Annotated in this window: 428 protein-coding genes, 5 pseudogenes, 1 CRISPR repeat array, 1 riboswitch and 2 other annotated features (2 of these 437 cut by a window edge); of the genes and pseudogenes, 233 read left to right on the plus strand and 200 right to left on the minus strand. The window is 72.7% G+C overall.

Translation table 11 applies throughout. From position 1 onward, the window contains the following. The 8 genes from ACQEVB_RS23585 to ACQEVB_RS23620 form a co-directional block, all read left to right on the plus strand. On the plus strand, positions 1–866 hold the 3' portion of the coding sequence (locus ACQEVB_RS23585; protein WP_432974919.1) for a maleylacetate reductase. Its footprint begins 250 nt before the window's first position; only the last 866 of its 1,116 coding nucleotides appear in the window; the start codon falls outside the window, past its left edge; the stop codon is at positions 864–866. Further along, positions 863–1,858 (plus strand): NAD(P)-dependent oxidoreductase, encoded by a 996-nt coding sequence (locus ACQEVB_RS23590; protein WP_432974921.1) that lies wholly within the window; start codon positions 863–865, stop codon positions 1,856–1,858. Before ACQEVB_RS23585 ends, ACQEVB_RS23590 begins: the two co-directional genes overlap by 4 nt. A gap of 26 nt (positions 1,859–1,884) precedes the next feature. Continuing rightward, complete coding sequence (locus ACQEVB_RS23595) at positions 1,885–3,252, plus strand: MFS transporter (protein ID WP_432974923.1); 1,368 nt, start codon at positions 1,885–1,887, stop codon at positions 3,250–3,252. 269 nt (positions 3,253–3,521) lie between these two features. Further along, the gene (locus ACQEVB_RS23600; RefSeq protein ID WP_432974925.1) at positions 3,522–4,031 is read left to right on the plus strand and encodes a flavin reductase family protein; all 510 of its coding nucleotides are present in this window, start codon (positions 3,522–3,524) and stop codon (positions 4,029–4,031) included. Between the two features lie 51 nt (positions 4,032–4,082). Next, positions 4,083–4,370, plus strand: coding sequence for a hypothetical protein (locus ACQEVB_RS23605; RefSeq protein ID WP_432974927.1), 288 nt, complete (start codon positions 4,083–4,085; stop codon positions 4,368–4,370). Between the two features lie 61 nt (positions 4,371–4,431). Beyond that, entirely contained in the window at positions 4,432–6,207 is a 1,776-nt protein-coding gene (locus ACQEVB_RS23610) for an ABC transporter substrate-binding protein (protein ID WP_432974929.1), read from the plus strand. A 3-nt stretch (positions 6,208–6,210) separates the two neighbouring features. After that, complete coding sequence (locus tag ACQEVB_RS23615; protein WP_432974931.1) at positions 6,211–7,044, plus strand: mycofactocin-coupled SDR family oxidoreductase; 834 nt, start codon at positions 6,211–6,213, stop codon at positions 7,042–7,044. Between the two features lie 8 nt (positions 7,045–7,052). Then, positions 7,053–8,522 (plus strand): aldehyde dehydrogenase family protein, encoded by a 1,470-nt coding sequence (locus tag ACQEVB_RS23620; protein ID WP_432974933.1) that lies wholly within the window; start codon positions 7,053–7,055, stop codon positions 8,520–8,522. 173 nt (positions 8,523–8,695) lie between these two features. On the opposite strand, the gene ACQEVB_RS23625 is transcribed toward ACQEVB_RS23620, so the two are convergent. The 10 genes from ACQEVB_RS23625 to ACQEVB_RS23670 form a co-directional block, all read right to left on the minus strand. Beyond that, positions 8,696–9,142: a nuclear transport factor 2 family protein gene (locus ACQEVB_RS23625; protein WP_432974935.1), complete on the minus strand. Its 447-nt coding sequence runs from the start codon at positions 9,140–9,142 to the stop codon at positions 8,696–8,698. A gap of 23 nt (positions 9,143–9,165) precedes the next feature. Further along, entirely contained in the window at positions 9,166–10,599 is a 1,434-nt protein-coding gene (locus tag ACQEVB_RS23630; RefSeq protein ID WP_432974937.1) for an FAD-dependent oxidoreductase, read from the minus strand. A gap of 26 nt (positions 10,600–10,625) precedes the next feature. Continuing rightward, positions 10,626–11,597, minus strand: coding sequence for a phytanoyl-CoA dioxygenase family protein (locus tag ACQEVB_RS23635; protein ID WP_432974939.1), 972 nt, complete (start codon positions 11,595–11,597; stop codon positions 10,626–10,628). 170 nt (positions 11,598–11,767) lie between these two features. Next, the gene (locus tag ACQEVB_RS23640) at positions 11,768–12,256 is read right to left on the minus strand and encodes an SRPBCC family protein (RefSeq protein WP_432974941.1); all 489 of its coding nucleotides are present in this window, start codon (positions 12,254–12,256) and stop codon (positions 11,768–11,770) included. A gap of 79 nt (positions 12,257–12,335) precedes the next feature. After that, on the minus strand, positions 12,336–13,790 hold the full coding sequence (locus ACQEVB_RS23645; protein ID WP_432974943.1) for an MFS transporter: 1,455 nt from the start codon (positions 13,788–13,790) through the stop codon (positions 12,336–12,338). After that, entirely contained in the window at positions 13,745–14,650 is a 906-nt protein-coding gene (locus ACQEVB_RS23650) for a PDR/VanB family oxidoreductase (protein WP_432980523.1), read from the minus strand. Before ACQEVB_RS23650 ends, ACQEVB_RS23645 begins: the two co-directional genes overlap by 46 nt. A gap of 317 nt (positions 14,651–14,967) precedes the next feature. Continuing rightward, entirely contained in the window at positions 14,968–15,417 is a 450-nt protein-coding gene (locus ACQEVB_RS23655) for a nuclear transport factor 2 family protein (RefSeq protein ID WP_432974945.1), read from the minus strand. Beyond that, complete coding sequence (locus ACQEVB_RS23660) at positions 15,414–16,376, minus strand: SDR family NAD(P)-dependent oxidoreductase (protein ID WP_432974947.1); 963 nt, start codon at positions 16,374–16,376, stop codon at positions 15,414–15,416. Before ACQEVB_RS23660 ends, ACQEVB_RS23655 begins: the two co-directional genes overlap by 4 nt. A gap of 35 nt (positions 16,377–16,411) precedes the next feature. Beyond that, a complete protein-coding gene (locus ACQEVB_RS23665; protein WP_432974949.1) occupies positions 16,412–17,212 on the minus strand; it encodes an SDR family NAD(P)-dependent oxidoreductase in 801 nt (266 codons plus the stop codon). Positions 17,213–17,226: 14 nt separating this feature from the next. Then, positions 17,227–18,483: a cytochrome P450 gene (locus ACQEVB_RS23670; protein WP_432974951.1), complete on the minus strand. Its 1,257-nt coding sequence runs from the start codon at positions 18,481–18,483 to the stop codon at positions 17,227–17,229. Positions 18,484–18,654: 171 nt separating this feature from the next. On the opposite strand from ACQEVB_RS23670, the gene ACQEVB_RS23675 reads away from it, so the two are divergent. Both ACQEVB_RS23675 and ACQEVB_RS23680 read left to right on the plus strand, forming a co-directional pair. Further along, positions 18,655–19,473, plus strand: a complete 819-nt coding sequence (locus tag ACQEVB_RS23675; protein ID WP_432974953.1) for an NAD(P)-dependent oxidoreductase — start codon at positions 18,655–18,657, stop codon at positions 19,471–19,473. A 116-nt stretch (positions 19,474–19,589) separates the two neighbouring features. After that, positions 19,590–20,141: a TetR/AcrR family transcriptional regulator gene (locus tag ACQEVB_RS23680; RefSeq protein ID WP_432974955.1), complete on the plus strand. Its 552-nt coding sequence runs from the start codon at positions 19,590–19,592 to the stop codon at positions 20,139–20,141. 36 nt (positions 20,142–20,177) lie between these two features. On the opposite strand, the gene ACQEVB_RS23685 is transcribed toward ACQEVB_RS23680, so the two are convergent. Continuing rightward, positions 20,178–21,194 (minus strand): hypothetical protein, encoded by a 1,017-nt coding sequence (locus ACQEVB_RS23685; protein ID WP_432974957.1) that lies wholly within the window; start codon positions 21,192–21,194, stop codon positions 20,178–20,180. Positions 21,195–21,327: 133 nt separating this feature from the next. On the opposite strand from ACQEVB_RS23685, the gene ACQEVB_RS23690 reads away from it, so the two are divergent. Further along, positions 21,328–22,314: a phytanoyl-CoA dioxygenase family protein gene (locus tag ACQEVB_RS23690; protein WP_432974959.1), complete on the plus strand. Its 987-nt coding sequence runs from the start codon at positions 21,328–21,330 to the stop codon at positions 22,312–22,314. On the opposite strand, the gene ACQEVB_RS23695 is transcribed toward ACQEVB_RS23690, so the two are convergent. Next, positions 22,311–23,267, minus strand: a complete 957-nt coding sequence (locus ACQEVB_RS23695; RefSeq protein ID WP_432974961.1) for a cyclase family protein — start codon at positions 23,265–23,267, stop codon at positions 22,311–22,313. The genes ACQEVB_RS23690 and ACQEVB_RS23695 overlap by 4 nt on opposite strands. Next, the gene (locus ACQEVB_RS23700; RefSeq protein ID WP_432974963.1) at positions 23,264–24,505 is read right to left on the minus strand and encodes a cytochrome P450; all 1,242 of its coding nucleotides are present in this window, start codon (positions 24,503–24,505) and stop codon (positions 23,264–23,266) included. Before ACQEVB_RS23700 ends, ACQEVB_RS23695 begins: the two co-directional genes overlap by 4 nt. A 333-nt stretch (positions 24,506–24,838) precedes the next feature. Here ACQEVB_RS23700 and ACQEVB_RS23705 point away from each other — a divergent pair, with 333 nt between their 5' ends. Next, positions 24,839–26,467 carry an ABC transporter substrate-binding protein gene (locus ACQEVB_RS23705; RefSeq protein WP_432974965.1) on the plus strand — a complete coding sequence of 543 codons (1,629 nt, stop codon included), beginning with the start codon at positions 24,839–24,841 and terminating at the stop codon, positions 26,465–26,467. A 27-nt stretch (positions 26,468–26,494) separates the two neighbouring features. On the opposite strand, the gene ACQEVB_RS23710 is transcribed toward ACQEVB_RS23705, so the two are convergent. Then, positions 26,495–27,406 carry a LysR family transcriptional regulator gene (locus ACQEVB_RS23710; RefSeq protein WP_432974967.1) on the minus strand — a complete coding sequence of 304 codons (912 nt, stop codon included), beginning with the start codon at positions 27,404–27,406 and terminating at the stop codon, positions 26,495–26,497. Positions 27,407–27,501: 95 nt separating this feature from the next. On the opposite strand from ACQEVB_RS23710, the gene ACQEVB_RS23715 reads away from it, so the two are divergent. After that, positions 27,502–28,431: an SDR family NAD(P)-dependent oxidoreductase gene (locus ACQEVB_RS23715; RefSeq protein ID WP_432980526.1), complete on the plus strand. Its 930-nt coding sequence runs from the start codon at positions 27,502–27,504 to the stop codon at positions 28,429–28,431. After that, complete coding sequence (locus ACQEVB_RS23720) at positions 28,428–29,489, plus strand: alcohol dehydrogenase catalytic domain-containing protein (RefSeq protein ID WP_432974969.1); 1,062 nt, start codon at positions 28,428–28,430, stop codon at positions 29,487–29,489. The genes ACQEVB_RS23715 and ACQEVB_RS23720 overlap by 4 nt, the downstream gene beginning before the upstream one ends. 32 nt (positions 29,490–29,521) lie before the next feature. Here ACQEVB_RS23720 and ACQEVB_RS23725 read toward each other — a convergent pair whose 3' ends face one another. Genes ACQEVB_RS23725 through ACQEVB_RS23745 form a run of 5 tightly spaced genes read right to left on the minus strand, consistent with a single transcriptional unit; the run spans position 29,522 to position 33,900 of the window. After that, positions 29,522–29,893 (minus strand): VOC family protein, encoded by a 372-nt coding sequence (locus ACQEVB_RS23725; protein WP_432974971.1) that lies wholly within the window; start codon positions 29,891–29,893, stop codon positions 29,522–29,524. 48 nt (positions 29,894–29,941) lie between these two features. Next, entirely contained in the window at positions 29,942–30,961 is a 1,020-nt protein-coding gene (locus ACQEVB_RS23730) for an NAD-dependent epimerase/dehydratase family protein (RefSeq protein ID WP_432974973.1), read from the minus strand. Positions 30,962–31,009: 48 nt separating this feature from the next. Beyond that, positions 31,010–32,077 carry an aldo/keto reductase gene (locus ACQEVB_RS23735; RefSeq protein WP_432974975.1) on the minus strand — a complete coding sequence of 356 codons (1,068 nt, stop codon included), beginning with the start codon at positions 32,075–32,077 and terminating at the stop codon, positions 31,010–31,012. 28 nt (positions 32,078–32,105) lie between these two features. Further along, entirely contained in the window at positions 32,106–33,125 is a 1,020-nt protein-coding gene (locus ACQEVB_RS23740; protein ID WP_432974977.1) for an SDR family oxidoreductase, read from the minus strand. A gap of 52 nt (positions 33,126–33,177) precedes the next feature. Beyond that, complete coding sequence (locus ACQEVB_RS23745; RefSeq protein WP_432974979.1) at positions 33,178–33,900, minus strand: DUF998 domain-containing protein; 723 nt, start codon at positions 33,898–33,900, stop codon at positions 33,178–33,180. A gap of 654 nt (positions 33,901–34,554) precedes the next feature. Here ACQEVB_RS23745 and ACQEVB_RS23750 point away from each other — a divergent pair. From ACQEVB_RS23750 to ACQEVB_RS23765, 4 genes are read left to right on the plus strand one after another with little or no spacing between them, the layout of a single operon-like run. Beyond that, on the plus strand, positions 34,555–35,499 hold the full coding sequence (locus tag ACQEVB_RS23750) for an ABC transporter permease (protein WP_432974981.1): 945 nt from the start codon (positions 34,555–34,557) through the stop codon (positions 35,497–35,499). Further along, positions 35,496–36,413, plus strand: coding sequence for an ABC transporter permease (locus ACQEVB_RS23755; RefSeq protein ID WP_432974983.1), 918 nt, complete (start codon positions 35,496–35,498; stop codon positions 36,411–36,413). Before ACQEVB_RS23750 ends, ACQEVB_RS23755 begins: the two co-directional genes overlap by 4 nt. Further along, positions 36,410–37,471 (plus strand): ABC transporter ATP-binding protein, encoded by a 1,062-nt coding sequence (locus ACQEVB_RS23760; RefSeq protein WP_432974985.1) that lies wholly within the window; start codon positions 36,410–36,412, stop codon positions 37,469–37,471. The genes ACQEVB_RS23755 and ACQEVB_RS23760 overlap by 4 nt, the downstream gene beginning before the upstream one ends. Continuing rightward, entirely contained in the window at positions 37,468–38,280 is an 813-nt protein-coding gene (locus tag ACQEVB_RS23765; protein ID WP_432974987.1) for an ATP-binding cassette domain-containing protein, read from the plus strand. The genes ACQEVB_RS23760 and ACQEVB_RS23765 overlap by 4 nt, the downstream gene beginning before the upstream one ends. Before the next feature lie 75 nt (positions 38,281–38,355). Here ACQEVB_RS23765 and ACQEVB_RS23770 read toward each other — a convergent pair whose 3' ends face one another. From ACQEVB_RS23770 to ACQEVB_RS23785, 4 genes are read right to left on the minus strand one after another with little or no spacing between them, the layout of a single operon-like run. Further along, positions 38,356–39,795, minus strand: a complete 1,440-nt coding sequence (locus ACQEVB_RS23770) for an aldehyde dehydrogenase family protein (RefSeq protein WP_432974989.1) — start codon at positions 39,793–39,795, stop codon at positions 38,356–38,358. 20 nt (positions 39,796–39,815) lie between these two features. Then, positions 39,816–40,598 carry an SDR family NAD(P)-dependent oxidoreductase gene (locus ACQEVB_RS23775; RefSeq protein WP_432974991.1) on the minus strand — a complete coding sequence of 261 codons (783 nt, stop codon included), beginning with the start codon at positions 40,596–40,598 and terminating at the stop codon, positions 39,816–39,818. A 21-nt stretch (positions 40,599–40,619) separates the two neighbouring features. Beyond that, on the minus strand, positions 40,620–41,615 hold the full coding sequence (locus ACQEVB_RS23780) for an NAD(P)-dependent oxidoreductase (protein WP_432974992.1): 996 nt from the start codon (positions 41,613–41,615) through the stop codon (positions 40,620–40,622). Then, positions 41,612–42,274 (minus strand): mycothiol-dependent nitroreductase Rv2466c family protein, encoded by a 663-nt coding sequence (locus ACQEVB_RS23785; protein WP_432974994.1) that lies wholly within the window; start codon positions 42,272–42,274, stop codon positions 41,612–41,614. Before ACQEVB_RS23785 ends, ACQEVB_RS23780 begins: the two co-directional genes overlap by 4 nt. Positions 42,275–42,434: 160 nt before the next feature. Between ACQEVB_RS23785 and ACQEVB_RS23790 the strand changes: the two genes are divergently transcribed. The 16 genes from ACQEVB_RS23790 (at position 42,435) to ACQEVB_RS23865 (ending at position 58,254) form a co-directional block, all read left to right on the plus strand. Beyond that, on the plus strand, positions 42,435–43,436 hold the full coding sequence (locus ACQEVB_RS23790; protein ID WP_432974996.1) for an NAD(P)-dependent oxidoreductase: 1,002 nt from the start codon (positions 42,435–42,437) through the stop codon (positions 43,434–43,436). A 67-nt stretch (positions 43,437–43,503) separates the two neighbouring features. After that, positions 43,504–44,385, plus strand: a complete 882-nt coding sequence (locus ACQEVB_RS23795; RefSeq protein WP_432974998.1) for an SDR family NAD(P)-dependent oxidoreductase — start codon at positions 43,504–43,506, stop codon at positions 44,383–44,385. A gap of 93 nt (positions 44,386–44,478) precedes the next feature. Beyond that, complete coding sequence (locus ACQEVB_RS23800; RefSeq protein WP_432975000.1) at positions 44,479–45,933, plus strand: MFS transporter; 1,455 nt, start codon at positions 44,479–44,481, stop codon at positions 45,931–45,933. A 51-nt stretch (positions 45,934–45,984) separates the two neighbouring features. Beyond that, a complete protein-coding gene (locus tag ACQEVB_RS23805; RefSeq protein WP_432975002.1) occupies positions 45,985–47,517 on the plus strand; it encodes a GMC family oxidoreductase in 1,533 nt (510 codons plus the stop codon). A 168-nt stretch (positions 47,518–47,685) separates the two neighbouring features. After that, positions 47,686–48,474, plus strand: coding sequence for a glucose 1-dehydrogenase (locus tag ACQEVB_RS23810; protein ID WP_432975004.1), 789 nt, complete (start codon positions 47,686–47,688; stop codon positions 48,472–48,474). Further along, positions 48,471–49,226, plus strand: coding sequence for an SDR family NAD(P)-dependent oxidoreductase (locus ACQEVB_RS23815; protein WP_432975006.1), 756 nt, complete (start codon positions 48,471–48,473; stop codon positions 49,224–49,226). The genes ACQEVB_RS23810 and ACQEVB_RS23815 overlap by 4 nt, the downstream gene beginning before the upstream one ends. Continuing rightward, the gene (locus ACQEVB_RS23820; RefSeq protein WP_432975008.1) at positions 49,223–50,530 is read left to right on the plus strand and encodes an MFS transporter; all 1,308 of its coding nucleotides are present in this window, start codon (positions 49,223–49,225) and stop codon (positions 50,528–50,530) included. The genes ACQEVB_RS23815 and ACQEVB_RS23820 overlap by 4 nt, the downstream gene beginning before the upstream one ends. 10 nt (positions 50,531–50,540) lie before the next feature. Further along, positions 50,541–51,392, plus strand: coding sequence for a hypothetical protein (locus ACQEVB_RS23825; protein ID WP_432975010.1), 852 nt, complete (start codon positions 50,541–50,543; stop codon positions 51,390–51,392). Positions 51,393–51,537: 145 nt separating this feature from the next. After that, positions 51,538–51,942 carry a carboxymuconolactone decarboxylase family protein gene (locus tag ACQEVB_RS23830; RefSeq protein WP_432975012.1) on the plus strand — a complete coding sequence of 135 codons (405 nt, stop codon included), beginning with the start codon at positions 51,538–51,540 and terminating at the stop codon, positions 51,940–51,942. A gap of 1 nt (position 51,943) precedes the next feature. Then, positions 51,944–52,459 carry a carboxymuconolactone decarboxylase family protein gene (locus ACQEVB_RS23835; protein ID WP_432975014.1) on the plus strand — a complete coding sequence of 172 codons (516 nt, stop codon included), beginning with the start codon at positions 51,944–51,946 and terminating at the stop codon, positions 52,457–52,459. A gap of 32 nt (positions 52,460–52,491) precedes the next feature. Next, positions 52,492–53,127 carry a nitroreductase family protein gene (locus ACQEVB_RS23840; RefSeq protein WP_432975016.1) on the plus strand — a complete coding sequence of 212 codons (636 nt, stop codon included), beginning with the start codon at positions 52,492–52,494 and terminating at the stop codon, positions 53,125–53,127. After that, positions 53,120–54,352 carry a CaiB/BaiF CoA transferase family protein gene (locus ACQEVB_RS23845; RefSeq protein WP_432975018.1) on the plus strand — a complete coding sequence of 411 codons (1,233 nt, stop codon included), beginning with the start codon at positions 53,120–53,122 and terminating at the stop codon, positions 54,350–54,352. The genes ACQEVB_RS23840 and ACQEVB_RS23845 overlap by 8 nt, the downstream gene beginning before the upstream one ends. 6 nt (positions 54,353–54,358) lie before the next feature. After that, positions 54,359–55,216 (plus strand): enoyl-CoA hydratase/isomerase family protein, encoded by an 858-nt coding sequence (locus ACQEVB_RS23850; protein WP_432975020.1) that lies wholly within the window; start codon positions 54,359–54,361, stop codon positions 55,214–55,216. Then, positions 55,213–56,415, plus strand: coding sequence for an acyl-CoA dehydrogenase family protein (locus tag ACQEVB_RS23855; protein WP_432975022.1), 1,203 nt, complete (start codon positions 55,213–55,215; stop codon positions 56,413–56,415). The genes ACQEVB_RS23850 and ACQEVB_RS23855 overlap by 4 nt, the downstream gene beginning before the upstream one ends. Continuing rightward, positions 56,412–57,482 (plus strand): acyl-CoA dehydrogenase family protein, encoded by a 1,071-nt coding sequence (locus ACQEVB_RS23860; protein ID WP_432975024.1) that lies wholly within the window; start codon positions 56,412–56,414, stop codon positions 57,480–57,482. The genes ACQEVB_RS23855 and ACQEVB_RS23860 overlap by 4 nt, the downstream gene beginning before the upstream one ends. A gap of 10 nt (positions 57,483–57,492) precedes the next feature. After that, entirely contained in the window at positions 57,493–58,254 is a 762-nt protein-coding gene (locus ACQEVB_RS23865; RefSeq protein ID WP_432975027.1) for an enoyl-CoA hydratase/isomerase family protein, read from the plus strand. A 21-nt stretch (positions 58,255–58,275) separates the two neighbouring features. Here ACQEVB_RS23865 and ACQEVB_RS23870 read toward each other — a convergent pair whose 3' ends face one another. After that, positions 58,276–59,127 carry an alpha/beta fold hydrolase gene (locus ACQEVB_RS23870; protein ID WP_432980528.1) on the minus strand — a complete coding sequence of 284 codons (852 nt, stop codon included), beginning with the start codon at positions 59,125–59,127 and terminating at the stop codon, positions 58,276–58,278. 289 nt (positions 59,128–59,416) lie between these two features. On the opposite strand from ACQEVB_RS23870, the gene ACQEVB_RS23875 reads away from it, so the two are divergent. The 5 genes from ACQEVB_RS23875 (at position 59,417) to ACQEVB_RS23895 (ending at position 64,759) form a co-directional block, all read left to right on the plus strand. Beyond that, positions 59,417–60,247, plus strand: coding sequence for an alpha/beta fold hydrolase (locus ACQEVB_RS23875; RefSeq protein WP_432975030.1), 831 nt, complete (start codon positions 59,417–59,419; stop codon positions 60,245–60,247). Continuing rightward, positions 60,247–61,392, plus strand: coding sequence for an LLM class flavin-dependent oxidoreductase (locus tag ACQEVB_RS23880; protein ID WP_432975033.1), 1,146 nt, complete (start codon positions 60,247–60,249; stop codon positions 61,390–61,392). Before ACQEVB_RS23875 ends, ACQEVB_RS23880 begins: the two co-directional genes overlap by 1 nt. Positions 61,393–61,563: 171 nt before the next feature. Beyond that, positions 61,564–62,289, plus strand: coding sequence for a Crp/Fnr family transcriptional regulator (locus tag ACQEVB_RS23885; RefSeq protein ID WP_432975036.1), 726 nt, complete (start codon positions 61,564–61,566; stop codon positions 62,287–62,289). A gap of 38 nt (positions 62,290–62,327) precedes the next feature. After that, on the plus strand, positions 62,328–63,320 hold the full coding sequence (locus ACQEVB_RS23890; RefSeq protein WP_432975039.1) for an amidohydrolase family protein: 993 nt from the start codon (positions 62,328–62,330) through the stop codon (positions 63,318–63,320). A gap of 185 nt (positions 63,321–63,505) precedes the next feature. After that, on the plus strand, positions 63,506–64,759 hold the full coding sequence (locus ACQEVB_RS23895; protein WP_432975042.1) for a bifunctional 3,4-dihydroxy-2-butanone-4-phosphate synthase/GTP cyclohydrolase II: 1,254 nt from the start codon (positions 63,506–63,508) through the stop codon (positions 64,757–64,759). Between the two features lie 20 nt (positions 64,760–64,779). Here the strand turns inward: ACQEVB_RS23895 and ACQEVB_RS23900 are convergent, their stop codons facing one another. Next, the gene (locus ACQEVB_RS23900; RefSeq protein WP_432975045.1) at positions 64,780–65,622 is read right to left on the minus strand and encodes a mycofactocin-coupled SDR family oxidoreductase; all 843 of its coding nucleotides are present in this window, start codon (positions 65,620–65,622) and stop codon (positions 64,780–64,782) included. A gap of 36 nt (positions 65,623–65,658) precedes the next feature. After that, positions 65,659–66,903, minus strand: a complete 1,245-nt coding sequence (locus ACQEVB_RS23905) for a cytochrome P450 (RefSeq protein ID WP_432975048.1) — start codon at positions 66,901–66,903, stop codon at positions 65,659–65,661. 205 nt (positions 66,904–67,108) lie between these two features. On the opposite strand from ACQEVB_RS23905, the gene ACQEVB_RS23910 reads away from it, so the two are divergent. The 4 genes and pseudogenes from ACQEVB_RS23910 to ACQEVB_RS23925 all read left to right on the plus strand — a co-directional run bounded on the left by ACQEVB_RS23910 (position 67,109) and on the right by ACQEVB_RS23925 (position 71,213). Beyond that, positions 67,109–68,521 carry an FAD-dependent oxidoreductase gene (locus tag ACQEVB_RS23910; protein WP_432975051.1) on the plus strand — a complete coding sequence of 471 codons (1,413 nt, stop codon included), beginning with the start codon at positions 67,109–67,111 and terminating at the stop codon, positions 68,519–68,521. Between the two features lie 5 nt (positions 68,522–68,526). Continuing rightward, positions 68,527–69,453 (plus strand): polysaccharide deacetylase family protein, encoded by a 927-nt coding sequence (locus tag ACQEVB_RS23915; protein ID WP_432975054.1) that lies wholly within the window; start codon positions 68,527–68,529, stop codon positions 69,451–69,453. Between the two features lie 363 nt (positions 69,454–69,816). Next, positions 69,817–70,862: pseudogene (locus ACQEVB_RS23920) on the plus strand (ABC transporter substrate-binding protein); the annotation flags it as partial. A gap of 78 nt (positions 70,863–70,940) precedes the next feature. Continuing rightward, on the plus strand, positions 70,941–71,213 hold the full coding sequence (locus ACQEVB_RS23925; RefSeq protein WP_432980734.1) for a hypothetical protein: 273 nt from the start codon (positions 70,941–70,943) through the stop codon (positions 71,211–71,213). Here ACQEVB_RS23925 and ACQEVB_RS23930 read toward each other — a convergent pair. Then, positions 71,203–72,162, minus strand: a complete 960-nt coding sequence (locus ACQEVB_RS23930; RefSeq protein ID WP_432975057.1) for an amidohydrolase family protein — start codon at positions 72,160–72,162, stop codon at positions 71,203–71,205. The two genes, ACQEVB_RS23925 and ACQEVB_RS23930, sit on opposite strands and share 11 nt — an antisense overlap. Positions 72,163–72,171: 9 nt before the next feature. After that, the gene (locus ACQEVB_RS23935; protein ID WP_432975060.1) at positions 72,172–73,509 is read right to left on the minus strand and encodes an amidohydrolase family protein; all 1,338 of its coding nucleotides are present in this window, start codon (positions 73,507–73,509) and stop codon (positions 72,172–72,174) included. 202 nt (positions 73,510–73,711) lie between these two features. Between ACQEVB_RS23935 and ACQEVB_RS23940 the strand changes: the two genes are divergently transcribed. Genes ACQEVB_RS23940 through ACQEVB_RS23950 form a run of 3 tightly spaced genes read left to right on the plus strand, consistent with a single transcriptional unit; the run spans position 73,712 to position 76,070 of the window. After that, positions 73,712–73,909 carry a ferredoxin gene (locus ACQEVB_RS23940; protein WP_432975063.1) on the plus strand — a complete coding sequence of 66 codons (198 nt, stop codon included), beginning with the start codon at positions 73,712–73,714 and terminating at the stop codon, positions 73,907–73,909. Beyond that, on the plus strand, positions 73,906–74,919 hold the full coding sequence (locus ACQEVB_RS23945; protein ID WP_432975066.1) for an SDR family NAD(P)-dependent oxidoreductase: 1,014 nt from the start codon (positions 73,906–73,908) through the stop codon (positions 74,917–74,919). Before ACQEVB_RS23940 ends, ACQEVB_RS23945 begins: the two co-directional genes overlap by 4 nt. After that, complete coding sequence (locus tag ACQEVB_RS23950) at positions 74,916–76,070, plus strand: Gfo/Idh/MocA family protein (protein ID WP_432975069.1); 1,155 nt, start codon at positions 74,916–74,918, stop codon at positions 76,068–76,070. The genes ACQEVB_RS23945 and ACQEVB_RS23950 overlap by 4 nt, the downstream gene beginning before the upstream one ends. Before the next feature lie 15 nt (positions 76,071–76,085). Here ACQEVB_RS23950 and ACQEVB_RS23955 read toward each other — a convergent pair whose 3' ends face one another. Genes ACQEVB_RS23955 through ACQEVB_RS23965 form a run of 3 tightly spaced genes read right to left on the minus strand, consistent with a single transcriptional unit; the run spans position 76,086 to position 78,429 of the window. Further along, positions 76,086–76,856: an SDR family NAD(P)-dependent oxidoreductase gene (locus ACQEVB_RS23955; protein ID WP_432975072.1), complete on the minus strand. Its 771-nt coding sequence runs from the start codon at positions 76,854–76,856 to the stop codon at positions 76,086–76,088. Between the two features lie 30 nt (positions 76,857–76,886). Next, positions 76,887–77,660, minus strand: coding sequence for an SDR family NAD(P)-dependent oxidoreductase (locus ACQEVB_RS23960; RefSeq protein WP_432975075.1), 774 nt, complete (start codon positions 77,658–77,660; stop codon positions 76,887–76,889). Positions 77,661–77,670: 10 nt separating this feature from the next. After that, positions 77,671–78,429, minus strand: coding sequence for an SDR family NAD(P)-dependent oxidoreductase (locus ACQEVB_RS23965; RefSeq protein ID WP_432975078.1), 759 nt, complete (start codon positions 78,427–78,429; stop codon positions 77,671–77,673). A 279-nt stretch (positions 78,430–78,708) separates the two neighbouring features. On the opposite strand from ACQEVB_RS23965, the gene ACQEVB_RS23970 reads away from it, so the two are divergent. The 5 genes from ACQEVB_RS23970 (at position 78,709) to ACQEVB_RS23990 (ending at position 84,137) form a co-directional block, all read left to right on the plus strand. Then, positions 78,709–80,499 carry a flavin-containing monooxygenase gene (locus ACQEVB_RS23970; protein ID WP_432975081.1) on the plus strand — a complete coding sequence of 597 codons (1,791 nt, stop codon included), beginning with the start codon at positions 78,709–78,711 and terminating at the stop codon, positions 80,497–80,499. 72 nt (positions 80,500–80,571) lie between these two features. Beyond that, complete coding sequence (locus tag ACQEVB_RS23975; RefSeq protein WP_432975084.1) at positions 80,572–81,636, plus strand: aldo/keto reductase; 1,065 nt, start codon at positions 80,572–80,574, stop codon at positions 81,634–81,636. 6 nt (positions 81,637–81,642) lie between these two features. Then, a complete protein-coding gene (locus ACQEVB_RS23980; protein WP_432975087.1) occupies positions 81,643–82,059 on the plus strand; it encodes a nuclear transport factor 2 family protein in 417 nt (138 codons plus the stop codon). Then, complete coding sequence (locus ACQEVB_RS23985) at positions 82,052–82,465, plus strand: nuclear transport factor 2 family protein (protein WP_432975090.1); 414 nt, start codon at positions 82,052–82,054, stop codon at positions 82,463–82,465. Before ACQEVB_RS23980 ends, ACQEVB_RS23985 begins: the two co-directional genes overlap by 8 nt. 70 nt (positions 82,466–82,535) lie before the next feature. Then, on the plus strand, positions 82,536–84,137 hold the full coding sequence (locus tag ACQEVB_RS23990; RefSeq protein WP_432975093.1) for an ABC transporter substrate-binding protein: 1,602 nt from the start codon (positions 82,536–82,538) through the stop codon (positions 84,135–84,137). Between the two features lie 86 nt (positions 84,138–84,223). Here ACQEVB_RS23990 and ACQEVB_RS23995 read toward each other — a convergent pair whose 3' ends face one another. Both ACQEVB_RS23995 and ACQEVB_RS24000 read right to left on the minus strand, forming a co-directional pair. Next, complete coding sequence (locus ACQEVB_RS23995) at positions 84,224–84,679, minus strand: carboxymuconolactone decarboxylase family protein (RefSeq protein WP_432975096.1); 456 nt, start codon at positions 84,677–84,679, stop codon at positions 84,224–84,226. Positions 84,680–84,681: 2 nt separating this feature from the next. After that, positions 84,682–86,058 (minus strand): cytochrome P450, encoded by a 1,377-nt coding sequence (locus ACQEVB_RS24000; RefSeq protein ID WP_432975099.1) that lies wholly within the window; start codon positions 86,056–86,058, stop codon positions 84,682–84,684. 102 nt (positions 86,059–86,160) lie between these two features. Between ACQEVB_RS24000 and ACQEVB_RS24005 the strand changes: the two genes are divergently transcribed. From ACQEVB_RS24005 to ACQEVB_RS24035, 7 genes and pseudogenes are all read left to right on the plus strand, one after another. Continuing rightward, a complete protein-coding gene (locus tag ACQEVB_RS24005) occupies positions 86,161–86,922 on the plus strand; it encodes an enoyl-CoA hydratase-related protein (protein ID WP_432975102.1) in 762 nt (253 codons plus the stop codon). 181 nt (positions 86,923–87,103) lie between these two features. Beyond that, positions 87,104–87,235, plus strand: a pseudogene (locus tag ACQEVB_RS24010) (ATP-binding protein); the annotation flags it as partial. Positions 87,236–88,145: 910 nt separating this feature from the next. Next, positions 88,146–88,786: a CRISPR direct-repeat array (repeat unit 29 nt; unit sequence GGGACCACCCCCGCGTCCGCGGGGCGCAC). Positions 88,787–88,875: 89 nt separating this feature from the next. Continuing rightward, complete coding sequence (locus tag ACQEVB_RS24015) at positions 88,876–90,048, plus strand: IS30 family transposase (protein WP_432980531.1); 1,173 nt, start codon at positions 88,876–88,878, stop codon at positions 90,046–90,048. A 17-nt stretch (positions 90,049–90,065) separates the two neighbouring features. Continuing rightward, positions 90,066–91,337: an IS21 family transposase gene (gene istA, locus ACQEVB_RS24020; protein ID WP_432975105.1), complete on the plus strand. Its 1,272-nt coding sequence runs from the start codon at positions 90,066–90,068 to the stop codon at positions 91,335–91,337. Further along, a complete protein-coding gene (gene istB, locus ACQEVB_RS24025) occupies positions 91,334–92,077 on the plus strand; it encodes an IS21-like element helper ATPase IstB (RefSeq protein ID WP_432975108.1) in 744 nt (247 codons plus the stop codon). Before istA ends, istB begins: the two co-directional genes overlap by 4 nt. After that, complete coding sequence (locus ACQEVB_RS24030; protein ID WP_432980534.1) at positions 92,020–92,187, plus strand: ATP-binding protein; 168 nt, start codon at positions 92,020–92,022, stop codon at positions 92,185–92,187. The genes istB and ACQEVB_RS24030 overlap by 58 nt, the downstream gene beginning before the upstream one ends. 850 nt (positions 92,188–93,037) lie before the next feature. After that, complete coding sequence (locus ACQEVB_RS24035) at positions 93,038–93,400, plus strand: hypothetical protein (RefSeq protein ID WP_432975111.1); 363 nt, start codon at positions 93,038–93,040, stop codon at positions 93,398–93,400. A 101-nt stretch (positions 93,401–93,501) separates the two neighbouring features. On the opposite strand, the gene ACQEVB_RS24040 is transcribed toward ACQEVB_RS24035, so the two are convergent. Further along, on the minus strand, positions 93,502–94,119 hold the full coding sequence (locus tag ACQEVB_RS24040) for a TetR/AcrR family transcriptional regulator (protein ID WP_432975114.1): 618 nt from the start codon (positions 94,117–94,119) through the stop codon (positions 93,502–93,504). Between the two features lie 129 nt (positions 94,120–94,248). Between ACQEVB_RS24040 and ACQEVB_RS24045 the strand changes: the two genes are divergently transcribed. From ACQEVB_RS24045 to ACQEVB_RS24055, 3 genes are read left to right on the plus strand one after another with little or no spacing between them, the layout of a single operon-like run. Then, positions 94,249–95,505, plus strand: coding sequence for an MFS transporter (locus ACQEVB_RS24045; RefSeq protein ID WP_432975117.1), 1,257 nt, complete (start codon positions 94,249–94,251; stop codon positions 95,503–95,505). Further along, the gene (locus ACQEVB_RS24050; RefSeq protein WP_432975120.1) at positions 95,502–98,606 is read left to right on the plus strand and encodes a DHA2 family efflux MFS transporter permease subunit; all 3,105 of its coding nucleotides are present in this window, start codon (positions 95,502–95,504) and stop codon (positions 98,604–98,606) included. The genes ACQEVB_RS24045 and ACQEVB_RS24050 overlap by 4 nt, the downstream gene beginning before the upstream one ends. Next, on the plus strand, positions 98,603–100,372 hold the full coding sequence (locus ACQEVB_RS24055) for an ABC transporter ATP-binding protein (RefSeq protein ID WP_432975123.1): 1,770 nt from the start codon (positions 98,603–98,605) through the stop codon (positions 100,370–100,372). Before ACQEVB_RS24050 ends, ACQEVB_RS24055 begins: the two co-directional genes overlap by 4 nt. On the opposite strand, the gene ACQEVB_RS24060 is transcribed toward ACQEVB_RS24055, so the two are convergent. Next, on the minus strand, positions 100,327–100,692 hold the full coding sequence (locus ACQEVB_RS24060; RefSeq protein WP_432975126.1) for a hypothetical protein: 366 nt from the start codon (positions 100,690–100,692) through the stop codon (positions 100,327–100,329). The two genes, ACQEVB_RS24055 and ACQEVB_RS24060, sit on opposite strands and share 46 nt — an antisense overlap. Before the next feature lie 56 nt (positions 100,693–100,748). Here ACQEVB_RS24060 and ACQEVB_RS24065 point away from each other — a divergent pair, with 56 nt between their 5' ends. Continuing rightward, a complete protein-coding gene (locus ACQEVB_RS24065; RefSeq protein ID WP_432975129.1) occupies positions 100,749–101,312 on the plus strand; it encodes a helix-turn-helix domain-containing protein in 564 nt (187 codons plus the stop codon). On the opposite strand, the gene ACQEVB_RS24070 is transcribed toward ACQEVB_RS24065, so the two are convergent. Next, positions 101,223–102,499, minus strand: a protein-coding gene (locus ACQEVB_RS24070) for an IS3 family transposase (RefSeq protein ID WP_432972188.1) whose coding sequence is annotated in 2 segments (ribosomal slippage) — positions 101,223–102,199 and positions 102,199–102,499 — 1,278 coding nt in all. Because the reading frame shifts where the segments join, the coding sequence is not laid out codon by codon here. The two genes, ACQEVB_RS24065 and ACQEVB_RS24070, sit on opposite strands and share 90 nt — an antisense overlap. Beyond that, positions 102,078–102,209, minus strand: a sequence feature (AL1L pseudoknot). (Overlaps the previous gene by 132 nt.) A gap of 278 nt (positions 102,500–102,777) precedes the next feature. Continuing rightward, positions 102,778–103,170 (minus strand): permease, encoded by a 393-nt coding sequence (locus tag ACQEVB_RS24075; RefSeq protein WP_432975132.1) that lies wholly within the window; start codon positions 103,168–103,170, stop codon positions 102,778–102,780. 879 nt (positions 103,171–104,049) lie between these two features. Between ACQEVB_RS24075 and ACQEVB_RS24080 the strand changes: the two genes are divergently transcribed. After that, positions 104,050–104,418, plus strand: coding sequence for an ArsR/SmtB family transcription factor (locus ACQEVB_RS24080; RefSeq protein WP_432975135.1), 369 nt, complete (start codon positions 104,050–104,052; stop codon positions 104,416–104,418). A 4-nt stretch (positions 104,419–104,422) separates the two neighbouring features. Here ACQEVB_RS24080 and ACQEVB_RS24085 read toward each other — a convergent pair whose 3' ends face one another. After that, positions 104,423–105,403: an alpha/beta hydrolase gene (locus ACQEVB_RS24085; protein ID WP_432975138.1), complete on the minus strand. Its 981-nt coding sequence runs from the start codon at positions 105,401–105,403 to the stop codon at positions 104,423–104,425. 195 nt (positions 105,404–105,598) lie between these two features. On the opposite strand from ACQEVB_RS24085, the gene ACQEVB_RS24090 reads away from it, so the two are divergent. The 15 genes from ACQEVB_RS24090 to ACQEVB_RS24160 all read left to right on the plus strand — a co-directional run bounded on the left by ACQEVB_RS24090 (position 105,599) and on the right by ACQEVB_RS24160 (position 120,305). Further along, positions 105,599–106,690, plus strand: coding sequence for a helix-turn-helix domain-containing protein (locus tag ACQEVB_RS24090; RefSeq protein ID WP_432975141.1), 1,092 nt, complete (start codon positions 105,599–105,601; stop codon positions 106,688–106,690). A 181-nt stretch (positions 106,691–106,871) separates the two neighbouring features. Beyond that, positions 106,872–108,497, plus strand: coding sequence for a flavin-containing monooxygenase (locus tag ACQEVB_RS24095; protein ID WP_432975144.1), 1,626 nt, complete (start codon positions 106,872–106,874; stop codon positions 108,495–108,497). Positions 108,498–108,529: 32 nt separating this feature from the next. Beyond that, the gene (locus ACQEVB_RS24100) at positions 108,530–108,970 is read left to right on the plus strand and encodes a nuclear transport factor 2 family protein (RefSeq protein WP_432975147.1); all 441 of its coding nucleotides are present in this window, start codon (positions 108,530–108,532) and stop codon (positions 108,968–108,970) included. 9 nt (positions 108,971–108,979) lie between these two features. Further along, complete coding sequence (locus ACQEVB_RS24105) at positions 108,980–109,813, plus strand: mycofactocin-coupled SDR family oxidoreductase (RefSeq protein WP_432975150.1); 834 nt, start codon at positions 108,980–108,982, stop codon at positions 109,811–109,813. Positions 109,814–109,824: 11 nt separating this feature from the next. Then, on the plus strand, positions 109,825–110,658 hold the full coding sequence (locus ACQEVB_RS24110) for an LLM class F420-dependent oxidoreductase (RefSeq protein ID WP_432975153.1): 834 nt from the start codon (positions 109,825–109,827) through the stop codon (positions 110,656–110,658). After that, positions 110,655–111,410, plus strand: a complete 756-nt coding sequence (locus ACQEVB_RS24115; RefSeq protein WP_432975156.1) for an SDR family oxidoreductase — start codon at positions 110,655–110,657, stop codon at positions 111,408–111,410. Before ACQEVB_RS24110 ends, ACQEVB_RS24115 begins: the two co-directional genes overlap by 4 nt. Positions 111,411–111,452: 42 nt before the next feature. After that, entirely contained in the window at positions 111,453–112,955 is a 1,503-nt protein-coding gene (locus ACQEVB_RS24120) for a sugar ABC transporter ATP-binding protein (protein WP_432975159.1), read from the plus strand. Continuing rightward, positions 112,952–113,968 carry an ABC transporter permease gene (locus ACQEVB_RS24125; RefSeq protein WP_432975162.1) on the plus strand — a complete coding sequence of 339 codons (1,017 nt, stop codon included), beginning with the start codon at positions 112,952–112,954 and terminating at the stop codon, positions 113,966–113,968. Before ACQEVB_RS24120 ends, ACQEVB_RS24125 begins: the two co-directional genes overlap by 4 nt. Positions 113,969–113,995: 27 nt before the next feature. Continuing rightward, a complete protein-coding gene (locus ACQEVB_RS24130) occupies positions 113,996–115,129 on the plus strand; it encodes a substrate-binding domain-containing protein (RefSeq protein WP_432975165.1) in 1,134 nt (377 codons plus the stop codon). A 100-nt stretch (positions 115,130–115,229) separates the two neighbouring features. Then, positions 115,230–115,673: a nuclear transport factor 2 family protein gene (locus ACQEVB_RS24135; protein WP_432975168.1), complete on the plus strand. Its 444-nt coding sequence runs from the start codon at positions 115,230–115,232 to the stop codon at positions 115,671–115,673. A 4-nt stretch (positions 115,674–115,677) separates the two neighbouring features. Next, positions 115,678–117,255, plus strand: a complete 1,578-nt coding sequence (locus ACQEVB_RS24140) for a class I adenylate-forming enzyme family protein (RefSeq protein WP_432975171.1) — start codon at positions 115,678–115,680, stop codon at positions 117,253–117,255. Then, positions 117,252–118,394: a thiolase C-terminal domain-containing protein gene (locus ACQEVB_RS24145; protein ID WP_432975174.1), complete on the plus strand. Its 1,143-nt coding sequence runs from the start codon at positions 117,252–117,254 to the stop codon at positions 118,392–118,394. The genes ACQEVB_RS24140 and ACQEVB_RS24145 overlap by 4 nt, the downstream gene beginning before the upstream one ends. Before the next feature lie 8 nt (positions 118,395–118,402). Beyond that, positions 118,403–118,813, plus strand: a complete 411-nt coding sequence (locus tag ACQEVB_RS24150; protein ID WP_432975177.1) for a Zn-ribbon domain-containing OB-fold protein — start codon at positions 118,403–118,405, stop codon at positions 118,811–118,813. Then, complete coding sequence (locus tag ACQEVB_RS24155; RefSeq protein WP_432975180.1) at positions 118,810–119,289, plus strand: hypothetical protein; 480 nt, start codon at positions 118,810–118,812, stop codon at positions 119,287–119,289. The genes ACQEVB_RS24150 and ACQEVB_RS24155 overlap by 4 nt, the downstream gene beginning before the upstream one ends. Continuing rightward, positions 119,286–120,305 (plus strand): zinc-dependent alcohol dehydrogenase family protein, encoded by a 1,020-nt coding sequence (locus ACQEVB_RS24160; protein ID WP_432975183.1) that lies wholly within the window; start codon positions 119,286–119,288, stop codon positions 120,303–120,305. The genes ACQEVB_RS24155 and ACQEVB_RS24160 overlap by 4 nt, the downstream gene beginning before the upstream one ends. Positions 120,306–120,393: 88 nt before the next feature. On the opposite strand, the gene ACQEVB_RS24165 is transcribed toward ACQEVB_RS24160, so the two are convergent. The 11 genes from ACQEVB_RS24165 to ACQEVB_RS24215 form a co-directional block, all read right to left on the minus strand. After that, on the minus strand, positions 120,394–120,651 hold the full coding sequence (locus ACQEVB_RS24165) for a hypothetical protein (RefSeq protein WP_432975186.1): 258 nt from the start codon (positions 120,649–120,651) through the stop codon (positions 120,394–120,396). Positions 120,652–120,779: 128 nt separating this feature from the next. Further along, positions 120,780–121,829, minus strand: coding sequence for a 3,4-dihydroxy-2-butanone-4-phosphate synthase (locus ACQEVB_RS24170; protein WP_432975189.1), 1,050 nt, complete (start codon positions 121,827–121,829; stop codon positions 120,780–120,782). 2 nt (positions 121,830–121,831) lie between these two features. After that, complete coding sequence (locus tag ACQEVB_RS24175; RefSeq protein WP_432975192.1) at positions 121,832–122,323, minus strand: flavin reductase family protein; 492 nt, start codon at positions 122,321–122,323, stop codon at positions 121,832–121,834. Between the two features lie 5 nt (positions 122,324–122,328). Further along, positions 122,329–123,372, minus strand: coding sequence for an alcohol dehydrogenase catalytic domain-containing protein (locus tag ACQEVB_RS24180; RefSeq protein ID WP_432975195.1), 1,044 nt, complete (start codon positions 123,370–123,372; stop codon positions 122,329–122,331). After that, a complete protein-coding gene (locus tag ACQEVB_RS24185) occupies positions 123,369–124,436 on the minus strand; it encodes an LLM class flavin-dependent oxidoreductase (protein WP_432975198.1) in 1,068 nt (355 codons plus the stop codon). Before ACQEVB_RS24185 ends, ACQEVB_RS24180 begins: the two co-directional genes overlap by 4 nt. 18 nt (positions 124,437–124,454) lie before the next feature. Further along, complete coding sequence (locus tag ACQEVB_RS24190) at positions 124,455–126,266, minus strand: ABC transporter ATP-binding protein (RefSeq protein ID WP_432975201.1); 1,812 nt, start codon at positions 126,264–126,266, stop codon at positions 124,455–124,457. After that, entirely contained in the window at positions 126,263–127,120 is an 858-nt protein-coding gene (locus ACQEVB_RS24195) for an ABC transporter permease (RefSeq protein WP_432975204.1), read from the minus strand. Before ACQEVB_RS24195 ends, ACQEVB_RS24190 begins: the two co-directional genes overlap by 4 nt. Beyond that, on the minus strand, positions 127,117–128,169 hold the full coding sequence (locus ACQEVB_RS24200; RefSeq protein ID WP_432975207.1) for an ABC transporter permease: 1,053 nt from the start codon (positions 128,167–128,169) through the stop codon (positions 127,117–127,119). Before ACQEVB_RS24200 ends, ACQEVB_RS24195 begins: the two co-directional genes overlap by 4 nt. After that, positions 128,166–128,771 (minus strand): class II aldolase/adducin family protein, encoded by a 606-nt coding sequence (locus ACQEVB_RS24205; protein WP_432975210.1) that lies wholly within the window; start codon positions 128,769–128,771, stop codon positions 128,166–128,168. Before ACQEVB_RS24205 ends, ACQEVB_RS24200 begins: the two co-directional genes overlap by 4 nt. Then, positions 128,764–130,017, minus strand: a complete 1,254-nt coding sequence (gene otnK / locus ACQEVB_RS24210) for a 3-oxo-tetronate kinase (protein ID WP_432975213.1) — start codon at positions 130,015–130,017, stop codon at positions 128,764–128,766. Before otnK ends, ACQEVB_RS24205 begins: the two co-directional genes overlap by 8 nt. Then, a complete protein-coding gene (locus tag ACQEVB_RS24215) occupies positions 130,005–131,663 on the minus strand; it encodes an ABC transporter substrate-binding protein (RefSeq protein WP_432975216.1) in 1,659 nt (552 codons plus the stop codon). The genes otnK and ACQEVB_RS24215 overlap by 13 nt, the downstream gene beginning before the upstream one ends. 200 nt (positions 131,664–131,863) lie before the next feature. Here ACQEVB_RS24215 and ACQEVB_RS24220 point away from each other — a divergent pair, with 200 nt between their 5' ends. From ACQEVB_RS24220 to ribB, 7 genes are all read left to right on the plus strand, one after another. Then, positions 131,864–132,565: a GntR family transcriptional regulator gene (locus ACQEVB_RS24220; protein ID WP_432975219.1), complete on the plus strand. Its 702-nt coding sequence runs from the start codon at positions 131,864–131,866 to the stop codon at positions 132,563–132,565. A 364-nt stretch (positions 132,566–132,929) separates the two neighbouring features. Beyond that, a complete protein-coding gene (locus ACQEVB_RS24225; protein WP_432975222.1) occupies positions 132,930–134,288 on the plus strand; it encodes an aspartate aminotransferase family protein in 1,359 nt (452 codons plus the stop codon). Then, positions 134,285–134,644, plus strand: a complete 360-nt coding sequence (locus ACQEVB_RS24230; protein ID WP_432975225.1) for a nuclear transport factor 2 family protein — start codon at positions 134,285–134,287, stop codon at positions 134,642–134,644. Before ACQEVB_RS24225 ends, ACQEVB_RS24230 begins: the two co-directional genes overlap by 4 nt. A gap of 295 nt (positions 134,645–134,939) precedes the next feature. Next, positions 134,940–135,890: an LLM class F420-dependent oxidoreductase gene (locus ACQEVB_RS24235; RefSeq protein ID WP_432975228.1), complete on the plus strand. Its 951-nt coding sequence runs from the start codon at positions 134,940–134,942 to the stop codon at positions 135,888–135,890. A gap of 457 nt (positions 135,891–136,347) precedes the next feature. Beyond that, positions 136,348–137,145 carry a DUF899 family protein gene (locus ACQEVB_RS24240; protein WP_432975231.1) on the plus strand — a complete coding sequence of 266 codons (798 nt, stop codon included), beginning with the start codon at positions 136,348–136,350 and terminating at the stop codon, positions 137,143–137,145. A 375-nt stretch (positions 137,146–137,520) separates the two neighbouring features. Further along, entirely contained in the window at positions 137,521–138,018 is a 498-nt protein-coding gene (locus ACQEVB_RS24245) for a flavin reductase family protein (RefSeq protein ID WP_432975234.1), read from the plus strand. Beyond that, entirely contained in the window at positions 138,015–139,052 is a 1,038-nt protein-coding gene (gene ribB / locus ACQEVB_RS24250) for a 3,4-dihydroxy-2-butanone-4-phosphate synthase (protein WP_432975237.1), read from the plus strand. Before ACQEVB_RS24245 ends, ribB begins: the two co-directional genes overlap by 4 nt. A gap of 20 nt (positions 139,053–139,072) precedes the next feature. Here the strand turns inward: ribB and ACQEVB_RS24255 are convergent, their stop codons facing one another. From ACQEVB_RS24255 to ACQEVB_RS24265, 3 genes are all read right to left on the minus strand, one after another. Then, positions 139,073–139,396: a hypothetical protein gene (locus ACQEVB_RS24255; RefSeq protein WP_432975240.1), complete on the minus strand. Its 324-nt coding sequence runs from the start codon at positions 139,394–139,396 to the stop codon at positions 139,073–139,075. A 10-nt stretch (positions 139,397–139,406) separates the two neighbouring features. Next, positions 139,407–141,104, minus strand: coding sequence for a sigma-54-dependent Fis family transcriptional regulator (locus ACQEVB_RS24260; protein WP_432975243.1), 1,698 nt, complete (start codon positions 141,102–141,104; stop codon positions 139,407–139,409). Positions 141,105–141,181: 77 nt separating this feature from the next. After that, positions 141,182–142,354, minus strand: coding sequence for an LLM class flavin-dependent oxidoreductase (locus ACQEVB_RS24265; RefSeq protein ID WP_432975246.1), 1,173 nt, complete (start codon positions 142,352–142,354; stop codon positions 141,182–141,184). Between the two features lie 282 nt (positions 142,355–142,636). On the opposite strand from ACQEVB_RS24265, the gene ACQEVB_RS24270 reads away from it, so the two are divergent. The 9 genes from ACQEVB_RS24270 (at position 142,637) to ACQEVB_RS24310 (ending at position 151,449) form a co-directional block, all read left to right on the plus strand. Beyond that, the gene (locus ACQEVB_RS24270) at positions 142,637–143,539 is read left to right on the plus strand and encodes a universal stress protein (RefSeq protein WP_432975249.1); all 903 of its coding nucleotides are present in this window, start codon (positions 142,637–142,639) and stop codon (positions 143,537–143,539) included. Next, positions 143,536–143,742 (plus strand): hypothetical protein, encoded by a 207-nt coding sequence (locus tag ACQEVB_RS24275; RefSeq protein ID WP_432975252.1) that lies wholly within the window; start codon positions 143,536–143,538, stop codon positions 143,740–143,742. The genes ACQEVB_RS24270 and ACQEVB_RS24275 overlap by 4 nt, the downstream gene beginning before the upstream one ends. 9 nt (positions 143,743–143,751) lie before the next feature. Next, a complete protein-coding gene (locus tag ACQEVB_RS24280) occupies positions 143,752–144,651 on the plus strand; it encodes a universal stress protein (protein WP_432975255.1) in 900 nt (299 codons plus the stop codon). 272 nt (positions 144,652–144,923) lie between these two features. Next, the gene (locus tag ACQEVB_RS24285; protein ID WP_432975258.1) at positions 144,924–146,141 is read left to right on the plus strand and encodes a GAF domain-containing protein; all 1,218 of its coding nucleotides are present in this window, start codon (positions 144,924–144,926) and stop codon (positions 146,139–146,141) included. A 128-nt stretch (positions 146,142–146,269) separates the two neighbouring features. Next, positions 146,270–147,793 carry an acetaldehyde dehydrogenase ExaC gene (gene exaC, locus ACQEVB_RS24290; RefSeq protein ID WP_432975261.1) on the plus strand — a complete coding sequence of 508 codons (1,524 nt, stop codon included), beginning with the start codon at positions 146,270–146,272 and terminating at the stop codon, positions 147,791–147,793. Further along, positions 147,793–148,161, plus strand: coding sequence for a DUF779 domain-containing protein (locus tag ACQEVB_RS24295; protein WP_432975264.1), 369 nt, complete (start codon positions 147,793–147,795; stop codon positions 148,159–148,161). Before exaC ends, ACQEVB_RS24295 begins: the two co-directional genes overlap by 1 nt. 86 nt (positions 148,162–148,247) lie before the next feature. Further along, a complete protein-coding gene (locus ACQEVB_RS24300; protein WP_432975267.1) occupies positions 148,248–149,429 on the plus strand; it encodes an iron-containing alcohol dehydrogenase in 1,182 nt (393 codons plus the stop codon). Then, the gene (locus tag ACQEVB_RS24305) at positions 149,426–150,796 is read left to right on the plus strand and encodes a histidine kinase (RefSeq protein WP_432975270.1); all 1,371 of its coding nucleotides are present in this window, start codon (positions 149,426–149,428) and stop codon (positions 150,794–150,796) included. Before ACQEVB_RS24300 ends, ACQEVB_RS24305 begins: the two co-directional genes overlap by 4 nt. Further along, positions 150,793–151,449 carry a MadR family response regulator transcription factor gene (locus ACQEVB_RS24310; protein ID WP_432975273.1) on the plus strand — a complete coding sequence of 219 codons (657 nt, stop codon included), beginning with the start codon at positions 150,793–150,795 and terminating at the stop codon, positions 151,447–151,449. Before ACQEVB_RS24305 ends, ACQEVB_RS24310 begins: the two co-directional genes overlap by 4 nt. A 2-nt stretch (positions 151,450–151,451) precedes the next feature. On the opposite strand, the gene mftM is transcribed toward ACQEVB_RS24310, so the two are convergent. The 4 genes from mftM to mdo all read right to left on the minus strand — a co-directional run bounded on the left by mftM (position 151,452) and on the right by mdo (position 156,491). Beyond that, positions 151,452–152,357: a mycofactocin oligosaccharide methyltransferase MftM gene (gene mftM / locus ACQEVB_RS24315; RefSeq protein ID WP_432975276.1), complete on the minus strand. Its 906-nt coding sequence runs from the start codon at positions 152,355–152,357 to the stop codon at positions 151,452–151,454. After that, positions 152,354–153,883, minus strand: a complete 1,530-nt coding sequence (locus ACQEVB_RS24320) for a VWA domain-containing protein (RefSeq protein ID WP_432975279.1) — start codon at positions 153,881–153,883, stop codon at positions 152,354–152,356. The genes mftM and ACQEVB_RS24320 overlap by 4 nt, the downstream gene beginning before the upstream one ends. A 12-nt stretch (positions 153,884–153,895) precedes the next feature. Then, a complete protein-coding gene (locus tag ACQEVB_RS24325; protein ID WP_432975281.1) occupies positions 153,896–155,113 on the minus strand; it encodes an AAA family ATPase in 1,218 nt (405 codons plus the stop codon). Positions 155,114–155,198: 85 nt separating this feature from the next. Beyond that, positions 155,199–156,491: an NDMA-dependent methanol dehydrogenase gene (gene mdo, locus ACQEVB_RS24330; protein WP_432975284.1), complete on the minus strand. Its 1,293-nt coding sequence runs from the start codon at positions 156,489–156,491 to the stop codon at positions 155,199–155,201. A 303-nt stretch (positions 156,492–156,794) separates the two neighbouring features. Between mdo and mftD the strand changes: the two genes are divergently transcribed. Further along, a complete protein-coding gene (mftD, locus tag ACQEVB_RS24335) occupies positions 156,795–157,967 on the plus strand; it encodes a pre-mycofactocin synthase MftD (protein ID WP_432975287.1) in 1,173 nt (390 codons plus the stop codon). Between the two features lie 74 nt (positions 157,968–158,041). Here the strand turns inward: mftD and ACQEVB_RS24340 are convergent, their stop codons facing one another. Next, positions 158,042–158,680: a GPR1/FUN34/YaaH family transporter gene (locus ACQEVB_RS24340; protein WP_432975290.1), complete on the minus strand. Its 639-nt coding sequence runs from the start codon at positions 158,678–158,680 to the stop codon at positions 158,042–158,044. Between the two features lie 264 nt (positions 158,681–158,944). Here ACQEVB_RS24340 and ACQEVB_RS24345 point away from each other — a divergent pair, with 264 nt between their 5' ends. Then, positions 158,945–159,508, plus strand: a complete 564-nt coding sequence (locus ACQEVB_RS24345) for a hypothetical protein (RefSeq protein WP_432975293.1) — start codon at positions 158,945–158,947, stop codon at positions 159,506–159,508. Between the two features lie 75 nt (positions 159,509–159,583). Here the strand turns inward: ACQEVB_RS24345 and ACQEVB_RS24350 are convergent, their stop codons facing one another. The 4 genes from ACQEVB_RS24350 to acs form a co-directional block, all read right to left on the minus strand. Then, a complete protein-coding gene (locus ACQEVB_RS24350) occupies positions 159,584–159,871 on the minus strand; it encodes a hypothetical protein (RefSeq protein ID WP_432975296.1) in 288 nt (95 codons plus the stop codon). Positions 159,872–159,954: 83 nt separating this feature from the next. After that, positions 159,955–161,700: a PHA/PHB synthase family protein gene (locus ACQEVB_RS24355; RefSeq protein ID WP_432975299.1), complete on the minus strand. Its 1,746-nt coding sequence runs from the start codon at positions 161,698–161,700 to the stop codon at positions 159,955–159,957. Beyond that, positions 161,697–162,365 (minus strand): adenylate kinase, encoded by a 669-nt coding sequence (locus ACQEVB_RS24360; protein WP_432975302.1) that lies wholly within the window; start codon positions 162,363–162,365, stop codon positions 161,697–161,699. The genes ACQEVB_RS24355 and ACQEVB_RS24360 overlap by 4 nt, the downstream gene beginning before the upstream one ends. Continuing rightward, entirely contained in the window at positions 162,362–164,323 is a 1,962-nt protein-coding gene (gene acs, locus ACQEVB_RS24365; protein WP_432975305.1) for an acetate--CoA ligase, read from the minus strand. The genes ACQEVB_RS24360 and acs overlap by 4 nt, the downstream gene beginning before the upstream one ends. Before the next feature lie 281 nt (positions 164,324–164,604). Between acs and ACQEVB_RS24370 the strand changes: the two genes are divergently transcribed. The 4 genes from ACQEVB_RS24370 to ACQEVB_RS24385 all read left to right on the plus strand — a co-directional run bounded on the left by ACQEVB_RS24370 (position 164,605) and on the right by ACQEVB_RS24385 (position 169,327). Then, entirely contained in the window at positions 164,605–165,789 is a 1,185-nt protein-coding gene (locus ACQEVB_RS24370; protein WP_432975308.1) for an acetyl-CoA C-acetyltransferase, read from the plus strand. A 13-nt stretch (positions 165,790–165,802) separates the two neighbouring features. Next, positions 165,803–166,537: a 3-oxoacyl-ACP reductase FabG gene (gene fabG, locus ACQEVB_RS24375; protein ID WP_432975311.1), complete on the plus strand. Its 735-nt coding sequence runs from the start codon at positions 165,803–165,805 to the stop codon at positions 166,535–166,537. Between the two features lie 98 nt (positions 166,538–166,635). Next, the gene (locus ACQEVB_RS24380; RefSeq protein ID WP_432975314.1) at positions 166,636–167,550 is read left to right on the plus strand and encodes a universal stress protein; all 915 of its coding nucleotides are present in this window, start codon (positions 166,636–166,638) and stop codon (positions 167,548–167,550) included. Between the two features lie 67 nt (positions 167,551–167,617). Further along, positions 167,618–169,327 (plus strand): GAF domain-containing sensor histidine kinase, encoded by a 1,710-nt coding sequence (locus tag ACQEVB_RS24385; RefSeq protein ID WP_432975317.1) that lies wholly within the window; start codon positions 167,618–167,620, stop codon positions 169,325–169,327. A gap of 141 nt (positions 169,328–169,468) precedes the next feature. On the opposite strand, the gene ACQEVB_RS24390 is transcribed toward ACQEVB_RS24385, so the two are convergent. From ACQEVB_RS24390 to ACQEVB_RS24430, 9 genes are all read right to left on the minus strand, one after another. Continuing rightward, positions 169,469–170,119 carry a response regulator gene (locus ACQEVB_RS24390; protein ID WP_432975320.1) on the minus strand — a complete coding sequence of 217 codons (651 nt, stop codon included), beginning with the start codon at positions 170,117–170,119 and terminating at the stop codon, positions 169,469–169,471. 120 nt (positions 170,120–170,239) lie between these two features. Beyond that, a complete protein-coding gene (locus tag ACQEVB_RS24395) occupies positions 170,240–170,569 on the minus strand; it encodes a hypothetical protein (RefSeq protein ID WP_432975323.1) in 330 nt (109 codons plus the stop codon). Positions 170,570–170,607: 38 nt separating this feature from the next. Then, positions 170,608–171,345 carry an STAS/SEC14 domain-containing protein gene (locus tag ACQEVB_RS24400; RefSeq protein ID WP_432975326.1) on the minus strand — a complete coding sequence of 246 codons (738 nt, stop codon included), beginning with the start codon at positions 171,343–171,345 and terminating at the stop codon, positions 170,608–170,610. A 166-nt stretch (positions 171,346–171,511) separates the two neighbouring features. Beyond that, complete coding sequence (gene cydD, locus ACQEVB_RS24405; RefSeq protein WP_432975329.1) at positions 171,512–174,925, minus strand: thiol reductant ABC exporter subunit CydD; 3,414 nt, start codon at positions 174,923–174,925, stop codon at positions 171,512–171,514. Then, entirely contained in the window at positions 174,922–175,968 is a 1,047-nt protein-coding gene (gene cydB, locus ACQEVB_RS24410; RefSeq protein ID WP_432975332.1) for a cytochrome d ubiquinol oxidase subunit II, read from the minus strand. The genes cydD (ACQEVB_RS24405) and cydB (ACQEVB_RS24410) overlap by 4 nt, the downstream gene beginning before the upstream one ends. Before the next feature lie 10 nt (positions 175,969–175,978). Next, a complete protein-coding gene (locus ACQEVB_RS24415) occupies positions 175,979–177,388 on the minus strand; it encodes a cytochrome ubiquinol oxidase subunit I (protein ID WP_432975335.1) in 1,410 nt (469 codons plus the stop codon). A 188-nt stretch (positions 177,389–177,576) separates the two neighbouring features. Then, positions 177,577–177,960, minus strand: a complete 384-nt coding sequence (locus ACQEVB_RS24420; protein ID WP_432975338.1) for a DUF190 domain-containing protein — start codon at positions 177,958–177,960, stop codon at positions 177,577–177,579. A gap of 3 nt (positions 177,961–177,963) precedes the next feature. Continuing rightward, a complete protein-coding gene (locus ACQEVB_RS24425) occupies positions 177,964–178,383 on the minus strand; it encodes a CBS domain-containing protein (RefSeq protein WP_432975341.1) in 420 nt (139 codons plus the stop codon). A gap of 210 nt (positions 178,384–178,593) precedes the next feature. After that, complete coding sequence (locus ACQEVB_RS24430; protein WP_432975344.1) at positions 178,594–179,670, minus strand: Acg family FMN-binding oxidoreductase; 1,077 nt, start codon at positions 179,668–179,670, stop codon at positions 178,594–178,596. 268 nt (positions 179,671–179,938) lie between these two features. On the opposite strand from ACQEVB_RS24430, the gene ACQEVB_RS24435 reads away from it, so the two are divergent. The 4 genes from ACQEVB_RS24435 (at position 179,939) to ACQEVB_RS24450 (ending at position 182,235) form a co-directional block, all read left to right on the plus strand. After that, complete coding sequence (locus tag ACQEVB_RS24435) at positions 179,939–180,448, plus strand: universal stress protein (RefSeq protein ID WP_432975347.1); 510 nt, start codon at positions 179,939–179,941, stop codon at positions 180,446–180,448. A gap of 33 nt (positions 180,449–180,481) precedes the next feature. Next, a complete protein-coding gene (locus ACQEVB_RS24440) occupies positions 180,482–181,351 on the plus strand; it encodes a universal stress protein (protein ID WP_432975350.1) in 870 nt (289 codons plus the stop codon). A 186-nt stretch (positions 181,352–181,537) separates the two neighbouring features. Next, complete coding sequence (locus tag ACQEVB_RS24445) at positions 181,538–181,765, plus strand: hypothetical protein (RefSeq protein WP_432975353.1); 228 nt, start codon at positions 181,538–181,540, stop codon at positions 181,763–181,765. Further along, positions 181,762–182,235 (plus strand): CBS domain-containing protein, encoded by a 474-nt coding sequence (locus ACQEVB_RS24450; protein WP_432975356.1) that lies wholly within the window; start codon positions 181,762–181,764, stop codon positions 182,233–182,235. Before ACQEVB_RS24445 ends, ACQEVB_RS24450 begins: the two co-directional genes overlap by 4 nt. A gap of 226 nt (positions 182,236–182,461) precedes the next feature. Here the strand turns inward: ACQEVB_RS24450 and ACQEVB_RS24455 are convergent, their stop codons facing one another. The 4 genes from ACQEVB_RS24455 to ACQEVB_RS24470 all read right to left on the minus strand — a co-directional run bounded on the left by ACQEVB_RS24455 (position 182,462) and on the right by ACQEVB_RS24470 (position 185,451). After that, entirely contained in the window at positions 182,462–183,451 is a 990-nt protein-coding gene (locus ACQEVB_RS24455) for an Acg family FMN-binding oxidoreductase (RefSeq protein ID WP_432975359.1), read from the minus strand. Between the two features lie 64 nt (positions 183,452–183,515). Further along, a complete protein-coding gene (locus ACQEVB_RS24460; RefSeq protein WP_432975362.1) occupies positions 183,516–183,794 on the minus strand; it encodes a hypothetical protein in 279 nt (92 codons plus the stop codon). After that, positions 183,791–184,480, minus strand: a complete 690-nt coding sequence (locus ACQEVB_RS24465; RefSeq protein ID WP_432975365.1) for a universal stress protein — start codon at positions 184,478–184,480, stop codon at positions 183,791–183,793. The genes ACQEVB_RS24460 and ACQEVB_RS24465 overlap by 4 nt, the downstream gene beginning before the upstream one ends. Further along, positions 184,477–185,451: an Acg family FMN-binding oxidoreductase gene (locus ACQEVB_RS24470; protein ID WP_432975368.1), complete on the minus strand. Its 975-nt coding sequence runs from the start codon at positions 185,449–185,451 to the stop codon at positions 184,477–184,479. Before ACQEVB_RS24470 ends, ACQEVB_RS24465 begins: the two co-directional genes overlap by 4 nt. 178 nt (positions 185,452–185,629) lie before the next feature. On the opposite strand from ACQEVB_RS24470, the gene ACQEVB_RS24475 reads away from it, so the two are divergent. Next, positions 185,630–185,908: a DUF1918 domain-containing protein gene (locus ACQEVB_RS24475; RefSeq protein WP_432975371.1), complete on the plus strand. Its 279-nt coding sequence runs from the start codon at positions 185,630–185,632 to the stop codon at positions 185,906–185,908. A gap of 315 nt (positions 185,909–186,223) precedes the next feature. Here ACQEVB_RS24475 and ACQEVB_RS24480 read toward each other — a convergent pair whose 3' ends face one another. Both ACQEVB_RS24480 and ACQEVB_RS24485 read right to left on the minus strand, forming a co-directional pair. Further along, positions 186,224–186,586 carry a proteasome activator gene (locus ACQEVB_RS24480; RefSeq protein WP_432980537.1) on the minus strand — a complete coding sequence of 121 codons (363 nt, stop codon included), beginning with the start codon at positions 186,584–186,586 and terminating at the stop codon, positions 186,224–186,226. Positions 186,587–186,944: 358 nt separating this feature from the next. Further along, complete coding sequence (locus tag ACQEVB_RS24485) at positions 186,945–187,346, minus strand: hypothetical protein (protein ID WP_432975374.1); 402 nt, start codon at positions 187,344–187,346, stop codon at positions 186,945–186,947. A gap of 319 nt (positions 187,347–187,665) precedes the next feature. Here ACQEVB_RS24485 and ACQEVB_RS24490 point away from each other — a divergent pair, with 319 nt between their 5' ends. The 3 genes from ACQEVB_RS24490 (at position 187,666) to ACQEVB_RS24500 (ending at position 190,116) form a co-directional block, all read left to right on the plus strand. After that, a complete protein-coding gene (locus tag ACQEVB_RS24490; RefSeq protein WP_432975377.1) occupies positions 187,666–188,250 on the plus strand; it encodes a hypothetical protein in 585 nt (194 codons plus the stop codon). 245 nt (positions 188,251–188,495) lie between these two features. Next, positions 188,496–189,260, plus strand: a complete 765-nt coding sequence (locus ACQEVB_RS24495; protein ID WP_432975380.1) for a hypothetical protein — start codon at positions 188,496–188,498, stop codon at positions 189,258–189,260. 241 nt (positions 189,261–189,501) lie between these two features. Further along, complete coding sequence (locus ACQEVB_RS24500; RefSeq protein ID WP_432975383.1) at positions 189,502–190,116, plus strand: hypothetical protein; 615 nt, start codon at positions 189,502–189,504, stop codon at positions 190,114–190,116. Positions 190,117–190,185: 69 nt separating this feature from the next. On the opposite strand, the gene ACQEVB_RS24505 is transcribed toward ACQEVB_RS24500, so the two are convergent. The 4 genes from ACQEVB_RS24505 to ACQEVB_RS24520 form a co-directional block, all read right to left on the minus strand. After that, the gene (locus tag ACQEVB_RS24505) at positions 190,186–191,199 is read right to left on the minus strand and encodes an NAD(P)-dependent alcohol dehydrogenase (RefSeq protein WP_432975386.1); all 1,014 of its coding nucleotides are present in this window, start codon (positions 191,197–191,199) and stop codon (positions 190,186–190,188) included. Positions 191,200–191,235: 36 nt separating this feature from the next. Next, a complete protein-coding gene (locus tag ACQEVB_RS24510; protein ID WP_432975389.1) occupies positions 191,236–192,078 on the minus strand; it encodes a carbohydrate ABC transporter permease in 843 nt (280 codons plus the stop codon). Then, complete coding sequence (locus tag ACQEVB_RS24515; RefSeq protein ID WP_432975392.1) at positions 192,075–192,929, minus strand: carbohydrate ABC transporter permease; 855 nt, start codon at positions 192,927–192,929, stop codon at positions 192,075–192,077. The genes ACQEVB_RS24510 and ACQEVB_RS24515 overlap by 4 nt, the downstream gene beginning before the upstream one ends. Before the next feature lie 128 nt (positions 192,930–193,057). Beyond that, on the minus strand, positions 193,058–194,497 hold the full coding sequence (locus tag ACQEVB_RS24520; protein WP_432975395.1) for an ABC transporter substrate-binding protein: 1,440 nt from the start codon (positions 194,495–194,497) through the stop codon (positions 193,058–193,060). Between the two features lie 140 nt (positions 194,498–194,637). Between ACQEVB_RS24520 and ACQEVB_RS24525 the strand changes: the two genes are divergently transcribed. Beyond that, positions 194,638–195,540 carry an AraC family transcriptional regulator gene (locus ACQEVB_RS24525; protein ID WP_432975398.1) on the plus strand — a complete coding sequence of 301 codons (903 nt, stop codon included), beginning with the start codon at positions 194,638–194,640 and terminating at the stop codon, positions 195,538–195,540. A 449-nt stretch (positions 195,541–195,989) separates the two neighbouring features. Here the strand turns inward: ACQEVB_RS24525 and ACQEVB_RS24530 are convergent, their stop codons facing one another. Continuing rightward, positions 195,990–196,520, minus strand: a complete 531-nt coding sequence (locus ACQEVB_RS24530; RefSeq protein ID WP_432975401.1) for an arsinothricin resistance N-acetyltransferase ArsN1 family B — start codon at positions 196,518–196,520, stop codon at positions 195,990–195,992. Positions 196,521–196,559: 39 nt separating this feature from the next. Here ACQEVB_RS24530 and ACQEVB_RS24535 point away from each other — a divergent pair, with 39 nt between their 5' ends. The 9 genes from ACQEVB_RS24535 (at position 196,560) to ACQEVB_RS24575 (ending at position 207,987) form a co-directional block, all read left to right on the plus strand. Continuing rightward, positions 196,560–197,126 carry a helix-turn-helix domain-containing protein gene (locus ACQEVB_RS24535; RefSeq protein WP_432975404.1) on the plus strand — a complete coding sequence of 189 codons (567 nt, stop codon included), beginning with the start codon at positions 196,560–196,562 and terminating at the stop codon, positions 197,124–197,126. A gap of 115 nt (positions 197,127–197,241) precedes the next feature. Then, positions 197,242–197,748, plus strand: a complete 507-nt coding sequence (locus tag ACQEVB_RS24540) for an SRPBCC family protein (RefSeq protein WP_432975407.1) — start codon at positions 197,242–197,244, stop codon at positions 197,746–197,748. Further along, on the plus strand, positions 197,748–198,806 hold the full coding sequence (locus ACQEVB_RS24545) for an LLM class flavin-dependent oxidoreductase (protein WP_432975410.1): 1,059 nt from the start codon (positions 197,748–197,750) through the stop codon (positions 198,804–198,806). Before ACQEVB_RS24540 ends, ACQEVB_RS24545 begins: the two co-directional genes overlap by 1 nt. After that, complete coding sequence (locus ACQEVB_RS24550; protein ID WP_432975413.1) at positions 198,803–201,124, plus strand: molybdopterin-dependent oxidoreductase; 2,322 nt, start codon at positions 198,803–198,805, stop codon at positions 201,122–201,124. The genes ACQEVB_RS24545 and ACQEVB_RS24550 overlap by 4 nt, the downstream gene beginning before the upstream one ends. Next, positions 201,121–202,311 carry a thiolase family protein gene (locus ACQEVB_RS24555; RefSeq protein WP_432975416.1) on the plus strand — a complete coding sequence of 397 codons (1,191 nt, stop codon included), beginning with the start codon at positions 201,121–201,123 and terminating at the stop codon, positions 202,309–202,311. Before ACQEVB_RS24550 ends, ACQEVB_RS24555 begins: the two co-directional genes overlap by 4 nt. Beyond that, positions 202,311–203,507 (plus strand): acyl-CoA dehydrogenase family protein, encoded by a 1,197-nt coding sequence (locus ACQEVB_RS24560; RefSeq protein ID WP_432975418.1) that lies wholly within the window; start codon positions 202,311–202,313, stop codon positions 203,505–203,507. The genes ACQEVB_RS24555 and ACQEVB_RS24560 overlap by 1 nt, the downstream gene beginning before the upstream one ends. A 28-nt stretch (positions 203,508–203,535) precedes the next feature. Beyond that, complete coding sequence (locus ACQEVB_RS24565) at positions 203,536–205,140, plus strand: AMP-binding protein (RefSeq protein WP_432975421.1); 1,605 nt, start codon at positions 203,536–203,538, stop codon at positions 205,138–205,140. Continuing rightward, positions 205,137–207,176, plus strand: coding sequence for an FAD-dependent oxidoreductase (locus ACQEVB_RS24570; RefSeq protein ID WP_432975424.1), 2,040 nt, complete (start codon positions 205,137–205,139; stop codon positions 207,174–207,176). Before ACQEVB_RS24565 ends, ACQEVB_RS24570 begins: the two co-directional genes overlap by 4 nt. A 25-nt stretch (positions 207,177–207,201) precedes the next feature. Beyond that, on the plus strand, positions 207,202–207,987 hold the full coding sequence (locus tag ACQEVB_RS24575) for an enoyl-CoA hydratase/isomerase family protein (RefSeq protein ID WP_432975427.1): 786 nt from the start codon (positions 207,202–207,204) through the stop codon (positions 207,985–207,987). Here the strand turns inward: ACQEVB_RS24575 and ACQEVB_RS24580 are convergent. Further along, a complete protein-coding gene (locus ACQEVB_RS24580) occupies positions 207,935–208,282 on the minus strand; it encodes a winged helix-turn-helix transcriptional regulator (RefSeq protein ID WP_432980540.1) in 348 nt (115 codons plus the stop codon). The genes ACQEVB_RS24575 and ACQEVB_RS24580 overlap by 53 nt on opposite strands. A gap of 77 nt (positions 208,283–208,359) precedes the next feature. Between ACQEVB_RS24580 and ACQEVB_RS24585 the strand changes: the two genes are divergently transcribed. Together ACQEVB_RS24585 and ACQEVB_RS24590 are read left to right on the plus strand one after the other, a co-directional pair. Continuing rightward, complete coding sequence (locus ACQEVB_RS24585; RefSeq protein ID WP_432975430.1) at positions 208,360–209,439, plus strand: acyl-CoA dehydrogenase family protein; 1,080 nt, start codon at positions 208,360–208,362, stop codon at positions 209,437–209,439. 38 nt (positions 209,440–209,477) lie between these two features. Next, a complete protein-coding gene (locus ACQEVB_RS24590) occupies positions 209,478–210,011 on the plus strand; it encodes a winged helix-turn-helix transcriptional regulator (protein WP_432975433.1) in 534 nt (177 codons plus the stop codon). A 42-nt stretch (positions 210,012–210,053) separates the two neighbouring features. On the opposite strand, the gene ACQEVB_RS24595 is transcribed toward ACQEVB_RS24590, so the two are convergent. Further along, positions 210,054–210,695, minus strand: a complete 642-nt coding sequence (locus ACQEVB_RS24595; RefSeq protein WP_432975436.1) for a response regulator transcription factor — start codon at positions 210,693–210,695, stop codon at positions 210,054–210,056. Next, positions 210,689–211,792 (minus strand): GAF domain-containing sensor histidine kinase, encoded by a 1,104-nt coding sequence (locus tag ACQEVB_RS24600; protein ID WP_432975439.1) that lies wholly within the window; start codon positions 211,790–211,792, stop codon positions 210,689–210,691. The genes ACQEVB_RS24595 and ACQEVB_RS24600 overlap by 7 nt, the downstream gene beginning before the upstream one ends. A 115-nt stretch (positions 211,793–211,907) precedes the next feature. Between ACQEVB_RS24600 and ACQEVB_RS24605 the strand changes: the two genes are divergently transcribed. Continuing rightward, complete coding sequence (locus ACQEVB_RS24605; RefSeq protein WP_432975442.1) at positions 211,908–213,608, plus strand: CocE/NonD family hydrolase; 1,701 nt, start codon at positions 211,908–211,910, stop codon at positions 213,606–213,608. A gap of 175 nt (positions 213,609–213,783) precedes the next feature. Here the strand turns inward: ACQEVB_RS24605 and ACQEVB_RS24610 are convergent, their stop codons facing one another. Further along, the gene (locus ACQEVB_RS24610) at positions 213,784–214,731 is read right to left on the minus strand and encodes an RICIN domain-containing protein (protein WP_432975445.1); all 948 of its coding nucleotides are present in this window, start codon (positions 214,729–214,731) and stop codon (positions 213,784–213,786) included. Between the two features lie 95 nt (positions 214,732–214,826). Further along, positions 214,827–216,065 (minus strand): MFS transporter, encoded by a 1,239-nt coding sequence (locus tag ACQEVB_RS24615; protein WP_432975448.1) that lies wholly within the window; start codon positions 216,063–216,065, stop codon positions 214,827–214,829. 253 nt (positions 216,066–216,318) lie between these two features. Here ACQEVB_RS24615 and ACQEVB_RS24620 point away from each other — a divergent pair, with 253 nt between their 5' ends. Genes ACQEVB_RS24620 through ACQEVB_RS24635 form a run of 4 tightly spaced genes read left to right on the plus strand, consistent with a single transcriptional unit; the run spans position 216,319 to position 222,209 of the window. Further along, on the plus strand, positions 216,319–217,644 hold the full coding sequence (locus ACQEVB_RS24620; RefSeq protein WP_432975451.1) for an ABC transporter substrate-binding protein: 1,326 nt from the start codon (positions 216,319–216,321) through the stop codon (positions 217,642–217,644). 7 nt (positions 217,645–217,651) lie between these two features. Further along, positions 217,652–218,581, plus strand: a complete 930-nt coding sequence (locus ACQEVB_RS24625) for a carbohydrate ABC transporter permease (RefSeq protein WP_432975454.1) — start codon at positions 217,652–217,654, stop codon at positions 218,579–218,581. Further along, positions 218,578–219,405, plus strand: a complete 828-nt coding sequence (locus tag ACQEVB_RS24630) for a carbohydrate ABC transporter permease (RefSeq protein WP_432975457.1) — start codon at positions 218,578–218,580, stop codon at positions 219,403–219,405. Before ACQEVB_RS24625 ends, ACQEVB_RS24630 begins: the two co-directional genes overlap by 4 nt. Before the next feature lie 8 nt (positions 219,406–219,413). Beyond that, positions 219,414–222,209, plus strand: coding sequence for a glycoside hydrolase family 78 protein (locus tag ACQEVB_RS24635; protein WP_432975460.1), 2,796 nt, complete (start codon positions 219,414–219,416; stop codon positions 222,207–222,209). Between the two features lie 146 nt (positions 222,210–222,355). Here ACQEVB_RS24635 and ACQEVB_RS24640 read toward each other — a convergent pair whose 3' ends face one another. From ACQEVB_RS24640 to ACQEVB_RS24655, 4 genes are read right to left on the minus strand one after another with little or no spacing between them, the layout of a single operon-like run. Continuing rightward, positions 222,356–223,774 carry a four-carbon acid sugar kinase family protein gene (locus ACQEVB_RS24640; RefSeq protein ID WP_432975463.1) on the minus strand — a complete coding sequence of 473 codons (1,419 nt, stop codon included), beginning with the start codon at positions 223,772–223,774 and terminating at the stop codon, positions 222,356–222,358. Further along, on the minus strand, positions 223,771–224,532 hold the full coding sequence (locus ACQEVB_RS24645) for an SDR family NAD(P)-dependent oxidoreductase (RefSeq protein WP_432975466.1): 762 nt from the start codon (positions 224,530–224,532) through the stop codon (positions 223,771–223,773). The genes ACQEVB_RS24640 and ACQEVB_RS24645 overlap by 4 nt, the downstream gene beginning before the upstream one ends. Continuing rightward, positions 224,529–225,392: an NAD(P)-dependent oxidoreductase gene (locus ACQEVB_RS24650; protein ID WP_432975469.1), complete on the minus strand. Its 864-nt coding sequence runs from the start codon at positions 225,390–225,392 to the stop codon at positions 224,529–224,531. Before ACQEVB_RS24650 ends, ACQEVB_RS24645 begins: the two co-directional genes overlap by 4 nt. Positions 225,393–225,401: 9 nt before the next feature. After that, positions 225,402–226,091, minus strand: coding sequence for a FadR/GntR family transcriptional regulator (locus ACQEVB_RS24655; RefSeq protein ID WP_432975472.1), 690 nt, complete (start codon positions 226,089–226,091; stop codon positions 225,402–225,404). Between the two features lie 216 nt (positions 226,092–226,307). On the opposite strand from ACQEVB_RS24655, the gene ACQEVB_RS24660 reads away from it, so the two are divergent. Next, positions 226,308–229,073, plus strand: a complete 2,766-nt coding sequence (locus tag ACQEVB_RS24660) for a M16 family metallopeptidase (protein WP_432975475.1) — start codon at positions 226,308–226,310, stop codon at positions 229,071–229,073. Positions 229,074–229,229: 156 nt separating this feature from the next. Here ACQEVB_RS24660 and ACQEVB_RS24665 read toward each other — a convergent pair whose 3' ends face one another. Beyond that, complete coding sequence (locus ACQEVB_RS24665) at positions 229,230–229,823, minus strand: TetR/AcrR family transcriptional regulator C-terminal ligand-binding domain-containing protein (RefSeq protein ID WP_432975478.1); 594 nt, start codon at positions 229,821–229,823, stop codon at positions 229,230–229,232. Between the two features lie 110 nt (positions 229,824–229,933). On the opposite strand from ACQEVB_RS24665, the gene ACQEVB_RS24670 reads away from it, so the two are divergent. Both ACQEVB_RS24670 and ACQEVB_RS24675 read left to right on the plus strand, forming a co-directional pair. Then, positions 229,934–230,332 carry a nitroreductase/quinone reductase family protein gene (locus ACQEVB_RS24670; protein ID WP_432975481.1) on the plus strand — a complete coding sequence of 133 codons (399 nt, stop codon included), beginning with the start codon at positions 229,934–229,936 and terminating at the stop codon, positions 230,330–230,332. Continuing rightward, on the plus strand, positions 230,329–230,754 hold the full coding sequence (locus tag ACQEVB_RS24675; protein WP_432975484.1) for a hypothetical protein: 426 nt from the start codon (positions 230,329–230,331) through the stop codon (positions 230,752–230,754). The genes ACQEVB_RS24670 and ACQEVB_RS24675 overlap by 4 nt, the downstream gene beginning before the upstream one ends. Positions 230,755–230,766: 12 nt before the next feature. On the opposite strand, the gene ACQEVB_RS24680 is transcribed toward ACQEVB_RS24675, so the two are convergent. Then, a complete protein-coding gene (locus ACQEVB_RS24680; protein WP_432975487.1) occupies positions 230,767–231,498 on the minus strand; it encodes a metallophosphoesterase family protein in 732 nt (243 codons plus the stop codon). Positions 231,499–231,535: 37 nt separating this feature from the next. After that, the gene (locus ACQEVB_RS24685; RefSeq protein WP_432975490.1) at positions 231,536–231,877 is read right to left on the minus strand and encodes an SDR family oxidoreductase; all 342 of its coding nucleotides are present in this window, start codon (positions 231,875–231,877) and stop codon (positions 231,536–231,538) included. Between the two features lie 216 nt (positions 231,878–232,093). Between ACQEVB_RS24685 and ACQEVB_RS24690 the strand changes: the two genes are divergently transcribed. Further along, on the plus strand, positions 232,094–232,963 hold the full coding sequence (locus ACQEVB_RS24690; protein WP_432975493.1) for an alpha/beta fold hydrolase: 870 nt from the start codon (positions 232,094–232,096) through the stop codon (positions 232,961–232,963). Further along, positions 232,960–233,613 (plus strand): nitroreductase family protein, encoded by a 654-nt coding sequence (locus ACQEVB_RS24695; RefSeq protein WP_432975496.1) that lies wholly within the window; start codon positions 232,960–232,962, stop codon positions 233,611–233,613. Before ACQEVB_RS24690 ends, ACQEVB_RS24695 begins: the two co-directional genes overlap by 4 nt. 1 nt (position 233,614) lies before the next feature. On the opposite strand, the gene ACQEVB_RS24700 is transcribed toward ACQEVB_RS24695, so the two are convergent. Further along, positions 233,615–234,364 (minus strand): IclR family transcriptional regulator, encoded by a 750-nt coding sequence (locus ACQEVB_RS24700; RefSeq protein ID WP_432975499.1) that lies wholly within the window; start codon positions 234,362–234,364, stop codon positions 233,615–233,617. Positions 234,365–234,525: 161 nt separating this feature from the next. Between ACQEVB_RS24700 and ACQEVB_RS24705 the strand changes: the two genes are divergently transcribed. The 9 genes from ACQEVB_RS24705 to ACQEVB_RS24745 are packed head-to-tail and all read left to right on the plus strand — an operon-like array spanning position 234,526 to position 242,804. Then, the gene (locus ACQEVB_RS24705; protein WP_432975502.1) at positions 234,526–235,791 is read left to right on the plus strand and encodes an MFS transporter; all 1,266 of its coding nucleotides are present in this window, start codon (positions 234,526–234,528) and stop codon (positions 235,789–235,791) included. Next, complete coding sequence (locus ACQEVB_RS24710) at positions 235,788–236,507, plus strand: alpha/beta fold hydrolase (protein ID WP_432975505.1); 720 nt, start codon at positions 235,788–235,790, stop codon at positions 236,505–236,507. Before ACQEVB_RS24705 ends, ACQEVB_RS24710 begins: the two co-directional genes overlap by 4 nt. Continuing rightward, positions 236,504–237,244: an SDR family NAD(P)-dependent oxidoreductase gene (locus tag ACQEVB_RS24715; RefSeq protein ID WP_432975508.1), complete on the plus strand. Its 741-nt coding sequence runs from the start codon at positions 236,504–236,506 to the stop codon at positions 237,242–237,244. Before ACQEVB_RS24710 ends, ACQEVB_RS24715 begins: the two co-directional genes overlap by 4 nt. 17 nt (positions 237,245–237,261) lie before the next feature. Next, positions 237,262–237,879 (plus strand): nuclear transport factor 2 family protein, encoded by a 618-nt coding sequence (locus ACQEVB_RS24720; RefSeq protein ID WP_432975511.1) that lies wholly within the window; start codon positions 237,262–237,264, stop codon positions 237,877–237,879. 14 nt (positions 237,880–237,893) lie between these two features. After that, positions 237,894–238,712: a sugar phosphate isomerase/epimerase family protein gene (locus ACQEVB_RS24725; RefSeq protein ID WP_432975514.1), complete on the plus strand. Its 819-nt coding sequence runs from the start codon at positions 237,894–237,896 to the stop codon at positions 238,710–238,712. After that, positions 238,709–239,584 (plus strand): intradiol ring-cleavage dioxygenase, encoded by an 876-nt coding sequence (locus tag ACQEVB_RS24730; RefSeq protein WP_432975517.1) that lies wholly within the window; start codon positions 238,709–238,711, stop codon positions 239,582–239,584. Before ACQEVB_RS24725 ends, ACQEVB_RS24730 begins: the two co-directional genes overlap by 4 nt. After that, positions 239,581–240,642, plus strand: a complete 1,062-nt coding sequence (locus tag ACQEVB_RS24735; RefSeq protein WP_432975520.1) for a maleylacetate reductase — start codon at positions 239,581–239,583, stop codon at positions 240,640–240,642. The genes ACQEVB_RS24730 and ACQEVB_RS24735 overlap by 4 nt, the downstream gene beginning before the upstream one ends. Before the next feature lie 24 nt (positions 240,643–240,666). Further along, entirely contained in the window at positions 240,667–242,025 is a 1,359-nt protein-coding gene (locus ACQEVB_RS24740) for an MFS transporter (protein ID WP_432975523.1), read from the plus strand. A 26-nt stretch (positions 242,026–242,051) separates the two neighbouring features. After that, positions 242,052–242,804 carry an SDR family NAD(P)-dependent oxidoreductase gene (locus ACQEVB_RS24745; RefSeq protein WP_432975526.1) on the plus strand — a complete coding sequence of 251 codons (753 nt, stop codon included), beginning with the start codon at positions 242,052–242,054 and terminating at the stop codon, positions 242,802–242,804. Positions 242,805–242,828: 24 nt separating this feature from the next. Here the strand turns inward: ACQEVB_RS24745 and ACQEVB_RS24750 are convergent, their stop codons facing one another. Further along, positions 242,829–244,103, minus strand: coding sequence for an FAD-dependent oxidoreductase (locus tag ACQEVB_RS24750; protein WP_432975529.1), 1,275 nt, complete (start codon positions 244,101–244,103; stop codon positions 242,829–242,831). 208 nt (positions 244,104–244,311) lie between these two features. On the opposite strand from ACQEVB_RS24750, the gene ACQEVB_RS24755 reads away from it, so the two are divergent. Genes ACQEVB_RS24755 through ACQEVB_RS24765 form a run of 3 tightly spaced genes read left to right on the plus strand, consistent with a single transcriptional unit; the run spans position 244,312 to position 246,114 of the window. Continuing rightward, the gene (locus ACQEVB_RS24755; protein ID WP_432975532.1) at positions 244,312–245,532 is read left to right on the plus strand and encodes an LLM class flavin-dependent oxidoreductase; all 1,221 of its coding nucleotides are present in this window, start codon (positions 244,312–244,314) and stop codon (positions 245,530–245,532) included. 19 nt (positions 245,533–245,551) lie between these two features. Next, complete coding sequence (locus ACQEVB_RS24760; protein WP_432975534.1) at positions 245,552–245,926, plus strand: LLM class flavin-dependent oxidoreductase; 375 nt, start codon at positions 245,552–245,554, stop codon at positions 245,924–245,926. Further along, a complete protein-coding gene (locus ACQEVB_RS24765; protein WP_432980543.1) occupies positions 245,836–246,114 on the plus strand; it encodes an LLM class flavin-dependent oxidoreductase in 279 nt (92 codons plus the stop codon). The genes ACQEVB_RS24760 and ACQEVB_RS24765 overlap by 91 nt, the downstream gene beginning before the upstream one ends. On the opposite strand, the gene ACQEVB_RS24770 is transcribed toward ACQEVB_RS24765, so the two are convergent. Then, positions 246,017–246,277 carry a DUF805 domain-containing protein gene (locus ACQEVB_RS24770; RefSeq protein WP_432980546.1) on the minus strand — a complete coding sequence of 87 codons (261 nt, stop codon included), beginning with the start codon at positions 246,275–246,277 and terminating at the stop codon, positions 246,017–246,019. The genes ACQEVB_RS24765 and ACQEVB_RS24770 overlap by 98 nt on opposite strands. Beyond that, positions 246,274–247,680 (minus strand): hypothetical protein, encoded by a 1,407-nt coding sequence (locus ACQEVB_RS24775; RefSeq protein ID WP_432975537.1) that lies wholly within the window; start codon positions 247,678–247,680, stop codon positions 246,274–246,276. Before ACQEVB_RS24775 ends, ACQEVB_RS24770 begins: the two co-directional genes overlap by 4 nt. A gap of 243 nt (positions 247,681–247,923) precedes the next feature. On the opposite strand from ACQEVB_RS24775, the gene ACQEVB_RS24780 reads away from it, so the two are divergent. Continuing rightward, positions 247,924–248,352 carry a DUF6153 family protein gene (locus tag ACQEVB_RS24780; RefSeq protein WP_432975540.1) on the plus strand — a complete coding sequence of 143 codons (429 nt, stop codon included), beginning with the start codon at positions 247,924–247,926 and terminating at the stop codon, positions 248,350–248,352. 63 nt (positions 248,353–248,415) lie between these two features. Next, positions 248,416–249,045, plus strand: a complete 630-nt coding sequence (locus ACQEVB_RS24785; protein WP_432975543.1) for a DUF305 domain-containing protein — start codon at positions 248,416–248,418, stop codon at positions 249,043–249,045. 57 nt (positions 249,046–249,102) lie between these two features. Here the strand turns inward: ACQEVB_RS24785 and ACQEVB_RS24790 are convergent, their stop codons facing one another. The 11 genes from ACQEVB_RS24790 to ACQEVB_RS24840 form a co-directional block, all read right to left on the minus strand. Continuing rightward, complete coding sequence (locus tag ACQEVB_RS24790; protein WP_432975546.1) at positions 249,103–249,567, minus strand: DUF2231 domain-containing protein; 465 nt, start codon at positions 249,565–249,567, stop codon at positions 249,103–249,105. Positions 249,568–249,681: 114 nt separating this feature from the next. Beyond that, entirely contained in the window at positions 249,682–249,915 is a 234-nt protein-coding gene (locus ACQEVB_RS24795; protein ID WP_432975549.1) for a helix-turn-helix domain-containing protein, read from the minus strand. Next, positions 249,915–250,400 carry a DUF2975 domain-containing protein gene (locus tag ACQEVB_RS24800; RefSeq protein WP_432975552.1) on the minus strand — a complete coding sequence of 162 codons (486 nt, stop codon included), beginning with the start codon at positions 250,398–250,400 and terminating at the stop codon, positions 249,915–249,917. The genes ACQEVB_RS24795 and ACQEVB_RS24800 overlap by 1 nt, the downstream gene beginning before the upstream one ends. Positions 250,401–250,461: 61 nt before the next feature. Further along, entirely contained in the window at positions 250,462–250,962 is a 501-nt protein-coding gene (locus ACQEVB_RS24805) for a flavin reductase family protein (RefSeq protein WP_432975554.1), read from the minus strand. 26 nt (positions 250,963–250,988) lie between these two features. Beyond that, on the minus strand, positions 250,989–252,050 hold the full coding sequence (locus tag ACQEVB_RS24810; protein WP_432975557.1) for an LLM class flavin-dependent oxidoreductase: 1,062 nt from the start codon (positions 252,048–252,050) through the stop codon (positions 250,989–250,991). Continuing rightward, positions 252,047–253,681, minus strand: coding sequence for a dipeptide ABC transporter ATP-binding protein (locus ACQEVB_RS24815; RefSeq protein ID WP_432975560.1), 1,635 nt, complete (start codon positions 253,679–253,681; stop codon positions 252,047–252,049). Before ACQEVB_RS24815 ends, ACQEVB_RS24810 begins: the two co-directional genes overlap by 4 nt. Next, complete coding sequence (locus ACQEVB_RS24820; RefSeq protein ID WP_432975563.1) at positions 253,660–254,496, minus strand: ABC transporter permease; 837 nt, start codon at positions 254,494–254,496, stop codon at positions 253,660–253,662. The genes ACQEVB_RS24815 and ACQEVB_RS24820 overlap by 22 nt, the downstream gene beginning before the upstream one ends. Further along, complete coding sequence (locus ACQEVB_RS24825; RefSeq protein ID WP_432975566.1) at positions 254,493–255,473, minus strand: ABC transporter permease; 981 nt, start codon at positions 255,471–255,473, stop codon at positions 254,493–254,495. Before ACQEVB_RS24825 ends, ACQEVB_RS24820 begins: the two co-directional genes overlap by 4 nt. A 5-nt stretch (positions 255,474–255,478) precedes the next feature. Continuing rightward, positions 255,479–257,119: an ABC transporter substrate-binding protein gene (locus ACQEVB_RS24830; protein WP_432975569.1), complete on the minus strand. Its 1,641-nt coding sequence runs from the start codon at positions 257,117–257,119 to the stop codon at positions 255,479–255,481. Between the two features lie 28 nt (positions 257,120–257,147). Then, positions 257,148–258,314 (minus strand): acyl-CoA dehydrogenase family protein, encoded by a 1,167-nt coding sequence (locus ACQEVB_RS24835; protein ID WP_432975572.1) that lies wholly within the window; start codon positions 258,312–258,314, stop codon positions 257,148–257,150. After that, on the minus strand, positions 258,311–259,534 hold the full coding sequence (locus tag ACQEVB_RS24840) for an LLM class flavin-dependent oxidoreductase (protein WP_432975575.1): 1,224 nt from the start codon (positions 259,532–259,534) through the stop codon (positions 258,311–258,313). The genes ACQEVB_RS24835 and ACQEVB_RS24840 overlap by 4 nt, the downstream gene beginning before the upstream one ends. Positions 259,535–259,946: 412 nt before the next feature. Here ACQEVB_RS24840 and ACQEVB_RS24845 point away from each other — a divergent pair, with 412 nt between their 5' ends. After that, a complete protein-coding gene (locus ACQEVB_RS24845; protein WP_432975578.1) occupies positions 259,947–262,262 on the plus strand; it encodes a molybdopterin-dependent oxidoreductase in 2,316 nt (771 codons plus the stop codon). Positions 262,263–262,386: 124 nt separating this feature from the next. On the opposite strand, the gene ACQEVB_RS24850 is transcribed toward ACQEVB_RS24845, so the two are convergent. Beyond that, positions 262,387–263,238: a LysR substrate-binding domain-containing protein gene (locus ACQEVB_RS24850; RefSeq protein ID WP_432975581.1), complete on the minus strand. Its 852-nt coding sequence runs from the start codon at positions 263,236–263,238 to the stop codon at positions 262,387–262,389. Between the two features lie 282 nt (positions 263,239–263,520). On the opposite strand from ACQEVB_RS24850, the gene ACQEVB_RS24855 reads away from it, so the two are divergent. Both ACQEVB_RS24855 and ACQEVB_RS24860 read left to right on the plus strand, forming a co-directional pair. Then, the gene (locus tag ACQEVB_RS24855) at positions 263,521–264,255 is read left to right on the plus strand and encodes an alpha/beta hydrolase (protein WP_432975584.1); all 735 of its coding nucleotides are present in this window, start codon (positions 263,521–263,523) and stop codon (positions 264,253–264,255) included. Next, positions 264,252–266,078 carry a rhodanese-like domain-containing protein gene (locus ACQEVB_RS24860; RefSeq protein WP_432975587.1) on the plus strand — a complete coding sequence of 609 codons (1,827 nt, stop codon included), beginning with the start codon at positions 264,252–264,254 and terminating at the stop codon, positions 266,076–266,078. The genes ACQEVB_RS24855 and ACQEVB_RS24860 overlap by 4 nt, the downstream gene beginning before the upstream one ends. 34 nt (positions 266,079–266,112) lie before the next feature. Here the strand turns inward: ACQEVB_RS24860 and ACQEVB_RS24865 are convergent, their stop codons facing one another. The 4 genes from ACQEVB_RS24865 to ACQEVB_RS24880 all read right to left on the minus strand — a co-directional run bounded on the left by ACQEVB_RS24865 (position 266,113) and on the right by ACQEVB_RS24880 (position 269,877). After that, positions 266,113–266,694, minus strand: a complete 582-nt coding sequence (locus ACQEVB_RS24865) for a dihydrofolate reductase family protein (RefSeq protein ID WP_432975590.1) — start codon at positions 266,692–266,694, stop codon at positions 266,113–266,115. Between the two features lie 26 nt (positions 266,695–266,720). After that, entirely contained in the window at positions 266,721–267,710 is a 990-nt protein-coding gene (locus ACQEVB_RS24870) for an NADPH:quinone reductase (protein WP_432975593.1), read from the minus strand. Next, positions 267,707–268,879: an alpha/beta fold hydrolase gene (locus ACQEVB_RS24875; RefSeq protein WP_432975596.1), complete on the minus strand. Its 1,173-nt coding sequence runs from the start codon at positions 268,877–268,879 to the stop codon at positions 267,707–267,709. The genes ACQEVB_RS24870 and ACQEVB_RS24875 overlap by 4 nt, the downstream gene beginning before the upstream one ends. A 77-nt stretch (positions 268,880–268,956) precedes the next feature. Next, positions 268,957–269,877, minus strand: a complete 921-nt coding sequence (locus tag ACQEVB_RS24880; protein WP_432975599.1) for a LysR family transcriptional regulator — start codon at positions 269,875–269,877, stop codon at positions 268,957–268,959. A 181-nt stretch (positions 269,878–270,058) separates the two neighbouring features. Between ACQEVB_RS24880 and ACQEVB_RS24885 the strand changes: the two genes are divergently transcribed. The 7 genes from ACQEVB_RS24885 to ACQEVB_RS24915 all read left to right on the plus strand — a co-directional run bounded on the left by ACQEVB_RS24885 (position 270,059) and on the right by ACQEVB_RS24915 (position 278,588). Further along, positions 270,059–271,309 (plus strand): ABC transporter substrate-binding protein, encoded by a 1,251-nt coding sequence (locus ACQEVB_RS24885; protein WP_432975602.1) that lies wholly within the window; start codon positions 270,059–270,061, stop codon positions 271,307–271,309. 74 nt (positions 271,310–271,383) lie between these two features. After that, the gene (locus ACQEVB_RS24890; protein ID WP_432975605.1) at positions 271,384–272,271 is read left to right on the plus strand and encodes a carbohydrate ABC transporter permease; all 888 of its coding nucleotides are present in this window, start codon (positions 271,384–271,386) and stop codon (positions 272,269–272,271) included. Then, positions 272,268–273,107, plus strand: a complete 840-nt coding sequence (locus ACQEVB_RS24895) for a carbohydrate ABC transporter permease (RefSeq protein ID WP_432975608.1) — start codon at positions 272,268–272,270, stop codon at positions 273,105–273,107. Before ACQEVB_RS24890 ends, ACQEVB_RS24895 begins: the two co-directional genes overlap by 4 nt. Before the next feature lie 9 nt (positions 273,108–273,116). After that, positions 273,117–274,154 carry a LacI family DNA-binding transcriptional regulator gene (locus ACQEVB_RS24900; protein WP_432975611.1) on the plus strand — a complete coding sequence of 346 codons (1,038 nt, stop codon included), beginning with the start codon at positions 273,117–273,119 and terminating at the stop codon, positions 274,152–274,154. Between the two features lie 38 nt (positions 274,155–274,192). Next, positions 274,193–275,443, plus strand: a complete 1,251-nt coding sequence (locus ACQEVB_RS24905; protein ID WP_432975614.1) for a glycoside hydrolase family 32 protein — start codon at positions 274,193–274,195, stop codon at positions 275,441–275,443. A gap of 23 nt (positions 275,444–275,466) precedes the next feature. After that, positions 275,467–276,774, plus strand: coding sequence for a NosD domain-containing protein (locus ACQEVB_RS24910; RefSeq protein WP_432975617.1), 1,308 nt, complete (start codon positions 275,467–275,469; stop codon positions 276,772–276,774). A gap of 95 nt (positions 276,775–276,869) precedes the next feature. Beyond that, positions 276,870–278,588, plus strand: a complete 1,719-nt coding sequence (locus tag ACQEVB_RS24915) for a nitric oxide synthase oxygenase (protein WP_432975620.1) — start codon at positions 276,870–276,872, stop codon at positions 278,586–278,588. A gap of 75 nt (positions 278,589–278,663) precedes the next feature. Here ACQEVB_RS24915 and ACQEVB_RS24920 read toward each other — a convergent pair whose 3' ends face one another. After that, on the minus strand, positions 278,664–279,089 hold the full coding sequence (locus tag ACQEVB_RS24920; RefSeq protein ID WP_432975623.1) for a nuclear transport factor 2 family protein: 426 nt from the start codon (positions 279,087–279,089) through the stop codon (positions 278,664–278,666). Between the two features lie 85 nt (positions 279,090–279,174). Here ACQEVB_RS24920 and ACQEVB_RS24925 point away from each other — a divergent pair, with 85 nt between their 5' ends. The 4 genes from ACQEVB_RS24925 to ACQEVB_RS24940 all read left to right on the plus strand — a co-directional run bounded on the left by ACQEVB_RS24925 (position 279,175) and on the right by ACQEVB_RS24940 (position 281,355). Beyond that, on the plus strand, positions 279,175–279,741 hold the full coding sequence (locus ACQEVB_RS24925; RefSeq protein WP_432975626.1) for a TetR/AcrR family transcriptional regulator: 567 nt from the start codon (positions 279,175–279,177) through the stop codon (positions 279,739–279,741). A gap of 199 nt (positions 279,742–279,940) precedes the next feature. Further along, positions 279,941–280,672, plus strand: coding sequence for a GNAT family N-acetyltransferase (locus tag ACQEVB_RS24930; RefSeq protein ID WP_432975629.1), 732 nt, complete (start codon positions 279,941–279,943; stop codon positions 280,670–280,672). Then, entirely contained in the window at positions 280,669–280,893 is a 225-nt protein-coding gene (infA, locus tag ACQEVB_RS24935; protein WP_432975632.1) for a translation initiation factor IF-1, read from the plus strand. The genes ACQEVB_RS24930 and infA overlap by 4 nt, the downstream gene beginning before the upstream one ends. 63 nt (positions 280,894–280,956) lie before the next feature. After that, the gene (locus ACQEVB_RS24940; RefSeq protein ID WP_432975635.1) at positions 280,957–281,355 is read left to right on the plus strand and encodes a PPOX class F420-dependent oxidoreductase; all 399 of its coding nucleotides are present in this window, start codon (positions 280,957–280,959) and stop codon (positions 281,353–281,355) included. Between the two features lie 5 nt (positions 281,356–281,360). Here the strand turns inward: ACQEVB_RS24940 and ACQEVB_RS24945 are convergent, their stop codons facing one another. The 13 genes from ACQEVB_RS24945 to ACQEVB_RS25005 form a co-directional block, all read right to left on the minus strand. Beyond that, on the minus strand, positions 281,361–283,391 hold the full coding sequence (locus ACQEVB_RS24945) for a DEAD/DEAH box helicase (RefSeq protein WP_432975638.1): 2,031 nt from the start codon (positions 283,389–283,391) through the stop codon (positions 281,361–281,363). A gap of 396 nt (positions 283,392–283,787) precedes the next feature. After that, entirely contained in the window at positions 283,788–284,090 is a 303-nt protein-coding gene (gene uraH / locus ACQEVB_RS24950; RefSeq protein ID WP_432975641.1) for a hydroxyisourate hydrolase, read from the minus strand. Further along, positions 284,087–284,548 (minus strand): 2-oxo-4-hydroxy-4-carboxy-5-ureidoimidazoline decarboxylase, encoded by a 462-nt coding sequence (gene uraD, locus ACQEVB_RS24955; protein ID WP_432975644.1) that lies wholly within the window; start codon positions 284,546–284,548, stop codon positions 284,087–284,089. Before uraD (ACQEVB_RS24955) ends, uraH begins: the two co-directional genes overlap by 4 nt. Continuing rightward, positions 284,545–285,618 carry a glycerate kinase gene (locus ACQEVB_RS24960; protein WP_432975647.1) on the minus strand — a complete coding sequence of 358 codons (1,074 nt, stop codon included), beginning with the start codon at positions 285,616–285,618 and terminating at the stop codon, positions 284,545–284,547. The genes uraD (ACQEVB_RS24955) and ACQEVB_RS24960 overlap by 4 nt, the downstream gene beginning before the upstream one ends. Continuing rightward, positions 285,618–287,381 carry a glyoxylate carboligase gene (gcl, locus tag ACQEVB_RS24965; RefSeq protein WP_432975650.1) on the minus strand — a complete coding sequence of 588 codons (1,764 nt, stop codon included), beginning with the start codon at positions 287,379–287,381 and terminating at the stop codon, positions 285,618–285,620. Before gcl ends, ACQEVB_RS24960 begins: the two co-directional genes overlap by 1 nt. Further along, positions 287,378–288,262 (minus strand): 2-hydroxy-3-oxopropionate reductase, encoded by an 885-nt coding sequence (locus ACQEVB_RS24970; RefSeq protein ID WP_432975653.1) that lies wholly within the window; start codon positions 288,260–288,262, stop codon positions 287,378–287,380. Before ACQEVB_RS24970 ends, gcl begins: the two co-directional genes overlap by 4 nt. After that, entirely contained in the window at positions 288,259–289,029 is a 771-nt protein-coding gene (locus ACQEVB_RS24975) for a hydroxypyruvate isomerase family protein (RefSeq protein WP_432975655.1), read from the minus strand. The genes ACQEVB_RS24970 and ACQEVB_RS24975 overlap by 4 nt, the downstream gene beginning before the upstream one ends. Further along, positions 289,026–289,976 carry an allantoicase gene (gene alc / locus ACQEVB_RS24980; protein ID WP_432975658.1) on the minus strand — a complete coding sequence of 317 codons (951 nt, stop codon included), beginning with the start codon at positions 289,974–289,976 and terminating at the stop codon, positions 289,026–289,028. The genes ACQEVB_RS24975 and alc overlap by 4 nt, the downstream gene beginning before the upstream one ends. Further along, the gene (allB, locus tag ACQEVB_RS24985; RefSeq protein WP_432975661.1) at positions 289,976–291,265 is read right to left on the minus strand and encodes an allantoinase AllB; all 1,290 of its coding nucleotides are present in this window, start codon (positions 291,263–291,265) and stop codon (positions 289,976–289,978) included. Before allB ends, alc begins: the two co-directional genes overlap by 1 nt. A gap of 139 nt (positions 291,266–291,404) precedes the next feature. Beyond that, the gene (pucD, locus tag ACQEVB_RS24990) at positions 291,405–293,675 is read right to left on the minus strand and encodes a xanthine dehydrogenase subunit D (protein ID WP_432975664.1); all 2,271 of its coding nucleotides are present in this window, start codon (positions 293,673–293,675) and stop codon (positions 291,405–291,407) included. Beyond that, a complete protein-coding gene (locus tag ACQEVB_RS24995; RefSeq protein WP_432975667.1) occupies positions 293,672–295,009 on the minus strand; it encodes an 8-oxoguanine deaminase in 1,338 nt (445 codons plus the stop codon). Before ACQEVB_RS24995 ends, pucD begins: the two co-directional genes overlap by 4 nt. After that, a complete protein-coding gene (locus ACQEVB_RS25000; RefSeq protein ID WP_432975670.1) occupies positions 295,006–295,464 on the minus strand; it encodes a (2Fe-2S)-binding protein in 459 nt (152 codons plus the stop codon). The genes ACQEVB_RS24995 and ACQEVB_RS25000 overlap by 4 nt, the downstream gene beginning before the upstream one ends. After that, positions 295,464–296,345, minus strand: coding sequence for an FAD binding domain-containing protein (locus ACQEVB_RS25005; RefSeq protein ID WP_432975673.1), 882 nt, complete (start codon positions 296,343–296,345; stop codon positions 295,464–295,466). The genes ACQEVB_RS25000 and ACQEVB_RS25005 overlap by 1 nt, the downstream gene beginning before the upstream one ends. A 94-nt stretch (positions 296,346–296,439) precedes the next feature. Between ACQEVB_RS25005 and ACQEVB_RS25010 the strand changes: the two genes are divergently transcribed. Both ACQEVB_RS25010 and ACQEVB_RS25015 read left to right on the plus strand, forming a co-directional pair. After that, positions 296,440–297,975, plus strand: a complete 1,536-nt coding sequence (locus ACQEVB_RS25010) for a PucR family transcriptional regulator (protein ID WP_432975676.1) — start codon at positions 296,440–296,442, stop codon at positions 297,973–297,975. A gap of 60 nt (positions 297,976–298,035) precedes the next feature. Continuing rightward, positions 298,036–298,140: pseudogene (locus tag ACQEVB_RS25015) on the plus strand (hypothetical protein); the annotation flags it as partial. A 56-nt stretch (positions 298,141–298,196) separates the two neighbouring features. Here ACQEVB_RS25015 and ACQEVB_RS25020 read toward each other — a convergent pair. The 5 genes from ACQEVB_RS25020 to ACQEVB_RS25040 form a co-directional block, all read right to left on the minus strand. Next, positions 298,197–299,477 carry a DUF222 domain-containing protein gene (locus tag ACQEVB_RS25020; protein WP_432975679.1) on the minus strand — a complete coding sequence of 427 codons (1,281 nt, stop codon included), beginning with the start codon at positions 299,475–299,477 and terminating at the stop codon, positions 298,197–298,199. A gap of 283 nt (positions 299,478–299,760) precedes the next feature. Then, positions 299,761–300,606, minus strand: a complete 846-nt coding sequence (pucL, locus tag ACQEVB_RS25025; protein WP_432975682.1) for a factor-independent urate hydroxylase — start codon at positions 300,604–300,606, stop codon at positions 299,761–299,763. An 11-nt stretch (positions 300,607–300,617) separates the two neighbouring features. Next, the gene (uraD, locus tag ACQEVB_RS25030) at positions 300,618–302,525 is read right to left on the minus strand and encodes a 2-oxo-4-hydroxy-4-carboxy-5-ureidoimidazoline decarboxylase (RefSeq protein ID WP_432975685.1); all 1,908 of its coding nucleotides are present in this window, start codon (positions 302,523–302,525) and stop codon (positions 300,618–300,620) included. Between the two features lie 209 nt (positions 302,526–302,734). Further along, positions 302,735–304,486, minus strand: a complete 1,752-nt coding sequence (locus ACQEVB_RS25035; protein WP_432975688.1) for an AMP-dependent synthetase/ligase — start codon at positions 304,484–304,486, stop codon at positions 302,735–302,737. After that, a complete protein-coding gene (locus ACQEVB_RS25040; RefSeq protein WP_432975691.1) occupies positions 304,483–305,889 on the minus strand; it encodes a WS/DGAT/MGAT family O-acyltransferase in 1,407 nt (468 codons plus the stop codon). The genes ACQEVB_RS25035 and ACQEVB_RS25040 overlap by 4 nt, the downstream gene beginning before the upstream one ends. Positions 305,890–306,026: 137 nt before the next feature. Between ACQEVB_RS25040 and ACQEVB_RS25045 the strand changes: the two genes are divergently transcribed. Together ACQEVB_RS25045 and ACQEVB_RS25050 are read left to right on the plus strand one after the other, a co-directional pair. Further along, entirely contained in the window at positions 306,027–306,785 is a 759-nt protein-coding gene (locus ACQEVB_RS25045) for an esterase/lipase family protein (RefSeq protein WP_432975694.1), read from the plus strand. Continuing rightward, positions 306,782–307,411, plus strand: coding sequence for a QsdR family transcriptional regulator (locus ACQEVB_RS25050; protein ID WP_432975697.1), 630 nt, complete (start codon positions 306,782–306,784; stop codon positions 307,409–307,411). Before ACQEVB_RS25045 ends, ACQEVB_RS25050 begins: the two co-directional genes overlap by 4 nt. A 13-nt stretch (positions 307,412–307,424) precedes the next feature. Here ACQEVB_RS25050 and ACQEVB_RS25055 read toward each other — a convergent pair whose 3' ends face one another. The 6 genes from ACQEVB_RS25055 to ACQEVB_RS25080 all read right to left on the minus strand — a co-directional run bounded on the left by ACQEVB_RS25055 (position 307,425) and on the right by ACQEVB_RS25080 (position 311,799). Next, positions 307,425–307,742 (minus strand): nucleotide pyrophosphohydrolase, encoded by a 318-nt coding sequence (locus ACQEVB_RS25055; protein ID WP_432975700.1) that lies wholly within the window; start codon positions 307,740–307,742, stop codon positions 307,425–307,427. A 5-nt stretch (positions 307,743–307,747) separates the two neighbouring features. Beyond that, positions 307,748–308,185, minus strand: a complete 438-nt coding sequence (locus ACQEVB_RS25060) for a GlcG/HbpS family heme-binding protein (protein WP_432975703.1) — start codon at positions 308,183–308,185, stop codon at positions 307,748–307,750. Positions 308,186–308,193: 8 nt separating this feature from the next. Beyond that, positions 308,194–308,634 carry a response regulator gene (locus ACQEVB_RS25065; RefSeq protein ID WP_432975706.1) on the minus strand — a complete coding sequence of 147 codons (441 nt, stop codon included), beginning with the start codon at positions 308,632–308,634 and terminating at the stop codon, positions 308,194–308,196. After that, entirely contained in the window at positions 308,631–310,193 is a 1,563-nt protein-coding gene (locus ACQEVB_RS25070; protein WP_432975709.1) for a sensor histidine kinase, read from the minus strand. The genes ACQEVB_RS25065 and ACQEVB_RS25070 overlap by 4 nt, the downstream gene beginning before the upstream one ends. Next, positions 310,190–311,392: a PP2C family protein-serine/threonine phosphatase gene (locus tag ACQEVB_RS25075; protein ID WP_432975711.1), complete on the minus strand. Its 1,203-nt coding sequence runs from the start codon at positions 311,390–311,392 to the stop codon at positions 310,190–310,192. The genes ACQEVB_RS25070 and ACQEVB_RS25075 overlap by 4 nt, the downstream gene beginning before the upstream one ends. 119 nt (positions 311,393–311,511) lie before the next feature. Further along, the gene (locus ACQEVB_RS25080; protein WP_432975714.1) at positions 311,512–311,799 is read right to left on the minus strand and encodes a PASTA domain-containing protein; all 288 of its coding nucleotides are present in this window, start codon (positions 311,797–311,799) and stop codon (positions 311,512–311,514) included. Between the two features lie 117 nt (positions 311,800–311,916). Here ACQEVB_RS25080 and ACQEVB_RS25085 point away from each other — a divergent pair, with 117 nt between their 5' ends. From ACQEVB_RS25085 to ACQEVB_RS25120, 8 genes are all read left to right on the plus strand, one after another. After that, entirely contained in the window at positions 311,917–312,606 is a 690-nt protein-coding gene (locus ACQEVB_RS25085; RefSeq protein ID WP_432975717.1) for a thiamine pyrophosphate-dependent enzyme, read from the plus strand. Beyond that, on the plus strand, positions 312,606–313,523 hold the full coding sequence (locus ACQEVB_RS25090; RefSeq protein WP_432975720.1) for a transketolase family protein: 918 nt from the start codon (positions 312,606–312,608) through the stop codon (positions 313,521–313,523). Before ACQEVB_RS25085 ends, ACQEVB_RS25090 begins: the two co-directional genes overlap by 1 nt. Positions 313,524–313,627: 104 nt before the next feature. Continuing rightward, entirely contained in the window at positions 313,628–314,290 is a 663-nt protein-coding gene (locus ACQEVB_RS25095; protein WP_432975723.1) for a TetR/AcrR family transcriptional regulator, read from the plus strand. Positions 314,291–314,363: 73 nt separating this feature from the next. Next, positions 314,364–315,293, plus strand: coding sequence for a cation diffusion facilitator family transporter (locus tag ACQEVB_RS25100; RefSeq protein ID WP_432975726.1), 930 nt, complete (start codon positions 314,364–314,366; stop codon positions 315,291–315,293). 118 nt (positions 315,294–315,411) lie between these two features. Then, on the plus strand, positions 315,412–316,395 hold the full coding sequence (locus ACQEVB_RS25105) for a permease (RefSeq protein ID WP_432975729.1): 984 nt from the start codon (positions 315,412–315,414) through the stop codon (positions 316,393–316,395). Between the two features lie 7 nt (positions 316,396–316,402). Further along, on the plus strand, positions 316,403–317,068 hold the full coding sequence (locus ACQEVB_RS25110) for a TIGR03943 family putative permease subunit (RefSeq protein WP_432975732.1): 666 nt from the start codon (positions 316,403–316,405) through the stop codon (positions 317,066–317,068). Positions 317,069–317,144: 76 nt separating this feature from the next. Continuing rightward, positions 317,145–317,420, plus strand: coding sequence for a DUF1490 family protein (locus ACQEVB_RS25115; RefSeq protein ID WP_432975735.1), 276 nt, complete (start codon positions 317,145–317,147; stop codon positions 317,418–317,420). Continuing rightward, on the plus strand, positions 317,420–319,609 hold the full coding sequence (locus tag ACQEVB_RS25120; RefSeq protein WP_432975738.1) for a heavy metal translocating P-type ATPase: 2,190 nt from the start codon (positions 317,420–317,422) through the stop codon (positions 319,607–319,609). Before ACQEVB_RS25115 ends, ACQEVB_RS25120 begins: the two co-directional genes overlap by 1 nt. Before the next feature lie 183 nt (positions 319,610–319,792). On the opposite strand, the gene mrf is transcribed toward ACQEVB_RS25120, so the two are convergent. Continuing rightward, on the minus strand, positions 319,793–320,920 hold the full coding sequence (mrf, locus tag ACQEVB_RS25125) for a ribosome hibernation factor-recruiting GTPase MRF (RefSeq protein ID WP_432975741.1): 1,128 nt from the start codon (positions 320,918–320,920) through the stop codon (positions 319,793–319,795). A 49-nt stretch (positions 320,921–320,969) separates the two neighbouring features. Here mrf and rpmG point away from each other — a divergent pair, with 49 nt between their 5' ends. Both rpmG and rpsN read left to right on the plus strand, forming a co-directional pair. Further along, positions 320,970–321,137 carry a 50S ribosomal protein L33 gene (gene rpmG / locus ACQEVB_RS25130; RefSeq protein WP_432975744.1) on the plus strand — a complete coding sequence of 56 codons (168 nt, stop codon included), beginning with the start codon at positions 320,970–320,972 and terminating at the stop codon, positions 321,135–321,137. Beyond that, the gene (gene rpsN, locus ACQEVB_RS25135; protein ID WP_432975747.1) at positions 321,137–321,442 is read left to right on the plus strand and encodes a 30S ribosomal protein S14; all 306 of its coding nucleotides are present in this window, start codon (positions 321,137–321,139) and stop codon (positions 321,440–321,442) included. Before rpmG ends, rpsN begins: the two co-directional genes overlap by 1 nt. A 45-nt stretch (positions 321,443–321,487) precedes the next feature. Here the strand turns inward: rpsN and ACQEVB_RS25140 are convergent, their stop codons facing one another. The 3 genes from ACQEVB_RS25140 to ACQEVB_RS25150 form a co-directional block, all read right to left on the minus strand. Further along, a complete protein-coding gene (locus tag ACQEVB_RS25140; RefSeq protein ID WP_432975750.1) occupies positions 321,488–322,027 on the minus strand; it encodes an NAD(P)H-dependent oxidoreductase in 540 nt (179 codons plus the stop codon). Next, positions 322,024–322,536, minus strand: coding sequence for a flavin reductase family protein (locus ACQEVB_RS25145; RefSeq protein WP_432975753.1), 513 nt, complete (start codon positions 322,534–322,536; stop codon positions 322,024–322,026). The genes ACQEVB_RS25140 and ACQEVB_RS25145 overlap by 4 nt, the downstream gene beginning before the upstream one ends. 250 nt (positions 322,537–322,786) lie before the next feature. After that, entirely contained in the window at positions 322,787–323,851 is a 1,065-nt protein-coding gene (locus tag ACQEVB_RS25150; protein ID WP_432975756.1) for a sigma-70 family RNA polymerase sigma factor, read from the minus strand. A 185-nt stretch (positions 323,852–324,036) separates the two neighbouring features. On the opposite strand from ACQEVB_RS25150, the gene ACQEVB_RS25155 reads away from it, so the two are divergent. Beyond that, positions 324,037–325,737, plus strand: coding sequence for a PHA/PHB synthase family protein (locus tag ACQEVB_RS25155; protein ID WP_432975759.1), 1,701 nt, complete (start codon positions 324,037–324,039; stop codon positions 325,735–325,737). 32 nt (positions 325,738–325,769) lie between these two features. Next, entirely contained in the window at positions 325,770–326,189 is a 420-nt protein-coding gene (locus ACQEVB_RS25160; RefSeq protein WP_432975762.1) for a helix-turn-helix domain-containing protein, read from the plus strand. A 4-nt stretch (positions 326,190–326,193) separates the two neighbouring features. Here ACQEVB_RS25160 and dtd read toward each other — a convergent pair whose 3' ends face one another. Continuing rightward, positions 326,194–326,619, minus strand: coding sequence for a D-aminoacyl-tRNA deacylase (gene dtd / locus ACQEVB_RS25165; protein ID WP_432975765.1), 426 nt, complete (start codon positions 326,617–326,619; stop codon positions 326,194–326,196). A gap of 10 nt (positions 326,620–326,629) precedes the next feature. Next, a complete protein-coding gene (locus tag ACQEVB_RS25170) occupies positions 326,630–328,126 on the minus strand; it encodes a DUF7059 domain-containing protein (RefSeq protein ID WP_432975768.1) in 1,497 nt (498 codons plus the stop codon). Between the two features lie 13 nt (positions 328,127–328,139). Between ACQEVB_RS25170 and ACQEVB_RS25175 the strand changes: the two genes are divergently transcribed. The 3 genes from ACQEVB_RS25175 to ACQEVB_RS25185 are packed head-to-tail and all read left to right on the plus strand — an operon-like array spanning position 328,140 to position 329,492. Further along, complete coding sequence (locus ACQEVB_RS25175; RefSeq protein ID WP_432975771.1) at positions 328,140–328,730, plus strand: HhH-GPD-type base excision DNA repair protein; 591 nt, start codon at positions 328,140–328,142, stop codon at positions 328,728–328,730. A gap of 2 nt (positions 328,731–328,732) precedes the next feature. Further along, complete coding sequence (locus ACQEVB_RS25180) at positions 328,733–329,173, plus strand: ArsR/SmtB family transcription factor (protein ID WP_432975774.1); 441 nt, start codon at positions 328,733–328,735, stop codon at positions 329,171–329,173. A 4-nt stretch (positions 329,174–329,177) separates the two neighbouring features. Continuing rightward, positions 329,178–329,492, plus strand: coding sequence for a DUF3099 domain-containing protein (locus ACQEVB_RS25185; RefSeq protein WP_432975777.1), 315 nt, complete (start codon positions 329,178–329,180; stop codon positions 329,490–329,492). Between the two features lie 99 nt (positions 329,493–329,591). Here the strand turns inward: ACQEVB_RS25185 and ACQEVB_RS25190 are convergent, their stop codons facing one another. Further along, positions 329,592–330,428, minus strand: coding sequence for a carbohydrate kinase family protein (locus ACQEVB_RS25190; protein ID WP_432975780.1), 837 nt, complete (start codon positions 330,426–330,428; stop codon positions 329,592–329,594). Then, on the minus strand, positions 330,425–331,324 hold the full coding sequence (locus ACQEVB_RS25195; RefSeq protein WP_432975783.1) for a pseudouridine-5'-phosphate glycosidase: 900 nt from the start codon (positions 331,322–331,324) through the stop codon (positions 330,425–330,427). Before ACQEVB_RS25195 ends, ACQEVB_RS25190 begins: the two co-directional genes overlap by 4 nt. A gap of 82 nt (positions 331,325–331,406) precedes the next feature. Here ACQEVB_RS25195 and ACQEVB_RS25200 point away from each other — a divergent pair, with 82 nt between their 5' ends. The 4 genes from ACQEVB_RS25200 (at position 331,407) to ACQEVB_RS25215 (ending at position 334,911) form a co-directional block, all read left to right on the plus strand. After that, a complete protein-coding gene (locus ACQEVB_RS25200) occupies positions 331,407–331,655 on the plus strand; it encodes a DUF3039 domain-containing protein (RefSeq protein WP_432975785.1) in 249 nt (82 codons plus the stop codon). A 92-nt stretch (positions 331,656–331,747) separates the two neighbouring features. Beyond that, positions 331,748–332,332 carry a class I SAM-dependent methyltransferase gene (locus tag ACQEVB_RS25205; RefSeq protein WP_432975788.1) on the plus strand — a complete coding sequence of 195 codons (585 nt, stop codon included), beginning with the start codon at positions 331,748–331,750 and terminating at the stop codon, positions 332,330–332,332. A 141-nt stretch (positions 332,333–332,473) separates the two neighbouring features. Further along, complete coding sequence (locus ACQEVB_RS25210; protein ID WP_432975791.1) at positions 332,474–334,198, plus strand: DEAD/DEAH box helicase; 1,725 nt, start codon at positions 332,474–332,476, stop codon at positions 334,196–334,198. A gap of 272 nt (positions 334,199–334,470) precedes the next feature. Continuing rightward, positions 334,471–334,911 carry a hypothetical protein gene (locus tag ACQEVB_RS25215; protein WP_432975794.1) on the plus strand — a complete coding sequence of 147 codons (441 nt, stop codon included), beginning with the start codon at positions 334,471–334,473 and terminating at the stop codon, positions 334,909–334,911. Positions 334,912–334,965: 54 nt separating this feature from the next. Here ACQEVB_RS25215 and ACQEVB_RS25220 read toward each other — a convergent pair whose 3' ends face one another. Beyond that, positions 334,966–335,424, minus strand: coding sequence for an Lrp/AsnC family transcriptional regulator (locus ACQEVB_RS25220; RefSeq protein ID WP_432975797.1), 459 nt, complete (start codon positions 335,422–335,424; stop codon positions 334,966–334,968). 79 nt (positions 335,425–335,503) lie between these two features. On the opposite strand from ACQEVB_RS25220, the gene ACQEVB_RS25225 reads away from it, so the two are divergent. Next, the gene (locus ACQEVB_RS25225) at positions 335,504–336,550 is read left to right on the plus strand and encodes a Glu/Leu/Phe/Val dehydrogenase dimerization domain-containing protein (protein WP_432975800.1); all 1,047 of its coding nucleotides are present in this window, start codon (positions 335,504–335,506) and stop codon (positions 336,548–336,550) included. A 125-nt stretch (positions 336,551–336,675) separates the two neighbouring features. On the opposite strand, the gene ACQEVB_RS25230 is transcribed toward ACQEVB_RS25225, so the two are convergent. After that, positions 336,676–336,858, minus strand: a complete 183-nt coding sequence (locus ACQEVB_RS25230) for a DUF7455 domain-containing protein (RefSeq protein WP_432975802.1) — start codon at positions 336,856–336,858, stop codon at positions 336,676–336,678. A gap of 453 nt (positions 336,859–337,311) precedes the next feature. On the opposite strand from ACQEVB_RS25230, the gene ACQEVB_RS25235 reads away from it, so the two are divergent. Next, positions 337,312–338,160 carry an EamA family transporter gene (locus ACQEVB_RS25235; RefSeq protein WP_432980549.1) on the plus strand — a complete coding sequence of 283 codons (849 nt, stop codon included), beginning with the start codon at positions 337,312–337,314 and terminating at the stop codon, positions 338,158–338,160. Positions 338,161–338,261: 101 nt separating this feature from the next. On the opposite strand, the gene ppk2 is transcribed toward ACQEVB_RS25235, so the two are convergent. Further along, positions 338,262–339,185, minus strand: coding sequence for a polyphosphate kinase 2 (gene ppk2 / locus ACQEVB_RS25240; protein WP_432980552.1), 924 nt, complete (start codon positions 339,183–339,185; stop codon positions 338,262–338,264). A gap of 313 nt (positions 339,186–339,498) precedes the next feature. On the opposite strand from ppk2, the gene ACQEVB_RS25245 reads away from it, so the two are divergent. The 4 genes from ACQEVB_RS25245 to ACQEVB_RS25260 all read left to right on the plus strand — a co-directional run bounded on the left by ACQEVB_RS25245 (position 339,499) and on the right by ACQEVB_RS25260 (position 344,226). Further along, positions 339,499–340,620 carry a sugar ABC transporter substrate-binding protein gene (locus tag ACQEVB_RS25245; RefSeq protein WP_432975805.1) on the plus strand — a complete coding sequence of 374 codons (1,122 nt, stop codon included), beginning with the start codon at positions 339,499–339,501 and terminating at the stop codon, positions 340,618–340,620. A 105-nt stretch (positions 340,621–340,725) separates the two neighbouring features. Continuing rightward, a complete protein-coding gene (locus ACQEVB_RS25250) occupies positions 340,726–341,499 on the plus strand; it encodes an ATP-binding cassette domain-containing protein (protein ID WP_432975808.1) in 774 nt (257 codons plus the stop codon). Beyond that, the gene (locus ACQEVB_RS25255; RefSeq protein WP_432975811.1) at positions 341,499–343,001 is read left to right on the plus strand and encodes a sugar ABC transporter permease; all 1,503 of its coding nucleotides are present in this window, start codon (positions 341,499–341,501) and stop codon (positions 342,999–343,001) included. Before ACQEVB_RS25250 ends, ACQEVB_RS25255 begins: the two co-directional genes overlap by 1 nt. 31 nt (positions 343,002–343,032) lie before the next feature. Then, the gene (locus ACQEVB_RS25260; protein WP_432975814.1) at positions 343,033–344,226 is read left to right on the plus strand and encodes an ROK family protein; all 1,194 of its coding nucleotides are present in this window, start codon (positions 343,033–343,035) and stop codon (positions 344,224–344,226) included. Between the two features lie 96 nt (positions 344,227–344,322). Here the strand turns inward: ACQEVB_RS25260 and ACQEVB_RS25265 are convergent. After that, positions 344,323–344,793, minus strand: a pseudogene (locus ACQEVB_RS25265) (transposase); the annotation flags it as partial. 2 nt (positions 344,794–344,795) lie between these two features. Here ACQEVB_RS25265 and ACQEVB_RS25270 point away from each other — a divergent pair. Next, positions 344,796–346,072, plus strand: a protein-coding gene (locus ACQEVB_RS25270; protein WP_432972188.1) for an IS3 family transposase whose coding sequence is annotated in 2 segments (ribosomal slippage) — positions 344,796–345,096 and positions 345,096–346,072 — 1,278 coding nt in all. Because the reading frame shifts where the segments join, the coding sequence is not laid out codon by codon here. Beyond that, positions 345,086–345,217: a sequence feature (AL1L pseudoknot), on the plus strand. Its footprint overlaps the gene before it by 132 nt. Positions 346,073–346,102: 30 nt before the next feature. Here the strand turns inward: ACQEVB_RS25270 and ACQEVB_RS25275 are convergent. Continuing rightward, positions 346,103–346,936 (minus strand): annotated as a pseudogene (locus tag ACQEVB_RS25275) (IS256 family transposase); the annotation flags it as partial. 467 nt (positions 346,937–347,403) lie between these two features. Next, a riboswitch (TPP riboswitch) is annotated at positions 347,404–347,517 on the plus strand. On the opposite strand from ACQEVB_RS25275, the gene ACQEVB_RS25280 reads away from it, so the two are divergent. The 3 genes from ACQEVB_RS25280 to ACQEVB_RS25290 all read left to right on the plus strand — a co-directional run bounded on the left by ACQEVB_RS25280 (position 347,511) and on the right by ACQEVB_RS25290 (position 350,105). Further along, a complete protein-coding gene (locus tag ACQEVB_RS25280) occupies positions 347,511–348,530 on the plus strand; it encodes an ABC transporter substrate-binding protein (protein ID WP_432975816.1) in 1,020 nt (339 codons plus the stop codon). It overlaps the preceding riboswitch by 7 nt. After that, entirely contained in the window at positions 348,527–349,345 is an 819-nt protein-coding gene (locus tag ACQEVB_RS25285) for an ABC transporter permease (protein ID WP_432975819.1), read from the plus strand. The genes ACQEVB_RS25280 and ACQEVB_RS25285 overlap by 4 nt, the downstream gene beginning before the upstream one ends. After that, a complete protein-coding gene (locus ACQEVB_RS25290; RefSeq protein ID WP_432975822.1) occupies positions 349,338–350,105 on the plus strand; it encodes an ABC transporter ATP-binding protein in 768 nt (255 codons plus the stop codon). The genes ACQEVB_RS25285 and ACQEVB_RS25290 overlap by 8 nt, the downstream gene beginning before the upstream one ends. A gap of 214 nt (positions 350,106–350,319) precedes the next feature. Here ACQEVB_RS25290 and ACQEVB_RS25295 read toward each other — a convergent pair whose 3' ends face one another. Continuing rightward, positions 350,320–351,090 (minus strand): tetratricopeptide repeat protein, encoded by a 771-nt coding sequence (locus tag ACQEVB_RS25295; protein WP_432975825.1) that lies wholly within the window; start codon positions 351,088–351,090, stop codon positions 350,320–350,322. Positions 351,091–351,293: 203 nt separating this feature from the next. Between ACQEVB_RS25295 and ACQEVB_RS25300 the strand changes: the two genes are divergently transcribed. Then, the gene (locus tag ACQEVB_RS25300; protein ID WP_432975828.1) at positions 351,294–351,533 is read left to right on the plus strand and encodes a hypothetical protein; all 240 of its coding nucleotides are present in this window, start codon (positions 351,294–351,296) and stop codon (positions 351,531–351,533) included. Here ACQEVB_RS25300 and ACQEVB_RS25305 read toward each other — a convergent pair whose 3' ends face one another. Beyond that, complete coding sequence (locus tag ACQEVB_RS25305) at positions 351,534–353,129, minus strand: beta-N-acetylhexosaminidase (RefSeq protein ID WP_432975831.1); 1,596 nt, start codon at positions 353,127–353,129, stop codon at positions 351,534–351,536. 144 nt (positions 353,130–353,273) lie between these two features. Here ACQEVB_RS25305 and ACQEVB_RS25310 point away from each other — a divergent pair, with 144 nt between their 5' ends. After that, entirely contained in the window at positions 353,274–355,076 is a 1,803-nt protein-coding gene (locus ACQEVB_RS25310; protein ID WP_432975834.1) for an AMP-dependent synthetase/ligase, read from the plus strand. Positions 355,077–355,079: 3 nt separating this feature from the next. Here the strand turns inward: ACQEVB_RS25310 and ACQEVB_RS25315 are convergent, their stop codons facing one another. Further along, positions 355,080–356,618 carry an acyl-CoA synthetase gene (locus ACQEVB_RS25315; RefSeq protein ID WP_432975837.1) on the minus strand — a complete coding sequence of 513 codons (1,539 nt, stop codon included), beginning with the start codon at positions 356,616–356,618 and terminating at the stop codon, positions 355,080–355,082. Between the two features lie 258 nt (positions 356,619–356,876). Here ACQEVB_RS25315 and ACQEVB_RS25320 point away from each other — a divergent pair, with 258 nt between their 5' ends. Next, positions 356,877–358,853, plus strand: a complete 1,977-nt coding sequence (locus ACQEVB_RS25320) for an ATP-dependent Clp protease ATP-binding subunit (protein ID WP_432980555.1) — start codon at positions 356,877–356,879, stop codon at positions 358,851–358,853. On the opposite strand, the gene ACQEVB_RS25325 is transcribed toward ACQEVB_RS25320, so the two are convergent. Together ACQEVB_RS25325 and ACQEVB_RS25330 are read right to left on the minus strand one after the other, a co-directional pair. Beyond that, complete coding sequence (locus ACQEVB_RS25325; RefSeq protein ID WP_432975840.1) at positions 358,854–359,594, minus strand: CbtA family protein; 741 nt, start codon at positions 359,592–359,594, stop codon at positions 358,854–358,856. Between the two features lie 3 nt (positions 359,595–359,597). Further along, positions 359,598–359,810 carry a CbtB domain-containing protein gene (locus tag ACQEVB_RS25330; protein ID WP_432975843.1) on the minus strand — a complete coding sequence of 71 codons (213 nt, stop codon included), beginning with the start codon at positions 359,808–359,810 and terminating at the stop codon, positions 359,598–359,600. Positions 359,811–359,958: 148 nt separating this feature from the next. Between ACQEVB_RS25330 and ACQEVB_RS25335 the strand changes: the two genes are divergently transcribed. Beyond that, entirely contained in the window at positions 359,959–361,005 is a 1,047-nt protein-coding gene (locus ACQEVB_RS25335; RefSeq protein WP_432975846.1) for a TRM11 family SAM-dependent methyltransferase, read from the plus strand. On the opposite strand, the gene ACQEVB_RS25340 is transcribed toward ACQEVB_RS25335, so the two are convergent. Further along, complete coding sequence (locus ACQEVB_RS25340) at positions 361,006–361,728, minus strand: SIMPL domain-containing protein (protein WP_432975849.1); 723 nt, start codon at positions 361,726–361,728, stop codon at positions 361,006–361,008. It abuts the gene before it with no gap. Positions 361,729–361,835: 107 nt separating this feature from the next. On the opposite strand from ACQEVB_RS25340, the gene ACQEVB_RS25345 reads away from it, so the two are divergent. The 3 genes from ACQEVB_RS25345 (at position 361,836) to ACQEVB_RS25355 (ending at position 365,778) form a co-directional block, all read left to right on the plus strand. Continuing rightward, the gene (locus tag ACQEVB_RS25345; RefSeq protein WP_432975852.1) at positions 361,836–364,691 is read left to right on the plus strand and encodes an ATP-binding protein; all 2,856 of its coding nucleotides are present in this window, start codon (positions 361,836–361,838) and stop codon (positions 364,689–364,691) included. 83 nt (positions 364,692–364,774) lie between these two features. Continuing rightward, entirely contained in the window at positions 364,775–364,948 is a 174-nt protein-coding gene (locus ACQEVB_RS25350) for a hypothetical protein (RefSeq protein ID WP_432975855.1), read from the plus strand. A 29-nt stretch (positions 364,949–364,977) separates the two neighbouring features. Continuing rightward, positions 364,978–365,778 (plus strand): oxygenase MpaB family protein, encoded by an 801-nt coding sequence (locus tag ACQEVB_RS25355; protein WP_432975858.1) that lies wholly within the window; start codon positions 364,978–364,980, stop codon positions 365,776–365,778. Here ACQEVB_RS25355 and ACQEVB_RS25360 read toward each other — a convergent pair. Together ACQEVB_RS25360 and ACQEVB_RS25365 are read right to left on the minus strand one after the other, a co-directional pair. After that, positions 365,753–366,361, minus strand: a complete 609-nt coding sequence (locus tag ACQEVB_RS25360) for a hypothetical protein (RefSeq protein ID WP_432975861.1) — start codon at positions 366,359–366,361, stop codon at positions 365,753–365,755. The two genes, ACQEVB_RS25355 and ACQEVB_RS25360, sit on opposite strands and share 26 nt — an antisense overlap. After that, the gene (locus ACQEVB_RS25365; RefSeq protein ID WP_432975864.1) at positions 366,358–366,666 is read right to left on the minus strand and encodes a hypothetical protein; all 309 of its coding nucleotides are present in this window, start codon (positions 366,664–366,666) and stop codon (positions 366,358–366,360) included. The genes ACQEVB_RS25360 and ACQEVB_RS25365 overlap by 4 nt, the downstream gene beginning before the upstream one ends. 757 nt (positions 366,667–367,423) lie before the next feature. Here ACQEVB_RS25365 and ACQEVB_RS25370 point away from each other — a divergent pair. Genes ACQEVB_RS25370 through ACQEVB_RS25380 form a run of 3 tightly spaced genes read left to right on the plus strand, consistent with a single transcriptional unit; the run spans position 367,424 to position 371,942 of the window. After that, entirely contained in the window at positions 367,424–368,182 is a 759-nt protein-coding gene (locus ACQEVB_RS25370; protein WP_432975867.1) for a TetR/AcrR family transcriptional regulator, read from the plus strand. A gap of 5 nt (positions 368,183–368,187) precedes the next feature. Further along, a complete protein-coding gene (locus ACQEVB_RS25375) occupies positions 368,188–369,921 on the plus strand; it encodes an ABC transporter ATP-binding protein (protein WP_432975870.1) in 1,734 nt (577 codons plus the stop codon). Continuing rightward, on the plus strand, positions 369,918–371,942 hold the full coding sequence (locus ACQEVB_RS25380; protein ID WP_432975873.1) for an ABC transporter ATP-binding protein: 2,025 nt from the start codon (positions 369,918–369,920) through the stop codon (positions 371,940–371,942). The genes ACQEVB_RS25375 and ACQEVB_RS25380 overlap by 4 nt, the downstream gene beginning before the upstream one ends. A gap of 95 nt (positions 371,943–372,037) precedes the next feature. On the opposite strand, the gene ACQEVB_RS25385 is transcribed toward ACQEVB_RS25380, so the two are convergent. Then, the gene (locus ACQEVB_RS25385; RefSeq protein WP_432975876.1) at positions 372,038–372,757 is read right to left on the minus strand and encodes an SDR family oxidoreductase; all 720 of its coding nucleotides are present in this window, start codon (positions 372,755–372,757) and stop codon (positions 372,038–372,040) included. 97 nt (positions 372,758–372,854) lie between these two features. Here ACQEVB_RS25385 and ACQEVB_RS25390 point away from each other — a divergent pair, with 97 nt between their 5' ends. Beyond that, the gene (locus ACQEVB_RS25390) at positions 372,855–373,724 is read left to right on the plus strand and encodes a LysR family transcriptional regulator (RefSeq protein ID WP_432975879.1); all 870 of its coding nucleotides are present in this window, start codon (positions 372,855–372,857) and stop codon (positions 373,722–373,724) included. Between the two features lie 743 nt (positions 373,725–374,467). Here the strand turns inward: ACQEVB_RS25390 and amaB are convergent. After that, positions 374,468–375,991 (minus strand): L-piperidine-6-carboxylate dehydrogenase, encoded by a 1,524-nt coding sequence (gene amaB, locus ACQEVB_RS25395; RefSeq protein WP_432975882.1) that lies wholly within the window; start codon positions 375,989–375,991, stop codon positions 374,468–374,470. Between the two features lie 160 nt (positions 375,992–376,151). Here amaB and ACQEVB_RS25400 point away from each other — a divergent pair, with 160 nt between their 5' ends. The 5 genes from ACQEVB_RS25400 (at position 376,152) to ACQEVB_RS25420 (ending at position 383,207) form a co-directional block, all read left to right on the plus strand. Then, positions 376,152–378,305 (plus strand): thiamine pyrophosphate-dependent enzyme, encoded by a 2,154-nt coding sequence (locus ACQEVB_RS25400; protein WP_432975885.1) that lies wholly within the window; start codon positions 376,152–376,154, stop codon positions 378,303–378,305. 272 nt (positions 378,306–378,577) lie between these two features. Further along, the gene (locus tag ACQEVB_RS25405; protein ID WP_432980558.1) at positions 378,578–379,765 is read left to right on the plus strand and encodes a cytochrome P450; all 1,188 of its coding nucleotides are present in this window, start codon (positions 378,578–378,580) and stop codon (positions 379,763–379,765) included. A 47-nt stretch (positions 379,766–379,812) separates the two neighbouring features. Continuing rightward, positions 379,813–380,280 (plus strand): MarR family winged helix-turn-helix transcriptional regulator, encoded by a 468-nt coding sequence (locus tag ACQEVB_RS25410; protein WP_432975888.1) that lies wholly within the window; start codon positions 379,813–379,815, stop codon positions 380,278–380,280. 250 nt (positions 380,281–380,530) lie between these two features. After that, positions 380,531–381,958: a hypothetical protein gene (locus tag ACQEVB_RS25415; protein ID WP_432975891.1), complete on the plus strand. Its 1,428-nt coding sequence runs from the start codon at positions 380,531–380,533 to the stop codon at positions 381,956–381,958. 40 nt (positions 381,959–381,998) lie between these two features. Next, positions 381,999–383,207: a cysteine desulfurase-like protein gene (locus ACQEVB_RS25420; RefSeq protein WP_432980561.1), complete on the plus strand. Its 1,209-nt coding sequence runs from the start codon at positions 381,999–382,001 to the stop codon at positions 383,205–383,207. A gap of 82 nt (positions 383,208–383,289) precedes the next feature. On the opposite strand, the gene ACQEVB_RS25425 is transcribed toward ACQEVB_RS25420, so the two are convergent. Further along, complete coding sequence (locus tag ACQEVB_RS25425; RefSeq protein WP_432975894.1) at positions 383,290–383,769, minus strand: Lrp/AsnC family transcriptional regulator; 480 nt, start codon at positions 383,767–383,769, stop codon at positions 383,290–383,292. Positions 383,770–383,874: 105 nt separating this feature from the next. Between ACQEVB_RS25425 and ald the strand changes: the two genes are divergently transcribed. The 3 genes from ald to cobF all read left to right on the plus strand — a co-directional run bounded on the left by ald (position 383,875) and on the right by cobF (position 387,011). Further along, complete coding sequence (ald, locus tag ACQEVB_RS25430) at positions 383,875–384,999, plus strand: alanine dehydrogenase (RefSeq protein ID WP_432975897.1); 1,125 nt, start codon at positions 383,875–383,877, stop codon at positions 384,997–384,999. A gap of 192 nt (positions 385,000–385,191) precedes the next feature. Beyond that, the gene (locus ACQEVB_RS25435) at positions 385,192–386,253 is read left to right on the plus strand and encodes a diacylglycerol/lipid kinase family protein (protein ID WP_432980564.1); all 1,062 of its coding nucleotides are present in this window, start codon (positions 385,192–385,194) and stop codon (positions 386,251–386,253) included. Further along, the gene (cobF, locus tag ACQEVB_RS25440; RefSeq protein ID WP_432975900.1) at positions 386,250–387,011 is read left to right on the plus strand and encodes a precorrin-6A synthase (deacetylating); all 762 of its coding nucleotides are present in this window, start codon (positions 386,250–386,252) and stop codon (positions 387,009–387,011) included. The genes ACQEVB_RS25435 and cobF overlap by 4 nt, the downstream gene beginning before the upstream one ends. Positions 387,012–387,023: 12 nt before the next feature. On the opposite strand, the gene ACQEVB_RS25445 is transcribed toward cobF, so the two are convergent. From ACQEVB_RS25445 to ACQEVB_RS25460, 4 genes are all read right to left on the minus strand, one after another. Further along, positions 387,024–387,833, minus strand: coding sequence for an NAD-dependent epimerase/dehydratase family protein (locus ACQEVB_RS25445; RefSeq protein ID WP_432975903.1), 810 nt, complete (start codon positions 387,831–387,833; stop codon positions 387,024–387,026). Positions 387,834–387,843: 10 nt separating this feature from the next. After that, positions 387,844–388,869 (minus strand): DNA polymerase IV, encoded by a 1,026-nt coding sequence (locus ACQEVB_RS25450; protein ID WP_432975906.1) that lies wholly within the window; start codon positions 388,867–388,869, stop codon positions 387,844–387,846. Positions 388,870–388,873: 4 nt separating this feature from the next. Next, the gene (locus ACQEVB_RS25455) at positions 388,874–390,250 is read right to left on the minus strand and encodes a GDSL-type esterase/lipase family protein (protein ID WP_432975909.1); all 1,377 of its coding nucleotides are present in this window, start codon (positions 390,248–390,250) and stop codon (positions 388,874–388,876) included. A 223-nt stretch (positions 390,251–390,473) separates the two neighbouring features. Beyond that, positions 390,474–392,579 carry a SpoIIE family protein phosphatase gene (locus tag ACQEVB_RS25460; protein ID WP_432975912.1) on the minus strand — a complete coding sequence of 702 codons (2,106 nt, stop codon included), beginning with the start codon at positions 392,577–392,579 and terminating at the stop codon, positions 390,474–390,476. A gap of 327 nt (positions 392,580–392,906) precedes the next feature. Here ACQEVB_RS25460 and ACQEVB_RS25465 point away from each other — a divergent pair, with 327 nt between their 5' ends. Together ACQEVB_RS25465 and ACQEVB_RS25470 are read left to right on the plus strand one after the other, a co-directional pair. Continuing rightward, positions 392,907–397,313: a HAMP domain-containing protein gene (locus tag ACQEVB_RS25465; RefSeq protein WP_432975915.1), complete on the plus strand. Its 4,407-nt coding sequence runs from the start codon at positions 392,907–392,909 to the stop codon at positions 397,311–397,313. Between the two features lie 70 nt (positions 397,314–397,383). Then, a complete protein-coding gene (locus ACQEVB_RS25470) occupies positions 397,384–397,911 on the plus strand; it encodes a response regulator (RefSeq protein ID WP_432975918.1) in 528 nt (175 codons plus the stop codon). Positions 397,912–397,914: 3 nt separating this feature from the next. On the opposite strand, the gene ACQEVB_RS25475 is transcribed toward ACQEVB_RS25470, so the two are convergent. Together ACQEVB_RS25475 and ACQEVB_RS25480 are read right to left on the minus strand one after the other, a co-directional pair. Beyond that, on the minus strand, positions 397,915–398,790 hold the full coding sequence (locus ACQEVB_RS25475) for a hypothetical protein (RefSeq protein ID WP_432975921.1): 876 nt from the start codon (positions 398,788–398,790) through the stop codon (positions 397,915–397,917). Positions 398,791–398,810: 20 nt separating this feature from the next. Next, positions 398,811–399,866 carry an AbrB family transcriptional regulator gene (locus ACQEVB_RS25480; protein ID WP_432975924.1) on the minus strand — a complete coding sequence of 352 codons (1,056 nt, stop codon included), beginning with the start codon at positions 399,864–399,866 and terminating at the stop codon, positions 398,811–398,813. Positions 399,867–399,965: 99 nt separating this feature from the next. On the opposite strand from ACQEVB_RS25480, the gene ACQEVB_RS25485 reads away from it, so the two are divergent. Next, complete coding sequence (locus tag ACQEVB_RS25485) at positions 399,966–400,322, plus strand: VOC family protein (protein ID WP_432975927.1); 357 nt, start codon at positions 399,966–399,968, stop codon at positions 400,320–400,322. Here ACQEVB_RS25485 and ACQEVB_RS25490 read toward each other — a convergent pair. The 10 genes from ACQEVB_RS25490 to ACQEVB_RS25535 form a co-directional block, all read right to left on the minus strand. Continuing rightward, positions 400,303–400,953, minus strand: a complete 651-nt coding sequence (locus tag ACQEVB_RS25490; protein ID WP_432975930.1) for a LysE family translocator — start codon at positions 400,951–400,953, stop codon at positions 400,303–400,305. The two genes, ACQEVB_RS25485 and ACQEVB_RS25490, sit on opposite strands and share 20 nt — an antisense overlap. A gap of 63 nt (positions 400,954–401,016) precedes the next feature. Then, on the minus strand, positions 401,017–402,240 hold the full coding sequence (metK, locus tag ACQEVB_RS25495; RefSeq protein ID WP_432975933.1) for a methionine adenosyltransferase: 1,224 nt from the start codon (positions 402,238–402,240) through the stop codon (positions 401,017–401,019). Positions 402,241–402,287: 47 nt separating this feature from the next. Then, complete coding sequence (locus ACQEVB_RS25500) at positions 402,288–403,322, minus strand: ABC transporter ATP-binding protein (protein ID WP_432975936.1); 1,035 nt, start codon at positions 403,320–403,322, stop codon at positions 402,288–402,290. An 11-nt stretch (positions 403,323–403,333) separates the two neighbouring features. Then, on the minus strand, positions 403,334–404,434 hold the full coding sequence (locus ACQEVB_RS25505) for an ABC transporter ATP-binding protein (protein WP_432975939.1): 1,101 nt from the start codon (positions 404,432–404,434) through the stop codon (positions 403,334–403,336). Further along, positions 404,431–405,444: an ABC transporter permease gene (locus ACQEVB_RS25510; protein WP_432975942.1), complete on the minus strand. Its 1,014-nt coding sequence runs from the start codon at positions 405,442–405,444 to the stop codon at positions 404,431–404,433. The genes ACQEVB_RS25505 and ACQEVB_RS25510 overlap by 4 nt, the downstream gene beginning before the upstream one ends. Before the next feature lie 73 nt (positions 405,445–405,517). Then, positions 405,518–407,281, minus strand: coding sequence for an ABC transporter substrate-binding protein (locus ACQEVB_RS25515; protein WP_432975945.1), 1,764 nt, complete (start codon positions 407,279–407,281; stop codon positions 405,518–405,520). 62 nt (positions 407,282–407,343) lie between these two features. Next, positions 407,344–408,342, minus strand: a complete 999-nt coding sequence (locus ACQEVB_RS25520; protein ID WP_432975948.1) for an ABC transporter permease — start codon at positions 408,340–408,342, stop codon at positions 407,344–407,346. A gap of 338 nt (positions 408,343–408,680) precedes the next feature. Then, on the minus strand, positions 408,681–410,231 hold the full coding sequence (locus ACQEVB_RS25525) for a LapA family protein (RefSeq protein ID WP_432975951.1): 1,551 nt from the start codon (positions 410,229–410,231) through the stop codon (positions 408,681–408,683). A gap of 39 nt (positions 410,232–410,270) precedes the next feature. Next, positions 410,271–410,396 (minus strand): hypothetical protein, encoded by a 126-nt coding sequence (locus ACQEVB_RS25530; RefSeq protein WP_432975954.1) that lies wholly within the window; start codon positions 410,394–410,396, stop codon positions 410,271–410,273. 11 nt (positions 410,397–410,407) lie between these two features. Continuing rightward, the gene (locus ACQEVB_RS25535) at positions 410,408–411,514 is read right to left on the minus strand and encodes an OmpA family protein (RefSeq protein WP_432975957.1); all 1,107 of its coding nucleotides are present in this window, start codon (positions 411,512–411,514) and stop codon (positions 410,408–410,410) included. 289 nt (positions 411,515–411,803) lie between these two features. Here ACQEVB_RS25535 and ACQEVB_RS25540 point away from each other — a divergent pair, with 289 nt between their 5' ends. Together ACQEVB_RS25540 and ACQEVB_RS25545 are read left to right on the plus strand one after the other, a co-directional pair. Continuing rightward, a complete protein-coding gene (locus ACQEVB_RS25540; protein WP_432975960.1) occupies positions 411,804–412,565 on the plus strand; it encodes an SDR family oxidoreductase in 762 nt (253 codons plus the stop codon). A gap of 24 nt (positions 412,566–412,589) precedes the next feature. Then, a complete protein-coding gene (locus ACQEVB_RS25545; RefSeq protein ID WP_432975963.1) occupies positions 412,590–413,864 on the plus strand; it encodes a DUF4032 domain-containing protein in 1,275 nt (424 codons plus the stop codon). Here the strand turns inward: ACQEVB_RS25545 and cydD (ACQEVB_RS25550) are convergent. The 5 genes from cydD (ACQEVB_RS25550) to ACQEVB_RS25570 all read right to left on the minus strand — a co-directional run bounded on the left by cydD (ACQEVB_RS25550) (position 413,759) and on the right by ACQEVB_RS25570 (position 420,849). After that, positions 413,759–417,220: a thiol reductant ABC exporter subunit CydD gene (gene cydD / locus ACQEVB_RS25550; protein WP_432975966.1), complete on the minus strand. Its 3,462-nt coding sequence runs from the start codon at positions 417,218–417,220 to the stop codon at positions 413,759–413,761. The two genes, ACQEVB_RS25545 and cydD (ACQEVB_RS25550), sit on opposite strands and share 106 nt — an antisense overlap. After that, the gene (cydB, locus tag ACQEVB_RS25555) at positions 417,220–418,182 is read right to left on the minus strand and encodes a cytochrome d ubiquinol oxidase subunit II (RefSeq protein ID WP_432975969.1); all 963 of its coding nucleotides are present in this window, start codon (positions 418,180–418,182) and stop codon (positions 417,220–417,222) included. The genes cydD (ACQEVB_RS25550) and cydB (ACQEVB_RS25555) overlap by 1 nt, the downstream gene beginning before the upstream one ends. Before the next feature lie 9 nt (positions 418,183–418,191). Continuing rightward, positions 418,192–419,583: a cytochrome ubiquinol oxidase subunit I gene (locus ACQEVB_RS25560; protein WP_432975972.1), complete on the minus strand. Its 1,392-nt coding sequence runs from the start codon at positions 419,581–419,583 to the stop codon at positions 418,192–418,194. Positions 419,584–419,647: 64 nt separating this feature from the next. After that, entirely contained in the window at positions 419,648–420,325 is a 678-nt protein-coding gene (locus tag ACQEVB_RS25565) for an anti-sigma factor family protein (RefSeq protein WP_432975975.1), read from the minus strand. Continuing rightward, positions 420,322–420,849, minus strand: a complete 528-nt coding sequence (locus ACQEVB_RS25570) for a sigma-70 family RNA polymerase sigma factor (RefSeq protein WP_432975978.1) — start codon at positions 420,847–420,849, stop codon at positions 420,322–420,324. The genes ACQEVB_RS25565 and ACQEVB_RS25570 overlap by 4 nt, the downstream gene beginning before the upstream one ends. A 168-nt stretch (positions 420,850–421,017) precedes the next feature. Between ACQEVB_RS25570 and ACQEVB_RS25575 the strand changes: the two genes are divergently transcribed. Then, complete coding sequence (locus tag ACQEVB_RS25575; RefSeq protein WP_432975981.1) at positions 421,018–421,431, plus strand: Rieske (2Fe-2S) protein; 414 nt, start codon at positions 421,018–421,020, stop codon at positions 421,429–421,431. Here ACQEVB_RS25575 and ACQEVB_RS25580 read toward each other — a convergent pair. Genes ACQEVB_RS25580 through ACQEVB_RS25590 form a run of 3 tightly spaced genes read right to left on the minus strand, consistent with a single transcriptional unit; the run spans position 421,418 to position 423,736 of the window. Further along, complete coding sequence (locus tag ACQEVB_RS25580) at positions 421,418–422,113, minus strand: class I SAM-dependent methyltransferase (RefSeq protein WP_432975984.1); 696 nt, start codon at positions 422,111–422,113, stop codon at positions 421,418–421,420. The genes ACQEVB_RS25575 and ACQEVB_RS25580 overlap by 14 nt on opposite strands. Further along, positions 422,094–423,332, minus strand: coding sequence for an MFS transporter (locus ACQEVB_RS25585; protein WP_432975987.1), 1,239 nt, complete (start codon positions 423,330–423,332; stop codon positions 422,094–422,096). Before ACQEVB_RS25585 ends, ACQEVB_RS25580 begins: the two co-directional genes overlap by 20 nt. Beyond that, positions 423,329–423,736: a cupin domain-containing protein gene (locus ACQEVB_RS25590; RefSeq protein WP_432975990.1), complete on the minus strand. Its 408-nt coding sequence runs from the start codon at positions 423,734–423,736 to the stop codon at positions 423,329–423,331. The genes ACQEVB_RS25585 and ACQEVB_RS25590 overlap by 4 nt, the downstream gene beginning before the upstream one ends. Before the next feature lie 62 nt (positions 423,737–423,798). Between ACQEVB_RS25590 and ACQEVB_RS25595 the strand changes: the two genes are divergently transcribed. The 10 genes from ACQEVB_RS25595 (at position 423,799) to ACQEVB_RS25640 (ending at position 436,041) form a co-directional block, all read left to right on the plus strand. Further along, positions 423,799–424,461: a TetR/AcrR family transcriptional regulator gene (locus tag ACQEVB_RS25595; protein ID WP_432975993.1), complete on the plus strand. Its 663-nt coding sequence runs from the start codon at positions 423,799–423,801 to the stop codon at positions 424,459–424,461. Positions 424,462–424,563: 102 nt separating this feature from the next. Further along, positions 424,564–426,471, plus strand: a complete 1,908-nt coding sequence (locus ACQEVB_RS25600; RefSeq protein WP_432975996.1) for a methylmalonyl-CoA mutase family protein — start codon at positions 424,564–424,566, stop codon at positions 426,469–426,471. Further along, positions 426,468–428,678, plus strand: a complete 2,211-nt coding sequence (gene scpA / locus ACQEVB_RS25605) for a methylmalonyl-CoA mutase (RefSeq protein WP_432975999.1) — start codon at positions 426,468–426,470, stop codon at positions 428,676–428,678. The genes ACQEVB_RS25600 and scpA overlap by 4 nt, the downstream gene beginning before the upstream one ends. Continuing rightward, complete coding sequence (gene meaB / locus ACQEVB_RS25610; RefSeq protein WP_432976002.1) at positions 428,662–429,645, plus strand: methylmalonyl Co-A mutase-associated GTPase MeaB; 984 nt, start codon at positions 428,662–428,664, stop codon at positions 429,643–429,645. Before scpA ends, meaB begins: the two co-directional genes overlap by 17 nt. Before the next feature lie 102 nt (positions 429,646–429,747). Further along, positions 429,748–431,088 (plus strand): MFS transporter, encoded by a 1,341-nt coding sequence (locus tag ACQEVB_RS25615; protein WP_432976005.1) that lies wholly within the window; start codon positions 429,748–429,750, stop codon positions 431,086–431,088. A 59-nt stretch (positions 431,089–431,147) separates the two neighbouring features. Further along, positions 431,148–431,807 carry a response regulator transcription factor gene (locus ACQEVB_RS25620; protein WP_432980567.1) on the plus strand — a complete coding sequence of 220 codons (660 nt, stop codon included), beginning with the start codon at positions 431,148–431,150 and terminating at the stop codon, positions 431,805–431,807. Between the two features lies 1 nt (position 431,808). Next, positions 431,809–433,194 carry a sensor histidine kinase gene (locus ACQEVB_RS25625; RefSeq protein WP_432976008.1) on the plus strand — a complete coding sequence of 462 codons (1,386 nt, stop codon included), beginning with the start codon at positions 431,809–431,811 and terminating at the stop codon, positions 433,192–433,194. Further along, on the plus strand, positions 433,191–434,120 hold the full coding sequence (locus tag ACQEVB_RS25630; protein WP_432976011.1) for a TAXI family TRAP transporter solute-binding subunit: 930 nt from the start codon (positions 433,191–433,193) through the stop codon (positions 434,118–434,120). Before ACQEVB_RS25625 ends, ACQEVB_RS25630 begins: the two co-directional genes overlap by 4 nt. Positions 434,121–434,179: 59 nt before the next feature. Further along, on the plus strand, positions 434,180–434,983 hold the full coding sequence (locus ACQEVB_RS25635) for a metal-dependent hydrolase (protein WP_432976014.1): 804 nt from the start codon (positions 434,180–434,182) through the stop codon (positions 434,981–434,983). Positions 434,984–435,195: 212 nt separating this feature from the next. Beyond that, positions 435,196–436,041 carry a DUF1932 domain-containing protein gene (locus ACQEVB_RS25640; protein WP_432976017.1) on the plus strand — a complete coding sequence of 282 codons (846 nt, stop codon included), beginning with the start codon at positions 435,196–435,198 and terminating at the stop codon, positions 436,039–436,041. A 69-nt stretch (positions 436,042–436,110) separates the two neighbouring features. Here the strand turns inward: ACQEVB_RS25640 and ACQEVB_RS25645 are convergent, their stop codons facing one another. From ACQEVB_RS25645 to ACQEVB_RS25660, 4 genes are all read right to left on the minus strand, one after another. After that, a complete protein-coding gene (locus ACQEVB_RS25645) occupies positions 436,111–436,290 on the minus strand; it encodes a hypothetical protein (RefSeq protein ID WP_432976020.1) in 180 nt (59 codons plus the stop codon). A 142-nt stretch (positions 436,291–436,432) separates the two neighbouring features. Continuing rightward, a complete protein-coding gene (locus ACQEVB_RS25650) occupies positions 436,433–437,158 on the minus strand; it encodes an FAD-binding oxidoreductase (protein WP_432976023.1) in 726 nt (241 codons plus the stop codon). After that, positions 437,158–437,766, minus strand: a complete 609-nt coding sequence (locus ACQEVB_RS25655) for a sulfite oxidase-like oxidoreductase (RefSeq protein WP_432976026.1) — start codon at positions 437,764–437,766, stop codon at positions 437,158–437,160. The genes ACQEVB_RS25650 and ACQEVB_RS25655 overlap by 1 nt, the downstream gene beginning before the upstream one ends. 7 nt (positions 437,767–437,773) lie before the next feature. Further along, positions 437,774–438,247, minus strand: coding sequence for an NUDIX domain-containing protein (locus ACQEVB_RS25660; RefSeq protein ID WP_432976029.1), 474 nt, complete (start codon positions 438,245–438,247; stop codon positions 437,774–437,776). Between the two features lie 117 nt (positions 438,248–438,364). On the opposite strand from ACQEVB_RS25660, the gene ACQEVB_RS25665 reads away from it, so the two are divergent. Continuing rightward, positions 438,365–438,994 (plus strand): DUF742 domain-containing protein, encoded by a 630-nt coding sequence (locus ACQEVB_RS25665; RefSeq protein ID WP_432976032.1) that lies wholly within the window; start codon positions 438,365–438,367, stop codon positions 438,992–438,994. 5 nt (positions 438,995–438,999) lie between these two features. Here the strand turns inward: ACQEVB_RS25665 and ACQEVB_RS25670 are convergent, their stop codons facing one another. Together ACQEVB_RS25670 and ACQEVB_RS25675 are read right to left on the minus strand one after the other, a co-directional pair. Next, the gene (locus tag ACQEVB_RS25670; protein WP_432976035.1) at positions 439,000–440,904 is read right to left on the minus strand and encodes a putative bifunctional diguanylate cyclase/phosphodiesterase; all 1,905 of its coding nucleotides are present in this window, start codon (positions 440,902–440,904) and stop codon (positions 439,000–439,002) included. A 116-nt stretch (positions 440,905–441,020) separates the two neighbouring features. Continuing rightward, positions 441,021–443,549, minus strand: coding sequence for a DEAD/DEAH box helicase (locus tag ACQEVB_RS25675; RefSeq protein WP_432976038.1), 2,529 nt, complete (start codon positions 443,547–443,549; stop codon positions 441,021–441,023). 68 nt (positions 443,550–443,617) lie between these two features. Between ACQEVB_RS25675 and ACQEVB_RS25680 the strand changes: the two genes are divergently transcribed. Both ACQEVB_RS25680 and ACQEVB_RS25685 read left to right on the plus strand, forming a co-directional pair. Beyond that, the gene (locus ACQEVB_RS25680) at positions 443,618–444,532 is read left to right on the plus strand and encodes an alpha/beta fold hydrolase (protein ID WP_432976041.1); all 915 of its coding nucleotides are present in this window, start codon (positions 443,618–443,620) and stop codon (positions 444,530–444,532) included. Between the two features lie 63 nt (positions 444,533–444,595). Next, positions 444,596–444,814 carry a hypothetical protein gene (locus ACQEVB_RS25685; RefSeq protein WP_432976044.1) on the plus strand — a complete coding sequence of 73 codons (219 nt, stop codon included), beginning with the start codon at positions 444,596–444,598 and terminating at the stop codon, positions 444,812–444,814. A 7-nt stretch (positions 444,815–444,821) separates the two neighbouring features. Here the strand turns inward: ACQEVB_RS25685 and ACQEVB_RS25690 are convergent, their stop codons facing one another. Continuing rightward, positions 444,822–445,016 carry a hypothetical protein gene (locus ACQEVB_RS25690; RefSeq protein WP_432976047.1) on the minus strand — a complete coding sequence of 65 codons (195 nt, stop codon included), beginning with the start codon at positions 445,014–445,016 and terminating at the stop codon, positions 444,822–444,824. Positions 445,017–445,067: 51 nt separating this feature from the next. Here ACQEVB_RS25690 and ACQEVB_RS25695 point away from each other — a divergent pair, with 51 nt between their 5' ends. Next, on the plus strand, positions 445,068–445,721 hold the full coding sequence (locus ACQEVB_RS25695; protein ID WP_432976050.1) for a lysoplasmalogenase family protein: 654 nt from the start codon (positions 445,068–445,070) through the stop codon (positions 445,719–445,721). A 123-nt stretch (positions 445,722–445,844) separates the two neighbouring features. Here the strand turns inward: ACQEVB_RS25695 and ACQEVB_RS25700 are convergent, their stop codons facing one another. Next, positions 445,845–446,138 (minus strand): hypothetical protein, encoded by a 294-nt coding sequence (locus ACQEVB_RS25700; RefSeq protein ID WP_432976053.1) that lies wholly within the window; start codon positions 446,136–446,138, stop codon positions 445,845–445,847. A gap of 207 nt (positions 446,139–446,345) precedes the next feature. Here ACQEVB_RS25700 and ACQEVB_RS25705 point away from each other — a divergent pair, with 207 nt between their 5' ends. Together ACQEVB_RS25705 and ACQEVB_RS25710 are read left to right on the plus strand one after the other, a co-directional pair. After that, on the plus strand, positions 446,346–446,606 hold the full coding sequence (locus ACQEVB_RS25705; RefSeq protein WP_432976056.1) for a DUF397 domain-containing protein: 261 nt from the start codon (positions 446,346–446,348) through the stop codon (positions 446,604–446,606). A 106-nt stretch (positions 446,607–446,712) separates the two neighbouring features. Then, positions 446,713–447,591, plus strand: a complete 879-nt coding sequence (locus ACQEVB_RS25710) for a helix-turn-helix domain-containing protein (protein ID WP_432976059.1) — start codon at positions 446,713–446,715, stop codon at positions 447,589–447,591. Between the two features lie 6 nt (positions 447,592–447,597). On the opposite strand, the gene ACQEVB_RS25715 is transcribed toward ACQEVB_RS25710, so the two are convergent. The 3 genes from ACQEVB_RS25715 to ACQEVB_RS25725 form a co-directional block, all read right to left on the minus strand. Beyond that, positions 447,598–448,428, minus strand: coding sequence for an SAM-dependent methyltransferase (locus ACQEVB_RS25715; RefSeq protein ID WP_432976061.1), 831 nt, complete (start codon positions 448,426–448,428; stop codon positions 447,598–447,600). 161 nt (positions 448,429–448,589) lie between these two features. Continuing rightward, positions 448,590–449,423: an SAM-dependent methyltransferase gene (locus ACQEVB_RS25720; protein ID WP_432976064.1), complete on the minus strand. Its 834-nt coding sequence runs from the start codon at positions 449,421–449,423 to the stop codon at positions 448,590–448,592. Between the two features lie 182 nt (positions 449,424–449,605). Continuing rightward, positions 449,606–450,250, minus strand: a complete 645-nt coding sequence (locus tag ACQEVB_RS25725) for a class I SAM-dependent methyltransferase (RefSeq protein ID WP_432976067.1) — start codon at positions 450,248–450,250, stop codon at positions 449,606–449,608. Between the two features lie 21 nt (positions 450,251–450,271). Between ACQEVB_RS25725 and ACQEVB_RS25730 the strand changes: the two genes are divergently transcribed. Further along, positions 450,272–451,408, plus strand: coding sequence for a DUF371 domain-containing protein (locus ACQEVB_RS25730; RefSeq protein WP_432976070.1), 1,137 nt, complete (start codon positions 450,272–450,274; stop codon positions 451,406–451,408). On the opposite strand, the gene ACQEVB_RS25735 is transcribed toward ACQEVB_RS25730, so the two are convergent. From ACQEVB_RS25735 to ACQEVB_RS25745, 3 genes are all read right to left on the minus strand, one after another. Further along, entirely contained in the window at positions 451,372–451,941 is a 570-nt protein-coding gene (locus tag ACQEVB_RS25735; RefSeq protein WP_432976073.1) for a hypothetical protein, read from the minus strand. The genes ACQEVB_RS25730 and ACQEVB_RS25735 overlap by 37 nt on opposite strands. Before the next feature lie 32 nt (positions 451,942–451,973). Continuing rightward, positions 451,974–452,333 (minus strand): hypothetical protein, encoded by a 360-nt coding sequence (locus ACQEVB_RS25740; protein WP_432976076.1) that lies wholly within the window; start codon positions 452,331–452,333, stop codon positions 451,974–451,976. Between the two features lie 83 nt (positions 452,334–452,416). Beyond that, position 452,417 carries a 1-nt sliver of an ATP-binding protein gene (locus ACQEVB_RS25745; RefSeq protein WP_432976079.1) on the minus strand. Its footprint extends 2,447 nt past the window's final position, so just 1 of its 2,448 coding nucleotides falls inside the window; its start codon lies off the right edge, out of view; only part of the stop codon is in view: it crosses the right edge, with 1 base visible at position 452,417.

Genomic DNA, 452,417 nt, shown 5'->3' on the forward strand with positions numbered 1-452,417 from the left:
GACGCGGCCGCGACAAGGCCGTCAGCGCGGGCGCCGACTGCCTGGTCGCGGTCGGCGGGGGAGCGGCGACCGGGCTGTGCAAGGGCATCGCCTACGAGTCCGGCCTGCCGATCATCGCGGTGCCGACGACGTACTCCGGTTCGGAGATGACCGGCTTCTGCGGCATGACCATCGACGGGGTGAAGCGCATGCACGAGAGCCTCGCCATGCGGCCCACGACCGTCGTGTACGACCCGGAGCTGTCGCGCACCCTTCCGGTCCCGGCCAGCGCGGCGAGCGCGATGAACGCGCTCGCGCACTGCGTCGACTCCGTGTACCTGCCCACGATCAGCCCGCTGCTGGTGCCGGCCGCGATCGAGGGCGCCCGGGTGGTGGCGGACGCCGTCCCGCGCCTGCTCGCCGACCCGGACGACCTCGGCGTGCGCGGCGACCTCCTCTACGGCGGCTACCTGGCCGGTGCCGCGCTGACCGGCGGCTTCGCCCTGCAGCACGCCATCGCGCACATGCTCGGCGGCAGCTTCGGGGTCGAGCACGGAGTGGCCCACGCCGTCGTGCTGCCCTACGTCGCCGCGCACCTGGAGGCCACGGTTCCGGAGCCGATGGCCCGCATCGCCGACGCCGTCGGTGCCGACGGGGAGCTCGCGGGCTTCCTCTGGGACCTCGTCGGGCTGGCCGGTCTGCCGCTGCGGTTGGCGGACGTCGGCCTCGGCCCGGACGCCCTGCGTCGCGCGATCGAGATCGCCACCACCGCGGAGGACCACGAGGACCCGCGGCTGGCCGGCAACCCGGTGCCCGTCACCGAGGACGCGGTCCGCGCGGTGCTCGTGGCCGCGGCCGGTGGCGCGCGGCCCGGGAGCCCGCGGTGAAGATCGTCCTGGTGGGCGAGTCCGCTGCCCACGAGGAGGATCTCCGCCGGGGCCTGCGCGACCGCTGCGACATCGTCGGCCTGCCGGCCGAGTCCGCGGCGTCGCCCGATCGGGACGCGATCATCGAGCCCGACGACGTGGTCGTGTCCCTGCGGTGGTCGCGGCCCGCTGATGCGGTCCCGGCGTTCCGGCTGCTGCACGTCCCCGGCGCGGGGCTCGACGGCATCGACATGGCGGCGCTGGCCCCGGCGACGGCGGTCGCCAACGTCTTCGAGCACGAGATCCCGATCGCGGAGTTCGTGCTCGGCCGGCTCCTGGAGTGGCAGATCCGCGCCGCCGCGATGCAGGAGGCATTCACCCCGTCGGCGTGGACCCAGCTCTACCGGCACCGCACCCCGCACGGCGAGCTGCACGGCCAGACACTGGGGATCGTCGGGTACGGGCGGATCGGGCGGGCCATCGCCACCCGCGCAGCGGCGTTCGGGATGCGTGTGCGCGCCGTCGACGAGCACGTCACCGCGGCCGGACCAGCACCCGACGGGATCGCCGAGCTCGCCCCGAGCGCTGCGCTGCCCGAGGTCGTGGCCGGCTGCGACGCCGTCGTGCTGGCCTGCCCCCTGACCCCGTCGACCGCGGGGCTCGTCGACGCAGCGCTCCTGCGCCGGATGCGGGCGCACGCCGTGCTGGTGAACGTCTCGCGCGCCGAGATCGTCGACGAGGCCGCGCTCTACGCGGCACTGCGCGACGCCCGGATCGGCGGAGCGATCCTCGACGTCTGGTACCGCTACCCGGCCTCGGAGCGCGACACCGCCGCGCCCGCCGGCCACCCGTTCTGGGAACTGCCCAACGCGTGGTGCACGCCGCACTCCAGCGCGTGGACCAACCAGCTCCCGCGCCGCCGCTACGCGGTCATCGCGGAGAACGTCAACAGGCTCGTCTCGGGGGAACCGCTGCGCAACGTCGTCCGCGCGGCACAGCTGCAAGGTCTCTGATCACCTGAGCTCAAGGAGGAGCCGCCATGAACCCGAGCGAGGACCGCGCGCAGGTCTGGGAGGAGTCGCGCAAGCGGCTCATCCCCGGAACGGTGATCGGCAGCGTCATCGAGTGGTACGACATCGCCATCTACGGCCAGGCCGCGGCGCTGGTGTTCAGCACGCTGTTCTTCCCGCAGTTCTCCAGCACGGCCGGGCTGGTCGCGGCGTTCGCCACGTTCGGCGTCGGCTACTTCGCCCGCCCGCTCGGGGCGATCCTGTTCGGCCACATCGGCGACAAGTACGGCCGCCGCATCGCTCTCGTCGGGACGCTGTTGCTGATGGGCATCGCGACCGTGGCGATCGGGCTGCTGCCGACCTACGGCGCGATCGGGATCCTCGCACCGGTGCTGCTGGTCCTGTGCCGGCTGCTCCAGGGCCTGGGGGTGGGCGCGGAGTACGTGGGTGCGGTCACGATGGTCGCGGAGTTCGCGCCGACCAGGCGCCGCGGCTACTACGCGTCCCTGCCGGCCGCGGGCGTGTTCCTCGGCATCGGGCTGGCCGCCGCGGTGAGTGCTGCGGTCGCCACCCTGCCGCGCGAGCAGCTGCTGAGCTGGGGCTGGCGGGTGCCGTTCCTGCTGAGCATCGTCGTCGTCGGCATCGGTCTGCTGATCCGCCTGCGGGTGCCCGAGACGCCCGTCTTCGAGGACCTGCGCGCCGCGCGGGCCCGTACGAAGGTGCCGGCGCTGACGATGATCAAGGTGATGCCGAAGCGGTTCGTGCTGGTCATGCTCACCAACGTGGTGATCGCGCTGAACATCTACGTCGTGCAGACGTACTCGCTGAGCTACCTCGCCGGGAGGGGCGTGTCCGGCTCGACCGCGCTGGTCGCGCTGTTGTTCGGGTGCGCGGTCGGTGCCGTGGCCATCCCGCTGGTGGGCATCTACGCCGACCGCGCCGGCCGGAAACCGGCCTACCTCGCGGTGACCGCCATCTGCGCGATCGTGCCGTTCCCGTTCTTCTGGCTCCTCGACACCGGCAACACCGCGCTCATCCTGCTCGCGTTCGGGCTCGCGTTCGGCAGCTGCCTGGCGGTGTTCGGGTCGCAGGCCGCCTACTACGCGGAGCTGTTCCCGTCGGCCTACCGGTTCAGCGGCTTCGCGCTCAGCCGGGAGATCACCGGCGCTGTGCTGTCCGGCCCCGCCCCGGTCATCGCCGTCGTGCTCGTGGCGCTGCGCGGTGGCGACCCGGCCCTCCTGGCGGTGGCGATGATGGCGACCGCCGTCATCAGCCTCCTCGCCGTCCTCGCCCTGCCCGAGACCCGGGGCATCGAGCTCGCCGAGGTGAGCGACGCGACGCCGGCGCCGGAGCGGTTCCCGAGCGATCCCGTGCGGACCGTCGCCGGGACCGACTGAGCGATCCACGCACGCGAGCTGATACCCGACCGGCACCGGCTGGAACCCGCAGTGAGCCCCCGCTGCGGTCCGGCAGGTCGAACCGCCGCGGCCGATCCAGGACGACGCCGACTCGCTCGCGTTTCCTGGGTGCGCTGCCTCGGGGCGCGCCGTCGAGTGCGCGGGTCCACCTGGCGCGGGTCTGCGACCCACGTCGCCCAGGAACGCGACCGAGGTCCGTGCACGAACCCGGGGAGGCTGATTGGCTGCAGGCGTCGAGAGGAGGCGCCATGTTCGAGTTGAGTCCGGTCGACGCGGATCCCCGGGGCCTGCGCGAAGCCTTCGCCTGCTTTCCGTCCGGCGTCGTCGCCGTGTGCGCGATGATCGACGGATCCCCCGTGGGAATGGCGGCCAGCTCGTTCACTTCGGTCTCCTTGGCTCCGCCGCTGGTGTCGTTCTGCGCGCAGACCGCGTCCGCGACGTGGCCGCGCCTGCGAACTCGGCCGCGGCTGGGGATCAGCGTGCTGGCCGAGGCCCACGACAGCGCGTGCGTGAGCCTGTCCCGCAAGACCGGCGACCGGTTCACGGACGTGGACTGGGAGGCGACCGAGAGCGGCGCGGTCATCGTCCACGGTGCGACGGCCTGGCTCGAGTGCTACCTCCACTCCGAGGTGCCCGCCGGAGACCATTCGATCGTCCTGCTGCAGATCCGCGGGATGGAGACGACCCCGGGCGTAGCGCCGCTGATCTTCCACGGGAGCAGGTTCCGGCGCCTGGTCGCCCTGAGTCGCTCGGCTTGAGCGGTCCGCGAGAGAGGTGCGATCGACAACCGCGAGATCGGGGGAGCAACGATGGTCGTCGAAGTGACCGGGTCCCATGCCGTCGTCAAGGACGGCGACGACCTGACCCGCCTGGAGGTCTCGACGAGGGTGTCGCTCGCGGAAACCGATGCCGCCCTCCGGCGGGCCGGGCTCGGCCAGCTCGCCGCCGACGGCCATGCCCATCTGAGCACGAGCGCACTGTTCACCGCAGCGTCTCCCCACCTGGCCGGCTGGCGGGAGATGCTCGCCTACGCCGAGTCCAACGGTTGGATCAAGGATGGCGGCGCCGTCGTCGTGGCTCACGTCGAGCGACCGTGAGATGCCGGTGGGTCACGAGCAAAGGGACGCGCGATAGTCCAGCCACCCGGTCTGGAACTGCGTGACTCACGTCACGACCAGGTGTGATGGCCGTCGTCGCACTTCCGCGACGGGGGCCCGAGACTCCCGCTCGTTCGGCACAGGTTCGGAACAGCACCTGCTCAGGTTCGTCGTTCACTCAACCTCTGAAAGGACACCGATGTCTTTTCCACAGAGACGCGACCGGAATCGGTCGGCGGCAGTTCTGGCGGGTCTGCTCTCGGCCGTCCTGACGCTGAGCGCGTGCGGCGGAATCGGGAACAGCCAGTCCTCGGGAGGGTCCTCCGGCCCGGTCGCCTACGACGACGACGCGACCGTCACCTTCGCCGGACCGCTCGTGGGTCTCGACCTGGATCCCTACAAGGCCGGTGGCCTCATCGGCGGCATCATCGACATCTACGACCCGCTGATCACCCCGCAGTTCGACCTCAGCCTCAAGCCCGGCCTGGCGACCGACTGGTCCTGGTCGCCGGACAACCTGAAGCTCACTCTGAACCTGCGCCAGGACGTCACCTTCTCCGACGGCACCCCGTTCGACTCGTCGGCCGTGGTCGCCAGCCTGAACCGCGCCCGCTCCGGGGAGACCTCCACCCAGAAGAACGCGCTCGCGCCGATCACGGACGTGAGCGCGAGCGGGCCCCACTCCGCCGTCGTCACGGTGAAGCAGCCGTTCCCGGCACTGCCCTCGTTGCTCGCATCTCCGGCGGGTTTCCAGATCAACCCGAAGCTCATCAACAACCAGCAGGCGATCCTGAGCGGAGCCAAGGGCATCGGGACCGGTCCGTACGAGGTGACGAGCTTCAAGCCCACCACGAACTTCGAGCTGACGAAGCGGAAGGACTACTGGGACGCGGCGAGCATCCAGCACGCGCCGACCAAGTTCACCTTCCTGTACACCAACGACGGAAACGCCCGGCTCAACGGCTTGAAGAGCGGCCAGTACCAGGGTGTGCAGTCCACCGGTACCCCCGGGCTCACCGGGCCCGGCGCACTCCAGCAGACGAACAAGGACTTCGAGAACACGCTGGCCCCCAGCCTCTACATCTTCGGGGTCTCCTTCGCCTTCGACCGGGCCCCGTTCAACAACATGAAGGTCCGGCAGGCGATCCAGCACGCGGTCGACTGGAACTCGATCACCCCGAAGGTGCTCTCGGACGCGATGCTCTGCGAGCCGAACCCGCCCGCGCAGCTCCCGACCGCCGAGCAGCTCGGCTTCAACAAGGACGCCAAGGCGCCCGCCTTCGACGTCGGCCTGGCCAAGCAGCTCCTCGCCGAGGCGGGCTTCCCGGACGGCAAGGGACTTCCGCCCGTCACCGTCACCTCGTCGACGGCATCCCAGGACATCGTCGCCGCCCAGGCCATGCAGCCCGCGCTGGCCGCCATCGGCATCACCCTGAACATCAACAGTCAGCCCTCCCGTACCTTCCAGGTCGCCCAGGTGACCGGCGGCAACGCCCAGATGATCACCGTGAACCTGACCAACGGCGGTGGCATCGACATGTCGCTGGGCTACAACATCGGCGTCCTCTCGCCGCCCGGGTGGGTCGACTCGGCCAGCCCGGAGGGCAAGCAGTACGCCAGCCTCATCCAGCAGGCGGGCCAGAACCCGGCGAACGAGCAGCGCACGCAGCTCTACCAGCAGGCCGAGCAGGTCGCGCAGCAGAACGCCTTCTACATCCCGTTCTGTCGGACCCAGGTGGGTTACGCGCACACTGCCAAGGTCGACGTCAACAGGACGTTCTGGTCGCACTACGGCGCCGTGAAGGCGAGCTCGCTGACCGTCGCCAAGGCTGTGTGATAGATGAATCGCGTGGCCGGAAAGGTCGCCTTCATCACCGGAATCGCACGCGGCCAGGGTCGCGCCCACGCTGTGCGTCTGGCCGAGGAGGGCGCGGACATCATCGGCATCGACGTGTGCGCCGACCTCCCCTACGTCGACTACCCTCTGGCCACCGAGGACGACCTCCTCGAGACGGTGCAGCTGGTCGAGGCCCTCGGCCGCCGGATCGTCGTGGGGAAAGCTGATGTGCGGGAGCCCGCGAGCATGCGCGCTGTCCTCGACGAGGGCGTCGATCGGCTCGGTCGGCTGGACTTCGTCCTCGCGAACGCCGGTGTGATGCCCACCTGGGGGCGGTTCGCCCAGCACCGGGAGGCCTGGCAAGTGTGTCTGGACGTCATGCTCACCGGCGTCCTCAACACCGTCGAGCTCACCTACCCGATCCTGCGTGACCGAGGCGAGGGTGGCTCGATCGTGATAACCGGATCGATGGCGGCGACGAAGCCGATGATGCGTACCGAGGGATCGCACACGCTCGGTCTGCTCGGGTACGCCGCGGCCAAGTCCGCACTGGTCAACCTCGCCCAGAACTATGCGAGCTTCCTCGCCTACCACCACATCCGGGTCAACGTCGTCCATCCCACCGGCGTGGACACGCCGATGATCAACAACAGCATGATGGACGAGCACTCGGATATCGCCAACCCCGAGGACCGGCTGGTGCTGGTCAACGCGATTCCCGTGAACCGGGTTGAGCCGATCGACGTCGCGAACACGGTCCTGTGGCTGTGCTCGGCGGAGTCGCGGTACTTCACCGGCAACGCCGTGCGCATCGACGCCGGAGCCTTCCTCCGATGAGCGGTGCGTTGATCGACGACCTGCTGGCCGGCGTCACCCCCGCAGGGCAGCAGCTGCTGATCGACGGTGATTGGCGCGACGCATCCGACGGCGCCGCGCTCACGTGCATCAACCCGTCCACCGGGGAGCCGATCGCCAAGATCGCTGCCGGGACGGCCGCTGACGTCGACCGGGCGGTGGCCGCCGCCCGCCGCGCCTTCGGCGGCGCCTGGGCCCGGGTGAACCCCGCCGAGCGGACCCGGATGATGCTCACGCTGGCGGATCTGATCGAGGAGAACCTGCTCGAGCTACGCACCCTGGACGCGCTGGAGATGGGCAAGCCGCTGCGGCTCGGGCCGGCCGACCCGAGCGGCGCCGCGGACGTCCTACGGTACTTCGCAGGCTGGACCACCAAGATCGCTGGCCAGACGCTGCCCAACTCGCGGCCCGGGCGTCTGCTGTCGATGACCTACCGTGAACCCGTCGGCGTCGTCGGCGCCATCATCCCCTGGAACGGGCCCTGGGGCGCCGTGCTCTGGAAGCTGGCGCCGGCGCTGGCGACCGGGTGCACGGTCGTCCTGAAGCCCGCCGAAGAGGCATCGCTGTCGTCCCTGCGCATTGGCGAACTGGTCCAGGAGGCCGGCTTGCCCGACGGAGTCGTCAACGTCGTCACGGGCAAGGGGGAGACGGTCGGCGCCGCAATGGCGGCGCACCCGGGCATCGACAAGATCGCCTTCACCGGCTCCACGGAGACCGGCAGGCAGATCGTCCGGGCGGCGTCCGGCAACCTGAAGCGGCTCTCGCTGGAGATGGGCGGCAAGTCGCCGGACATCATCTTCGACGACGCCGACCTCGACAAGGCCGTACCGGGCGCCGCTACCGGCGTGTTCTCGAACTCGGGTCAGATCTGCTGCGCGGGTACCCGCATCTTCGTCCAACGCGCGGTGTACGACGAGGTGTGTGCCCGGTTGGCCGAGGCAGGCCGAGGCATGCGGGTGGGCAACAGCCTCGATCCGGAGACGATGATCGGGCCACTGGTATCGCAAAACCAGTTCGACCGTGTGCGCGGGTACGTCGCCAGCGGGCAGAAGGAAGGCGCACGGCTGGTGTCCGGGGGCGAGCGGGTCGGTGACCGCGGGTACTTCCTGCCTCCGACCGTCTTCGCGGACGTCACCGACGACATGTCCATCGCCCGCGAGGAGATCTTCGGGCCGGTCGCGTCCGTGCTGGTGTTCGATGACGAGGACGAGGTGCTCGCGCGGGCGAACGACTCCGAGTACGGCCTTGGCGGCGGTGTGTGGAGTCGGGACATCGGCCGGACCATGCGCGTGGCCCAGGGCCTGCGGACGGGTACGGTGTGGGTGAACACCTACCTGCACCTCGACCCGGGCGTGCCCTTCGGCGGCCACAAGATCAGCGGATGGGGCAGCAGCTTGGGCCCGGAGGCGATCGATGGGCACACCGTCACCAAGGCCGTGTGGGCCGACATCGCGCCGTGACCGGGGCGGGCCTCGTCCCTCGGCTTTCCCAGCCGGGCGGCCCGAGGACGCGGATCACCGGATCAATCCCCCGACTTCGCCGCCGGTCCCGCGGCGGCCGCCTGCCTGGCTCATTCGGCCGGTCATTGTCCACGGAGATGAGGGGCATCCGGTTCGCCGTTCGACGAGTCCGATCAGCTGCCGGTGCTCCTCGCGTCCGCTCGGTTGATCGGGGCGACCCATTCCGCGAGGACCCGGTTCGTGTAGGCCGTGTCGATGTACATCCGCAACCCGGTGATCATCCGACGGTCCTGGTCGACGTCGATCCGCACGAAGTACCAGTTGTTGTAGTCGAAGCTCGGGAGCTCGGCGTGGCTCTCGAGCTCGGCTGCGACCTGGTGTCCCTCCGCGAGCAGCGACTTGACCGTGAACCGGACCCCGATGCGGGAGTCCTCGGCCATCGACCGGATCCGGCGGAGCTGCTCCGGCAGCGACCGCACGGATCGCGTCTGCAGCGTCCACCACTCGCCGTCCGGATCGAGCATGGCCTCCGCGCGCTCGTAGTCGGACTCCGAGATCGCGGCGAAGAAGTCGCGCACGATCTGCTTCGCGGTCTCGGCGGTGCGATCGGTCGCGCTCATCGGATCGACGCGACTGTCATGGCTCACGAGGTCCTCGCCGAGCGGGCCACCGTCGCGGCGGCGTGCCGGCCGGCCTGGCGGCCCATGGTGAGAGCGTTGCCGATGCTGGTGGCACCCACGTAGTGGGGTCCCAGCACCCCGCCGCCGGCCTCACCGGCCGCGTACAGCCCGGGGATGACCCGCCCGTACCGGTCCACTGCACGGGCCCACTCGTCGATCTCGATGCCGGGATGGGTCAGGACGAGCTGGTTGGGCAGGGTGCGCACCGCGTAGAACGGGGGCTCGGCGATGGGATCGGGCGTTCCGTAGCCGTGGTCTTCGAGGCTCTCGTGTCGCAGGAAGTCCGGGTCGGTGCCGGTCGGCACCGTGTCGTTCCACCGCTTCACCGTGGCCTCGAGGGCCTGGGCCGGGAGATCGAGCTGGGCGGCCAACCCGGCCAGGTCGTCGGCTGCGAACGTCCGCCCGGCCTCGACCTCGGCCAGGATCCGATCGGGGGACCACGCCGGATACCCAGGCTGGAGCGCACGCCGCCCGGCCTCGTCGAAGATCATCCAGGCGCTGCCGCCGATGCGTTCGAACAACGTCCACGCCGCGGTGTACGGGGCGTCCTCGTCCATGAAGCGCCGGCCGTCCGGGTCGACGAGCACGCGGGCGACCGGCGGGAACCCCGCCTCCCAGTGGTGGTACTGCTGGAAGTAGGCACCGATGATCAACACGCCCCACCCGGTGCCCACGATCGAGCTGTTCGTCTGCTCGGCGAACGCGATGTGATCGCCGCGGCTGCCGTCGGCGGCGACGACGAACAGCTCGTCGCCCGGCCGCAGCGCGGCGGGGAAGAAGCGTTCGAGCAGCTCCGGATTGCGGGCCATGCCGCCGCTGGCGACGACCACGCTGTCCGCGGTTACCTCGATGCCGTCGGCGAGCACGCCGGTGACGCGGCCGTCGGCGACGAGGATGCGCTCGATCCGGGTGTTGAGGACGACCTCCACGCCCAGGCGCTTGCGTTCCGCGTCGAGCATCCGGGCCAGTCCGTACCCCTCCCCGGCGGGGATGTGCCCCCGCCTCGGGCTCTCCGTCTCGACCCGGCGGATACCCGGCTGGTGCGAGTTGGTCGACAGATGCGGTGGCACCTCGTGGCCCAGGGTCAGCAGCCACTCGAAGGTGGCCGCGGACTCCGTGCAGTACCGGCGGATGAGCCCGGGCTGCAGCGACCACTGGTTGAGGTCCATGTAGTGCTGGTAGAAGCGCTCTGGCGAGTCCTCCAGCCCGAGCGCGGCCTGGACGCTGGTCCCGGCCGCGTAGAAGACGCCGCCCGAGAGGGCCGTGGAGCCGCCGATCCGCCGCTCCGACTCGAAGACGATGACGCGCGCTCCGCCGTACGCGGCGTGGATGGCCGCGGACAGGCCCGCACCACCCGCCCCGATGACCACGACGTCCCACTGGTCGGACATCTCCATGCGGAGTTCTCCTTCCTCGGGGCCGCTCAGGCGCAGCTGACGCCGCCCCAGCGGTTGGACTCGTGGACGACCTGCTCGGCGATGAGACGCTCGCGCGTCTCCTTCCACATGGTCGCGACCTCGCGCCAGTCCGTCACGACGCTCTCGGGGTGCGCCTTGCTGCGGGCGTTGTACACCGGGCACCAGTCCCGGCCGGTCGGCTCGCCGATGGGCTGGAAGCGCAGGTCGAAGCTCCACCGGATGCCGTCGCTCACGTTGGCGAGCGAGCCGTGGATGGTGCGCCGGTGGAACAGGACGATGCCGCCACTGCGGACCGGCAGGGGCAGGCCGTCGTCGTAGTTGCGCGCGCTCGGCGGGATGTGGGTGCCGCCGTGGTCACCGATGCAGTGCTTGACCATGCCGCCCTTGTGACTACCGGGGATCACGCAGAGGCAGCCGTTCTCGACGGTGGCGTCGGTGACGGCGACCCAGACGGTGAGCATGTTCGACTCGTCAACCACGGGCATGGCCACGCCCTGGTCCTGGTGCCACGCCGAGCGCTTGACGTTGGTGTGGTCGAACGTGTCGGACAGCAGGCGCTCCGGGGGCTTGATCCGGGTTCGCTGGATCGGGTTCGACTGGATCTCCGGTCCGATGAACTGCTCGACGACGTCGAGCAGGCGCGGGCTGTTGAGCAGGTTGAACAGCGCCGGCCCGTAATGCATCGTGATGCTCGGGTCGACGCTCTTGCTCGGCAGCGAGATGTCGAGCGGCATGTAGCCCTTCGCTCCGGTCTCCGAGAGCACCCGGGCGAGGCGCTCCGGGAACGCGAGGTCCGCGTAGTCGGAGGAGAGCGTGCCGTCCGCGACCCAGCCTGCGACGAGCCGATCGATGAGCTCCATGTACTCGGCCACGAGCGGCTTGATCTCGGTCTCCTGGTCGAACACGTCGTTGACGACCAGGTAGCCGTTCCTGTCGAAGAAGTCGAGATCGGCCTTCGGCGGGGCCACCGTGCTCATGTGTTCCTCCACAAGGTTCACGTCACCGTGAATGCGATCCGGGAGTGGGCGACGCGGCGCCCCTCCGATGCGTCCTCCAGTGTCATCAGCCGTCGCGGCAGGGGGTACGACCCATGTCACGCGAACCGGTGAGCCCGCTCACCGCCGGACCCGGCTCGATGCCCCCTCCCTCAGTGCCGCGACGTGACCTGCTCTGCCGCCTGCTTGAGTGCCTGGAGTGTGTGCTGCAGGCCGTTGACGGCGAGGTCGCGGCGGATCGTGATCTGCGTGTCCGCCTCGTCGCCGAACCGATTCCGGTAGTTCTCGACACCCTCGGGCAGCAGGTGCCAGGACTCGGTGAGGCGGGTGGCCCCGGCCTCGGGGACGAACGTGTAGGTCCAGTCCACGCCGATGCCCTCGACCGTGAACGCGAAGCGCCGGCCTCGGTCGGCCGCGATCACCCGGCAGCGGGTCTGCCAGCTGTTCGCCGGTGTCGCGTTGCGTCCGGTGAACCGGCTGCCGACCGTGGGCCCGGCACCCGGGTCCCACGTGCACCCGGTGCACACCGGGCTCCACTCACCCATCCTCGAGACGTCGGACACCATGTCGTACAACGTCTCCGTTGTGGCGTCGACGAGCACGGACGCTGCCCGGTAGAAGTCGGGATTCACGGAGGTCACAGCGGGTCTCCCTGTCGAAGGTGCCCGGGCGGGCGATGCCCATCCGACCAGCCGAGCGACCGGCGGCGTAGAACGCGCATCACGGCTCCCGGTGACCCGGATCACGGATCGTCCTGCCCGCCTTACGGAGATCCGCCACGGTCAGCAGCACGAGAGCGGCGGTCATGGCGGCGAGCAGCCAGCCGATGGTGTTCAGTCCGCCCACCCCGGGATCGACGGCGACGACGAGGCCGGTGAAGGTCGACGCCGCGACCGAGCCGATGTAGGTCGCGGTGCGGTAGAGGCCGAAGGCAGTGCCGGTCCGTCCCGGAGGGGCGTGGTGGTAGGTCGTGGTCTGGTTGCCGATCGACGCGGCGCCGACCGCCGCGCCGAACACGGCCATGAGCGCCATGACGAGGACGAGCGGTGCCCGCGGGGTGAGCACGGCCAGCAGGAGCGCTCCGCCGAAGAGGCCGGCGCAGGCGATGACGAGCGCCGTCCGCGTGCGGCCGGACCTGCCCAGCGGTCGGACGACCAGGATGGTGGCGATGGACAGCGGCAGCACCGCCAGGCCCACGTGCGCGGGATCCAGGCCGCGGGCGCCCTGGAGCCACTGGGCGACGGCGTACATCACGCAGTTGCCCGCGAACAGGCACAGCACCGCGCGACCGTAGCCGCGCAGCAGCGGCAGGTTGGTGGCCAGCAGCCGCAGGTCGATGAACGGGTACGCCGCGCGGCGCTCCCGGAGCGCGAGGCATGCGGCGGCGCCGCCGGCCAAGGCCGCGGCAGACCAGTTCACCGGCGGGAGGCCGGTCAGCAGGATCAACAAGCTGAGGACCATCGCACCGAACGCGACGATCCCGGCGACGTCGAGCTGCGACATCAGCCCCGGCCGGGCAGCGAGGGGATGACCGGGCTCCTCGGTCGGCGGATCGGAGGGCAGCCACCAGAGGGCGAGCACCACGACCAGCACGGCGAGTGGAACGTTGACCAGGAACGCTGCTCGCCAGCCGGCCGCGCTGATGAGCAGGCCGCCCAGCGGCAGGCCGAGCAGCATCGTGGCCTGGCCGAAGACAGCGAGGCCGCTCAGCACCGCGCCCGGGGCCTGGGTCAGCCCGAGGACGGTGGCGCGCCTCCTGATGAGGAGCATGGCGCTCGGGAAGGCGGCCGAGGTCCCCAGCCCGATGAGCACCCTCGCCCCGACCAGCAGCGCCAGGTCGCTCGCCAGCCCGCCGAGCAGCCCGCCCGCGATCGCGAGGCCGGATCCGACGAGCACGATCCGGCGGGGACCGAACCGCTCCGCGAGCGTGCCGGCGGTGGGTTGGGCGATCGAGCTCGTCAGGTAGAGAGCCATGACCAGACCGAATGTGTCGCCCACCGGGACGTCGACGGAGGCCGCGATGGGGACCAGAGCCGTGACCAGCAAGGAGGTGTTCGCGGGGTTCAGCGCTGCGGCGAGGTACAGCGGTGTGGTGAAGCGCCAGGAGAACCCGTCGCTCCCCGACTCGCTCAGAGGTCCAGCACCAGACGGCCCCCGCGGGACCGGGAGACGCACGGCATCATCACGTCGTTGGCCGCCTTCTCGTCGGGACTCAGGACCGCGTCGCGGTGCAGCGGCGTGCCGGAGATGACGCGGGTCTCACAGCTCCCACAGGTGCCCTCGCCGCAGGACCAGGTGATCAGGATTCCCTGCTCCGCGGCCGCATCGATGATCGACATCCCTGGGGGGACCTCGATGGTCACGTCCGACTGCGCGAACTCCACCTCGACCGCCGTGTCCTTCGACGTGTCGAACTCGAGTGGGGCGAACCGCTCCACGTGCAGATCGACACCGGCGGCACCGCACGCCGCCTCGACGGCCTCGATCAGCGGCTCCGGCCCACAGCAGTACACCGCGGTGCCCGGTTCGAGATCCTCGATCAGGGCCGGGATGTCGAGCAGACCCACCTCGTCCTGGGGATGCAGGCGCACCCGGTCGCCGTAGCGCGCGAGCTCCTCGACGAAGCTCATGGTGCTTCGACTGCGACCGCCGTAGTCCAGACGCCACGGGACACCCCAGTTCTGCACCTGGCCGATCATCGGCAGGAGCGGGGTGATGCCGATGCCTCCGCCGATGAACAGGTACGCCTGCGCGTCGACCAGCGGGAAGTGGTTGCGGGGGCCGCGGACCTCGACGGTGCTGCCCTCGACCACGCTGTCGTGGATCCGCTGCGAGCCGCCACGGCCGGCGCACTCGCGCAGCACGCCGATGCGCCAGCGGCCGTCCTGGGCCGGGTCCCCGCACAGCGAGTACTGGCGGATCAGCTCCCCGTCCAGCCGTACGTCGATGTGGGCGCCGGGCTCCCACGACGACAGGTCCTCGGCCACGAGTTCCAGCGCGACGACACCGTCGGCCACGTACGTGCGCCGGTCCACCGTCGCGGTGTGCCAGCGCTCGGGTGTCGTGGTGACAGAGCCGACCAGGCTTGCCCAGGGGTTGTCCGCCAGCCCGCTCACGGCATCCTCACCCGGGCTTCCCGCAGAGCCGGCGGGCGGGCGGTCTCGGTCCTCACCGGGCGACCTCCAGAGCACGTGATCGGCGCATCACTGCGTGGCGCCATAGGGGCACAGTAGGTGGCGACGCGCATCGCGTCGGCGACCGAACTCACCGCCGAAGGCGACCGCGGTCCACCTCGGACCGGTACGTCGCCGAACACCGAGCGCACACCGGGGACTCGCCGCTCTCACGACGGTCAGTCGTTCGCGTGGCTGGGCAGGGGCGGGGTCTCGACGCCCTGGCCCCGCAGCACCCGGTTGGCCAGGTCCGTGTCGTAGTAGTTCCACGCCCGGACGACCCGGCCGCCGTCGAGCTGGAAGAGGAAGTGGTAGATGTTGTCGTAGTCGCCCTGCACGGCGAACTCCGCATGGCTCTCCACCACGACGGCGACCCTGTCCTCCTCTGCCGTCAGCGTGCCGACCCGGAACTCGATGCCCCCGGTCGTGGTCTCGCTGTTCAGCGCCGCGAACCGGTCGATCTGCGCGCGGCAGGAGCGGGACCTTCGGCTGGCCAGGTTCCACCACTCGCCGTCCGGGTCGACCAGCTCGCGGACCCGGTCGAACCGGCTCTGTGACCAGGCCTCGAACAGCTCGCGGACGATCGCCTTGTTCGCGTCCACGACCGACGGCGGGCTGGTGGAGCTCACCGGGCCGCCACCGTGTCCACCGTGTTCCATCGGTCGAGGAAGTCCTCGAGACCCTCGGGGGTCCAGGGCTCCGTACGCTCGGTGATCTCGCCCCAGTGGGCGGCGATGTCCTCGACGCTCAGCGGCGCCCCGGACGGGTCGCAGTATCCCGCAGCCACCCTCGTCGTGATCTGGCGAACGCTCGCTGCCGACACCGCGAACAGCCGGCCGGTCACCTCGCAGGCCTCGTGGCACAACCACGCGACGGGCGGGGCCACGGCGGCGGCGCTGCGCTCGACCCCGTCGTTGCGCTTGCGGCCGGAGCGCATCGCCGCGCGCGTGCGCCCGCCGGGGAGCACGGCGTTGACGCGGATGTCGGCCGAGCCGCCGAGGTGGCGGGTCAGGCCGATCAATGCGCCCTTGGCGGCGGCGTAGGCCTCGAAGCCGGGGCTGCCGATCACCCCGCCCTCCACGGAGGCGATGTTGACCACCCGGCCGTAGCCCTGCCGCTGCATGTGCGGGAGCGCGGTGCGCAGGATGTTCAGCGCGCCGAGGACGTGCACGGCGTGGGTGAGCTGCAGGTCCGCCGTCGAGAGCTCGGCGAGCGGGTGGGTGATCACGACGCCGGCGTTGTTGACGACGATGTCGATCCGGCCGAACGCCGTCACGGCGTCGTCGACGATGGTGCGGGCCTGCGCGGGATCGGAGATGTCGGCGGTGTTGGCGACCGCCCGCCCGCCCGTGGCCACGATCGCGTCGACGACCTCCTGGGCAACGTCGCGCCGGCCGGCGTCGGCGGACACCTCCGGCGGCACGCCGCCGTCGGTGTCGTAGCGGTCGACATCGGCGGAGACACCGATGTCGTTGACGACGACGGCGGCCCCTCGCGCGGCCAGCAGGAGCGCGAACTCCCGGCCGAGCCCTCGGCCGGCACCGGAGACGGCGGCGACGCGTCCGTCGAAGCGTTGGTGATCGGTCACGGGTGCTCCCTCAGTGGTGCGGGCGAACGCATCGGTCAGGTCACCGTCGCCCGGTACACCGAGGTGCGGAAACCGTTGTACTCGACCTGGTCGACCGGGGCGATGCCGTCTGCGGGGGACAGGGCGGCCGCCCAGTTGTCCCGCACCTCCTCGATCGACAGGGTGCTCGGATCCGGGCTCTGGTACCCGTGTCCGGCCCAGGTGAAGACCTCGGCGAGGCGCGCACCGCCCGCGGCGAAGAAGCGACCGGAGACGTCGCAGCGCGGGCCCGCCAGCCAGGTCGCGGCGGCGACGACCGTGCTGTCCTCGACCGGCGCGACCGCCGCGCCGTCCACCGGGACGGCGAGGACGGCGTTCGTGGCCACCCCGTCCGCCTTGGCCTCGGCGGCGATCGTGCGCATCATCGCGGTCAGCGCGCCCATGGTCATGTCGTGCGCGGCCAGCTCGCCGTCGTGGGCGTAGAGCAGGCCGGCGGCGTCGGCGATCTCGACGATGCGCCCGTACCCCCGCGACACCATCTGCGGGATCGCGGCCTGTGCCAGGTGGAACGCGGTCGCCACGACATCGCGCCACGCCGCCAGCAACTCGTCGTCGGTGGTGGCGAGCAGCCCGGGGCCAGGCCGCGGCCAGCCGGCGTTCACCACGATGTCGAGGCGGCTGTGCTGCGCCACGCAGCGGGAGACGGCGGCCTCGGCCTCGGCGCGGGTGGCGGCGGCGACCACCTCCACGGTGGCGCCGCGCTGCCGCAACTGGTCGGCGATGCGGCCGACCCGCTCCGGCTCTCGGCCGGAGACGATCGCGACGTGGCCGGTGAGATCGGAATCGATGCTCGTCATGTCGTCCGGCCCCGTCAGACCCACACGAGGTTCAGGCTCTCGGCCATCCGCTGGGTGGCACCGGGCTTGAACAGGTAGCCGGGATCGTCGGCCAGCCGGAGGGTGGGCAGACGGGTCGCCAGCACCTCCAGCGTCGCGCGCACCTCCAGGCGGGCGACGCCGGCACCCGGGCAGTTGTGGATGCCCTTGCCGAAGGCCACGTGGCTCCCGACGTCGGCGCGGTACGGCTCGAACGCGGCGGCGTCGGCGAAGACGTCGTCGTCGAGATTGGCCGAACCGACGAGAACGGCGATGCGCGCATCGTGCGGGATGTCCACGCCGCCGACCTGTGTGTCGACCTTGGTGCGGCGCCAGAGGGACTGCACGGGACCGGTGATGCGCAGGCCTTCCTCGACCAGCGCCGCGCACTCCTTCGGATCGGCGACGAGCGCGTCCCACAGGTGGCGCTCGGTCAGGATCCGGTGCATCAGCATCGTGAGGAAATGCGCAGTGGTCTCGTGCCCCGCGGTGATCATCGTGGTGACCTGGGCGGCGAGCTGGTCGTCCGTCAGCGGGTCGTCGCCGGCGTCGCTGTCCTGGATCATCCACGACAGCAGGTCCTGACCGGGCCTGGCCCGGCGGTCCCGCACCAGCGTGCGCGTGTACTCGAACGAGTCGAGCTGGCTCTGGGCGAGCGCGACCTGCTCCTCCGCCGACGGCGTGCCGTAGCGGAGCTGCACCTGCAGGTCGGTCCATTCCTTGATCTGCTCGAAGTCGTCCTCCGGCAGATCGAGGAGCTTCCCGATCACGTTCATCGGGAACAGGAACGCGTACTCCTCGTAGAACTCGACGTGACCCTTCGCCTCGAAGGCGTCGACGAGCTCGTTCGCGATGCGGTGGAACTCCGGCCCGAGCGGCTGCACGCGTCGGGGCATCAGCGCCGGCTGCAGGTAGCGGCGCAGCTTGGTGTGCTGCGGCGGCTCGCTGTTGTGGATCTTGATGGTCTCCAGCGGCGGCAGCTGGGCCAGCAGCGCGTCGGCCTCCGGGCTGTCCACCGCGAACATCTTCCGCTGGACCCCGGGGGCGAAGACGTCGTGCCGACGGAGCACCTCGACCACGTCCGCGTACCGGGAGACCACCCAGGCGCTCAGGACGTTGCTGTAGAAGACCGGTGCCTCGGACCGGGCGCGGGCCCACACCGGGCCCGGCTCCTCCAGCTGCGGTGAGCGGAACGGGTTGTACTCGTCGGCGAGCGCATGTCGGGGACAACCGGTCGTGGAAACCGTCTTCATGGTGTGGAGCGCCTCCCGGACGACGATGTCTGCCGACCGTCATGGTTGCCGCGTGCAGCGGGTCCGTGGAGGACACAGGTTCCAGCCCGCTGTGACTCCGGTCGTGGCGGGCCTGCTCGGATCTCTCGCATCCTCTGCTCAGGTCCACAGAGCTGCGCAGGAGGAGCCCGAATGGTGACCGTCGGGATGATCGGGTTGGGCGAGATCGGTGGTGCGATGGCTGCTCGTCTGCTGCAGCGCGGTGTGGCCGTGGTCGGCCATGACGTGGATCCAGCGCGCGTCGACGAGGCTGTGGGACTCGGCGCGGTGCGTGCCGAGAGCGCCGGCGACGTGGCCCGTCGTAGCGACGGCCCGATCCTGGTGAACGTGCAGTACCTGGAGCAGGTGTACGCGGTGCTGCACGACGGGGACGGCCTCGCCGAGCACGTCGACGGGCGCACCGTGGTCATCACCGGCACCTTCGGCCAGATCCCGGTCCAGGAGCTCGCGACCGTGATCGAGGCCAGGGGCGCGGAGGTGCTCGACGCGCCGCACACCGGCTCCTACCCCGCGATCCAGGCCGGCACACTGACGTTCTTCCTCGGCGGGAGCCCGGCCGCCATCACGTCGTCGCGGATCGCGCTGGAGAACATCGGCCGCAACATCCACGTGATCGGTGACCGCCCCGGGCTCGGCCAGGTGCTCAAGCTGGTCAACGCCATCGGCCTGGCCTTCAACGCGATCTCCATCTGCGAGGTGGAGAAGATCGCCGAGGCGAGCGGCATCGACCCGGGCAAGGCCATCCGCTGGATCGACGAGTGCAGCGGGTCCAGCTGGCTGTCCGTGCGGATGCCCGACATCGCGGCGACGATCCTCGAGCACAACGTCGACAACCTCGAGAAGGACCTCCGTGCCGTGCTGGATCCCCACGCACCCACCGCGGGGCAACTGCCGGTCACCGCCGCGATGCTGGAGCACTTCCGGGAGAGCTGGCTCACCCGCTCCTTCTGAGCGAACACGGGCGGCCGGGCCCGAGCCGGTAGTGTTCGACCGGACGAGTGTCACCCGGCCGACGACGGCGGTGCATCCCCCTGCAGCGGTCGGCCGCTCCCGGAAGGTGGATCGGAATGCCCGTCGCCGAGTCACCCCGCCCGGAGCGCACGGACGCGCAGCGCAACCGCGCGCGCATCCTCGAGGTGGCCCGCGAGGTGCTCGCGGTGGACGGCGACGCCTCCCTGAACTCGATCGCGAAGAAGGCCGGGGTCGGGCAGGGAACGCTCTACCGCCACTTCCCCACCCGGGAGGCCCTCGTCCTCGCCGTGTACCGGGCTGAGATCCAGCGGGTGGTCGACTGGACGCCGGAGCTCGTGGAGTCCTCCGCGACCGCTTCGGTGGCGTTGCGGGCGTGGTTCGCCCACCTGGCCGAGCTGCTCCGCATCAAGCGCGGGCTGGCGGACGCGGTCACGGCCGCCGGACACGACGCCATGACGACCGAGAGCCACGGCCCGGTGATCTCCGCGATCGCACGGATCCTGCGGGCGGGGGAGGCGGACGGGAGCCTCCGGCCGGGCCTCGACCCGGATGACGTGCTGATGGTGATGAGCTGCGTGTGGCGCGTACCGGCCGGGGAGCAGGCCGAACGCCTGCTGGACCTGATCCTGGACGCGGTGCGCGCCTGACCGATCGGCCCCGACGTGATCGACAGGGACGGTCGGTCAGCAGGGGCGGGCGAACAGGTCCGACGCGAGGCGCACGACACGGCCTCCGATCACGTACTCGGCCACGTAGACCGTCCCGTCGGGCCCCGCGGTGAGCCCGTGCGGGCTGTTGAACCGGCCCGAAGCGAAGTCGGGCGCGACCGGCAGGCCGTCGGCGTCGACCGCGTTCGGCCAGCCCGCGCGCGTGATCGCGGTGGGGTCCTCGCCGATGAACCCGACGAGCTGGTCGTCCTCGTCGAAGACGGCGAGCCGGGCTGCCCGGTGCTCGGCGACCACCAGCAGCCGGCCCGCGACCGTGAGACCGCTGGGGCTGTTCAGGTGCTCGGCGCCCACGATGCGCTTGACCTTGCCCGCGAGGTCGAGCACGACCAGGCGCCGGTTCTTGCGGTCCGCGACGTAGATCTGCGGCTCCGCGGTGCGACGGTCGAGGAGCATCGCGTGCGGGCAGTCGAAGCGGCCGGCGCCCGGCACGTCGTCGAGCGTCGAGCGGTGATCGCCCTCGGGGCCGTACACGTGGACGGTGCTGGCCCCGTAGCCGTCGGCGACCCAGATCTCACCGGTGCCGCCCGCCGACACCTCGTCCACGACGATGGAGGTGGGGCGGTAGGTCGCGGTCCGGGGTCCGGGGGGCGTGGGGAGCTCCCGGACGACCTCGCCGGCAAGGGTCACGAGCACGGCCTTGCCCTCACCGGCATCCGTCGGGATGGGGTAGGTGCCGTCCGGCCGCCGGTGCACCTTGAGCCCCATGTCGGCCACCCAGACGTGGTCGCCGTCGGGGCCCTCGACGACGGTCATGTCGTGCAGCTCGGTGACCGGGAGGGGCACGCTGCGCAGCAGGGCGCCGGACCCGTCGTGCACGAGGAGCTCGGGGCGGCCCGGATGGGCCGAGAGCACCTCACCGGTGGAGGCGACTGCGAGCCCGTGGTGCGCCAGGCCCAGGCGGGCGTCCTCGTCGCCGGGCCGCTCTGCCCAGGGGTCGGTCCAACCGGTCGCGGTTCGGGCGGGGGAGGTCACGACGTCACCCTCGGTGTCGGCGCCCGGCCCGACGAGGACTTCTACAGCAGCCGCGGGTGACTGGTGTCACTGACATCAGCAGATCGCGCGGTGATTGTCGAAGCGAACCGTTCGGGGAATCTCTGGAGGATTCGTGACAACGCTCGACGCCGCGGCCCGGGTCGATCGGGACTTCTTCGACGAGCACGGCTACCTCGTGATCGAGGACGTGTTCGACATCGAGACCGAGATCGACGCCGTGGTCGCCGAGTACACCGAGCTGCTGGACCGGCAGGCGCAGCAGTGGTACGCCGACGGGACCATCAGCTCGACGTACGAGGACCTCCCCTTCGCGCAGCGGTTCGCCCGCGTGCTGGTGGAGACCGGGGCACCTGGCTTCCAGCCGTTCGACATCTCGCTGCCGTCGCGCGGGGTCACGGCGGACACGCCGATGCACGCCGGCCCCGGGGTCTTCGCCCTGCTCACCAGTCCGCGCCTGCTCGACGTCGTCGAGCAGTTCGTCGGCGGAGAGATCCTCGCCAACCCGATCCAGCACGTTCGGATCAAGCCGCCGGAGCGGATGCTGCCGAACCGGATGGGCGCCTCCCTGCTGACGGCATCGGCGTGGCACCAGGACCAGGGTGTGGCGCTGCCCGAGGTCGACGACACGAACATGCTCACCGTGTGGATCGCGGTCAGCGACGCGACCGTGGAGAACGGCTGCCTGTGCGTCGTCCCTCGCAGCCACCGCAGAGGTCTGATCACGCACTGCCCGGGTGGGCAGGAGCGTCCGCTCGCGATTCCGGACCGGCTGGTCGGCGACGACGTCGTGCCGCTCCCGGTGCGGCGTGGCGGCATCGTGCTGCTGCACCGCCAGACCATGCACTCGTCGCTGTCCAACGAGGGAGACGGTGCGCGGTGGAGCTTCGACCTGCGCTACCAGCCGGTGGGCCAGCCGACCGGGCGCCCGCTGTACCCGTCGTTCGTGGCCCGCAGCCGCACCGCCCCTGAGACGGCGGTGACCGACTGGCGGGAGTGGGCCTCCCTCTGGGAGCAGGCTCGCGAGCGCGTGCAGACCGACGGCGCCGCCTTCGCGGCGCCCGCCAACCGATGGGACGGCAGCCAGCCCGTCTGCGCCTAGAAGAGCGCCATCGGGTTCACGAGGGCCGACGTCGCGCCGGGGATCACCGGTGGGGCAGCGGTGAAGAGGAACTCGCGGCGCTGCAACCGGTCGGCGGCGCGGACCACGCCTTCGAGCATGGCCCCGTCGATCAGCGGCAGGCCGAGGTGGACGAGGGCCCCGATGTGGACCGGCATACCGATCCCGCCGACGGGTGGCACCTGGTCGTGGCCGATGTCCGACACCAGGACCGCGATATCGCGCTCGCGGAAGAAGCGCAGGCATTCGGGATGCAGGCCCGCGTAGTCGACCATCGGGGGCGCCTGCGGCTCCGCGACGCCGGTTCCTTCGGCGCGCCACCGCGCGTCCCGGCCGAGGTGGATCAGCAGGGCGTCACCCGGGCCGACACGCGTCGCGCCGGCCCGCTCCGCCTCGAGCAGCTCGTCGGTGCGGACCGGTTCGCCGGGGCGGGCGTAGCCACCGCGTAGAGCAGCGATGTCGAGGAGCACCCCGCGGGTGCACAACCGGTCGGCGAGCAGCGCGACGTCGCCTGCGGTCGCGCCGGCGGAGGTCAGGTGCTCGGCCGTGCGGCCGTTGTACATCCGGCCGTCGAACGTGATGTGGCACAACGCGTCGAGGTGGGTGGTGTGCTTCCCGTGCGCGGTGATCGCGAAACGGTCGACGGCGATCCCGACGCCGCGGCCGGGCTGCCCGGTGTCGGGCAGATGCAGGGAGAGCACTGGCGGCTCCCGCCACTCGTCGCCCGGCCCGTCCTCTCGGTACCCGTCGAGTTCGACGGCGCGGGCGCAGCTCACGCAGAGGCCCTCGGTGACCGTTGCGGCGGCACGAGCGCGGACCGCCGGGGTGATGAGGTTGATCGTGCCGAGCTCGTCCTCGGCGCCCCAGCGGCCCCAGTTGCAGATTTCGGCGAACAGTCGCCGGAGCTCGTCCTCGGTGGGTCCGTTCGCGCTCATGCCGGCCTCGACGATCCGGTGCCGAACGTCAGCGGGAGGGTGTCCCATCCGTGCTGCATGTGGGAGTCGATCCGGGTCGGGGTGCCGGCGAGCGCCACGGTGGAGAAACGGGCGAGGAGCTCCTGCAGGACGACCCGGAGCTCGAGCCGGGCCAGCGCCTCGCCGATGCAGACGTGGTTGCCGAAGCCGAACGACAGCACCCCGTGCGTGGTGGGGCGAGTGATGTCGAACGTGTCGGGATCCGACCAGTACTGCTCGTCGCGGTTCGCCGCGTAGTACAGGAGGTAGAGCCAGTCACCCTTCGCGATCCGGGTGCCGCGGATCTCGGTGTCGGTGGTGGCCCGCCGCACGAACCCGGGGACGGGCGTCACCCAGCGCAGCGACTCCTGGACGGCCTGGTCGACGAGGCCGTGGTCGGCTGCCAGCGCGCCCATCTCCGCCGGGTGCCGGGCCAGACACCAGAGCAGGCCGGCCAGCGAGTTGCGGGTCGTGTCGATCCCGGCGAGGAAGACGACCATGGCGAGCATCAGGATGTTCGCCGCGGTGATCTCGGGCCGCTCCGCCTCGGCCGTCACCAGGCGGGTCAGCAGGTCGTCGGCCGGCTCCTTCTTCCTGCGATCGAGCAGGTCGAGCAGGTACTTCCGCATCTCCTGCACCGTGCGGGCGGCCTGGTCCAGCTCGGCGCGCGACAGCGGGGCGCCGAGCTTGTTGAGCTCGCCGGTCCAGAAGACGAGCTCGTCGAGGCTCACCTCGTCCTCCGGGATCCCCAGGAGCGTCCCGACAGCCTTGGTGGGGACCACACGGGCGATGTCGCGGACGACGTCGATCGGGATGCCTGGCTCGACCGGCGCCAGCTGCCTCCGGGTCGTGTCCCGGACGGCCGTCTCGAGTCGTGCGATCGCCTTTGGCGTGAACGCGGGCGCGATGACGCGGCGGACCTCGCCGTGGCGGGGCGGGTCCAGAGTGGCGAGCAGATCGGCGCCGTCGTCGAAGAAGTCGCGCTCCACCGGCCCGCCGAACTTGGCGGAATTGATCAGCTTGCCGTCCGTGACGGTGAACAGCTGCGGTGTCCGTTCCACGTACTTGATGTCGTCGTATCGGCTGAGCACCCACATGTCGAGGGGCTCGTAGCGGAAGACCGGCGCCTCGGCGCGGAGCCTGCGCAGGACATCTGCGTTTCCTTCGTCGTAGAACGCAGGTTCTTCGATCCTCACTGCGTTGCGCAGATCAACGACCACGAACAGACTCCCTGATGAACCGGCGGATGTATTTCTTCCGACAAGGTAGGTGGCACGGACTGCGGGCCTACAGGATCGGAGTTCTAGCCGGTCAATGCTTGTCCCGCTACGATGACGCAATTCATTCGTGACTTCCGTCACTGAATGGGGCGATCGTTGTCGCTGCTCCTGAAAACGGCGATGCCTAGGATGTCCGCTGGATACGGCACGGCCAATGCGTCCCCATGTCTCGATCGCGGGGTTGCTCATGGTGGCAGCGGGATTTCTGGCTCCCCCCATTGCGCGCCGTTCGATATGCCGATCTGTCACGCCACAATGATGTGAGAGGCAAAGATGCGCGTAGAACATCGCAGTAGTTCGCCATCGCTACGGCGGCGCGCCGGTTCGATACTGACCACCGCTGTCCTGGCGACCTTCATGTCAGCGTGCGGCGCCGCTGGGGAGCCTGCCGGCGCGGGATCGGGTGCGGCGAGCTACGACGACAACGCCAGCATCGTCGTCGCCGGTACCCTCATCGGCGCGGACATGGACCCGTACAAGGCGGGCGGCCAGGTCCAGGCGATCATCGACGTCTACGACACCCTGATCCGCCCGAAAGCCGACTTCGGCCTCGCCCCGGGGCTGGCCACCGAATGGGCGTGGACGCCGGACAACCTGAAGCTCACCCTGACCCTGCGCAAGGGCGTCACGTTCTCCGACGGCACCCCGTTCGACTCCTCGGCCGTGGTGAGCAGCCTGAACCGCGCCCGCAGCGGTGAGACCTCCCAGCAGAAGGCGACCCTCGCCTCGATCACCGACGTGGCGGCGGACGGGCCCGACAAGGCCGTGATCACTGTCAAGCAGCCGTCCCCTGCGCTGGTCAGCGTGTTGTCCTCGGCGGCAGGCATGGTCATCAACCCGAAGCTCGTCGGCGACGACACGGCGATCCGCACCGGCACGGGAGCACTCGGCACCGGCCCCTACACGATGGACAGGTTCCAGGCGTCCACGCAGATCGTCCTCAAGAAGCGGCCGGACTACTGGGACGCGGCCGCCAACCCGCACGCCCCTGCCTCCTTCACATACATCAACAGCGCGGACGGGAACGCCCGGCTCAACGGTCTGAAGAGCGGTCAGTACCAGGCGGTCCAGTCCACCGGGACCCCCGGGCTGAGCGGCCCGGGCGGCCTGCCGCAGGTGAACAAGGACTTCAGGACGATCGCCATCCCGGCGTTCTCGACGACCGGCATCGCGTTCAGCTTCGTCACTCCGTTCGACAAGCCGCTGGTGCGCCAGGCCGTCGCGCACGCCATCGACTTCCAGGGTCTGGGTCCGGTGCTGGCCAACCAGCTGAACTGCAACGAGACCCGGCCGGTCCAGCTACCGATGCAGGGTCAGATCGGCTACAACCCCGACGCCAAGGCCCTCCCGTACGACCTGAACCTCGCCAAGCAGCTGCTGGCACAGGCCGGCTACCCGGACGGCACTGGCCTGCCGCCGCTCACGATCGCCGCGAACCAGGGCACGCAGGACACGATCGCAGCCACGGCCTTCCAGGCCGAGTTGGCGAAGATCGGCATCCGGATGGCGATCAACCCCCAGCCCTCGCGGGTGTACGAGGTGGCGCTGCTGACCTCCGGCAAGGCGCAGCTGGCGACCCTGAACCTGACCACCGGCGCCGGGAACGACCCTTCGCTCGGCTACAACACCGCGATCCTCGCCAACCCGCAGTTCGTGGACGACTCACCGGCCGGGCAGCAGTACAAGTCCCTGATCGCCAGGGCCGCGACCGAGCCGGACACCAGCGCTCGGACGCAGCTCTACGCGCAGGCCGAGTCGATCGCTGCACGGGAGGCCTTCTACATCCCGTTCTGCCGCTTCAACAACGGCTACGCGGCGACCGCCAAGCTCGGCGGGTTCGACGGTGACTACTGGTTGCGCTACGGCGCGATGAAGGTCAGCACGGTCACTGTCGCCAGGTAGCGGGCTCGACCGCACGGCGGTGGCCGGTCAGCCCTGCGCACCGGCCGCCGCCAGAGCCTCGACGACGTGTCGACGGGCAGGGGTCTCGCGCCCGGGCAGCTCGGCCAGGACGATCCGGCGGCGCTCCGGCTCGGCCTGCCGGACACTCAGGAAGACCACTCCTGGCGGACGGACGTCGGCGAGGGCGTCGCCGACGGTCGTGATGCCGCAGCCGGCCTCGACGAGGCGGAGCTTGGCGAGCCAGTCGCGGGCGGTGTGGGCGATCGTCGGGCGCTCGTCCAGGCCCGGCCAGACGCCCATGAGCCGCTCTTCGCCCGAGGGCGGTCCGGCGATCCACCGCTCCCCGCGCAGGTCGGCGAGGTCGACCGTGTCGCGGCCGGCGAGCGGGTGGGCTGCGGGGACGGCGATGCGCAGCGAGCGCTCGGTCAGCATCCGGATCTCGAACGCCGGCGTCTCGCTGTCGAAGGGATGGAACGGCGGGGTCCAGGCGAGCACGGCCAGATCGATGCTGCCGACCCGTAGAGCCCGCACCAGCGCCGGGGTGCCGCCTTCCCGGCTGGTCACGGTCAGGGACGGCTGGGTGCGGCGCAGCGCGGCCAGCGCGCGGGGGACGAGCGTCGCCCCGGCACTGGTGATCCAGCCCAGGCGCACGGTCCCGGCGTGCGCCGGGAGCCCGGCCAGCTCGCGTTCGGTGGCGTCGACCCGGTCGAGCACGGCGGACGCGTACCGGAGGATCACGCGCCCGGCCGCGGTGAGGATCACGCCGTCGCGGCGCCGGTCGAGCAGCGAGGCCCCGGCGGCGCGCTCGAGTGTGGCGATCTGCCGGGAGACCGCGGACTGGGTGTACCCGAGTGCCTGCGCGGCGGCTGTGAGCGTGCGGCGCTCGGCGATCTCGCAGAACACTCGCAGTGTGGAGGTCGGGACGTCCGCCAGTGCCATGCGTCCCAGGAATAGCACATCTTCCGATCTTTCGCTGGACGCATCGCCGACGCCTTCCTAGCCTCGATCACGTGGAGATCAGGAACGCAACGGACATGCAGAAGATCGAATCGCCATTCGGGTTCTCGAGCACCGCGGACGAGGTCGCGAAGGGGATCGACCTGGCCCGCCGCCGGGCTGTCGTCACCGGTGCGTCGTCGGGGCTGGGTGCGGAGACGGCGCGGGCGCTGGCCGCGGCCGGGGCCGAGGTCACGCTGGCCGTGCGCGACCTGGCAGCGGGGGAGCGGGCGGCGACCGACATCCACGCGACGACGGGCAGCGACCGGCTGCACGTGGCGCCGCTGGACCTTACCGACCAGGAGTCGGTACACGCGTTCGCCCGCGCCTGGGACGGTCCGCTGCACCTGCTGGTGAACAACGCCGGCGTGATGGCGAGCCCGGAGGCGCACACGCCGGAGGGGTGGGAGCTGCAGTTCGCCACTAACCACCTCGGGCACTTCACGCTCACGACTGGCCTGCACGCGGCGCTGGCCGCAGAGGGTGCGCGCGTCGTCGTCGTCAGCTCCAAGGGGCACATGACCTCGCCGGTGGTGCTCGACGACCTGCACTTCGCCTTCCGGCCGTACGACCCCTGGCTGGCGTACGGGCAGTCCAAGACCGCGAACGTGCTGTTCGCCGTCGAGGCGACGCAGCGGTGGGCGGGCGACGGGATCACGGCCAACGCCCTGATGCCCGGTGCGATCTACACGAACCTGCAGCGCCACATCGGTGGCGGGGGCAGTGGGAAGGTGCCGCCCAACCTGATCAAGTCCGTGGAGCAGGGGGCGGCGACCTCGGTCTTCCTGGCGACCTCGGCGCTCCTGGAGGGCGTCGGGGGTCGGTACTTCTCCGACTGCCAGGAGCAGGAGGTCGTCGACCGGCGCAATCCGGGGCTCGGCGGCGTGGCCCGGTACGCCGTGGACCCCGAGGGGGCGCGGCGGCTGTGGGACGTCTCGGAGGCGCTCGTGGGAGGGCGGTCGCGGTGAAGGCCTGGCGACTCACGATGGCGACGGGCTCGCTCGAGTTCGCCGACGTGCCGGCGCCCGTCGCCCGGCCGGGCTCGGTGGTCGTGCGCGTCGAGGCGGCCCCGGTGGTGAGCTACCTGCGCGAGTACGTCGCAGGCCGGCTGCCGGACTACGACCCGCCCCCCGATCCGTTCACGCCGGGCACGAGCGCCGTCGGGGTGGTCGAGGAGGTCGGCGCGGAGGTCTACGGTCTCCGGCCCGGGCAGCGGGTCGTGGCGACCGGGCACTACACGTCGGCGGAGAACGTGGCCGAGCCAGCGCAGGCCCTGCTCGGGATCACCGCGCCGCCCGGTTCGGGCGCAGTGCTCGAGACGTGGCGGGACGGCACCTTCGCCGAGCAGGTCGTAGCTCCGGTGTCGACGGTGACCCCGCTGCCGGCCGCCCTCGACGGTATCGGTGGGGCGGCGCTCATCGGGGTGACCCGATGCCTGGTGCCCTACGGCGGGCTGCTGCGCGGCCGGCTCCAGGCCGGGGAGACGGTCGTGGTCAACGGCGCGACCGGCGGTTTCGGCTCGGCCGGCGTGACGGTGGCCGTCGCGATGGGGGCGCGCCGGGTGGTGGCGGCCGGGCGCACCCGGGCCGTGCTGGAGCGGCTGTCCACGCAGAACCGGGTGGTCACGGTCGCGCTGAGCGGCGACGTCGAGGCCGACGCCGAGGCCCTACGGCGGGCCGCGGGCGCTCCGATCGACCTGGGGCTGGACCTGGTCGGCGGCGCGGGGGATCCGGAGAGCACGCTCGCCTCCCTGGCCGCGCTCCGTCGCGGCGGCCGTCAGGTGCTGATGGGCAGCATGACCGCCGCCTTGCCGATCGACTACACGGGCCTGATGATGACCGGCAAGGAGGTCATCGGGAACTTCATGTACCCGCGCAGCGCCCCTGGTCGGCTCCTGGAGCTGGTGGCAGCGGGCCTGCTCGACCTCGACGGGATCCCCACCGAGCACTTCCCCCTCGCGGCACTGCGGGAGGCGATGGACCGCGCGGCTCACAGCGGTGCGCCGCTGGTGGCCGTCGGTGGTTGACCTGACCGCGGCCTGACGGGTGGGATGCTGCGTCAGGCAGGGATGAGGGTCGTGACGCAGAACGGATGACCGGCCGGATCGAGCAGCACCCGCCAGCTGGTCGGCATGGGTTGCTCCGCGGCCTTGGTCGCCCCGGCGGCGAGGGCACGACGTTCCGCCTCGTCGAGGTCGCGCACGGCCACGTCGAGGTGGAACTGCTTGGGCCGACCGTCCGGCCACTGCGGCGGCTCGTAGGCCGGCACGCGGACCGTGACGAGCAGCAGGGAGCCGAGCTCGACACCGCAGAAGCGGTCGGTCTCGACGGTGATCCGGCCGTCGAGCACGGTCGCCCAGAACGCGGCGAGAGTGCGCGGATCGTCGCAGTCCAGGGCGATGGATCCCAGTCGCCCGACGGGTTGTGTCATGTCGACTCCGTGTCTGTGCGTGCTGTCGGACACCCGGCGGGTCGCCGGCTACACGACTCCGTGCTCCACCAAGCTGCGTGCGCAGTCGAGCACGGTCTCCTGCGCGGGGCGCCGGTGCCAGCCGAGGAGGTTCTCGGCCTTGGCGGTGGTGTGCCGGCTGCGCCGACCGAGTGCGGGGATGGTTGTTCGCAGCGCGGGGTCTCTGCGGGCCGCCAGCCGGACGACGAGGTTCGGCAGCTCTCGTGTGCGCACCCGTGCGCCATCGGCGTGATCGAGGCCGTTCCTGAGGGTTCGGGCCACGTCGACCATCCACATGAGTTCGCCGGTGCCGAGGAACCGCTCTCCGGCCGCGGCAGGGAACTCCATCGCTCGGACGTGGAGGTCGGCGAGGTCGCGCACGTCCACGACCTCGAGCCCGATCTTGGGCATTCCGGGCATCTCGCCCCGCAGTATCCTGGCGATGATCCCGACCGAGCCGATCGTCGAGGTGGACAGGATCGGTCCGAAGACTGCTCCGGGCAGCACCGTGACCAGCTCGGGCGCACCCGGTTCGGCGGCGAGATCCCACGCGGTGCGCTCGGCCACGGTCTTCGAGCGCCGGTAGGGGATCAGCGACGGGTCGTCGGGGTCGGTCCAGGTCGTCTCGTCGTAGACGCCCTCGGCGGTGTACTCCGAGGGGCTGGCCGCGTTAGCGGCCGAGGTCATCACCACCCGCTTCACCCCGGCCGCGGCAGCGGCGCGCAGCACGTTCCGCACGCCCTCCCGCGCCGGGACGACGAGCTCGTCGGCGTCGCGCACCCCCTGGCTGCCGAGCGGTGAGGCGACGTGCAGCACGTGGTCGATCCCGGCCAGGGCCTCGGCCCACCCGTCCGGCGACACGAGGTCGGCACGGGCGAACTCGAGCCGTTCGCCGGGATCGGTCCGCGTCGCGACGGCCGCGCGCAGAGCGTCCGCCTTCGCGAGGTCGCGCAGCGTCGTGCGCACCGAGTACCCGCGTTCCAGCAGCTCGACGATGCACCAGCCCGCCACGTATCCCGTGCCACCGGTCACCAGCACCTTCTGCGTCATCAGGTAGTCCAGTCCTCGTGTGGAGCTGCGTGGTGGCGGGCCCTCGCCTCAGTCGACGCTCCAGCGCCGCGAGGTCACGCCGTTGATGGTGGCGCCGCCCTGCTGAACGTGGACCGCGATGTCGCGCAGGAATGCGTAGGGGAACTGCAGGGTGGGCTCGGTGAGCTCGTCGAGCGAGGTGCACTCCTCGGCGGAGAGCGTGAGGTCCGCCGCGGCGAGGTTGGCCTCCAGCTGCTCGACCGTCCGGGCGCCCACCAGTGCCGAGGTGATCGCGGGGCGGCGGATCTGCCAGGCGATCGCGACAGCGGACACGGTCGTCGCGTGCCCGTCGGCGATCTCCCGGAGCCGGTCGAGCAGCGCGAACGTCGACTCGGTCAGTTTCGCCTGCGACATCGGCCACGCCGCGCGACCGGATCCCGCCGGCCGAAGATTCTCGCGGGTGTACTTCCCCGAGAGCACGCCGCCGGCCAGCGGGCTGTAGCTGACCCCGCCGGCGCCCAGCTCCCGGGCGGCACCGAAGAGCTCGCCCTCCGGGGTGCGCTCGAGCAGCGAGTACTCGATCTGGATGGCCGAGACCGGGGCCCAGCCGCGGAACTCTGCGATGGTGCCGGCGCGGGCTACCGCCCAGGCCGGCGAGTCGGAGATGCCGAAGTAGCGGACCTTGCCGGCCGCCACGAGGTCGTGCACCGCCGCGACGGTCTCGGAGATCGGCGTGTGCGGGTCGAAGTGGTGGAACCAGTACAGGTCGACGTAGTCGGTGCCCAGGCGTTCCAGCGAGCCGTCGAGCTGCGAGTAGATCGCCTTGCGCCCGCCGCCGCCGCTGTTCGGATCGCCGGGGTGGAGGTTGCTGGCGAACTTGGTGGCGATCACCATCCGGTCGCGCAGGCCGGGGTGGCGGCGCAGGTACTCGCCGATGGTGTCCTCGGAGCGCCCGCGGGCGTAGCCGTTGGAGGTGTCGACGAAGTTGCCGCCGCGGTCGCGGTAGTGGTCGAGCATCCGGAACGAGGTCTCGCGGTCGGCGCCCCAACTGGGGTCGTCGAAGAGCATCGCACCGAGACCGAGGGGGCTGATCCGCAGGCCGGTACGGCCCAGGGAGCGGAAGTGGTCGAGGGGCATGGCTTCTCCGGTGGTGGGGGAGGGCGGATCAGGCCGCCTGCCGGTGCAGGGCCAGCAGGCTCTCGGCGGTGTCCACGATGGTCTGTTCGACGGGGCGGTGCCGCCAGCCCAGTACCCGCTGCGCCTTGGCCGAGGACGCATCCAGGTCGAGGCCCAGCTGCGGGCGCAGGATCCGCATCGCCGGGTTGAACCTGCTCAACGCCTTCGCGGCCCAGATGGGCAGCTCGCGGGTCGGAACCCTGCTCGCGTCCTCGCCGAGTCGCGCGCGGAGGATGGCGGCGATGTCGCGCATCCAGAGGCTGTGGCCGGCCGTGGCGAGGAACCGCTCGCCGGCCGCGGCGGGGTCGGTCATCGCCAGCAGGTGCAGCTCGGCCACGTCGCGGACGTCGACGAAGCCACTCGCGACCTTCGGGATGAGGGGCATCGAGCCGTCGAGCATGCGGGCGACCACTCCGAGCGAGGGGGAGTAGTCGGGGCCTAGTACCGGGCCGAGCACGCCCGTCGGGTTGACCGTGGCCAGCTCGAGGCCCGTTCGGTCGGCGAACTCCCAGGCGGCGCGCTCCGCGAGTGTCTTCGACTTCTGGTACGGCGGGATGCCGTCCCGGACCTCGGTCCAGTCCTCCTCGGTGAACGGGGTGGAGCGCGGTGCGTGGCCGTAGCCGACCGCACCGAACGCCGAGGTGAGCACGACGCGGCGGACACCGGTGTCCTTGGCCGCCTGCAGCACCCGGAGCACCCCGTCACGAGCCGGGACGATCATCTCGTCGTCCGAGCTGGGGACCCGGGTCAGGGTGGGTGAGGCGACGTGCAGCACGTAGTCGCAGCCCTCCACCGCCGCGTGCCAGCCGTCGTCGTTCTCCAGATCAGCGCGCAGCACGCGCAGCTGTGGCTCCGGGCCGGCACCGCCGCTCTCGAGCATCGCCCGCAGCGCGGGCTCCTTCGACAGGTCGCGCACCGTGGTCCGCACGGAATGACCCGCCGCCAGGCCGGCCAGTACGCAGTAGCTGCCGATGTACCCGGATCCGCCGGTCACGAGGATCTCTGCCATGGCTGTTCGCCGCCTTCACGTAGTTGTTCCTGTTCCCGCAGCTGGATCGGGGTCACGCGGCTTCGACGCGGTCGGGAGCGAGCACCGGCAGGGCGCCGTTGCGCGGTTCGGCCCGGCGATGCAGGAGCAGGCTGCCGAGGAGCGCGTGGTGGACCATGATCGGGTACACCGCGCCGCGCTCGAACATCCCGAGGTTCCATCCGATGCCACCGCGCGCGTCCACCATGAAGATCGCGAAGCTGATCAGGCCGATGATGCCCAGCGTGATCGCGGTGCGGGCGTAGCCGCCGCCGAGTCCGAGTCGTGCAGCGCTGGCGCCTGCCACGATGGCGAAGATGTTGCCGGTCGCGATGACGGTCTGCGCGCCGAGCATGTGCAGCACGATCTGGCCGTTGTCGATGCTCTCCTGGGAGCCGTGCACGAGGCCGACCGTCGCGACTCCGACGCCGGACAGCACGGCGAGCACCGGGAGCGCCACCCCGCGCCAGCCGGACCGCAGGTCGACGAGCGTGAGGACGCCGACGACGAGGAGGGCGCCGTAGGCGACCCAGCCGGTGTTCATGACCCACGCCAGCGGGGAGTTCGCGACCTGGCCGAAGGGGGCCTCCGGGCCGCGGGTACCCAGGTGACTGATCCAGTTGTGCAGTGGCGCGTAGGGCGGGTCCTGCCACGCGGCCGCGGTGACGAGTTCGGCGAGCCAGGACAGCAACGGTCCGGCCAGCAGCACGGCGGCGCCGGTTCGGGCCCTCGTGCCGGAGTGGAGCAGGGACGGCATGGCGGAGCATCTCCTCGTCGACGTGCGCGGTGTGGACCGTCCTCAATGGACGGTTCCTGAGGACGCGGCGACGTCGCCCTGTGAGGTCGCCTCGAGGGGCCTCCAGGACTGCGCCGTGCGTCGGGCTCCGCGTCGCCCGGCTTCACCGGGCGATGCGTCGCCGGGCGGCTCCGCCTCCGCCCGTGGGCTGGCGCCGTGGCCGCTCGACGGAGGTTCTCCGTCGACAGGAACAGTACCGGACAGTTCTCCGTTTTTCCACGGGGGTCGCTCGGACGAGTGTCGGCCGCATCCGCTTCGACCTCGACGACCTGCTGCGCTCCCGATGATCGCGGCGCCGACCAGCCACGACGAGGACTTGTGAGTGTGGCCCCGGTGACTGACATCACTGACAGCCGCTGGTCCGGTGCCGATCCTCGACCTCGCCAGTAGGCGCCGGTGACCCCGTTCAGCTAGACGGCACGGAGCCGACTCGCGGCTGACCGGTGTCGACCGGCACAACCTGGTCACGACGACGTGAGAGGTGAACATGCTCGTGCGATCGGACGTCCGCAGGCGTCGGGGGTCACCGCGGACCGCGGAAGCCGGCCCGGCGACCGCCAGAGCCGTGCCTGGCCGGACGATCTCGGGCGTCGGAGGTGCGGCGGTGAGGCCCCCGTGCTGAAACTCCTCGGTAAACGGCTCCTGACCGCCATCCCGCTGTTCTTCGGGGTCACGTTCATCGTCTTCTGGCTGATCTCGCTGAACCCCGCGACCGCCGCGACGTCGTTGGCCGGTGATCAGGCCACGCCGGACCAGATCGCCGCGCTGAACGTGCAGCTCGGGCTCGACCGTCCGCTCTGGGATCGCTACTGGGGCTGGCTCAGCAACATCTCCCACGGCGACTTCGGGAACGCGATCACCCTCGGGTTCCAGCCGGTGACCGACGTGCTCCTCTCGCGCGTCGCGGTCACGATCTCCCTGGTGGTGGGCGCCATCGTGCTGTCGGTGGTCGTCGGCATGGCGCTCGGCATCGCCGCCGCGATGCGGCCCACCAGCCTCGTGGACCGAGCCGTCCTCGGCGTGTCGGTGCTGGGCATCTCGTTGCCGCAGTTCTGGATCGGCCTGCTGCTCGTCGTGTGGCTGTCGGTGCAGCTGGGCTGGCTCCCGGCCGTCGGGTACACACCGATCACCGAGGGAGTCCTGCCCTGGGCGTCGCACATCCTCCTACCGGTGATCGCGCTGAGCATCCAGCCCGCCTGCGAGATCGCCCGGCAGCTGCGCGGCTCGCTGGTCGACGTGCTCAGCTCGGACTACATCCTCGCCGCACGCGCCCGGGGCACGCCCACGCTGCCGCTCGTGTGCAAGCACGCGCTCAAGAACGCCGCCGCCCCGGTCGCCACGATCACCGGTTTCCGGCTGGCGCAGCTGCCCGGCACGGCGGTCGTGGTCGAGGGGGTGTTCGCGCTCAACGGCCTCGGCTCGGTCGTGACCCGCGCGGCGCTCACCTCCGACACAGCCGTCGTCCTCGGCGTCGTGGTGCTCACGCTGGTGTTCGTGCTGATCGTGAACCTGCTCGTCGACCTGTCCTACGGTTACCTCAACCCCCGGGTGCGGACATGACCATGAACGACAGCCCTGCCGCGGTCCCGCCGCCGGACGCGACCGACCGTGGCGTCCCCGGGAAGAAGGAGCGGGAGACCACGTCCTTCTGGCGGCGCTACGCCCGCAGCACCGGCTCGGTGGTCGGCCTGGCGATCCTGCTCCTGCTCGTCGTGATGTCGATCTTCCCCGAACTGTTCGCGTCGACCGACCCGAACGCGCAGGACATCTACCACCCCTTCAGCGGGTTCGGCGAGAACGGCCATCTGCTCGGCTCGGACCAGCTGGGGCGCGATCTCTACAGCAGGCTCGTGCACGGCGTGCACGTCACGCTCGGGGCCGCCCTGCTCTCGCTCGGCGTCGCGCTGGTGATCGGGGTCCCGACCGGGCTGCTCGCCGGCTACCGGCAGGGTCGCTTCGACCAGATCACCAACGCGGTGTCCGACGGGATGATGAGCCTGCCCACCATCCTCGCCGTGGTCGCGGTCATCGCGGCGCTCGGCCCGTCGCTGACCATCGCGATGACGACGGTCGGTGTCTTCCTCGCGCCGCGGATGTTCCGGGTCCAGCGCGCCTCGACCATCACGGTGTGCCACGAGACCTACATCGAGGCTGCGCGGGTAGTCGGCTGTCGCACCGGGCGGTTGCTGTTCCGGCACGTCCTGCCGAACTCCCTGTCGCCGACGATCGTCCAGGCGACCCTGCTGTTCGGCGCCGGAGTGCTCGCGGAGAGCGCGTTGAGCTTCATCGGGCTCGGTGTGCAGAGCCCGCAGTCCAGCCTCGGCTCGTTGATCGCCGACGCGGCGCCGCTGATCAGCCAGTACCCGTTCACGATCGTCGCTCCTGGCCTGGTCACGTCGCTGTGCGTCCTGTCGGTCGTGCTGGTCGGCGAGGGACTCAAGGACTCCCTGGGTGGAAGGGCCCCCATCACATGACCGAGACCGACGTCGCCCTGCGGGGCGCCACCGCGACCCTGTCGGACGACGGCGTCCGCGACGGGGAGGCGCTCCTTCGGGTCGAGGACCTCAGCATCCAGTTCCGCAGCCCCCGCGGGAGCTGGACCACCATCGTCGAGAACGTGAGCTTCGGGGTGAACCCCGGCGAGACCCTGGGCATCGTCGGCGAGTCGGGATCGGGCAAGTCGGTCTCGGCCCTGGCGTGCCTGGGACTGATCCCGGCGGTCGGTGGCCGGGTGAGCTCGGGGCGCGTCACCCTCGCGGGCCGGGACGTCCTGACGATGTCGCGGTCCGAGCTCGACCGCATCCGCGGCGGCACGATCGGGATGATCTTCCAGCAGCCGACCCGCAGCCTGAACCCGGCCTTCCAGGTGGGGGACCAGATCGCGGAGACGGTCCGCCGGCACCTGAGACTGAGCCGCAAAAACGCGCGGGCGCGGGCGGTGGAGTGGCTCGACCGGGTGGGCATCCACCACGCCGAGAAGCGATCCCGCAACTACCCCCACCAGTTCTCGGGCGGCGAGGCGCAGCGCATCATGATCGCGATCGCGCTCTCCTGCAATCCGAAGATCCTCATCGCCGACGAGCCCACGACGGCACTCGATGTGACCGTGCAGGACCGCATCCTGCGGCTCATCGCAGACCTCAAGGAGGAGCTCGGCCTCGGGGTGATCCTCGTGAGCCACGATCTCGGCGTGATCGTGGAGAGCAGCTCGCGGATCGGGGTCATGTACGCCGGGCAGGTGGTGGAGCAGGGCGCCACCCGCGACATCCTGCGCCGGCCCGCCCACCCCTACACGCAGGGCCTGATCCGCTCGGCCCCGCAGGGCGACGGTTCGCGGCTGGTGTCGATCCCGGGGACCATCCCGCGCTTCGACGACCTGCCGAGCGGCTGCCGCTTCCACCCGCGCTGCCCGCTGTCGGTGGAGGGCCTCTGCACCACCGAGCCCATCACCCTCGAGTCCCGGGACAGCACGGAGCGGCTCTGCCGGTGCGTGCGCACCTCCGAGACGTTGACCATCGGAGGAGTGCGATGAGCCCACTGCTCGAGGTGAAGAACCTCGTGAAGGAGTACCCGGTCAAGCGCAACCTGATCGGGCGGGTCAGCGAATCGCGGCGGGCCGTCGAGGACGTGAGCTTCACCCTCGACGAGGGCAGGACGCTCGCCGTGGTCGGCGAGTCCGGGGCCGGGAAGTCCAGCGTGGCCCGCATGGTGCTGCGGTTGATCGACCCCACCGCCGGCGAGATCTGGTTCAAGGGAACCGAGATCGCCGGGCTGTCCCGCAGCCGGTTCCAGCAGTACCGCCGGGACATCCAGATGGTCTTCCAGGACCCGTACAGCTCGCTGCAGCCGCTGATGACCGTCGGCGACTCGGTGGCCGAACCACTGCTGCTGCACACCGACCTGGACCGCGCGGCTCGGCGGAAGAAGGCCGAGGAGCTGCTCGAGCAGGTCGGGCTCAGCCGCCGGCTGGCGGGCCGGCGCCCGCACGAGCTGTCCGGCGGCATGCTGCAGCGGGTGTCCATCGCGCGGGCGCTGAGCGTCGAGCCCAGCCTGGTGGTGTGCGACGAGCCCGTCGCTGCGCTCGACGTCTCCATCCGAGCGCAGGTCATCAACCTGCTGATGGACATCCAGGCCGAGCGCGGGCTGTCGTACCTGTTCATCTCGCACGACCTGCACCTGGTGCGGCACATCGCGGACGACGTCGTGATCATGAAGCAGGGCCGGGTCAAGGAGTACGGGGAGTGCGAGCGCGTGTTCACCGCGCCCGAGGACCCCTACGCCAAGGAGCTGCTGGGCGCCTCCCTCAAGCCGGTGACGGTGGACGCAGCGCCGGCGATCTGACTCCGGGCCACCGACGGAGGGGCGTCCCGGGCCGGGACGCCCCTCCGTCACCTCTGCGTCGTACCGGAGGCGTGCTCAGGCGATGCGCATCTGCACGCTCTTCACCTGCGTCATCTCGTGGTGGCCCTCGACCCCGCTGAGCCTGCCGTAGCCGCTCATCGCGGTCCCACCGGTGGCGAAGGCCGGGTCACCCGCCCGCTGGTCGTTCACCCACACCACACCGGCCCGGATCGCGTCGGTGACGCGGTGGGCCCGGGCGAGATCGCTCGTCCACACCGCGCCGGACAGGCCGTAGCGGGTGTCGTTGGCGATCCGCACGGCCGCCTCCTCGGTGTCGAACGGCATGACGGCGCAGACCGGCCCGAAGATCTCCTCCTGGCAGATCGTCATGTCATTGGTGACGTCGGTGAAGACGGTCGGTGCGAAGAAGCGCGGGTGTTCTGCCCCCTCGGGCGGCCCGCCGCCGCAGCGCACCCGGCCGCCCTCCTCGACACCGATCGCCACGAACTGGCGGATCTTCGCCAGCTGCGCCTCCGTCGCGATGGGACCCATCGCCGTCGCCGGATCGCGCGGGTCGCCGATCCGGACCTTCGCCGCGGCGTCGAGCATCCGGTCGAGGACCAGGTCGTGGATCGGCCGCTCCACCAGGACGCGGCTGCCGGCCATGCAGGTCTGGCCGCTGGCCACGGTGAAGCCGCGTACCAGCGCGTCGACCGTTCGGTCCAGGTCGCAGTCGGTGAACACGATGTTCGCCGACTTGCCGCCCAGCTCCATCACGACCGGCACCAGCCGGCGGGCGGCGTGCTCGGCCACCAGCACGCCACCCTGCGTGCTGCCGGTGAAGGCCAGCTTGGCGACCCGGGGATGGGCGCAGAGCGCCGCGCCCACGACCTGCCCGAATCCGGTGACCACGTTGACGACACCGGCCGGGAACCCGGCCTCTTCGACGAGCCGGGCCAGCTCCAGAGTGGAGCACGGCGCCACCTCCGACGGCTTCACGACGATCGTGTTGCCCGCCGCGAGCGCCGGCGCCGCGCTCTGCGAGAGCAGCTGGCCGGGGGTGTTCCACGGGGTCTGGATCCCGATCACCCCGTATGGCACGCGGTGGGTCACCGCGCGCACGTTCGGGTCCCCGCCGCGCGGTGCGCTGTCCGGGTAGGACTCGGCCAGCGCGGGCGCGTGCCGGAAGTACGCGGGGATCGCGGCGCAGGCCGCGCGTTCCTCGGTGAGGGCCTTGCCGTTGTCGCGGCTCTCGACCTCCGCGATCCGCTCGGCGGACGTCTCGACGAGATCGGCGAACCGGCGCAGCACCGCACCACGCCGCCGGGCGTCGTGGCGCCACCAGGACTCCTCGAACGCCCGCCCGGCGGCGCTCACCGCACGATCGACGTCCCGCTCGTCGCCCTCGGGGATCTCGGCCCAGTCCTGCAGCGTCCAGGGGTCGTTCGAGGTGAAGCTGCGACCGTCGGCGGCGTCGACCCAGGCGCCGTCCACGTACATCCGATAGCTGTCCATCCGGCCTCCGGGCTGGCAGGTCACAGCATCAGCGATCCGCCGTTGACCTGCAGGTTCTGACCCGTGATCCACGATGAGAGCCCGCTGAGCAGGAAGCCGATGCAGTAGCCGAGGTCCTCGGGCCGGCCGATCCGGCGCAGCGGCAGGCCGGCGACGCGCTGCGCGACGTACTCCTCGGTGACCCGGCTCCACATCAGGGGTGTGTCCACCGCGCCGCCCGGGGACACGCAGTTAACCCGGATCCCGTGCGGACCGAGGTCCTTCGCGAGTGCGCGGGTCAGCGCGGCGACCCCGCCCTTGGTGGCGGCGTAGTGCGCGAGGGTCCCGGCGCCGGTCTGGCCCACGGCGGACCCGATGTTGACGATGGAGCCGCCCTGGCCGTGCGCGACCATCGCGCGCGCGGCGAGCTGGTTGCACAGGAACAGGCCGGTCAGGTTGATGTCCATGATCTGGTGCCACTGCTCCGGAGTGATCTCCAGCGACGGCACGTCGGGGGAGATGCCCGCCGAGGCGACCAGGCCGAACAGGTCGGACCGGGCGTCGGCCAGCCCGATGAACTCCTCGACGCTCGACGAGTCGGCCACGTCGAGGTGGGTCGTCTCCAGGGCGAGGTCGCGGGACTTCGCCTCGCGGGACAGGTCGGCGAGCAGTTCGTCGTTCAGGTCGCCGGCGACGACCCGGGCACCGGACTGCGCGGCGAGGACCGCTGCCGCCCGGCCGATGCCGCTGGCCCCACCCGTCACGGCGACGGTGACGCCGTCCAGGCCGGGCAGCACGGTCCGGGAGAACTCGATGTCGGGCACTGGTCCCCTACCTCCACAGATCTACAGGTCGAAGAAGACGCATTCAGGGTGGACGCCCCGCTCCCGATAGGTGACCGAGAGCTCCTGGTTGCACCGGGAGCAGCGCGGGATGGCGTCGAGATCGGTGTCGGCGAGCAGGGCGTCGCGCTCGGCGAACATGCTCGGCAGCAGCTGACCGGCCGTCGAGATCAGGGGCAGGACGAGCTTGCGCTGGCCACCGGCGACGGCGGCGTTGCGCAGGTCCTTGCACACGTACTCGTAGACCTCCGAGCGGGGCCGGCCGGGCCAGAAGTCGCGGCGGACCCGGTCGTAGCGGCCCCAGGTGCGGATGACCTTCGAATCACCCCCGGACACGGTGACGATCTCGGTGAGGCGGTCCTCGGTGATGCCGTAGGCGGCGCCGAGCCGCATGGCTTCGATCGCCAGTGCCTGGGTGCCGCCGACCAGCACGTTGTTGACCAGCTTGCCGGCGACACCGGCACCGGCCGGGCCGAGGTGGAACGGGTTCGCGCCGAAGGACGCGATGACCGGCATGCACCGCGCGACGGAACCGTCCTCCCCGCCGATCATGACGGTCAAGAGGCCGAGGTCGGCCTTCTCGCGGCCGCCGGCCACCCCGGCGTCGACCACGTCCGTGCCGGCGGCCCGGGCTTCGTCGGCGATCGAGGTGATGGTCGAGGGCAGGACCGTGCTGCAGACCAGGAACACCGTGCCCGGACGGGCGTGCGGCAGCATCTGCCGGATCACCGCCGTGACCTGCTCGTCGTCCGTCACCACGACCAGGACGACGTCGGAGCCGGCGGCGAGGTCGGCGGGTGTCCCCGCGACTCGGGCACCCTGCTCGACGATGGCGTCGAGGACACCGGCGCGCCGGGCGTAGGCCAGGACCGTCCAGCCGTTGCGCAGCAGGGAGTTGGCGATGCCCTCGCCCATGTCGCCGACGCCGATGATCCCCACCACCGCGTCTGCGGGGTCGAGCGGACCGGTCACCTCCCGCACCCCGACATCGGTGCTCACGGCGTTTCCGCCCAGTCGAACTGCGCCTTCTCGGTCCGGCTGCGCTTGAGCTCGAAGAAGTAGGGGTAGCCGGCGAGCAACAGGGCTCCGTCCCAGAGCCGCACGGCTTCCTCGACGGGCGGCCGCCGGGTGATGACCGGGCCGAAGAACGCGACCCCGTCGATGTGAATGGTCGGCGTGCCCACCTCGCTGCCCACGGGCTCCATCCCGCGGCGGTGCGAGGCGCGCACCGCCTCGTCGAGATCGGTCGTCTCCGCGGCGTCCGCGAGCGCGGTGGGGAGCCCCGCGGCCTCCAGTGCCTCGACGATCACGTCCCGGTCGAACGCCCGGCCGGCGTTGTGGCGGCGGTGGCCCAGCTCCGAGTACAGCCGAGGCAGCACCGACACGCCGTGCGCGACCTCGGCGGCGATGCACACGCGGACGGGGCCCCACAGCCGCTTCATCCGGGCATCGTGCTCCGGGCCCTCGCCCCTGTCCTCGTTCAGCACGGCCAGCGACATCACGCGGAAGTCGAGGTCGATCGGCCGCACCGACGCGACATCGAGCATCCAGCGTGAGGTCACCCACGCCATCGGACAGGCGGGGTCGAACCAGAAATCCACCTTGCTGCGTCCCGTCGCGAGCGGGGTGGCTACGGATCGTTCGGGAGCTGCCACCATCGGCGGACCCTTCCACGTGCCGGTCGGGAGACCCACTCTCGTCAGGCACCGATGTGGCGGCCAACGACCCTTGTCACCGCGGGCGGTGAATCAGATCACGGAGTGCTGCGGGATGCGTGGCTACCGTGGCGGCACGCTGGTGCGCAGAAGGGACTGCTCGATGACACAGGTGTCCGACGGCGGGCGGTTCGAGCCCGGTACCGCGGCGGTGGGTGTGGTGGGGCTCGGGGCCATGGGTGCCGGCATCGCGTCCAGCATCCTGCGCGGCGGGTTCGAGACGATCGTGGCGGACCTGCGCGCCGAGGCCGTCGCGAAGACCGTCGCGGAGGGTGCCGCGGCGGCGACGGACCTGGCCGATCTCGCCGCCCGGTGCGACGCGATCGTGGTCATGGTGCTCGACGACACGCAGGTCCTCGGCGTCACCGAGCAGATCGCAGCGGCCGGGGGCCGGGTGCGGGCGGTGATCGTGAGCAGCACGGTGACGCCGCAGACGGCGCAGGCCGCGGCGGCGCGGTTGGAGCAGGCGGGCATCGCGATGATCGACGCGCCCGTCAGCGGTGGTGCGGAGAAGAGCGCACTGGGCACCCTGACCCTGCTGATCGGCGGCCCGGACGACGTGGTGGCACGGTGCGCCCCGATCATCGACGCGATGAGCGCCAACGTGTTCCACGTCGGTCCCGTCGGCGCCGGCAGCGCCGGCAAGCTCGTCAACAACCTCATGGCACTGGGCCAGTACGCGCTGCAGGTGGAGGCCATGCAGCTGGCCGACGCCTACGGCATCGCCGAGGAGACCGCCGTCGCGTTCGTGTCGGTGAGCGCCGGCGACTCGGCCGGGATCCGGACGTGGGGCCGCTACGACCGACTCCGACGGACGCACACCATCGCCGGCACCCCCGAGCTGTACACCATGCTGGGCAAGGACCTGCGTGGTGCCGCGCTGGCCGCCGGGCGGGTCGGCGTCACGCTCCCGGTGACGGCGATCGTCGGCGAGCTGATCGCCGGCAAGCTCCAGGCCCGGGACGCGATGCTGGACGCGCGCGGCGGACTGGGCCCGGAACTGCTGTGCCCCGCCTGCGGTCAGGAGCTCGCAGCCCCGTTCCGGGAGGCCGGCTACCACCCGCAGTGCGGGCTGGCGGCCAAGCTCGCAGAGCACGGCCTGTGACGTGGGTTGCGCAGGCCCGTGACGTCCGTTCTACGGAAACGGCGGCCTCCGGTGTTGGCTGACGGGCATGGCCGACCGATTCCGCGACAAGGTCGTCGTGATCACGGGGACCGGAGCGGGCCAGGCGCGAACGGCAGCCCTGCGCTTCGCGGCCGAAGGAGCCCTGGTCGTCGGATGTGACGTCGACGGTCCTGCGGCGAACGAGACCGAGCGCCTGGTGCGGGCGGCCGGCGGCACGATCGAGTGCCTGCCCGACGTCGACCTGACCGTCGAGTCGGAGGCCGAGCGGGTCATGGGCTTCGCCGCGGACCGGTTCGGCGGCATCGACGTGCTCTACAACAACGCGACCCGGTGGGCGGGGGGCTCACCGACGACGATGGACCCCGACGCCTTCCGCTGGACGATCACCAACGTCCTGGACCTGAGCTGGCTGGCCACCAAGCGCGCGTACCCCTACATGCGCGACCGCGACGGCGCGTCGATCGTCTTCATCGGGTCGATCGCCGGCATCGGCGGCTGGACCGGCTTCCCCGGCGGCAGCAGCGAGACGTTCGCCTACGGCTGCGCCAAGGCCGCCGTGATCCGGATGGCCTCCGTGCTGGCCATCGAGCTGGCGCCGATCCGCGTGAACGTGGTGTCGCCCGGGCCCATCCGGACCGTCACGACCGAGCCGGTGTTCGGGGAGCCGGGCACGCCGTTCCACGCCCTCTACCGGGACGGGATGCTCGTCGACCGGATCGGCGAGCCCGACGACGTCGTGTCCGCGGCGATGTTCCTCACCTCGTCCGAGGCGTCCTGGGTCACCGGGCAGCACCTCGCCGTCGACGGCGGGTTCCTGGGCTCCCACGGCGCGGGGCGGCCGGACCCGGCCGTGACCGGACCCATCGCCGCGCGCTTCTCCGGCCGGGCGACACGCGCGTCCCGACAGCAGTCGATCGAAGGTCTGTGACCTGGTGGCCGACCGCACGACGAAGCCGAGCGCGTGCGGTCGACGGCGGGTGCGCGGACGAACCGGGCGACCTCGACGGCGCGGGAGGGGTCGGTGTCGCAGGTCAACCTCGTCGACGAGCAAACGGTCCGCGGCCGCCTGCTGGTGCCCTGCCTGATCTACGTCGGTCTGCTGGTGGCGGCGGTGAGCAGCCTCGGCGCGCCGCTGCTGGTGGCCATCGCGCACGACTTCTCCGTCTCGCTCACCGACGCGCAGTGGTCGCTCACCGTCGGCCTGCTCAGCGGATCGGTGTCGTTGCCGGTGGTCGGCCGGCTCGGTGCCGGCCGGTTCCGCCGGGAGGTGTTGCTGGTCAACGTGGCCGTCATGGTGCTGGGTTGCGTGCTCGCGGCCCTGGCTCCGACCTTCCCGCTGTTCCTGCTCGGCAGGGCGCTGCAGGGGGTGGGGATGGCGATGATCCCCGTCGCGATGGGCATCGCCCGCGACCACCTGCCGCCCGACCGCGGCAAGCGGACGGTGGCCAACCTGGGGATCACCACGGTGGTCGGAGTGGCGATCGGGTTCCCGCTCTCCGGGCTCTCGACGGATGTCCTCGGCCTGCGGGCAACCTTCTGGCTGGCCGGGCTACTGGGCACCGCCGCCCTGGTCGCGTGCCTGTTCGTGCTACCAGCGAGCCGGTTCCTGCCGCGCACCCGGATCGACCCCGTGGTCACCTGCGCGCTCAGCGTCGGGATCGCGGCACTGGTCCTGTACCTCAGCGAGGGGAGTCGCTGGGGCTGGACGTCGCCACCGGGGTGGGCACTGCTGGGGGGCTCGGTGCTCGCGCTGGTCCTGCTGGTCCTGCGCGACCTGCGGTTGCCGAACCCGGTCCTGGACCTACGGCTCCTGCGCAACCGCGTCGTGCTGAGCGCGAACGTCATGGCCTTCCTCGTGGGCGTGGGCAGCTTCATCCTGCTGGTCCTGTTCACCCGCTACGTCCAGACCCCGCCCGACCAGGGCTACGGCTTCGGCGCCCCGGCGCTCGTGGCCGGCCTGTTGCAGGCCCCGATGTCGGTGCTCGGGTTCGCCGGCAGCCGCGTGGTCGACCGCGTGGCGCGGGTGATCGGACCGCACCGGATCCTGCCGCTCGGCGCGCTGCTGTTCGGCCTGTCCATGGCGTCCTTCACGCTCTTCCGGTCCCAGCTGTGGATCGTCTTCCTCGAGATGGCACTGGTGGGAACGGCGGTGGCCTGCTCCCTGCCGGTCCTGCCGCGCCTGATCGTGCGCTCGGTCCCGGCGACCCACACGAGCAGCGCCGTCGCGCTCAACCAGCTGCTGCGCGTCATCGGGACGGCGGTCGGCAGCGCGGTCAGCACGACGGCCCTGGCCGCCGCGACGCCCGCCGGCGCCGCCTACCCGCAGCAGTTCGGGTACACCGTGGCGTCGTTGATCTCGGTGGGTTGCTTCGTCGTGGCCGGGATCATCGTCACGGCCCTCGTCTCGCGCCGCGCGTACGACGCGTCCGCGGACCCGGTGGCCGCGGCCGCGCGCGGTGCGGCCGGGCCGCGGTGATCCGCCCCGTCCGACCCCGCACAGGTCAACCCGCACAGGAGGTGCGTACCCATGACGTACGACGTGATCATCGTCGGCGCCGGCTCGGCCGGTGGTGTGCTGGCCGCTCGGCTCTCCGAGGACCCGGACCGATCGGTCCTGCTCGTCGAGGCCGGACCCGACTACCCGGACTTCGCGACGTTGCCGGACGAGCTGAAGATCGGCCTGGGCACGGGCCACATGAACCTGGTCTCGCTGGCCCACAACTGGGACTACCCCGCGAAGGGGTCGGCCCTCGGCGGTGAGCTGCGCGTCCCAGCGGGCAAGGTCACCGGTGGGTCCAGCGCCATCAACGGCCAGCTGTGGATCCGCGGGCTGCCGGCCGACTACGACCGCTGGGCGGAGGAGGGCAACGACCTGTGGAGCTACGAGCAGCTCCTGCCCTACTTCAAGCGCTCCGAGAACGACCTGGACCGCTCCGGTGAGTACCACGGCAAGGGCGGGCCGATCACCAACTACCACTGCGACAAGGACACCTGGCTGCCCACGACCACGGCCTTCGCCGAGGCCTGCGTCGCGGCCGGGTACAAGGAGTTCACCGACGCGAACAGCCCGGACTCCAACGGGGTGGGGCCGTGCCCGTACAACAACCCCGGGAAGATCCGGATCAGCACGTCGCTGGGCTACCTCGCCCCGGCACGGGAGCGGCCGAACCTGACGATCATGCCCGAGGCGCTCGTGCATCGCGTGGTGTTCGAGGGCAGGCGGGCCGTCGGCGTCGAGGTCGAGCGGGACGGCGACGTCGAGGTCCTCGGGGGCGCCGAGGTCATCGTGAGCGCCGGAGCGATGGGTTCGCCGCAGGTGTTGCTCCGCTCCGGTGTCGGGCCGGCGGAGGAGCTGACCGAGGTCGGCATCCCGGTCGTCCACGACCTGCCCGGCGTCGGGCGGAACCTGATGGACCACACCGCGATCAGCATCACCTACCGCACCGTCCCCGAGGTCCAGCCCGGCCCCGACGACCCCTACGGGCAGGCGTTCCTGCGCTACACCTCGAAGTCCGCCAGGTACGAGACGGACATGTTCATCCGGCTCGTGCAGGTCGAGGACACACTGACCTTCTTCACCGGCACCTACGCGCCCCTGACGACGGGCTCGGTGCGGGTGCGCAGCGCCGACCCGCGGGTCGACCCGATCATCGACTTCCGGTACCTGTCGGACCCGTTCGACCTCGAACGCGTCGTCGAGACCGTGCGGCTCAGCGTGGCGCTCGCCGAGCACCCCAGCATGGCCGAGTACCTCCGGGAGCGGCTGGTCCCGGTGGACGACGCGGCGCTCGCCTCGGACGCCGCGCTCGCGGAGTGGATCCTGCGCAACATCGACTCGGCCAAGCACATCACGTCGAGCTGCCGCATGGGCCCGGCATCGGACCCCGGTGCCGTGGTGGACCAGTACGGCCGGGTCCACGGCGTCGCCGGGCTGCGCGTGATCGATGCGTCCGTCATGCCTCGCCCCACCCGCGGCAACACCAACGCGACGACCATCGCGATCGCGGAGCGCATGTCGGACCTGATCAAGGGCGGTGACACCGGTCACGTGCCGGCGTAACCGATGTTCTTGGGCGAAGCGACCCGCTCGCGGAGCCTCGACGTGCGTAGTTCTCTGCGATGCGATGGAGCAGACAGTGACCGAGAACGCATTCGTCGTCCTCTTGTCCGACGGGCACACCGGTGCCCTGATGCACGTCGACGACGCCTTCTTCAGCGCGGGGGTGTGATGGCGCCGCAGGCACGGCGGCTGGCCGGCCGGACCGCGATCGTGACCGGCGCGGCGGGCGGGATCGGGGCCGCCACGGCCGCGCTGCTGGCCGAGCACGGGGCGAACGTCGTGGTCACCGACATCGACGTCGCGCGGGGACGCGCGGTGGCGGCGGCGTGCGGGGCGGGCTTCGTCGAGCACGACGTGACCTCGGCGGACGACTGGGCGGTCACCGTCGCGGTGACGCTGGAGCGCTTCGGCGGGCTGGACGTGCTGGTCAACAACGCAGGCGGGACGTTCGGCCGGCGCGGATCACTGGAGGAGACGACGCGGGAGGACTACGACTACGTCGTAGCGGTCAACCTCACCGGGGTCTGGCTCGGCATGCAGGCCGTCATCGCGCCGATGCGGGAGCGGGGCGGCGGGTCGATCGTGAACATCTCGTCGCTGGCCGGGATGCTCGGCTTCCCCGCCATGGCGGCCTACACGGCCGCCAAGTGGGGGGTCCGCGGGCTCACCAAGTCGACCGCGACCGAGCTGGGCGCGGACCGCATCCGCGTCAACTCGATCCACCCCGGCTTCACCGCGTCGCGGGTGGAGTCCGCGGCCACCACCACGGAGGAGATCGCCACCACGGGCGGCTTCCGCGGCGCCCACGTGCCGTTGGGCCGGGCCGGTCTGGCCGAGGACCTCGCGCGTGCGGTCCTCTACCTCGCGAGCGACGACAGCAGCTACGTCACCGGTGCGGAGCTCGTCGTGGACGGCGGTGCGATGGTGAGCCCGATGGTCCCCGCCACGGTGTCGTGAGAGCGACCGACCTGGCGCTCACCGGGTTCGCGGGCAACAGCTTCGCCGTCACCGGTGGCAGCAGCGGGATCGGCCTCGCCGTGACGCGGCTGCTGGCGGGGGCCGGGGCCCGGGTCGTGGCCGGGGACCGGGACGAGGGAGCGCTGGCCGCGCTCGAGGCCACCGCCGGAGGCCTCGACATCGTCCCGGTCCACCTGGACGTCACCGACGAGTCCGGGGTGGCCGCGTTCGCCGACATCGCGGCCGCGCGCGGCGACCTCCGCGGCGCAGTCACCGCCGCCGGAGTCTCGCCGGATCGCGCCCTGCTCGAGATGCCGGTCGACGAGTGGGAGGGGGTGCTGCGGATCAACCTCACGGGCACCTTCCTGGTCACTCGCGCGATGGCTCGGGCGCTGACCGCCGTGGGCGGGGGCGCGCTCGTGACCATCGCGTCCGCCGCGCCGCACCGTGGCACGCCGGGGCTGGGGCACTACAACGCCGCCAAGGCAGGGGTGGGCGGGTTGACCCGGACGCTCGCCCGCGAGCTCGGGCCGTGCGGGGTGCGGGTCAACTCCGTCGCACCGGGGGCGGTGGACACTCCTCTCTTCCGGGCCCGGCAGGCGGCGAAGGGGCTGGCCGGCGGTCAGATCCCGCTCGGCCGGATCGGGGAGCCGGCCGACCTGGCCTGGTGCATCGCGTTCCTGCTGGCGGAGCAGAGCTCCTGGATCACCGGGCAGACCGTGCACGTCAACGGCGGCACCTTGATGCCGTGACGACGTCCTCGGCAGACCCCACCGGTGGCCGACGGCGCCTGGGCGCACTCGGCCGCAGGCTGGTGGTCGACACGCGCCCCCTGGCGGTGCCCGCGTTCCGGCGCCAGCTGCTCGGCCAGGGCACGGCGTACACCGGCTCGATGATCACCAACGTGGCCGTGGCGGTGGAGGTCTACGACCTGTCCCGGTCGACGCTCGCGGTGGGCATGGTCGGATTGGCCGGGCTGCTGCCGCTGCTGCTCTTCGGGATCTACGGCGGTTCGATCGCCGACGCCGTGGACCGGCGCACGCTCTACCTGATCGCGTCCGTGGTGGGTTGGCTGGTCACGCTCGGACTGCTCGCCCGCACGATGCTCGGCGTGGGCGGGGTGCCGACGATCCTCGGCCTCGTCGCGCTCCAGGCCGCGGCCTTCGCGCTGTCCACCGCTGTGCGCGGGGCGATCGTCCCGCGGCTGGTCGACGAGCATCTGGTCGCCTCCGCCAACACCCTGGTCTTCACGATGACCAACATCGGGATCGTGGTCGGCCCCCTGGTCGCCGGCCTCCTGGTGGTGGGAGGCCACTTCGCCGAGGCCTACGCCGTCGACGCGGTGCTGTTCACCGGCGCCCTCTACGCCGCGGTCCGGCTGCCCCGGCTGCCGCCGCTCGGCGAGACCCGCCGAGCCGGGCTGCGCGCCATCCGCGACGGCCTGGCCTACGTCCGGCTGCGCCCGGTGCTGATCATGTCCTTCGTCGTCGACCTGGTCGCCATGACCCTGGCCATGCCCAAGGCCCTCTTCCCGGCCGTCGCCGACGAGCGGTGGGGCGGGCAGGTCGGGCCGCTGTACGCCGCGATCGCCATCGGTGCCATCGGGGCAGGGATGGCGTCGGGCTGGGTCGGGCGGGTGGTCCGGCAGGGTCGGGCCCTCACACTCGCCGTCGTCGTCTGGGGGCTCGCGATCGGGCTCGCCGGTCTCGCGGGCCCGCTGTGGGTGGCCGTCGCCCTGCTGGCGCTGGCCGGAGCCGCGGACTTCGTCAGCGGGGTCTACCGGCTCACGATCCTGCAGAGCCACGGCAGCGACGAGTTCCGCGGCCGGCTCCAGGGGATCCTGGTGGTGGTCTCGGCCGGCGGCCCGCGGCTGGGCGACCTGCGGGCCGGCGCCGCCGCCGAGTTCACCGGAACGCTGCTGAGCTGGGTCGGGGGCGGCCTGCTGTGCGCCGTGCTGATCGCGCTGGCCGGCCGGCTCGTGCGGCCCTTCTGGGACTACCGCGCGCCCGTGAGCGCGGCGGCCGGTTCCGACCGCTCCGCGTCCCGACCACGATGAGGTGCTGCGAATGACTGATCAACCGGGCCGGATCATGCGCATGATCTACGGCGTCGTGGACGAGCAGGCGGCGCTCGAGGTGGCGGACTGGTTCGGCCGGCTGCTGGACATCACCGACTGGGAGCGGGTCGCGCCGACCGGCGACACCGCCGCCGAGAGCGCGCTTGTGTCGGCCTCCGCCGGGATCGAGTACCAGTTCCCGGCCGCCTCCACGGGCTTCCGCGCACTGGTCTTCGGGGTTGCCGACCTGGGCGAGACGTGCGCGCGGCTGGCGGGGCGCGGCCGCGCGGCGACGACGATCGAGGCCGCGGGCGCCGGTGGCGCCCCGGTCGCGATGGCCACGCTGCGCGAGCCTGTGGGCGGCATCGACCTGCATTTGTGCGCGCTCCCGGCGGACGCCGTCGTCGTGGGTCGCGAGGGGCGGCGGAACGTGGGCCGGATCGACCACGCGGTCTTCCTGCACGAGGGGTTCGACGAGCTGGTGCGCGCCCGGGCGGAGCTGCGGGAGGTCCTGGCCATCGAGGACTGGGACGACTACGGCACGCTGGAGAAGCAGGGCATCCGCGTGCAGGTCTCGTGGGGGAGCGGCATCGAGCTGCTGTGCCCCGTCCGTTCCGGGACGGTCTTCACGGAGATGATCGCGGAACGCGGGATGCAGCTCGCCTCCATGGTCATCGGCGTGCAGGACCTCGACGCCGCGATGGCACGGTCGGCCGAACTCGGCCGCCCGCTCACCGAGACGACGTTCGACCCCGCGCCGCCGCAGGGCCTCGTCGACCGCTTCGAGGTGAGCCGCGAGGTCCACATCGGCCCGTTCGCGGGGGAGAAGGTCGTGCTGGGCGAGTTCAAGGATCGGACCTGACGGCCGGCCCTTCGGGGGCACAGGCAGCGGGTGAATCTGAGTCACAGTGCGGGGCGACCTTCGTCGTCGACCTCGGCCCGGCTCCCGCCCAGGATCGCAACGGGCTCCCGGGGTACCGGGACCGAGCACGTGAAGGAGCGAGCGGATGAGCGACGACCCCACCACGGCGGAGGAGCGCGCCGAACGCGGCCGGGCGCTGATGGTCGACATGCTCGGCGAGGAACTGGTCGACCGCATCGCCCAGCGCAACACGATCGCCCCGAACTGGCAGCGGTGGACGACCGAGGTGCTGTTCGGCGACCTGTGGCAGGACGCCACCCTGTCGCTGAAGACCCGCAGCATGATCACGATCGCGGCGCTGCTCCCCACCACCCGCGCTCGTGAGCTGGAGAACCACATCCGCGCCGCGATCGACGCCAACGGCGTGTCGGTCGAGGAGGTGCTGGCCGTGATCCAGCACGTCGGGTTCTACGCGGGGTGGCCGTCGGTCGGCGAAGCCCTCTCCATCGTGGACCGGATCATCGCCGAGAAGACGTCGGCGGAGGTCTGAGATGACCGCACCCGCACCGCTCGCGCCGGTCACCGCCGAGCAGGCCGCTCCGCCGGTCGCCGAACTCTTCGCGGAGTTCGCCCGGACCGGGGCCGCCGTTCCGCCGGTGTACCGGATGCTGGCGCACTCTCCGCGGATGCTCCAGGCATGGCACGGCTTCGCCGCCCCGCTGCGCGCCCCCGGCGACCTGCCGGCCGACGTCAAGGAGCTCGCGATCCTGCGGGCCGCCCACGTGACGGGATCCGCGCGCCAGTGGCGCCATCACCTCCCGCCGGCCGCGGCCGCCGGGGTCACCCCGGCGCAGATCGAGGCCGTGCAGAACGATCCCGAGTCCCTCGACGGGGCGGCCGGGGCCGCCGTGGCGCTGGCCGGCGCGTTGTGCGACGGCACGGATGCCACGACCGCGCTCGCCCGCGCCCGGGAGTCGCTCGGTGACGCCCTCGCCGTCGAGGTCGTCGTGACGATCACCTACTACCGCTGCCTGGCCGGCCTGGTCGGCGCCTTCGGCCTGACGTGAGCACGCGCAGCGCGCACAGCACGGTGGCCGCAGTGCACAGCGACATCGATCTGGTCCTGACGACGACCCGCTCGGTCCGCAAGCGGATGGACCTCGACCGCCCGGTCGACCGGGACGTGGTCGAGGAGTGCCTCGACCTCGCGCTGCAGGCGCCGAGCGGGGCGAACCGGCAGGACTGGGCGTTCGTCGCCGTGGACGATCCCGCGGTGAAGGCCGGCGTATCCGCGGTCTACCGGGCGGCGTTCGTGGACCACTACGGCACCCGGTCCCGCCCGAGCGCGGCCGGCGAGCGCCTGCCGAAGGGCGTGTGGGAGTCGGCGCACCAGCTGGCCGACACGATGCACCGCGTCCCCGTCCTGATGATCCCGGTGCGGCACTCGGTTCCGCCGCAGGAGCGCGCGGGGCAGGCGTCGTGGTGGGCCTCGATCCTGCCCGCGGCGTGGAGCTTCATGCTGGCCGCGCGCTCGCGAGGTCTGGTGACCTCCTACACCGCCCGCGGCTGCGACCGCGAGCAGGAGCTGGCCGAAGTCCTCGGGCTGGAGTACCCGGGCACCACCCAGGCCGGGATCATCGCCGTCGGTCATCCCGACCACCAGGTCTTCAGGGCCGCGCGCCGGCGTCCGCTCGCCGAGGTCCTGCGCTGGAACCGGGAGGACTGCGATGGCTGAGTCGAGCGGGCCGCTGAGCGGCTACCGGATCCTCGACCTCAGCTCGGTGATCATGGGGCCGTACGCGACCCAGATCCTCGCCGACCTCGGCGCGGACGTGATCGTCGTGGAGAGCGCGACGGGCGACACGAACCGGATCATGAGCGCCGGTGCCGTCGCGGGGCTGGGCGGGATCGCGCTCAACATCTCCCGCAACAAGCGCAACGTCGCCCTGGACCTCAAGGAGCCGCAGGCGCGCGAAGCGGTGCTCAGGCTCGCCGCCACCTGCGATGCCGTGGTCACGAACCTGCGCCCGAAGTCGCTGCGGAGCCTGCGGCTGACCTACGCGGACATCGCCGAGGTCCGCCCCGACATCGTCTACTGCCAGGCCGCCGGTTTCGCCAGCGACAGCCCACGGGCGGACGACCCCGCCTACGACGACGTCATCCAGGCCGCGAGCGGTGTGGCGGACCTGTTCGGCCGGGTCATGGGCCGGCCGGGTCTCGCGCCGACGATCATGGCGGACAAGGTGTGCGGGCTGACGATCGTCTACGCCGTGCTCGCGGCCCTGCTGCAGCGCGAGCGGGACGGCCGCGGCCAGCAGATCGAGGTGCCGATGGTCGAGACCATGTCGGCCTTCATGCTGGTCGAGCACGGGGCCGACGCGGTGTCCGCGGGTGGTGCCCCCGGCTACAAGCGCATCCTCACGCCCAACCGCCGCCCCCAGGAGACCGCGGACGGCTGGATCCACATCCTCCCGTACACCTCGGCGCACTACGAGACGATCTTCTCCGTCGGTGGGCGGGACGACCTGGCAGGCGACCCGCGGTACGCGGACCTGCGGGCCTGCATCGTCAACTCGGACTTCCTCTACGAGGCCGTCCAGTCCGTCACCCCGCTGTTCACCACGGCGGAGTGGCTTCAGGTCTGCGAGCGCAACGGCATCCCGTCGACACCGGTGACCACCCTCGAGGAACTGGTCGACCGGCTGCCGGTGGCCGAGCACCCGGTCGCCGGCCCGTACCGCTCGATCCCCGCGCCGGTCCGCTTCTCGAGCGGGCCCACCACGATCCGTCGGCACGCCCCGCTGCCCGGTGAGCACACCCGCGAGGTCCTCACCGAGATCGGTCTCGACCCGGCGGTCGTCGACCGGATCGCCGGACCCGCCGCGGACCCGGAGCCCATCGACATCCCGATCTCCACCCGAGCCGACGCCACCGCTGCCGTCCTCACGAAGGAGCACTGACCGACCATGCGCCCCCAGGACTTCGACGCCTACAAGGACCGCTACGAGACCGCGACCCTGGAGCGCACCCCGGAGGGTGTGCTGACGGTGACGATCCACGAGCCGGGCAACCCGGAGCAGTCGATCGACTACGGCGCCCGGCCCATCGACTGGCACGCGCCGCTCGTCGAGTGGTCCTACCTGTTCCAGGACATCTCCCGCGATCTCGAGAACGAGGTGGTCATCGTGACCGGCGCGGGGAACCGGTTCACCGGCCACCATCGGCTCGCCCACGTCGAGGGCCACGAGGGCGTCTTCGTCCCCGACGACGAGACCGGCGCCGCCGCGGTCGGCCGCGTCCCGGCGGTGGACATCCACGACTGGGACTGGATCCGGAGCGCGGTCGCCCAGATGCAGATGAACATCCTCAACATCGAGTGCCCGGTCATCGGTGCCGTCAACGGACCCGCGCTGTCGCACGCGGACCTGGTCGTGCAGAGCGACATCGTCATCTGCACGCCGGAAACCGTGTTCGCCGACCAGCCGCACTTCGAGTCCGGCATGTTCGCGCCGGGCGACAGCGTCGCGCTCATCTGGCCGGAGCTCCTCGGGGTCAACCGAGGCCGCTACTTCCTGCTCACCGGACAGCGCATCGAAGCCAAGCAGGCCCTCGACCTGGGCGTGGTCAGCGAGATCGTCGATCGCGCGAACCTGCTGCCCCGCGCCAACGAGCTCGCCGCGATGATCCTGGAGCGACCGCGCCTCGTCCGCCGCTACGCGCGTCAGATCATGGTGCACGCGCAGCGCCAGAAGATGCTCGACCACATCGGCTACGGCCTCGCGCTCGAGGGTCTGACGGTCATGGGCCGTCGGCTGGACAGGTGACCGCGACGACGGCACGACCGGCGGCGGCGCCGTCCGCGGTGGTGGACCGGCTCGCCCTCGACGACCCCGGCCCGGCGACGCCGCAGCTGCGGGAGCTCCGCCTGCAGGCCCGCGCCTTCGCCGCGAATGCGCGGGCGGCTGGTCGCTTCGAGCCGATGTGCGACTCGTGGCACGCAGGCTGGGACCCCGACTTCAGCCGGCTGCTCGCGAAGCAGGGTTGGGTCGGCATGACGCTCCCGACCGAGTACGGGGGTGCCGGGCGCACCGCGGTCGAGCGGTACGTCGTCGTCGAGGAGCTGCTTGCGGCGGGTGCGCCGCTGGCCGCCCACTGGGCCGCCGACCGGCAGATGGGCCCGTCGATCCAGCGCCTCGGGACCGCCGCGCAGCGCGCCCGCTGGCTGCCGCCGATCGCGCGCGGCGAGTGCAGCTTCGCCATCGGGATGAGTGAGCCGGACTCGGGGTCGGACCTGGCATCGGTGCGCACCCGCGCGCAGCGCACGGACGACGGCTGGCGCCTGAACGGGGCGAAGGTCTGGGTGACCGGTGGCTACCACGCCGACGCCCTGCTCGTCCTCGCGCGCACCGCGCCGCACGATCCCGCACAGCGGCACGCCGGGCTCTCCCAGCTGCTGGTGCCGGCGAACACCCCCGGGGTCACGGTCCGGCCGATCCGCTCGCTGCTGGGCCCCCAGCACCTCGCCGAAGTGATCTTCACCGACGTCGTCCTGCCGGCCGATGCCCTGCTCGGCGTCGAGGGGCAGGGCTGGGCGCAGGTCACGGCGGAGCTGGCCGTCGAGCGCGCCGGGCCGGAGCGGTTCCTGTCCACCTTCCCGCTGGTGGAACTGGCCGTGTCGGCGGCGTGCCGCAGCGGCGACCGATCGGCGCTGGCGCTGGCGGGTGATGTGCTCGCCCAGCTCTGGACCTTGCGCCGGATGTCGTTCCGAGTGGCCGCCAGGCTCGATCGCGGCCGCTCCGCGGAGGTACCCGCAGCCCTGGTCAAAGAGCTCGGCACCCGGTTCGAGGTGGAGAGCGTGGACGTCGCCCGGCGGCTGCTGGGTGTCGAGCCGGACGCGTCGTCGGCCGACCCCGCCGCGCGCCTCCTCGGGCAGGCCCTCCGCAGCCTGCCCGCCTTCACCCTCCGAGGCGGGACGAACGAGATCCTGCGCGGGCTCATCGCGCGTGGACTGAGGACGGCATGACGACGGCATCCGACGAGCACAGCACCGCACTGCTCGAGCAGGTCACCCGCGAGATGCTCGACGACGTGGCCGGCGCCCTGGAGCCCGGCGAGATCGACCGGCCCCTCCTCCGGGTGTTCACCGAGGCGGAGCTGTTGCGCCTCGGGGTGCCGGAGGACGCAGGCGGCAGCGGCGGCGGTGTCCGCGAGGCAAGCACGGTCGTCCGGCTCGCGGCCGAGTACGCCGCGCAGGTCCCGGTCGCCGAGGGGCTGGTGGCGGCCTGGCTGCTGGCGGCCGCCGGGCTGCCGCTGCCCGACGGTGTGCTGACCTCCTCGGCGCACGTCGGGGGCGGGCCGCTGGTCGAGGGCCGGCACACCGGTCCGCTGCGCCGGGTCGCCTACGGCCGGCACGCCGACCACGTGGTCGCCCTGCTCCCGACGGAGGACGGCCACGCCGTCGTCGACGCTCCCGTGGCCGGGGCCGAGGTGGTCCACGGCGCGGATCTCGCCGGGGAGCCGCGCGACGAGATCACCCCGGTCCGCGTGCGGGTCACCCCGGTGAGCGAGGCCGTCGCGCGCCGAGCCCTGCTGCTGGCCCGGCTGCACGCTGCGTCGACCATCGCCGGCGCCGCGTCCCGGGCGACCGCGCTCGCCGTGCGGCACGCCGGGGAGCGGGTGCAGTTCGGCCGGCCGCTGGCCGCGTTCCAGGCCATCCAGCAGCAGCTGGCCCAGGCAGCGGCGGAGGCGGCAGCCGCGCGGTGCGCGGCCGCGGAGGCCGTCGTCGCCGTCGCCGCCGTTGACGAGGACGCCGAGCATGGCGGTGATCTCGTGCTCGCCGAGCTCGCCGTCTCCGCGGCCAAGCTGCGGTGCAACCGAGCGGCCGGGCTCGTCTCGGCGGTCACGCACCAGGTGCACGGGGCGATCGGCGTCACCCTCGAGCACGCGCTGCACCGCAGCACGACCCTGATGCTGGCGCGACGTGACGAGCTGGGCGCGGACGTCGATCTGGGGGCGGCGCTCGTCGGCGCGGTGGCCCGGCGGATCGCGGCGTCCCCCGAGTCCGGGCTCTGGCCGGCGCTGGCGGGATGAGGCAGACGGGATGAGCGGGATGACGGATGCGGGTCTGCGCTACGCGGTGGACGGTGCGATCGCCACGATCACGCTGGACCGCCCGGAGCGCAAGAACGCGTTCACCCTGGACACGATCGACGCCTGGGTGGACGCGCTGCACGCGGCAGCGGCGGACGACGGGGTTCGGGTCGTGGTGCTCGCGGCCACGGGCGACGTCTTCTGCGCGGGGATCGACCTGGACGCGTTCGCCGAGGTCGAGCCCACGCCGCTGGCGCGCAAGGAGGTGCTGACCAGGCGCATCCACCGGGTCGCCCTCGCGCTCGACGAGCTGGACAAGCCGACGATCGCCGCGGTCAACGGGGCGGCCGTCGGTGCGGGCATGGACATGGCGCTGCTGTGCGACATGCGGATCGCCGCCCGCTCGGCGCGGTTCTGCGAGGCCTACATCAAGGTCGGGCTGGTCCCCGGCGACGGCGGCGCGTGGCTCCTGCCCCGCCTCGTCGGACCGGGCAAGGCGATGGAGCTGCTGCTCACCGGCGCCTGGGTCGACTCGGCGGAGGCCGAGCGGCTCGGCATCGTCAACACCGTCGTCGAGGACGCGGACCTCCCCGCGGCCACCGCGGGCCTCGCCGCGCGGATCGCCGGCGCGCCGCCGGTGCAGGTCGCCATGATCCGCAGGCTCGTCCGCCAGTCCGGCTCGATCGACCTGCGCACCCACTTCGACCTGGTGTCCTCGCACGCCGGCATCGTCGGGGCGATCAACGACGCCGCCCGGGACGCCCGGTCCTGAGGCTCCGGCAGCCTGCAGGGGTCAGCCGTCGAGCCGCTTCTGGCACTCCAGGAGGAACTCGATCACGTCCGCGTTGAACTCCGCGGCGTTCTCGATGTGCGGCAGGTGCCCGCAGTCGTCGTACACGCGCAGCCGCGAGTCCGGGATGCGGGCGGCGATCTCGTCGGCGTAGCCGGGTTCCCGCAGCTTGTCGTCGGCGCCGGCGATGACGAGCGTCGGCACCCTGATGTTCTCGTACGGGGTCCGGTCGGGCTGGCCGATGGCCTGTCGCGGTGGCGTCAGCGGCGAGCGGAACCGCGCGGCCGCGGTCGCCTCCCACTGACCGGGCCGGATGCTCGACTCGTAGCGCCGGCGGATGTACTCCTCGTCGGCGGCCCACTTCGGGTCGTGGAAGAACACCTCGACCAGGCGGCGCATGGCCTCGGGAGTGCACTCGTAGTCCACGGTCGCGGCCCGCGCCTCGTTGGCGGGGACGAAGCCGCCGCCGGCGGACAGCACCATGGCCTGGATCGGCAGGACGGGGTCGTCGGTGGCGGCGATGCGGGAGAGCACGCTGCCGCCCATCGAGCTGCCCACGAAGAAGGCGGCCGGGACGTCGATGGTCTCGAGGAAGCGGGCCATGTGCCGGAAGCGCCGGCCGCTGCCGGTCTCGAAGTCGTAGATCTTGTCCGTGCCGCCGAAGCCCAGCCAGTCCGGTGCGATCACGTGGAAGTGCTGCGCGAGCGCGTCGATCGTGTACTCCCACGAGAGCTCGCCGCAGGCGCCGTACTCGCCGCTGTGCAGCAGGACGACGGGGTGCCCGGAGCCGGCCTCGAGGTAGTGGGTGCGGATGTCGTCGACCCGGACGTACCGGGAGCGGACAGCGGCGGACATGATGCTCACGATCGATCTCCTCGTCGACGGGCGTGTCAGCGTCGTCCGCACGCCTCCCGCGCGACAGGACGGATGTCGCCGGCCGCTGTGACTCCGATACCTGTCCGGGTACCTGTCCGGCGGATGCGGGGGAGCAGGTAACTCAGCTCACTTCGGCCCGTGACGCCGGTCGTAGCCCCTGCCCGGCGCGACCGCGACCATCGTCGGCGTCGTCGCCAGCAGCGACGTCGACCACTCTCGTCAGCTCTGACGTTCGCGGCGCGCCCGTGACGTCGTGAAAGGGGCCATCGTGCACAGCGATCGCCGAAAGCTCCGGGCCTGGGGCGCAGAGGTCACGATCGCGGACACCGGCTCGACCGCGGACCCGACTCCGCCGGTCGTCGTGCTGCACGGCGAGGAGGGCCCCGACACCGTTCGCGCCCTCGTCGACCGGCTGTCCGAGTCGAGCCGCGTGCTCACGATCACCCACCCCGGCTTCGACCGTCGAGGGCGGGTGCCCGGGGTGGATCGCCCTCAGGAGCTCGCGTACCTGTACCTCGACCTGCTCGACGACCTCGGCATCGTCGAGTGCTCCCTGGTCGGCGCCTCGCTGGGGGCATGGGTCGCGCTCGAGGCCGCGGTCATGGAGCCGCGCCGGTTCACCTCGCTGACGGTGATCTCGCCGGTGGGGGCGAAGTTCAACGGACGCACCGACCGCAGCTTCGCCGAGGTGCTGGTGGCCGCACCCGACACCATCCGCGACACCCTCTACGCCGACGGCGAGCTCGACCCCTGGCGGGGACGGATGTCCACCGAGGACGTCATCGAGCGCGCGGAGTACCGCGAGTCGTTCATGCACTACGTGTGGGAGCCCTACCTGCACAACCCGCGCCTGCCCGGGCTCCTGCCCCGGATCACCGCCCCGGTGCTGGTCATCGCCGGGGACGAGGACGGGCTCGTCGACCAGGACTACTACGAGTCGCTCGCGAACTGCTTCCCGGACGCGCAGCTGGAGCGGGTGGCGGGCGCCGGCCACTACCCGGAGATCGAGAAGCCGACCGAGACCGCCGAGCTGATCACCAAGTTCTCGGCCGGCAACGCCCCGGCGTTGGCGGCCACCGCCGGAAGGGACACCCAGTAGTGCAGACCTGGTATTTCAGCGAGTGCCCGTACCCGGCCCTGCCGGATCCCGACACCTACGACTCGATCAGGGTCTCGCTGCCCAACAAGAACTTCGACCCGGTCGTCGGCGCCGGGTTGTACGACATGTACCTCGACCTGTGGCAGCAGGCCGACGAGCAGGGCCTGAACGTGATGACGAACGAGCACCACGCGACGGCGACCTGCATCGTGCCGGCCACCCCGCTGATGGCGGCGATCCTCGCGCGCACCACGAAGAAGGCCCGCATCCTGATCCTGGGCAACCCGATCGCCAACCGGCGGGATCCGCTGCGCATCGCCGAGGAGATGGCGATGATCGACGTGCTGTCCAAGGGACGGCTCGAGGTGGGGTTCGTCCGCGGCGTGCCGTTCGAGGTGCTGCCGGCCAACAGCCGGCCGACGGGCATGCACGAGCGCATGTGGGAGGCCCACGACCTGATCCTCAAGGCCTGGGACGAGCACGAGGGACCGTTCTCGTGGGAGGGGACCTGGCACCACCGGTACGTCAACATCTGGCCGCGGCCCTACCAGCAGCCGCGGCCGCCGGTCTGGGTGACCGGGACGAGCCCGAGCAGCATCCCGCCGATCGCGCAGCGCGGGCACACCATGGCGTGCTTCGTCACCGGCTGGGACATGACCAAGAAGCTCTACGACAGCTACCGCGAGACCTACACGGCGACGAACGGCGTGGAGTGCCCGGCGGACCGGCTGGCCTACGGGGTGCAGGTGTTCGTGGGCGAGACCGAGGCCCAGGCGCGGGTGGGGGCGGAGAAGCTGCGCTGGTACTTCGACGCGAACAAGGTGCCTCCGTACCTCGCGCAGCCGCCGGGGTACACCGCACCTGCGCGGCTGGCGATGATCGGCACGTCGACGGCGCCGGTGCCGCAGGCCCGGCAGGCCAAGAACCAGAGCCTGGACTGGATGATCGAGAAGGGCGTGCTCTTCGCGGGCACCCCGGACCAGGTCGTCGACCAGATCCGGCGCTTCCACGACGCGGTCGGCGGCTTCGGCCACATCCTGATGATGGGCCACGCCGGACCGATGGGGTTCAAGGAGACCTCGCGGAGTCTCGAGCTCTACGCCACGGAGGTGGCCCCCCGCCTGGGGGAGCTCGCCTCGGTCTGAATCGTGCCGTCGCCGGACCGCGGGAAGCACGGTCCGGCGACGTGCCCCACGTCCGCGTGCTGGGTCAGGATCGGCGGAAGGATGCTGGACATGCGTCTCGCCCAGGGACAGGATCCTCGTGTCGGCACGGTGGAACGCAACCGGCCGACGAACGGCAGTGGAAGGGGCGCGATGGCAGCGGGCACCCTGCACGAGCAGGACTCGGGTGTGCGGGCTGCGTGGAACGACAGCTTCCTGGGGCAGTTGCCGGGCAGCGATCTGCGCAGCGAGCTGCTGGCGGAGTCGGTCGTCTCGACGTTCGCCGCGGGTCATCTGGTGCACGAGACCGACTACCAGTGGCTCACCGAGCCGCACCCGGTGAGCCTCGTGGTCGAGGGTGTCTTCCGCGGTTACCTGCGGAGCCCGAGCGGTCGGCAGGCGACGTTGCAGTACATGCGACCGGGTGATGTCTGGGGCCTGGTCCGGACCTTGAGCGAGAGCCCCGCCTTCGAGCAGCGGCTGATGTTCCAGGCGCTCGTGCCCTCCCGGGTGCTGATGATCCGCGGCTCCCGCTTCATGAGCGCGGTCCAGGCCAACCCGTCGGTGGCCCTGGCGCTTGCACGGGAGCTGTGCCGAGTGGTCATGCTCCGCACGAGCGCGCTGGAGGCCAGCGTCTTCGCCGACACCTCCACCCGGATCGCGCAGCACATCTCGCAGCTGGCGGTGAAGGACCCGGGGACCGGGCTGCCCACAGTCTGGCTGTCCCAGCAGGAGCTGGCCGATGCCGTCGGCACCGTGCGCGAGGTCGTCACCCGGATCATCGCCCAGTTCCGCTCCCGGGGCATCGTCCGCTACTCCGGGCGAAAGCTGGAGATCCTGGATGCGACCGCGCTCGGCCACGAGGCCGAGATCGAATGAGCGATCACTCGTGACCCGGGTGGGCCGCGGGGCACCTGATGAAAGCGATCGACGTCCACGGCCACTGCGTGCCGCGTGTGTTCCTCTCCGAGATCGCCGGGACCCGTGCCTTCGGCACCGCAGTGGAGCAGGTCGGCGGCAGCTGGATCGTGCAGCTGCCGGGCGCGCCGGCGCTGCGGCCGATCGCCGGCGTGATGCTCGACGGGCCGGAGCGGATCGACTGGATGGCGGACCAGGGGCTCGCGCACCAGATCGTGGCCCCGTGGCTGGACGTGCAGGGCCAGGAGCTGCCCGCCCCGCTCGGGCGGGACTGGGCAGCTCTGCTCAACGACGCGCTCGCGACATCCGTCGGGGACTCGGACGGGTTGCTCTCCGCCCACGCGACCGTTCACCTGGGCGATGCGGAGGCCGCGGCGACTGAGCTGCGGCGCGCCGTCACGCAGCTCGGCATGCGCGGGGTCATGATTCCCTGCTCGCCTCCCGGCGTCCCCCTGTCCGATCCCGCCAGAGATCCGCTCTGGGCGGCGGCGACCGATCTCGGCACCCCGGTCGTCCTGCACGCGACGACCTCGTCCGGCGCGGCCGGCCTGCTGGCCGGGCACCCGGCGCTGCGCGGGCTCTACGCGCGCAACATCGAGACCACCCTGGTGACGGCGGAGCTGCTGGTGACCGGGGTGCTGGACCGCTTCCCGGACCTGCGCCTCGTCGCCGTCCACGGCGGCGGCATGCTGCCGTACCAGGCGGGACGCTTCGCCCAGGACCACCCGCGCCGGGGCGAGCGCCCGGTGCCGGAGCTCCTGCGGGCCCTCTACTACGACACGGTCCTGATGACCGCACCCGCGCTGCGCTTCCTGCACCAGGTCGTCGGGCCGAACCGGATCATGCTCGGGTCCGACTTCGGGGCCACGGCACGCGAACGGGCCGGCGTCCGGGTGGCCGCAGCGGTGGAGGAGTCCGCCGGCTCGCCGGCCGAGCTCGAGGCCGTCCTCGCCGGCACCGCGCGCTCCGTCTTCACCGCCCGTCCGGTGTGAGCCGGGATCGGACGGGCCGACCCACGTCCGCCCGCAAGGCAACCTAGCTCACCCGGCGGGGCGACCGCGGTCCTCGGCGGGATCCTGCCACGGGACCACGCTTGTCCGGGACAGGGGACGGACCGGCGCGATCCGCGGTTCCACCGACCCGCCCCCGATCGGTGACGTGAGAACGGGGTGGGGACATGGACGCCAACAACGCGGTCGTGGAGTTCCTGAGGGAGCCGGGACCGGTGGATCGCGCGCTCGACGAGCTGCGCGCGGGCCGCCCGGTCCTCGTCGTCGACGACGAGGACCGGGAGAACGAGGCCGATCTGATCCTGGCGGCCGAGCTCGCCACGCCCGAGACCATCGCCTTCGTGATCCGGCACACCAGCGGGCTGATCTGCGTGGCCGTGCCCGACGAGCGGGCGGACCAGCTGGACCTGCCGTTGATGGTCGAGCACGGCGAGGACCCGCGGCAGACCGCGTTCACGGTGTCGGTGGACCTGCGCGTCGGCATCACGACCGGCGTCTCGGCGGCGGACCGCGCTGCCACGGTGCGGGCACTGGCCGATCCGGGAACGCAGCCGTCGGACCTCGTGCGACCCGGCCACGTCTTCCCGCTGCGTGCCCGCCCCGGCGGCGTGCTCAAGCGCGCCGGCCACACGGAGAGCGCGGTCGACCTGTGCCGGCTCGCCGGCCTGTCTCCCGCGGGCGTGCTGGCCGAGGTCACCAACGACGACGGCACCATGACCTGCGGCGCGGACGTGCGGCGGTTCGCCGACGAGCACGGGTTGGTGCTCCTGAGCGTCGCCGACCTCGTCCGGTACCGGTCGGAGAGCCTGGTGCGGCGGGCCGCCGAGGGGCGCATCCCGACCGACCACGGCGAGTTCACCGCCGTCACCTACGTGTCCGAGCTCGACGGCATCGAGCACGTGGCGCTCGTGTTGGGCGACGTGGACCAGCGGCTCGGCGGCGGTGCACCCGTACCGGTCCGGGTGCACTCGGAGTGCCTCACCGGCGACGTCTTCGGTTCGCGCCGCTGCGACTGCGGCGAGCAGCTCGACGTGGCGCTCGCCCGCATCGGGAAGGCTGGCCGCGGAGTCGTGGTCTACCTGCGCGGGCACGAGGGCCGCGGGATCGGCCTGAGCCACAAGCTGCGCGCCTACCGGCTGCAGGACACCGGCCTCGACACCGTGGACGCCAATCTCGCCCTGGGCGTGCCCGCCGACTCGCGCGAGTACGGCATCGGTGCGCTCATCCTGCGAGACCTCGGGGTCCAGGATGTCCGGCTCATGACGAACAACCCCGCCAAGTACCGGGGGCTGGCCGGACACGGCATCCGCATCGCGGCCCGCGAACCGATCGTCACCACGCCCAACCCGGAGAACGTGTCCTACCTCGAGACCAAGCGCCGGCGCTTCGGTCACCAGCTGGACGAGGCCGAGGCTCGCTGAGCCGCACCGGTGCGGCGAGGTCACTCGATCCGGCCGGACAGCAGCATGTGCCCTGCCTCCACCGGCACCGGGATGCCGGTGACGTAACGGGCGAGGTCGCTGGACAGCCAGAGCGAGGCGTCGGCGATCGCCTCGGGCGGCAGCCAGCCGGACTCCGCCAGCGGCGCGAACTTGCGGCCGATCTCGGCGCGGTGCTCGAGCGTGCCGCCGGGATGGCCGGCCATCATGTCCAGCGCGCCCTGCCACTTGTTCTGGGGCGTGTCGATGATGCCGGGCATGATCGCGTTGACCCGGATGCCGCAGGGGCCCAGCTCGAGCGCGCCCGCCCGCATCAGGCCGATCACCCCGTGCTTGGCCGCGGTGTAGTGGGCGTAGTTCGGGCCCGGCTCCTCACCGTTGATGGAGGAGATGAGCACCATCGATCCGGACCGGCGCTCCATCATGTGCGGCATCAGGGCCTTCATCGAGCGCCACACGCCGGTCAGGTTGACATCGAGCAGGACGGTCCACTGCTCGTCGCTGAGGTCCCAGATGTTGCCGACGCTGAGGATGCCGGCGTTCGCGACCAGCGCGTCGATCTGGCCGAACTCGGCGATGCCGCGTGCCACGACCTCGTCGAGCTGACCTTGGTCGCGGACGTCCGCGATCGCGGTGAGGACCTTGCCGCCGGCGCTGCGGACGAGCTCCGCCGTCTTCTCCAGACCGCCGTCGTCCGGCGGGCCGTAGCCGTTGGACTCGACGCCCTTCTCGATGTCGAAGACGACGACGTTCGCGCCCTCCTCGGCGAACCGGACGGCGTGCGCCCGGCCGATGCCACTCGCAGCGCCGGTGATCAGCGCGGTCTTCCCGTCAACCAGACTCACGATCTCTCCTGTCGTGGTGTGTGCCGAACCGCCGGATTACCACTCGACGAACAATCGCTGGGCCGCGCGCTGGGTGGCGCTCGGGACGATCCGGAACCCGTCGTGCGCGGCCAGCCGCAGGGTCGGGAGGCGCGTGGCCAGCACCTCCAACGCGATGCGGCCCTCGAGGCGCGCCAACCCGGCGCCGACGCAGGTGTGGATGCCGCGACCGAAGGCCAAGTGGGCGGCGACGTTGGGCCGGCTCGGATCGAACCTCGCCGGCTCGGGGAACACCTCGCCGTCCGCGTTGGCGGAGCCGAGGACGACCGAGACCCGTTCCCCTGCCCGGATCGTCGCGCCGCCGAGCTCGACGTCGGTGCGGGCCTCCCGCCAGAGCGACAGGACCGGGCCGTCGATGCGCAGGCTCTCCTCCAGCTGTGCGGTGGTCGGGTGCGGGTCGGCCACCAGGGCTTCCCATTGGCGCCGGTCGGACAGCAACCGGCGCAGGGCGAGGGTGAGCCAGTGCGCAGTGGTCTCGTGCCCGGCGGTGAGCAGGGACGTGACCTGGGAGGCGAGCTGGTCCTCGGTGAGCGGGTCGTCGCCGGCGTCGGAGTCCGCGACCATCCACGAGAGCAGGTCCTGCCCCGGGTCGCGCCGGCGTTCGGCGACCAGGGCCGTGCAGTAGCGGTGGTAGTCGTGCTGGGCGCGGGCGGCGACGAGCTGCTCCTGCGGCGCCAGCTTCCCGTAGCGCAGCGCGAGCCGCTGGTTCGCCCAGCCCTTGACCTTCTCCTGGTCCGATTCCGGCATGCCGAGCAAGCGGAAGATCACCAGCAGCGGGTAGCGGTAGGCGAAGGCGGCGTAGAAGTCCGCGTGCCCGGCGGGGACCATCCGGTCGACGAGCGAATCGGCGATCGCCCGGACGTCGGGTTCGAGGGTGGCCACCCGGCGTGGGGTGAAGCTGGGCTGCAGGTAGCGCCGCAGCTTGGTGTGGACCGGTGGCGAGGACGCGAGCGGGTTGGTCTCCGCCAGCGGCGGGAGCGCGTCGAGCAGGCGGTCGGCCTCGGGGCACGTCTCGGCGAACATCTTGCGCGACACCACGGACCCGAAGGTCGCTGGATCTCGCAGCACCGCAACGACGTCGGCGTTGCGGGTGATCACCCACGCGTCGAGCACAGGGCTGCGGAACACCGGCATCTCCGCTCGGGCGAGCTCCCAGACGGGGTGCGGATCGATGAGCTGGGCGCCGGAGAACGGGTCGTACCCGTCGGGGAGCTCGACGGGACACTTCTGCGCGGAGACCATGGGCTCCTGCCATGTGTGCGGGGACACGAACTCCGGCCACTGTGCTGAGCGTCGGTCGCGCCGGGCAATGACGCAGGTAGCCGCCGGATGCGACCCAGGTCACCGCGAGTGTGCGTTCGGTTCTAGATCGTGCCGTGGTGGCTGCCTAGTGTCGATGCCGATCCGTGGTCGACGCGGCACTGCTCGACGGGGAGGAGGGTCCGGGATGGACGACGAGTGGGACCTGGTCGTGATCGGTTCCGGAGCCGGTGGGCTGTCGGCCGCGGTATCGGCCGCCGAGGGCGGTTGCCGGGTGCTCGTCTTCGAGTCCGAGCGCGAGTTCGGCGGCTCGATGGCGCTGTCCGGTGGGGTGTTCTGCGCCGCCGGGACCAGCGTGCAGTCGGCCCTGGGCCTCGAGGACTCGCCCGAGCTCTATTACCGCCACTACATGGACCTCAACCAGTGGGTCCTGCGGCCCGGGCTGATCCGCACGTTCTGCTACGAGTCGACCCCGACCTTCGAGTGGCTGCTCGGCATGGGCCTGGAGGTTCCGCCGCACCTGTCCGAGAACTCGCACCAGCCGGGCATCCGCAAGCTCGGCGTCGAGGTGCCGCGCCGGGGGCACATCCCGGTGGGCGAGGGCTACGCGCTCGCGCAGGTGCTCGAACGGGCGCGCAAGGACCGTGGCGTCGAGCTCGTGCTCGGCACCCGCGTCGAGCGTCTGCTCATCGAGAACGGCCGGGTCACCGGCGTCGTCGCGGACGACGTCGAGGTCCGCGTCCCCGCCGTGGTGGTGGCGAGCGGCGGGTTCGCCCGCAACGACGAGCTGCTGGCCCGGTTGTTCCCCCGGGCTCTCCGTGCCGGTGCGGACCGGTACGTGGTGGCTGGCCAGGGCAGCCGCGGCGACCACGTCGCCTTCGCCGACCAGGTCGGCGCCGCTATCGTCGGCGAGGACTGGGGCAGCCTGCTCATCGGCGCGTACTTCCAGCGCGACCACCACTGGCAGTCCGGTTTCCCGCCCGTGGCGCGCGTTCTCGTCGACGGCACCGGCCGGCGCTACAGCGACGAGGACGCCCCGTACTCGGTCGCGGTGAGCCTCATGGAGGCCATCGGCGGGCACGCCTGGATGGTCTTCGACGAGGCAGGTCGGCGCGGGCTGCCGCCCGGCTATCCGGCCTGGTCCCCGGAGCCCGTGCAGGCCGAGGCCGACGCCGGGCGCACCCACCGCGCCGGTGACCTGCGCACCCTCGCCGGCATGATCGGGGCGGACCCGGACACCCTCGTCGCGACGCTCGAGCGGTGGAACGAGACCCTCCCGAACGGGTACGACCCGGAGTTCCTGCGCCACGAGTCGCTCGCGGCCTACGGCTACCCGACGCCGGCCCGGATCGCCGAGCCGCCGTTCTACGCGGTGCGGACGCTGCCCATCGGGCTGATCGTCACCCAGGCCGGACTGCAGATCGACGAGCACGCCCGCGTGATCGACCGGTTCGGCCGGGTCATCCCGGGTCTCTACGCCGCCGGCGAGGCCGCGGGCGGCATCCTCGGCCCCCACTACATCGGTGCGACCTCGATCGCCAGCGCCCTCACCATGGGCCGGCGGGCGGGACACCACGCATCGGGACGATCGGAGAGGTAGCGAGCATGCGCGTGAAGTCGAGCAGGATCCCGTACGCGGACCGCACGGGTCTGGCGGCGTGGCCCAACGGGGCCCGCATCGCGGTCCTGGTCTACACCGCCCCCGAGCAGTGGGACTGGACGCAGAAGGAGGGGATCAGCGCTGCCGGCACGTTCGCCGCCGGACGGGGCACAGCACCGTCCATCAGTACGCAGAGCACCGTCGACTACGGGTTCACTGTCGGCCTGCACCGGCTGCGGGAGATCTACGCCGACTTCGACATGAAGGTCACGCTCTGGACGAGCGGGCAGGCCGTGGAGCAGTTCCCGGACGTGCTGCGGGCGCTGGCGGCCGACGGGCACGACCTCAACCCGCACGGCTACTCGCAGGGCCGCGTGATCGGGCAGATGAGCCGCGAGGAGCAGCGGGAGACGATGCTGACGGCCCGCGACGCCGTCGAGTCGATCCTCGGGCGGCGCCCGGGCGGTTGGGTCTCGCCGGCCGCCGAGGCCAACGACGACACCCTGGACCTGCTGGCCGAGACCGGGTACGACTTCCACGGCGACCTGCAGGACGACGAGCTCCCCTACTTCGTCCACGGCGGGGACCGCACCGTCGTCGAGATCCCGTACCGGCTCGCCGGCAACCTCAACGACCTGCCGCTGTTCACCCGCAACGTGCGCGGCGTGTCCGAGGGCGTCCGGCTCCTGACCGACGCGTTCGACGCGTACTACCAGGCGGCGAGCAGGACCCCGCTGCTCTACAACTACGGCACCCACCCGTACATCTCGGGCCGCCCGGACAACGCGGCCGTCATGCGCGGGTTGCTGGAGCACATCCACCGCTACGACGACGTCTGGGTGACGAACTACAGCGAGGTCGCCGCGTGGTGGCGCAAGGAGTTCGAGTCGAAGATCTCGCCGGAGCAGGGCATCATCGACGTCCGCCACTGACCTCCCTGACGGGCAGGTGCGCCGACGTCGGGCCGGAGCGACCTGCATCACGCCACTCGGTGACCGCTGTCGTGGTGGCGGCGAGAGCGACTGCGAACACTGACCCCGTTCCGTCCTGGTAGCCCTCTCGCAACGGCGTGAAAGTGGTGGTCGATGCGCAAGCGTTCTCTGTCCGGTGCACTCCTGGCCGTGTCGGCGGTCCTCGTGACCGTGCTGTCGGGATGTGGCGGGGCCTCCAGCTCGGCGAGCAGGAACGGGCCGGTCCAGTACGACGACAACGCCTCGGTCGTGTTCGCCGGCGCGATGGTCGGACCGGATCTCGACCCGTACAAGACCGCCGGTGCGATCGGCGGGATCATCGACATGTACGACCCGCTCATCCGCCCGCAGGTCGACCTGACCCTGGCGCCGGGCCTGGCCACGAAGTGGGAGTGGTCGGCGGACAACCTCACCCTGCGGCTGACGCTGCGGGAAGGCGTCACGTTCTCGGACGGGACGCCGTTCGACTCCTCGTCCGTGGTCGCCAGCCTCGACCGCGCGCGCTCGGGCCAGACCTCGCTGGAGAAGGTCAACCTGGCCACGATCACCGGCGTGCGGCCGGACGGCCCGAACGCCGCGATGATCACGGTGTCGCGGCCCGACCCGACCCTGCTCAACACCCTGGCCGGCATGCCCGGGATGATGATCAATCCGAAGCTGATCAACGACGAGAGCGCGATCCGCAGCGGCGCCAAGGGTGTCGGCACCGGCCCGTACGTCCTGGAGAGCTACCAGCCCAGCACCCGGTCCGTCCTGGTCAAGCGCGCGGACTACTGGGACGCCGCGTCGATCGTGCACGCCCCGGCCCGCTTCCAGTTCGACTACGTGCTCGACGGCAACGCCCGGCTCAACGGTCTCAAGAGCGGCCAGTACCAGGGCGTCCAGTACACGGGCACACCCAACCTGATCGGTCCGGGGGCCCTGCCGACCGTCGACGACCGGTTCCGCAACTCGGTGCGCCCGAGCTTCAACACGATGGCGGTCGCGTTCGTGTTCACCGCGCCGTTCGACAACCCGCTGGTGCGGCGGGCCGTCGCGCACGCGATCAACTTCGGGGCACTGGTCCCGGGCGTGCTCGCCGACCAGATGGGGTGCGACAGGACGCCGGCCTGGCAGGTCCCGATGCCGAACCAGATCGGTTACAACCCGGATCTCGCGGGCCCGTCTACGACCTCGACCAGGCCAGGCAGCTGCTCGCGCAGGCCGGGTACCCGGACGGAAGGGGCCTGCCTCCGATCACGCTGGCCTCGTCCATGTCCTCCCAGGACGTCGTGGCGGGCCAGGCCATCCAGGCCGAGCTCGCGAAGATCGGCATCCAGGCCACGCTCAACAGCCAGCCCTCGCGCGTGTACGTGGTGGCGCAGCTGTCCTCGGGCAAGGCCAACATGGCGACGATCAACCTCAACGCGGGCGGCGGGATCGACCCCTCGCTGGGATACAACACCGGCGTGCTGGCCAATCCGGCGTTCGTCGATCTGAGCACCCCGCAGGGCGCGCAGTACAAGGAGCTGGTCGGGCAGGCCGCCAGGACACCCGCCGCCGACCAGCGCGCGGCGCTGTACCGCCAGGCGGAGTCCATCGCGGCGCAGAACGCGTTCTACGTCCCGTTCTGCCGGCAGAACAACGGGTACGCGACGACGAGCAAGATCGGCGGCTTCGTCGACAGCTACTGGACGCTGAAGGGCGCGGTCAAGGCGAGCGCGGTCACCGTCACGAGGTGAGTCGGGCCGGCTGCTCGGCGGGCCAGCCGAGCAGCCGGCGAACCGTCCCCCCGAGCAGGGCGGCCTTCTCCGCGGCGGTGAGCTGGTCGGAGTCCCGCACGTAGTGCACGGCCTCGGAGTAGGTGTGCAGGCCATGGTAGGGCTGATAATCCGGCAGGATCCGCAGGTCGTGGCCGATCCGGCCCTGGATGCGGGAGATGTCCGAACCCCACATCAGCCGATCGGCGCCGAACGCGTCGAGCAGCCGGCGCAGGGAGGGCCACAGGTCCGCGAAGGGATAGGCCGCCTCGGACAGGGTGGGCACGCCGGTGGCCTTGAGCGCGATGTTCGGCTCCGCGGCCAGCGCCAGCAGCGAGTCGAGCTCGCGGAAGGGCGGCACGTCGCGGGGGTTGGTGGGCGGCTGGCGCAGGCCCAGGTGGTCGATGACCACGGTGAGCTGCGGATGGGCCCGCGCGATGGCGCGCGGCGTGGCCCGGTCGCCCGCGGCCGACAGGAAGATCGCGACCCCGATGTCCTCGCAGGCCTGCAGGACCGGCGCGAACAGTTCCACGGACTCCCGACCAGCCACGGATTCGGGCAGGGTGCGCCGGTCCATCATCCGGAAGCCGGCGCACGGGTGCCGCGCGGCGAACTCCTTGATCCGCTCGGGGATGTCCGGCGCGAGCGGGTCCAGCTCGTTGACCACCCCATCGGGAGTGAACCCCCGCAGGTGCCCGCCGGGCGCGAGCGGCGGGACCACCCGGAAGCGGTGGGGGAGCGCGGCGGCGAGCTCGGTGGCCCACCCGGTGTCCGCGGGGAACAGCACCGCCCCGTCGACGCCGACGGCGTCCATCGTCGCGACCAGCACCTCGTCGAGGACCCGTCGGCGGACCCGTGGGTCGGTCCCGCTCCAGTCGAACCGGATCGCGGGTTCATGCAGCTGGGCGTCGATGATCTCGAACGGGGACAACGGGAGTCCTCAGGCCCAGGGGCCGACGGTGCGGAACGCCTTGGAGTAGCCGGTGGGCAGCTCGTCGATCGGCTCGGCGATCTGGGCGAGCGAGGGGGCCGCGATGTCCTTCGCGATCTGCCCGAGCTCCGCGAGGTCGAAGCCGTAGACGCGTGCGGCGTTCGTGGAGAGGATCGCCTCGGTGCGGTCGGGCGCGAGGCCGGCGAAGGCCCAGCGCAGGTGCTTGCGCGTGCGGTCCCGGTCGTCCGCGGCCCAGGTGCCCTCGGGGTGCGGGTAGTCGCTGCCCCACATCACGTTGTCCGAGTACCCGAGTTCGACCGCCTCCTTGGCCTCCTCGGCCGAGATGAAGCTGGCCCCGACGAAGACGTTGGTGGCGCAGTACTCGCTCGGCTTGCGCGGCAGGTAGTCCTTGAGCGCGGTGTAGCTGTCCACGTAGGACGAGTCCATCTCGCGCATCGCGTAGGGCCACCAGCCGCCGGCCTGCTCGGTGAGCACGAGCTTGAGGTTCGGGTAGCGCTCGAAGACACCGCTGAACAGCATCCGGTGCAGCCCGCGCCGCGAGGGCCAGCCGCCCGACTCCATCTGGACCAGCGGCTGGGCGTGCGGGATCTGGGAGACGTCGCGGGAGAACAGCCCCGGCACGAGTGCGCCGCAGTGCGTGGTCAGCGGTAGCTCCAGCTCCTCGCACAGGCGCCAGACGTTCTCCCAGGCCGGGTCGTCGTACTCGACGATGCCGCCCCGCGGGCTCGGCCAGTTGACCGAGCGCAGCCCCACGGAGTGGCCCCACTCGATCTCGCGGAACGTGGCGTCGATGTCCCACACCGGCACCTGGATGCAGCCGACGTGGCGCGCCGGCTGGCTGGCGACGAGCTCGGCGAGCCAGGCGTTGTACATGTGGATGCCGATGGCGATCAGCCGCTGCCGCGCGCCGTCGGGCATGCCGTCACCCAGGAACGAGCCGTTGAAGAACAGCCCGTCGGCGAACGGCAGCGGCTCGCCGTTCATGCTGCCGTGGAAGATCACTTCGGCCGCCACGCCGTCGCGGTCCATGTCCGCCAGCCGGGCGCCGATCTCGTGGTGCCCGTCGGTCTGCATGTTCACCTCGTGCTGGGCGATGAACGCCGTGCGGCCGCGCCCGAAGGCGCCGCCGGGAGGCTCCTTGCCGCGTGCCTCCGCCGTCGCCCTGCAGAACTCGTCGAACAGGTCGAGATGCCCCTTCGGGCAGTACGGCCTCAGGTCCTCGACGACGCGTGGGCCGATGTGCGAGTCGACGGAGATGATCGGCAGCGGGCGAGCGTCGTCGTCGACCGCCGGCCGTCGGGAAGGATGTGCGTCCAGTGCGGTCATGACCACCCCGCTCGTGAAGGTGACGGTGTCTCCTGCGCCACGGTAAGGGGGTCGAAAGGTGCGGACAGCGACAAGAGTCACGCGCGGTCGCGGCCTGGGGCGGGTGATCGGCGTCACGCCGGGCCGCGACTTTCGTCCTGTGCCGGCGGACCGCGGTGCTCCTAGCTTTCCGGGACCCGATCCCTGTCCCGGAGGAATCTGCATGAGAGTCCACAGCGATGCGGACGCCTGCGTCGGTGCCGGTCAATGCGTCGTTCTGGCCCCGGCCGTCTTCGACCTGGACGACGACGGGAAGGTGGTCGTGCTGCACGGGGCCCCGCCGGAGGAGCAGCGTTCCCGCGTGGCTGACGCGGTGGCGGCGTGCCCGTCGTTCGCCATCGAGATCGAGGACCGAGCATGACGGACATCCCTGCCCAGGAGCCCCTCGGCTCGGGATTCGGCCCGGCGACCACGACCGACGAGGTCATCAAGGGCATCGACCTCGCCGGCCGCATCGCGATCGTGACCGGCGGCTACTCCGGTCTGGGCCGCGAGACGGTCCGCACCTTCCTGTCCGCGGGCGCCGAGGTCGTCGTGCCGGCCCGCGACGTCGACCGCGCCCGGGTGGCGCTCGAGGCGACCCCCGACGCGCAGGTCCGGCCCATGGACCTGATGGACCCGGAATCGATCGACGCCTTCGCCGCGGCCTTCCTCGACGAGCACGACCGGCTGGACCTGCTGGTCAACAGCGCGGGGATCATGGCGAACCCGTTCACCCGGGACGCCCGCGGCTTCGAGTCGCAGTTCTCCACGAACCACCTCGGACACTTCCAGCTGACCGCCAGGCTCTGGCCGGCCCTGCACACCGCGGGGGCCGACGGCGGCGCGCGCGTGGTGGCCGTGTCGTCCATGGGGCACCGCTACTCGGACGTCCATCTGGACGACCCCCACTTCGAGCACCGTCCCTACGTGCCGCACGAGGGGTACGGCCAGTCCAAGACCGCCAACGTCCTCTTCGCCCTGGAGCTGGACCGGCGGGCCCGGGACGAGGGGGTGCGGGCGTTCTCCCTGCACCCAGGCGGGATACCCGGCACGGGACTGGAGAAGTACATCCCCCGCGAGTCGCTGATCGCCGCGAAGATCATCGACGAGGAGGGCAACCCGATCATCGACCCGGCGCGACAGCTCAAGACCGTCGAGCAGGGTGCGGCGACCCAGGTCTGGGCCGCGACGAGCCCGATGCTCGCCGGGCTGGGCGGGCTGTACTGCGAGAACTGCGACGTGGCACCGATGATGGAGCCCCTCACCGAGGGCACGAGCATGGACCAGGCGCACCGCCTGCGCGGCGTGCTCGCCCACGCGGTCGACCCGGACACGGCGCGGAAGCTGTGGACGCTCAGCGAGGAGCTGCTGGACCTGCGATTCCTGTGACCATCAGCAGAGGAGCCCCGACGGAGCACCCGCCACCGGCGCTGCGGATCGGCGTCGTCGGCGCCAGCCGGACCCGCGGCTGGGCGTCCATGGCGCACCTGCCGGCGCTCGCCGCACTTCCGGGCCTGACCACGTCGGCGGTCGCCTCGACCCGGATCGACGGCGCCCGCGAGGTCGCCGAGCAGTTCGGCGTCCCGCACGCGTTCGGCGATCCCGCCGACCTGATCGCCTGCGACGAGGTGGACGCGGTCGCCATCACGGTCAAGGCGCCCGACCACGACGCCCTCGTCCGCCAGGCGATCGCGGCCGGCAAGCACGTCTTCTGCGAGTGGCCACTCGGCGTGGACGCGGCCGAGGCGGACGCGCTCGCCGAGCTCGCGGCCGCGTCCGGACTGGTCCACGTGGTGGGGCTGCAGGGGTACCACAGTCCGGGGGCCGTCTTCGTCCGCGACCTGATCGACCGCGGCACGATCGGCGAGGTCATGGGCGTCAGCGCGGTCGTGCTCACCCCCCACCTCTACGGGCCGCAGAGCACCGGCCCGATGAGCTACATGCTCGACCCGGCCAACGGGGTCACCCTGATCACCGTGCCGACCGCGCACCTCCTGGCGGCGCTCGCGCGCTGCGTGGGCGACCTGGCCGACGTCGACGCCACGCTGACCGTGCGGCACCCGAAGGTCACGCTGACCGACACGGGCGAGCAGGTCGCCAACAGCACGCCCAACGAGCTCGGGATCGTCGGCCGGCTCCGCAGCGGGGCGTTGGCGACGCTCGCGCTGCACGGCGGTGCCCCGTCGGGTGCCCGGCGACTGTCGATGCAGATCGTCGGCACAGCCGGGGCCCTGCTCATCGGCATCGACCAGCTGGGTGCCGCGGTCAACGTCGGCGACTGGACGGTCACGCTGGCGAAGCCGGACGGCACGTCGTGGCAGCTCGAGGTGCCACCGCCCCCGGACCTGCCCCCGGGCCTGCCGGTGCCGGCGCGCAACGTGGCGATCATGTACGCGGAGCTCGCCCGGGCCGTCGCCACGGGCATCTCCCCGCACCTCGACTTCGCCACGGCGGCGCGGTACCACCACGCCGTCGAAGCGGTCGGTCGGGCGGCGGCGTCAGGGCGGCGTGAGCAGGTGGATCCCTACTCGGAGTTCTGAGGGCTGCTCGACGGGTCAGACGTACATGATGGAGCCGCCGTTGACGTTCAGCGTCTGCCCGGTGACCCACGGGGTGAGGTCGGTGAGGAAGCACCCGATGGCGAGCGCCAGATCCTGCGGCTGGCCCATCCGCGGCAGGGGGAGCGCGGCGATGACGTCCCGGCGCGAGATCTGCGCGGCCGCCAGCGGGGTGTCCACGGCGCCCGGCGAGACGCAGTTGACGCGCACGCCGCGTGGACCCCACTCCTGCGCGAGCGCCTTCGTGAGGCCGATCATGGCGCCCTTGCTGCTCGCGTAGGGCACCATGCGGGCCCGACCGTGCGAGCCCGACGTCGCGGCGACGTTGACGATCGCGCCGCCACCGGGCCGGTCCACCAGGCGTTCCGCGGCGGCCCTCGCCACGAGGAACGTCCCGGTGAGGTTGACCCGCAGCACGTCGTCCCAGAACTCGTCGGTGACCTCGAGCGTGGGCCGCTCGACAGCGATGCCGGCGGCGTTGACGACACCGCGCAGTCGGCCGTCGACGTCCGCGGCGGCCACGAACTCCGTGACGGCGTCCGGATCGCGCACGTCGAGCCGGCGGCACCGAACGTCGAGGCCCTCGGCACGGGCGAGGTCGGCGAGCTCGTCGAGCGTTTCCGGGTTCACGTCGCCGGCGGTCACCGAGGCGCCGGAGCGGGCGGCGAGGAGCACGGTGCCCCGGCCGATCCCGCTGGCACCACCCGTGACGGCCACCGCGGCACCCTCGAGGCCGGGCAGCGTGACGGGCCGCTCGGGTGCGGTCATCCGAACGTCCTCTCCGCTGGTCAGGTCCCGTCAGACGTACATCATGGAGCCGCCGTTGACGTTCAGCGTCTGCCCGGTGACCCACGGGGTGAGGTCGGTGAGGAAGCAGCCGATCGCGAGCGCCAGCTCCTCGGGCGTACCGACCCGGGGCAGCGGCAGGTTGCCGATCACGTCGTGCGCGGTGGTGTGCGTCGCCCGCAGAGGAGTGTCGACGGCCCCCGGGGAGATGCAGTTGACGCGCACCCCGCGCGGGCCCCACTCCTTCGCCAGCGCCTTGGTCAGGCCGATCACCGCCCCCTTGCTCGACGTGTAGGGCGCCTTGCGGGGGCGACCGGCGGAACCCGCGTTCGAGGAGACGTTGACGATCGCGCCGCCCCCCGGCCGGTCCACCATCCGCTCAGCGGCGGCCTGGGCCACGAGGAAGGTGCCGGTGAGGTTGATCCGCAGTACGTCGTCCCAGAACTCGTCGGTGACCTCGAGCGTGGGCCGGTCGACGGAGATGGCGGCGGAGTTGACGGCTCCGCGGAGGTTCCCGTCGCGGTCCGCGTCGGCGATGAACGCGGTGACGGAGTCGGGGTCGCGGACGTCGAGCTGCCGGCACCGGACGTCGAGGCCCTCGGCACGGGTGAGGTCGGCGAGTTCGTCGAGCATCTGCGGGTTCACGTCGCCGGCGATGGCGGTGGCGCCGGAGCGGGCGGCGAGCAGCACGGTGGCCCGGCCGATGCCGCTGGCGCCACCGGTGACGGCGACCGCCGCGCCCTCGAGACCGGGGAGGGTGATGGTCGGGGCAGGCTGTGCGGTCACGAGGGTCCTCTCAGATCATCAGGGCGCCGCCGTTGACGTTCAGGTTCTGTCCGGTGATCCAGGGGCTCTGGTCGCCGAGGAAGAACCCGATCGCCAACGCGATGTCCTCCGGAGTCCCGATGCGGGGTAGCGGGAGCTTGTCGATCGTGTCCCGCCGGGTCGGCTGACTGTGGTACAGCGGGGTGTCGACGGCACCGGGCGAGACGGTGTTGACCCGGATGCCGAGGGGTCCCCACTCCTGCGCGAGCGACTTGCCCAGTGCGACCACGCCGGCCTTGGTGGCGGTGTAAGGGGCCAGGCGGACGCTGCCGGCGACCGCTGCCGCGGAGGCGACGTTGACGATCGATCCGCCCGTGCCGCGAGCGATCATGACCCGACCGGCCTCCCGGGCGAGCACGAAGGTGCCCGTGAGGTTGATGCGCAGGACGTCGTCCCAGAACGCGGGGTCGATGTCGAGCGAGGGACGCTCGACGGCCACGGCTGCTGCGTGCACGACGCCGTACAGCCCGCTACCTGCCTCCGACCCGGCCGCCACGAACGCCGAGATGCTCTCCGAGCTGCCGACATCGAGGTGCACGGTGCGGATGGCCAGGCCTTCCTCCTTCGCCTGGACGTCGAGATCGGCGAGGAGGGCGTCGTTGCGATCGCCCGCCACCACCGAGGCGCCGGAGCGCGCGGCGAGCAGTGCCGCCCCCCGACCGATACCGCTGGCAGCGCCCGTCACGATCACGCCGGTCCCGTCGATCCCGGGGATCCGTTGTTCCCCCACCAGTACCTCCCCTTGTCACGGCCGCAGCGGTCCTGGGCGCGGAACGACGCCGGCCGGTTCGATGGTGGGGGTGCGGGCCTGTCCACCGGTACGACTCCGATCACCGGCCCCCGTGTCCCAGGTCACCTGGAACAGTCTCCACACGAAGTACCCGGTGACCTAGCTCGCACGGACCCGTGATCTGGGTCGTTGAGGTTCGGGAAGGCCGGTTCGACGATGGGACCCCTCGACGTTCCCGGTGCGGGGTGTCCCGCCGGGCAGAGGGGAGTACCGACCTCGATGGCCGCCGCAGCCCACGAGACCACTTCGCTCACCGTCGCCGTGTCCCGCTGGCTGGGGGATCTCCAGGTCGCGGTCGACGCGGACGATCCGCAGCTCTTCGCCGAGCTGGTCGACCCCGACGGGTGGTGGCGCGACCTGCTGGCCGTCGGTTGGGACTTCCGGACGGTGCAGGGCGCCGGCCGGATCTCGCGCGAGATCGGCCCGCTCCTGGCCGCCGCCGGGGCGCGGGGATTCGCCCTGACCACTCGGACGCCGCCCGCGCTGAGCGAGGACGCGCGTGGCGAGCTGCTGTCGGCGTTCTTCGAGTTCGAGACCGCGGTGGGCAGCGCGCGCGGACTCGTGCGCCTCACCGCGACCGGCGACCCGGCCCGGCCCTGGAGGGCGTGGACCGTGCTCACCCAGCTCGACTCGCTGCGCGGCTTCGAGGAGGGGATCGGCGCGAACCGGCCGATGGGGGCGCGCCACGGCGAGTGGGTCGGCCGCCTCTACTGGGGTGACCGGCAGCGGGACCGCATCGAGCTGCCCGGCGACGAGACGGACGTGCTGGTGATCGGGGCTGGGCAGGCCGGGCTGATGCTCGCCGCGCGGCTGGACCAGCTCGGCGTCGGCAACCTGGTGGTGGACCGCCACGAGCGGATCGGCGACGGCTGGCGGCACCGGTACCCGTCGCTGCACCTGCACGACATCATCGGGATGAACCACTTCGCCTACATGGACCTGCCCCGGAACTGGCCGATCTGCCTGTCCCGGGACCAGTTCGCGAACTTCGTGGAGTGCTACGCGACCCTGATGGGCCTGTCGGTCTGGACCTCCACCACCGTCGAGCGGTGCGAGTACGCCGACGGGGTCTGGACCACCGCACTCCGCCGCGGCGACGGCACGCCGCGCACCATCCGCTCCCGCCACGTCGTGCTGGCGACCGGCCGTTCGGGGGCGCCGGCATCGCCTGAGTTCCCCGGCCGGCAGGCCTTCCACGGCGAGGTCCTGCACTCCGCCGACTACCGGGGCGGCCGGGCGTACCGGGGCAAGCGGGTCACGGTCGTGGGCGCCGGGAACAGCGCGCACGACGTGGTCCAGGACCTCTACGAGCAGGGTGCCCAGGTCACGCTGGTGCAGCGGTCCTCCACCTACGTGGTCCGCCACGCCACGCTGCGCAAACACGTCCTCGGACTATGGGAGGACGGCGGGCCGCCGCTCGACGACGCCGACATGATGGCGGTGTCCACGCCCATGGGGTTGATCCCCGTGCTGGGCAAGACCACGACGGCGGCGATGGCCGAGGAGGACCGGGATCTCCTCGACGGATTGACCGCCCACGGGTTCGCCGTCGACCTCGGCCCGGACGACGCGGGAATGACCTGGAAATCGCTCAACAACCTGCACGGCTACTACATCGACGTCGGCGCGTCGCAGATCATCGCGGACGGCAAGATCGACGTGCGCCACGGGTCCGGCGTCGCTCGGTACACACCGCACGGTCTGGTCCTCGAGGACGGGCGGGAGATCGGCGCCGACGCCGTCGTCCTGGCCACCGGCTACCACTCGTTCGAGAGCTCCGTCGAGGCACTGATGGGCCGCGGCGTGCTGGCTCGCTGCCGGGCCCCGATCCACGGGGTCGGCGCGGACGGCGAGCCCGGCACGCTCTGGCGCGAGTCGGGGCATCCCGGCCTGTGGTTCGCAGGCGGTGGCATCCCGGTGGCCAGGGCCTACTCGAAGTTCCTGGCGCTGCGCATCAAGGCTGAGCAGGAGGGACTCGTCCCGGGCGCCGAACCTGCCAGCGCTGTCTGATCCGCCGTCCACGCGCCGCTCACATCCTCGCGCGGGCGCACCGCGCGACGTACCCGAAAGGTCCCACCGACCATGCCGCTCGACCACTACCGCACCCTCGGCCGCTCGGGCCTGCGCGTCAGCCCCCTCTGCATGGGGGCGATGGGCTGGGGGAGCACGGAACGAGGCTCCGACGAGGACGAGGCGTTCCGGATCATGGACCGCTTCGTCGAGCTGGGCGGGAACTTCCTCGACACCTCCAACGCCTATGTGGAGGGCGAGTCGGAGCGGGTCGTCGGCCGGTACCTCGCCGGCCGCCCGGGTCGCCGTGACCGCCTGGTCATCGCCACCAAGTTCTCGAGCAACCTGTTCCACGGTGACCCGAACGGGGGCGGTGGCGGCCGCAAGGCCCTACGCAACCAGATCGAGGGTTCGCTCACCAGACTCGGCGTGGACTACATCGACCTGTACTGGCAGCACCACTTCGACCGGCACACGCCGATCGAGGAGACCATGGACGCCCTCAACGACCTCGTCCGGCAGGGGAAGATCCTCTACATCGGCATCTCGGACACGCCGGCGTGGACGATCTCGCAGGCGGCGACGACCGCAGACTTCCGCGGTTGGGCGCCCGTCACCGCGATGCAGCTCGAGTACAGCCTGCTGGCCCGCACCGTCGAGGGCGAGCTGCTCCCGCTGGCCGAGTCACGCGGGATCGGCATCACCCCCTTCAGCCCGCTCGCCGGCGGGGTGCTGACCGGCAAGTACACCCGGGAGAACCCGAACCCCGCAGGCTCGGCGCGCGGCGGGACCTCCGCCGGCTTCCTGGCCCAGCCCAACGCGTTCGACATCATCGACACCCTGCGACGCATCGCCGACGAGCGGGGCACATCAGTGGCTGCCGTCGCGCTGGGCTGGGTGCTGTCCAAGCCCGTGGTCACGTCCCCGCTGATCGGCCCGCGCACGATGGCCCAGTTCGAGGACAACCTTCCCGGCGTGGACGTGGTGCTGACCGAGAAGGAGGTGGCGGAGCTCGACGAGCTGTCGGCCCCCACCCTGAACTTCCCGGCCGCCTTCCTGCAGGCCATCGCCATCGACCGCCAGCAGGCGGGGACGACGATCAACGGCATCCCGTCCAAGCTCTACATCCCGAAGTAGGCGGCGGTGAGCGGGGCGCCGACGATCGAGGAGACGAAGCAGACGGTCCGGGACTTCTTCGGGGCCGTCACCGCAGGGGAGTTCGAGCGTGCGGCGGAACTCGTCGTGCCCACCGGCGGGTGGGCCACACCTCGCCGACACGCGACCGTGTCCCTCGCTGACCAGGTACGGCTGCTGAGCACCGAGGGCATGGCGTTCACGATCGAGCAGCTCACGGCGGAGGAGGACCGGGTCAGCGCGCTCGCGTCCGGCTACACCACAGCTGGGGATGGCACCCGGGTCAGCAAGACCTTCCACTTCCTCATCCGGCTCGAGGCGGAACGCATCGCCGACGTCGTGATGTACGACGACGGGAGTCTCGCCGACCGCCTCAAGAACCACGTCGCCAAGGACGGCGGCGGGAGAAAGACGCACAATGGCTGAGCAGACCGACGCGAACGTCGCGGTCGTCCGTTCGTTCTTCGCCGCGATCACGGAGGGCCGTTTCGACGACGCCGCCGGTGTCCTGGACCCGGAGGGATCCTGGTGGTCGCTGGCGCGGCGGGCGGCCCGGGAACCGCTCGCGCAGCTGGAGCGGATCCGCAAGCTCTCGCTGAGCGCGAAGGACCTCATGTCCTTCACGGTGAACTCGACGACGGCCCAGGACGACCGGGTCGCCGCCGAGGTGGAGGGGTACGCAGCGTTCGACGACCGGGTGTACAACAACATGTACTTCTTCCTGGTCCAGGTGTCCGACGGGAAGATCAGGAGCCTGCGGATGTACGACGACACCCTCATGGGGGAGCGGGTCCTCCGTGGTGACAAACCGCTGCCCAGCCATGCGCGCTGAGCGAGTCGCCGGCTACCCGACAAGGAGAACGATGCACGTGCGAGATCGCCGCGAAGGCCGTGGGGAACGCGTGCCCCGCGCGGTTGTGCTGGCCGTGTCGGCGGCGCTGATGACGCTCCTGTCCGCCTGTGGAGGTGCCGCCGGGACCGGTGGCACCACCACCCCGGGCGGACCGGTGGTGTACGACGACGCCGCCCGTGTCACGGCCGTCGGCACGCTCATCGGCCAGGACCTGGACCCGTACAAGGCGGGCGGTCAGGTCGAGGGCATCATCGACGTCTACGACACCCTGATCCGCCCGGCCAACGACCTGAGCCTCCAGCCGGGGCTGGCCACGGAGTGGGCGTGGTCGCCGGACAACCTGAAGCTCACCCTCACGCTGCGCTCGGGCGTCACCTTCTCGGACGGCACTCCGTTCGACTCCGCGGCCGTTGTCGCGAGCCTGAACCGGGCGCGCTCGGGCGAGACCTCGACGCAGAAGGCGTCCCTCGCCTCGATCAGCGACGTCGCGGCGGAGGGCGCGACCAAGGTCGTGATCACCGTCAAGCAGCCGAGCCCCGCCCTGCTGAGCGTGCTCGCCTCGCCGGCCGGCATGGTCATCAACCCCAAGCTGGTCGGGGACGACAACGCGATCCGCACCGGCGCCGGCGGACTGGGCACCGGCCCGTACACCGTGGAGCGCTTCCAGCCGACGACGCAGATCGTCCTGACGAAGCGGGCGGACTACTGGGACGCCGCGAGCATTCCGCACGCTCCCCGGACGTTCACCTACCTCTACGGCCAGGACGGCAACGCGCGGCTCAACGGGTTGAAGAGCGGTCAGTACCAGGCGGTGCAGGCGACCGGCACCCCGGGCCTCAACGGACCTGGGGCACTGTCGACGACGAACAAGCAGTTCACCACCATCCGCACCCCCAGCTTCCCGATGATGAGCATCGTGTTCGCCTACACCGCGCCGTTCGACAACCCGCTGGTGCGGCAGGCGGTTGCGCACGCGATCAACTTCGACGCGTTGTCGCCGGTCCTGACCGACCAGATGAACTGCACCAGCCGGCGGCCGGTGCAGCTGCCGCAGCAGGGGCAGGTCGGCTTCGACCCGGACGCCAAGCCGCTCGCCTACGACGTCGACCGGGCCAAGCAGCTGCTCGCCCAGGCCGGCTTCCCGGACGGCAAGGGCCTGCCGCCGATCACCGTGACCTCCTCGACGGCGTCGAACGACATCGTGGCGGCCCAGGCCTTCCAGGCCGAGCTGGCGAAGATCGGCATGCAGCTCTCGATCAACAGCCAGCCCTCCCGGGTGTTCCAGGTGGCGCAGCTGACCTCGGGCAAGGCACAGATGGCCACGCTGAACGCCACCAACGGCGCGGGCATCGACCCGTCCCTGGGGTACAACACCGGCGTCCTCGCCACGCCGCAGTACGTGGACGACTCGCCGGCCGGGCGGCAGTACAAGGACCTGATCTCGCAGGCAGGGGTGAACCCGGACAGTGGGGCCCGCACCAAGCTCTACCAGCAGGCGGAGTCGCTGGCCACGCAGAACGCCTTCTACATCCCGTTCTGCCAGCTCAACAACGGCTACGCGACCACAGCCAAGCTCGGCGGCTTCAACGACAACTTCTGGATGAAGTACATCGGCGCGCTCAAGGTCAGCGCGCTGACCGTCGCGAAGTAGGCCGCTGCGCACGGCCGACGACATCGGGCACTCACGAGAAAGGGGCTCACCGGGTGGTTCCGGTGAGCCCCTGGTCCGTTCCTGCGTCAGTCCGTCCTGCCCTTCCCGTTCGGCCGGTTCCAGGGCAGGTCGCCCACCACGTCGAACTTCTCGAAGGTGGCAGTGACGGACTGCAGGGCCCGGATGGCCCGGGGGAAGCCGACGTAGGGGATCGTCTGGTAGATCGCCTCGACGATGGCATGCGGGCTGAGGCCGGCCCCGAGAGCGGAACGGGTGTGGTTGGCGACCTGTCGCTCGGTGTCCCCCAGCGCCGTCAGTACGCCGAGGATCACCAGCTGGCGCTGCCCCGGGTCCAATCCGGGCCGGGAGTGGATGTCGCCGTAGGCGAACTCCGTGATCAGCGAGACGAGGTCGGGGGCGACGTCCTGCATCGGGTTGTGGTACTGCCCCTCGGCCGGTCCGTAGCTCATCTCGGCCTGGCGCTGCTGCCCGCGCAGGAGTCGCTCCGAGGGCGCCGGCGTCGTGGCCTCTTCGTCGCTCATGATCAGTCCCATTCCACCAGGAGTCGTTGCGCCATCCGCTGGGTCGCGTTCGGCTTGAACATGAGCTCGTCGTCGGCGGCGAGCCGCAGGCGCGGCAGCCGACGCGCCAGCGCCATGAGGGCGATCCTGGCCTCGAGCCGGGCGATCGGCGCTCCGACGCAGGTGTGCGGACCGCGGCCGAACGTCAGGTGCTGGGTGACGTTGGCGCGGGAGTCGTCGAAGGTGCGGGGATCCGGGAACACCGTCTCGTCGTCGTTGGCCGACCCGAGCACGAGCGAGAGCCGGGCACCGGCAGGAATGGACACCCCGCCGATCTCGACGTCCTGCTTGACCTTGCGCCAGATGGCCTGGACCGGTCCGTCGACCCGCAGGCCCTCCTCGACCGCCTTCATCGACAGCGACGCGGGATCGGCGACCAGTGCGTCCCACCGGCCGCGCTCCTGCAGCAGTCGGCGGACCGCGACGACCAGCCAGTGCGCGGTCGTCTCGTGGCCGGCGGTGAGCAGCGACGTGGCCTGGGAGGCGAGCTGGTCCTCGGTCAGCGGGTCGTCGCTCGCATCGCTGTCCTGGATGATCCAGGACAGCAGATCCTGACCGGGCTGCGCGCGGCGGTCGGCGACGAGTTGCAGCGTGTACTCGTAGTACTCGCGCTGGGCCTTCGCCGCCGCGATCTGCGTCTGCTCGTCGAGATCGGAGTTGCGCAGATCCACGCGCTGCCCGGCCCAGTCCTTGACCTTGTCGAGGTCCGAGTCCGGGATGCCGACCAGCCGTCCCACGACGAGCAGCGGGTACCGAAAGGCGAAGTCGGAGTAGAAGTCGCCCCTCCCGCGCTCGACGAAGGTGTCGATGACCTCGTCCGCCGTCGCCGTGAGCGTCGGCTCCAGGACGGCCACCCGCCGGGGCAGGAAGGCCGCCTGCAGGTAGCGGCGGATCTTCGTGTGCACCGGGGCGTCGGAGGAGAGTGGATTGGTCTCCTCCATCGCCGGGAGCTCCGCCAGGATGCGGTCCGCCTCCGGGCACGCCTTGCCGAACATCTTCCTCGACGCCACCGACCCGTAGACCCTGGGCTGCTTCAACACGCTCACGATGTCCGAATAGCGCGTGATCACGTAGGCGTCGAGCAGACTGGAGTAGAAGACCGGCCGTTCGTGCCGTGCCTCGGCCCAGATCCCGAAGGGATCGTCGAGCTGCGGCGCGACGAACGGGTTGTAGCTCTCGTGAACCGGACACTTCGACGTGCTGGCCGTCATGAGCATGCACCTTTCCGCCAAAGGGTGCAGGTTCCTCGCGCGGCGCCGTCCGTACCAGGACGTAGGTCGCTGCAAGCGGTGAGGACTGTCGTCGGGATGGCCCGGCTCGGCCACGACCGTCTCGGTCACGAGCGACCCAGGTCGCAGCGGCTCGTCGCCGAGGGTGCTTGGCTCGGCAGACGGAGAGGACGTGAGCGCTGGATGAGATCGCCGCAAGGATCCGACCACCGGGTGGGCACCGAACGCCGGGAGAACGTGCTTGTCATCCGTATGGAGCGGCACGCGAAGCGGAATGCGGTGGACGCCGAGATGACGCGTGCTCTCGACGCCGCCCTGAACGAGCTCGATGACGACCCGGACCTGCGGGTGGGTGTTATCACGGGTGGTCCGGACATGTTCTGTGCCGGCACCGACCTGGCCGCCGGCCCCGGGGACCCGACGCCGCGGGGCGGGCCGTACGGGCTCATCGCCCGTCGCCGGTCGACGCCGCTGATCGCCGCCGTGGAGGGCGTCGCGTACGGGGGCGGATTCGAGATCGTGATGGCCTGCGACATGGTGGTGGCCGGCCGCTCGGCGCGCTTCGCCCTTCCCGAGGTGTCCCATGGTCTCGTGGCCAACTGCGGTGCGCTCTTCCGCGGCGAGCGCGTGCTTCCGCCGATGGTGGCGCGCCAGATGCTGCTCACCGCGCAACCTCTACCAGCCGAGCGGCTCTACGCGCTCGGGCTGGTCTCGGAACTGGTCGACGACGGGAATGCAGAGGCTGCGGCTATGACGTTGGCGAGCGCGGTGGCGAAGAACTCCCCGATCGCCGTCGAGGCCTCTTTGCGGGCCGTCGACGACGCCTCGGGGATGCACGAAGAAGCGGGCTGGGCCCTCACTCGCCATGCCGACGCCATCATCAACGCTGGGGAGGAGAAGGCGGAAGGACTGGCCGCCTTCCGCGAGAAGCGCGAACCGGCGTGGCTCTCGAATCGACCCGGACACGCTGTCTGAAGCGTCGCGATTTCAAAGCCGCTGTGACCGCGCATCTGGGTCATCGGCCGGTCGGACGGGGAGCAGATGCGGGGAGCAGCGGGGGAGCGTGGCCGTGCTCAGAACGGGACGCCGGTGGAGTGCAACGCCAGCACGATGACGGCGACGACGCCAGACAACGACGACGCCGCGCGCCCGCGTCTTCGGCGACGAGATCGTCGCCGCCGCCATGATCGACCGCCTGGTCCACCACGCCGAGGTCCTCACCCTCTCCGGCGACTCCTACCGCACCCGCGCCCGCCGCGAACTACTCGCCAAGGACCGCGACAACTAGGACAAACCGACGTGGAGATGGGTCAATCCCAATCCGGCTTCAGGGGCCAGATCCAGATCCAATTTTCGAGATCCGTTGACACGCGTCCGCGGGGCGCACAGGGGGACTTGCAGGAGGCGGTCGCCCAGGGCGGGACCACCCCCGCGTCCGCGGGGCGCACGCCTGCTCGATGGTGGCCACCAGCTCGCCAAGGGGACCACCCCGCGTCCGCGGGGCGCACGACGTCGTCCTCGTCGACCCGCCGATGTCCTGGGACGGCCCCCGGCGTCCGCGGGGCGCACTGCTGCTTGCGCCACCTGCGATTGGGCAGCATGGGACCACCCCTGCGTCCGCGGCGCACGCCGGGAAGCGGTTCTTCGGGCACGCCGCCGTGGGACCGACCCCGCGTCCGCGGGGCGCACCCCCGTCACGAAGTAAGGTCGCATGCCTGTAGGGACCACCCCCGCGTCCGCGGGGCGCACAACCTCACCGTGCGGAAGCCGTTGTGCGCGGTGGGACCACCCCCGCGTCCGCGGGGCGGCGCATCCCCTACCAGACCCAGGCGATCTGGGCCGCGGGACCACCCCCGCGTCCGCGGGGCGCACCTGGCCCAGCTTCCCGAGGACCTGCGCGAGTACGGACCACCCCCGCGTCCGCGGGGCGCACCACACCTCGCGCTCGAAGGCGCCCATCTCGGTGGGGCCACCCCGCGTCCGCGAGGCGCACTTAGGACAAGAACAGACAACTGTCTAGCGCAAGGGGCCACCCCCGCGTCCGCGGGGCGCACGACGAGGACATCCGGCGCATGGTCGGTCTGCTGGGACCACCCCCGCGTCCGCGGGGCGCACATGGGGCACGCGACCATCAACGTGTTCGCGCAGGGACCACCCCCGCACGGGCCGCCGCCGAGGGCGTGCGTGCCGTAGCCGACGGGACCACCCCCGCGTCCGCGGGGCGCACACATCCCAGCCTTGGCGGGCGCAGAACTCGCGGGGACCACCCCCGCGTCCGCGGGGCGCACATCAAGCGGGCCGCGCAGGTGTTGGCGCCGGAGGGACCACCCCCGCGTCCGCGGGGCGCACCACACCGTGAAGAGCGCCTGCATCGGCTGCCCGGGACCACCCCCGCGTCCGCGGGGCGCACGCGACCGAGCACATGACGTCTGGGCTGGTGATGGGACCACCCCCGCGTCCGCGGGGCGCACTCACCGCGTCCCGGTAGATGCCGGCCTTGAAGTAGGGACCACCCCCGCGTCCGCGGGGCGCACACCGGCGTCGAGCCCGCGCTCAGGTCGCGACCGGGACCACCCCCGCGTCCGCGGGGCGCACAACGTGGCGGGACTGACCGAGTTGAGGGTGTCGGGACCACCCCCGCGTCCGCGGGGCGCACCTGACCAGCGACGTCGCCCCCGCGGCTGACTGGGGACCACCCCCGCGTCCGCGGGGCGCACGATCGGGCGCCGATCGTCGTGCCCACGATCAGGGGACCACCCCCGCGTCCGCGGGGCGCACATGCCCACCGCTTCGCGTCGATCACGCAGCGCGGGACCACCCCCGCGTCCGCGGGGCGCACATCTGTCGCCGGATCCTGAAATCTGACCCCCTGGCGTTCCTTGGGTTCGAGAGCTTGTCGCAACACTCTTGATCATGAGGGGTGTGGCGATGGCGCGGCGTGGACGCAAACGGCAGCTCGATCTGGAGGCTCAGTACTGGGCTCTGCTCGCGAACGGGATCGGCCCGGTCGAGGCATGTCGAACACTCGGGATCGGCCGCAAGACCGGCTATCGGTGGCGCGCGGAGACCGGCGGGCTCACCCCGGCCCGGCTGCCCGAGACGGGCCGGTCGTCGCGGTTCTTGTCGTTGCTGGACCGCCAGCGCATTGCCACGCTGTGCCGCGCGGGTTGCGGTGTCCGCGAGATCGCTCGGCGGGTCGGGCGGGCGCCGTCGACGATCAGCCGGGAACTGCGCCGCAACACCGCCCGCCACGACCGCGGCTATGACGGCGACCTGGCCCACTCTCGCGCTCGTCAACGTGCTCGTCGTCCACGCCGGACGCGTATCGGCGGCGACGAGCAACTGTGCCAGCTCATTCAGTCGCTGCTGGAGCTGGAGTGGAGCCCGGAACAGATCGCTGGCCATCTGCGCCTGACCTACCCCGAGCGACGGTCTTGGCACGTCTGCCACGAAACGATCTACCAGGCCCTCTACCACGGCGGGAAGAGCGGTTTGAGCAGGACATTGACGGCGAAGCTGCGCACCGGGCGACCGCTACGGCGCCATCGTCGCCGCACGGACCAGCGTCGGCCCCGGTTCGTTGCGCCGGGCCGGTTGATCGACCAGCGCCCGCCCGCGGTCGAGGGGCGGGGCCGGCTCGGCGACTGGGAGGGCGATCTGATCGTCGGACGCCAGGGCCAGTCCGCGATCGGCACGCTCATCGAGCGCCGCACCCGGCTCGTGCGGCTGGTGCACCTGCCCGACGGGCACTCCGCGCTGCGTTGCCGCGAGGCAATTGAGCAGGTCATGGCCGGCATGCCGGCCACGGCGCGCCGTACGTTGACCTGGGATCAAGGCTCGGAGATGGCCGAGCACCACCTGCTGGCAGCAGTGTTCGGCGAGGGCATCTACTTCGCCCACCCCGCCAGCCCATGGCTGCGCGGCTCGAACGAGAACACCAACGGGCTGCTGCGGCAGTACTTCCCCAAGAAGACCGACCTACGCCAGTTCACCGCCGACGACCTCCGCCACGTCGAGCACCGGCTCAACCACCGGCCTCGCAAGATGCACGGCTGGCGCACACCCGCCGACGTCTACGCCGCCGAGCTCATGACACCCTGATCACCTCCAGTGTTGCGATGACCGCGCGAATCCGCCAGATCGCCCGTCAGCTCGGGTTGGCCCGTAACACGGTGCGGGCAGCGTTGCGGTCGGACGGGCCACCCAAGTACGAGCGCGCGCCGCGGGGCTCGGTCGCCGATGCCTACGAACCGCAGGTGCGCGCGCTGCTGGTGCAGTGGCCCAGGATGCCGGGCCCGGTCATCGCGCAGCGGATCGGCTGGGCCTACTCCGAGGGGCCGTTGAAGAAGCTGCTGGCGAGGATCCGGCCCGAGTACGTCGGGATCGACCCGGCCGACCGGACCGTCTACGAGCCCGGCGAGATCGCGCAGTGCGATCTGTGGTTCCCCGAGACCCCGATCCCGGTCGCCGCCCGGCAGGCCCGGATCCTGCCGGTGCTGGTGGTGACCTTGGCGTTCTCCAGGTTCCTGTCCGCGACGATGATCCCCTCCCGGCAGGCCGGGGACATCCTGGCCGGGATGTGGCAGCTGATCTCGGCGCTGGGGCGGGTCCCGAAGACGCTGGTGTGGGATCGGGAGTCCGCGATCGGCGGCACCGGGCGGGTGTCGGTGCCGGCCGCGGCGTTCGCCGGGACGCTGGCCACGAGGATCCGGTTGGCCCCGCCGCGGGATCCGGAGTTCAAGGGCATGGTCGAGCGCAACAACGGGTTCTTCGAGACCTCGTTCCTGCCCGGCCGACAGTTCGCCTCGCCCGCGGACTTCAACGGCCAGTTCCACGACTGGCTGACCACCACAGCGAACATCCGGACCGTCCGCGCGATTCAGGGCCGTCCGGTCGACCTGCTCGAGACCGACCGCCAAGCCATGACCGCGCTGCCACCACTGGCGCCGGCGGTCGGGCTGACCCATCGGGTCCGGCTCGCCCGCGACTACTACGTCCGCGTCGACGCCTGCGACTACTTCGTGGACCCGCGGATGATCGGCCGGTTCGTCGACATCACCGCCTCACCCACCACGGTCGAGGTGTTCTGCGACCACGAACTTGTCGCCCACCACGAGCGCAGCTGGGCCAAACACCTCGTGATCACCGACCCCGACCACGTCGCCACCGCCCACCAGATGCGCCGCGCGCTGGCCGAGCAACGCCGCACCCAGCACGAAGCCCAACAACGCGCCCAGCAGCACGGGCAGCGGTGTCACAGCGACGGCCACGCCGTCGCGATCCGCGCCCTGCCCGACTACGACGCCCTCTTCGGCGTCGACTTCACCCCCACCCTGACCGATCCCCTCGATCTGACAGCCGCCGCGGCGGCGGAAGCGAGCACCCCATGACCGCCACGACAGCGGCGACAACAGCGGCGACAACAGCGGCGGCGGCAGAGCCGGCCCGGCAGCTCAGGACGGCCCCGGCCGACGGGCTGCCGTCGATGCTGGCCTACCTGACACGCGTGCTGAAGACACCCACAATCGGGCGCTGTTGGGAAGAACTCGCCGCCCAGGCCCGGGACGAGAACTGGTCGCACGAGGACTACCTCGCCGCGGTGCTGCAGCGCCAGGTCGCTGAGCGCGAGTCCGCCGGGACCATGATGCGGATCCGCACCGCGCACTTCCCAGCGGTGAAGACGATCGAGGACTTCAACCTCGACCACCTGCCCTCGCTACGCCGCGACGTGTTGGCGCACCTGGCCACGGGTCTGTTCGTCGCGAAGGCCGAGAACGTGATCCTGCTCGGCCCACCCGGGCTCGGGAAGACCCACCTCGCGATCGGGCTCGGGGTCAAAGCCGCGCACGCCGGCTTCTCGGTGCTGTTCGACACCGCGAACAACTGGATCACCCGCCTGACCGAAGCCCACCAGGCCGGACGCTTGGAGGCCGAGCTGAAGAAGATCCGCCGCTACAAGCTGATCATCATCGACGAGGTCGGCTACATCCCCTTCGACCAGGACGCGGCGAACCTGTTCTTCCAGCTCATCGCGTCCCGCTACGAGATCGGCTCGGTCAGGTCACCTCCAACCTGCCGTTCGGACGCTGGGGCGAGACCTTCTCCGACGACGTCGTCGCCGCAGCCATGATCGACCGCCTCGTCCACCACGCCGAGGTCCTCACGTTGACCGGGGACTCCTACCGCACCCGCCAACGTCGCGAGCTCCTGGCCAAGCAGAACCGCGCAGACCGGGACTGACAGACCATCGAGGGGTCAAGGTTCCCCGTCCCCAGAGGGGTCAATTTTCAAGATCCGTTGACATCATCACTCGCTGTGACAACGGCTGCGAGGGGATTGGCGGCCCGACCGACATGGTCCTGGGCACGGCTCGGCGCGCGGACCTGATCTTCGTCCATCATTTCGTCATCCCTGACGAGCCGATCGCTGACGCCGGCGCGTCAAGCGCCTCGACCAGGCTGAGGAGCATCCCGCACGCCACCCAGCTTGGAGAGCTCCCCACGGACCCGGGGGCCGGCTCCGATGTGATGCCTGCCCGGGTCCCCGTCGCGGCGGATCCGGTATGGGCGATCCTCCGGTACCTCGGCCTGCACCGCCTCGCAGACCTTCCGGCCCGCCCCGCATCGGGCGACACCCATGACCGGCCGCTGGCCAGGGCCTCACGTGCCCACGCCGCGCCCAGCCGCGGACTCCGCCACCAGGGGCCGGGGCTGCCGGTGGGGCGGCTGGTGACCTTCGCACCGGAGAGCACTGCCTACTACGCGGTGAGCGCGATCGACGCCCGCGGCCGGGTCGCCGACGCCTCCCCACTGCGGGCCCTGGGGTGGGCACCAGGTACCCCGGTCGCCCTGCACGTCGTCGCCGGCGCCGTCGTCGTCGTGCACCCGGCCGGCCCTGCCGTGCCCGATCCCGGTGGGCGCGGTGGCGCGCGAGCTGCGGCGGCGCCGTTCGCCTCGTCCGCGGTTCCTGATTCGCGGGCAGGTCACCCGGCGGGGCATCTGCGGCTGCCCGCGACTCTGCGCCACGGCTGCCGGCTGCGGCCGGGGCGCGGCTCCTGCTGGCCGCCCACCCCGACACCAACGTCCTGGTCGTGTTCACCTCGCGGGTGCTCGACGGCGCGCTCCGCGCCTTGTATCAGTCCCTCAGCGACCCCGGCACCGACCCGAGTGCCGACACCGGCGCGGTCGCCCCGGTGGGCGGATTCGGCGAGACGCCGGCGATGCATGGTGATGGCCCGCGCCGCGGCGCGGCCCACGTCGCGGCCGACCTCGACCGCGTGGTCGTCGAGCAGCGTGGCGATGATCCCGGCGACCCGGCGGGTGAGCGTCGTCGCCGAGCCCCGCGCCGGGCCTCCACTTCGACGAACATCACGACGAGGCCGGTGCTGATCCGGTGGGCCGGGATCCCGAGCTCGCTGGTGAACCGGAGCCCGGATCGCCAGTCGCTGCGGTAGACGTCGCGGGTGGCCGGGCGCCGGCGGCTGCGCAGGTGGTCGGCGGCGTTCGCCACGACGACAGGACTGCGCTGATCGACCGGCGTCCCCGATCGACGGGCTCAGCCCGCGGGCCCGACGTAGCGCCGGCAGAGTTCGAGGCATTCAGTGACCACGGTGTCGACGAGGTCCGCGGAGTGGTCCGCTGGCCGGCGTTGGGCCTGTTCGACGAGGTGGTCGGCGGTGCCGTGCATGGTGTTGTACAGCACGATCGCCGCAGCACGGGGATCGAAGAGTCTGAACGCGCCGGCCGCCGTGCCGGCCTCGAGCAGCTCGACGAGCGCGGCCGCGTGCGCGTTGATCGACGGATCCGCCTCGTGGGCGGCGTCGTGGCTGCCGGGGTGGTGGAACAGCGCGTCGTGCAGGTGCGCGTGGGCGAGGTAGCCCCTGATGCTGGATTCCATCCAGAGCAGTAGCCGACCCATCCAGTCGCCGGTGTCGAGCTGGTCGAGCTCGATCCGTTGGCGGGCGGTGAGGTCGTCGACGAACCGGTCCTGCAGGGCGGCGACGAGCTGCTGCTTGGAGCGGAAGTACAGGTAGAAGGTGCCCTTGGCCACCGCGGCTCGGGCGGTCACCTCGTCGACGGTCAGCCCGGCGACCCCCTTCTCGAGCACGATCTCCCGGGCGGCGTCGAGCAGGTCGTCACGCCGCCGTTCCGGCGCCTCCGTGCGCTGCCTCACCCGATGCCCCTCTTCGCCGCGCCGCACCCGCCCATTGTGGCGGGACGGGCCGGTGTGATCGCCGCCGCATTGCCATCGGAAATCATTGTCAATAGCCTCACTGACTGACGGTCAGTCAGAGGAGAGTACATGAGCAGCCTGCTGGTGCCGGCCGAGGCAGTGCAGACGCGACGACGGCGGTTCGTCGCGATCGCGGCGCTGTACTTCGTGGCCGACCTCGGGTACGCGTTCCTGTTCGGCGCGTTCACCACGATCCTGCTGGCCGGCGGGCTGCGCCTGGACCAGCTCGCGTGGGTCAACCTGCTGGGCCTGCTGTACGTGGGGCGGTTCCTCGCCGGACCGCTCGTCGACCGGATCCGCATCAGCCGGCTCGGGCACTACCGCGGCTGGCTGCTGGTCACCCAGCCGCTCCTCGTGCTGGCGTGGCTCCTGATGGTGCCGCTCGACCCGATGGCCGACCTGCCCCTGGTGCTGCTGCTCACGGCCGCGGTGCTGCTGGTCTCGGCGGTGCACGACACGGCGATGAACGGGTTCGCGGTGCGGCTGCTGCCCCCGCGGGACCGCGGTGTGGGCAACGGCATCCAGGCCGGCATGGCCAGCGCGTCGATCGTGATCGGCTCCGGTGGCGCGCTCCTGCTCTACGCCCACGCGGGATGGGGCGTGACGGTCGGCGTGCTGGCGGTGCTGTTCCTGGTGCCGTTCGGGGTGCTGCTGTGCGTGGTCGAGCCGGCGGCCGAGCCCGCGACGCGACCCACGATGCCCTTCGCCGAGATGGTGACGCTGTTCGGGCAGCGGCGCGTCCGCGCGTGGACCCTGCTGGTCGCACCGCTCTTCGCGCTTGGCGGGTACCTGGCCACCTCGGTACAGGCGCCGATGCTGCTGGCCGCGCAGTGGTCGCTGGAGCAGATCGCGCTGGTGCAGGGCACGGTGGCGGGCCTGGCGGGGGCCGGCGCGGCGGTCGGGGTGGGTGCGCTGGTCACCCGGTTCGGGGTGCGCCGGGCCGCACTGGCCGTCGGCTCGTTCTGGGTGGGCGCGCTGGCGCTCCTGCTGCCGCTGTCGCTGGGCGGGTCGACTGCCGTCCTGGACGCGGCGGCGGTGCTGGCCGTCACCGTGGGCTACTCCGGCATGGCGGTGTGCGCCTACACCGTGGCGATGGACCTGGCCCGCCCCGCGTCGGCGGCCACCGACTTCACCCTCCAGCTCTCCGTGCTGGGCGTCCTGCGACTCGTGACGACCTCGGCCGGGCTCGCCGCCGCCGGCGTCGTCGGGTTCCCGCTGCTGATCGGCGCCGCGGTGCTGCTCGCGGCGGCCGGCACCTGGATCACGACCCGCTGGCTGCGCAGCCACCGAACCTCACCCGACCCCGACCCGAGGGAACTCGCATGACCCTGACCGAGACACCGGTGCGGCCACACAGGCAGGCCACCATGCTCGTGGCCTTCGCGTGCACGTTCATGGCGTTGCTCGACACCACGATCGTGGCCGTCGCGCTGCCCAGCCTCCGAGCGGACCTGCACACCGACACCGCTGGCGCGCAGTGGATCGTCAACGCGTTCACCCTCTGCTTGGCCGCGTTCATGCTGTCCGGCGGAGCGCTCGGCGACCGCTACGGCCGCAAGCGGTGCTTCCTGACCGGGCTCGCCGTCTTCCTCGCCGGGTCGGCCGTGTGCGCGCTCGCCGGCGACCTGGCCGTGATGATCGCCGGGCGCGCGCTGCAGGGCATCGGCGCCGCAGTCGTCGTGCCCGGCGCCCTGTCGCTCCTCGCCCAGGCCGAGCCCGACCCCGGGCGCCGTGCCCGCCTGCTCGGCCAGTGGGGCATGGTCGCGAGCCTCGCCGTGCTCGCCGGGCCCGTCCTGGGCGGGCTGCTCATCCGCGGCTTCGGCTGGCCGGCCGTCTTCCTGGTCAACCTCCCCATCGGCCTCGCCGCCTGGTGGCTGGGCGCGCGCCGGATCACCGAGTCCGCGGATCCGGCGCACGCGGCACTCGACCCCGTCGGGCAGGTGTTCGGCATCGCCGCGCTCGGCCTGCTCTCCTACGGGATCATCGGCGTCGCCGACCACGGCTGGACCAGCCCGGCCACGCTGACCGTGTTCGCGGCGGCGCTCCTCGCGATCGCCGCGTTCGTCGCCGTCGAGCGGCGCGTGCAGCACCCGATGCTGCCGGTCGGCCTGTTCCGCGACGCGCGCTTCACGATCCTCACCGTCGCGTCGGTCGTGCTGGGCTTCGGCGCCAACGGCGCGTTCGTCCTGCTCTCGCTGTACCTGCAGGAAGCGCAGCAGCACTCGCCGCTGGTCACCGGGCTGCTGATCGCCCCGCTGGGCCTGGCGGTCATCCCGGCCGCCCGGCTGGCGGGCACCCTCACCGGCAGGTACGGCCCGCGCCTGCCGATGCTGCTCGGCTACGGCCTGACCGGGGCGAGCCTGCTCGGGCTGATGACCCTGGAGCCCGACCAGCCGTATCTCGTGCTCGGCGCGCTCCTGCTGCTCAACGGGTTCGGCCAGGGCCTCGCCATCAGTCCCGCTGCTGCCGGGGTACTCGCGCTGGTGCCCCGGCAGCGATCCGGGCTCGCGTCGGCGACGGTGAGCACCGCCCGCAGCGTCGGGACCGTCCTCGGGATTGCGGTGCTCGGGACCGTGCTGGCCGGCCACCTCACCGTAGGCGCCCCCGAGGTGCTGGCCGGCCAGTACACCGCCGGCACGCGGACGGCCATGCTCGTCGCCGGCATCGGCGTGCTCGCGGCGGCGGCGCTCCTGGCGTTGCTGCCCCGCGCCGAGGCACGCGGTGTGCTGGCCCTCGCCGCCCGCTCGGTCCGGGTGAGACTGGCCGTCGTGGTCGCCGCCGGGATCGGCGTCGTGGTGACCCGGCTCGTGCAGGCGTTCGGGCTCGCGGTGGCGGTCACCGCGCCGTTGACGGGCGGCACCTGGGCCGCGGCGGTGTGGGGTCTGTGGCTGGCCATGGCCATGGTCGTGGCCAGGGCGGCGCTGCTGTGGGTGGACGAGTCCGCCGCGCAGACGGCGGGGCATCGCGTCACCGCCCACCTGCGACGCAGGGTGCTGGAGCACCTGCTGGTGCTGGGTCCCGCGTACGTGGCCAACCGGCCGAGCGGAGCGGTGGGGGCGACCCTCGTCGAGAAGACGGCGGCGTTGGAGACCGCCGTGGTCCGCGGCGCGTCCAGCAGCCTGCTGTCCTGGGTCGGGCCGCTGCTGGCCGCGGCGGCGATCGCGCTCGTCGACCCGCTCAGCGCAGCACTGGTCGCGGCCGCGCTGGTGATCGCGAAGACGGTCGGCCCGCTGTGGAACCGGATCGGCCGGAAGGGCCACGACCAGGTCTTCGTCGACATCGCCGCGATGGACGGCGGGTTCGTCGAAGCCGTGCAGGGGATGACCACCGCCAAGGCGTTCGGGGCCACGGACCGGGTACGGGACCGGTTGGCGGACCAGGCCGAGCGGGTCCGGCGCGCAAGCATGCGCGTGCTCACGGCCCTGTTCACCCAGACGCTGGTCAGCCGGTGGGCCGTCGCCGGCGCCGGCGCCGCGGTGGTGGTGCGGGTCGCGCACCTCGCCGCCGACGGGCGCATCTCCGTGTCGGCCGCCGTGACCGCGGCACTGATCGTGCTCGTCGCGTTCGTCCCGGTCGAGGAGGCAGGCAAGTACCTGCACGCGAGCTTCGCGGCCCCCTTCGCGGCCGCCGAGCTGGACGCGTTCCTCGCCGAACCCCCGGTGATCACGGAGACCGCCGTGGCACCGATGACGGCACCGACCCGGATCGCACTCGAGAACGTGTCGTTCCGCTACCCCGGGCGGGCAGCGGACTCCCTCTCCGGCGTGAGCCTCGAACTGCGGACGGGCCGGACGGTCGCGCTGGTCGGGCCGTCCGGCTCGGGCAAGAGCACCCTGGTGTCGCTGGTGCTGCGGCTGCTCGACCCCACGTCCGGGCGCATCACGGTCGACGGCCGCGACCTGCGCGAGCTGTCGACCGACCAGTGGTGGCACCACGTCGCCGTGGTCAGTCAGGACACCCACCTGTTCCCCGGGACGCTGCGCGAGAACATCGCGCTGGCCCGTCCGGCGGCAACGCTCGCCCAGGTCGAGGCCGCCGCCACCGACGCGGGCCTGGCGGCCGACGTCGCGGCCATGCCGCAGGGGTTCGACACGCCCGTCACCGAGCGCGGCGCCAGCCTGTCCGGTGGGCAGCGGCAGCGGGTGGCCATCGCCAGGGCCCTGCTGGCGAACCCTGCGGTGCTGATCCTCGACGAGGCCACCGCCGCGCTGGACGGCCGGACCGAGCAGCTCGTGCAGCGCACCATCGCCCGGCTCGCCCGCGATCGCGCCGTCCTGGTGGTGGCCCACCGGCTGGCCACGGTCCGCGACGCCGACGAGATCGTCGTGCTCGACGGCGGCCGCGTCGTCGAACGCGGCAGCCACGCCACCCTGCTGAGCAACGCCGGGACCTACCACCGCCTCGTCCACTCCGGGGAGACCCTGTGACCACGCCGACCAGCACCCCCGCATCGGAGACCGTCGACCGGCCGCTGTGGCGGCTGCTGCCGTACATGGCGTCGCGACCGGTCGTGTTCGGGCTCGTCATCTGCTCGGGCCTGCTCCACTACGCGACGGTCGTCGCGCTGCCCGCGCTGACCGCGTACATGCTCGGCGCCCTCGTGACCGGGCACGGCGGGGTCGGCGGCGCGTTCACCATCGGCATCGTCGTCGCCGTGGTCGTCGCGGGCGTCGCCCAGTGGTGGCAGCAGAGCATCGGCCACGACTGGGCCTACCGCCTGCTGAAGGAACTGCGGGTGCGCATCGTCGAGGGCATCGCGCGCGCCACGCCGGGACGGCTGCTCGGGCGCCGCACCGGCGAGCTCGCCGAGATCGCCAAGAACGACGTCTCGGCGACCGAGATGTTCTTCGCCCACACCGCAGGCGACTACCTCGGCGCGACCGCGGTCTCGGTCGCGGCGCTGGCCGTCGTCGCCGTGCTCGACCCGCTGTGCGCCGCGGTCCTGGCCGGGCTGATGGTGCTGGTGGCCGCCGTGCCCGGGGTGCTCGCCCGGCGTGCCGGCGAGCAGGGACGTGCTGTGCGCGTGGCCGGCGCCGAGGTTGCCGGCGAGACGATGGACGTCATCCAGGGCCTGCGCGAGCTGGCGCTGGCCCACCGTGGACGCGACTTCGTCGAGCGCGTGCTCGACCGCAACGCCGCGCTCGGCACGGCACGCCGCCGCTACGCCCGTCGCGCCGCCGCCGAGCTGGTCACCACCGAACTGCTTCTCGGCCTGGGGCTGCTCGCGCTGGCGACCGTCGCCGGCATCCAGGCCGGCGCGGGCGCCCTGCCGGCGCACTGGCTGCCCGTCGTGATCGTGCTCGGGACGTCGGCGCTCGCCCCGATCGCCACGGTCTCGGCCACCGCCCGCACCCTCGGCGACGTCCGCAGCGCCGCCGCGCGGGTGCTGGCCATCGTCGGCTACCCCGCCCACGTCGACGAACCGGCCGCGCCGCGGCAGGTCCTCGCCACCGTCCCCACGGTCGATTTCGACGGCGTCCGGTTCCGTTACCCGGACCGCTCCACGGAGGTGCTCCGCGGCCTGTCCCTGTGGATCGGTGCGGGCGAGACCGTCGCGCTGGTCGGCCGGTCCGGCGCCGGGAAGACGACGTGCGCGCACCTGCTGCTGCGCTTCTGGGACACCACCGCCGGCGCGGTCCGCATCGACGGCGTCGACGTGCGCGAGCTCGCGACCGACGAGCTGCGCCGGACGGTCTCCGTCGTCCCGCAGGACATCCACCTGTTCAACGACACGATCGCGAACAACATCCGGCTCGGCCGGCCCGACGCGACCGACGCCGACGTCGAGGAGGTGGCGCGGCTCGCCGGCGTGCACGACTTCGTCACCGCGCTGCCCGAAGGCTACGCCACCCGCTGCGGCGAACGCGGCGCCACGCTCTCCGGCGGGCAGCGCCAACGCATCGCCATCGCCCGCGCACTGCTCACCCGCGCCCCCGTGCTCGTGCTCGACGAAGCCGTCTCCAACCTCGACACCGAGAGCGAACAGGCCCTGCACGAGGGCCTCGACGCCACCCGCGGAACCCGCACCACGCTGGTGATCGCCCACCGGTTGTCCACCATCCAGCGCGCCGAGCGCGTCGCGCTTCTCGACCACGGCACGGTCATCGCCCAAGGGACGCACGACGAGCTCGTCGCCGGTTCGCCGGACTACCGGCGGATGCTGGCCGGGCAGCACACCGACGCCACGCCCTGACCCGGCGTCCCTGCCAGGTCGCCGCCCCTGCACGTCGGGTGGGTGGGGCAGATCGACTCCGCCGCTGCCGGGTCGAGCTCGGCGAGGATTTCCTGCGCCTGCTGCGCGGCGTCGGCCGCCGCGCGGGCGTTGCCGGAGCGGTCGTACAGCTCCGCGAGCACGGTGAGGGCGCTGGCTTCGCCGAACCGGTCGCCGAGCTCGCGGCACACCGCGAGCTGCTGCACCTCGCAGTCGATGGCCGCTTCGTCCTCGCCACGCCGACGGTGGGTGTCGAGCGCGATCAGTCCCACCACATCGCAGCTGATCTCTTCGCTGATCATCACAGCACCTCCGAGGTGCCACGATCGGCGCCGACCGGGGGAAGTCGCAAAGTTCCTTGCAGAAACTGCAAGATGGGGCGCATGGACGACGCCGAGCTCGCCGCGCGCGTCGGGGAGCGGCTGCGTGCCCTGCGCGCCAGCGCGGCGCCACCCTCGCCGACCTCGCGGCGACCACCGGGCTCTCGCAGAGCCTGCTCTCGCGCCTGGAGTCCGGCAAACGCCGGCCGACCCTCGAGGTGCTCATGTCCCTCGCCCGTGCCTACCGCGTCCCGCTCGACGAACTCGTCGGAGCACCCGACACCGGCGACCCGCGAGTACACCTGCGCCCGCGCACCTACCGCGGACGCGTCATCGTGCCCCTCACCAGCCACCCCGGCCCGCTGCAGGCCTACAAGCAGGTCCTGCCCGGTCGCGCCGACGACGCCGACCTGCCCGCACCGGTCACCCACGACGGCTACGAATGGTTCTACGTCCTCAGCGGCCGGCTCCGCCTCATCCTGAACCGCCCTGGGTTCGCGAGAGGCTCGGGTTCAGGCCACCTCGGCTGGGTGGGCTACCCGTTGGGTGATGGTGTCAGCGTACACCATTTCCCGTTCTACGGGTGTCATGTAGTCGATTGATGAGTGGATTCTGTCGTTGTTGTACCAGTGAACCCAGTCGGCGGTCTCGCGTTCGACCTCGAGGCGTCCGGTCCAGTTTCGGCCCCGGTCACGGGTGTTGATCAGTTCGGTCTTGTACAGTCCGATCGTCGATTCCATCAGCGCGTTGTCCAGCGCGTCGCCGACCGTCCCGATCGACCCGGAGATACCGGCCTCGGCCAACGCCTCGGTCATCGCAATGGCGGTGTATTGGGAGCCGGCGTCGGAATGATGGATCAGTCCATTGGTGGTGAAACCGTAGACCGTCCGGCGTCGGGTGCTCAATGCTTGCTCCAGCGCCGAGGTGACCAGATCTGCGGATCTGTCCATCGATGCCCGCCAGCCAAGAATACGACGTGAGTACACATCGGTGATGAACGAGACGTAGCAGAACCCGGCCGCGGTCCACACGTAGGTGAAGTCCGCCACCCAGATCGCGTCCGGCTTCGTCGGCGCCGCCCACCCACGCTTGACCAGGTCGGGATGTCGCGCGGCCCGCTCGTCGCGGGTGGTGGTCCGGGTCCGGTGCGCACCGCGGCGAACACCCTGGACACCGGCGATCCGCATCAGCCGCCCAACCTGGTCCCGGCCCACGCGCAGCCCGGCACGACGGGCGACGCGCCACAGCTTCCGCACCCCGTACACCGACCTGTTCTTTCGATAGAGCGTGACGATGGCGTTCACCACATACGCTTCCTCCAGCTGCGCATCACTCACCGGCCGTGTCAGCCAGCGGTAGAACGTGCCCGGGGCGATCGTGACGCCGTGTTGCGACAGCACGGCGCAGATCGGCTCGACCCCGAAACGGTCACGATGGTCTGCGATGTACTCGCAGATCAGCGAAGTCGACGGTCGAGCTCCGCCTGGGCGAAAAACGCTGACGCCGTCTTCAAGATGTCGTTCGCGCGGAGCAATTCCGCATTCTCCGCGCGCAACCGCCGCAACTCTGCCTGTACATCATCCGCAGCCGCCACAGGTCGGGCCGATGCCGATCCCTCGCCCTCCTCGGCGCGAATCCAGTTCCGGATCGTGGACTGGTTGATATCCAACAGCGCGCCCACATGGCGACGCGCGGCCAGCTTCGAGTCACCGTGCTCACGCAACCGGTCCTGATACAGGCGCACCGCACGGGCACGTGTCTCGTCGTCGAACTTCCGGGGAGCGGACATAGCCCCAGTCTCCTTGGTTAGATCAGGAGCCTCTCCCGCGCCCAGGGCGGTTCATCCTCGGCGAACGCGACCTCGTACTCACCGCCGGCGAGGTCGCCGAGTTCGACACCCGCGTCCCACACTGGTTCGGCAGCGCCGACCGGAACCCCGTCGAGATCCTCAACCTGTTCGGCCCCCAAGGGCAACGGGCCCACATCACGACCGACCCGGGCCGATGAACGTCCGTTAATGACCAGCAACACCGTCCGCGCGACAGACCCGCTCGGCAGGGCTGGAAGTCATCGGTCGACGCCGGTCATGTTCGCCTCGTCGTGGCGCTCACCCGCGACGGGCATGAGGTTGTCGAACACCGGCGCAGCCCCGCCCAAAGACCCCATCAACGGCGGAACCGCGAACGTGGTGGGGGCGAATCGCAGCGCGAACCCGCGGCCGAAGGTGCCGGCCTGCATCGCGAACAGTTTCAGGTCGATCGCAGGACCGACGACCATGAATGCCAGCCTCGCGGTGAGCGAGAACTGCGACAGCGACGCGGCCACGAACGCGTCGGCCTCTGAGCAGATCGACAGCAGCACGGCGAGCGTCGCGAGCACGACGATCGACACGAGCGGGTTGCCCGCGGCGGCGTAGAGCCAGCCGGTGGGTACGACGGACTTGATGGTGGCCGCGGCCATGGCTCCGAGGACGAGGAAGCCGCCGGCGTGCATGACGTCGTGGCGCACCGATCCCCAGAAGGCCGCCCATCTGCCGAGGCCGTCGACGGGGCGCTGGGCCTACCGGCAGCCCCCTGACAGGGCACACGAACCGTCTATTCGCCCTCACCACCACGGTTCTCGACGGGCATCCCGTGATCATCTCCGGGAGCAAGGACGGGACAGTCCGCACGTGGTACCTCGCCGTGCAGGCCCGCTCGTGATGCTGCGGCCGGGGACGACCGGCCGCAGCATCAGCTCGAGGACAGCCGGGGCCGATCTCCAGCGTCTCTGTATGACGCCCACGTCGCCCTGGCGCTCGGCGCGCCCAGCCGCTCTCGCGGACCATGATTGCGGAAGGTCTTCAGGCGGGATCGCCCGTCAAGCTGCGCAGGACGTCGACGAGCTCGTCAATCTCGCCGGCGCCGTCTTCTTCTCGGGCGGCACCCGCGCTCTCGTCTTCCAGCATGATCAGTGCTCCTCGCGCTGGCGGTCCGGCCGGGCGGCCCGCTGCTCGGCAATGAAGGCGTCGCACTGGCGGTAGACGTGCCTCGACAGCGCCGGGCGTCGCGGTGCGTGGCGATGTGGGTGGTCCGCGGTGGGTGGCGATCCGGCAGGCCGATGATCACGTGCACGTCGCGGTGGTGTTGGTGCGGCAGGACACGGGGCGGCGGTTCTGGCCGAGTCGGGACTATCCGCGGTTGCGGGAGGCTGTGCGTCGTCGGCGACGAGGGTGGTCGTGGGCGGCACGTCACCTGCCGGTAGGGGAGCGAGGCGCCCGCTACGCCGAGGAAGAAGTAGGCCGTCCAGCCCTCGCCGAGGCCGGACCACCTTCGGGATCTGGCGAAAGCGGTCCACGACGTGGAAGAACCGTTCCACGTCGCGGACCACCTTCGGGATCTGGCGAAAGCGGTCCACGACGTGGAAGAACCGTTCCACGTGGACCTCGGCGACGTTGCGCTGAGCCGGGTGCTGCGGGCCCTGGATGATCCCACGCGCCTTCGCATGGTGACAACCATGTACGAACTCGGCGAATGCGAGTGTTCGCGCGCCTACGCGCCGCTCGGACTGAGCAAGTCCAATGCGACAAACCACTTGCGCGTCCTGCGGGAGCGTGGCCTCGTGCGTCGGACCCAACGCGGCGACCAGCAGTACGTCGTGTTGAGACTGGCGGAGCTGGAGAGCCGCTTGCCGCGTTGGCTCGACTCGGTACTCGCCAGCGTCGAGTGATCGCTCACCCCGTCGCGGCCACCGGGTCCTCAGCCCGGACGGCCTTCCCGCCCAGCCCGCGCCGGATGGCGTCGACGAACTCGGTCCGCATGCGCTGCGACAGCTCGGCGGTGGGGATGAGGCCGCCGGATCCGTGGAACGCGCCCGGGTACAGGTGCAGCTCGGCCGGCACCCCGTGCTGCACGAGGGTCTGCGCGTAGGCGATGCCTTCGTCGCGGAGCGGATCGAACTCGCACACCGACAGGTAGGCCGGCGGCAGTCCCGACAGGTCGGTTGCGCGCGCCGGCGCGGCGTAGGGCGACACCTCCTCGACCGGATCCCGGTCGCCGAGGTAGTGGCGCCAGCTCTCGACCGCGTTCGGCCGGTTCCACAAGGGTGTGTCGACGAAGGTCTGCATCGACGGCGTCTCCAGGCGGTCGTCGAGCTCGGGGACGTCCAAGAACTGGAAGCGCAGCCCGGGGCCGCCCCGGTCGCGCGCCATCAGAGCAGTGCCGGCGGCGAGTCCGCCGCCCGCGCTCACCCCGCCGATCCCGATCCGGGTGTCGTCGACGCCGAGCTCGTCGGCGTGGGCGGCGAGCCAGCACAGGGCGGCGTAGCAGTCCTCGATCGCGGCGGGGTAGGGGTGCTCGGGGGCAAGCCGGTAGTCGACGCTCACGACCACGGCCCCCAGCTCGGCGGCGAGGAGTGCCGGGAGCTCCTTGTCGCCGTCGGCGTCGCCGAGGACGAAACCGCCGCCGTGCATGTAGACCACCGCCGGCCGGTTCCGGCCATGAACCGGCGAGAAGACGATCACCGGCACGTCGGGCCCACCCGGCGCTCCCGGGACGGTCCGGGTCGCTACCGCGATGCCGTCGGGGGGCAGGTACGGGGGCATCGCGACCTTGAGCGACTCCATGGTGGCGCGGGCCGTGGGCAGGTCGCGGAGGTCCAGCTCGGGGAGCATCGAGATCCACGGTTGCAGCTCCGGGTCGTACCGATTCGTCACGGTGTTTCCCCTCGTTCGAGATAGCTGTGACGAGTGTCGCCGCGGCTTCGGCGGCGCGTCACCATCCACGCGGCGCCGAGTGACTGCGTCGACGACGCCGATTGGCGAGCGCCCGCACCTGTGCTGCGTTGTCGGGCGAACACCGGCTGGGTAACGTGGGATGATCGAGCTGTCACCGAGGGTCGAGGTGGATCCGTGCACGGTCTCCTGATGCGGCTCTCGGCCCTCGACGCCGACGCCGAGCACGCCATCCGGTTGATCAGCTTCTTCGACACGCTCGTCGAGCAGCAGGTCGGCCTGGAGGAGCTCGTGCGGAACGCGGCCGTCGTGGCCGAGTGCGCCGTGGGCATCCAGGACCTCGACGGCGAGTTCGCGGTCCGGGCGCTGCCCACCGGAGCGTCCGACACCGGGCGATCAGGTCCGTCCGCGACGGTCAAGAAGATGGGGGCCGGCCATCAGGTGTGGCTGGACCGCAGCGCGGACCGGTCCCTGCCGTTGGACGAGCTGCTCCTCGAACGGCTCGCCATCGCCGGGAAGGTAACCGTCGGCCGCGGGGACGCGGTCGCACCAGCGCTCGGGGATCCGGCGCTGCTCGAGCTGGTGGTCGGACGGTCGACCGCTGCACCGGAGCGGACCCGGGCCCTGCACCTGCTCGGGCTCAAGCCGTGCACCGGGCTGACGATGGTCGCGATGCTCGGACCGGTCGACGCCGTCGGCGCGGTCGCGTCCGCGCTCTCGGCCCCGCGCCGACCGCTGCGCGCGATCATCGGATCGCTGCACGCGGTGGCGGTCGTGGGCGCAGTGCCGGCCGAGCCGGAGGTCCCCGCCGGGACCCAGGTCGGTGTCGGGTCCACCGAGGTGGCGGTGGACGCGCCGGTGTCCTGGGAGAAGGCCGTCCGCGCGGTCCGCTACGCGACCGCGCGCACCGGCGCCGCCGATCCGTCGGCCCACCCCGTCGTCCGCGCGTCCGACCTCGGCCCCCTCGAACTGCTGGCCGGCACGCTTCGCAGCGCCGAGATCCGCGGCGTCACCGACATCGACGCCCTCGACGCGCTGGCCGCCGATCCGAGCGGTCGCGACGTCCTGCAGACCCTCGCCGTCGTGGTCGAGGCCGGTTCGCTGCGCGAGGCCGCGCGCAAGCTGCACCTGCACCACAACTCGGTGGCGGCCCGCCTCGCGCGGGCCGAGGAACGGCTCGGGTACGCGCTGAACCAGCCCAGCGGGATGGCCCGGCTCGGCCTGGCGTTGGCACTGCGCCGGCTGCGCGACACCGACCTCCTGGCGTGACGCGCACTCGCCGCGCGGCGAGCAGACGGCACGCAGTCACCGCCACGTGGCGCGTGACGGGGCTCACCGCGTCCACGAGACTCGGTCACGGCGACTGACGGAAGGCATCGACGGCGTCGACCCGTCGATCTCGTCGCTTCAACGTCTCCGCACCCCGTGCGGCAACCAATGGAGGTTCGCTGTGTCTGCTGCGCCCGAACGGTCCCCGGTCGCCGAGGTGGATGTGGTCGTCGTGGGCGCGGGGTTCTCCGGCCTCTACGCCGTGCACCGGATGCGCCGTGCCGGGTTCGAGGTCGTCTGCTTCGAGGTCGGCGAGGGCGTCGGCGGGACGTGGCACTGGAACCGCTACCCAGGGGCGCGGGTCGACATCGAGAGCGTCCAGTACTCCTACGGGTTCGACGAGGAGTTGCAGCAGGACTGGTCGTGGCCCGAGCTCTTCTCACCCCAGGCGGACATCGAGGCCTACCTCAACCACGTCGCCGACCGGTTCGATCTGCGCCGGTCCATCCGGTTCGGGGCGCGCGTCGACTCGGTCGTCTTCGACGAGGCGGAGCACCGCTGGCGGGTGGCCACCGAGGCGGGTCACGCGGTGACGGCCAAGTACGTCATCGCGGCGACCGGCCCGCTCGACGCCACGAACGTCCCGCCGTTCCCGGGCATGGACACGTTCCGCGGCGAGCTGCACCACACCTCGAAGTGGCCGCGCGAGGGCGTGGACCTGCGCGGCAAGCGGGTGGGGGTCGTCGGCACCGGATCGACGGGCGTCCAGGTGGTGCCGGAGGTGGCGAAGGTGGCCGGTCACCTCCACGTGTTCCAGCGCACGCCCGCCTACACGGTGCCGGCGCACAACCGCGCGCTCGACCCGGCGTACGAGCGGGAATGGAAGGAGAACTACGCGGAGCGCCGGGCGATGATGCGCCACCACCCCAACGCGCTGGTGCTGCCCATGACCCAGCACGGGTCGGTCTTCGACCACACCCCCGAGGAGCGCGTCGCCATCCTCGAGCAGGCGTGGCGGTCGCGGAGCGGGCTGCTGTTCTTCTTCCTGTTCAACGACGTCCTGACCGACATCAGGGCGAACGAGGTCGTGGCCGAGTGGTTCCGCGGCAAGATCCGGGAGATCGTGCAGGACCCGGACGTCGCCGAGCTGCTGTGCCCGACGACGTACCCGCTCGGGGCGAAGCGGCTCAGCATCGACAGCGGCTACTACGACACGTTCAACCGCGACAACGTCACGCTCGTGGACGTGCGCAGCGACCCGATCGTCGAGCTCACGGCGACGGGGCTCCGCACGCGGGGCGCCGAGTACGACCTCGACGTGCTGATCCTCGCGACCGGGTTCGACGCGATGACGGGTTCGCTCCTGCGCCTCGACGTGGTCGGCACCGGCGGCGTCGCGCTGCGCGACAAGTGGGCGGACGTGCCGTGGAACTACCTCGGCCTCATGGTGTCGGGCTTCCCGAACTTGTTCCTCGTCCACGGTCCGGGGAGCCCGAGCGTCCTGGCGCAGATGGTGACGCAGGGCGAGTACCAGGTGGACTGGATCGCCGACCTCATCACGCGGATGGAGGCCGAGGGCCTCGAGACCGTCGACACCACACCGGACGCCGAGCGCTCGTGGTGCGCCGAGGTGACCGAGCGGGCGAACCAGACGCTGTTCCCCCTCGCCGACTCGTGGCAGAAGGGCGCCAACATCGAGGGCAAGCCGCAGAGCTACATGATCTGGGTCGGCGGGTTCTCCGTCTTCGCCGACCGGTGCGACGAGGTCGCCGCGGCGGGCTACGACGGCTTCGTCCTCAAGCCCTGACAGACCGCCCGACAAACCGAGGAGACACGACGATGACGTCCCTGCCCGTCGAGGATCGGATGCTGATCCACGACCTGATCTCCCGCTACAGCCGCGGCCTCGACACCCAGCGCCGGGCGGAGTTCCTCGGCGTGTTCTGGGAGGACGGCGTGCTGGACAGCTCGCTGGCAGGCGGTGAGTTCGCCGGCCACACCGGGATCGCCGAGTGGTACGACCGCGTGCACAGCGAGGCGGAGTTCGCGCCGTTCCTGTGGGGCCAGCACCGGCCGGCCAACGTGATCATCGAGCCGGTCGCCGCGGACACGGCGCACGTGTGGTGCCAGTTCGCACTGATCACCCGGCTCGACGGCGCACCGCGGATCGCGGCGTACGGCGAGTACGAGGACACGGTGACGAAGCGCGGCGGCGAGTGGCGCTTCGCGCGCCGGGTCATCCGCATCGCGGCCGACGCGGCCGCCCCGACGAGCGCGTAGGAGGCAGGCATGGCCGGACGACTCGACGGCAAGGTCGCGTTCATCACCGGGGCGGCGCGCGGCCTCGGTCGCAGCCACGCGGTGCGGCTCGCCGAGGAGGGCGCCGACATCATCGCGGTGGACCTGTGCGGGCCGCTGGAGACCGTGGACGCGTACCCGCCGGCGACCGAGGAGGACCTCGCGGAGACGGTCCGCGCGGTCGAGAAGCTGGACCGCCGGATCGTCACCGCCGTCGCGGACGTCCGCGACGGGGCCGTCCTGGCCGAGGTGGTGTCCGCCGCGGTCGCCGAGCTCGGCGGTCTCGACGTCGCCGTCGCCAACGCCGGCATCGTCAGCTTCGGGGGCACGCTCGAGCTCGAGGAGCGGGCCTGGCGGGAGCTGATCGACGTCAACCTGACCGGGGTCTGGAACACCGCGCGCGCCGCGCTCCCGCACCTCGTCGAGCGCGGGGGCGGATCGCTGACGTTGATCAGCTCGATCGGCGGGCTGCGCGGCATGCCCGCCGTCGGGCACTACGTCGCGGCGAAGCACGCGATCGTCGGGCTGATGCGCACGATGGCGAACGAGTTCGCCGAGCACGGGATCCGCGTCAACACCGTGCACCCGACGAACACCGACACCGACATGATCCAGAACCCGGGCACGTACCGGATGTTCGCGCCGGACGCGCCGGAGGCCACCCAGGAGGCCGCCCTGCCGGCGTTCCGGTCGCTCAACGCGATCCCGGTGCCGTGGGTGGACCCGATCGACATCAGCAACGCGGTCCTGTTCCTCGCCAGCGACGAGGCCCGCTACATCACGGGAGTCACCCTCCCGGTCGATGCGGGCGCACTCGTCCGCTGAGGAGGAAGACCATGACCAAGCCCGACCTCGGACGGTACGGCGTGTGGGGTGTCGGAGCCCCGGCCGTCGAGACCGCCCAGGCGGTCGAGCGGTGGGGGTTCGGCGCCTACTGGGTGGCCGGCTCACCGGCCGCCGAGCTGGACTGGGCCGAACCCCTGCTGGAGGCGACGGAGCGGCTGGTGCTCGCCACCGGCATCGTCAACATCTGGACGGCCGACCCGCGCACGGTCGCCGAGTCGTACCACCGGATCGACAAGGCGTTCCCCGGCCGCTTCCTGCTCGGCATCGGGGTCGGACATCCCGAGCTGCACCAGGAGTACCGGTCGCCGCTCGGCGCGCTCGCCGAGTACCTGGACGTGCTCGACGAGCACGACGTCCCGGCCGAGCGGCGGGTCGTCGCGGCGCAGGGTCCGAAGGCGCTGCGGCTGGCGTCGACGCGGTCCGCTGGCGCCCACCCGTACCTGACGATCCCGGCGCACACGGCCGACGCCCGGCGGCTCCTGGGCGCCGACGCGTTCCTGGCGCCCGAGCACAAGGCGCTGCTCACGACGGACGTCGAGCGGGCCAGGGCCGTCGCTCGTCGGTCCTTCGCGACGTCCATCCGCAAGACGAACTACCGGGCGAGCTGGAAACGGATCGGGTTCGGCGACGACGATCTCGCCGGCGACGGCAGCGACCGGCTGACCGACGCCGTCGTCGCGCACGGGACCGCGCAGCAGGTGGCGGATCGGCTGGAGGAGTTCCACGCGGCCGGGGCCGACCACGTCCCGGTGCAGGTCCTGACCGACGACCGCACCGTGCTCGACAGCCTCGGTCAGCTCGCGACGGCGTTGGGCCTGCGATGATCGCGGAGTACGGCGAGACCTTGGCTGCTGCGGACCCGCTGGCTGCCAAGACCGTCGTGGTCGTGGGCGGCGCGTCCGGCTTCGGGCTGGGCGTGGCCGACGCGACCGCGCGCGCCGGGGCACGGGTCGCAGTGGTCGCCCGTTCCGCGGAGTCGGTCGACCGGGCGCTCGCCCGGCTGCCCGACGGCGTCGAGGGGCACGTGACCAGCGCCCTCGACCGTGCGGGCCTCGACGCGGTCCTGGGCCGGATCGGGCGGGTCGACCACCTCGCCTACACCGCGGCCGACCCGCCCGTCACCGGGCCGATCACCACGCTCCCGGTCGACGACGTGCGCCGGGCGTTCGAGACGCGGTACTTCGGCGCGCTGACCACCATCGGCGCCGCCGTGCCGCACCTCGCCCGCGACGGATCGATCACGCTGACCAGCGGTGCGGCCGCGGCGCGGCCGCAGGCCACGTCCGGCGTGCTCGCCGGCATCTGCGGCGCCATGGAGGCCCTGACCAAGGCGCTGGCCATGGAGCTCACGCCGGTCCGGGTGAACGTCGTCCGCCCGGGGTTCACCCGCACCGGCATGTGGGCGGACCTGGACGAGGCAACGCGCGAGGCGATGTTCCGGCGGACCGCCGAGACCAACCTCGTCGGGCACGTCGGCGAGGTCGCCGAGGTGGCCCGCGCCTACGTGTACTGCATGACCCAGACCTACGCGACCGGATCGGTCGTCCCGGTCGACGGGGGCTACGCGCTCGTCTGAACGCCCCACCCCGTGCGGTGCTGCCTCGAAGGAGAGGTGCACGTGACCGTCCCATCCGTCCTCGACGTGCGCGGACTCACCAAGACGTTCCCGGGGACGACAGCGCTCGACGCCGTCGACCTCGAGGTCCGTGCCGGCGAGATCCACGCCCTCGTCGGCCAGAACGGGTCCGGCAAGTCGACCCTGATCAAGGTCCTGGCCGGCTACCACACCCCCGACCCGGGCTCGGAGATCCGGCTCGCCGGCGAGTCCCTGTCCCACTCCACCGGTGCCGGTCGCGACCGGTTGCGCTTCGTGCACCAGGACCTCGGCCTGGTCCTGGAGCTGTCCGCGGTGGACAACCTGGCGCTGCGCAGCGAGTTCCTCACGTCCGCCGGCCGCATCCGGTGGCGGGCCCAGGTGGCGCGGACCCACGAGCTCCTCGCCGACTTCGCGGTGGACCTCGACGTCCACGCACCGCTCGCCGCGGCCACCCCGGTGCAGCGGACCGTGGTCGCGATCGCCGCGGCCCTGGCCGGCTGGGAGGGCGGCACGGGCGTGCTCGTCCTCGACGAGCCGACCGCCGTCCTCCCGCCGGGCGAGGCCGAGCACCTGATCGAGATCGTCCGGGCGGTGCGGGCGCGCGGAACGAGCATCCTCTACGTCTCGCACCGGCTGGACGAGGTGCTGGCACTGGCGGACCGCGTGACCGTGCTGCGCGGCGGTCGCGTCGTGGCCACCCGGCCGACGGCCGGCCTCGGGCCGGACACGCTCGCCGCCCTGATGGCGGGTGCCGACGTCGACGTCGACTACCGAGCCGGGTTGCCCTCCGCCGCGGGCAACCCGATCGCCCTCACCGCGCGGGACGTCCGCGCCCGCCACCTCGACGGAGTGTCGCTCGAACTGCGGGAGGGCGAGGTCCTCGGGATCGCCGGGCTCCCCGGCTCCGGGGCCGCCGAGGTGGTGCCCGTGCTCGCCGGCGCGGTGTCCGGGGCCGACGGGGAGATCGGTCTCGGATCGGCGACCGCGGTCCACGTGTCCAGGGCGAGCCGGCTCAACCTGCCGATCGTCCCGTCCGACCGGTTGCGCGACGCCGTGCTGCCGAGCATGTCGGTGGCGGAGAACCTGACCATCTCGATCCTCGGCCGGCTCCGCCGCGGGCCGGAGCTGTCGCACCGGCGCGAGCGCAGCGCCGTCGCCCGGTGGATGGCCGACGTCCGGGTGCAGGCCGCGAGCGACCGGGCCGGGATCAGCACGCTCAGCGGCGGCAACCAGCAGAAGGTGGTGTTCGCCCGGTGCCTGGCGCGCGACCCCCGGGTGCTGCTGCTGTCCGACCCGACGGCGGGCGTGGATCCCGCCGCGCGCCAGGCGATCTACGAGCTGGTCGCCGAGCGGGCCCGCGCCGGGCTGGCGGTCATCGTGGCCTCGGCGGACGTCGGCGACCTGCTGGCGCTGTGCAGCCGGGTGCTCGTGCTGGGCGACGGTCACGTCCTCCGCGAGCTGGCCGGCGACGACCTCACCGAGCACGCGCTGATCCGCGCGATGGAAGAGACGGGGCAGAGATGACCGGCACCCTCGAGCGCCCGACAGCTTCCCGGCCGCCTGCGACGGAGCGGGCATGGGGCCGGTGGGCGACCGCGCTGAGCCCTCGGTCCATCGGCGCCGGCTACGTCCTGGTGGTGATCGTGGTGGCCTTCAGCATCGCGCTGCCGCACACCTACCCGACCCTGGCCACCGTCAAGCAGGTGGCGAACGGCTACTCGATCACGGCGCTGGCGGCGCTGGCACTGGTGGTGCCGCTGGCGACCCGCACCTTCGACCTGTCCTTCGCGTACGTGATGACGCTCTCCGGCGTGACCGCGGCGCACCTCGTGGTGCACGGCATGGACGCGATCCCGGCGATGCTGCTCGGCATGCTGGCCGCGCTGGCCGTCGGTGTGGTCAACGGGCTGGTCGTGGTGGTGATGCGCATCGACTCGTTCATCGGCACGCTGGCGACGGGCTCCCTGGTGCAGGCGTTCATCATCCTGTTCACCAACGCCCAGATCATCGCGGGTGTCGAGCTGGCCGGTGGGTTCGCACGGCTCGCCCAGGTCCAGCTCGTGGGCCTGACCGGACCGGCCGTCTACGCCGTCGTCGTGGCGGCGGTCCTGTGGTTCGTGCTGGAGCACACCGCGGTCGGCCGGCGGCTCTACGCCGTCGGGTTCAACCCCGACGCCGCCCGCCTCGCGGCGATCGGGGTCGACCGGCTCCGATTCGCAAGCCTGCTGGTGTCCTCCGGCCTCGCCGGATTCGCGGGGCTGTGCCTGGCCTCCTCGATCTCCGCCGGATCACCGACGGCGGGCACCGCCTACCTCCTCCCCGCCTTCGCCGCCGTCTTCGTGGGTGCGACCCAGTTCAAGGGCGGCCGGTTCAACGCGTGGGGCACGCTCATCGCCGTCGTCATGCTCGGGGCGGGCACGGTCGGGCTGTCGCTGTCCACCGCCCCCAACTACGCCGCCGACATGTTCACCGGCGTCGTCCTCATCGGTGCGCTCGCCGCCACCGGTCTCCAACGCCGTCGCATCCGCCGCGGCTGATCCCTCTCCCGGAACACAGGAGTTCCCATGCGGAGGAAGTCTCGTCTCGTCCTGCTGGCCGCCGCGTCGGCGCTGGTGCTCGCCGCGTGCGGCAGTGGCAGTAGCAGTGGCGGCGGCAGCCAGGCCGCCTCGGAGCCCGTCGACCAGGCCGGCGTCCAGCGGGCCACCGCCCTCCTGGAGGGGGCGTCGACACGCCCCGCCGACCTCACGCTCACGACCCCGGTCGGCGCGCCGGTGCCCGCCGGCAAGGTCGTCGACTTCGTCAGCTGCCCGGCCGCGGACTGCAACGTGATCGCCGGCGTGCTGAAGTCCGCCACCGACAAGCTCGGCTGGCGGCTCAACGTGCTGACGACCGACGGCAGCCCGGGCTCGCAGCAGCAGGCCTTCGCCCAGATCGTGCGCGACCGCGCCGACGGCGCCATCTACGTCGGCATCGACCGCAGCGTCTACGAGCGCTACCTGCCGGAGCTGAAGGCCAACGGAACCTGGATGGTCAGCGCATGCTCGACCAACCCCCAGGGCAACGGCATCGACTTCGCCATCTGCACCCCCGACCAGCAGCGCGAGACCGGCCGGTTGATGGCGGCATCGGTGGTCGCCGACAGCGGGGGCCGCGCCAACGCCGTCTACGTCAACGTGCCGGCGTTCGACAACCTCTCGAAGCTCCAGGACGAGTACCTGGCGTCGATGAAGGACCTGTGCCCGGGTTGCCCCACGGCGTCGCACGACGTCCCGATCACGGCGCTGGGCAACGGCGTGCCGCAGCTCGTCGTCGGCTACCTGCGTGCGCACCCGGACGTGGACTACGTGGTGCTGGCCATCGACAGCCTCGGCTCCGGCCTGCCCGCGGCGCTGAAGGCGGCGGGACTCGACCACGTCAAGATCGTCGGCCAGGGCGGCGGCGCCACCACCTGGCAGTACATCAGGACCGGTGACCAGCTGGCGTCCGTCCCCTGGCCGTACGTCGAGACGTACCTCGCCGGGTTGGACTCGATCGTCCGGCACGTGACCGGGGTGCCCGAAGTGCCCTCGCAGCTGCCGCGGTTCTGGGTGGTCACGAAGGACAACGTCGCCGACACCGACCTGAAGGTCGACGGCATCACCCCGGTGGTCCCCGGGGTCGACCGGAAGTTCCAGCAGCTGTGGGGCGCGGCGCGCTGATCGCCGCGTGGAGCGGCGGGCCGGGCCGGGCGGCGCCGGTTGGAGGGTGACGCTCGCCGGCGCGGCCCGAAGACTCGACACAGGTACGGAAGGGACGACCATGGCACTGTCGAACGACTTCGATCTCCCCGTCTCGACGACGGAGAACGGGAAAGTCCGTCGGGAGTTCGTCGACCGGCTCTTCGACGACTTCACCAACGGCCGGATCGACGAGTGCGTCGCGGCCTTCACGAAGGACCTCAAGATGGAGGTCCCCTGGCAGGCGCCGGGGATGACGCGCAAGTGCCGCACCCCCGACGAACTCCACGCCCTGCTGAGCTGGACGTACACCACCTTCGTCCCCTTCGCGATCTCCGCGTCGCAGAGTTGGGAGATCGAGTCGGGCGGGATCGCGGTCATCTACGCGACGAACGCGGTGCGCGAGCGGACCGGCCGGCGGTACGACAACGAGTACATCGGCCTGTTCTTCTTCACCGGCGGGCTGATCTCGCGCTGGGTCGAGTACCACAACCCGATGGTCACCGTCGTCGCGCTGGGCCGCTGAGGCGATGGTCGACATCCGGGAGCGGGCCCACGGGGACGTGCGGTCGCCGCGGGCCGGGCTCGGTCTGTGGGACGCCGTCGCGTCGCACGCGCGCTACCGCGGCGGCCGGACGGCGCTGATCGACGACGACGGCGCGGTCACGTGGGCCGAGCTCGTCGAGCGCGTCGGGCGGATGGCCGCGGGCCTGGCCGGGCGCGGTGTGCGGCGCGGCGACGTCGTCGCCGTCGCGGACGCGCTGGGGATCGACTACGTCGCGCTGTACTGCGCGACCGCGCGCATCGGTGCGGTGCTGGTGCCGCTCAACACGAGCCTGCCCGCTGCGGCGGTCCGGTCGTTCGTCGAGCGGACCCGGGCTGGGCTCGTGCTGGTCGGGAGGGAGCAGCAGGAGCTCACGGGAGCCGCGGGCGGCGTCGACGTCCTCGGCGTGGGCGGGGCATCGTGGGCGACCGAGCTGATCGCCGGCGACGGTGCCCCGCCGGAGTCCGAGGCCGAGCTCGACGACCCGCACCTGATCATCTTCACCAGCGGGACCACCGGTGTACCGAAGGCCGCCGTGCTCAGCCAGCGCGCCACGATGGCCGACTCGCTCGCCGGCGCGCTGGCCACCGGGGTGCGTCCCGACGAGCGGCTCTTTGTCTACCAGGCGCCCTACCACGGCGGCACGTGGTCGATGATGCGCCAGTACCTGGTGCTCGGCGGCTCCATCGTCATGGCTCGGCGGTTCGACCCGGCCCGCGCGCTGCGGCTCATCGAACGCCACCGGTGCCACTCCTTCTTCGCCGTGCCCCTCGTGCTGCAGGCCATGGTGGAGGCCGACGGGTTCGCCGACGCGGACCTGTCCTCGCTGCGCACGATCGTCTTCGCGAGCTTCGACCCGACCACCTCGGTGCTGCCGGTGATCGAGCGGATCCGCGAGCGCGGCGCCCCGGCGATGACGGTCGAGCACATCTACGGGCAGACCGAGAACAGCGCGTTCATCGCCAGCGCCCGCCCCGAGGTGTGCGAGCAGCACCTGGCGACGGTCGGCACACCCGTCCCGGGAGTCGTGCTGTCCATCCAGGACCCCGACGGCGGGGAGGTCGCCCCCGGCGAGGTGGGGGAGATCTGCGTGCGCTCGCACTCGGTCATGGACGGCTACCTGGACGACCCGGAGGCCACGGCGGCGGCGTTCCGCGGCGGCTGGCTGCACACCGGGGACCTGGGGCGCATCGATGCCGACGGCATGCTGCACATCGCCGGGCGGCTCAAGGAGATGATCCGCACGGCCGGGGTCAACGTGTACCCGCGGGAGGTCACTGCCCAGCTGGCGCAGCACCCGGCGATCCGGGACTGCGCGGTCTTCGGGGTGCCCGATCCGCGCTACGACGAGCGGGTCGTCGCCGCGGTCGTGACCGACGACCCGACGCTCACCCCGGACGACGTCATCGGCTGGGTGCGGGCGCGCATGGCCGGCTACCAGACCCCGCGCCAGGTCATCCTGCTGGACGCGCTGCCGAAGACCGCCGCGGGCAAGACGGCCATGGCCGAGCTGGTGGACCGCGCCCGCCGCGCCACGGGCGCGGGAGAGAGGAGTGCCTCATGAGCCACGCGATCGTGGGGATCGGGGAGACGGCGCTCGGCAAGCAGCCCGGCCGCACCGCGGTGGACCTGCAGGCCGAGGCCGTCATCACCGCGTGCGCCGACGCCGGCGTCGCGGTGGGCGACCTGGACGGCCTGTTCGACCTCGGGCCCTACTTCCGGCCGTTCCCGATGTTCTCGGCGAGCCTCAACGAGTACCTGGGGATCCGCCTGGCGCGGCAGGCGACGATCGACGTCGGCGGCATCCTGAGCCCCCTGCACATGATCGGCAACGCGATCGCGGCCATCGAGCGCGGCGAGTGCTCGCTGGTGGCGTGCACCTTCGGCGAGGCAGCGGCGACCGGGCGGACCAAGCAGGGCCGCGGCTGGACCATGGCAGCCGACGACCTGGAGTTCGAGGCACCGTTCGGGCTGGTCGGCTCCGTGATCCCGTACGCGCTGGTGATGGCGCGGCACATGGCCGAGCACGGCTCCACGCTCGAAGGGTTCGGGGCGGTGGCGATGGCGGCCCGGCGGCACGCGGCGATGACCGACAACGCGGTGATGCGCCGCCCGATGACGATGGACGACTACCTGTCGTCACGGCCGATCGCGTCGCCGATCAAGCTGCTGGACTCGTCGGTGATCGTCGACGGCGGCGGCGCCGTCATCGTGGCCTCGGCCGAGGTCGCGCGCGAGCTCGGGGCCGCGCCGGTGCGCGTGCTGTCGTCGGCGATGAACTCGTCGCACCGCAACATCGGCCAGTTCCCCGGTATCACCGAGCTGCGCATCGAGGAGGTCGGCGCGCGTGCCCTCGCCGCGGCCGGGTTGCGGCGTTCCGACATCGACCTGCTCCAGGTCCACGACGCGTTCACCATCTCGGTGATCGTCTTCCTGGAGGAGCTGGGCTTCTGCAAGCGCGGGACGGGCGGGGACTACGCCCTGGACGGCAACCTGGAGATCGGGGCCCGCTGCCCCGTGAACACGCACGGAGGGCACCTCTCCCAGGGGCACGTGGCCAGCATGCTCCACGTGACCGAGGCCGTGCGCCAGTTGCGCGGGCAGGCCGGGGCGCGGCAGCTGCCCGATCCACGGTTCGTGATGGTCGCGGGGGCGGGCGGCTACTTCGGGATGAACGGCGTCATGATCTTGGGCCGGGAGTGAGGCGAGCGATGTCCGATCACGTCCCGGTGGCACCGGCCGACTGCGCGATGTCGGCGGTCTCCGAGCCGTTCTGGCAGGGCCTCGCCGCGGGGCGCCTGGTGCTCCCGTTCTGCGCCGCGTGCCGGCGGCCGTTCTTCTTCCCCCGTCGCTGGTGCCCGACCTGCTGGTCGGCCGACGTCACCTGGACCGACGCCGGCGGGGGCGGCACCCTCTACGCCCGCTGCCAGGTCGACGTGCCGTTCGACGGGCGACCGGCCGAGGAGATCCCCTACTCGGTGGCGCTCGTCGACCTCGACGAGGGCGTCCGCATCCCGGGCCGGCTCCGCCGGGCCGACGCCGCGCTGCCGATCGGGGAGCGCGTCGTCCTCGACTTCGCGCCCGACCCGGCCGCGGCGCTGCCCGTCTGGCGCCGCGCATGACGGCGGGGAGAGCCGAAGGCGACTGCCTGCCGTGCTCGCTCGAGACCGCGGACCCGGCCACCGTGGTCTTCTGCGACGAGCTCTGGTCGTGCGAGATCTTCCCCGGGTACGAGGTGCCGGGCTGGTTCGTGCTCCGCGCCCGGCGCCACGTCGTGGGTACCGACGGGCTCGACGACGATGAAGCCGCGACGTACGGGGTCCGGCTGCGCGACCTGACGAGGGCCGTGCGGACGGGAGTCGGCGCCGAGCGCGTCTACGCGGTCGTGTTCGGCGAGCAGCACCCGCACTTCCACACCCTCGTGATCGCGCGGCCGGACGCGGTGACCCACGAGCACCGCTCCGCAGGCATCCTCGCCCTCCGCGCGGAGATGTCGGACCCCATCCGGGCGCGCGCGGCGGTGCTGCCCGTCGCTCGCGCCTACCGCGCCGATCAACCGAGCCGGTCAGCCGAGCACCACATGACGAGAGGGCGATGAAGTACGCGATGCAACGCTGGGAGATGGACGGCATCGGCCGCGAGCGACTCGAGCTCAAGGACGTGCCGACGCCCGAGCCACGACCGGGCGAGGTCCTCGTCGAGGTCGCCGCGGTGTCGCTCAACCACCGGGACAAGATGGTCGTCGAGACCGGCCGGGGGCTGCCGCTCGAGTTCCCCTTCACCCCCGGCTCGGACCTCTCCGGCACGGTCGTGGCGGTGGGCGAGGATGCCACCCGCTTCGCCGTGGGCGACCGCGTCATCTCGACCTTCACCCCGGACTGGGTCGACGGGCGCCGGCCCGGCACGGCGCGGACGCCCGCCTACCGGACGCTCGGCGGCTTCTACCCGGGTGTGCTCGCGGAGTACGTGGCCTTCCCCGAAGGCTGGTTCGTGGCGGCACCCGACTCGTTGAAGCACGCCGAGGCCGCCACGCTGCCGTGCGCGGGGCTCACGGCCTGGTTCGCGCTGGTGGAGCGCGGCGGCGTCCAGGCCGGGCAGACCGTCCTGGTCGAGGGGACCGGGGGAGTGGCCCTGTTCGGGATCCAGATCGGGGCGATGCACGGCGCCGAGGTGATCGTGTCCGCGAGCGCCGACAAGCTCGAGCCCGCGGCCGCGCTGGGTGCGACGCACACCGTGGACCGACGACAGGAGGACTGGCCCGAGACCGTCCTACGGATCACCGGCGACCGGGGAGCCGACCACGTCCTCGAGATCGTCGGCGGTCCGCACCTCGGGACTGCCGTGCAGTTGGCGGCCGTCGGTGGACGGGTCTCGCAGATCGGCGCTCTGGAGGGCTTCGAGATCAGCACTCGCGTGATGCCGCTGATGCTCAAGGACGTCACGATCCAGGGCATCGCGACCGGGCACCGGCGCGCCCTGGAGGATCTCGTGCGCGCGGTCGGCCGTTCCGGTCTCCAGCCGGTGGTGGACAGCAGCTACGGCCTGGCGGACCTGCCCGCCGCGCTCGACCGGCTGGACGACGGGCCGTTCGGCAAGATCGTCATAGAGCTCTAGGTGCACTGACCCGGGAGGTAGTCGACGGTCATGCGGCGCCCGCCGGAGTGCCGGTGGTGGAGGCCGTCCGCGGGTGAAGTCGCGGCGGTCACGCGGGTCCGCGGCGGCGCAGCACCGTGACCGCGAGCGTGGCGCCCACCCCGGGGACGACGCTGAGCAGCGTCGGGAGGCTCCAGGTGCCCGCGCGCAGGGCGGCGCCGACGATCGCGGCGACGTAGGCGGTGCCGTGCAGCGGCCCGAAGAGGGCCGCGACGGCCGGCACGTGCGCCATAGCGAGGTTGACCAGCAGCACCAGCAGGGAGCCGAGCTCGACGGCGGCGAACCCGGTCAGCAGACGGATGCCCACGCCTCACACGCCGGTGGTCGAGCCAGGTCGCACGATCATCAGGACGGTGACGGCGGCCCACAGCAGGTTGAACCCGCCGGTGATCATCCCGAGCCGTGCCGGCCGAAGTGCGAACCACGAAGGTCAGATCAGCCCGCAGCCCGCCCACCGGAGGTAGCGGCTGACGGCCGCGCGTCGAGCCGGGCTGTAGCCGGCATGTCAGGGTCGACCTGGTTGATCACGCCGAGGTCGGCGAGGATCCGTTCCGCGGTTGCAGTGCCGCGGTGGTCGGTGGATCCGGGCAGCCCGCAGGCCCGAACGGCTCGGGTGGGTCTGACGTAGACGACGATCCCGCGACCGTCGGTGGCGAACGTGGACAGTGCGCGGTCGAGCCGTCGTCGACACGGGCAGCCGGTCGAGCCCAGCGCGTCGCCGGTGAGGCATTCGACGTGCACGTGGACAGGCGTGGACGGGTCGACCGGGCCGGCGAGCAGCGCTACGTGTTCCGCACCGTCGCCGAGGTCCGCGTAGCCGACGGCGCGGAACCGCCCGTGTCGCGTGGGCAGGGACGTCTCGACGATGCGGCGGACCTGCGGTTCCCGACGGCGACGGAACCCGATCAGCTCGGTGAGGGAGATCGTGGCCAGCTGGTGCTCCCGTGCGAAGCGGTCGAGTTCCGCCCCGTGGGCCAGGTGGCTCGGCCGTTCCCGGGACACGATGGCGCTGAGCGCGGCGGCGGACGGGAGGCCGGCGAGCCGGGCGAGGTCGACCGCTGCCTCGGTGTGCCCCGGCCGGCTCAGCACGCCGCCGGATCGGGCGCGCAGCGGAACGACGTGTCCTGGCCGGACGAAGTCGGTCGCGGTGGACGTCGGCGAGGCCAGCGCGGTGATGGTGGCGGCGCGGGCGGTCGCGGAGATGCCCGTGCCGACGCCGTGCAGGTCGACGGTGACCTGGTAGGCGGTCCCGGTGCCGGACGGGTCGTCGTGCCGCATGGGGGAGAGGCGGAGCTGGTCGCAGGTGCTGCCCGGGAGGGCGACGCAGACGAAGCCGGAGGTGTGCCGGACGGCGAAGGCGAGCAGCGTCGGGGTGGCCAGGGACGCGGCGAGGACCAGGTCGCCGCCGCGGCCGGGGTCGAGGTCGTCGACGAGCACGACGGGTCGTCCGGCGGCGAGCGCGTCGGCGGCGGGGATCCGGTCCATGACTAGGACTCCACCGGCTGCAGCCGGTGGAAGACGCTGCCGTGGAACACGAGCGGGCTGTCGGGTCGGCTGCCGAGCTCGTGGACGCGCAGCACGACGAGCACGTGGTCACCGGCGGGCACGGTGGTGTCGATCGTGCAGGTCATCCAGGCCGTTGCGCTGTGCAGCAGCACCGCGCCGTCCTGGCCGGTGAACCAGTCGAGGCCGGCGAAGCGATCGCCGTCCTTGGCCGCGAGCTGCCGGCAGGCGCGGTGCTGGGTGGCGCTGAGCACGGAGAGGCCGAGCCGGGGGCGGTCGGCGAGCAGCGGCCACGTCGTCGACGTGAGCTGGATCGACACCGACACCAGTGGCGGTGCGAGCGAGACGGCCGTGAACGAGCTGGCGGCCAGCCCGACCGGCTGGCCGCCGCGGAGGGCGGCCAGCGCGATCACGCCGGTCGGGAAGCTGCCGTAGACCCGGCGCAGGGTCTCGGTGTCGCCGGCAGGTCGGAGCATCGGCCTCAGCCCTGGGGGAGGTCGACGAGGATCTTGATCTCCTCGCCGCGCCGCAGCGGCTCGAAGCCGGCGTCGACGGCCTCGTCGAACGGCACGTGCCGGACCCAGGAGTCGGTCGGGATCCTGCCCTCGCGCATCCACTGCAGCACGGTGCGGAACGCGTGCTTGGTGGACCCGTTGTGCCCGACGACGCTGACCTCCATCAGGGCCACCGGGTTAGGCGAGAAGGACTCGTAGGGCTTCTCGAACAGCCCGATGAGCACGATCTTCCCCCGCTTGCCGACCATGGCGAAGGCCGAGTCGAGGCTGGCGGGTACCCCGGCGCACTCGATGACGACGTCGACGCCGTGGCCGCCGGTCAGCGCGCGGACCTCCGCGGCCGCGTCCTCGGTCGACGGGTCGACGATCCGGGCCTTGGTCAGCGTCTGCAGGGCGGTCCGGCGGGCCGGGGACGGCTCCACGACGACGAACTGCTCCACGTCCAGTGCCTCCAGCGCGAGCACGGCACCGATGCCGATCGGCCCGCCGCCCAGCACGGCGACGCGGGTGTCGCGGCCGATCTCCGCGCGCTGCACGGCGGTCGTGGCCACGGCGATCGGTTCGACCAGCGCGCCCTGGGCGAGGGTGAGCTCGTCGGGCAGCGGGATGATCAACCGGTTGGGCACGACGGCGTACTCGGCCATGGCGCCGATCGGGGAGCCGCAGCCGATGGTGGAGACGCTCCGGTCGACCACCTCGCACAGCACCGGGTAGTCCGCCCGGCACTGCCGGCACTCGCCGCAGCTGTCGATGGGGAAGACGCAGACGCGGTCGCCGACCGCGGTGTCGGTGACGCCGGGTCCGACCGCGGTCACGGTGCCGGCGAACTCGTGCCCGATGGCGCGGGGGCGCGGCCAGCCGCTCTGCGCGCTCGCGTAGTAGAAGTGCAGGTCGCTGCCGCAGATGCCGTTGTGCGCGATGCGGACCTGCACCTCGCCCTCCCCGACCTCGGGGACGGGCACCTCCTCGCGGCGCAGGTCCTGCTCTCCGTGGAGCTGGTAGGCGATCACGAGTCCTCCAGGGTCAGGTGGGCGACGCGCGGGCCGACCTCGGTGACGAGCAGTTCGAGCGAGCGGCGGTAGGCGTCCGGGTTGGCGCGGTAGTCGAAGTCGAACGCGACGAGCGTGCCGAAGCCGCCGGCTTGCTCGAACTCGTGGGCGAGGCGCTCGGCGACGGTCTCCGGGGAGCCGACCAGCCAGACGTCACGGGCGAGGACCTCGGCGGTGACGTCCTCCGGCGCGACGCCGGGAGCGAGGGAGCTGCCGTCGCGCTGGTAGACGGCGATCATGTGCTTGTCGTAGAAGTGGCCCATGAACCCCGAGGTCACCAGCCGGCGCGCCTCCTCGTCGGTGTCGGCGACGAACACCTCGCGGCAGACCCGCCAGTTCGCCCGGTCCGGGGTGTGGCCGCCGTCGCGGGCTGCCGCGGCGTAGCCGGCCCACTGGTCGTGGAGGTGGCTCGCGCTCTTGGCGAAGCTGAGCGGGATGAAGCCGTGGGCGCCGGCGAGCTGGAAGCTCTGGGACTTGGCGCTGCTGCCGGCGATGGCGACGGGCGGGTGCGGGAGCTGGAACGGGCGCACGGTCGGCCCGGCCATGAACGCGTTGAACTCGGGGTAGTCCACCGTCCAGAACGTGCCGTCGTGGCGGAACGGCTCGCCCCGCCAGACCTTCTGCATGATCTCCAGGCCCTCGACGAGCATGGCGGCGTTGTTGCCGCCCGTCTGGAACAGCTGCTGGTCGGCGGGGTACGCGCCGGCCCCGATGCCGGCGATGTAGCGGCCGCCGGTGAGGTGGTCCAGCGCCATGATGCGGTAGGCGAGTGCTGCGGGGTGCGTGTAGGGCACCAGGTGCGCCCCGGCCGCGAGCGTGATGTTCGTGGTCTCTCGGGCCGCGGCGGCGATCACCAGCTCCGGCGCAGGCGAGGCCTGCCAGCCGGTCGTGTAGTGCTCGGCGAACCAGACCTCGTCGAAGCCCAGCTCGTCGCCCCAGCGGGCGACCTGGAGGCTCCACTCCAGGACGTCGCGGAGCGGGGAGTCGGGGTCCGCGTAGGGCGGGCTGAAGATGCCGAACTTCATGCTCTCTCCTTGTTGGGGTCAGGACGCTTCGGCGGACGGCGCCGGGCGGTCGTGGTGCAGCAGCTCGGACACGCTGGGCGCCGCCGCGAGCAGCCCCTTCGTGTAGGTGGCCTCGGGGGTCTTCAGGACCGTCTGCACGGCCCCCTGCTCGCAGACCGTGCCGCGGTCGAGGACGAGGACGTGATCGGCGATGGTGGCGACCACGCCGAGGTCGTGGGTGATGAACAGCAGGCTCAACCCGCTCTCGGAGCGCAGCTCGCCGAGCAGGTCGAGCACCGCGGCCTGGACGGAGACGTCGAGCGCTGAGGTGACCTCGTCGCACACCAGCACCTCGGGTCCGGCGGCCAGTGCCCGCGCGATGGCGACCCGCTGGCGCTCGCCGCCGGAGAGCTCGTGCGGGTAGCGACCCTTGAGCCGGCTCGGCAGCCGGACGGCGTCCAGCAGGCGGCCGGTCTCGGCGGCGAGGTCGGCGCGGCCGATGCGGCGCAGGAGCGCGGCGGGCCGCGCGATCTGGTCGGCGACGGTCCGGCGCGGGTTGAGCGAGTCGGCCGGGTTCTGGAACACCAGCTGGATCCGCCGCCGCTGCGCGACCGAGCGGTCGCGGGCGAGCGGGGGCAGTCGCTCGCCGTCGAGCCGGATCTCCCCGGACGCCGGGGCGAGCAGCCCCGCGATGCTGCGCGCGATCGAGGTCTTCCCGCTGCCGGACTCGCCGACGAGCGCGACGCAGGATCCGCGGTGCAGGGCGAAGGACACGTCCGCGGCGACGGGGACGACGTGGGCGCCGCTGCGGTACTCGACGGCCAGGTCCGCGACGTCCAGCACGGGGGTGCGGTCGGCGACGGACGCGGCCGGGGATCGCTGCAGCGGTTCCTGCTCGATCGCGGGGGTGCGGGTCCAGTACGCGCACCGCACGTCGCGCCGGTCGTCGATGGGCTGCAGCGCGGGGAGCTCCCGCTCGCAGGCCGGTTCGGCGATCGGGCAGCGGGGTGCGAACGCGCAGCCCGTCGACTCGTCGCCGACGCCGGGGGCCATTCCGCCCATCGGCTCCAGCCGCCGCGGCGCCAGGTGGTCCGGCGTCGAGACCAGCAGGCCGCGGGTGTACGGGTGCCGCGGTCGCGAGAGCAGCTCGCGGGCCGGTCCCTGCTCGACGAGGCGCCCGTTGTACATGACCGCGACGCGGTCGGCGATCTGGGAGACCACGGCGAGGTCGTGCGACACGTAGATCATCGAGACGTGGTGCTCGTCCCGGAGGCGGGCGAGCTCGGTGATGATCCTGGACTGGGTGACGACGTCGAGGCCGGTCGTGGGCTCGTCGAGGATGACGACGGGCGGGTCGCAGGTCAGCGCGGTGGCGATGCAGACCCGCTGTTGCTGGCCGCCGGAGAGCTGGTGCGGCAGCCGGTGCCGGAACTCGGCTGTGCCGGGCAGGCCGACGCCGGCGAAGTGCCGCTCCAGCTCGGCGTCGTCGGCGGGTGACCCGCGGTGGGTGCGGATCACGTCCTGCAGGGTGTCCTGCAGCCGGAGGGCAGGGTTGAGCGAGCGTCCCGGATCCTGCGGGACGTAGGAGAGCGACACGCCTCGGCGCCGGCGGAGGGTCTCGTCCATGGCGACGGGCTCGCCGTCGATCCACAGCTGCCCCGCGGAGATCTCGGTCCCGGGGGAGGCGTAGCCCATCAGGGCCCTGGCCAGGGTGGTCTTGCCCGACCCGGACTCGCCGACCAGCCCGAGGATCTCGCCGGGGCGCAGCTGCAGGTCGACCCCGCGCACGATCTCCGGGCCGGACGCGAGCCGCACCCGGACGTTCTCGGCACGCAGCGACGGTGCGGTCATCGGGACTCGACTCCACTCGTGCGGCCGAGCGTGCGGGTGTACGCGTCGGCGAGGAGGTTCACCGCGACGGTGAGGACGGCGAGCATCGCCGCCGGCAGCACCGCCGCCCACAGGTTGGTCGGCAGGATCGTGCGGTTCTCGGCGACCATCAGACCCCAGTTCGCCGCCGGCGGCCGGGCACCGAGCCCGAGGAAGTTGAGGCTCGCCGCGAGCACGATGGCACTGGAGAACCGGATGCCGACGTCGGCGAGGACGGTCTGCACGATGTTCGGGAAGATCTCCCGGTACATGATCGACAGCTGCCGTTCGCCCCGCACGACGGCCGCGTCGACGAAGCCGCTGGTGGCGACGTCCTGGGTGGCGGCGCGGACGATGCGCACGACCCCGGGGAACAGCACCAGCACCAGCCCGACCGCCATGACGGTCGGGGAGGTCCCGCTGCCCGAGATCAGGACCAGCAGGAGCAGCAGCGCCGGGAACGCGATGAACACGTCGACGACACGCATGATCCCGGCGTCGGTGCGGCTGCCGTGGTTCAGCCCGGCGATCATCCCGAGCTGGATGCCCAGCAGGTAGGTGGCGGCGATGCTGACGACGGCCAGCGACAGGACCGGGTGTCCGCCGTGGAGGAACCTGCTGAACACGTCCCGGCCGAGCTCGTCGAGCCCGAACGGAGCCCCCGCGACCGGGCCCAGCCCCGGCGGCCCCAGCGGCCGGTCCAGCGGGAACGGTGCGACGAGCGGCCCGATCAGCGCCACCGCCACGACGAACGCCAGCAGGACCAGGCCGATCGCACCTTGCGGGGTGCGCAGGAAGGCGGGCAGCCGCGTCCTGCCGGGTGCGGAGATGGTCATCGGTGGGCTCCGGTCCGCAGCTTGGGGACGAGGAACACGACGAGCACGTCCGCGATGATGTTGATCGCGATGTAGGCCGCCGCGAGGATCAGGGCGATGCCGGCGACGGTGGGCGTGTCGCGGCGGGTCACGGACTGGACGAGCAGGGTGCCGATGCCGGGGTAGGCGAAGAGCGCCTCGACGACGATGACGCCACCGAACAGGTACTGGACGGCCTGCGCGTAGGTCTGCACGGTGGACGCGAGCGCGTTGCGCAGGGCGTAGCGGCGCCGGACCATCCGTTCGGGGAGCCCGTTCAGCCGGCCCATGAGCACGTAGTCCTGGCGCAGCGTCACCGCCATCGCAGCCCGCACCTGCCGCGCCGCGAAGGCCACGGCCACGCCGAGCAGGGTCAGCACCGGCAGCACCAGGCCGGGCAGGTTCGCCAGCGGGCTCTGCCCGGGGCGCAGCAGCGCGATCGGGGGGAACAGCCCGAGCTGCCGGGAGAAGACCACGATCAGCAGCGTCCCGAGCACGAACTCGGGCAGGCACCCGAAGACCAGCCAGACGTAGGAGGAGATCTGGTCGGCCGGCCGGCCCTCGTGCGTCGCGGAGTAGACGCCCAGTCCGAGCGACAGCGGGATCAGCAGCAGCATCGCGATCGTCGCCAGCACGACGCTGTTGAGCAGCGGCCCGCCGATCATCGACGAGATGCTCGGATCTGGTGCGGACTGGGCGAGCGCCACCGCGGAGTTCCCGAGATCACCGCGCAGGACCCCACCCAGCCAGCCCAGGTAGCGCACCACCAGCGGCTGGTCGAGGCCCAGCTGGTGCTGCAGCGCGGCGAGCCGCTCAGGGCTGGCCCCGCGGCCCAGGACGATGTCGGCGACGTCGCCGGGCAGCGCGCTGGTCGCGAGGAAGATCAGGATGCTGACGACGACGAGCGTGGCGACCGCGTAGAGCGTCCGGCGGCCGAGCGTGGAAAGGATCGGATGCCGGGCCCGCCGGCCGCCGGCGCGTGCCGGCGGCTGACCCGGAGACGCCGCATCGGCGATGAGCTGTTCGGTCACCGGGATTCCTCCTCCGCTGCGCAGATCGTCCGGACGCGGCGGCCCTCCAGCAGGAGCGCCAGCGCGGCGGTCTGCTCGATCTCCTCCACCGCGTCCGCAGCCTCGCGCAGCGTCGGGGCCGCGACGATCGAACCGTGGTTGTGCAGCAGCAGGAACCGGCTCTCCCGGGCAGCGGCGGCGACCGCGGCCACCAGTTCCGGGCTGCCGGGCCGGTGGTAGCCGACCACGGCGAGGTCGGGGACCTTCATGTCGTAGTAGGGCGTCAGCCGCGGCAGCGGATCGCGGTCGGGCAGGTCGGCGAGGCACGCCACCGCGACCGTGTGCAGCGCGTGGACGTGCACGACCGCTCGGCAGGCGGGGTACGCGGCGTAGAGCGCCTGGTGGAGGCCCAGCTCCTTCGAGGGCGCGCGCCCGGCGACGTGCCGGCCGTGCGCATCGACACCGGCGACGTCGGCAGGGTCGAGCGCGCCGAGCACCGCACCGGTCGGGGTGATCCACACGGCGTCGTCGGTGCGGACGCTGATGTTGCCCGTGCTGCCCGGGGTGATCCCGCGGGCACTGAGGTCGGCCCCCATCGCGACCACCGCATCGAGGTCAGTCATGGCCAGGTTCCCGCAGCAGGGCGAAGGCTCGCGAGAAGAGGTCGTCCGGGCCGAAGTTGCCGGACTTGAAGGCCACGGCCAGGTCGCCGTCCGGGGTGAAGGTCCACGGCACGCCGGTGGCGATCTCCGCACCGATCCGCACACCGGACAGGCCGAGCGCGGTGGCCACCGCGCCCGAGGTCTCCCCGCCGGCGACGACGATCCGGCGCGCTCCGGCCGCGACCAGGGCGGCCGCGATCCTGCCCAGTCCCTGCTCGACCGCCTCGGCCGCGGAACGACCGTCCGGCAGCGCCGCGGACGGGGTGTGGTCCGCGTCGGACGCGATGAGGACGGGGTGATCGGCCCACCGGCTCGTCGCCCAGTCGAGCACCCGTTCTCCGACCCCGGCGTCGGCGAGGTCGGTGGCCGAGAGCCTGAGCGCCGGGCCGGGGAAGGCCGCGATCTGGCGCGCGGTGGCTGCGGAGGCGCTCCCGGCGATCACGACCTCGCGGCCGGCGGGCGGAGGCGTGTCGCGCACCAGGTCGGCAGACCCCGTGCCGCGCGCGAGCCGGGCGCAGACGGCCGCGGCCATCGGGGCGCCACCACCGGCGATCGCGTGCTCGCCGACCAGCTCGGCGAGGACGGCGATGTCGTCGTTGTCGAGCGTGTCGGCGATGACGTGCTCGGCGGTGCTCCTCCGCAGCTCGGGCCCGGCCGCATGCCGCAGCTCCGTGAACCGCAGCTGCCCGATCGCAGCGGACGTCTGGGGCCGCAGGACGCGGGTCAGGTTCGCGTCCGTCATCGGGTTGAGCGGATGGGTGCGCATCGACGACTCGTGCAGCGGCACGCCGTCGACGAAGAGGTGGCCGTGATAGACGGTGCGTCCGTTGTCGGGGTAGCCGGGAACGTGCAGGAAGGCCTCGGCGCCGAGCGCGGCGAGGAACGCGTCGGCGACCGGGCCGATGTTGCCTGCCGGCGTCGAGTCGAACGTGCTGCAGTACTTGTAGTAGACGGGCACGACGTCGGCGTCGGCGAAGGCGGCGAGGGTGGCCCGCGCGGCGGCCACGGCCTCGGCCGGGCACACGTTGCGGATCTTGAGGGCGGCCACGACCACGTCGACGTCGCCGACGTCGAGCAGCGCCTGCCGCGACGGCGTGCCGAACGTCAGTGCGACGCGCAGGCCGGTGCGCAGGACCGCGCTGGCCGCGTCGGTCGCACCGGTGAGGTCGTCCGCGATGATCCCGAGCACGACGACTACTCGATCCACCCGTCCTGCATGCGGAAGTTGTCGAAGCTCATCGCCGCGCCCGTGGACAGCCCGCGGACGTTGTTGGCGGCGGCGTCGACGTACGGCATGGCCGCCCAGGCGATCACCCCGCCCTGGTCGAACTGCAGCTGCTGCACCTGCCGCCACAGCGCTTCCGCCTGGGCCGGGTCCTTCGTGGAGATCGCCTTGTTCAGCAGCGCCTCGTACTCGTCCCCGCCGGGTTGCTGGGCCCAGTGGGTGTCCGGGAACGGTGCGGTCTTGGACAGGAACAGCCGGTAGCTGGCGGTGAGCGACACGCCGATGGGCCCGGTGACGTTCTGCCGGAAGTAGCCGGTGTAGACCCCGCCGGCCGGGGTGAAGTACGTCTCGCCGCTGGTCACGTTCAGGTCGACCTTGACCCCGGCCGCCTCCACCTGCTGGGCGAACAGCGTCGCCGCGGAGTCCCAGATGCCGCCACCGGCCCAGGTCTGGAGGCTGAAGGACTTCCCGGCGACGCCCGCCTCCTGGAACAGCGATCGGGCCCGGTCGGGGTCGTGCGTCCGGATCATGTCGGAGGCGAAGTACTGGCTGCCGATCGAGATCAGGTCGTTGGCCGGGGTACCGAACCCGGCCAATGCCCCGTTCACGAGACCCTGCCGGTCACACGCCAGCCGGAACGCCTGGCGCACCCGGTTGTCGGCGAACGGACCCTCGTCGACGCGCATCGTGATCATGGGGATGTTGGCCGCGAGCTCGGACTGGATGACCTGGAACTGCGGGTCCGTCCCCTGCTGGCGGGCGGCCAGCGGATCGACGGCCGGCAGGACGTTCACCTGGCCGCCGACGAGGGCGTTGACCAGCGCCGTCTTGTCCGTGAACGAGCTGTTGATCACCAGCCGGTCGACGTAGGGCTTGCCCTCCTCCCAGTAGTCGCGGTTGGCCTCGAACACGCTCTCGCGGCCCGGCGTGAAGGAGACGTAGCGGAACGCCCCGGTGCCGATCGGCTTGGCGGCCACCGACTCGGGGGTGGCGCCGGCCGGCAGCACGGGGAAGTTGACGTAGACGAGCAGCGTGGGGAACTCCGCGACGGGCCGGGTCAGTGGAACCTGCACCGTGAGCGGGTCGACGGCCTTGACGTTCGGGAGGTCGATCAGGCCGTCGAGGTAGGAGGCCCCGAGGTTGATCTTCGAGTCGGTCCACAGCGTCTGGATGTTGTAGACGACGTCGGCGGCGGTGAACGGCTTGCCGTCGTGCCAGACGACGCCGTCGCGGAGCTTGATCGTCCACTGCGTCGCGTCGGCGTTGGACTCGGCCGACACCGCGAGGCCCGGAACGATCGGGGTGACGTTCTTGCCGGGGTAGAACAGCAGGTCGTAGAGGGCGTAGCAGCGGAAGTAGTCCGAGTAGACCTGCGCGCCGCCCGGGTACAGCGTCTCGGCGTTGCCGCTGCCGGTGACCCCGACCGTCAACGTGCCACCGCGCTTGGGTGTCCCGCCGGGGAGCGCGGCCGGGAAGGCGGTGGGCCCGGGGATGCCGAGCTGGCCGCCGTTGCCGGGGGCGCACGCGGCGACCGCGACGCCGAGGCCGAGTGCCGAGGCGCCGAGGAGGAACCCGCGCCGGGAGAGGTCGGAGCCCGCCGCCTGCTTGACCTTGAACCGAGCGATCACAGCCGAGCCCTTCTTGTTGGACAATCCAGCGTGCGGACAAACCTAACGTTGGGCTAAGATTCTGGCAAGGGCCGGTTCGCGAGTGGTCCCAGGCCGCTCGGCGCGGCCGCAGGCAGCCTGATGTGGCTTCGATGGCCCGATGAACAGTTGGTTCGTCGGACAGCGCGGTAGGCTCGGGATCGAGTAGTCCGGGGGTAGTGATGCAGGACGGAGCGGTGCAGGCGATGCAGCTGCAGCGGGTTTCCACTGTCGACGCGGTGGTCATGGCGCTGCGCGAGCAGATCTTCGACGGGCACCTGCCCCGCGGTCAGATGCTCCGCGAAGGCGTGCTGTGCACCCAGTTCGGGGTGAGCAGGCACTCGATGCGCGTTGCACTGGCCACGCTCAGCCACGAGGGCCTGCTGCGGCACGAGCCCAACCGCGGCGTGTTCGTGCGGACCCTCTCCCGGGCCGAGATCGAGGACTGCTTCCGCATGCGCCGCATGCTGGAGCTCGAGGCGGCCAAGAAGGTCTGCGGCGACCGTGCAGCCCTGGCTCCGGCGCGTCGCGCCGTCGAGAAGATGCTGGACACGACGCCCCGCACGCCGTGGACGGAGACGCGCGACGCCGACCTGGCCTTCCACGAGGCGCTCGTCGATGCGCTCGGCAGCGCGCACATGTCCCGGGCCTTCGAGTCCCTGGTGGTCGAGCTCCGGCTCTGCTTCCTGATCGAGGGTTTCAAGGACAAGGACCAGAAGGGGCTCGCCGAGGAGCACCTCGGGCTCCTCGAGGCGCTGGAGGGCGGCAACCTCGCGCACTCCACGCGCCTGCTCGCGGCGCATCTGGACAAGGCGGAGAACGACGCGATCGTCGCGCTGGCCGAGTCGGAGGACTCCGCGCGCGACGCGGCCACCCTGAGCTGAGCCGTCCGGGGGCCGTCGCGGCGCGCACGTTGCCCCCCGCTGACCCGTCGGGTCCGGCCGTCGCTCTGCCGTGGTTCGGGCGCCGGCGCGGGATCGCATGTTGATCATGGGCAGAACGTCGTAGTTCGATCTTGCCGAGCGGCGGTTTGCCCATGATCGACGACGCCCGGCCGGCGCCGACTGATCAACCGACACCCGGGCGACGCCGTGCGCAACACCGGACCGACACCCCGACCGATTGACAGACCAACTGACCGCTGATTGGATTGTCCAACAACTGGTCACGCGCTGGGCCTCTCGGCCCTGACGCCCGACGGGCAAGGGGAATCGAGCGATGCGTCCGCAGGAACTCAGGGAGCCCGAGGTGGTCACGCCGGAGGGGACCGACGGTGCCGTCCTCTACCGCGATCTGCGGCATCCCTACGTGCGCATCGTCGAGTCTGCGGGCAGTTGCCTCGTCGACTCCGCGGGAAAGCGGTACATCGACGCGGTCGGCGGGGCGGCGGTCAACATCATTGGGCACGGCGTCCCCGAGATCACCGCAGAGCTCGCCCGGCACGCGGCGAGCACCAGCTTCGTGTACTCGGCGGTGCTGACCAACCCGTGGCAGGAGGAACTGGCGACCAAGCTCGCCTCGATCACTCCGGTCGACGGCGGCAAGGTCTTCTTCACCTCAGGCGGTTCCGAGGCCAACGAGAGCGCGGTGAAGCTCGTCCGGCAGTACCACCTGGACCGCGGTGCGGCCACCAAGTGGAAGATCATCAGCCGGGTCGCCGGCTATCACGGGAACACGTTGGCCATGTTGGGCCTGTCGGGGCGTCCCACATGGGCGTCGCGCTACTCGCCCTACATCGCCAGCAACCCGCGGGTCGCCGCGTCCTACTGCTACCGGTGCCCGTTCAACTCCGAGTTCCCGGGCTGCGGGATCCAGTGCGCCGAGGATCTGGAGCGGGTGATCCTGCAGGAGGGCCCGGAGACCGTCGCGGGCTTCCTCGTCGAGCCGGTCTCCGGGACGTCCCTGGCCGGCGCGGTCCCCGTCCCCGGCTACTACGAGCGGATCCAGGAGATCTGCCGCAAGTACGACGTGCTGCTGATCGCCGACGAGGTGCTGACCGGGTACGGCCGCACCGGGAAGCCGTTCGCCATCCAGCACTGGGACGTGCGGCCCGACATCCTCACGGTCGGCAAGGGGCTGGGGTCGGGGTACGCCCCGATCGCGGCCTGCGTCGCGTCCGACCGGGTCGTCGACACGATCCGCAACGGGACCGGGCAGTTCGTGCACGGCTTCACCTACGGCGGCATGCCGATGGCGTGCGCTGTGGGTGTGCAGGTCTTCGACTACATCCAGCAGCACGCTCTGTTCGACCGCGCCGCCGAACGCGGCGATCTCCTCCGGCACCGGCTCGACGCACTGGCCGCGCGGGAGCGGCGCATCGGCGACGTCCGGGGTCTCGGCCTGCTCCAGGGCGTGGAGATCGTGCGCGACCCGATCACCCGCGCTCCGTTCGCCCCGCACCTGAATGTCAGCAAGCGCATCGTCGAGGAGGCCGAACGGCGAGGGGTGCTGCTCCGTGAGGGCACGCCCGGCCCGAACGCCGGCAAGGACGGCGACCAGATCCAGATCAGCCCCCCGTTCGTGATCACCCCGGAGGAGATCGACGAGGTCGTGCGGGTGCTCGGCCAGTCCATCGAAGCGGTCCTGGGGAAGGAGCAGGCGGCGTGAGCACCACCGAGGAGGTCCTGGACGCCCTGTCCGCGGCCAGCCGCGCCGGCGACCGCGAGGCGATCAGGGCCCTGTTCGCCGCAGACGGCGCCTTCTGGTCCGGCACCGAGCTCCACCAGGGCCCCGATGCGGCCGCGGACGCCCTCGTCGCGACCTTCCGCCTGCTCGCAACGGCGGCCGTCGAGCGCGTCCGCCGCTTCGTCCAGGGCGAGGAGGCCTACGCGGAGTTCGTCCTGACCGGCACCACGCACGACGGCCAGGACGTGCGCGCGCACTACTGCGACTACGTCCACGTCCGGGACGGGAAGATCCTGCTGAAGAGCACCTTCCACAAGGCTCCAACAGCGCCGCGGTGATCTGAACAAGGTCTCGCGGTGGCGCTGCTCATCGCCGCCGAACGCGAGCAACCGTGCATGGTGCGAGGCCCCGGGCGGACATCGTGGTGAGCACGGTCGCCAACGCCCCCGGCCATCGAAGCCAACCGCCGGGCACGCGGCGCGGAACAGTCCACCCCGTCGGGCTCGGGGTGCTCACCGTCGACGCCGCACTGCTCGCCCGTTCGGGTTCCCGCCGGTTCCGTCCCGGGCGATTCCTTCGACCGACCGGGTGGGTCTATCCGAGGACAGCACTGCCGACCTCTGGAGCACACCCGTGAAGCTGAGCCTGTACCTCCCCACGATGACCGTCCAGCGCCCGCCCGCCGATCCCGTGGCCACGTTCGAGCAGATCCGCGACCTCGCAGTCACGGCCGACGAAACCGGCTTCGCCTCGATCTGGGTTCCCGACCACTTCATGCCGTTCGGCGAGCCGGGTTCCTACGTCTTCGAAGCGTGGACGACGCTCGCCGCGCTCGCTCGCGAGACGAGCAGGATCCGGCTCGGCCAGCTCGTCACCGGCAACGGCTACCGCAACCCGGCACTGCTCGCCAAGATGGCCTCCACCCTCGACGTGATCGCCGCGGGCCGGTTCACGTTCGGCATCGGCGCCGGCTGGTTCGGCCCGGAGTACGAGGCCTTCGGCTTCGACTTCCCACCGGTCCGGGAGCGGCTCGCCCGGCTGGAGGAGGCGCTGCAGATCACGCTGGCGATGTGGAGCGGCACGTCCACCACCTTCGACGGCACCTACTACCGGACGTCCGGCGTGGTCGACCAGCCGACGGGCGTCCAGTCGCCGCACATCCCCGTGATGGTCGCCGGTGCCGGGGAGAAGGTGACCCTCCGCCTGGTCGCGCAGTACGCGGACATGTGCAACGTCCAGCTCTCGCCGGACGAGGTCGCCCGTCGGTACGCGGTGCTGGCCCGCCACTGTGAGGCGGTCGGCCGCGACTACGGCACGATCAGCCGGACGTCCACGTCGTACTGCGTCATCGCCGACACCGACGAGGAGGCGCGCGCGGCCGTCCCGCCGTGGGCACCGAGCGTCTTCCCCGGTGACGTCGGCGCCTATGGGCTGGTCGGCACGCTCGACACCATCCACGAGCGGCTGGCGGCCTACGAGGAAGCCGGGGTCGACGAGCTGATCGTCGGTTTCCACGACCCCCTCGACACGGAGACCCTGAAGGTGTTCGCAGCCGAGTTCCTCACTGACCGGCCCGTCCCGTGATCCGCCCACGCGGCTACGTCCGGACCGCGAGCCGGCGCGAAGCCCCGTAGGCGGTCGGAGCCGAACCGCACCGACCCGCCGGCCGCGTCCCCACGGCTGAGCGAGCCGTGATTCGGCCGGTCGGCGGGCGTCGCTTCATCGTGGGCGCGGGGCCGAAGGTGTGCTGCTCCCAGCGCCGCCGGTCGCCGTCGAGGCGGGCGGTGAGCCCAACGTCGCTCGTGCGGGTCCAGCCGTGTGGACCGTGCGCAGCGTGCTCGCGCCGATGTCCGCCGAGGTGGCTCGACGGAGTTCGGCTTCTGCGCGGCGTCGTGACGGGATCAACGGCTCCCTGGTGACGGCGAGGGAGCGCGGCAGGGATCACCGCCAGGCGGTCGAACTGATGAGTCTGTCAAACCGATGACTCTCGGCAGGCGCGCAAGTCGGAACCGTCGAAGCCTGTCCGAGCGAAGGGAGCAGCATGACCAGCACGCACGAGTACCGCCCGGCCCAGCACGAGGCGTCGGCCGCGGCCGCCGTCCCCCCGATCGTCGACCGGGCGGCCTGGCAGGCCGCCCGCGACGAGCTGCTGGTGCGCGAGAAGGCGCACACCCGAGAAGGCGACGCGATCGCCGCGGCCCGCCGTCGGCTCCCGATGACGGAGGTCGACGCGACCATCACCGTCGTCGGACCCGACGGGCCGACGACCCTCCTCGACCTCTTCGACGGCCGTGAGGAGCTCGTCGTCTACAAGCACATGTGGCACCTGGGCGAGCCGTTCGAGAACCAGTGCGAGGGCTGCACCCTGACCTACTTCGCCGTGCAGAACCCGGCCTACCTCCACGCGCGGGGCGTCTCGTTCGCCGTCTTCGCCAAGGCGCCCTATCCCGACCTCGCGGCGTTCGTCGACTTCATGGGCTACCCCCACCACTGGTACTCGGTGGCCGACGTCGAGGACGACATCGTGAGCGGCGACGACTTCGGGACCTGGGTGTGCTTCCTGCGCCACGGCGACCGGGTGTTCCTCACCAACACCGTCACCGGCAGGGGCTGCGAGGCGACGATGCCCGCGCTCGCCCTCCTCGACATGACCGCCCGCGGCCGCGGGGAAGCCTGGCAGGACTACCCCGAGGGCTGGCCCGAGGGCAAGAAGCCAGGCTGGTTCTGGCGCAGCCACGAGGACGGCGTCGGGAACAACTGGACCGGCGGGCGGCCCACCGTCCAGTGGACCCGTCCCGGCGTCGGGCCGGTGACGTCCGAGCCCCACCGTCACCACTGACGCCACCGGGACACGACATCGAGAGCCGATCCTCGGCGCCACGGCCGCCTCCGCCGACCGCTTGCCAGGGCGCTCGGTACGCATCATCGGTGGCATCGACGACGCTGCGGATCCGCGACGTGCGTGGGAAACCGGCGGCCGGCGCGGTTCTCGGCCTTGAACGTCCGGTGACATGACCCCGCCCGGAAGTCATGATCGTGATGGCGTGCGCGCCGCGCCGGAACCGGTCGCGGACCGCGGTGCGCAGTGCGTCGGCACCGTCGACGACCTCACACAGACGCCGGTGACCGGAATCCGTACAGCTCGCGGCGCCCAGCTGCTCCTAGCGTTGCTCACGGAGGGTCGGCGAGGACCCGCCGGCGACGGAGGTGCGTGATGGGAACCGAGCTCGAGCCGGCCGTGTCGCCCGAGCGGCTCCGCACCGGGTTCGGCTGCTTCCCGACGGGTGTGCTGGCCATCTGCGCGCTGCGTGGAGGCGAACCCGTCGGGATGGCGGCCAGCTCGTTCACGTCGGTATCGCTGAGTCCGCCCCTGGTTTCGGTGTGCATCCAGCACACGTCCACGACGTGGCCCGTCCTCCGTGGTGCTCCGAGAGTGGGGCTCACCGTCCTCGCCGAGCAGCAGAGCGAGCACTGCGCGCGGCTGGCGAGCAGGTCGGGCGACCGATTCGCCGGGGTCGCGTGGACGGCGACGAGCGACGGAGCCGTCTTCATCGACGGTGGCGCGCTGTGGCTCGACTGCGCGATCGAGCGCGAGATCCGTGCGGGCGACCACGACCTCGTGCTCCTGCGTGTGCTGGGGCTGCGGTCCGGCGGGTCGCAGGCTCCGCTCGTGTTCCACGGCAGCCGGTTCCGTCGGCTGGCGACGTCGTGACCGCCGTGCTGCCGACGGCGTCCGTCAGATCTGCCGAGTCCAGGGTCGACGCTGCGGTCAGGGCCATCGCCGCGGGCCGCGCCGTCGTCGTCGCCGACGACGAGGACCGCGAGAACGAAGGTGACCTCGTCTTCGCGGCCGAGCACGCCTCGCCGGCGCTCATGGCCTTCACCGTTCGCCACACCTCCGGCTTCGTCTGCGTCGCGTTGCCGGAAGAGGAATGCGTGCGACTTGAGCTGCCGGCGATGGCTCGCTCGAACCAGGACCGGTTCGCCACGGCCTACCGGGTCACGGTGGACGCGGTGGGGTGCGGAACCGGGATATCAGCTGCTGACCGTGCACTGACGGTCGCGCGGCTGGGCGATCGATCTGCTGGGGCGACGGACTTCGTCCGACCCGGGCACGTCGTGCCGCTGGCCGCTCGCCGCGGTGGGGTCCTGGAACGGCGGGGGCACACCGAGGCCGCTGTCGACCTCGCCGCGCTCGCGGGGTGCTCGCCGGCCGGTGCGCTGTGCGAGATCGTGTCCCGCGATCATCCCGGAACGATGGCGCACGGTGGGGAGCTGCGGCGATTCGCCGACGAACACGCCATCCCCTTCGTCACGATCGCCGACCTTGCCGCGGTTCGCGGACGCGGCGCACCGGTCCGCCGGGGTGCGGCGACCGCGCTGCCCACACCGCACGGGACCTTCCGCGCGATCGGGTACGCAGGCGACGACGGCGCCGAACACATCGCGCTGCAGATGGGGCGGCTCCGGTCCGGGTCGCCGGCCCTCGTGCACGTCGAGTGCCTCAGCGGCAACGTCCTCCGCTCCTCCGGGTGCACCTGCGGGGCGGAGCTCGACGCGGCCCTGGCCGAGGTGGCCCGGCGCGGCCACGGTGTCGTGGTCTACCTGCGGCCCACCGCAGCTCGCGCCTGCGCGTTCGTCGGGCCGGCAGTGCTCGACAGCACCACCGGTCATGCGGCGGCCGCGATCCTGGCCGACCTGGGCGTCGGCTCCAGCACGGGCATCGCCGAGGCCCGGATCAGCTGATCGGCATCGCGGCCGGACCGTCAGCCGGCCGGATGGCTCGGCTCGACGTGGGCCCGGACCTCGCGCCCGTCGGCCGACGTCCAGCCCTTCCGGGCCGCGTCGGTGAGCATGGCGGCCAGGCCGGCGTCCCATCCCGGATCGACGTGGCCGGCCGCGAGCTTCCGCACCGCGTCGACGCGGACCCACAGGTGCGTGCCGTCCTCGCTCACGGTCCCCACGTCGTGGCGGTCGAGCACGGCGACGATCTGTGCCCGGTCCATCCGCGGATCGATCGTCGCGTGGAAAGCTGTGAACACGTCGGGTTCGGCGAGCAGCACCTCGTCCTCGCGGATGACGACGTACACGGTCGGCTCCTCAGATCCGGTAGGTGCGGATCTTGGCGTAGAGCGCGGTCCGGGAGATCCCGAGCGCGCGGGCGGCGGTGGACTTGTTCCCGTCGTGCTCGCGCAGGACCGAGGCGATGACCGTGGCCTCGGCGGCCTCCAGCGGAGTCAGTGCGCGGCGTTCACCCGCGTGGCGGACCTCTGCCGGCAGGTCCGCCGTGCCGATGCGCGGGCGATCCGCGGCGCGGGCGAGGTCCGCGACGATGCGGGCGAGCTCGGCCAGGTTGCCCGGCCAGGAGTAGCGGCGCAGCGCAGCCAGGGCGTCGGCGGTGAACGACAGCGCCGGATCGTGGCGGTGCAGCTCGTCCTGAGCGGCGTCGGCGATCTCGTCGGGCGCGCGGCGCAGCGGCGGGATCGACATGGTCCGGGCGCAGAGTGCGTCGAGCAGGTGCGTCGTCGCTGTCGACACGGCGGCGCCCTCGACCACGGTGATCGTCAGCCCGACGGGTCCGGGTCGGGCGGCCTCGGCGAGCACAGCGGACACCGTTCGGACAGCGCCGGCGTCCAGGAGTTCGACGTGGGTCAGAACGACGGCGTCGCCGGCGTCGAGGTGCCGCCGGAGGCGGTTCGCCCACGACGTCGGATCCAGCCCGTAGGTCGCAGCGTCAAGGACCGCGACCGGGTCGAGCGCGGCACGCAGCACGGTGGTCTTGCCGGTGCCCGCTTCGCCCAGCACGGCGACGGTGCCGCCCTCGGCGAGTTCGCCGGCCCGCTTCTGCAGACCCGTCCGGCCGTGCGGCTTCGCTGACGTGCGCGGGGGCCGCGGCCGGCGAGCCGGCTGAGCCGCGTCCGCTGCGGGGCCGTGGATCGAGACAACGGCGCCGGCCACCTTCCCGTCGGTGCGGACCAGACGCACCTCGGCGGTCAGGTCCGCCGGTAGGGAGACCTGGGTGCGGTCCGCCGTCCCACGCTGCGCACGGATCTCGTCCCACAGCCCGAGCCGGTCGATCCCGAGGTCGGCGGCCTGCGGATTGGTGATGATCAGGTCGTCGCCGACGACGGCGAGCGGCCCGGCCGCGGTCCGCCGCTCGGCCAGGAACGCCGAGAGCAGGGTGCGCTCACGCGCCGTCGCGGTCTGGTAGAGCGCCTGTTGGATCTCGTCGACCAGCTTGCTCACGATCACCGCGAGCAGCGAGTTGGTGTCGTTCACCCGGCACGTGACGTTGACCGCGCCGAGGACGCGGCGCGTGATCGGGTGCCGGACCGGTGCCGCGACGCACGTGACGTCGTGGAAGCGATGGACGAAGTGCTCGGCACCACGGACCACCGCGATGCCGCCGGTCTCCAGCGCCGTTCCCAACCCGTTGGTGCCGACGAACTCCTCGCCGAAGTTGAAGCCCTCGATCACCGACAGGCCGTCCAGGGTGGTGCGCAGCATCGGCTCGGAGACCCAGCGCCAGATCACGCTGCCGGAGGCATCGGCGAGCGCCAGGCACGAGCTGTCGCCGACTAGCAGGGTCGCCATTCCGGTCATGATCGGGACCGCGACGCGGGAGAAGTGCGAGTCCAGGTCGGTCTCCAGGAAGGGCACCGCGACGTACTCCGGGTCGACGCCGCTGAACTTCGAGCGTCGCCACGACGTCAGCACCTCACGGCGGATGTCATGCGGCTCCTGGCCTGACTGGAACAGCTCCCAGGCAGCACCGTGCAGATCGGGTCGGGTCCCCATCGACTCCCCTCCGCACGTCATCGTGCCTCATCCAGCCCGCATCGGGGCGGATCGACCGACCCGCCCCGACTCCGTGGTCAGGCCGTGGCCGCCTTCTCCTGCTCGTACTTCCTGGTCATGTGCTCCACGGCGGCGAGCTGGGTCTTGGCGTGCGCCTCGCGGGTGGCGAACGCGCGGTCCTTGGCTGCGAGCGTGGCCTGGGCCTGCCCCTGGAACTCCGGGAAGACCCGTTGGGCGATCAGCTCGTAGGACCGCTTGGTGGCCTGCGGATTGGCCCACTCGTGGCCGAGCAGCAGGAAGGCGCCGAAGCCGCCGGACTGGTCGGCCAGCTTCTGCACCTGCGCCTGAGCGTCCTCGACAGTGCCGATGGCGCCGATGCCGGCCTCGTTGATGAAGTCGATCATGCCCTTGACGTCGGAGCTGTCCCCGACGGCCATCTGCGGGAACGCGGCCACCTTCTGGAAGTAGTGGAACCAGTGCTCGATGCCGTACTCGACGTCCCTGTACGCCTGTTCCCTCGTCTCGGCGATGTGCATGAGGCCGACCAGGCGCCACCCGGCACGATCCGGTGCGGGCTGCCCGTAGTGGGCCGCGCGTTCCTCGACGACGTTCCAGTGGTGGGCCAGCGCGTCGAAGCCGTCCTGCGTGAGGGTCGCCCCGATGGAGAGCAGCCCGATGCCGTGCTGGCCGGCCATCCGCGGACCGGTCGGGGAGGCGACCGCAGCGACCGAGATGTCGAAGTGCGGGTCGGTGTAGGGCCGCAGCTGCAGCTGCGCGTCGACCAGGTTGTGCGTCCTGGTCTGCCGCGTGACCGACTCGCCGCGCAGCAGTCGCATGATGATGTCGAGGTTCTCGCCGAGCAGCTCGCGGGTGTCGGTCGGGGTGAGCCCGATCATCGACGAGTCGGTGGGGAGCGAGCCGGGGCCGCAGCCGAGCATCACCCGTCCCCGGGTGAGGTGGTCGAGCATGACCATCCGGTCGGCCACCCACAGCGGGTTGTGGTAGGCGATCGAGGTGACCCCGGTACCGAGCTTGATCCGCCTCGTGCGTTCCGCCGCTGCCGCGATGAAGATCTCGGGGGACGCGATGATCTCGCTGCCCGCCGAGTGGTGCTCGCCGATCCACGCCTCGTCGTAGCCCAGCGCGTCGAGGTGCTCGACCAGCTCGAGGTCGCGCTGCAGCGCCAGGGTCGGGTTCTGCCCGGGCTTGTGGAAGGGCGCCAGGAAGGCGCCGAATCGAAGACGGCTCACGAGATCTCCCCGCACTAGGTCGGTGAGCGGCCGAACCTCCCGACCGCATCGTCGTGCACGCAGCATGACCGCGATCGCCGGCGGCGGAGTGTTCGGAAACTGGACAGCAGGGGAGCGCCGGGCCGCCACCGTTCGTGGTCGCTCGGCCGGTGCGCGCCGATCAGCACGGCTCCGCCGGGCCGTTCGGCCCGCGCCGCACCGTCCGAGGCCCTCTGTCGGGCGACTGGTCGCGGTGGTGACCTCGAAGCTCCAGCAGGTGCTCGAACCCACGGAGGCATCACGATGCAGGCCACCTCGGATCCGCGGCCCGTCGTCGTCGCGGTCGACACGTCCGAATCGGCGCGCGACGCCGCGGCCTGGGCCGCGGACCTCGCCGCCGATTGGTCGGCGCCGCTGCACCTGCTCCATGTCGAGCTCGGGGACCCCACGGACGCGCCGCTGCCGGCGCAGCCGTGGCTGCTCGAACTCGAATCGGTCGCCGAACGGGCCGGCGCGACGGACCGGCGGGTCGAGGTACGGCCGGGCGACGTCATCCAGGTCGTGTCCGCCCGTGCCTTCGACGCCCGCCTGATCGTCCTGGGCAGCTACGGGGACGGTGCGTGGTCGGGCATGCTCGCCGGGTCGGTCGCGCTCGGTGTGCTGGGCCGGGCGCGGTGCCCGGTGGCGGTCGTGCGCGGGTCGGCCCCGCGCATCGCCCCGCCGCGCGGTGGTCCGGTCGTGGTCGGTGTGGACGGCTCTGCCGCCAGCGTGGCCGCGCTGGAGGTTGCCGCCGACCTCGCTGCCTCGCTGGGTGCCCGGCTGGTCGCGGTCGAGGCGTGGAGCGACGTCGCGGTCGGCCCGGGCGGTACGCCCTTCCGGCGTCGTGAGGCTCCCGACGAGCTGTTCGCCGAGGCCGCCGCGGAGCTGGAGGCCAGCTTGCTGCCCCTGCGGGAGCGGTACCCCGACCTCGCCGTCGACCAGGTCGTCGCAGAGGGCACCCCGGTACGGGTCCTGCTGGATCGGGCCGCGGGTGCGCGGATGCTCGTGGTCGGCACGCGCGGCCGCACCGGGTACACCGGCATGCTGATGGGCTCGACGAGCAACGCGCTCGTGGAGTTCGCGCCCTGCCCGGTCGTCGTGGTGCACGGGACCGGCGCGGCCGGCGGGCGGGAGACACCCGGCACCCGGGCGGGGGTGCGGTCGTGAACGCGGTCGCGGCGCTCCTCTCCGCGGTGCTCGGCGCCGTCTTCGCCGTCCTTGTGCTCTTCTCCTCCGTCGTCGCGGTCGCGGCGCTGGTCGTGCTGCGTGCCGTCGTGCGGCTGTGCGGGGCGCTGACCAAGACCGGGACGCCTCGGCCGGCGGTCGACCCAGCTCCGTACCGGGCCACGACGAGCACACGTGCGGCGTGAGGGGGAGCCATGACGACGGTGACGCGGTCCCGGGCGGACGAGATCGAAGCGCAGTCGCGCCGGGCGGGTCGCCCGGTGCTGGTCGGCGACGACGGGTCGGCCGCGGCGCTGAACGCGGTGCGATGGGCTGCCCGCGAGGCACAGCGGCGGGACCGTCCGCTGCGGATCCTGCACGTGGACGGCGCGGCGAATGCCATGGAGGGCCGGCTCCACGCGCTCGCCCGCCGCGGCGAGCGCATCCTCGAGCGGGCGACGGTGGTTGCCGAGGACGTGGTCGCCGGTGTTCCGCAGGACCAGCGGGTGGAGATCCGCACCTCGGTCGTGCTGGATCGACCGGCAGGCCGGCTGGTCGCCGATGCGGCGGGTGCCGATCTGGTGGTGCTCGGCCGCGAGGCCATGGGTCGTGCGGATCGGGTCGGCTCCGTGATCGGTGCCGTGCTTGCGGACGCGGCATGCCTCGTGGCCGTCGTGCCGGCCGGCACCAGCGTCGGCGACGACGGAGCGGTCGTGGTCGGTGTCGCTCCTACGACCCCGCAGGACGTGCTCGACGTCGCGTTCGCCGCGGCCGAGTCGCGGGGCGTGCCGCTGGTCGCGGTCCATGCGTGGGAGGAGAGCGTGCACGGGATCGACCCGCTGCTCGAGCAGTACGTGGCGGTGATGGTCGATGCCCACAGGACGTGGCTGGCCGGTTGGGCTGCTCGCTACCCGGCGGTGCCGATGCGTTCCGTCGTCCGGCGCGGCCACCCGTCGGCGGTGTTGCTGGATGTCGCGACCACGGCCGGGCTCGTCGTCGTGGGCCCATCTCGGCGAAGGTGGTCAGGTGGGCCCGCGGTGGGTTCGGTGGCGCGGACGTTGCTGCGCGAGGCGCCGTGCCCGCTCGTCGTCGTGCCGCGGCGCCGTGCAGCGTGAAGCCCTGCAGCTCGGCGTCCACCGGCAGTTGACGGCCCTCCTGCGCGGGGACCTCTGCGAATCCTGACCTGACCGGTTGGAGGTGCAACCCGTGGACAAACGGCGAGACGTCCGGATACTTGTCGAGCGGCTGGGCACGGACCGATCAGGACGAACGTCCTCGACGGGCAGGAGTTTCAGCGGTACCCGCCGACACGGGTGACCGCGAGCCTGGTGCCGGCGCTGCAGCGGCGCTGACGTCCTGGCAGACCAGGCGAGGTGGTGGCGGTCGGGTGAGCAGCGAGGCACAGGAGCAGTTCCTCGGCTCGGGTGAGATGCCGTCCCGCGTGCGGGAGCTGGTCGCGGAGTCGTGGCGCCGGTCGGTCGCGGCCGGGGTGAGCGCGGACGACGAGCCGGTCGCGCCGCTGCTCGCGCAGGGTGGCGAGCTGGCCGAGTACCGCGACGCCCATCCGCTCTCCCGGGTGTTCCCGCTGCTCTACGACGTGCTCGGTAGGGCGGCCGAGGAGTGCGACAGCGTGATGGCGGTCGGGGACGCACAAGGGCAGCTGCTCTGGGTGTGCGGCACCCCCGGCACCCTCGCCCGTGCCGAGCGGATCAACTTCGTCGAGGGCTCCGCATGGGCCGAAGCGGCCGCCGGCACCAACGCTCCCGGTACGGCGCTGCGGCTGGACGCCCCGGTGCAGATCCGCGCGGCCGAGCACTTCGTCCGTGCGGTGCAGCCGTGGTCGTGCGTGGCGGCGCCGATCCACGATCCAGCCACGCAGGCCGTGCTCGGCATCGTCGACATCACCGGTGGCGACGACGTCGCCTCGCCCCAGACGATGGGCATGGTCCGTGCCGCCGCCCGGATGGCCGAGGCGGAGCTCGGCAGGCTGCTCGCGATCGGTGCGCCGGCACCGCGTCGGGTGCCTCGCATGGCGATCGACGCACTCGGCCGTCCCGACTGCCAGGTCACCGTCGGCGGCAAGGTCGTCCGGCTCAGCCCGCGGCACAGCGAGATCGTCGTGATCCTCGCGGACCGGCCGGACGGCATGTCCGGCGACGAGCTCGCGATCGAGCTCTACCGCGACGACGTCCGTGCCTCCACCACGCGAGCGGAGCTGACGCGGTTGCGCGGGCTCCTCGACGGCCTCCTCGACTCGCGCCCGTACCGGCTGCCCCGCGACCTGCGCTGCGACTGGCACGACGTGCAGGACGCACTCGAGGACGGTCGGATCGGCGACGCGCTGCGGGCCTACCGCGGCCCGCTCCTGCCGCAGTCGGACGCTCCGGGCGTGGTCGAACGGCGCGAACGGCTGGAGCTGCGGCTGCGCACGGCGCTCATCGCGTCCGGCGACCTGGAGCTGATGGCGGCCTGGACCCGGTCCCGGTGGGGCGCCGACGACCTGCAGATGTGGCAGCACCAGACCGCGCTGCTCCCGGCGAGCGCGCCGCTGCGGCGGATCGCCCTGTCCGAGGTCCGCCGCCTCGACGCGCAGCTGCGGTGGTGACGGGACCGTCGACGGCGGTATCCGGGACCAACGGCCCCACCCGATGCAGCGTGGTTGCAGCGTCGCGCTCCGTAGCGTTCGCGGCCTGATCCGCCGCGCCGCGGCGGGCGAACAGATGGAGGTACCCGATGACCGTGTACCCGGCTCCGGGAACGACGGACAGCCCGATCCAGGTCGCACCCCGCTACGGCAACTACATCGGCGGCGCCTGGGTGCCGCCGAGCAACGGTCAGTACTTCGCGAACGTCTCCCCGGTGACCGGTGCCGAGTTCACCGAGATCCCCCGCAGCACGAGCGCCGACATCGAGATCGCGCTCGACGCGGCCCATGGTGCCAAGCGGGCCTGGGGGCGCACCACCGCCGCCGAGCGGGCCACCATCCTCAACCGGATCGCCGACCGGATCGAGGCGAACCTCGAGGACCTCGCCGTCATCGAGACCTGGGACAACGGCAAGCCCGTCCGCGAGACGCTCGCCGCCGACCTGCCGCTCGTGGTCGACCACTTCCGGTACTTCGCCGGTGCGATCCGCGCCCAGGAAGGCGGACTCGCCGAGCTGGACGCCGACACGGTGGCCTACCACTTCCACGAGCCGCTCGGCGTGGTCGCGCAGATCATCCCGTGGAACTTCCCGCTGCTGATGGCGACGTGGAAGCTCGCCCCCGCTCTCGCGGCCGGCAACTGCGTGGTCCTCAAGCCGGCCGAGCAGACCCCGTGGTCGATCATCAAGCTGTTCGAGCTGATCGGTGACCTGCTGCCGGCGGGCGTCGTGAACGTGGTCAACGGGTTCGGGGTCGAGGCCGGCAAGCCGCTGGCGTCGTCGAACCGGGTCGCCAAGGTCGCCTTCACCGGCGAGACGACCACCGGCCGGCTGATCATGCAGTACGCCTCGCAGAACCTGATCCCGGTGACCCTCGAGCTGGGCGGCAAGAGCCCGAACATCTTCTTCGACGACGTCGCCGCAGCGAACGACGACTTCTACGACAAGGCCCTCGAAGGCTTCTCGATGTTCGCGCTGAACCAGGGCGAGGTGTGCACCTGCCCGTCGCGCGCGTTGATCCAGGACTCGATCTACGACAGGTTCCTCGGGGACGCGGTCGATCGCACCCGCCGGATCGTGCAGGGCAACCCGCTCGACACCACGACGATGATCGGTGCCCAGGCGTCCAACGACCAGCTGGAGAAGATCCTCTCCTACATCGACATCGGCAAGCAGGAGGGCGCACGCATCCTCACCGGCGGCAGCCGCGCCGATCTGCCCGGCGACCTCAAGGGCGGGTACTACGTCGAGCCGACGATCTTCGAGGGCGACAACTCGATGCGGATCTTCCAGGAGGAGATCTTCGGGCCGGTGGTCTCGGTCGCCCGGTTCGCCGACGAGACCGACGCGCTGAAGATCGCCAACGACACGCTGTACGGCCTCGGGGCCGGTGTCTGGACCCGCGACGGTGCGCGCGCCTACCGGGCCGGCCGGGAGATCCAGGCCGGACGGGTGTGGACCAACTGCTACCACGCGTACCCGGCGCACGCCGCATTCGGCGGCTACAAGCAGTCGGGCATCGGCCGCGAGAACCACAAGATGATGCTGGAGCACTACCAGCAGACGAAGAACCTGCTGGTCTCGTACTCGCCGAAGGCGCTCGGCTTCTTCTGATGGACCAGGTCGGAGTGACGGAGGAGGCGGCGCAGCTGCTGCGCCGCCTCACCGCTCAGCACGGACCGCTGATGTTCCACCAGTCGGGCGGGTGCTGCGACGGCTCGTCGCCGATGTGCTATCCCGACGGCGAGTTCCTGATCGGCGACGCCGACGTGCGGCTCGGTGATCTCGACATCGGGTCCGGCCGGCCGGTGCCGGTGTGGATGGCGGCCTTCCAGTACGAGTACTGGAAGCACACGTTCCTGACGATCGACGTCGTGCCGGGCCGCGGCAGCGGCTTCTCCCTCGAGGCGCCAGAGGGCGTGCGGTTCCTGATCCGCTCGCGGCTGCTCACCGACGCCGAGCACGCCGCGCTGGAGGGCTGATCGGCCCGTGTCCCGTGGACGAAGGTCCCGGCACCAGGGTCCAACGGCCGGTACGGGGAAACTGCCCGAACGGAGAGCATCGCATGATGACGACAACGGCGGTCGTACCTCTTCCCGGGTCGCCGCTCGTCAAGTTCCAGGTGCCCGAGGTCGTCTTCGGGCTGAGCTCGCTCGCCGAGGCCGGGTTCTGCGCGGCCCGCCTCGGCGCGCGGCGTCCCTTCGTCGTGACCGATCCCGGGCTGATCGAGTCCGGGTGGGTCGCCGAGCTGGTCGAGCACCTGCGGGATGCCGGACTCGAACCCGTGATCTGGCACGACGTCACGCCCAACCCGAAGGACCACGAGATCGGTCGGGGGCACGAGCGGTACCGCGAGACCGGCGGTGACGTGATCGTCGGCATCGGTGGTGGATCGTGCCTGGACGCCGCGAAGGCGATCGCGATCCTGTCCGGCAACGGCGGCGAGATCCTCGACTACGCCGGTGTCGACCAGGTCACGCGGCCGATCCCGCCCTTGCTGATGATCCCGTCGACGGCCGGGACGGGCTCGGACGTGTCGCAGTTCTGCATCGTGACGGACACCGCGCACGCGGTGAAGGTGACGATCATGGGCCGCGCCGTCGTGCCGGACATCTCGCTCACCGACCCGCGCCTGCTCGCGACGATGCCGATCGAGCTCGCGGCCGCGACCGGGCTGGACGCGCTCACCCATGCCGTCGAGAGCTACGTCTCGCTGGGCCACAACCCGCTGGCCGACGGCCATGCGCTCTCGGCCGCGCGGCTGGTCGGCGCGGCTCTGCGAACCGCTGTCGAGCAACCGGGTGACACCGACGCGCAGCTGCTGATGGCGCAGGCGAGCCTGGAGGCGGGGCTGGCGTTCTCCAACGCGATCCTCGGCGCGACGCACGCGATGAGCCACCAGGTCGGTGGCCTCCTGGACCTCCCGCACGGCGTGATCAACGGGGTGCTGCTGCCCCACGTGATCCGGTTCAACGCCGAGGTGGTGCCGGAGCGGTTCGCGACGATCGCCGCAGCGATGGGCCTCGACGTGCGGGAGCTGCCGTGCGATGTCGCGGCGGAGGTCTTCGCGGAGTACGTGGGGGAGCTGGCGGAGTCGGTGGGCGCACCGCGTCGGCTCGGGGAGCTGGGCGTGCGCTCGGCCGACATCGAGCGGCTCGCCGCCACGGCGACGGCCGACGCCTGCCTGGCCACGAACCCGCGAGCGGCGTCGGAGAGCGACATCGCGACGATCTTCGCGGCGGCGTTGTGACCGCCACGATCGGCCCGGTCGGCAGGAGGCCGCCCGACCTGGCGACGCTGACCGGGGTGCGGTCCGGCAAGCGCACCTTCTACCAGGAGTTCCAGCGGTCCAACGAGCGGCTGAAGCGCACGGTCGCGGCGATGGACTCCATCTCGCGGGCACTGGTGCGCACCGTCGAGGGGCCGCGTGCGCTCCTCGAGGAGATCCTGCGCACGACGGCGGAGCACGTGCAGGCGTCCTGGACGGCGCTCGTCCTGGTCGAGGGTCAGCTGGCGGACGCTCGTCCGCGGCTGCTCGTCCTCGATCCGCACGGCGTGGCGCACGACTCACTGCAGCGGGTGCCGGCCGTGCTGCGCGGTGAGCTGGAAGCGACCGGGTGTCGACCGGAGTCCGACGCGTCGACATCGGGGTGGCTACGGGTACCGATGATGCTGGGCGACACGCAGGTCGGTGCGCTGGCCTGCCTGCCGGGGTTCGACCGACAGCCCGACGAGCACGACCTGGCGGTGCTGCGGACGCTCGCCAACCATGCCGCGGTGGCGCTGCACACGGCGAGCCGCTACACGGCCGGGATCGCGCTGGAGCGGCGCGCCCGGTACCTCTACGACGAGGTGACCGAGAAGTCGCGGACCCTGCTCGGTCGCACCGCGGAGCTGCGCGCCGCCGAGCAGCGGCTGCGCGTCGCCCACCAGCGGGAGCTGATCGAGGACGAGCGCCGCCGGATCGCGTTGGAGCTGCACGACAGCGTCGCCCAGACCGTCCTCACCGCCGGCCTCGCGCTGGACGTGCTGAGGCACGAGGTCGCGGAGCTGGACGGCGGTGCCCTCGTCGCAGGCCGCCTGAGCGACACCAAGGAGCTCATGGCGACCGCGACCGAGCAGCTGCGGTCCGTGATCTACGCGCTGCACCACACGCGGACCGCGGCCGACGTGGCGAGCCTGCCAGAGCTGCTCGCCGAGATGGCGCAACAGCACCGTCCGCACCTGTCGGTGAGGGTGTGCGTCGACGGTCGACCCGTGCCGTTGGGCTGCCGGGCCGAGCACGCGCTGGCCCGCACCGCGGGCGAGGCCCTGTTCAACGTCGCGATGCACGCCCACGCCCGGCGCGCCCAGGTGCGACTGCGCTACCGACCCCGCGACGTGCAGCTGTGGATCAGCGACGACGGATCGGGTGACCCCGCGGCGCTGCGCCGCAAGCTGCGACTCGCGCGGAGCGGGATGGCCGACGGGCGACATCGCGGCCTCGTGGGCATGGCTGCCCGTGCGGAGTCGCTCGGCGGCACGTTCCGGCTGCGCCGGGCGCGCTCGGGCGGCATCCGCGTCGAGATCTGCATCCCACGCACGGACGACGTCGGCCCAGGAGTGGAGCGATCATGACCGTTGCGACAGAACCGGGGATCGCCGTGGTCGTCGTCGACGACCACGCGATCATGCGCCAGGGACTGCGGTCGGTGCTGGAGCGCGAGCCGGACCTGCGCGTCGTCGGCGAAGCGGGCACGCCGGAGCAGGCGATCGCCGCGGTCGCGACGACCCGGCCGGACGTCGTCCTGCTGGACCTGCGCCTCTCCCCGTCGTCGGACGACGAGGGCATCGGCGTCTGCGCCCGCCTGCACACCACCTACCCCGACGTCGCCGTGCTGGTGCTCACCACCGTCATCGACGACCGACTGGTCCTCGAAGCCATCCACAGCGGCGCCCGCGGCTACGTCGTGAAGGAGGTCGACCCGTCGGAGCTGGTGCGCGCCATCCGGGCGGTCAGCAGGGGCGAGAGCGCCTTCGACTCGCGCAGCGCGGCTGCGATGGTGCGCAGCATCAACGCCAAGCCCGAGGTGCACGAGCACCGCCTGACCGGACGGGAGTACGAGGTGCTGCAACTGCTCGCCCGGGGGTTCTCCAACCGGACGATCGGCCGCCAGCTCTTCATCTCGGAGACGACCGCGAAGTTCCACGTCCGCAACATCATGCGCAAGCTGCAGGTCGGGAGCCGGGCGGAGGCGGTGTACCTCGCGACGAAGGACGGGGTGATCTGAGGTCACCGAGCCGACCGAGCCGACCGAGCCGATCGATCGATCACCAGCCATCCACCGTGGTGCTCGTGGACCGTGAACGGCTCGCCCGTCCACCGGCCGAGTGCGGCGAGCGAGTCCAGGTCGAACGTCCGGACATGACCGAACACCGCGGTCGGTTCGTCCTCGAACGGGACGGCGATCACGACCCGGCGCCGGGCCAGCCGCAGCGCCTCGGCGACGACCGCGCGGCCGTGGTCGGGTTCGAGGTGTTCGAGCAGGTGGATCGCCAGCACCGTGTCGACGCTGCGGTCGGGTCGCGGGACCCGGGCGGCGTCGCACGCCTCGGTGTCCAGGCGGACGCCGTGGCGCGCGGCGACCCGGGCGAGCAGGCGCACCGTGTTCGTGTTGACGTCGGTCGCGGTCACCCGGTGGCGTTCGGCCAGCAGCAGGCTGAGGAAGCCGAAGCAGCAGCCCAGCTCGAGAACGGATCCCTCGGCGAGCGCGACGGCGTGGCGGTAGACCGGCGCGTACTGCGCGAGCGACCCGGGTTGCCCGGGCAACGGTGTGGTGAGGCGGCGCATCGTGTTGCGGTAGAACAGGTCCCAGGCGGCGTCCGGGGTATCCGCGCTGGTCAGCACGATCCCGGTGAACAGCCGCTCGAACGTGTCGCTGCCGCTGAGCCAGCCGGGGGTGAACAGCTGGGCGGCGAGCCGCCCCGTGAGGTCGTCGTCGATCGCGGCAGGTGGCAGCCGGTGGACGACGTGGAGCTTGTCGCCCTCGGTCCACACGCCGAAGTCCCTGGTCCGCACCCCGTGCCGGGTGCCAGACCCGCGGGTCACGACCACGAGGTCGTCCTCGTACCGGCCGTCGGTCACGGTCGCCAGCGGGTCGATCGGCCGGTGGGGGGCGACGGCCGGACCGGTGGTCATCGACCGGCCGCGCTCAGCTGGGTGGTGATCACGTCGAGCCCGGCGAGGTCGCGCACCACGTGCACCCGGTCGCAGTGCGCGGCGTACAGCGGCAGGTCGCACGACCCGAGCCCCCACGAGTACCGCGGCTCGGGCGTGATCCACAGCGTCTCGCGCGCCCGCCGGGTGATCTCCTCGAACGCGCCCGCGTTGGCGTTCCTGCCGTTGCCGCGGCCGTCGCCGAGCACGATGACCGTGGTGCGTCGGGTGATCGCCGTGCCGAACTCGTCGAGGAACGTGCCGAAGGCCGATCCGTAGTCGGAGTCGGCGTCCACGTCGAGCACCCCGCCGGCCGGCAGGCCGGCGACCACCAGGGACAGCGCCGCTTCCAGCGGGTGCTCCTCGAAGAGGTCGGTGATCTCGACGAGGTCGGCCACGAACGCGAACGACCGGACGTGCGCGGCCATGCTCTGCAGGCCGTGCACCACCTGCAGGGTGAACCGGGCGGCGGCGCGCACGGACAGCGACACGTCCACGAGCACCAGCAGTCGCGGCCGGTCGGCGACCTTGGCGACCGTGATCGGCCGGAACGGCACGCCGTCGTAGCGCAGGTTGGCGCGCATCGTCCGGGAGCTGTCGACGGTGCCGCGTGCCGCGGCCTTGCGGCGCGATCGGGGCGCGCCGTGCAGTCCGCGGATCAGCCGGCGCAGCGACTCCTCCAGCGCGGCGCGTTCGACCTCGTCGATGTGCTCGTGCGCCGCGGCCGCGACCTCGCGGCCTTCGACGTGCGCGTCGCCGGCCATGAGCCGTTCCAGATGGTCCCGCAGCGCCTCGGGCAACCCGTCGAGCACGCCGGCGAGCGCGGCCCGCAGCGCGGCCAACTCGTCCGGGTCCAGGCCCGGCCCGCCGTCCTCACCGGAGTCGAGCCACGTCAGCAGCGCCATCTCCTGCGCGACGGACAGCTCCACGTCGAGCTGGTGTCCCGGCGCGTCGGTGAGCTCGCCCGGCCGTCCAGGATTGTGCATCCGCGAGGTCGTGAGCTGGACCTTGGCCGCGGTCTCCCGGCTGCCGGGGGAGTCGGCGGAGAGGACGATCTCGTCGGTCAGCGCCGCCATGTCGAGCTTGTTGGCCTCCTGGTGCAGGTTGTACTGCTGCGCCAGGTCCTCCGGCCGGAAGTAGTCGCGGATGTCGGCCGGCTTGCCGTGGCTGTGGCCCTGTTCCGGGGTCCGGCCCGGCTCCTCGGACAGCGTGAACCGCTCCAGCTCGCCCTCGTCGGACAGATCGTCGTGCTCGTGCGTGTGCCCGTGCCCCGCCGGTCGCCCGACCACCGCGCGGAGGTGGAAGAACCGGTCGAAGACGCGATCGAACTCGGCCTCGTCGCGGCGGTCCTTCACCAGGCAGACGCGCAGAGCGCTGCGCAGCAGCTCGCGGTCGGCGAGGATGCCGGGCGCCGCGGCCGCGGTGGCCGCGTCGACCGCCTCGGAGATGCCGATGCGCAGTCCGTGCAACCGCAGCAGCCGCACGAACCGGTGGACGGCGCCGTCCATCCCTGCCGCCGCTCAGACCGGACGGCGACGGGTCGGGAACGAGCGCTGCCCCTGGCTGCTCGACACCGTCCGCGGCGAACCGAGGCGGCCGGGCGTGCCGTAGTAGCCCTCGTCGTGCCGTCCTGGCTCGTCCTTGGCCAGGCGCGCGGCGGGACCGGGGACGTCGTCGTCGTGCCCGTCGTCGTGTCCGTGGCCGTGCCCGTGCCCGTGTCCGTGGCCGTGGGAGTGCGGCAGCGAGTCGGGGACGGTCGCGTTCGGATCGACGAGCCGCGGCAGCGCGTCGAGCGTGCGGCGCAGGTCGCGGTCGTACTTGACGACGACGTTCGCGGTCGCGGCGAGGGCCTCTGCGGTCAGGTCCTCGACGCCCAGTACGGCGAGCGTCCGCGCCCAGTCGATCGTCTCGGAGATGCTCGGGGCCTTGCGCAGGTCCAGCCCGCGCAGCCCGCGCACGATCGCGACCAGCTGCTCGGCGAGCGCGTCCGGCAGGCCGGTCCGCTTCGACCGGATGATCTCCAGCTCCCGGGCCGCGTCGGGGTAGTCGAGTGAGAGGTGCAGGCATCGGCGCTTCAGCGCCGCGGAGAGATCCCGCGTGTTGTTCGAGGTCAGCACCACGTACGGGCGATGCACGGCGTGGTAGGTGCCGATCTCGGGCACCGAGACCTGGAACTCGGCGAGCAGCTCCAGCAGGACGGCTTCGAGCGCCTCGTCGGCCCGGTCGACCTCGTCGACGAGCAGGACCACGGGCTCGGGCGAGCGGATCGCCTCGAGGAGCGGGCGGGCCGCGAGGAAGCGCTCGGAGAAGAACACGCTCTCCTCACGGGCGATCCGCGCGACGGCGGTCTCCAGGTCCGGCGTGTCGGCGACGATCTGGCCGATCTTCTCGCGGAGCAGCTGCGTGTAGAGCAGCTGCTTGCCGTAGTCCCACTCGTACAGGGCGGTCGTCTCGTCCTGGCCCTCGTAGCACTGCAGGCGCAGCAGCGGCCGGCCGGTCACCTCGGCGAGCGACTTCGCGAGCTGGGTCTTGCCCACGCCGGCCGGCCCCTCGAGGAGGATCGGCTTGCCGAGCCGGGTCTGCAGGAAGACGGTCGTCGCGAGCCGTTCGTCGGCGAGGTAGCCGTGCCGGCCGAAGCGGTCGAGCACGTCGCCGACGTCGTCGAACTCGGTCGTGCCGGACTCGCTGTCGGCATCGCTCCGCAGGGAGCCGGCGAACGTCGGACGGGCGATCGTCACGGTGGGACCTTCCGGCGAGGGCGGGGCGGCCAGGGTCGGCGACCGTCACCCGGCCGCCCCGCAGTCGTGGGTTGTAGAGGGCCTCTCAGGGCAGCAGCTCGTCGAGCGAGCCGTTGAGGCTGTGCTCCACGACCGGGCGCACCGTCTCGAAGGTGCACTCCTTCGCGTTGCCCGGCGTGCAGGCGTCGCCGAGCACGTGGCTCGTGATCCGGTCCACGTCGGCCGCGTCACCGCGGATCTCCTTGGCGTTCTCGTAGAACTTCGTCGGGCCCTGGCCGAGCCGGTTCTTCGAGTAGGAGTCCGCCTTGACGTCGACGAACCGCTCCGGGATGCCGACGTCACGCAGCAGCCGGATCGCGGCGGCGAGTGCGGCGTCAGCGGCCTGCGGCTTGGTCATGCCGTGCGTGTCGATGCCCATGGCCTCGGCGATGTCGGCGAACCGGTCGTACACCGCCGGCATGTTGAACGCCCACACGCGCGGCAGCGCGATCGCGTTGTTGAGGCCGTGGTGGGTGTCGTAGAAGGCGCTGACGGCGTGCGAGATCGAGTGGATGATGCCCAGGCCACCCGAGTTGAACGCCTGTGCCGCGATGTACTGCGCGTACATCATGCCCTCGCGCCCGGCCAGGTCCTGGCCGTTCCAGGTGGCGGCCCGCAGGTGCTGCGCCGTCAGCTTGATCGCGTGCAGGGCGTTGCCGAGCGACGGCTGGAAGTTCAGGCGGGACACGTACGGCTCGCTCGCGTGGGCGAGCACGTCGAAGCCGCACTGCGCCGTGTAGTCGACCGGGCAGTCGTAGTAGAGGACCGGGTCGTCGATCGCCAGCGAGGTCACGCTGGCGTCGTCGAAGGCGACGTACTTGTGCGGGTTGTCGGGATCGGTGGTGGTGTCGGTGATGACGTAGGCCCAGGACGTCTCCGAGCCGGTCCCGGCGGTCGTGGACACGGCGATGTGCGGCGGGTTCTTGGGGTTCTCGCTCTTGTTGAAGCCCTCGAAGTCGTTGACGCTGCGTCCGTCGTGCGCCACGGAGATGCGCGCGCCCTTGCACGCGTCGTGCGAGGAACCGCCGCCGATGGACACGAACGAGTCGCACGCGTTCTCGCGGTAGAGCGCGACCGCGTCCATGACGTTGTAGTCCTTCGGGTTGGACTCCACCTGGTCGTACACCACGACCTCGAGGCCGTGGTACTTCATCGACTCGACGATCTTGTGGACGATGTTGGTGCCGCGCAGGCCGGAGGTCATCACCAGCGACCTCTTGAACCCGAGCTTCAGCGCCTCCGGTCCGATCATCTCGTGACAACCGGGGCCCAGCAGCGCCCGCGGGAACGGATGGAACTCCTTGATGGGGAACGGTTTGAGCAGCTCGTCGACCTGCATGTGTCGGCCTCCTTAACGGACGTCTCCTGCGACGGACGCTAAGCCCGTTCCGGAGCGCTCGGGGAGGGCGGGAAATGCAAACCATCCGCCGGCAGTGCCCTCGACCGGCCAGACGGACGGGCCACCTGCCCGGTCGGGCAGGACGGCGGGCGGCGCGCCCGCGACGTCGGGGCCGAACTGCCCGACCGGACAGGTCGACGTGCGCGGTCCGGACGGCGCGCTGCCCGATCCGGGCGCCTAGCCTCGGTCGGCACGCCGGCACCAGGGCGCCCCATCCTGACGATCCCTCCGAGGAGCAGGCCGATGAGCAACGAGTGGTTCGAGACGGTCGCCGAGGCCCAGCGGCGAGCCCGCAAGCGGCTCCCGAGGTCGGTGTACAGCGCACTGCTGGCGGGATCGGAACGCGGCGCATCGGTGGACGACAACACGGCCGCGTTCGGCCAGCTCGGCTTCGCCCCGCACGTCGCCGACCTCCCCGCGAAGCGGGACCTCGAGACGGTGGTGATGGGCGAGTCGATCGCGCTGCCGGTGATCCTCTCGCCGACCGGGGTGCAGGCCGTGCACCCGGACGGCGAGGTCGCGGTCGCCCGCGCGGCTGCGGCGCGCGGCACGGTCACCGGGCTGAGCTCGTTCGCGAGCAAGCCGGTCGAGGACGTGGTGGCCGCGAACCCCCAGACGTTCTTCCAGGTGTACTGGCTCGGCACCCGCGAGGCGATGCTGCGCCGGATCGAGCGGGCCCGGGCGGCCGGGGTGAAGGGGCTCATCGTCACGCTGGACTGGTCGTTCTCCATGGGCCGCGACTGGGGCAGCCCGGCGATCCCGGAGCGCCTCGACCTCAGGTCGATGATCCGCCTGGCTCCGGAGGCGCTCGCGCGACCGCGCTGGCTGCTGGCCTTCGCCCGCGCCGGCTACCTGCCCGACCTCGCGGCACCGAACCTGACCGAGCCAGGAGGGGACGCGCCCACGTTCTTCGGCGCCTACTACGAGTGGATGCAGACCGACCCGCCGACCTGGGACGACGTCGCCTGGCTGCGTGCGCAGTGGGACGGTCCGTTCCTGCTCAAGGGCATCTGCCGCGTCGACGACGCCAAGCGTGCGGTCGACGCCGGGGTCACGGCCATCTCGGTCTCCAACCACGGCGGCAACAACCTGGACACCACGCCGGCCCCGATCCGGGTCCTGCCGTCGATCGTGGACGCCGTCGGCGAGCAGATCGAGGTCGTCCTCGACGGTGGTGTGCGCCGCGGCGGTGACGTCGTCAAGGCGCTGGCACTGGGCGCCCGCGCGGTCATGATCGGTCGCGCCTACCTGTGGGGTCTCGCCGCCAACGGGCAGGCCGGGGTGGAGAACGTGCTCGACGTCCTGCGCAGCGGCATCGACTCGGCGTTGCTCGGGCTCGGCCGCTCGTCGGTGCGCGAGCTGACCCCGGACGACGTGGTGGTGCCGCCCGACTTCACCCGCACGCTCGGCGCCTGACCCACGAACCCGAGCGCCCCGCCCCGGCCGCAGCCGGGGCGGGGCGCTCGTCCGTGTGTCGGGCGAACGTTCGGTCAGTGAAGCAGCGGCGCACCCATGGGCAGCGCCCTGCCGCCGGTGGCCTGGTTCATCGCGTCCACGAAGATGTAGGCGCCGACCAGGACGAAGCAGAACACGACCCAGCCGCCGGCGATCGTGACCGCGCTGCTGCCCATCCCGATGCCGATCAACACCAGGAGCAGGGCCAGGTCGATCAGGCCGAACAGCAGCGTGAACGCGGCGGGCAGCCGCAACGACGCGAGCGTGAGCAGCACGATCACGGCGAGCCACGACCACAGGAACAGCTGCTGGGTCCGCACCGCGTCGGCGGCGGCGATGCCGAACCAGCCGTGCGTCAGGCCGAGCACGAGCGCGGCGTAGCTGGTCCAGAAGCCGGTGAAGATGCCGAAGATGGCGGCGACGGCGTTCTGGCCGAGGCGCGCAGCCCAGACGGCGGCGACGGACTGGCCGAACCCGGTGGCGGTCATGATGATCGGGACGGAGGCGCCGGCCGCGGCGGCCGGCACGTACCCGGTGAGCACCAGCCCCAGCGCGATCGAACCGACGAGGAACGTCGGCACGCCGATCAGGGCCGGGTTGCCCACCGGGGGAGCAGGGGGCGAGGCGGTCTCGGCCTCGCTTCGAGCGAGGACACGGTCGTCGGTGTCGGTCACGGCAGGATCCCTTGTTCGGCGCGTCGGACGCGCTCCTACCGGATGCCGCCGACGGTCGCACGTCCGCGTTCTGGCCGCGGGCTCGACAACGTCCGGGTGTCGTCGTGCAGTCTCGCGCGCGTGCCGCCCTGGTGAACCGTACGACGGGTCAGCCGGGCACCTGCCCGTTCGGGCCGTCTGCGACGCCGTCCCTGCCGTTCAGGCCGCGACGCGGCGGACCAACGGCCCTACCGCGCCTGCTGGACCGGCGCTTTGCTGGTCGCCATGACGAAGGTTGCGCTCGTGACGGGCTCCGCGGACCGAGCGGCATCGCTGCGGGCCGCCTTCGAGGCGGGCGGAGTGCAGGCGCTCGGCCTCGCCGACATCCGGGCCACCACCGGCCCCGTGGACTACTACGTCCAGCTCGGCGTGACGGTGCCGGTCCGCGGCGAGACCGTGATCCGTCGCGTGCACGCGTTCCTCGAGGGCGGTCTGCTCGAGCGGTTCGCGACCGTCGACCAGGTCCGACCGTTGCTGGCGCCGGACGCGAGCGTCCTGCTCGTCACCGGGAACACATCGACCGACCTGATCGCGCCCGACGACCGGTCGGCCCGGCTGGCGCTGTTGCGGGTGCTCGCGCACGCACTGCGCGCCGACATGGCACCGGGCAAGGTCCGCGTGCGTGTGGTCTCCGGCGAACCGACCGACGCCGAGCTCGTCGAGTACGCGCTCGGGGGTGGCGAGGAGCCGATGGTCGGGCCCGTCGAACCGCCTGGGGGCGGGATGGCCGACCGCGACTACGAGGACTGGCGCGCTGCGGTGCTGGGGCTGTTCACCGTCGAGGTGTGAACGCCCCGAACGGCCGGACATGCGTCGTCCGCCCTCCCGTGGACCGGTGCAGGGCGGACGCCGCCGATCGTGCGATCAGTGCTTCGGCACGCCGTTCGTCGCCGCGGCGACCAGCTTCTCCACGAACTCCCGCTGGGTGGCCAGGCTCTTCTCGGCGATGTCGTAGGCGTTGCTGACGAGCTCCTCGATGTTCGGCAGCGCGGCGACGTAGTCGCTCGCCCCCAGGGTGGGGGTGAACGCGCGGACCGCGTCGATCCAGGCGGTGAACGCGTCGACGACGGCGGCCTGGCCGGTGCGGACGGTCTCGAAGACCTCGTCCTGAGCTTCCTTGCCCAGTGCCTTCGCTTTCGTGTCGGTGGTCATGGTGTGCCCTCCTCGTCGGCCCCCCGACTCGATAAGTTTACCACTCGCCGATTGAAATAGTACGCACGTCGACGTGCGGTCCGTCACGCCTGGGTGACGTACGAACCCGGAGCGTCGCCCAGGACGGGATGCAGGGGACTCCCCATCGGGGGCGGGTCGATCAGTGCCCCGGCCCGCTGCGCCCCCCACACCGCCCAGTCCTCCCACCACGAGCCGGCCTGTCGCGATGCCGCCGCACGCCACCGGGCCGGGTCGGCCGAGCGGTCCTCGGCCGTCTCGTACCAGGCCTTGGGATGCGGCGGGTTGACGATGCCGGCGATGTGTCCCCCGCTCGAGAGGACGTAGCGGACATGGCCGCCCAGCAGCTTTGTCGCCTGGTAGGACGACGTCCACGGCACGATGTGGTCGTTGACCGCCCCCACCACGTACGCGTCGTTGGTGACGTCTCCGAGGTCGAGCCGCGTGCCGGCCAACGTGAGCTCACCGCGCGCCAGCTCGTTGCGTCCGTACAGGGAGCGCAGGTAGAACGCGTGCATCGCGGCCGGCATCCGGGTGCTGTCGGAGTTCCAGGCGAGGATGTCGAACGCCGGTGGGCGCTCGCCGAGCAGCCAGTTCGAGACCACGTAGTTGAAGATCAGGTCGTTCGGTCGCAGGATGTCGAACGTGGCCGCCATCTCCGCACCGTCGAGGTAGCCGGTCCGCGCCATCCTGCGTTCCATCCGGGCGACCACCCGCTCGTCGGTGAAGGCGCCGAGCACGCCCGGTTCGCTGTAGTCGAGCAGGGTGTTCAGCAGCGTGATCGTGCCGATGCGCTGCTCGCCGGTCTCGACGAGGTGCGCCGCGGTCATCGCGGTCATCGCGCCACCGAGGCACAGCCCGACGACGTCGACCCGCTCGGAGCCGGTGATGTCGGTGATCACGTCGAGCGCCGTGCGTGGCCCATGGATGAGGTAGTCGTCCAGTCCGACGTCGCGCATCGCGGCGTCCGGGTTGCGGTAGCTGATCGCGAAGACCGTGCGCCCGTGGCGGACGGCCCACTCGACGAAGCTGCGCTCGGGGGCGAGGTCCATCACGTAGTACTTGTTGATCCAGGGTGGGCTGGCCAGCAGCGGCACCGCGTGCACCTGCGGGGTCTGGGGCGCGTACTGGAGGAGCTCCATCAGGTCGTTGCGGTACACGACCTTGCCCGGGGTGGCGGCGAGGTTGCGGCCCACCTCGAAGCCGCTGACGTCGACCTGGCGTGGTCGGCCGCCGTTGTGCACGACGTCGGAGACGAAGTTGCGCAGGCCTGAGGCGGTGCTTCGCCCACCGGTCTGCATGGCGCGGACGAGCGCGGCCGGGTTGGTGGGGAAGAAGTTCGTCGGCGCGATCGCATCGACGAGCAGATCCATGACCAGCCGCGCCTTGGCCTCGGCCGCGGGGTCGGTGGTGCCCGCGGCGACGAGGTCGGCGCAGAGCTCCGCGACGGCGAGGTAGACCTGTCGGAGCGCGAAGAAGCCTGCGTTGCCGGTCCACGCCGGGTCGGCGAAGCGCCGGTCCTTGGGGTCCTCCGGCAGCGGCGGCGCAGCGGCGCCGTGGCCGACCGCCCTGGCCATCGCCGCGGGGGCGATCCTGGACAGGACGGCCATGAACTTCAGCACGGCGGCGGCGACCTCGACCGGATGACCGGCCGACCGTGCCAGCGCCCTGAACAGCGAGGCACCCAGGTCTGCCGGATCGGTGCGCCCGAGGACGTCCGCCTCGGGTCCCAGCGCGGCGACCGCCTGCTCCGCCGCCTCCCGCGCTGCCCGGGGGAACAGCGTGGGCCGGGTGGTCGGGTCGGCCGTCACGGCGGCCCGACCTTCGGCTCCGCGGCGGCGACCGACAGCGATGCCGCGATCCGTCCGGCCACCTCGTCGGGGTCGCCCGTACCGTCGATCTCGCGCAGGACCCCGGCCGCGCGGTAGTGCTCGACGAGCGGCGCGGTCTGGTTGTCGTAGACCTCCAGGCGGAGCTGCGCCGTCGTGGCGTTGTCGTCGCTGCGGGTCACGAGCTCCCCGCCACAGGCGTCGCAGATGCCCTCGACGCGGCTCGGCGCGAAGTAGGTGTTGTACTGCGCCTGGCACGCTCGACAGGACCGGCGGCCGACGATCCGGCGGATCAGCGTCAGGCGCGGCGCGGTGAGGAGCACCGCGGCGTCGATGCGCCGGCGCACGCGGCCCAACCGCTCCTCGAGCTCCTCCGCCTGGGCGACCGTGCGCGGGAACCCGTCCAGCAACGTGTCACCTGCGCTGAGCATCCGATCGACCATCATGTCCACCACGAGCTCGTCCGGCACGAGCCGGCCGCTGTCCACGTAGGTCTTGGCCAGCAGGCCCAGCACGGTCTCGTCACGGATGCTCGCGCGGAGCAGATCGCCGCTGGCGAGGTGGGTGAGACCGGCCCGGTCCGCGAGGACGAGCGCCTGCGTTCCCTTCCCGACTCCCGGCGGTCCGATGAGGACGATGTCGGTCACGGCCGGACCACCTGCGCCTGCAGCGCCGCCATGACGGTGGGGTCGCCGAGGGTGGTGACGTCGCCGAGCTCGCGCCCCTCGGCCACGTCGCGGATCAGCCGTCGCATGATCTTCCCGGAGCGGGTCTTCGGCAGATCCGCGACGAAGATCATCCGCTGGGGTCGGGCGAGCTTGCCGATCCGCTGTGCCACGTGCTCGCGCAGCGTGGCCTCGAGCTCGGCGGACGACTCCACGCCGGCGCGCAGCGTCACGAAGGCCACGATCGCCTGCCCGGTCAGCTCGTCGTGGACGCCGATCGCAGCCGCCTCCGCGACGGCGGCGTGGGAGACGAGCGCCGACTCGACCTCGGCGGTCGAGAGGCGATGCCCGGAAACGTTGATCACGTCGTCGATCCGGCCGATGATCGAGATGTAGCCGTCGCGGTCCCGCCGGGCCGAGTCGCCCACCACGTAGGTCCGCGGACCGAACGTGCTGAAGTACGTCTCGACGTAGCGCTGGTCGTCACCGTGCAGCGTGCGCAGCATCGCCGGCCAGGGTGCGGTGAGCACGAGGTACCCCGGGTCGTCGCCGGCGTCCTCGCCGCTCGGCGTGAGCAGCGCCGCCCGCACGCCCGGCAGTGGCAGGCCGGCCGAGCCGGGCTTCGCCGGCTGCAGGCCGGGCAGCGTCGAGATCATGATCGCCCCGGTCTCGGTCTGCCACCACGTGTCGACGATCGGGCAGCGGCCGCCGCCGATGACGGTGTGGTACCAGACCCAGGCCTTCGGGTTGATCGGCTCCCCGACCGTGCCCAGCAGCCGCAGCGAGGACAGGTCGTGCCGGGCCGGGTACTCCGAGCCCCACTTCATGCACGCGCGGATGGCCGTCGGTGCCGTGTAGAAGATCGTGACGCCGTACCGCTCGATCAGCTCCCACCAGATGTCCTTGTCCGGGTAGTCCGGTGCGCCCTCGAACATGACCGACGTCGCACCGTTGGCCAGCGGCCCGTACACGATGTAGGAGTGGCCGGTGATCCACCCGACGTCGGCGGTGCACCAGAAGACGTCGGTGTCGGGCTTGAGGTCGAAGACCAGGGAGTGCGTCGTGGCGACGCCGGTGAGGTAGCCGCCGGTGGTGTGCACGATGCCCTTGGGCTTGGCGGTGGATCCCGAGGAGTACAGCAGGAACAAGGGGTGCTCGGCCGGCATCGGGTCGGCCGGGCAGACCGGGTCGGCGGCGGCGAGTGCGGCGTCGTAGAAGACGTCGCGCCCGTCGGTCATCGGGCACGTGACGCCGGTCGCGCGCACCACCACGACGGTGTGCAGGTCGGACAGGTCGGCGATCGCGTCGTCGACCGCGGCCTTGGTGGGCGTCGTCCGGCCCTTGCGGCGAGCCCCGTCGACGGTGATCAGCGCGACGGCGTTGCTGACCTCGAGGCGTTCCGCGACCGATGACGGCGCGAACCCGCCGAACACGACCGTGTGCGGGGCACCGATGCGGGCGCAGGCGAGCATCGCGACGACGACCTCGGGGATCATCGGCAGGTAGATGCCGACGACGTCGCCCTTGCGCACACCGCGCTCGCGCAGGGCGTTCGCCAGCCGCTGCACGTCGGCGAGCAGCTCGGCGTAGGTGATGGTGCGCTGCTCGCCCTCCTCGCCGTGCCAGTGGAACGCGACCCGGTCGCCCCTGCCGGCCTCGACGTGGCGGTCCAGGCAGTTGTAGGAGGCGTTCAGCGTCCCGTCCTCGAACCAGGTGAAGAACGGCGGGTTGCTGTCGTTGCAGCCGGTGCGGAACGGCGTCGCCCAGTCGATGCGGGTGCGGGCCTGCTCCGACCACCACTCCTCGGCGTCGGCTGCGGCGTCGAAGACGCCGTCGTCGGTGACGACGGCCTGGCGGACGAATGCGGCGGGCGGGGGGAACGACGGCACGTCGAGCAGGTCCTCGATGTGCCGATCCAGGGACGAATGCAGGTCGGTCATGGGACTCCCTCGGGGCGACGAACGGTGCCAGAGGCGTCACGGTATGTGTGCGGCTCGGGACGGAGGCAGGGTCCAACGGGTCTCGTTGGGAGAGCATTCGTCCTGGTCGGGGCTCTTCCTTCGGGCAGGTCCAGGCCCTGCCCGCGTGGTGGGTACCTGCGGCGCGCGACGAAGGCCCCTGTGCGTTCAGGACCTTGTACCGGTCACGGACGGTGCCCGGCAGTGCACGGTGAGGTGGAACGGGAGTCCTTCGGTCCATCTCCAGCGGAAGCAGGTACCCCATGTCGGGATCGGTCATCGTCGGCGGGGCGCGCACCCCGATCGGGAAGCTGTCCGGGTCGTTGCAGAGCCTGAGCGCGGTCGAACTCGGCGGCGCGGCGATCCGCGCCGCCCTGTCCCGTGCGGGCGTCGACGGTGACCAGGTCGACTACGTGATCATGGGGCAGGTCGTCCAGGCCGGGGCCGGGCAGATCACCGCACGCCAGGCCGCGGTCAAGGGCGGCATCCCGATGAGCGTGCCGGCGCTGACCGTCAACAAGGTCTGCCTCTCGGGGCTCAACGCGATCGCGATGGCCGACCAGCTGATCGGATGCGGTGAGTTCGACGTGGTGGTCGCGGGCGGCATGGAGTCGATGACCAACGGCCCCTACCTGCTGCCGAAGGCCCGTGCCGGCTACCGCTACGGCGACGGCAGCATCGTCGACGCGACCCAGCACGACGCCCTGTTCTGCGCGTTCGACCAGGTGGGGATGGGAGAGGCCACCGACCGCTACAGCCAGGCGGCGGGTATCGGCCGCATCGAGCAGGACGAGTACGCGGCGATGTCGCACGAGCGGGCCGCCGCCGCGGCGAAGGACGGGCGATTCGCCGACGAGCTGGTCCCGATCCCCGTGGCGCAGCGGCGTGGCGAGCCGCTGATCGTGTCCGACGACGAGGGCATCCGCCCGGGCACGACCACGGAGGCGCTCGGTCGCCTCCGCCCGGCGTTCGGCGCCGACGGCACCATCACGGCCGGGTCGGCGTCGCAGATCTCGGACGGTGCCGCCGCGGTCGTCGTCATGAGCCGGCGGGCCGCAGAGCGGTTCGGCGCACCGGTGCTGGCCGAGATCGGTGCCCACGGCGTCGTCGCCGGACCGGACCCGTCGCTGCTCTCCCAGCCGGCCAACGCGATCAGCCGCGCCCTCGCCCGCGCCGACCTCGCCGTCGGCGACATCGACCTCTTCGAGATCAACGAGGCGTTCGCCGCCGTCGCCATCCAGTCCATGCGCGACCTCGGCATCGGAGCGGACCGGGTCAACGTCAACGGCGGGGCGATCGCGCTCGGCCACCCGGTCGGCGCCTCGGGGGCGCGCCTCGCCCTGCACCTGGCCATCGAACTGCGGCGTCGCGGCGGCGGGACCGGTGCGGCCGGCCTGTGCGGTGGCGGCGGTCAGGGCGAGGCCCTCCTGCTCACCGTCCAACCCTGAAGGGACCGAACCGATGACAGACATGACCGGCCAGGTGGCTCTGGTGACCGGCGGGATCCGCGGCATCGGTGCCGCCATCTCGACCCGGCTCGCGCGTCGCGGCGTCACCATCGCAGCCGGGTACTCCCGCGACAAGGTCGCCGCGGACCGGTTCGCGGAGACCATCCCCGGCTCGACCACGCACCAGGGCAACATCGGCAACAACGACGATTGCGAGCGGGTCGTCCGAGAGGTCCTCGACCAGCACGGCCGGCTCGACATCCTCGTCAACAACGCCGGGATCACGCTGGACCGGACCGTGCGCAGGATGAGCGCCGAGGAGTGGGACCGGGTCATCCAGGTCAACCTGTCCGGCGCGTTCTACCTCATCCGGGCCTCCCTGCAGCACATGCTCGACCGAGGATCCGGCCGCATCGTCAACATCAGCTCGGTGATCGGCGAGGCCGGCAACATCGGCCAGGCGAACTACGCCGCCGCGAAGGCCGGCCTCTTCGGGCTCACCATGAGCCTCGCGCAGGAGACCGCCCGCAAGGGCATCACGGTGAACTCCGTCGCGCCGGGCTACATCGCCACCGAGATGGTCGCCGCGGTCCCGGCCGCGGCGATGGAGAAGGTCCTCGCCAAGATCCCGGCCGCACGTCTGGGCGAGCCCGACGAGGTCGCACGGGTCGTGGAGTTCCTCGCCGACCCGGACTCCTCGTTCATCACCGGCCAGATCTACGCGGTCAACGGCGGCCAGCACATGTGAGCCGAGCAGGGACCTTCGCCTCCACAGGCGGAGGTCGTACGGCAGTCACCGGCGCGGCGCTGCGCCGCGATCCTGGGTGCAGCGGAGAGGGAGGCGACGTGACGACGGATCGTGCAGGAGCGCCGGTACTGGTCGGCATCGACGGCTCGCCGTCGTCACTGCGGGCGGCCCGGTGGGCGGCGCGCGAGGCGGTGCGGCGTGGGACCGGACTGCGGCTGGTGCACGCGTTCGGCCCGATGCCCGTGATCGCCCCCGACCGCCTCGACGTGGGGCTGCCGTCCGACGGTGACCACCGCGGCCACCTGCTGGCTCGAGCCCGCGACGACCTCGATGCGGCGGCGGTGGCGGCGGTTGCAGAGGCACCGGGTTTGCGGGTGGACTCCGAGGTGCTGCCCGACTTCCCGATCACGTGCCTCGTCGCCGAGTCCCGGCACGCCGAGCTCGTCGTGATCGGGGACCGTGGGCGTGGCGGGGTCGCCGGTGTGTTCCTGGGGTCGGTCGCGGTCGCCCTGGCTGCGCGGGCGGCGTGCCCGGTCGTGGTGGTGCGCGGAGACCGCGAGCCGGACGCCACGGATCCGGTGGTCGTCGGCGTGGACGGGTCGTCGGTCAGTGATGCCGCGGTCGCGTTCGCCTTCGAGGCCGCCGCCGCTCGCGGTGCGGGCCTCGTCGCCGTGCACACCTGGGAGAACGTCCTGTCCGACGAGCTCGTCGTGGGGATCGAGCTGAAGACGGTGCTGGACGCCGAGCGGAGGCATCTCGTCGAGGTGCTGGCACCGCACCGGGCGCGGTTCCCCGGCGTCGCGGTTCGGATGCAGGTGCGGATGGGACGTCCCGACCGGGCGTTGTGTGCGGCCGCGGAACGCGCCCAGCTGGTGGTCGTCGGATCGCGTGGGCGGGGAGCGTTCGCCGGGCTGTTCGGCTCGGTCAGCCACGCCCTGCTGCATCGGTGCCCGTGCCCGGTCGTGGTCGTCCGGCCGTCGCTGTCGGTAGCACTCCATCAGGTCAGCGGGTAGTCGCCGCGAAGCGCCCCGAACGGCATGATGGCGGTCCGTATCGCGGACGCCTCCGGGAGGAGCACCGATGCCCGCAGGGGGCGAGCCGAACCAACCTGGTCTGCTGTCCGGGCTGCGCCTGGACGAGTTGTTGCGCGAGGTGCAGGACCGGATGGCCGAGATCGTCGCCACCCGGGACCGCATGCAGAGCCTGATGGACGCCGTGCTGGCCATCGGGGCCGGGCTGGAGCTGGACACCACGCTGCGCCGCATCATCGAGGCCGCGGTCGAGCTGGTCGACGCCCGCTACGGCGCCCTCGGGGTGCTCGGGGCCGGCGGCGGGCTGTCCCGGTTCGTCTACGTCGGCATCGATGACGAGGTGCGGTCGCGGATGGGTCGGTTGCCGGAGGGCAAGGGTCTGCTGGGTCAGCTGATCCTGGATCCCCGGCCGTTGCGGCTGGCCGATCTGAGCAGGCACGAGTCCTCGGTGGGGTTCCCGGCCAACCATCCGCCGATGCGGACGTTCCTCGGTGTCCCGGTGCGGGTGCGGGACTCGGTCTACGGGAACCTCTACCTGACCGAGAAGGCCGGCGGGCAGGAGTTCAGCTCGTCCGACGTGGTGGTGGTCGAGGCGTTGGCGGCTGCGGCGGGGATCGCGATCCAGAACGCGGACCTGTTCGAGCAGACCCGGGTGCGGCAGCGGTGGTTGGAGGCGACCGCGGAGATCCGGGCCGAGCTGCTTGCCGGTGCGAGCGAGGAGGATGCGCTGCGGCTGGTGGCGCAGCGTGCGCTGGAGCTGACGCGCGCGGCGGCCACGGTGATCGCGCTGGGTCCTGACCGTGACGGCCGGTTCACCGTGGCCGCGCGCCGTGGGTTCGACGAGCACGCGCTGGGTGAGTACGTGGAGCCGGGGCATCCGGTGTTGAGCCAGGTCGCGGAGACGGGGGCGGTGTTGTTCGCGGACTCGAGTCGTGACCTGCTGGTCGACGCTGCGGCGCGGGAACGGTTCGGTCCGGTCGTGGCCGTGCCGTTGCGGGCCGCGGAATCGGTCACGGGGGTGCTGGTGGCGTTGCGCGCCGCCGACGACCTGCCGTTCCAGCCGACCGAGGTGCCGCTGCTGACGTCGTTCGCGGAGCAGGCGACGTTGGCGATCGAGCTGGGGGAGAAGAACCTGGCGCAGCAGCAGTTGGCGGTGTTCGCCGATCGCGACCGCATCGCGCGTGATCTGCACGATCACGTCATCCAGCGGCTGTTCGCGACGGGGTTGTCGTTGCAGGGCACGTTGCGGCGTTCCGGTGATGCCGATACCCGGGAGCGGATCCAGCAGGCGGTCGACGATCTCGATACGACGGTGCGTGAGATCCGTACGGCGATCTTCGACCTGCACACGGTGGGGGAGGGTGAGGCCGGTGGGTTGCGGCGCCAGCTGCTGGACACCGCGACCGATGCTGCTGCCGGGTCGGGCATCGCGCCCACGGTGCGGATCTCGGGTGCGGTGGACACGCTGGTGTCGGCGCCGGTCGGTGCGCACGCGGTCGCTGTGGTGCGGGAGGCGATCAGCAACGCGATCCGCCACGGTGCGCCGCGGTCGGTGGTGTTGACGGTGGAGGCCGCCGATGACGAGCTCGTGGTCGAGGTGCGCGACGACGGGGTCGGGATCGATCCCGCGGTCGGGCGCAGCGGGTTGCGCAACCTCGCCGACCGCGCCCAGGAGTGCGGGGGCGAGCTGGCCGTCGGGCGCGACGGCGTGTCGGGCACCCGGCTGACGTGGCGGGTCCCGCTGCGCGGCGCGACGTGATGGGCCGCGGGCACCGCTCCCCAGCGTGCCCGCGGCCCCGCACGGATCGCGGCAGTGGTGCCCATGCCCGCGATCCGAGGTCCGGCGATGTCGTTCACGGTCGCACGGCGGACGAACCGCCGGGCAGCGCCGAAGGTCCTGTCAGGGACGACCCCGCCCCCGCAGCTCGGTGGCGTAGACGGCGGCTTCCGTGCGCCGCGACATGCCGAGCTTGTGCAGCAGGGAGGAGACGTAGTTCTTGACCGTCTTCTCGGCGAGGTACATCTCGGCGCCGATCTGTCGGTTGGTGAGCCCGTCGGCGATGAGCTCCAGGATGCGGCGTTCCTGCGGGCTGAGCGAGGCGAACCGGGGGTCCTCGGGTTCGTCGCCGCGGCGCAGCCGCTCCAGCACCACCGCGGTGGCCCGGGGATCGAGCAGCGACCCACCGGCGGCGACGGTGCGCACCGCGCCGACCAGGTCCACGCCGCTGACCTGCTTGAGCAGGTAGCCGGACGCCCCGGCCATGATCGCGCCGAAGAGTGCCTCGTCGTCGGAGTACGAGGTGAGCATGAGACAGGCCGGTGCCGGGGTGAGCGCCGAGCGGATCTCGCGGCAGACCGACACCCCCTCGCCATCGGGCAGCCGCACGTCGAGCACGGCCACGTCGGGGCGCAGCGCCGGGATGCGCGCCAGCGCCTGCGCGGCGGAGGCCGCTTCACCGATGACCTCGATGTCGTCCTCGAGCTCCAGGAGCTGAGCGATGCCCCGCCTGACGATCTCGTGGTCGTCGAGCAGGAACACGGAGATCGTCATGGGGCTTCCTCTCGGTCCGGTGCCATGACGGTACGGCCACGGCGACGGCACGGACATCCCACGGACGACCCTGTCGCACAGTGCCGAAGGTCCCGGTCCTGATCGGGTCGGAGGGCTCGGTCAGAGGGTCGAGCGGGTCCGGCCCCTGGCCAGCATGTCGGCGACCGCACGGCCGATCCGCAGCTGTTCCCGGGCCCCGGACAGCCACGACAGCAGCCGGCCGCGGGAGTCCGCGGACGTGTTCGCGTCCCCCGTGTCGGGGATCCGCGGCGCGTGGGCGATGCAGACGGCGCAGTCCGTCGCGGGCAGGCCCGCGGTGAGCTCGCCGAGGGCCTGGTCGCGCAGGTGGCGCCAGTGGCCGGGATCGGTCCCTTCGGCCGGGGTGGCGAGCACGTCGGCGCGGAGGCGGTCGATGCCGGCGATGACGTCGGACAGGACGGTGGTGGGCATGGTGGGCTCCTCTCGAAGCAGGAGGGTGTGATGCGGTCTCACCGCGTGCCGGCGGCCCACGCCGTCGCGGCGGCGAGATCGTTGCGACCGAACCGGCGGACCTGCGGGTGCAGGATCAGACCGGCGACCCGGGCGGCCACCGCGGGGAGCACGCCGCCCACCACGAGCGCGACGCGGTCGATCGTGCGGTGGTGCCGGGCGACGAACCGCAGGTGCGCCCGCAGCGCGGCGACGTTCTCCCAGCCGGGCAGTGCCGGAGCGTGCAGAACGAGCCCGTGCGGCGCGGGGTGGTCGGCGAGCCACGCGTCGACCACCCTGGCCAGGTCGTCGACGTCCTGGACGCGCAGCGGCTCGGCGACCTCCACGACGAGCACCCCGTCCGGCCGGATGCGGTGGGTCAGGCGGGCGAGCTCGGGCAGGCTCTGCAGCCACGCGATGGCCTCGGCGCGCTGGGCCGACGGGAACACCCGCACCGGGTAGGGCATCAGGAACGCCGCGACGCGGGTGGTGTCGGCGAGCCGGTCCAGGTCGGTGACGACGGCGCACCCCTCGAAGGCACGGACGACCTGCAGACCGAGCGACATGTCCTCGAAGGCCGCGGCCGGCGTGATGCCGGCGAAGTCGGGGATCTCCACCAGACAGCGCAGTGGTCGGCCGTCGCGCAGAGCGTCGGCCACGAGCGGGACGACGACCCGGTCGTAGTCGTCGAGGGTCAGCTTGCCGCTGGACCGCAGGCCGTCGATGCCGGGTGGCAGGTCGAGGATCTTCTCGATCATGGTCGGTCCTTGTCGAACGCCGTGATGGGGTCGTGGATGACCTCTGCAGGCTCGTCCACCTGCTCGTTCCGTGGTACGGCCGAAGGGCTCCCGCGCTCAGGGCGGCCGGTCCTCGTCGGCCCGGATCCGGACGCCGTTCGCCGAACCGGTGGGAGACTTCCGGCCCTCACGGGCCGACGCGCAGCTGCGCGATCCCGGGCGTCTGCTCGGGGCGGTGGGTGACGATCACCGCAGCGCGGTCGCGGGTGGCGGCGAGGATCTCCTCGGCGAGCGCGTCCGCGGTGTGGGGGTCGAGGTGGGCGGTGGGTTCGTCGAAGATCGTGATGGGGCGGTCGGCCAGCAGCGTGCGGGCCACCCCGAGGCGTTGCCGCTCGCCGCCGGACACGGCCCCGCCGTGCTCACCGACGTAGGTGTCGAGCCCGTCGGGCAACCGGTCGAACCAGTCACCGAGGCGCGCAGCGCGCAGCGCCCCCACCAGATCCGCGTCCGTGACGGTCGAGGGATCCGGTGCGGCGAGGGCGAGGTTGGCGCGCAGCGTGCTGTCGAACAGGTGCGCCTGCGGTCCGCACCACGCGATCGCTCGCCGCACCCGCGCCCCGCTCAGCTCCGTCGCGTCGCGGCCGTCGGCCAGCACGCGGCCGGCCGTGGGCGACAGCGTGCGCATGAGCGCGGCCACCACCGTCGACTTGCCGGAACCGGACGGGCCGGTCAGCGCGATCCGCCGGTGCTGCCCGATGTCGAGCGAAACGTCGTGCACGGCGTCGCGGTCGGCGCCGGGCCAGCGGACCGACAGCCGCTCGGCGGCCAGGCGGTGCGGGCGCGCGCCGGCGGTGTCCGCTGCGAGGTCGGGCACGGTGGCGGGCGCGTTCTGCAGGTCGGCGATCCGCTGCGCTGCGGGGACGGCGCCGAGCAGCCGGATCGCGGCGTCGGGCAGAGCGGCGACGACGTCGGCGAGCGCGAGCGGGGTGAGCGCGAGCACGGCCAGCGCGGGGCCGGGGAGCGTGCCGGCCCGCAGCGCCGCGACGCCGACCGCGGTGCCCACGACCGACGTGGCGCCGATCGCGAGTGCCGCGGCGCCGGACCCGCAGCCGCGCGCCCACGCACCGCGGCGCAGCAGTGCCCGCAGGCGCCCGTCGGCGTCGGCGAGACCGGCCAGGTACCGGTCGGCCGCACCGAAGACGATCAGGTCGGGCGCCGCGTCGAGCAGTTCGACCGTGCGGGTGGCCACGTGTCCGCGGGCGTGCGCGGTGCGCCGTTCGGTGCGCAGCGCTGCCCACGCCGTCAGCGCGGGCGCGCCGACGGCGGCCAGGCAGAATCCGACGGCAGCCACGCCACCCGCCGCGGGGAGGAGCACGGTCGCGCCGGCGACGACGATCCCACCGACCACAGCGGCGGATGCGGCCGGCACGACGACGCGGGCGACCAGGTCCTGCTGGGCGTCGACGTCGCTCACCAGGCGGGCCAGGAGGTCACCGCGGCGCAGCCGGGCGGTGCCGGCCGGGCCGATGCGCACCAGCGACTCCCAGATCCGTACGCGCAGCGCGGTGCCGGCGCGCAGGGCGATGTCGTGGGTGACGAGCCGTTCTGCGTAGCGCAGGGCGCCCTTCCCGATCCCGAAGGTCCGCACGGCGACGATCGCGACCATCAGGGTGAGCACCGGCGGTTGCAGCGCGGCGGCGGAGATCAACCACGCGGACGTCGCGGTGAGCGCGACCCCGCAGCCCAGCGCCAGCGACCCCAGCGTGACCGCGAGCGCGGTCCGGCCGCGCAGCGGGCGCACGGCATCGAGCGCTGCCCGCAGCGCTGCGACGGGCGTCGTCCGACCGACCGGGTGGCGGCGCGCCACCACCCGGCCGGCGTGTCCCGGAGTCGGGGGGACGATGTCCGGGACATCTGTGGGGCGGGCGGGCGGCCCGCCGACCGGGATCGGGCGCGTGCCCGCGCCGGGGGAGGGCGGGGCGAGGTCGATCACCCGATCGCACGCGTCCAGCACCTCGGGGCGGTGGCTGACCACGACGGCCGTCCGGCCGGCGGTGATCGTGGGCAGCGCTGCGATGATCGTGGCCTCGGTCGCGGCGTCCACGCCCTCGGTGGGTTCGTCGAGCAGCAGGAGCGGACGGTCGGCGAGCACAGCCCTGGCCAGCGCGACCCGGCGACGCTGCCCGGTGGACAGCCCGTCGCCGTCTTCCCCGACGACGGTGTCGAGGCCCAGCCCGGGATCGCCGAGCAGCGCCGCCGCCCGTGCCGCAGCGAGGACGGCGCCGGGCGGTGCGTCGGGGTCGGCGAGTCGGATGTTGTCGGCGACGGTGCCGGCGACCAGCACCGGGCGCTGCGGAACCCAGGCGACGCGGTGCAGCCACGAGCTGCGGAACACGTCGGCGAGGTCGGTGGCCCCGACGGCGACGGTGCCGCGGTCCGGCCGGCGCAGGCCGAGCAGCAGGTCCAGCAGCGTCGACTTGCCCGCGCCGCTCGCGCCCCGCACCCCCACGACGGTGCCGGGAGCGATGTCGAGGTCCAGCCCGTCCAGCACCCTGGCGCCGCGGCCCTCGACCACGACACCGCGCAGGTGCAGCGGCACGACCGCCGGGTCGGGGCAGTGCGGCGGCACGTCCGGGGGCGTCGACAGTGGTGTCTCGAGCACCGCGAACGTCTCGGCGGCCGCGGCGAGCCCCTCCGCGGAGTCGTGGAAGCGGGCTCCCACCGCGCGCAGGGGCAGGTAGACCTCGGGCGCCAGAACCAGCACGAGCAACCCGGTGGCGAGGTCCATGCTGCCGTCGATGAGCCGCAGCCCGATCGACACCGCCACCAGCGCGACCGACAGCGTGGCGAGCAGCTCCAGCACCAGCGCCGACAGGAACGCCACCCGCAGCGTCCGCATCGTGGTGCGGCGGTAGGCGTCGGCGAGCTCGCGCAGCCGGCCGGACTGGCGGCCCTCCCGGCCGAACGCGACGAGCACGTCGAGGCCGGCAACGAGGTCGAGGAAGTGGTGGCCGAGCACGGCCAGGCTGCGCCACTGCCGGCGCGTGGCGCGCTCGGTGTGCAGCCCGACGAGGATCATGAACACCGGGATGAGCGGGACCGTGAGGCCCACGATCACGCCGGAGAGCGGGTCGGCCACGAGGATCCGCGCGGCGACGACGGCCGGCACCACGGTCGCCACCAGCAGCGCCGGGAGGTAGCGGCTGAAGTACCCGTCGAGCCCGTCGAGGCCGCGCGTGGCGAGTGCGGCCAGCTCCCCGGTCGGCGGCAGCCCGGGATGCCGCGGACCCAGCCGCAGGACGTGCGCCAGCAGCGAGGTCCGCAGCTGGCCGACGACGTCGGCAGCGGCGCGGTGCGCCGCCACCTCGCCGGCCCAGATCAGGACGGCCCGACCCACGACGACGCCGAGCAGCGCCCCGAGCGCGGGGGCCAGCACGTCCATCCCCGCGTTGCCGAGGAACGCGTCGGCGAGGACTCCGGCCAGCAGCTGGGCCTGCGCCAGTACGAGCACGGCGGCCGCCACGGCCAGGCCGGCCGTGAGCACGACGAAGCGGCGCGCCGCCGAGGCGTGGCGGAGCAGTCGTGGGTCGAGCGGCTTCATCGCGTCGTCGTCCCGGGCGTGATCTGCGGCGCCGCCGGGAGACCGGTCGCGGGCGGGATGTCGGCGCGGCCGATGCGGCGGCGGAACACCCAGAACGTCCAGGCCTGGTAGGCGAGCACCACCGGGGTCATGATCACGGCGACCCAGGTCATGATCGCCAGGGTGTACGGGGTCGACGCGGCGTTGACGGTCGTGAGCCCGAACGCGGGGTCGGTCGTGGACGGCAGCACGTACGGGTACAGGGACCCGAACAGCGTCGCCGTCACCCCGACGATGGCCACGGCCGTGGACACGAACGCCCACCCGTCCCGGCCGCGGAGCGTGAGCACGAGGCCGGCGAGGAGCCCGGCCGCGGCGATCGCGGCCGGCACGGCCGTCCAGACCACGCCCTTGTCCAGCAGCGTCCAGCCGAGGAACGGACCTCCGATCGCGACGGCTGCGGTTCCCGCGTACGCGACCGCCGCGCGCGCCAGTTGCCGCACCTCGCCGGTCGTCTTCAGGGCCAGGAACATCGCGCCGTGGAACGTGAACAGGGCCAGCGTCGCGAGACCGCCGAGCAGGGCGTACGGGTTGAGCAGGGTGAGCAGCGAGCCGGTGAACTCGTGCTCGGCGTCGAGCGGGACGCCGTGCACGATGTTGGCGAACGCGACGCCCCACAGCAGCGCGGGAAGGCCGGACGACACGACGATCGCCACGTCCCAGTTGCGCCGCCAGCGCACGCTGTCGATCTTGCCGCGGAACTCGAACGCCACCCCGCGGACGATCAGCGCCACGAGGATCAGCAGCAGCGCGAGGTAGAAGCCGGAGAACAGGGACGCGTACCACTCGGGGAAGGCGGCGAAGGTGGCGCCGCCGGCGACGAGCAGCCAGACCTCGTTGCCGTCCCAGACCGGGCCGATCGTGTTGATCGCGACGCGGCGGTCGGTCTCGGTGCGACCGACGACGGGCAGCAGGACGCCCACGCCGAAGTCGAAGCCCTCCAGGACGAAGTAGCCCGTCCACAGGACCGCGATGAGCAGGAACCAGATGTCGGCGAGTGCCATGGCAGGCTCCTCAGTAGGCCACGGCGAGGGGCCGCGGCGCGTCGGGGCTGTCGGGGCTGTCGGGGCTGTCGGGGACGCTCACCGCTGGCGGGCCGGCTTGCGCGTAGCGCACCATCAGCACGCCGTCGATCGCTGCGAGCACGCCGTAGAGCAGCGTGAAGACGGCGAACGAGGTCACGACCGAGAAGGTGCCGACCCCGGGCGACACCCCGGCCGAGGTCGGGAGCACCCCGAACACCAGCCAGGGCTGCCGGCCCATCTCGGTGAAGATCCAGCCCACGCTGTTGGCGGCGAACGGGGTCACCAGCGCGGCCAGCGCCACGCGATGGAACCAGCGGGGCACGGGCTGCTTCGCCCGCCGGCGCGTGAACCACAGGCCCACGGCCGCGAGCAACCCGGCGAGGAAGCCGAAACCGATCATGAGCCGGAACGTCCAGTAGGTCACCGGAACGTTCGGCACGTAGTCACCGGGGCCGTACGCGGCCTGCTCGGCGCGCGCGACGTCGTTGATGCCCTCGACGCGCCCGTCGAACGAGCCGGTGGCCATGAACGACAGGACCCGCGGCACGCGGATGCTCCACACCTCCTGGCTGCCGTCGAGGGTGCCGACGGTGAACAGCGAGAACGAGGCGGGCGCGACGGTGTCGTAGAGCGCCTCCGCGGCGGCCATCTTCATGGGCTGCTGCTCGGTCATCAGCCGGGCCTGCAGGTCGCCGGTGATCGCGACGCCGATGCTCGCGATCAGCACCGTGACCAGCCCCAGGCGCATCGACGGCCGGAACACCTCGGCGTGCTGGCCGCGTGCGAGGTGGTAGGCGCTGATCGCGATGACGAACATGCCACCGGTCACGAAGCACGCGGTGATGGTGTGGGTGAACGCGCCGATCGCGGTCGAGTTGGTCAGCACGGCGCCGAAGTCGGTGAGCTCGGCACGGCCGCGGGCGGTGTTGACCACCGACCCGACCGGGTGCTGCATCCACGAGTTCGCCGCGAGGATGAAGTACGCCGACAGCATCGTGCCGATGGACGCCAGCCAGATGCACGCCAGGTGCACCCGCTTGGGCAGCCGGTCCCAGCCGAAGATCCACAACCCGAGGAACGTGGACTCCAGGAAGAACGCGAGCAGACCCTCGATGGCCAGCGGGGCACCGAAGATGTCGCCGACGAACCGGCTGTAGTCGCTCCAGTTCATGCCGAACTGGAACTCCTGGACGATGCCGGTGACGACGCCCATCGCGAAGTTGATCAGCAGCAGCTTGCCCCAGAACTTCGTCATGCGCAGGTAGCGCTCGTCGGACGTGCGCACCCATGCGGTCTGCATGCCGGCGACGAGCAGGGACAACCCGATCGTCAGCGGGACGAACAGGAAGTGGTACACGGTGGTGACCGCGAACTGCCACCGTGCGAGATCGAGGTTCATCTCATCCTCCGCGGGTGTCGCCGGGCGGTCCGGCTCCGTGACCAGCCTCGGCCGTTGCCGGTTCCGGAGGCAGGGCCGGCGGACCCCGATCCACGGGACCGCCGGTCCGGGCCTTGGACCGTCCGGATCGGGACCTTCGGCCCGACCGAGAGCCGGAGACGGCCGGCGGGGTGTGCCGGTTCCGGCGATCAGGTCCCTGCGGCCGCCACCGGGGGAGCCATCTCGACCGGATCGTCCGAGCCGTGCGCGGCGACACGGGCCGCGAGGACGAGCTCGACGACGTCGTCCAGCACGACGAGCCCGTCGGGCAGCGCGGTCGCCACGGCATGGGCGAAGTCGTCCAGGCATTCCGCGTCGCCGACGGCGACGATCATGACCGGGCGCCCGTCGACAGGGCCGTCGGGCCCGTAACCGGCGTCGCCGCGGAACGCGCTGATCCCGGGCAGACCCTGCTCCCTCGCCAGCTCGATGATCGTCTCCGCGACGAGTCCGCACCCCGTCGACGAGCCGGCTCCGCGGTCCTCCACGAGGATCGTCAGCCTGCGGCGGGTCCGGGGCATCGGCCTGCTCACAGCTCACACCTCGGGTCGGGCGAGCGACTTGAGGAGGTCGGTCGCGGTGAGGATGCCGAGCACCTCCCCGTCGTCGACGACCAGGACGGCGTCGACCCGGTGCTCGACCATCGCCCGGGCCGCGTCCGACCGCCGTGCCGCCGGCCCCGTGCTCGGCAGCGGGACCCGCAGCCTGCGCACCGGGTCCGCGGACCGGTCGTCGGCGATCGCGCGCACGATCGAGGCCTCCGTGACAGCGCCCACCGCGCGATCGCCGTCACGGAGCACCAGGTGCCGCACCCCGTGGTCGGCCATCGTCCGAAGGGCGGTTCCGGTGTCGGCCCTGGATTCGACGGCGACGACCTCGCGCGTCATCAGGGTGGTGACGAGTGGATCGTCGTCGATGACGTCCGGAGGTGCTGCCAGCAGCGGTTGCTCGGTCATGGGAGTCGTTCCTTCCTGCCGGTCACGACCACGACAGGCTGGTCCTGCGGTGGCGTCGCACCAGTGCGTCGAGGGTGCGCCGCGCCGCGGGCCGACGGGCAGGGGCGAGCGAAGGCTCCCGCACGGACGCACGACCGGACCCGACCGTGCCGTTCGGCCCTGGAGGACGGTGCGCGACTCTGAGCGTCCGCGGTCCAGGCTTCCGCCCACTCAGCCGGCTGCGCGACCGGGGCGAGCCCAGCTCGGGTCGTCGCGACGGACGTCGCGGGCGTCGCGGCTCGGAGAGAGCGCGGTCGGCGCCGTGATCAGGGTGTCCGCGACGGCCCGCCGTGGTGTGGACGGCACCGGCCATCCGCGGCCGATGCGCAGCAGCACCTGTGGGCTGTGGATGCCGCGGATCAGCGAGCGCAGCCGCTCCCGGGTCTCGTCGACCTCGACGATCTGGGAGAGGAACGACACCGCGAGTCCGGCCACCGTCGCGGTGAGCAGTACCCGCTGCATCGCCTGCCCGGTGTTGACCTCCGAGGTCGGACCGAACATCTGAGCCGACAGCACCACGAGGGCGGGCCGGCTCTCGAAGACGACACCGGTCTGCGCGGTCGTCCGGCCCTGCCCGTCGGTGAAGTCGCGCTTCACCCAGTGGTCGTGCGCCGAGGGGCGCTGCTCGCCGGGCAGAGCCGGGATCCCGTCCGCGCGGTCGGGGCCGACAGCTGCCCAGCGGGCGAGCTCGGCCTGGAAGGCCGGATCCGCCTGCTGGGCGGCGTAGGCCTGCGCGGAGAGGTCCTGGAGCTGTGCGCGTTCGCCGGGGTCGTCGACGACGTGCAGCCAGGCGCCCTCCTCCACCGCGGCACGCCGCAGGGCGGACAGCTCCGCGCCCGTCACCGGTTCCTCGGAGAACGGGCGACGGTTGGTCCGCCGACGCGGGATGGCGGCGAGCAGATCGCGTTGACCCGGAGTCGGCGGCTTGCGACCGCCGTAGCGGACAGTGGCGATCAGGTCCGGGTACGTGCGGTCGGCCTGGAGCGTGACGAGCGGTCGGACGCCGAGGCCATGGAGCGCGAGTCGGAGGTTGAACAACGCCGCCCCGCACGCCAGGCGCTGCTCGCGGCCATGCGGATCGGCTGCGGGTAGCCGGCGGGTGGGGTCGGCCCACACCTCGATCACGTCGGGTGCGACGCGGAACAGCCATGGCTGGCTGTTGTGCAGGGAAGGGGCGCGGCCTGCCGCGGTGAGCAGGCCGACGACGTCCTCGGACGTCAGCCCGAGCGCGGCAGGGATATCCGTCATGTGGTCATGATCAGGAGAGCCGGCGTCTCCCACCACGGCCGAAAGTCCCGTCCTGGAGGACAGCAGTACCTGTGTCGAGGTCCCCGTGGCGGGCCGGCTGCGGACAGGGCCGAACGTCCGCACGGAGCCGGAGAAGGTCCTCGGAACACGTCTCCGGCACGCGCCCAGTGTCGCCCCGCTGCGGGACCTCGGACCGTCGTCGAGCACCGGCCCGGACCAGCAGGCTCGGAACCCGGGAAACACCACGCACTCGGAGGAAGGAACAGCTGTGGACACGACGGCTCGCATCGTGGTCGGAACGGACGGAACGCCGGCTGCCGCCACGGCAGTGCGGTACGCGCTGGAGGAGGCGGGCCGCCGCGCGTTGCCGCTGCGGGTGGTGGCGGTGGTGGCGGTACCCGACTACTGGTCGGAGGCACTGGCCGTGGCCAGGGATCTGCCGGACATGCCGGACCTGCACCCCGCCGCGCGCCGCGCCGCACAGACCCAGATCGACGAGGCCGTCGCCGGCGATCCCGCACTCGGGGCGGTCGACGTCGCGGTCGACGTCCGCGACGTCATCGCCGGCTCGCCCGGGCAGGCGCTGGTCGACGCCGCCGCCGGAGCCGAGCTGCTCGTGGTCGGCCACCGCGGCCGCGGAGCTCTGAGCAGCGCGATCCTCGGCTCCGTCGGCCTGTACTGCGTCCTGCACGCGACGAGCCCGGTCACGGTCGTGCCGGCCACCTGGTCGCCGCGGCGTGTCGAGGCGGCCGACGTCCACGCCGCCGCGGCCACCTGAGGAACCCGTCACGTCGACGCTGCAGGAGACGACATGGCCGGCGACCCGGCGCACCCCACGATCCTGGTGGTCGTCGACGACGGTGCGGGCGTGCCTGACGCCGTGCGGTGGGCGGCCCGCGAGGCCGCCCACCGCGGCGGTGTCGTGCGTCTGGTGCCCGCCACTCGCCGGCTGCTCGGCCGGTCGCGGACCGCTCCCGTGCTGGCCGGGGCCGTACGGACCGCCACCGCCGTTGCGCCGGACGTCCCGGTCGAGCTGTCCGGTGCCGACGCCGCGACGCGCAGCCGGTCCCAGCTCGCCGCCGAATCGGCCGCCGCCGACCTGCTCGTCGTGGGCGGTCGGGAGTGGGGCCGGGTCCGGTCGTTGAGTGCCGGACCGGCGCGGCGGGCCGCGCGCTGCCCGGTCGTGGTCGTCCCGCCCGCGTGCGGCGTGCCGGACCCGACCCTTCCGGTCGTCGTCGGTGTCGACGGAACCTCGGCGAGCACGGCCGCCGTCGACTTCGCGTTCGCTGCTGCGGCAGGCCGGGGGGTCGCGGTGGTCGCGGTGCACACCTGGTGGGACCGCATCGCCGACGGCGAGGTCGAGGACCAGGGCGACTGGGCGCGTGTCGCGGACGAGGAGAGAGCCGCGCTCGACGAGCACCTCGCCCGGCCGGCCGCCGCCAACCCGGCCGTCGTCGTGCACCGGATCAGCCGTGCCAGCTTCGCCACCGGTGCGCTCATCGAGCTGTCGCGCCGCGCGCAGCTCGTCGTCATCGGGTCGCACCACCACGGCCGCCTCGGCGCGCACCTGGTCGACTCGGCCGGGCGCGCCCTCGTCCGCGCCGCCGCGTCTCCGGTGGTCATCGCTCCGGTCACGGCCCCGGTGCCGGCGCGCGCGGTCGGAGGTGGTCGTCGTGGCTGATCGCAACCCCGCTGCGTCGACCCGTCGACGCGGTGGAGGCGGGTCGAGGGCACGGCGACGGTCGTCAACCCGTCGAGCGTCACGGCCCGGCCGACGGTGATCGCGAGCGTCCGGTGGACCGGGCACGACGGCACGCTGCAGCAGGGCGACGCAGCGGTGGATGCGGGTCTCCGGGCTGGGGCGACCGTGACGGTCTGGCTGGACCACGAAGGTCGGCTGACGCACTCCCCGCTCACCGCCTCCGATGCGGTGCTGTGCGGGTGGGTGGCGGGGCTCGGCACCGCCGCGGCCGCCGCCTCGGCCCTGGTGTCCGTGTGGTCGTTGATGCGCCGTCTCGCGCTGGCGGTGAACTGCCGGCGCTGGGCGGACGAGTGGGCGGCGGTCGAGCCGCACTGGCGGAAGGAGCTGAGATGAACGACGAGGATTTCCCCGTGCTGGTCCGCGACGTCATGCGCGCGCACCCGGTGACGGCGCGCCCGCGACACCCCGCGACGGCCGCGGCGACGCTGCTGCTCGATCACCGGACCGTGGCCGTGCCGGTGGTGACGGCCGAGGGCCGGCTGTGCGGCGTCGTCGACGAGACCGAGCTGGTGCGCGGCTTGGTCGTCGAGGCGGACGAGGGCGATGTGCCACTCGTCGCCGATCTCATGACCCCGGCCCCGTTCACCGCCGCTCCCGACGACGACCTGCGGTCGACCGTCGAGGCTCTCCTCGACCGCGGGACCCGACTCGTGCCCGTCCTCGACGACGAGCGGCTGGTCGGTGTGGTCACCGCCCGCGACCTCGTGCGGCACATCGTCGAGCGCGCAGCGGCGGTCCCGGGGCGGCCCGGCCGCCGCGCCGCCGCGGAGGCGACGACACCCGCGCACGCGGCGTCGGCCTGAGCCCGTCGGATCGTGACGGAGGCCGATCTCGTGCGCGGCCGGGTCCCACCCGACGGACAGGACGGGGCACGTCCGCTGGACGTCCCGGTCCGGGCCGGACGACGACGGTGCACTCGTCGGGATGCTCCCGCGCCGGGACGCGCTGCGCTGCGTCGCGCGGGGCGCTGACGACCGCGGCCGTCGCCGCCCGGCGGGTGAGACGGGTCGGCGGCCGGCTGTGCCGGCGTCACGCGGGAAGCAGGACGACGTCCAGGCCGCGGCGGGGTGTGGGCGGCAGCTCGGCCGCGTGCGTCGCCGGCCAGCCGATCCTGATCAGCAGCTGCGGTGTGTCGGGGATGCGCAGGACCTCCTGCCGGACCGACTCCCGCGCGTGCGGCACCTCGATGCCCTGGCTGAGCGGTGTGGTGGCCAGGCCGGCCACGGTGGCCGCCAGCAGGACGGCGCTCGCGGCCTCGCCGGCGCGGAGCCGGTCGGTGACGGAGTCCTCCGCCGTGGCGACGACGACGAACTCGGCGGCGTCGTCCGGGACGGCGTGCGCAGGGACCTGGCGCGGCTGGGGTAGCCCGTAGCGGGGGAACGGGCGCAGTGGCCACGGACCCGGCAGCCCCGGAGGGGGAGCCGAGACGGAACCGGCGGAGATCCCGTCGCGGCTACCGGCGTAGCGGCGGCTCCACTGCTCCAGCTCGGCGGGGTACCCGCGAACGGTGGCCTGCTCCGCCGCGGCGTCCGCGAGGACCCTGGACAGCCGGTCGCGCATCGGGCCGTTCGCGACGTGCACCAGCAGCGCACCGTGGCGCAGCGCCTGCTCGATGAGGCGCTGCACAGCCGCGGCCGGGACCGGTCGATGGCTCATGCGCCGTCGATCGGTCCGCCGGGCCTTGACGGCGGGGAACAACCTGGCGTCCTCCGGATCGCCCGGACCCGGTCCGATCCGGATCCTGGCGAGGAGGTCGCGCTGCTCCGGGTCGGGCTGCCGGGCGACGCTCGCCGCGTACCCCGCTGCCGCCAGCGCCACCTGCAGGTGGTGCAGCGCCGCGCCGCACGACAGCACCAGGTCCCGTCCGTCCGGGTCGGTGGCGATCAGGTGGCGGTGCGGATCCGCGAACAGCTCGGCGCGCTCGCCCCGGATCCGCCAGCGCCACGGCTGCGTGTTGTGGACCGACGGCGCTCGCAACGCGTGCTCGACGGCGCGGACCAGATCCTGTTCGGTCGTCATCGCTCGGCGCCGGCGGGGACGAGCCCGTGCAGGGGCGCGGCGTGGTGGCCGGTGATCTCGATGCTCACGGTCCTTCCCTCTCGTCGACGAGCATGCGGAACTGGTCGGGCTGCTCGAGTGACACCGCGAGATCGGTCAGCCGGACCCGCAGGCCGCAGACCCGGGCGGATGCCGGGGCCTGGATCGTCATGCGCACCACGCCCCGGCACGACCCCTTGACCAGCCAGCGCCCCGCCCAGCCGTGCACTCCCCAGGACAGCACCGGCAGGCGCGAGCGGCGCACGTCGTGGACCGAGGTGCGGGGGATCCGCGCCCGGAACGCCGCAGGCGGCGAGACCGTCATGTCCGCACGTCGTTCGTGTCGGTGACCCGGTCGTCCCACCCGGAACCGCGGGGCACCAGCAGCACCGAGCACGGCGCGTGATGCAGGGCGCTGAGCGCCACCAGCCCCAACGCTCCATCGGTCCCCCTGCGCGGGCCGCCGAGCACGAGCAGGTCGGCGTCGAGGCGCTCGCCCACCACCTCGTGGGGTCGCGCACGCACGAGCCGGGCATCGACCTCCAACCCGGGCACCACCTGGCGGGCGTACTCCTCGGTCAGCGCGAGGACGGTCCGGCCGTGGTCGAGCGCGTCGGCCAACCCGACGCTCTTCTCCGCGAAGGAGGTCGGAACCGCATGGACGAGCTCGAGCCGGGCGTCGAGCGATGCGGCGCACTGCGCCGCCTCCGCGACGACGGGACCGTCCTCGGGCAGGCGTCGGACCGCGACGACGACCCGCCGCTGCGGGTGCGGCGTGTCCGGCTGGTGGACCAGCAGGATCGTCGATCCGTGCCGTGCCGCCCGCGCGGCGAGCTCCGACACCGCGGCAGCGGCGGGTTCGAGCTCGGGCACCGCGGCCGCGCAGACGGCACGTCCGGTGGACCGGGACCACGTCCGAACCCACTCCGGTTCCCGGCCCGAGGTGAGCACCGTGACCGGGCGTCCGGTGGGCCGCTGCTGCAGGGCGGGACCGCCGCGGCTGCCGGTCATCGACGGATCCGTTCGATCACGTCGGCGAGCGGGCGACGCGGCGTCGGCGGCAACGGCTCATGCGGTGCCCATCCGACCCGCAGGATCGCCTGGGGCGCGAGGTGACCGCCGAGCAGGTCGTCGCGGAGCGCCCGACGGGTCGACTCGACCTCGAGCGGCTGGGTGAGCGGGCAGGTCGCCAGACCGAGGTCGGTCGCGTGCAGGAGCATCGACGAGAGGGCTTCGCCGGCCCGCAGCTGCGAGAGCGGGTCGTCCGATGTCGTGCCCAGGACCATGAGGGCGGCACCGTCGCTGCCGGGGTCCTGGACGATGGTGCCGCCGGGGAACGGTCGGGCCAGTCCGTCGCCGGTCCCGGCCGGGTCGGCCAGCAGGTTCGCGGGCGGGATCCCGTCGTCGCCGGCCAGCCGGCCCGTCCACAGCGCGGTCTCGGTCGCGAAGCGATCGGTGAAGAGCTGCTCCTGCGCGGCTGCACGCACGGCTTCGACGACGGCCGTGCGCCCACCCGCCTCGTCGACCGGGCGGGCCACCACACCTTCGGCGGCCGCGCGAGCGGCGAGCTCTGCGAGGAAACCAGGGGGAACCGTCCAGTCGCCGTAGCGCCGGCGGTCCGTGCGCCGTCGGATGATCATCGCCGCGGCTCGGAGATCCGCGTCCGACGCCGGCCGCGTCCGCAGTACGAGGGCCGCGAGGAGGTCGGGAGCGTCCGGGTCGGGCATCCTGCGCACCGAGGCCGCGACGCCCGAGGCCGCGAGTGCCACACGGAGGTGGTGCAGCGCCGCGCCGCACGAGACGACCATGTCCCGACCGACCGCGTCGGTGGCCGGGAGCCACCGCCGCATGTCGGCGACGAGGTGCACCGTGCGCTCGTCATAGCGCCAGAGCCACGGCTGGCTGTTGTGCACCGAAGGGGCCCGCGACGCCAGCGCCAGCGCGCTGCGCACGGTCTGCTCGTCAACGCGGTCCTCGATCATGTCGCACCACTTCCGGGTCGGTGACGCCAGCAGCGTCCTCCGGTCCGTGCGTTCCGCGGCAGCGTCGGTCGACCCGACCGGTACGGGTCCACCGGCCCGCCGAAGCGGGCCCCGCGCACGTACCGGGGGACCCGCGCCCTCGGGAGATCGTCGACGCAGTCGATGACGGAGGTGGACCATGACCGCGCCCGAGCAGCGCGCAACCGACGGGGCCGTCGGCGGGCCGGGGAGGCCCGGCGACTGGCTCGTCGTCCCCGGGCCGCTCCACCAGCACGAATGGCGGTGGGGACGCATCCGCGAAGTGGTCTTCGTCGGGGGTGGCGCCGTGCGCTACGTCGTGCGGTGGGTGGGCGACGACGACGACTCGTTCGTCGTCCCGCCGCCCGGATCGCGGGTCGAGCCGGCGAGCCGCTGGCCGCACCCGGGCGGCGACGCCATCGGCGTCTGGCCACGGTGAGCCGGCAAGACCTCCACCCACGCGTCCTCGTCGGCATCGACGGCTCCGAGAGCGCGCTGGAGGCGCAGCCGACGCCGCCCGCCGCGCGGTGCCGCTCCACGATCAGCCCTCGTCGTCCGTCCCCTGCTGGACGTAGGTCTGGTCGCCCCAGGCGGCGCGGGCCCGTTCCGTGGCGCCTCCGCGCGGCGGATCCGTGGTGGTCGCCGTCGACGGTTCGCCTGCCGGGACGGCGTCCGATGCCGTGGTCGCGGACGGCGACCCGATCCGGCACTCCGGCCGAGTCCCTGACCGACGCGTCCGACCTGCTCGACGGGCTCAGTGCGTGCTCGGTGGGATGCCGTGGTGCACGGCGGTGGCGAACTGGACGCCTTGGAAGAGACCTTCAAGCCAACCGACCAGTTGGGCGTGGGCGATCCGCAGCTCGGCGTCCGACACCGCGACGCCCACGCGCAGGTACTGCGCGACGGTGCCGAGTTCCGTCCGCAGCGCGGCCGGGAGAGCGGCCTCCAACTCGGCGACCGCGCGGGCGAGCGTCGCCAGGAGGCGGGCACGGCCGGCATCGTCGAGGGGATGTGCGTGCAGCTCGTCGAGCTCACCCTTGATCATGCTGCCCAGCCGCAGCAGCTTGGCGGGGTCGGCGACCTGCGCCGACTCGTCGGGAACGGGTGCGGTGATCATCACCAGCCCAAGGTTAGGAACGCCGCGACGCGTGCGGCAGGGTCGCAGGACCCGCAGGTCAGGGCCGTCCGGGCATGGGTAACCGAGCATCGTCGCAGAGACTCGTCGGCGACCAACGGCTCGCGACACGCGAGCCCACACCGAGAGCGTGCCCGTTGCGCGTGGTGAACGCTGCGGAGGGGCACGACGGGTACACGCCGATCGGCCGTGACGGCCCCGAGCATCGTGGATGCGGCGTCGACGTGGCGGCGTCGGAGCCGGCCGGTCTGATCGGCCCTCTGCGTCGCAGTGCCGGGGGAAGCAACGCCGCTTGTCCTCGCCGACCACGCGATCGTCGGCCGGCGGCGGGGGACGCACGCTAGCCGACGGCGCTCGGCACCGATCCGATCGTGCCGACCGCACGGTAGGCCGAGAAGGCGTCCTGGAGGTCGGACCCGAACAAGCACAGCGCCTCGCCGTCGCCCGCGATCAGCAGCCGCCCCCCGCGCGAGCGGAGCGTCGCGCCGACGGGGCCCAGCATCCGGGTCACCTCGCCGGCGCCGGCCGCTCCCTCGAGATCCACGATGACGTGCACTGCGCCCGTCGTCACGAGCGCGCGGACGAGTTCCGCGACCGTTGCCGCCGCTTCGGAGCCGATCGGACCGCGCACCGTGAGGGCGACCTCGTGGGCGCGGCCCAGTGCGATGTCGATGTCGAGTGGGGACGTGACGGCGCGGGCGTCCGATGAGCCGCGGGGCGGCCTGGCGACACTGCAGGACATGGGCACCTCGAGGGAGCGGCGGGTCTGCGGACACGAGCGACGTCGAGGATGGCGACGCGCCACCGCTCGCTGCAGCTGCCGACGGCCCGGACGGATGGGGCCATTGGTCCCGAGATGCGCGGCGATGAGATCGACGACCTATCCGGTAGGCCGGTGACGGTTCGTCTCGGCGGCTGTCCCGAGGCCCGACGACCGGGACCCTCGCACCTCCGACGGATGACCTTCGCCCCGGCCGGATGAGGTCGTTGTCCGCGAGCGCGGGCGGGTGCCGGTCGAGGACGGTGAAGGCGTTCGACGACACACCGTGAAGGGACATGTCATGACGCTCGCATCACCGGCCCGCTCCCAGCAGGCGACTCCTGCGCCCAGCGAGACCTCGGCGCCGGCGCGGGGAGCGGCCGCGGCCCTCGCGGTCCTGCGCATCTCGACCGGCTTCGTGTTCCTGTGGGCGTTCGTCGACAAGACCTTCGGCCTCGGCTACGCCACCCCGACGGCGAAGGCCTGGATCAACGGCGGCTCGCCGACCAAGGGCTTCCTGAGCTCGGTCGACGTCGGCCCCTTCCAGGCGACGTTCCACGCGATGGCCGGCACCTGGTGGGCGGACGGGCTGTTCATGCTCGGCCTGCTCGGTGTCGGGGTCGCGCTGATCGCCGGTGTCGCCCTGCGGGCCGCGGCCGTCGCCGGGGCGCTGCTGATGGTGCTGATGTGGCTCGCGGAGTTCCCGCTCGCCCAGCAGGCCGCGGACGGCTCGGCCAGCGGGTCGACCAACCCGCTCGTCGACTACCACATCATCTACGCGATCGTCCTGGTCGCACTGGCGTTCACCCACGCCGGCGACACGTGGGGACTGGGCCGGGTCTGGGCCCGCCTGCCCTTCATCGCCCGGCACCGCTGGACCCTGTGACGCGGCCCGTCGGGCCGTGTTTCACCAGCCGTCCCGCGGCCGCGCCGGCCACCACCGGCTCGGCCGCTCGCCGTTGCTCGGGCAAGAGCAGGGCCGAGAGCAGGTTCGCCCGGTCTCCCAGCGCGCTGCCGCGCGCGTCCGAGAGGGGACCGCGGGGCTGAGTCTGAGGTCCCCGTGTCAGGGGCGCAGTGCCGTGCCGTTCCGTGGTCTCGGCGCGCAGGATCGGTCGGAGCAGACACCGGGTTGTGGAGGACGATGTGAAGGCGCTCACCCGCAGGATCGCGGGGGCCGTGGCCGACGGGTTGGGGCGGGGGACCGAGGTCCGCGTGCCTGACGTCGGCGGTCCCACGCACGCGTCGACCGGTCAGGCGACCAGCCGCGCGGGGTTCGGGCGGCGATGGGTGGTGCGGGTGACCGCGGGTGAGGTCCTCGGGTTCACCGCACCCGCTGCCGTCGGGGCCGCACTCGCGACCGCGCCGGCCGCCGTCGAGGTGCCCGCGCTCGTCGCGGCGGGACTGGTGGAGGGCGCTCTGCTCGGCTCGGCGCAGGCGTCGGTACTGCGTCGGGCGCTCCCGGCGCTGCGAACCGGGCAGTTCGTCCTGGCCACCGCGTTGGCGGCCGCCACGGCCTACGCGATCGCGATGCTGCCCGTCATGCTGGGGGATCGGCTGTCCGCGCTCCCGGTGGTGGTGCTGGCCGCGGGCGGCGCCGTGCTGGGCGCGGTGCTGCTCGCGAGCATCGGCACCGCGCAGTGGCTCGTCCTGCGGCCGGTGGCACCGCGATCGGTGTTCTGGATCCCGGCCACCGCGGCGGCGTGGGTGGTCGCGCTCGGCGCGTTCCTCGCCGTCTCGACACCCCTGTGGCAGCCGGGACAGCCGTTCGCGCTCACCGCCGCGATCGGCGTGCTCGCAGGGCTGGTGATGGCGGTGACCGTCGCCGTGGTGACCCTGCCGGCCGCACTGCGGCTCACCCGAGGCGGGACCTGGTCGGACGAGACGATCGGGGCCTGACCTGATCGTCCTGGCGGACGTTCCTCCGAGCGCTTGCCGGGCAGTGCGTTCCACGACCCGGATCTGAATTTGCGAAATTTAGCAAGTCGTTGTCCAATGTCGTGGAGGTGTCGCGGCGACCCCGGGTAGCGCGGAGTCGACCTCGTGCCGACCCGTGCTGGCCTCAGGTGGTCCGCCACGCCGGAGTCACGATCGCCGGGTTCGCTGAGCCTGGGCGCGACCGATGAGACGGAGGCGTCCTGTGGTGTACGCGCGGGTCAACACCATCTTCGGGCGGCGCGACACGATCGCGGCGGGGGTCGCGCGCGTGGAGGGAACGGATCGCGCAGCAGTGGAGGCGTCCCGCGGGAACCGCGGCCTGACCACCCTGATGGACGGCGACGCCGGCGTCATCGTCGCGCTGTCCTACTGGATGGATCCGCTGCACTCCTCGGCGCCCAACCTCACCAGGGTTCGAGAGCGCATCGCGGCAGCGGCCCGCGGTGCTCTGGTTGCCGAGACCTACGCGGTCGCCTGGCAGGAGCCTGGTCCCGCACCGGCATGGCCCGGTGCCGCAGTGCGGATCGACCGCCTCCAGACCGATCCCGTCGCCGAGGTCGCCGGGCACGATCTCCTGCGCGCACACGTGAGGCAGGAAGCCGGCGGCGACAGCGGATTCTGCGGCGCGGAGGTCATGGTCGACCGCGGCAACGGCGCTGCGCTGCTGATCACGACGTGGACCGCCGGCGCGGCGCAGCGTGCGGACGCCGTCGTCGCGCAACTGTGCGACGGGGCAGCGGGGGCCGGCATCACGCTGCGGAGGACCGAGACCTATGTGCTGGTCCGCGGCTGCGCCCCGATCCGCGCGCCGCGCTGAACGCCGAACCGGCCGGCAGCAGGTTCCGCGGTCCTGTCGTCGGACGGCTGGGATGCTCCCGCGCTTTCATCAGCCCGGCAGCACGAGCGCCTTGATGACGGCAGGATCGCGGCGGCCGGCCGTGAGTGCAGCGGGCACCTCGGCGAGGGGGTATCGAGCGGAGACGAGGCTGTCGAGGTCGACCTGGCCGTTGGCGACCAGCGAGAGAGCGGTCGGCCAGGTGTTGGCGTAGCGGAACGTGCCGGTGATGGTGAGTTCGCGTTCCTGGATCAGGGAGACCGGCATCGGCATCCCGGTCGCTCCCATGCCGACGATGACGGCGGTGCCGGCTGGTCGCAGGCTGTGCAGCGCCAGTGTGGTGGCGTCGCTGTTGCCAGAGCATTCGAGGAGGACGTCGTACGTGCCGGGGATGGTGTCGGTCGCGGCGAGGTTCACGGTGCGGGTCGCGCCGCAGTCGCGGGCCATGTCGAGGCGGCGTCGGTTGACGTCGACGGCGGTGACGGTGGCGCCGGACGCGCGGGCGACCTGCGTCGCGAGGAGGCCGATCGGGCCGGCGCCGGTGACCAGGACCCGGCTGCCTGCTGCGATGCCGCCTCTGCGGCACGCCCATACGCCGACCGACAGCGGCTCGAGCAGCGCGCCGGCCTCGTCGCTGACGCCGTCGGGCAGCGGGTGGGCGAACGCGTGGTGGATCGTGACGTACTCGGCGAAGGCCCCGTCGATGGGTGGGGTGGCGAAGAAGCGCATCGCGGCGCACAGGTTGTAGCGGCCTGCGCGGCACTGCTCGCAGGTCAGATCGGGGACGCCCGGCTCGATCGCCACCCGCTGACCGACCCGGCGGGCATCGACGTCCGCGCCGACCGCCGTGATCCGGCCGGCGGCCTCGTGCCCCAGGACGAGTGGCCCGGTGACCACGAAGTCCCCGATCCGTCCGTGCTCGAAGTAGTGGGTGTCGGAGCCGCAGACACCGACGGCGCTGATGCGCACCAGCACCTCCTGCGGCCCTGGTTGCGGCACAGGTCGGTGCTCGACGGTGATCTCGCCGATGGCGCGCAGCACGCTGGCTCGCATCGTCGCGTTCATGCTCTCTCCAGTGGGGCGGAGGATGGTGGGGGCGCGTCACTCACCGGTGACAGCACCGAGGGACAGCCCGGTGACCAGGTGCCGACGGACGGCGAGGCCGGCGATCAGCATGGGCGCGGCGACCACGACGCCGAGCGCGCTGAGCACGCCCCAGTCGATCCCGGACTGGGTGACCAGGGCACCGGCGGCGAGCGGAAGGGTGGAGCTTCGTGGCCCGCCGAGCGCGGAGGCGAAGGCGTAGTCGTTCCAGCTGAAGACCGCGCAGAGGACGGCAGTGGTGACGATGCCCGGTCGCGCGATCGGGACGGCGATCGAGGTGAACGTCCGTTGCTTTGAGCAGCCGTCGAGCGTCGCGGCCTCCGTGACCGAGGCCGGGACCTGGCGGAAGAAGGCGGTCATCAGCCAGATTGCGAACGGCAGGTTGAAGCTGAGGTGCGCGATGATCAGCCCGGTCGTCGAGTTGACCAGGCCGACGGTGCGGAACATCAGGAACAGCGGGACGATCACCGCGGCGATGGGGGCCATCCGGGTGGAGAGGATCCAGAACGCGACGCCCTGGGTGTGCCGCGAGCGCCAGTGTGCGAGCCCGTAGCCGGCCAGCGTGCCCAGCACGACCGCGACCGCCGTCGACACGCCGGTGACGATCAGGCTGTTGAGCAGGAACGTCGCGGCCTGGTTGGCCCCGGAGAACAGCTGCGCGAAGCTGTCCAGGGTCGGGGTGAACGGCGCGAGGAGGTCGGTGGTGCGGATCGCGGACTGCGGCTTGATCGAGGTGATCACCATCCAGGCGATCGGCACCACCGACCACAGCGCGATGAGCACGGCCAGGACGAGAACGATCGCCGACGATCGGCGTCGCCGGGACATCCGGGCCTTCATCGCCCGCCTCCGTAGGTCGCGCCGTCGCGGTCAGCGAAGGCGCGCAGGAACAGCCGCGCCAGCACGATGGACGAGATCAGCATCATCAGGGCGAGGACGGCGGCCTTGCCCATCTGGTTGTTGAACCTGAACGCGAGCTCGTAGAGCTTCAGCGGCACGGTCTTGGTGCTGTCGGCCGGGCCGCCGTTGGTGGTGGCGGTGATGATGTCGAAGAAGCGGATCGCGTCCATGCAGCGCACGAGCAGCGCGACGATGATGACGGCGCGCATCTGCGGCAGCGTGACGCTCCACAGGGTGCGGAGGAATCCGGCGCCGTCCACGGCTGCCGCCTCCGCGGTCGAGGCGGGCACCGAGACCAGGCCGGCCAGCAGGATCAGCGCGATCAACGGCGTCCACTGCCACACGTCGATGGCGATCACCGTCGGCAGCGCGGTGCCGGGCGACGCCAGCAGGTCCTGATCGAGGCCGAGCAGCTGCAGCAGGCGCGCGTAGAGCCCGATGGTGGAGTCGAACAGGAACCGCCCCAGCAGTCCGACCATCACCGGAGCCAGGAACATCGGCAGCAGCACCAGGGCGAGCACGAGCGAGCGGGCCCGCACGAGATGGTGCAGGACCACCGCGACGACCAGGCCGGCGACCATCTCCAGGGAGATGATCGCGGCGAGGTGGATCGCGGATCGACCCCACGCGGCCCAGATCGAGGAATCGGTCAGGACGGCCTGCCAGTTGGCGAGCCCGGCGAACTGCAGGCTGACGCGGCCGAGCGTGCTGACCTTCGAGACGCTCATGGCGATCAGCACCACGAACGGCACGATCGAGAGCGCCGCGAGCACCATCAGCGCAGGGAGCATGGCAGCGAACTCGAACGTGCCGAACCCGTGCGGCAGCCTGGGCCGGGAGGCGGGTCGGGGGCGTCGCGACGGTGGTCGGCCCGCCGGCGCCGATCCCGTCGATCTCGGCCGGACACGGGCGATGACGCTCACTGCATGACCCTGGTCATCTGGTCCTGGATGGCGGCCATGGTGGCGGCGGGGTCGCCGTTGCGGGTCAGCATCGTCGACAGCTCGGTGAAGATGATGGTGTCGAGCTCGACCCATTGCGCGACCTTGGGCCGCAGCCCGATGTTCTCCGGCTGCCACGCCGTCGTGACGGCGCGGGCGGTGCGCATGTTCGGGTAGGCCGACGGACTGGCGGACTCCTGTGCCCGCACGTCGGGGAGCTTGTAGACCGAGAGGCGGGTGGGAGTGCCACCACCGACGGTGGAGGCCAGCGAGCTGAGCTGGGTCTGCGGCGAGGTTGCCCAGTTCACGAACAGCCAGGCGGCGCCGAGTTCGGCGTCCTTCGCGTTCGCGTTGATCCCGATCCCGGTGCCGCCGTAGATGTTGGCCCGGCGCGCCGGTCCGGCCGGGAGCGGTGCGTAGCCGACCTTGCCGGGGAACGCCTTCTCCTCACCGGCAGCGAACTCGTGCCAGTTCGCGCACATGGCGATCTCGCCCGCGGTGAACGCGTCGCCGAGCCCGGTCCAGTCCCACGTCACCGACGACGGGTGGGCCACGGAGATCAGCTTCTTGTAGAACGTCGCCGCCGCGACCGCCTGCGGGGAGTTGACCGTCACCGGACCGGGATCGGTCGACCCGAGCAACCCGACCTCCTGCCCCTTGGCGAAGTAGTCACCCCCGAACGCCCACAGGACGTTGGAGAAGTCGCACTGCAGGGAGTCGTGCTGCTTGGCCTGCGCCCCGACGCCGTAGCGCACGTCGGCCTTCGCGTTGTCGTTGAACCACTGGGCGACCGCGAGGTACTGGTCCCAGGTGAACGCGTCCGGGACGGGATCGAAGCCGAGATCGCGCTGCATCCGCGCGCGGTACTTCTCGAACAGGTCCACCCGGTAGTGCAGGATCATCGTCGGCGCGTCGTAGGGGAGGGCGTACACCTTGGCCGGGTCCAGGAAGCGGCCCGCCGCGGCCAGTTGGGTGGGGATGAAGTCGGCGAGGCCGCCCTCGACCGGCGGGTAGCTGTCGCTGTCGATGAACGGCTGCAGATCGAGCAGGCCGTCCGCGAGCGGAGCCAGCACCTGGTACGGATCGGCGTAGATCACGTGGTTCTGCGCCGAACCGGAGGAGAAGTCGAGCTTGCACTTCTCCACCACCTTGTCCAGCTCCATCTGCTGGATGTTCACCGTGATGCCGGTCAGGTCCTTGAACGGCCCGAGGTCGGCCGCGATCGCGGCCGAAGGTGCGGTGTTCTCGGAGATGAAGTTGATCGTCGTGCCGCTGAACTGCTTCCACGGGTTACCCCCTCCGGCGGACCCGGTCGGGGTCGACGTGGGCGCCGAGCACGCCGGCATCGCCGCGAGGGCGGCCACGGAACCGCCAAGGGCCAGGAACCGCCGTCTGGAGACGTGAAGAGAACCGGTCACAGCAGATCACCTCGTTGTCCTGCGTGTCTTGGGAACGCGAAAGGTAGGCGCGAACTGCGGCGTGACCTAGCGCCTCAGACGGCCAGAACCGATACTCTTTTGCGTCTCGGGCCGGATCCGTGTGGGAGGACGTGCGCGCGATGGACCTGCGTGACGCCGCCCGCGGTTACCTCGGGCAAGAGGCGAGCCGCGAACTGATCGAGCTCGACGCCGGAGCGTCGCTGCGCTGGTACGTCCACGGCTGGCCCGACCCGGTCGCGCGCTGGAACTACCACCCGGAGTACGAGCTGCACCTGCTCCAGCACGGGAGCGGCCGCTACATCGTGGGCGACAACATCGGTCCCTACGAACCCGGCCAGCTCGTTCTCGTCGGCCCGAACCTCCCGCATCACTGGATCAGTGACGAGCCGGCCGGTACCCGCATCCCGCAGCGCGACGTCGTCCTGCAGTTCCACCCCGACACGATGACCGAGTGGCAGCGGGTCATCCCGGAGATGCGGGAGGTGAACCCGCTGCTCAGAGCGGCTGCCCGCGGCCTGGAGTTCAGCGGTGGGTCGGGGCGCCGCGCCACGGCCGCCCTGCTCGACATGGGCGGGGTCAGCGGGATGGACCGCATCCAGCAACTCCTGCGGGTCCTGCGGCTGCTCAGCGACGGCCTCGAGGAGGCGCGCCCGCTGGCCACTCCAGGAGTCACGACCACCCAGGACCCCTCAGCCCCGGACATCGTCGAGACCGTGCTTCGCGAGATCTACGTCAACCTCGACGCCGAGGTGCGCCTCGACGCGATCGCGCGCAGCGTCGGGCTGTCCCCGTCCGGCCTGTCGCGCTACTTCACCCGGGCCACCGGGCAGACGCTGCGCGACACCATCCGGCGGCTGCGGCTCGTCCGGGCCTGCCAGCTGCTCGACAGCACCGACAAGCCGGTCACCCGCGTGGCGGTGGAGAGCGGCTATCGCAACCTGTCCAACTTCAACCGCCAGTTCCTGCAGGAGATGGGGACCACCCCGCGCGCCTACCGACAACGGGAGAAGCCGCTCGCCTGACATCGTTCCCGGTTCCGGTTCGTCCCTCGACCCCAGGACGGCTGGAGGCCGGGCGCTCGCCCGGCACGCGCGACGACGACCAGCGTGGGCAGACTGCCGCGGGTGCGCTCGGCCGCTCCAGACTGCTCGTCGAGCACGGGCTCAGCGCACCCGTGACGGCAGACCCAACAACGGCTCCGAGTGGCCGGCCGTGCTGCCGCCCGGACACCGAGCGGCTGGGCGCAGCTGTGCGGCGGGCGACCGCTGGACTTGTTCACGGCCGCGAACGCCGACCCGGGGGCGGTCACGTACGAGCAGTGGAGCTCGACCACCAGGAACGTCCCGTCAGCAGCGGTCGGTTCCAGGGTGCCGGTCCGCCGGCCTCCCCTGATCGCCCGAGGGGGCGGCCGTGCCCTGCACGAAACCGGGCCGGAACGGCCGCGGCGATGCCCGGTGAGCAGGGCATGCGGTCAGCGGGGCTCGGCCGGCGGGTCGGGCGTTGCGGCCAGGGCGCGTTGCGACCATGCCACGTCGTGCCACCCGCCCAGCTTCCAGCCGACGTTGCGGAAGGTGCCGACCGGCGCGAAGCCGAGAGCCGCGTGCAGGCCCACGCTCGCGTCATTCGGCAGTGTCATCCCTGCCACCGCGGTCCGGTAGCCGCGCTCGGTGAGCCGCTCGAACAGAGCCTCGTACAGCGCGCGCCCTCCACCGGTGCGCCGACGGCCGAGTTCCAGGTAGATGCTGACCTCGCAGGACCACCGGTACGCCGCGCGCGCCTTCATCGGCCTCGCGTACGCGTACCCGACCACGCGGCCGTCCGACTCGAGCACCAGCCAGGCGTGGGACTGCTCGGCATGGGCGATCCGCTGCGCCATCTCGGCCGGCGTCGGTGGCTCGGTCTCGAACGTGATCGCGGTGTCGGTGACGTACGGCGCGTAGATCGCGGCGCAGGCGTCGGCGTCCCGCTCTGTCGCGGCTCTGATCACCATCGTGCTCTGCATGTCACGATAGTAGGCACAACTGCTTCTATAGTGGCAAGCATGGATGACCCGCTCTCCGCCTCGCTCGCGGCCGCCGTCCAGCAGGCCCGGGTCGCTCTCGGGCTGTCGGTGAACGCGCTGGCGGAACGCTCCGGCGTGTCGCGCGCCATGATCGGCAAGATCGAACGCGGCGAGGCCCAACCCACCGCGGTGCTGCTCGGCCGCCTCTCGGGCGCGCTCGGCATGACCTTGTCCGAGCTGGTCGCGCGAGCTGAGGAGGACTCCGGCGATCTGCTCCGCCGCTTCGCCGACCAGCCGGTCTGGACCGATCCGGCGACCGGGTACCGCCGGCGCGCGGTCTCGCCCGCCACCGACGGGCCGCTCGAGCTGGTCGAGGTCGAGCTACCGCCCGGGGCGTCGGTGTCGTACCCGGCCGACGCCTACCACTTCAAGCACCAGCAGATCTGGATCCTGTCCGGCAGCCTGCGCTTCCACGAGGGTTCGCTCGTGCACGACCTGGCCGTCGGCGACTGCCTCCAGCTCGGCCCGCCGTCGGCCACCACCTTCGAGAACCCCGCCACGACGTCCTGCCGCTACCTGGTCGCCCTCGTCAAGGGTCGTGGTTGAACGGCGCCCGAGCTTCCCCACATCTCTTCGTCGCCTGTCGCTGAAGGCTTGACGAGTCAGTCTTATTGCGCAACTCTACTGGTCAATGCCCCAGCGACGTGGAGGATGGCCGGCGATGGAGTGGACGGGCGCTCGCTATGCGGACAAGCCGACGGTCGAGGTGCGCACCTGGATCGACGCCCCGCCCGAGCGCGTCTGGGCGCTGGTGTCCGACGTCGAGCTGATGCCGAGCATGAGCGCTGAGCTCTGCGAGGTGGAGTGGCTCGACGGGGCGAGCGAACCGGCCGTCGGCGCGCGGTTCGTCGGGCGCAGCAAGCACGAGGCCCTGGGTGAGTGGGCCACCACCTCACACGTGATCGAGTACGACCCGCCGCGCGTGTTCGCGTGGGCGGTCGTCGACCCGGACGATCCCACCGCGATCTGGCGGTTCCGGCTCACACCGTCCGAGGGTGGGACGGAGCTGTCGCAGTGGATGCAGATGGGCCCTGCGCGGTCGGGCCTGTCGTTCGCGATCGATCGGATGCCGGAGAAGGAGCAGAAGATCGTGTTCGTGCGGATGCGGGAGTTCGAGCAGAACATCACCCGCACGCTGGAGCACATCAAGAAGCTGGCAGAGGCCTGATGCGCACCGCGACCACGATCGAGGCCTCCGCCGGCGACGCGTGGGGCGACCACGTCGACTTCGTGGTGGAGGCGGAGAAGCTCGGCCTCGACATCTGCTGGGTCGCGGAGGCGTGGGGCTCGGACGGCCCGTCGGCGCTGGGGTACTACGCGGCCAAGACGGACCGGATGCTCCTGGGGTCCGGGATCATGCAGGTCGGCACCCGCACCCCGGTCGCCGTCGCGCAGACGGCGATCACCTTGTCGAACCTGTCAGACGGGCGGTTCCTGCTCGGGCTCGGCGCCTCCGGGCCGCAGGTGATCGAGGGCCTGCACGGGACGCCGTTCGCGCGGCCACTGGTGCGGACGCGGGAGACGGTGGAGATCGTGCGCCGGGTGCTGGAGGGCGGGAAGATCGCCTACTCCGGCTCCGAGTTCCGGATCCCACTGCCGGGCGGCGACGCGAAGCCGATGCGCCTGTCGATGCAGGCGCACCACCCGATCCCGATCTACCTGGCCACGCTCTCGCCGGCGATGCTGCGCCTGACGGGCGAGGTCGCCGACGGCTGGCTGGGCACCAGCTTCGTGCCGGAGGGCGCGGCCGACGCGTACTTCCGGCACCTGGACGAGGGCCTGGCCCGCAGCGGACGGGCCCGGGCCGACCTGGACGTGTGCCAGGGCGCGGAGGTGGCGTTCGCGCCCGACGAGGACGCCCTGCGCCAGATGGTGGCCGGCCGGAAGAAGGAGCTGGCGTTCAGCCTCGGCGGCATGGGCTCCGCGTCGACGAACTTCTACAACCAGGCCTACAGCCGGCAGGGCTGGGCCGAGGTCGCGGCGCAGGTGCGCGAGCGGTGGCAGGCCGGGGACCGCGACGGTGCCGCCGACCTGGTGACCGACGAGATGGTGCTGGGCACCACGCTGATCGGCACCGAACCCATGGTGCGCGAACGGCTGCGCGTGTGGCGCGCCGCCGGGGTCGACACCGTCCGCCTGTACCCGGCCGGCGACACCCTCGACGCGCGGCTGTCCACCCTGGCCAGGGCGATCGACATCGTCCGCGAGATCGGAGCCTCTGCGTGAGCGAGTGGCACAAGACCGCCTGCAACCTCTGCTACGTCAACTGCGCGCTCGAGGTGCAGACCGACGGGCGCGCGATCACCCGCGTCCGTGGCGACAAGCAGAACCCGCGCACGGCCGGCTACCTGTGCCAGAAGCCGCAGCGGCTGACCTGGTACGGCAACCACGACGACCGGCTCACCACACCGCTGCGCCGGCGCGCCGACGGCACGCACGAGCCGATCAGCTGGGAGACGGCGCTGACCGAGCTCGCGGCTCGGCTGCGCGCGGTCCGGGACGCGGACCTCGCCGCCGGCCGGCCGGGGTCGTTCGCCTACGTCGGCGGTGGTGGCCAGGGCAACCACTCCGGCGGCGGCTACGGGCACGCGCTCCTGCGGTGGATGAACTCCACCCGCTTCTTCGGTGCGCTCTCGCAGGAGAAGACCGGCGACTTCTGGGTCAACGGGAAGCTCTACGGCGGGCAGACCTGTCACACCTCCGAAGGGGTCGAGGAGTGCGACCTGCTGGTCGTGATCGGCTGCAACCCCTGGCTCGCCAACGGGTTCAACCGCGCCCGCAACGTCGTGAACACGATCAAGAACGACCCCGACCGGAAGATGATCGTGCTCGATCCGCGGCGCACGGAGACCGCGGCCGTCGCGGACGTGCACCTGGCGCTGCGGCCGGGCACCGACGCCTACCTGCTGGGCGCCGTGCTCGCGCTGATCGTCGAGCGCCGGGGCGTGGACGAGCAGTTCCTCGACGCCCACACCGAGGGGTTCGAGCAGGTCGCCGCGGCGCTGCGGAAGGTCCCGGTCGACGCGTGGATCGCGCACGCAGAGGTCGACCGCGCCGACGTCGAGCGGGCGGTCGAGGAGATCCTCGCGGCGCGGGCGATGACCGTCCGCGTCGAGCTGGGGATCCAGCAGGGCCGCAACTCCACGCTCAACAGCTACCTGGAGAAGCTGCTGTACCTGGTCACGGGGCACTTCGGCCGGCCCGGCACCAACGCGCTGCACTCGTGGCTGGTGCCGCTGTGGGGCGAGTCGCGCGGCCAGCGCTCGGAGATCACGGGGTTCGAGTACATCGGCGGGCTGCTGCCGCTCAACACCCTCGCCGAGGAGATCCTCGCCGATCACCCGCACCGGGCCCGGGTGCTCTGGGTGGAGTCGTCCAACCCGGCCAACACGGCGGCCGACACCGCGCTGACCGAACGGGCCATCAGCGAGTGCGAGCTGTCGGTGGTGATCGACATCGCCTACACCGAGACCGCCGCGCTGGCCGACTACGTGCTCCCGGCCGCGTCGCAGTTCGAGAAGTGGGAGTGGACGTTCTTCGACTTCGAGTGGCCGACCAACTACTTCCATCTGCGCCGGCCGGTGTTCGACCCGCTGCCCGGCACGCTGGTGGAGGCGGAGATCTACGCACGGCTGTTCGACGAGCTCGGCGTGCTGCCCGACCAGGAGACGCTCGACCGGCTCACGGAGGTCGCCCGGGACGACCGCGCGAACCTGCTTAAGCACGCCGGCCCGCTGCTGCAGGACGACCCGGCGATCGCGCCGACGCTGCTCTACCGCACCCTCGGGCGCACGTTGCCCGACGGCGCAGCGTCCGCGGCCATCCTGTGGCCGGGCTGCCACACCGCGGCGCGGAAGATGACGGTGCCCGTGCAGCGGGCGCTGGGCACCGACCTGACCGGCGCGGCCCTCGGCGAGGCGCTGTTCGACCGGCTGCTGTCGAGCCCCAGCGGGTTCGCCTTCAGCGAGCACACCTACGACGAGGTGTGGACCCTCGTGCGCAACGAGCGCATCCAGCTCGCCGTGCCCGAGCTGCTCGACTGGCTGGGCAACCTGGATCCCGAGCGGGACGGCGTCGAGCCTGACTACCCGCTGTCGCTGGTCAACGGGCAGCGCCGCAGCCACAACGCCAACCAGATCATGCGCGCGCCCGGGTGGCGCAAGACCGACCCCGACGGCGCCTTGCGGGTGCGCACCGAGGACCTCGCCGCGATCGGGGCCGCCGACGGCGAGTGGGTCGCGGTCGTCACGCGGACCGGGCGGATCGTCGTCCGGTCGGAGATCGACGACAGCCTCCGCCGCGGCCAGGTGGCGCTGCCCCACGGCTTCGGGATGTCGGTTCCCGACGGTCGCGGTGGCCGCGTGACCCATGGCCCGCGGATCAACCTGATCACTGATGCCGCCGACCGCGACCCGATCGCCGGCACCCCCCACCACAAGGACGTGCCCGTCCGGCTGGAACGCGCGACCGCCGTCGAGGGCGTGAGCGCCGAGCGGGACCGCGACCGCGTCCGGCAGCTGATCGACCACGGGAGCAGGACATGAGAGATGCCGTCATCGTCGACGCGGTGCGCACGCCGGTCGGGAAGGGCAAGCCGGGCGGTGCGCTGTCCGCCCTGCACCCCGTCGACCTGCACGCGCACGCCATCCGGTCGCTCGTCGAGCGCACCGGGATCGACCCGTCCCTCGTGGACGACGTGATCAGCGGCGCGGTCGGGCAGGTCGGCGAGCAGAGCGGCAACACCGCCCGGTGGGCGGCGCTCGCGGCCGGCCTGCCGGAGTCGGTGCCGGGGGTGACCGTGGACCGGCAGTGCGGGAGCAGCCAGCAGGCGGTCCACTTCGCCGCCCAGGGCGTCATCGCCGGGGCCTACGACGTGGTGATCGCCTCGGGCGTCGAGTCGATGAGCCGGGTGCCGATGGGCAGCCAGTTCGCCGGGCAGGACCCGTTCGGCGCCGGCGTCGCGGGCCGCTACCCCGAGGGGCTCGTGCCGCAGGGCATCAGCGCCGAGCTCATCGCGCAGCGCTGGGGCTTCTCCCGCGCCCAGCTGGACACCTTCGCCGCCGAGAGCCACCGGCGCGCCGCGCCCGCGTGGGACGAGGGCCGGTTCGCCGGCGAGGTGGCGCCGGTGAAGGTCCCTGTCGACGGGACGCTCGTCGAGGTCACCCGCGACGAGTCGGTCCGGCCGACGACCACGGTCGACGTGCTCGCCGGCCTGCGGCCCGCCTTCCGGGCCGACGCGTGGGAGCAGCGCTTCCCGGAGCTGGAGTGGCGGATCACGGCCGGCAACTCCTCGCCCGTCAACGACGGGGCGGCCGCGCTGCTGATCACCAGCGGTGAGACCGCGGCCCGGCTGGGCCTGCGCCCGCGGGCCCGGCTGCACAGCTTCGCCGTGGCCGGCGACGACCCGCTCCTCATGCTGACCGGTGTCATCCCCGCGACCCGCAAGGTGCTCGACCGCGCCGGGCTCGACCTCGCCGACATCGACGCGTTCGAGGTGAACGAGGCGTTCGCCAGCGTGGTGCTGGCCTGGCAGGCCGAGACCGGGGCGGACCTGGGCAAGGTCAACGTCCACGGCGGGGCCACCGCGATCGGGCACCCGCTCGGGGCGAGCGGGGCGCGGCTCATAACGACCCTGCTGTCGGTGCTCGAGCAGCACGGCGGCCGGTTCGGGCTGCAGACCATGTGCGAGGCCGGCGGGCTGGCCAACGCCACGATCATCGAACGCCTCTGATGGCGTTCCGCGCCGAGGTGCGGGCGTTCGTCGCCGACCTCGTCCCGCCCGGCTGGACCGGCATCGGCGCCCTGCCCGAGGACGATGCCGCCGCCTTCCGCACGCGCGCCCGGGCCGCGCTGGCCGAGCGGGGCTGGGTGGCGCCGATGTGGCCGCGGGAGTTCGGCGGCGCCGGGCTCGGGCCGGCCGAGCTGATCGTGCTCGTCGAGGAGCTGACCGGGGCGGGGATCCCGTTCGGTTCCGACAGCGACGCGTTCGGGATCAGCATGCTCGGCAACACGATGCGCCGGTGGGCGGACGCGGCGCTGCTGCGCCGCTTCCTGCCCCGGATCGTGTCCGGCGAGTACGTCTTCGCGCAGGGCTTCTCCGAGCCGGGGGCCGGGTCCGACCTGGCCGCGCTCGCGCTGCGCGCCGAGCGCGACGGCGACGAGTGGGTGCTCCACGGCCAGAAGCTCTGGTCGTCGGGAGCGCACAAGGCGAACTGGATGTTCGTCCTCGCCCGGACGAACCGGGACGCGCCCGCCCATCGCGGCATCAGCATGCTGCTCGTCCCGCTCGACCAGCCCGGCGTCGACGTCCGGCCGATCCGCAACATCACCGGCGAGACCGACTTCAACGAGGTCTTCTTCGACGGCGCGCGGACCGACGCCGGGCTCGTCGTCGGGGAGGTCGACCGCGGCTGGGCGGTCGCGATGACGCTGCTCGGCTTCGAGCGCGGGGAGACGGCGATCCACGCCCCGATCCGGTTCCGCAACGAGCTGGACCGGCTCGTCGCGCTGGTCCGCGAGCGCGGCCTCGACACCGATCCCGACGTGCGCCGCAGGCTCGCCTGGTGCCACGTGCAGGTCGAACAGTTGCGCTGCCACGGCCGGCGCACCGCCGCCACCCTGCTCGCCGGCTCCGAGCCGGGTCCGGAGGCGGCGCCGTTCAAGCTGCTCTGGAGCGAGTACCACCGGCTCGTCACGGAGCTGGCCCTCGACGTCCTCGGCCTCGACGCGCTCGCGCCCACCGGGCGTGTGTCGCCCAACTGGTACCAGACCGACGACCCGGGCGCGCCGAACTCGTCGGCGTCGTGGACCTCGGTCTACCTCAACGCCCGCGCCGGGACGATCTACGCGGGCTCGTCCCAGGTCCAGCGCACCATCGTCGGCGAGCTCCTGCTCGGACTGCCGAAAGAACCTCGTCCCACGGTCTGACCGCCCCATCGTTTCAGCGAGGAGCAGCATGATCTTCCGGAGTCCCTACCCCGACGTCACCGTGCCGCCGGTCGGCCTGCCCGAGTTCCTCCTCGGCGGGCTGACCGCTGACGATGCCGGGCGCGTCGCCATCGTCGACGCGGTCACCGGCGAGACCCTCCGCTACGGCGAGCTGGCCGACGGGGTCGCCCGGATCGCCGGCGCGCTCGCCGCGCGGAGCGTCGGGCGCGGCGACGTGGCGGGGCTGTTCGCCCCGAACTGCGCGGCATACCCGCTCGCGTTCCACGGGATCCTCGCGTCCGGCGCCGCCGCGTCGCCGATCAACGCGCTCTACACCCCGGCCGAGCTCGCCCACCAGCTGCGCGACTCGGGGGCGCGCGTCCTGTTCAGCCCGCCCGGCGGGGTCGAGCGGGCGCGGGTGGCGGTGGCCGAGCCGGGCGTGCGCATCACCGAGATCGTCGTGCTCGGCGATCCGGTACCCGGCCGCGGGCCGGTGCCCGAGACCGGCGTGGCCGATCTGCTGGCGGCGCACGAGCCGGTGCCGTACGCCGCGGTCGACGGCGAGGACCTCGCGGCCCTGCCGTACTCGTCGGGCACGACGGGTCTGCCGAAGGGTGTGCAGCTCACCCACCGCAACCTGGTCGCCAACCTGCTGCAGATGCAGCCGCTGGTTCGGACCAGCCCGGGGTCCCGGCTGCTCACCGCGGTGCCGCTGTTCCACATCTACGGCCTGACCGGGATCATGAACGGAGCGCTGCACCGCCGCGCCGGCGTGGTGACGCTGCCGCGCTTCGACCTGGCGCAGTTCCTCGGCGCCATCGCCGAGCACCGGGTCGACCACGTCTTCATCGCTCCGCCGGTGGCCCTCGCGCTCGCGCACCACCCGCTGGTGGACGCCTACGACATGAGCAGCGTCGAGATCGTCATGTCGGCCGCGGCGCCGCTGGACGCGGCCCTCGCCAGGCGCGTCGAGACCCGGCTCGGGGCCACGGTGGTGCAGGGCTACGGGCTGACCGAGTCCAGCCCGTGCACCCACGGGATCCCGGTCGAGCGCACCGACCTCGACCGCGGGTCGATCGGGCTGCCGATGCCGAACGTCGAAGCCCGCGTGGTCGATCCCGGCACCGGCGAGGACGCTGCGCCGGGGGAGCGGGGCGAGCTGTGGTGCCGGGGCCCGAACATCATGCGCGGCTACCTGAACAACCCCGACGCGACCGCCGCGGCCGTCGACGAGGAGGGCTGGCTGCACACCGGCGACCTCGTCACCGTCGACGCCGACGGCGCGTTCCACGTGGTCGACCGGCTGAAGGAGCTGATCAAGTACAAGGGCTACCAGGTGGCGCCGGCCGAGCTGGAGTCCGTGCTCCTGCGCCACGACGGCGTGGCCGATGCCGCGGTGATCGGCGTCCGTGACGGCGACGGCCAGGAGATCCCCAAGGCCTTCGTCGTGCGGTCGGCCACCTGCCCCGAGCTCGACGCCGACGCGGTGATGGGCTTCGTCGCCGCGCAGGTGGCGCCGTACAAGAAGGTGCGGGCGGTGGAGTTCGTCGACGCCATCCCGAAGTCCGCGGCCGGCAAGATCCTCCGCAAGGAGCTGCGGGCCCGCGCGGCCGGTCCGGTCGTGACGGCATGACGGAGCAGCGCATGGACACCGAGTACCCGCACCTGCTCGCCCCGCTGGACCTGGGCTTCCTTACCCTGCCCAACCGGGTCCTCATGGGCTCCATGCACACCGGACTCGAGGACGATCCGGCCGACGCGCCGAAGCTGGCCGCGTACTTCGCCGAGCGGGCCCGCGGCGGGGTCGGGCTGATGGTGACGGGTGGCTACGCCCCGCACCCGCAGGGCGTCCTCGGTGCGGGTGGCTCGCTGCTCGACGACCCCGCCCAGCTGCCGGCCCACCGGATCGTCACCGACTCCGTGCACGAGGCAGGCGGGCGCATCGCCCTGCAGATCCTGCACGCCGGCCGGTACTCCAAGCAGCCCGACCTCGTCGCGCCGTCGGCGAGCAGGGCGCCGATCAACCGGTTCGCCCCGCGGCCGCTGGAGGAGCACGAGGTCCTCGAGCACATCGAGTCGTTCGCCGCCTGTGCCGTGCTCGCCCGCGACGGCGGCTACGACGGCGTCGAGATCATGGGCTCGGAGGGCTACCTGATCAACGAGTTCCTCGCGCCGCGGACCAACCACCGCACCGACGACTGGGGCGGCACACCGGAGAACCGGCGGCGGTTCGCCGTCGAGGTGGTGCGCCGGGTCCGGGACGCCGTCGGGCCCGACTTCCTGGTGATCTACCGGATCTCGCTCGCCGACCTCGTCGAGGGCGGGCAGACGTGGGACGAGATCGTCGCGCTCGGGCAGGAGGTCGCGGCGGCCGGCGCGACGCTGCTCAACACGGGGATCGGCTGGCACGAGTCGCAGGTGCCGACCATCGCGACCTCGGTGCCGCGGGCGGCGTTCACGTCGTTCACCGCGCGGTTGCGCCCGCACGTGCCGGTGCCGGTGATCACGTCGAACCGGATCAACATGCCGCAGGTGGCCGAGGAGGTGCTCGCCCGCGGCGACGCCGACATGGTGTCGATGGCGCGGCCGCTCCTGGCCGACCCGGAGTGGATCCGCAAGGCGGCCGGCGGCCGGACCGACGAGATCAACACCTGCATCGCCTGCAACCAGGCCTGCCTGGACCACGTGTTCGACGAGGGGAAGGCCAGCTGCCTGGTCAACCCGCGGGCCGGCCGGGAGACCGAGCTCGTGCTCGGGCCGGCGCGGCGCGCGAAGCGCGTCGCAGTGGTGGGCGCCGGACCGGCCGGGCTCTCCGCAGCGGTCACCGCCGCGTCGCGGGGGCACCGGGTCGACCTGTTCGAGGCCGGCGAGACGGTCGGCGGCCAGTTCGACCTGGCGCGCCGGATCCCGGGCAAGGAGGAGTTCGCCGAGACCATCCGCTACTACCTCCGCCAGATCGAGCTCACCGGTGTGGCGTTGCACCTGGGCCGGCGGGTCACGGCGGCCGACCTGGCCGACCACGACGAGGTCGTGCTCGCGACCGGCGTCACGGCACGCGTGCCGGACATCCCCGGCATCGACCACCCGATGGTCGTCACCTACCCGCAGGCGCTGCGCGGCGAGGTCCCGATCGGCGCCCGGGTCGCGGTGATCGGCGCCGGTGGCGTCGGGGTGGACGTCAGCGAGTTCCTCACCCACCCGGAATCGCCCACCCTCGACCTGGCCGCCTGGCGACGGGAGTGGGGCGTCACCGACCCCGAGTCCGCGGCCGGCGCCCTGCGCGCAGCGGAGCCCGAGCCATCGCCCCGGACCGTGTACCTGCTGCAGCGGACCGGCGGCCGCATCGGCACGCGGCTCGGCAAGACCACCGGGTGGGTGCACCGGGCCGCGCTCGCCGCCAAGGGCGTCGAGCTGGTCAGCGGCGTGAACTACGAGAAGATCGACGACGAGGGGCTGCACCTGAGCGCCGGCCCCGAGCACGCCGACGACCGGGTGCTCGCCGTGGACACGATCGTCGTCTGCGCGGGCCAGGAGCCGGTCCGGGACCTGCTCGACGGGCTGCGTGCCGCCGGCCGGCCCGTGCACCTCGTCGGTGGCGCCGACGTCGCTGCCGAACTGGACGCCAAGCGCGCGATCGACCAGGGCACCCGCACCGCCGCGGCGCTCTGAACCACCGGCCGGAGGAGAACCTGTCATGGGAGTGGTCCGATTCGAGCACGCCGACGCACTGGGGGTCCTGGTCGTCGACAACCCGCCGCTGAACCTGATGTCCGCGGACGTGATCGCCGGGTTCGAGGACGCGGTCGGCGCGATCGAGGCGGCACCGATCCGGGCCCTCCTCATCCGCACCGCAGGCCCGCACTTCATGGCAGGTGCCGACGTGCGGGTGTTCCACGAGCGGTCCGCCGCCGACGCCCGGGCGCTGTTCAGCCGCGCGCTGCCCGTGTTCGCGCGGCTCGAGGACCTGCCGGTGCCGACCGTCGTCGCGGTGCAGGGCCTGTGCCTCGCGGCCGGCCTGGAGGTGGTGCTCTGCGCGGACATCGTGGTGGCGGGCGAGTCGGCACGGTTCGCGCAGGTGGAGCGGCACATCGGCACGACGACGCTGCTCGGAGGCATCCACCGCCTGGCCGAACGCGCCGGATCGGCCCGCGCCAAGCAGATCGTCTTCGACGGCGACCAGTACACCGCGCAGCAGTTCGCGGACTGGAACATCGTCAACCACGTGGTGCCCGACGACCAGGTGCTCGACCGCGCCACCGAGCTGGCCCGCCGCTACGCCGGCGGCCCGACCCGGGCGCTGGCCGCGGGCAAGGCTCTGATCCGCCGCTACCTCGACAACGGCGTCCGGGACGCCGACCGCGGCGTGCTGGACAACGGTGCCCCGCTGTTCGAGACCCGCGACATGCAGGCCGGCGTGGCGAAGGTCCTCAGCGGGGGCAGCAGGAACATCCACACGAACACGGACTTCGAAGGCCGGTGACGGCCGCGCCGGCCAGGTGGACATCGCCCCACTCGCGCAGCGCGGCCAGCGCGGTGTCCAGGTCGCGCCCGGCGGGCGTGAGCCGGTACTCGTGCCGCGTCCTGCTGCCGTCCGACCGGTACGGCACCCGGGCGACCAGGCCGGCGTCCACGAGGGTGCAGAGCCTCCTGGTGAGGACGTTGCGCGCGATCCCGAGGTGCGCTGCGAGGTCGTCGAACCGGTGGATCCCGTCCAGGAGGTCCCCGAGGACGAGCACGGTCCACCGGTCGGCGACCAGCTCGGCGGCACGGGCCAGTGAGCTCGGTGCCTTCTCGGGCCATCACATGACGTTAACCTGCTGAGTTGTTTTGAGCAACGCACGAGGAGAGGCAGATGGACGTACTGAGCGACGCGCTGCGCGAGCTGGGCAGCACGTCCAGGCGCCTGCTGGAGCGGGCGGCGCGCACGTCGCCGGTCCCGCCCGCGTTCGGTGTGCCCGCGGAGCTGGACCGGGAGCTGTGGTCCGCGCTCGCCGAACTGGGGCTCCTCGGCCTCGCCGTCCCCGAGGAGCTCGGCGGCTCGGGTGGCGGCGTCACCGAGCTGTGCGTGCTGGCCGAGCAGGTGGGTGCGGCGCTCCCGGCCGTGCCGTTCGCCGGCACGGCCGCGGTCGCCGCCGTGCTCGTCGCCGGCCTCGATGATGGAACTGACGACGGAGTCGCCCGCCAGGTGCTGGCCGACCTCGTGAAGGGCACGCTCGTCGTCGCGCCGGCGTGGGAGACGTTCCCGGCGCAGGTCGTGCCCGGACGGCGCACCGCGCTCCGCGTCAGTGATGGCCGGGTCGACGGCGCGCTCGCGGCGGTGCCGTTCGGGCGCGCTGCGGACCTGGTCCTCGCCTTCGCCGAGCCGCTCACAGCGGTCCTCCTCGACACCAGGAGGGACGGTGTGCAGACACGGGCGGTGGAGTCGCTCGACGTCCGGGAGCCGGTCGCCGCGGTCACCGCGCAGGGCGTGGCCGCGCCGCTCGTCCGGATAGCGGCGTTCCCGGCAGCGCAGATCCAGGTCGCGCTGGCCGCCGAGCTGGTCGGCACGGCGCAGCGCGCACTGGACGGAGCCGTGGCCTACGCCAAGGATCGCCGGCAGTTCGGCCGGCCCATCGGGTCCTTCCAGGCGCTCAAGCACCTCCTCGCGGACCGGCACGTCCAGCTCGACGCGGCCCGGATGCTGGTGCACGCCGCCGCAGAGCTGATCGACGCAGGGGAGAGCAGCGCAGCGGCCGCCACCACCGCGCTCGTCGCGGCGTGCGACGCGGCCGACGTGACGACGGGTGACGCGCTCCAGGTCCACGGCGGGATCGGCTTCACCTGGGAACACCCGTCGCACGTGTACCTGCGCCGAGCCAGGGCGCGGCGCGTCCTGCTCGGCTCCCAGGCCCGCCAGCTCGACGGCCTCGCGCAGCTGCTCCTCGGCCGCTGAGCTGCTCAGTCCTGACATGAGACCCGTATGATTCGACCATGAGGCGGACCTCCTTCGCGAACTGGCCCTGCTCCATCGCGCGCGCGATGGACCTGCTGGGCGACTGGTGGACGCCGCTGGTGCTGCGTGAGGCCTTCTACGGCATCACGCGCTTCGACGACTTCCACGCCGGTCTCAACATCGCCCGCAACACCCTGGCCGACCGGCTGAAGACGCTCGTCGCCGAAGGTTTGATGGAGAAACGGCCCTACCAGACCGAGCCGGTCCGCTACGACTACGTGCTCACCCGGAAGGGGCGCGAGTTCTTCCCGGTGCTGGTGGCGCTGCAGCAGTGGGGCGACCACTGGCTGGCCGACGAGGCGGGTCCACCCATCGTCCTGCACCACGAGCGGTGCGGGCACGACGCCGAGGCCACGGTCGTCTGCAGCCACTGCAACGAGCCCATGACCTCGGCGGACACGACGCTGCACCTCGGGCCCGGCTATCCCGAGCGGCTGACCCGGCGCGAGGACGTCCGGCGGCGCTTCGGTCTGGACCCGTCACCGGGCGCGCCCGTCGAGAATGCTGGTTGACCGGCATCGGCGCACCCTCGATCCCGAATGGTGGCCGCACAGTCAGAGCAGGCCCTCGCCGCGGGCGTTGGCGATGAGCTGGACCCGGTTGCGGGCGGCGAGCTTGTGCATCACGGTGCGCAGGTAGGTCTTGACGGTGTTGATCGACAGGTTCAGCTCGGCGCCGATCTCGAGGTTGGTGTGGCCGGCCGCGACGAGCCGCAGGACGTCGTACTCGCGGGCGGTGACCGGCGCGGTGGTCGGCGCGCTCGTCGACACCGTGGTCGACGGGGTGGACGGCGCGGGCGTGTCGCCGTGGAAGGCGCCGGTACGGGCGACGCTGCGGATCGCGTCCCGGATCGCGGTGCTGCCCGCGTGCTTCACCAGGATCCCGCAGGCGCCGGCTGCCAGTGTGGGCGCCACGGCAGCGTGGTCGGGGAACGCGGTGAACAGCAGGATGCGACTGTTCGGGCTGACCCGCAGGATCCTGGGCACGACCTCGGCGGCGAGGTGGTCGGGCAGCCGCAGGTCGAGCAGCACGATGTCGGGACGTTCCGCGGCGCAGACCGTGACAGCGTCGGCGCCGGTGCGGGCGCGGCCGACGACGACCATGTCCGGGTAGCGCTCCAACTGGGCCACGACGCCGTCGTGCACGACCGGGTGGTCGTCCACGACCACGATGCGGGACCGCTCGCGGGTCAGCACGGCAGCCGTGCCCGCCAGATCGTGCCGCCGTCCGGATCGGACACCACGCGCAGGGTTCCGCCCAGCCGGCCCAGCGCTGCGGCGCTGCTGGAGAGCCCGAGTCCCGGCGCGTGGTCGGGGCGCAGGCCCACGCCGTCGTCGTGCACGGCGATCGTCAGCCAGCAACTGCTCCGCTGCACCGACACCACGACGGCGCCGGCCTGGGCGTGCTTCTCGACGTTGAGGAGGGCTTCGCGGACCGCGGTGAGGAGGATGTCGGATCGGGACGGTGCGAGCTCGGGCGCGTCCCCGTCCAGGATGACGAGCTCCGCGGGCACACCGGTGCGGTCGGCGAACGCGGCGCAGTCGGCGCGCAGCGCGACCCCGAGCGCGAGGGCAGCCGGTGAGGACCGCAGCGTGCGCAACGACTCCCGCAGCGCGGTGGCTGCCTCCGCGGCCTGTCCCTGGAGCCGGTCCAGCCGTGCGCGCAGCTCGGGATCGGCCAGTTCCGACTCGGCGAGGTCGGCCACCCCGGACCCGATCGCGAACAGCAGTGCGCCGACGCTGTCGTGGAGGTCGACCGCGAGCCGCTGCCGCTCCTCGTGCACCGCGATCTCCCTGGTCAGCCGGGCGCGTTCGGCCACCGACACCGCCAGCGCGGCGTGCGCCGCGATCGCCGCGGCACGGTCGATGTCGCGGTCGCCGAACGTGCCCTCGTCACGGGGGCCGACCGCAAGGACGCCGAGGGTCACCTCGTCCCGGACCAGCGGGACGGCCAGCACGCGCCGGACCTCCTCGGTGGCGATGTGCCGGTCGAAGTCGTGCGTGATCTCGTTGCTGGCGAAGTAGTCGTCGACCCACTCGGCTCGTCCCGAGTGGTGCACCTTGCCGGTCAGGCCGGACCTGGGCGGCACCTGCAGCGCTCGGAGGACCCCGGTCCGGTCACCGGTGAGGTGCTCGAGCGTCAGCATGCCGGACGCGTCGGGACGCGCCGTCCAGGCCACCTCCGAGCCGACGACGAGCAGTGCCAGTGCCCGCCTCAGCGCCTCGCCGCGGTCCAGCGCCGCGAGCAGCTCCGCGTACTCATCGCCGAGGTCGAGGAGTGGGTGTGCCCGCACCCCGCGATTCTGCGCAGCTCGCGAAACGACCCGGTACGCCCGATCGGGTGTGCCGCGCGCTGCGCCGGAGTGCGAGGGTCGGTCGCTCCCATCGCTGCGAGGAACGAGGCCACCAGTGCTCGACGTCACGATCGAACACGATGTGCCGGCCACGATGCGCGACGGCGTCGTGCTGCGGGCCGACGTGTACCGGCCCGCGGCCGACGGGCCGTGGCCCGTGCTGCTGACCCGGCTGCCCTACGGCAAGAACATGCCGATGCTCGCCGGCGCCGTGGATCCGGTCGGGAAGGCGCGGAACGGCTTCATCGTCGTCATCCAGGACACCCGCGGCCGGTTCGCCTCCGACGGCGACTGGGAGCCGTGGACGTTCGAGTCCGACGACGGCTACGACACGGTGCGCTGGGCCGCGTCACTGCCGGGGTCGAACGGGTCGGTCGGGATGTTCGGGGCGAGCTACTTCGGCAACACGCAGTGGATGGCCGCGCTCGCCAAGCCGCCGGAGCTGAAGGCGATCGCGCCCATGATCACCTGGTCCGAGCCCGACGACGGGCTGTTCGCCCGCGGCGGGGCCAGCGAACTGGGCATCTCCGTGTCCTGGTCGCTGACGCAGGGGATCGACACCCTGATGCGCCGCCACGCCGACGACCCGATGGCCCGCGGGCAGGCGCTCAAGGCCCTGGTCGACGACATCGACGCGATCGCGACCACCACCTACTGGGAGCTGCCCGCCGGTCACCATCCCGCGTTCGACCGGCACGGCGTCCCGGAACTGGGCTTCGAACGGTCCCGGCGGGAGCCGGGGTGGAGCGCGTCGTGCCGCGTCGCCGGCCGGCAGTCGGAGGTCGACCTGCCGAGCCTGCACAGCGGTGGCTGGTACGACATCTTCTGCCAGGGCACCCTCGACAACTTCAGCGCGATGCAGGCGGCCGGCCGCCCAGCCACGCTGATCATGGGCCCGTGGTCCCACATCAACCGGATGGGCTACATCGGCGAGGTCAACTACGGGTTGGCCGCCAGCACCGAACTGCTGGGCTTCCGCGGCCGGTACGCCGACCTCGAACTCGGCTGGTTCCGCCGGTGGCTCACTCCGGACGCGCCGGAGGTCGCCGAGGCACCGCAGTCCGAGTTGCCGCCGGTGCTGCTGTTCGTCATGGGCATCAACCAGTGGCGCGAGGAGCAGGAGTGGCCGCTGGCCCGCGCCGTCGACACAGACCTGTTCCTGCGAGCTGGTGGACGGCTCGCCTTCGACGCCCCGCAGGCCGCCGAAGCAACCGACGCGTTCACCTACGACCCCGCCGACCCGGTGCCGACCACCGGTGGCGCGGTGCTGATGTCGAACGAGTTCCCGGCCGGTCCCCTGGACCAGGCCCCGGTCGAGGCACGGCCCGACGTGCTGGTCTACACCAGCGATGTCCTTGCCGAGGACCTCGAGGTCACCGGCCGCGTCCGGGCCCACCTCACCGCCGCGACCGACGCGCCGACCACCGACTGGGTCGTGCGCCTCTGCGACGTCGACACCAACGGCGTCTCCCGCAACGTCGTCGACGGCATCGTGCGCGCGGTGGCGTCCCCGGGCGAGTTCACCGAACAGACCGTCGACCTGTGGTCGACCAGCCACGTGTTCCGCGCCGGCCACCGCCTCCGCGTCCACGTCACCTCCAGCTGCTTCCCTCGCTGGGACCGCAACCTCAACACCGGAGAGCCCATCGAGCAGGGCACGCGCTCACGACCAGCCCAGCAGCAGATCGCCCACGACCCGACGAGGCTCTCCCGGATCGTCCTCCCGGTGGTCCCGGCCCCCGCGACGAGGCAGTAGCTACTTGAAGAGCTGGTCCACACCCCAATACGTCTTGATTCTCCGCAGGTAGGCTCCGGCCAGCCGGATGCCGCCATCGTCGTACACGACCGGGCGTCGGCGCGTCGGCGCGCGTGAGCCGGCTCGCCCCAGGCGTCGAGGATGACTTCCCCGGCACGTGAGGCCGCCGCGCCGCTCAGAACGAGTTCCACCTGCGCGAGGGATCGGTGTCGCAGGTGAACTGCACGGCCGCCAGACCCGCGGTCGGGCTCGTCCCGCCGGCGATGGTGAGGCACTTGCCCGTCTTGACGTTGCGGAGCTGGAAGTTGTCCGTCCCGCTCTGCACCCAGCGGCGTGACGGGTCGGTGTCGCAGTTGTACTGCACCGCCTCGACGTTGTTGTCCGAACTGGTGCCGCCGGCGATGGTGAGGCACTTGCCGCTGCGCAGGTTGCGCAGCTGCACCGACCCGTCGGACTGCGGATCGGTGGCCCACTGGACGAGCGGGCCGGCGCCGCACGGGGTCTGCAGGATGCGGGCGTTGTTCTCCACCGACCCGCCGCTCGGCGTGATGCACTGCGCAGTCTTGGCGTTGGTCAGCTCGCCGGCATCGGGGTAGCTCACGAAGGTCCACTGCCGGGAGGTGTCGGCGTCGCAGTCGTACTGCACGGCCTCGATGTTGTTGTCGGAGCTGGTGCCGCCCGCGATGGTGAGGCACTTGCCGGTCATGACGTTCTTCAGCTGCGTGTTGCCCGCGTAGCTGATCATCTGCCACTGCCGGGACGGGTGTGAGTCGCAGGTGTACTGGACGGCGACGAGGTTGTTGGCGGAGCTGGTGCCGCCGGCGATGGTGAGGCACTTGCCGGTCTTGACGTTGCGGATCTGCACGCCGGCCCCGTACCCGGTGATGTCCCAGCGGCGGGAGGCGTCGTTGTCGCAGGTGAACTGGACGGCGTGGATGTTGTTGTCGGGCAGCGTCCCGCCGGCGATGGTGAGGCACTTGCCGGTCTTGACGTTCTTGATGAAGACGTTGGGCGCGCCGAAGACGGCGGGCGCCGGCCCGCCGCCCAGCGCCTGCCCGTAGGCCGGCGCGGCCAGCAGCATCGCAGCGAGCGCCAGCATCAGCACGGCAGCTCTCCTGAGCATGGGTCCTCCGCAAGGGTCGGCGCCGGGGCCGGCGCGTTCCCCCCGATGCTCGGGACCCGACGTCGTCGGGACACGCGTAGCGGGCTACTCGTCCCTCAGGCCGCGACCGGCTCGGCGGTGGGGGCGTCGAGGAGCCGCATGAACGGCATCGCGGCGAGGGCGAGCGCGATGGCGCCCATGACGGCCGCGCACACGAGCAGCGCGTTCGGCGCGGAGGCGGTGTGCAGCAGCCAGCCGAACCCGAGCGACGCCACCGCGCCCATCAGCGAGCCCTGGGCGGCGCCGAGGCTGCCGACGCGGCCGAGCAGTTCCTGCGGGGTGCGGCTGTAGAAGGCCGTGAACGGCACGGCGAACATCACGCTGAGCACGCCGCCGGCGGCGAAGCTCAGACCGATGGCCGGCAACGAGCCGGGGCTGGTGAGGAAGAGCCCCGCCATCACGACGGCGTAGAGCGTCGTGGCGCCGACCAGCCAGGTCCGCTGGGGCAGCCGCGCCGACCAGGCCGCGAAGGCGACGCCGCCGACCACACCACCGACCGCGCCCGCACCGAGGAAGATCCCCAGTGCGCGGGAGTCCTGCTGGCCGAAGACGAACCAGGCCGGCACCACCAGCGCCGAGATCGGCACGATGACCGCCCCCATCAACGGCCCGACCAGCTGCATCCGGCCCAGGAACGGCTCGTTCCGCAGGAACTGCACGGCCGCGCGCAGGTCGCGGAGCACCTGGCCGGGCGTCATCGGCTGGTCGTGCGTCGGTTCCGGTGTGCGCACCCGGGAGACGAGCGCGATGGCGGCGAGGAACAGCACGGTGGTGACCAGCAGCGTGGCGGCCTCACCCCACACCGCGATCAGCAGGCCGGCGGTGATCGGCCCGACGAACGTCGCGACGCCCTGCAACGTCTGGGTGAGCCCCATGGCCCGGCTGATGGGCACGTCCGCGTCCTCGGCAGCTCTCGGCACCGTGCTGGACTTGGCGATGCCGCCGGGTCCGTCGAAGAACACCCCCAGCACCTGCGTGACGGCGACGAACCACAGCGAGAACCAGCCGAACCACAGCGCGGCCGCGAGCGCGAGCGCGGTGAGGAGGCTCAGCCCGTCGGCGAGCATCGAGACGCGGCGACCGCCGATCCGGTCGGTCACGACGCCGCCGGTCAGGGTGCCCGCCAGCGCGGCGATCCCCATGGCGAAGGCGACCGTGCCCGCGCTCGCGGCGTCGCCGGTGCGGGTGAGGATCAGCCAGGGCACGACGAGCGCGATCACCTGGTTCGCGTACGTCGACACGGACTGCGCCGACATGACGGCGAACAGCTGCCGGGGGCGGATCAGCGTCGTCATGGTTGCTCCTTCGCCTGCTGGTGGGATCCCGGTGCGGGGCCTCACCACCGCTACGAACGGGGGCGACCGGATTCGACACGGAGCTGTGCAGCTCGTCGACGGACAGCCTGGCTGCCCTGCGGGTGAAACCTTTCATCGTTGATCGTCCCGGCGAGCTGCTCAGCAAGTTGTCCTTGACGCGCATCACCTGCAACCCCTATGGTCCCTCGCAATCTGAAACGTTTAAATCGCTCGTCATGACAAAGGGGTCTCGATGAGGAAGACATCCCTGCGCCGTCCCCTCCGGATGATCGCGCTCGCGGCCGGTGCGGCACTGGCCCTCGCGGGGTGCAGCGCCGGCAGCCTCGGTTCGAGCGGGGGCGGCGGCGGCACCGCGCTGACCTTCAGCGTCACCAACAACCAGAGCACGATCAAGGCGGCAGAGAGCGTCGCCAAGGCGTTCATGGCGCAGAACCCGGGCATCACCGTGACCGTCGAGTCCCGGCCGAGCGGCTCCGAGGGCGACAACATCATCAAGACGCGGCTGGCGACCGGCGACATGACCGACCTGTTCCTCTACAACTCCGGGTCGCTGTTCCAGGCCATCGGGCCGGACAAGAACCTGGTGCCGCTCGGCGACCAGCCGTGGGTCGGCGCACTCGAGGAGAACTACAAGCGGGTCGTCACCGCGGGGAACCAGGTGTACGGGGCCCCGTTCGGGCCGCAGCTGACCGGCGCGATCCTCTACAACAAGAAGGTCTACGCCCAGCTGGGCCTGCAGGTCCCGCGCACGTGGGACGCGTTCGTGGCGAACAGCGCGGCCATCAAGGCCGCCGGCATCGACCCGGTCATCCAGACCTACGGCGACACGTACACCTCGCAGCTGTTCGTGCTCGGCGACTTCCACAACGTCGCTGCGGCCGAGCCGGACTTCGCCCAGCGCTACACGGCCGGGCAGGCCAAGTTCGCCACCTCACCGGCCGCGCTGAAGGGCTGGCAGCACCTGCAGCAGCTGCACGACCTCGGCTACTACAACGCCGACTTCCCCACCGCCAAGATGGAGGAGGGGATGCGCAAGCTGGGCGCCGGCAAGGGCGCGCAGTACCCGATGCTCAGCGGCGGCATCGCGACGCTCACCGTCGCCTCCCCGGAGGGGGCCAAGGACATCGGGATCTTCCCGATCCCTGGTGACGACGCCGCCAAGAACGGGCTGACGGTCTGGTCTCCCAGCGGGGTCTACATCCCGAAGACCACCACGGGCGCGAAGCTGGACGCGGCGAAGAAGTTCGAGGCGTTCCTGGCGAGCCCGGCCGGGTGCGACGCGCAGTCCGCGGGTGCCACGCCGACCGGGCCGTACGCCGTCGAGGGCTGCAAGCTGCCCGCCGACGTGCTGCCGGCCACGACCGACTTCCAGACCTACATCGACGGCGGGAAGTACAGCCCCGCGCTGGAGTTCCTGTCCCCGATCAAGGGGCCGGCCCTGGAGCAGATCACCGTCGAGGTCGGCTCCGGCATCCGTCCGGCCGCCGACGGCGCCGCCCTCTACGACCAGGACGTCCACAAGCAGGCCCTGCAGCTCGGGCTGCCGGGTTGGGGCTGACGGCGGCATGACCGTCACGACCACCGCCTCGACGGGTGCGGCCGTCCCTCGCCGGACGGCCGTCCCGTCGGCGGGGCGGCGCCCCCGCAACGCGTACCCGAACTGGTTCTACCTGCCGGCCGCGATCCTCTACACGATCTTCTTCCTGGTGCCGACCTTCGCGTCGTTCTACTTCAGCCTCACCCGCTGGAGCCTGTTCGACGTCCAGTTCATCGGGCTGGACAACTTCGTCCAGTTCTTCCGGGAGCCGGCGCTGGTCACCGGCATGGTCAACACGCTCATCTACGGCGTCGTCACGTCGGGGCTCAAGGTCGTGCTCGGGTTGCTGCTCGGCGTGCTCCTGACCTCGCAGATCATCGCCCGCGGCTTCCTGCGCTCGGTGGTGTTCTTCCCGGTGCTGGTCAGCACGATCGGTGTCGGGATCACCTTCCAGGTCCTCATGGATCCCTTCGGCGGCCCGATCAACGAGGTGCTCGCCGCCGTCGGCATCACGGGACCGGGTTGGCTGACCGACCCGTCGCTGGCGCTGCTGTCGGTGGCGCTGGTCGACGTGTGGAAGGGGGTGGGCCTCGCGACCGTCATCTACATGGCCGGGATCGTCTCCATCCCGCAGGAGTACTTCGAGGCCGCGCGGGTCGACGGCGCGGGACCCTGGCAGCAGTTCCGCAACATCGTGCTGCCGCTGGCCCGCCCGGCGACGGTCACGGTCGTCATCCTGTCGCTGATCGGCGGCCTGCGGTCGTTCGACCTGATCTGGGCGATGACCCGCGGCGGCCCCGGCTTCACCTCCGACGTGATCGCCTCGGTGATCTACAAGCAGTACCAGGCGGGCTTCTACGGCCTGTCCACCGCCGGGAACGTCCTGCTGTTCCTCGTCGTCACCGCGATCGTCGTGCCGCTCTCGCGGTTCCTGAACCGCAAGGAGGTGGACCTGTGAGGACCGCGTCCCGCTACTGGCTCGGCACGGCGGCGATCGTCGCGTTCGCCGTCGTGTTCATCGTCCCGTTCGCGTTCATCCTGCTCACCGCGATGAAGACGCAGCAGGAAGCCGGGTTCCTGGAGTTCAGCTGGCCCACCCAGATCGCGTTCCTCGACAACCTGCGGCAGGCACTCGAAGCCCGCAACTACATCCTCATCATCGCGTTCATCAACAGCACGATCCTCACGGTCTCCAGCGTGGCGATCATGGTGATCCTCGCGGCGATGGTGGGGTTCGTGCTGCAGCGCCGGCGCACCCGCTGGACGGGGTTCATCAACTTCCTCGTGCTCTCCGGGCTGATCATCCCGCCCGCTGTCGTGCCCACGATCTGGGTGCTGCAGGGACTGGGGCTCTTCCGGACGATGCCGGGGCTGATCCTCGTGGAGGTCGCGTACGGGCTGTCGTTCTCGATCCTGCTGTTCCGGGCGTTCGTCGCCACCGTGCCGCGGGAGCTGGACGAGGCCGCGATCATCGACGGGGCCGGGCCGCTGCGGCTGTTCTTCCGGGTGGTCTTCCCGCTGCTGCGGCCGGTGGCCGTCACCGTGATCGTCGTCCAGTCGGTGGTGGTGTTCAACGACTTCACGCACCCGCTCTACTTCCTGCCCGGCGAGCAGAACGCCACGGTGCAGCTCACCCTCTACAACTTCCAGAGCCAGTACGAGACGCAGTACAACCTGCTGTTCACGAACATCCTGCTCATCACCATCCCGCCGCTGGTCATGTACCTGTTCTTCAACCGGCAGATCGTCGCCGGGATGACCGCCGGCGCCATCAAGGGTTAGGGGACGTCGTGCCGTCCGTCGTACGGATCACTGCCGAGTACGCCACCGATCGGACCACCGTCGCCACCGCGCGGCCCCGGCTCTCCTGGGTGACCGAGTCCGACACCCCTGGTTGGCTCCAGGCCGGTGCCGACGTGGAGCTGGACGGCCGGCACGTCGTGCGGCTGGAGGGGCGCGACTCCGTGCTGGTCGACTGGCCCTTCGACCCCATCGCGGCCGGCAGCGTGCACACCGTCCGGGTCCGGGTCACGGGCGCGGACGGTGAGACGTCGACATGGAGCGAGCCGCACGAGATCGTCGCCGGGTTCCTCCCGGACGGGGGCTGGACAGCGCAGCTCGTCGGCCTCGCCGACCCGGCCGTGGACGCGCAACCTGCGCTCGTGCGGGCCGGGTTCACGGTCGACGGCCCGGTCCGCCGGGCCACCCTGTACGCCACCGCCCACGGCGTGTACCAGGTCGAGGTCAACGGCCGCGAGGTCGACGACGAGGTGCTCAAGCCCGGCTGGACGCCGTACGAGCAGCGGCTGGTGCACGAGACGACGGACGTCACGGCGCTGGTGGTCGAGGGCGAGAACGCCGTGGGCGTGTGGCTCTCGGGCGGCTGGTTCTGCGAGCAGTTCGGCTTCCGGGCGGCGCAGCGTCGGCACTACGGGACGCAGCCCGCCGTCGCCGTCCAGCTGGTGATCGAGTACGCCGACGGTCGTTCCAGCACCGTGGCGAGCGGGCCGGACTGGCGCGCCACCGGGGACGGGCCGATCACGGCGGGCGGCATCTACGCGGGCGAGTCGTACGACGCGCGGCGCGCGCTGCCCGGCTGGTCCGCACCGGGCTTCGACGACTCCGGCTGGGCGCCGGTGCGGGTGGACGAGACGGCGGTGGTGCCCCAGGCGCGCACCGCGCCGGGCGCCCGCCGCACCGAGGAGGTGCCGGTCCGCGAGGTCCTGACCACCCCGAGCGGTGCCACCGTCCTCGACTTCGGGCAGAACCTCGTCGGCTGGCTGCGGGTCACCGTCAGCGGCGAGCGCGGCCGGCAGATCGTGCTGCGCCACGCCGAGGTGCTGGAGCACGGCGAGCTGTGCACCCGACCGTTGCGCCGGGCCGAGGCGACCGACCGCATCACGCTCGCCGGTGGGGGACCGGAGACGTGGGAGCCGCGCTCGACGTTCCACGGCTTCCGCTACGTGCAGGTCGACGGCTGGCCCGGCGAGCTGGATCCCGCCGACGTCGTCGCCGTCGTGGTGCACTCCGACCTGCGCCGGACGGGGTGGTTCGAGAGCTCGTCCGAGCTGGTGAACAGGCTGCACGAGAACGTGGTCTGGGGGATGCGGGGCAACTTCCTGCACGTGCCCACCGACTGCCCGCAACGCGACGAGCGGCTCGGCTGGACCGGCGACATCCAGGTCTTCTCGCCGACCGCCACCTACCTGTTCGACTGCGATGGCTTCCTCGCCTCGTGGCTCACCGACCTCGGGCTGGAGCAGCGCGCGCAGGGCGGCGTCGTGCCCTTCGTCGTCCCGAACGTCCTGGGCAACGCGGCCGTCCCGGCGGCCGCGTGGGGCGACGCGGCCACCGTGATCCCGCACGTGCTGCACGAGCGGTTCGGCGACCTGGGCGTCGTCGCCGCGCAGTACGACAGCATGCGCGACTGGGTGGAGGTGCTGCTCGCGCTGGCCGGGCCGCGGCTGCTGTGGGAGGGCCGGTTCCAGTTCGGCGACTGGCTCGATCCCGCCGCCCCGCCGGAGCGGCCCGGCGACGCCACCACCGACCGTGACCTAGTGGCGAGCGCGCACCTGTTCCGCTCCACCGACCTGCTCGCCCGCGCCGCCGCGCTGCTCGGCCGCGAGGACGACGCGGCGCACTACCGCAAGCTCGCCGAGGACGTGCGGGTCACGTTCGTCCGCGAGTACGTCACGCCGGCCGGGCGGATCATGTCCGACACCCAGACCGCCTACGCGATGGCGCTGGTGTACGGCATCGTGACCGAGCCGGACGAGCGCCGCGCGATGGGGGAGCGCCTGGCCGAGCTCGTGCGCGTCGCCGGCTACCGCGTCGCCACCGGCTTCGTCGGCACCCCGATCGTGCAGGACGCGCTCACCGCCACCGGGCACCTGGACGCGGCCGCCCGGATGCTGCTGCAGACCGAGTGCCCGTCATGGCTCTACCCGGTGACGATGGGCGCCACGACGGTCTGGGAGCGGTGGGACAGCATGCTCCCGGACGGCACCGTGAACCCGGGCCAGATGACCTCCTTCAACCACTACGCCTTCGGGGCCATCGCCGACTGGATGCACCGCGTGGTCGGGGGCCTGGCGCCGGCCGCGCCGGGCTACCGGGAGCTCGACATCGCGCCGCAACCGCTGCCCGGCCTCGCGTGGGCGCGCACCGCGCACGAGACGCCGTACGGGCGGGCGTCGGCGGGCTGGGAGCGGCGCGGCGACACCATCGTCGTCGACGCCGTGGTGCCCGCGAACACCACGGCGACGGTGCGCCTGCCCGGGGGTGAGCCGGTCTCCGTCGGCTCGGGCACCCACCGGTGGGAGATCCCGGCACCGCCCGCCGGCGACGCACCGGGGCCGGTCACCCTCGACACACCGCTCGCCGACGTGATCGACGACCAGGAGGCGTTCGACGCGGTCCTGCACGCCTTCCGCGTCCGGGACGCGTCGACGGTGCGGGAGTTCCTCGACCAGACCCGGTGGCTGCCGCACCTCTCGCTCGGCCACGCGCTCGCCCGCGTGCCGGCGGAGATCCGCGAGGACGTCCGCGCCGCGATGGAGACGGTCAGCAGGGGCCGAGCGGGGTAGGAGTGCGGTGGTCGTGCCGGGTCGGGCCCGTCGACGGCTGGCGCGTGCGGGCTGAGCGGCTCCGAGGTAACCGTCGATCAGCTGCAGAAGGCGGCCGAGGCCGGTCCGCTCGAGGAGCGCCTGCTTGGACCCGAAGTGGGTCGACGTCACGCCCGGACGGACGTCAGGACGCGCACGACGTCGAGCAGTGAGCGGTCGTCGCCCACGTTGCCGGGGAAGACCACGTAGGGGATGCCCGCGGCGGGCCCGCCGACCGGTTCCCAGAGAGAGACGATCCCCGGCAGCATCGGCCCCCGGACGATCGCGTGGCGGATCTGCAGCCCCTCGCTCGCCACGTCGGAGGAGGTGATGCCGCCCTTCGCGACGACGAATCGGGGCGGGTGCCGGTCGAGTGTCCGTCGCACCACCGCGACGAGCGCGGCCGACACGGTGCGCGCGATGCCCAGGCTCTCGTCGGGCGAGTCGCCCGTCACGAGCGTGCGGCTGGTGTGCAGCACGACGTCACCCTGTTCGAGACCCGCGATGACGTCGGCGACCACGGGGTCGAGCGAGTCGCCCGTCCCGCACAGGAGGTCGTCGACCCGCAGCTCCACGACGCGGGCGCGCGGGTGCTCGGCGCGGAGCACGTCGAACTGGCGGGTGGTGAGCCCGACGTGGGAACCGATGACGACCAGGCCACCGCCGTCGGCCGGCGGCCGCCCGCCGAACGCCTCCGCGGCGGTGAGCGGTGCGCGCACCTCCTGCCCGATCCGGCCCCTGACGAACGGCGGGCCCACCCGGTAGAGCAGGTTCTTGCCCCGCCGCTCCGCCTCCGCGAGCCCGAGCGCGAGCGCGCGCAGGTCGTTCTCGGTGACGACGTCCGCCACGGCCGGCACGCCGCCGGTGGCCCCGTCCAGGGCGTCGGCGATCGCGCCCGCCCCGCCGCGGATCACGTGCAGGTCGAGGACGATCACGTCCCGCGCCGGGTACCGGCCGCCGGACTTCTCCTCCACGTACTCGGCCAGCCGCGACCGCGTGAAGCCGAACGTCGCGTCCCGCGCGAACTCGGTCTCGGCCACGGGGACGAGCCCGCCGGCGCCGTCCCGCATGTAGTGGGTGCCGCCGATCGTGACGCGCCCGGCGTCCGGGAACGCGGGCACGATCACGACGGCGTCGGTGCGCGCGCCGGAGGCCTGCGCCAGCTCGTCGGCGATCACCTCGGGTTCGAGCGGGAAGTGGCCGCGCAGCGTGGAGTCGCTGCGGCTGACGAACGCCAGTGCCGCGCCACCCGCTGCCGACAGTGCGTTCCGCACGACCTCGCGGTTGCGCGCCTGCGCCTCGGCGGGGCCGAGGCTGCGCGTGTTGGTGAGCACGTACACCGCGGGGGCGTGCTGAGCGAAGGCCCACTCGAAGTCCGCACGCGCCCACCGGGTGAGCACCGGCAGTTCGGAGACGGACTGGGTGCCGGTCGGGTCGTCGTCGAGCACCACGAGGGTGCGGCCCGACGCCGCGACGGATGCCGCCACCTCGCCCGCAGGGATCTCGACCTCGGGCGGGTAGCTCGCGAGCAGCTCGGACTCGTTCATGAGATCTGGAGACCGCCGTTGATGTCGTAGGTGGCCGCGGTGATCCAGCCGGCGTCGTCGCTCAGCAGGAAGGCGATCAGCGCTGCGACCTCGTCAGGCGTGCCCACCCGCCCCAGCAGCGTGTCGGCCGACATCGCGGCCTTGCGCTCGTCGGTGAGCGTGCCGCCCATGATGTCGGTGTCGACGGGTCCGGGCGCCACGGCGTTGACCGTGATGCCGTGCTCGCCCACCTCGCGGGCCAGCGCGCGGGTGAATCCGATGATCGCGGCCTTCGACGCGCTGTAGGCGACCTTCGAGTACGTGCCGCCGCCGCGCTGCGCCGACACCGACGAGACGCTGACGACGCGGCCGCGCTTCCGCTCGATCATCCCGCGCATCACCCGCTGGGTGACGACGAACGTGCCGCGCACGTTGATCGCGAAGACCCGGTCCCAGCCCTCCACCGTCTCGTCCATGAACGGGACGGGCGAGGCGATCCCGGCGAGGTTGGCCAGCCCGGCGATCGGCGGCAGGCCGGCCTCCACCTCGGCGATCGCCGCGTCGACGGCGTCCTGGTCGGAGACGTCCACGCCGAGGCCGAGCGCGGGGACGCCGCGGGCCGCGCCGATCCCCGCAGCCGCCGACCGTGCCTCGTCGCCGTCGATGTCCAGCACCGCGATCGCCCACCCCTCGCGGGCCAGGCGGTCGGCCGTGGCGCGGCCGATGCCGCGCGGCGAGGCCGCGCCGGTCAGCACGGCGGTGCGTCCGCTCCCGGTCATGCCGTCCCCTCCTCGTACGTCTCGATCACGCGCGAGTCGTCGCGCGCGGCCAGGCCGGCGTCGGCCGCCTGGAGGTAGCGGTCGCGTGCCACGTCGAGCAGCGGGGTCCGGGCGCCCACCGCACCCGCGGCGTCGGCCACGAGTCCGCTGTCCTTCACGAAGATCGAGATCGCGCTGGCGACGTCGACGTCGGTGCCGGCCAGCATGCGCGGGCCGCGGTCGGACAGCATGAACGAGCCGGCGGCTCCCTGCTCGACCAGCGAGAGGACCTGTGCCTGGTCGAGGCCGAGCCGGCCGGCCAGCGCCAGCGCCTCGGCTGCGGCCACGATGTGGACGGCGCACAGGTGCTGGTTGACGACCTTGATCGCCTGCCCTTCGCCGACCTCGCCGCCGACCTCGCGCACCACGCCGAGGGCGTCGAGCACCGGGCGGGCCGCGGCGAGGTCCGCTGCAGGGCCGGAGGCGAACAGCGTGAGCTCACCGGTCCTCGCCCGTGCGACGCCACCGGTCACCGGCACGTCGAGCACCGACGCCCCGCCCGCGGTCAGCCGCGCGGCCTGCGCCCGCACCGACTCCGGTCCGACCGTGCTCATCACGATCCAGCACCGGCCACTGACGTCCTCGGCGAGCGCCTCGGTGACGAGGGCGTCGAGGTGGTCGGGCGTCGCCACCATGACGACCACGAAGTCCGCGCGCGGCGCCGCAGCGAAGGCGTCGACGGCAGGCACACCCGCGGCGGCCGCGCGTTCGAGCGCGGCGGGCAGCTTGTCGACGCCGGTCACGTCGTGACCTGCGTCCACCAGCCTGCGGGCCATCGGCAGGCCGATGGCCCCGATCCCCACGAACGTGACGGTCGACAAGAGCTCCTCCTAGGAATGGGTCGCTGCGCGCCAGACGACGAAGTGGCGGCGCATCGCGGCGCCGGCGGCGGCGCCGTCGCGGGCGGCGAGCGCGTCGACCACCTCGAAGTGCACGGCGTCCGACGGCCGCGGCGCACCGTCGTCGAGCGGTTCGCGTTCCGCCGCGAGCCGCCTGCGATCGACGACCGCGCCGCGCAGGACGTGCGCGAGGCCGTCCCGCAGCAGCGTGAAGATCGGGTTGTCCACGACGGTGAACAGGCGGCGATGGAACGCCAGGTCGGCCTCCAGCGCGTGCTCCTGGTCCCCGGCGTCGGCCGCGCGCACCATCTCCTCGACGAGACCGCGGAGCTCGGCCACGTCGTCGTCGGTGACGCGGTCCGCGGCGGCTTCTGCCACGGAGATCTCCAGCATCTCCCGGGCCGCCCCGAACTGCTCCTGGCTCAGCTGGCCGAGCTGGTGGGAGAGGTCGAAGTAGAGCCGCAGGAAACCGGCGTCAGGAACTTGCAGGTAGGAGCCGCGTCCCTGGGTCCGGTCGAGGAAGCCCAGCATCTCCAGCATCGAGAGCTGCTCCCGCAGCGACCCGCGGCTGACCTCGAGGCTCGCCCCGAGGTCGCGCTCGGTGGGCAGCCGCAGCCGACCCGTGCCCGGCTCGGGCACCGCCTGGTCCGCGAGGCGGCGGACCAGGTACGACAGGTCCATCGCCGACCCCCTTGCCCGATTGGTTCGACCAATCTAGGCCGGGTTGGCGATTGGTTCAACCTTTCGGGCCGAGCTGCCGGTGAGACGGCGCGGAGATTCCGGTGACACCCCCGTTCCGCACGCTCGGTTCCCCCACCCGCGACTCCCGGAACCAGCAGAAGGCGGAGAACAGTGTTGCCCAGAACGGATCGGCGGAGATCGAGGATCGCGCTGCTGGTGACGGCGTTGCTGACGATCGTGGTCGCAGCGTGCTCGGCGCCGGCCCCGGACAGGCCTTCGGCCGGCGTCGACCTGAAGTTCGAGAAGTACACGCTGGCCAACGGCCTGGAGGTGATCCTCCGCAGGGACCCCGCGATCCCGACCGCGGCGGTCAACCTCTGGTACCACGTGGGGCCGGCCAACGAGGCCCCCGGCCGCACGGGGTTCGCGCACCTGTTCGAGCACATGATGTTCCGGGGCTCCGGGCACACGCCCCGGGACTCGTGGGACGCGTTGCTGGAGCCCGTCGGCGGGACCGACATCAACGCGACGACTGCCTACGACCGCACCAACTACTTCGAGACGGTCCCGCCCAACGCGCTGGAACGGGCGTTGTGGATGGAGAGCGACCGCATGGGCTTCCTGCTCGACAAGCTCGACCAGGAGCGCCTGACGAACGAGCAGAGCGCGGTGCGCAACGAGCGCCGCCAGAACCGTGAGACGCCGCCGTACGCGCTGTCCGACGAGGCGATGACCCAGCTGCTGTTCCCCGCCGGGCACCCCTACCACGCGAGCATCATCGGTTCGCACGCCGACATCCAGGCCGCGACCCTGACCGATGTACGGGACTTCTTCACGAAGTACTACGTGCCGAACAACGCCAGCCTGGCCATTGTCGGCGACATCGACGTCACTGCGACCAAGGCGATGATCGAGAAGTACTTCGGCAGCATCCCCCGCGGCGCCGACGTGCCGAAGCCGCAGGTCGAGGTGCCTCGGCACACCCAGGAACAGCGGTTGACCGTGACGGACCAGGTCGAGCTGCCGGCGGTGACCATGGGCTGGGTGACCCCGCCGGCCTACGCGCCGGGCGATGCCGAGGCCGGCGTGGCCGCTGCGGCGCTGGGCGGTGGACGGACGAGCCGGCTCTACGACGCACTGGTGCAGCGGACCCGCATCGCGCAGCACGTCTCGGCCGGGCAGGAGTCACGGGCGTACGGGTCGAGGTTCACCATCTCGGCCGTCGCCGCCCCGGGGCACACCGTCGAGGAGCTCGAGGCGGCCATCCAGCGGGAGCTGGACGCGCTGGCCGCTGACGGCCCGACCGACGTGGAGCTGAACGCGGTGCGGACCGGGTTGGAGGCCGGCCAGGTCTTCGCTCTGGAGGACCCGGCCGGCGTCGCGGACCGGCTCAACCACTACAACCAGTACGTCGGCGATCCCGGATACCTCGCCAAGGACCGGCAGCGCTACGTCGACGTCGACCGCGGGGCGGTGCAGCGCTTCGTCGCCGAGCAGCTGACCAAGGACAAGCGCGTGGTGGTGCAGACCGTGCCGGGGGAGAAGGTGCTGCCACCGGACCCGCCGGCGCCCGCGGCCGGTCCGGCACCGGTCACCGAGCCGGTGGTCTCGGCCGAGCCGTGGCGCAACGCGGTGCCGGAGCCGGGCCCGGCGGCCGCGCCGGTACTGCCCGCTGCGCAGCGCTTCGTGCTGGACAACGGCCTGCCGGTCTACCTCGTCGAAGACCATGACCTGCCGCTCGCCTCCGCGCGGCTGGTGACCCGGTGGGGCAGTTCGGCCGAGCCGGCGGACAAGGCCGGGCTCGCCGCCTTCGCGGCCGACATGCTGACCAAGGGCACGACGACCCGCGACGAGCTGTCCATCGCCCGTCAGGAGGAGGCCCTCGGCGCTTCGCTCACCTCGTCGGCGGACAGCGAGCGCAGCGCGGTCGGTGTCGCGGCGCTGACGCCCCGGATCGGCGAGGCGATGGCGCTGATGGCAGACGTCGTGCGCGCTCCGGCGTTCCCGCAGGAGGAGATCGACCGGCTGCGCGAGCAGCAGCTGGTCGCACTCGATCAGCAGCGGGACGATGCGGATGCGGTTGCCGCGACCGTCGTGGACCGTGAGCTCTACGGACCCCAGCACCCCGACGGCCGGACGTCGGCCGACCAGCGCAAGGCGCTGCCGTCGTTCACCCAGGAGGATCTCCGGCGGTACCACGAGCGGGCGTTCTCGCCGGGCAACAGCGCGTTGATCCTGGCCGGTGACCTGACCGAGGAGAAGGCGCGGACGCTCGCCACCGAGCACTTCGGGACGTGGTCCGGTGCGGGTGGTCAGCCGCCGGTGGCCGGGCCGCCGGTCCCGGCGCCGGAGCGGGTGTTCGTCGTCGACAAGCCGGGCGCCGGGCAGTCGACGGTGATCCTCGCCCAGCCCGGGACCACGCGGAGTGACCCCAGCCTGCCGACGCTGGAAACGATGAACGAGGTGCTGGGCGGTGGTTCGGGGAGGTTGTACCGGAACCTGCGGGAGCGCCACGGCTACGCCTACGGTGCCGACTCCAGCATCGGCGCCGGTCGCGGCGTCGCGCTGACCAGGCTCGGCGCGAGTGTGCAGACCGAGGCGACCGGCCCGGCGATCCGCGAGATGCTCGACGAGGTGGCGGCGATCCGGGACGCGCCCGTCACCGTGGAGGAGCTGACGAAGGCCAAGGAGCTGACCCTTCGTGCCTTGCCCGCGCAGTTCGCCTCCCGCGACGGGCGGACGGGCGTGCTGGCCGACCTGTTCGTCTACGACCTGCCGCCGGACCACTTCCAGAAGTTGCCGGCCGCGATCGCCGCCATCGATGCGGACGCTGTGCAGGCCGCGGCCAGGGCGCACCTGCGGCCCGACGAGATGAAGGTCGTCGTGGTCGGTGACCGGGCCCGGATCGACGCCCAGCTCGCCGGGCTGGGGCTGGGGCCCGTCACCCACCTCGACGCGGACGGCCTGCCGCTGGCCGGGTGAGACGCCCGGCCAGCGGTCCGTGCCGTCGGCAGTGCCACGGACGTGCTGGTGCTGGTGCTGGTGCTCGGGGAGGCGGTGGCCACGGCGGTCGCCATCGTCCTCATGTTCCGGCCGGACGAGAACCGGTACTTCAGGCGTCCCTGAGCAGCGCCTCGGTCAACCTCCGAGTTGGCGCACGAGGGCGCGATGGAGGCGGCGGGCGAGGTCGGCGTCGACCGGGGCCCGGAGGACGACCAGCCGGTACCAGAGCACGCCGTAGATCTGATCGGCGAGGAGATCGGGATCGACGGCGGGCCCGGGTTCGTCGGTCCGCCGCGCCGCATGGAGGAGTGCTCGCAGCTGGGCCCGCCGTCGTGCCGTGAAGTCCGCCAGCAGCTCGGCGGCCGGCGGGTCGACCATGGCCTGGCCGAGGATCGACCGGAGCGTTCGGCCGACCGCGGGGTCGTCGACCGCGGCGAACGTCGCGGTGATGAAGCGCTCCAGGTCGACGACGAGGTCGCCGGTCGGGCGGATGTCCACGGCGGCGTCCGCCCGCTCGGCCATCGCCTCCGCGAGCACCGCACCCTTCGACGGCCACCACCGGTAGATCGTCTGGCGACCCACCCCGGCGGCGTCGGCGATCCGCCCGATCGTGACGTCGGCGAGCTCGGCGGACGCCAGCAGGTCGGCGGCTGCGTCGAGGATGGCGCGGCGCGCCAGCTCGTTGCGGCTGCGCCCGGTGTGGGCACGCGACTCGCGCCTCCGATCCATCTGCCGACCCTACTTGACAAGACTGCTGGTCTCGTCAAGCCTCGTTGTCGGTAACTCGAGTCTCGTCAAGTGAGGAACCGATGGCGGCAGACCCTCGTAAGCAGCGACGCGTGAGCTGGTTCCACCGCCGCATCGCCAACCCGCTGGTTCGGCCACTGGCCGGGCGGATCCCGGGCCTCTGCCTGCTGGAGACGGTCGGTCGACGCAGCGGGAAGGCGCGGCGCACGCCGGTCGGCGGGCGCATCATCGACGGCCGGTTCTGGATGGTCAGCGACCACGGTGGCGCATCCCAGTACGTGCGGAACATCGCGGCCCGTCCGCGGGTGCGGGTCATGGTTGGCGGGCACTGGTACACCGGCACGGCCGTCCTGATGCCCGACGATGACCCGCGGGCCCGACTGCGGACCCTGCCCTACGTCAACGGCCTGCTGGTGCGTGCGCTGGGCACGGACCTGACGTCGATCGCCGTCGATCTGGACACCGACGGCCCTGATTCGGAGGGGTCGTGACCGCGTCGGACGAGTCGCTCCTGCGTCTTGCCGCCGAGGGGTACGAACGACCGGGCGGTGCCGCCGCGGGGGTGCTCCTCCATCCGACGTTCCGCTACGAGGAGCTCCGATCCGGCGTCGTCCTCGACGCGAGCGCGTTCCTGGCCCGCTGGAAGGAGGTGCGGGAGGTCTTCCCCGACGTGCGTGCCGAGGTCCGGCGGGTGGCGGCGAACGTCGATGTCACCGCCGCCGACGTCGTGTGGCGGGCGACGTGCTCGCCGCTCGCGAGTGCTCGCGACGCGGACAAGATCCTCGTCGTCCCCGACGTCGTCATCACCCGATGGCGCGGACGGCGGCAGGTGGCCGAGCTGCACGAGGTCGGGGTGCTCTCGATCTTCACCGCCGCCGCCCGGGAGGTCACGAACTCGTTGACCGGCACTTGAGCCGGGGTCCGCTCAGATCAGGCCGAGTCGCCGGGCGCGGTGGCGGGCAGGGGCCGGGTCGAACGGGGCACTGTGCCACGTCGCCGTCGACGCGTCGAGGTCGAGCAGCAGCCACGGTGCCCCCTCGGCGGCCTGCGCATCGAGCCCGTTCCACCTGCGCTGCTGTGACGGGCGGGGCGCGCCGACCGCGCCGGGGTTGAGGAGCCACTTGCCGTCGGAGATGTCGAGGGCGACGCCGGTCTCGACGCTGACCCGACGGGCTCCGCCGCCGGGCGTCGCCTGCCAGGCGTCGGGCACGTGGGTGTGTCCCACGAGCCCGAGGGGTGCCTTCTGGGCGGCGAGGCAGGCGCCGGCGTTGCGGGGGCCGACGAACTCCCACACCGGGTTGCGCGGGCTGGCGTGCCAGGCCTGGACACCGTCGCGCCGGGCGGCCGGTCTGCGTGAGCGCAGCCAGGCCATGTCGTCGCTGCTCAGCTGCTGGCGCGCGAGCTCGTTCGACCGGCCGGCGACGGGGCCGAGCCGGGACGGGTCGACCGAGCCGGTGACGCCGTAGTCGTGGTTGCCGGCGAGCGTGACCGTGCACCGTTCGCGTGTCGCGGTGATCGTTCGCCGCGGGTCGGGGCCGCCGCCGAGCGTGTCGCCCAGCGACCAGATCTGCGCTGCCCCGCAGGCGTCGGCCGCGGCGAGCACCGCGTCGAGCGCGTCTCCGTGTGCATGGGCGTCGGCGAAGACGGCTACCAGCATGACCGGAATCTAGGCCGGTTCACGGCCTGCGTCGTCCTCAGATCGCGGCAGCGACGCCGCCGTCGACCGCGAGCACCTGCCCCGTCACGAACGTCGCGGACATCAGGTACAGGTAGGCGGACGCGACCTCCTCGATGGTCGCGAGCCTGCGGAGCGGCACCTGCTGCACGAAGCCGGCTCGGATCTGCTCGAACTGTTCACGACCGAGATCGCGCCAGAACGGCGTGTCCATGAAGGTCGGCGCCACGGCGTTGACGCGGATCGACGGTCCCAGCTCGACGGCCAGGCGGGCGTCCTGCGCCCGCGCGACCTCGGTGGGGTCGCGACCTCGATCCGGTGCTGCTGCACCTCGGTCGCTGGGGTCGACGGATCCCGCCACCAGCGGGCGCGACGTTGGGGATCGACTCGCGCGCCGGCGTGGCGATCTCCGGATGGACGGCGGCCCTGCGGCCGTCGACCGGTTCGTGGCGGCGATGACCTGGTCGGAATGACGCGACGAGCCACCCGCGGCCCGGAGGGTGGCCTTCGTCGCGCCGTGCCACTGAGTGGCAGGCGGCGCTGGGCCGTGCGCACTCCGCCGTCGAGCATCGACGGGATGAGCGAGATGGAGTGGGACCGGGTGCGCACCATGGGCCTGGACGACGTCGAGATCGCCTACCGGACCGCCGGCGCAGGGGACGAGCTGATGGTGCTGGTGCACGGCTGGCCGCAGACGGGGCGGTGCTGGCGGAAGGTCGTGGAGCCGTTGACCGAGCGGTACACCGTCGTGGTGCCCGACCTGCGCGGCTACGGTGACTCGGGGCTGGCCAGCACCGGCTACTCCAAGCGGGCGGCCGCGGGTGACGTCGCCGCACTGGTGACCCGCTTCGGTCGGGAGTCCGCCGTCGTGGTCGGGCACGATCGGGGCGCCCGGGTGGCGCACCGGCTGGCGTTGGACCACCCGGACCGGGTCAGCGCCCTCGTGCTGCTCGACATCCTGCCGACCCGCGTCGTCATGGGAGCGTTCGACCGCGGGTCGGCGGCCGGGATGTGGCACTGGTTCTTCCACCTGCAGCCGGGTCTGCCGGAGCTCCTGCTCGCCGGGAACGTCGAGCCGTACCTGCGCCACTTCATGGGGTCGAAGGTGGAGTCGGGGGCGATCGACGAGGTGACCTTCCGGCACTACGTCGACGCGTTCTCCGACCCGGCGCACCTGCAGGCGACCCTGGAGGACTACCGGGCCGGGTTCACCTCCGACCTCGCCCTGGACGAGGCCGACCACACCGCGGGCGCGCGGGTCCGCAGCCCGCTGCTCGTGCTGTGGGGAGCCGGCGGCGGGCTCGCCGACGTGGATGTGGTGGGGATCTGGAAGGCGCACCACGCCGATCCCGCCATGGTGCAGGGGCACGCGGTGCCCGGCGGGCACTACGTGCCGGAGGAGGCGCCCGTCGAGGTGCTGGCGGCGCTGGCGGCCTTCCGCTCATGACCGGCCCCGAACTGGACCTGACGGCGACGGAACTGCTCACCACGACCCGCTCGGTCCGACACCGTCTCGATCTCGACCGTCCGGTCGATCCGGCGCTGCTGCGGCGCTGCGTCGAACTCGCCCTTCAGGCACCGAGCGGCCGCAACAGCCAGGGCTGGAGCTTCGTGGTGGTGACCGATCCGCAGCGGCGCGCCGCGCTGGCCGATCTCTGGCGCCGGGGGCTCGGGCAGGGTGACGACCCGATGTCGGCAGCGGACCAGCGGCGCGCCTACGCCAAGCCGGGGTCGATGGAGCGGGTGTGGAGTGGACTGCGCCACCTCCACGACAACCTCCACCGCGTCCCGGCGCTGGTCGTGCCGTGCATCGAGGGGCGCACCGACGGGCTGCCCGCCGCGCGGCAGGCCGGGCACTGGGGTTCGGTCCTGCCCGCCGCGTGGAGCTTCATGCTGGCCGCGCGCCTGCACGGCCTGGGCACGGTCTGGACGACCGGCAACATGGCCGTCGAGGAGGAGGTGGCGCAGCTGCTCGGGATCCCGTACGAGGAGGTCATGCAGGCCGCCCTGATCCCGGTGGCCCACACGATCGGCACCGGCTTCCGGCCGGCGCACCGCGCGCCCGTGGACTCGGTGCTGCACTGGGACGAGTGGTGAGCTAACCCACGGACCGGGCGATCCCCAGCGCCGCCGTCCGCACGGCCGGGGCGAGCCGGTCGACGGCCGACCGGGAGTGCGCGACGATGCCGAGCGCCGCCCGGACCGAGCCGTCGAGCCGCAGGATCGGCGCCGCCACCGAGACCGCCCCGAGGGTCATCTCCTCGTACGAGTACGCGACGCCCGTGGCACGGACCTCGGCGAGCGCGGCGGCGAGCCGGCCCGGTTGCGTGATCGTGTTCGGGGTCATCCGGGCGAGACCGGCAGCGGCGACGTCGGCGAGCAGCTCCTTGCCGGAGAACGCGAGGATGGTCTTGCCGACGCCGGTGGCGTGCAGGGGGAGACGGCCACCGATCTGGGTCAGCGTCGGGACCGCCCGCGTGCTGGAGATCTTCTCGATGCACAGCGCCTCGGTCCCGTCGAGCACCGTGAGCTGGATGTTCTCCTGGGTGGCCTGGAACAGGTCGTGCATGTAGGGGAGGGCGGCGGCACGGAGGCCGCGCTGCTGCGGGGCCAGCGCGCCGATCGTCCACAGGCGGATGCCGATGCGGTAGCGGCCGTCGCCGAGCCGTTCGAGCCCGCCCCAGTCGCGCAGCTCGGTGATCAGCCGGCGAGCGGTCGAGACGGGCAGCCCGCTGCGGCGGGCGACCTCGGTGAGGGAGAGCGCCGGATGGGCCACGTCGAAGCAGTCCAGGACGGCCAGCAGGCGTCGCGACACCGTCTGGCCCGGGTTGTTCGTCCGTCCCGCCACCACACGACCGTAGATCGGGTTGCCACTGGGTGGCAACCAAACCTTGGGCATCGCAGGTTCGGCACCGCACGATCTGCTGGTCCCGGCTGATGAGCGAGGCGGAACAGGGAGGTTTCGACGATGGTGACGCAACGGAGTACTGCCACTGAGCGGTCATCCCGGTGAGCGACTTCTGGGAGCGCCACGGCATCGCCGTGCACCTGCGCTGGGGTTTCGTCGCCCTGACGCTGCTGATGATCGGCGACGGCATCGAGTCGGGCTTCCTGTCGCCCTACCTCGACGAGCGCGGGTTCGGCTCGGGCCAGGTGTCGCTGCTGTGGACGGTCTACGGGTTCGTCGTGGCGATCGCGGCGTGGCTGGCCGGGGCGCTGGCCGAGGCCTTCGGGCCGCGGCGGGTGATGCTCGTCGGGGTCGCGGTCTGGGTGGTGTTCGAGATCGCGTTCCTGGCCGCGCTGGCCCAGGGCGCCTTCGCGTGGATGCTGGTCAGCTTCGGCGTCCGCGGCATCGGGTATCCGCTGTTCGCGTTCGGCTTCCTCGTCTGGGTCGCGACGGACACGCCGGAGCGCGCCCGCGGGCGCGCCGTCGGCTGGTACTGGTTCTTCGCGATCCTCGGCCTCGGCGTGCTGTCCTCCTACTACGCCGGGCTGGTCATCCCGGTGATCGGGGAGCTCGCGACGCTCGCCTCGTCGTTGGCGTTCGTGGTGGCCGGCGGGCTGATGCTGGTCTTCCTCGTCCGCGCTCGCCCGTCCGACCCGGCCGCGTCCGGCGCCGGCCTGCGCTCGATCCTCACCGCGGTGACCATCGTCGTGGAGAACCCGCGGGTGGGTGTCGGCGGCGTCGTCCGCGTGATCAACACCCTGGGCTTCTACGCGTTCGTCGTCTTCCTGACCACGTTCATGGTGCGCGACGTCGGCCTCAGCACGGCGCAGTGGCAGACGGTGTGGGGCACGATGCTCCTGGCGAACATCCTGGCCAACTGCGTGTTCGGCTACGTCGGCGACCGGTTCGGCCGGGTACCGACCGTGGCCTGGTGCGGCGGCCTGGCCTGCGCGATCAGCGTGCCGGCGTTCTACTACGTCCCGGCGCTGCTGGGCCCGAACTTCTGGGCGATCCTCGTCGTGGCCGTCGTCTACGGCGCGGCCCTGTCCGGGTTCGTCCCGCTGTCGGCGATCCTGCCGTCGCTGGCGCCCCGGCACGTCGGCAGCGCCGTCGCGATCCTCAACCTCGGCGCCGGGATCAGCCAGTTCCTCGGGCCCGCGGTCGCCGCGCTCGTGGTGCCGATCGGTGTGGCCGGGACCCTCTGGGTCATCTCCGGCATCTACGTCGTCGGCATCGCGCTGACCCACCTGCTGCGCACCCCGACCGCACCCGACGCTGCGCCACCGCAGGACGTCGAGGTGGCAACCCCCGAGAGGACTGCCTCATGACCCCCGAACCGGCACCGACCGTCGTTCTCGTCCACGGGATGTGGCACGGCGGATGGGCGTGGGACCGCGTGATCGACGAGCTGGCCGCGCTCGGTCATCGGAGCGTGGCCGTCACCCTGCCGGGCACGGACCGGGCGGCGGGCGACCCCACCTTCCGGGGGCACTGCGCGCACCTGACCGAGGTGCTCGCCGGCATCGACGGCGACGTGGTGCTGGTCGGCCACTCCTACTCGGGCGCGCTCCTGACGGAGGTCGGCGACGCCCCGAACGTGCGCGCGATGGTGTTCGTGAGCGCGTTCCTCCTCGAGCCGGGTGAGTCGGTCGCGTCGGTCAACGACGCCGAGGCCGGGTCCGAGGCGGGCGTGGGCGACATCGACCTGGTCGACGACCAGCTGATCATCGCCAAGGCGACCGCGGAGGCTGCGTTCTACAACGACTGCAGCCCCGAGGACGCGGCGAGCGCGGCAGCGCGCCTGACCCCCGAGCACGTGTCCACGCGGACCGCGGTCGTGACGCGGGCGGCGTGGCGCACCGTCCCCGCGCACTTCCTCGTGTGCACCCTCGACCGGGCGTGCACGCCGGCGGTCCAGCACCGGATGGCCGCGCGGATCGACTCGGTGAGCGAGCTGCGGTCGAGCCACTCGCCGATGCTGTCGATGCCCGGCGAGGTGGCGCGCACGATCGTCGACTTCGCGGCGAAGGTGCGCGCGCGGTGACGACGCGGGTCGCGGTCGTGACGGGTGGCGCCGGCGGGCTGGGCCGCGTCATCGCCGCGACGCTGCTCACCGACGGCTTCCGGGTGGCGCTGCTCGATCGGCACGGCGCGCCGGAAGCCGCCGGGGAGCTCGGCGCGCTCGGCATCGACGCGGACGTCACCGACGAGCAGTCGGTCCGCGCTGCGCTCGACGGCGTGGACGAGCGATGGGGCCGCGTCGACGCGCTGGTCAACAACGCCGGTGTTGAACCCGCGCACACGTTGGAGGACCTGGACCCGACGGTCTGGCAGGGCATCCTCGACGTCAACCTGGCCGGCCCGGCACTGATGATCAAGCACTGCATCCCCCGGTTCCGCCGCGGGCGCGGCGGCCGGGTCGTGTCCATCGGATCGCGCGTCTGGCTCGGCGGCGGGGCCACGGCCGCCTACTCCGCCGCCAAGGCGGGACTGGTCGGCCTGACCCGGCAGGCCGCGCGCGAGCTCGGGCCGCTGGGGGTGACCGTCAACGTGGTCGCGCCGAGCTTCCTGCGCACCCCGCTCAACGCCACCAAGGGCGATCCCGCGTTCGTCGAGGGCTTCGCCCGCCGGTTCGCCGCGGCCTCGCCGCTGTCCCGGCTCGTCGAGCCGCTCGACGTCGCTGCCGCCGTGGCGTTCCTGGTGTCGGACCGGGCGCGCGCCATCACGGGGGAGACCCTCCACGTCACCGCGGGCACCCACCTCGCCCCGTACGTCGCCTGATCGAAGGAGTTGCGCACGTGCCGACCGAACACGAGGACCGTCAGGAGCTGCGGGAGCTGGTGGACAACTGGGCGCTGTGGCGCGACGCCGGCGACTGGGACCGCTTCGCCACCGTCTGGCACCCGACCGAGGGGTGGATGACCGCCACCTGGTTCCAGGGTCCCGCGACGGAGTTCACCGCGGTGAGCCGGGCCGCCTTCGAGCGCGGGGTGGACATCCTGCACTTCCTCGGCGGCCACACCGCCGACATCGCCGGGGATCGCGCGATCTGCCAGACGAAGATGACGATCAACCAGCGCGGCACCGTCGACGGCGTCGCGGTGGACGTGGTCTGCACCGGTCGCTTCTACGACTTCTGCGGCCGGCACGACGGAGCCTGGAAGGTCGTCCGCCGCCAGCCGATCTACGAGCGGGACCGCCTGGACCCGGTGGATCCCGGTGTGCGACCCGTGCTGGACCAGCAGCTGCTCGCGCGGTTCCCCGTCGGCTACCGGCACCTGGCCTACCTGCAGACCAGAGCCGGGTTCGCGGTGAGGACCGGGTTGCCCGGCCTGACCGGCGAGGCCGTCGAACGGCTCTACGACGAGGGCGCGAAGTGGCTGGCCGGCTCGGCCTTCCCCGGCGACCCGCACTGATCGGACGGACACCCGTGATCCTCAGCTGCAGCGCGAACACCCTGCGCTTCGCCGACCTGCCCACCCGCATCACCGCGGCGGCCGCCGCCGGGTTCAGCGGCATCGGTCTGCGCCTCGCCGACTACCTCGCCACCGACCTGACCGACGCGCAGATCCGCGACCTCCTCGACCGCCACGGCGTGCGCGTGCTGGAGCTGGAGCACACCTGGGACTGGGCGCTGGGTGAGGACCCGGCGGAGGAGGCGATGTTCCGGCTGGCCGACCGGATCGGCGTGCGGCACCTCAACGTCCCGATGTTCGACGCGCACCCGCTGACCGATCTCGTCGGGCCGTTCCGGGCACTCTGCGACCGCGCCGCGCGGCACGACGTGCTGGTCGGCTTCGAGTTCCTGCCCTACAGCCACGTCCGCACGATCGGCGCGGTGTGGGAGGTCGTCGCCGCGGCCGACCGCCCCAACGGCGGCATCACCTTCGACCTGTGGCACTGGTTCCGCTCCGGCGGGCGCCCGGCCGATCTCGCGAAGGTACCGGCCGCCGCGTTCGTCACCGTGCAGCTGTGCGACGTGCGGCCGCAGCCGGCGCCGGACCTGATGGACGAGGGCCGCCACCACCGGCTCCTGCCCGGCCACGGTGCCGGCGACACGAGCGGGGTGCTGCGTGCGCTGCGCGAGCACGGGGTGTCCGCGCCGGTGTCGGTCGAGGTCTTCTCCGACGACCTCGACGCCCACCCGGTCGCGGACGCGGCCCGGCTCGCCTTCGACGCCGGCGTCGCCGTCCTCACCTCGGCCGAGGTGACCCCGCCGTCGTGGAGCACCGCCAGGGAGCAGCGATGACCGCCGTCCGGTCCACCGACTTCACCGAGGAGACGTCGGCGCAGGTCGTGGCCGACAGCTTCGGCGCCACGACGGATCCGCGCCTGCGCCGGCTCATGGTGAGCCTCGTCCAGCACCTGCACGCGTTCGTGCGGGACGTCGAGCCGACCGAAGCCGAGTGGCAGCACGCCGTCGACTTCCTCACCGACGTCGGGCACGCGTGCGACGCCACCCGGCAGGAGTTCGTCCTGCTCTCCGACGTGCTCGGCGTCTCGATGCTGGTCGACGCGATCAACCACCGGAAGCCGGCGGGCGCCACCGAGTCGACCGTGCTGGGGCCGTTCCACATGGTGGAGTCGCCGCCGCGCGAGCTGGGCGCGGACATCGCCCTCGACCGCAACGGCCCGCCGTGCGTGCTCGCCGGCCACGTCCGTGCGGCCGACGGCACGGCGCTGCCGGGAGCGCAGGTCGACGTGTGGCAGGCCAACGGGGCCGGCTTCTACGACGTGCAGCAGCCCGACATCCAGCCGGAGCGCAACCTGCGCGGCCTGTTCACCGCCGACGAGCAGGGCAGGTACTGGCTGCGCACGGTGGTGCCCCGCCACTACCCGATCCCGTCCGACGGTCCGGTCGGGAGGCTGCTGGCGGCCACCGGCCGGCATCCGTACCGGCCGGCGCACATCCACGTCATCGGCTCGGCGGCAGGACACGCCCCGGTGACCACGCACGTGTTCGTCGCCGGCAGCCCGTACCTGGGCTCCGACACCGTCTTCGGCGTGAAGGGGTCGCTGGTCCGCCCCGTCACCACCGTCGACGACCCGGAACGCGCCGCGCGGTACGGGGTCGAGAACCCGTTCCGGCTGATCGAGTTCGACGTGGTGCTGGCGTCGTGACCCGCGACTTCGTCCACGAGGACCACCCCGGGCGGGTGGTCTTCGGGGCGGGCGCCCGGCACCGGTTGGCGGAGGAGGTCGAGCGGGCGGGACTGCGCAGGTTGCTGGTGGTGAGCACGCCGGAGCAGGCGGACCTGGCCGCTGCCGTGTGCGCACCGCTCGGTGGGCGGGTCGCCGGGCTGCACCCGCACGCCGCGATGCACGTGCCGGTGCCGGTTGCGGAGCTCGCGATCGCCCGCGCCCGCGAGCTCACCGCGGACGGTTGCCTGGCCGTCGGCGGCGGCTCGGCCATCGGGTTGGCCAAGGCGGTCGCGCTGCGCACCGGGCTGCCGGTCGTCGCGGTCCCCACCACCTACGCCGGCTCGGAGATGACGCCGATCTGGGGTCTGAGCGACGGCGGCCGCAAGCGGACCGGTCGCGACCGGGTCGTCCGTCCGCGGATCGTCGTCTACGACCCGGAGCTGACGACGACGCTGCCCGCCGGGCGGTCGCTCACCAGCGGCGTGAACGCGCTCGCGCACGCCGCCGAGGCGCTCTACGCGCACGACCGGTCGCCGATCACCGACCTCGTGGCGGCGGAGTCCGTGCGGGCCATCGCCGACGCCCTGCCGCGGGTGGTCGCGGACCCGCACGACGTCGACGCCCGCGCCGACGCGCTGTACGGGGCCTGGCTCGCCGGCACCGTGCTCGGCGCGACCTCGATGTCGTTGCACCACCAGCTCTGCCACGTACTGGGCGGCACCTTCGACCTGCCGCACGGCGCCACCCACGCGGCGGTGCTGCCCCACGTCCTCGCGCTCAACCTGCCCGCCGCCCCGGAGGCGCTCGCCGCACTGCAGGCCGCGCTGGGCACCACTGATCCGGCGCTGCACCTGTTCCGTGCCGCGCGCCGGCTCGGCGCCGAGATGTCGCTGAAGGCGCTGGGCCTGCCCGAGGACGGGCTGGGCACCGTCGTCGACCAGGTCGTCGCCTCGCCGTACGCCAATCCCGCACGCGTCACCGAGACCGGGTTGCGCCGCCTGCTCGGCAACGCACTCGTCGGCGCCGGACCGGCCTGACCCCGCACGTCCAACGGAGGACGCATGACAACGATCGACCTGCACACCGTCATCGACCGGCACAAGGTGGGGCGACTGCAGCGGCGCGTGCTGCTGCTCTGCCTGGGGGTGGTCACCCTGGACGGGATCGACGTGGCGATGGTCAGCTACATCGGCCCGTCGCTGATCACGGACTGGGGCATCTCCAAGGCACAGCTGGGCCCCGTCGTCACCAGCGGGCTCGTCGGTCTGGCGATCGGCTCGCTGCTGGCCGGCCCGCTGGCCGACCGGGTCGGCCGCCGCAAGGTCATCCTGGTCTCGCTCGTGGCCTTCGGGCTGATGAGCGCGGCGACGGCGCTCACGTCCGACGTCGTGTGGTTCACGATCCTGCGGGTGCTGACCGGCATCGGGCTGGGCGCCGCCCTGCCCAACGCGACGACGCTGGTGTCGGAGTTCGCGCCGGCCCGGCGGCGCAGCGCCATGATGTCGCTGACCTACTGCGGGATGACGCTCGGCGGCGCGCTCGCGGGGTACCTCACGAGCGCTCTCGTCCAGGTCGCGAGCTGGCACTGGGCACTCGTCGTCGGCGGTGTCCTGCCGCTGCTCTACGCGGTGGTGGTGTTCCGCAGGCTGCCCGAGTCGCCCAAGTTCCTCGCCCGCCACCCCGAGCGGAGCGACGAGCTGGTCGAGCTGGTTCGGCGGATGGTGCCCGAACCCGTCCCGGTCGACGCCCGCTTCGTCCTCCACGAGCCGGCCGTCGATGCGCGGGTGCGGGTGGCCGGCCTGGTCACGCGCCGCTTCCGGGTCGGGACGGTCGCCATCTGGGTCGGGTTCGTCGCCGCCTTCTTCATCGTCTACCTCACCAACAGCTGGCTGCCCATCCTGATGACCGACGTCGGGTTCTCGCTGGCCGCCGCCGCGACCATCGGGCTGCTGCTGCAGGCCGGCGGCACGATCGGCAACCTCGGCATCGGGTGGCTGATGGACCGGTTCGGCCCGCACCGCACCGTGGTAGCGGCCATGACGTGCGCCGCCGTCCTGCTCGTGCTGATCGCCCAGGCCCCGCAGGACGTGCTCGTGATCGGCGCGCTGATCTTCGTGCTCGGGATGTTCACCAACACCGTCGGTACCGGCTTCCCCATCCTGTCGGCGGGCTTCTACCCGACGTCCATCCGGGCGACCGGGACGAGCTGGGCCACCGGTATCGCCCGCTTCGGCGCCATCGGCGGCGCCGCCGTCGGCACCGTGCTCGTCGCCGCCGGCCTGGACTACCGCCAGGTGTTCCTCTCGCTGCTCGTGCCGGCCGCGGTCTGCGTCCTCGCCGTGATCGTCAAGGGGCGGTCGGGTCGCGTCGCCCGCCGCGCACCGGCCGCGGACCGCTCCGAGCTCGACCTCGCCTCGTGAGCCCCGGGCAGGAAGGATCTCCACCCATGCGTCTGCAGGACAAGGTCGCGATCGTCACCGGGGCCGCCGGTGGGATGGGCCGCTCGACGGCCGAGACGTTCGCCAGGGAGGGTGCCGCGGTCGTCGTCGCCGACATCCTCGACGACGTCGGATCGGCGGCGGCAGCGGAGTTACGCGACGCCGGTGGCCGGGCCGAGTACCGCCACCTCGACGTCACCGACGAGGCGGCGTGGGCCGCGGTGACCGCCGGCGTCGTGGAGCGGTACGGGCGGCTCGACGTGCTGGTCAACAATGCCGGCATCAGCGGGACCTTCGACCCGGACCTGGGCAGCACCGCGTTCTACGACCAGCTCATGCTGGTGAACGCCCGCAGCGTCTTCCTCGGGATCAAGTACGGCGCTGCGGCGATGGCCCGGGCCGGCGGCGGAGCGATCGTCAACATGTCGTCGATCTCGGCCTCGATCGGGCAGCCGGGTATCCACCTGGGCTACGGGGCCTCCAAGGCCGCGATCACCGCGATGACCAGGACCGCTGCCGTGCACCACGCCGCCGCCGGCATCCGCGTCAACGCGGTCGCGCCGGGGATGCTCCCCCCGATGCGCACGTCCCGCGGTTCGGCCGATCCGTCCTGGCGGGCGGCGCAGATCGACGGAGTGCCGATGAAGCGGGAGGGCAAGGTCGAGGAGGTCGCCGAGGCGGTCCTCTTCCTCGCGTCTCCCGAGGCTTCCTACATCACCGGGGTGGAGATCCTGGTCGACGGGGGACTGACGGCCGTCTGACCCGGTCACCGGTGCGCAGGACCGTCATGCCTGGCGCGTCGCGGCGAACCGCTGCTCGGCCTCGTCGATGGTGGCGAGCTGGGCGATGATCTCGCCCGGTGAGGTCTCGCCGACGACCTTCTGCAGCAACGGGGTGCGGTCCAGGATCGCGTCCCGGATCGGCCGCAGCGGCGCCGGCGCGTGGTGGAAGACCTTGCCCAGGACGTAGGCCTGCTGGACCTGGCGCGCCGTGTGCGGTTTCCGGGGTGCCTCGAAGGCCGCCAGTGCAGCACGTACCGCGCCGTGGTCGGTCAGGTCGACCCCGGCGAGGCGGCGACCCAGGAAGTAGCCGTCCTCGATGGCCATCCCCGCCCCGTACGCCGCGTAGGGCGAGGTCGGGTGGGCGGCGTCCCCGACCAGCGCGGCTCGGCCCTTCGACCACTGGGTGAGCGGCGGGCGATCGCGCAGCAGCCAGCGCTGGATGCTTCCCGGGTCGGTGGCGGCGATGAGCTCGGGCAGGGGCGCGGCGAACCCGGCGCCCATGCGGGTGGCGGTGGCGTGCGGGTCACCGGTGAACTCCGTGCGCGCGTCGTGGGCGCCGAGCACCCACCACTGGTAGCCGTCGCGGCCCTTGTCGCGGATCGAGGTCCAGCTGCCTTGCACCGTGCGGTCGTGGGACACCACGGCGAGCCCGCGTGGGGCGTCGACGTCCTCGGTGAAGGTGAATCCGCCGAAGATGTGCAGGTTGTGCTCGCGCTTGGGCCTGTCGCCCCACAGCGTGCGGCGGACGAGGGAGTCGATGCCGTCGGCCCCGACGACGACGTCGACCTCGAGCGTCGCACCGTCCGCCATGTGCAGCCGGACGCCGTGCTCGTTCTGCTCGACGCGGTCCACGGCGCGGTCGACCTGGAGGATCCCGGGTGGCAGGGCCGCGAGCATCCGCTCGTAGAGGTTGGGGCGCAGCAGGCCGATGAAGCCGCCGCCGTAGTCGCGCACGATCTCGGCGGGCAGGTCGACCCGGACCCGGGTCCGGCCGGCCGCGGAGCGGAACTCGGTGTAGCACGGGGCGCCGAGGTCGACGGTGTCGACGCCCAGCAGGCCGAGCGCCTTGATCGGCGGCGGCCACAGGTTGAGGATGTTGCCGGCCGGGCGGGCCTGCGGGTACCGCTCCAGCAGGAGCACCTCGTGGCCTGCCTGGTGCACCGAGAGCGCTGCGGCCATCCCCGCAGGGCCGGCACCGATCACCGCGACCCGGCCTCGGCGTGGCGCGCCGTCGGTATCGGCGGGATCGGCACCGTGTGGCGCGGTCGGTTCTGGCACGTCGGATCCTCCTCGATCGAGTGGACCCACGATGGGCGAGCGACCGGTGGGCGGGAAGACGAGATGCCTGATGTGCGCCATCAGCCGCGTCGATGTTGTCCGCCATTCCATTCTGTGAACATTTCAGATCCCAGGTCCCTGAAATGTCCGACAGAATGCGACGAACGAGTACTGCCTTGCATTTTCTCCCGGCGGCGGGCAAAGCTGGGTGGGTGCCCGCCCTGCTCGAACCGTTCTGGCCGTCGCGCCGCGGGCACGCCTTCGACGAGCGCTGTCGCTGACCGTCCGGTCCCATCCCTCGTCGAACGCGGAGCCCCGCCATGCCCGTACCCCTGTCCGTCCTCGACCTCACGCCGATCCCGTCGGCAGCGGGGTCGGTGCGGCCCTGCGCAACACCGTCGACCTCGCGCGGCACGCCGAGGAGCTCGGCTACCACCGCTACTGGCTCGCCGAGCACCACCTGAACCCGGGCGTCGCCGGTGCGGTGCCGGAGCTGGTGATCCAGCTGGTGGCCGCGGCCACGCAGCGGATCCGGGTGGGGTCGGGGGCCGTGCAGACCGGGCACCGCACGCCGCTGTCGGTCGTCGAGGCGTTCGGCACGCTCGACGCCCTGCACCCCGGCCGGATCGATCTCGGCCTGGGCCGTTCCGGTGGGCAGCGACCGCAGCGGGCAGCGGCCGAGCCGGCGGCCGCGCGGGAGGTCGACGGGGTGCTGATCCCGCGCCCGTTCCCGATCGAACGGCTCCTGGCCTCGCCGCGCATCCGCGCGAACGGGGAGCTGCTGCGCCAGCCGGGCGCACAGTCGGTGCCCTACGACGAGTTCGTCGCGACGGTGTTCGCGCTGCTCGACGGCACGTGGGTCGGCGAGGACGGGTTCGCGGCCGGTGCCGTCCCCGGCGAGGGCGCGGCCGTCGAGACCTGGATCCTCGGCAGCAGCGGCGGGGAGAGCGCCACGCTCGCCGGCCGGCTCGCGCTGCCGTTCGCGGCGAACTACCACGTCAGCCCGGCGACCGTGCTCGACGCGGTGGAGGGCTACCGGGCGGCGTTCCAGCCGTCCGCGCGACTGACCGCGCCGCACGTGATGGTCTCCGCCGACGTCGTCGTGGCGGCCGACGACGACACCGCCCGCGAGCTGGCCGCCGGCTACCCGGCCTGGGTGCGCAGCATCCGCAGCGGCGCCGGGGCCATCCCGTTCCCGCGGCCCGAAGAGGCTGCCGCGCTCGACTGGACCGACGAGGACCGCGCGCTCGTCGCCGACCGCACCGACACGCAGTTCGTCGGCTCGCCGGCCACCGTCGCGGCGAAGCTGGCCGCGCTCGCGAAGGTGACGGGCGCCGACGAGCTCCTGGTCACCACCATCACCCACGACCACGCCGACCGCGTCCGCTCCTACGCCCTGCTGGCGCAGGAGTGGGCGACCGGTCGCTGAGGAAGAGGCGCTTCCCGTGGTGCAGCCACCTCCCCGGACCCTGAAGACCGTCACCAGCGCCGGCGGGTACCTGCTGCGCTTCGACGCGCAAGGCACGATCGGGGCGCAGGAACCGCTGGTCTTCGTGGCCGCGCTGAGCCAGGTGACGTCCGACATCGGGCTGATCGCGACGGTGTCGACCACGTTCCACCACCCGTTCAACCTGGCCCGGATGTTCGGCACGCTCGACCACGTCTCGGGCGGGCGGGCGGCGTGGAACGTGGTGACGTCCTCGATCGGCGAGGAGAACTTCGGGCCGGGGAGCTGCCCAGCCCCGAGCAGCGCTACGCCCGCGCCGCCGAGACCCTCGACGTCGTCAACGCGCTGTGGGACAGCTGGGCGCCCGGCGCGCTGACCGCCGGACCGGACGGGCGGGCCGTGCTCGACCGCAGCAGGGTGCGCCCGATCGACCACGCCGGTGAGTTCTTCTCCGTGGCCGGGCCGCTCAACCTCCCGCCGCTGCCGCAGGGTCGGCCGGTGCTGATCCAGGCCGGTCAGTCGGCACCGGGACCCCGGCGGTCGCGAAGAACACGATCAGGATGATCGCGCTCAAGATACCGATCCCGGCGGTCGCGGTCGTGCCGATGACGGCGTTGTCGATCAGCGACAGCACGATGGAGATCCCGGCGTTCACCAGGGTGAACGTCCAGAACTCCGTGCGTCGGGGACGGCCGGCGAAGTCGGCGTACTGACGTAGCGCCTTCAGGTGGTCGGCAGCAGGTCACGAGCCCGGCGCAGCCAGATCAGCCACGCGAACCCGATGACCCCCAGCGCCCAGGTCAGGAACAGCAGTTGCTGACCGTCGAGTGCCGAGGAGGGCACGTAGCGGGTGATCGGCAGGTGCGTGGTGGCCTCGACGGCGCCGAGGGTCGGGCTGCGACCCAGCCGGGCGGAGAAGCCGCCGCTCGCCGTGCCGACGGCCAGCGCCGTCAGCGCGGTCGCAGCAGCGGTCAGCGCCGCCGCGACCGTCCCGGTGAACACGTCGCAGGTGCGTTGCAGGGCGATGCCGACGTAGCCGGCCAGCATCGGCAGCACCACCGCGGCGAACCGGGCCGGTGGTGACCACGCGCCGTCCCACGCGAGGAACGAGGAGACCACGACGGTGTACGGGACGACGGTGGCCAGCACCAGGACGTTCATCGTCCGGTACCGGCGCGTCGCGGCGAACAACAGGCCCGGCAGCACGAACAGGAAGATCGGGAAGTTCGGGGCGACCCCCGCCTCCTGGTCCAGGACCGTCCCGAGCAGCCCGGGCAGCGGGTCGGCGCGGAAGGGCACGGCGCCCGCGTTGACCTGGTTGGGCGCCAGGTTCCACGTTCCCCACACCACGCGGTCGAAGACCTCCAGCCCGGCGAAGAGGACGGCGGCCGGTCCCACCGCGCACACCAGGCGCCGCCGCCACCCGGTGCCGCGGGCACGCAGCAGGCGGACCACCAGGACGGCCAGGAAGACGGGAGGGAACAGCAGGAACCGGCTGTGCACCCAGGGCAGCACCCCCAGCACCGTCGACACGACCAGCAGATCCCGGCAGCTCGGCTCCCTGCGGAGCGCGACGCGCAGCGCGTAGAGGCACCCGAGCGCTCCCAGCGGTTCGACGAAGGACATCGCCGAGTACGTCAGGATCGGGGTGCCGAGCCCGAACGCGATCGCCACGCAGACGGCGACGGAACGCTCGACGGCCAGCTGCCGGAGCAGCCAGAACACGTTCGCCACGATCAGCAGCGACACCACCGTCATGAACGCGATGACGCCCGCCCGTCCCCACAGGACGTAGGGGAGCAGCCAGAGCACCGGCCCGCCGATGCTGTGCAGCGGCAGCTGCTGTCCGTTCGGCCCGGGCGCGACGTGCGGTTCGAGCGGTTGCGGAAAGAACGACCAGTAGTCACGGTGGTCGTACACCTGCTGGACGTCGAGCGACCCGTGCTTCGCCAACGCCTCGCTGATCACCAGGTAGTGCGGCTCGTCGCCGGACGGCAGCTGCAGCCGGTACCGGGCCCAGGCGAGCGCGACCATCGGCACCGCGGTCACCACCACCGCCAGCAGTGCGCCGCGCGCGTCGCTCGGTCGCGACGGGCTGCCCGTCACGTGCGGGGTTCGGGGATCGACCACATCGCTCTGGACCCTAGGTCACACCGCGAGCAGGTCGGCCCGCTGCCTGGTGAAGTGGTCGACGACCGAGGTTGCCGCTCGCGCACACGCCGAGGTGCTCACGCACACGTTCCGCCCTGTGCGTGGGCGCCCGAAGGTGTGCGTGAGCGGTGGGGGTCCGTCCTGCGCGCCGTTGCGCGGTGTTTTCGAGCTGTTCACGGGTCGCGTCGGCACCTGGGTCAGCGCTCACCTAGGGTGACGCGGGTGAGCGTCGGCCGGACGGCATCCCATGTGCTGTTGCTGGCTGCCCTCATCATGGGCGTCCTGTCGATGCACGCCGTGGCGGCGCCTGTCGCGCACTCCACCGCGACGCATTCGGCTGTCGCGGCGCCGGTCGACCACGCGCCCGAGGACATGGCCGGCGTCGAGATGCCGTCGCAGGCTCCGACCGCGGCGTCGGAGGCCGCCGGGCACGGCTCGGGGCCATCGTCGGTCCTGCACGATCTGATGCACCTGTGCCTGGCCGTCATGGCCGGTCTCGTCCTCCTGATCGCGACGCTGGTGCTGGTGTGGGTCGTCGCGGCGACGGATCGCGCCGGCGTGCCGTCATCGCGGGCGGTCGCGGTTCGCCCTGCCCGTCCACCGCCCCGGACCGCCGTCCGGTTGGCGCAGCTCTGCGTGCTGCGGACGTGATCGGTCGATCAGTGCATTCGCGCTGATCGACCGACCATTCGTCCTACGCAGAGGAGAAGATTCGTGAAGAGCAAGACGATTCGTGCTGGGCTCGTTGCTGTCCTCGCCGCCGTGCTGGCCGCCTGTGGCGGAGGTGCCGGTGCGCCGGCGCCGGCACCATCGGCTGCGCCGGTCTCGGCGCACAACGAGGCGGACGTGACGTTCGCGCAGGGCATGATCCCGCACCACCAGCAGGCTGTGGAGATGGCCGGGCTGGCGTCGTCCCGCGCGGCGAACGACAAGGTCAAGCAGCTGGCGGCGGGGATCGGCCGGGCGCAGGCACCGGAGATCGAGCAGATGCAGGGGTTCCTGAAGGCCTGGGGCGTGCAGGCGGCTGCGTCGACGGCTGCCCCGATGGCTCCGTCGACATCCATGCCGATGGGCGGCATGGACCACGGCTCCATGCCGTCGATGGGCGGGACGCACGGGATGATGAGCGATGCGCAGATGGCCGAGCTGGAGAAGGCGTCGGGCGCGGCGTTCGACCGGGCGTTCCTGCAGATGATGATCGACCACCACAACGGTGCGGTGCAGATGGCCGGCACCGAGGTCAAGGACGGTCAGAGCGGCGACGCCAAGGCGCTGGCGCAGAAGATCATCGATGCGCAGAAGGCCGAGATCGCCGAGATGACGACGATGCTGGCCGAGGGCTGAGCCCGACGGCGGCGGGCCCGGCCCTCGCGGTCGGGCCCGCCGTCTCGCCTGCCAGCGCTACAGGGTGCCGCTCCACGTCGCGGTGGCGCCCGCGTGCCCGGTCCAGATCACCAACGCCGTCGCGACGAGCCCGGAGATCGCGGCGAGCACCACGGCGATCGTGCTGGCGCGCGTGAGTGCGACCGTCGTGTCGCCGCGTGCGGTCCGTCGCCCGATCACGAACGCGGCCGCGAGCAGCATGACGTAGACGATCATGGCCGGCAGCACGGTGTCGGCGCGGCTCATGTGCGCCTCCAGCGCTGAGCTCTGGTGGTGGACCGCCTCCGCCAGTTCGTCGCCGCTCGAACGCACCACGGGCACCGCGAGCAGGCACAGCACGGCCAGCAAGAGCACGGGGACCTCGAAGGACCGGCGCCACGAGGTACGCACCGCCATCGCGATCGTGCCCAGCGCGCTGAGGGGCACGAACGCGACGAGGACGTGGACGATCAGCGGATGCAGTGGTAGCCCGTCGAACGTCATCCCGCTCAGCACCTTCCTCCACGAACGGCTCGGACCGCGCCGAGATCGGAGGCGAAGGCTAGCCGGAGCCTCCCCGGCCGCTCACCGCGGGTGATCGCGGGCGTCGGCCCGAACTCACCCGGCTTCGGCTGCCGTCGCCTCGTCCGTGGCCTCCCAGCGGAGCAGGTCGCCCGGCTGGCAGTCGAGGGCCGCGCAGAGTGCGGCGAGGGTCGCGAACCGCACCGCCTTGGCGCGACCGTTCTTCAGTACCGCCAGGTTGGCGGGGGTGATCCCCACCAGGTCCGCGAGCTCGCCCACGGACATCTTCCGCTTGGCGAGCATCACGTCGATGTCGACGATGATCGGCATCAGATCACGTCGTCCAGCTCGGCCTGCATCCGCGCGGCTTCTGCATCGCGTGCGACCGCCTGCGCGAGCAGCGTGCGCAGCACGAGCACGAGGAGCGCGACCCCCAGGATGCCCACGCCGATCCCGGCCATGATGACGCTGACGCCCGGGTCGTCGCGCTGGCCCGGTGCGTTGATGATCGTGACCGCGAACCAGACGAGGGCGGCCGCGACGATCGCGCCGATGATCGTGTCCACGTAGCGGAATGCGGCGTGGGAGAACACGGTGCCGCGGCGCACCATCGTGACCAGCCGCCACACGCAGACCAGGGCGACCTGGACCGACACCATGCCCAGGATCGTGATCACCCGGAGCGGCCCCAGCGGAACCGGCCCGATCTCGGGGTCGGTGGCCAGCGCCCACACCATCCCTGCCTGGACGAACACGGTGCCGGCGAGCACGACCACGAGCACGGCGCGCAGCGCGTGCACGGCCAAGGTTCCCATGCCGGATCCTCCCATCGACCAACGATGGGAATCTATCGATATTCGATAGATTGAGCAACTCTCACCGCTGCGCGTGGGCGCTGTGGGTGCCGAAGGACCGCAGGTGGTAGGTGAGCGGCGCGCCGGAGGTGGGGTCGGCATCGAGCACCGTGCCGAGCAGGACCGTGTGGTCGCCGCCCGGCACCTGCCCGGCCAGCTCGCAGGCCAGGAACCCGCCGGCCCCGGACAGCCGCGGGACGTGCTGCTCCGCGGCCCAACTGACGTCGGTGAACTTCGCCGGGCCGCCCTTGCCGGCGAACCGCAGCGCGAGCGGGGCCTGCTCGCTGAGCAGCACGTTGACGCCGAACCGGCGCGACCGGCGCACCGCGGCCAGCAGCGCGGAGCCGTTGTCGAGGGCGACGAGCACCATCGGCGGCTCCATCGACAGCGACGTGAACGCACTGACGGTGGTGCCGAAGGGCGTGCCGTCGTCGAGCGTCGTGACGACGGAGACAGGGGTGCACACCGATCCCATGACCTCGCGGAACCGGGACTGGAGCGGGGAGAGGACGGGTGCGGACAAGGGTTGAGCCTCCGTGGGGTCGTGGGTCAGCCGGGGGACCAGCCGAGCGCCGGGGCGACGGTGGTGGCGAGGTCGGTGACGAGCCGGATGTTGGCGTCGAGCCCGAACGCAGGTGGCAGGAAGAGCACGATCTCGTCGGCGGTGGCGAGGCCGGGGTCGGCGAGGACCGCGGCGACGACGCTGTCGGGATCGCCGTGCAGGACGGGGCTGATGGCCCGCCCGGCCGGCAGGTCGGCGGTGATGACGGGGGTCAGCGCGCCTTTCGGGCGGGAGGCGGCCATGCCCTGGGTGCGCCGCTCGTGGTCGTACGCGGCGTAGGTGTCGCGCAGCTCCGCCGTGGTGCCCGGGAGGATCGACGCCGCCACCGCGACCGGTGGGGGCGGCGTGCCGTGCACCTCGTGCCAGGTCGTGCGGTAGGTCTCGATGACCCGGGCCTGGTGCTCGGGGAACGTCTCGCCGGGCGCCAGTCCGTGCAGGACGGTGCCGGTGATCAGGCCGAGCCCGAGCCGGGCGGCGGTGGCGGCCGAGCCGGTGCTCGCCGCGCCCTGCCGGATCCGGCCGCGCAGGCCGGGGCTGTGCGGGGTGACCCGGATCGGGGTGCCGACGGGCGCGCCCTGGCCGGGTCCGTCGACGGTGTGCAGCACCTCGCCGGCGACGGCGGCGAGGAAGCGCTCCAGCCGGCGCTGGGCCTCGGCCCGCGGGTCCGCGGCCACGGACCCGAACACCGGGTCCCACGACGCCGTGTCGCCGGCGGAGAGGGCGAGGTCGAGCCGGCCGTCGACGAGCAGGTCGGTCACCCCCGCGGCCTCCGCCAGCAGCACCGGGTCCTGGTACCGCATCGGGATCACCGCCGACCCCAGCCGGATCCGGGACGTGTGCTGCCCGACGGCCGCGAAGAACGGCAGCGGCGAGGACAGGTAGTGGTCGAAGTGCCGCTGGTAGGCCCACCCGGACTGGAAGCCCAGCTCCTCGGCGGCCCGGAAAAGCGCGATCCCGTCCCGCAGCCCGGCGGCGGGGCCGGCGTCGTCGCTGAACGAGACGCGGGTGTTGAAACCGAGGGTCCGCACCCGCGCCGGCGCCGCTGTCACGCCGCACCCGCGGGCAGCGAGGCGAGCAGGGTGCGCGTGTAGGGCTCCTGCGGCGCGTCGAAGACGTCGGCGACGCGACCCTGCTCGACGACCCGCCCGTCCTGCATGACGGAGACGGTGTGCGCGAGCTGGCGCACCAGCGACAGGTCGTGCGACACGAACAGGTAGGTCAGCCCCTGCTCGGCCTGCAGCCGCAGCAGCACCTCGACGATGCCGGCCTGCACGCTCACGTCCAGGGCCGAGGTGGGCTCGTCGAGCACGATCACGTCGGGCTGCAGCACCAATGCGCGGGCGATCGCCACGCGCTGCCGCTGCCCGCCGGAGAGCGCGTCCGGCCGCCGGGCGAGGAACTGCTCGCCCAGGCCGACGGCCGTCAGCGCGTCGCGGACGAGCGCGGCGCGCTCGGTGCGGTCCCCGACGGCGTACCGGTCGAGCGGCTCGCGCACCAGCCGCTCCACCTTCCACGTCGGATCGAGCGAGGTGAACGGGTTCTGGTACACGAGCTGCAGGTGCCGGCGCACGCTGCGCAGCTCGGCGGCCGAGCGGCCCTGCACCTGCTCCCCGGCCACCGTGATCCGGCCGCGGTCGGGCTGCTCCAGCCCGAGCAGCAGCCGCACGGCCGTCGTCTTGCCCGAGCCGGACTCGCCGACCAGCGCGTGGGTGGTGCCGGCGGGCACGGCGAACGACACGTCGTCGACGGCGGTGACGCTGCCGAAGGACTTGGTCACGCCCGTGACCTCGATCTTCGCCGGATCGCCTGCCCGGGCCGCACCGGCGTCGCGCAGCTCGGCGTAGCGGTCGGGGTGCAGGGCCGGCACGTCGGCGTGGAGCTGCCGCGCGTACGTCGAGGCGGGTGCGGCGAACACCGCTGCGGTCGGGCCGGACTCCTGCACGACCCCGTCCTTCAGGACGACGAGGTGGTCGGCCCGTTCGGCGGCGATGGCGAGGTCGTGGGTGATGAGCAGCAACCCGATGCCGAGGTCGGCACGCAGCTCGTAGAGCAGGTCGAGGATGCGCTTCTGGATGGTGACGTCCAGGGCCGACGTCGGCTCGTCGGCGACCAGCAGCGCCGGCCGGGGGAGCACGGCGAGCCCGATGAGGACCCGCTGCAGCATCCCGCCGGACAGCTGGTGCGGGTAGGCGTCGTGCACGCGGCGCGGGTCGGCGAGCCCGACCTGGGCGAACGTGTCGAGCACCCGTTCGGTGCGTTCCCGCGGGTCGAGGCCGGGCACCAGTGCCGCGGCCTCCCGGGCCTGGGCGCCGATCGTGCGCACCGGGTTCAGCGCGCTGCCCGGGTCCTGGGGCACGAAGCCCAGCGTGCGCCCGCGCAGTGGCCGGAACCGGCGTTCGTGCAGGCCCAGCACCTCCTGCCCGTCGAGCTCGACGCGGCCGGTCGCGCGGCCGGAGCGGGGGAGGAGCCGCAGCACCGCCTTGGCGATGGTCGACTTCCCGGAGCCGGACTCGCCGATCAGGGCGAGGCTGCCGCCGCGGGCCAGCTCCAGGTCCACCCCGGTGACGACCTCGTGGGGGCCGTAGGCGACCGACAGGCCGGAGACGCGCAGCAGCGGCGTCGACGGGGTCGGCGGGGCCTCGAAGGGCCGGGGTGCGGTCAGGACGTCGTGCGGAGCCATCGGCTGATCCTGTTCACGGAGAGGACGGTGGTGATCGTGACCAGCGCGGGCGCCCAGACCAGCCACGGCGCGAGCGGGTAGTCCTTGCCGGCGGAGACGAGCAGCCCCCAGTCCGACGCCGGCGGCGGGTCGCCGTAGCCGAGGAACGCCAGGCCGGCGATCACCAGGATCGACAACCCGAACTGCAGCACGGCGAGCGGCAGCACCGAGCGCGACGCGTTGGGCAGCACGTGCCGCAGCAGGACGTGCCAGCGCGAGCCGCCCAGCAGCGCTGCGGCCTCGACGAACACGGAGCTGCGGGCCTTGAGCACCTCGGAGCGCAGCACCCTGGCGAACACCGCGACCGCCGAGATGCCTGTCGCGATCGCCGCGTTGACGGTCTGGAAGCCGAGCGCGCTGACGATCACGACGGCGAGCAGGAAGCTGGGGATGGCCAGCAGCACGTCGACGAACCGGGCCAGCACGACGTCGACGAGCCCGCCGAAGAACCCGGACAGCAGCCCGATCAGCCCGCCGACGAGCACCCCGATCCCGACGGCGACGAGCGCGCTGGACACCGAGGACGCGGTGCCGAACACGACGCGGGCGAACACGTCGCGGCCGAGGTGGTCGGTGCCGAACCAGTGTGCGCCGCTCGGGCCGCGGAACAGCTCCGCAGGCACCCCGTCGACGGGGTCGTGGGAGGTGAACAGGCCGGGAGCGACCGACCAGGCCACCACCACGCCCACGACGAGCAGCGCGAGCGGGACGGTGGGCGGGAGCCGCCGCGCGCTCTTCTCGGCGCGCGCGGTGCCGGTGACAGCGGTGACGGTCACGGGACCAGCACCTCCGGCTTCAGCGTGCTGCGGGCCCGGTCGACCAGGTGCACCCGTGGATCGAGGAGCGGGTAGACCAGGTCGGCGAACAGGTTGACGAGCACGAAGACGACGGCGGCGAGCGTGACGACGGCCTGCAGCACCGGCAGGTCCTGCGTGGTGACGGAGCGCTCGACGAGGCTGCCGACCCCGGTGCGGCCGAAGACCGCCTCGGTGATCACCGCACCGCCCAGCACCTCGCCGACCATGAGGGCGAGCACCGTCACCACCGGCAGCGACGACGGCTTGAGCAGGTGCCGCAGCAGCAGCGCCACCTGCCCGAGCCCGCGGGAACGGGCGACGGCGGCGTAGTCCTGCGCGGCCTCCCCGTCGAGGTTGGCGATGAGCACCTCGGCGATCTGGGCCGACACCCAGATCCCGAGCGTCACGGCGGCGAAGAACGTGGCCGCGGTGCCCTCGGAGTCGATGGCCCGGAACAGCCCGAGCCGGAACGAGAACAGCTGGATGAGCAGCAGCCCGATCAGGAACCCCGGCACCGACAGGAACAGCGACGGGACGCTGCGCAGCGCCGGCCCGAACGGCGCCGGCAGGTACTGCACGCCGAGGGCGATCGCGAAGGCGAGCACCACCGCCACCGCCAGCGCCGACGCCGCGAGCACGAGCGTCGAGGGCAGCACGTCGAGCAGCAGCTCGCTCACCGACCGGTTGGCCCGCAGCGACACCCCGAGGTCGCCGGTGAGGAAGCGGGTCAGCGAGTCCCACAGCTGCACCAGCACCGGCTCGTCGAGGCGGTAGTAGGAGACGATGCGGGCGATCTCCTCCTCGGTGAACCCGTTCTGCGGGTTGCGCAGGGTGTTGGTGACCGGGTCGCCGGGCAGCACGGTGATCACGACGAACGTGAACACGTACGCCAGCAGGATCACCACCACCGCCTGACCGCTGCGCCGAGCCGCGTAGCTCAGGTAGGCGTTCCGCATGCGGATCAGTCCCCGACCCACGCGGTGTAGTAGTTCGCGTAGGCGATGCCGTTGTAGGTCACGCCCTGCACGCGCGGGGACTGCACGTAGAGCCGCTGCACGATCTGGGTCAGCGGCACGAAGTAGCCCTGCTGGAGGACGTGGGCCTGCAGCTGGTCGAGCAGCTTCGTGCGGGCCGCCGCGTCGCTGGCGCCGGCGATGCCGTTCGCGAGCTGGACGAGCGTGGCGTCGCTCTGGCCGAGGCCGAACCAGTTCTCGCCCTTGTTCGCGTCGGTGAGCACGCCGCCGACCGTGCCGGCGTCGATGAAGCTGCGGGTCACCTCGAACGCGGGCACCGTCGGGCTGCCGACCTTGATCCGCTCGCCGTACGTCACGACGTCGAACGCCTGGATGTTCACGTCGAACCCGATGCGCCGCAGCTGCTGCGCGACCAGCTCGTCGACGGCCTTGGAGGTGGCCAGGTACGGGTTGGGGTAGAGGGTGAGCGCGAGCTTCACGCCGGCCTTCGTCCGCACGCCGTCGGGGCCCTTGGCCCAGCCGGCCTGGTCGAGCAGTGCCTGCGCCTGCGCGGCGTCGAACGCGAAGTCGGCGCGGTGGTCGCTCGCCCCGGGAACGTTGCTCTGGATGAACGATTCCGCGGGCAACCAGTCCTCGGTGTAGACGGTCTTGAGGATCTCGGCGCGGTCGATGCCGTGCTGCAGCGCCTGGCGCACGCGCACGTCGTCGAAGGGCGCGACCTTGGTGTTGAGGGCGAACCCGTTGACGAACCCGAGGTAGCGCGGCGCCGCCACGGTGAAGCCCTGCGCCTTCAACGACGCGAGCTCCTTCGGCGACGGGTTGTAGGCGACGTCGGCCTGGTTGGACTGCACCGCGGAGACCCGGACGCTCTGCTCGCGCACCAGCTTGTAGGTGAGGGTGTCGATCCGCGCCGGCCCCTGGTGCGACAGCGCGGCCGGCGCCCAGTTGTAGTCCGGGCGCTTGCGCAGCACGACCTGGTCGTCGGCCTTCCACGACTCGACGACGTACGGGCCGCTCCCGATGTCCTTGGACAGGTTGGCCTGGTCGGTGGCGGGCAGGGCCAGCGTCTTCGGCGAGATCAGGATCGAGCCGTGGTAACCCAGCGTGGGGATGAAGCCCAGGGTCGGCGACCGGAAGTTGACCGTGACCGTGGCCGGGTCGACCACCGCCGCGCTCTGGTACGTCTTCGGGAACAGCCCGATCGGGTTGATCCCCCGCGTCGGGTCGCCCTTCGACCACATGTCCAGGTTGGCCACGACGGCGGCCGCGTCGAGCGGGGTGCCGTCGGAGAACGTGACCCCGGGCCGCAGGTGCAGGGTGAACTGGGTGGCGTCGGCGTTCTGCTCCCAGCTCTGCGCGATCCAGGGCGAGGGGGTGCCCTTCTCGTCGACGTAGACGAGCTTGTCGGTGACGTGGCCCCAGATGTGGCCCTGGAAGCTGGAGATCGCGCTGTTGTTGGGGATCCAGGTGTCGCCGAGGGAGTCGATGAGGAACGTGAGGTTGCCGCCGTCCTTCGGGGCACCCCCACCCCCGGAACCGGCAGCGCCGCCACCACAGCCCGCGACCACCACCGCGGCGAGGAGTGCGGCGGCAGCGCCGAGCAGGCGGCGGGAGCGGGGTGTTCTCATGGGGGTTCTCTCTCGGGATGGGGGTGGATCAGGTACTCAGGATTCGGCGGCCCGCGGCGAGGAGCGCCGCGTCCTCCTGCGGGGGGTGCACGCGCACGCACAGGACGTCGCGGAGGTGCCGTTCGAAGGGCTGGTGGCGGCTGAGCGCCGGGTTGCCCAGCGCCGCGACGGCGGTCTCGACGGCGGCGATGGCAGCCCGCGCGATCTGCACCTTGAGCAGCGACAGCTGCGGCAGGTGCGCGGTGTCACCGCGTTCCGCGCGCAGCAGCGCGCCGTGCAGGAGGGTCTCGGCCAGCGCGATCTGCGCGTCGATCTCGCCCGCGACGGCCTGGATGCGCTCGGTCTCGGCGATGGGTCGGCCCAGCGCGGTGGGCACGCGTTCGCGGGCGTAGCGCACGAACGCGCTGCGGGCCGCGCGGGCCACGCCCACGTAGAGGGCGGGGTGGCCGAAGCTCGCGACCCCGGTCGCGGCGGCGGGATCGCGGTAGACCCCGTCGACGCGCGGGATCTCGATGAACGCGTCGACGGACAGCGCGACGTCGTCGTAGATCACGTCGTGGGTGTTGGAGGCGCGCAGGCCCAGGTGGTCCCAGGTGTCGACCCAGGTGATGCCCGGGGCGTCGCCGGGCACGATCAGGTGCCCGACCCGCTGCTCCGGCTCGTCGGTGACGGCCCACACGACGTGGTACGCCAATGCGGCGCCGCCGGTGGCGTAGGCCTTGCGGCCCGACAGGGACCAGCCCGCGGCCGTCCGGCGGGCGGTGGTGGCGGGTAGGCCGCCCCGGGCGGGCGCGCCCAGCTCGGGCTCGGCCCGGATGGCGTTGACCAGCGCGGGACCCTCCGCGCTGCGGCGCAGGAGGTCGGCGTAGGCGTCCTGGGGCCAGTGCCCGGCCGTTGCCTGGCCCTGGTGCGTGGCGAGGGTGTTGGCCGCCAGCAGCGCCACCGACGGGTCGCCCTCGCCCAGCGCCACGAGGATCCGCACGGTGTCGAGCAGGCCCACGCCCGGCCCGCCGTAGCGCTCCGCGACGGTCGCCGTGAGCAGCCCGGCCCGGTGCGCCGCCGCGATGCCGGCGGCGGGGATCGCGCCGCTGCGGTCGTACTCCTCGGCGGTGGCGGCCACCTCGGCGGTGACCGCGGCCAGCGCCTGGTCGGACAGGTCGGGCTGCCGCAGCGTCGGCAGCGCGGTGGCGGTCATCGCCGGCCGGCCAGCGCGTCGGCGTCGAAGCCGGGGGCGAGCGCGCCCGGGTGCTCGGCCTGGAGGCTGCCGCGCCGGCCGGTCGCCTCCCGGTGCGCGAGCTCCTGGCGCACCAGCGGCAGCACGGAGCGGCCGTACTCGCGGGCGTCGGCGAGGGTGTCGTAGCCGCGGATGGAGACGAGGTCGGCGCCGAGGTCGATGTAGTCGAGGATCGCCGCGGCCACGGTCTCCGGGGTGCCGACGAGCGCGGTGGAGGCACCGGCTGCGTTGGTGACGGCGGCGGTGCGCGTCCACAGCGCCCGGTCGTAGACCTCCGAGCGGCTGGCGAACTCGAGCGCGCGCTGCGAGCCGACGTTCTGCGGGGCACCCTTCCCGATGAGGTGCTGCTTCCCGTACGCGCCGGCGGCGAACGTGGCGCCGATCCTCTCGGCGTAGTCGTAGGCCTTGCGCCACGCCAGCTCGTCGGTGCGGTCGACGATCGGCCGGAACGTGACCCAGATCCGGGGCCGGTCGGTGCGCCCCGCTGCGGCAGCGATCCCGTGCACCCGGTCGATCTGCGCCCGGATGTCGGCGAGCGGCTCGCCCCAGAAGGAGAAGACGTCGGCCTGCCGGCCGCCGATCTCGAACGCCGCGTCGGACTGGCCGCCGATGGAGATCGGGATCGTGTCGCCGTACGGGCGGAAGCCGGGGCCGAACCCGTCGAAGCGGTAGAACTCGCCGGCGTGGCTGAACGGCTCGGGCTCGGTCCACGCCCGGCGCAGGATGTCGATGAACTCGCTCGTGCGGGCGTAGCGGCGCTCCTTCGGCAGGTAGTCGCCCTGCCGGGCCTGCTCGGCGTCGCTGCCGCCGCTGATCAGGTGCACCACCGCGCGGCCCTCGGTCAGCTGGTCGAGCGTGGCCAGCTGCTGCGCGACGACCAGCGGGAACGCGGTGTTGGGGCGGACCGCGACGATGGGCCGCAGCCGCTCGGTGAGCTGTCCGACGGCCGACGCGATCACGAACGAGTCGGCGGTGCCCGAGCCGTAGGGCAGCAGCGTGTAGTCGTAGCCCGCCTCCTCGAGCGCGGCCACGTAGGTGCGGAAGTAGCCGAGGTCCACCCCGCGGCTGGGCACCGGGTTCAGCTCGGTCGACGGGTTCAGGTGGGTCAGGCTGATGAACTCGACGCGGCGGGCCGCCGTGGCGGGCACCTCGGTGCCGGACGGCAGGGTGGACGTGGTCATGGTGGACCTCCAGGACGCGGCGAGGACGCCCGGCGGCGGGCGTGGTCGGACGTGATCGGGCGCGCGCGGGCTGGACCGCAGCGGGCGTGGACGGACGCCCGCCGATCAGGCGGGCGTCAGCGGCGGCCGGCGCTCAGCAGGGCCGACAAGCCGCGGAGCACACGGTGCCGTGGTCGATGACCCGGCGCTGCGTGAGCCCGCAGGAGGGCAGGGGACGCGTCGCCGCATCGGCCGGGGCAACCCCTGGCCGGAAGGCGGACGTCGTCTGCTGCACGGGACGAGTGAAACCCACGGACACGGCCGCGGTCCAGCGCCGAATCTGCATCGGTACCGATCAGCGTTCGCGATCGATCGGCCATCGATCCCGATTCGTCGTTGGACGGACCGGCGCCGCGTCACGTTCGCTCGGCCGATGCCGTCGACTCCCGCACGCACGCACAGCACGCACTGGGGCTCGTTCCGGGGCGAGCTGACCGCGGACGGCCTGCGCGTCGTGCCGCGGGCGGCGGACCCCGATCCGTCGCCGCTGCTGGGCAACGTCGCCGCTGCCGTCGACCATCCTGCCCGGGTGCGCCGCCCGGCCGTGCGGCGCGGCTGGTGGGCGGACGGTCCGGGCCCTGACCAGCGGCGCGGCTGCGACGAGTTCGTCGAGGTCGGGTGGGACGAGGTGCTGGACCGGCTGGCCGGCGAGCTGCGGCGCGTCCGGGACCGGTTCGGGCCGGGCGCGGTCTACGGCGGCAGCTACGGGTGGGGCAGCGCGGGCCGGTTCCACCACGCGCAGAGCCAGCTGCACCGCTTCCTCAACACGGCGCTCGGGGGGTACGTGCGTTCGGTCGGGACGTACAGCGGCGCCGCGGCCGAGACGGTGCTGCGGCACGTGCTCGGGCCGAGCGAGACCGTGTCGAAGGGCACAGTGACGTGGGACCAGGTCGCCCGGCACACCGACACCGTCCTGGCGTTCGGCGGGATGAACCTCAAGAACAGCGCCGTCGGTGGTGGCGGGATCAGTGCGCACGTCGAGCGCGCGGCCATGCGCGCGGCGGCCGAGCGCGGCGCCGAGTTCGTCACGATCGGGCCGTTGCGGTCCGACCTGCCCGAGGAGGCGCGGGCGCGGTGGCTGCCGGTGCCACCCGGTTCCGACACGGCGCTGATGCTCGGGCTCCTGCACACCCTGGTCGACGAGGGACTCCACGACGCGGCGTTCCTGGAGCGCTACTGCGTGGGCTGGGACGAGCTGGTCCGGTACCTCGCCGGGCACGACGCCGAGTGGGCCGCGTCGATCACCGGGATCGCGGCCGCGGACATCCGCGAGTTGGCGCGGCGCGCGGCGCGCGGGCGCACGTTGGTCACCGTCGCGCAGTCGTTGCAACGCGCCGAGTTCGGCGAGCAGCCCGTGTGGGCCGGGGTGGCATTGGCCGCGGCCCTCGGCCAGATCGGCCTGCCCGGCGGTGGCTACTGCTACGGCCTGGGCTCGATCGGGCACTACGGCCGGCCGCGCGTCGCGGCGCAGATCGGGGCGCTGCCGCAGGGCCGCAACGGCGTCGACGAGTACATCCCGGTGGCCCGGATCGCCGACATGCTGCTGCACCCCGGCGCGGAGTACGACCACGACGGCGAGCGGCGCCGCTACCCGCACGTCCGGCTCGCGTACTGGGCGGGCGGCAACCCGTTCCACCACCACCAGGACCTCGGCCGGCTGCGCCGCGCCATCGCCCGGCTCGACACGTTCGTCGTCCACGAACCGGTGTGGACGGCCACCGCGCGCCACGCCGACGTCGTGCTGCCGACCACGTGGACCATCGAGCGCGACGACATCGGCGCCGGCCGCTACGACCCCGTCATGACGGCGATGCACCGGCTCGTCGACCCGCCGGGCCAGGCGCGCGACGACCACGCGATCTTCGCGGCGCTGGCGGAGCGGTTGGGGGTGGGGGAGCTGTTCACCGAGGGCCGCGACGTGCGCGGCTGGCTCGAGCACCTCTACGCCCAGTCCGGGCTGGCGCCCTCGTTCGCGCAGTTCTGGGCGGACGGCGAGGTGGAGCTGCCGCTGCACCCCGACGACGGCGGCGTCCTCGGCGCCTTCCGCACCGACCCCGACGCCCACCCGTTGCCGACGCCGTCGGGGCGGATCGAGCTGTTCTCGGCGACGGTGGCCGGGTTCGGCTATGCCGACGCGCCGGGCCACCCCGCGTGGCTGCCGCCGACCGAGGCGCCCGACGGGCGGCACCCGTTCTGGCTGGTCGCGAACCAGCCTGCGACCCGGCTGCACTCCCAGCTCGACTTCGGCGCGCACAGCGCGGCGCACAAGGTGCACGGGCGGGAGGTGGTGCGCGTGCACCCGGCCGATGCGGCCCGGCTGGGGATCGTCGACGGCGACCTGGTGGTGCTGGCCAACGACCGCGGCTCTTGCCTGGCCGCCGCCGCGGTGACCGACGGGATCCGCGAGGGCGTGCTGCAGCTGCCCACCGGAGCCTGGTTCGACCCGCTCGACCCGTCCGCGGAGCGCCCGTTCTGCGTCCACGGCAACCCGAACGTCCTCACCCGGGACGTCGGCACGTCGGCGCTGGCGCAGGGCTGCACCGGCCAGCACACGACCGTCCGGCTGGAGCGCTGGACGGGCGAGGTGCCCCCGATCCGCGCGCACAACGCCCCGCTCGAGCGACGTCACACACGGTTGGGCCCGTTCACACACGTCCGGACCTGTGTGAACGGGCCCGACGGTGTGTGAGGCCGGGAGGCGCCGCGGCCCCCGCGGAGCGGGCCTGGCCGCCGAGCACCGCACCTCACACAGCGCGTGGCCACCGCACACAGGGCCCAACCTGTGTGCGGCGGCCACAACCTGTGTGACGTCGCTAGACGGGGAGGAGCACCGAGTGCAGCGCGGCGCTCGCGATGCGGGCCAGGCGCGGGTCGGATCCCCGGCGCACCCGCAGGAACAGCCGCTCCGCCGGCGCCGGGGGCAGGTCGGGCCGCGCCACCAGACCCTCCGGGACGGCGTTCCCGGCGATCAGCGCGACGCCCAGGCCGCCGCGGGCGGCGTTGAGCACCCCGGCCAGGTACGCGGCCTCGCCGACGACGACGGCGGGCAGCCCGCGGTCGGCGAGCGACGCCAGTGCGCGCCGGCGGATCGTGCACGGGCTGTCGATGACGACGAGCGGGATCGGCTCGCCGGCCGGTGGCGGCTCCCAGTGCGGCGCGGCGTACCAGGTCAGCGGCATCGCTCCGACCTCGACGGAGTCGTTTCCGTGCTCGTCGCCGATGTAGATGGCCAGGTCGAGGGTGCCGCGGTCGACGGCGTCGTTGAGCCGGCTGCTGCGGTCGAGCCGGAACCGGACCGCGGAGTCGGGGAAGTCGTCCTGCAGGGCGCGCATGACGGTGGGGAGCAGCTCGTCGGCGGCGTGCTCGGTGGAGCCGAGCACGATCGAGTCGCGCGTGTCGCCGACGCCGAGCCGGCGCAGGGCCTCGTCGTGCGCGGCGAGGATGCGCCGGGCCTCGCCGAGCATCGCCTCGCCCTCGGACGTGAACCGGCTGATCCGGCCCTCCCGGCGCACGAGTGGACGCCCCGCGACCTTCTCCAGCCGGCGCACGTGCTGGCTCACCGCCGACTGCGACAGGACCAGTGCGTCGGCCGCCCGGTGGAAGCCCCCGCAGTCGGCCACGGCCACGAGGCTGCGCAGCGCGATGATGTCCAGCACGGGAGCCATGCACGAACGGTAACCGCATCGATCACGTCTGCTTCTCGATTGTGATGAACATTCGTCGTTGGACAGCGGACGAGCCGTCGACTTTGCTGACGGGGTGCCGTGCTCGTCGACCGTCGATGGTGCCGCCGCGCTGACCAGGCGCCGCGTCATCGACCACGGCACGGTGCACTCGGCGGCCTGTCCGGCCGGCTGATCGGTCGACCGCTCCGCGGTCCCGGTCGCACTCGCGTTCTTCTCCCGGGTCCGCTGCGGGCCCGGCCCGCGCTGCAGAGGGTGGTTCACGTGTCCGTTCAGGGGGATCTCCGGGTCGTCGCCGGCTGGCGGGAGCCCGCCGGCATCGCGCCGCGCGGGACGGTGGTGGTCGTGCCGGGTCGGGGCGAGCACCCCGGCGTGTACGAGCGGTTCGGCCACCGCATCGCGGCCGACGGCTACCGCGTGTGGGCGGTGCCGGACCCGACGCAGGACGAGGCGGGGGTGACCGCGCTGGTCCGCGGCCTGCTGGAGAGCACGGACGACGGCGTCGGCCCGCAGCCGCGGGTGCTCGTCGGGTCGGACTCTGGCGCGCTGTTCGCGGCGGGTCTGGCGGCCGGCGGGCAGGCTGCGGGTCTGGTGCTGGCCGGTCTGCCCGGCCCGGACGCCGTGTTGGCCGATGGTGACTGGGAGGCCGAGGTCGCCGCGCGCACCGCCTGCCCGACCCACCAGGGCCGCCTGACCGCCGACGCCGCCCTCCGGCGGGGCGCGCTGCGCGAGGCGCTGCCGGCCGGCTGGGCCGCCGACCCCGGCGCGATCACGGTGCCGGTGCTGGGCCTGCACGGCGACGACGACGCCGTCAGCCCGCTCAGCTCGGTTCGTGACTGGTACGCGGGGGTGAAGGACGCCGAGCTGGTGGCGATCACCGGCGGTCGCCACGACGCCCTCAACGACCAGACGCACCGAACGGCCGCCGCGACGATCGTGCTGTTCCTGGAGCGACTGCGCGCCGGGGTGCCGGCGATCGCGCGACCCGTGACCGCATGACCCGCTACGTCGTCATCGGTGCCGGCGCGGTCGGCGCCACCCTCGCCGTCGAGCTGCAGGCGGCGGGGCGTGCGGTCGTGCTCGCGGCTCGCGGGGCGCAGCTCGATGCCCTGCGCGCGGGGCCGCTGCGCTACCTCCGCCCCGACGGCGAGCACCGCGTCGACCTCTCCGTCGTGGGCTCGCCGCAGGAGCTGGAGCTGCGCCCCGATGACGTGCTGGTGCTGGCCACGAAGGCGCAGGACGGCGATGCGGCGCTCGCCGAGTGGGCGTGGCGTCCCGTCGGGTCCGACCTGGCGGCCGAGGTGCTGCCGGTGCTCGTCCTGCAGAACGGCCTGGACACCGAACGGGCCGCGGCGCGCCGGTTCGCGACCGTGTACGGGGCCGCGGTGTGGTCCCCGACCACGTTCGTCACCGCCGGCGAGGTCGTCTCCGCCGGTGATCCGATGGCCGGGGTGGTGTGGATCGGCCGCTACCCGGCCGGGTCCGACGCGCGCCTGGAGGGGATCGCCGCCGACCTGCGCGCTGCCCGTCACCTCGTCGAGGTGGTGCCGGACGTGCCGCGCTGGAAGGCGGGCAAGCTGCTGCCGATCCTCGGCAACGCGCTCGACGCGCTGCACCCGCCGGGACCGTTGCGCGACCGCGCCGCAGCGGCGCTGCGGGCCGAGGCGCTGCGCGTGTACGCGGCGGCGGGGATCGAAGCCGCCGATCTGGCGGCCGAGACCGGGCTGGATCTGAGCACGTTCGAGGTGCGAGACGTCCCGGGCGCGGGGCGCTCGGGACGTTCGACGTGGCAGAGTCTGGAGCGCGGCGCGTCGCTCGAGTCCGACTTCCTCAACGGGGAGATCGTGCTGCTCGGGCGGCTGCACGGGGTGCCGGCCCCGCGCAACGCGGCGGTGCTCGCCGCGGTCCACCGCGCTGCCGCGCAGGGAGTGGCCGCGGGCTCGCTGGGGGAGAAGGAGCTGCTGCAGGTGCTGCCCGAGATCGACGTCCTCGTCGAGGCCGACGCGCTGGCCGCCGAGCTGGCCGGGCCGAACCCGCCGGTGCTGCTCGACGTCCGCTGGGCGCTGGGCGATCCGCACGGCCGCGAGCACCATCGAGCCGGGCATCTCCCCGGCGCGGTCTACGTCGACCTCGACACCGAGCTGGCCGCGCACTCCGACGACCCGCGGCAGGGCCGGCACCCGTTGCCGCCGGTCGCGGACCTGCAGGCCGCGGCCCGGCGCTGGGGCATCACCGCCGGCCGGCCCGTCGTCGCCTACGACGCGAGCGGCGGCCTGGCCGCGGCCCGCGCCTGGTGGCTGCTGCGGTGGGCCGGCCTGAGCGACGTCCGCCTGCTCGACGGGGGCCTGGGCGCCTGGACCGCCGGCGGCCACGCGCTGGAGGAGGGTGACGTGCCGGCGCCCGCGCCCGGTGACGTGCAGCTGAGTCCTGGCCACCTGCCGGTGCTCGACGCCGACGCGGCGGCCGAGCTGGCCCGCACCGGGGTGCTGCTCGACGCGCGCGCCGCCGAGCGCTACCGGGGCGAGGTCGAGCCCGTCGACCCGCGCGCCGGGCACGTCCCCGGCGCGATCAGCGCCCCGACCGGCGAGAACCTCGGGCCCGACGGGCGGTTCCGCACCCCGGCGGAGCTGCGGGCCCGGTTCGCCGGGCTGGCGCCGGACGCCGGACCGGTCGGGGTCTACTGCGGCTCCGGTGTCACCGCGGCGCACCAGGTCGCGGCCCTCGCCGTGGCGGGGGTCCCGGCCGCGCTGTACCCCGGCTCGTGGTCGGCCTGGTCCAACGACCCGGCGCGGCCGGTCGCCGTCGGCCCGCAGCCCGGTTGATCGGGCCGGCGACAACCACCCTCCAGAGCGTCGATCAGTGCAGGGTGGGCCGGTAGGCCAGCACCTGGGTGTGGCCGTCGAGGGTGCGCTGTTCGAGCAGTTCGAGGTCGAAGTCCTCGGTACCGCGGAAGATCGGTTCGGTCCCGGTCCGGGCGTTGATCACGGGGAAGACCGTCAGCTCGATGCGGTCGACCAGCCCGGCCGAGAGCAGCGACCGGTTCAGCGACAGGCTGCCGTGCGACCGCAAGGGCACGGTCGACTCCTCCTTGAGCCGGGTGACGGCCTCGACGGCGTCGCCGTGCGCGACGGTCGCGTCCGGCCAGTCGAAGGGGCCTTCCAGTGTGGACGAGATCACCGTGGCCGGGGTGCTGCGCATCCGGGTGACCCACGGGTCGAGTACGTCGGACATGTCCTTGCTGGCGGGGATCATCTCCAGGAACTCGCGGAAGGTGGAGCCGCCGAACACCATGCGTTGCTCGGTCTCGAACGAGGCGAGGCGGTGGTCGAGCAGTTCGGGGCCCTGCTTGCCCCAGTAGCCGCCCCAGTCGCTGTCGAGGCTGGGCGAGCCGTAGCCGTCGAGGCTGGCGAAGACGTCGAACGTGAACGTGGCAGTCATGGTGACCCTCCTGGTGATGGTTGAGCTCAAGCCGGCTCGGGCACGAGCAGCACCTTGCCGATCCGGCGTCCCTGCTCGACGTCGTCGTGCGCGGTGCTGATCGCGGTGAGTGGGTAGCGCGCCGCGATCCGATGGGTGAGGACGTCGTCCTGCAGTGCTCGCGTGATGTGATCGGTCGCCGCCCACATCGCCGGTGCCGGCATGGCGAACACGAGGACGGTCCGGATGGTCACGCCCCGGCGCATCAGCGGGTAGAACGGCAGCACGGGTTCCGGGACGGCGTCCGAGGCGTAGGTGGCGATCGTGCCGCCGGTGGCGATGACCGCCGACGTGAGCGGGAGGTTCTGCCCGAACGCCACGTCGACGACCCGGTCGACGCCGCCCGGGGCCAGGTCGAGGATCGCCTCGACCGCATCGGCGCTGCGGTGGTCGACGACGTGCGCAGCGCCCGCGGCGCGGGCCGCCTCCTGCTTGTCGGGTGTGCTCGCGGTGGCGATCACCGTGGCGCCACCGTGCCTGGCCAGCTGGATCGCGTACTGGGCGACCGCGCCGGCCCCGCCGGTCACCAGCACCGTGCTGCCGTCGATCGGTCCGTCCGCGAAGAGACAGCGCTGGGCGGTCAGCGCCGGAACGCCGAGGCAGGCACCAGCCTCGACGGGTGTCTCCGGCGGTAGTTCGATCGCCTGGGCCGACGGCACGACGACGAGCTCCGCGGAGGTCCCGAACGGCGTGCGGTGGTTCGCGGAGTGCACCCACACGCGCTGCCCGATCCGGCTCGTGGGCACCCGCGGCCCGACCCGGTCGATGACGCCGGCCCCGTCGTCGCCGGGGACGACGCGCGGGTGGCGCATCGCCCGCCCGCCGACACCGGAGCGGCGCTTGACGTCCGCCGGGTTGATCCCGGCGGCGCCCACCCGCACCCGTACCTCGCCGGGACCGGGCTCCGGGTCGGGCAGCTCGCCGATGCACAGGACCTCGTCGGCCGGGCCGTTGCGGTCGTACCAGGCGGCCTTCACCGCTGGGTCCCGGCTGCGGGCAGGAACTCGTCCAGGGCGGCTGCGACGAGCTCGGGCCGTTCGAGGGTCTGCATGTGGGGCGTGCCGGGCAGCTCCCGGTACTGCGAGTCGGGCACCCGGTCCGCGATGCCGCGCATGATCTCCGGCGTGGTCGACGCGTCGAGCTCACCGGCGAGCACCAGGGTCGGTGCGTCGAACCGGTGGAGCCGGCCCTGGACGTCGAGCCCGGTGAACGCGCGCCACGTCCCGGCCCAGTCGGCGGCGTTGCCGCGGAGCACCTGCTCGCGGGCGTAGCGGACGCCCCAGCCGTCGGTGGCCAGCGCCGCGGGGGTGAACCACCGGGTCAGCGACGGCACGACCTGTGCGGCCATGCCGTCGACCTCGCCGGAACGGGCCCTGGCCTCGAACGCGGTGAACGGGTGGTCGGTGGTGGCGAGCAGCGCGAGGGACGCGACACGCTTCGGGTGGGCGACCGCGGCGGTCTGCGCGATCCCACCGCCGTAGGAGAGGCCGACGACGTGCGCCTGGTCCAGTTCGAGCGCGTCGAGCACCCCGATCAGGTCGTCGGCGACGTCGGTCATGGTGAACGCTGCGCCGTGGCCGGCCGCCCAGCCGTGGCCCCGGATGTCGTAGGCGAAGACGCGGCGGCCGACCGCCAGCGGCGCCATGACCGGTTCCCACATCCGCCAGTCGAGGCCGAGGGCGTGGAGCAGCACGACCGCGGGGCCGTCCGTGCCGGCCTGCGCCACGATGGTCTCGTGGTGGCCCACGTCGATGCGCCGCACCGGAAGCGGCCCGTCGATGCCCGCCGCGGCCACCACCTCGTCGATGACGGCCAGCGCGTTCAGCGCCCGCGGGAACCCGGCGTACACCGACACGTGCTCGGCGAGGGCACGCAGCTCGGACGCGGCGATCCCGAGGCGCAGCGCTGCCGCCACGTGGACGGCGAGCTGCCGCTCGGCCCCACCCAGCGCGGCGAGCATCGACACCGTCGCCAGCTCCCGGCTGGCCCGACCGAGTTCCGCGTGCGCCAACGGTCCGCCGAACGCCGTCTCGACGACGGCGTCGTACATCTGCGGCGAGCGCCGCCGGACGTCGGCGAGTGCCTGTTCGGGGTCCGACCCCATGAGGGCTGCGTACTCCAGCCGTCCTCGCGCGCTGCGTTCCACGTCATGTCCTTCCGTCACGTCCGTGATGACGATGACGGCTCGACGATCAGACGTCCAAGACCTGACCGGACTGACGGTCAGACGCCAGAACTATCACCCTCGGCGAGGGACGCGAACGCGGGATGTCCCACGGCGTAGTCGATGAACATCCGCACCGCCGGCGCCGGACGCCGCCCGGCCGGCCAGGCCAGCGACGGCGTCCAGATCGGTTCGGGATCGAGCCGGGCGATGTGCACGGCGGGCCCCGGCGCCTCGGCCACGGAGCGGGGCATGATCGCGGCAGCCAACCCGGCGCTCGCCAGGATCCGCGCGGTGCTGTACTCCCGGCTCTCGAACCGGAAGTCGGGTACGGCACCGCCGGCCTCCAGCGCCGACATGATGATCTGGCCCACCACCGAGCCTGCCTGGTAGATCACCATCTCCATCCCGTCCAGCTCGCCGATCGGCACCTCCGGCCGGTCGGACAGCGGCCCGCCCGTCGCGGCCGTCACCAGTACCAGCGGCTCCCGGCCGAGCGGGTGCACCACGAGTCGACGCTCGTCGAGACCGCGCGAGATCGCCAACGTCGCGAGATCGAGCCTCCCCGCGTGCAGACCCGCGATCATCTCCTCGGTGTTGTGCTCGCGCAGCTCCACCTTGACCGCTGGATAGCTCCGGCAGAACACCGACAGCACGTGCGCCAGCTGCGACATCAGTCCACGTGCGGCGCCCAGCCGGATGTTGCCGCGGACACCGCCGGCCCATCCCAGCATCTCGTCCTCGACGGCGACGAGGTCCGCGAGGATCCGCTCGGCGTGCTCGAGCAGGGCGGCACCGGCCGGCGCCAGCTCCACGCGGTGGTTGTTCCGCTCGAACAGCACCAGCCCGAGCTGCCGCTCCAACCGCCGGATCTGCTGCGACAACGCCGGCTGGGCGATGCGCAGCGACTCCGCCGCGCGCGTGAAGTGCAGCTCCCGGGCAACGGCCTGGAAGTACTCGAGCTGCCGTGAACTGATCATCGCGCCATGGTCCCACCGGCGGCCGAGGCACCGAGGTTTTGGCTTTTTGGCAGTTGACGAGGCCGTTGAGCGTGCCTACCGTCTGCCAAGACGTTTTGCCAAGACGTTTTTGCAGGCGTCTCATTCCCGGGGGACCCCAGCGGACAGATTCGGAGTAAGGATGCTTCGTAGAAGACTTGCCGTGGTCGTCTCGGTCGCCACGGCTGCGGTCCTCGCGATGGGCGGCTGCGGTGTCGGCGGCAGCACGTCGTCGTCGGAGAAGGCCATCACCGTGCTGGTCGAGGCCGGCGGCCACGCCGAGCTGCAGCCGATCGCGGACGCGTTCACCAAGGAGTCGGGCACCAAGGTCTCCTTCGTCGAACTGCCCTACGACGGCCTGTACAACAGGCTCAACAGCGAGTTCACGTCCGGCAGCGTCTCCGTCGACGTCGCGGCGATGGACGCGGTCTGGCTGCCGACGTTCAAGGACGCGATCACCCCGCTGGACGGCCTCTTCACCGACGCCGTCAAGGGCGACCTGTTCCCGGCGCTGGTCCAGGAGGCGAACGTCGGTGGCGCGTTCGTCGGCATGCCGGTGTGGACGAACTCGGAGATCCTCTACTACCGCAAGGACCTGTTCGACGACCCGGCCAACCAGGCCGCGTTCAAGGCGAAGTACGGCTACGACCTCGTCCCGCCCACGACGTGGCAGCAGTACCACGACGCGGCCGCGTTCTTCACCAAGGACGGCATGTACGGCACCGACGTGAAGGGCGCCGTGGAGACCGAGTGGCTGGCCCTGCTCTCCCAGACCGGCGAGAAGACCATGGTCACCAGCAACGACGGGGCCACCGTCTCCCTCGGGGACGCGAACAGTCACCAGGCCCTGCAGTTCTACGGCAGCCTGGCCGAGTTCGCTCCGCCGGGAGTTGCCCAGGTGGACTGGGCGGCCGCCCAGAACCTGTTCAACCAGGGCAGGACGGCCATGTCGCTGTTCTGGGCGCACGCGTACCGGCAGATCCCGAAGGACTCCCCGGTGGCCGGCAAGGTCGGCGTGGCGCAGATGATCGCCGGCCCCGGCGGGGTCGCCGGAGTCCCCGGCGCCTGGTACCTCACCGTGCCCAGGGCCGGCCGGCAGCAGCAGGCCGCGGCGGACTTCGTGAAGTTCGCCTACGACCACAACGACCTGGCCGCCCAGACCAACCTGGGCCTGGTGGCCCGGAAGTCGGCGTTCGCGAAGTACCAGGACCAGCCGGGCTACGAGAACTACGAGCCGCTGATCGACACGCTCACCGCCCCGGCCACGATCCCGCGGCCGGCAACGCCGAAGTGGCAGCAGATCGTGGATACGGTCCTCGTCCCGATGATCCAGAAGTCCCTCCAGCCGGGCGCCGACGACCAGGCCCTGCTGAACGCTGCGAAGGAGCAGGTCCAATCGTTGGTCAAGCGGTAGTGGACCGCGCGGGTGGCCGCACCGGCCACCCGCGCCGGCCCACTCGGAGCACATCGCGGAGTACATCGACCCGCATGACGGACCGGCGCTTCGCCGCGCTGCTGATGCTGCCGGCCGCGGCGTTCCTGGCGGTCTTCATCGGCTGGCCGCTGGTGCAGTTCGTCGCCGCCGGGTTCTTCGAGGTCAGCCCCTTCGCCGGGGGTCCGTGGACGTTCGTCGGCCTCGGCAACTACGCCCGGCTCTTCCAGGACGCGGCCTTCGCCGACGCCGCGTGGCGGACGGTCCTGTACGCGGTCGTCGTGGTGACCTGCGAGTTCGTCCTGGGTCTTGCCGTGGCGCTGCTGTTCACGGCGCTGGGGAACGCGTCGCGGATCTTCCGCACGGTGTTCCTCTACCCGCTGATGATCGCCCCGATCGTGGCCGGCCTGCTCTGGCGGTTCCTGCTCATCGACAACTTCGGCATCGTCAACGAGCTGCTCACCCGGGCCGGGGTCCTGCGGTCGAGCACGGACGTCCAGTGGCTCTCCGACCCGGACATCGCCCTGTTCTCGGTAGCGATCCCGGACATCTGGCTCACGACCGCGTTCATCACGCTCGTGCTGTTCGCCGGGCTCCAGAACATCCCGCGGGACGTGGTCGAGGCAGCGCGGATCGACGGCGCCCGGTACCCGACGATCCTCGTCCGGATCCTGCTGCCGCTCCTGCGCCCGGTGATCGCCGTGGCGCTCATCGTGCGCGGGATCGACGCGGCCCGCGCCTTCGACGTCATCCTCATCCAGACGGGCGGCGGCCCCCAGTCCAGCACCGAGACCCTGTCGCTGCTGATCTACCGCACGATGGTCCGCTTCGGCGACCCCGGCCTGGCCAGCGCCATGGGCACCGTCTACCTCGTCGTGATGCTGGCCGTGTCCATCGTGGCCGTCCTCTCCATCTGGCGCCCGGGAAGCGACGGCACGGCATGAACGGTCTCGACGTCCGCCGCCCGAGCTCCAGGACCATCCTGTGGGTCCTGCTCGTCGCCGTCGTGGTCCTGTACGGGTTCCCGTTCGGCTACATGGCGCTGACCTCGTTCAAGGCGCCACTGGAGACGATCGCCGTCCCGCCGCGGCTCCTGCCCGGAGAATGGACGGTCACGAACTACGTCTCCGCCCTGTCCCGGGACGGGGTCGTCGCCTCGTTCGTCAACAGCATCGTCACGGCCACGCTGAGCACCCTGATCTCGCTGGTGCTGGCACTGCCCGCGGCCTACGCCGTGGTCCGCTACCGGACCCGGGCCGGACGGTTCTTCATCATCGCCGCGCTCGTCACGCGGATGGTCCCGCCGATCGTGGTCGGCGTGCCGATGATCGGGATCTTCCACGACCTGGGCCTGTCGGACACCTCGATCGCCCTCGCGATCGCGCACACGACGATCTCCCTGCCGCTGTCGATCTGGCTGATGTCCAGCTTCTTCGACGCCGTCCCGGTCGAGCTGGAGGACGCGGCCAGGATCGACGGCTGCTCCCGCCTGGGCGCGCTGTGGCGCGTCGTCATCCCCGTCACCTCCGGGGGCGTGGCCGTCACCGCGATCTTCGCGTTCCTGGCCTCGTGGAACGAGTTCCTCTTCGCGCTGCTGCTGACCGCGGTGCGGGCCCAGACCACGCCGGTGGTGATCGCCAACTTCCAGACCCAGTTCGGCCTGGACTGGGGTTCGATGACCGCACTCGCGGTCGTCTACTCGGTCCCGGTCATCCTGCTGACGCTCCTCCTCCAACGGCACATCGTCGCCGGACTCACCCTCGGCGCGGTCAAGGGCTGAAGGATCACCATGAAGACCGTAGGCATCCGGGACGTGGCGAAGCTGGCCGGCGTCTCCGTCACGACCGTCTCGCACGTGCTGAACGAGACCCCGCACACCCGCGTCGCCGAGGAGACGAAGAACCGGGTGCGGGAGGCTGCGCGGAGCCTCGGCTACGGCCCGAACCGGGTGGCCCAGGCATTGCGGACCCGCAGGTCCGGGCTCATCGGCCTGCTCAGCGAGGAGATCGCCACCACGCCCCATGCGGGCCGGATCATCCTCGGCGCCCAGGAGGCGGCCCGCGCCCACGGCCTGACCCTGGTGATCGTCAACGCGGAGCGCGGCAACCACGCCGAGGCGCACCGGGCCGAGGTGCAGGCGCTCATCGACCGGCAGGTCGACGCCGTCCTGTACGCCACCATGTACCACCGGGAGATCTCCCTCCCGTCGAACCTCTCCGGGCTGCCCGCCGTCCTCATCGACGCGACCGACGGGACGGGCCGGCTCCCCTCGGTCGTCCCCGACGAGGTCGGCGGGGCGGTCGCCGCGGTGCGGCACCTGGCCGAGGCCGGCCACCGGCGCATCGCCTTCCTGAACAACGACGACGACGTCCCCGCCACCCGCGGCCGGCTGACCGGCTACCGCCAGGTGCTCGCCGAGCACGGCATCCCGTACGAGGAGGAGCTCGTCGGGGAGTCCGCCTCCGAGCCGGCGGACGGCTACGAGCTCGCCAAGGGGGTCCTCGGCCGGGCCCGGCCGACCGCCCTGTTCTGCTACAACGACCGCATGGCGATGGGCGCCTACCGGGCCGCCCGCGAACTCGGGCTGAGCATCCCCGAGGACCTCTCGATCGTCGGCTTCGACAACCAGGAGATCATCGCGGCGAACCTCGCCCCCGGTCTGACCACCGTCGCCCTGCCGCACTACGAGATGGGTGCCTGGGCGCTCGAGACCGCCGCCGAGATGCTCACCGGGGGCAACGACCAGCCCGTCGGGCCGTTCGAGCCGCTCCTGCTGCCCTGCCCGCTCGTGGTCCGCGAGTCGGTCGCCCCTCCCCGTCGGCCGTGACGGCCCCAGGTACCCACGACTCGCAGAGAGATCAGTCCTTGCGCCCGGTCCTCCACTTCACCTCGCCCTCGGGATGGATCAACGACCCCCTGGGACTGACCTTCCACGGCGGCACGTACCACCTCTTCTACCAGCACGTTCCCGGTGTCACCGACTGGGCTCCGCAGTGCCGGTGGGGCCATGCCACCTCCCGCGACCTCCTGACGTGGGAGACCCGCCCCACCGCACTTGAACCGGGGGACGGCGACGGCGGCTGCTGGTCCGGCAGCATCGCCACCGGCCGCGACGGCGAAGCGACGCTGTTCTACACCTCGGTCGACGACGCCGCCGTCGAGATCGGCCGGGTCCGCACCGCGCGGCCGGGCCCGGGCAGCGGCAGCACGTGGGAGGAGTGGGTGAAGGGCCCCGTCGTCGCCGAGCTCCCGGACGGGGAGGAGTCGGTGGCGTTCCGGGACCCCGCGGTCGTCCACGACGGCACCCGCTGGCGCATGATCATCGGCTCCGGGCGGCCCGACGGCACCGCGGTCGTCTACTCCTGGACCTCCGACGACCTCTCGACATGGCGCTACGACGGCGTGTTCGCCGCCCGCCACGCGAGCGAGACCGACGGCGTGTGGACGGGATCCGCGTGGGAGTGCCCGCAGGTCGTCCGCGTGGGGGAGCGGTGGGCGCTGATCGTCTCCGTCTGGGAGCCGGTGCGCCCGCACTACGAGGCCTACACCCTCGGCGAGATCGTCGACGGACGCTTCGTCGCCGGAACACCCTGGCGGCGGCTCACCTACGGCCCCTCCTACTACGCCGGGGCGGTCTTCCGCGACGAGGACGGCGAACCGGGGATCGTGCACTGGCTCCGGCAGGTCGCCGACCCGGACGCGGGGTGGGCCGGAGCGCACAGCCTGCCGCACCGGCTCGAACTCGTCGGGGACCGGCTCGAGCTCCGCTTCCCGACGGGCCTGGCGGGGCGTCGGGGCCCGGGCCGACCGCTCGCCGCGCTCCCCGAGCCGGTGGGTGGCGCCGTCGACATCGAGTGGTCGCGGGGCGGAATCCTCGCCCTCGACGAGGGCGTCCGGAACGTGTTCCGGCTCGAGCGAACCGGAGGCACCCTGACGGCGACCGCGGACCTCGGGCAGTGGTCCGTACCGTGCAGCGGCCCGGTGCGGGTCGTCGTCGACGGGCCGGTCGTCGAGATCGCCGGTGCCTTCGGCGCGCTGGCGTTCCCGGCGCCGCGAGGGGCCTGCGCCACGCTCACGTCCCGGGACGCCGACGGCACGGCCTACCCGCTCGGCTGACCTCCGCCACGAAGGAAGAACCCATGTCGAGCCGCAACCACTACGACGTGACCGCGTGGCCCGTCGGCGACCCGTCCGACGACGTCGGGGAGGTGATCAACAGCATCATCGCCGACATCAAGGAGCGGCAGACCAGCACCGATGTGAACGACGGCGGGAAGCCGGGCGCGGTGATCCACCTCCCGCCCGGCGACTACCGCCTGCGCACGCAGGTGGTGATCGACATCAGCTTCCTCAGCATCCGCGGCTCGGGACACGGCTTCTCGTCGTCGAGCATCCGGTTCAACGTCCCCGAGGACGAGTGGCCCGACCTGCACGAGCTGTGGCCCGGCGGGAGTCGCGTCCTGGTCGACATCCAGGGAGCCGCGTTCCTCGTCGAGCGGACGGGCAGCCCGCGCATCAGCTCGGTCGAGTTCGCCGACTTCTGCATCGACGGGCTGCACTTCACCGCGGACGGCTCGGGGCTGCCGCCGGAGAACACCTACGTCAACGGCAGGACGGGGATCCACGTCGCGACCGCGAACGACTCGTTCCGCGTGACCGGCATGGGCTTCGTCTACCTCGAACACGCGCTCACCGTCTGCAACGCGGACGCGCTCTCCGTCCACGACAACTTCATCGCCGAGTGCGGTAGCTGCATCGAGCTGCGCGGATGGGGGCAGGCGTCGAAGATCACCGACAACCTGGTCGGAGCGGGTCCCCGGGGCCACGCGATCTACGCCGAGCACCACGGCGGGCTGCTCGTCGCCACGAACAACGTCTTCCCGCGGGGTGCGAGCAGCATCCACCTCGACGGCGTCACGCGGTCGACCGTCACCGCCAACCGCCTGCACTCCTTCTACCCGGGGATGGTGGTCCTCGCGGCGAACAGCTCGGAGAACCTCGTGTCCTCGAACCACTTCCTGCGTGACCACGAGCCCTGGGCGCCGTTCCAGGGAGTCGACAACGGGCGGGACGACCGTTTCGGACTCCTCAGCATCAGCGGCAGCAACAACTCCGTCATCGGCAACCACTTCTCCGCGGTCATCGACGCGCAGAACATCCGGCCGCCAGGTGCGACGCCCGTCGTCATCCGGGTGGCGGCGGGCACCGGCAACTACGTCGCGACCAACCACGTGGTGGCGCTGGACGTCCGCGCCACGTCGAGCGACTCCTGCTTCGCCGCCCAGGTCGACGCCCTGCTGACGACCGAGGCGTCGAAGGAGCTCGCCGTCACGGCGGTCATGGTCGACCCCGCGTCGTCCCGGAACACCGTCCTGGATTCCGGGACCGACGGCCAGGTCGTCGCGGACCGGGCGGTGAACGCGTTCCGGCCCACGCCGGGTTTCTAGGCTCCCGGATGTCGATCTCGGGCCGTTCACCGATCGAGGGGGCAGTCACGCCGCACGGCCGGTCCGGCGCAGGCGTGCGATGGCAAGGTGGCAGCGTGACATCGGCCCCCGACTCCCGCGCACGACCGGACCTCCTCGACCGGGTCGGTGCGCCGTTCGAGCCTTCCGCGCCGCCGGTGCTGCAGCATCGGCCGGGGTCCGCGGGCGAGCACGATCTCCAGTGCGCCTACGGCACCACCGCGCGCGCCGATCGCTTCTACGCCGACCAGGTGCGCGACCGGCTGCTGCCGACGATGATCGAGTTCATCGGCCGCATGGAGATGCTGTTCCTGTCGACGGCCGATGCGAACGGCGAGTGCGACGCGTCGCTGCGGGCCGGTGAGCCGGGCTTCATCCAGGTGCTCGACGAGCACCACCTCGCGTACCCCGAGTACCGCGGCAACGGCGTCCACGCGAGCCTCGGCAACATCAGCGAGAACGGGCACGTCGGCATCCTGATGGTCGACTTCGTGCAGGACCTGATCGGCCTGCACGTCAACGGCAAGGCGTGGATCGTCGAGGACGACCTGCTGCGCGACCAGTACCCCGACCTGCCGCCCCCTGCCGACCGCGGTCGCGCGGCCGAGCGCTGGGTGGTCGTCAAGGTCGACGAGGCCTACATCCACTGCCGCAAGCACATCCCGCGCATGGCGCGGATCCACGAGCGTCGCGAGTGGGCCACCGACGACCCGGCCCGCAAGGGCGGGGACTACTTCCGCGTCAAGGACACCCCGCCCACCGAGGTGCGCCTGCCTGCGCCGCGGCCCGCTCCCGCCAGGACGGCGAGCCGCGCGGACGCCGTCGCACCGGCGAGCGGGCCGGCTCCGGTCGACCGGGTCGCCGCGCGCCGGTTCATCGAGCGGTTCTACGCCGAGACCGTACCGGCCCTGCCGATGCGCGAGCGGATCGCGCAGATCGACGAGGAGATCGACGCCACCGGCTCGTACACCCACACCCTCGACGAGCTGACGTTCGGCGCCCGCGCCGCCCGGGACGGTCGGTCGGACGACCTGCGCGTGCGCGACCTGCGCCACGTCAGCCGGCCGGTCGACGTCGCCGAGGGCTGCATCGGGCACCTGCGCGAGGCCGGCCGCGGTGGCCGCATCCGCCCCACGATCACGGTGTTCGCGCCGGACCGTCCCGGCCGGCCGGGGCCGCGCATCCACAACGACCAGCTCGTCCGCTACGCAGGGCACCGCACCGATGCCGGTGACGTCCGCGGCGACGGGCGCTACGCCGAGTTCACCGACCAGGTCGTGGCGCTGGGCTGGCAGCGCCCGTCCCCGCCCGGGCGGTTCGACGTGCTGCCGCTGCTGATCTCGGCGGGGCACGGGCGCCAGGAGCTGTTCGAGATCCCGTCCGACGCGGTGCTCGAGGTGCCGCTGACACACCCGGACCACGCGTGGTTCGCCGAGCTGCGCCTGCGCTGGCACGCGGTGCCGGCGATCGCGAACCAGCCGCTGGTCATCGGCGGGGTCACCTATCCCGCGGCCCCGTTCAACGGGCGGTACCTCGGCACCGAGATCGGTGCCCGCGCCCTCGCCGACGTCGACCGCTACGACCTGCTGCCGGTCGTGGCGCGCCGGCTCGGGCTCGACATGAGCTCCGACCGCACGCTGTGGCGCGACCGCGCCGTGCTGGAGATGGTGCGCGCGGTGCAGCACTCGTTCGACGAGGCCGGCGTCGCGATCGACGAGCACGGCGCGGGGCTGCCGCTGTTCGGCGGGCACGCGGGGGAGGCGGAGAGCGCGGACCGGGACAGGACCCCCGCTTGAGCGACGAGAGCGGCTGCGTGCTGGGGTACGACCGCACGTCCATGCGGCCGCTGCTGCCGGGATGAACGCGCCGGCTCACGCCTGAACGGCTGCCACCAGGTCGGCGAGCTGCCCGCGGATGCGGGCGCCGGTGAGGTGGTCGAGGTAGTCGCGGGACTCGACGATCTCGCCGTCGCGCACGCGCAGCACGAAGATCCCGGGCTGGGTGAACGGCTCCCCGCGGACGGTGCCCTGGTACTCGAACTCGGCCACGATCACCTCGGGGTCGGCCGTCTCGTGGACGACGACGTTCGCGACCCGCCGGTCGATCTGCCGGGTGGCGTCGTCGGGCCGGAAGTGCTCGCGCAGCTCGTCGCGGGACACCATGGCGGGGCGGCGCAGCGGGTCGAGCGGGTGCCGGACGTCGGTCCGCTCGGCGTAGAGCTCGGGCAGCTCGTCCCAGCGGCGGGCGGCGACGCCCTCGACGAGCGCGTGGAAGACCTCGCGGGGGCTGCGGGACATGGGTTCCTCCTGGCGTCCGCGTACTGTCCGGAGTGGCGACTCCGATTATGCGGAGTCGTGACTCCGGAAACAAGGGCGGTCGACGATGAGTGCGCGGGCGCAGCGCGTCGATGCGCGGGCCAACCGCGAGCGGATCCTCGAGGTCGCCGACGAGGTGTTCGGGCGAGGTGGCGGCTCCGCGTCGACGGAGGAGGTGGCGAGCCTCGCCGGCGTCGGCATCGCCACGGTCTTCCGGCACTTCCCGACGAAGGCGCTGCTGCTGGAGGCCGTGCTCGTCCGCCGGTTCGCCGGGCTCCGCGCGCAGGCCGAGGCCCTGCTCGGGGACGCGGATCCCGGCGGGGCGTTCTTCGGCTTCTTCCGGCACCTCGTGGCGGACGCGGCGGCGAAGATCGCGATCGGGGAGGCGCTCCTCGACGCCGGAGGTGACCAGGACGAGGCCGCCCGCGCCTCGGCCGAGCTGCGCCGGGCGGTCGGGGCGCTGCTCGGGCGCGCCCAGGAGTCCGGCGCGGTGCGCACCGACGTCGAGCTCCCGGAGGTCTACGCCCTGCTCGTGGGCACCTCGCGGGTCTTCGCCGGCGCCGACCTGGGCGAGGACGTGCAGGCGCGCGCGCTGACGGTCCTCTTCGACGGCCTCGCGCCGCGGCCGGTGTGAGCCAGCGCGAAAACCGGTGGGGGAGCGGAGCGTCCGCCCGCTACGGTGCTCCCGACCGCGACCCCACCCAGGGAGGTGAGACCCATGAACGCTGTACGCACGTGGGTGCTCTCCTCGTCCCGGTCGGGCGGCTGATGTAGCTGTCGCCAGGAGTGCCCGTCACGACAGGCACTCAGGAGAGGCGACAACCATGGAACCTGTGCATTCCGATGTCCGGCGCGCGGTGATCGACCGCGTCGCCGAGGGGCGGTGGCGCGCGGTGGCGGACGGCCGGGAGATCGGCCGCGGCGACGCGTCGCGCCGGCCCGACGGGCGGATCTTCGTCAGCGTCGACGCCTGGCACGGCGACGTCTTCGACCAGCTCGCCGCCGCCGTGCTGGCGGAGCTGCCGCGGCCGCTCCACACGATGGTGGACGAGGTCGACCACGACACGGTCGAGCGGTGGGAGCGGGCGGGGATGGCGCTGCGGCGCCGCGAGTGGCTGTACGCGCTGCCCGTCGGTCCGGGGCACGCCGTGCCGCTGGCAGGGGTGACGCTGCTGCCGGTCGGCGCGGCCGAGGAGGAGCCGCTGCGCACGGCCTGGGCGGCGCTCGGGGCCGAGATCGAGGCGACGGCGGGCTGGCCCCCGCCGGGCGCACCCTGCGATCCGACCCGGTACGCGGTGGCGGCCGGTCCCGACGGGTACGACGGGCTGGTCCGCGTGGTGACCCGGCGCCGGCACGCCCGCATCGCGTCGATCGCGGTGCGGGCCGAGCGGCGCAGGCTGGGGATCGGCCGGGCGCTGCTCGTCGACGTCCTGGCGACGCTGCACCGCGCCGGGATCGACACCGCATCGGCGGACGTCGACGAGTCGAACACGGCCGCGCTGGCGCTGTTCGACAGCATCGGCGGACGGCGCATGAGCAGCGGGCTGGAGCTGGTGCTGCGATGAGTCGAGCTGCCGCAGGCATCGAGGTCGACGGCACCGTCGTCGAAGCGCTGCCCAACGCGACGTTCAAGGTGGAGCTGGAGAACGGGCACGTCGTGCTCGCGCACATCAGCGGGAAGATCCGGAAGAACTACATCAAGATCGTCCTGCTGGACCGGGTGCTCGTGCAGATCAGCCCGTACGACCTCACGCGCGGCCGGATCCTGTTCCGGTACCGGACGTGATCGCTCTCGGATGACCTGGCGGCCGGCCGGAATACCGGCCGGCCGCCGTGCCTTCGATCGAACATGGCGATCCCACTCCCACCCGGCGTCCGTGCCCTCGTCGACGGCCCCAACTTCGCCACGGTGGCGACGCTCGACCCGGACGGCGGCCCGCAGACGTCGGTCGTCTGGGTCGGCCCCGACGACGACACGGTCGTCTTCAGCGCGACCGAGGACCGGCGGAAGGTCCGCAACCTGCGGAAGGACCCGCGCATCAGCGTGTCGATCACGGACGCGACGAACCCGTACCGGCACACGCAGCTGCGCGGCACCGTGACGATCGAACCCGACCCGGACAAGACGCTGGGCACGCTGCTCAGCCACAAGTACCTGGGCCAGGACCCGCCGCCGGAGGGGCCGGAGTTCGAGCGCGTCATCGTCCGGCTGCACGTGGAGAAGGTCGCCGGCAACGTGACGACGTAGTCCCGTCAGCCGGCGTGCACCGGGTCCGCGGACAGCGCGTCGACCAGCAACGCGACGAGTGCGGCGTGCTGCACGTCGGCCGACGCCCCGAGCTGCACCTCGGCACCGTCGAGCGCGGTCGCGGCCAGGCCGGCCTTGCCGTCGATCAGCTCGGCGATCCGCGCGTCGATGGTCTGGGCCGCGATGATCCGCCAGGCGGTGACGGGTTCGGTCTGCCCGATGCGGTGGCTGCGGTCGATGGCCTGGGTCTGCTCGGCCGCCGTCCAGGACAGCTCGGCGAGCACCACGTTGGACGCGACCTGCAGGTTGATGCCGACCCCGGCCGCGGTCAACGAGCAGACGATCACGGAGACGCCCGGGTCGTTGACGAACGCGTCGATGTTCTGCTGCCGCACCTTCGACGTCTGGTCGCCGCGGATCGAGGAGTACCGCACGCCCTGCTGAGCGAACGTGGCCTCGGCGGCGTCCATGACGTCGACGTGCTTGGCGAAGAACACGACCTTGCCGGCGCTGCGGGCGAGCTGCGCGGCGTAGTCCGCGGCCAGCTCGGCCTTCGCCTGGCCGATCTTGCGCATCATCGTGAAGACGTTGTCGCCGGACTTCGCGTTGGCGGCGTCCTTCAGCTCCCAGCGCGCGACCTGGTCCACCAGCTCGCGGTCGATCCCGACCACCTCTTCGGCCGAGTCACGCGCCGCCAGTGCCGTCTCGTACCGGGCGACCATGCGCCGGGCGAGGTCGCGCTCGGCGGCCCGGATCGAGCGGCCGGCCGGCCCGTCCAACTCGACGGGGAGGTCGGCGATGCGCCGGGCCGGGATGTCGGCGGCCACGTCGATCTTGCGGCGGCGGACGATGCCCATGTCGACGACGCATTGCCGCGCCGCCGGGTAGAAGCCCGGGTCGGCGGGGGTGAGGCCGGTCTCGTCGAGCTCGTGCATGAGGTCGGGGAGCGGCTTCTTCTCGTCGATCCAGCCGAGGAACTGCCAGATGGCCAGGAAGTCCTCGATGTCGTTGATCAGCGGGGTGCCGGTGAGCGCCATCAGCAGCGGCCGCATCATGCGGGCGCGGATGCGCGCGGACAGCTCCAGGACGTTCCTCGAACGCTGCGACGACTTGTTCTTGATGAAGTGCGCCTCGTCGACGACCATCCCGCGCAGGCCGAAGTTGCCGAGCCAGCCCACGTGCCGGTCGAGCACCTCGTAGTTGACGATGATGATGTCGGCGAAGCCGTCGATCGACTCGCCGTCGCCGTGGATGACGGTGGCCGTGCGGCGCGGTGTCCAGAGCCCGGCCTCGCGCGCCCAGTTGGTCTTCACGACGTTGGGGACCACGACGAGCAGCGGGTAGGCCTCTGCCGCCTCGGCGGCCAGCAGGGCCTGCGCCGTCTTGCCCAGCCCGGGCTCGTCGGCGAGCAGGAACGTGCGGTGCCCGGCCGCGGCCGCGGCCACCACCTGCGCCTGGTGCGGCATCAGCTCGCGGCCCTGCGGCGTGCGCCGGACCTCGCGCTCGGGGAGGTCCATGCACGCGGACGCGCCGGCGCTGGCCCGCTCGAACGAGCGCAGCAGCGGACCCAGCAGCTCCCACGTGGCCAACCGGGTCGTGCGCGGCTGGCGCGGGCGGGCCGCCGAGAAGTCGGGGGCGAGGAACGGGTTGGCCAGCTGCCGCGAGATCACCGACTGCGGCACGACCCGGTGCTTCGCCTCGGCGGCGGCCTCCTCGGCGGCCGGCGCCTCCTCGACGACGGGCTCGATGCCCAGGCTGCGCAGCATGTCCCGCTTGACCTCGCGGGCCTCCGGCAGCACCTCTGCCTCGTCGTCCAGCAGGGAGAGGAGCCCGGCGTCCCGCACCGCGGTCTTCGCGAGGATGGTCGCGATGCCGTCGAGCCGCTTGAGCTGCTCACCGCGCTTGGACTCGGTGACGGTCTCGTCCGCCTTGACCCGGGCGCGCTCCTCGCGCAGCGCGAGCGCGACGGCCTGGAACTTCGCCCGCGTGGTGAGCCCGATCCGCCCGCCCCGCAGCGACGCCTCGATCTCCCGCACCGTATGTGCGAGCAGCGAGACCAGGTCGACGGGCTCGTTGGTGCGCCGCCGGTCCCGTGGAGGGGTGCGGCGAGCCCTCGTCTGGGGCTGGCCTCGTCGAGCCACGAACTCCTCCTCCGGGACGTTCGGTACACCTGTTCCGCACGGTGCTGCGCCGGCGGATCGACGTCGCGGGCCGAGCGCCGTGGCCACTCGCCCGAAACGCGAGCCGCCCTCGCATCTGCGGGAGATCGACTCCATCGTGCGTCCGGCCCGTCGAAGAGCCCGCACGACCGACCATCGATCGTCTCCGTACCCGGCCACACGAGCGGAACACCCATCGGGGCCGTGTACGGACAATGGTACCGCCCCGCGGGCTCTCAGGCTGCCGTCCACCCGGGGTGTCGAGGAGATCGGTCAGCTTCCTCGGTACGTCGAGTACGCGAAGGGGGAGAGCAGCAGCGGAACGTGGTGGTGCGCCGAGGGGTCGGTGACCGTGAAGGTGACGACCACCTCGGGGTAGAACCCGTCCGGGAAGGCCGCCGCGGTGTCGAAGACCAGGCGGTGGACGCCCGCGGTGAGCGCGCCGAGGTCGCGCACCCGGCCGTCGGCGTCGGTGCGGGCCGTCGTGACGACCGCGCCGGCTCGTTCCAGCCGAACCGGGACGTCCTGCGCGGGACGTCCGGTCACGGCGTCGAGCACGTGGGTGGAGAGGCTCATGCGAACACCGCCGCCAGGCGCAGGCGGTTGATGGCGGCCAGCTCCCGCAGGGCGGTGCGCCGCTCGGTGTCGGGGTCGTTCGCGAGCCGGGAGTGCAGGTCGGCGAGGAGCTCCGTGCCGCTGCGGCCGCTCGCGCAGACGAGGTAGACGCGGCCGAACTGCTCCTCGTAGGCGGCGTTGGCCACGGCGAAGGCGGCCACGACGTCGTCGCCGACCCCGCGCTGCTCCGCGGCCGAGCGCACCGACGCGCTGCGGTCGCCGATGCGCGGGTGCCCGGCGAGCGCGGCGTCGAGGTCGGCCGGGGTGAGCGCCGCGTCGGCGACGGCGAGCAGCTGCGCGATCGAGCCGAACGGGCGCGCGTCGGCGACGCGCTCCGCCCACTGCGCGGCCGTGCAGCAGCCGAGGAGGACGGCGACGGCCCGGTCGCGGGCCAGGTCGTTGAAGGCGGTGACTTTCATGCCAGCGACCGGCCCACGGCTTCGAGCAACGGCCCGGGCTCGGCGCGGCACCGCGCCTCGTCGGCGCACCACTGCGTCAGCGCGTGCGCGGCGACGAACCCGGCGGCCCGCAGCTCCGCGTCGGGGAGCTCGCGCACGCCGCAGACGGCGACGACCGGCACCCCGGACGCGCGGGCCGCGGCCGCGACCCCGGCCGGCGCCTTGCCGCGCAGCGTCTGCGCGTCGAGCCGGCCCTCGCCCGTGACGACGAGCGCCGCACCGGCCAGTGCCTCGGCGAACCCGACCAGGTCGAGCACGACGTCGATCCCGGCCCGCCGGCGCGCGCCCAGCACCGCGAGGGCGGCGAACCCGACCCCGCCGGCTGCGCCGGCGCCGGGCTGCAGGGCCGCATCCGGGTCGACGAGCGCGGCGAGCCGGGCCAGGCCCCGTTCCAGGATTGCGACGTCGGCCGGGGACGCGCCCTTCTGCGGGCCGTACATCGCCGGAGCCTCCGCGAGCGGGTTGTCCACGTCGCTGGCCAGCACGAACTCGACGTCGGCGAGCCGGTCGTCCAGCCCGGCGAGGTCGACGGCGGCGAGCCGGTCGAGCGCCCCGCCGCCGTCGGGCAGGTCGGCGCCGGCGGCGTCGAGGAAGCGGGCGCCGAGCGCGGCGAGCATGCCCGTGCCGCCGTCGGTGCACGCGCTGCCGCCGACGCCCAGCACGATCCGGGCCACGTCGGCGTCGAGCGCGGCCCGGATCAGCTCGCCCGTGCCGCGGCTGGTCGCGCCCAGCGGGTCGGGTTCGTCGAGCAGGACGAGCCCGGACGCGGCGGCCAGCTCGACGACCGCGGTGCCGTCGCGCAGCGCGATCGCCGACGCCACCCGTTGCCCGGTCGGGCCGGTGACCTCCACCGGCAGCCGCCGGAACTCGGCGGCGACGGCGGCGTCGAGCGTGCCGTCGCCGCCGTCGGCGACGGGCAGCTCCACGGCGTCGGCGCCGGCCGCGCGCAGCCCGGCGGCCAGCGCGGCGGCGACCTCGGACGCGGTGGCCGAACCCTTGAACTTGTCCGGCGCCACCAGCACGTACCCCATCAGCCGAGCGGGATCGTCGCGGTCGGTGCGTCGGCCGCGGTGCTTGCCAGATCCTCGAACTCGACGACGTTGTCCAGCTCGGTCCCCATCGCGATGTTCGTGACCCGCTCCAGCACCACCTCGACGACGACCGGCACGCGGTGCACCGCCATCAGCTGCCGAGCCCGGCCGAACGCCGAGGCCAGCTCGCGCGGGTCGGTGACCCGGATCGCCTTGCAGCCCAGGCCCTCCGCGACCTTGACGTGGTCGACGCCGTACTTGCCCAGCTCGGGCGAGTTGACGTTGTCGAAGCCCAGCTGCACGCAGTAGTCCATGTCGAACCCGCGCTGCGCCTGCCGGATCAGCCCCAGGTAGGAGTTGTTCACGACGACGTGCAGGTAGGGCAGGTTGAACTGCGCCCCGACCGCCAGCTCCTCGATCATGAACTGGAAGTCGTAGTCGCCCGACAGCGCGACGACCGTCGCGTCCGGGTCGGCGACGCAGACCCCGAGCGCGGCCGGGCCCGTCCAGCCCAGCGGGCCGGCCTGCCCGGCGTTGATCCAGTGCCGCGGCCGGTAGACGTGCAGGAACTGCGCCGCCGCGATTTGCGAGAGCCCGATCGTGGTGACGTAGCGGGTCTCCGGCCCGAACGCCTTGTTCATCTCCTCGTAGACGCGCTGCGGCTTCACCGGCACGTCGTCGAAGTGGGTGCGGCGCTGCAGCGTGCCCTTGCGCTCGGCGCACTCGCGCACCCACTGCTCGCGCCGCGGCAGCGTCCGTTCGCGAGCGGCCGCCAGGATCTCCCGCAGGAACGCGCCCGCGTCGGAGACCACGCCGTAGTCGGGGGCGAAGACCCGGCCGATCTGCGTCGGTTCGATGTCGACGTGCACGAACGTGCGGCCGGCGCGGTAGACGTCGAGGCCGCCGGTGTGCCGGTTCGCCCAGCGGTTGCCGATGCCCAGCACCAGGTCGGACGCGAGCAGCGTCGCGTTGCCGTAGCGGTGCGCGGTCTGCAGGCCGGCCATGCCCGCCATCAGCGGGTGGTCGTCGGGGATCGCGCCCCAGCCCATGAGAGTGGGCACGACGGGGATGTCGAGCAGCTCGGCCAGCTCCACCAGCTCGGCGCACGCGTCGGCGTTGACGATGCCCCCGCCGGCCACGATCAGCGGGCGCTCGGCGGTCGCCAGCAGGTCGAGCACCCTCTCCACCTGCGCGCGGGTCGCGGCGGGCCGGTGCACGGGCAGCGGCTCGTAGGTGTCGACGTCGAACTCGATCTCGGCCTGCTGCACGTCGATCGGGAGGTCGATCAGCACCGGCCCCGGTCGCCCGGACCGCATCAGGTGGAACGCCTGCGCGAACACGCCGGGCACCTGGCCGGGCTCGCGCACCGTCGTCGCCCACTTGGTGACGGGCGCGGCGATGGCGGCGATGTCGACGGCCTGGAAGTCCTCCTTGTGCAGCCTGCTCACCGGCGCCTGGCCGGTGATGGCGAGGATCGGGACCGAGTCCGCCGCGGCGGAGTAGAGCCCGGTGATCATGTCGGTGCCCGCCGGCCCGGAGGTGCCGACGCAGACGCCGATCGCGCCCGGCGTCGCGCGCGTGTAGCCCTCGGCCATGTGCGAGGCGCCCTCGACGTGCCGGGCGAGGACGTGCTGGATGGAGCCGTTCGCGCGGAGCGCCGAGTAGAACGGGTTGATGGCGGCGCCGGGCAAGCCGAACGCGTGCGTGACACCTTCCTTGGCCAGGATCGCGACGGCGGCGTCGATGGCGCGCATGCGGGTCATGGCGTACTCCTCCCGGAGAGCTGCAGGACCTGCAGCAGCAGCGCGCTGTGGTCCAGCCCGCCGTGGCCTTGGGCGCGCAGCGACGCGACCAGCTGGGCGACGTGCGCCCCCAGCGGGATCGCGACGCCGGCCTCGCGGGCGGCGGCGGTGACGATGCCGAGGTCCTTGTGGTGCAGGTCGATGCGGAAGCCGGGCGCGAACTCCCGCGCGCGCATGCCGGCGGCCTTGCGGTCGAGCACGGTGCTGCCGGCGAGGCCGCCGCCCAGCACGGCCGTCGCCGTCTCCGTGTCGACGCCGTGCGCCTCCAGGAACACCAGCGCCTCGGCGAGCAGCTGGATGTTGCCGGCGACGATGAGCTGGTTGGCCGCCTTCACCGTCTGGCCGGCACCGGCCGGGCCGACGTGCACCACGGTCGAGCCGACGGCCTCCAGGTACGGGCGTGCCGCCGCCACGTCGTCGGCGTCGCCACCGACCATGATCGAGAGCTTGCGCTCCTTCGCGCCGGCCTCGCCGCCGCTGACCGGCGCGTCCACCACGCGGATGCCGCGCTCGGCGCCGGCCTCCGCGACGCGGCGGGCCACGTCGGGGCGGATCGTGGAGCAGTCGATGTGCAGGGTGCCGGGCTTGGCGTTGGCGTAGATCCCGCCGTCGCCCTCGACCAGCGCCTCGACGTCGGGGCTGTCCGGCACCATCGTGATGACGACGTCCGCCTCGCGCACGGCGTCGGCGGTGCCGGTGGCGGCCCGTCCGCCGCGCGCCACCAGCGCGTCGACGGCCGGCCGGGAGAGGTTGTGGCCGATCACGTCGTGGCCGGCGTCGACCAGGTGCCCGGCCATGGGGGCACCCATGATGCCGAGCCCGATGAACGCGACGGTGCTCATGAGGTCTCCTTCATCCAGTCGAAGGCGCGCTCGCTGGTGGTGGTCGGGACGTACTCGAGGCCTACCCGACCGCGGTAGCCGGCGGCCGCCAGCGCAGTCAGGTGCTGCATCAGCGGCACCTCGCCCGTGCCGGGTTCGTGCCGGCCGGGCGCGTCGGCGATCTGGACGTGCCCGATGCGGTCGGCGTGCTGCGCGATCACGGCCGCGAGGTCGTCGCCGTTGACGGCGAGGTGGTAGAGGTCGAACAGCAGCGCCACTTCCACCTGATCGGCCACGGCGAGGGCATCCGCAGCGGTCTTCAGGGGGTACGCCGGCATCCCGGAGAGCGGTTCCAGCACCACCGTCCCGTCGAGCAGGGCAGCGGCGCGACCCAGGTTCTGCAGGGCCACGGCGTCCTGGTCGCGCGGGTCGACGCCGTCGAGGCGGTTGCCGTAGAGGGCGTTGAACGCGATCGTGCCCAGGCGCTTCCCGAGCGCGGCGGCGACGTCGATGCTGTCGCGCACCTCGTTCTCCCGGCCGGGCCACGAGATCAGCCCGCGGTCGCCGGCAGCCATGTCGCCGGCGGCGAGGTTGAGCGCGGAGAGCGTCACGCCGGCGTCCTCGATCGCGCGGGCGAACGCCTCCACGTCGGCGTCGGCCGGGGCGGCGGAGTCGAACGGCCACCAGAACTCGACGGCGTCGAAGCCGGCCGCGGCCGCGGCGGCGGGCCGCTCCAGCAGCGGCAGCTCGGTGAACAGGATCGAGCAGTTGACGGACCAGCTGGTCATGAGGCGTCCTTCCAGCGGGAGGCGAGTGCGGCGTGGCCGCGCTCGGTGGGGGTGCCGTGCAGGCGCACCCGGGCCATACCGCCGTCGGGGTAGGCGTCCATCCGCACGGCGGTGCACGGCGGCGCGTCGGTGAGCACGAACCGGTTGCGGGCGTCGGGCTCGATCGCGGTGCGGGGGAGCAGCTCCCGCCACTCGCCGCCGGTCCAGCCGGACAGCGCCGCCCAGCCGGGTGCGTTGTGCAGGTACCAGCTGGTGTCCAGCTCTGCGACGGAGATCGTGCCTTCGCAGGCCAGCGCGATCTCGACGTACTCATGGCCGTCATCACGCCGGCGGGCCGTCTCCCAGCCCTCACCCATCGACCGGGCCGGCCCGGGCAGCAGCAGGTTGTTCGGCGAGCCGAAGAACCCGTCCGAGCACCCGGTGACCCGCCCGCCGAACTCCACCGCGGCCAGGTCGATCGTGCCGAGCGCGGCTACGAGCGCCGGGTCGGGTGCTGCCTCGCCGTGCACCCGCAGCCGCGCGACCCCGCCGTCGGGGAAGATCGACAGCCGCACCCGGGTGATGGGCCGTGGTTGGTCGACGGCGAAGGTGTTCTCCGCGTCGCCCTTGATGCCGCTGCGGGGTACCAGCGGCACCCACTCGCCGTCCACCGTGAGCCCGTCGACGGCCGCCTCGGGCGGGTAGTTGCCCACGAAGAACGCCGTGTCGATGACGATCCCGCGCACGATCCCGGGCATGCCCAGCCGGATCTCCGCCGTGTCGTGCCCGGGTTCGCGGCGGCGGCGGGTCTCCCAGCCGTCGTAGACCTTGCCGTTGGGCCCGAACGCGGCCGGGTCGAACACCGCCGGCCCGGGCGTGATCAGGTTCTGCCGGGCGGCGAACGCCTCGTCGTTCGCCGTCACGACGGCGCCGCCGAGGTCGCGGCGGGCCAGGTCGGGCAGTTCCATCATCGGGTCCTCTCCAGGAGTCGTCCCCGCGGTTCGTCGATCGGGGCGCCGCGCAGCCAGGTGGCGCGCACGACACCGCTCAGCTCGCGGCCGGCGTACGGGGTGGTCGGGTGGCGGTGTTCGAGCGCTCCGACCGTGAACGTCGCGTCGGGCGCGAACACCGTCAGATCAGCATCCTGACCAGCGGCGATCCGGCCCTTGCCGGCCAGCCCGGCCAGCGCGGCGGGGCGCTCGGCCATCCAGCGGGCGACGTCGGCGAGCCCGCGCCCGCGCCGGCGGGCCTCGGTCCACACCACCGGCAGGGCCAGCTGCAGCGACGCGATCCCGCCCCAGGCCTGCCCGAAGTCACCCCTCTTGAGCTCGGGCGTGCAGGGGGAGTGGTCGCTCACCACCATGTCGATCACGCCGTCGGTGAGGCCCTGCCAGAGCGCGTCACGGTTGCCGGCCTCCCGGACGGGCGGGCAGCACTTGTAGCGCGTGTCGCCGTCGGGCACCTCCTCTGCGGTCAGGGTCAGGTAGTGCGGGCAGGTCTCGACGGTGACGGCGACGCCGTCGTCGCGGGCTTCGGCGATCGCCGGGAGGGCGTCGGCCGCGGACAGGTGCACGACGTGTACGCGCGCGCCGGTCCTGCGGGCGGCGGCCAGCAGCCGGGCGATGGCGCGGCCCTCCGACTCCGGTGGACGCGAGGCGACGAAGTCGGCGTAGCGATCCCCGTGCGCGGTCGTGACCAGCGCCCCGTCCTCGGCGTGCGCGATGAGCAGCCCGCCGAACTCGGCGATCTCCCGCAGCGCCGGCTCGGGATCGAGCAGCGGTGGGAACTCCGGCACGCCGCTGTCGATCATGAAGCACTTGAACCCGACGACGCCGGCGTCGTGCAGCTCGCGCAGCCGGCCGAGGTTGCCCGGCACCGCACCGCCCCAGAACGCGACGTCGACAGCGCACTGCCCGTCGGCCGCCTTGCGCTTGACCTCCAGCGCGGCCGCGTCGAGCGTCGGCGGCAGGGAGTTCAGCGGCATGTCGACGATCGTCGTGATCCCGCCGGCCGCGGCCGCGCGGGTGGCTGTCGCGAAGCCCTCCCACTCGGTGCGCCCCGGTTCGTTGACGTGCACGTGCGCGTCCACGAGCCCCGGGAGCAGCACCTCGTCATCGGCGAGCACGACCTCAAGGGCGTCGAGGGGCGCGTCGAAGGGCAGCACGGCGGCGATCCGCTCGCCGCGGACCAGCACGGCGGCCGGCCGCACGGCCCCGTCGACGACAGCCCGCCGAGCCCGCAGGACGAGGTCACACATCGCTGGGCCCCTTCACACATGTCCGGACGTGTGTGAACGGGCCCGGCGGTCTGTGACGTGAGGGGGACATGCGTCGTCCTTTCGGGCATGCCGGGTCGCCACCGCACGCGGGGCGTGCGGTGGGACCTCGAGCGGGAGATCAGGTGCCAGTGATGTGTTCCGGGCGGACGGGTACGCGGCGCAGCGCCTTGCCCGTCGCCGCCCGGATGGCCGCCGCCACGGCGGGGCCGGACGAGATCGTGGGCGGCTCCCCGACCCCGCGCACGCCGTACGGGGCATGCGGGTCGGCGTACTCCAGCACCTCGATCTTCATCGGTGGCATGTCGAGGATCGTGGGGATCAGGTAGTCCGTGAACGACGGGTTCCGCACGTGCCCGTCCTCGACGACGATCTCCTCCATCAGCGCGAGGCCCATGCCCTGGGCGGTGCCGCCCTGGATCTGGCCGATGACGGCCTCGGGGTTGATCGCCTTGCCGACGTCCTGCGCGGTGTCGAGCGCGACCACCTTCACCAGGCCGAGCTCCACGTCGACGTCGACGACGGCGCGATGGGCGGAGAACGCGTACTGCACGTGCGCGTCGCCCTGCCCGGTCTCCGGGTCGATGGGGTGGGTGGGGCGGTGCCGCCACTCCACGGTCTCCTCGACGGGCTCGTCGCCGAGCACCTCGGCGAGCGTGGCGACGACCTCGCCGCTGACGGAGACGATCTTGTCGCCGTCGAGCCGCAGGTCGGGCTGCCCCACGCGGGCGAGCAGGGTCGCGCGCACGGCCTCGCAGGCTGCCTTGACCGCGCCACCGGTCACGTACGTCTGCCGGGACGCCGACGTCGAACCACCCGACCCGACGGACGTGTCCTTCGGGTGCACCACGACCCGCTGCACACCCAGCTCGGTGCGGCAGATCTGCTGCTCGACGGTGATCAGGCCCTGCCCGACCTCCGCCGCCGCCGTGTGCACGGTGACGACCGGCTCGCCGGCGGTCAGCTCCAGCCGCACGCGGGCGGTGGAGTAGTCGTCGAAGCCCTCGGAGAAGCCGACGTTCTTGTAGGTGACGGCGTAGCCGACGCCGCGGACGACGCCCTCGCCGTGCGTGGTGTTCGAGACGCCGCCGGGTAGCTCGCGGATGTCGAACGACGTGCGCTCCGGTGGCATCGGGAGGTCCCGCACGGTCCGGATCAGCTCGGCGACGGGGGCGGCGGAGTCGATCAGCTGCCCGGTGATGTTGTGGACGCCCTCGCGCATCCCGTTCAGCGCGCGGATCTCCACCCGGTCGAGACCGACGGCGTCGGCCAGCTCGTCCATCAGCGCCTCGTGCGCGAACGCGGCCTGCACGCTGCCGAAGCCGCGCATCGCGCCGCACGGCGGGTTGTTCGTGTACACGCCGCGGGCGTCGACGTGCGCGCTGGGGAAGTAGTACGGGCCCAGGCCCATCGTGCCGCCGTTGCCGACCACGGCCGGAGTCGACGAGGCGTACGCGCCGCCGTCGAACAGGATGTCGGCCTTGCCGTAGACCAGCCTGCCGTCGGGCTGGGCGCCGAACTCGTACCGCATCCACGCGGGGTGGCGGTGCACGTGCCCGAAGAACGACTCCTCGCGCGAGTAGCTCATCTTCACCGGCTTGCCGGTGTGCAGGGCGAGCAGGCAGGCGTGGACGTGCATCGAGAGGTCCTCGCGGCCGCCGAACGCGCCGCCGACCCCTGCCAGGGTCAACCGCACCTTCTCCGGTGGCATGCCCAGTGCGCGGCACACCTGCTTCTGGTCGACGTGCAGCCACTGCGTGGCCACGTAGAGGTCGACGCCGCCGTCCTCCGCGGGCACGGCCAGGCCGGACTCCGGTCCGAGGAACGCCTGGTCCTGCATGCCGACCTCGAACTCCAGCGCGACCACGACGGGCGCGGTCGGGTTCTCCTCGCCGCGGCGGATCTTCATCGCGCGGACGAGGTTGCCTTGCTCGTGGACCAGCGGGGCGTCGTCGTCGAGGGCCTTGCGCGGGTCGGTGAGCGCCGGCAGCTCCTCGTACGTGACGGCGATGCGCTTGGCGGCGCGGCGCGCGGTCTCGGGGTGGTCGGCGGCGACCAGCGCCACCGGCTCGCCCTCGTAGCGGACGACGTCGTGGGCCAGCGCCGGGGTGTCGAGGTGCTCCAACCCGACGGCGTTCTCGCCGGGCACGTCGTCGGCGGTGAGCACGGCGTACACGCCCGGCAGGGTCAGCGCCTCGGTGATGTCGATGCTCACGATGCGGGCGTGCGGGTGCGGGCTGCGCAGCGTGACGCCCCAGCACATGTCCTCGTGCCACAGATCGGACGAGTAGGCGAACTGGCCGGTCACCTTCAGCGTGCCGTCCGGGCGCAGCGGGCTGTCGCCGATCTTGCCGCTGGTCTTCGTCCCAGGAATCGACTCGGTACTGGTCATGACGCCTTCTCCAGCAACGTGCGGTGCACCGCGGTGCACTCGCGGGCGATCGCCTCGGTGTCGACGGTGACCACGCGGCCCTGTTCGACGACCGGCTTCCCGTCCACGAGCAGCAGGTCGAGGGGTGGTGGGGCGCCGAGCACCAGCGCGGCGACCGGGTCGTGGACGTCGGCGTGGCCGAGCCCGTCGATCCGCCACAGCGCGAGGTCGGCGAGCTTGCCGGGCTCGATCGAGCCGATCTCACCGGCCCGGCCCAGCACGGCGGCGCCGCCCATGGTGGCCAGCTCCAGCCCGTCCCGGACCGAGAGGGCGGTCGGGCCGCCGACGGCCCGCGCGAACAGCACGGCGTGGCGGACCTCCTCGAGCAGGCTGCCGGCCTCGTTGCTGGCCGCGCCGTCGACGCCGAGGCCGACGCGGGCGCCGGCGTCGCGCAGGTCGCGGGTGCGGGCGATGCCCGCGCCCAGCCTTGCGTTCGACGACGGGCAGTGCGCCACCCCGGTGCGGGTGGCGCCGACCTTCTTGACGCCGTCGTCGTCGAAGTGGATGCCGTGCGCGAACCACACGTCGTCGCCGGTCCAGCCGAGGCCCTCGACGTAGTCCAGAGGGGAGCAGCCGAACCGCTCGCGGCAGAAGTCCTCCTCGTCGATCGTCTCGGCGAGGTGGGTGTGCAGCAGCACGCCGCGGGCGCGGGCCAGCTCGGCCGAGACGCGCATCAGGTCGCCGGTCACGGAGAAGGGCGAGCACGGGGCGAGCGCCACCCGCAGCATCGCGTCCGGGGACGGATCGTGCCAGCGGTCGATCGCCGCCTCCGACGCCGCCATGATCGCGTCGAGGTCCTCGGTGACGTGGTCGGGCGGCAGCCCGCCGTCGCGCTGCCCGAGGTTCATCGAGCCCCGGGTGGCGTGGAAGCGCAGGCCCACGTCCTGCGCAGCGCGGATGCCGGCGCCGAGCACGTCGCCGCCGTCGCGGGGGAACAGGTAGTGGTGGTCGCTCGCGGTCGTGCAGCCCGTCAGCGCCAGCTGGGACAGCGCCCCGGAGGCGGACGTGTGCACGGCGTGCTCGTCGATGCCGGCCCACACCGGGTAGAGCGCGGTGAGCCACTCGAACAGCGTGTTGTCGGCGGCGAGACCGCGCGTGACCCACTGGAACAGGTGGTTGTGCGTGTTGACGAAGCCCGGGGTGAGCAGGCAGCCGCGCCCGTCGACGACGGTGTGGTCGCCCCGCTCAGGCCGTCCGGGACCGACCGCGGTGATGCGGTTGCCGTCGACGACGACGTGGCCGTCCGGGTACTCCTCACCGGTGACGGTGACGACGTGCGCGCCCTCGATGATCATTCGCCGGCCGCCGTCCGAACGGCATCCAGGATCTTCTCGTAGCCCGTGCACCTGCAGAGGTTCCCCGCCAGCGCCTCCCGGATCTCCGGGTCGGACGGGTGGGGGTTGCGCTCCAGGAGGTCGTGCGTGGAGACGATCAGGCCCGGCGTGCAGAAGCCGCACTGCACCGCGCCCTTGTCGACGAACGCCTGCTGCACCGGGTGCAGCGCGTCCCCGTCGGCCAGCCCCTCGACGGTGGTGACCTCGCGCTCGTGCGCCTGGCCGGCCGCGACCAGGCAGGAGCACACCGGCACCCCGTCCAGGTAGACGGTGCAGGAGCCGCATTCGCCCTGCTCGCAGGCGTTCTTCGCGCCGGGCAGGCCCATCCGCTCGCGCAGCGCGTAGAGCAGGCTCTCGCCCTCCCACACGTCGTCGACGTCGTGGCGGGTGCCGTTCACGGTCAGCTGGATCCGCATCAGGCGGCCCTCCGGTCCTCGGTGCGGAACTCGTCCCATGCCCAGGTGGCGGCGCGGCGCGCCATCACCGACAGGGAGTGCAGGCGGTACGCGGCGCTGCCGCGCACGTCGTCGATGGGGGAGGCGGCGTCGCGGACCCGTCGGCCGAACTCGACGGCCAGTCCCTCCGGCAGCGCGCCGCGGGACTCCCACAGCCCGGCGGCCTCCAGCTCGCCCGCGAGGAACGCGGCGGCCTCGGGAGCCGTGCGCGGGGTGGGCGCGGCCGAGCCGATGCCCGTCCCGATCGCCCGCCGCTGCGGGTGCAGCGCGATCCCGAACGCCGCGACGGCGATCACCATCGCGTTGCGCGTGCCGATCTTGCAGAACTGCTGCGGCCCGGCCGCCCGGGGGAGCAGGATCGCTGCGATCAGCTCGTCGGGGGCCAGCGCGTTGCGCTTGACGCCGGTGTAGAACTCGGCGGCCGGGATCTCCCGGGTGCCGCGCACCGACGCCACCTCGACGACGGCGTCGCAGGCCAGCAGCGGCGGGTGGCTGTCGCCGGCGGGGGAGGCCGCGCCCAGGTTGCCGCCGACGGTGCCGCGGTTGCGGATCTGCGGCGAGCCGACCGTGCGCGCCGCCATCGCCAGCCCGGGCAGCTCGGCGCCCAGCTCGGCGATGATCCGGCTGTAGGTGACGCCGGCGCCGAGCCGGATCCGCCCGTCCTCCCGGCTCCACTCGCGCAGCTCGGGCACGCGGGTCAGGTCGAGCAGCGCGGGCGGCCGCCGGTGGTCGAAGTTGATCTCGACCATCACGTCGGTGCCGCCCGCCACCGGGACGGCGTCGGGCTGCTCGGCCTTCGCCGCGAGGGCATCGGCCCAGGTGGTCGGCGCCAGGAAGTCCATGGCACGCAGTACACCGCGCCTGCGGGTCGGAATGAAGTCGCTGCCGTCACGAAGAGGGATCCGGGATCACTCGACGGGGTTGTACGTTCCTCCAATGCTGCTGCGCGAGCTCGTCGAGCATCCCCGGCTGGACCTGCGGGTCCTGCACGGGGACGCCGCAGCGCTGGAGCGTTCGGTGCGCTGGGTCTACACGACCGATCTCATCGACCCGTCCCGCTACCTGTCCGGCGGCGAGCTGGTGATCAGCGGACTCGTGTGGCGGTCGACGCCGGCCGACAGCGAGCGGTTCGTCGCCGCCGTTGCCGGCGCGGGCGCGGCCGCGCTGGCGGCGGGTGATGCCGTGTTCGGGGGCGTGCCTGACGACGTCGTCGACGCCTGCCGGCGGCACGGTCTGCCCCTGCTCGCGGTGCCGGAGCACACGTCGTTCTCGGACGTGACGGAACTGGTCGTGGGCGCGCTCGCCGCTGCCCGCGGGGACCGGCTCGCGCACACCCTGAGCCGGCAGCGCGAGCTGCTGTCGGCCGTGGCGGGCGGGATGGGCCTCGGCGAGGTCGCGGCCGGGATCGCCGCGTTGACCGGCCGTGACTGCCGCGTGCTCACCGCGACCGGCCGGGCCGTCGCCGCGTCGGCCCCGCTACCGGCGGCGGCGCTGGACCGCGCGGTCGGCACCTTCCTGACCGCCGTCCGACTGCCGGCCGTCGCGCGGGCCGGCGGGTCGGTGCTGTCGGTCTTCCCGGTCGGGCCGGCCTCCGAGCAGCGGATCACGTCGTGGTTCGTCGCCGTCGACGGGGCGTACCCGGACTGGGATCCCGAGACCGCCGACGCCGTCAGCGGACTGGTGGCGATCACGGCCCTGGATCGGGCGCGGCGCGCCGAGGGGCTGCGGGTGGCGCGCGACATCGCCGACGACGCCATCGCCCTGATCGCCGCCGGTGGCGGCGACCGTCCCGAGACCGCGGTGCGGCTGCGCCAGGCCGGCCTTGACCCGGCCGGCCCACTCGTCGTTGCGGTTGCCGGGTTCGTCGACCGGCCGGACCTGCTGGAGACCGCGCGCATGGTGCTCGTCGACGCCGCCTCGCACGTCACGCCGGGGGAGCAGCCACCCGTGGTCGGCGTGCGGGACGGGGTGGCAGTGGCCGTGTTCCCCGGCGACCCTGCCCGGTTCGCCGCTGCGCTGCGCCGCTTGGAGCCGGCGCTCGGCACGTTGCGGCTGACGGTCGGCACGAGCGTCCCGTACGGCCCGGCGGCCCTGTCGGGCGCGATGCAGGAGGCCCGGCACGCCCGCGACCTGGCCCGGATGCGGGAGGGCGCGCTGCCCGTCGTGACGGGTGCCGAGTTGACCTCGCACGTCGCCCTGCTCGCCGCCGTGCCCGACGACATGCGCCGCGCCTTCGCAGCGCGCGTGCTGGCGCCAGTGCTGGACTACGACGAGCGCACCGGCGCTGGGTTGCTCGCGACGCTGGAGGCTTTCCTCGACTGTTCCGGTTCGTGGAGCAGGGTGGCTGAACAACTGCACCTGCACGTCAACACGGTGCGGTATCGCATCGGGCGGGTGGAGGAGCTGACCGGGCGGGATCTCGGGCAGTTCGCCGACCGCGTCGACGTCTTCCTCGCGCTGCGGTCGCTCTAGCGAGCGCTCGCCTCGACACGCGGGTCGGCGGGCGCGGGTTCGCTCGCCGCCCGCCGCACGCCGCACTCGATCATCGACCGCGAGGCGATGCGGCACGCCCTCGCCACGATCCGCACCCGCCGCTACGCCGTCGACGACGAGGAGTTCGCCCTCGGCACGCGGTCCATCGCCGCCCCGCGTGAAATCCGTATTCCGGGTGGCGGCAACGCCCGACGGCGAGCTCATTCTGCGCGCTGCCAGCCGTCAGTTTCAGGTGTCCGGTACTGCTGTGGAGCGAGCGGGGTTGCCGCCTCGGGTGCTCGCTTTCGTGGCGGCGCGACCGGGGTTTTCACTGCATCATATGGTCGACCTGGCGGCCGTACCCGACTGGGAACTCTGTCTGCGTGCCTTCGCTTCCGGTGCGTGCGTGGTCGACTGGCTGTGGTCCCGATTTCGCGCAGATGGTTGTGGAATTCGCATAGCCCTCGGCCGTTGTCGAATGTGGTGCGACCGCCGTCGCGCCAGCGTTCGATGTGGTCGATGTGGCGGATGGGGGAGTCGCAGTAGGGGGCGGTGCACCGGCCGCCGTCGCGGATCTTGATCAGGTCGGCGAGGACGCCGGTGAAGGTGCGCTGCACGGAGTCGCCGCCGATCACGATGCCGTCGCGGGTGACGATCCGGCGGAACGTTTTCCGGCCTTCGCCGGTGCGGACGATGTCGGCCGGAATCGGGCCGTAGCCGGGGACCTCCGCGGGTAGCGGGCTGTCCGGGTCGAGGAGGGATTCGAAGGGCAGGATGATCTGCACCTCGACGTCGATGTCGTCGGCCTGGGCTTGTCCGGTGAGGCGTTCGACCAGGGTGTCGGCCATGATCTCGCCCCGCCCCCGCAGCACCGGCTCCGGCTGCACCCACACCTCGTTGACGGCTTTGCGCAGCGCGGCGTAGCAGGCCACGGCCTGTTCGACGGGCAGGTGGGCGGTCAGGTCGGCCATGCCGGGCTCTATCGAAGGCCGCACGGTCACCCGCCGCCCGGACCGGGCCCGGGCGCAGCGTGCGGCGAACTTCTCCGGCGCCACCTCCGCCGCCAACTTCCGGGCCAGATCATGGATCCGCCGCACACTCAAGCTCTCGACCCCACGCTCGGCGAGCTGCTCATCCACCCAGGCCCGCTCGTCGGGGTCGAGGTGCGACCCGGCACTCGTGATGAAGGCGATCTTCTGCTCGTTCAACAGCCCGGCCGCGAACAACTCCCGCACCCGCGAGTGCCCGGCATGCAGATCCCGAGCGATCCGCACCCGCTTCCCACCCTCGAACGCCGACACCCGGCAGGCCAGCCCGACCTGCTCGGCAACAACCCGCTGCACGTCATCCGGATCCACTACGCCGGCATCGATCTGCTGCGCCGCGACCACCCGCCCCAGCGCAAGAATCGCTGCAGCCTGCTGCGCGGCGAGAGCATTCTTCTGCTCTTCGAGCCGCGCGACAGCCTCAGCGAGCTGCGTAACCAAGACGGACGTGGTCATGTCTGTATCCTACCGAAAACAAGCCAGCCAAACAAGTGTTCGATATGGCACCACAGCCAGTCGACCACGCACGCAGCGGAAGGGAAGGCAGTCAGACGGAGTTCCGAGTCGGGTACGGCTGCCAGGCCGACCATATTATTCGTTCGAGAACCCGGGCAGCGCCGCAATACAGACCGGACACTCCAACCGCGCTACCCCGCTCGTGCACCCAGGACCGGCGGCTACAAACCGAAGGCCAGGACCGCGAAGGGGTAGTTCAGGAGGCACAAGGACCGCGAACAAACTACTCCCGAACCACGGAAGCCTCGATCAACCCGTACGGCCGATCAGCCGCGTAGAACACCTCCCCAGGGTTCTCCAACCCGAACGGCGCAAGATCGACGAGGAAGTGGTGCTTGTTCGGCGCGGCGAGCCGAATCTCCGCGATCGACGCGTGCGCCTCCAGCACCGCCCGCCCCATCTCCCACAGCGTCTGCTGCAGGGCCAGGGAGTGCACGTTGGCGAAGCGGTCGATGAGGATCGTGCGCACGTCGGCCCACGTCTTGTCCCACTGCACGCCAGAATCGATGCTGCTGCCGGTGTAGCGCCAGCGCGCCACCAGGGAGGTGGCCATGATCCGGTCGTGGGTCTCGGCGAGGGTCGTGTACTCGTCCTTCAGGAAGCCCGCGAACTCGGATCCGGTGGACTTGAGCAGCACCAGGTCCTTCAGCCCCGACGTCACGGTCGTGCCCTCGGCGTCGACGGTGACCTCGGTGGTGCGCACCTCCGGTCCGGTGCGCACCCAGGTGTGGTCGTGGTCCTGGGCACGCTGCCAGCCCAGCTCGTCGACGCTGATCGTGGCGCCGGTGACGGGCTCGACGTCGTCGACGAAGTGGCGGGCCAGCCCGAGCGCGTACTCCTCGATCTCGCGCAGCCCGCGCTCCTTCGCGTACGCGTAGCAGGTGTTCTTCTGGGTGTCGGTGGGCAGGACCTGCGCCTGGTCGCCGGCGAGGTGCGCGGCGGCGAAGTCGCCGCGCAGCGCGGTCGTCACGGTGATGTCGCGGATCTCGTGCCGCTCGGTCTCGCGGTAGATCCGGACGAGCCGGTTCTCCGCTTTCCCGTACTGGTTGGGTCCGAGGACGATGCCCACGGCTGCTCCTGTCATTCGGTGCCGAACGCCCGGGTCCGGGCGGTGAGGATGGGGTTGGCCTCGGCGACGAGGTCGGTGAAGCGGTGGTTCGCGATCTTCGCGATCTCGATGAGCGCGGCGGCGTGCTCCTGGGTGGGAGAATTCTCCAACCGCTGCAGGCCTTCGCGCAGCAGGGCCTCCCGTCCGCCCGCGTCGCGCACGCACGCGATGAGCGGGAAGCCGAAGCGTTCCCGGTAGGCGGCGGCGAGCCGGCCGAACTCGGTCCGGGACGTCTCGTCGAGGTGGGTGAGCCCGGCGGCCGCCTGGTCGCGGTGCGAGTCGGTGCCGATGTCTGGGCCGTCGTCGTCCCCGAGGTCGGGGTAGGCGGCCATCAACGCCCGCTGCTCGTCGACGGGCGCGGCGAACAGCGCTTCCTGGAACGCGCTGCGCAGGTCGGACGTGTCGCCGAACGGACGGCGGTCGTACGCGCGGGCGGCGATCGGGGTGCTGCCCTGGAACAAACGGTCGAACGTGGCGGCGAACTCGGCGCGGCTCATGGCGTTGACCTGGTCCAGCCGCACCGTCGGGGTACCGGGGGCGCCGGCCACCGCGGGTCCGAAGTCCTTCCCGATGTGGTGGAAGACGATGTTGAGCAGGATCGCGGTGATGCTGCCGAGCGTGATGCCGGAGCCGAGGATGATCTGCGCCCACTCCGGCACCGCCTTGGCGACGTCCGGCTGCGCGGTCACGAACATCGCCAGCCCGACGCTGGACGCGACGATGACGACGTTGCGGTGGTCGTGGAAGTCGACCCGCGACAGCGTCTGGAAGCCCACGACCGCGACCGTCGCGAACATGGCCAGCGCGGCGCCGCCCAGCACGGGGTGCGGGATGCCGGCGACGATCGCGCCGGCCTTCGGCACCAGCCCGATGAGGATCATGATCCCACCGGCAGCAGCGACGACGTAGCGGCTCTTCACCCTGGTCAGGCGCACGAGCCCGACGTTCTCGGCGAAGCAGGTGTAGGGGAAGGAGTTGAGGACACCACCGATCGTCGTGGCCAGGCCGTCGGCCCGCAGTGCCCGCGAGACGTCCTCGCTGCCGACCCGCTTGTCGACGATCTCGCCGGTCGCGAACACGTCACCGGTCGTCTCGACGGCCGTGATCAGCATGACGACGATCATCGAGATGATCGCGGCGACGCTGAACTGCGGCCACCCGAACCAGAACGGGGTGGTCACGCCGAACCACGCGGACTCACCGACGGACGTGAAGTGCGCGTCGCCGAGCGCCCAGGCGACCAGCGTGCCCAGCACCAGCCCGATCAGCACGGCGACCGTGGCCATGAAGCCACGGAAGACCCGCTGGATGAGCACGATGACGGCGAGCGTGCCGAGCGCGTAGGCCAGGTTGCGCGGGTCGGCCGGCTGCGGGTTGCTCCCGCCGCCGACGGCGTCCAGCGCGGCGACGGGCAGCAGCGCGATCCCGATGATCGTGATCACCGAGCCCGTCACGACCGGCGGGAAGAACCTGATCAGCTTCCCGAACACGGGCGCGATGAGGAACGTCGCGAGCCCGGCGACGATCACCGAGCCGTAGATCACCAGCAGGCCCTGGGTGCCGCCGCCGGCGGCCAGGCCGATGGCGATCATCGGCGAGACCGCCGTGAACGTCACGCCCTGCAGCAGCGGCAGCCGCACCCCGACCTTCCAGAACCCCACCGACTGGATGATCGACGCGATGCCGCAGGTGAACAGGTCGGCGTTGATCAGGTGGATGAGGTCCCGCTCGGACAGGCCGATGGCGCCGGCCAGCAGGATGGGCACGATGACCGCGCCGGCGTAGAACGCGAGCACGTGCTGGAAGCCGTAGACGGCGAGCTTGCCGGCGGGCAGCACCTCGTCGACGGGGTGGGGGCGGCGTGAGACGGGACCGCGCACGGGACACCTCTTCGTGGCTCGGGTGGGATCCCGAAGACCCTCCCCGACGGCCGACCGTCCCGGCCAGCCGCGAGACCGACGAGAGCGACGCCGGTCACAGGCGGCCGGTTTGGATGATCCGACGAAGACCCGCTCACGCACACCGTCGTGCGGCCACGCACATGGCGGAACGTGTGCGTGGGCACCTCAGCCTGTGCGTGAGCGGGGGGTCAGCGCGCGTACAGCCCGTCGAGCACCTCGGCGTACCGCTCGTCCACCACCCGGCGCTTCACCTTCAGCGTGGGCGTGAGCTCGCCGCTCTCCACGCTGAGGTCGTGGTCGAGGATGTGGAACTTCTTGATCTGCGCGACCTGGGCGTAGCGCTGGTTCACCTCGTCGAGGACGCCCTGGATGAGCGACCGCACCGACGGGTGGGCCGACAGCGCGGGCAGGTCGGCGGGCAGGTCCTGGGCCGTGGCCCACGGCCCGATCTCCTCGATGTCGAGGGTGATGAGCGCGACGGGGAACGGCCGCCGGTCGCCGTGCATGACGGCCTGGGAGATGAAGCGGCAGCCGCGGAGGTCGTTCTCGATGTTGGCCGGGGTGAGGTTCTTGCCGCCGGCGGTGATGATGATGTCCTTCTTGCGGCCGGTGATCGTCAGGTAGCCGTCCTCGTCGATGCTGCCCAGGTCGCCGCTGCGCAGCCAGCCGTCCACGATGGTCTCGGCGGTGGCCTCCGGGTTGTTCCAGTAGCCGCTGAACAGCTGCGGCCCGCGCATGAGGATCTCGCCGTCGTCGGCGATGCGGACCTCGGCCTCGGGCACCGCGCGCCCGACCGTGCCGATGCGCGTGTGGTCGGGGGTGTTGACGGTGCCGATCGCCGCCGTCTCGGACATGCCGTACCCCTCGAGGACGGGCACGCCGGCGGCGTGGAAGAAGCGCAGGATGTCGACGCCGATCGGCGCCGCCCCCGAGATGGCGACGCGGACCTTCCCGCCGTAGACGGCGCGCACCTTGGAGAACAGCTGCTCCTCGGCCCGGTCGAAGCCGGCCTGCAGCTCGGCCGGCACCGGCTGCCCGGTGCGCTGCAGCTCGCGGACGGCGAGACCGGCGGCCACCGCGCGGTCGCGCAGCTCGTCGGGCACCAGGCCGATGACGCCCGCGTAGACCTTCTCGAAGATCCGCGGGACGGACGGCAGCACCGTCGGCGACACCGCCGCCAGATCACTCATGATCGACTTCGCGCCGCCGCTGCAGTAGGCGACCGCGGCGCCGACGCCGGCCGCGCTGAGCACGATCACCTGCGCGTACACGTGCGCGAGCGGCAGGAACAGGTAGACGACGTCCTCGGCGGTGGTGAAGTCGAGCGCGACGGTGACGCGGCAGCACGCGGTGAGGGCGCGGTGGCTCAGCACGCAGCCCTTCGGCCGTCCCGTGGTGCCGGAGGTGTAGATGATCAGGCCGGGATCGTCGGGCTGCACCGCTGCGACGCGTCGCTCGATCTCCGCGCTGTCGCCGTCGGTGCGCAGCTCGGCCAGCGTCGTGACCCCGGGCGCATCCGGCTCGATGACGAGGACGTACCGCAGGTCCGGCAGTGCCGCCCGCACCTGCTCGACCTTGCCGAGCTGCTCCGCGTTCTCGCAGATCACGGCCACCGCGCCGGAGTTGCCGAGCACCCACTCGCACTCGTCGGCTGAGCTGGACGGGTAGATCGGCACGGTCACGGCGCCGGCCAGCGCGATGCCGAACTCGGCGTGCAGCCACTCGGCGCGGGTCTCGGCGAGCACGCAGACCCGGTCGCCGGGTGCGACGCCGAGCGCCACGAGCCCCAGCGCGATCCCGGTGCCGATGGCGTGCAGCTCGGCGTAGCTGGTGTCCTGCCACGCGCCGTCGCGGAGGATCCGCTGGGCGGGTCGCGCGCCGAACCGGCTGGCCGCGTAGCCGGGCAGGGCGGCGAGCGTGGTGGGCAGCTCGGCGTTCATCGGGCACCTCCGGCGGTTCGGTCTGGCACGGGCGTTGCAGAAGCGCTGGTCAGCAGCTCCTCGATGCCCGACTCGATGCCGCGGGCCAGCACGGCGAGGTCGGGAACGGTGTCGTAGTCGCCGGTCAGCCCGAAGGTGACGGTGCCGTTGTAGGAGAAGATGCCGACGGCCGTGCGCAACGACGCGGCCAGCGGGATGGTGGGCGCGGTGTGCAGCATCTGCCGGCCGGCGAAGTAGACGGGCCGCTGCGGGCCGGGCACGTTCGTCGTGACGGTGTGGAAGCTGGTCTGCGGCAGCTGCATGGCGAGCCGCTGGCCGGCGGCGAGCAGCAGCGGCAGCGCGAAGTCCGACAGCTCGGTGAGCCGGGCACCGGCCACGGCGCCCTTGGAGCGCTTGACGTCGTCCATGGCGGCCCGGACGCGCGCGAGGCGCTCCACGGGGTCGGCCGTGCCCACCGGCAGGTCGACGAAGACGCTCGACACCTTGTTGGCGAAGACCCCCTTCTCCTCGGCGGTGCGGACCGACACCGGCACCATCGAACGGACGATCTGCCCGTCGACGAGCTCGCCGCGGGCGTCGAGCAGGTCCCGGAAGCCGCGGGCGATCGCGGCCAGCACCACGTCGTTGACGGTGCCGCCGAGCCCGGCCCGGACGGCCTTGACGTCGGCGAGCCGGGCGTGCGCCGACGTCCAGCGCCGGTGCGGCCCGTAGCTGCCGTTGAGCGAGGTGGACGCGGGCGGCAGCAGCTTGGGTGCCACGCCGGCGATGGCCCGGGCCGCCTCCACGCCACTGCTGAACGACGACCGCGGCGTGCGCAGGGCGCCGGCGAGCCGGCGCCAGCCCTCGATCGGGCTGACCAGGCCGGCGAGCGCGGCGGTGGCGACCTCGACGGTGGACGGGCCGGGACGCGGCGTCCACGGCGGGGGATCGGCCGGCGGTTCCGGGTTGCGTTCGAGGTCGAACATGAGCGCCATCAGGTCGACGCTCGCCACCCCGTCGACCATGCAGTGGTGGACCTTCGACACGATCGCCCACTGGCCCTCTTCTAGGCCCTCGACGACCCAGATCTCCCACAGCGGGCGGTGCAGGTCGAGGTGCTGCGACATGACGCGCCCGACGAGCGCGTCGAGCTGCGCGCGCCCGCCCGGTGACGGGACGGCGGTGCGGCGCACGTGGTAGGCGAGGTTGAAGTGCTCGTCGTCGACCCAGCCGGGCCTGCCCACGTCGAGCGGCAGGTGGCGGACGACCTGCCGGTAGCGGGGGACGAGCGGGATCTTCGCGGCGAAGCGGCTGAGCAGCTCGTCCTGGCTCGGCGGCGGCCCCTCGAACACCGCGACACCGCCGATGTGCATCGGCGTGTTCGAAGACTCCGCGTAGAGGAAGGCCGCGTCGATCACGCTCATCTGGTCCATCAGCTGGAGCAACCCCTTCGTTGCACAGATCGCCGAGATGTCCGGCTGCGACCGACTATCTGGCTGGGCCCGTGCCATACTGAGACATGTCGGCGTTGTGTATCAAGGGTGAGACGGAGGGTGATGCCGTGTCCGTCCGGCACCCGGCCGATCCCGCACCGCCGCTCGGCCTCCTCCTGACCGAGCCCGCCCGCGGGCTCTGGCGCATGGCCGGGCTCGCCGCGCTCTCGCCCGTGCTGGCCGGCGCACCGCGCGGGGACGCCCACGGCGTGCTCGTGCTGCCCGGACTGATGGCCACCGACGCCAGCACCGTCGCGCTGCGCGGGTTCCTGCGCGGTCTCGGGCACGACGTCGTCGGATGGGCGCTGGGGCGCAACTTCGGACCCACCGCCCGCGCGCTGGACGGGATGCCGGCCGGCCTGGCGCGCCTGGCCGAGCGCACCGGCGGCCCCGTCTCGCTCGTCGGCTGGAGCCTGGGCGGCATCTTCGCCCGCGAGCTGGCCCGGGAGCGTCCCGAGCTGGTCCGGCAGGTCATCACGCTGGGCAGCCCGTTCGCCCTCACCGATCCGCGGCAGAGCTGGGCCGGCGGCACCTACCGCCGGTTCGCCGCCGTCCACGAGCGGGTGCCCACGCGCGCGCAAGTGGCGCGGCCCCTGCCGGTGCCGTCGACGGCCGTGTACTCGCGCCGCGACGGGATCGTCGCCTGGGAGGCGTGCGTGGCGCCGGAGAGCGCGCTGCACCACAACGTCGAGGTGCGGTGCGGGCACCTGGGGTTCGGCGTCGATCCGGCCACGCTCTGGGCGGTGGCCGACCGGCTGGCCACCCCGCCGGGCGAGCAGGAGCGGTTCGTGCCGCCGCCCGCGATCCGGGCGCTGTTCCCGGCATGAGCGCGGCCGTCGCCGACGACATCGGCCGGATGGTGCCAGAGGGCACCAGCGTGCCCGCGACCGTCCCCGTCGACGTGTTCACCGCGGCCCTCGACACGTACGCATCGCGCCGGCGACTCGACATGCAGGCGCTGGCCCGCCAGCTCGGGGTGCCCCGGGCGACGCTCTACCGCAAGGTCGGCAACCGCGAGCAGGTGCTCGACGAGGTGCTGTGGTGGCGCACCCGGCGTGCGCTGGTCGCCGCCGTCCACGAGGCACACGAGCTGCGCGGGATCGCCCGCGTCGTCGCCGTGTTCTCCTCGGTCATGCGGGCCGTGCAGGGCGACGGGTCCCTGCGGGCGCTGCTGGAGGCCGACCCGGAGCTCGGGCTGCGCATCCTGACGGGCACCCGCAGCCGGGTCGCCCGCGGCGTTCTGCGTGCGGTCGAGACGCTGCTGGTGATCGAGGCGGAGCGGGACGAGCTCCACGTCGAGGTCGACGCAGCCACGCTCGCGTTCGCGCTGGTGCGGATCGCGGAGGGGTTCCTCTACGCCGACCTGATCGCCGACCGCACCCCCGACACCGAGCGGGCCGTGCAGCTGGTGGAGGCGCTGCTGCGCGGGCTGGACGCGGCGCGGCGGAGTTGATCAAGCCCGCCGATCAAGCAGGGAAGCGCAGCTCGTTGCGGTCGATCTTGGCGTGCGCCGCGGCGGCCGGGTCGATGCCGCAGACGTCGGCGAACCGCAGCAGGTAGAGCAGCACGTCGGCCAGCTCGTCGCTGACGCGGGCGCGCAGCTCCGCGTTCCAGGCCTGCGGGTCGGCCTCGGCGTCGGTCAGCCACTGCAGCTCGCTCACCAGCTCGCCGACCTCACCGGTGAGGGCCATGAGCAGGTTGCGCGGGGTGTGGAACGGCTCCCACTGCCGGGCCGCGGCGAAGTCGCGCAGCCGGGAGATCAGCTCGTCGAGGTCACCGGGCACGCCGCTCAGGACTCCGCCCCGGTCACCGCCACCAGCCCGGCCGCCGCGATGCCGGCGACGGCGGCGGCCTCGTCGTTCAGCGACGCGTCGCCCGTCACGCCCACCGCGCCCAGCAGCGTGCCGTCCGCGTCACGCACGAACACCCCGCCGGGCACGGAGAGGATCTTGCCGCCGGCCAGGGCGGCGACGGAGGTGAAGAACTCGGGGGAGTCGGCGGCGCGGGCCGCGATCGCCCGGTTCGTCATGCCCAGCGCCAGCACCCCGGACGCCTTGGCGACGGCGAGGTCGGGCCGCAGGAACCCGGAACCGTCCTGGCGCGCCAGCGCGACGATCGCGCCGCCCGGGTCGAGCACGGCCACGGTGAGCGGGTTGAACCCCTGCTCGGTGCCGTGCGCGAGTGCTGCGGTGACGATCGTCTGGGCCTGCGCCAGCGAGATGCTCATGATCGACCTTAACGCCCGGGCAGCTGCACGACCGTGACGAAGAAGTCGTCGATCTGGCGGATCACGTCCATGAAGCTGGAGAAGTCGACGGGCTTGGTGACGTAGGCGTTGGCGTGCAGGTCGTAGCTGCGCAGGATGTCCTCCTCCGCGGCCGACGTCGTGAGCACGACCACCGGGATGGAGCGCAGCGCCGAGTCCGACTTCACCTCGGCGAGCACCTCCCGCCCGTTGACGCGGGGCAGGTTGAGGTCGAGCAGGATCAGCCCCGGCCGGGGCGCGTCGGCGTACTCGCCCTCCTTCCGCAGGAACCGCAGCGCCTCCGCCCCGTCGGACACGACGTGCAGCGGGTTGCGGATCTTGTGGTGCTCGAACGCCTCCTTGGTCATGAGGACGTCGCCCGGGTCGTCCTCGACGAGCAGGACGTGGACGTGTTCTGGCGGCGAGGTCATGGGGCCTCCGGGATCGACGGGGGAGCGGTGGGGAGCGTGAAGCAGAACGTCGAGCCCTCGGGCCCGGTGCGGTCGAGCCAGATCCGGCCGCCGTGGAACTCGACGATCTTCCGGCAGAGTGCCAGGCCGATGCCGGTTCCGGGATAGGCCTCCCGGGAGTGCAGCCGCTGGAAGATCACGAAGATCTTCTCGGCGAAGGCGGGATCGAGGCCGATGCCGTTGTCGGTCACGGCGAACTCCCAGGAGTCGCCGTCGCTGCGCACGCCGACGTGCACGCGGGGCGGGTCGTCGCCGTGGAACTTGATCGCGTTGCCGACGAGGTTCTGCAGCACCGTGGTGAGCAGCGACATCTCGCCGGTGACGGTCGGCAGCGGGTCGTGGGTGACGGTCGCGCCGGTCCGTTCGACGGCGTCGGCGAGGTTGCGCTCGGCGTGCGCGAGCGCGGTCTCCACCGAGATCGTCGTCCAGCTGTCTCGGCCCGTGGTGCGGCCGACGCGGGAGAACGCCAGGAGGTCGTTGATGAGCGCGCTCATGCGCCGAGCACCGTCGACGGCGAAGGCGATGTACTGGTCGGCGCGGTCGTCGAGCTGCCCGGCGTAGCGCTTGGCCAGCAGCTCGCAGAACGCCGACACCTTCCGCAGCGGCTCCTGCAGGTCGTGGCTCGCGACGTAGGCGAACTGCTCGAGGTCCGAGTTGGAGCGGGCCAGCTCCGCGGCCTGCGCGTCGAGCTGGGCGTTGAGCTCCCGCACGGTGGCCAGCTCGCCGGCGATGCGCCGTCGCATGTCGTCGACCGCGCCCCCGAGCTGTTCGAGCTCGCGCGGCCCGTCGACCTCGACGGGCCGGTCGAACTCGCCGCGCTCGACGGCGTTGACCGCGACCTCGAGCGAGCTGATCGGGCGCAGGATCACCCGGCGCGCCCACACCCACGTCCCCAGGAACAACGCCACCAAGAGGCCGGCGATGACCGCGCCCATCACGGCCATCCACCTGATGGCCCCGTCGAGTGCCGCCCGCCCGGCCGCGCGGTCGTCCTGCAGCCGGGCCAGCTCGGTGTCGAGTGCGCCGCGCACCTGGTCGAAGAGGGTCTTGCCGAGGGCCGGTTCGACCGGTGCACGGCCCGCCGCCGCGGCGGCGATGCTCGGCTCGGCGTAGTCGCGCTGCCAGGTGCGGGCCCGGTCCAGCACGGCGTCCAGATCGGCGTTCAGCTGCGGTCCGCCGTCGTCCCCGGTGGACTCGATCGCCGCGCGCAGGTCGGTGACGGCGCGGTCCTGCGCGGCGCGGCCGTCCCGGTAGGGGGCGGCGAAGTCCGGATCGTGGGTGGCCAGGTAGCCGCGGACGCCGCTCTCCTGGTCGACGAGGGCCGCCCCGAGCTGCTGGGCCGCGATCAGCGCGGGTCCGGCGCGGGCGACGAGCGCGTCGCGGGCGTTGTCGAGCCGCAGCAGCGCCAGCACCCCCAGCGTGGCCGTGGCCACCAGCCCGACCGCGCCGAGCCCGGCGACGATGCGGAACCAGCGGCGCAGCGACCAGTGGTTGCGTGAACCCGTCGGCCGCCTGCTCATGTTCCCCCTGCTGGGCCGGGGTGGCTGAGCAGGACGACGGCGATGTCGTCGTCGTGCGTGAGCGTCGAGCCCGCCACCTTCGCCAGCAGCTCGTCGAGCACCTCGCCCAGATCGGGGTTCTCGGTGAGGGAACCGCCGGGCAGCAGCTCGCACAGCCCGTCCACCCACAGCTGGTCACCGTCGGGCGTGGCGCGACCCTCGATCAGCCCGTCGGTGTAGAGGAGCAGGTCCCAGCGCGGCCCGAGCGGCACCTCGACGGCCGTCCAGGACAGCTCGGCGACCACGCCGAGCGGCAGCTGCGGGGTGAGCTCCACCTCGTGCCAGCCACCGTCGTCGGTGCGCATCACCGCAGGTGGATGGCCGGCCGACCACAGGAGCGCGCTCTTCCGGCCAGGGGCGATGCGCACCATCATCGCCGTCGCGAACAGGTACGCCTGGTGCCGCTCGTTGACGAGCACCTCGTGCAGGGTCGGCAGGATCTGCTCGGCCGGGTGCCCGGCGAGCACCAGGGTGCGCCACGCGATCCGCAGTGCGACGCCGAGCGCGGCCTCGTCGGCCCCGTGCCCGCACACGTCACCGATGAGGACCCAGACCGACCCGTCCGCCACCTGGACGGCGTCGTAGAAGTCACCGCCCAGCAGGAGCCGGGCCCCGCCGGGCAGGTAGCGGGCCGCGTACCCGATCGCGGACGGGTCCAGCAGCGGCGCGGGCAGCAGGCCGCGCGACAGGCGCAGGTTCTCCGCGGCGAGCAGGTTGGCCTGCGCCAGCTCGCGGGTGACCTGGTCGGCGCGGTGCCGGTGCACGGCGTAGCGCACGGCCCGTTCCAGTGTCGGCCCGTCGATGCGGCCCTTCACCAGGTAGTCCTGTGCTCCCGCAGCCACGGCGGCCAGACCGTGGGCGCGGTCGGCGAACCCGGTGAGGACGACGACGGCGCCCGCCCCGCGGGCCCGCATGCGGACGAGGCCATCGAGGCCGTCGCTGTCGGGCAGGACCATGTCGAGCAGCACGCAGTCGACGTCGGGGGACCACCGGGCCTCGGCCTCGGCAAGGGAGCCGGCACGGACCAGCTCCACCGCCTGTCCGGCGTCGGTCAGCAGCTCGTGCACCAGCAAGGCGTCACCCTCGTCGTCCTCGACGAGCAGCACCCGCAGCGGGGTCTGCTCGAACTCCGCGTCCGCGGAGGTCGCATCGGCGCTCATGACGTCTGCATCGCTCTTCTCGGACGGCAAGGGCGGGGGAACCCGTCCGACGCAGTGTGGCGGCTCGTTGCTGAACCGGCCCGGTGACGCAACCTACCAGCGCCGTCCGACGCGGACGGTCACACGCCCGCGGTGTCCTTCGCTCCCGCCGGGCCCACGGGCACGGGCGGCGGCACGAGCGCGCTGCCCCCGCCTCCACCCCCGCCGGACTCGTCGACGGTGATCTGGACCGCGCTGCCCGGATCGACCTTGGTGCCGGCCAGCGGCTGCTGCCCGGTGACCTCGCCGGACCTGGCCGGCCCGGTGATCGGGTCCAGCGCGACGCCGGCTGCGGCGGCGAGCCTGGTCGCGTCGATCATGTCCAGCCCGACCAGCGCCGGGACCAGCACCTTCTCCCGATGCTCCACGGCATCCTCCCTCTGCCCGCCGGGTGGCGGGCGCGGATCGTTCGCACGGGGGGTACCCCGTCGCGGCCCCGCCCATCCCTTGACCTGCACTCGACTCGAGGTGTGACGGTGGCCGTCATGACGAACGTGAGCAGCGGGTTCGCCGACCTGGGCCGGCTGATGACCCGCATGACGGGTGACGAGAAGCACGGGCCCAGCGCCACCTCCACCCGCGACGTCCTGTGGGTGCTCTTCGACCGCGTGCTCCGGGTGGACCCGCAGCGGCTCGACGACCCCGACCGCGACCGGTTCCTGCTGTCGAAGGGGCACGGGCCGATGGCGTACTACGCGGTGCTCGCCGCGAAGGGGTTCCTCGACCCGGCGGCGCTCGACGGGTTCGGCGGGTACCACTCGCTGCTCGGCCACCACCCCGACCGGACGCTGGTGCCGGGCGTGGAGATCGGGGCCGGGTCGCTCGGGCACGGGCTCGGGCTCGCCGTCGGTACCGCGCTCGGCCTGCGGATCGCCGGGCGGAACGCGCGGGTCGTGGTGCTCGTCGGCGACGCGGAGCTCGACGAGGGCAGCAACGTCGAGGCCATCCAGTTCGCCGGTCGCGCCGGCCTGGACCGGCTGACCGCCGTCGTCGTCGACAACGACTCCTCGACGACCGGGTGGCCCGGCGGTGTCGCCGCCCGGTTCGCCGTCGAAGGCTGGTCGACGGTCGACGTCGACGGGCGCGACCACGACGCGCTGGAGCGCGCGTTCGCGGCCGGGAGCGGCGACCGGCCGCACGCCGTCGTCGCGCACGTCGAACGGAAGGACTCCTGATGACCACCACGCTCAGCCGCACCGTCGAGGACCAGCGGCAGCGCTTCTACCGCCTGCTGCCCGACCTCCTCGCCGACGATCCGCGGGCCGTCGCCGTGTTCGCCGTCGTCGGGCTCGGCCACCTCGATCCCGCCGCCGTCGCGCCGGTGCGCGACCGCGTGATCGACGTCGGGATCCGCGAGCAGCTGCTGATCGGGGCGGCCGGCGGGCTGGCGCTGACCGGGCTGCGCCCGATCGTGCACACGTTCGCGCCGTTCCTCGTCGAGCGACCGTTCGAGCAGGTCAAACTCGACCTGGGACATCAGGGCGTCGGTGCCGTGCTGGTCAGCTCCGGCGGGTCGCACGACTGGCCGGCCGGCGGCGAGACGCACATGGGACGCCGCGACGTCGCCCTGCTCGACACGCTCGACGGCTGGACGGTGCACGTGCCCGGCCACCCGGACGAGGCCGAGGCGCTGCTGCGCGCTGCGCTGCCCGGGAACGACCGCGTCTACCTGCGGCTGTCGGCGCAGTCGAACGCGGTGGCCCGGCTCGCGACGGACGGGCGGATGCAGGTGCTGCGCCGCGGCTTCGGGCCGACGGTGATCGCCGTCGGCCCGCTCGCCGACCGGGTGCTGGAGGCCACCGCCGACCTCGACGTCACCGTGCTCTACGCGACCACCGTGCGCCCGTTCGACGCCGCGACGCTGCGGGCCACCCTCGGCGAACCCGACGTCGTGCTCGTGGAGCCGTACCTGCGCGACACGTCCGCCGCCGAGGTGTCGCGGGCGCTGCGCGGCACGCGGCACCGCGTCCTCGGACTCGGGCCGGGCCCGGCGGAGCTGCGTCGCTACGGCACCGTCGACGAGCACGACGCCGCCCACGGCCTCGACGTCGCCGGTCTCCGGCACGCCGTCACCAGCTTCGTCAGGGGGTGACCCAGGCGCCCGACACGCCCGGGTGCTACCAGCGGTACGCGCAGGTCAGCAAGGATGTCATCATGGCCCCCGTCGGTACGTGATACGAGGGGGTACGGGTATTGGTGGTCGAGCCCCAGGTGATGCGTGCCCGCCTCGTCGAAGGTGCGATCCGGCTGGTCGACGAGCACGGCGCCGAGGGCTTGCAGGTGCGCAAGCTCGCGGCGGCGGTGGGGACGTCGACGATGGCCGTCTACACCTACTTCTCGGGGATGCCCGGCGTCCTCGCCGCGGTGCGGGCCGAGGGCTACCGGCGGGTGACCGCCAGGGTGAGCGCCGTCCCGCCGTCCGACGATCCCGTGGCCGACGTCGTGAGCGGGGCGCTCGCCTACCGGCAGGCCGCCGTGGACGGGCCGCACCTGTTCGCGCTCGCCTTCGCCCGCGCCTCGCCGACCGACGTCAGCCTGGAAGGGGAGCGCACCGCCGCGGAGGAGGGCCGCGCCGGGTTCGGTGTGCTGCGCACCGTCGTCCGGCGGGCCATCGACGCCGGCCGCTTCACCGTCGTCGACGTCCGCTCGGCCGCGACGCAGCTGTGGTGCTCGCACCACGGCGTCGTGGTGCTGGAGATGTCCGGCTTCCTGCGCGCGGACCCCGGATACGCGGTGTCCGAGGTGCTGCTGCCGCAGACCGTCAGCCTGGCCGTCGGCTTCGGTGACGACCCGGCGGCCGCCCGCCGCTCGGCCGAGCTGGGCCTCCGCAACTGGGAGCGGTTCGCCGCTGCCCAGTGACCGCAATTCGCAGTTCTTGGCAATTGATTCAGAGGTTTGCCATTTCCCGTTCTCTCGGGTGACCATTGTCGGCGTGCACGACAATGGCCGGAAATTGCTCCCGCACTCGCACGACAGCGCTGCATCGATCGACGCGGCACTGGAAGGCAGCGCGGACGGGATCCGCGCGCTGAAGATCAGCCTGATCGCACTGCTGGTCACAGCCCTGCTGCAGGCGGTCGTCGTCGTGCTCACCAGCTCGGTCGCGCTGCTGGCCGACACGATCCACAACGTCTCCGACGCGCTCACATCGGTGCCGCTGTGGATCGCGTTCGTGCTCGGCCGGAAGGTCCCGACCCGTCGCTACACCTACGGGTACGGGCGGGCCGAGGATCTGGCCGGGGTGTTCGTCGTCGCCATGATCGCGCTGTCCGCTCTCGTCGCCGGGTACGAATCGGTGCACCGGTTGTTCGCGCCGGCGCCGGTCACGAACGTGGGCGTGCTCGTCGCGGCCGGCCTGATCGGTTTCGCCGGCAACGAGCTCGTCGCCGGCTACCGGATCCGGGTCGGCCGCCGCATCGGGTCGGCCGCGCTCGTCGCCGACGGGCTGCACGCGCGCACCGACGGGTTCACCTCGCTCGCCGTCGTCGCGGGCGCGCTCGGCGTCGCGGCCGGGTTCCCGGCGGCCGACCCGATCGTCGGGATCCTCATCACCGTCGCGATCCTGGTCGTGCTGCGCGGCGCCGCCCGCGACATCGGCCGGCGGCTCATGGACGCCGTCGAGCCCGAGACCGTCGACCTCGCCGAACGCGTCCTGCGCGACGTCGCCGGCGTGCGCGACGTCGAGACCCTGCGCATGCGCTGGACCGGGCACCGCCTCCGCGCCGAGACAGCCGTCCTCGTCGACCGGGACATCTCGGCCGTCGCAGCGCACGCCATCGCGGATGCGGCCAGGCACGCGCTGCTGCACGAGGTGCCCCGCATGGCCGACGCGCTGGTGCAGACGAGCCCGGCCCACCCGTAGCGACGTCACACAGCGCGCGGCCGCCGCACACACCGCCCAACCCTGTGTGAGGCGGCCGCAACCTGTGTGACGTCGGCGTTCGGGCCCGCGCGGCGGGCTGCGCTGCGATCATGGCGCCATGGTCGTCACCATCACCGCCGCTGCCCGGCGGGTCACGTCGCTGCACGCGTGCTGCGCCGTGCTGGTGGCCGTCATCCTGGCCCGGCCCCTGCTCGTCACCGCGGTGGACGCGCCCGGCGTGCGGACGGCGGCGACGGTGTTCGTGGCGGTGTGCGTGCAGGCGCTGCCGTTCCTCGTGCTGGGGGTGGTGGTGTCCGGGGCGATCGCGGCGTTCGTCCCGGCCCGTGCCGTGGAGCGGCTGCTGCCGGGGCGGGCCGCGGTGCCGGCAGCGGGGGTGGCCGGGCTGCTGCTGCCGGGGTGCGAGTGCGCGTCGGTGCCGGTGGCGCGGCGCATGATCGGTCGCGGCGTGCCCGACGCCGCCGCGCTGACGTTCCTGCTCGCGGCACCGGCGATCAACCCCGTGGTGCTGGTGGCGACCGCGGTCGCGTTCCCCGGGGAGCCGCTGGTGGTGCTCGCCCGCGGCATCGCGTCCTTCGCCACCGCGTGCGTGATGGGACTGCTCTGGCAGCGTCGGGGTCGGCCCGAGTGGATCGCGGCCCGGGTCCGCGCTCCGGTCGCGGACGCCGGCGCCCCGCGGTGGGTCGTGTTCGCGGAGACGGCGCGGCACGACCTGGTCTCGGCCGGCGGGTTCCTGGTGGTCGGTGGGCTCGCGGCCGCGGTGTTCGCCGTGGCCGTCCCGGCATCGTGGACGGCGGCGCTGGGCCGCGACCTCGTGCTCGCGATCGCGGTCATGGCGGTGCTGGCGGTGGTGCTGGCGCTGTGCAGCGAGGCCGACGCGTTCGTCGTCGCGTCGATGAGCACGGTGCCGCTCACGGCCCGGCTCGCGTTCCTCGTCGTCGGCCCGGCGGTCGACGTCAAGCTGATCGCGCTGCAGGCCGGCACGTTCGGTCGCGCGTTCGCCCTGCGGTTCGCCCCGGCCACGCTCGCCGTCGCGGTGCTGTGCGCGACCGTGACCAGCCTCCTCCTGCTGGGGACGCGGTGACAGCACGGTGAACCGGCAGACCCAGCACGTCCTGCTCGCCCTGCTCGGCGGCGCGCTGCTGCGCATCGCCGCCGACGACACGTTCCTGCGCTACGTGCGACCCGGGCACCGCCCGCTGCTCGTCGCAGCGGGTGCCGTGATGGTGGTGCTGGCCGGCGTCGCGGCGATCCGCGATCTCCGCGCGCGCGTCACGGAGAGCCACGACCACGGTGCAGCACCCTGGCTGCTGCTCCTGCCGGTGCTGGCGATGGCCGTGGTCGCGCCGCCGGCGCTGGGCGCCGACGCCGTCGCACGCGCCGGCCCGGTCGACGCGTCCGCCATGGCGTTGCCGCCGCTGCCCGCCGACCCCGTGGTGGAGCTGGGGCTGGGGGAGTTCGTGCAGCGCGCGGTGTGGGACGCCGGCGGCACGGTCGTCGGGCGCCAGGTGGCGCTGACCGGGTTCGCCGTGCCCCGCGCCGACGGGTTCGAGCTGGCCCGCCTGACGATCCGGTGCTGCGCGGCCGACGCGCGGGTGCACCGCGTCCGCCTGGAGCCTGCGCCGGGCGCCGCGGCGGACACCTGGCTGCGGGTCGAGGGCAGGCTGCGGCCCGGTCCTCACCCGGACGGAGTACCCACGATCGAGGTGACCAGCGCCGACCGAGTGGCGCCGCCCCGGGACCCCTACGAATACTGACCCCCCACTGCCGGCGGTGACCACGTACGGTAATGATTGTCGTTATCGGAGCCGCTCGGGAACGGGAGAGTTCGGGATGATCGCAGGGCTGGTCGGGAAGGCTGCCGGCTTCGTCGTCGGCGGGTTGGCCGGGGCAGTCGCCTACGACGGGGTGAAGCGGATCGTCCGCAGCAACGCCGTGCGCGACGGCGCCGTGACCGTCACCTCGTGGGGCCTGCGCGGCGCGCGGGTCGTCGAGACCGGCGCCGAGCGGGCGCGGCTGGGCGTCGCCGACATCGTGAGCGAGGCCCGCGGGCGCCTCGGTGAGCAAGCGTCGCCGCCCGCCGGGTCCGGGCACGGCCACCAGCACTGATGGCGTTCCAGGCGACCCGCGACGGGCTCGCCCCCGAGATCGCGAGCGAGCCGCCGGCGGTTGCGCTGCACCTGCGCTCCGACGCGGCCGGCCGGATCCGCTACGAGGCCCCCGCGCTCGTCGGCAGGGTCGCGCACGCGGTGGCCGTGGAGGACGCGCTCGACGTGGTGCCGCACGTCCGGCAGGCGCACGCCTACCCGCGCAGCGGCAGCGTCGTGGTCTGGTGCGATCCGGCACGGGTCGACCGGCGCGCGCTGGTCGCCGCGATCGAACGGGTGCTGCGCCGACCGGCCCCGGTGCCGTCGCGCACCCCTCGCTCGGCCGATTCGAGCACGGGCGACCTGGTGCGGCTGGCCGTCGGCGGGGTCGCGCTGGCCGCGCTGGGCATCCGCCGCTACGGGCTGCGCCGCCCGCCGATGCTCGGTCCCGGCAGCCGCACGGTCGCCACCGGCGTCACGATCTTCACCGGTTACCCGTTCCTGCGCGGTGCCCTGCGCAGCGCCTCCGGGACGGACGCGCTCGTGTCCGTCGCGACGATCGCGAGCCTCGTGCTGCGGGAGAACGTCGTCGCGCTGACCGTGCTCTGGCTGCTCAACATCGGCGAGTACCTGCAGGACATCACGCTGCGACGCAGCCGGCGCGCCATCTCCGAGCTGCTCGCGGGCACCCGCACGAGGATCTGGACCCGGCTGGCCGACGGCACCGAGCTGGAGATCGACATCGACCAACTGCGCGTCGGCGACGAGGTGGTGCTGCACGACCACGACGTCCTCCCGGTGGACGGCGTCGTCGTCGCGGGCGACGGCGTGGTCGACCAGGCCGCGATCACCGGCGAGCAGCTGCCCGTCGCCATCGGCACCGGGGTCGCGGTGCCGGCCGGCTCGGTGCTGCTGCGCGGCCGGCTCGTGGTGCGGGCCACCGCCGTCGGCTCCGACACCGCCATCGGGCGGATCATCGCCCGCGTCGAGGAGGCCCAGCACGACCGCGCGCCGATCCAGACGGTCGGCGAGCGGTTCTCGCGGCGGTTCGTGCCGGCGTCGTTCGCGCTGGCCGGGCTCACCCTGCTCTTCACGCGGGACGTGCGGCGGGCCATGACGATGCTGCTGGTCGCCTGCCCGTGCGCCGTCGGGCTGGCGACGCCGACGGCGATCAGCGCGGCCATCGGCAACGGCGCGCGTCGCGGGGTGCTGATCAAGGGCGGGGCGCACCTGGAGGCCGCCGGCCGCGTCGACGCCATCGTCTTCGACAAAACCGGCACCCTCACCCTGGGCCGCCCGGTCGTCACCAACGTGGTGGCGTTCCGCGACGACTGGACGCCCGAGCAGGTGCTCGCGCACGCCGCGAGCGGCGAGATCCACTCGCGGCACCCGCTGGCCCAGGCCGTGATCCGCTCGACGGAGGAGCGGCACATCGCGATCCCGCCGCACGAGGAGTGCGAGGTGCTCCTCGGGCAGGGCATGCGCGTCTCGGCCGACGGGCGCACGCTGCTCATCGGCAGCCGCGAGCTGCTCGCCCAGGAGGGCGTGCGCATCGGGCGCGACGCCGCCGGCTGGGTGCGCAAGCTGCAGCGCGCCGCCGAGACGCCGCTGCTGCTCGCCGTCGACGGGCAGCTCGTCGGGCTCGTCTCGCTGCGCGACACGGTCCGCCCGGAGTCGCGCGCCGTGCTCGACGCGCTGCGCGCCGACGGCGTCCGCCGGATCGTGCTGCTCACCGGCGACCACCCGGACACCGCCGCCGCCGTCGCCGCGGAGCTGGGCATCGACGAGTTCCACGCCCGCGTGCTGCCGGAGCAGAAGCAGGACCTCGTGCGGACCCTGCAGACCGCGGGGCACACCGTCGCCGTCGTCGGCGACGGCACCAACGACGCGCCTGCACTCGCGCTCGCCGACATCGGCATCGCCATGGGCGTCGGCGGCACCGATGTCGCCGTCGAGACCGCCGACGTGGCCCTCGCCGGCGACGACCTGCGCGCACTGCTCGTGCTGCGCGACCTCGGCCGGCGCAGCATCGGGCTCGTCCGCCAGAACTACGGCATGTCGATCGCGGTCAACGCCGCCGGGCTGCTCGTCTCCGCGGGCGGCGCGCTGAGCCCGGTGGTGGCCGCGATCCTGCACAACGCCTCGTCCGTCGCGGTGGTGGCCAACAGCTCCCGCCTCATCCGCCACGACCTGCCGCCGCGACCGCGGTAGGTCGCTCCTCCTCCGCCTCGACCTGGCCCTGCGCCATCAGCTCGGCCGCGAGGCCGTCCGGCGTGAGCGTCACCGGCCCTCCTCCGCGTCGGACCCTGCGCTGTCCGTGACGCGCTGCGTGTCCTCGCACGGGTCGGTGTGCCACCAGCCGAACGGGTCCGGCAGCTCCTGCCACGCGTCGGCTCACTTGGCGACCTCGGCGTCGTCGAGGAGCGCCCCGTGCAGCGCGGCGCGGATGGCGGCCGGGTCGGCGTCGCAGGTCAGGACGGTGAGCTCCTGCATGCGGTCGGCCCAGCGCGGGTGCCAGTGCAGGGCGGCCGCGGCCCGGCGCTCCGGTTCGGCGTGTCGCCAGGCGTCGTCGTCGGTGTCGAGCCACGTGCCGGCGTGCCCGATCTGCAGCCCGCCGCCCGCCGACTCCAGCCACAGCACGTCCGCGGGACGGGTGGCGAGCCAGATCCGGCCGCGCGCCCGGACGACGCCGTCGAGCAGGTGGTCGAGCGCCGCGTGCAGGCGCTCCGGGTGGAACGGTCGCCGGGCCGTGATCAGGGAGAGCGCGACGTCGGCGACGCCGGAGAGCGGCGGCTCGCCGGTGAGCAGCGGCGCGTGGACGGGGTCGGGCCGGCCGCGTCGGGCACCGGCGGGCAGGTGGCGCAGCAGCAGCTGCTCGTCCAGCTCGGTAGCGAGGACGGCGCGCGGGGCGAGCCGCGCGAGCGCGGCCTCGGTACGCAGGAGCTCCCACGCGCCGGCGCCCACGGGATCGACCACGAGGACGTCGGCGTACTCGGCCTGCTCCACGACGAGCTGCGCGACCGTGCGCTCGTCGTCGGGGACGCCGGCGAGGTCGGGCCGGTCCGCGACGTCGATCGTGCCGGTGGCGTCGGCCAGCCACGTGCCGCCGTCGAGGCAGGCCACGACGCCGAGCAGGTCGACGGTGCCGGTCTCCGGGCCGGTGACCGGGCCGGGGCCGCTCACGACGTGGAGCAGCGCGAAGCACACCTGCTCCGGCGTGAGGGCGGGGTCGAGGTGCAGCACCACGAGATCGACGTCCGGTCGGGCGCCGAGCGCGCGCACGACGGGCAGCACGTCCTCGCGCAGGGTGCAGCTGACGCAGCCGTGGTCGAGGCGGACGAGCGTGGTCTCGTCGCTGCCGGCGTGCCGGATCCGGCGGCGCAGGGCGCCGGTCGCGACCTCGCGCAGGTCGTGCTGCACGACCGCGGTTCTCGGCCGCAGCGCGCGCACGGCGGCGATCACCCGCTCGGCTCCGGCGGTGTGGGTTCCGGTGAGGACGACCAGATCGGTGCGGCGCGACATGCCGTGTACTCTAAATGAAAATGAAAGTCGTTAACGAGAGGGGAGTGCCGTGGCGCGCTCGACCGAGGTACGGCCGATCGTCAAGCTCCGGTCCACCGCCGGAACCGGGTTCACGTACGTGACCCGCAAGAACCGCCGCAACGACCCCGACCGGCTCGTCCTGCGCAAGTACGACCCGGTCGCCCGCCGCCACGTCGAGTTCCGGGAGGAGCGCTGATGGCCAAGCGGAGCAAGATCGCCGCGAACGAGCGCCGCCGCGCCGTCGTCGCGCGGTACGCCGAACGGCGGGCCGAGCTCAAGCGGATCGTCGCCCGCCCGTCGACCCCCGACGACGAGCGCGCGGCCGCGTGGGCGGAGCTGCGCCGCCAGCCGCGCGACGCGAGCGCGGTGCGGGTGCGCAACCGCGACTCCGTCGACGGCCGCCCGCGCGGGTACCTGCGCAAGTTCGGCGTCTCGCGGGTGCGGCTGCGCGAGCTCGTCCACGACGGGGCGCTGCCGGGCGTGCGGAAGTCGAGCTGGTGACGGAGCCCGGCTGATCGACGTCGCCTTCCTGCGGCTTCGCCGCCGTCAGATCTGGGGCGTGAGCGTGCTCAACGCCTTCGACCCGCCGACGGCGACGGCGAGGTCGGCCAGCGCCGCGCCGTGCGCCGCAGCCAGCGCCGCGTTCGCCTCGGTGAGCTCGGTGCGGCTGGAGTAGGCAGCGTGGTCGAAGTACAGGCCGGGGGAGAGCACCTGCACCGCGAAGAAGCTCGCCAGCACGTTGCGCAGGTCGTTCGCGGCGAGGAAGTGGTGGCCGCTCGCCCCGGTGAGCACGGTGGCCGCGACGGTGCCCCGCAGTGGGTCGGTCTGCTCGCCCCACTTGCCGCGCTCGGTGCGTTCCAGCAGGTCCTTGAGCTGCGCGCTGTACGTGGCGCGGAAGACCGGGCTGCCGAACACCACGCCGTCGGCCGCGGCGATGGCGGCGACCGCCTCCTCGGTGGTCACCTGCGACAGCTCGAGCAGCTCGGTGCGCTCGGCGCCCGTGCCGGCGAGCACCGCGGCGATCGCCGTGCTGGTGCGCCCGCCGGGCTCGGGCCCGCCGGAGATCCCGATGATCGAGAGCGTCATTCCCCTGCCTCCGGTCCGGCGGCCGCCGTGTACTGGCCGCGGTAGTACAGCAACGGCAACCGACTCGCGTCGGCACCGAGATCGACGACCTGGCCGATCGCGATCGTGTGGTCGCCGCCGTCGTGCTCGGCCCACAGCGTGCAGTCGATCCAGGCGCTCACGCCGTCGAGCAGCGGGGAGCCCGACGGCGCGGGCCGCCACCCGACGCCGGCGAACTTGTCGACGCCCGAGCGCGCGAACCCGACGCTGATGTCCTGGTGCTCGACGGCCAGCACGTTCACGCAGAACGTGCCGACCTCGCGGATCCGCGGCCACGTGGTGGACGTGCGGGCGGGGGAGAAGCTGACCAGCGGCGGATCGAGCGACAGCGAGGTGAAGGACTGACAGGTGAAGCCGAGCGGGCCGTCCGGGCCGGCTGCCGTGACCACGACGATCCCGGTGACGAAATGACCGAGCACCTCGCGCATCACCGCCGGCGAGACCGGGCCGGGCGGTGCACTTCCCGTCATGCCCTGACCCTAGGCGGGCCGCGCTGCCCCCACCAATCGGCCGTGGCGCCCACCACAGACCCGACGTGGATCCGGTCGAACCGATCGGCGGGACACGCGGACCCTTCACCGTGGGCTGACGCACGGCTACGGACGGATATGAATAACATTGTCCGGTCGGTCCGGGGGGCGTGGGAGCCCGACCCCGGGTCCGGCGCCACACGGGAGGGCCGCCGCGCACGCGGTGGCCCTCCTCACCGCTGACGTCGGATCAGCTCGCGTAGGCGCGGAGCCGATCGGCGCGCTCGCCGATGCGCAGCTTCGCCATGACCTCGCGCTCGATCTGGCGCACCCGCTCGCGGGACAGCCCGAAGCGGCGGCCGATCTGGTCGAGGGTGCGCGGCTGCCCGTCGTCGAGGCCGTAGCGCATGCGGATGACCAGCTGCTCGCGGTCCTCCAGCGTGGCCAGCACCCGGCGCAGGTCGTCCTGCAGCAGGTGCGAGATGACGGCCGTCTCGGCGTCGGTGGCCTCGCCGTCCTCGATGAAGTCGCCGAGCGGGGCCTCCTCGTCGGAGCCCACCGGCATGTCGAGGCTCACCGGGTCGCGGGCGTGGTCGAGCAGGTCGGCGATCTTCTCCTCGGGGATGCCGGACTCGGCGGCCAGCTCCTCGTGGGTGGCGTCGCGGCCCAGCTTCTGGTGCAGGTCGCGCTTGATCCGCGCCAGCTTGTTGACCTGCTCCACGAGGTGGACGGGCAGCCGGATCGTGCGGGCCTGGTCGGCCATGCCGCGGGTGATCGCCTGGCGGATCCACCACGTGGCGTACGTGGAGAACTTGAAGCCCTTGGCGTAGTCGAACTTCTCGACCGCGCGGATCAGGCCCAGGTTGCCCTCCTGGATGAGGTCCAGCAGCGGCATGCCGCGGCCGGTGTAGCGCTTGGCCAGCGAGACGACCAGCCGGAGGTTTGCCTCGAGCAGGTGGTTGCGGGCGCGGCTGCCGTCGCGCACGACGGCGCGCAGGTCGCGGGCGTACTCGCGGTCGAGGGTGGTGCCCTCGGCGGCCGCGGTCTCCAGCACGTGCTGGGCGAAGACGCCCGCCTCGATCCGCTTGGCCAGCTCCACCTCCTGGGCGGCGGTGAGCAGGGCCGTCTTGCCGATGCCGTTCAGGTACACGCGCACCAGGTCCGCTGCGGGGCTCTGGGCGTCGAGCTCGTCTGCGGTCAGCTCCGGGCGGGTGTCGACAGCGTCGGTGGCGCTGTCGACCTCGGACTCGGTACGCTGAGCCGGAATGGTCGCGCGGGCCGTCCGGGTGGGCCGGTCGGTCTGGGTGACTGTCATGTGGATGCGTTCCTCCCCTGGCTGGCTCGATGGGATGGCGGTGGCGGCCGCCTCGCACCGGGCCTTCATGGGGTAGAACGCACCCCTCCCGCCGATCGTTCCCGTTCGCCCCATCCGGGCTGCCGTGGTCTCAGTTACCCCTCAGGCGCGGGGATACTCCCTGGTCGGTGCGTCATCATGGGGACATGACGCAGCTCACCGAACCGTCGACGCCGGTGGCGTCCGGGTTCTCGGCCGCGTCGGTGCTGGACATGGTGGATCCCGGTGGGTTGCTCGACGCGGTCGCCGCCGCCGGGCGAGCCGCGCTGTTCGACCCGGCCGTCGTGGCCCGCGGGGTCACCGGCCTGGCCGCGGGCACGGTGAGCGCCGTCACGGCGGCGGTGGTGCGGGCCGCGGGCGGCAGCGCCGACGGGCCGGTCGAGCTGCCCGGCTCGACGCGCTACGCCGATCCGGCGTGGCAGCGCAACGCGCTCTGCTTCCTGCTGCGCCAGGAGCACGCGCTGCTGGCCAGGGCGCTGGCGGGCGTCACGGCCGAGCTGGACCTCCCGCCGCGCACGCGGGCCAAGGTGGCGTTCCTGCAGATGCATCTGCTCGCCGCGGCCGAGCCGGCGCACTGGCCCCTGACCAATCCCGTCGTCTTGCGGAAGGCACTGGAGACCGGCGGCGCCTCGGTGCTGCGCGGGGCCCGCAACGCCGTGCGTGACCTGCTCGTCGACGGTGGACCGCGACAGGTCGCCTCGGACCGGTTCACGATCGGCACCGACCTGGCGGCCACCCCCGGCTCGGTCGTGTTCCGCAACCGGCTGATCGAGCTGATCCAGTACGCGCCGCAGACCGGACGGGTGCATGCGGTGCCGATGCTGTTCTCGCCGCCGTGGATCAACAAGTACTACGTGATGGACCTGGCGCCCGGCCGCAGCCTCGTGGAACGGGCGGTGCGGTCCGGCCACAGCGTCTTCATGATCAGCTACCGGAACCCGGGCGCGGAGCTCGCCGGTCTGACGCTGAGCGACTACCTGGCGGAAGGCCCGCTCGCGGCGCTCGACGTCGTCGCCGACATCACCGGCGCCGAGCGCGTCGACCTGGTGGCGCTGTGCCTGGGCGGCACCCTGGCCGCCGCGACCGCCGCCTGGTGCGCCGCCCGTGGTGCCCAGCGCGTCCACTCGCTGACCCTGCTCAACACCCTGCTCGACTACACCGATCCCGGGATGCTCGGCGTGTTCACCGACGCCGACGCCGTCGACCGCCTGGACCGCGCCATGCACGCCACCGGCTACCTGCCCGGCACCCGGATGAAGGCCACGTTCGACGCGCTGCGCCCCGCCGAGCTCGTGTGGGGGCCGATCGTCTCCGGCTGGCTGCTCGGTGAGGACCCACCGGCGTTCGACCTGCTCGCGTGGAACGCCGACTCCACCCGCATGCCGGCCACCATGCACGCCGAGTACCTGCGCGAGCTCTACGTCGGCAACCGGCTGGCCGCCGGCACGCTCACCCTCGGCGGGCGGCGGCTGGACCTCGGCGCGGTTCGCGTCCCGGCGTACGTCGTCAGCGCGGAGGGCGACCACATCGCCCCGTGGACGTCCGTCCACGCCGGCGCCCGGCTCCTCGGGGGCCCGGTGCGCTTCGTGCTCTCCAACTCGGGGCACATCGCCGGCGTGGTGAACCCGCCGTCGCCGAGGTCGCGGCACCGGGTGGGGGACGCGCCGTTGCCGGCCGACCCGCAGGTCTGGCGCGCGGAGGCTGCGGAACGTCCGACGACGTGGTGGGACGACTGGACCCCGTGGGTGGCCGCGCGGGCCGGTGAGCTGCGCGAACCGCCACCGATGGGCAGCGCCCGCCATCCCGTGCTGGACACCGCGCCGGGTCGATACGTACGGGAGAGCTGACCGGTGCGTTCGGGACAGGCGAGAATGAACGCATGAGTGCGGCACGTGACGATCTCGGGGACGGCGCGGCGGGCCAGGACGATCCGCCGCCGTCCGGTTGGGCCGGGCAGATCAACGTGCTGGGCGACTTCATCCGCGCCCAGCGGCAGCTCGCCCGCCTGTCGCTGCGCGAGATGGCGGCGATGACGAGCGTGTCGAACGCGTACCTGAGCCAGATCGAGCGGGGCCTGCACCAGCCGTCGCTGAAGGTGCTGCAGTCGATCGCCGACGCCCTGCAGCTGTCCACGGAGCAGCTGCTCAGCCAGGCCGGCTGGCCGACCAGCCGCAAGAGCGACGCGACGCAGGACGCGCCCAGCACCGAGGACGTGATCCGGGCGGACCCGCGGCTGACCCCCGAGCAGCGGGCCGCATTGATCGGGGTCTACCGCAGCTTCGTCGAGAACTCCGCCTGACCGGTCAGACCTCCACCAGCACCGTGAACGGTCCGTCGTTCACCGACTCCACCGCCATCTTCGCGCCGAACACCCCGGTCGCCACCGTCGCGCCGCGCTCCCGCAGCGCCGCCACCGTGGCCTCGACGAGGGGGCGGGCCTGCTCCGGCGGCGCGGCGTCCACCCACGACGGGCGGCGGCCCTTGCGCGTCGCGCCGTAGAGGGTGAACTGGCTGACGACGAGCAAGGGCGCGCCGACCTCGGCGCACGAGCGCTCGTCGTTGAGGATCCGCAGCTCGTGCAGCTTGCGGGCCATGGTCGTGGCCTGGTCGGCGGTGTCCTCGCGGTGCACGCCGAGCAGCACCAGCAGGCCCGGCTCGGCGATCTCCCCGACGACCACGCCGTCCACCGTGACCGACGCGCGGGTCACCCGGGCCGCCACGGCCCTCACTGCGCTGCTCTCATGCCGGCACCAGCAGCCCGTGCCGCACCAGCTCCCGGACGGCCGGCAGCGACTCCGCCACCAGCGCGTCGGTGGGCCGGTCGTGGGCGAACGCGAGCAGCTCGACGACGTCGCCCAGCGGCAGCTCGCCGCGGCAGCCCGCGAGCAGCGCGGCGCCGGGTTCGTCCACCTCGTGACGCCAGCGCGGCCCGTCCATCCTGGCGACGGACGCGCCGGCCTCGGCCCACCCGGTCTCGCCGGGCTCGGACCACCGTTCCAGCACCACCCCGGGTGCGACGGCGAGCCGGGCGCCCAGCAGCTCGTCGTCGGCGGCGTGCGCGCGCAGCCAGTCGACGCGGTCGAGCCAGCCGGCGACCTCCGGCCCCAGCGGGTCGTCGACCGCACCCGGCAGGTCCTCCACCACCACCGTGCCCGGCCCGCGTTCGGGCACTCGCAGCGTGAGCATGCCGAACCCGATCGCCTCCACCCCAGCGACGTCGAGCCAGTCCAGCCACTCGGCGGCCCGTGCCCTGGTCGCGGGTGCCGCCGGGTCCAGCCCGGCGTCGCGCAACCAGGTGCCGACGTGCAGGGCGGGATCGGCGACCTCGCGCTGCAGGATCCACGCGTCGATCCCGTCTGGCAGCCACGACGTGACGCGTTCCGGCCAGTCCTGCCCGCGCACGTGCAGCCACGAGCCCAGCAGCTGGGCCACCCCGCCCGGGGCGAGGTGCCGCGGCAGGTCCGCGACCAGCGCCGTCAGGGCGTCGTCGCCCGCAGCACCGGAGTCGCGGTACACCAGCTCGACGCGGCCCGGCCCGGGCACGAACGGCGGGTTGGAGACGATCCGGTCGAACGTGCGGCCGGCGACCGGCGCCAGCCACGGGCCCTCCAGCAGCTCGACGTCGACGCCGGAGAGCGCGAACGTGGCCCGCGCGGTGGCCAGCGCCCGTGGTGCCAGGTCGGTACCCGTGACGGAGCCCGCGTGCCGCGTCGCGTGCAGGGCCTGCACCCCGCACCCGGTGCCGAGGTCGAGCACCGACCCGGCCGGGGTGCGCACGGTCGCCGCGGCCAGCGTCAGCGACGCCGCGCCCACCCCCGTGACGTGGTCGCGCTCCTGACGGCGCGCGTCGAGGTCCGAGACGACCCACCACGGCGGCCCGTCCTCCTCGGCGTACGGGCGCACGTCGAGCACGGCCTTCCAGCCGGGGCCGTCGCGGGCGATCAGGCCGGCCGCAGCGGCGTCGGCGGGGGAGCAGGGCGCGAGCGCGGCGGTCACGGCCGGGTCGGGCTCGGTGGCGCCGAGCAGCAGCAAGCGGACGAGGACGCCCAGCTCGCCGCCGTCGGCGGCGGCGCGGAACGCCGGCTCCGGCTCGCCCCGGCCGAGCGCTGCGTGCGCCGAGGAGCCGAGCAGCGCGCGCACCCCGTCCGGGGTGTAGCGGGCGCGCAGGAACGCGGTGCGCAACGCATCGGCGACGGCGGGTGACAGGTCGGGCAGCACGGCTGCAGTCTTGCGCACGGGGTGTTCTGGCATGATTCCCCAGGTGCCGCTCTCACTGAGCCAGGACGCCGACGCCGACGCGCTTCTCGACCGCGATCCGCTCGCGCTGCTGCTCGGCATGCTGCTCGACCAGCAGATCTCCATGGAGCACGCGTTCTGGGCGCCGTCCCAGCTGGCCGCCCGCCTCGGCGTCGACCACCTCGACGCCGCAGCGGTCGCCGCGCACGACCCCGACGACCTCATCGCGATCTTCGCCACACCGCGGGCGCTGCACCGCTACCCGCGGTCGATGGCCGGTCGGGTGCAGGCGCTGTGCGCCGCGATCGTCGAGCAGTACGACGGCGATGTCACCCGCATCTGGTCCGACGCCACCAGCGGCAAGCAGCTCTACGACCGCCTGGTCGCGCTGCCCGGGTTCGGCGCGCAGAAGGCGAAGATCTTCACGGCGCTGCTGGGAAAGCAGCGCGGGGTCACCCCGCCCGGCTGGCGGGAGGCCGCGGGCGACTACGGCCGCGACGGCGTGCACATGTCGGTGGCCGACGTCGTCGACGCCGCGTCGCTCGCGAAGGTGCGTGAGTACAAGCAGGCCGCGAAGGCAGCGGCGAAGGCGCAAAAGGGGTAACCGTGCACCAGATCCCGGAGACACGCCGTGACCTGCGGGTGATCGACCCGGATCAGGTCTGCGACGCCTCGGCCGTCATCGCCGATGCCGCCCAGGTGCGGCACGCGGCCGCCGTGCTCGACGGGCTCGGTGACGCGAACCGGCTGTCCATCCTGCTGGCGCTGCACCACGCGGGCGACCTGTGCGTGTCCGACCTGGCCGTGGCGGTCGGGATGAGCGACAGCGCCGTCTCGCACGCGCTGCGCCTGCTGCGGGCGCTCGGCATGGTGGAGGCGCACCGGCACGGCCGGCTCGTGCGCTACCGGGTGGCCGGCGAGCTGACCCGCCGCCTGCTCGACGTCGTCAGCCCCGGCGTGGTGGGCGAGCTCGAGCTGCACGCCCACGCGAGCTCCCATCCGCACCACGGGCCGGCGCGCGGGACACCCACACGAGTGGCACCATGAACCCGTGAGCGACGCACACGCGGAGAACCCGGTACTCATCACCGATGCCGCGCGCTCCTACGAGGACGAGCTGGCCACCCGCAAGCGCCGCTACAAGATCATGATGGGGATGCGCATCCCGTTCATGATCCTGGCCGCGATGTTCTACCAGGTCCCGTGGCTGGCGGTCACCCTGCTGGTCCTGTCGATCCCGCTGCCGTGGTGCGCCGTCCTCATCGCCAACGACCGGCTGCCGCGCAAGGCCGAGACCCCGCAGCGCTACCGGCCCGACCGGCCCGCGCTGGAGTCGCGCGAGCACCCGGTCATCGAGAGCCCGTAGGGCCGCAGCCGGACCTCGCAGCCGGACCTCGCAGACGTCGAGGCGTCGTCGCAGAGGTTCGGCCTCCTGCGAGGACACCCTCGCCTCTGCGAGGTGCGCTCACGGGCGGGCGCCCGGCCGCACCACGGCCTGCGCGCCGGCCGCGCAGCCGGCCCGCAGCGCGTCCTCGGGACCCGCGCCGGCCAGCCACGCCGAGAGCAGGCCGGCGTCGAACGCGTCGCCGGCACCCGTCGCGTCCACGACCTCGGCGGGCGGGGCGGGCACCGTCCAGCGGCCGCGGGCGTCCGCCCACGACGCGCCGCGCGGCCCGTCCGTCCAGGCCACAGCGCCGACGACGGCCAGCACTGTGTCGAGCCCACCCAGCGCATCCAGCTCGGCCGCGTTCGGCAGCAACAGATCGACATCGCGCACGAGCTGCAGGAACGTCCCGTCGAGCGCGGGGGCCACCTGCGGGTCGACCGACACGGTGGCTCCGCCGGCCCGGGCCGCGGCGATCGCGGCCAGCCCGGCCGGGCGGGAGGACGGGTCGAGCAGCACGTACCCGGAGACGTGCACGTGCCGCACCCCGTCCAGCGGCGGCAGGTCGGCCGGGACCAGCGCCGCGGCGGCGCCACGGTCCGACAACAGCGTGCGGTCGCCGTCGGACAGCAGGGCGACGACGGTCGCCGTCGGCAGCACGGGATCGACGGCCACCGCGGTCGTCACCCCGGCCGCGGCCAGGTCGGCGACGGCCGCGGCGCCGGCCGGGTCGTTCCCGACCCGCGCCACGAGCGTGACCGGGACGCCCAGGTGGGCGAGCCAGGCCGCCGTGTTGGCGCCGGCACCCCCGGCGAGCGTGCGGATCCGGGCCTTGACGTCCGCGCCGGGCACGGGTGGCACGTGCGGCGCCACCAGCACGTCGACGGCGATGTCGCCGACGACCAGCACCCGGGTCACGCGAGTGCCGCTGCCACCTGCGCCGCGAGCGCGACGTTGGCCCGCACGAGCGCGACGTTGGTGGCGAGGCTCGCCCCGCCGCTCGCGGTGTGGAAGTGCTCCAGCAGCGCAGGCGTGACGTCCTTGCCGCTGATGCCGCGCTCCGCGACCAGCGCGAGCCCGTCGGCCAGCAGCCGGTCGTGCAGCACCGCGTCGAGCTCGTCGGCTTCGGGGACGGGTTGGGCGAGCACCATGCCCGCCCCCGCGAACCCCCGATGCGCGTTCCACACCGCGGCGGCCTGCGCCGGCGTGTCGACCCGCCACGGCACGGGGTGGCCGGAGTCGCGCCGGTAGAAGCCGGGGAAGGCGTCGGTGCCGAAGCCGAGGACGGGCACCGAGTGCGTCTCCAGGACCTCCAGGGTGGCGCCGACGTCGAGGATCGACTTCACGCCCGAGCACACCACCAGCACCGGCGTGGTGGCGAGCGCGCCGAGGTCGGCGGACACGTCCCACGTCTCGCGGGCGCCGCGGTGCACCCCGCCCAGCCCGCCGGTCGCGAACACGTCGATGCCGGCGGCGGCGGCCAGCGCGGCCGTGGCCGCGACCGTGGTGGCGCCGTCGAGGCCCAGCCCGGCGGCCACGCCGAGGTCGCGGGCCGACAGCTTCGCCATCGGCGTGCCGCACACCCGGTCCAGCTCGTCGGGGCCGAGCCCGATGCGCGGCACCCCGTCGAGGACGGCGATCGTCGCCGGCACCGCACCGTGCGCGCGCACCACCTCCTCGAGCTCGGTGGCTGCCGTCCGGTTGGTGGGGGCGGGCAGCCCGTGGGCGAGGATCGTGCTCTCCAAGGCGACGACCGGCTGGCCGGCGTCGAGGGCGGCGGCCACTTCGGCCGAGGGTGTGGGTGTGATCGTCATGGCAGCGGAGACGATACGGCCCGCAGGGTGGTCGGAGTCGTCCGAGTGGGGCTCCGACCGGGAGTGATGCATCATGGTGGGCATGGCCACGCAGGTGCTTCCCGACACCGACACGCGTCCCGACGCGACCGACTCGACGGGTGACGACTCGCCGAAGATGTTCCACTACGTCAAGAAGTCCAAGATCGCGGAGAGCGCGGTGCTGGGCAACATGGTGGTGGCCCTGTGCGGCGAGACGTTCCCCGTCACGCGCTCGCCGAAGCCGGGGTCGCCGGTCTGCCCGGACTGCAAGAAGATCTACGAATCCCTTCCCCCGGGCGGCGGGTCCTGACCGGAGGGCCGGAGGCTGCCCGTTCGAAGGCGGTCGCACCGGCGGGTGCAGGGGTCCTCCGGGGGTGGTTGTACGACCGCCTGATCGTCGGCATGACCACCGACTGGTACCGCGAGGTGCTGCAGCGGTTGCCCGACGGCGCGCGCGTGCTCGACGTCGGCATCGGGACGGGAGCGGCCCTCGCGCGCTCGGCGGCGCTCGTCGAGGAGAAGCGGCTGGAGATCGTCGGGCTCGACATCGACGCCGACTACCTCGACCGCTGCCGCCGCAACGTGGCCGAGGCCGGCCTGACGGACCGGGTGCACCCGGTGCTGGCATCGGTGTACGACCACACCGGCGGCCCCTACGACGCGGTGTACTTCAGCGCGAGCCTGATGCTGCTGCCCGACCCGGTGGCGGCGATCCGCCACGTCGGGACGCTGCTCGCGCCCGGTGGGCGGGTCTTCGCGACGCAGACGTTCAACCATCGCCGTTCCAAGTTCGTCGAGTGGGCCAAGCCGGTGCTGCGCCACCTCACGACGATCGAGTTCGGCCAGGTCACCTACGAGCCGGAGTTCCGGGCGGCGTTCGCGGAGGCCGGGGCCGAGCTGCTGGAGCTGTCGATCATCAACGGTTCGCGGCTGTTCTCCCACCGGCTCGCCGTGGCGGTGCCGGGGGCGGCCCCGCGGGCGGCCTGAGCTGGGCCGTCCCGGCGCTACCACGGCTCCCCGATCGAGGGGCGCTGCGGGGCTCGACGAGGCCGCGAACGGCCCGGGTTAACCTCAGATCCGCTCCAGCGCTGGGGCTCGGATCTGTCGTCGAGCGAGTCAGGGAGACGTGTGTCCCAGGCCTTCCAGATCGCCCAGCAAGGTTCGAGCGGGGGGCGCCCGCTGCGGGCCTGGCAGCGCACGGCGCTGGCGCGGTACCTGGCTGCCGCGCCGCAGGACTTCCTGGCGGTGGCGACGCCGGGAGCAGGGAAGACGACGTTCGCGCTGCGCGTCGCGAGCGAGCTGCTCGCCGACCGCGTCGTCTCGAACGTGACGATCGTCGCACCCACCGAGCACCTGAAGCACCAGTGGTCGAACGCGGCCGCGCAGGTCGGCATCGCGATCGACTCGGACTTCCGCAACTCGACGGGCTCCACGTCGAGCGACTACACCGGCATCGCCGTCACCTACGCCGGGGTGGCCTCGCACCCGCTGCTGCACCGCGCCCGGACGGAGAACCGGCGCACGCTGGTGATCCTCGACGAGGTGCACCACGCCGGCGACGCCCGCTCGTGGGGCGAGGCCGTGCGGGAGGCGTTCGAGCCGGCCGCCCGCCGACTGACGCTCACCGGTACCCCGTTCCGCAGTGACGACAACCCGATCCCGTTCGTCGACTACCTGCCCGACGGCGACGGCGCGCTGCGCAGCCGGGCCGACCACGCGTACGGCTACGCGGAGGCGCTCGCCGACGGCGTCGTGCGGCCGGTGGTGTTCCTCGCCTACTCGGGGGTGTCGAGCTGGCGCACCAGCGCGGGGGAGGAGTTCACCGCGCGGCTGGGCGAGCCGATGACGGCCGAGCAGACCGCCCGGGCCTGGCGCACGGCGCTGGACCCCGGCGGCGAGTGGATCCCGGCCGTGCTGCGCTCGGCCGACCGGCGCCTGGACAGCCACCGCAACGGCGGCATGGCCGACGCCGGCGGGTTGGTGATCGCGTCCGACCAGACCACGGCCCGCGCGTACGCGGCGATCCTCACCGAGATCACCGGCACACCGCCGGCGCTGGTCCTGTCCGACGAGGCCGGGGCGTCGGCGCGGATCGCCCGCTTCTCCGAGTCCGACGAGCGATGGATGGTCGCCGTGCGGATGGTGTCGGAGGGCGTGGACGTGCCGCGGCTCGCCGTCGGCGTCTACGCCACCAGCGCGTCCACCCCGCTGTTCTTCGCGCAGGCCATCGGCCGGTTCGTGCGGTCGCGGCGTCCGGGGGAGACGGCGTCGGTGTTCCTGCCGAGCGTGCCCGTCCTGCTCGGGCTGGCGAGCGAGCTGGAGGCGCAGCGCGACCACGTGCTGGGCAAGCCGCACCGCGCCGACGAGACGTGGGACGACGAGCTGCTCGCCGCCGCGCAGCGCCAGCAGGACGAACCCGGCGAGGAGGAGAAGGCGTTCACCGCGCTCGGCGCCGAGGCCGAGCTGGACCAGCTGATCTACGAGGGCACGTCCTTCTCCGCCGACGAGGAGGACTACCTGGGCCTGCCCGGCCTCCTGGAGCCCGACCAGGTGCGCACGCTGCTCAACCAGCGCCAGCAGGAGTGGATCTCCCGTGGCCGCACGCGGAAGGCGCCCGAGCCGGAGAAGGCGCCGCCGCCGTCGGAGCAGCGGGCCGGGATGTCGGTGCGCGAGCGGATCAGCGCGTTGCGCCGCGAGCTGAACACGCTCGTCGCGCTGGAGCACCACCGCACCAAGAAGCCGCACGGCGCGATCCACAACGAGCTGCGGGCCAAGTGCGGCGGCCCGCCCACCGCCATGGCGACGATCGAGCAGCTCGAGGAGCGCATCGCCACGCTGCGGTCCTGGAAGTAGACCGGCTCGTCCCGTCGCGGTGAGCCTTCCCGACGAGCGGTGTACCGGGCCGGCAGCGGATGAGTGGACGTCTGCCGATGGCGACTGAACGTCGTTCCGCCCTCGTGCCGCCAATCCTTTCGGTCGGCCCTTCGGTGGATGCCGTATCGCCCCGCGCCGGTCGGGCGGCGCATCGTTCTCCTGCCCCGGCGCACCACCAGGGATCGTCCTTCCCGTCGGGGAGGGCAGAACCGTCGCCTCGCCCGGGATCCGCTCGAGATGGGAAGGCCTCCATGACCGGATTTGCGCCTGCACCGACCTTCGTCGGCTTCGAACGCCAGTTCCACGTCGTGACGGACCTTGGATCCGGGAAACGGGGATACGTCATCACCGGCACCGCCAGAATGCAGTTCAAGGCGGCCGGACAGGACTGGTCTCGTGGTTCGATCACGTTCGACGTCCCCGTCCCGGAGCTCGCGCCCGGCATGGGGCTGCGCCTGATCTACTGGGCGCCGCTGGTCACCCTGGCGGCTGTGTCCAACGACAGCGTCGCCACTGACGCGGGCTGGGCGGTCGACCGGTTCGACCTGCTCATGACGCACCTGTGCCGGCGGTTCGTCACGGTGAAAGCGGACGTGGCCGTCCGCGACGCCGATGGTTGGATGTGGCGCCTCGGCTACTCCGTGAACCTGGTGGGTACTCCAGCCCCTGAGAGCGGACCCGACGTCCACTGAGTTCGGGCTGCCGACTCGCGATCGATGCGAGGCTCGCCGAGTCGGGAGGTGGGTCTACTCCGGCAGCGCCGCGATCGCCGACGTGCGGGCGTGCCGGTAGACCACGGACGTGCGGAAGCCGGCCACCTCCTTGCGCCTGCTCAGCTTGTCGATGAGGAACCCGTGCAGCCGTTCGACGTCCTGCACGGCGACGTGCAGGACGAAGTCGTCGCTGCCGGCGAGGCAGAACACCGACAGCACCTCCGGCAGGCCCTCCGCGAAGTCCTGGAAGGCGTCGATGACCGGCCGGTGCAGCGGTCGCACCTGCACCGACACCAGCGCCTGGACGGTGCGTCCGAGCGCGCGCAGCGACACTTCGGCGTGGTAGCCGCCCAGCACGCCGCGGCGGGTCAGCGAGCGGACCCGTTCCAGCGTGGTGGAGGCCGCCACCCCCAGCCGGCGGGCCAGCTCGCGGTTGGTCTGCCGGGCATCTCGCTGCAGTTCCGCGACGATCGCCGAATCAAGCTCGTCCATGGACGCTCATTCTGCCCTGCTGCCGATCATACGGTCGGATCACGGCCTGATGACCGACTGATCGACCTACCGTCCAGCCATGCTTCCGAACGAACTGCCGCACGAAGAGCTGCTCGTCCGGCGCGGGCGCCGGTCCGGGATCACCATCGCCGTCGCGGTGCACTCCACCGCGCTCGGGCCGGCGCTGGGCGGCTGCCGGATCTGGCGCTACCCGTCCTGGACCGACGGCGTGGCCGACGCGCTCCGCCTCGCCGAGGCGATGACGGCCAAGGCGGCCATCGCCGGGCTGGCCCACGGCGGCGGCAAGACCGTGGCCGCGCTGCCGCCCGGCACCGTGCTGGACGTGGACGGGCGCCGCGCGCTCCTGCTGGACATCGGTGACGCCGTCGACGCGCTCGGCGGCCGCTACTGGACCGGGCCCGACGTCGGCACCGGACCGGCCGACATGGCCGTCGTGGGGGAGCGGACCGAGCGGGTGTTCTGCCGTCCCGAGGCCGACGGCGGCACCGGTGACTCGTCACCGGCGACCGCCGACGGCGTGCTGGCCGCGCTGGAGGTCCTCGGCCGCCGGCTGGACGCGGACCGGGGCCTGGCCGGGCTCCGGGTCGCCATGTCGGGGCTCGGCCACGTGGGGACGCTCGTGGCCCGCCGGCTGGCTGCTGCGGGCGCACGGCTGGTCGTGTCGGACATCGACCCGACCCGACGGGCGGTGGCGCAGGAGTGCGGGGCGGACTGGGCGGACCCCGAGGAGGTGCTGGTGGCCGACGTCGACGTGCTCGTGCCGGCGGCGCTCGGCGGGCAGCTGACCCCGGAGCTGGTCGACCGCCTGCGCTGCCGAGCGGTGGCAGGGCCGGCGAACAACCAGCTGGCGGCCGACGCCGTGGCCGACCTGCTGCACGCGCGGGGGATCGTCTGGGCGCCGGACTACCTGGTCAGCGCCGGTGGCGTCGTGGGGACCACGGCCCGCGAGATCGACGGGCTCGGGCCGCACGAGGCCCGTGCACGGGTCCGCGGCATCGGCGAGACGCTCGACGCGTTGCTGGACGAGGCCGCAGAGCGCGGCGAGAGCCCGCACCGCACGGCGCAGCGCCGGATCACCGAGCGGCTGTCCGCCGTGCCGGCCTGACGGGGTCGGTACGACGACGGGGCGGCCACCCGTGAGTGAGTGTCCGCCCCGTGGTCGTCGTTACCCGTCAGTGCCTTCCTGGGCGCCTCCGGCGCATCCCCTTCGGGGAACGCCGTCGGCGCAGATCAGGAGTTCTGCACCTGCGCCTGCATCTCCTTGAGCTTGTCGGCGTGCGCTCGCCCGTGGTGGCCGCAGAAGAGCAGCTCGCCGCCGGACGGGAGCACGGCCCGAACCTTCGCGGCAGCGCCGCAACGGTCGCAGCGGTCGGCAAGGGTCAGCTCCGGCCGGGTCAGGGTTCCAGGCTGCATAGCGGTCTCCCTCTCCATCGGGTGGGGGGCGGGAGGGCCCTCCACCGTCCTGTGACGACCGCTTGCGCGGTAGTCCCACACTCCCAGACGTCAGACACCCCTGCACGTGTTCCCGGGGCGCGTCGCGACGACCGTCACGTCGTCGAGATCGCTCGAGATCCACCCTGCTCAGATCCAGCTCAGAGACCGGGTGACGCCCCGATGACCGTTTGCAGATTCAGTTGGCTTGCTTTACCCACCCCGGGCCTCCTTCGTCGGCCCTGCCGTCCCCCGGGGTTGACTACGGGTGAATCATGCGTGCCCCCGGTGAGGGACCGCAAGCGGTGACGTGTTAACAGTGATGACCGTGCCACCGGACGTCGACTACGCAGCGCAATCGTGCCAGGGAGCGTGACGAGCGGCGTGGGAAGCCGGGTCCCGGCTCCCGCGCTGTTCGTCGTGGGCGCCGTCTCGATGTACGTCGGGGCGGCGCTCGCGGTCGGACTGTTTGATCGACTATCGCCCACCGTGGTCGCCGTGTTACGCGTCGTGTCGGCGGGATTGGTGTTGTTGATCTGGATCCGGCCGCCGCGCGCGGCGTGGCGCTGGCCCGCGCTGCGCCGCGCCGGGGCCTACGGCCTGGCCACCGCGCTGATGAACATCGCCTTCTACGAGGCCATCGCGCGGCTGCCGCTGGGCACCGCGGTGGCGCTGGAGTTCGTCGGTCCGATCGTCGTCGCGGCGGTGGCCACACGCCGCCTTCGCGACGTCGGCGCGCTGCTGCTCGCTGCCGCCGGGGTCGTCCTGATCGCCGACGTGCAGTGGGCGGGCAGCGCGGCCGGAGTCGTGTGGGCCCTGGTGGCAGCGGGTATGTGGGCTGCGTACATCGTTCTCGGCAAGCGCGTGGCGACCGCCGGCAACGGGTTCGACGACATGGCCGTCGGGTTCACGGCGGCGTCGGTGGTGCTCTGTCCACTGCTGCTCATCGGTGGCCCGGTCGGGCTGGCTCCGCTCGCGTCCCCGGTGGTGCTGCTGGTCGCGGTCGGCGTCGGAGTGCTGTCGAGCCTGCTGCCCTACGCGCTCGACCAGATCGTGCTGCGCCGGCTCGGCCGTGGCCGGTTCGCCGTGCTGCTGGCCCTGCTGCCGGCCACCGCCACCGTGACCGGGCTGGTGGCGCTCGGGCAGGTGCCCGGACCGCTCGAGGCGATCGGGATCGCGGCCGTGGTCGCCGCCGTCGCCCTGCGGTCGCGGGACGGCGACCAGGGTGCCGGGGACGGTCCGGGCGGGATCACCGGCGGCGAACCCGTCGAGGGCCGTTCGTGAGATGGTCACGCTGAGTAGTACCTGAGGGGGTGGCTCAGCGTGGCGCACGCGACATCCGGTCGGGTGATCTCATGACGTTCGGGTGAACAGTTCTGGCGATCTCATGCCGGGTGCACCGGCGTGCCGAGCGCCGGGAACCGGCCCGGTTCCTCGCCGTGCTCGAAGAGCGACGCGGCCGGTCCGACGATCCGCGGATCGGGGTCGGTGGCCACGTCGAGGTCCTTGCGGGGGTAGTCGAACTGGCGCAGGACGAACCGCATCGCCTCCAGCCGGGCCCGCTTCTTGTCGTTGGACTTGATCACCGTCCAGGGGGCGTCGGCGGTGTCGGTGTAGAAGAACATCGCCTCCTTCGCCTCGGTGTAGGCGTCCCACTTGTCCAGGGAGGCGAGGTCCATCGGGCTGAGCTTCCACTGCCGGACGGGGTCGACCTGGCGGATCGTGAAGCGGGTGCGCTGCTCGTTCTGCGACACGGAGAACCACAGCTTGATCAGGTGGATCCCGCTGCGCACGAACATGCGCTCCAGCTCGGGGGCCTCGCGCAGGAACTCCATGTACTGCTTGGGCTCGGTGAAACCCATCACCCGTTCGACGCCGGCGCGGTTGTACCAGCTGCGGTCGAACAGGACGATCTCGCCTGCGGCGGGCAGGTGCGCGATGTAGCGCTGGAAGTACCACTGGCTCTGCTCGCGCTCGGACGGCTTCTCCAGTGCCACCACCCGCGCCCCGCGCGGGTTGAGGTGCTCCATGAAGCGCTTGATGGTGCCGCCCTTGCCCGCGGCGTCGCGCCCCTCGAAGAGGATCACGATCCGCTGGCCGGTCTCCTTCACCCAGTTCTGCAGCTTGAGCAGCTCGATCTGCAGCAGTCGCTTGACCTGCTCGTACTCCGCGCGCTGCAGCCGGTGGTCGTACGGGTAGCCCTCGCGCCAGGTGTCGATGTGGGCGCCGTCGGGGCCGAGCAGCACGGGATCGTCGTCGTCGCCCTCCTCCACGCGGAGGTTGGCGTGGTCGGCGAGGAGTGCCTGCAGGTCGGCAGTCTGATCGGCGGGGAACGTCACGCGCGCACGATCGCTCCTCGACGTGTCGGGCGGGTGAACGGCGGGCGACGTCGAGGGGTGCGGGCGGATGAGCGATCGGCGTGCGGCCGAACGGCGGCGTGGCACGTCCCATCGGCGCTCGCGACAACAAACTCGATCCCGTGTGACCGAATAGTTACCTTCTCGTCTCCTCTTTACCGATCCAGTGTGCTTGGCGACACGGCCCTCGGGGCCATACGTTGCCGCTCACAACATTTACCCGTCTCGGCGGGAACTCTCCCCGACGCTGTGGAAGGAACGACACATGCGCCTCAAGAACACTGCGCTCGCGGTGGCGGGAATGGGCATGGCCCTCGCCCTCGCCGCGTGCGGCCAGAACGCCGCCCCGTCGGGCGGAGCGGCCCCCTCGGGTGGCGCCGCTCCCGCGGGAGGCGTGAAGGTCGGTGTGATCCTGCCGGAGACCGACAGCTCCGCCCGCTGGGAGGGCTTCGACAAGCCCCTGCTCGGCGCCGCGATGAAGGCCCAGGGCCTCGACGCCGACATCCAGAACGCGCAGGGCGACGTGCAGAAGTTCTCCACCCTCGCCGACGGCATGATCGCCAGCGGGGTGAAGGTGCTGGTCATCGCCTCCATCGACGGCGAGTCGGGCGCCGCCGTGGCGGCGAAGGCGAAGGCACAGGGCATCCCGGTCATCGACTACGACCGGCTCAACCTCGGTGGTACGAGCGAGTACTACGTCTCGTTCGACAACGTGAAGGTCGGCGAGCTGCAGGGCACCGGCCTGAAGGACGCGCTCACGGGCAAGGCGGGCGCCCAGGTCATCGAGATCGAGGGCGCGCCCACCGACAACAACGCGACGCTCTTCTACAACGGCCAGCAGAACATCCTCAAGCCGCTCTACGCCGACGGCTCGCTGAAGCTGGTGCGCAGCCAGCCGATCGAGAAGTGGGACAACCAGATCGGCGGCCAGACGTTCGAGCAGATCCTCACCGGCAACGGCGGCAAGGTCGACGGCGTCCTCGCCGCCAACGACGGCCTCGCCGGCGCGATCATCACGGTGCTGCAGAAGTACGGCCTCAACGGCAAGGTGCCGGTGACCGGCCAGGACGCCACCCCGGACGGCCTGCAGGCCATCCTGCGCGGCGACCAGTACATGACCGTCTTCAAGGAGATCAAGCTGGAGGCGGAGGCCACCGCCAAGCTCGCGGCCGCGCTGGCCAAGGGCGACACCAAGGCCGCGGACGCCGCCGCCACGGCCACCACGGACGACCCCAAGGGCAACCGCAAGGTCAAGTCGGTGCTGCTGACCCCGGTGCTGGTCACCAAGGCCAACGTCAAGGCCGTGGTCGACGCCGGCCAGGTCAAGGCCTCGGAGATCTGCGTGGCCGCCACCCAGGCCGCCTGCGCCTCGGCGGGCATCAAGTAACCCGCTGACCTGCAGGTAGTCCAACCAGGTCCCCGGTGCGGGCGCGTCGCGATCCGGCGCGCCCGCATCGGCTCGATCCCTACACGTGAGAGCTGAAGGAACCCCGTGACCGAACCGATCCTCGCCCTGCATGGGGTGAACAAGAGCTTCGGCGCCGTCCAGGTGCTGCACGACGTGGACTTCACGGTGCGCGCCGGTGAGGTCACCGCACTGGTCGGTGACAACGGCGCGGGCAAGTCCACGCTGGTCAAGTGCGTCGCCGGCATCCACCCGATCGACAGCGGAGAGATCCTCTTCGACGGGTCGCCCGTGAGCATCACCTCGCCGACCGACGCGTCGCGGCTCGGCATCGAGGTCGTCTACCAGGACCTCGCGCTGGCCGACAACCTCGACATCGTCCAGAACATGTTCCTCGGCCGCGAGCGCGGCAGCGGCTGGATGCTCGACGAGGCCGACATGGAGCAGGCCGCGCGCCGCACCCTCGCCTCGCTGTCCGTGCGCACCGTCACCTCGGTGCGGATGCCCGTCTCGGCCCTGTCTGGCGGGCAGCGCCAGACGGTGGCCATCGCCAAGGCGGTGCTCTGGGACTCCAAGGTCGTCATGCTCGACGAGCCGACCGCCGCGCTGGGCGTCGCCCAGACCCGGCAGGTGCTCGACCTCGTGCGCCGACTCGCCGAGCAGGGTCTCGGCGTGGTGCTGATCAGCCACAACATGGCCGACGTGTTCGAGGTGGCCGACCGCATCGCCACCCTCTACCTCGGCCGGATGGTCGCCGACGTCGCCGCCAAGGACGTCACCCACTCCCAGGTCGTCGAGCTCATCACGGCGGGCCGGTCCGGCGACCTCGGCCTCGCCCGTCCCGAGGCGGTGATGATCTGATGGCCAACCTGGAGAAGACCGAGTCGACCGGTACGACCGAGACGACCGAGAAGGCCGCGCCCCAGGGTGCCGCGGAGAAGGCCGCCCCGGCCGCGCTGCGGTCGGAGGACTTCGGCATCGACACCACCGCCCGCACCACGGGCGAGGCGATCCGCGACTACGTCAAGAACCTGCGCAACGGCGAGCTGGGCGCGCTGCCGGCGCTCGCCGGGCTGTTCGCCCTGTTCATCCTGTTCTGGCTGCTGGACTCGCTGCTCCCGCAGGGCAGCGGCGGCACGTTCATCAGCCTGGGCAACCTCGCCAACCTGCTGCAGCAGGGCGCCGGCCCCACGATCATCGCGATGGGTCTGGTCTTCGTCCTGCTCATCGGCGAGATCGACCTGGCGGCCGGTACCGCCTCGGGCGTCACCGCCGCCGTGATGGCCCTGCACCTCGTGCGCGACGGCAACCTGCTCGGCTCGCTCGGCTACACCGTCTTCGGGCTGTTCGCGCTGATCATCATCGTCGCGATCGTGCTGGCGCTGGTGGTGCGGATCTGGGCCGCGGCCGCGTTCTCCGTGCTGGCGCTGCTCCTGCTGCTCATCGGGTTCCCGCCCAACGCGTGGCTGGAGATGCTCTTCGCCATCACCGTCGGCATCGTGCTCGGCACCATCACCGGCTACCTCGTCGCGAAGGTCGGCATGCCGTCGTTCGTCGTGACGCTGGCGCTGTTCATCGCCTGGCAGGGCGTGCTCCTGCAGTTCATCGGCGAGGGCGGCACCCTGGGCCTGCGCGACCCCGTCCTGTTCGCGGTCGCCAACGGGAACCTGCCCACGCTCGGCAGCTGGATCCTGTTCGTGATCGCCGCGGGCGGCTACGCCGCGGTGCTGCTCAACCGGCAGCGTTCCCGGCGCAAGCTCGGCCTGGTCGCGCAGCCGACCGGGCTGGTGCTGCTCAAGGTCGGCGCGGTGGTCGTGCTCGGCGCGATCGCCACCGTCCTGCTCACGGTCAACCGGTCGCCGGGTTCGATCATCATCTCCGGCGTGCCCTACGTGGTGCCGATCGTGCTGGTCCTGCTGGTCATCGGCACGTACGTGCTCGACCGCACCCGGTTCGGCCGGCACGTCTACGCCGTCGGCGGCAACCGGGAGGCCGCTCGCCGGGCCGGCATCGACGTCGTGCGCATCCGGGCCGCGGTGTTCATCATCGCCGCGGCCATGGCCGCGATCGGCGCCATCGTCTACTCGTCGAAGGTCGGCTCGGTGTCCCCGACCGCCGGTGGCGGCAACACCCTGCTGTTCGCCGTCGGCGCCGCGGTCATCGGTGGCACGTCGCTGTTCGGTGGTCGTGGCCGGTTGAGCAACGCCGTCATCGGTGGCGCGGTGCTCGCGACCGTCCAGAACGGGCTGGGGCTGCTCAAGCAGCCGTCCGCGGTCGTGTTCATCGTCACGGGCCTCGTGCTGCTGCTCGCAGCCGGAGTTGACGTAGCGTCGCGTCGCCGATCGGCGACGGCGACCCGCTGAACCGACCGCAGGGGAAGCGAGGGACCACACCATGAGCCGGGCCTGGGGGGCCAACGGGGTACCCGCCCTCGCCGCCGGTGCCCGGCCCGACGAGGTCCGGCGGCACAACCGCGCGGCGCTGCTGCGCAGGTTGCACGTCGCAGGGCCGTGCACGCGGGCCACGCTGGCCAGCGAGCTCGGCCTCAACCGCAGCACGATCAAGGCGGTCGTCGACGGGCTCGCCGAGTCCGGCGTGGTCACGGAGGCCGTCCCGGCGCAGCGCACCGGCGCCGGGCGGCCCTCGCTCATGGTGATCCCCGACCCGGAGGCGGCGGCCGTGCTGGCCGTCGACGTCCGGGTCGACCAGGTCGCGCTCGCGATGGTCGGCATCGGCGGGCAGATCCTCGGCCGACACAGCTGGAACCTCCACCGCCGCACCCGCACCCCCGGCGAGGTGATCACCCACATCTCCGAGTCGGCGCAGCTGCTCGCCGACGAGGTGGCGCTCCCCGCGCAGGGGGTGGGCGTGTCGGTGCCCGGCGTCGTCCGGCGCGACGACGGGTGGGTGCACGAGGCGCCCAACCTCGGCTGGCGCGACGTCGCCGTCGGGGCCCGGCTCGGCGCCGTGCTCAAGGTGCCGGTGCAGGTGGCCAACGATGCCGAGCTCGGCGCGCTCGCCGAGCACGTCCGCGGCAACGCCCGCGAGCTCACCGACATCGTCTACATCTCCGCGGAGCGCGGCGTCGGCGGCGGCGTCATCTCCGGCGGCGCCCCGCTGCGCGGTGCTCGCGGCTACGTCGGCGAGCTGGGGCACATCCCCATCCGCCCTGGCGGGCGGCCCTGCTACTGCGGGTCCCGCGGGTGCTGGGAGACCGAAGTGGGGGAGGCGGCGCTGTGCCGGGCACTCGGCCTCCCCGAGACGTCGACGCGCGGCGTCATCGTGGCCGAGCTGCGGTCGCTGGCGGCCGACCCGATGCCGGGCCCGCTCGACGAGTACGTCGAGTGGCTCGTCGCCGGGCTCGTCGGGGTCGTCAACATGATGGCCCCGGAGATGGTGGTGCTCGGCGACCTCTACACGGCGCTCCCCGACGCCGTCGTCGACCACGTGCGCCGGCAGGTGCGCGAGCGCAGCCTGGTCAGCCGCGCCACCGGCGGTACCCGCATCGAGACCAGCCCCCTCGGCCGCGACGCCAAGCTGGTCGGGGCCGCGGAGCTGGCGTTCGAACCGGTGCTGGGCGCGGTCTGACGCCGCGCCGGCTCGGCGAGTCGCGCGTTCCGCCGGGTCACGTCCACGGGAGTGGTGGATGGAGACGGTCCACCTCGTGTCCTTCGTGGGTGCAGGTTAGGCGCTGATCGCGGTCGGTGTCACCACTTCTTCTGGCGGTGGTGGTGCGGGTTGGCGGGTTTGGCGGGCTTTGGCGAGGACTTCCACGCCCATGTAGCGGCGTTGCTCGGCCCATTCGTCGGTCTGCTCGGCCAGCACGGCCCCGACCAGGCGGATGACCGCGGCCCGGTCGGGGAAGATCCCGACCACGTCGGTGCGGCGGCGGATCTCCTTGTTCAACCGTTCCTGGGGGTTGTTCGACCAGATCTGGCGCCAGATCACCCGCGGGAACGGGGTGAACGCCAACAGGTCGGCCCGCGCGGAGTCCAGATGCTCGGCTGCGGCGGGGAACTTCGCCTCCAGGCCCTCGACGACCCGATCGAACTGGGCGTGGACCTCGTCGGCATCGGGTTGGTCGAAGATGGTGCGCAACAGCGTGAACCGCCCTGGGCGCGGGAGAGGCTCCTGATCTAACCAAGGAGACTGGGGCTATGTCCGCTCCCCGGAAGTTCGACGACGAGACACGTGCCCGTGCGGTGCGCCTGTATCAGGACCGGTTGCGTGAGCACGGTGACTCGAAGCTGGCCGCGCGTCGCCATGTGGGCGCGCTGTTGGATATCAACCAGTCCACGATCCGGAACTGGATTCGCGCCGAGGAGGGCGAGGGATCGGCATCGGCCCGACCTGTGGCGGCTGCGGATGATGTACAGGCAGAGTTGCGGCGGTTGCGCGCGGAGAATGCGGAATTGCTCCGCGCGAACGACATCTTGAAGACGGCGTCAGCGTTTTTCGCCCAGGCGGAGCTCGACCGTCGACTTCGCTGATCTGCGAGTACATCGCAGACCATCGTGACCGTTTCGGGGTCGAGCCGATCTGCGCCGTGCTGTCGCAACACGGCGTCACGATCGCCCCGGGCACGTTCTACCGCTGGCTGACACGGCCGGTGAGTGATGCGCAGCTGGAGGAAGCGTATGTGGTGAACGCCATCGTCACGCTCTATCGAAAGAACAGGTCGGTGTACGGGGTGCGGAAGCTGTGGCGCGTCGCCCGTCGTGCCGGGCTGCGCGTGGGCCGGGACCAGGTTGGGCGGCTGATGCGGATCGCCGGTGTCCAGGGTGTTCGCCGCGGTGCGCACCGGACCCGGACCACCACCCGCGACGAGCGGGCCGCGCGACATCCCGACCTGGTCAAGCGTGGGTGGGCGGCGCCGACGAAGCCGGACGCGATCTGGGTGGCGGACTTCACCTACGTGTGGACCGCGGCCGGGTTCTGCTACGTCTCGTTCATCACCGATGTGTACTCACGTCGTATTCTTGGCTGGCGGGCATCGATGGACAGATCCGCAGATCTGGTCACCTCGGCGCTGGAGCAAGCATTGAGCACCCGACGCCGGACGGTCTACGGTTTCACCACCAATGGACTGATCCATCATTCCGACGCCGGCTCCCAATACACCGCCATTGCGATGACCGAGGCGTTGGCCGAGGCCGGTATCTCCGGGTCGATCGGGACGGTCGGCGACGCGCTGGACAACGCGCTGATGGAATCGACGATCGGACTGTACAAGACCGAACTGATCAACACCCGTGACCGGGGCCGAAACTGGACCGGACGCCTCGAGGTCGAACGCGAGACCGCCGACTGGGTTCACTGGTACAACAACGACAGAATCCACTCATCAATCGACTACATGACACCCGTAGAACGGGAAATGGTGTACGCTGACACCATCACCCAACGGGTAGCCCACCCAGCCGAGGTGGCCTGAACCCGAGCCTCTCGCGAACCCAGGGCGGTTCAGCGTCAGCACCCACGGCTGCGCCGATTTCGGCACCTTGGTGGCCAAGTTACGGGCGTAGTGGGTGCGACACCGTTGCCAACTGGCCCCGCTCAAGGTGGCGCCGATGGCCTCGACCAGCCCGGCATGGGCATCTGAGACCACCAACGCCACCCCGGACAAGCCCCGGGCCACCAACGAACGCAGGAACGCCAACCAGCCGGCCCCGTCCTCGCCCGAGGCCACGTCCACACCAAGCACCTCGCGTTGCCCACCCTCGGTGATCCCCACCGCGACCAGCGCGTGCACCAACACCGTGCACCCGCCTTCGCGCACCTTCTGAGTCAGCGCGTCCAGCCACAAGAACGTGTAGGGGCCGGCGTCAAGTGGCCGGGACCGGAACGCCTCGACCTGGGCATCAAGGCTCTTGGCCATCTCCGACACCTGCGACTTCGACAACGCCTCGATCCCCAGCTGAGCGACCAACTTCTCCACCCGCCGGGTGGAAACCCCGAGCAGATACGACGTGGCCACCACCGACACCAACGCCTGCTCGGCGCGGCGACGCCGCTGCAACAACCAGTCGGGGAAGTAACTGCCCGAGCGCAACTTCGGGATCGACAACTCGATGCTGCCCGCCCGGGTGTCCCAGTCCCGGTGCCGATACCCGTTGCGCGAGTTCACCCGCGCAACGCTGCGTTCGCGATACCCCGCCCCGCACACCGCGTCAGCCTCCGCAGCCATCAACGCCTCAGCGAACTGCTTGACCATCGCCCGCAACAGATCCGGGCCCGCCCCGGCGAGCCGGTCATCAAGCCAGCCCGCGACATCGTCCACACTGTCCAACGCGGCCATCGCGTCTCCTCCCTCGAGAACCTGAGCACTCGAAGGATCACGCGATGGCCGTCTCACACCCCGACACCACGCCGCTGATCAGCGACGAAGTCGTACACCACCTCCGTGGACGTGACCGTTCCGCCGGGCGAGTCGCGCGTTCCGGCTGGGCGAGTTGCGCGTTCCGGCTGGGCGAGTTGCGCGTTCCGGCTGGGCGAGTTGCGCGTTCCGCCGGGCGAGTCGCGCGTTCCGGGCCCGCGAGTCGTGGATTTCGGTCCGGCGAGTCGTGGGTTTCGTCGGGCGAGTTGCGCGTTCGGACCGGCGTTCCCTACCGAGCAGCACCATGTCGAGCCGCAGGACTCGCGCGGCGGAACGCGGGACTCGCGCGGCGGAGCGCGGGACTCGCGCGGCGGAGCGCGGGACTCGCCGACCGCGTGATGTACGCCATGCCGTGCCGTGGGCGGGATGGCGACGCGGGAGGTAGGGTCGTCGGGACCCGCGGGAACCTCACGCTCCGAGGCTGAGATGGCGGCAGGACCGGCCGCCGACCGTTCGTACCTGACCCGGTTAGCACCGGCGTAGGGAGGAACCGTCGATGAGACGCATGCGCACCGCTGTCCTGCTCGTCGTGGCCGCACTGCTGCTCGCGGCATGCGGCGGCACTAGCCAGCCGGCCGCGCCGGGGCTGCAGACGATCCGGCTGGCCCTGGACTGGACGCCCAACACCAACCACACCGGGCTGTACGTGGCCCAGCAGCGCGGCTGGTTCCGCGACGCCGGGCTCGACGTGCAGTTCCTCCCGTACGGGCAGACGTCCCCGGACACGCTGGTGTCGTCGGGGGCCGCGGAGTTCGGGATCTCCTTCCAGGACTCGTTCACCTTCGCGAAGGCCGCCGGCGCCGACACGACGTCGGTGCTTGCGGTGCTGCAGCACTGGGGCAGCGCGATCGGCATCCGCGGCGACCGCACCGACATCGCGTCCCCGCGCGACCTGGACGGCAAGATCTACGGCGGGTTCGGCAGCCCCAGCGAGGCGCCGAAGATGCGGTCGGTGATCAAGGCCGCCGGCGGGCGGGGCGAGTTCCAGACCGTCGTGCTGGGTTCGTCGGCGTACGAGGCCGTGCAGTCCGGCCAGGCCGACTTCACCGAGCCGTTCGTGGCCTGGGAGGGGATCGAGGCGAAGCTGGCCGGGCACCCGTTCCGCACGTTCGCCTACACCGACTTCGGCCTGCCCGACGCGTACAGCGTCATCGTGATCGGGAACTCGCCGTGGCTCGCCGCGCACCGCGACCTGGCCGCGAAGTTCGTGCAAGCCGCCCAGCGCGGCTACCAGCTCGGCGCCGACGATCCGGCCGCCGCCGCGCAGGCACTGCTCGACGCCAACCCCGACCTCGCCAGCAACGCCGAGCTGGTGCGGCAGAGCCAGCAGGCGCTGGCTGCGTCCTACCTGAAGGACGCGAACGGCCGCGTCGGCACGCAGACGCTCGACCGATGGGCGGGCTACTCCGGCTGGGTGTACGACCAGGGCGTGCTCACCGGCCCGGACGGGAAGCCGCTGGCCGCGAAGCCCGACTTCGCGTCCTGGTTCACCGACGACTACCTCGCGACGCCGTGACCGCCACCGCGCCGGCCCCGCTGCAGGCGCCACCGCGGCCGGCCGACCCGCCCCGGACCCGCGCCGCGGTGCTGCGACGGGTGTGGCCGGCACTGCTGCTGCTCGCCGTGTTGCTGGTGGCCTGGCAGGTCTACGTGGACGTGTCCGGCATCCGGCCGCAGGTGCTGCCGTCGCCGCTGCGGGTGGTGCAGCAGGGTTGGGCGGCCCGGGAGCAGCTGTGGGCCAACACCGTGCCGACGCTTCAGGTGACGGTCGTCGGGTTCGCGGTGTCTTTGGTGCTCGGCTGGGCGCTGGCGATCGCGGCGGACTTCGTGCCGTGGGTCAAGCGGGCGTTCACGCCGTTGCTCGTCGCGTCGCAGACGATCCCGATCATCGCGATGGCGCCGCTGCTGATCATCTGGTTCGGGTTCGGCCTGCTGCCGAAGGTGCTGGTCATCGCGCTGGTGACGTTCTTCCCGGTGGCCGTCGGGCTCATCGAGCGTTTCGCCGCCACCGACCGCGCCGCCACCGACCTGCTGCGCAGCATGGGGGCGTCGCGGTTCGACCAGTTCCGCTACGTCCGGCTGCCCGGCGCGCTGCCCCGGTTCTTCACGGCGCTGCGCATCGGCATCACGTACGCGGTGACGGGCGCGGTGTTCGCCGAGTACGCCGGTGCCACCGCCGGTCTCGGCATCTACATGAGCCTGCAGAAGAACGCGTTCCGCACCGACCTGGTGCTGGCCGCGGTCGCGGTGACCGCGGTGCTGTCGGTGGCGCTGTTCGCCCTGACCTACCTGGTGGAGCGCCTGGTGATCCCGTGGAACCGCCGTGCATGACCTGGTGCGGGTCACCCTCGACGGCATCGGCAAGTCGTTCCCGGGCACCGGCCCCGTCCTCGACGGGGTGTCGCTGGACGTGGCGCCAGGCGAGTTCGTCGCGATCGTGGGGCCGAGCGGGTGCGGCAAGTCGACGCTCTTCACCGTGATGGGCGGGCTCGAACAGCCCGACGCCGGGCGCGTGCTCGTCGACGGGCGGGACGCGACCGGCGACCCCACCCCGTTCGCCTACATGCCCCAGCAGGACCTGCTGTTCCCGTGGCGCACGGTGCTCGACAACACCGCGCTCGGCCTCGAAGTGGCCGGCGTGTCGCGGGCGCAGGCGCGGCAGCGGGCGGGCGAGCTGTTCGGCCCGTTCGGGCTGGCCGGGTTCGAGCGGGCGCGCCCCCGCGAGCTGTCCGGTGGGATGCGGCAGCGGGCCGCGCTGCTGCGCACCGTCGTGCAGGAACGGCCCGTCCTCCTGCTGGACGAGCCGTTCGGCGCGCTCGACTCGCTGACCAGATCGGACATGCAGGCCTGGCTCGAGAGCGTGCGCGCCACGATCGACCGCAGCATCGTCATGATCACCCACGACCTGCGGGAGGCCGTCTACCTCGCCGACCGCGTCGTGGTGCTGGGTCCGCGGCCGACCCGGGTGGTCGACGAGATCGTGGTGGATCTTCCGCGGCCGCGGGCGCCGGAGATCGTCACGACGACCGCGTTCGCGGCGCTGGAGGAGCGGCTCCTGCACGCGCTGCGCGGCCGGCCGGGGTTGCCGTGATCAAGGGCAGAATGTCGCTCCCGAAGATCGACTGACGACATTGTGCCCTTGATCACCGCGGCTGGGCGGGCGCCGGGTCACGGCAGGTCGGCAGCTCAGGCTACGTGTTGATCATGGGCAGAACGTCGTCGTTCGACCTTGCAGAGCGACGTTTTGCCCATGATCAACGACGTCCAGCCGGCGCCGCCACCCCGCAACCTCCCCGCCAGGCCACTCAGGCCGGAACGACCCGGTGGATGCCGAGCCGTTCGGGCTGGTGGACGTCGGCGAGGTCGTCGCGGAGGGCGGCGGTCTCCGGGTGGGTGGGGCCGAAGACCGCGGTGGAGTCGGCGATGGCGCGCTCGAACATGGTGACGGCGCGGTTGGTGCGCCCGCCCACCGCGAGGCAGCCCGCGGCCGCGGCGCGCAGCGCGATCGTGATGCGGTCGTGCGGTCCGAGTGCCCGCTCGGCGTCGGCGAGGGCGTCCTCGAGCAGCGCGCTCGCCGAGCGGACGTCGCCGGTGGCGGCGATGGCGAGCGCGGCCCCCATGCGCGTGGTGAGGGTGTGGGGGTGGGTGGGGCCGAGCACCCGGCGCCGCGCGGCCTCCACCTCGGTGGACACGGCGATCGCGTCCTCCCAGCGCTCGGCCAGCCGGTACGCGGTGGCCAGCGCGTCGCGCGCGGTGAGGGTCTCGGGGTGCTCCGGGCCGTAGACGCGGGAGCGTTCGTAGGCCGCGGCCTCGATCACCAGCACGCCCTCGGCGCCCCGGCCGGCGGCCACCAGCGAGACCCCCAGGTTGCCGGTGACGGTGAGGGTCGCCGGGTGGTGCGCACCGAACAGCTGCTCGCACTCGGCGCGGACCTGCAGGAGGATGGCGACGGCACGGTCGGGCCGGTCGTCGGCGAAGTGCGCGGCCGCCTCGCTGTTCTGGTCGGCGAGCAGCGCCAGGTGACGGCGCGCGATCTCGACGCGGTCCCGTCTGCCCTTGGCCGACCACCACGCCATCCGCCGAACCCCTCCTCGTCCTGCCGTCCCCCTGGGCGAAAACTACCGTGCGTATCCATCGTGGCCATCCGTACCCCGGGCGGCCTGCAGCGAACGGGTGTATCCGTGCGACCAGGTCGTCCAGCGGCGGCCGGCTCGGCGCACGTGCCGCGGCCGGGCGCCGTCCGGTGCGGCACCGGCGCCGAGCGGCCTACCCTACTGCCGTGGCGGCGGACGTGGATGTGACGAGCAACGCGCGCAAGCACGGCATCACCGTCGCCGAGATGCGGGCCGTGCTCGGCGCACCCCTGCGGTCGATCGAGCAGGACGGGACGGTCCTGCACATCGGGGTCACCGCCGACCAGGACCTGCTGGAGGTCGTGGTCGCCCCCGGGGAACCGGTGACCGTCCTGCACGCCATGCGGCTGCGCCCGTTCAACTACCGGCACCTGCGCGCGGGCTGATCACGTCGGCGGTAGCTCGGCGGCAAGGTCGCGGACGTGGCCGGGCACACCGGGCCGGCGCTGCCACGGCAGGGGGCCGGCCAGCGGGCGGTACTCGACGCCGGTGGCGTCGAGGCGCGGCAGGTGGTGGTCGGTGAGCCGGCGGCGGAAGTCGGCGGGGTCGCGCCGCTCCGCCGCCGTCCACACGACCTCGGCGAACGCGGCCAGCCGCGGGAACGCCGCGAAGTCGATGCGCCGGCCGGAGTCGAGGTGCTCGGTCCAGATCGCGGCCTGCGCGCCCAGCACGCGCCCCGGCCCGCCGGGCGCCGATGGCTCGTAGGCGTAGACGTCGTCGACGGTGCGCACGAAGCCCACCGGCACCGGCTCGTCCGGCCCGTCGCCGGCGCGGTGGTCGAGGTAGACGTGCTGCTCGGGGGCGAGCACCGTGTCGTACCCCGCGGCCAGCGCCGCGCTGCCCCGCGCGCCCGACCGCCACGCCGTCACGATCGTGCCCTCCGGCAGCGCGGGGCTGAGCGCCTCGTCCCACACCGCCGGGCGGCGCCCCGCCGCGACCACGTGCCGGGCGAGCTCTCCGACGAACCAGCCGTGCAGGTCGGCGACCCCGGTCAGCCCGAACTCCGCGGCCCGCCGGACGATCTCCGGCGACCGTTCCCACGGCCCCAGCGGCACCTCGTCGCCGCCCAGGTGCACGACGGCGGCGTCGAACACGTCGAAGACCTCGTCGAGGATCTCGCGGTAGGCGTCCACGACGGCGGGCGAGGGGTCGAGGACCGCGTCGATGATGCCCCAGGTCGTGCTCACCTCCACGGCCGGACGGCCGGGCACACCAAGCTCGGGGTACGCGGCGATGGCGGCCTGCGAGTGGCCGGGCACATCGATCTCGGGCACGACGGTCACCCCGCGGGCCGTCGCGTACGCCACGATCTCGCGCAGGTCGGCCTGGGTGTAGAAGCCGCCGTGCGGGGTGGTGTCGCGGGTGCCCTCCCGCCACGCCCCGACCATCGACGCGTGCCGCCACGCGCCCACCTCGGTGAGCTTCGGCCGGGACCGGACCTCCATCCGCCAGCCCTGGTCGTCGGTGAGGTGCAGCTGGAGCGTGTTCAGCTTGTGCGCGGCGGCCAGGTCGACCATGCGCAGCACGCCGTCCTTCGGCAGGAAGTGCCGCGCCACGTCGAGCAGCACCCCGCGCCACCCGCACCGGGGCGCGTCGGTGATCCGCACCCGCGGCACCCGGACCTGCCCGGAGCCCGAGCGGCGGAACGCGGCCGGACCGAACAGCTGCGCCAGCGTCGCGACGGCGGCGTGCGCACCGGCGAGGTCGGCCGCGATGACCTGCACGTCCTCGTCGACGTCGAGGACGTACCCGCCGGCAGGCAGCGCCGGGTCCACCCGGAACTGGGTGGCAGCCGGTCCGGGTCCGCGCAGGTCCCAGGCCGCGCCGAACGCGTCCTCCGCGAGCCGGCGCCAACGCAGCGCCGCCGCCCGGAGCGCGGGCTCGGTGGCGACCGCGGCGTCCCCGGGTGGCTCGACGTACCCGGACCGCAGCTCGACGGACGAGGGGAGCGGCAGGAGCCCGGCGGCCGGATGATCAGTCATCGGTTCGGACACTACCGGCCCCCAGAACGGGACGAGCCAGCAAGAATGGTGCGAAACGGATAACCGCAGGCCTGCCGTTCGGCGCTACCGGAGGGTAAGTTGCTGACGTTCGAGCAGCCAGCGCCGGCCCAGGAGGTCCCTCCGTTGCGCGAGTACAGCGTCCCCGCCACGTTCCAGGTCGCCGCGGACGAGAACCTCGTGTCCGCTGTGTACACCAACGCGCGCGAGGTGCCCGACAAGGTCGCGTTCCGCCGGCGGGACGCGGAGAAGCAGTGGCACGACGTCACCTTCGCCACGTTCGCCGAGGAGGTCACCGCCGTCGCCCGCGGGCTGATCGCGGTCGGGGTGAACCCGGGCGACCGGGTCGCGCTGCTCTCGCACACCCGGTACGAGTGGACGCTGATCGACTACGCGATCCTCGCCGTCGGCGGCGTCACCGTGCCCATCTACGAGACGTCCTCCGCCGACCAGATCGGCTGGATCCTCTCCGACTCCGGCGCCGTCGGCGTCATCGTGGAGAACGCCGGGCACGTCAAGCGGCTGGAGCAGGTGCGTTCGGCGCTGGGCGAGCTGCCGCCCGTCTGGCAGATCGACGCGGGCGCCGTCGACGAACTCGTCGCCAAGGGCGCCGACGTGCCGGCCGAGCAGGTGCACGAGCGCCGCGCGAGCGTCACGGCCGACGACCTCGCCACCCTGATCTACACCTCGGGCACCACCGGCCGGCCCAAGGGCTGCGAGCTCACCCACCGCAACCTGCAGACCGAGGTGCGCACCGTCGCGGGTCTGTTGCCAGAACTGCTCACCGACGGCGGCTCGGTGCTGCTGTTCCTGCCGCTCGCGCACGTGTTCGGCAAGGTCATCCAGTGCGGCGCCATGCAGACCCGCAGCGTCATCGGGCACACCGCCGACGTCTCCGACCTGCTCGGCGACCTCGCCGCCTTCAAGCCGACGTTCCTGCTCGCCGTGCCGCGCGTGTTCGAGAAGGTCTTCAACGGTGCCCGGCAGAAGGCCCACGACGGCGGCAAGGGCGCCATCTTCGACACCGCCACCGAGACCGCCATCGAGTGGAGCCGGGCGCAGGACACCGGTGGTGCCGGGATCGTGCTCAGGCTGAAGCACGCGCTGTTCGACCGGCTCGTCTACAGCAAGCTGCGCGAGGCCGTCGGCGGCCAGGTCGTGGCCGCGGTGTCGGGCAGCGCGCCGCTGGGGGAGCGGCTCGGCCACTACTTCCGCGGCGTCGGCCTGCCGGTGCTGGAGGGCTACGGCCTCACCGAGACCTCGGCCGGCATCACCGTCAACACGCTGGACGCGCAGCGAATCGGCAGCGTCGGTCGGCCCGTGCCCGGCCACGCCGTCCGCATCGCCGACGACGGGGAGATCCTGCTCAAGGGCCCCATCGTGTTCCGCGGCTACTGGAAGAACGAGGCCGCCACGAAGGACGCCATGTCGGGCGAGTGGTTCCACTCCGGTGACATCGGCGAGCTCGACGACGGTGGCTTCCTGTCGATCACCGGCCGCAAGAAGGAGCTGATCGTCACCGCCGGCGGGAAGAACGTGGCCCCGGCCGTGCTGGAGGACCGCCTCCGCTCGCACGTGATCGTCAGCCAGGCGATGGTGGTGGGCGACAACAAGCCGTTCATCGGGGCGGTCGTCACCATCGACCCCGAGTCGCTGCCGCGCTTCCTGAAGAACGCCGGCAAAGCCGAGGACACGCCGGTCGCCGAGCTCGTCGACGACCCCGAGCTGCGTGCCGAGGTGCAGAAAGCGGTCGACGACGCCAACACCCAGGTCTCGCGCGCCGAGCAGATCCGCGAGTTCCGCATCCTGCCCGTCGACTTCACCGAGGAGGGCGGCGAGATGACGCCGTCGCTGAAGGTGAAGCGGGCCGTCGTCGCGAAGAAGTACGCCGACGTGATCGAGGGGATCTACAGCAAGCCGAAGAAGTAGGGATCAGACCCGCGCGGTGTACCGGTCGCGCAGCTTGTGCTTCTGCAGCTTGCCGGTCTCGGTGCGTGGCAGGTCGGTGGAGAAGTCGATGCTGCGCGGCACCTTGTAGCCGGCGATGCGGGCGCGGAGGAACTCGAGCAGCTCGGCCTCCAGTTCGGGGCCGGGCACCGCGCCCGGCGCGGGCTGCACGACGGCCTTGACCTGCTCGCCCATCTCCGGATCCGGGACGCCGATGACGGCCAGGTCCAGCACCGCGGGATGCAGGGTGAGCGCGTTCTCGATCTCCTGCGGGTAGATGTTGACCCCGCCTGAGATGATCATGAAGGACTGCCGGTCGGTGAGGAACAGGTAGCCGTCCTCGTCCACGTAGCCGACGTCGCCGGTGGTGGCCCAGGTCGGGTGCTCGGGGTGCGCCGCGGCGGCGGTCCTCTCCGGGTCGTTGTGGTAGGCGAACGGGAAGACGTCGCGCTCGAAGTGCACCAGCCCCACCTCGCCGGCGGGGAGCTCCTGGCCGTCGTCCCCGCACACGTGCAGCACGCCGAGCAGCGCCCGCCCGACGGACCCGGGCTTCGCGAGCCACGTCGACGAGTCGATCACCGTGAGGCCGATGGACTCGGTCGCCGCGTAGTACTCCTCGAGGATCGGCCCCCACCAGTCGATCATCTGCCGCTTGACCTCCACCGGGCACGGGGCAGCGGCGTGCACGGCCACGCGGTGCGACGACAGGTCGTACGCCGAGCGGACGCCCTCCGGCAGTTTGAGCATCCGCACGAACATCGTCGGCACCCACTGGCTGTGCGTGACGCGGTAGCGCTCGACCGCGGCCAGCGCCGCGCCCGGGTCGAACCGCGGCATGACCACGACGGTGCCGCCGACCTGGTGGATCATGCCGCCGAAGCGCAGCGGCGCCGCGTGGTAGAGCGGTGCGGGGGACAGGTACACGGTGTCGTCGGCGAAGCCGTAGAGCGGCCCGAACAGGCCGAGCAGCAGGTCTCCGCCGTCCGTCACGGGTACGCCCGGCAACGGCGCCTTGACGCCCTTCGGCCGCCCCGTGGTGCCGGAGCTGTAGAGCATGTCGCGGCCGCGCGGCTGCTCGGGCAGCGGCTCCGCCGAGGCGGCGGCGAGCGCGGCCGCGTAGTCGCCGTGGCCGGCGACCTGCCCGCCGAACGCGAGCCGCAGTCCGACGCCTGGCGTCGCGTCGACGACCGCGGTGGCCACCTCGCCCATCGCCGCGGAGACGACCAGCGCCTTCGCCCCGCAGTCGTCGAGGATGTAGGTGATCTCGTCGGGGTGCAGGTGGTTGTTGATCGCGGTGAGGTACAGCCCGCTGCGCATGGCCGCCCAGAACACCTCGTAGGTGTGCAGGGAGTTCTCCGCCAGCAGGGCGACGTCGTCGCCAGGACGGAGGCCGGCGTCCCACAGCACCCGCGAGAGCCGCACCGACCGCTCCTCCAGCTCAGCGTAGGTGAGCGCGGCACCCGTGTCGGACATGACCACGGCGGGCTTGTCGGGCGTCGTGGCGGCGAACTTCCCGGGGTACACGGCGGCTCCTCGCTGAGCAGGCGGACCGGCCCATCCTCTGGTGGTGCGGCCGGCCGGTCAACACTGACTCTTTCGCCAGGACGTCACACAGCGCGCGGCCACGGCACACACGTTCTGACCTGTGTGAGGTGGCCACGAGCTGTGTGACGTCATGATTCGCGCTTTTCAGGCACCATCGAGGGAAGACCTCCTCCCGACCTTCCCGAGGTGCCCGTGCCCGACAACGACCGCCCCGGCGGCTTCGGTCCGCTCGACGACATGGTCGAGCGGCTGCTCGGCAACCTCACCGAGAACCTCGGCGAGGCGTTCCGGCCCTTCACCGAGCCGCGCGACGAGCCGGCCGAGGAGACGAGCCGCACCGATCGGACCGCGCAGCCGCGGAGCGCATCCACGCCGAAGCTCGACCGCTTCGGCACCGACCTCACCGCCCGCGCCACCCGGGGCGAGCTCGACCCCGTCATCGGCCGGGACGCCGAGATCGAGCAGGTGCTGGAGGTGCTGGCGCGCCGCACCAAGAACAACCCGGTGCTCATCGGCGATCCAGGGGTCGGCAAGTCGGCGATCGTCGAGGGCATCGCCCAGCGCGTCGCGGCGGGCACGGTGCCGGAGTCGTTGCGCGGTGTCCGGGTCGTGTCGGTCGACGTCGGCGCGATGGTCGCGGGCACGAAGTACCGGGGCGAGTTCGAGCAGCGGCTCACCGGGATCATCGCCGAGGTGACGCGCGCGCAGCGTGGGGTCGTCCTGTTCGTCGACGAGGTGCACTCGATCGTCGGGGCCGGCTCGGCGGAGGGCGCGCCGATGGACGCGGCCACCCTGCTGAAACCGGCGCTGGCCCGCGGCGACCTGCAGCTCATCGGCGCCACCACGCCCGGGGAGTACCGCAAGCACATCGAGAAGGACACGGCGCTGGAGCGCCGCTTCGAGCCGGTGCGGATCGCGCCGCCGACCGTCGCCGGCACGATCGAGATCCTGCGTGGCCTGCGCAACCGCTACGAGGAGCACCACGACGTGCTCATCGACGACGAGGCGCTGACCGCCGCGGCGACGATGTCGGACCGCTACCTCACCGACCGCTTCCTGCCCGACAAGGCCATCGACCTGCTCGACCGGGCCAGCGCCCGCGCCCGCATGAGCGCCCGCACCGACCCGGCTGCGCTGGCCGCGCACCTGGAGCAGCTGCGCCGGGCCCGCGACGTCGCCGTCGACGCCGAGGACTACGAGCGCGCCATGCAGCTGACCGGGGAGATCGACGCCGCCGAGGCCCCGGTGAGCTCCGGGCCACCGCTGATCACCGCCAAGGACGTCGCGGCCGTCGTCGCGCGCAGCACCGGCATCCCGGTCACGGAGCTGACCACGGCCGAGCGCGACAAGCTGCTCGACCTCGAGGGGCTGCTGCACCGCCGGGTCGTCGGTCAGGACGCCGCGGTGTCGGCGGTCGCCGACGCCGTCCGGGCCGGACGGGCCGGGCTGGCCGCCCCGGACCGACCGGTCGGGTCGTTCCTGTTCATCGGCCCGACCGGCGTCGGGAAGACGGAGCTGGCCCGCGCGCTCGCCGAGGTGTTGTTCGGCTCGGCCGACGCGCTGCTGCGGTTCGACATGAGCGAGTACGCCGACCGCGGGTCGGCGATGCGGCTGGTGGGGGCGCCGCCCGGGCACCTCGGGTTCGACGAGCCCGGCCAGCTCACCGAGGCCGTGCGGCGCTCGCCGTACGCGGTGCTACTGATGGACGAGATCGAGAAGGCGCACATGGAGGTCACCAACACGCTGCTCCAGGTGCTCGACGCGGGGCGGCTCACCGACGCCCACGGCCGCACCGTCGACTTCACGAACACGGTCGTGATCATGACCAGCAACCTGGGGGTCGAGCTGCTGCCCGGCGTGTTCCGCGCCGAGTTCCGGGCGCGGATCGACGAGGTGGTGCCGTTCCACGCGCTCGGCGCCGCCGAGCTGCGCGCGATCACGCGGCTGCTCCTCGCCGACACCGTCGCCCGCGTCGCCGCGCAGGGCATCGCGCTGGAGGTCACCGACGCGGCCGTGGCCTGGCTGGCCGAGCACGGTGCCCAGCCCGAGCTGGGCGCCCGGCCGCTGCGGCGCACCATCACCCGCGAGCTCGACCGCAGGCTCTCCCGCATGATCATCGCGGGGGACCTGCGCACCGGTGGCCGCGCCCGCGCCGACGTGGAGGAAGGGCACCTCGTCGTCACGCCGGGCGGGCCGGACCTGCGGAAGCAGTAGTCAGCGCAGGGTGTCGGCGTCGATCCGGCGCCCCGGCACGCCCACCGCGCGTTCGACGAGCGCCCCGAACACCAGCCCGAGCGCGGTCCAGAACGCGAGCTGCCCCCCGAGGGTGGCGATGCGGAATCCGTAGAGCACGGGGGCCGGGAAGTCGGCCGGTGTCTCGGCCACGGTGGGCAGCAGGGCCATCACGACCGCCACCACCACGACGTACCCCGCGAACGTCGCGGTGGTGGCGTTCCAGGTCCCGAGCCGCGCGCGCAGCCGTTCCCGCACCACCAGCGCCGCCCACGCGATCACGACGGACGCGAGCACCATCGCCAGGAAGAGCAAGGTGCGCTCGCCGATGGTGTCGTCCTTCGTCGACGCCGGCGGGTTGGCCGGGTACTTGAGGAACGGCACGGCGTAGGTCACCACGAACCCGGCCGCGGCCAGCGCCAGTGCGCCGGCGCGCGGCGGCAACCGCAGGTAGCGGCCGTGGACCGCGGCGTAGACCAGCGCGGTGATGCCGCCGAGCGCCACCCCGAACAGTGCGGACGCCACGCCGAGCCCGAGCGTGGCCTGCACCCCGCGGCTGACCAGCTCCGCGCCCGGTGCCTCGCCGGCGGCCGCGGCCACCTGGTCCTCGTAGGCGATGGCCGCGTCGACCATCGGCTCACCGAAGACGTACTCGACGACGGCGTAGAACAACCCGGCCACGAGACCGGCGAGCATCCCGCGGACCAGCAGTGCGCGCACCATGGGTCAGTGGCAGGGGAAGCCGAGCAGGTGCCGGCCGTCGTGCACGAACTCGTGCAGCATGCTGCCGGGGACGAGCTGGGTGGCGCCCTGGTCGATGCCCAGCAGGTAGAGCAGCCCCAGCAGGAGCACGCCGGCGAAGACCGCCCACGGCAGGATCTCCCGCACGGGGATCGCCACGGGCGCGACACCGGTTGCGGCGGCTGTGGCCTCGGACACGGCGACCTCCAGGGTTGGATCGGCAGAACAGATCGACATCTGAGCATCTCGTCAGACGTCCAGCAGTCTGCGGACCCGGGTCGGCGGTGTCAAACGGACCGTGTCGGATTCCCGGCGGGGTGGCGTGTCGCACGCCTACCCTGCGCGAGTGCGATCTCTGCGTGCAGCGCCGGACGAGCCGGTCACCGCGGTCGTGTACGCGACCAAGGGCCTCGTCGACGTCGTCGCCGCCGAGGTGACCGAGCTGGTGCCGGCACGGATCGTCGAGCGCACCGACCGCTTCCTGCTCGTCCGACTCACCCCGGCGCAGCTGGCCGATCTCGGTGCCCGCGCCCGCACCGTCGACGACGTGCGACTCCTCGTCGCCGGACCGGCCCCGGTGACCGGCGCCGGTGACCTGCAGCGACTCGGCGCGGTGGCCGCCGACGCCGTCGAGGCCCGGCTGGGGGCGTCGGAGGAGCCGTGGTCGGTGACCCTCGCGGCGCGCAACCCGCCGTGGCGCCGGCGGCCGCGCTGGGAGCCGGCGCCGGTGCTGGCCGCGACCCTGCACGGGGCCGACGCGGCGGCGACCGCGCGCCGGCCCGTCGACCTGCGCCTGCAGGTCGACGGCGAGCAGGCGCACCTCGCGGTGAACCTGTGGGAGCGCCCGCTCGGCAAGGCCGACGGGCCGGCCTGGCGGGGGGCGCTGCGGCCCACGGTCGCCGCAGCGCTGGTGCGCATCGCGCTCGGCGCCGCCGGTCCCGCGGCTCGGGCAGCGGGGCTCTACGACCCGTTCTGCGGCAGCGGCACGATCGTCGCCGAGGCCGCGCGGGCCGGGCTCGCGGTGCAGGCGTCCGACCGCGCGCCGGAAGCCGTGGCGCTCACCCGCGAACGGCTGGCCGCGCTGGGCGTGCCCGACCCGCAGGTGTTCGTCCGCGACGTGCTGCGCGGTCCCGACCAGCGCGTGTCCGCCCGCATCGTGGTGGGCAACCTGCCGTGGGGCACGCAGCAGCCGGTCGACGGGCGCATCGCCCTGTTCGACGCGGTGGCGCACCTCGTGGCGCAGCGCGTGGCCGGGGACGGGGCCGCGGCGCTGCTCACCACGCACGAGGAGGCACTGGTCGCACGCCTGCGCCGGCACGGCCTGGCCGTCACCGCCCGCCGGATCGGGCTGCTCGGCCAGACCCCGGCAGTCGTCACGGCGCACCCGGCGTGATCAGCCGATGTTGTAGACGATCTCCACCGTGACCGACAGCTGTTGCGTGCCGGGAGAGACCTTCGACGCCTGCTCCGCACCGTCGGCCACCCCCGCGGCGTACGGGACGGGCGGGGGCCGGTTGCCGGCCGAGGTCTCGGTGATCGTGCGGATCGAGCCGAGCGACACCCCGGCGGCGTCCGCGAGCTGCTTGGCCTGCTCCTGCGCCTTCTTCACCGCGGCCGCGCGGGCCTGCGCGAGCAGCTTCGAGTCGTCGTCGATGGAGAAGCCGAGGGACTGCACCCGCACGGCGTCCCCCGCGGCCTGTGCGGCGGCGTCGATGATGCCGCCCGCGGTGGCGACGTCGCGGATGGTGACGGTGAGCTGGTTGGTGACCTCGTAGCCGGCGATGCGCCCGTTGGTGTCGAACGTCGGGTCGATGCCGAACCGGCTGGTCTGCACGTCGGCATCGGCGACGCCCTTGGCCTTCAGCTGGTCGCGCAGCGCGGCGGACTTCGCGGCGTTGTCGTTCAGCGCCGTCTGCGCGTTCGCCGACCGGGTCGCGACGGCCAGGTCGATCGACACCTTGTCGGGGGTACCGGTGACCTCGCCGACACCGCGCGCGCTGATCCCCGCCGGAACCGGCCCGCTCGCGGCAGGCGGCTGCGGGGCGCACCCCGTGAGCACCGCAGTGGCCGCGACCAGGCCGGCGGCGGCCAGCCCTGCCCTGATGGATCGCCTCATCGTCTCGTCCCCCTTGTCAGGACCTGCGCCCGGCGCACGGCCGTGCCGTGCACGCGTAGGACGGAGCGCGGCAGGAATCGCGTTGGCTCGCCCGGCAGAATGGTCTCGTGACGGTCGGCGAGGTGCGCGAAGCGGTGTCCGCGCGCGAGGGTGAGGTCCTGACCGCCTTGGGTGAGCACCTCACCAACGCGGAGATCGCCGCCCGCCTCTTCATCTCCGTCCGCACCGTCGAGAGCCACGTGTCGTCGCTGCTGCGCAAGCTCGGCGCCGCCGACCGGCGCGCGCTCGCCGGGCTCGCCGCCGAGCAGGCGGCTGCCCGGGCGGCGGCACCGCCGTCGGTCGAGCCGGTACGTGCGCCGGTGCTCGCTGCGCTGCCGGCGCCGCTCACCTCCTTCATCGGACGGGCGGACGAGCGCGCCGAGCTGGCCGCCGCGCTGCGTGAGCGGCGGCTGGTCAGCGCCGTGGGGCCCGGTGGGGTCGGCAAGACGCGGCTGGCCCTCGCCGTCGCCGCCGAGCTCGCCGCGGCCGATCCGGCGCCGTTCCCCGACGGGGTGTGGTTCGTCGACCTCGTCCCCGTGCCGGACGGCGCCACGATCGCGCCCAGCCTGGCCGCTGCGCTCGGCCTCGGTGAGCAGCCCGGCGCGTCCACGGAGGAGACGGTGCTGGCGTGGCTCGCCGGCCGCACCGCGCTGCTCGTGCTCGACAACGGCGAGCACGTGCTCGACAACGTGGCCGACCTGGCGGAGCGCCTGCTCGTCTCCGCTCCCGGCATCACGCTGCTGGTCACCACGAGGGCGCGGCTGCAGCTGCCGTTCGAGTGGGTGTTCCCGGTCGCCGGTCTGTCGCTCGACGGGGACGGTGGCGGCGGTGACGCCGTCAGCCTGTTCCTGGCCAGGGCCGAGGCCGCGGCGGCCCCGGTCGCGGCGGCTGATCGGCCCCGGGTCGAGCGGATCTGCCGGACGCTCGACGGCGTGGCGCTCGCCATCGAGCTGGCTGCGGCGCGGCTGCCGGCGGTGGGTCTCGACGGGCTCGAGGCCGGGCTGACCGACCCGTTGCACCTGCTCACGGGGGGTCGGCGGGCGCAGTCGCGACACCGGTCGCTGCGCGCCACGCTCGACTGGAGCTACCAGCTGCTCGGCCCGGAGGCGCAGGCGGTGCTGCGCCGGATCGTGGTGTTCGCCCGCCCCGCGTCGGCCGACGCGGCGCGCGAGATCGCGGGCTGGGCGCCCGTCGGGTCGCGGGAGGTGCCGGAGCGGCTCGCCGAGCTGGCCGACCACAGCCTGCTCGTGCCCGTCGCGGCGCCGGGCGGCACCCGCTACCGGGCGTTGGAGGTGATCCGCCAGTACGGCGTCGAGCTCCTCGACGAGACCGGCGAGCTGGACCGGGCACGCAGTGCCCACCTGGGCTGGGCGGTCGCCCGGGGTGCAGAGCTGGTGGCGGAGCCGCGCACCGCCGACAGCGAGGGGCGGTGGCGGCTGCGCTACGACGACCTCGCCGACGAGCTGCGCGCAGCGCTGGCCTGGGCCGCCGGCGCCGGGTTGTCCGGTGGCGTCGTGTCGCCGGCGGAGGTGGCCGCGGCGGCGGCGCTGGCTGCCGACCTGGCGTACCGGCGCGGCCTGCCCACCGAGGCCCAGCGCCGGTACGAGCAGGCGGCCGAGCTCGACCCGGAGCCGGCGACGGCCGCCCGGGCGCTGCACCGCGCCGCCGGGTGCGCCGAGGTGCGCCTGATGGGGTTCGACGCGGTCCGCCTGCACATCCGCGCGGGGGAGAAGTACGTGGTGGCCGGCGACCGCGTCGCGGCGGCCTGCTCGTTCGCACGGGCGGCCGAGCTGTCCGACCGCGCCCACGGGACGCTGCAGACCGTGCCCGCACGGGACGAGATCGCCGCGCTGCTCGATCGCGCCAGGGAGCTCGGCGGCGACGACCCGCAGGCGCTCGCCCGCATCGCGGTCGCCGTGGCGTTCGGCACGAAGTGGTGGGAGGACGACGGCTCCGCCGAGGTCGGGCCGATCATCGAGCACGCCGTCGCGCTGGCGCGGGCCAGCAACGACCCGCTCGCCGAGAGCGCGGCCCTGGACCGGCTCACCACCCTGCACCTCTCCCGCGGCGCCGCCCGGGCCGCCCTGGCCACCGCGGTGCGGCGGATCGAGCTGCTCGAACCGCTGCCGCCGGACGCCGACCTGGGCTTCGAGATGACCGACGCGGTCGTGATGTCGACGGAGAGCGCGCTGGCCGCGGGCGAGCTGCGGTCGGCGCGGCGGTTCGCGGAGCGATCGCGGGCCCTGCCCATGCACCACGAGATCCCGCACGTCGGCGGATCCCGGTACATGCTGGTCACGGCCCTCGCCGGGGACTGGGCCGACACCCTCGCCGCAGCCGAGCTGTTCCGCGAGAGCTGGGAGCGGGCCGGCCGGCCGAAGCAGGGCACGCTGCGGCGCAGCGTCGACGCCGTCGTCATGGTGCACGGGCTGCGCGGCGACGACGCCGCAGCAGCGGAGTGGCAGGCCGTCCGCGACGCGATCGGCACCGGCAACCAGCGCCCGCAGGGCGACACGCGCTGCCGCCAGGTCCTCACCGCGACGCTGCGCCTGCACCGCGGCGAACCGCGCGCCGCGCTCGAGGAGGTGCGCGACGACGTCGCCGGCTTCCGTACGTGGAGCGAGGGCGCCTGGGTCCAGTGGTACGCCGCGGTGCAGGTCGAGGCGCACGTGCTCGCCGGGTCGCCCGACGCCGCCGCGCGGATCGCGCGGATGCGCGACGTCGTCCAGGACAACGTCATCGCGTCGACGATGGTCGAGCGGGCGGCGGCGGTGCTCGCCGGCGACGCGGCAGCGGTGCTGGCCACGGCGGACCGGTTCGCCCGGGCGGGCAGCCGCTACCAGCAGGCGCGCAGCCTCGTGCTCGCCGGCGATCCGGGGGCGGCCGCCGCGATGGCCGAACTGGGTGCCACGTACGTGCCCTGACCCGCGTTCTCCGTGGTCGGTGCGGGGTCTTTCCGTGGTGAGCACGGATGTCCGCGGAGCCGTCCCGGACGACCATTGCATGCATGACGAACCAGCACCTGACCAGCGCAATCGCCGCCGAGCGCCGCCGCGACCTGCACGCCGCCGCCGCGCACTCCCGCCTCGTCCGCGAGGCCACCGCCACCGAGCCCACCCCGGCCCAGCAGCCGTCCGCCCCGAGCCTGCGCAGCCTGTTCCGGCGCAACGCCCCGGCGTGAGCGGTGGGTGAGCAGGGCACACTGTGGCGGTGCGTGCGGGGGATGAGCTGCTGGGCATCGGCCTGCTGGCCGGCGCGGCCAACGTCGTCATGCAGCTCGCCCGTCCACCCGTCGGGTACGGGGTGGTGGAGAGCACCGTCGAGAGCGGGCAGCTGTTCCGGCACCCGCTGAAGCGGGCCCGCACCACGTTCACCTACCTCGCCGTCGCGCTCGCCGGCACCGACGCCGAGCGGCTGGCCTACCGCCGCGCCGTCAACGCCGCGCACACCGCCGTCCGTTCGACGGCCGCCAGCCCCGTCGCGTACAACGCGTTCGACCCCGACCTGCAGCTCTGGGTGGCCGGTTGCCTCTACCGCGGCGTGGTCGACGTCCGCGCGGCCTTCCTCGGCCCGGACGACCCCGCCACGGCCGACCACGTGTACGCCTCGTCGGCCGCGCTCGGCACGACCCTGCAGGTACCGCCGGAGCGGTGGCCGGCCGACCGGCACGCCTTCGACCGCTGGTGGGAGTGCGAGGTCGAGTCCGTGTCCATGGACGACACGGTCCGGGCCTACCTCACCGACCTCGTCCTGCTGCGCTTCCTGCCCCGCCCGCTCGCGATCCTGTTCGGGCCCGCGCACCGGTTCGTCACCGCCGGCTTCCTGCCGCCCCGCTTCCGCGCCGAGCTGCACCTCGACTGGGACGACCGCCGCCAGCGCCGCTTCGACCGCGCCGTCGCCATCGCCCGCGCGGTGGTGCGCCGGCTGCCGGAGCCCGTGCGCGCCTTCCCGTTCCCGCTGCTGCTGTGGGACCTGCGCCGCCGGATCAGGACCGGTCGCCCCCTCGTGTAGTGCTGCTGTCGGTGTCGCTGCCGCTGAGCAGGCCGGTGACGGCATCGACCGTCTCGCCGGTGCCCTCCACGACGCCGGTGACGGTGCGGCCTGCACCCTCCGACGTGGCGGTGACGGTGTCGGTGACCGCGCCGACCGGGTCCTCCGCCACGTCCTCGACGGACACCTCGGGCACCTCGACGTCGGGCAGCGGCACCGTGGCCTCGCCGACCTGCACGTCGGGGGTGCGCACCTTCGTCTCCGAGACGTGCACGTCAGGCAGGTCCACGGCGGCGCCGGCCGGGCCGGCCGACACACTGGCGCCGGACACGTCCACGTCCGGCAGCTCGACCTCGGCCTCCCCGACCCCGACCGGCCCCACCCGCGCGGCGGTGGTCGCGACGTCGGGGGTCGTGACCTCCGTCGCCGAGGTCGCCACCTCCACGCCACTCGTCGACACCCTGACGGTCGCCGACGGCGGGGTCACCCCACCCGGTCCGACCGCGACCCCCGGCGTCGTGATCGGGACTCCCGGCACCCCGGGCACGTCGACGGGCGGCACGACCACCGGCGGTGTCTCGACGCCGGGCAGCGGCACGGTCACGCCCGCCCCGCCGGGACCAGGTGTGCCCGGTCCCGGTCCGCCAGGCCCACCCGTTCCGGGGCCGCCGGATCCGGGTCCACCTGTGCCGGGTCCGCCGGTGCCGGGTCCGCCAGCCCCGGGTCCACCTGTGCCGGGTCCGCCGGTGCCGGGTCCGCCAGCCCCAGGTCCGCCGGTGCCGGGGCCACCGGTCCCGGGACCGCCCGTTCCCGGGCCGCCCGTACCGGGCCGGGTCGGTCCAGGCCTGGCCGGGTCGAACGCGCGGGAGCTGCCCGCCGCCGACCCACCAGCCACGGATCCGGCGGCATGGCCGACACCGTCCCCGTCGAACCGGACGGCTTGCAGATCGGCCGGGAGGAACGCGGCGGCGAGCGGCGTTGCGCCGATTTCCTGCCCGAACGCCGGGTGACCGACGTCGGCGTCCTGGCCGGGGCGTTCGGCTTCTGCCCGGGGCAGTCTCGCGTCGTCGAGCATGGACGGGCCGAGGACGGCCCCGAGCGCGAACAGGGCGCTGGCCGCCACGGTGACCTTGCGCAGCGACCGCCGCGGTGGCGGAGGCGGCACCGCCAGCACATCACCTCGTGCCAGGTGGGTGCGGGGGCGGAGGGGGCCGTCGGCGGCGTGCGGGCCACGGCCCTCCCGCCGCAGGAGCGCCGGCACCGACACGAGGGGACCCTCGTCGGGCCGCTGGGTGGCCGGCCGCCCGCCGCACCGGATGATGATCTCCTCGGCCGGGTGGGGGGCGGGCGCGCCGCGCCTGCTGCGGGAGTGTCTGCGGGGCGTGGGCACGGCGGGGTCCTCTCTCGTGCGGCAGCGGAGGCCTGGTGGTCCGGGCCAGAACTGCACGGTGGTACTCGCATCGGGCCCGAAAGTGCTACGCCGCCCGGTCGGCCGGCCGGAGCATCGGCCGCTCGGCGCAGTAGACGACCGTCGGGCGCCACGAGGAGCCCGCTCGGCGCCGCCACCCGTTCGCCCTAGGCCGCACGGGGGTACCGACTGCGGCCGTTCGGGCCATTCAGTTGTTGTGACGTACAGCGATCGTCTGACTACGGACGATCATCGAGCGTGAGCGGGCGGCCCGGCGGTCGCATCCCTGCGCCGGGCGGCATGATCGCCGGGAGAAAACCCGTTTGCCTACTGAGCGCGCACTCAGTAACTTTCGGCCTCGTGCCCACCCGCCCCCGTGCCGAACGGATGCGGCCCGACGAACGCCGGGCCGCCATCATCGACGCCACGCTCCCGCTCGTCCTCGAGCACGGCGACAAGGTCACCGTCCGGCTGATCGCCGAGGCCGCCCGCGTGGCCGAAGGCACGATCTTCACGGTCTTCCGCGACAAGGACGAGCTGATGACGGCGGTGCGGGAGCGCGCGTTCGATCCCGAGCCCACCCTCCGCGAGTTGGCCGCCATCGATCTCGCCGCACCGCTGCGGGAGCGGCTGATCGCGGTGGCCGAGATCGTGACCTGCCGGCTCCGGCGGGTGTTCGTGCTGATCGCGGCACTGGGCGGGAAGATGCCCCAGGAAGGTCGATCGCCGGAGGACGACGAGGCGATCGCCCGGCGTCAGCAGATCAACGACGCGTTCATCGCGGCCGTCGTCGCCGTGATCGAGCCTGACGCAGCTGACCTCGCCGTCTCACCCGGCGAGGTGGCCCACGTGCTGCGTCTGCTGGCCTTCTCCGCCACCCACCCCCTCGTCAACGACGGCCGCCCGCTGAGCGCCGAGCAGATCGTCGACACGCTCCTGGACGGCGTCCGCCGCCGGGAACCCGCGCCCACCCGCCCCATCCACCACGACGAGCTCAGCACCACCGGGGGGAACTGACCGCCATGCTCCTATCGCTCCTGCGCACCTATCTGCGCACGTACGCCGGCCCGTTGTGGCTGGTCGTCGGCCTGCAACTGGTCGGGACGATGGCTTCGCTGTACCTGCCGAGCCTCAACGCCGACATCATCGACAAGGGCATCGCCACCGGCGACACCGGCTACATCCTGGAGATGGGTGGCTGGATGCTCGTCGTCACCCTCCTGCAGATCGCCTGCTCGATCGGTGCGGTCTACTACGGCTCGCGCACCGCGATGGCGTTCGGCCGGGACCTGCGCGCGGGCATCTTCCACCAGGTCGGCGGCTTCTCCGCGCGCGAGGTCAACCGGTTCGGCGCGCCGTCGCTGATCACCCGCGACACCAACGACGTCCAGCAGATCCAGCTGCTCGTCCTGATGACGTGCACGATGCTCGTGGCGGCGCCGATCATGTGCATCGGCGGCGTGATCATGGCCCTGCGCGAGGATGCCGGCCTCTCCTGGCTCATGGCGGTCTGCGTGCCCGTGCTGGTGATCTCCATCGGGCTGATCATCGTGCGGATGGTGCCGAAGTTCCGGCTGCTGCAGGAGCGCATCGACCAGATCAACCGCGTGCTGCGCGAGCAGATCACCGGCATCCGGGTGGTGCGCGCGTTCGTGCGGGAGCCGCTGGAGTCGCGCCGCTTCGAGGTGGCCAACGCCGAGGTGACCGCCGTCGCCACCGCTGCCGGCCGGTTGCAGGCGGGGATCTTCCCCGTCGTGATGCTCGTGCTCAACTTCTCCAGCGTCGCCGTCCTGTGGTTCGGCGCGATGCGCATCGATGCCGGGGAGATGCAGGTGGGCGCGCTGACGGCGTTCCTGTCCTACCTGATCCAGATCCTCATGGCCGTCATGATGGCCACCTTCATGGCGATCATGATCCCGCGCGCCGCGGTGTGCGCCGACCGGATCGGCGAGGTCCTGCAGACCGAGTCCTCGGTGGCCCCGCCGGGCGCCCCGGTCGTCCCGCAGAGCAGGGCCGGCGTGCTGGAGTTCGACCACCTCACCTTCTGCTACCCCGGGGCGGCTTCCCCGGTGCTGCGCGACGTCAGCTTCACCGCGCGGCCCGGGGAGACCGTCGCGATCATCGGCAGCACCGGTGCCGGCAAGACCACCCTGGTCAGCACCGTGCCCCGGCTGTTCGACGCGACGAGCGGGCACGTCCGCGTCGACGGCGTGGACGTGCGCGAGCAGGAACCCGAGGAGCTGTGGAGCCGCATCGGGCTGGTCCCGCAGCGCCCTTTCCTGTTCAGCGGCACGGTGCGGTCCAACCTGCGCTACGGACGGTCCGACGCCACCGACGAGGAGCTGTGGGCCGCGCTCGAGGTCGCGCAGGCCGCCGAGTTCGTCCGCGCCATGCCGGACGGCCTCGACGCGCGCATCGCACAGGGCGGCACCAACGTGTCCGGTGGCCAGCGCCAGCGCCTGGCGATCGCGCGGGCCCTGGTCAAGAAACCCCTGATCTACCTGTTCGACGACTCGTTCTCGGCCCTCGACCTGGCCACCGACGCCCGCCTGCGTGCCGCGCTGCGGCCCTGGACCGCGCAGGCGACGGTCGTGATCGTGGCCCAGCGGGTGTCCACGATCGTCGGCGCCGACCGCATCGTCGTCCTCGAGGACGGCGAGGTCGTCGGCATCGGCCGGCACGCTGAGCTGCTCGCGACCTGCCCCACGTACGTCGAGATCGTCGAGTCCCAGCACGCGGTGGAGGAAGTCGCATGAGTGCGCCCGAGAAGGCTCCCGTGGAGGCGCCGCCCGCGGAGAAGGACGAGCGGCAGGTCGCCCGCGAGATGACGGTCGCCCGCAACCAGAGCGGCGGCAACCGCTGGGGTGGCGGTCTCGGCCAGCCGGCCGAGAAGGCGGCCACGTTCGGCCCGTCCGCGAAGCGGCTCGTCGCGCGGCTGGCGCCCGAACGCATCGGCCTCCTCGCGGTGGTGGTGTTCGGGCTGGTCAGCGCGGTGCTGAACGCGTTGGGCCCGCTCGTGCTCGGCCACGGCACCGACGTCATCTTCTCCGGCGTGATCGGGCGCGGCCTGCCCGCGGGGCAGACGACCGAGCAGGCGGCGGCCGCCGCCCGGGCGGCCGGCAACGAGTCGTACGCGGCCATCATCGAGGCCCAGCACGTGATCCCGGGCGTCGGCATCGACTTCCGACTGCTGGCGCAGGTGCTGATCGGGGCGCTCGTGCTCTACCTGTTCGCGTCGCTGCTGGGCTACGCGCAGGGCTACCTGCTCAACGGGATCGTCCAGCGGACGATCTTCACGATGCGCCGCGACGTGGAGGACAAGATCCACCGGCTGCCGCTGGCCTACCTCGACCGGCAGCAGCGCGGCGAGGTGCTCAGCCGCGTCACCAACGACATCGACAACATCTCCCAGACCCTCCAGCAGACGATGAGCCAGCTGCTCACGTCGATCCTGACGGTCGTCGGCGTCGTCGTCATGATGTTCGTGGTGTCGCCGTTGCTGTCGCTGGTGGCGCTGATCTCGATCCCCCTGACGATCTGGATGACCTCCGCCGTCGCCAAGCGCTCGCAGGGGCAGTTCGTCGCCCAGTGGCGAGCCACCGGGGCGCTGAACGGGCACATCGAGGAGGCGTTCACCGGCCACGAGCTGGTGCGGGTGTTCGGCCGCACCGCCGAGGTCGAGGAGCAGTTCGACAGGCGCAACGAGGAGCTGTTCCAGGCGTCGTTCAAGGCCCAGTTCATCTCCGGCACGATCATGCCGCTGATGATGTTCATCGGGAACCTGAACTACGTGCTGGTCGCGGTGGTCGGCGGGCTGCGGGTGGCGTCGGGCTCGATGAGCCTCGGCGAGGTCCAGGCGTTCGTCCAGTACTCGCGCCAGTTCACGCAGCCGCTCACCCAGATCGCCGCGATGGTCAACCTCCTGCAGTCCGGGGTGGCGTCGGCGGAGCGGGTGTTCGAGCTGCTCGACGAGGCCGAGCAGGTGCCCGACCCGGAGTTGCCGACGACGACGCAGACGCGCGACGGCCGGCGGGGCCGCGTCGCGTTCGAGCACGTCTCGTTCGCGTACGACCCGGCGAAGCCGCTGATCGAGGACCTGTCGCTGGTCGCGAAGCCCGGCCAGACCGTCGCGATCGTCGGGCCGACCGGTGCCGGCAAGACCACCCTGGTGAACCTGATCATGCGGTTCTACGAGCTCGACGCCGGCCGCATCACCCTCGACGGCGTCGACATCGCCGAGATGGGCCGCGCCGACCTGCGCTCCGGCATCGGCATGGTCCTGCAGGACACGTGGCTGTTCGGCGGCACCATCCGCGACAACATCGCCTACGGCAACCCCGACGCGAGCGAGGAGCAGCTGCTCGCGGCGGCGAAGGCGACCTACGTCGACCGGTTCGTGCGCAGCCTGCCCGACGGCTACGACACCGTGATCGACGAGGAGGGCAGCAACGTCAGTGCGGGGGAGAAGCAGCTGATCACGATCGCGCGGGCGTTCCTCGCCGACCCGTCGCTGCTGATCCTCGACGAGGCCACCAGCTCCGTCGACACCCGCACCGAGGTGCTGGTGCAGCGGGCCATGGCGGCGCTCCGGTCGGACCGCACCAGCTTCGTCATCGCGCACCGGCTCTCCACGATCCGCGACGCCGACATCATCCTCGTGATGGAGGCCGGCCGGATCGTGGAGCAGGGCGACCACGAGACCCTCCTCGCCGCGAACGGTGCCTACGCGAAGCTGTACAACGCGCAGTTCGAGGCGGCGGCGGCGGTTCTGGACTGAGCAGGCCCGGCCGACGTCACACACCGGTGCGCCCGTTCACACACGTTCGAACGTGTGTGAACGGGCCCAGCCATGTGTGACGTCGGGCGGAGGGGTCACACCAGCAGGGAGCCACCGTCGACCGTGATCACCGTTCCCGTCGCGTAGGTCGAGGTCATCAGGTGCACGTAGGCCTGGGCGGCCTCGTCGACCTCGCCCACGCGGCCGAGCGGGATGGCGGTGCCCACCTGCGCGTAGAACGCGGCGCGGGCGTCGTCGTCCATCCCGTCCCACAGCGGGGAACGGATGTACCCAGGGGAGACGGCGTTGACCCGCACCGGGGCCAGCTCGACCGCCAGCGCGCGGGTCAGCGAGATCACGGCACCGCAGACGCTCGCGGCGACCGACCATCCCGGCCCGGGCCGGAACGCCGCGATGCCGGTGGTCAGCACCACCGAGCCGCCGGGCCGCAACTGGGCCGCCGCGGCGCTCACCGCGGCGAGCGCGCCGAAGAACCGCAGGTCGAACGCCGATCGGGCGGCGTCGAGGTCCATGTCCGCGACGGGCGACAGGCTGAGGGCGTCGCCGGCGGTGAACACGAGGTGGTCGATCGCGCCGACGTGCGCGACGAGCGCTCGCACCGCCTCGGTGTCGGCGAGGTCGGCGACCTCCCCGCTCGTCCCGGCCGGCAGGACGGCCAGGGCGCGCTCGACGCTGCTCGCCCGGCTCGACGCGACCACCACCTTCGCGCCCTGCTGCGCAGCGAGCTGCGCGGTGGCCAGGCCGATGCCGGAGGTGCCGCCGAGCACCAGCACGCGCGCGCCGTCGAGAGTCATGATCGTTCCTTCCGTGGGATCGCTACGTGATCCACGATGCGGCGGGCAACGGGGCGCGGTCCAAGACCTGTCCGGCGTCCTGTCATACCCTGAAGGTATGGATCTGGACCTGCGCAAGCTGCGCTACTTCGTCGCAGTCGCGCAGGAACTGCACTTCGGCCGGGCCGCCGCCCGGCTGCACATCGCGCAGCCGGTGCTGTCGCGCCAGATCCGGGCCTTCGAGGACGAGCTGCGCACGCAGCTGCTCGACCGCTCGCGGCGCGCCACGGCGCTCACCCCGGCCGGGCGGCGGCTGCTCGCCGAGGCGCCGGCGCTGCTGGCCGCCGCGGACGAGCTGACCCGCAGCGTGCGCGGCACGGCACAGCTTCGCGTCGGCTTCATGCCCGGCATCACGGTCACCGCCGAGGTCCGCGCGCTGCGCGAACGCCGACCCGACGTCGACGTCGTGCTCGTCCGCACCACGTGGGCCGACCAGGTGGAGTCGCTGCACGACGGCAGCGTCGACATCGGCTACGTGCGGTTGCCGATCGACCGCAGCGGGCTCGTGCTGCGCCCGCTGTTCACCGAGCCGCGGCTGGTCGCCATGGCCGCCGAGCACCGGCTGGCCGCCAAGGAGTCGCTGGCGATCGCGGACCTGGCCGACGAGCACCTCCTCCAAGAGCCCGACTCCGTGCCGGAATGGCGCGACGTGGCCACCGAGCTGTGCACCGGCCGGGCCCGTCCGGTGCCGGCGTTCACCAGCGTCGAGGAGAAGCTGGAGCACGTCGCCGCCGGCGCCGGGATCATAGTGATCCCGCGGTCCGCCACGGCCTACTACACGCGGCCTGACATCGTCGCGGTGCCTGTGCCCGAGCTCGATCCCCATCAGGTCTGCCTGGCATGGCCGCGGGGACGGCACGACGCGTTGCTGGCGGAGTTCGTGGACCTGGCGGCGAGACTGAACGCGCAGGTGGTCGCGTCAAGGTAGCTGTTTCCGCCCCCTGCACGGCGGAAACCCGGGTCCTCGACGCGACCAGGGCGCGGCTACCTGAGTTGCACGCCCTGCGCGAGGGGCAGCTCGCCGCCGCGCCAGGAGTCCGAGCCGCTCTCGCGGACCCGCCGGTCTCCTTCTCGCCGCCGAGCGCGCCGCCGATCTCGGCGACCGAGCCGCCGGCCAGGCGTGATCCGCTCGTAGTGGCGGGCCGGCTCCGGTTGTGTTGATCAAGGGACAGAAGGTCGCTGGAGGATCGTGCTGGACTGAGAGTCGAGCCACGGCTCGGCCGAGAGCGCGTGAGGGCGGCGCGGCGGTCGTTCGGGCGGCTGCGCGCGTGGCGCTGATCATGGGCAGAACGTCATCTGTGGATCTTGTGGAACGACGTTTTGCCCATGATCGACGGAGGGACCGGTCGGCCGTGGTCCGCTCGGGCGGTGGGCCGGCCGAGGTTGTGTTGATCAAGGGCAGAACGTCGCCGGTGGATCTTCGGCGACGACCCTTTGCCCTTGATCGGCAAGCGGCCGCGGACGTCCCGCCCGCCGCACGACGTGCGCCCCCGGCCGGGTTCGACCTGGTTCGCCCTCGCACCGACATGGCCGAGGCCGCGCGGACACCGGGTGACCCCGACGCCCGGGGCCACCCGGCTGCGTTCCCGCACGCCCCTCGGAACGAACGGCACGATCCCGCCCCGCGCCGCTCGCTCCGCCCCCACCGGTCGGGGCCGGCGGGAACCCGTCCTACGTGAACTGCACGCCCTGCGCGAGGGGCAGCTCGCCGGAGTAGTTCACGGTGTTGGTGGCCCGGCGCATGTACGCACGCCAGGAGTCGCTGCCGCTCTCGCGGCCGCCGCCGGTCTCCTTCTCGCCGCCGAACGCGCCGCCGATCTCCGCGCCGGACGTGCCGATGTTGACGTTGGCGATGCCGCAGTCCGAGCCGTCGGCCGCGAGGAACCGCTCGGCCTCGGCCTGGTCGGCGGTGAAGATGGACGAGGAGAGCCCCTGCGGAACGGCGTTGTTCAGCGCGATGGCCTCGTCGAGGTCGTCGTAGGTGAGCACGTAGAGCAGCGGCGCGAACGTCTCGCGTGCCACGACCTCGGTCTGCCCGGGCATGCGCACGACGGCCGGCTCGACGTAGAACGCCTCGGGGGCCTCGTCAGCGAGCCGGCGCCCGCCACCGGCGAGCAGGGTGCCGCCGTCGGCCTGCGCGGCGGCGAGCGCGTCGGACATGCCGCGGTGCGCGCCGCCGTGGATCAGCGGGCCCACGAGCACGCCGTCGGCGCGCGGGTCGCCGATGGCGAGCGTCCCGTACGCCTTGGCGACGCGCTCGGCGAGCTCATCGGCGACGCGGGTGTGCGCGATGACCCGACGCAGGGTCGTGCAGCGCTGCCCGGCTGTGCCGGCGGCGGAGAAGACGATGCCGCGGGTGGCGAGGTCCAGGTCGGCCGTCGGCGCGACGATCGCGGCGTTGTTGCCGCCCAGCTCCAGCAGGCAGCGGCCGAACCGGGCCGCCACGCGCGGGCCGACGGCGCGGCCCATGCGGGTGGAGCCGGTGGCCGACACCAGCGCGATGCCGGGGTGGTCGACGATCCGTTCGCCGACGTCGGCGCCGCCGAGCACGACCTGCGAGAGGTTCGCCGGGGCGCCGAGCTCGGCGGCGGCCTTGTCCAGCAGCGCGGCGGATGCCAGCGCGGTGAGCGGGGTCAGCTCCGACGGCTTCCACACGACGGGGTCGCCGCACACGAGCGCGATCGCGGTGTTCCACGCCCAGACGGCGACCGGGAAGTTGAACGCCGAGATCACCCCGACGACGCCGAGCGGGTGCCAGGTCTCCATGAGCCGGTGCCCCGGCCGCTCCGACGGCATCGTGCGGCCGTAGAGCTGGCGGGAGAGGCCGACGGCGAAGTCGCAGACGTCGATCATCTCCTGGACCTCGCCCAGCGCCTCGGACGTGATCTTCCCGACCTCCAGGCTGACCAGCATCGCCAGCTCGCCCTTGTGCTGCGTGAGCAGCTCACCGAACCGCCGCACCAGCGCCCCGCGCACCGGGGCGGGGGTGACCCGCCACTGCCGGAACGCCTCCTGCGCGCGCTCGACCGCGGCGTCCACGCCGGCGGCGTCGGTGTGGCCGACCGCGCCGATCGTGCCGCCGGTGATCGGCGTGCGCGCGCTTCCGTCGCCGGTCAGGAGCGCGGTGGGCACGCCGCAGCGGCTGGCAGTGACGGCGGCGAGGTCGCGCAGGGCGTCCGTCGTGGGCAGGGTCACGGACGGGTCTCCTCCGTAGTCGGGTGGTCGGTCCCGCCACCTTGGCACGCGCGTGGGCACTGCCGGTACGCCACGAACGGACCGTTCGTGGACGGCGACGATCGGTGCGCGGCTCTCGACGGGACGGCGGTGGACGGTCAGGGTGAGGACCGTGGAGCAGGTGGCAGAACAAGCGGATGCGCACTTCCTGGACGCCGTGAAGAACCGCCTGGTCGCGGGCCCGGTCCGCGACCTGGGGCCGCACCTGACGGCCGATCGGGCGCTCGCCCTGTTCGACGCGCAGCTGCGCAGCCGGCACCTCGACCTCGCGGCCCGCTGGCTGCGTGCGCAGGGCGCGGGCTGGTACACGATCGGGTCGTCGGGGCACGAGGGCAACGCGGCGGTCGCAGCGGCGCTGCGGCCGACCGATCCGGCGCTGCTGCACTACCGCTCGGGCGGGTTCTACCTGGAACGGGCCCGCCAGGTGCCGGGCACGGACCCGGTGGGCGACGTGCTGCTGGGCCTGGTCGCGGCCGTGGAGGAGCCGATCGCCGGCGGGCGGCACAAGGTGTGGGGTCACCCGGACCTGGCGGTGATCCCGCAGACCTCGACGATCGCGTCGCACCTGCCACGGGCGCTGGGGGTGGCGTTCGCGATCGAGCGCGGGCACCGGATCGGCGTGCCGGGGGAGTGGCCGTCCGACGCCGTCGCGGTCGCGAGCTTCGGTGACGCCTCCGCCAGCCACTCGACGGCGACGGGCGCGATCAACGCGGCGATCCAGGTCGGCTACCGCGGCCTGCCGCTGCCGTTGCTGCTGGTCTGCGAGGACAACGGCATCGGGATCAGCGTGCCGACCCCGGCCGGCTGGATCGCGCACGCCTACGGGTCGCGACCAGGCCTGCACTACGTGGCGGCCGACGGGCTCGACCTGGCCGACGCCGTGCGCGGCGCCACCGAGGCCGCGGAGTGGGTGCGCACCCACCGGCGGCCGGCGTTCCTGCACCTGCGCACGGTCCGGCTGATGGGCCACGCCGGCTCCGACGTCGAGTCGTCGTACCGGCGACCTGCCGACATCGCCGCCGACCTGGCCCGCGACCCGCTGCTCGGCACCGCGCAGCTGCTGGTGGACGCCGGGGCGGCGACGCCGACCGAGGTCCTGGACCGCTACGAGTCGGTGCGCGCCGAGGTCATGGACCGGGCCGCCGGGATGCTGGGCCGGCGCACCCTGGGCTCCGCCGCCGAGGTGATGACGCCGCTCGCCCCGCGGCGTCCGGCGGAGGTCGCCCGCGTCGCGGCCGCCGGGGCCGGGACGGCCGATCCCGCCCCGCTCACCGTGGCGCAGTCGATCAACCGCGCGCTGCGCGACGTGCTCGCCACCCATCCCGGCGCGCTCGTGTTCGGCGAGGACGTCGCCGTCAAGGGCGGGGTGTACGGGGTGACCCGCGGGCTGGTCGCGGCCGCCGGCAGCACACGCGTGTTCGACACCCTCCTCGACGAGCAGACGATCCTCGGGCTCGCGCTGGGTGCCGGGGTGTCCGGGCTGCTGCCGATCCCCGAGATCCAGTACCTCGCCTACCTGCACAACGCCGAGGACCAGCTGCGCGGCGAGGCTGCCAGCCTGCAGTTCTTCTCGAACGGCCGGTTCCGCAACCCGATGGTCGTGCGCATCGCGTCCTACGGCTATCAGAAGGGCTTCGGCGGCCACTTCCACAACGACGACGCCATCGGCGTGCTGCGCGACATCCCCGGCCTGGTCATCGCCTCGCCGGGCCGGCCGGACGACGCCGCGGCGATGCTGCGCACGTGCGCCGCTGCCGCGGCGGTGGACGGGTCGGTGTGCGCGTTCCTGGAGCCGATCGCGCTCTACCACACCCGTGACCTGCACACCGATGGCGACGGCGAGTGGCTGGCGCCCTACCCGGGACCCGAGCAGCACGTGCCGATCGGGCGCGCCCGCAGCTACGGCGACGGCCTCGACCTCACGATCGTGACGTGGGCGAACGGCCTGCACCTGAGCCTGCGGGCCGCTGCCGAACTGGCCGCCGAGGGCGTCCGGGCCCGGGTGCTGGACCTGCGCTGGCTGGCGCCGCTGCCCGTAGCGGACCTGCTCGACGCCGCGACGGCCACCGGCCGCGTCCTCGTCGTGGACGAGACGCGGCGCTCCGGAGGGGTCTCGGAGGGGGTGCTCGCGGAGCTCGTCGATGCCGGGTTCACCGGCCGGATGGCCCGCGTGACCAGCGCAGACAGCTTCGTCCCGCTCGGGGACGCCGCGCTGTCGGTGCTCGTCTCGCAGGCCGACGTCGTGGCCGCGGCCAGGGCCGTGCTGGAGGCGTGACGGTGTCACGGATGGGTTGCGGCTGAGACGCGGTTGATCCGCGTGCGCCCGGTTTCGGCAGAATCGGGTGTGTGGAGCCACGCGAGCAGGTGATCGGGACGGGCGGTGAGCAGGTGCCGCGTGCACGGCTGCGCGGCACGTCGGGCGTTCTGCGGGGGCTCGGCGAACGGGTGCGCTCGCGGATCATCGGGTACGTCGCCCGCAAGGCGCTGGGTGGTGGCGGGGGCGGCCTGTCGACGGCGAAGATCTCGATGCTGCCCGACCACATCCTCATGCCTGTGAAGCGGGACGGGCTCGACCCGGTGCCCGACCTGCGCAGCCACCGCGAGGAGGGCGGGGTCAGCCGCATCAAGTTCCCGCTCGGCATCGGCGCCTGGCTGGTCACCGGGTACGACGACGTCCGGTCCGTCCTGGGCAGCACCGATCGCTTCTCCAACGACTACCGCCAGGTCGCGGGCATGGTCGGCATCACAGACGCGGAGACCCCGGGCGGCCTCGGCATGGCCGACCCGCCCGATCACACGCGGCTGCGCCGGGTCGTGATGCCCGAGTTCACCGGCCGGCGGTTGGCCAGGCTCGGCCCCCGGGTCGAGGGCATCGTCCGCGAGCAGTTGGACGGGATGGCGCAGGCGGCGGCCGACAACGGCGGCGTGGTCGACCTGATGTCGGCGTTCGCGCTTCCGGTGCCGTCGCTGTCGATCTGCGAGCTGCTCGGCGTTCCGTACGCCGACCGCGACGAGTTCCAGCGCCTGTCCACGGCCCGCTTCGACATGCTGGAAGGGGCCCAGGGCGCGCTGTCGGCGATCACCGACGCGCTGCCCTACCTGGACAAGCTGGTGAAGGCGCAGCGCGCGGAGCCGGGTGAGGGGATGCTCGGCCGCCTCGTCACCGACCACGGCCACGAGCTGTCCGACGCGGAGCTGTCCGGGCTGGCCGACGGGCTGCTCACCGGCGGGCTGGAGACCACCACCAGCATGCTGGCGCTCGGCACGATCGTGCTGCTGGAGCGCCCGGAGGTGGCCGCCGAGCTGCGGGCCGACGACTCGGCGATCGAGAAGTTCGTCGAGGAGCTGCTGCGGTACCTCTCGGTGGTGCAGGTGGCGTTCCCCCGGTTCGCCCGCGAGGACGTCGAGATCGGCGGGCAGCACATCGCCAAGGGCGACGTCGTCATCGCGTCGCTGTCGGGCGCGAACCGGGACCCGGCGCTGGCCGGAGCCGACCCCGACACGTTCGACCTGCACCGCGGCACCACGCGGCACGTCGCGTTCGGCTACGGGGCGCACCGCTGCGTCGGTGCGGAGCTCGCGAAGATCGAGATGCGCACGGCGTTCCCCGCGCTGGTGCGCCGCTTCCCGGAGATGCGGCTCGCGCTGGACGCGGCGGAGATCCCGTACCGGAAGCGGTCGATCGTGTTCGGCCTCGAGCGGCTGCCCGTCCAGCTCGGACCCGACCACGGCTGATTGTTGTCTAAGCATACGACGTCTATCTTTTGCGGTACGCTGTCCGCATGCCGCGTCCTGCCGAGACACCGATCGGGCTCGAGCTCGCCAACGCCGCCCGGGTGGTCGGCCGGGCCTTCGACGACCGGTTGGCCGCCGCGGGCGGCTCCCGCCCCACCTGGCTGGTGCTGCTCGCGCTGAAGCAGGGCCGCACCCGCAACCAGCGCGAACTGGCCGCCGCCATCGGCATCCAGGGCGCCACCCTGACCCACCACCTCAACGCGATGGAGAACGACGGGCTGGTCGTGCGTCGCCGCGACCCCGACAACCGGCGCGTGCACATCCTCGAGATGACCGAGGCGGGGGAGGCCGCGTTCCTGCGGCTCGCCGTCGTGGCCGGCCAGCACGACGCCCGCCTGCGCGCCGGGTTCAGCCCGGACGACCTGGCGCAGCTGCGCGACCTCCTGGCCCGGCTGCGCGCGAACGTGGAATCCGGCGCGGACGCCGTCGCACTGCCTGCCGCCGCGGAGGTCTGACCGGTCGCCGATCGCATCTGGCCAGGTCCGGGGCCCGTCCGTCACCCGATCCGGCACCGCCCGTCGCAAAGAGCGGTGCCCTGAGCGCAGCCGGGACCGAAGGCTGTGTCGTTGCTTGATCCCGAGGTAGCGTTTCGGCAACGACATGCGTGTCGCGCCGTCCACGGCTCCCGGTCGCCCCCGAACCGGGTCTCCCCAGGACGCCCCCCGGCGCCCGATGCGCATCGAATCGTCGCGAGAGGACCGACTGGTGGCTGACCGGACGTTCGCGGCCGACGGCGACCCGCCGCACGCCGATCCGGGTGGGCGGCGCGCGCCGTTCGACACCGACACGCGCCGCGTCGTGGACGACGCCGACGCCAACGCCGGCGTCGCACGCCGGCTGCAGTCCCGGCTCGACCGGCAGCTGTGGCTGCTGGAACGTCTGCAGGGCGACCCCCTGCAGACCGAGCCCGCCGAGCTGCCCGAGCTGCTCGACCTGGCGCGGCGGATGCGTCGCGACAGCGAGAGCCTGCTCCTGCTCGCCGGCCGCGACCCGGGCGTGCGCGACGCCGCGCCCCAGGAGCTCGAGGCACTGCTGCTGGCCGCTGCCACGGCTGCCGAGGAACCCCGGCGCGTCGAGGTGGCCCCGGCCCCTCACGCCGCGGTCGTGACGGGCGCCGCCACCGAGCTGCTGCACGTGCTGGCCGAGCTGCTCGACCACGCCACGGCCGTGTACCCGGGCGCGACGGTCCGCGTCGCCCCGCACGTCGACAGCGCCGGCGCCCTCACCGTCGACGTGTACGCCCACGGCGCCACCCGCCACGACCCCGACGGGCTCGGCGGGCAGCGCGCCCTCGACGCCGCCGAGCGGCTCGCCCGCCGCTCCCGGCACGGCATCGCGCTCCTGCGCGCCCTCGGCGACGGCGAGCTCGTCGCCAGCATCACGTGCCCGCGCGCCGCCGTGCTCGTCCAGGAGCCGTCGCGACCCGTCCCGGCTGCCCGCAACGGCAGCAACGGGCACTCCGGCCGCAACGGCAGCGATCTGGGCCACCTGCCGATCGAGGACCTCCCGGCGCACCCGCTCCCGGTCCCCGCCCCGTCCGGGCCCGCGGCCGAGCTCAACATGGTGCCCACCCCGGAGTCGGGCTTCGACGCCGTGTCGCTGCCCCCGCTGGAGCCGGCGTTCGCGGCGGCGTCCGAGTTCGCCCGCAATGGATCGACCAACGGTTCCAACGGCAACGGTGCGCACCCCACGCCTAAGCTCGACGCGCGGTTCGGCTCGATCGCCGACATCCCGATCAACCCCGACGACGTCATGACGTCGACCCCGATCTTCGAGGCGATCGCGTCGGCGTGGTTCGTGGACGACAGCGGCGGGCGCTCGGGCGGTGCCGGCGCGCCCTCCCTCGAGTGGGAGACGCCCGGCGACCGGGAGTGGCGGGCGGCCGCGGAGAAGGCCCTGCACGAGGAGCCGACCAAGCTCACCGCGCGCGGCCTGCCCATGCGTCGACCCGGTGGGCAGCTGGTGCCGCCACCGAGAACGCGCAGCGACGTCGGCACGGCCAGGTCCACCGAGAAGATCGCCCCCGAGCACGTCCGCGACCGGCTGGGCGGGTACCAGCGCGGCGTCGAGCGCGGTCGGCACCGCGCCGAGCCGGGTTCCGGCACCGAGCCGGGCGATCCGGAGTTCTGGTAACCCCGACCGCTCGTGCGAGGGTTGGGGGGTGACGACCACCCTGACCTACGACGTCGCCCGCGTGCGGGCGCAGTTCCCGGCGTTGACGGCCGGCTACGCGCACTTCGACTCGCCCGGCGGATCACTGACCCCCGAGCCGGTCGCCGCCGCCGTCGCCGCGGCGATGACGGCGCCCCTGGCCAACCGGGGCACCGTCACGGCGAGCGAGCGCATCGCCGACGGGATCGTCCTCGACGCCCGCGCGGCGATGGGGGACCTGCTCGGCGTCGACCCCGGTGGGGTGGTGTTCGGCCGCAGCATGACGGCGTTGACGTTCGACCTGGCCCGCACGTTGTCCGCGGGCTGGGGGCCGGGTGACGAGATCGTCGTCTCCCGGCTCGACCACGACGCCAACATCCGCCCGTGGGTGCTGGCCGCGCAGACCGTCGGCGCGGACGTGCGGTGGGCAGAGTTCGACCCGCGGACGGGGGAGCTGAGCGCGGAGGCGGTCGCGGCGGTGCTCTCGCCGCGCACGCGGCTCGTCGCCGTCACCGCCGCGTCCAACCTCATCGGCACCCGTCCGCCGGTCCGCGCCATCGCCGACCTCGCCCACCAGGCGGGGGCGCTCGTGCACGTCGACGGGGTGCACTACACGGCGCACGCCGCGGTGCACGTCGACGCGCTGGGCGCGGACTTCTACGTGTGCTCGCCGTACAAGTTCCTCGGCCCGCACTGCGGCGTCCTCGCTGCCGACCCGGCGCTGCTGGAGACGCTCGCGCCGCAGAAGCTGGCGCCGTCGTCGAACGCCGTGCCGGAGCGGTTCGAGCTCGGCACCCTGCCCTACGAGCTGCTCGCCGGCACCACCGCGGCCGTCGACTTCCTCGCCGGCCTCGCCGACTCCGCCGGCTCCACCCGTCGCGAGCGCATCCTCAGCTCGATGGCGACCGTGGAGGCGCACGAGGACCGGCTGCGCGCCCGCATCGAGACCGCGCTCGGCGAACTTCCCGTCACCGTGCGGTCGAGGGCCGCGCACCGCACGCCGACGCTGCTCGTCGAGTTCCCCGGCGGCCGCGCCCCCGATGCGTACGCGTTCCTCGCCGAGCGCGGCATCAACGCCCCGGCCAGCTCGTTCTACGCGCTGGAGGCCTCCCGCGCCCTCGGCCTCGGCGACACCGGGGCGCTCCGCATCGGCCTCGCCCCGTACGTGGACGACGCGGACGTCGACCGGCTGCTGGAGGGGCTCACCGCGTTCTGCGCGGCGTCCCGCTGACGACGTCACACACCGCAAGGCCACTTCACACACGTTGTGCGCTGTGTGAAGTGGCCACGAGCTGTGTGACGTCGCTTGCCGCTCACGGGAGGCCGACGTAGTGGTTCAACGCGCGGGTGTGCTCGAAGATCAGGTTGGTCTCCGTGCCGGCGATGGCAGGGTCGCGGTTGAGGACGTCGCCGACGAAGCGGCGCAGCTCGTCGGTGCTCGGGGTGGCGACGTGGACGAGGAAGTCGTTGGCGCCGGCGACGAAGTAGACGTCGAGCACCTCGGGCCGTTCCCGCAGCGACGCCGTGACGTCGCCCATCGCGCCGCGGGCGTGCGGCTGCAGCCGGATCGCGATCATCGCCTGCAGGTCGTGGCCGACCGCCCGCGGGTCGACGTCGGCGTGGTAACCGCGGATCACGCCGCGCTCGCGCAGCGACCGCACCCTGGCCAGGCACGTGGACTGCGCGATGCCGACGCGCTCCGCGAGCTCCTTGTTGGAGATGCGGGCGTCGGCCACCAGCGCGCGCAGCAATGCGCGATCGGTGTCGTCGAGCCGAACATCCTGCGGCGGCACCGGCGTCGGAGGCCGCGGAGATGCAGAAGTTAGCGGCACATCGGCTCCTGACGAATGTTGTGCGGATGAATTGCGATCATCTCGCACTATCTTCATCCTATACGCATGCGAATCGGTGTGCCGCGCGAGGTCAAGAACCACGAGTACCGGGTTGCCCTCACCCCTGCCGGGGCCAAGGAGCTCACCCGCCACGGCCACCACGTGGTGGTGGAGCGCGGCGCCGGGCTCGGCAGTTCGATCACCGACGCCGACTACGAGGCCGCCGGCGCGCGCATCCTCCCCACCGCCGACGAGGTGTGGGCCTCCGCGGACCTGCTGCTCAAGGTCAAGGAGCCGATCGAGCAGGAGTACCACCGGCTGCGCCGCGGCCAGGTGCTGTTCACCTACCTGCACCTGGCGGCGTCGCGTGCCTGCACCCAGGCACTGCTCGACTCCGGCACCACCTCGATCGCGTACGAGACCGTCCGGCTCCCCGACGGCTCGCTGCCGCTGCTCGCCCCGATGAGCGAGGTCGCGGGCCGGCTCGCCCCGCAGGCCGGCGCCGCCACCCTGATGAAGGCGGCCGGCGGCCGCGGCGTGCTGCTGGGCGGGGTGCCCGGCGTCCGTCCCGCGCAGGTCGTCGTGATCGGCGCCGGCGTCTCCGGGCAGAACGCCGTCGCGATGGCCGTCGGGCTCGGCGCCGACGTCACCGTGCTCGACCTCGACATCACCAAGCTGCGCGCCTTGGACGACCGCTACGCCGGCCGCGTGCGCACGGTGGTCTCCAACGCCCACGAGCTGGAGGTCGCCTGCCTGGAGGCGGACCTGGTCATCGGCGCCGTGCTCGTCCCCGGCGCCCGCGCGCCGAAGCTCGTCTCGAACGAGCTGGTCAGCCGCATGAAGCCCGGCTCGGTGCTCGTCGACATCGCCATCGACCAGGGTGGCTGCTTCGAGGACTCGCGACCCACCACGCACGCCGAGCCCACCTACCAGGTGCACGGATCGGTGTTCTACTGCGTGGCGAACATGCCGGGCGCGGTGCCGCACACGTCGACCTACGCGCTCACCAACGCGACCCTGCCGTACGTCACGCGGCTGGCGAACCAGGGCTGGCAGGCCGCGCTCGCGGCCGACCCGGCGCTGGCCGCCGGCCTGTCCACGCACGACGGCAAGCTGCACAGCCTGCAGGTGGCCCACGACCTCGGCCTCGACTACACCGAGCCGAACATCGGCGCCCTCGTCAGCGCCTGAGTCCTCGGCGCGCGACGCACCGACCCTCCGCGTCGCCCGCCCGTCCCGCACGGCGATCCGTCCGGAACCGCATCGCGGACGTCGTGCAACCTCCGTGCGCCACACCGCGCCCTCCCACGAGGACGGCGCGGTGTGGCGCACGTATGTGCGGGCAACCCGTGCTGACCACATAGGGTGCTGGCCGTGATCGGCATGAACGAGTGGTGGGTGCCGGCGCTGGTCCTCCTGCTCGTCGCCGTCATCGTGATCGCGAGCGTGGTGCTCCTGCGCCGGCACCGCGCCGCGGCGACCGAGGAACCGCTGCACGCCGAACCGGAGGACCGCCCGGTCCCGGCGGTCGTGGCCAACCCCATCCGGATCGAGCCGAGCACCCGGGCCCGCATCACCGCCACCTGCACGAGCCTCGGCTGGGCCGAGCCGCTGTGGCTCGAGACCACCGTCGACGATCCCGGCACCGGCCAGGCCCTGGCGGCCGTCGAGCAGGGCGCCGACGTCGTGCTGGCCTGCGGCGGTGACGGCACGGTCCGCTCGGTGGCGCAGGCACTGGCCGGCACGGGGGTCGCGATGGGGCTGGTGCCGATGGGCACCGGCAACCTGCTGGCCAAGGAGGTCGGCGTCCCCTCCGACGCCGCCGCCGCGACCCGCGTGGCGCTCACCGGCGACGACCGCACCATCGATGTCGGACGCATCCGCGTGGACGGCGATCCCGACGAGCGGGTGTTCCTCGTGATGGCCGGCACCGGGCTCGACGCCGCGATCATGGAGAACACCGACGACGCGCTGAAGGCCCGTGTCGGCCGGCTGGCCTACTTCATCTCCGGGTTCCGCGCCATGTTCGCCCCGCAGACCCGGCTCACCGTCGCCGTCGACGGCGGCACCCCGATGCGCCGCCGGTCGCGCACGGTCGTCGTCGGCAACATCGGCACGCTGCTCGGCGGGCTGGTGCTGATGCCGGCCGCCACGTTCGACGACGCCCGGCTCGACATCGTGAACATCGCTCCCCAGAGCTTCGCGGGCTGGGTGGCCGTTCTCCTGCGGGTGATCACCCGGCGGCGGCACGGGCACCGCAGGATCGAGCACTGGCAGGCCACGTCCGTCGTGATCACCACGGAGCAGCCGCAGGCGGCCCAGATCGACGGCGACCCGATCGGGGAGGTCCGCGAGCTGCGGATGCGCGTGGACCCCGGCGTGCTGGTGGTGCGCATCCCGGCCGGCCCGGAACCGCTGGCCCTCCCGCCGGGCAGCTCGACGTGACGCGCACCGTGCACGTCATCGGGATCGGCGCGGGCGACCCCGAGCACCTGACCCTGCAGGCGATCGCCGCCATGAACACAGTCGACGTGTTCTTCACGATCGACAAGGGCGCCCACGCCGCCGACCTGGCGGCGCTGCGCACCGAGCTGCTGGCCCGGCACGTCACCCGCCCCCACCGGATCGTCGCCGTCCCCGAGATCGAACGGGACCGCACCCTCGACAACTCCGCCGCCGACTACGTCTCCGTCGTGGCCGGGTGGCAGGCGAGCCGCGGCGCGGCGTACGCCCGCACGATCGCCGAGGAGCTGCCCGACGGCGGCGTCGGCGGGTTCCTGGTGTGGGGCGATCCCGCGCTCTACGACGGCACGTTGCGGCTGCTCCAGGACGTGCCGGGGATCGAGGTCACCTCCGTGCCCGGCATCAGCAGCGTGGCCGCGCTCGCCGCAGCGCACCGTCTGATCCTGAACCGGCCCGGCCGCCCCGTCGTCGTCACCACGGGGCGACGGCTCGCCGACGAGGGCATGCCCGCCGCCTTCGACGACGTCGTCGTGATGTTGGACGGGCGCACCGCGTTCGCCGCCCTGCCCGACGCCGACCTGGACATCTTCTGGGGCGCCTACCTCGGCACCTCCGACGAGGTGCTGGTGGCCGGCGACCTGCGCTCGGTGCGGGAGCAGATCCTCGCCGTGCGCACGGAGGCCCGCAGGCGCAAGGGTTGGATCATGGACACCTACCTGTTGCGACGCCGCGACGGGTAGGCCCTGCCGTCCCTACAACTCCCGCCACGTGCTGTGCGGGCGCCAGCCGATCACCTCGGCGGCGTGGCGGCAGTCGAACAGCCCGGCCGTGCCCTCGACCGGCTGCCGGCGCTCGGTGTCGGGCAGGTACTCGTCGAGGAGCTCGGCCGTGGGCGTGTGCATGCCGGTGTCCTCGGCGGCGACGAGCAGCACGTGGTAGCGGTCGGCGCACTCGTGCGGGTGCAGGGCGAGCAGGCACGCACGGGCCGCGTCGGAGCGGTTGACGTATCCCCACAGGTTGCGCCGTCCCCGCACCGGGGGCCCGGCGAAGTGGTCGGCCACCTCGTCGGGATCGGCGATCCAGTGGAAGCGCAGCGCGGTGACCGTCATGCCGCGACGGGCGAACATCGCGCCCGTGCGTTCCAGGAAGTCCTTGCTGAGCCCGTACGGATCGACGTAGCGCAGGGGAGCGTCCTCGTCGATCGGCACGGCGGGGTGCGACAGCTCCTCGGGCGCGAACGCCATGCCGTAGATCGAGACGGTGGACGCCAGCACCGCCGTCCGCACGCCCTGCTTCCACGCCTCCTCCAGCGCGTTGAACGTGCTGAGCGTGTTGATCCGGACCAGCTCGGCCGGGTCGATGTTCCCCGGTCGCGGGATGGCCGCGAGGTGCACGATCGCGTCGGCCCCGCGCAGCGACTCCGCGACGGCGGCCGCGTCGAGCAGGTCGACCGGCGGATCGGAGTGCAGGTCCGCCCCGACGACGTCGTGCCCGGCCGCGACCAGCTGCCGGCTGACCTCGGTGCCCAGCACACCCTGTGACCCGCTCACCCACACGCGCATGTGATCAAGCCTAGGTGCGCTCGAACTCCGCGCGCACGCCCAGCAGCCGGACGGCGCGTCCGGGCCGGAACAGGTCGAGCACCTCCAGCGCGGCGGTCTCCAGCAGCGCCGGATCGAGCGTGGGGGAGGGCAGGGTGGCGCTGCGGGTGTGCGTGGCGAAGGGGGCGAACCGCACCTTCACCCCGACCCGGGCCGCGGGTCGGCCCTCCTCCTGCAGCTCCACGGCGACGGCGCGGGCGAGGTCCGCGACCTCGCGGCGCACGTCCGCCCAGTCGGTGAGGTTCTGCTGGTAGGTGACCTCCTTGCCGTGCGACCGCGGCACCCACGGCGTGCCCTCCACGATGCGACGGCCGAGGCCGCGACCCAGCTGCACGTAGTACGGGCCCATCGTCGGCCCGAGGTCGGCGGCGAGCGCGGCCGGGTCGGCGGCGGCCAGCTCGCGCACGGTGTGCAGCCCGCGGTCGGCGAGCTTCCGGGCGGTCTTCGCGCCGATGCCCCACAGCGCCTGGGTGGGCCGGTCGCCCATCACCTCGTCCCAGTTGGCCTTGGTCAGCCGGAACCGGCCCGCGGGCTTGCCGAACTCGGTGGCGATCTTCGCCCGCAGCATGTTGTCGCCGATGCCGATCGAGCACGCCAGCTGCGTCCGTTCCAGCACGGCCGCCTGGATGGCCGTGGCGAGCCCCTCGGGGTCGTCGGTCTCCGCGCCCGCGAACGCCTCGTCCCACCCCATCACCTCGACGACCAGCGGGAACTCCCGCAAGACGGCCATCACCTCTGCCGACGCCTCCTCGTACGCCGGTTTGTCGACGGCGAGGAACACCGCGTCCGGGCAGCGCTTCAACGCCGTGCGCAGCGGCATGCCGGAGCGCACGCCGAACTCCCGCGCCGCGTACGACGCCGTGGCGACGACGCCGCGCAGCGTCGGGTCGCCGGTGCCGCCGACCACGACGGGTCGCCCGGCCAGCTCGGGGCGGCGGAGCATCTCCACGGCCGCGATGAACTGGTCGAGGTCGACGTGCAGGACCCAGTAGCCCATGCGGTCATGATGTCGCGTTGGGCGCGATCAGGCGCACGACGGCGGACGCCGTACGCAGCGAGCCGACCCCGGTCGGGTGGAACGCATTCGGGCTGTCGATGCCCTGCAGATCCGGCCCGAGCTCGGGGGTCCCGCTCGTGCAGAGCGGTCGCAGCGCCGGGCGGGCCACCGCGAACCCGTACTTGCCGGCTCCGGCGGCGAGCACCTCGTTGAGCTGCGCGTTGCGCGCCGCGAACAGGTCGGCCTTGCGCGCGTCCAGCCCTGGCGTCCCGGGGAAGTGCAGGTCGGGGCAGTCGGCGGGCAGCGCGCCGCCGGTCGGGAACACGTCGTAGGACGTCGTGATGATCACCTGCGGCCGGCCGGGCAGGTCGTTGAGGTCCACCAGGAGGTCACCGAAGGCCCGGTCGAACGCGGCCAGCCGGTAGCCGAACTCGTTGGCCGTCAGCGTGTCGTCGCACTCGGCGACGCCGTAGCAGTAGCGCAGGAAGTCGGTCCAGCCCACGTCGTTGGGCCCGATCTCGACGACCACGAACTTGAGTCCCTGCAGCTGCTTCAGCGACGCGATCTGCGGGGCGACGGTGACGTCGCCGCGTTGCTGCGGGCCGCGCAGCCCCGCGGCGATGGTGGCGTCCGGGCAGGCCAGGTTCAGCACCTTGCTCGGCATGAGCTGGCCGATCTCGGCGGCCAGTGAGTCGGTGCTGCGGGCGCAGGCCGCGTCGTCGGGCCGGTCACCGCGGTTCCCGACCGGCGGTCCCCCGACCCGTGCTGCGCGCGAGTCCCCGATGACGGCGCCCGCGTACCCGGTGATGGGTGGGCCGGCGGGGGGCGGTGACACGTGCCGCGCCCCGACGAGCTGCGTCAGCGAGTTGACGCCCTGCAACCCGGCCGCCGCACCGTCGTAGGCCAGCGCCCCGCAGCCCAGCCAGGCCAGGGCGGAGACGACGGTGGCGAGCAGCGTCATGCGGCCCGCCGCGCGGACGCAGTACGCCCAGATGTCGGGGAGCGCGCGCTGCGCAGCACCCGCCCGGCTCTCCGCCCGCACGACGAACAAGGTGCGCAGACCCGCGGCGCCGGCCGCGGCGACCAGCGCGAACGCGATGAGGCCCAGCCCGCCCAGCACGTACCACGTCACGAAGCCGTCGGTGACCGCCCGCACCGCCGCAGCGGCGGCGACCGGCCCGGCCTGCGGGTCGAACAAGGCCTCGGACGCCGCGTTGCGCTGCACCGGGCCCAGGGTGATCTGCGGGCGCAGTGGCCCGTAGACCCGGATCCGCTCGACGTCGAGAGCGGTGTTCCCCACCTGGACCAGCCGCGCCGGTCCGACCAGGTTCGGTTCGGGCGGCCGGGCGCCGACCGTGATGTGCTGGCCGAACGCCAGCACGTCCTGTGGCGGCGTGAGCAGGATCGTGACGGGCAGCCCGATCAGCAGGCAGAACAGCAGCAGCAGGATCGTGGGTCGGGAGCGCAGCTCGCGTCGGAGCCGGACGGCGGGCAGGTCGGAGCGTCGAGTGCCGGAAGTCAGCGTTCGGTTCCCTCGTGACGATCGTTCGCGGTCACCCCAGCATGCGCCAGTGGCCGCCGGGAGCGCGAGGTTGTGTGGCGCATCAGGGTGCCGCGCGCACCGCCAGCAGCGCGACGTCGTCGTCCATCGGCTCGTTCGAGAACCGCTCGACCGCCTCGCGGGTGGCCTCGACGACGGACGCGGCGGTGCCGCCCGCGGCGGCGGCCGCGGCGGCGAGGAGCCGGTTCGAGCCGAACTGCTCGGTGCCGCGGCGGCGCTCGGTGACGCCGTCGGTGTAGACGAGGAGGGTGTCGCCGGGATCCAGCCGATGCCGGGTGCACTCGAGCTGCACGGTGGGGACGAGCCCGACCGCCGTGCCGAACGACCCGATCAGCTCGGCCTTCCCGTTGGCGTGCACCACCACCGGCTGCAGGTGCCCGGCCAGCACCAGCTCGACGTCGAGCCCGCCGGAACTGCTGCGCGGGAGCCGGCTGACCATCGCGGCGGCGAGCGTGCAGAACTGCAGCGGGTCGGCGGCCTCCATCATGACGGCGTTGAGCATCTCGATGGACTGCTGCAGCGACCGGTGGTCGCGCACCATCACCCGCAGCACGTCGCGCACCAGCCCGGTCCGCGCCGCCGCCCGAGCCCCCTTGCCGCAGACGTCGCCGATCGAGACCAGCCAGTGCGCGGGATCGACGGTCAGGACGTCGTAGAAGTCGCCGCCGACGTCGCTGCCGGTGCTGGCCGGCAGGTAGGCGGCGGCGAACTCCACGCCGGGCACCACCGGGAGCGCCCGCGGGAGCAGCGCCTGCTGCAGCGCCTGCGAGACCTCGACGTGCGCGGCGGTGCTCTGCGCGTTGTGGATGGCGAGGGCGGCGCGACGGGCGATGTCGCCGGCCAGCACGACGTCCTCGGGGCTGTGCGCGCGCCCCGCGGGCCGGCCGACGGTGAGCACGCCGAGCGTGCGGCCCCTGGCGCGCAGCGGGAGGGCGAGCCCGTCGGCCGGCACCACGATGCGCACCGGGGCCAGCCCGTCGCGGACCAGGTCGGCGAGGATCGAGCGCAGCTCGCCGGGCATGCCGGGCCGGGCCTCGGGGTCGAGCACGGTGCGCAGCTCGGTGATCTCGTTCTCGTCGGCGTGGGTGAGCGCGGCCAGCCGCAGCCGCCCGTCGGCCTCCAGGAGGTGCACCGCGCACCACTGGCCGAGCCGCGGCACCACCACCTGCGGCACGACGGTGACGGTGAGGTCGACGTCGAGCGATTGGCCGAGCAGCTCGCTGGTCTCGGCCAGGTAGGTCATCCACGCGCGCCGGCGCTGGTCGACCGCGCGCAGCCACCGCGACTCGACGGCCATGGCGACGCGGTAGGCGATGAGCTCGGTGAGGTCGCGCACGCGGTCGGCGTCGATCCCGTGCGCGGGATCCTGCGCTGCGCGCTTGCGGTGCGCGACCCGCAGGGTGCCGCGCAGGGGCGGGGTCACCGGCAGGGGCACCTCGACGATCGAGCGCTGGTCCAGCGGCGAGCTGCCGGTGCCGTCGCTGGCCACCTCGCGGACACCGGACCCGTCGCCCTCGTCGACCTCGACGCTCACGGCCTCGGCGCGCAGCAGCTCGCGCAGCCGGCGCACCAGCTCGGCCACCAGTTCGAGGGGTTCCAGCCGTTCCACCAGCGACGGTGGCACGTGCAGCAGCCAGCGGGCCTGCTCGGCGTCGGACCACACCCGTTCGGGGTCGGGGGGCGTGATCGGGCGTTCCGGTGCCCCGTCGACCGGGACGCGGGCGAGCGCGAACCAGATGACGTGCCGCCCGCCCGGCTCGTGCCGGGTGCCCCACGTGGTGGCCAGGCGCTGCACGAGCTCCAGGCCGCGTCCGTGGGTGGCGGCGCGCCCGTACTGGCGCCGGGGTTGGGCGAGGTGCAGCTCGAGCGCGCCGGCGCCGCGGTCGGCGACGGCGACGCGGACGTCGACGTCACTGACGGTCAGCTCGACGTCGAACTCGGTGCCGGCGTGCAGGACGGCGTTCTCGCACAGCTCGCTGGCCAGCAGGACGACGGTGTCGGCGAGCGCGTCGATCGAGCCGGGACCGCTGGCCGCGACACCGTCGGTGGCCTCGGCCTCGCGCAGGCTGTCCTGGAGCATGCGGCGAGCCCGCGCAGGGGAGCGCGCGTCCGGCGGCAGGCGCATCCGCCGCTCGAGCTGAACGGGCACGGGGTGCAGTGTGCCCTGCCGCGCCGCGGTCTGCTCGGCGCACCGGCCCGACGTCGGTCCCGGGTGGGTTCCGCGTTCTGGCTCGCGCCCTGGTCCGGTCCAGGGGAGGATGGATGCGGCGAACGTCAGCGTGGGCGGATCCCCGATCCACTAGGGTCGACGCTGCGGTGGGCGCCCGGCTCCCCGGTGCTCGGAGCGGCTTGGTGATCGGCTGGGTCTGGTGTCCTCGCCGAGATGCGTGGGAGGGCTGCGGTCGTGACGACGAGAAGGGTCCGTGCGGAGGCGGTCGCTCCCAGCGACGCCCCAGGCGCGAAGGGTGCAGGAACGGTGGTCGAGCAGGATCTGCTCGCGGAGCTGGCCGACGCCCTGCAACAGGTTCGTCAGGGCCGGTTCGACGTCCGGCTGCCGCGGCACGAGAGCGCTGCGGCCGTCGTCGACGGCTTCAACGAGATGGTCGCGATGCAGGAGCGGCGCAACCGCGACCTGCTGCGCCTCTCACGGGTGGTCGGCCGCGAGGGTCGCATGTCGGAGCGCCTCGACGAGGAGGCCGGCGACGGCGGCTGGGCGACCAGCGCGCAGGCCGTCAACGCGCTGATCGACGACCTGGCCGCGCCGACGGCGGAGATCGCGCGCGTGATCGAGGCGGTGGCCGAGGGCGACCTCTCCCAGCACATGGCGCTGGAGATCGAGGGCCGGCCGCTGCGGGGTGAGTTCCGGCGCATCGGGCGCACCGTGAACACGATGGTGGACCAGCTGTCGTCGTTCGCCGACGAGGTCACCCGGGTGGCCCGCGAGGTGGGCACCGACGGCAAGCTGGGCGGCCAGGCCGACGTGCGCGGCGTCGCCGGCACGTGGCGGGCGCTCACCGACTCGGTGAACACGATGGCGTCGAACCTGACCAACCAGGTGCGGTCGATCTCCACCGCGGCCACCGCCATCGCGCAGGGCGACCTCTCGCGGACCATCACCGTGGACGCCCGCGGCGAGGTGGCCGAGCTGGCCGACACGATCAACTCGCTCACCGCGACGCTGCGGCTCTTCGCCGACGAGGTCACCCGGGTGGCCCGCGAGGTGGGCACCGACGGCCTGCTGGGCGGCCAGGCCACGGTGCCGAACGTGGCCGGCACGTGGAAGGGCCTCACCGACGCGGTGAACGTCATGGCGGCGAACCTGACCAACCAGGTGCGCGGCATCGCCCAGGTCGCCACGGCCGTCGCCACCGGCGACCTGAGCCAGAAGATCACCGTCGACGCGCGTGGCGAGATGCTGGAGCTGAAGTCGACGGTCAACACGATGGTCGACCAGCTGTCGTCGTTCGCGGCGGAGGTCACCCGGGTCGCGCGCGAGGTGGGCACTGACGGCAAGCTGGGCGGCCAGGCGCAGGTGCAGGGCGTGTCCGGCACGTGGCGCGACCTCACCGACAACGTGAACCAGCTGGCCGGCAACCTGACCGACCAGGTGCGCAACATCGCCCAGGTGACCACCGCGGTGGCCCGCGGTGACCTGAGCCAGAAGATCACGGTGGACGCGCGCGGCGAGATGCTGGAGCTGAAGTCGACGGTCAACACGATGGTCGACCAGCTGTCGTCGTTCGCGGCGGAGGTCACCCGCGTCGCCCGCGAGGTCGGCACCGACGGCAAGCTCGGTGGGCAGGCCGAGGTCGAGGGCGTCGCGGGCACGTGGCGCAACCTGACCGAGAACGTGAACCAGCTGGCCGGGAACCTGACCGACCAGGTGCGCAACATCGCGCAGGTGACCACGGCGGTGGCCAGGGGCGACCTGAGCCAGAAGATCACCGTGGACGCGCGCGGCGAGATGCTGGAGCTGAAGTCGACGGTCAACACGATGGTCGACCAGCTGTCGTCGTTCGCCGACGAGGTCACCCGCGTGGCGCGCGAGGTCGGCACCGACGGCAAGCTCGGTGGGCAGGCCGAGGTGAAGGGCGTCGGCGGAACCTGGCGCGACCTGACCGAGAACGTGAACCAGCTGGCCGGGAACCTGACCGACCAGGTGCGCAACATCGCGCAGGTGACCACGGCGGTGGCCAGGGGCGACCTGAGCCAGAAGATCACCGTGGACGCGCGCGGCGAGATGTTGGAGCTGAAGTCGACGGTCAACACGATGGTCGACCAGCTGTCGTCGTTCGCCGACGAGGTCACCCGCGTGGCCCGTGAGGTCGGCACCGAGGGCAAGCTCGGTGGTCAGGCCGAGGTGAAGGGGGTCGCCGGAACGTGGCGCAACCTCACCGACAACGTCAACTACATGGCGTCGAACCTGACCGGCCAGGTGCGCAACATCGCGCAGGTGACCACGGCGGTGGCCCGCGGTGACCTGAGCCAGAAGATCACCGTCGACGCCCAGGGCGAGATCCTCGAGCTGAAGTCGACGGTCAACACGATGGTCGACCAGCTCTCGGCCTTCGCCGCGGAGGTCACCCGCGTCGCACGCGAGGTCGGCAGCGAGGGCCGGCTCGGCGTGCTCGCCCAGGTGCGCGGCGTCTCCGGCACCTGGCGCGACCTGACCGAGAACGTCAACCAGCTGGCGTCGACGCTGACCATCCAGCTGCGCGCCATCTCCGAGGTGTCCACCGCGGTGGCGAGCGGTGACCTCACCCAGCAGGTCAGCGTGGCCGCGGCCGGTGAGATCGCCGACCTGAAGGACACGATCAACCTGATGATCGTGAACCTGAGGGAGACCACGCGGGAGAACGCCGAGCAGGGCTGGATCGACTCGAACCTCGCCCGCATCGGTGGCCTGATGCAGGGCCAGCGCGACCTCGGCGAGATCTGCCGCATGATCATGAACGAGGTCACCCCGCTGGTGAACGCGCAGGTGGGTGCGTTCTTCCTGGCGTCCACCACGGACCCGGGCTCGGGTCGCGAAGGCGCCGAGGTGCGCTGGGTGATGACCGGGGGCTACGGCACCACGGTGGAGGACCCGCCGCTCTCGTTCGGCTCGGGCGAAGGCCTGGTCGGGCAGGCGGCGGCCAGCCGCGAGCGGATCCTCGTGGAGAACGTGCCGGACGACTACCTGCCGATCCGCTCCGGGATCGGGCAGAGCGCGCCGCGCGCGGTGGTCGTGCTGCCCGTCCAGTACGAGGGGGAGTGCCTGGGCATCATCGAGCTGGGTTCGGTCAGCCCGTTCTCGGCGCTGCACCTGATGTTCCTGGAACGCGTGATCGCCACGATCGGCGTCGCGATCACCACGATCCAGGCCAACCGGCGCACCGAGGAGCTGCTCGCCCAGTCCCAGCGGCTCGCGATGGAGCTGCAGGACCAGTCGGCCGAGCTGCAGCGCGCCAACGCGGAGCTGGAGGAGAAGGCCGAGCAGCTCTCCGAGCAGAACCGCAACGTCGAGATCAAGAACATGGAGATCGACGCCGCCCGCCGCGGCGTCGAGGAGAAGGCGCAGCAGCTGGCGCAGGCGAGCCAGTACAAGTCGGAGTTCCTGGCGAACATGAGCCACGAGCTGCGCACCCCGCTGAACTCGCTGCTGCTGCTGTCGCGGCTGCTCGCCGACAACCCCGACGAGAACCTCACGCCGAAGCAGATCGACTTCGCCCGCACCATCCACGGCGCCGGCTCCGACCTGCTGCGGCTCATCGACGACATCCTCGACCTGTCCAAGATCGAGGCCGGTCGCGTCGACGTCGACACCGCCCCCGTCGACCTGGTCGAGGTGTGCGGCGAGCTGGCGCAGGCCTTCGCGCCGCAGGCCGAGGACAAGGGCCTCGAACTGCGCATCGAGCTCTCGCCGGAGCTGCCGCGGGAGATCACGACCGACGCGCAGCGGCTGCGCCAGGTGCTGCGCAACCTGCTCGCCAACGCCGTGAAGTTCACCGACAGCGGGCACGTCACGCTGGAGGTGGCGCCCGTCCCGTCCGGCACGGTCTACGGCGTGCCGGCGCTGGACGCGTCGCCGGTCGTGGTGGCGTTCGCGGTGCGCGACACCGGCATCGGCATCCCCGACGGCAAGCTGGAGATGATCTTCGAGCAGTTCCAGCAGGCCGACGGCACCACCAGCCGCAAGTACGGCGGCACCGGGCTGGGCCTGTCGATCTCCAAGGAGCTCGCGAGCATGCTCGGCGGGAAGATCGAGGTGGCGTCCGAGGTCGGGGCCGGTTCGGTGTTCACGCTGCTGCTCCCGGAGCACCTCCCGGCCGCCGCGGCGACGCCCCGCACCGGCCAGCGGCGCAACCCGGAGACGATCCCGAGCACCACGCCGGCCGCCCCGCAGCGCACCACGGGCAACGCCATCCTGCGCGGCAACCCGACCGGTTCCGGCGCGCGCGCCGTCCCCGAGCTGGCCGGCGCCACCGTCCTCATCATCGACGACGACGTGCGCAACGTCTTCGCGCTGACCAGTGCACTGGAGCTGCACGGCCTCACCGTGCTCTACGCCGACAACGGCGCCGAGGGGATCAAGCTGCTCACCCAGAACGGCGAGGTCGACGTCGTGCTGATGGACGCGATGATGCCCGACCTCGACGGCAACGAGACCACCCGGCGGATCCGCGCCCTGCCGCAGGGCCGGGAGCTGCCCGTCGTGTTCCTGACGGCCAAGGCGATGCCCGGTGACCGCGAGTCCAGCCTCGCGGCCGGCGCCACCGAGTACGTCACGAAGCCCGTGGACCTCGACGAGCTGCTGTCGCTGATGGCCACCTGGGTCGGGCCGGCCCGCGCGGCCCGCGAGGAGGCGCGCGCCGCGGCTCGCCGTGAGGGGCGCAGCGCGTGATCGCACGGCCGAGGTGGGGCATGATCGCTCCCGCACACCCCACCCCGCCATCCACCGAGGACGTCAGCGCATGAGTTCACGCACCGCGCGGGTGCTGGCCGTCGACGACCGGCGGGAGAACCTGCTCGCCCTGACCGCGATCCTGGAGGGGCTGCCCGTCGAGATCGTCGCGGTCACCAGTGGCGAGGATGCGCTGAAGCGGCTGCTCGTCGAGGACTACGCGGTGATCCTGCTCGACGCGCACATGCCGGGCATGGACGGGTTCGAGACCGCGGGCCACGTCAAGCAGCGCGAACGCACCCGGCACATCCCGATCCTGTTCCTCACCGCCGTCGACTACGACCCGCACCTCGCCTTCCGCGGCTACCAGGCCGGTGCCGTCGACTACATCACCAAGCCGTTCGACCCGTGGGTGCTGCGCTCGAAGGTCGCGGTCTTCGTCGACCTGTGGACCATGCACACGCAGGTCCTCGACCAGGCCGAGGAGTGCGCGCGGCTGCGGGCCGGCGTCGACGACGCACTGCGGCTGCTGTCCGCCGAGCCACCGGCCGTCCAGCGGGCCCGCGACCGGCTGACCGAGCTGCGCGACTCGTCCTGACCGTCAAGCGGCCGCGAGCGCGTCGGCCACCCGCTGCCGCAGGCGGGCGTCGTCGCGGGTCGTCCGGTTGAGCTCGACGTGCACGAACTCCGTGTGCGCGGCCGCGGCCGCCCTGCCCTGCTCGTTGGTGCGACCCTCCAACGCGCCGCAGTCCTGCTCGTCGGCCCGGCAGACCCCGAGCCCGGCCGCGGTGGCGAGTGCCGCGGACACCCGGGTCAGCAGCGGGCCCGGGGCCGAGCCACCGGGCGAGACCACCGCGTCGTGCCCGGGCAGGCTGTCGTCGCTGAAGCCGTGCAGCTGCAGCTGGGGGAGACCTGCCCCGCCCCAGGCTGCAGCGATGGCGTGGAAGAGCGAGTCGGCGTGGTGGGCGACGTCGGCACGGCCGCTGTCCGCGTCGCGGTGGGCACCGGCGATCAGGAGCAGCGCACCCGGCCGCGCCCGGAACACCGCCAGCCCGAGGTCCTCGGTGTGCAGGTCCGCCTTGATGTGCGGCACCTCCACCAGCATCGACGACGGCTCGTCCGCCCCGGCGAGGACGGCGCCCCAGGCGCGCTCGTCGCCCGTGCGGCTGACGGCGCCCACCCAGCGCTTCCCGGTCGACGCGTCGGTGCCGGCGACCGGGTCCATGCCGAATCGCGCGACGTCCGGCGCGGGCGGCCGTCCGTCGCGCAGCGGCTGGAGACCGGCCAGCAGGCCGTCCCGCTCGTCCGGCCGCGGCGGGCGGTAGGGCTGGTCCCGATCCGCGTACGCGCTCAACCGGGCCACGAGCTCGTCCAGCCCCGGTGAGCGGGCCGTCACGACGGCCGGTGCGGCGCAACCCGACGCCAGAAGGGCAACGCCGGCCAGGAACCCGCGGCGGGACGGACGCGACGTCGGCACCCTCCCGACGGTACGTGGCGCTACTGCCGGTAGCGGGCGCGGCGCCGCGCGAGCCGGGCCAGCGCGGGCGCCACCAGCAGCATGAGGATCACCCGGAGCACCTGCACGGCCACCACGAACGTCACGTTCGACCCCGCCGAGATCGCCGTCGCCAGTACTGCGTAGACGCCGCCCGGGGTGGTCGCCAGGTACCCGTCGAGCAGCGACACCCCCGTCAGCGCGGACAGCAGCACGCCCAGCCCCGCGCAGGCCGCGATGATCGCGACGATCAGGCCCAGCGCAGCCGGCAGGGCGCCCAGCACGGTCCGCAGGCTCGCGCGGGTGAACCGCACCCCCGCCTGCCAGCCGATCACCGCGTACGCGAGCTCGACGACGAGCGCCGGCACCGTCGCGCCGTCCGCCGGGCCGGCGACGTTCAGTGCGATCGCGACGAGCATCGGGCCGAGCAGGCCGCCCGCCGGCAACCGCGTCAACCGGGCGAGCGGGACACCGACCCCGGCGCACACGACGAGCACCACGAGCCCCACCCACCAGGGGCGGGCCGGATCGGCCGGTGCCGTCCCGCCGGCCACGGCCCCGTACGCCACTGCGGCCACCACCGGCATCGTCGCGGTCACGAGGCCGACGCGGAGGTACTGCACGACCGCTACCAGCCGTTCGTCACCGCCGAGGTCGCGGGTGATCGCCACCAGCCCGGACGCCCCGCCGGCGGTGAGCGCGAGCAGGCCGGTCAGCGGGGTGACGCCGTCGCGAAGGCCGAGCAGGAGCCCGGCGGCCATGCTCACCGCCAGCGTCGCGAGGCTGATGAGGAGGACCGGCAGCCAGTCGGTCGCCAGGCCGGACAGTGTGTCGGGCCTGGCCAGCAGGCCGATCACCACACCGATGACCGCCTGGGCGGCCGTGGTGGCGCGCTGCGGCACCCGGGCCGGACCCCGTCCGGCCAGCGCCAGCGCGGTCGCCACCAGCAGGCCGGCGAAGAGCGCGGGGGAGGGCACCGCGACCGCGGCCATGCCGGCCGTCACGGCCGCCGTGAGCGCGATCAGCGCGAGCCAGCGGGCGGCGGTCGAGGTGGGCATCGACCGTCATCATCGTCGCGCGCACCGGTTCGCACGCGCGGGAGTGACCGACGAGACGCCGTCGGACGAACGGAGATCATCGAGGAGCAGGATGGCCGGGTGACCACCAAAGGACTCCGCCGCCTCATCGTCTCGGTCGCCGATCTCGACCGCGCCCTGCGCTTCTACCGCGACGTCCTGGACCTCCCCACCGCACCCGCCTTCCCCGGTTTCGCCGTGCTGACCGTGCCCGGCGGCATCGACCTCATGCTGCACGAGCGGCCCCCGACCCCCGGGCCGGCCGGCGTGGCCGCGAGCTTCACCGTCGACGACGTCGACGCCGTCACGAAGGCCGCCGCCGAGGTCGGCTGCACCGTGATCGACGAGCCGGCCGACCAGCCGTGGGGAGAGCGGCAGAGCGTGCTCACCGACCCGGACGGGCACGTCGTGTGCCTGGTCAGTCCTTCCGACCGCTGACGGCGATCCCGACCCCCAGCCCGATCATGGTGAGCCCGGACGCGCCGCCCACCAGCTCCAGACGCCGGCGCGACCGGGCGAACCAGGCCCGGACGGTGCCGGCCGTCAGGCCCCAGACGCTGTCGGAGGCGAGGGCGAGCACCGCGAAGATCGCGCCGAACACGAGCATCTGCGCAGCGGGAGCGATGTCGGCACCCGTCGACGTGTCCACGAACTGCGGCAGCACCGCGGCGAAGAACACGATCGACTTCGGGTTGGTCACGCTGACCACGAACCCCTGAGCCAGCGTGCGCCGCCCGCTGACCGGCGCGGCCTCGGCCTGCAGCGCGTCCCAGAGCCGGGTGCGGTGGCGGATGGCCTGGACGCCCAGGTAGCAGAGGTAGGCGGCGCCGAGCACCTTCAGCACGGTGTAGGCGAGCGCCGACGCCTGCAGCAGCGCGCCGATCCCGACGGCGACCGCGGCGGCACTGACGAGACTGCCGACCGCCCCGCCGAGCACGGTCAGCAAGGCAGCGCGACGGCCGTAGGCGAGCGCCCGGCTGACGACGAACAGGACCGACGGACCGGGCACCACGATCAGGGCGAGCGCCGCGAGGGTGAACGGGAGGGCATGCGCGAGAGACGCGGGCATCCTCGGACGGTAGCCCGTGATTCCGGGCGCGTGGACCTCGGCGACGGTCGCTGCGCGTGAACCTCAGGCAAGGCCGGCGGCCGCGCGGAGCTCCGCCGCCTTGTCCGTGCGCTCCCACGTGAAGTCGGGGTCGTCGCGGCCGAAGTGGCCGTAGGCCGCGGTCTTCGCGAAGATCGGCCGGTTGAGCTGGAGGTGCCGGCGGAACGCCGCCGGGCGCAGGTCGAAGTGCTCGTCGACGAGCTTGCGGATGGTGGAGAGGGGCACCTGCTCGGTGCCGAAGGTCTCCACCAGCAGCGACAGCGGGCGGGCCACCCCGATGGCGTACGCCACCTGCACCTCGACCTTGTCGGCCAGGCCGGCCGCGACGAGGTTCTTCGCCACCCAGCGGGCGGCGTAGGCGGCGGAGCGGTCGACCTTCGACGAGTCCTTGCCGGAGAACGCGCCGCCGCCGTGCCGGGCGAACCCGCCGTAGGTGTCGACGATGATCTTGCGGCCGGTCAGGCCGGCATCGCCCACCGGGCCGCCGATCACGAACCGGCCGGTCGGGTTGACGTAGAAGTTCTCCTGCAGCTCGGCGTCGGAGTAGAGGTCGGCAGGGATCTCCGGGACCACGACGTGCTGCCACAGATCGGCCCGGATCTGCGCGGTCTCGACCTCCTCGGCGTGCTGGGTGGAGATGAGCACCTTCTCCACCGACACCGGGACGCCGTCGCGGTACCGCACCGTGACCTGGGTCTTGCCGTCCGGGCGCAGGTAACCCAGGGTGCCGTCCTTGCGCACAGCGGCCAGCCGGCGGGACAGGCGATGCGCCAACGCGATCGGCAGCGGCATCAGCTCCGGGGTCTCCCGGCAGGCGAAGCCGAACATCATGCCCTGGTCTCCAGCACCATCCGAGTCCAGCTCGTCCTGCGACGGCAGGCCGTCAGGGCGGCGGTTCTCGTACGCGGAGTCGACCCCCTGCGCGATGTCGGGGGACTGCTTGTCCAGGGTGACCATGACGGCGCAGTGGTTGCCGTCGAACCCGAAGTCGCCGCGGTCGTAACCGATGCGGTTCACGGTGTCGCGCACGATGCTCGTGAAGTCGAGCGTCGCGGTCGTGGTGATCTCCCCGGCGACCACCACGAGGCCCGTCGTGACCAGCGTCTCGCACGCCACCCGGGACGCGGGGTCGGCGGCCAGCGCCGCGTCGAGGATCGCGTCGGAGATTTGGTCGGCCATCTTGTCGGGATGGCCCTCCGTGACCGATTCCGACGTGAAGAGGTGCTCGTTCTCGGCCAGGGGGATCATGCGGTTCCTTCGGCGGTCGACGGTGCTGCGACCCACCGTAGCCGGAGTCAGGCGGCCGGGACGTTCTCCGGGAAGTGGCAGGCGGCGCGGTGGCCCGGCGCGAGCTCGGCCAGCGGCGGCTCCGTCGTCGCGCACACCTCCTGCGCCTTCCAGCACCGCGTGCGGAACCGGCAGCCCGACGGCGGGTTGATCGGGCTGGGCACGTCCCCGGTGAGCAGGATCCGTTCGCGCTTGTCGCGCCGCGCCGGGTCGGGGATCGGCACCGCCGACATCAACGCCACCGTGTACGGGTGCATCGGCCGCTCGTAGACGGCGTCGCGCTCTCCCAGCTCGACGATCTTGCCGAGGTACATCACGGCGACCCGGTCGGACACGTGCCGCACCACGGAGAGGTCGTGGGCGATCATCACGTAGGTGAGGTCGAGCTCCTCCTGCAGGTCCTCCAGCAGGTTCACCACCTGCGCCTGGATCGACACGTCCAGGGCGGAGACCGGCTCGTCGGCGACGATCAGCTTGGGTCGCAGAGCGAGCGTGCGCGCGATCCCGATGCGCTGCCGCTGGCCGCCGGAGAACTCGTGGGGATAGCGGTTGTAGTGCTCCGGGTTCAGCCCGACCAGTGCGAGCAGGTCCTGGACGGCCTTCTTGACGCCGCCTTCCGGGTTGACGCCCTGGATCCGCCACGGTGCACCCACGATCGTGCCGACCGTGTGCCGCGGGTTCAGCGAGCCGAACGGGTCCTGGAACACCATCTGCATGTCGCGCCGCATCGGCCGCAGCTCGTTCTGCGACAGGTGCGAGATGTCGCGACCCTCCAGCTCGACGGTGCCTCCGGTGGGCTCCAGCAGCCGGGTCAGCAGGCGGCCGGTGGTGGACTTACCGCACCCGGACTCGCCGACGAGGGAGAGCGTCTCGCCCTTGTAGACGTCGAAGTCGAGACCGTCGACGGCCTGCACCGCACCCACGGTGCGGCGGAGGAACCCGGCCTTGATCGGGAAGTGCTTCTGCAACCCGCGCGCGGACAGCAGCACCTCGCCACGGGGCTTCCCGAGGTCCACCGCGCTGGTGGTGCTCTGCTCGGTCATTGTTCGCCCTTTCAGAGCGTCGGCTTGATGTCGTTCTCCCAGATGGACCGGCGCTCCTCCGGCGCCAGGTGGCAGGCGACCACGTGCTCCCCGGCCACGGTCTGGTACTGCGGTCGCTCGCTCTCGCTGCGGCCGTGGTTGCGGTCGGCGTAGGCGCACCGCGGGTGGAACGGGCACCCCGACGGGACGTTGATCAGGCTGGGCGGGTTGCCGGGGATCGGCAGGAGGCGGTCGGTGCGCTCCCGGTCCCACCGCGGCAGCGACTGCAGCAGTCCCCAGGTGTACGGGTGCTGCGGGCGGTAGAAGACGTCCTGCGCGCTGCCCTTCTCGATCGCGCGCCCGGCGTACATCACGAGGATGTCGTCGGCGAGCTCGGCCACCACGCCGAGGTCGTGCGTGATCATGATGACGGCGGAGTCGAACTCCTTCTGCAGGTCGCGGATCAGGTCGAGGATCTGCGCCTGCACGGTCACGTCGAGGGCCGTGGTGGGCTCGTCGGCGATGAGGAGCGCGGGGTTGCACGACAGCGCCATCGCGATCATGGCGCGCTGCCGCATGCCGCCGGAGAACTGGTGCGGGTAGTCGTCGACGCGGCGGTCGGGCTGCGGGATGCCGACCCGGTCGAGCATCTCGACCGCACGCCGGCGGGCCTGCTGCTTGGTGACCTTGTGGTGGATCCGGTAGGCCTCCATGATCTGCGAACCCACCGTGTAGTACGGGTGCATCGCGGACAGCGGATCCTGGAAGATCATCGCCATGTCCTCGCCGCGCAGCGCGCGGATGCGGTCCGGGTCGGCGCCGACGAGCTCCTCGCCGTTCAGCTTGATCGAGCCGGTGATCGTGGCGTGCCGGTGCAGCCCCATGATCGCGAGGCTCGTGACGCTCTTGCCCGATCCGGACTCGCCCACGATGCCCAGCCGGCGGCCCCGTTCCAGGGTGAAGCTGAGCCCGTCCACGGACTTCACGACGCCGTCGTCGGTGGTGAACTGCACGCGCAGGTCGGAGACCTCCAGCAGCGGTGCCTCGCCCGCGGTGCGGGTCCGGTGCGGCCGCGCGGCGGTCTTGGTCGGCTCCGTCAGGACGTCCTCCGTCGGGTTGCTGGGCTCGGTCATGTGCGCACCCTCGGGTCGACGACGGCGTAGAGGATGTCGACGATGAGGTTCGCCAGCACCACGAAGGTCGCTGCGAACAGGACGACGCCCAGCACCTTCGGCAGATCACCGGCGTTGATGGCGTCGATGGAGTACTTGCCGAGGCCCTTCAACGAGAAGGTGCTCTCGGTCAGCACCGCGCCGCCCAGCAGCAGCCCGACGTCGAGTCCGAAGATCGTCAGCAGCGGGGTGAGCGCGCCGCGCAGGCCGTGCTTGACGACGACCGTGCGCTCGGCGAGGCCCTTGGCCCGGGCCGTGCGGATGTAGTCCTCGTTCATCGTCTCGAGCATGCCGGCGCGGGTGAGGCGGGCGTAGTTCGCCGAGAACTGGAAGGCGAGGGTGACCCAGGGCAGGAGCAGGAAGAACGCCCATCTGCCGGGGTTGGTGAAGAACGAGACGTAGCTGCCACCGGGGGCCGTGATGCGCAGCTGGTAGGACAGGAACGCCAGGCAGACCAGGCCGGTGAAGAAGATCGGCAGCGAGACGCCGGCGAGCGAGATGCCCATCGCCGCGCGGTCGAAGAACGTGCCCCGGCGAAGCGCGGAGAGCACGCCGGTGGAGACGCCCATCAGCACCCACAGCACCGCGGCGCCGATGGCGAGCGAGAACGTGACCGGAGCCCGGTCGAGCAGGTCCGGCCACACCGGCTGCTGCGTGATGTAGGAGTAGCCGAGGCACGGGGCCGGGCACACCGCCGTCGCGGGCCCGTAGTTGTAGGTGCTGCCCACGAAGACGGCCTTCAACCAGTGCCAGTACTGGAGCGGCAGCGGGTCCCAGAAGCCCAGCTTCACGGCGACGTCGTGGACGATCTCCGGCGTCGCGGTGCGACCGACGTACTTGCCGGCCAGCGAGTCGGGCCCGCCACCGGTGGCGAGCTGCGGCAGCACGAAGAAGATCGCGAAGGTCACGGCGCTGACGGCCACGAGCAGGATGACGGCGGCGATCAGGCGCCGGGCGATGAAGGCGATCACGGACGTCCCCGGATGGTGGTGGTGGGGCCGGCCGGCCCGGGACGGGTGGTCCCGGGCCGGCCGGTGGGCATGCTTACTGGTTCGACGCCACGCCGAGCGCGGTGTAGTCGTACATGCCGTACTGCTCGTTGTAGTACACGTTGGTCAGCTTCTGACCGCGGAGCAGCAGCGCCTTCGCGTACACGCCGGGCAGGATCTCGGCCTGCTCCAGCACCTTGGCGTCGATCTTCTTGGCGAGGTCGAGCCGCTGGTTCTGATCGGTGGAGCTGAGCATCTGGTCGAGCATCTGGTCGACCTCGGGGATGCGGACGCTGATGTTGTTCGAGCCACCGGTCTCCCGGATGACCCGGCTGTCCACCATCTGCTGCAGGAACGCGTACGGGTCGTTCCAGTCGCTCTGCCAGCCGTTCACGACCAGGCCGAGACCCTGCGCACGGGCGAAGGGCGGCAGGCCGGCGTACTGCGAGAAGTACCCGCCGGCGGGGAAGCCCTTGAGGTTGAGCTTGATCCCGACGCGGCCCAGCGCCTGCTGCAGGCCCTCGGCGACCGCCTTCTCCTTCGGCCGCTCGTTGCGGTAGGAGATGCTGGTCTCGAAGCCGTTGGGCTGGCCGCACTTGGCCAGCGACTCCTTGGCCTTGTCCAGGTCACCGGTCTGGTTGGGGCCCGACGGGTACAGGTCGGCCTTCTCGTAGCCGGGCACGAGCGGCGGGATCACCGTGGTCGCGATGTCGCCACCGGCCACGTCGCCACCGAGCGCGCTCTGGTAGACCTTCTTGTCCGCTGCGTACAGGATCGCGCGGCGGCACTCGACGTTGTCCAGCGGCGCGATCTGCGGGTTCACCGAGGTGAACCACAGGCGCGGGGTCGAGGGGTTGTCGGTGCGGGCCTTGTTGTCCGGGTTGCCCAGGATCGTCGGCAGAGCCGCCGCCTGCACGCCCGTGCCGGCGACGTCGACGTCGAGCGTGCCCGCGAGGATCTGGTTGTCGATGTCATTGGCCTCGACGTTGAGCGAGACCTCGATGCGGTCCGGGAGCGCCTTGCGGTTCGGGTCGGTCGCCGGGTCCCAGTTGGGGTTGCGGACCAGGGCGAACGACTTGCCCGAGGTGTAGCTCTCGAACTTGTACGGGCCCGTGGCGACGATCGACTCCTGGTACTTCGCGCCCGTGTCCTTCGCCTTCGGCACCGGAGAGGTGTCCGGCAGCTGGGCGAGCTGGTCGAACTGGCCGATCGCCTGCTTCAGCTTGAAGACGATCGTCCGGTCGTCGGGGGTCTGGATCGCCTGGGAGGCGTCGAGGTTCGGGGTCGTGAACGGACCCTTCCAGCCGTCCGGCAGCGCGAGGACGTCACCGAAGTAGGTCGGACCGTTCGGGAACACCGTCTTGTCCGTGGCCCGCAGCACGCCGTAGGCGACGTCCTTCGACGTGATCGGGGTGCCGTCGTCGAACTTCAGGCCCGACTTGAGCTTGTAGGTCCAGGTCTTGTTGCCGTCGCTCGGCACGCCCTTGCCCTCGGCGAGGTCGCCGACGATCTCCTGGCTCTCCTTGCCGGGACCCGGCTTGAACATCACGAGCTGGCGCTCGTAGAGCCGGATGAAGTCCCACGAGAAGCCGTAGTACGTGTTGCCCGGGTCGAGCGAGTCCCACTCGCTGGAGTAGGCGAACTTCAGGGTTCCGCCCTTGGTGTCGGACGGGTTGAAGATCGCGCCGATGGCAGCGTCCGCAGCCGGCGTCGCGCTCCCACCGCCGCCCGAGCCGCCAGTGCCTCCGCCGCCACAGGCGGCGAGACCGAGCGCGGCGACCGCACCGACTGCGGTCGCCATGAACACGCGTTTTCTCATGTACGACACCTTTTCTTGTGTGCCGGCCGGCGGTTCGCCAGACGTGCGTCGAGGGGAAGAGCTCAGCGGGAGCGGGGGTCCAGCGCGTCGCGCAGGCCGTCGCCGAAGAGGTTGAAGGCCAGCACCGTCACGAAGATCGCCAGGCCGGGCCAGAGCATGAAGTACGGCAGCGTGTAGTAGCGCACCGCGTCGGAGAGCATGCCGCCCCAGGTCGCGGTCGGCGGCTTCACGCCGACACCGAGGAACGACAGGGCCGCCTCGAACAGGATGTTCGTGGGCATCAGCAGCGTGGCGTAGACCAGGATCGGCGCCACGAGGTTGGGCAGCAGTTCCTTGACCAGGATCCACCGGTTCTTGGCGCCGAGGCTGCGGGCTGCGTCGACGAACTCGCGTTCGCGCAGGGACAACGTTTGACCGCGCACGATGCGGCCGATGTAGGGCCAGTTGAAGAAGCCGATGATGAAGATGAGCAGCAGGATGCGCAGCTGGTCGCCGGTGAGGCCGAACGCCGCGTCCGGGATGACGCCTGCCATCGCGAACGCGAAGACCAGCAGCGGGAACGCCAGGAAGCCGTCCATGATCCGGGCGATGACCGCGTCGACCCAGCCGCCGAAGAAGCCCGCCAGTAGACCCATGGCGGTGCCGATGGCGACGGACAGGAGCGTGGCCCCGATGGCGATCAACAGCGAGATCCAGGAGCCCACGAAGATGCGCGTCAGGATGTCCCGACCGTTCTGCGGCTCGACGCCGAGCGGGTGCGCCGCGCTCATGCCGCCGAACGGGCCGAGGGGTGCCAACGTCGACTTGTCGATCAGTTCCTGGTGCCCGACGTTCGGCTGGAGGACGCCGAAGACCCGGTCCAGGAGCAACGCCACGATCGCCAGCAGGATGAAGACGACGATGATCACACCGCCGGCGAGCGCGACCTTGTCGCGCTTCAGCCGCATCCACGCGATCTGGCCGAGGGAGCGGCCCTGGATCGCCTTGGCTCCGACACCTTCGACGATCGCTTCGGGGTGGGCTTCTGCCGCCGACCCCGTCGTCTGCGGAGGCGCGGTCATGCGCGGTGGAGCATCGGGTGCGCGGTCGGCGCGCTGCGGCGCTCTCTCATGGGCTGCACGACGACATGCCGATCACGGACGTTCACCTGTCTCCCCACCGATCACGCAGCTCCCGGGTTGCGGGGCTGTCGCGGAACTTAGGCACACTAGCCGGACGGGCCCACGTGTCGTAAAGCCGTTGACGTAACGAATCAGCTACATGATCGGTCAAGTTGGTCACTCAGCGTGGTCAACGGACACGTTGGGTGTCCGCATCGTGGGATTCGGGCATTCTGAAGACCACATGCAAGAGCGGGCGCCACCACGTTGTGACGCCCGCCGATGCAGTCCGACCGGTGCTACGACTGGCCGGACGACGAACCCTCCGCCTCGGCGGGCGGAGTCGCCGCTGGAGTGGACGCAGCGCCCTGACGGCGCCGGAACCACGGGGCGAAGCCGGCCGCCTCCGCGGACTCGGTCGACGTGAACCACGCCTCCGCCCGGGTGCGGCTGTAGTAGGGCGACTCGGGGGAGTGGTACAGCATCGAGTCCGCGTTGCCCTTGATCGTGTACTCCGGGCCGGGCGCGGAACCGTCTGGGTTCGCCCGTGCCGAGCCTGGGCCGTAGGGGGCGTCGGCCGCCGGCGCAGCTGCCGACGAACCGGTGCCGGCCGCGGCGAGGCCGGCGACGCCGAGCGCGCCTGCCCCGGCCGCGGCCGCAGCGCCGCTGCTCTGGCCGTCGTCCGACGCCGGAGCGTCTGCCGCCGCTTCGGGCTCGGCCGGTCCGTCGCCGGCATCCGGTTCGTCGGAGCCGGGTGCCGGCGCGGGCACCACCGCCGTCTCGTCCGCAGCGGCGGCCGCCGGCTCGGCGACCGGGATCGCGGTGGTGGCGTCCGTGCTGCTGCTGTCGCTGCTCTCTGCCGGCGCGGCGTCGGTGCCGTGGTCGGTGGGCAGCGCGTCGGTCGGGGTGTCGGTCACGGTCGGCAGGGCATCGGTGGCGCTGTCGACGTCCTCGACGACGGGGATGGCGGTGGTGTCGGCCTCCGAACCGTCCTCGGGGGCCGGGTCGGACTCCTGCTGTTCGGACGAGCCGGCCGCGCCCAGGCCCACCGCGCCGATCGCGGCAGCCGCGCCGGCCCCGACGTGCCCGTTGGTGTCCGCGACCGCCGACCCCACCGGGCCGGGCTCCTCCGCGGGGGCCTCGTCGGGTTCGAGTTCGTCGTCGACGGCCGGTTCGTCGGGCTCGAGCTCTTCCTCGACGGCCGGTTCGTCGGGTTCCAGTTCGTCCTCGACGGCGGGCTCGTCCGGCTCGAGCTCCTCCTCGACCGGCGCGCTGTCGTCCGCGCTGTCGTCCGCGCTGTTGTCCGCGCTGTCGTCCGCACGTTCCGCGGCGGTGGCGCCGACGCCGGCCGCAGCGAGCCCGGCGAGGCCGGCCGCTGCACCGGCCGTCGGGAACACCGACGTGGGCGCGTCGCCCTGGGCGGGCACCACGGGGATTTCCGTGGTCGGGTCGGAGCTGCCGGCGACCGGGATGTGCGTGGTCGGTTCCGGCGGGACCGGAAGGCCGCTGCGCCCCTTGTCGAGGGTGGCGAGGGCGGAGTCGACGGCCGGGATCTGCTCCGTGGCCGCGTCGTCGACGTCGGGGGTGGTGCCGGCGTCGACCTTCGCCGTGGCATCCGCGTCGCCGGCCGCCACGGCAGCAGCGCCACCGGCGGCTGCGGCGGCCACCGCGGCCTTGCCACCGCCGACCACCGACGTCGGCTCGTCGACCGCCCGGCGCGTACCGCCACCGGCCTCCAGCCGGCGCAACCGGCGCTGCGCCGGCAGCACGAACAGCAACCACGCCAGCAGCACGCCGACGGCGAATGCGATCAGGTACCAGATCCAGGTCTGACCGAAGAGCCACGACACGGGAGGGTCCTCCAGGGATGCGGTGTGCGAGTAGTTCGGTCAGCTCTGCTCGAGCAGGTCGGCGGCGCGCTTGATCGGACGGGCCCAGAACAGGTATCCGGCGGCCAGCCCGAGCAGGAACGCGACGAGGATCAGGACCCAGACCTGCGTGAAGAGATAGAGCACGGCGTTCTCCCTCAGACGACGGTGATCTCGACGCGGCGGGCGGCCGCGGTTTGGGCCGGGGACGAGCCCTCGCCGAGCCCGCGGGCCGTGATCCGGTCGGCCGGCACGCCGCCGGCGACCAGCGCGTCCCGGACGGTGGCCGCGCGTGCGTCCGACAGCTGCTGCGCGGTGAGCCGGCCGTCGCCGGGACCGGCGGCGACGTAGCCGTCGATCTGGATGCGGGCGCCGGGGGCGGACTTGAGCAGGTCCAGAACCTTCGCGACCGTGGCGCCGCCCTGCGGGGTGAGCTGCGGGCTGTTCGGGCCGAAGCTGATCGGCGACGTGGCCAGCAGCTGGGCGAGCCGGCCCTGGAGCTGCTGCTTGGCGGCGGCGTCGAGATCCCCGGACGGCGCGGGTGCCGGGGCCGGAGCCGGGGCGGGGCTGACGGCGGTGCCGCCGGCGGTCGTGAGCTGGTTGTCGACGGCGAGCCCGGGCAGTGCCGCCGCCACCCGCTGCGCGACTGCGTCCTTGGTGGCCTGGTCCGGCACGGCGCCTGAGATGGTCAGCCCTCGTCCCGACACCGAGACCGTGACCTCGCCGTTCGCGCCCGCGAGCGCGCCCGCGACGGCGGTGACGGACTGCGGGGTGACACCATCGGGGAGGGCGCCGCCGGTCTGCACGGTGAGCTGGTCCTCGATGGACCGCCCGCCGGCCTGGGCCGCCGCGGCCGACACGAGCTGCTTGCGCTCGTCCTCGCTGCCGACCGCGCCGCTGAGGACGATCGAGTCGCCCGTCTCCTTCAACCCGAACGGGACGGCGCCGGCCCCGCCGCCGGCTTCGGTGAACGTGGCGATGCGGACGCCGGTGGCGCCCTCGACGGTGCTCTGCGCCTTCTCCCGCAGGGCGGCCGGAACGCCGCTGATGACGGCGTCGCGGCCGGAGAACGCGACGCGCCCGGCGGGGATGCCGGCTGCGGCGAGGGCCTCGGTGGCGCGCTGGCCCAGCTGCGCCTCGATCTGCGGGCGCGGCCAGGCCAGGGTGATGCCGGCCAGTGCGGTCGGGACGATCAGCGCCGCCGCGCCGAGGGGGAGCCAGGCGGGCTTGCGGGAGGCGGGACGGTCGCCGGGGGACTCACTCACAGGGCCCTCGCATGTCGGAGTGCGGTGCGGACGGGCGCCACGGTGCGGGCGGGCTGACCGGCACCGCATGATCACTAACCGTGACTGCTGGAACAGTTGCCCATGCAGATCACGGGACGGTGACAGCTCGGACACGGGTTGTCATGTCGCCGCAGCTCATCGACCAGCGGCGCGCTGCGTCGGACGGGCGGAGAGCGTGCTCCGAACGGCCGGTCGTCCCGATCTGGCGTCCGCCCGGCGCAGCAGCGAGACTCAAGCCGGAGCACGAGATCGTCCAGAAGGAGAGCAGATGACCGACAACGCCGCTCGCGTCGCGATCGTGACCGGGGCCGCACGAGGGATCGGCGCGGCGACCGCGCTGCGCCTGGCGGCGGACGGGCACGCCGTGGCCGTCCTGGACCTGCAGGAGGAGGCCGGGAAGGAGACGGTGGCGGCCATCGAGGCGGCCGGAGGTCGGGCGCTCGCGGTCGGCGCGGACGTCGGTGACGAGGCGGCCGCCGCCGGTGCGGTGGAGCGGGTCGCCGCCGAGCTGGGCGCGCCGACGATCCTGGTGAACAACGCCGGCGTCACCCGCGACAACCTGCTGTTCAAGATGGACGTGTCCGACTGGGACACCGTGATGGGCGTGCACCTGCGCGGTTCGTTCCTCATGAGCCGCGCCGTGCAGCAGCACATGGTCGCGGCGAAGTGGGGCCGCATCGTGAACATCTCCAGCACGTCGGCGCTGGGCAACCGCGGCCAGGTCAACTACTCCACGGCGAAGGCCGGCCTGCAGGGGTTCACGAAGACCCTCGCCATCGAGCTGGGCAAGTTCGGGATCACCGCCAACTGCGTCGCGCCCGGGTTCATCGTCAGCGACATGACGAAGGCGACCGCAGAGCGCATCGGGCAGGACTGGGACACCTACGTCGAGGCCAGGGCGAAGGCCATCCCGGTGGCGCGGGCCGGGGTGCCGGAGGACATCGCCAACGCCGTCTCGTTCTTCACCGACGAGCGGGCCGGGTTCGTGTCCGGGCAGGTCATCTACGTGGCGGGCGGTCCGAAGGCCTGATCGGCCCACGGCGATAATCAGGGGGTGCGCTTCATCTTCCGACCTCCCGCGGGCGACGCCGCCGGCCTGCTGACGCTGCCGTGGCACGAGCCGCTGGAGGAGTGGAAGGACGATCGGCTGCTGGAGATGCCGCACCGCGGCATCTCCCGGCACGTCGTGCGGTTCGTCGAGGCCGACGGCCACATCTTCGCCCTGAAGGAGATCAACGAGCGGCTGGCCCGGCGGGAGTACCGGCTGCTGGGCCAGCTCGAGTCGATGGGCATGCCGGCGGTGGCGGTGCTGGGCATCGCCGTCGAGCGCGGCCAGCATCAGGGCCTGGAGCTCGACGCCATCCTCGTGACCCGGTTCCTCGACTTCTCGATGTCCTACCGCTACCTCTTCTCCAACCGGTACGCGTCGTTCCCCGAGGGCAAGCTCGTCGACGCGATGGTGGAGCTGCTGGTGCGGCTGCACCTGGCGGGGCTGCTCTGGGGTGACTGCTCGCTGTCCAACACGCTGTTCCGCCCGGACGCAGGGAGCATCGAGGCCTACCTGGTCGACGCCGAGACCGCCGAGCTGCACCCAACGCTCACCGACGGGCAGCGCGACTACGACATCCGCTACGCCGCGGAGCGCGTCGGGGGCGAGCTGCTGGACCTGCAGGCCGGCGGGTTGCTGCCCGAGCACGTCGACCCGATCGGGATCGCCATGGAGCTGCCGCAGCGCTACCACGCCCTGTGGGACGAGCTGACCCGCGAGGAGCCGATCGATCCCGGCGACCAGCGCTACCAGGTGACGAAGCGGGTCGAGCGGCTCAACGAGCTCGGCTTCGACGTCGACGAGCTGGAGCTGGTCACCGCGGAGGACGGGGCGCGGCTGCGGGTGCGCACCAAGGTCGGCGTGAGCGGGCACCACCGCGCGAAGCTGTTCGCGCTCACCGGGCTCGACGTCACCGAGGGGCAGGCCAGGCGGCTGCTCAACGACGTCGTGTCCTACCGCGGGCACCTCGAACGCAAGGAGGGCCGCGCCATCCCGGAGACGGTGGCGGCGCACCGGTGGCGGGCGGAGATCTTCGACAAGGTGCTCGGTCTGGTGCCGGAGGAGCTGGCCGGGCGGCTCGCGCCCGCCGAGATCTTCCACGAGGTGCTGGAGCACCGCTGGTTCCTGTCGGAGGCCGCCGGTCGGGGCGTGCGCACCACGACGGCGGCGCGTTCCTACGTGGAGAACGTGCTGCCCGGGCTGCCGGACACGCTCACCCCGGCTGCCACCGCGCAGACGGATTCGGGCGTGGATCCGCTGGGGGACGACGGCGCGGCGTAGCCGATCTCGACCACGTCGTCGAAGCGGTCCAGCACGGCCCGGTCGTGCGTGATGACCAGCAGCGACCGCTCCGCGGCCGCGTCGAGCAGGTCGTCGAGCAGGGCGTCGCGGGTGGCGGGGTCGAGGTGCGCGGTGGGCTCGTCCAACACAAGCACGGTTGCGTCGGTGAGCAGTGCCCTGGCCAGCGCGATGCGTTGGCGCATCCCGCCGGAGAGCCGCGTGCCGCCGATCCCGACGGGTGTCGCGAGGTCGAGATCGGCCAGCCGGACCCGCTCGAGCACAGCCCGCAGCTGCTCGTCGGTGGCCTCCGGTGCGGCGATGCGGAGGTTGTCGGCGACGGTGCCGGTGAACAGGTGCGGATCCTGCGGCATGCCGCTGAGGATGCGCCGGACGGCATCAGGTGGCAGGCTCCGCATGTCGGTGCCGTCAACGTGGACGGTGCCGGCGTCCGGGTCGCGGAAGCGGAACAGCACCGCGGCGAGCGTGCTCTTGCCGGCGCCGCTGGGCCCCACCACCGCGATGCGCCGGCCGGGCGGCAGGTCGAGGTCGAGACCGTCCAGCACCCACGGCTCGTCGGCGGCGTAGCGCACGCGCAGGCCACGGATCCGCAGGCCGGCTCCGGGTTCCTGCGGCGCCGGCCGGACCTGCACCGACGGCGGGGTGTCGAGCACGGCGAACAGCCGGACGGCTGCGGCCCGCACGGCGGCCAGACGGGCGGCCGCGGCCGGCAGCGGGGCGACGACCTCGAACGCGGCCAGCACGGTCAGGCCGAGCACCGCGAGCGGGACGGTGCCGAGCTGCGCGGTGACGCCGTCGAGCAGCACCGCCCACAAGGTCAGGCCGGCGACGACTGTCGAGGCGCCGGCGCCCAACCCGAGGATCCGGGCCTCGCGGCCGGCGTCGGCCAGCAACCGCTGGTCGGCATCGACGACGCGGGCGAGCGCGGCTGGCATGGCGCCGTGGACGTGCAGGTCGGGGGCGCCGCGCAGGGAGTCCACGAGGGTGGTGGCGAGCTCCGCGCGTGCCGCGGTGCGCCGGCGGCCGGGCCCGCGACCGGCCAGCGCTGCCGCAGCCGGGACGGCGAGGCCTGCGAGGGTCAGTCCGGCGGCGAGCAGGAGCGCACCGGTCGGGTGCAGCACCGCTGCGAGCGTGACGGCCCCCGCCCCGGCCAGCAGGGCCGCGAGCGGCGGGGCGAGACCGCGGACCAGCAGGTCCTGCGTGGCGTCGACGTCGCCGACGAAACGGTTGACCAGGTCGCCGGAGCGGAACCGGTGGATCGGCTCGGTGACGGCGATCCGCTCGAACACCCGCGCCCGCAGGCCGGCGAGCGTGCGCAGCGCGGCGTCGTGGGTGACGAGGCGCTCGGCGTAGCGCGTCAGCCCCCGGGTGACGCCGAGCGCGCGGGTGGCGACGACGGCGATCGACAGCGCCGTCAGGGGCGGGTGCTGGGCGGCGGTGGCGAGCAGCCAGGCGGCGACGGCGATGAGCGCGATGCCGGATCCGGACGCCGCGGCTCCGGCCAGCACACCCAGGCCGAAGCGCCCGGCGCGGGGGCGGGCGAAGCGGATCAGCCGCCAGAGCCCACCGCCCCGCTCGGTGCCGGCCTCGACGGGCTCGGGTGGTGGGGGAGCGGGGGCGGAGGGGCGTTGATCATGGGCAAAACGTTGCTCGTGGAGATCAATTGACGACGTTTTGCCCATGATCAACGCCACCGAGCCCGCCACCGAGCCCGCCACCGAGCCCGCCGTCGCCCACTGCTCGTCGTGCGTCACGATCAAGGTGGTGCGGCCCCGCGCCAGCTCGGCCACCGCGCCGCGGACCAGCGCGGCCGAGGCGGGGTCCAGGTGCGCGGTGGGCTCGTCGAGCAGCAGGATCGGCGCGTCCCGCAGGAACGCCCTGGCCAGGGCGATGCGCTGGCGCTGACCGGCCGAGAGCCGGGTGCCGCGCTCGCCGAGCCGCGTGACGTACCCGTCGGGCAGGGCCGCGATCTCGTCGTGGACGGCGGCACGCCGCGCCGCCTGCTCCACGGCGGCGTCGGACGCTCCTGGCATGCCGAGACGGATGTTGTCGGCCACCGACGCGTCGAACAGGTACGGGTGCTGCGGCACCCAGGCGATGTGCCGCCGCCACTCGTCGACGGGCACGTCGGCGAGGTCGACGCCGCCGACCGTGATCCGCCCGGCGGTGGGGTCGCGGAAGCGCAGCAGGAGCGCGAGCAGGCTGGTCTTGCCGGCACCGCTCGGCCCGGTGACGACGGTCGTCGAGCCGGGCGCGAGCCGCAGGTCCAGGTCCTCCAGGACGGGCCGGTCGAACGCCAGCCCGACCCCGTGGAAGGCGATCTCCGCGGTCGGGTCCACGCCGGCCGGCCGCACCGGGGCCGGCCGGTCGCCGCCCGGCCCGTCGAGCACGGCGAAGGCCTTCTGCGCGGCTGTGACGCCTTCGATGCTCGCGTGGAACCGCGCACCCACCTCGCGCAGCGGCAGGTACGCCTCCGGGGCGAGGACCAGCACGAACAGCGCGGTGGTGAGGTCGAGCTGCCCGTAGAGCAGCCGCAGACCGATCTCGACGGCGACGAGCGCCACCGACAGGGTCGCCGCGAGCTCCAGCACCAGCGCGGACAGGAAAGCCACCTTCAACGTCGCCGTGGTGGCGATGCGGTGCTGCTCCGCGGCTTCCCGGACGAGCCCGGCGGTGGCCTTCGCCCGCCGGAACACGGCCAGCGTGGGCAGCCCCTGCACGGCGTCGAGGAACTGGCCGCCGAGCCGCTGCAGCAGCGCCCACTGCTTCTCCGTGCGGGCCTGCGTGTGCCAGCCGATCAACGCCATGAACAGCGGGATCAGCGGCAGCGACAGCGCCACGACCAGCGCCGACAAGCCGTCGGTCGCGGCGAGCGCGACGAGCACCGCACCCGGCACGAGCACGGCGAGGACGAGCTGCGGCAGGTAGCGGGCGACGTAGTCGTGCAGCCCGTCGAGGCCGTGGCCGGCGAGGGTGGCGAGCTCGCCCGGATCGGCGTCGGTCGGGTCGACCGCAGAGCCGGTGACGTGCACGACGACACGTCGCCGCAGGTCGGACACCACCCGGGCGGCGCTGCGCAGCGCGGCGGTCTCCGCGCCGGCTGCGAGCACCGCCCGGGCCACCGCGATGCCGGCGACCGCCGCGACCGCGGTGCCGGCATCGAGGTCGGGAAGATCGATCCCGAAGAGGTGGAGCGACCCGCCGCCGAGCAGGTCGGCCAGCACCCAGGCCTGCGTGAGCACCAGCCCGGCGAGCGCGACCCCCGCGGCCACCGACAGCGCCAGGTGCACCCGCACCGGACGGGTGGTGGCGACCAGCCGGGGGTCGAGCGGGCGCATCAGACGCTCGCTGGCTCGCGGGTGATCCGCTTGCGGAACACCCAGTACGTCCACGACTGGTAGCCGAGGACGATCGGCACCAGGACCAGCCCGATCACGTTGAGCACGCCGAGCGTGTACGGGCCGGCGACGGCATCGGCGACGGTGAGGTCGTCGCCCGTCGTCGAGGTGATCAGCACCGGGTACCGCGACGCGACGAGCAGGGCGGCGAGCCCGACCACGGCGACGGCGGTGGCGAGGAACGCCCACCCGTCCCGGCCGAGCGCGACGGCCAGCCCGGCGATCGCGGCGACCACGGGCAGTGCCCACGCGACCGGTCCGAACGGCACGGCCAGCGCGGCGAGCGCAGCGGCCGCGAGCGGAGCCGCCCACCGGACGGCGTGCCGGGCGCGGTCGCGCACCGGCCCATGGGTCTTCAGGGCGAGGAAGGTCGCGCCGTGCAGGACGCACAGCGCCACGGTCGCGAGCCCGCCGAGCAGCGGCCCGGGGGTGAGCAGCGCGAGCGCGCCGCCGCGCACGACCCCGTCGGCTCCCAGCGGGACGCCGGTCAGGGTGGCGGTGAACAGCGCTCCCCAGACGAACGGCGGGACCACGCTGCCCGCGACGATCGCGGCCTCGCAGCGTCGGCGCCACGCCGGGTCGTCGTGCTTGCCGCGGTAGTGCAGCGCCACCCCGCGCCCGATCAGCGCCAGCAGCACCAGCACCACGGGCAGGTAGAAGCCCGAGAACGTGGCCGCGTACCAGGGCGGGAACACCGCGAACGTGACGCCGACGGCCGTCACCAGCCACACCTCGTTGCCGTCCCAGACGGGGCCGATGGTGGCCAGTGCGTCGCTGCGGCCCTGCTCGTCGCGGCCGACGAGCGGGGTGAGGATGCCGACGCCGAAGTCGAAGCCCTCCAACAGGAGGTAGCCGGCCCAGAGGACGGCGACGGCGGCGAACCAGACGGTCGGGAGGTCCATCGCGGGCTCCTAGTAGCTCACTGCGGGGGCGGGGGTCGCGGCCTCGGGGTCGACGGGGGCCGGTGCGGGGCCGGCCTTGACGTAGCGCCACAGGATCCGGCCCTCGACGACGGCGAGCGCCGCGTAGACGGCGGTGAAGGCGGCGAGGGAGAACGCGACCTCGCCCAGCGAGACGCCCGGGGAGACGCTGGCCGCGGTGAGCAGCTCGCCGACCACCGTCCAGGGTTGGCGGCCCATCTCGGTGAGGATCCAGCCGCAGATGTTGGCGGCCAGCGCGGCGGGCAGGCCCAACATGGCCACCCGGTACGCCCACGGCGCGGGTTCCCGCCCCTTCCGCGTCAGGAACAGCCCGACGATCCCGACGCCGACGCCGGCGAGCCCGAGCCCCATCATCAGCCGGAACGCCCAGTACAGGACGGGCACGTTCGGGACGTAGTCGCCGGGGCCGAACTTCTGCTGGAACTCCGCCTGCAGGTTGTTGATGCCGCGGACCTCGCCGTCCATCGAGCCGGTGGCGAGGAAGCTCAGCACCGGCGTGACCGCGATGTCGATGACGTTGCGGCGCTCGGTGAGGTCGCCGATCGCGAAGAGCGAGAACCCGGCGTACTCCCCGGTCTCCCAGTGCGCCTCGGCTGCGGCCAGCTTCATCGGCTCGTACTCGTGCATGAGCTTGGCCTGGTGGTCGCCCGACCCGACGATGATCACCCCGGCGAGCGTGGTGACGACCAGGCCGGTGCGCAGGGTGGTGCGGAACAGCGGCCGGTCGGTGTCGGGGTGGCGCAGCAGCCGGTAGGCGCTCACCGCCACCACGAACAGCCCGGCGACCACGAACGACGCGGTCACGACGTGCACGTAGGTGGAGACCGCCTGCGGGTTGGTGAGCACGGCCGCGAGGTCGGTCATGCGGGCCCGCCCGCTCACCGGGTCGACCTCGAAGCCGACCGGGTGCCGCATCCACGCGTTCGCCGAGAGGATGAAGTAGGCCGACAGGTTCGAGCCGATCGCCGCGGCCCAGATCGTCGCGAGGTGGACGCGCCGGGGCAGCTTGTCCCACCCGAACATCCAGAGGCCGAGGAACGTGGCCTCCAGGAAGAACGCGAGCAGCGCCTCCAGTGCGAGCGGGGCGCCGAAGACGTCGCCGACGAACGTCGAGTAGCTGCTCCAGTTCATGCCGAACTGGAACTCCTGGACGACGCCGGTCACCACGCCCATGGCGGTGTTGACCAGGTAGAGGTTGCCGAAGAAGCGGGTGGCCCGCAGGAGGTCGGCGCGGCCGGTGACCTGCCACGCGGTCTGCAGCGACGCGACGATGACCGACAGGCCGATCGTCAGCGGCACGAACAGGAAGTGGTAGACGGTCGTGATCCCGAACTGCCACCGGGCCAAATCCAGCGCGTCCATTGCGTCGCCTCCGAACTTCTACGTCCCGTAGTAGTTCTACCGTACGTAGAAGCTCGATGGGTGATCAGGTGACCGCAGCCACGTACACCGTGCCGTCCGTGTCCTCGACGTTCACCGACCTGACGTCCTCCATGCGCACGTCGGCGGCCCCGTCGACGGTCACCCCGCCGCCCTCGCCGCGCGGACCGACCGTCCACGAGCCCGCCACCTCGCGGCTGCCGTCCTTGCGCACCACGATGAGCTTGCAGTGCTTGCCGCGGGGCACCCCGGAGACCGTGACGGCCAGCCGTACCCACTCCGCGGCGGGGGAGACCGTCGCCTTCATGCTCACGGCTCCCGATGCACCGTCGAGCACGCGCGTGCCGGCGGCCTGGATCGACGAGACGGTCGGTGGCGCGGTGACCCGCCCGATGAGGACGCCGCCGCCGATCGCGGCCGCGACCCCGATCACCGACGCGGCCGCCAGGGCGAGGACCCGGCGCCGTCCACGCTTCCCGACCTCGCCACGCACCTGACGCACGGTGCGGGCCAGCAGCAGGTCGCCGCCTTCGGGGGGACCGTCGAGCAGCATCTCCGGCGGCAGCTCCCCGAGCATCTGGGCCATCTCGCGCAGCTCCTCCTGCTCGCGCCGACACACGGCGCACCCGTCCAGGTGCCGGGCCACCGCGCCGGCCTGCGCCGCGTCGAGCAGACCCAGCGCGAACGCGCTCAGGTCGCCGGGCTCGGGGTGGGGCGCGGTCATGCCCGCACCCCCTCGCTGCTGCCGGCTTCGGCGAGGTGGTCGCGCAGCGCGCGCAGCGCGTAGTACGAGCGGGACTTCACGGTGCCGGGCGGGATGCCCAGCGCCGTCGCGGCCTCGGCGAGGCTGCGGCCGTGGAAGTACAGCTCCTGCAGAACGCCGCGGTGGTCGTCGGAGAGGGTGTCCATCGCCTTCAGCACCGTCACCGACGCGACGACGTGCTCGGCGTGGTCCCGCTCGACGGGTGCCACGGTCACGCCGTCCTGCTCGGCGGGCACCTCCTGCGGTCGCGCCGCCCGGGCGCGGACGCGGTCGGTGATGATGTTGCGGGCGACCGTGAGCAGCCAGCCGCGGGTCGAGCCCTTGCCGTTCGTCAGCACTTCGGGGTTGCGCCACGCCCGCACGATCGTCTCCTGCACGACGTCCTCCGCCGCAGCGCGATCCCCGGTGAGCCGGGTCGCGTAGGCCAGCAACGCCCGGCCGTGCTCCTGGTACACGGCGTGGACGAGCGCCTCGTCGGCGTGCACGTCCCACCTCCGTCCCGGGGCGCGGTTTCGTTCGGGTGTGCGGACCCTACGGCCTGTCGTGGGGTACACGTACGCGGACGCCGGACGGTTCACCTCACGGTGATCTGAACCGATCGGGTGTGAGATCCGGGTCGCGACCATCCCACCACGACGTCCCCGGGAGTGATCATGACGGGTGCGCCTGCCGCACCACCCACCAGGCGCGCCGTCCTCGTCGGCGCGTGCGCCGTGTGCGCGACCGGTGTCCTCGCCGCCTGCGCCGACGCCGCCGGGCAGCCGGCCGTCGCGACGCCGGGCACCGCGCTCGGCTCGACCGCCGACGTGCCGGTCGGCGGGGGACGCGTGCTGCCCGAGCAGGGCGTCGTGCTCGTGCAGCCCACCGCCGGCACGTTCGCGGCCTACTCGGCGCGGTGCACGCACGCGGGCTGCTCGGTCGGCAGCGTCGAGGACGGCGCGATCGTCTGCCCGTGCCACGGCAGCCGGTTCGCGATCGCCGACGGCGCGGTGCTGAAGGGTCCGGCCACCCGACCCCTGGAGAAGAAGCAGGTCACGGTGTCCGGCACCGCGATCACCCTCGCCTGAGCAGCACCGCCCACAGGAACGACTCGCCGAAGAGCGGCGAGTCCGGGGCCTGCGCCACCATCGGGCGCAGCGCGAGCTCCTCGTACCCCGCGAAGATCCACCGCAGATCCGCTGCCGTGAAGCCGATCCCGCCAGTCCGCCGGCCGGCCCGGTAGACCTCCACGTCGGGCACGGCGATCCCGCCCTCGGGGGTGAAGCAGGTCAGGCAGACCACGCCGCCCGGCGCGAGTACCCGATCGAGGAACTGCAGATGGTCGACGCGGCGGTGCGGCGGCAGGTGGTGGAAGCACCCGGAGTCGACGACCAGGTCGTACGGTCCGGGCAGGTCGGCGGTGAACGCGTCGCCGACCAGCCACCCGACGTCGAGTGCCGCCGCGGCGGCCTGCTCGCGCGCCCACGCGACGGCGGTGGCGGACAGGTCGACGGCATCGACCGCGAAGCCGGCAGCGGCCAGGTGCAGGGCGTTGCGTCCGGGTCCGCAGCCGAGGTCCAGTGCGCGTCCCGGCCGGACGACGCCCTGCTCGACGGCCGCCGCCAGGTGCTCGTCCGGCTTGTCGACGAAGAACGGCACCTGGCGGGATCGGTCGGCGTAGAACCGGTCCCACCAGTCGCCGCCAACCGGTGCAACCAGGGCGTCGAGCAGGGCGAAGACGCCGTCGAGGTCACGGATGCGCGGTTCCATGCGCGTGATCGTCACACCCGGCGGCGACCGGTTCCGGTGCGGCCGGCAGGCGGCTGACCGCGGCGATCGCCGAGGCTGCCACCAGCACTCCCGTGCCGAGGACGAACGGGGCGAGCGGCGCGATCCCGTAGAGGCCGGTGCCGACGAGCGGGCCGAGCACGAACGCGAGCGCGCTGCTCGCGCTGGCCAGCCCGGCGACGGCACCCTGCTCCTCCGGGGTGGCGAGGAGGGTCGGCGCGGCCATGACACCGGGCGTGGCGAAGCCCATGCCGGTGCCGAGCACGGCCGTGCCCACGCTCATCAGCAGCAGGGTCGGCGCCAGTCCGACGGCCACCATGCCGACGATCATCAAGGTCGTACCGACGAGCATGAGGCGGCTCGACGTCCAGCCGAGTCGCGGCACGACGGCCGCCTGCACGACCACGAGCATGCCGGCGGCGGCGAGCAGCATGAGACTCGTCACGGCGCCGGTCTCGTGGACGCCGACGTGCAGCCGGTCCTGCACGACGAACCCGACGATCATGAGGACGACGGCGAGCGCCAGGTAGAGGCCGAAACCGATCGCGAGGAACGGGCGGAACCGGCGGTCGAGGGCGCTGACCCGCACCGCCGGGCCCGGTGTGTGACGCGTCGGAGGCGCCGGCAGGCCGATCCGCACCAGCACGGCGATCGCCACCAGCACGACGGGAGCGGCGAAGACCGGCACCAGCAGCCCGCCGAGACTCAGCACCCCGCCGACCGCCGGGCCGACCGCCAGCGCCAGCCCCTGCGCCGCGCCGATGACGGCCATGCCGCGGACCCGTTCGGCCGGGCCGGTGGTGACGGCGGCGACGTAGGACTGCGCGGTCACCGGCGTGGCGGCCCAGGACAGCCCGAACGCGATGCCGCGGGTGAGCAGGACCAGCGCGAACAGCAACGGCACGGCCAGCGCGCCGGAGATGCCGACCGCGGCGACGACGGCGAACGCGAGCAGTCCCGCCGCGGCGCCGACGAGGGATGTCAGGAGCACCCGGCGGTGCCCCCACGTCGCTGCCCGGCGCCCCCAGAAGGAGCTGGTGACGACGACGCCGGCGCCGCTGACGGCCCACACGACGCCCAGCGCCAGCTCGCTGAACCCGAGCTCGCGGGTGAGCGGCGGCAGCACTGGATTGAGCATCTGCTGCCCGGCCATCAGGCCGAACACGGCGAGGCCCGCGATGCGGACGGGTCGGCCGCTCACGGCCGCGCTCCGACCGGTTCCGCACGTTCGTGCTGGGTGCCGGACCGCGGGGTGATGCTGATCAGGTCGGCGGGCTCGACGACGCTGAGCCGGTGCCAGGTGCCGGCCGGCACGACGTAGGCCGAGCCCGTGGTGAGGACGGCCGGCTCGGACCCGTCGCGCAGGTGCACCTGCAGGGTGCCGGCGAGCACGCAGAGCACCTCGCTGCCGTTCGGGTGGCGCTCCCACACGTCGGCGTGGACGGCCCGGTCGTCGTCGGCGTGGAAGGCCATGAGGGTCCAGAGACCGGAGTCGGTGCCCGTCAGGACGGCGCGGCGCTCGTCCGGGGTCGCGGGGTCGGCCGTGCCGTCGGCGCGGAGGCGGACGGGGGCGGTGAACAGGTCTATCGCCGAGTTTTCGAACATGTTCCGAAAATAGCACCTGGCCGGCCTGGTGTCATCGCGATCGGCGGCGGGAAGATGGGTGCATGCCCCGCACCGGTCGCCCGCCCGTGACGTCGCGCGCGGAGATCATGGGAGCCGCCCGGCGGATCGTGGACCGCGACGGGTGGGAGCGGCTGACCATCCGCGGCCTGGCCGCGGAGCTCGGCGTCGGCGCCACGACGCTCTACCACCACGTCCAGGACAAGCAGGACCTGCTCGTCCAGCTGCTCGGCCACTACGCCGACCAGATCCCGCAGCCGGAGCTGCCCGCCGACCCGCGCGGGCGGATCGTCGTCGCCGCCGAGGCCATGCACGCAGCGCTCACCGGCTGGCCGGAGGTCGTCGAGATCCTCACGGCCGACGACCTGATCGGACTGGCCGCGCTCGGCTGGGTCGACGCGATCGTCGGCGGCGCGATCGGCTGCGGCTGCACTCCCGAGCAGGCGGTCGAGCTCTACCGCAACATCTGGTACTTCACCGTCGGCGAGGTGCTGGTGCGGGCGCGCGCGGGTCGTCGTGCCGCGTCCGGGCGGCCGCGCTACCGCGACACCGTCTACGCGACGCTCGACGAGCAGCGGTTCCCGCACCTGGCGCCGATCGGGGACAGGTGGGCGGAGCTGGCCGCCCGGGACACCTACGCGCAGGGCCTGCGTGCGCTGGTCGACGGCCGGCTCGCCGCGCTGGGACACAGAACCAGTCAGGTGTGACGGGATCACCGTCACACCCGCGTGACCCGGTGCGGACGACCACCCGTCACTAGAATCCGACGCATTCCGCGCCACCGCGGCCGCGGTGGGTGGAGGACGCCGATGAACACCGGCAAGGTCGACGAAGCGGTGCTCGACGCCGCCGCGCCGGAGGACCCCGACGAGCTGGAGCTCGCTGGTGGGTTCCCCGTTCCGGAGCGGGACGAGTGGCTGAAGCTGGTCGACGCCGTGCTCGTGAAGGCGCGCCGCATCCCGGCCGACGCCGAGCCGGGCACCGGTTTCACGAAGCTCGTCCGCACCTCCCCGGACGGCATCGCGGTGCGCCCGCTGTACACCGCGGACGACGCCGTCGACCTGCCGCCGGCCGGGTCGCCGGGGGTGCGGCCGTTCGTGCGGGGTCGGCGCGGACCGCACGGCTGGGACGTGCGCCAGCGCCACGCCGGCACCGATCCGGCCGCCGTCCAGCAGGCGATCCTCGCCGACCTGGAGGGCGGAGCCACCTCGATCTGGCTGGCGGTGGTGGACGGCGGCGTCGAGGCCGCGGCCCTGCCGGCGGCGCTCGACGGGGTGCTGCTGGACCTCGCGGCGGTGGCGCTCGACCCGGGGGACGCGCCGGTCCCGGACGCGGTCGCGGCGGCGGAGGCGTTCCTCGACCTGGCCGCCCAGCGCGGCGTCGCCCCCGCCGAGCTGCTCGGACACCTCGGCCTCGACCCGCTCGGGCGGGCCGCGCGCACCGGGGAGGCCGCCGACCCTGGGCCCGCGGTGGCGCTCGCCGCTCGCGTCGCCACCGAGTACCCGCAGGTCACGGCGCTGTCGGTGGACGGGTTGCCGGTACACACGGCCGGTGGCTCCGACGCGCAGGAACTGGGCTACCTGATCTCGGCGGGCGTCGCGTACCTGCGCGCTCTGACGGCGGCCGACGTCGGGATCGACCGGGCCGCGCAGCTGCTGGAGCTGCGCGTCGCCGCCACGGCCGAGCAGTTCCCGACGATCGCGAAGCTGCGTGCCGCCCGCCGCCTGTGGGCGCGGGTGCTGGAGGCCAGCGGAGCGGACGCGACCACCACGTCGCCGCAGCACGCCGTCGTCTCGCCCACGATGTTGACCTGCCGCGACCCGTACGTGAACCTGCTGCGCGGCACGGTGGCCGCGTTCGCCGCCGGTGTCGGTGGCGCGGACGCCGTCACCGTCCCGCCGTTCGACGCGGCGCTCGGGCTGCCCACCCCGTTCTCCCGGCGGATCGCGCGCAACACCCAGTCGCTGCTGGTCGAGGAGTCGCACGTGGCGCGGGTGGTCGACCCTGGCGGTGGCTCCTGGTACGTGGAGTCGCTCACCGACGCGCTCGCCGAGACGGGCTGGGCCTTCTTCCAGGAGCTGGAGGCGGCCGGCGGGGCGGAGGCCGCGCTCACGAGCGGGCTGCTCGACGCCCGCATCGCCGACGTGCGGGCGGGGCGGCAGCAGGCCGTCGCCACCCGACGGGCCCCGATCACAGGGGTGAGCGAGTTCCCCGACCTCGCGGAGAAGCCGGTCGTGCGGGAGCCGCTCCCGGCCACGGCGCCGCGGGCCGGGCTGCCGCTCTACCGGCCGGCCGCGCCGTACGAGGAGCTGCGCGACCGTTCCGACGCGGTCCTCGCCGAGTCCGGGAGCCGTCCGCGCGCGTTCCTGGCCACCCTGGGCCCGCTCGCCGCCTACACCGCGCGGGCCGGCTTCACCCGCAACCTGCTGCAGGCCGGCGGGGTGGAGCCGGTGGAGGCCGGCCCGACCGACACCGTCGACCACGTCGTGGCCGCCTACCGCGAGGCCGGCACCCCGGTGGCGGTGCTCTGCTCCACCGACGACCTGTACGCCGAGCGCGGCGCGCAGACCGCGGCCGCGCTGCGCGACGCCGGCGCCTCCACGATCCTGCTGGCCGGCAAGGCCGCGATCGACGGGGTCGACGCGACATTCGCCGCCGGCGGCGACGCGCTGGCCACGCTCGGCACCGTCTGGACCGCGCTGGAGGGCACCCGATGATCCCCGACTTCACCCAGGTCCCGCTGCGCTCCGACGTGCCCCCGCCGGACGGGCCCGGCGTCGCCGCCGTGCCGTGGGAGTCGCCCGAGGGCATCGCGGTCAAGCCGCTCTACACGGCGTCCGACACTGCCGACCTGGACTTCCTCGCCACCTACCCGGGCATCGCGCCGTACCTGCGCGGCCCGTACCCGGCGATGTACGTGACCCAGCCCTGGACGATCCGCCAGTACGCCGGGTTCTCCACGGCCGCGGAGTCCAACGCGTTCTACCGGCGCAACCTCGCCGCAGGCCAGAAGGGGCTCTCGATCGCGTTCGACCTGGCCACGCACCGCGGGTACGACTCCGACCACCCGCGCGTCGCCGGCGACGTGGGCATGGCCGGGGTGGCGATCGACTCGATCCTCGACATGCGCCAGCTCTTCGACGGCATCCCCCTGGACCGGATGTCCGTGTCGATGACCATGAACGGCGCCGTGCTGCCCGTGCTCGCCCTCTACATCGTGGCGGCCGAGGAGCAGGGCGTGCCGCACGCGAAGCTCACCGGGACCATCCAGAACGACATCCTCAAGGAGTTCATGGTCCGCAACACCTACATCTACCCGCCGCAGCCGTCCATGCAGATCATCTCCGACATCTTCTCGTTCACCTCACGGGAGATGCCGAAGTTCAACTCGATCTCCATCTCCGGCTACCACATCCAGGAAGCCGGGGCCACCAACGACCTCGAGCTGGCCTACACGCTGGCAGACGGCGTGGAGTACCTGCGGGCCGGTATCGACGCAGGCCTGGACGTCGACGTGTTCGCACCGCGCCTCTCCTTCTTCTGGGCGATCGGCATGAACTTCTTCATGGAGGTCGCCAAGATGCGGGCCGCGCGCCTGCTGTGGGCGAAGCTCGTGAACGGCTTCGGCCCGAAGAACGCGAAGTCGCTGTCGCTGCGCACGCACTCGCAGACGTCGGGCTGGTCGCTGACCGCGCAGGACGTCTACAACAACGTCGTCCGCACCTGCGTGGAGGCGATGGCCGCCACGCAGGGCCACACGCAGAGCCTGCACACCAACGCCCTGGACGAGGCGCTGGCCCTGCCCACCGACTTCTCCGCGCGGATCGCCCGCAACACCCAGCTGCTGCTGCAGCAGGAGTCCGGCACCACCGACGTCATCGACCCGTGGGGCGGTTCGTACTACGTCGAGCGGCTCACGTACGACCTGGCGCGGCGCGCGTGGGCGCACATCGAGGAGGTCGAGGCGGCCGGCGGCATGGCGCAGGCCATCGACGCCGGCATCCCGAAGCTGCGCGTCGAGGAGGCTGCCGCGCGCACCCAGGCGCGCATCGACTCCGGCCGCCAGCCCGTCATCGGTGTGAACAAGTACGTGGTCACCGACGACGAGGAGATCGAGGTCCTCAAGGTCGACAACGCCGGGGTGCGCGCCCAGCAGCTGGAGAAGCTGCGTCGGCTGCGCGCCGAGCGCGACGACCGCGCCGTCGACGCGGCGCTGGCCGCCCTCACCAACGCCGCCGCGGCCATCGACGCCGGGGAGAAGCGGGGCGACGACGCGAACCTGCTCAAGCTGTCCGTCGACGCGGCCCGAGCACAAGCCACCGTCGGGGAGATCTCCGACGCGCTGGAGAAGGTGTTCTCGCGCCATTCGGGCCAGATCAGGATCATCTCCGGGGTGTACGGGAAGGAAGCCGGCAGCAGCCCGGCCATCGACCGCGCCCGCGAGCTCGTCGACGCGTTCGCCGAGGACGAGGGCCGCCAGCCGCGCATCCTCGTGGCGAAGATGGGTCAGGACGGGCACGACCGCGGCCAGAAGGTGATCGCCACGGCGTTCGCCGACCTCGGCTTCGACGTCGACGTCGGGCCGCTGTTCCAGACCCCCGGCGAGGTGGCACGGCAGGCCGTGGAAGCCGACGTGCACGTCGTCGGCGTCAACTCGCTGGCCGCGGGGCACCTGACGCTGGTGCCCGAGCTGCGCGACGAGCTGGCCAAGCTGGACCGCTCCGACATCATGGTCGTCGTCGGCGGCGTGATCCCGCCCGCCGACTACCCGGCGCTGTTCGACGCCGGCGCCGCGGCCGTGTTCGGGCCGGGCACGGTGATCGCGGAGGCCGCCGTGGATCTGCTGGAGAAGCTGATCGCGAGCTTGTCTCAACCCACCCCGTCTCCTTCGTCGACTGCCGTCCCCCGTGCCGCGGATTCCTGACGTCCCGGCGCTCGCGAAGGGTGTGCTCGACGGCTCCCGGACGACGCTGGCGCGCGCCATCACGCTGGTCGAGTCCACCCGGGCCGACCACCGCGCGGCCGCGCAGCAGCTGCTGCTGGAGCTGCTGCCGCACGCCGGTGGCGCGGCCAGGGTCGGGATCAGCGGCGTACCCGGGGTGGGGAAGTCGACGTTCATCGAGGCGCTCGGCACCCGGTTGACCGGCGCGGGGCACCGGGTGGCCGTGCTGGCCGTCGACCCGTCGTCGACGCGCACGCGAGGCTCGATCCTCGGCGACAAGACCCGGATGGGTCGGCTCGCGGCCGACGACAACGCGTTCGTCCGCCCGTCGCCGAGCGCGGGCACGCTCGGCGGGGTCGCGCGGGCCACCCGCGAGACGATCGTGCTGATGGAGGCCGCCGGCTACGACGTGGTGCTCGTCGAGACGGTCGGAGTGGGGCAGTCCGAGGTCGCCGTCGCGGCGATGGTGGACACGTTCCTGCTGCTCACGATCGCGCGCACCGGCGACTCCCTGCAGGGCATCAAGAAGGGCATCCTCGAGCTCGCCGACGTGCTGGCGGTCAACAAGGCCGACGGCGAGCACGAGAAGGACGCGAAGGCGGCCGCGCGCGAGCTGAAGGGTGCGCTGCGGATGCTCACGCCCAGCTCTGCGAACTGGACCCCGCCCGTGCTGCCGTGCAGCGCCCGCACCGGCGCCGGCCTCGACGACGTGTGGGACGCCGTGCAGCGCCACCGTGCCACCCTCGACGAGCACGGCGAGCTGGCCACCCGCCGCGCCGACCAGGAGGTGCAGTGGATGTGGGCGATGGTGCGGGACCAGCTGATGGACCGCCTGCGCACCGACCCGCAGGTCAGGCAGGCCGTGCCCGAGCTGGAGCAGGCGGTGCGCAGCGGCGCCCAGACCCCGGGCATGGCCGCGCGGTCGATCCTGGACCTGCTGGGGACCTGACATCCCTAAGCAGACGTAAAGAAGCGTCTCCCGCACTGTCGGGAACGGCTGATCGGCCTACCGTTGCCCGAGCCCTTCATCGTCGAAGCGGAGGACGGGAACTTGGCCGAGAAGACAGCCGCGGAGCAGAACCGGCGCGCCGTGCTGAACACCCTCAAGGGGTCGTCGGGAAACCTCGTCGAGTGGTACGACGTCTACATCTACACGGTGTTCCTCACCTACTTCGAGAAGCAGTTCTTCTCCGCCGAGGACACGAACTCCCTCGTCTACGGCTACGCCATCTTCGCGGTCACGTTCGTGATGCGGCCGGTCGGTTCCTGGTACTTCGGCCGCTACGCCGACCGGTACGGCCGGCGGGCCGCACTGACGTTCAGCGTCACGGTGATGGCCGCCTGCTCCTTCGTGATCGCGGTGACGCCGACCAGAGGCTCGATCGGCGTGGCCGCCGTCGTCATCCTGATCCTCTGCCGGCTCGTGCAGGGCTTCGCGACGGGTGGTGAGTACGGCACGTCGGCGACCTACATGTCGGAGGCTGCGACCAAGGAGAAGCGCGGCTTCTTCTCGTCGTTCCAGTACGTGACGCTGGTCGGCGGGCAGGTGCTCGCCACCCTGACACTGCTGCTGATGCTGGCGATCTTCTCCGAGGACCAGATCCGCGACTTCGGCTGGCGCATCCCGTTCTTCATCGGCGGGCTCGGTGCGCTGGTGGTGCTGTGGATGCGGCGCACGATGGACGAGTCGCTGTCGTCCGAGCAGCTCACCGAGGTGCAGGGCACCAAGCGCGCCGGGTCGCTCGCCACGCTGTTCACCGAGTACTGGAAGCCGCTGCTGCTGTGCTTCCTCATCACGATGGGCGGCACGATCGCCTTCTACACCTACAGCGTGAACGCGCCGGCGATCGTGAAGGCGACCTACAAGGACTCCGCGATCACCGCGACCTGGATCAACCTGGGCGCACTGGTGTTCCTCATGGTGCTGCAGCCGATCGGCGGGATGATCAGCGACCGGGTCGGGCGCAAACCGCTGCTGGTCTGGTTCGGCGTCGGCGGCGTGATCTACACGTACGTGCTGATCACGTTCCTGCCGCAGACCACGAACCCGGCGCTGACCCTCCTGCTGCTCGCCGGCGGCTTCATCATCCTCACCGGGTACACCTCGATCAACGCGCTGGTGAAGTCGGAGCTCTTCCCGTTCCACATCCGGGCCCTCGGGGTCGGACTGGGCTACGCGCTGGCGAACTCGGTCTTCGGCGGCACCGCGCCAGGGCTCTACGAGTTGCTGAAGAACGCGAAGCAGGTGCCGCTGTTCATCGGATACGTCACGGTGTGCATCGCCATCTCCCTGGTCGTCTACGTCTTCGCGTTGAAGAACAAGGCCGATTCGCCGCTCGACCTGGAGCGCGGCAGCGCGTTCGCCCGCGACGAGGGTGGCGCGCGCGTCTGAAGGCCGGCCGGCGGTCATCATGGGGGGCCGCCGGGCGGACGGAGGACGGGATGGACCGGGTGCGGGTCCTCGTGGTCGAGGACGACGACGGGGTGGCGCAGGCGATCGTCGCCGCCCTCTCGGACCACGGGTACCGCACCCGGACCGTCGGCCGCGCCGTCGACGTGTGGCAGCACGTCCATGACGTCGACCTGGTGCTGCTCGACCTCGGGCTGCCCGACGGCGACGGCCTGGAGGTGCTGCGCCGGATCCGCCGCATCGGCGGGCCCGGCGTGCTCGTACTGACCGCGCGGGGCACCGAGCGCGACATCGTCCGGGGGCTGCGCCTGGGAGCCGACGACTACCTGGTCAAGCCGGTCCGGCTGGGGGAGCTGCTGGCGCGGATCGAGGCGATCCGCCGGCGGCTGCCGGCACCGGGCGACAGCGAGGTCGCGGCCGTGCGGATCGGCCCGCTCACCGTGGACCCGGCCGCCCGGACGGCGACCGTCGACGCGGAGCTGCTCGACCTGACGTCCAAGGAGTTCGACATCCTCGCCGTGCTCGCCCGGCGGCCCGGCGCCGCCGTGAGCCGGCAGGAGGTGCTCGACGCGGTGTGGGGCGACGCGTACCTCGCCGTCTCGCGGTCCCTGGACGTGCACGTGGCCAACCTGCGCACGAAGCTCGGCACGCCCGGGCTGCTCACCACCATCCGCGGCTTCGGCTACCGGCTGGGCGGGTGACGTGCGCGTCCGCCTGCTGGTGGTGCTGACCGTGCTCGCGCTCGCGGGCGTGGCCGCGTTCGCGCTGCCCCTGCTCGCCGCCACCGCGCAGGAGCGCACCCAGCGGTTCGTGCTCTCGCGCACCTCCGACCTGGACCGGCTCGCCGCCCTCGCCGTCCAGGCGACCTTGACCGGTGACACCGGTGTCCTGCGGGACGAGGTCGCCGCCCACCACGACGTCTACGACGAGGGCGTGCTCGTGACGGACGGGCGCGGTCTCCCGGTCGTGGCCGACGGGCTGAACCTCGAGGGCGCCGGCGTGCGGGACGCCGTCGAGGCCGCGCTGCGCAACCAGCCCACGGCGCTGCCGGACGTGCTCACCCCGGGCGCGGACGAGCCGTTGCTGCTGAGCCGGCCGGTGGGCACCGGCACCGGCATCGTCGGGGCGGTCGTGATCAGGGCGCTGCCGGGCGTCGCGGTCGCCGACATCGCCACCGCGTGGGTGCGGCTCGGTGCCGGCGCGCTGGCGCTGGCAGCGCTGGCCGTCGGGTTGGCGTTCCTGCTGACGGGGTGGATCACGCGGCCGCTCGCCCGCCTCGACGCCGGCATCCGCGCGCTCGCCGCCGGTGGGGCCGGCGCCCCGGTGGCGGCGCGGGGCGGCCCGCCGGAGCTGCGCACGCTGACCACGGCGTTCAACCGCATGGCCGAGACGATCACGGCGAGCGCCGAGCAGCAGCGCCGGCTCGTCGCCGACGCGTCGCACCAGATGCGCAACCCGCTGGCCGCGCTGCGACTGCGGTTGGACGTCCTGCAGCGGCACGTCGCGCCGGAGGGACAGCAGACCTACGCCGCGACCGCCACCGAGCTGGAACGCCTCGAAGGGCTCCTCGGCGGCATCCTCGACCTCGCGGCGGCGGAGAGCCGCAGCACCGACCGCACGGCCGGCGGCGAGCGCGTGGGCGTCGCCGACCTCGCCGCGGTGACCGCCGAGCAGGTCGCGGTGTGGCGGCCCGTTGCGGAGGCCGCCGGCGTCGAGCTGCGGCTGCGCACCGCGCCCGGCCCGTTCCCCGTCGACTGCCCCGCCGGCGAGCTCGCCCAGATGCTCGACGTCGTGCTGGACAACGCGATCCGGCACACCAGCCCCGGCGTCACGGTGACCGTCGCCTGCCGCCCCGGCGCCGTCGAGATCGCCGACGACGGCCCCGGCCTGGCCCCCGACGAGCTGACCATGGCCACGGAGCGGTTCTGGCGGGCGCCGCACTCCACGGGGGTGCGCGGGTCGGGGCTCGGCCTCGCCATCGCGGCGCAGCTGGCGGCAGGCCACGGGGGAGCGGTCCGCCTGACGGCCACGGCCGGTGGCGGCCTGACGGTCACGATCGAGCTGCCGGTGATCGGGGAGCAGGCGTGACCGCGACCCGGCGGGCCGTGCTGCGCGCGGCCGGGATCGGTGTGCTCGCGGCCGCGTGCAGCCCGGGTGCGCCACCCCGGCTGGCGATCGCCGGCGGCGAGGACGGGGGCTTCTACCTGGAGTTCGCCGGCCTGCTCGCGACCCAGCTCTCCGTGCATGGGCGGCCGGCGGCCGCGCTGCCCACCGGCGGCAGCGTCGAGAACATCCAGCTCGTCCGGGACGGGCGGGCCACCGTCGGGCTCACCCTCGCCGACGTGGTCGACGGTGCCCGCCGCGGCACGTTGCCGGTGCTGCCGGCGCCCGTCCCGCTGCTCGCGGTCGGCCGCGTCTACGAGAACTACATGCAGCTCGTCGTGCGGGCCGAGGACGGCATCCGATCCACGCAGGACCTCGCCGGTCGCGTCGTCTCCCCGGGGGCGGTGGGCTCGGGAGCGGCCGTCTTCGGCGAGCGGCTGCTCACCGGCGTGCCGACCGCCGGCATCGTGCACCTCCCGCTGCGCGGCGCGCTCGACGCACTCGAACACCATCGCATCGATGCGCTGCTGTGGTCGGGCGGCGTCCCCACGCCGGCGCTCGCCGACTTCGCTGCCCGCCGGCCCGTCCGGCTCCTGCCGCTCGACGGGGAGCTCGCGCGCCTGCAGGGCACGTTCGGCGAGGTGTACCGCGGCCTGGCCGTGCCGGCCGGGGTGTACGGCGCCACGGGTGCCGTGACGACGATCGGCGTGGCCAACCTGATCACCTGCGCACCTGACGCCCCCGACGACGTCGTCGACGCCATCGCCACCACGCTCGCCACCGCGGCCGCGCAGCTCGTGCCGCGGCCGGCGCTGGGCACCCACTACCTCGACCTGGGCTCGCTGATCGGCACCGGCAGTGTGCCGCTGCACCCCGGCGCCCGTGCTGCGTACCGACGGTTGCACGGCTGAGTGTCACCCGTCGGCGTGGCTCCGCCGACACGCCGTGACACCGCCGTAGCGTCGGGTCCGTGCTCGGGGTCAGTCACGCGATGTCCGGGGCGGCCGTCGGGCTCGCCGTCGCGGGGTACGCGCCGCTGACCGTCGGCATCACACCGAGCGCGGGCACCGTCGTCACCTTCGCCGCGGTCTGCGCGGGAGCGGCGCTGCTGCCCGACCTCGACCACCCGGCCTCCGTCGCCAGCCGGCGGTTCTCGGTGGCGTCGTGGCTAGCCTCGCACGTCGTGCGGCCGCTGTCCGCGCTCGTCTACGACCTCACCCGCGGCCGCCGCGACACCGGACGCGGCACCCACCGCGGGCTCACCCACACCGTCCTGGGCGCGGTCGCGCTGGGCGTCGGGATCAACCTCGCGTCGGCCCGCTGGGGCACGCCGGTGCTGGTCGGCACCCTGTTCGTGTGCCTCGCGCTGGCCATCAAGGGCCTCGACGACCTGGTGCCCGGCCCGCCGTCGCTGGTGATCGCGGCCGGGCTCACGCTCGGCGTCGAGGAGTACGTGCCCGGCGGCACCGCTGGCACCGCGGGATGGCTCGGCACCGCCGTCGCGATCGGCATGGTCGTGCACTCACTGGGCGACGCGATCACCGAGTCCGGGGCACCCCTGCTGTGGCCGCTGCGGATCCGGCGGCGCAGCTGGTACCCCGTCGGCAGCCCGCGGCCGCTGCGGATGCGCACCGGCGGCGCGGTGGAGGCATGGGTCGTCGCCCCGGCGTTGACGGTGGCCGTGCTGCTCCTGACCGCGCTCGTCGTGCCCGGGGTGGCCCCGCTGCTGCTGAGCGTGCACGACCGCGTGGCGCAGTTGCTCGCCACCGGCTAGCGACGTCCTCGGGCGGCCACCGCGAGCGAGCTGGCCACCAGGCGCCGCTCCGCCCGGTTCCTCGGCGAGTCTCGCGGGGGCGGTTTCAGCCAGGTCGACCTCACACACCGTCGGGCCCCTTCACACACGTTCGGACGTGTGTGAAGGGGCCCAGCGATGTGTGACGTGCGGGTCGGCGGTCCGCCGGCCCGGGAGGCTGCTTGGATGCCGGGGTGCGCGAGATACCTGTCCGGCCCGTCGTCGGGGTGCTGCACCCGGGGCTCATGGGCGCCTCCGTCGGGTCCGCGCTGAAGGCCCGGGCCGGCGTCGTGATCTGGGCCGACGCCGGTCGCAGCCACGCCACGGCGAAGCGGGCGGAGCTGGCCGACCTGATCGCGGTGCCGGACGTCGCCGAGCTCGCCCGCCGCTCCGACGTGATCGTGTCGGTCTGCCCGCCGCACGCTGCGCTGGACGTCGCCGAGCAGGTCGCCGCGGCCGTTCCCAACCGGGAGGGCCCGCTCTACGTCGAGGCGAACGCGGTCTCGCCGGACACCGTCACCGCTGTCGCCGACCTGCTGGGTCCCGAGAACGTCGTGGACGGCTCGCTGATCGGACCGCCGGCCTGGAAACCGGGGACGACGGTGCTGTGGCTGGCGGGGCAGCGGGCGCAGCAGGTGGCCGACCTGTTCGCCGGCAGCCCGTTCGACGCGCGCGTGCTCGGTGACCGGCTCGGCGCGGCGAGTGCCCTGAAGGCCTGCTTCGCCCTGCAGAGCAAGGCGATCCCGGCGGCGTGGCTCGCGCTGCACGCCGCCGCCCGCAGCTACGGAGTCGCCGACGCGCTGGAGGCCGAGCTCGACCGCGACGGCGCCGCCCCCGCCCGGCCGATGGCGGAGGTGGCCCGGCGCGCCGCGGAGGTGGCGTGGCGCTGGGCGGGTGAGATGGACGAGGCCGCGGCCACGTTCGCCGCCGCCGGACTGCCGGGCGGGTTCTCCGCGGCGGCCGCGGAGGTCTACCGGCGGATCGCCGACGCCGACCCGGACGAGCGCCGCGACCTGTGGGGCGTTCCCCCCGAGCCCTGACATGGGGCCGCCGCCGCACGGAGGGGTGTGTGCGGCGGCGGCGGTACCGGCGGTGCCGGTAGTCGTGGGTCAGTCGTTCGGTGAGCTGCTGCCGTTGTCCTCGTGCGAGCCCCAGCCCCGGTTGCCCGAGTCCCAGCCGCGGTTGCTCGGGTGGTCGGTCGATGCGGCCGAGGCCGCCGGGGCTGCGCCCAGCACGACGGCGACGACCAGCGCGGCGACGGCCGCGGCGAACGCTGTCCTGCGGTGCATGCACCCAGCTTGACGCTCTGACCGCGCGCAGTCGCGGGGCCCGCCGACATCCCACCCGAAGGTGTCGCTCGGCCACTGCCGAGGCCACGAACCGTCACCGGAAGTCGGTCATGACCGTCACCCGAACCGGGGAATGCGCAGGTCAGCCCGACGGGCCGAAGCGCTCCACGCGGATCGTCCCCGTCGGCACGCCCGCCGCGATCAGCCGGTCGGTGGCGGCGTCGCAGAACGCGGGGGAGCCGCACACGAACACGTCCTCGCCGCCGCGCACGAGCGGCGCCAGATCATCGACGGTGAGCCGGCCTGCCCCGCGCGGGTCGTCGGCCGGTGCGGACCGGGTGTGCACGACGGTCGTCTGCGGCCCGCCGATCTCGTCGCGGTAGTACAGGTCGGCCGGCGAGCGCACCGACACCACGAGCCGCACGAGGTCCGGCGTGCCTGCGGCGCGGGCCGCGCGCAGCATCGCCATCAGCGGCACCACGCCGGAGCCGCCGCCGACGAGCAGGGCGGGCCGGTCACCCCGCCACGCGAAGAACAGGCCGATCGGCCCGCGCACCTCCAGCTCGTCGCCGGGCACCACGACGTCGTGCAGGAACTCCGACACCTCGCCGTCGACGAGCTTCTCGACGGTCAGCTCGATCTCGCCGCTGTCGTCCGGCGCGGACGCCACCGAGTACGAGCGGGACGCGCTGTAGCCGTCCGGGGCGGTCAGCCGCACCACGTAGTGCTGGCCGGGGAGGTGCCGGTGCGGGGCCGGCAGCCGCAGCCGGAAGGTGCGCGCGGTGGGCGTCTCGTCGCGCACGGAGAGCACCGTGGCCTGCTGCCACCGCAGGGTGCGCCGGTGCACCACCTCGTCCGGGCGCACCATCAGTCGTCGCCCTGGAAGCGCTGCTCCCGCCACGGGTCGCCGCGGTCGTGGTAGCCGTTGCGCTCCCAGAAGCCGGGCTCGTCGTGGTCGAGCAGGCGCAGCCCGGAGACCCACTTGGCGCTCTTCCAGAAGTACAGGTGCGGGACGAGCAGCCGCGCGGGCCCGCCGTGCTCGGTGGTGAGCGGGTGCCCGTCGACGTCCCAGACCACCCACGCCTTGCCGTCGGTGACGTCGGCCAGCGGCAGGTTGGTCGTGTAGCCGGTGTGCGAGTGGGCGACGACGTGGGTCGCGGACGGCAGCGGGCCGGCGGCCTCGAGCAGGGTGTCGACCGACACCCCGTCGAACGTCATGTCGAACTTCGACCACGTGGTGACGCAGTGGATCGCGCCGGCATAGCGGGCGCGGGGCAGCGCGTGGATCTCGTCCCACGTCCACGTGCGCTCGTTCTCGACGAGGCCCTCGACGGTGAACGTCCACCGGTCCGTGCGCAGGTGCGGGGTGGCCTCCGCGTGCAGTACCGGCCATTCGTCGCGGGCGTCGTACTGTCCGGGGGGCAACCGGTGGTCGGGGTCGCGGCGCTTACCCAGGAACCCGCGTGTGACGGCCATGGCGCCATCATGCAATGTCGGCGAGGTGCGTCAGCAGCCGGTCGACGAACGGCACCTGAGCGGCGGACAGCTTGCGCCGCGCGGTGTCGGCGTCGAACCAGGCGGCCCGGTCGATCTCGGGGAACGTCTGGATCCGGCCGGAGCGCGGCGGCCACTCCAGCGTGAACGTGTTGCTGGTGATCGTGGCCGCGTCGAAGTCGCCGGCCACGGCGAAGACGGTGATCGTCTTGCCCCGCCCGCGCACGGAGCCCAGCGGGACGGCCGGGCCGGCCGGCGGCGGGCTGCCCAGCTCCTCGGTGAACTCGCGCAGCGCCCCGGCCAGCGGGTCCTCGTCGGCCTCGACGAGGCCCTTCGGGATCGACCACGCGCCGTCGTCCTTGCGGGCGAAGAACGGTCCGCCCATGTGCCCCAGCAGCAGCTCGACGCCGGGCGGCTCGGAAAGCGGGCGGTGGAGCAGCAGGCCGGCGCTGATCGTCGTCACCCGAATGAGGCTACCGTCGGTGATCAACTCGCCACACGTAGCCCCACGGGAACGTCTCCGTAACCGCCCGGACACACGACATGGGAATCGTGATCGTGAGCCACGGAGGGGCAGGACATGAGCGAGCCGGACGACGGTCCCGTCGTCGGACTGACAGGTGCCCGGTTCGGGGGCGAGCGGCGCCGCAAGCGTCGTCCCGGAGGCTCGGCTCCCGTCGACCTGGCCGTCGACGGCCCCGCCGCGCCGCCCGTGAACCCGGCCGTGGGACGGACGGGCGCCCGGTTCGGCCGCGCCCTGCCCGAACCGGAACCCGAGGCGCAGGAACCGACGACGCCCGTGGTCCCGATGCCGGCGCTGGTGATCGAGCCGCCGGAGCTGCCCGAGCTGTCCGAGCTGTCCGAGCTGTCCGAGGAGGACGTGCTGGGCGTCGGGGACCGCCTGCGGGTCCGCCCGTACGTGCTCACCGGCGGCCGCACCCGAGCTTCCCGCGAGCTGCCGATCGAGACGCTGGTGTCCAGCGGTCTGCCCGGCGGGCCGCCGGCGACCGTCGAGCAGCGGCAGGTCGTGGACATGTGCGCGCGCCCGCGCTCGATCGCCGAGGTGGCCGCGCTGCTCGGTGTGCCGCTGGGGGTCGCGCGGGTGCTCGTCGCCGACCTCGCCGACTGCGGCGCGATCACCGTGCACGCGGCGGTGGCCACCGACCTCGACCTGATGCGGCGCGTGCTGGCCGGGCTGCACCGGCTCTGACCAGGTCAGGCCGGGTCGCCGAGTGCGCGCCCGGCGAGCTCCGGCACGGCGTCGGGCCCGACGGCGGGGGAGTAGAACCAGCCCTGCCCGAGGTCACAGCCCAGCTCGCGCAGCTTCGCCGCCTGCTCGGCGGTCTCGATCGACTCGGCCGTCACGGTCAGCCCCAGCGCGTGCGCGAGACCCACCAGCGTCGACGTGATCTCGACGTCGACGGTGCCCTCCGGCGTGCCGGCCCCGGTGACGAAGGGTCCGGCGAGCTTCAGCGCGTGCACCGGCAGCGACCGCAGGTAGGCGAGGTTGGAGTAGCCGGTGCCGAAGTCGTCGATCGCCAGCCGGACACCGAGCCCGGCGAGTGCCTCCAGGGTGGCGCGCGCCCCGGTCGTCGGCGCCATGACCTCGCTCTCGGTGAGCTCCAGCTGCAGCAGCTGCGCGGGCAGGTCGTTCAGCTCCAGCGCACGGGTGACGGCGTCGACGATGCCCGGGTCCTCCACCTGCCGGGCCGCGAGGTTCACGCTCATGACCAGCGGCGGCCCGCCGTCGCGCAGCCAGGCCGCCGCCTGCCGGCACGCCTCGGCCAGCACCCACCGGCCCAGCGGCACGATCATGCCGGTCTCCTCGGCGAGGGGGACGAACCGGTCGGGCGCGATCCGCTCCCCGCCGGGCAGCGTCCACCGGGCCAGCGCCTCCACGCCGACGAGCACACCGTCGGCGAGCCGGACCAGGGGCTGGTACTCGAGGAAGAACTCGCCGTCGGCCAGCGCCTGCGGCATCCGCGCGGTCATCGCGAACCGGGACACGTCGTGGTGGTGCAGGTCCGGGTCGAACAGCGCGATCCGGTCCCGGCCGGCCTTCTTCGCCCGGCTCAACGTCGTGCCGGCCGCGCGCATCAGCTCGGCGCCGTGTCGCCGGCCGCGGTCCCGCCGCACCACCCCGGCGCTGGCCGTGACCGCGACGCGCCGGCCGCCGATCCGCACCGGGCGTCGCACGATCGCGAGCACCTGGTGCGACACCCGCTGCAGCTCCTCCAGGTCGCGGTGCGGGTCCCCGGACGCGCCGTGGACGAGGACGGCGAACTCGTCGCCCCCGGTGCGGGCGACGACGTGCCCGTCGCGGCCGAGCTCGTCGTCGAGCCGCCGCGCCACCGCGCGCAGCACGGTGTCGCCGCCGCTGTTGCCGACGGTGTCGTTTACGGCCTTGAACCCGTCGAGGTCGAGGTAGCAGAGCCCGATGAGGCTGTCCGGGTCGGCGGCCAGCGCGTCGAACAGGCCCGCCCGGTCCAGGAGCCCGGTCAGCACGTCGTGGTCGGGCAGGACCTCGGCCGGCCGCACACGGACCCGCTCCACGAGCCCCACGATCCGGGAGCCGGACGGGCCGTCCCCGGCCACGGTGGTGCGCAGCGCCAGCACGTCGGCGTGGACCCAGGTGCCGTCGGTGTCGGTCCAGGAGCGGCGCATCCGCAGGCGGTCGACGGTGCCGTGGGCGAGCTGCTCGACCGCGTCGGGTTCCAGCACCTGCGCCGGCAATGGGTGTCCGAGCAGCTCCTGGACGGGCCGGCGCAGCAGGTCGGCGAGGGTCTGGTTGGCCTCGACGACCGTGCCGTCCGGCGTGCAGATCCAGAGCCCGACGCGGGAGGCCTCGGAGCTGTCGGCCGGGAGCGCCCGATCACCGACCAGACCGTGTGCGATGCCGGCGTACAGCGCACCGAGCAGCTCCCCGAACCGCTCTGGGGAGCGGACGGCCGCGGCCAGGTCGATCCCGTCGAGGTGGAGTGCCGCCGCGACCCGCTCCACCGAGCCGGCGACGATCGGGAGCAAGTGGGCGACGGGGGCGGGCAGGTGCGCGGCCAGCGCGTCGGCCCACCGCCTGGCCAGCCCTGCAGCGTCCGAACCGACCGGCGATCGATCCGTCACCAGAGCAACCCCCAGATCGTGCTTGGGGTGCCCCGACGGTGGGCACCGGTTCCGCGCCCGAGATTACCGTGCGTCGGCCGTTCCGCCACTCGACGGAGCCGACGGTGATCGCGCTCTCACCCGCCCAGGGGAGCGACGTCGGTGATCCAGACGACGGCCGTGCCCTCCTCGTCGGAGGCCGCGAGGTCGATCTCCGCGGTGATCCCCCAGTCGCGGTCGCCGGCCGGGTCGTCGATGGCCTGCCGGACGACCCAGCGCTCCGGCTCCTCCTCGATCGTGAGCAGTGCGGGCCCGCGGGCGTCCGGACCGGTGCCGATGCCGTCGTACCCGTGCTCGGCGAAGAACGGTGCGAGCGCCTCCCGCCACGCGTCGGCGGTCCATCCGGACTCGCCGTCGAGCTCGCCGAGGAGGTCGTAGCGCTGCAGCGCGGCCAGCTCGATGCGGCGGAACAGCGCGTTGCGCACCAGCACGCGGAACGCGCGGGCGTTGCGCGTGACCCCGGCCGGACCCTCGTCCAAAGCAGGGGGCCGGGGCTCGTCGCCCGTGCCGGCGCCGGCGGCGAGCGCCTCCCACTCGTCGAGCAGGCTGGAGTCGACCTGGCGCACCAGCTCGCCCAGCCACTCCTCGACGTCGGCCAGCTCCTCGGTCTTCGCCTCGTCCGGGACGGTCTGGCGCAGGGCCCGGTAGGCGTCGGCGAGGTAGCGCAGCACCAGCCCCTCCGAGCGGGCCAGCTGGTAGAAGCTGACGTACTCGACGAACGTCATGGCCCGCTCGTACATGTCGCGGGCAACGGACTTGGGCGCGAGGCGGGCGTCCTCCACCCACGGGGAGCCGCGGCGGTAGGTCTCCAGGGCCGCGTGCAGCAGCTCGTCGAGCGGCTTCGGCCAGGTGACCTCCTCCAGCCGCGCCATCCGCTCCTCGTACTCGATGCCGTCGGCCTTCATCGCCGCGACCGCCTCGCCCTTGGCCTTGCTCTGCTGCGCGTACAGGACGGGACGCGGGTCGTCGAGCGTCGCCTCCAGGACCGACAGCACGTCCATGGCGTAGGTGGGCGACTCGCGGTCGAGCAGCTCCAGCGTCGCCAGCGCGAACGGCGAGAGCGGCTGGTTGAGCGCGAAGTCGAGCTGCAGGTCGCCGACGAGGCGGACCCGCCGCCCCTCGGCGTCGGGCTCGGGCAGCTCCTCGACGATGCCGGCGGTCCGCAGCGCCCGGTAGATCGCGATGGCGCGCAGGATGTGCCGGCGCTGCCGGGGGCGGGGCTCGTGGTTGTCCTCCAGCAGGTGCCGCATGGCGGCGAACGCGTCCCCCGGCCGGGACACCACGTTGAGGAGCATGGCGAAGGTGACCTGGAAGTGGCTGGTCAGCGCCTCGGGTTGGGCGTTCTGCAGCTTCTCGTAGCTCACCTCGGACCAGCCGACGAACCCCTCCGGCGGCTGGGTGCGCACCACCCGCTTGCGCTTCTTGGGGTCGTCCCCGGCCTTGGCGAGCCGCCGCGCGTTCTCCACTTCGTGCTCGGGCGCCTGCGCCACCACCGTGCCGACGGTGTCGTAGCCGGCCCGGCCGGCCCGCCCAGCGATCTGGTGGAACTCCCTGGCCTTCAACGGACGGGTGCGGTTGCCGTCGTACTTGGACAGCGCGGTGAACAGCACCGTGCGGATCGGCACGTTGATGCCGACGCCGAGGGTGTCGGTGCCGCAGATGACCTTGAGCAGCCCGGCCTGGGCCAGCGTCTCCACGAGGCGCCGGTAGCGGGGCAGCATGCCCGCGTGGTGCACGCCGATGCCGTGCCGCACCAGCCGCGAGAGGGTCTTGCCGAACCCTGCGGTGAACCGGAAGTTGCCGATCAGCTCGGCGATGGCCTGCTTGTCGTCCTTCGACGCCACGTTCACGCTCATCAGCGCCTGCGCCCGCTCCACCGCGGACGCCTGCGTGAAGTGGACGACGTAGACCGGCGCCTCCTTCGTCGACAGGAGCTCGCCGATGGTCTCGTGCAGCGGCGTCGTGACGTAGCGGTAGTGCAGCGGCACCGGCCGCTCCACGCCGGCGATCACGGCGGTGTCGCGCTTGGTGCGCCGGGTCAGGTCGTCGCGGAAGAACGTGACGTCGCCCAGCGTGGCGCTCATCAGCAGGAACTGCGCCTGCGGCAGCTCGATCAGCGGCACCTGCCACGCCCAGCCGCGGTCCGGGTCGGCGTAGAAGTGGAACTCGTCCATCACCACGGACCCGACGTCGGCGTCCGGCCCGGAGCGCAACGCGATGTTGGCGAGGATCTCGGCGGTGCAGCAGATGATCGGCGCCTGCTCGTTGACGGCGGCGTCGCCGGTCAGCATGCCGACGGCCTCGGCGCCGAAGGTGTCGATGAGCTGGAAGAACTTCTCCGACACCAAGGCCTTGATGGGTGCGGTGTAGAACGTGCGCCGGCCCTGCTGCAGGGCTGCCGCGTGCGCTCCGACGGCGACCAGGGACTTCCCGGACCCGGTCGGCGTCGAGAGGATCACGTTGCTGCCGGTCACCAGCTCCAGCAGCGCCTCCTCCTGCGCCGGGTAGAGCGAGATCCCCCGCTCCTCGAACGCCCAGTCGGTGAACGCCTCGACGAAGGCGTCCTGATCGTCGGGGTCGCGGGGGAGGCGGGAGGTGAGGGTCATGATGTCCTCGATCGTCCCCCGTCGCGATGGCCGCGGTGCACGGGGCCCCGTCCCGGGAGGAACGCCGCATGCAGCACCCGACCCGTTCGCCGCTCGCCGACGACCCGCGCGCCCGGTTCGTCGACCTGGGCGGCCCCGTCCACCACCAGGTGCACCCCGGCCCGGCCGGGTCGCCGCCGATGGTGCTCGTGCACGGGCTGGGCGGCTCGCACCTCAACTGGAGCTTGGTGGCGTCCGGGTTGGCCGAGCACAGCACCGCGTGGACGGTGGACCTGCCCGGCTTCGGCGGTACCGAGCCGGAGGGCCGGTCCACGACCGTGGACGCGAACGCGGGCCTGCTGGTCAGGTTCGTGCGGGAGGTCGTCGGCGAGCCGGTGGTGCTCGTGGGCAACTCGATGGGCGGGATGGTGTCGATCCTCGCCACCGCTGCCGCGCCGGACCTCGTCCGCGGCCTCGTGCTCGTCGATCCCTCGGTTCCCCCTGCCGGCATCTACGGCGTCGATCCGGTCGTGACCGCTGCGTTCGTGGCCGGCGCGATGCCCGGTTTCGGGGCGCGCGCGTTGGCGGCGCGGCGTCGGCGGCTGGGCAGCCGCGGCATGACGGTGGCGTCGCTGCGGCTGTGCGGCGTGGAACCGCACCAGGTGCCCGCCGAGCTGCTCGACCGCTCCGCCGCGCTCGTGGACGCCCGCCGCGACCCGTACGGCATGGACCGCGCGTTCGTGACGGCGGCGCGCTCGCTCGTGCTCGTCAACGCCCGGCCGCGGCGCTACTGGGCGGCCATGGCCGGGATCCGGGTACCGGTCCTCCTGATGCAGGGCACGCTCGACCGGCTGGTGCCCGTCGCGTCGGCCCGCGCGGTGGCCCGGCGCAACCCGACCTGGCAGTACGTCGAGCTGCCCGGCGTCGGGCACGTGCCGCAGCTGCACGTGCCCGAGCGGTTCGTCGACATCGTGGGGACATGGTTCGACGAGCACTGCGCCTGATCCGTGCCGGAATCCGTGGTGGGTCCGTGGTCGGCACGGATGTCCGGACCTGCGGTGCGGTCGATGCTGGTCACACCGACCCGCACCGCTCCCACGGAGGCGATCCCGATGCACACCACCCTCGCCGCAGACCTCGCCGCCCAGCACCGCGACGCCCTGCTCGCCGAGGCCGCAGCCTGGCGCCTCGCCCGCGAGGCCCGGTTCACCCGCGTCACGTGGCGGGTGCGGCCGTTCCTCGCCGGCGTGCGCCGGATCTCCGCGGCCCGTCCGGTCGCCGCTTGACCTGTCGTCACTCCGACCGCGTCGGCTCGTCCCCCTCAGTCGTGGGCGACGGGTCCGCACCCTCCTCGGGTCCGTCGACCCGCACCGGTTCCGCGTCCGGTGCGCGGTAGGACCGACGGTCGTCCTCCTGCGCCGCGGTCGGGTGGTGCACGCGGCGCGACACGACGCGGTCGAGCTCCTCGTCCGGTGGTTCCTGGGTCACACCCCTGCGATGCCCCGCACCGACCGGCGTGAAACGCGGCAGACTGCGCTGATGACGATCTCCCGGCGTTCCCGGTGGGCCGTGTACGGGCTCACCGCACTGGCCGACACGGTCGCCGCCGCCGCCGGCGCCCGCCGCGTGCGCCGGCTGACCAAGCCCGCCCTCATGCCGTTGCTGGCGACCGCCGCGGGGCCTCGGGCGCCCCGCGCGGCGCTGGCCGGGGCGTGGGCGGGTGACGTCGCCCTCCTCGGCACGGGGGACGCCGCGCTGGCCGGTGGCATCGGCGGGTTCGCCGCCGCCCACCTCGCCTACCTGCGCGACGTGCGCGCGCTGCGCCCGTCCATCCCCGTCGCGGGGGAGCGGGCGGTCGCCGCCGCGTTCGCCGCGACCGCCGTCGCGGCCACCGCCGCGATCGCTCCCCGGCTCACCGACCGTCCGGTGCTGCGCGGGCCGGTGGCGGCCTACGCCGCGCTCGTCACGTCCATGGGGTACGCGGCCGTCGTCACGGGCCTGCGCAGGCGCGATGCGCGCGGGCGGCTGCTGGCCGTGGGCGGCGGCCTGTTCGTGGTCTCCGACGGGCTGGTGGCGATGTCGTTGTTCGGCGGACCGCGACCGGCCGGGCGCACCGCCGCCGTGGAGGCGGGCGTGATGGCCACCTACACCGCTGCACAGGCGCTGCTGGCGGCGGCGATCGCCGCCGACTGAGCGAGTGCGGGTGCATGCCCATCTGCACGTGCACGGACCGGCGCGGCGCGTGGACGGAGAGTGACAGGGCCGAATGGAGTAACCCCGACTGGTTCCGTGCCAGGGGTGGTGGAGCGGCGGAGATCAGCCGCCGAGGAGGCGAAGCCCGAGCCGACGCGCCCGCCGGGACGACTTCGTCTCCTGCGCGGCCTCATCGCACTGCCGGCAGGGCGCACCCTCCGGCGCGACCATCGGCGCGGCCGTGACCACGTGCCCGCAGACGGCGCGGTAGTAGCCGGATCCCGCAGTCATGCTGGTCAGCTCGGTGTCGGGGACGGCGTGGGAATGCCCGTCGTGGACGCACGTGACCGTGACGGTGACGATCGGACCGGTGTCGGAATCGGCCTCGGGGATGGCCGCCGGCTCCGGAACGGGCACGGGAACAGGAGCGGGTGTCTCACGAACCTGCGGTGGCCATGCCCCGACCGGCTCGCTCAGACTCATCGCCCCACCCTTCCCCGATCCGTACGCCTCCAGATTCTGCCGGTCCCGGCTTGCATTCGCAACGGCTCGTGCAACATCATCTGCAATTACATTTGCACCCGCAGCCGCAATCACGGCCACGGACGGAAGGTGGAGAGCGAGATGGCGAAGCAGATCCAGCCGGAGATCGAGATTCAGCCTGGTCGCAGCGTCGCGGCCGACAGTCTGGGCGCCGTCGCGTGGCGCAAGAGCCGCGCCAGCGGTGCCGGCAACTGCGTCGAGCTCGCGGCTCTCGAGGGCGGCGCCGTCGCGATGCGGCACTCGCTCGACCCGCACGGGCCGGCGCTGATCTACACGAGCGCGGAGATCGCCGCCTTCGTCGAGGGCGCCCGCAACGGTGAGTTCGACGACCTGGTCGGCTGAACAATCCGCGCACACCGCGCGATCGGCACAACTGTGCCCAGGGTCGGGCGGCACGCTAGACTCCCCGGTCAGCCCGTCCGCCGTAGCCCCTGGGAGCAGCTCCGTCGTGCCAGTCCGCCCGGAACCCGATCCCCTGGACAGCGGCCCGACGGTCAACCGCATCCTGCTCGGCACCCAGCTGCGCCGCCTCCGCGAGGAGGCGGGCATCAGCCCGCAGCGCGCCGGATCGCACATCCGCGCGTCCCACGCGAAGATCAGCCGGCTGGAGCTGGGTCGGGTCGGGTTCAAGACCCGTGACATCGAGGACCTCCTCGACCTCTACGGCGTCTCCGACGAGCGCGAGCGGCGGGCCTTCCTGGCGATGGCCAACCGCTCCAACGAGCGCGGCTGGTGGAGTCGCGACAGCGACCTCGTGCAGGGCTGGTTCGAGATGTACCTGCGTCTCGAACAGGAGGCGCAGTCCGTCCGCACGTTCGAGGCCCAGCTCCTGCCGGGCCTCCTGCAGAGCGAGACCTACGCCCGGTCCGTGCTGCGCCTGTTCTTCCCGAACGTGCCGGCGCACGAGGTGGACCGGCGCGCCCAGATGCGGCTGACCCGGCAGAAGGTGCTCACCCAGCCCGGCGGGCCGCGCCTGTGGGCGATCGTGGACGAGAGCGCGCTGAGCCGGCCGGTCGGCTCCAAGGCCGTGATGCGCGGTCAGCTCGAGTACATCCTCGAGCTGACGGCCCAGGCGAACGTCACCATGCAGGTGCTGCCGTTCCTCGCCGGTGGGCACGCGGCGATGGGCGGCCCGTTCACCATCCTGCGGTTCGCGCAGACCGAGCTGCCCGACATCGTCTACCTCGAGCAGTACAACAGCGCCACCTACCTCGACCGCCGCGCCGACGTCGAGGACTACCTCTGGGCGATGGAACGGCTCGGCGTCGCCGCCATGACGCCCGTGCAGAGCCGGGCCAGGGTGCGGGAGCTCCTGGCCGAGCTCTGAGGGACCTCAGGGCTTGCGTCCGATACCCGTGGCGTACAGCGTCTGGACGGGGCTGTTGGCCGGTGTCTTCGCGTCGGGCCGCCAGTCGTTGGCGTAGACCAGCCCGGGTTCCACCATCTCCAGGCCGTCGAAGAACTCGGCGAGCTCTGCCCACGTGCGGAAGCGGCCGGTGCCCAGACCGCCCTGGAGGAACGCGCGCTCCAGCTCCTTCGCCCGCGGCTCGTCGTCGTCGAGGAAGTTGGCGCTCATCAGGTACGAGCCGGGGGAGAGCTGCGCCCGCAACGCGGCTGCCGTCGCTTGTGCGGGCCCGTCGTCGAGGTGGTGCAGAATGCTCGACGCGATCACCGCGAACGGGCGGTCGAGGTCGATCAGCCGCAGCAGCTCGGGATCGGCGAAGATGCCGTCGACGTCGTTGATGTCGGCCTGGATGACGGTGACGTTGTCGTGGTCGGCGAGCAGCGCTCTGGCGTGCGCCAGCACGATCGCGTCGTTGTCGACGTAGACGACGCGCGTCGCCGGGTTGATCTCGAGCGCGATCTCGTGGACGTTGCCGGCGGTGGGCAGCCCGGAACCGAGGTCGACGATCTGGTCGATCCCTGCCTCGCCGACGAGCCAGCGCACCGAGCGCAGCAGCGTGGTGCGCCCGCTGCGCCCCAGCTGCCCGACCTCCGGCACCGCTTTGAAGAGGGCCTTGCTGACCTCGCGGTCGATCGCGAAGTGCTGCTTGCCGCCGATGACGTAGTCGTAGACGCGCGCGATCGACGGCCGGTTCGGATCGATCTCGGGCGCAACGACCGTGCCGTCGATGCCCTCCGCAGCGGTCTGGTCGTCGGTCACGGACCCTCCTCCATCGCCCGGCGCCGGACGTCGTGAGTTTTCTGGACATCACGAGGAGGCCACCACGGCGACGATCGCGCCGTGCACCCCCCTGCCAGGGCGAGCCTAGTGGCGGCGGGGTGATCGGGGGCGGCGGCTCGCGGCGACCGCTCCGTGGTCGTTCAGCTCGGCCGGCGGCCGATGCCCGCGGAGTGCAGGGTGTGCACCGCGCTGTCCTGCGGGGTGTCCTCGTCGGGCCGCCAGTCGTGGGCGTAGGTCAGGCCGGGCTCGACCATCTCCAGGCCCTCGAAGAACTGCTGCAGCTCCGACCAGGTGCGGAAGCGCCCGGTGCCGAGCCCGCCCTCGATCATCGCGCGTTCCATGTCGCGGGCGCGCTGCTCGTCGTCGTCGAGGAAGTTGCAGCTCGCGAAGTACGAGCCGGGGGAGAGCCGGGCCCGCAGAGCGGCGGCGGTGCGGTACGCGTCGGCGTCCTCGAGGTGGTGCAGCACGTTGGCCGCGACGATCGCGAAGGGCTCGTCGAGGTCGATCAGCGCCCGCAGCTCCGGGTGCGCGAACGTCGCCTCGACGTCGCGGATGTCGGACTCGATGACGGCGACGTTGTCGCTGTGGTCGAGGAGTGCGCGGCTGTGCGCCAGCACCATCGGGTCGTTGTCGACGTAGACGACGCGCACGTCCGGGTCGATGGCGTGCGCGATCTCGTGCACGTTGCCCTCGGTCGGCAGGCCGGACCCGAGGTCGACGATCCGGGTGATGCCGGCCTCGCGCACCAGCCAGCGCACCATCCGCAGCAGCGTGATCCGCCCGCTCTCCGCGAGCTGCCGCGCCTGCGGGAGCACGGTGAACATCGCCTTGCTGACCTCGCGGTCGATGGCGAAGTGCTGTTTGCCGCCGAGGACGAAGTCGTAGACGCGGGCGATGGAGGGCCGGGTGGGATCGATCTCGGACGACAGGTTCTCGCCGTCGAGGCCCAGCGCGGCGGACTCGTCCTCGGTCACAGACCCTCCCTGATCGCCCGGGCCGGGCGTCGTGCGCGTTCGGCGGAATCGTAGCGGTGGCACGTGCATATGCACGCGGCGGGCCGTCGCCGCTCCTGAGCACCCTTCGCGCGCGATCTGCGCAGGTCGGCGCGGCTGTGCAGCGTCGCGTGCAGATGCGCGTGCCGCGACGGGAGGTGCGCTCAGCCGACGGTTCCGTGCAACGCCAGGACATCGAGTTGATCACGGGACGAGCCCAGCCGCTTCGTCCACGACGTGGCCAGCGCCGCGATCCCGGCGTCGTCGAGGTACTCCGCCCCCGTGAGCTGCCACCCGGCGTCAGCGTAGCGGGCGCGGAGCCCGGTGAGGGCGGACGCGGGGTCCGGCTCGGGGAGCTCGCCGACCTCCGGCACGGGCGGGCGCCAGGCGTGCAGGTTGAGCGTCACGAGGAACGGCGCCCCGGGCGCGCACACCGCGGCGAGGGACTCCAGCACCGGCCCGTCGCCGAGGGTGCCGCGCAGCAGGCTGCCCCAGGGCATCAGGACGTGCACCTCGTCGACCCCGGACAGGCCGGCCGGTGGTCGCTCGGCCGCCGCCCGCACGAACACCACGTTCGGCAGTCCGCCGCGGTCGGCCCGGACGGCAGCCCGGGCGGAGGTCCTGCGCAGCGCGTCGGCGTTCGCGTCGAGACCGACGACCAGCATGTCGGGCCGCTGCCGCGCCACGTGCAGGACGTGCTTGCCGTCGCCGGTGCCGACGTCGAGGAGCACGCCCGCGTGCCGCTCGCGCAGCGCCGCGAACTCCGCGGGCGACAGCTCGACCACGCGCTTTCCGATCACCCGGTGCACGGGCGGTAGTGTTCCCGACCCGTGGAGGACGGCTTGCCGCGGCTGGAGCTGATCGGGCATCCCGCGCTGCGCGCCACCCACACCAAGACGCTCGAGTTCACCCCGGACCGCACCGTCACCGAGCGCGCCACCTGCGTGGTCGGCGTCGCCGGCCGGGTCGTCGGCGGCGCGGTCGCGGGCCCGATCCGGATCCGGATCGAGGCCGGCGACGCCGTCGCGACGGTCGACGCGATCGCCAACCCGGAGTGGGCGGGCGGGACCGCGGTGGTGCGCCGCAGCACCCAGCGCCGGCCCGACACGTTCGCCACCGAGGCGTCGGCCGGCGCCGCGGACCTGCCCCGCGAGCTGCTGGCCCGCATCACGGACCCCGCCACGCGGATCGTGGTCAGCTGCACGCGGCTGCCCCGCCGCCCCGACGGACGCGCCGCGCTCGCGCTGGTGTGGACGGCGCCGGGCGCGGCGCCAACACCGCGGCTGGCGGCCGAGCTCGCCGCCGCCGACGCCGTCGTCGCCGACGACGCCGACGCCGCGGCGCTCGTCGCCGGACGCCGGCTCTCCGGCACCGATGCGGCAGCGGGACTGCTCGGTGGCGAGCTGGCCCGGGTCGTCGTGCTCGCCACCGCCGGCCTGCCCGGCGCATCGGTGGCGGCCGCGCTGCAGGTGCCCGAGCAGGTCGCCGTCGAGGTGGCGGGCCTGCCGGCGGAGTCGGCGGCGGCCGCGGCCTCGCCGGTGCGCGGGGCCGTCCAGCTCACCGGCCCGGTCCCGCGGGCGCGGATCGACGCGGTGCTGCGCTCGGCACCATCCGAGACGACGCTCGCCGTCACCGTCGCGGCGGGGGAGCTCGCCACCCTGCTGGAACGGGCCGGGCAGCGCCGCGGGACGGCGACGGCCGCCGTCCTCGATCCGGCGTCCGGCGGGCTCGTCCGCTGGGGCCCGATCGACGCGCTGCGCGCCGAGCGGACCAGCGGCGAGCTCGCCGTCGCCCTCGACGGGGCACCCGGCGACGCGGAGCTGGGGGAGGAGCTGACGGCGCTGCTGCGGGCGCTGCTCGCCGACGGCGTGTCGGCCCGCTCGGCCGCCCACGCGCTGGCCAGGGTGCCGGGCTGGTCGCGCCGCCGCGCCTACGACGCCGTGCTCGGGCTGACCTCGTCCCCCTGATCCACCGACCGCTCCGCCGCGGCGCGGAACAGCGGGACCGCGCAGCCGATCGCCAACGTCGCGACCGACCCGGCGAACAGCACCGCCACCCACGCACCGCGGGGCGTGTCGACGGCGAGAACCGGCGAGATGGACGCGGCGGCGACGGCCCAGGCGGGCCCCGACGCGAGCGCGAGCAGGCCGCAGACGATCCGTCCGGCGCGGGCGCCGCGTCCGGCGATCGCGTAGCCGCCCGCGATGCCGAACAGGGGCAGCGCCAGCGCGCCGCCGCCGATGCCGTCGGCGAACGGCACGTCGCCGTTCAGGATCGTCGTGACCGTGTCCGGGGAGGCGACCACGGCCAGCGGGAACGCCAGCGGCGCGAGCGTGGTCCAGCGGCGCCGGGCCCACCACCCCCAGCCGAACAGCGCGCCCGTCACGAGGCCGGGCAGCAGGATCTGGCCGAACGTGCCGTACCAGTGCACGGCCGACTCGAAGCCGGCCGCCTCGACCATCAGCCCGCGCAGCCCGGCCGCCCAGGTCAGACCGGCCACACCGCCGACCGTGATGGCACCCAGCCGGCCCGTCATCGGGTCGGGACGCGCGTGCGCAGGGCGGGCGTGAGCAGGCCGACGGCGAGCACGGTCAGCGCGATCGACGCCCCCGCGATCAGCCGCGCCCACGTCGGAGCGTCGACGAAGAACGCCGGGATGGCGAGCAGGGCGGAGAGCACCCGCGACACCACGACGGCGATCGCGCCGGACCGGACGCCCCGCCAGGCCGGCGCCAGCGCGACGAGCGTGGCCACCCCGAAGATCGCGCCCAGGACGACGACCACCGCGGGTGGGGCGTCGGGGGAGCCGATCGCGGCCAGACCGACGAGATCGGCGAGGGCGAGCAGCGCGCAGAGCACGTAGCCGGCGGTGACGGGCGGGGTGCGGGTCATGGTGTCCTCCTGAGTGGTCCAGCAGTGTTCACGATGCTGCTGCACCCCGCCACCGACGACCACGACGTCGACCCACCGACCGCT

The sequence above is a fragment of the Pseudonocardia sp. CA-107938 genome, from assembly GCF_050936315.1.
Taxonomy (GTDB): domain Bacteria; phylum Actinomycetota; class Actinomycetes; order Mycobacteriales; family Pseudonocardiaceae; genus Pseudonocardia.

What these genes read in the sequence shown, in the direction of transcription:
- ACQEVB_RS24100 (WP_432975147.1), top strand. Translation starts at nt 108,530, where the DNA reads ATGACGTCCCTGCCCGTCGAGGATCGGATGCTGATCCACGACCTGATC.
- ACQEVB_RS23770 (WP_432974989.1), bottom strand. Translation starts at nt 39,795, where the DNA reads ATGGACAGCTATCGGATGTACGTGGACGGCGCCTGGGTCGACGCCGCC.
- ACQEVB_RS24205 (WP_432975210.1), bottom strand. Translation starts at nt 128,771, where the DNA reads ATGACTGACCTCGATGCGGTGGTCGCGATGGGGGCCGACCTCAGTGCC.
- ACQEVB_RS25160 (WP_432975762.1), top strand. Translation starts at nt 325,770, where the DNA reads ATGAGTGCGGCACGTGACGATCTCGGGGACGGCGCGGCGGGCCAGGAC.
- mftD (WP_432975287.1), top strand. Translation starts at nt 156,795, where the DNA reads ATGAGCAACGAGTGGTTCGAGACGGTCGCCGAGGCCCAGCGGCGAGCC.
- ACQEVB_RS24140 (WP_432975171.1), top strand. Translation starts at nt 115,678, where the DNA reads ATGGTCGACATCCGGGAGCGGGCCCACGGGGACGTGCGGTCGCCGCGG.
- ACQEVB_RS25070 (WP_432975709.1), bottom strand. Translation starts at nt 310,193, where the DNA reads ATGAGCAGGCGGCCGACGGGTTCACGCAACCACTGGTCGCTGCGCCGC.
- ACQEVB_RS25680 (WP_432976041.1), top strand. Translation starts at nt 443,618, where the DNA reads ATGCAGCACCCGACCCGTTCGCCGCTCGCCGACGACCCGCGCGCCCGG.
- ACQEVB_RS23595 (WP_432974923.1), top strand. Translation starts at nt 1,885, where the DNA reads ATGAACCCGAGCGAGGACCGCGCGCAGGTCTGGGAGGAGTCGCGCAAG.
- ACQEVB_RS24790 (WP_432975546.1), bottom strand. Translation starts at nt 249,567, where the DNA reads ATGACGTTCGACGGGCTACCACTGCATCCGCTGATCGTCCACGTCCTC.
- ACQEVB_RS25705 (WP_432976056.1), top strand. Translation starts at nt 446,346, where the DNA reads ATGGCGAAGCAGATCCAGCCGGAGATCGAGATTCAGCCTGGTCGCAGC.
- ACQEVB_RS24160 (WP_432975183.1), top strand. Translation starts at nt 119,286, where the DNA reads ATGAAGTACGCGATGCAACGCTGGGAGATGGACGGCATCGGCCGCGAG.
- ACQEVB_RS24850 (WP_432975581.1), bottom strand. Translation starts at nt 263,238, where the DNA reads ATGGCTCCCGTGCTGGACATCATCGCGCTGCGCAGCCTCGTGGCCGTG.
- ACQEVB_RS23705 (WP_432974965.1), top strand. Translation starts at nt 24,839, where the DNA reads ATGCGCGTAGAACATCGCAGTAGTTCGCCATCGCTACGGCGGCGCGCC.
- ACQEVB_RS25695 (WP_432976050.1), top strand. Translation starts at nt 445,068, where the DNA reads ATGACGATCTCCCGGCGTTCCCGGTGGGCCGTGTACGGGCTCACCGCA.
- ACQEVB_RS23785 (WP_432974994.1), bottom strand. Translation starts at nt 42,274, where the DNA reads ATGGTGGCAGCTCCCGAACGATCCGTAGCCACCCCGCTCGCGACGGGA.
- ACQEVB_RS24615 (WP_432975448.1), bottom strand. Translation starts at nt 216,065, where the DNA reads ATGACGACGCTGATCCGCCCCCGGCAGCTGTTCGCCGTCATGTCGGCG.
- ACQEVB_RS24995 (WP_432975667.1), bottom strand. Translation starts at nt 295,009, where the DNA reads ATGATCATCGAGGGCGCGCACGTCGTCACCGTCACCGGTGAGGAGTAC.
- ACQEVB_RS24195 (WP_432975204.1), bottom strand. Translation starts at nt 127,120, where the DNA reads ATGACCATCTCCGCACCCGGCAGGACGCGGCTGCCCGCCTTCCTGCGC.
- ACQEVB_RS24295 (WP_432975264.1), top strand. Translation starts at nt 147,793, where the DNA reads ATGGACCAGGTCGGAGTGACGGAGGAGGCGGCGCAGCTGCTGCGCCGC.
- ACQEVB_RS25175 (WP_432975771.1), top strand. Translation starts at nt 328,140, where the DNA reads ATGATTCCCCAGGTGCCGCTCTCACTGAGCCAGGACGCCGACGCCGAC.
- ACQEVB_RS24575 (WP_432975427.1), top strand. Translation starts at nt 207,202, where the DNA reads ATGGGAGTGGTCCGATTCGAGCACGCCGACGCACTGGGGGTCCTGGTC.
- ACQEVB_RS25450 (WP_432975906.1), bottom strand. Translation starts at nt 388,869, where the DNA reads ATGGGCTACTGGGTCCTGCACGTCGACCTCGACCAGTTCATCGCGGCC.
- ACQEVB_RS25380 (WP_432975873.1), top strand. Translation starts at nt 369,918, where the DNA reads ATGAGTGCGCCCGAGAAGGCTCCCGTGGAGGCGCCGCCCGCGGAGAAG.
- ACQEVB_RS25365 (WP_432975864.1), bottom strand. Translation starts at nt 366,666, where the DNA reads ATGCCGCCGGATCCGTGGCTGGTGGGTCGGCGGCGGGCAGCTCCCGCG.
- mftM (WP_432975276.1), bottom strand. Translation starts at nt 152,357, where the DNA reads ATGACCACCGGTCCGGCCGTCGCCCCCCACCGGCCGATCGACCCGCTG.
- mdo (WP_432975284.1), bottom strand. Translation starts at nt 156,491, where the DNA reads ATGCAGGTCGACGAGCTGCTCAAACCGTTCCCCATCAAGGAGTTCCAT.
- ACQEVB_RS24470 (WP_432975368.1), bottom strand. Translation starts at nt 185,451, where the DNA reads ATGATCGAGGACCGCGTTGACGAGCAGACCGTGCGCAGCGCGCTGGCG.
- ACQEVB_RS24940 (WP_432975635.1), top strand. Translation starts at nt 280,957, where the DNA reads ATGGCGATCCCACTCCCACCCGGCGTCCGTGCCCTCGTCGACGGCCCC.
- ACQEVB_RS25595 (WP_432975993.1), top strand. Translation starts at nt 423,799, where the DNA reads ATGCCCCGCACCGGTCGCCCGCCCGTGACGTCGCGCGCGGAGATCATG.
- ACQEVB_RS24545 (WP_432975410.1), top strand. Translation starts at nt 197,748, where the DNA reads ATGCGCACCGCGACCACGATCGAGGCCTCCGCCGGCGACGCGTGGGGC.
- ACQEVB_RS23830 (WP_432975012.1), top strand. Translation starts at nt 51,538, where the DNA reads ATGAGCGACGACCCCACCACGGCGGAGGAGCGCGCCGAACGCGGCCGG.
- ACQEVB_RS25065 (WP_432975706.1), bottom strand. Translation starts at nt 308,634, where the DNA reads ATGACCTCGCCGCCAGAACACGTCCACGTCCTGCTCGTCGAGGACGAC.
- ACQEVB_RS23985 (WP_432975090.1), top strand. Translation starts at nt 82,052, where the DNA reads ATGGCTGAGCAGACCGACGCGAACGTCGCGGTCGTCCGTTCGTTCTTC.
- ACQEVB_RS24505 (WP_432975386.1), bottom strand. Translation starts at nt 191,199, where the DNA reads ATGAACGCGACGATGCGAGCCAGCGTGCTGCGCGCCATCGGCGAGATC.
- ACQEVB_RS25675 (WP_432976038.1), bottom strand. Translation starts at nt 443,549, where the DNA reads ATGACCCTCACCTCCCGCCTCCCCCGCGACCCCGACGATCAGGACGCC.
- ACQEVB_RS24840 (WP_432975575.1), bottom strand. Translation starts at nt 259,534, where the DNA reads ATGACCACGTCCACCCTGCCGTCCGGCACCGAGGTGCCCGCCACGGCG.
- ACQEVB_RS25435 (WP_432980564.1), top strand. Translation starts at nt 385,192, where the DNA reads ATGAACGAGTGGTGGGTGCCGGCGCTGGTCCTCCTGCTCGTCGCCGTC.
- ACQEVB_RS24515 (WP_432975392.1), bottom strand. Translation starts at nt 192,929, where the DNA reads ATGCTCCCTGCGCTGATGGTGCTCGCGGCGCTCTCGATCGTGCCGTTC.
- ACQEVB_RS25230 (WP_432975802.1), bottom strand. Translation starts at nt 336,858, where the DNA reads ATGCAGCCTGGAACCCTGACCCGGCCGGAGCTGACCCTTGCCGACCGC.
- ACQEVB_RS23845 (WP_432975018.1), top strand. Translation starts at nt 53,120, where the DNA reads ATGGCTGAGTCGAGCGGGCCGCTGAGCGGCTACCGGATCCTCGACCTC.
- ACQEVB_RS25410 (WP_432975888.1), top strand. Translation starts at nt 379,813, where the DNA reads ATGCCGCGTCCTGCCGAGACACCGATCGGGCTCGAGCTCGCCAACGCC.
- ACQEVB_RS25590 (WP_432975990.1), bottom strand. Translation starts at nt 423,736, where the DNA reads ATGTTCGAAAACTCGGCGATAGACCTGTTCACCGCCCCCGTCCGCCTC.
- ACQEVB_RS24060 (WP_432975126.1), bottom strand. Translation starts at nt 100,692, where the DNA reads ATGATCAGCGAAGAGATCAGCTGCGATGTGGTGGGACTGATCGCGCTC.
- ACQEVB_RS24300 (WP_432975267.1), top strand. Translation starts at nt 148,248, where the DNA reads ATGACGACAACGGCGGTCGTACCTCTTCCCGGGTCGCCGCTCGTCAAG.
- ACQEVB_RS24960 (WP_432975647.1), bottom strand. Translation starts at nt 285,618, where the DNA reads ATGGGGTACGTGCTGGTGGCGCCGGACAAGTTCAAGGGTTCGGCCACC.
- ACQEVB_RS24540 (WP_432975407.1), top strand. Translation starts at nt 197,242, where the DNA reads ATGGAGTGGACGGGCGCTCGCTATGCGGACAAGCCGACGGTCGAGGTG.
- ACQEVB_RS24890 (WP_432975605.1), top strand. Translation starts at nt 271,384, where the DNA reads ATGACGGACCGGCGCTTCGCCGCGCTGCTGATGCTGCCGGCCGCGGCG.
- ACQEVB_RS25000 (WP_432975670.1), bottom strand. Translation starts at nt 295,464, where the DNA reads ATGCGGATCCAGCTGACCGTGAACGGCACCCGCCACGACGTCGACGAC.
- ACQEVB_RS25580 (WP_432975984.1), bottom strand. Translation starts at nt 422,113, where the DNA reads ATGGAACCGCGCATCCGTGACCTCGACGGCGTCTTCGCCCTGCTCGAC.
- alc (WP_432975658.1), bottom strand. Translation starts at nt 289,976, where the DNA reads ATGGAACTGCCCGACCTGGCCCGCCGCGACCTCGGCGGCGCCGTCGTG.
- ald (WP_432975897.1), top strand. Translation starts at nt 383,875, where the DNA reads ATGCGAATCGGTGTGCCGCGCGAGGTCAAGAACCACGAGTACCGGGTT.
- ACQEVB_RS24555 (WP_432975416.1), top strand. Translation starts at nt 201,121, where the DNA reads ATGAGAGATGCCGTCATCGTCGACGCGGTGCGCACGCCGGTCGGGAAG.
- ACQEVB_RS24155 (WP_432975180.1), top strand. Translation starts at nt 118,810, where the DNA reads ATGACGGCGGGGAGAGCCGAAGGCGACTGCCTGCCGTGCTCGCTCGAG.
- ACQEVB_RS23835 (WP_432975014.1), top strand. Translation starts at nt 51,944, where the DNA reads ATGACCGCACCCGCACCGCTCGCGCCGGTCACCGCCGAGCAGGCCGCT.
- ACQEVB_RS25350 (WP_432975855.1), top strand. Translation starts at nt 364,775, where the DNA reads ATGACGAACCAGCACCTGACCAGCGCAATCGCCGCCGAGCGCCGCCGC.
- ACQEVB_RS23680 (WP_432974955.1), top strand. Translation starts at nt 19,590, where the DNA reads ATGCCCGTCGCCGAGTCACCCCGCCCGGAGCGCACGGACGCGCAGCGC.
- ACQEVB_RS25105 (WP_432975729.1), top strand. Translation starts at nt 315,412, where the DNA reads ATGGTCGTCACCATCACCGCCGCTGCCCGGCGGGTCACGTCGCTGCAC.
- ACQEVB_RS24385 (WP_432975317.1), top strand. Translation starts at nt 167,618, where the DNA reads ATGCCCGCAGGGGGCGAGCCGAACCAACCTGGTCTGCTGTCCGGGCTG.
- ACQEVB_RS23860 (WP_432975024.1), top strand. Translation starts at nt 56,412, where the DNA reads ATGACGACGGCATCCGACGAGCACAGCACCGCACTGCTCGAGCAGGTC.
- ACQEVB_RS25075 (WP_432975711.1), bottom strand. Translation starts at nt 311,392, where the DNA reads ATGAGCGCCGATGCGACCTCCGCGGACGCGGAGTTCGAGCAGACCCCG.
- ACQEVB_RS24680 (WP_432975487.1), bottom strand. Translation starts at nt 231,498, where the DNA reads ATGCTGGTAGCCGTCTTCGCCGACGCCCATGCACACGGAGACGCGCTC.
- ACQEVB_RS24535 (WP_432975404.1), top strand. Translation starts at nt 196,560, where the DNA reads ATGGATGACCCGCTCTCCGCCTCGCTCGCGGCCGCCGTCCAGCAGGCC.
- ACQEVB_RS24390 (WP_432975320.1), bottom strand. Translation starts at nt 170,119, where the DNA reads ATGACGATCTCCGTGTTCCTGCTCGACGACCACGAGATCGTCAGGCGG.
- infA (WP_432975632.1), top strand. Translation starts at nt 280,669, where the DNA reads ATGAGTCGAGCTGCCGCAGGCATCGAGGTCGACGGCACCGTCGTCGAA.
- ACQEVB_RS25225 (WP_432975800.1), top strand. Translation starts at nt 335,504, where the DNA reads ATGCTTCCGAACGAACTGCCGCACGAAGAGCTGCTCGTCCGGCGCGGG.
- ACQEVB_RS25040 (WP_432975691.1), bottom strand. Translation starts at nt 305,889, where the DNA reads ATGAGCGTGATCGACGCGGCCTTCCTCTACGCGGAGTCTTCGAACACG.
- ACQEVB_RS25375 (WP_432975870.1), top strand. Translation starts at nt 368,188, where the DNA reads ATGCTCCTATCGCTCCTGCGCACCTATCTGCGCACGTACGCCGGCCCG.
- ACQEVB_RS24370 (WP_432975308.1), top strand. Translation starts at nt 164,605, where the DNA reads ATGTCGGGATCGGTCATCGTCGGCGGGGCGCGCACCCCGATCGGGAAG.
- ACQEVB_RS25295 (WP_432975825.1), bottom strand. Translation starts at nt 351,090, where the DNA reads ATGGCGTGGTGGTCGGCCAAGGGCAGACGGGACCGCGTCGAGATCGCG.
- ACQEVB_RS24560 (WP_432975418.1), top strand. Translation starts at nt 202,311, where the DNA reads ATGGCGTTCCGCGCCGAGGTGCGGGCGTTCGTCGCCGACCTCGTCCCG.
- ACQEVB_RS23615 (WP_432974931.1), top strand. Translation starts at nt 6,211, where the DNA reads ATGAATCGCGTGGCCGGAAAGGTCGCCTTCATCACCGGAATCGCACGC.
- ACQEVB_RS24320 (WP_432975279.1), bottom strand. Translation starts at nt 153,883, where the DNA reads ATGGACGGCGCCGTCCACCGGTTCGTGCGGCTGCTGCGGTTGCACGGA.
- ACQEVB_RS24730 (WP_432975517.1), top strand. Translation starts at nt 238,709, where the DNA reads ATGACCGCCGTCCGGTCCACCGACTTCACCGAGGAGACGTCGGCGCAG.
- cydB (WP_432975332.1), bottom strand. Translation starts at nt 175,968, where the DNA reads ATGGCACTCGCCGACATCTGGTTCCTGCTCATCGCGGTCCTGTGGACG.
- ACQEVB_RS24645 (WP_432975466.1), bottom strand. Translation starts at nt 224,532, where the DNA reads ATGACCGGGAGCGGACGCACCGCCGTGCTGACCGGCGCGGCCTCGCCG.
- ACQEVB_RS25205 (WP_432975788.1), top strand. Translation starts at nt 331,748, where the DNA reads ATGACCACCGACTGGTACCGCGAGGTGCTGCAGCGGTTGCCCGACGGC.
- ACQEVB_RS24015 (WP_432980531.1), top strand. Translation starts at nt 88,876, where the DNA reads ATGGCGCGGCGTGGACGCAAACGGCAGCTCGATCTGGAGGCTCAGTAC.
- ACQEVB_RS23675 (WP_432974953.1), top strand. Translation starts at nt 18,655, where the DNA reads ATGGTGACCGTCGGGATGATCGGGTTGGGCGAGATCGGTGGTGCGATG.
- ACQEVB_RS23625 (WP_432974935.1), bottom strand. Translation starts at nt 9,142, where the DNA reads ATGAGCGCGACCGATCGCACCGCCGAGACCGCGAAGCAGATCGTGCGC.
- ACQEVB_RS25390 (WP_432975879.1), top strand. Translation starts at nt 372,855, where the DNA reads ATGGATCTGGACCTGCGCAAGCTGCGCTACTTCGTCGCAGTCGCGCAG.
- ACQEVB_RS25145 (WP_432975753.1), bottom strand. Translation starts at nt 322,536, where the DNA reads ATGACGGGAAGTGCACCGCCCGGCCCGGTCTCGCCGGCGGTGATGCGC.
- ACQEVB_RS25215 (WP_432975794.1), top strand. Translation starts at nt 334,471, where the DNA reads ATGACCGGATTTGCGCCTGCACCGACCTTCGTCGGCTTCGAACGCCAG.
- ACQEVB_RS25505 (WP_432975939.1), bottom strand. Translation starts at nt 404,434, where the DNA reads ATGACCGAGCCCAGCAACCCGACGGAGGACGTCCTGACGGAGCCGACC.
- ACQEVB_RS23745 (WP_432974979.1), bottom strand. Translation starts at nt 33,900, where the DNA reads ATGCCGTCCCTGCTCCACTCCGGCACGAGGGCCCGAACCGGCGCCGCC.
- ACQEVB_RS23915 (WP_432975054.1), top strand. Translation starts at nt 68,527, where the DNA reads ATGCGCGTGAAGTCGAGCAGGATCCCGTACGCGGACCGCACGGGTCTG.
- ACQEVB_RS25685 (WP_432976044.1), top strand. Translation starts at nt 444,596, where the DNA reads ATGCTGGTCACACCGACCCGCACCGCTCCCACGGAGGCGATCCCGATG.
- ACQEVB_RS24835 (WP_432975572.1), bottom strand. Translation starts at nt 258,314, where the DNA reads ATGACCGCCACCGCGCTGCCGACGCTGCGGCAGCCCGACCTGTCCGAC.
- ACQEVB_RS25235 (WP_432980549.1), top strand. Translation starts at nt 337,312, where the DNA reads ATGTACGTCGGGGCGGCGCTCGCGGTCGGACTGTTTGATCGACTATCG.
- cydD (WP_432975966.1), bottom strand. Translation starts at nt 417,220, where the DNA reads ATGCGCCCGCTCGACCCCCGGCTGGTCGCCACCACCCGTCCGGTGCGG.
- ACQEVB_RS24640 (WP_432975463.1), bottom strand. Translation starts at nt 223,774, where the DNA reads ATGAACGAGTCCGAGCTGCTCGCGAGCTACCCGCCCGAGGTCGAGATC.
- ACQEVB_RS24695 (WP_432975496.1), top strand. Translation starts at nt 232,960, where the DNA reads ATGACCGGCCCCGAACTGGACCTGACGGCGACGGAACTGCTCACCACG.
- ACQEVB_RS24400 (WP_432975326.1), bottom strand. Translation starts at nt 171,345, where the DNA reads ATGATCGAGAAGATCCTCGACCTGCCACCCGGCATCGACGGCCTGCGG.
- ACQEVB_RS24910 (WP_432975617.1), top strand. Translation starts at nt 275,467, where the DNA reads ATGTCGAGCCGCAACCACTACGACGTGACCGCGTGGCCCGTCGGCGAC.
- ACQEVB_RS23670 (WP_432974951.1), bottom strand. Translation starts at nt 18,483, where the DNA reads ATGAAGACGGTTTCCACGACCGGTTGTCCCCGACATGCGCTCGCCGAC.
- ACQEVB_RS23665 (WP_432974949.1), bottom strand. Translation starts at nt 17,212, where the DNA reads ATGACGAGCATCGATTCCGATCTCACCGGCCACGTCGCGATCGTCTCC.
- ACQEVB_RS25405 (WP_432980558.1), top strand. Translation starts at nt 378,578, where the DNA reads ATGCCTGTGAAGCGGGACGGGCTCGACCCGGTGCCCGACCTGCGCAGC.
- ACQEVB_RS25010 (WP_432975676.1), top strand. Translation starts at nt 296,440, where the DNA reads ATGCTGCTGCGCGAGCTCGTCGAGCATCCCCGGCTGGACCTGCGGGTC.
- ACQEVB_RS23600 (WP_432974925.1), top strand. Translation starts at nt 3,522, where the DNA reads ATGTTCGAGTTGAGTCCGGTCGACGCGGATCCCCGGGGCCTGCGCGAA.
- ACQEVB_RS24970 (WP_432975653.1), bottom strand. Translation starts at nt 288,262, where the DNA reads ATGAGCACCGTCGCGTTCATCGGGCTCGGCATCATGGGTGCCCCCATG.
- ACQEVB_RS24440 (WP_432975350.1), top strand. Translation starts at nt 180,482, where the DNA reads ATGGCCGGCGACCCGGCGCACCCCACGATCCTGGTGGTCGTCGACGAC.
- ACQEVB_RS25560 (WP_432975972.1), bottom strand. Translation starts at nt 419,583, where the DNA reads ATGGACGCGCTGGATTTGGCCCGGTGGCAGTTCGGGATCACGACCGTC.
- ACQEVB_RS24175 (WP_432975192.1), bottom strand. Translation starts at nt 122,323, where the DNA reads ATGCTCCGACCTGCCGGCGACACCGAGACCCTGCGCCGGGTCTACGGC.
- ACQEVB_RS24050 (WP_432975120.1), top strand. Translation starts at nt 95,502, where the DNA reads ATGACCCTGACCGAGACACCGGTGCGGCCACACAGGCAGGCCACCATG.
- uraH (WP_432975641.1), bottom strand. Translation starts at nt 284,090, where the DNA reads ATGAGCCTCTCCACCCACGTGCTCGACGCCGTGACCGGACGTCCCGCG.
- ACQEVB_RS25115 (WP_432975735.1), top strand. Translation starts at nt 317,145, where the DNA reads ATGATCGCAGGGCTGGTCGGGAAGGCTGCCGGCTTCGTCGTCGGCGGG.
- ACQEVB_RS25005 (WP_432975673.1), bottom strand. Translation starts at nt 296,345, where the DNA reads ATGGACTTCCTGGCGCCGACCACCTGGGCCGATGCCCTCGCGGCGAAG.
- ACQEVB_RS23850 (WP_432975020.1), top strand. Translation starts at nt 54,359, where the DNA reads ATGCGCCCCCAGGACTTCGACGCCTACAAGGACCGCTACGAGACCGCG.
- acs (WP_432975305.1), bottom strand. Translation starts at nt 164,323, where the DNA reads ATGACCGACCTGCATTCGTCCCTGGATCGGCACATCGAGGACCTGCTC.
- ACQEVB_RS24690 (WP_432975493.1), top strand. Translation starts at nt 232,094, where the DNA reads ATGAGCGAGATGGAGTGGGACCGGGTGCGCACCATGGGCCTGGACGAC.
- ACQEVB_RS24815 (WP_432975560.1), bottom strand. Translation starts at nt 253,681, where the DNA reads ATGGCTCCGCACGACGTCCTGACCGCACCCCGGCCCTTCGAGGCCCCG.
- ACQEVB_RS23715 (WP_432980526.1), top strand. Translation starts at nt 27,502, where the DNA reads ATGCAGAAGATCGAATCGCCATTCGGGTTCTCGAGCACCGCGGACGAG.
- ACQEVB_RS24895 (WP_432975608.1), top strand. Translation starts at nt 272,268, where the DNA reads ATGAACGGTCTCGACGTCCGCCGCCCGAGCTCCAGGACCATCCTGTGG.
- ACQEVB_RS25520 (WP_432975948.1), bottom strand. Translation starts at nt 408,342, where the DNA reads ATGACCGCGCCTCCGCAGACGACGGGGTCGGCGGCAGAAGCCCACCCC.
- ACQEVB_RS23730 (WP_432974973.1), bottom strand. Translation starts at nt 30,961, where the DNA reads ATGACGCAGAAGGTGCTGGTGACCGGTGGCACGGGATACGTGGCGGGC.
- ACQEVB_RS24525 (WP_432975398.1), top strand. Translation starts at nt 194,638, where the DNA reads ATGGACCTGCGTGACGCCGCCCGCGGTTACCTCGGGCAAGAGGCGAGC.
- ACQEVB_RS23865 (WP_432975027.1), top strand. Translation starts at nt 57,493, where the DNA reads ATGAGCGGGATGACGGATGCGGGTCTGCGCTACGCGGTGGACGGTGCG.
- ACQEVB_RS25020 (WP_432975679.1), bottom strand. Translation starts at nt 299,477, where the DNA reads ATGACCACGTCCGTCTTGGTTACGCAGCTCGCTGAGGCTGTCGCGCGG.
- ACQEVB_RS24430 (WP_432975344.1), bottom strand. Translation starts at nt 179,670, where the DNA reads ATGACGGATATCCCTGCCGCGCTCGGGCTGACGTCCGAGGACGTCGTC.
- ACQEVB_RS23755 (WP_432974983.1), top strand. Translation starts at nt 35,496, where the DNA reads ATGACCATGAACGACAGCCCTGCCGCGGTCCCGCCGCCGGACGCGACC.
- ACQEVB_RS25565 (WP_432975975.1), bottom strand. Translation starts at nt 420,325, where the DNA reads ATGACCGCGCCCCACCCCGAGCCCGGCGACCTGAGCGCGTTCGCGCTG.
- ACQEVB_RS24280 (WP_432975255.1), top strand. Translation starts at nt 143,752, where the DNA reads ATGACGACGGTGACGCGGTCCCGGGCGGACGAGATCGAAGCGCAGTCG.
- ACQEVB_RS24170 (WP_432975189.1), bottom strand. Translation starts at nt 121,829, where the DNA reads ATGGACCGGATCCCCGCCGCCGACGCGCTCGCCGCCGGACGACCCGTC.
- ACQEVB_RS24925 (WP_432975626.1), top strand. Translation starts at nt 279,175, where the DNA reads ATGAGTGCGCGGGCGCAGCGCGTCGATGCGCGGGCCAACCGCGAGCGG.
- ACQEVB_RS25655 (WP_432976026.1), bottom strand. Translation starts at nt 437,766, where the DNA reads ATGGCCGTCACACGCGGGTTCCTGGGTAAGCGCCGCGACCCCGACCAC.
- ACQEVB_RS24610 (WP_432975445.1), bottom strand. Translation starts at nt 214,731, where the DNA reads ATGCTCAGGAGAGCTGCCGTGCTGATGCTGGCGCTCGCTGCGATGCTG.
- uraD (WP_432975644.1), bottom strand. Translation starts at nt 284,548, where the DNA reads ATGAAAGTCACCGCCTTCAACGACCTGGCCCGCGACCGGGCCGTCGCC.
- ACQEVB_RS25500 (WP_432975936.1), bottom strand. Translation starts at nt 403,322, where the DNA reads ATGACCGAGCAGAGCACCACCAGCGCGGTGGACCTCGGGAAGCCCCGT.
- ACQEVB_RS24460 (WP_432975362.1), bottom strand. Translation starts at nt 183,794, where the DNA reads ATGACGGTCTCGCCGCCTGCGGCGTTCCGGGCGCGGATCCCCCGCACC.
- ACQEVB_RS25035 (WP_432975688.1), bottom strand. Translation starts at nt 304,486, where the DNA reads ATGAACGCCGAGCTGCCCACCACGCTCGCCGCCCTGCCCGGCTACGCG.
- ACQEVB_RS25575 (WP_432975981.1), top strand. Translation starts at nt 421,018, where the DNA reads ATGACGGGTGCGCCTGCCGCACCACCCACCAGGCGCGCCGTCCTCGTC.
- ACQEVB_RS25320 (WP_432980555.1), top strand. Translation starts at nt 356,877, where the DNA reads ATGGTCGAGCGGCTGCTCGGCAACCTCACCGAGAACCTCGGCGAGGCG.
- ACQEVB_RS25340 (WP_432975849.1), bottom strand. Translation starts at nt 361,728, where the DNA reads ATGAGGCGATCCATCAGGGCAGGGCTGGCCGCCGCCGGCCTGGTCGCG.
- ACQEVB_RS25490 (WP_432975930.1), bottom strand. Translation starts at nt 400,953, where the DNA reads ATGCCCGCGTCTCTCGCGCATGCCCTCCCGTTCACCCTCGCGGCGCTC.
- ACQEVB_RS24900 (WP_432975611.1), top strand. Translation starts at nt 273,117, where the DNA reads ATGAAGACCGTAGGCATCCGGGACGTGGCGAAGCTGGCCGGCGTCTCC.
- ACQEVB_RS25150 (WP_432975756.1), bottom strand. Translation starts at nt 323,851, where the DNA reads ATGACAGTCACCCAGACCGACCGGCCCACCCGGACGGCCCGCGCGACC.
- ACQEVB_RS24455 (WP_432975359.1), bottom strand. Translation starts at nt 183,451, where the DNA reads ATGACGACCGAACAGGATCTGGTCCGCGCCGTCGAGCACGCGTTGCGA.
- ACQEVB_RS24345 (WP_432975293.1), top strand. Translation starts at nt 158,945, where the DNA reads ATGACGAAGGTTGCGCTCGTGACGGGCTCCGCGGACCGAGCGGCATCG.
- ACQEVB_RS25195 (WP_432975783.1), bottom strand. Translation starts at nt 331,324, where the DNA reads ATGACGATCACACCCACACCCTCGGCCGAAGTGGCCGCCGCCCTCGAC.
- ACQEVB_RS24110 (WP_432975153.1), top strand. Translation starts at nt 109,825, where the DNA reads ATGACCAAGCCCGACCTCGGACGGTACGGCGTGTGGGGTGTCGGAGCC.
- metK (WP_432975933.1), bottom strand. Translation starts at nt 402,240, where the DNA reads ATGATCCCCCTGGCCGAGAACGAGCACCTCTTCACGTCGGAATCGGTC.
- ACQEVB_RS25650 (WP_432976023.1), bottom strand. Translation starts at nt 437,158, where the DNA reads ATGGTGCGCCCGGACGAGGTGGTGCACCGGCGCACCCTGCGGTGGCAG.
- ACQEVB_RS24565 (WP_432975421.1), top strand. Translation starts at nt 203,536, where the DNA reads ATGATCTTCCGGAGTCCCTACCCCGACGTCACCGTGCCGCCGGTCGGC.
- ACQEVB_RS24310 (WP_432975273.1), top strand. Translation starts at nt 150,793, where the DNA reads ATGACCGTTGCGACAGAACCGGGGATCGCCGTGGTCGTCGTCGACGAC.
- ACQEVB_RS24075 (WP_432975132.1), bottom strand. Translation starts at nt 103,170, where the DNA reads ATGGCCGCGGCCACCATCAAGTCCGTCGTACCCACCGGCTGGCTCTAC.
- ACQEVB_RS25665 (WP_432976032.1), top strand. Translation starts at nt 438,365, where the DNA reads ATGAGCGAGCCGGACGACGGTCCCGTCGTCGGACTGACAGGTGCCCGG.
- ACQEVB_RS24665 (WP_432975478.1), bottom strand. Translation starts at nt 229,823, where the DNA reads ATGGATCGGAGGCGCGAGTCGCGTGCCCACACCGGGCGCAGCCGCAAC.
- ACQEVB_RS24190 (WP_432975201.1), bottom strand. Translation starts at nt 126,266, where the DNA reads ATGACCGCACCGTCGCTGCGTGCCGAGAACGTCCGGGTGCGGCTCGCG.
- ACQEVB_RS23825 (WP_432975010.1), top strand. Translation starts at nt 50,541, where the DNA reads ATGACTGATCAACCGGGCCGGATCATGCGCATGATCTACGGCGTCGTG.
- ACQEVB_RS24480 (WP_432980537.1), bottom strand. Translation starts at nt 186,586, where the DNA reads ATGATCACCGCACCCGTTCCCGACGAGTCGGCGCAGGTCGCCGACCCC.
- ACQEVB_RS23795 (WP_432974998.1), top strand. Translation starts at nt 43,504, where the DNA reads ATGGCCGACCGATTCCGCGACAAGGTCGTCGTGATCACGGGGACCGGA.
- ACQEVB_RS25260 (WP_432975814.1), top strand. Translation starts at nt 343,033, where the DNA reads ATGAGCCGGGCCTGGGGGGCCAACGGGGTACCCGCCCTCGCCGCCGGT.
- ACQEVB_RS24485 (WP_432975374.1), bottom strand. Translation starts at nt 187,346, where the DNA reads ATGTCCTGCAGTGTCGCCAGGCCGCCCCGCGGCTCATCGGACGCCCGC.
- ACQEVB_RS25255 (WP_432975811.1), top strand. Translation starts at nt 341,499, where the DNA reads ATGGCCAACCTGGAGAAGACCGAGTCGACCGGTACGACCGAGACGACC.
- ACQEVB_RS23710 (WP_432974967.1), bottom strand. Translation starts at nt 27,406, where the DNA reads ATGGCACTGGCGGACGTCCCGACCTCCACACTGCGAGTGTTCTGCGAG.
- ACQEVB_RS24220 (WP_432975219.1), top strand. Translation starts at nt 131,864, where the DNA reads ATGCAGGACGGAGCGGTGCAGGCGATGCAGCTGCAGCGGGTTTCCACT.
- ACQEVB_RS24710 (WP_432975505.1), top strand. Translation starts at nt 235,788, where the DNA reads ATGACCCCCGAACCGGCACCGACCGTCGTTCTCGTCCACGGGATGTGG.
- ACQEVB_RS24830 (WP_432975569.1), bottom strand. Translation starts at nt 257,119, where the DNA reads ATGAGAACACCCCGCTCCCGCCGCCTGCTCGGCGCTGCCGCCGCACTC.
- ACQEVB_RS23895 (WP_432975042.1), top strand. Translation starts at nt 63,506, where the DNA reads ATGGACGCCAACAACGCGGTCGTGGAGTTCCTGAGGGAGCCGGGACCG.
- istA (WP_432975105.1), top strand. Translation starts at nt 90,066, where the DNA reads ATGACCGCGCGAATCCGCCAGATCGCCCGTCAGCTCGGGTTGGCCCGT.
- ACQEVB_RS24530 (WP_432975401.1), bottom strand. Translation starts at nt 196,520, where the DNA reads ATGCAGAGCACGATGGTGATCAGAGCCGCGACAGAGCGGGACGCCGAC.
- ACQEVB_RS24865 (WP_432975590.1), bottom strand. Translation starts at nt 266,694, where the DNA reads ATGACTGCCACGTTCACGTTCGACGTCTTCGCCAGCCTCGACGGCTAC.
- ACQEVB_RS23790 (WP_432974996.1), top strand. Translation starts at nt 42,435, where the DNA reads ATGACACAGGTGTCCGACGGCGGGCGGTTCGAGCCCGGTACCGCGGCG.
- ACQEVB_RS25515 (WP_432975945.1), bottom strand. Translation starts at nt 407,281, where the DNA reads ATGAGAAAACGCGTGTTCATGGCGACCGCAGTCGGTGCGGTCGCCGCG.
- ACQEVB_RS23695 (WP_432974961.1), bottom strand. Translation starts at nt 23,267, where the DNA reads ATGAGCGCGAACGGACCCACCGAGGACGAGCTCCGGCGACTGTTCGCC.
- ACQEVB_RS24450 (WP_432975356.1), top strand. Translation starts at nt 181,762, where the DNA reads ATGAACGACGAGGATTTCCCCGTGCTGGTCCGCGACGTCATGCGCGCG.
- ACQEVB_RS24045 (WP_432975117.1), top strand. Translation starts at nt 94,249, where the DNA reads ATGAGCAGCCTGCTGGTGCCGGCCGAGGCAGTGCAGACGCGACGACGG.
- ACQEVB_RS23935 (WP_432975060.1), bottom strand. Translation starts at nt 73,509, where the DNA reads ATGACCGCACTGGACGCACATCCTTCCCGACGGCCGGCGGTCGACGAC.
- allB (WP_432975661.1), bottom strand. Translation starts at nt 291,265, where the DNA reads ATGTGTGACCTCGTCCTGCGGGCTCGGCGGGCTGTCGTCGACGGGGCC.
- ACQEVB_RS24245 (WP_432975234.1), top strand. Translation starts at nt 137,521, where the DNA reads ATGGGAACCGAGCTCGAGCCGGCCGTGTCGCCCGAGCGGCTCCGCACC.
- ACQEVB_RS24920 (WP_432975623.1), bottom strand. Translation starts at nt 279,089, where the DNA reads ATGTCCCGCAGCCCCCGCGAGGTCTTCCACGCGCTCGTCGAGGGCGTC.
- ACQEVB_RS25740 (WP_432976076.1), bottom strand. Translation starts at nt 452,333, where the DNA reads ATGACCCGCACCCCGCCCGTCACCGCCGGCTACGTGCTCTGCGCGCTG.
- ACQEVB_RS23970 (WP_432975081.1), top strand. Translation starts at nt 78,709, where the DNA reads ATGGCCGCCGCAGCCCACGAGACCACTTCGCTCACCGTCGCCGTGTCC.
- ACQEVB_RS23725 (WP_432974971.1), bottom strand. Translation starts at nt 29,893, where the DNA reads ATGACACAACCCGTCGGGCGACTGGGATCCATCGCCCTGGACTGCGAC.
- fabG (WP_432975311.1), top strand. Translation starts at nt 165,803, where the DNA reads ATGACAGACATGACCGGCCAGGTGGCTCTGGTGACCGGCGGGATCCGC.
- ACQEVB_RS23955 (WP_432975072.1), bottom strand. Translation starts at nt 76,856, where the DNA reads ATGACCGCACCCGAGCGGCCCGTCACGCTGCCCGGCCTCGAGGGTGCC.
- ACQEVB_RS23910 (WP_432975051.1), top strand. Translation starts at nt 67,109, where the DNA reads ATGGACGACGAGTGGGACCTGGTCGTGATCGGTTCCGGAGCCGGTGGG.
- ACQEVB_RS25050 (WP_432975697.1), top strand. Translation starts at nt 306,782, where the DNA reads ATGAGCGCGGCCGTCGCCGACGACATCGGCCGGATGGTGCCAGAGGGC.
- ACQEVB_RS25540 (WP_432975960.1), top strand. Translation starts at nt 411,804, where the DNA reads ATGACCGACAACGCCGCTCGCGTCGCGATCGTGACCGGGGCCGCACGA.
- pucD (WP_432975664.1), bottom strand. Translation starts at nt 293,675, where the DNA reads ATGACCAGTACCGAGTCGATTCCTGGGACGAAGACCAGCGGCAAGATC.
- ACQEVB_RS25305 (WP_432975831.1), bottom strand. Translation starts at nt 353,129, where the DNA reads ATGACTGATCATCCGGCCGCCGGGCTCCTGCCGCTCCCCTCGTCCGTC.
- mrf (WP_432975741.1), bottom strand. Translation starts at nt 320,920, where the DNA reads ATGTCGCGCCGCACCGATCTGGTCGTCCTCACCGGAACCCACACCGCC.
- ACQEVB_RS23905 (WP_432975048.1), bottom strand. Translation starts at nt 66,903, where the DNA reads ATGGTCTCCGCGCAGAAGTGTCCCGTCGAGCTCCCCGACGGGTACGAC.
- ACQEVB_RS23765 (WP_432974987.1), top strand. Translation starts at nt 37,468, where the DNA reads ATGAGCCCACTGCTCGAGGTGAAGAACCTCGTGAAGGAGTACCCGGTC.
- ACQEVB_RS24860 (WP_432975587.1), top strand. Translation starts at nt 264,252, where the DNA reads ATGACCCGCTACGTCGTCATCGGTGCCGGCGCGGTCGGCGCCACCCTC.
- ACQEVB_RS23975 (WP_432975084.1), top strand. Translation starts at nt 80,572, where the DNA reads ATGCCGCTCGACCACTACCGCACCCTCGGCCGCTCGGGCCTGCGCGTC.
- ACQEVB_RS24570 (WP_432975424.1), top strand. Translation starts at nt 205,137, where the DNA reads ATGACGGAGCAGCGCATGGACACCGAGTACCCGCACCTGCTCGCCCCG.
- ACQEVB_RS23810 (WP_432975004.1), top strand. Translation starts at nt 47,686, where the DNA reads ATGGCGCCGCAGGCACGGCGGCTGGCCGGCCGGACCGCGATCGTGACC.
- ACQEVB_RS24135 (WP_432975168.1), top strand. Translation starts at nt 115,230, where the DNA reads ATGGCACTGTCGAACGACTTCGATCTCCCCGTCTCGACGACGGAGAAC.
- istB (WP_432975108.1), top strand. Translation starts at nt 91,334, where the DNA reads ATGACCGCCACGACAGCGGCGACAACAGCGGCGACAACAGCGGCGGCG.
- ACQEVB_RS24415 (WP_432975335.1), bottom strand. Translation starts at nt 177,388, where the DNA reads ATGAACCTCGATCTCGCACGGTGGCAGTTCGCGGTCACCACCGTGTAC.
- ACQEVB_RS23870 (WP_432980528.1), bottom strand. Translation starts at nt 59,127, where the DNA reads ATGTCCGCCGCTGTCCGCTCCCGGTACGTCCGGGTCGACGACATCCGC.
- ACQEVB_RS24105 (WP_432975150.1), top strand. Translation starts at nt 108,980, where the DNA reads ATGGCCGGACGACTCGACGGCAAGGTCGCGTTCATCACCGGGGCGGCG.
- ACQEVB_RS25120 (WP_432975738.1), top strand. Translation starts at nt 317,420, where the DNA reads ATGGCGTTCCAGGCGACCCGCGACGGGCTCGCCCCCGAGATCGCGAGC.
- ACQEVB_RS24240 (WP_432975231.1), top strand. Translation starts at nt 136,348, where the DNA reads ATGACCAGCACGCACGAGTACCGCCCGGCCCAGCACGAGGCGTCGGCC.
- gcl (WP_432975650.1), bottom strand. Translation starts at nt 287,381, where the DNA reads ATGACCCGCATGCGCGCCATCGACGCCGCCGTCGCGATCCTGGCCAAG.
- ACQEVB_RS24800 (WP_432975552.1), bottom strand. Translation starts at nt 250,400, where the DNA reads ATGGGAACCTTGGCCGTGCACGCGCTGCGCGCCGTGCTCGTGGTCGTG.
- ACQEVB_RS24260 (WP_432975243.1), bottom strand. Translation starts at nt 141,104, where the DNA reads ATGGGGACCCGACCCGATCTGCACGGTGCTGCCTGGGAGCTGTTCCAG.
- cydD (WP_432975329.1), bottom strand. Translation starts at nt 174,925, where the DNA reads ATGAAGCCGCTCGACCCACGACTGCTCCGCCACGCCTCGGCGGCGCGC.
- ACQEVB_RS25060 (WP_432975703.1), bottom strand. Translation starts at nt 308,185, where the DNA reads ATGAGCATCTCGCTGGCGCAGGCCCAGACGATCGTCACCGCAGCACTC.
- ACQEVB_RS24130 (WP_432975165.1), top strand. Translation starts at nt 113,996, where the DNA reads ATGCGGAGGAAGTCTCGTCTCGTCCTGCTGGCCGCCGCGTCGGCGCTG.
- ACQEVB_RS24475 (WP_432975371.1), top strand. Translation starts at nt 185,630, where the DNA reads ATGACCGCGCCCGAGCAGCGCGCAACCGACGGGGCCGTCGGCGGGCCG.
- ACQEVB_RS24150 (WP_432975177.1), top strand. Translation starts at nt 118,403, where the DNA reads ATGTCCGATCACGTCCCGGTGGCACCGGCCGACTGCGCGATGTCGGCG.
- ACQEVB_RS25325 (WP_432975840.1), bottom strand. Translation starts at nt 359,594, where the DNA reads ATGGTGCGCGCACTGCTGGTCCGCGGGATGCTCGCCGGTCTCGTGGCC.
- ACQEVB_RS24590 (WP_432975433.1), top strand. Translation starts at nt 209,478, where the DNA reads ATGAGGCGGACCTCCTTCGCGAACTGGCCCTGCTCCATCGCGCGCGCG.
- ACQEVB_RS24350 (WP_432975296.1), bottom strand. Translation starts at nt 159,871, where the DNA reads ATGACCACCGACACGAAAGCGAAGGCACTGGGCAAGGAAGCTCAGGAC.
- ACQEVB_RS24795 (WP_432975549.1), bottom strand. Translation starts at nt 249,915, where the DNA reads ATGCCGATCATCGTCGACATCGACGTGATGCTCGCCAAGCGGAAGATG.
- ACQEVB_RS25445 (WP_432975903.1), bottom strand. Translation starts at nt 387,833, where the DNA reads ATGCGCGTGTGGGTGAGCGGGTCACAGGGTGTGCTGGGCACCGAGGTC.
- ACQEVB_RS25090 (WP_432975720.1), top strand. Translation starts at nt 312,606, where the DNA reads ATGACCACCACGCTCAGCCGCACCGTCGAGGACCAGCGGCAGCGCTTC.
- ACQEVB_RS23605 (WP_432974927.1), top strand. Translation starts at nt 4,083, where the DNA reads ATGGTCGTCGAAGTGACCGGGTCCCATGCCGTCGTCAAGGACGGCGAC.
- ACQEVB_RS23940 (WP_432975063.1), top strand. Translation starts at nt 73,712, where the DNA reads ATGAGAGTCCACAGCGATGCGGACGCCTGCGTCGGTGCCGGTCAATGC.
- ACQEVB_RS23630 (WP_432974937.1), bottom strand. Translation starts at nt 10,599, where the DNA reads ATGGAGATGTCCGACCAGTGGGACGTCGTGGTCATCGGGGCGGGTGGT.
- ACQEVB_RS24490 (WP_432975377.1), top strand. Translation starts at nt 187,666, where the DNA reads ATGACGCTCGCATCACCGGCCCGCTCCCAGCAGGCGACTCCTGCGCCC.
- ACQEVB_RS23995 (WP_432975096.1), bottom strand. Translation starts at nt 84,679, where the DNA reads ATGAGCGACGAAGAGGCCACGACGCCGGCGCCCTCGGAGCGACTCCTG.
- ACQEVB_RS25480 (WP_432975924.1), bottom strand. Translation starts at nt 399,866, where the DNA reads ATGCCCACCTCGACCGCCGCCCGCTGGCTCGCGCTGATCGCGCTCACG.
- ACQEVB_RS23735 (WP_432974975.1), bottom strand. Translation starts at nt 32,077, where the DNA reads ATGCCCCTCGACCACTTCCGCTCCCTGGGCCGTACCGGCCTGCGGATC.
- ACQEVB_RS25470 (WP_432975918.1), top strand. Translation starts at nt 397,384, where the DNA reads ATGAGTTCACGCACCGCGCGGGTGCTGGCCGTCGACGACCGGCGGGAG.
- ACQEVB_RS23635 (WP_432974939.1), bottom strand. Translation starts at nt 11,597, where the DNA reads ATGAGCACGGTGGCCCCGCCGAAGGCCGATCTCGACTTCTTCGACAGG.
- ACQEVB_RS25140 (WP_432975750.1), bottom strand. Translation starts at nt 322,027, where the DNA reads ATGACGCTCTCGATCATCGGGATCTCCGGCGGGCCCGAGCCCGGCGGG.
- ACQEVB_RS24395 (WP_432975323.1), bottom strand. Translation starts at nt 170,569, where the DNA reads ATGCCCACCACCGTCCTGTCCGACGTCATCGCCGGCATCGACCGCCTC.
- ACQEVB_RS24510 (WP_432975389.1), bottom strand. Translation starts at nt 192,078, where the DNA reads ATGAAGGCCCGGATGTCCCGGCGACGCCGATCGTCGGCGATCGTTCTC.
- ACQEVB_RS24740 (WP_432975523.1), top strand. Translation starts at nt 240,667, where the DNA reads ATGACAACGATCGACCTGCACACCGTCATCGACCGGCACAAGGTGGGG.
- ACQEVB_RS25385 (WP_432975876.1), bottom strand. Translation starts at nt 372,757, where the DNA reads ATGACTCTCGACGGCGCGCGCGTGCTGGTGCTCGGCGGCACCTCCGGC.
- ACQEVB_RS24880 (WP_432975599.1), bottom strand. Translation starts at nt 269,877, where the DNA reads ATGATCAGTTCACGGCAGCTCGAGTACTTCCAGGCCGTTGCCCGGGAG.
- ACQEVB_RS24825 (WP_432975566.1), bottom strand. Translation starts at nt 255,473, where the DNA reads ATGCGGAACGCCTACCTGAGCTACGCGGCTCGGCGCAGCGGTCAGGCG.
- ACQEVB_RS23885 (WP_432975036.1), top strand. Translation starts at nt 61,564, where the DNA reads ATGGCAGCGGGCACCCTGCACGAGCAGGACTCGGGTGTGCGGGCTGCG.
- cydB (WP_432975969.1), bottom strand. Translation starts at nt 418,182, where the DNA reads ATGGACCTCCCGACCGTCTGGTTCGCCGCCGTCGCCGTCCTCTGGGCC.
- ACQEVB_RS23740 (WP_432974977.1), bottom strand. Translation starts at nt 33,125, where the DNA reads ATGGCAGAGATCCTCGTGACCGGCGGATCCGGGTACATCGGCAGCTAC.
- ACQEVB_RS24975 (WP_432975655.1), bottom strand. Translation starts at nt 289,029, where the DNA reads ATGACCAGCTGGTCCGTCAACTGCTCGATCCTGTTCACCGAGCTGCCG.
- ACQEVB_RS24270 (WP_432975249.1), top strand. Translation starts at nt 142,637, where the DNA reads ATGCAGGCCACCTCGGATCCGCGGCCCGTCGTCGTCGCGGTCGACACG.
- ACQEVB_RS24745 (WP_432975526.1), top strand. Translation starts at nt 242,052, where the DNA reads ATGCGTCTGCAGGACAAGGTCGCGATCGTCACCGGGGCCGCCGGTGGG.
- ACQEVB_RS24625 (WP_432975454.1), top strand. Translation starts at nt 217,652, where the DNA reads ATGACCGTCACGACCACCGCCTCGACGGGTGCGGCCGTCCCTCGCCGG.
- ACQEVB_RS23890 (WP_432975039.1), top strand. Translation starts at nt 62,328, where the DNA reads ATGAAAGCGATCGACGTCCACGGCCACTGCGTGCCGCGTGTGTTCCTC.
- ACQEVB_RS25645 (WP_432976020.1), bottom strand. Translation starts at nt 436,290, where the DNA reads ATGCACCGCAGGACAGCGTTCGCCGCGGCCGTCGCCGCGCTGGTCGTC.
- ACQEVB_RS24465 (WP_432975365.1), bottom strand. Translation starts at nt 184,480, where the DNA reads ATGACCGGCAGCCGCGGCGGTCCCGCCCTGCAGCAGCGGCCCACCGGA.
- ACQEVB_RS25280 (WP_432975816.1), top strand. Translation starts at nt 347,511, where the DNA reads ATGAGACGCATGCGCACCGCTGTCCTGCTCGTCGTGGCCGCACTGCTG.
- ACQEVB_RS25600 (WP_432975996.1), top strand. Translation starts at nt 424,564, where the DNA reads ATGAACACCGGCAAGGTCGACGAAGCGGTGCTCGACGCCGCCGCGCCG.
- ACQEVB_RS24655 (WP_432975472.1), bottom strand. Translation starts at nt 226,091, where the DNA reads ATGGACCTGTCGTACCTGGTCCGCCGCCTCGCGGACCAGGCGGTGCCC.
- ACQEVB_RS24115 (WP_432975156.1), top strand. Translation starts at nt 110,655, where the DNA reads ATGATCGCGGAGTACGGCGAGACCTTGGCTGCTGCGGACCCGCTGGCT.
- rpsN (WP_432975747.1), top strand. Translation starts at nt 321,137, where the DNA reads ATGGCCAAGCGGAGCAAGATCGCCGCGAACGAGCGCCGCCGCGCCGTC.
- ACQEVB_RS24185 (WP_432975198.1), bottom strand. Translation starts at nt 124,436, where the DNA reads ATGAAGTTCGGCATCTTCAGCCCGCCCTACGCGGACCCCGACTCCCCG.
- ACQEVB_RS24585 (WP_432975430.1), top strand. Translation starts at nt 208,360, where the DNA reads ATGGACGTACTGAGCGACGCGCTGCGCGAGCTGGGCAGCACGTCCAGG.
- ACQEVB_RS24425 (WP_432975341.1), bottom strand. Translation starts at nt 178,383, where the DNA reads ATGACCGAGCAACCGCTGCTGGCAGCACCTCCGGACGTCATCGACGAC.
- ACQEVB_RS25085 (WP_432975717.1), top strand. Translation starts at nt 311,917, where the DNA reads ATGACGAACGTGAGCAGCGGGTTCGCCGACCTGGGCCGGCTGATGACC.
- ACQEVB_RS25220 (WP_432975797.1), bottom strand. Translation starts at nt 335,424, where the DNA reads ATGGACGAGCTTGATTCGGCGATCGTCGCGGAACTGCAGCGAGATGCC.
- ACQEVB_RS23805 (WP_432975002.1), top strand. Translation starts at nt 45,985, where the DNA reads ATGACGTACGACGTGATCATCGTCGGCGCCGGCTCGGCCGGTGGTGTG.
- ACQEVB_RS25155 (WP_432975759.1), top strand. Translation starts at nt 324,037, where the DNA reads ATGACGCAGCTCACCGAACCGTCGACGCCGGTGGCGTCCGGGTTCTCG.
- ACQEVB_RS25245 (WP_432975805.1), top strand. Translation starts at nt 339,499, where the DNA reads ATGCGCCTCAAGAACACTGCGCTCGCGGTGGCGGGAATGGGCATGGCC.
- ACQEVB_RS24620 (WP_432975451.1), top strand. Translation starts at nt 216,319, where the DNA reads ATGAGGAAGACATCCCTGCGCCGTCCCCTCCGGATGATCGCGCTCGCG.
- scpA (WP_432975999.1), top strand. Translation starts at nt 426,468, where the DNA reads ATGATCCCCGACTTCACCCAGGTCCCGCTGCGCTCCGACGTGCCCCCG.
- ACQEVB_RS24145 (WP_432975174.1), top strand. Translation starts at nt 117,252, where the DNA reads ATGAGCCACGCGATCGTGGGGATCGGGGAGACGGCGCTCGGCAAGCAG.
- ACQEVB_RS23945 (WP_432975066.1), top strand. Translation starts at nt 73,906, where the DNA reads ATGACGGACATCCCTGCCCAGGAGCCCCTCGGCTCGGGATTCGGCCCG.
- ACQEVB_RS23760 (WP_432974985.1), top strand. Translation starts at nt 36,410, where the DNA reads ATGACCGAGACCGACGTCGCCCTGCGGGGCGCCACCGCGACCCTGTCG.
- exaC (WP_432975261.1), top strand. Translation starts at nt 146,270, where the DNA reads ATGACCGTGTACCCGGCTCCGGGAACGACGGACAGCCCGATCCAGGTC.
- ACQEVB_RS24125 (WP_432975162.1), top strand. Translation starts at nt 112,952, where the DNA reads ATGACCGGCACCCTCGAGCGCCCGACAGCTTCCCGGCCGCCTGCGACG.
- ACQEVB_RS25200 (WP_432975785.1), top strand. Translation starts at nt 331,407, where the DNA reads ATGGCCACGCAGGTGCTTCCCGACACCGACACGCGTCCCGACGCGACC.
- ACQEVB_RS24845 (WP_432975578.1), top strand. Translation starts at nt 259,947, where the DNA reads ATGCCGTCGACTCCCGCACGCACGCACAGCACGCACTGGGGCTCGTTC.